Here is a 460,074-nt window from a genome sequence, read left to right as displayed (position 1 = left end):
AACCTCCAAATAATTTATAGTTATTAGTATATAATTTTCTGATAGATTGCTTTTGCAATTCTGATCATAACTTCTATACTACATCAATCTATTCGACACATTTCAATATATTCCTCTAAAAATTTACAAATAAATTGCCATTTACTGATTCATAAGACCTGCTTTTTTGATTTTATAGGTTTATTGGTCTAGTAGTGTCACAGTTTTACCATGAATTTTCCAAAAGGAGTTTGATCCCTTTTTATCGAATACAATATTTAATAACAGCGGCATAAAGGAAGGAGTGATATCCATTTAAACTTTTGTCGAAGTTTTCCAGCAAGATTCCTCAGCCCGTTTCGTGTTTAATGTTATATAGGAGTAGTGTATTGCATTTCTCACGGGGTACACCTTAATTTTTACATCCACCTATCACCTCTACACAACAAGTACAGGCAATTCTGCACGTATCATCTACTTTCAGACATTACAAAGAACAACGTTCGGCTGCAATTCTAAGTAACACAGTCTGTACAGCATGCTCCTAATCATGACAAAAGTGTCCACACAACAGCATATCGGATTATGGGCTCTGAAATGATTTAGAACGAATGCACATGGAGGAGGCTGTAATGATGGCAAAAAAAGAAGTTGTAGCGATGCTGCTCGCTGGAGGGCAAGGCAAAAGATTAAAGGGACTGACCAAATCACTGGCCAAGCCTGCTGTTTATTTTGGCGGAACCTACCGCATCATTGATTTTCCTCTAAGTAATTGCTCCAATTCTGGCATCGACACGGTCGGTGTATTAACCCAATACGAACCTCTGGTGCTGCACTCCTATATCGGCATTGGCAGTGATTGGGATCTGGACCGCAAAAATGGCGGGGTATATGTACTTCCTCCTCATGAACGTGAAGATGGTAGTAACTGGTACCGCGGTACGGCGGATGCGATCTACCGTAACCTGAATTTTATCGAACAATTCGATCCTGAGCATGTGCTCATCTTGTCAGGGGATCATATCTATAAAATGGATTACGAGAAGATGCTTCAATATCATAAAGAAAAGGATGCAGATTGCACCATATCGGTCATTGACGTTCCGTTGGAAGAAGCCAGCCGGTTCGGGTTGCTCAACACCCACGATGATTATCGCATCTATGAATTCGAAGAAAAACCTCCTGAACCCAAGAGCACGCTTGCTTCCATGGGTATCTATCTCTTCAAGTGGGATGTGCTGAAACGCTTCCTGATCCAGGACGAACAGCAGGCATCCACCTCCTATGATTTTGGCAAAGATATCATTCCCTTGCTGCTTGAAAATGAAAAATCACTATACGCTTATCCGTTTGAAGGGTATTGGAAAGACGTCGGTACAATCCACAGTCTGTGGGAATCCAATATGGACCTGTTGGATGAAGAAACGCCGTTTAATCTGAACGATCCGGATTGGCGTATCTATACCCGGAATCCAAATCAGCCTGCGCAATATATTTCTCCATCGGCGAAGGTGCGGAATTGCATCATCAGTGAAGGCAGTGTGGTACATGGTGAGGTTAAACACTCGGTGTTGTTCTACGGTATTGAGGTGGGAGAGAACAGTTCCGTAACCGATTCAGTGATCATGCCAAAAGTGAAGATCGGTCAAAATGTACGCATTCACAAAGCTATTATTGCCGAAGGATTGGTGATCCCGGATGGAGTACATCTGTCGCCCGCCCCTGAGGATGAAAGTGATATATTGCTAGTCGATCAGGAAGAACTGGAACGTCAGCTTCTCGAGGGAATGACAAGCAAAGCCTAATCTAAACCCCAAAGGACGGTGCATGCGATGAAACCATTGATCGGAGTTATTAACCTTGACCATGAGCTTGAGGAATTGAAGGAATTGACGTACTTTCGCTGTGGAGCCGCGGTGCCTTATGCCGGGCGTTACCGTCTGATTGATTTTGTATTATCCAATATGATGAATGCTGGCATTGAGAGTATCGGTGTATTTGTGCGTCGTAAGTACCGTTCACTCATGGATCATCTGGGAGACGGTAAGCCGTGGGATCTGGATCGCAAGCATGGCGGTATGTTTATTTTACCACCAGACTGGAACGATCCAACCGATACGTCACAAGGGGATTTGCAGCATTTTCACAATAATCTCGATTTCTTCCGCCGGGGTTCAGGGCAATATGTAGTCCACGCAGGTAGTCGGCATGTAACCAAAGCAGATCTGCAGGACGTGTACAGATACCATATAAGCAAAGGCGCGGATGTAACGCTGGTCTGCAAAAAAGTGGATCAACTGCTGCCTGAGCATGATGCCTGTGTCAAAGTTGAAGATGACGGGAACGGTAATGTGGTGGACATTCACCAAAGCGCCGATCACCCGAATATATATACAGAAATTTTCATTATGGAAAAAGAACTGTTCCTGCGCCAAGTGCAGCGCTGCATCGCTCATGGCGAAAGCCATTTCTTCCGTGATGTAATTCAGAAAAACCCGGATGGCTTGAACATTGCGGCGTATGCCTATGATGGCTATCACGCCGTGATCAATTCGATCGATAGCTATTACCGCAACAGTCTGGAATTGTTGAATAGCGGACTGTATGAGCAGCTGTTCAAGGAACAACCTGTTCAAACCAAGATTAAATACGAGGCACCTGCCAAATACCTGGATACTGCTGAGGTGAAACATTCCTTGCTTGCGAACGGCTGCATTGTGGGCGGAGAAGTCGAAGACAGCATCCTGTTCCGTGGGGTGCATGTGGCGAAGGGGGCCAAAATTAAAGGTTCTATTATTATGCAAAAATGCTACATCGGAGAAGGCGCCGTTCTGGAGAACGTCATTCTCGACAAAGATGTAAAGTTAAGCGGCGGCCAGACGCTGATCGGCGACCCGTCGAACCCGTATATTCTGGCGAAGAGTACTATTATCTAATACCAACACTTAACCGATATCATCTATAAATATATATAAAATAAAAATCCTGTAGGATGGATTTAAGGTTCATGAGCGAAAGTTGAAATGCAACTTCGATTGTGCTTGCCAACGTGCAAACGTAGTGGAGGGAACGAAATCGATTCTGAAGAAGCGTAGCGTTCGCCTTTATCACTGTATTTTCACATCTGAATAATAGAATAAAGAAAATACAGGGATAACAGCGATCGAAAGAACGATTCGTACCCGTAACGGCCACTTTGCAGAACATTGAGCACTTGAGTGTATGAACCGCTACCACCCTACAGGATTTCACCGGGAGGAACCTTCTTTTGTTTGACAACAAGGAAACGTTCAAGAGTATTTTTAGACGCAATCTGGTCAGCAAATTGGGAAAACCATTAGCAGAAGCAACGCAGGAGGATGTCTATCACGTACTTGGAAGCATGATCCGCGAATATGCGGGTCAAGATTGGGCGGCGTCGAATCAGGGGTTTAAGCAGCGCCAGGATAAACAGGTCTATTACTTCTCGCTGGAATTCCTGATTGGACGTCTGCTCGGCAACAACCTGTTAAATGTGAATGAATTGGAACTCGTCCGAGACAGTCTGGCTGAACTGGGCTTCTCTTTGGAAGAAGTGGAAGAACAGGAGGCGGATGCAGGGCTCGGCAACGGAGGTCTGGGAAGACTCGCAGCCTGTTTTCTGGATTCACTGGCTTCCCTCGGCTATGCAGGACATGGATGCGGAATCCGTTATAAATATGGCTTGTTTGAGCAAAAAATTATTAACGGCAATCAGGTCGAATTACCCGATAATTGGCTCGAGAAGGGCAATGAATGGGAAGTGCGCCGTCCGGACAAAAAGGTGGAAGTGCAGTTCTGGGGCCGTGTGGAAGCCTATGAACAGGATGGACATTACCAATTTGTCACGAAGGATGCCGAATCAGTTGTAGCTGTTCCTTATGATGTGCCTGTGATTGGTTATGGCCAGCCCCATGTAAACACCTTGCGATTATGGAGTGCGGAGCCCAAGCGGGAGACTTCACTCGATACCCCTTCGAACTATTACGGATATCTGGATTACAGCCGTTCGGTAGAATCGATCTCGGAGTTCTTGTACCCGGATGATTCCCAATACGAGGGCAAGCTGCTTCGTCTGAAACAGCAATATTTTATGTGTTCGGCAGGCGTACAGAGTGCTTTGCGTACATTTAACAAGCTTGAGCTTTCGTATGATCGATTGCCGGATAAAGTGGCGTTCCATATTAACGATACTCATCCAACACTCGTGATTCCCGAACTGATGCGCATTCTGATCGATGTCAAAGGATATGGATGGGATGAAGCGTGGGATATTACAACCCGCACCGTATCGTATACCAACCATACAACGTTAAGTGAGGCGCTTGAAAAATGGCCTGTGGCCATGATCAGCAAGCTGCTGCCACGCATTTACATGATTATTGAAGAGATCAACAAACGTTTCTGCGGCATGCTGCTTGAACGTTATCCCGGAGACCAGGATCGTATCCAGCATCTGGCTATTGTTGCGAACGATCAGGTGCGGATGGCTCATCTGGCCATTGTGGGCAGTCATAGCGTTAACGGTGTTGCGGCATTGCATACCGAAATATTGAAGGAACGGGAAATGGCTCCGTTCTATGCACTCTATCCGGAGCGCTTCAATAACAAAACGAATGGCATTACCCATCGCCGCTGGCTGATGCATGCCAATCCGAAGCTGTCGAATCTGATCACAGATACGATTGGAAGTGAGTGGATTAGGGAGCCGGGCAGACTGAATGAGCTGGTAGGCGTTGCAGACGATGCTTCATTCCAGCAGCAGTACCATTCCATTAAACGTAATAATAAGGAGCGACTGGCCGCGTACATCCTGGATCATACCGGGAAGGCTGTCAATCCGGATTCCATCTTTGATGTACAGGTGAAAAGGCTGCATGGGTACAAACGGCAGCTGCTGAACATTCTGCATGTTATGCATTTGTATAACCGTCTCAAGAGCGATGCTTCGTTTGATATTGTGCCACGTACGTTCATTTTTGGAGCAAAGGCAGCGCCGAGTTATTATTTTGCCAAGAAAATTATCAAGTTGATTAACACGGTTGCAGATACGGTCAATCGCGATGTAGCCGTGAAAGATCGTCTACAGGTATTTTTCCTGGAAAACTACTCGGTCTCTCTTGCCGAGAAAATTATTCCTGCCGCGGACGTTAGCGAACAGATTTCAACCGCAGGCAAGGAAGCCTCCGGTACGGGGAACATGAAGTTTATGATGAACGGTGCGTTGACCATTGGTACTATGGACGGCGCGAATGTGGAGATGGCAGAGCAGGTTGGTCAAGACAATATGTTTATCTTTGGTCTGAGTGCAGACGAGGTGCTTGAATATTACCGCTCCGGCAGTTATCGGCCAAATGAGATTGTACAGCAGGATGAACGAATTAGGGAGGTAGTGGAGCAGCTGGTACATCCGGGAACGTTCTGTGAGCGTGATGGTGAATTCTGGGATATCTATGATTCCTTGCTGGCCCATGGTGACGAGTACTTTGTATTGCGTGACTTTGCTGCCTACGCCGATGCGCATGCTGCCATTGATTTGGCATACCGCGATGTAGCGGGCTGGACACGTAAGTCGGTGCTAAATACCGCTCAATCTGGCATTTTCTCCAGTGATCGCACTATTAGTGAATATGCGACTGATATCTGGGGCATTCATCCGGTTTCCGGACACTGGAAAGGTTAAATAATTATTGTTTAACAATGAAATCCCCTTGTACACTAGGTGGATCTCTGTTGGGTTCATAAACCTTTATCAGAGATCACTCCTTGTTGCACAAGGGGATTTTTGTATGAATCAGCCGATTGGTCGGGACACACTTGGAGCGCTATCACGCAGCTTTTCACGACGAAGGATGATCGGAACTGTGATTACTGCAGCGATCACCAACAACGGAGCTAATAAACCAGCGATGGGTAACGCCGATGCGCCATTCGCTGAGAAGACGCTCAAGTCCCAGAACCCGTGCAGGAATATGGAGGCCACGAGTGATCCGGTAGACCGCCGAGCGAGGTAGAAGATCGAACCGAGGCCAAAAGCGATCATTACCTGGAACAGGGCACCCGCTCCAATGCCCAAAAACATGTTCGGCAGGTGGAAGACTGCGAACATCGCTGTTGAGAGCAGCCAGACCCCGGTTTCCCCGAATCGGCTGCGCAGAGCAACCATTAACTGACCTCGATTGATCATCTCCTCATTGAAGCCGACCATGATACTGCCGAAAATGAGATACAGCCACATGAGGGGGGTGACACGGGTGAAATCACCGATTAGCATGTTCACGATCGCGATGACCATCATGATGATCGGGAGAGTCATTGTCGATCGAGAAAGACGCCGCCTTTCAACCAGGCTAGGACGCCACCATCCGTAGATCGTGACCATTGTGATGGTCAGCACGGCACCGCCGGACAGCGGTGCTATGTACCAGAGAAGAAGGGTCCGCTCACTCTCACCCACTCGCGTGTAATCAATGCCGTTGAGCAAGAAGATCGCGTAGAAGACTGCGCTGTATAGGAAATATGTGAGAACACCCCATCCTACGCGGGGACGAACCCGAAGGGCAGGGTCCAAAGTTTCTTGAAGCTTGTCCCTATTAATTGACATGATAAACACTCCCACTATACAATAATATTTTTTTATTTGCTCATTTTTCTTATGATTTTAACTTCGATTAAGTCAAGATATAGTCCCGCAAAGTCTTTGGTAACAGTGCCGACAATTTTGCGGAGTTTCATACCGAGGATGCGAACGTCCAGTCCTTTCATTTCACCCCACCTTCGACGCGCGCTTTTAAATGGTTAGGACCATGAGTCCTCCTTCCCGTAAATTCTATTATCTCTTGTGTTAATTCTTCGAATGATCCAGAAATCCAACAAGAAGCTTCGGTGACGAGGAGCATATTTTGATTACTGGCTTATTTAAAATTCTAGTTGCCCAAGTTAAATAGAAGCTAACCAAATGGATAAAAACCAGCTAAATTTTCACTGCTGTAGTTTAGGTTCTGTTTAGGTAACGATGTGGTATAAAGGATGAGGCAGACTGGGCCGAAGTCTAACTATGAACGAAGGGAAGGACAGGATTTTGAGGTGACAGATATACGGAAGTCCACGCCTGAGCAGCTGGACATGAAGATCTGTATCCCTTTAAAATAGACCTACCGCTCTGCGGGAAAAAAAGTCGGAGGAATTCAGACAATGAACGAACGTTCGTGGCTCCACTCCAGGTGGATGCTTGCTATCGTTGCCTGCATGGCAGTACTGTACACGTTGATTATGGGCAACTTGCTATTTGTCAGCGGGAGGACGCCTGGCGTGAATTATCAATATAACTTGGTACCATTAGAGACAATTAAGCCCTTACTTTTTGAAAAGAACAGATACCATACGGAAGCCTGGGTGAAGAATCTGTTCGGAAACATTGTTTTATTCATACCGCTTGGAATATGGATACCATGGTTATTCCGCATGTGCCGAAAGTTTTTACTATTTACAGGTATTGTTGTAATGCTTTTGTTAGCTGTTGAGATTACGCAATTGATTACCCGTGTTGGTTCGTTTGATGTCGATGACATTATTTTGAATACGTTGGGTGCCTGGATTGGATACATAGGGTTTACCTTATTCATATATTCACAGAGAAAGACTCGAAAATAAACTGCGAATAGCGGTCAAAGATCGGGTCTTTTTGTGTTCATGGATCTTTTCTGTTTATAAGAAGAGCATTTCGGATAAAACATACTAACGGGTTATATAGTAAAGAGTAAAGAAAGCGAGGTGGTCTATATCGTTTGGTGGAAAGAGAGTGTGGTGTACCAGATCTACCCCAACAGCTTCAAAGATTCCGATGGGGACGGTCAGGGTGACTTGCAGGGGATATATGATAAGCTCGATTATTTGACTGATCTGGGCGTGGATGTAATCTGGATCTGTCCTATTTACGATTCACCTGGTCATGATAACGGATACGATATCCGTGATTATTACTCCATTTTACGTAAGTACGGCACGATGGAGGATTTCGACCGTTTGCTGGCGGAAGCGCACAAGCGTGGTCTCAAGATCATGATGGATCTGGTACTGAATCATACGTCGGATGAACATGCGTGGTTTGCCGAGTCACGTTCATCGAAAGTGAACCCGAAACGGGATTATTATATTTGGCGTTCAGGTAAAAATGGTCAGGTTCCAAACAACTGGGAGTCCTACTTTGGGGGTTCTGTGTGGAAGCATGATCCGGAGACGAATGAATATTATTTGCATCTCTATACTGAACACCAGCCTGACCTGAATTGGAACAATCCACAGATGGCAGAAGAGATGTATGAGATGGTGCATTGGTGGTTGCAAAAAGGTGTGGATGGTTTCCGTTTCGATGCGGTGGCCCATATCGCCAAGGCAGAGGGGTTACCCAGCGCACATAATCCGGATAATCTGCCGGTCGTTCCTGCGTACCAGCTTTTTTCCAACCTCGAGCAAGTACATTCGATTCTGAACAAACTTAACGACATGATCCTGAAGCCTTATGGTCCAATGACTGTTGGGGAGACTTCCGGGCTTGGACCGGAACAAGCGCTGGCCTATGTTGGGACAGATCGGAATGAGCTCAATATGGTGTTCCAGTTTGAGCATATGTTTGTGGATGCTCAATCATCCGGAATCGGCAAATGGAACTATCGGGAATGGAGGCTGCCCGAGTTGAAAGAAATAATGAGCCGCTGGCAAACCGTACTGCATAACAGAGGCTGGAATGCCAATTACATGGGCAATCATGACCAGCCGCGCCCAGTATCCCGTTTCGGTGATGATGGAAAGTACAGAGTGCGCTCTGCCCAAATGCTGGCTACGTGGATGCTCACCCTGGAAGGTACTCCCTACATTTATCAAGGGGAAGAGATTGGCATGACCAATGTTGCTTTTCCTGATATTGAGGATTATCGTGATATTGAAACGATGAATTATTATCGGCAGCATATTGGTCAGGGGCGAGCGAAACATGAAGTCATGCAAGCGATCTGGCGCAAGAGTCGTGATAATGCACGTACACCGATGCAGTGGGATGATACGAAACATGCCGGATTTACCGATGGTGAGCCATGGATTCAGGTGAATGCGAACTATCCTGAGATTAATGTGGAGGATGCCGAACGTGATCCCCAGTCCATTTTGCATTATTACCGTAAACTAATCGCTCTTCGCAAACAACATAAAGTACTTATCTATGGAGCATATGAGCTGCTTTTGCCGGATGATCCCGATATTTATGCCTATACCCGGACGCTGGATGATGAGCAGATGCTGGTTATTCTGAATTTCCGGCAACATGAGCCTGAGATGCAATGGCCTGAAGGGTGGAACGAGGAGAATGCCAAGATGGTCATCAGCAATGTCAGTAAACGATATTCCACCGATAAGGGCGAGATTCTTCTTCAGCCTTATGAAGCACGGGTTTATCGAATGCAGCGATGAGGCGTTATTTTGCTTTGGCGAAGAGTTTTGAATTATAATATAGGTTGAAAATCAAACTAACGAACGCATATGTCAGGAGGATACCAAGTTGCTGAATATTACTTACCACGGACACTCCAGTGTACAACTGGGCACAGAAGAGAAGTCGTTAATCATTGATCCTTTCCTGCGTGGCAATGAACTTGCTGTCACCAAACCGGAAGACATCAAGACCGATGCCGTTTTACTGACACATGCACATATGGATCACATTTTGGATGCTGAACCGATCGCCAAAGCCAACAATGCCAAGGTGGTTGCGATTGTGGAACTGGCTACATATATGTCCTGGAAAGGTCTGGACACTCTTGGCATGAACATGGGTGGAACGGTGGATCTTGGTTTTGCGCAAGCCAAAATGATTCAGGCTTTCCATACATCCGGGATCGTGCTGGAAGAGGAACAACGGATCATGTACGCAGGATTGCCTGCAGGATATATTATTAACATTGGTGGCAAAACCATTTTGCATGCCGGTGATACTAGTCTGTTCGGTGATATGAAAATGATTGGCGACCGCCATGATATCGACGTAGCACTATTGCCTATTGGTGGACATTTCACCATGGGACCGGAGGATGCTCTGCAGGCTGCTGAATGGTTCAATGCCAAGCTGACGATTCCAGTACATTATGATACGTTCCCGGTGATTCGTCAGGATGCCGAGAAGTTTGTGGAGCAGCTTGCTTCCAAAGGTCTGGAAGGCCGTGTGCTGGCACCGGGACAATCTCTTACCTTGTAATGCTCTATTAATCACTGTTCAATCATAAAAGCAATACAAAGCTAAAGACGAATATCACATCAAGATAACTGACGTGATATTCGTCTTTTTTCGGTTCCAAGTTCAATTTAGCACGCCTCAGTTGGTCCGAATGACAAAAATCTTGAAATCCCATTGTTGAGGTTCGAGCTGCAATGTTATAAAAAATTACACGGAAACCAAACGGAAATCCGAATTGACCGAAAAACAGGGGGAGCGTTCATGTCATTTGTGAAATCATTGTTTTTTCAAATTATTGTAGCGGTTATCATCGGGATTGGTGTAGGCATTCTGTGGCCTGATCTGGGCAGTCTGCTGCAGCCGCTCGGAACAGGTTTCATCAAGTTGATCAAAATGATCATTGCTCCATTAATCTTTATGGTGATCGTGACAGGCATTGCCAAAATCGGTGATCTGAAATCAGTCGGACGCATTGGGTTTAAAGCCATTCTGTGGTTCGAAATCGCTACGACGGTTGCGCTGGTCCTTGGACTCGGCACAGCGAACCTGCTTCGTCCGGGTGCAAGCATGAACGTGGACCCCTCGACCCTTGATGCAAGTGGCATCGAAGCCAAAACCAATGGCTCTGAACTGCCGCATGTCGTCGACTTTATCATGAATATTATTCCAACAAGTGTTGTAGATGCATTTGCACAAAATGCATTGCTGCAAGTGCTGCTCGTTGCCTGTTTGTTCGGGGTAGCCTTGGCAGCAACGGAAAGTAAGGCGAAGGAGAATGTGCTGACGCTAATTGAAAATGTACTGGGTATCTTATTCCGCATTATTGGGTACATTATGAAACTGGCACCGATTGGAGCATTCGGAGCCATGGCATACACTGTTGGAGCATATGGAGCATCCACGCTGTCCTCCTTCGGCTTGCTGATTATAGCCTGTTACGGAGCAGCGTTACTGTTTCTGGTGATGCTTGCACTAGCTGCCTGGTGGATTACAGGACTGAACTTTTTGCAATTTGTAAAATATACACGTTCCGAAGTGATGCTGGCGATTGGTACAGGCTCCTCGGAAGTCGTTATGCCTCGCATGATGGACAAGCTGACCAAAGCAGGCTGTGATCGTGCTGTCGACGGCCTTGTGGTTCCGACGGGGTACTCCTTCAATCTGGACGGAGCCTCGATCTACCTATCGCTGGCGACCGTTTTTCTGGCTCAGGCGGTTGGCGTTGATCTGACACTGGGACAAGAGATTACGATTTTACTGGTGTTAATGCTTAGCTCCAAAGGTATGGCGGGTGTACCTGGCTCCGCATTCCTTGCTTTGTCTGCTACAGCAGCGGCTCTGAATGCATTCCCGGTAGCTGCTGTTGCCTTACTGCTCGGTGCGGATCGTTTCATGGACACCATGCGAGTATTCACGAATCTGATGGGTAACTGTGTTGCGGCATTTGTCGTGGCGAAGTGGGAAGGACTGCTGGACCAAAAACGCATGCGGGCTGTACTGTCTGGCGAGATCAGTGCCGAAGAGCTGGAGAGAGAAGAACAAGCGTCGATATCCCCGGTGAAGTTGAACAAAATGGAACAGGGAAAAGGAATGGTTTCGACGGACATGCTGTAATAAACAGGAAGTGAAAGGGCTTCGTATGAACTTTTAACTGATCCTATCTTTAAATTTGAACCGTCTGTTTACCCGCATGAAATCATGGGGTAACAGACGGTTTTTTCGTTTCAGATACAGATATCATGGAGTTCTCGAACGCATGCAGCAAAATAATTGTTACAGAGGAATCATTAATGGGGAATGTGTAGAAGAGGAAAAAGATAGCATATTGAAGTTTCAACTTGTATATACATGTTTAGTTATGTAATATATAAATGGAGTTAGGCCAAGAGAACCACATAAGCAATACAATTTATTGGAGGCGTTAACATGAGTTCAACCAACACAACTTCATCATCGTGGTGGAAAACTTCCACGGTGTATCAGGTATATCCCAAGAGTTTCAACGATACAACTGGATCGGGCACCGGAGACATTCGGGGATTGACCGAAAAGCTGGATTACTTGCAACATCTCGGTATTGATATCGTGTGGCTGCAGCCCGTATATGTCTCTCCACAGCATGATAACGGTTATGACGTAGCGGACTATTATCGGATTAATCCTGATTTTGGTACGATGGAGGATTTTGACGAACTGCTTAAAGGTCTGAAGGCACGTGACATGAAGCTGATGATTGATATTGTGGTGAATCACTCTTCTACGGATCATGAGTGGTTCCAGCAATCGCGTTCTTCCAAGGATAACCCATACCGCGATTATTATATTTGGAAGGATCCTGCTCCAGACGGCGGTGTGCCGAATAACTGGCAATCCAAGTTCGGCGGACCTGCTTGGCAGTATGATGAGCAGACAGGACAATATTTCCTGACGTTGTTTGACAAAACACAGGCTGATTTGAATTGGGAGAACGAGCAAGTACGCAAGGCAGTACGGGACATGATCAAGTTCTGGGCGGAGAAGGGTGTGGATGGTTTCCGTATGGACGTCATCAATCTGATCTCCAAGGACCAGCGTTTCCCCGACGATGATGGTAGCGTTTCCCCAGGCGACGGACGTAAGTTCTATACCGATGGACCACGTGTGCATGAATACATTACAGAGATGTATGAAGAGGTATTTGGACCACATAATATGGTAACGGTTGGGGAGATGTCCTCGACTACGCTGGAGCACTGCATCAAATATTCAAACCCTGCTTCCCGGGAATTCTCGATGACGTTTAACTTCCACCATCTGAAAGTGGATTATCCGAATGGACAGAAGTGGGAACTGATGCCTTACGATTTTGAAGCGATGAAACAGTTATTTAGTGAGTGGCAGACAGGTATGCAGGCAGGTGGCGGATGGAATGCGTTGTTCCTGAATAACCATGATCAACCGAGGGCGTTGTCTCGTTTCGCAGATGATGGCGATTATCGTGCTGAGAGTGCCAAAATGCTCGCTACGACCATTCATGGCATGCAGGGAACACCTTACGTATACCAAGGCGAAGAGATCGGGATGCCGAATCCAGTCTGGAACGACGTTAGCGAGTTCCGTGATATTGAATCGACCAATATGTATCGACTGCTTCAGGAAGAACGGGGCAAATCCGCGGAGGAAGCATTCCAAATTGTGAAAGAGCGTTCCCGAGACAATTCCCGGACACCGATGCAATGGGATGGAAGCGACAATGCCGGATTTACAACGGGTACACCGTGGATCAAAGTGGATGAACGATATCCATCGATTCATGTGGCTCAGCAGATGGCTGACCCGAATTCGATCTATTATCACTATCGCAAACTGATTGCTCTTCGCAAACAGGTTGGTGTGCTGACCGACGGTCTGTATGAACGTTTGGACGATACACATCCGGACGTATTCGCATATGCGCGGACCAATGGAAGCGAAACGCTGCTAGTGGTATCGAACTTCAGCAAGCGGGACGTAAAATTTGCTTTCTCTGAAGCCGTCTGGAATGACCACATTGCGGGTAAATCAGCAGAGCTGCTGATTGGCAATACGGAGGTATCGCCTGTACTCGAGCAAGAAATCTCCCTGAGCCCGTATTCATCCTATATGTGGCTTGTACCGCAACAGGACTAATTCACATTATATAAATGGGAAGTGACAATATGGCAATTGATAAAAAACAGGTTGAGGAGATCGTACGCGCGGTCGGCGGCAAAGAAAATATCGAAGCTGCAACGCATTGTGTCACACGCCTCCGTTTTGCCCTGTACGACGAAAGTAAAGTAGATACGGAAAGTCTGGAACAGAACGATCTGGTCAAAGGCCAGTTCTCCTCTCAAGGACAATTTCAGGTAGTCATTGGACCTGGGCTTGTGGATAAAGTGTATGATGAAATGATTCAGATTACCGGAGGCGAACGTGCTTCCAAGGATGACGTGAAGGCTGTTGCGGGTAAAAAGCAAAACCCGATTCAGCGTGCGATCAAAACGCTATCTGACATCTTCATCCCGATCCTGCCAGCCATCATCACAGCCGGTCTCTTGCTCGGTATTAATAACATTCTGACAGGGCCAGGCATATTCTTTGATGGAAAATCACTGGTGGATGTATATCCAGCATGGAAGGATCTCGCATCTATTATTAATACCATCGCGAGCACAGCCTTTACCTTCCTGCCTGCGTTAATTGGTTGGTCCGCTGTAACAAGGTTCGGCGGCAGTCCGTTGCTCGGGATTGTACTTGGTCTGATCCTGGTTCATCCCGACCTACTGAGTGCTTATGGCTATGCCAATGCAGTCAACGAAGGCACCGTGCCTACGTGGAATCTGTTCGGTTGGCATATTGAGAAGATCGGTTATCAGGGGCAGGTTCTGCCGGTATTGGTATCAGCCTATCTGCTTGCCAAGCTGGAGATTTTCCTGAACAAAAGGGTGCATGATTCGATCAAACTGCTGGTCGTTGCACCTGTCACTTTATTGATTACAGGGTTCCTGGCATTTACAATCATTGGTCCGGTTACATTTGCCATTGCGAATGGAATTACATCCGGCTTGATCTATATTTACGATTCATACGCGGCTCTGGGCGGTCTGATCTATGGTGGACTGTACGCATTGCTCGTTATTACAGGGATGCACCATACGTTCCTGGCGGTCGACGTACAGCTGATTGGTAGCCAGGGCGGAACGTTCCTGTGGCCGATGCTAGCGCTGTCCAATATCGCGCAAGGTTCAGCCGCACTTGCCATGATGCTTGTGCTTCGTGAGAAGAAAATGAGAGGACTGGCTGCAACTTCATCCGTCTCCGCCTTCCTCGGCGTAACCGAGCCGGCGATCTTCGGGGTGAATATCCGTTATCGTTACCCGTTTATCTTCGGTATGGTCGGTTCTGCGATCGGCGGTGTACTGCTTACGATGAATAATGTTCAGGCCACCTCTATCGGTGTAGGTGGCGTACCTGGATTCCTGTCCATTTTCCCGAATAAATGGGGAGTATTCTTCATCGGTATGGCGATTGTATTGGTTGTTCCGTTCGTGCTGACTGTTCTTTTTGGAAGAGCGAAGTTGAGAAAAGAAGACCGCAACGCAGATCAAGCTACTGTAGCTGGTGGTCAAACACCTTCAGCGAAATCTGCTTCTAGCACAACTACAACAAATGCAGTTGCAGAGCCACACACACGCAGTGCTGCTCAGGTGGCGGATGAGCCTGTGAATACACTGGAAATCATGGCACCATTAACAGGTAAAGCTGTTCCGCTTGAACAAGTACCTGATCCAGCGTTTGCAGAGAAACAAATGGGTGAAGGGGTTGCCATTGAACCTTCTGGCAATCAGGTCGTTGCCCCGTTTGATGCTCAGGTTGCCCATGTCATCAAGAGCAAACATGCTGTCATTCTTGAGCACGCGAGTGGCTTGCAGATTCTGATTCATGTCGGGATTAATACGGTATCGCTCAAAGGCGAAGGTTTTAACATGCATGTTGAAACTGGAGAGAAGGTAAGAGCTGGGCAAACGTTGCTTGAATTCGACCGTAAAGTGATTGAAGCTGCGGGATATCCGCTCATTACGCCAATCATTATCCCGGATGGTCAGGACATGGTTGATCGGGTGGAGGTCACTACAGGTGATGTTACATCCAATCAGAACGGTGTGCTTAAGGTTCATTTGAAAGGTTAAGTATACGAACAAATGGGGAGCTGCGATATTCGCAGCTTCTTTTTTCATCTCGATACCGAGATAAAGCTGAACACATACCGTTTTACTCTTTATAGATTTCGTTTTTTTTATTTATATCGTGGTAAACTGTATCTAGGATACATGTGGCAAAATCTCATGTTCACAGCGATCGGAAAGCTTGTTTATCAGGACTATGCATGTTCAGGTTGAGAAGTTCATATGGTTCAAAGAGAGTGGCTAGTCAATGGACGGAGGGGGAGAGCCATGACTCGTGTTGCGGTAATGGTCATTCATGGTCTGGGTATGCAAAAGGAAAATTATGCGGATACACTGATTTCGCGTTTGCATAAGGAATTGGATCAAGTTATGGTGTTGCCGGGAGCAGCCAAACAGATGCTGGATATTGAGCCTGTATTTTGGGCTGACGTATTTGAGGATCGGGAAGAGGCGCTGTTTCAGCAGCTTGTCAGCTCTCAAGGATTGAACTATCAAGTGTTACGTCGATTTGTAATACATTATCTGGCGGATGCCGTCGCGTATCAACCTGTGGAAAATCAAGGGCATAACTATGATGCGGTACATTATTCGCTGAATCGGGCGATGCACGCACTTGCACAGCGGAATGGGCCAGAAGCTCCACTCTGTATCATTGCACATAGTTTGGGCGCGGTGATTGCAAGTAATTTTTTCTATGATCTGCAATATCCGTCTACTCGTACACCTTCCATCGTGGATGTTACTTCCGCATTGGAACGGGGAGATACCTTAACGAACTTTTATTCCTTTGGAACGACGTTGCCATTATGGAGCTTACGGTATCATGATTTTAGCCGGCCGATTCAGGTGCCTTCACCACTGGCAGGTCAGTACTTTCCTGGTCTGGAAGGGGAATGGATTAACTTTTATGATCGGGATGATATTCTGGGTTACCCGCTGCGCCCTATTGATCCTGCCTATGAGGCAGCGGTCAACGAAGACGTGGAAATTAATTCTGGCGGTGTAATTGGGAGCTGGAATCCGTTGAGTCATGGTGGATATTTCTCGAATGGAACCATGAATCGGAGAATCGCACAAGGTTTGGCGCGAACATGGACGTGGGTGAATCGTGGATCAGGTTAAATGTCAGTTATGGAAGGAGGACAATAATTATGGAATGCAGGACAGGCTGTGCCGCATGCTGTATCGCAATTTCGATCTCATCGCCGATTCCCGGGATGGCTAACGGCAAGCCCGCAGGTGTGCGTTGTGTACAGCTGACGGAGGACAATCGCTGCGGAATCTTTGGTCAGAAAGAACGCCCCGCTGTATGCAGCGGATTACAGGCCTCGGAAGAGATGTGTGGCAGCACGGACCAGGAGGCGTTTGAACGTTTGAGCTGGCTGGAGCAGGAAACTGCCCCAAGTTCAGCGTGACTGTCGGGTCTATTCATAGTACGAGTAAACAAGTAAAAGAGAGTATCCACAGCCTGAAATCAGTCGGATACTCTTTTTGGTATGTCCACTTCCTATTTTACGTGACCGAAGAGTGGGTGCTCACCTCTTTTTTCCTCAACATATGCATGAGAATTATCTTAAGGAGCGAAGAGACGATAAAGAAAATAAATAAGATGCGAAACAACTGATATCCGGACACCACCGATAGGTTGGCATTGACTTCATGAGCCATGATACTCATTTGGTCCATTCCGCCAGGTGCCATGCTCAGCAATGATGTAGCCGCCGAGAGGGAGAACATCTTCATTAATATATAGCTCAAGCCAAGCGAACCTGCAATGAGGAGAACACTGCTCGTGATTGCGAGTGTTATGGTTTGCATTTTGCGTTGCAGCTGCTGAGGACGAAGCATCAGACCCACATGACTGCCAATCATCAATTGCGAAATGTTAAGCAGGGACGACGGCAGATTGGGTGTGTGCATTGTTGTGCTTAATTGAATAACACACATGACGATCATGGGCCCAAGCATAAACGCTGTCGGAAACCGAAGCTTGCGTGCAATCCACGCACCAGCGACACAGAGCGGGGCATAGAGCAAGATTTCGGGAAAGAGTGTTGCCCAAGTTGCTGTCTCGATCATTGGTTGGTGCAAGCCTCCACCTGTCGTTCCGCCGATCCATGGACTAAACAGCAGGAACGGAACACAGAATACAATCATGATCAGGCGCGTGACCTGCAAAAAAGTAACGAGCGTCAGATTGATGGATTTCATCTCATCCGCAAGGGAGACCATCTGCGACAGCCCACCAGGAATGCTGCCAACCAGCAGGGAGGGAAAGTCAAAGTCTGTCAGCTTTGAAGCAACATAGGCGGTCAATGTACATAATCCGATTAAGAGCAGGGTCATGAGCAACATCATAGGTAACTGGTGCAGAATGCCTTGCAGTGCTTCTCTCGTCAGTGTTAATCCGATCGAGTAACCCACGATTAGAATACCATAGTCCCGAATGGAAGCGGGCCACATGAGCGGCAGCTTGGCAATCTGTGAACCAACCAGCATAAAAATCATCGGGCCAAGAAGCCAAGGAATAGGAGTGTGGATCACTGTAAATAGTAACCCGCCAATAACGGAGACACCCAAACTTAGAAAAAACCGAAAGACAACGTGGGAACCGAGCTTGTGTATCAGTTCCATCCGCGTCGTTTTTCGGCTGCATGAGGTAGATTGAAGTACATGTAAGATCACTCCTGATGATATGATACAATGATTGATCCTTGGACGGTGATTGGTTCATTACGAAGCAGGACAGGCAGCTGATTTATCCACTGTCCTGCTGAATGGTTATCATTTATCTGTTCGCCGCGAGAACACGGGCAGATGGCTTCGGTTCTTTGAACATCATATAGTACATCAGCGATGAAATCACGTATAAACTGCCTGTAATGCTGAACGTGATCGCGTAACCCCAATACGTGCCATAAGTGGTTACGAGGTAGGATTGAACGGGTCCCATCGTAGCCCATCCAATCATAAAGGCGGTCTGCATCAGTGAATTGGCGATTCCACGGCGTTTGTCTGATACTCTGTCCACCAGAATGGCGGATTGAATCGGATTAGCTGCATTCATCAGCGCTTGTCTGAATAAGAAACTCACCGAAGCGATGAGCAGCAGATTCGTGAAGCCGGTCAATAGCAGGAAGGGCAGTGACATGATCTGAAAGATGACGACAGCTCGAACACTGCCCACCTTGGCCGCAAGTGTAGGTCCAATCAGCATCGATACAATGGTCATGATCTGACCCAATGAAATGAGCAGACTCATGGCACTTAAGGAGACCGAAAAACGGTTGGTGAAATACAGATTCAAATAAGGCACAACCAGTCCAGAACCAAACCCAATTAATAATTGGGTTATGACAAATTGACCGATCAAACGGGAATCTTTCTTTTGGTGAAGAGTATCGTTATTACTGCCTTGTTCTACGGAATGAACGACATCCTGTTTGCCATCGGTTGCAGATGTTGCAGATTCAATGACAGGTTGCGCCGGAGTATCCGCTTGCGGAGCCTTCTTATCTTCGGATACAAATAACATCGGAATAAACGCAACCAGTGTAGCTGCACCACCTACGAACAATACTGTCTGCAAACCCGTGACTTTGGCAAGGCCGGCTGTATGAAGCAGGTCTGCAAAAACGCCACCACCTAAGCTGCCGAGTACCTGAGAAGCGAGTACGAGGGAGGAGTAGTAGCTGAACATCTTCAGTCGTTGACTTTTCTTCACATTCTCAGCGAGGAAAGGAATGGCCAGTACTTGAAATACGCCAGCGAAAAGTCCTGAAAATACAGCAAACCAGATCAGTCCGCTAGCAGAATAATCGAAGGAACGGCCAATCAGAAAGATTCCGCTGAACAATGCGCCGGTAATCAGCAGCCGCTTACGGCTAAAGAAATCGCCGCATAGTCCGATGGGAACAAACATAATCGCTGTCGCAAGTGATTGAATACTTACAATCTGGCCGTTCATTGTATCATTGTAGCCTAGACCCTGAATGTACAAATTGTACAAGACAGAGAACATGCCATTTCCGATCTGATACAAGATGCTTGCCAGAAAAAACAATTGAATATTGCGGGACCAGCCCCGAATTTCAGCATGAATCTGTTGTAGAAGTCTCAAGTGGTTTCCCCCAGTCTGCCTGTGCAGTGATTTTAGTTTAACAGGAATGGGGGATTTGAGGAAGAATTGACCACCGTTTATTTTGCAGTAGGGGATTCCAGCACTCGGGCAATCACGAATCCATCGTAGCCTTTAGTGCCTACAGTCTGCAGTGCTGTAGCTTCAAGACGCGGGTTATCTGCAATTAATTTCAGGAAAGACTGAACGCCCTGAACTCTATTGTCCGTACTGTCTGCATTGATAACTTCGCCGTCCCTGACGATATTGTCACCAATAATCAGACTTCCCGGACGAGCCAGACGCAGCGCCCATCGCAAATAGTCGGGATTACTCGGTTTGTCAGCATCAATGAAGATGAAATCAAAGGGTTCTCTGTACTCTTCCTGAACGTCGGGAAGCGTAGTCAGGGCAGGACCTACTCGAAGATCAACCTTGTGCATAAGTCCTGCACGCGTGAGGTTGGTTCGTGCCATCTCTGCATGGCGTGGCTCTGCTTCCAGTGTGACGATACGTCCGTGGTCGGGAAGGGCTCTGGCCATCCAGATCGTACTGTATCCGCCAAGCGTCCCGATTTCCAGCACACGAGTTGCCCCTTGTATTTGAAGCAGGAGCTGAAGCAATTTCCCTTGATTAGGTGCTACATCATGAGCGGGCAAGCCGGCTTCCGCATTGGTACGTAGTGCCTGCTCCAGCAGGGAATCCGAGGGGATTAATAAGGTGTTCAAATAGTTGTCGACTTGACTCCAGGTTTGCTGTTGAGCAGAACCATTCACATTGTTCATCGTTATCTGTTCCTTTCCGATTGCCATGTATTGGATTTCATACTTAAACTATAAAGCGAACAAATACATAAATAAAATATATATTATGTATGTTAATATAACTTTAGATTATATATTTCAAGTGAAGGAGGTGTAGCGGTTGAATTTGCACGGATTACGATTGTTTCATGCTATTGTGAGATATGGGGGAGTTACGCGTGCGGCGGAAGAACTCAACATTAGTCAGCCAGCGGTATCCTCTCAGGTAAAGAAATTTGAGCGGGAATTGGGCATTCCATTATTTGCTTCGGAAGGGAGAAGACTGGTTCTTACCGATGCTGGAATGCAATTAACAGGCTACGCGGAACGTCTGTTCATGCTGGAGCAGGATGTCGAGAACTTTGTGCAGGATTTTCGGGCAGGCAAGAAGGGGTTGATTCGTCTTACCGCAACCTATTTGCCCTCGAATTTTCTTCTGCCGGGCTGGATTGCCCGCTTCAAGCAAATGCATGAGGATGTGGAGCTGGTTGTGAGCACAACCAATACTCGGATGGCTTTTGACCAACTGCTGCGTTATGAGGCCGAGATTGCAGTTTATGGTGGAAGTGGCATTACACATTCAGGTGTTCATTGGGACGAATTGTTTGAAGATGAAATGTGGTTTGTGGTACATCCCGATCATCCTTATGCGGGAAAGGAAATTGAGCTTCGGGAGATGGTGGCAGAGCCCTTCATTATGCGTGAAGAAGGCAGCGCTACACGGGAGCGTCTCGTCTCTCTTTGCACAACAAATAACCTGGCCGCTCCCCGCATTGCGCTTCAGTTCAATGGGTTGAACGAAACAATTAGTGCGGTGAAGGCAGGTTACGGGGCCAACTTTATTTCTTCTCTGGTCGTAAAGGAAGATGTACAACAGGGCAGGTTGGCACGTGTATTCGTTCGAGGTGTACAGTTGAAAAACACGGTAGCCGTATGTACACGAGCAGGTGAAGTGTTATCTCCTGCCGCACAGCATCTGGTTGAACTCATCAGACAGGAAGCATCATTAATGAAATGAAATAAACTAGTTGAAAAATTGCATGAGAGCTAACGTTGAACGTCATCCGTCGCTGTTTTGTTCGTTCCTCTGGAGTATAATCGGGCGTACAGGGTGACTCCACCAACGATCAGAACAGGTATCCATACTGCCATCATAGGTACGTGGTGGAACAACATCGCAGCTAGAATAACGCCGCCCAAATAGATCACAACGGCACCTGCACGAAGGTAGGAATCTACTGATAGCGCTTTGACCAGCGAGCGGATATTGGCGTGTCGCAGTCGCTGAAGGATGCTTACCGCATCCTCAACCACGGCGGCCAGATTATTGGTGAGCACGGTCGTCGAAATACCGGCAATTCCAATGCGGCGTGCTGCAGTCGTTTGCATCCCCATGGCTGTGGCCAGCATGGCAATCAGCAGATAGGATAGTTGTTCCGAATATGGACTGATCATGGCGATGGCAAAGAGCAGAAGCAATATACTTTCTACAGTGAACACGGTGGTGACTCGCGAAGACCAGCCATTTTTCGTCTGCACATGTCCAATCATGTGTGCAGCGATGGCATTTCCGGCAATAAAACCAATGAGGGCAAGGAGTGCACGCAGCACAACAAATTCCTGAGCACGGGCAATTGCGATCCCCAGCAGTACAATATTGCCCGTCATATTGGCTGTGAGCACATGCCCCAGTCCCAGGTATCCGATCACATCGACCATTCCAGCAGACATGCATAACAGCAGCATTGCGTACTTTTGGAGGGTATTTTGATTCATAATCATCCGTCCTTTCCAAAAACGTAACCCCTCCAGTATACATCCACAACGCATGACCCTTCAAAATGAAGTTTATGATGCCAGCCAAATTTTCCATAGCAGCAAACATGTTTAAATCGTCCCCATCTTGAAGCTAAGGAGCTGCGAGCCAATCAAACATATTGTTTACTGCCGCCTCATGCGCGCTTTCCTGAAAGCGATGATCCTGTCCCCCATAAGCGTGAAACGTAACGTTGGCACCTCTGCGTTTCAGCCAATGATACATTCGGGTTCCATGACTGTAGTTCACCTGCGTATCAGACGTGCCATGCATGATCAGCACAGGACAATGGAGTTTGTGTGCCTTCGACAAGGGGGAACGGGCGAGATAAGCCTCCGGAACTGAACGTGGTGTACCGCCCAGCACTCTTTTCAAAGTACGTCTCAAGTCGGTTCGTTCATGATAGGTGCGTTCCACATCGGCGACACCGCTCCAAAGCACCAGTTTATGTACCTGCTGAGGCCCTTCATTGTAGGTTGTTGCTGTATGTACGGCATTAATGGCTCCACGCGAAAATCCCATCATTGAAATTCGCTTCGTATCGGCAAAGGGCCACTCTTGTACAAGTCGATAAGCGGCATGTACATCCTCGGCATCTCGTCCGCCATATTCGTCATGTCCTTCACCACCCTCGTTACCACGATATGATGGAGCGAACACGATATAACCTTTACGGACAAATTGCTCCAGCCAAGTGGTATTTACCCCACCATAGTTGCCCAGCCCACCCCGGCAATAGATCAGAACCGGCCAACGTGTATCAATACTGTCCATGGTGTGTTGTTCTACAGGAGGGTAGCGGCTAGCGAGCTGTTGCATTTGCATGGATTCTTGGGTCACGGTGAAGCTTTGGAAGGCAGAGCTGGTATGGGGGTCTTCTAATTGCGAGAAGGCGGGTAAGGAGCACCCGTCAGGCAGGCATAAATAGCCTTTTACCCGAAGCGCATCGGACGAATACGTCACATGATAGAGCAGGGGAATCGACCTCTTTCATCGGAAATGGCGTGCCAATTGACAATGATTCTTCTTTAGGATGCGCCTAAACGAGGTTCCCATACCTTTCCGTCAGCAACAGCCGTTCGGTGCGAGAAATTCGTTTATTGGCTCCATATGATTTATAATGGTTCAGGAGACATGTGGATTGACCTCTGTCCTCTTATTTATAAAACTAACTTTAGTGTGCACGAAGAAAGGAAGAAAACCATGATGAACGCTCCACATCCGATTGATCAATTCAAGAAATTTAAATATGAAATTACGAGATTTATGATGATCTATAAATTTGCTTTGGATCAAATGGAGACCAAAATTGAAGTGCTGAAGGAAGAATTTCAGTCGCTGCATGATTACAGCCCGATCGAACATACGAAATCCAGATTAAAGTCACCTGAGAGTATTATGAACAAGATGTTTCGTAAAAATCATGAGTTAACTTTTGAAAGTATCAAGGAAAATATTAAGGATATCGCCGGTGTACGTATTACCTGCTCCTTTATCTCCGATATCTACCGCATTAAGGATATGCTGTGCAATCAAAGTGACCTGCGTGTGCTGGAAGTGAAAGATTATATCCAGAATCCGAAGCCAAACGGTTACCAGAGCCTTCATCTTCTGGTTGAGGTGCCTGTTTACATGTCTAATGGACAAGAGCGGGCGTGTGTGGAAATCCAGATTCGTACCATCGCGATGGATTTCTGGGCGAGCCTGGAGCATAAGATCTTTTATAAATACAATAAGGATGTTCCTGAGCGTTTAACGAAAGAACTGAAAAGTGCAGCAGACTCTGCCAACGCATTGGATCAGCAAATGGAGAGACTTCACCGGGAGATTCAGGAGATCAAGGACGCCGAGAACGAACGTGATGAAGAAGAACTGCGCCGGATCATCATTAACAATCAACAGTTCACACTACCTTCCAACTTGCTCAAGCTGCTGGGAGACGGGGAACACTAAGGAAACGAGAACTACCGCAGGGAAAGGAATATGTTATTCATATGAAAAGTACACCAGCTTCATTAAGCACCAATTCTACATCCCGTGTACGTATGGCATTGATTCTGGGGACACTGTCGGCCTTTGGCCCGCTGTCCCTGGATATGTATTTGCCGGCGCTGCCCACACTGGCCGATGAGTTCCAGTCATCCACTTCCTATGCACAGCTTAGTCTAACTGCATGTATGGTCGGACTGGCGGTAGGGCAGCTGCTGGCTGGACCTTTAAGTGATGTGCGTGGTCGTCGTACACCGCTTATTGCGGGCCTTATACTTTATACGATTGCTTCCATACTCTGCCTGGTCAGCCCAACGATGGGCTCCTTTGTTGTGCTGCGTTTCATTCAGGGTGCAGCAGGAGCTGCGGGAATAGTCATCTCGCGCGCAGTAGTGAGGGATGTGTATTCCGGTCCGGAACTTACCCGTTTCTTCTCCCTCTTAATGCTGATTAATGGGGTCGCACCGATTGCTGCACCAATTATAGGCGGGCAATTGCTTGCGTATACGTCGTGGCGCGGCGTATTTATTTTGCTGAGTATCATCGGTATTTTGACTTTAGTTGCTGTCGTGGTTGGTCTTGGTGAGACACTGCCTACAGAACGACGATCCAGCGGAGGACTGAAGCAGACGCTGCTTACATTCCGCAAAATCGCAGGGGATCGCCTGTTCATGGGATACGCTTTAACCCAAGGGTTTGTATCTGCTGGCATGTTTGCCTACATATCGGGTTCGCCGTTCGTGCTTCAAAAAATATATGGCATCTCCCCGCAAATGTTCAGTGTCTGCTTTGCCATTAACGGTCTCGGTATCATACTGGCAAGTCAGATTGCCGGAAGACTTGCGGGTAAAGTATCTGAAACCCGTCTGTTGATCGCGGGGCTGTTAACAGCAGCTCTGGGAGGAACATCTTTACTCATCGCCATTCTGGCGGGAGGTAATCTGTTTTCGGTCCTGATCCCGTTATTTCTCGTGGTATCCAGTGTGGGTCTGGTTAATACGGCTTCCTTCGCACTGGCGATGGCCAATCAGGAGAAATCAGCAGGCAGTGCATCAGCACTTATCGGAGTGATGACGTTCCTGTTCGGTGGTATTGTCGCTCCACTTGTGGGTCTTGGAGGAGAAGGCACAGCCGTGCCAATGGGCATTGTAATCGCTTGTGCAGATCTTGGCGCATTGCTGATATACTTTTTGATGGTAAGCAAAGGCAAGAGGGGTATACGTCGGGATAAACAACGGTTGGCGTGAAATATATTGTGTTGTTGTTCTGATTTAAAAATGTATTGCTCGCAATAAAGAAATTTGACTATAAAAAAGCGCTCCAATTGGAAGGCTCATTCCTTCAACTGGGGCGCTTGTTCTATGTCTGAACGTGCTTTAGCAGAGAGCAAACAAAATCTGTGTATTAAGCAGGATACCTGGAGTAAGGAACGGATAGAAGTAACCGATGACAAAACCGAACAGATTGGTGGAAGGCCACATTAAGTAAACGTCATTGTACGTGAATACAAGAGACCAGCGGTTATAACAGAAATTTTGCAGTACACGTTGCTCGGGATCACGGGGTGTTGCTACTCCTGTTTGGGCAAATTGCACAGCCTGGGTCAGATTCTGGGGCTGTTGCTGGATAAATAGTGGTAGAAGACCAGGGCTGCTTTTGATCAAGTTATACAGAAAAACCATTTCTGCCGGGGGCTGACCTACTGGGCGAGGATAGGCACCAAGCAAGGTAGGCAGATTGCCTTGTGTTAGCTGAGCGGGTACACCCGGTGCCGTACCGGGGACGCCTCCAGGAAAGTAAGGAGGTTGACCACCACTAGCTCCGCCCGGAATGAATGGGGGATAGGAACCTGGTGCTCCTGGGAAACCTGGCACTGGCTGACCTCCTGGAGCGCCTCCCGGGAACAGCGGCGGCAATTGAAACGAACGATCCTCATCATATCCTGAATAACTGTTATAAACGTAATCCATGTACGAACATCCTTCCTGTCATCGTATTCTGGAATCAGCATATGGCGGCATCCGCCTAAATGTGAATCGTTGGAATGAAGGTGACTTCGACCTTAAAAGGCAAAAGCTGCATTGACAACTTCGTTGATAACAATTATCATTGTCAATGGAATTGGACAAAAGTACATACCTGTATTATATGCATGAATAATGTATAAACGTCTAAGTCTGTCATAACAACTCAATCCATTGAGGTGTTCATATTGAAAGGGGATAGTCACGTGTTTAAGAAAAATAAAAAAATGATCATGCTTCTGATCACCGTAATGGTCATGTCCATCTGGCTGGCAGCTTGCGGATCGAAACCAGCAGATAACGGTACAGCAGCAGGAGAGAACAATACAGCAACGGAGACAGAGACACAGACAGAAGCTCCGACAGAACGTACATTGACAGATGCAATGGGGCATGAAGTGAAAATTCCTGCTAATCCGGAGCGTATCATCGCTTCGTATCTGGAAGATAACCTGGTTACACTCGGCGTTAAGCCAGTTGCTCAATGGTCTGTAGCCAACGGAATCCAAGAGTATTTGCAAAAAGATTTGGACGGCATTCCTACGATTGCTTTCGATCTTCCTTTCGAAGCGGTAACAAGCTTCAACCCGGATCTAATTATTATCGGTTCCGAAAGTGTGGTTGAGGGTGAGAAATACGCTCAATACAGCAAGATCGCACCTACTTATGTACTTGGCGATGAGATCAATAGCGATTGGCGCAAAACCCTGTTGAAAATCGGCGAAATTCTGAATAAAGGCGATGAAGCACAAAAAGCGCTGGATGAATACGAAGTGAAAGCCACAGAAATCAAGGAAAAAATCAACACAGTCACAGGTGGAACGAAATCGGCAGCGGCCATCTGGTTGGTTAGTGGAAAATTCTTCATCGTAAGTGACAATGTATCCAGTGGTGAAGTGATGTACAAGGAACTGGGACTTGCTGAGCCTGAAGTAGTGAAAGAAATCTCTGCTAATGCGTCAGGTAACTGGTCTTCCATCTCGCTGGAAAAATTGGCGGAAATGGATGTAGACTACTTGTTCTTTGTGAATAGTGATGAAGGTACAGGTTCAGAAGCACTGAAAGATCCGGTATGGCAAAGCATCCCGGCAGTGAAAAACGGTAACTTGTTTGAATTTACCCGTTCGAGCAGCTGGTTGTATAGCGGAGTTCAAGCGAACCTTCAAATTATGGAAGACATTCAGAACAGTATTGTAAAATAATAGAGATCAAATACGAAACTGAATGTATACACTCCTTGGTGCGATGGGCACCAGGGAGTTTTTGTGATTTCAACATTTTACGATATATAATAAATGAAGCGAAGATCGTGAGAAAGTAAGTATCGTTTTACGATCATGGAAGGGGATAGCTTATGATGCATACTTTGGACCCACGAGAACTGACGGGCAGAGATAACTATAAACTGATGAGTGGTTCGGTTGTGCCACGCCCAATCGCATTTGTGACAACACTTTCTCATGACGGCAGCGTCATTAATGCAGCACCCTTTAGTTTTTTTAATATCGTTAGCTCTGACCCACCGATATTATCAATATCCATCGCTCGCAAGGATGGCGTTATGAAAGATACGGCTCGCAATGTGCTTTCCGGGAAAGAGCTCGTTGTACATATCTGTGATGAATCGATCGCTCTTGACATGAACGAGACGGCTGCCTTGCTGGAGCCCCACGAGAGTGAGCTGGAACGAACAAACCTGACGACTGTACCAAGTACTGTGGTTTCCGTACCATCAATACAGGAAGCACTTATTCGGATGGAGTGTAAGTTGTATCAGCATATTCCGATATCGAACGATGAGGGAAAACCTGTGAGTGATCTGATTCTGGTTCGAATTGTACAATATCATTTCAGTGAAAACGTGTATGATCCTGCCACCAATTATATATTAATGGATCAGCTCAAACCGATCAGCAGGCTGGCCGGGAATGACTATGCCAAACTTGGCGAGAGATTTACCGTGGTCAGGCCGGAGTAACAGTGGAGCGGGTTGAACGACCTGTTGAAGGAAGGGTCGGGATAACATAATAGTAATCATCCTTTAATAAGACGGACAACATGTGCGGAATTCGCATGTGTTGTCCGTCTTTGCGTGTTTCGTGAACATAAAGGGGGCAAGCCTCGAATAGACTTGTACTATATCCTGCACATGTGACATGAACCTATTTTATATATAAGGAGGTTGGAGCCGATGAACCAACTTGATGGAACTGTACCCGCAGCAAGTATCATGGGAATTGGAACGGCATTGCCTGTTCACCGCATTGAGCAAAAGGATGTGTCTGCTCGGCTCGCACAAGCGCTGGAGCATGAGCCGGATTCCAGACGATGGGCCAAGCGAATATTCAACCAGTGTGGTGTTGAGACACGTTATACATGTGAACCGAATCTGCTGGAGCCAGTTGAGTCTTGCCGTTATCTGCCTTTTACCCAGAGGGAGAACGTTCCGACCACAGCCGAACGTATGGGAAAATATAAGGAAGCAGCCGTTCCGCTTGGAATTCAGGCAGCATGTCTGGCACTCGAGGATGCCGTCGTTTCGACCTCGGAGATTACACATCTCATTACCGTTAGTTGTACAGGGCAATTCCTGCCCGGTCTCGATGTTCGGCTGATTCAGCAGCTTGAACTATCGCCGCGTATTAACCGAATTCCGCTTGTATTTCAGGGGTGCGCAGCCGGTCTGAAAGCTGTACAGTTGGCGAATTCGATTGTGACGAGTGACAAAGACGCTACCGTTCTTATCGTATGTGTGGAGCTGTGCACCCTTCATTTTCAGCCTTCCGCCAAGCGGGATGATCTGTTCGCGGCGTCCTTCTTCGGGGATGGCGCATCTGCTTGTGTTGTGGGCCTGTCCGGATTAGGACGTAAAGAGCTGTTCAGATTGGGTAGCGGGGATTCCGTATTGCTGCCAGACTGTTCAGAAGAGATGATCTGGGAGGTGGGCAATACCGGCTTCGATCTATATCTCTCTCCACAGATCCCAAAACTGCTCGGCTTACATCTTGGTCCAGAGGTTGAACGATTGCTGGACGGCAGCGATCTACCGGAGATCTGGGCGATCCATCCTGGGGGCAGAGGTATTGTGGATGCGGTGCAGAAGCTGTATCAGCTGTCAGATGAGCAGGTTGCATACAGCCGAAACATTTTACGGGATTATGGAAATCTATCCTCTGTGACGATTTTGTTTGTTTTACAAGCCATCCGCGATGATTATCGCAAAAGGGAGGAAGCTTCCAGCGGAATTGCACTTGCATTTGGCCCGGGACTGACGGCAGAATTGCTTCCTTTTACTTATGTTCCTGCATCCGTTGAAGAAAGAGAACCAGTGAATCAAGGCATGATTTAAAAAGAGAACGGAATTACCAATCTGATAGCAGAGGAGCTTGGGTATGGGTTATCGCAGCCTTGCTGTCCTCATTAGCCGATATCCGCGGTTCATCATTCTCTGCTGGGTGTTTGTCATCGGGATGTCAGCCGTCTGGGCATGGAAATTGCCTGGCATTGTTCAGGATCATGGGTTGAACTTGGATCAGGGAGATGCTCATGCTGTAGAGCTTATTCTGGAAAAAGAGTTCCATGTTCCTGCTGATCCGGTTATTCTTCTATTTGAAAAAAAGACCGGCACTACCCCCGCCGAATTCCGGGGCTGGATTAAAGATCGTCTGCAACAGGTGAGTAAACTGTCAGGTGTAACGTCCATAATCTCTCCGCTTGAAGCACGTGGAAGCAGGATGCTGCGGGGGGACGTGGCCTATGCTTTGCTGGCGTTTGATGTACCGTCTCACAAGATGGGCCCGCCGCTTGAACAGCTGCGTTCTGTGCTTACAACAGACGGTCCGGGAACGATCCAAATCACAGGGAAATCCGTTGTACAGCAGGATGTGAACCGTCTCAGTTTTCGCGATTTGGAACGGGCAGAGGTTGTGGGATTGCCACTTGCCTTCGTCATTTTGTATTTTGCATTCAGAGGTCTTTATGCAGCGCTAATTGCAGTCATTATGGGAGTGTCCGGCGTCATAACGGCAATGGGAGTTACATCCCTGATGGGTTACCATCTGGCGCTCTCCAACTTTGTGATCAACGTTATTCCGATGGTGGGAATGGCGCTCAGCATAGACTTTGCTCTGATTATTCTCAGCAGATACAGGGAAGAACTCCGGCGAGGTCAGAATAGTGAAGCAGCAGGTTCGGGCGAGGAAGAGGTTCTCCAAAGAATGCTGCGTACAGCGGGAAGAGCCGTATTCTTTTCTGTGGCTTGTGTGCTGTTAGGACTGCTTGGTCTACTATGGATTAGATTGCCGATGTTTCTGAGTGTATCCCTTGGAGCCATTGTTGTGCTCGTCATATCGGTCCTGCTGAATATAACACTGCTGCCAGCCATTCTATCCCTCTATTCTGTGCGAATCTTTAGACAGCATTCCAGGAATTCCATCTCTTCAAAACAGGGCCAGCATCAACAATCGTTGCCGTCACGTTCGATCTGGTCATTCTGGTCAGGCATGATTATGAAACGGCCGATTAGGATGGCGCTGATTGGAACAGGTGCGCTGCTTCTCTTTGTTCTACCGGTTGCCCGGTTAGAGATCGCTATCCCGGATGCTACTTCCTTGCCTGACAGAATGGAGTCTCGCCAAGCGACTGAGCAGATTCAGCGCATTTTTGGACAAACGAACGTCTCTGCTGTAGAGATTGTAATTGGTGGAACGGGAGAGCCGTTGACCACATACCATTGGCGAATGGCGTTGAGTAAAATGCAAGAGCTCCAGCAGGATTCGAATGTGGTGGCTATTGAGTCCGCATGGGGGATCATGGTGCCGGACAAGCTGTCGGGCCAAGCTCAAACTAATATTAAAACTCAAATGAACATTCCATCACCTTCTTTGAGTGAAGCACTGAAAGAAACCCAATCTCAACAGCCTGCATGGCTGCGTTCATATGTGTCCGACCATTCCATTCGTATGGTGGCTACCATTCACGGAGCACCGGGCTCCGATGAGGCTGCATCCTGGCTCGAACAGATGAGGGCAAAGGACATCGCTAACTCCATGTCTTTCATACCCCTGCGTTACGGGGGAGAAGCAGTTATGCAGCATGAAATCATGCAAGAAGTTTCAGGTCAACTGCCCAAAGTGCTGGTGTTTGTTGTGGTATCGAATTATCTCGTATTGCTCGCAGCATTCCGGTCACTGCTCATCCCAATCAAAGCCATTCTGATGAATCTGCTCAGCTTGGCTGCTTCATTCGGCGTGCTCGTACTGGTCTTCAATCAGGGCCATTTTGGCATGGAGCCATCTGCCATTGCCATTATGATACCTGTGTTCATTGCCGGGCTTGTCTTCGGTATTTCGATGGACTATGGCGTTTTTATGCTGACCCGTATCCAGGAGGTTTACAGACAAACAGGGGATAGTGATCTGGCCGTACAGCAAGGACTGGCCTCAACCGGACGTCTCATTACTTCGGCGGCAGCGATTCTGCTGGCAGTGACTATACCATTTGCCTTTGCTGACGTGGCGGGTGTCAAACAGCTGGGAATCGGAATTACAGCGGCGGTGTTCATTGATGTAACCATTATCCGCCTAGTGCTGGTGCCTGCACTAATGAAACTGATGGGTAGATGGAACTGGTGGCTACCAGGGCACAGGGAATAAAAGGCCAGATTAAGAAGGATGTTCTCGGAGCCTGAAGATCAGGTATTCGAGAACATCCTTTTTTCATCAAAAAGGTGTGAATTCAGCCCAAAACAGGCAATAATGTTCAATTCATGGGTTGTACCGTGATTTATAATAGACTGGACAAGTCCGACATATATCTTTTTACATACGTCTATCATTTGAATCCACAGGAGGGATGAACGGTAATGTCTGATATTGAATCTTATCTGCAAAAACAAACAAGCCCGCGTGGACGCTCTGCGTACCAGACGGGTCAATCTCTTGAGCAATGGCGGAGGCAGTTGCGAGTACGGATTATAGATCGGCTGGGCGGCTTCCCATCCGTGGTGTCGGAGCTGAATCCTGTAATGCTCGAACGCACTGTATGTGACGGATATATCCGAGAACGGGTTGAGATTACGACCTATGCGGGGTTGCGCATGCCCATCTATTTGCTGATACCGGATATGGTAAACGCTACCAAAGAATCACGCCCGGCCATTATAGCCTGTCATGGACACGGGTATGGCAGCCGGGAGATCTCAGGCATGGAACCCGATGGTTCACCGCGTAGAGGAGAGCCTGGTTTGCATAAAGACTTTGCCGTCGCCCTTGTACAGCGTGGATATGTGGTTGCCGCTCCTGAATTGCTTGGATTTGGTGACCGAAGGTTGGAAGAGGATCGAGATGCCCCCCCCGGCGCAAGCTCCTGTACCAAGATTGCCGCCCATCTGCTCATGACAGGGCAGACGCTTGCTGGGCACCGAATCTATGAAACGATGCGTGTGCTGGATTACGTAACCACACGTCCTGAAGCTGATCCAGCACGTATCGGAAGCATGGGCATCTCGGGTGGTGGACTCGTGACGGCATTCACAGCTGCGCTGGATGAACGTTGCCGTGCGGCTGTCGTGAGCGGTTACGCAAGTACATTCCAGGGTAGCATATTGGACAGAAATCATTGTCTCGACAATTATATCCCAGGAATTCTGAGGGAAGCAGAGCTGCCGGATATCATAGGTCTGATCGCACCCAGGCCGCTATTTATTGAAGCCGGAAGTGAAGATCAGGTATTTCCACTGCCAACAGCCAAAGAAGCTTATGCTCGATTGACAGAGATCTATGAACAAGCGGGAGCACAGAAATGGCTCGATGCAGACTTTTTTACAGGAGGCCATGAGATCAGTGGAGCGAAAGCCTATGACTGGCTGGATAACGTTCTGTAAAGCAATCATATATAAATGAACCTTTGAGAGGAGAGTTTAGTTATGAAATGGTCAAAATCTGTGCGGTATCTGCTCTGCCTAACCCTGTTTACTAGTCTGATTGGAGGTGCTCTGACAGCTAATGGAGGACAGGTCGCCCAAGCTGCGGCGAATGAGTACAAATTTGACTTTGGCGCGGGTGCAGTTGAGAACGGTTACACAGGTGTATCGGCAACAGAGGCCTACACATCAGCGAAAGGTTATGGATTCAATACACCTGCCAACATGCGTAATGTATCGGCATCTGGAACAGGTGTTGCAAGCGATGCCGTACAGTTTGTCACCTTTGGAACGAAAAGTACGAATACGTTTAATGTGGATCTGTCCAACGGTCTTTACGAGGTTAAGGTGGTCCTGGGCAATACAGCCAGATCGAGTGTGGCAGCAGAAGGTGTATACCAGATCATTAATATGACGGGTAATGGGGCGAGCGATCAATTTCAAATTCCGGTGACGGATGGACAGTTAAATCTGTTGGTTACGGAAGGGAAAGAAGGCACCGCATTTACACTTAGCGCACTTGAAATCCGGAAAATTTCGAATCAAACGGTGACGAACCGTACGATCTATATTGGCGGCGATTCAACGGTCTGCAATTACTATCCGCTCAGCAGCAGTGTACAGGGTGGCTGGGGGCAGCTGTTTCCTGCCTACGTAAATACGAGTACGTTTCAGGTTCGCAATATGGCCTCTAGTGGTCAATTTGCAAGAGGTTTCCGCGATGATGGGCAGATGGAAGCGATTCTGAAGTATATTAAGCCGGGAGACTACTTCATTTTGCAATTAGGGATTAATGATACCAATGCCAAGAACAATACAACCGAAGCAGAGTTCAAGGAGATCATGCGTGACATGGTCCGTCAGGCCAAAAACAAAGGAGCCACCGTCGTTCTATCGACGCCTCAGGGTCGGGCAACTGATTTCAATTCAGCCAATGTGCATACTGCAGAAAATCGCTGGTACAATGCATCTACACGTGCACTCGCCCAGGAAGAGGGCGTGACGCTTGTAGAACTGAACAAACTCAGTTCGGCCTATTTTACTTCCATTGGACCGGCTGCAACACTGGCCTTGTATATGACAGGCGATACGCTTCATCCGAATCGTGAAGGGGCAGCCCAGCTTGCACGAATCGTTGCTGCTGATCTGAGAAGGCAGGGACTAAATGGATTTTGATCTGGTTAAAATGAAGCTTCGTTCCGCTGCTCCTCGAACATAGATTGGACTTAACTGAATCGTATAGCCAAAAACACCCCCGGGACAGCCAATTAATCTACGGCATGTCCCGGGGGTATTTGATTGTAAACCAAGTGACTATTCCATCATATCCTTGGCTTCATGGTTGACCTTTTTACCTTTCAAGAGTGGTTCAAGTTCATCCTGTACACTCTGTTCCCATAGGGGCACGTCTGTACGATAGGCAGCCCGTCCGTTGAGATGTCCGGCTACTGGTGCTGTGATAAATACAAACACAATGCCAAGCAATACCCGAGCACTGATATAGTTATCGAAATACCAGAAGAAGAGAAACGTTCCGCTCAGTACACAAAGTACGCCGAGTGTAGTACTTTTGGTGGCGGCATGTGCTCGTAAATATACATCTGGCAGTCGGATCAGTCCGAACGCGCTAAATGCGCTCAGTAGTGCTCCCAGCAAGACAATGAGCCCAATGACAATTCCGGCGGTTCCATCAACGATCTCCTTCATTTTTGAATACCGCCCCCCGTTCAATATATCGTGCAAATGCAACTGTGCTTAGAAAAGCGAGAATGCCGATCAATAGAATGATATCCAGATAAGCTTGGGTATGAAGCATCATGGACAGAACAGCAACGATGGCAATGACGTTAATACCGATCGTATCCAGTGCCGTAATCCGGTCGGCCATGGATGGTCCCCGTAGCACCCGGTACAGACAACCCAGTATTGCGAGGGAGAGAATAAGCAAGGATATGAACAACATTGAGGATAACATTATCGTGTCACCTCCATAATGGCTTTTTCGAACGTATTTTTGATATCATCACTCATTTTCTGTTCGTCTTTGATATCCAGCGCGTGTATAAATAATTTGCGTTGATTCCCTGAAATTTCAAGTGGGAGGGAGCCTGGCGTCAGTGAGATGAGCAGACACAGGAGTGTAACTTCCCAGTCAGAGGACAGCTGTGTCTGATAGGTAAATATGCCGGGCCGAATATCAAGCTTCGGCTTCACGATCTGGCGAATAACTTCAATACTGGCCCGTACCAGTTCCTTGAACAGCAAGGCAATCAGCTTGATGATCGCCCAGACACGAACAATATAGAAGCGTTGCGGAAAGAAACGTCGCATACTCCCAATCAGCAGTAGACCCAGCAGGTAACCCGTGAGAAAGCCAACCCCATTCCACGCATTATTCAGAAACATCCATACAAAGCCAATGATCAAATTAAGTACAATCTGAAAGGCCATACGCATCTACTCCTTCAAGACTGCATCAATATAAACATTGGGATGCAGCAGAATGTCGCCTGCGCGGGAGGTCAGTTGGAACATGCCCTCAGCCCCCACACCCATTGCGATGATGAACACAAACAGAATTCCGGCAGGGATGAGCAGGCCGTTCACGGCGTAAGGTCTTCTCACTGCGCCTGCCGGCGGTTCACCCCAGAACGCCTGGATGAAGATGCGAAGAACCGAATACAACATCAGCAGGCTGGAAAGGACGGCAATGCCTGTCAGTCCGTAGAGACCTGCCTGCAACCCGCCTTCAAATAACAACAATTTCCCAGGAAATCCACTGAACGGAGGAATACCTGCCAGCGCAAGTGCACTGATGAAGAACATCCAACCAAGCAGTGGGTAGCGGTGGATCAGCCCGCCCATATTGTCGAGTTTGGAGGTGCCTGCGACCGCGATCAGAGCGCCTCCGAGCAGGAATAGCAGTGTTTTGATGAGCATATCATGCAGCATGTAGAAGAGTAGACCTTCCAGTGCAGGACGGCTGGCAGCAGCCATCCCGAAAGCTACAAATCCCACCCCTGCGATCACGTTGTAGATCAGTATTTTATTGACGTCACGATAGGAAATCGCCCCGATTACCCCGAGTACCATGGTCGCTCCAGCCATCCAGCCGATAAGGGCATGGAAGAAATCAGGATCATGATAGAATATCAGTGTGAATGTTCGCACAATGGCGTACAGACCTACTTTGGTCAACAAACCGGCAAATAGAGCAGTGACCACTGCCGGGGGGGCTGCGTAAGAGCCGGACAACCAGAAGAACAGGAACAGTCCGGCCTTGATGCTGAAAACGATCAGGAAGAGGACAGCGATCAGGGTGATCACTCCGCTCTGTCCGACTTCAGCGATCCGATTGGACAAGTCGGCCATGTTTAAAGTGCCGGTAACAGAGTAGAGAAAACCAATAGAGGCAACAAATAGCGCAGAAGAGACAATGTTAATCAAGACATACTTGATCGTTTCTCGTAGTTGTCTTTCCGTACCTCCCAATACAATTAGTGCATAAGAAGAGATAAGCATCAGTTCAAAGCATACAAACAGGTTAAACAGGTCTCCAGTCAGAAAGGAACCGTTCACGCCTGCAATCAGGAAATGAAAGAACGGGTAAAAATGATGTTCTTCCCGTTCCTTATTTACACTTCGGAAAGCGTAGAGCAGGCATGCCAGTGCAATGATTGAAGCAGCCACGACGAGCAATGCCGATACCATATCTGCAACTAGTACAATGCCATAAGGCGGTTCCCATCCTCCCATATTGAGCGTCTGTATCCCGGATTGTGTCACTTGGGTAATCAGTACGGTTGAAGCGGCTGCCGTCAGCAAAAGGCCAATAACACTCACAACCCGCTGGATGTTTACCCGCCGGAAGAATAGAAGGGCTATAACCCCGGTAATCAGTGGCAGCAGAATGGGCAGAACAACGAGATTATTCATAAGGACGCCCCCTTACTTCTTCCATATCGTCTGTTTTCAGCTTCAGATAGGAACGATAGGAGAGTACAAAGAAAAAGGCGGTTAGTCCGAAATTAATGACAATGGATGTCAATATCAGCGCCTGGGGAAGTGGATCGACATAGCGTTCAGCTTGCTCCCCAAGCAGCGGTGGTGCTCCAGTTTTGAGACGGGACATCGTGATCAGCAGTAGATGAACTCCGTGAGTGAGTATGGACATACCGAGCACGATTCGGAGCAGGCTCCGCGATAAGATTAAAAAGACGGCGACTGCAAACAAAATGCCAACGGCCACACACATCAATATTTCCATATCAGCGATCCTCCCCGATCTGTAGAATGATATTCATGGTGACTCCCAGGACGGCGAGATATACGCCGAGGTCAAATAGCATCGCGGTTGCAAGTTCTGTTTCTCCAAGTATGGGGAGATCGAAATGACCAAAGGTCTGGCTCAGGAAGGGTACGCCGAACAAAAAAGAGCCAGCTCCAGTCAATAAGGCAATACCCAGCCCGATGGCCGTCAAGGTGCGGAAATCGATAGGTAACGCTTTGCGTACAGTATCCGTACTGAATGCCAGCGCGATTAAAACCAGGCCAGCTGCCGTTACCAGGCCGCCAATGAACCCGCCACCCGGGTTATGATGTCCTGCGAAGAACAGATGCAGCGCGAAGGTCAGAATGATAAAGACAACAACTTTAGTCGTCGTTTGCAACAACACATCGTTGCTTTGAAGTGGTACGGTATCCCAGGTTGATGAGCTGCGTTCACGGTTGCCATACTTTTTCGTATTGTCCGCTTTGTCATCCGCATCTTCTTCGGTTTCTTCAGTCTGTTCTTTCTTGCGGAATTTCAGTCTAGCGCCAAGGTCCCTCGCTTCGAGATTCAGATTAATCATGGAGTAGATGGACAACGAAGCTACCCCCAGTACCATAATCTCCAGTAGGGTATCGAATCCACGGAAATCCACCAGCAGCACGTTGACAACATTTTTGCCGCCAGCCAGATTGTAACTTTCCTGAATGAAAAAGTCGGAGATGCTATCCAGTGATGCGGTTCCGCTCGCTGCTAATGCAACAAAGGTCATGACCACACCTACTGCAATCGCAACAACCATATTCACACTGAGGTAGCGGCGGCTAGATTTGCCCCGTTGTAGCTCCGGCAGATGGTAGAAGCAAAGCAGGAACAGTGCAACCGAGACCGTTTCGACAATCATCTGGGTCAATGCCAGATCCGGCGCTCGGAACAGCACGAATAGTAATGTGACGAGGTAACCCACTGCGCCAGTCATTATGACTGCGGATAGTCTGTTCTTCGCAAAAGGGATCGAAACCGCTGCTGCGATCAGTGCGATGAGCAGTACTGCTTCATAGAAAGAAAAAGGGGCATTACCCTTGAAGTTCCACGTAATATTTTCCCCTGAGCGGAAAAAGGCATAAACCAGCAATGCAACGGTGAACGAGAAAATATATACCAGATAGTTACGAACCGAGCCATTCATATAGGCTTCTGTCCATTTACGTGCATAATGCTGAAGATTATCTAGTACGACATGGTACATATTGTTTATCGTTAACCCTTGTGGGTAATGCTCATAAATCGTTCTCCAGCGCGGCAGCAGTTTGTACAAAGTAATACCGAGGGCGATTACACCAATGGTCATGATTAATTCTGGTGTGATGCCATGCCATAGGGAGAAGTGAACATCAAAGTGTTCATTTCCGTTCAGCAGTGATGGAAGTACAGCAGCCATCGCTGGTTCAATTAATGATCCAGCCAGCAGATTCGGGAATAGACCGAATATGATCACCAGTATCCCGAGAATAACCGGAGGAATCAACATGCCAACGGGAGCTTCATGCAGCTTCTCAGCAGGAATCTCGCTGCGGGTGCGACCGAGGAATGTTTTGAACACAATAATAAGCGCATAGATCAGGGTGAACACACTTGCGAGCCAGGCGAACACAGGCAAGAGTACACTCCATGATCCGAGTCCAAAGATGCGGAGGTGTGTTACTTCCACCATAGCCTGGAAGAACAGCTCCTTGCTCAGAAATCCGTTAAACGGCGGAATTCCGGCCATGGCGAGTGCTCCGACGAGCGCTACCGTAAAGGTCACTGGCATAAATGAAGCAAGTCCGCCAAGTTTCCTTATATCCCGCGTGCCTGTCTCATGATCCACAATGCCAACGACCATGAACAGTGCCGCCTTGAAGGTAGCGTGATTGAACAGATGAAGCAGTGCTGCCGTAATGGCAACTGTGTACATCGCGGAGGATTCGCCATATCCGAAATAGATGGCTGCCGAGCCAACGCCGAGCAGAGACATGATCAGACCAAGCTGTGAGATGGTAGAATAGGCCAGGATCGCTTTAAGGTCATTTTTTTTCACGGCAAGGAATGATCCATAACATAGGGTGAGCAGTCCAACCCCGGTGACAAGCCAGAACCATAATCCCTGTCCACCAAAGATGGGTGTAAACCGGGCTACGACATACAGCCCCGCCTTGACCATGGTCGCCGAATGCAGATAGGCGCTGACAGGTGTTGGAGCTTCCATGGCGTCAGGCAGCCAGATGTGGAACGGGAACTGCGCCGATTTGGTAAAAGCTCCAATCAGAATCAGTACAAGAGCAGGCAAGAATAGTGAACTGTCCTGAATCTGGCCCCATTCCGTAATCGTTGCGCGAATACTGAACGTACCCGTCATGAGGTACATCAGCATGAATCCGGCAAGCATGGCAAAACCACCAAAAACGGTAATGAGGAACGACTTTTGTGCGCCCGAAGTGGACGCCTTGCGTTTGTAATGAAAAGCGATCAGGAGAAAGGACGTTATACTGGTCAACTCCCAGAATCCATACAGTACAATCATATTGTCTGACAGTACCACGCCAAGCATGGCTCCCATAAACATCAGCAGATACAAATAAAAGCGGTTTAAGGCTTCTTTGGTATCCATGTAGAAAATGGAGTAGAGCACCACCAGTGTTCCTACACCGGTGATTAACAATGTCAGCAGCAAACTTAGACCATCCAGATATAGATTAAATCCAATGTCCAGTGACGGAATCCAAGGGATATACCCGGATACTGTATTTCGCTGAGACACGGCGGGTACGAGGCTCGCAAAATAAACAAATAATAGGGCCGGGACAAGTAAAACCAGCCATCCCATATGTATTTTACGGAAGAAACGATGCAGCATGGCAAGTACAATACCAGCGGCAAAAGGCAGAATCACAGCAACATGAAGCAGGCTCAACATTACACCCCCAATGACTGAATTTCTAATGCTCTTTGTTGTGACAAACAGTGCTCATATGGCTCTGTGAGCATGCTTGCTCTCTATATTCATAACCCAAGTATGTATATACAGAATCGTGACTATTCTTTGAATGGAAGAAACACGGTGTGAATAGCGTCCCCATATTGTATGGATATATATAATGAAAAAAGACATTATTTCCGATAAAGATGAAAACGAATAGGTGACATCCCGTAGTTCTTAACAGCATGAATGATGTTGAAAAAAGCAAGCTGGTTCACCGTTTATTGGAGGAAGTTATGTCATTCAAGCTTAAAACTGTTCTCACCATGACCTTCGCTGTGTTATCCCTGTTGGTTACACTCACGATTGGTTATATTCTAAGTCAAAAATCATCCATAGCTGTTGAAACGGAGATTGGTCATTCCCTCATCAGCACAGCTTCTCAGACTTCAGACAAGCTGGATCGTTTCATGTGGTCGCGTTCAGGAGAATTGGATCTTCTGGGCCGAATGATTGCCCTAGAGGACCGTTTCGAGCCTGCCGAAATGCAGATGCTGCTGAATCAGCTTCAAGATAGCTTTCCCACATTCTCATGGGTTGGATTCATGAATCCCAAAGGAAAAGTGCTGGCTTCCACAGACGGCATATTGCGCGGTGAAAATTTATCGGAACGACCTGTGTATCAGGAGGGAATCAAGGGTAAATTTATCGGAGATGTCCATGATGCTGTCCTTCTGGCGAAGCTTCTTCCGAACCCAACCGGCGAACCACTTCAATTTGTCGATATCAGCTTTCCGGTAAACTACAAGAACGGAGAGATTGCTGGCGTGCTTGCCGCACATTTGAGCTGGGCCTGGGCGAAGGAAATGGAGGAAAGTGTCCTGGAGCCGCTGAAACATGAAGAAAAGGACATCGAGATGTTTATTGTCAGTCAAAAGGAAAATACGGTGCTGCTTGGTCCAAAAGAATGGATTGGTCGTCCTTTAAAGCTATCGGGTATTGAAGGGGCAAGACTGAACAAAAGCAGCTGGTCCATAGAAGAATGGCCGGATGGAAAAGAATATGTAACAGGATTTGCTACTAGCCAAGGGCATTTGGACTATCCGGGTCTGGGTTGGACGGTGGTTATTCGTCAGCTCAAGTCAGCGGCGTTTGCTTCCGTGACCGACATGCTTTGGTTCAATGTGTGGGCAGGGCTCTCGGTTACGGTGCTGTTTGCACTGATTGGCTGGCTGATCTCCCGCCAGATCTCGGCCCCGATTGCACGGCTGACTCAAGTGGCGAATCGGCTTGGTGCTGGAGAGCAAGTACAGATTCCGGAAAATCGAGGTTTTAGGGAAATCGAAGTACTGTCACGTTCCCTCGGAGATATGCTGACTTCGCTAACAAATAAGGACTCGGAACTCGTTATTATGCAGAATCTGGCCCACTACGACCAATTGACCGGACTGCCAAACCGAACAGCGCTCGAGCTCTATCTGGAAGAATCCTTGGAGATGGAAAGTGAAAATCACACATTAACATTCCTTTACCTTGATCTGGATGGATTCAAAAGTGTGAATGATACGCTTGGACATCAGACCGGAGATGTTCTGCTGCAGAAAGTGGCTCAGCGCTTGACCAGTATCCGTCATGATAAGGGCATCACGGTAAGGCTTGGCGGAGATGAGTTCCTCATTGTGCTCCGCTCTGTGGGAAGCAATCCAAGAGAAGAAGCTCGTACCTATGCGGAAGAAATCATCCAGAGCCTGAATAAGCCGTTTATTATTGAATATGAACGAATTCATATTGGCTGCAGCATTGGGGGTGCTGAATATCCTACCAACAGTGGCAATCCGAGTGAAATTATCCGTATGGCAGATGAGGCGCTGTATGAATCGAAACGTGCGGGCAAAAATAGAATGACATTCTATCCAGAATTGAAGAACACAGTTAGAGAATAATATAATATAAATTGCAGTAACTGATCCGCATACAGGCAAGGAGCGATGAGATGTCTGGAAAATATACCAATGTACCCTATGGTTATGAACCTCCACCGGCTACCCGGAAAGGCACGCTGATTTTCTATGATTCATTTGAGCACATAACAGATGAACAGCTTGAACACGCCGCTGATATTGCGGACACACGTTCCTTTGTGCAACTTGTGCTCTATCCGCTGCATGAGAATACAGTGAAGCGAATGAGCAAGGATGGTGTGCAACCTTTTTACAAAAGGGAAGATCGCCTTCATGACTGGAGAAGGGAGCATGCATCCTCCAGCATACGGGTGGAAGGCTGGGAAGGCAAGAGGAAGAAGTATACGCCGATCGAAGCAGCCCTGCGTCATATGGCAGAAGAATATCCCGCTCCCCATTTTCTGTATCTCACGGTGGAGATGGCGAATCAGTTCGCATCATTTGATTCGTTCAAAGATTGGATTAAGGAAGTACGTCTGATAATTGATGGAGCTGCCGTTAAGCTCCACCCGAAACTGGAGCAAAATGCACATCGCTGGGAATGGGCAGAATGAACCGGTACATTCGAATTGACGATTAGGCAGTAAAAAAAGTAGTGCTGCACAGCCGGCTTCCCGGTGAACAGCACTACTTTTTTTTGCATTTTTTTATGGAGTACTATACCAGATCAAGGGACGTCATCGTTTTATTTTTCCCCGTTCGTTTAGCTGCATAGAGACACGCATCCACTTCCTCAAACAGCTTGTCCTTCGACAGATGGGCGCTGTAGCTTTTGAGTCCGACACTTACCGTAATATAAGCGCCTTCAAGCTCCAAATGAACATGACGGGCGATCTTCTTGCGGATCTGCTCCACCAAGGCATATGCCTGCTCGAAAGGTTGCTCAAACATTAACAGTGCAAATTCTTCTCCACCATAACGTGCTGCAATATCGCTTGAGGTGATGTTCTCCTGGATGACCTGAGAGACTCTCTCCAGAATGGCGTCTCCAACCCGGTGCCCATATGTATCATTAATTGACTTGAAGTTGTCAATATCAATCAGAGCTAAATGCAGACTCATGCCATTATTCGCATATTCAAACGCTTTTTCATAGTAGTCCTTAAAGGAGCTTTGATTATACAGATTGGTTAATCCGTCTGTCTTGGACTGCTTGGTCATAATTGCGTTTCGCACAATCAGATCCTGCTTGGCAAGCATACTGGCCTGAAGATCATCCAGTACCTCCACACCGCTCGTAACAATTAACTGTGCAACATATGTACCTACAATAAGAAAAGCGGGAATGGAAACCATGTCAAACGAAGATAAGTACAGCCGATAGGCTGGGTCGCAGAGTACGATGACATAACCAATCATCTGCATGAGGCATACCGTCCATACTCTTTTCTTGCTGAAGAACAGAACCGAAGCAAAGATCGGCAACAGACAGATGGCCAGGATGATCCGAATATCGTAATTGACATGAATGATAGTCCAGGCAATGACTGTGCTGGCCATGGACATGGAATAGAAGGAAAATGAACTGAAACGGCGTTCTACCCAACTGGCAATCAGAATAGCTAAAGCGCTGGATATCGTAGGCCAAAATAAAACGTAGATCATGAAATCTTCTGGAGTGCGATCATAATCGAGAAACAGAAAGCAGCCTATTTGAATGACAACATGCGTTAATACGACGACCCAGTAAGCACGAAGCATTTTTTTGATCCATTTGGAATGCTTGAATTCGTACTCGGTTGGGATATGGTTGCTATGTAAGTTGGGACTCTTCAATATATCACCGCTGACTGCATCATAATGATACGACAGACACTGCTCTCGTATGCTTTAATTATAAAACACATTGCACGAAACGCAAATCATTTAATTTGTATTATGAAAACAAAGCTTACATAAGTGCAAATCGCATAAAGTTCTTTTATAGGACAAACAAAAATCCAAATCAGGCTCATAGACTGTGTGTGAAGGCTCCAATTCATATGATTCCAATTAAGATGAAGGGGAGGTGAGATCAATTCCTCTTGTCGTTCGTTCAACCGTTAATGCTACGGGAGCAATTACATTTACAGGTAACACGCTTGGACTGAGTCGTTCGGACACAGCCGGAGTACCCGGAACACAGGACAGTATTGGAGCTTTTACGACAACCAACGCTTCCGTCCAGTACGGAACCTATCCGCTAGGCACCACGAGCCTGTATCAGAGCAACAGTTCAGCGGCAATACTCGTTCTTCCTGCTGGCAGCACTGTCTTGTATGCAGAATTGATCTGGGGTGGAAGTTACATCAATGGGACAGTCAATCTGAGTGCTGCAATCAATAATCCGGTTACGTTTACTACACCAGCTGGTACATCCAGTGTTACTCCTGATCCAGCTACTTATAATCAATTTGATCTGGGGAACGGCGCTGCCGGCTATGTGCGTTCAGCCAATGTTACTTCGCTTGTACAAAATGGGGGAGCGGGTACATATACCACCGGAGCAGTTGTAGGAACGATTGTCATCACTAATGATGCTACAGCCAATCATGCAGGCTGGACACTTGGAGTCATTTATCAGAACCCCAGCCTGCCCTTTCGCAACATGTCCTTACGTGCAGGTGGAGTACTCGTCCAGTCTACATCGGCGCCAGTTGTTACCACACTGACTGGATTTGCTACTCCGCTTTCGGGTGCATTGGGAGGCAGAGCCCTGTTCAGTGCACAGGAAGGGGACGCGAACCGGACCGGGGATCAGGCATTATTCGGGCCAACCTCGGCAACTTCGGTTGCCTTGTCCGGACCAAACAATCTGGCTGCAAACTTTTTTGCTTCTCAAATCAACGGCGATACAGGAACCCTTAATACAACAGGGACTTTCGGAACGCGGAACCAGACGAACGGGGCTCCAGGCACCAATATTATTGGCGGACGTCAAGGCTGGGATATTACCAATGTGGATGTGTCAGCGAGACTAATCAATAACCAGTCTTCTGCGGTGTTGACGTTAACGACCTCCGGGGATGCATATATTGTCAATGCCAATGCGATTCAGGTTGATATCAATGCACCCAAAATTTCAGTGGCCAAAGCATCCGTAGCCTCTGGTGCGGTAGCGGGGGATAGCATTCTTTATACCGTTACCGTCAGCAATGCAGGTACAGCCAGTGCGGCCAGCGTTGTGCTATCTGATTCATTGCCTGTAGGGCTCACCTTCATTCCAGGGAGTGTGACGGTCGCTGGTGTGTCTCGCCCAACACTCGATGTAACCGCCGGCATTCCGCTTGGTTCATTAAACCTATCCAACAGTATTGTTGTAACCTATCGTGCACTCATTGGTCAGGATGCAAGCATACTGCAACTGGTGAACTCAGCGAATGCCGCCTTTACGTTTCAAAGTGTGGCAGGGGGCTCAGTGATTACGGGAGTCATTCCGTCCAATAACTCTACACTTCCTGTTTATTCACCAAACCTGTCTATTGTGAAGTCAGCGAGCACAACCAACGCTACGGTGGGTGATCAGGTCACGTATACGCTTCAGGTGAACAACGGGGGGAATGTTGCTGCCAACGTTACATTAACGGATAACATTCCGAGTGGCAGCTCGTACGTGGCTGGCAGCTTCCGACTAAATGGAAATGTGATTGCTGGTGCTAATCCTGCGACTGGCGTTAATTTGGGGAGCCTCGCGGCAGGAAGTACAAATACAGTAACCTTCCAGGTACTCGTAACAAGCTTGCCTACGCCTCCAACCCTTGTGGATCAGGCCACGGCCACCTATTCCTTTAACTCTCCTGATGGTCGGACTATTAACGGCACAGTAGCTTCGAACACCTTGACGATTCCCGTTACATTGCCCAATGTAACAACGGTAAAATCGGCATCAGTCATTGATGTTGCAGTTGGGGAGACGTTTACGTACACCATAGTTACTACCAATAGCGGCATCCAGGTAATTAATAATGTGGTACTCACGGATACTCTCCCCGCTGGAACTACGTTCGTACCCGGCAGTGTGACCGTCAGAGGGACTGTCATACCAGCGGCCAATCCGAGCAGTGGAATTTCGTTAGGAACGCTGACAGCCGGAAGTTCTGCGACGGTGACGTTTCAGATTAATGTGCAGTCCCTGCCCACATCAGGTTCGCTGGTCAACCGGGCTTCCGTATCCTATAGCTCAGGTGCGTTCACGGGCATTTCCAATTCTAATTCAATCACAACCCCTGTATACCAGCCGATCATCGGTATCAACAAGTCGGCGAGTCAAACGAATGCCACACTGGGAGATCAGCTTGCATATACACTAGTGGTGACGAACACTGGAAACTTAGGGGCACAAGTAACAGTGACCGATACGATTCCAGTAGGTCTGACGTTTGTCCCCAATTCAGTAACCGTGAATGGTGGTGCACGTCCCGGAACTAGCCCGTTAACCGGAATAACGCTGGGAAGTCTCCTGCCAGGAGCAACTGCAACGGTAGTGTTCCGAGCTACACTCACTACACTCCCATCTCCGCCAACGCTGGAGAATCAGGGGACTGCTAGTTATACGTACCAGCTTCCGAGTGGACGGAATCTCTCAGGCAGCAGCCAATCCAATCTCGTTCGCATACCTGCATCTGCGCCCAATATCTCTATTAGCAAAACAGTAAACACTCCGGATGCAACTGTAGGAGATGTTCTTACCTATACGGTTGTTGCAACAAATGCTGGGAGTAGTGCGGTACAAAATCTGGTGATCTCGGATACGCCAACCGGTTCGGAATTCGTCTCCGGCAGTGTCACTATTAATGGAACTGCTGCAAGGAATGCAAGTCCGCTTTCGGGCATTGCTGTCGGTGCATTGAACAGTTCAAGCAGCGTTACGGTGACCTATCAAACAAGAGTGACATCCGTTCCGTCCACAGGTTCAGTTAGTAACCGGGCAAGTGCAGCATTTACGTCAGGCAGTTTTAATGGTGTTTCTTCGTCTGTCACGGTGAATACACCCATATATCAACCACTCATCCAAGTAGCTAAAACAGCTAGCACCTCGAATTTGACAGTAGGGGATTCCTTTAATTACTCCATTCAGGTCAACAATTCAGGCAATATTGCTGCAACGGTTACCTTGACGGATCCGATTCCTGCGGGAGCTGTATTCAGTACGAATAGTGTCATTATTAATGGCGTACCAACACCAGGTGTTAGCCCGGTAACAGGAATTAATTTGGGGTCGATCGCTGCAGGCTCGAACGTAACGGTCACTTTTGTTGCCACGGTCACAAGTTTGCCTGATTCAAGGCAGTTGACTAACCAAGCAGTTGCATCATTTGCCTACACTCTTCCAAGTGGGAGAACAGTTGCCGGTTCTTCGTTATCGAACACCGTTAACATTCCCGTATCCTTGCCCAATGTAACGATAGTAAACAGTGACAATGTAGAGTACGGCGTGGTCGGGGATGTCATTCGATACACATCTGTTATTCGTAACAACGGAACAGTAGCCGTTAACAATGTGGTATATGTCAACCCTCTTCCTCCGAATACCCCATTTGTACCCGGAAGCGTCATTGTGAACGGGACTTCATTCCCGCTCTCCAATCCGACCGCCGGCATTCCAATCGGTACGTTGGCTCCAGGAGCCGAGGTTACCGTAACTTTTGAGGTGACGATTACTATGCCGATCCCTTCACAGATTAACAATCAGTCGACGGTCAGCTTCACATCCGGTTCATTTTCGGGGTCATCATCATCCAATACAACACAGACTCCGGTCATACAACCGCAAATTTCACTCATCAAAACAGCAAATACAGTTAATGCGACCGTAGGCGACACGGTTGTATATACAGTAACTGTCAGCAACACAGGCAATCTGGAGGCAAACGTTACAGTGACAGATACGATTCCTACTGTCACAACTTTTGTACCCAATAGCCTCGTGGTATCTGGTGTACCACAGCCTGGAGCAACACCAGGAACGGGTATTCCTGTAGGCATTGTGGCAGCGGGAGCGACAGCTGTTGTTACATTTGCCGTTGTTGTGGATTCACTTCCATCTCCGCAGCAACTTAGCAATTTTGCGACGTCATCTTTTACTTTCACACCTCCTGACGGGCGAACGTTAACAGGGACAGCCACCTCAAATACACTGACGTTTCCAGTCTCGTCGCCAAACGTTGCCGTAGTTAAAAGTACAGTTTCTACTGCGGCTGCCGTAGGGGATACTGTTACTTACTCCATTTTGGTAACGAACAGCGGAATAGCACCGGTAAATAATATTCAGTTTTCGGATCCAATTCCTACGGGGGCCTCTTTTGTTGCAGGAAGTGTCACTATAAATGGGGTAGTGCAGCCCGCTTCCAATCCGGCAGGGGGGATATCACTAGGTACGCTCGCTCCCGGAACGTCTGCAACTGTGACTTTCAGTATCAATGTCAATGCGATCCCACCAAGTGGACAATTAAGCAATCGATCCACAGTGAGTTTTACCTCGGGGACATTCTCAAGCACAACGTTCTCCAATACTGTGGTTACACCGGTATTTCAGCCCATTCTATCAGCACAAAAAACGGCGAGTACACAAAATGCTACCGTTGGGGATACCGTCAGTTACACGATTACCGTCAACAATCAGGGTAACTATGGTGCCCAGATTAACTTAACGGACAATATTCCTACAGGAACCATACTTGTTCCGAACAGTGTGATTGTAAATGGTCAGCCATTACCTGCAGCCAATCCTGCAACAGGCATTCCGGCAGGCACTGTTGCTGCTGGGGCAACAACAACGGTTACCTTTTCCGTAGTTATTGATACTTTGCCGACCCCGCAACAGCTGGTGAATCAGGCTTCGGTTGCTCTTTCCTTTACGCTGCCTGATGGACGCAACATCACGGGTTCTGTTTTGTCTAACATACTTACCATTTCAGTGTCGGCTCCCGATGTCGATGTGGTGAAATCTACGACATCTACGTCTGTATCTGTTGGTGATGTTGTGACGTACAGCATTGCAGTAACTAATAACGGAATAGCGACTGTCAGCAATGTGGTCTTTACGGATGCATTGCCGGCAAGTACTGTTCTTACAGCAAACAGCGTGTTTATTGATGGAGTTCCTCGACCGGGTGTCAATCCTTCAACCGGAATAACGCTTGGTTCCATCGCGCCTGGAGTTACCGTGACCGTTGTGTTTAGTGTGCAGGTTACAGCACTCCCATCCAGTGCAGTATTAAACAATCAGTCTACAGTGAGCTTTACATCAGGTGTTTTTTCAGCTACCACATTTTCTAATACGGTCACTACCCCGGTATACCAACCGATTCTGTCGGCAGTCAAAACGGGAGACCAGGCTATAGCAACGGTAGGGGATACGGTCGTTTACAGCATCGCGATTACCAATGCAGGGAACTTTGGGGCATCTGTCACGTTAACGGATACCATTCCGGCAGGAACAGAACTTGTGCCAAATAGCGTCATTATTAATGGAGCTTCAGCACCAGGAGCCGATCCGGCTTCAGGGATTCCACTGGGTGTAGTCTCCACAACAACTGTAGTCATGTTCTCGGTCGTGATCATCACCCTACCTTTAAGCCAGGCCATAACCAATCAGGCCTCAGCAACCTATTCCTACACGCTGCCGGATGGAAGAACACTGGGAGGCAGCCTTTCGTCCAATTCTCTCAATATTCAGGTGTCTGCTCCGAATGTCAGTGTCGTCAAGACGACACCAGTAATTGATGCTGTAGTGGGTGATACGATTGTATATGAGATGGTCGTAACCAATAACGGAATTGATCCTGTCAACAATGTCGTGTTAACCGATCCAATCAGTTCGGCTGTTACTTTTGTCACGGGCAGTGTCCTGGTTGACGGCGTTCCGCGTCTCTCGGCTAACCCGACACTGGGGATAGCGCTTGGTTCTTTGGCACCTGGAGCATCTGTATCCGTTTCGTATGCGGTTCGGGTCAACACGCTGCCTGCACCACCGCAAGTGAGCAGTCAGTCATCGGTAAGTTTCACATCGGGTGTATTCTCGGGAGCGGCCTATTCAAATACCGTGGTAACACCAATTTATCAGCCGATTATTGCCGTAACCAAAACAGCGAGTACGTCCAATGCCACCATCGGAGACATCATTACCTATTCTTTTACCATTTCCAATAGTGGGAATTTAGCAGCCAATTTGACACTTACGGATAACATTCCGAATGGAGCAGTACTACTTCCCAACAGCGTCCTGATTGATGGTGTTCCACAGCCAGGTGCAAATCCGGAATCAGGGATTGTTGTTGGGACGATACCTCCAGGAGGGTCCGTTAATGTAACGGTCACTCTGGAAGTGACTGTGGATTCATTGCCGCAGAATCAGCAGCTGGTCAATCAGGCGGTAGCCAATTATACATTTAGTCCGCCGGATGGACGTCAGTTGACGGGTACAATATCCTCCAACGTTCTGGTGATTCCTGTATCTGCACCAAATGTCGTTGTGATCAAAAGCACAAGTGCAGTTGATGCTGTTGTCGGCGATGTGATCACCTATACAGTTGTGGTAACGAATAGTGGTATCGAGGTAGTCAATAGCGTGGTTATGGTAGACCCTGTACCAACAGGCACCGTATTTGTAGCGGGAAGTGTTACGGTGGATGGCGTGGCAAGGCCTACGGGGAATCCGAATACAGGGATAACACTTGGTTCAATTGCCGCCGGTGCTTCAGTTACCGTTACATTCAGAGTGGAGGTTGTGGTGATATGAGCCAATCTTCCGGTCCGTTGTCCCACACGCTACAGAATCAGTCACTGGTTCGATTCAGCTCGGGTACGACTGAACTGGAACAGGTGGCCTATTCTAATACGGTAGTTACACCATGGATCGGCCCCAGGCTGGAAGTACACAAGTTTTGCAACGTTGCTGAGGCTGCTCTGGGGCAGACACTGACCTATCTGATTGAAATTGTGAATTCGGGTAATTGTGCTGCCATGGTCCATGTATTGGATTCGCTCTCGTCGGAAACATCACTTCTCCCCAACAGTGTACTCCTGGATGGAACTCCGCTGCCAGGAGTATCACCGGAGAGAGGGATTCCTGCGCAGGAAATCGTACCTGGAGCGACGTTGCGAATTCATTTTCAGGTGATCATCGTCGGTCTTCCACCGTCCTTGAAACTGGTGAATCAAGCGAAGATACGTTATACGTTTGTGACGCCGGAAGGACGAATGGTTGAGGGAGAAGAGCAATCCAACGTGGTAGAAGTAAACCTGGTCTCGTCAAGTCTGTCGTTGGTTTTGAATGCAGATCGTGCGCAAACCTTTGTCGGAGATATCGTCACTTACAACCTTTTGGTGAGTAACCCGGGTTTTATAATAGGAAACGATGCCAGGGTAACGATCCCATTACCCAAAGGTATTGAATTTCTTCCGGGAAGTGTCATTGTGAATGAGATTTTTGTTCCCGAGACGACGCCTGACTCCGGGATTATGATAGGCGAAGTACTGCCCGGAGAATCTGTTCCAATTCAATTTCGAGTACAGGTCACGGGAGGAAGCATAGCTGAGAAATTAACAATTCAGGCAGTGCTAGAGTACGTTTCAGGTGACACATTGGAGAATGTATACTCGAACGTAGCAACTTTACAAATCATTCAACCTCGGATTTCGATTGCGAAAAGTGTGAATCCACCCATCGCTACTCCTGGGGATACCGTTCAATACCAAATAACGGTACACAATGAAGGTTCTTTTGCAGTAGATGCTATCGTGACGGATTTTCTTCCGTCAGGTATGCGCTATGTTGAGGGGAGCCTGGGGTGGAACGGTGTGAAACGGCTTGGAACAAATCCAGTCAAAGGCATCAATCTGGGAACGTTGACTGCACGTTCCGTGGTTAATATCCAATTTGAAGTGCATCTCACAGAGCAGGAGCGGGGTGTACCTGCAGTCTTCGAACTGATGAATCAGGCTCGCCTGATCTATACATTTCGCTTGCCAGATTCGCGTTCTGTGCAACGAATAATTTCCTCCAATACGGCTGTCATTCAGTTGAAGTTTCCTATCATCTCGGTTCATGTGGAAGTGAAGCCAGACTTGATCGAAAGGGGAGGAAATGTAACCTTTCATGTACATGTAACCAACACAGGGTCCTGGCCCGCGCGGGTGCAGTTGGCTGATGTGCTCCCTCCAGGTGCCAAATGGATTGGGGAAGCAGAAGTACGGGATCGAGCGATCATTTCAGAGTATTCATCACCAAGATTTTTACATTTGGGTGAGATGGAACCTGGAGCGGAGAAATGGGTCACTTACATTGCACAAATATCCTCCGCTGAACAACTGGGAATCCAGCAGGGTACCGTAACTGCTATGTATACCTACGAGTGGAACGGTCAGAGGCATTCAGGACAGTCCATTTCGAATGTATACACCATTATTGTTGAAGATGGCGATGAATGAAGGGGGATACTAGCTTTTTCCTGTAAATGTAAGGGGTTTTTTGCTTCGTTATGGAGTCATGACATTACACGAACGTGAATGAATGGTATACTAATTAAATATGACCTCGGCAAATAACCCGTGGATTCGGGACGTCGGATTAGCTATAGAGGAGGCCGCTACATTGGCAAAAGCAAAAGTTGCAAAAAGACCTACCCGGGACGAGTTTGAACTGGAAGAGCTGGGGAACCAACTGGTTGAGGCGTTTCATGAACGTTCGGAAGTGTTGCTGACCGTATGGGGCAAGGAAGATCAGGTTCATGGGGTCATTGTGAAGTTGGACTCACGTACTCGGCTAGTACATGTTGAGTATACAGAGGAAGAATTTACGGCCAAAGTGCCATTCTTGGATATTATGCGCATTGATTCTCCACGGTATTGAAAAAATGATAAACAGGATCTGAAACAGGGCATCCGCCCTGTCAAATCTGTTCTCCCTGCATAAGATAACCCATACCTGTTGCAGAGGAGGTACGGTCAATGAGCGAAGTATTAGGTGGAGAAACAAGAGGAGGCTACGGATACGGAGGTTTTACTTCTGTAGGCGCCATTCTGGTTCTGTTCATCCTGTTGGTTATCATCTCCAAAGCGTTCCTGGTATAATGATTTTTTCCAGATGAATAAAGGAAGCTCTGCCATCGCGGCAGAGCTTTTTTTGTTTATATTTTGTCTTGTCGTTTGCGGCTGACTAAGCCGTAGATGACAACGATCACCACAGGGTAGAGAACGGCCCACCCGGCAAAAGGGAACACAATGGCCGTCGCCACAAAGGAAATCCAACTGATGGTTACACCAGTACGACTGCCCTTGAGTAAACGTATTCCGGCTGCGCATCCGCCAAGATAGGTGAGAATAAAGGTTGCATTGGGCAACTGAATAAGTGTCGTGAGTGACACGAGGCCTGATCCGTATATGCACAACACTAGAGTAAAGCAGATGGCCAGGAAGCCAATTGCAGCAATGGGTGTATGGTACCGACGGGATAAGCGGGACATCCATTGCGGGGCAGATCCTTGTCTTGCCAGTGCATAGGCGACTCGGGATGCAGCACCAGCATATGCAATGACGGTAGCAGTGCAAATAAATATGCCAGTCAGCCCAGCAAGTAATCCACCCCAGGAACCGAGAGCCTGACTAATAATCCATACAAGAGAGACATCTGCTCCGCCATGAAGATAGCTTTGAGTTCCGACTGTCGCCAGTGCAGTCAGGAAATAGAGCACACCTACAATGATGGCTGCAATCGTTACACCTTTAATAGCTGCCTTGCGTGGATCAGTAAATTCTTCAGACAGGTGAGATACAGCTTCCCAACCGATAAAACACCAGAATAGAATGGCTCCAGCCTGTCCCACACTGACCCAACCACTTGGCATAAATGGTGTGAAATGTATGGATTCCATATTCGGAATAGCAAATACAAATGCCATGACGAGCACGATAATAATCGCTAGCACAACGCCAATCTGTACCTTTCCGGCGACCTGCATACCTACGATGTTAATGATCAGTCCAGCCGCCAGCATGAGGGCGGCAATCGCTGTTCTATATCCTTCCCCGAGTCCCAGTGCAGCTGTCATGTAGCCTGCACCTGTAAGTGCAGCTACTGGAGCACCGATGGGAACGGACATTAGAAAGAACCAGCCAACTACAGCTCCTGCCCGTTGTCCAAAAGCGAGGGTAACGAAATGGGATACACCGCCTGCGTCCGGGTATCGGGCTGAGAGTAATCCCATGGACAGGGCAAGCGGAAGAATCAGCAGCACCATGCCTCCCCAGGCGAGAAGTGAAGCCGGCCCTGCCAGTTCGGCAGCAAGTCCGGGTACAATCAGGACACCTGAACCGAGAACTGCACTTATATAAAGCGCAACAGCTTGCGGCATACCTATTGTTTTTTTGAGCTGCGAAGAAGATGTGTTCATGAAATAAAAAGGCCTGCCTTCCAGATTGAAATGATTTTAGAGCGAGAACTATGTAATTATATAGGAAGAGATGCAATCAGTCATTGGCGAATTTTGTAGAAGTTTCGATATCGGTCATGCGGACGTTATGATAAAATAAAACCATCCCTAGAGAAAGAATGAGGTGTACCCCCTAATGAGTAAAGAGTTGACAGAAGCTTTGAACGAACAGATGAACTTCGAATTTTATTCGGCTCACGTATATCAGGCGATGGCTGCATACTGTTCCGGCGAAAGCTTGGACGGATTTGCCAACTTCTTCATCGTACAAGCAGAGGAAGAGCGGTTCCACGCGATGAAAATATACAAATTCCTGAATGACCGCGGACAACGCGCTACGCTTGCTGCATTGCCAGAACCGAAGAATGAATATTCCTCGATGCTGGATGTGTTCGAACATGGATATGCACACGAGCAGCAAAATACGAAGAAATTCTACAATCTGGCTGACATTGCCTTGAATGAGCGTGAACATGCCACGATGTATTTCCTGAAATGGTTCATCGATGAGCAAGTCGAAGAGGAAGCACTGTTTGATAATATCATCCAGAAATTGCGCCGAATCGAAAAAGACAGCAATGCTTTCTACATGCTGGACGCCGAATTTGGTAAACGTTCGTTCACAGCTCCTGCGGAGTAAGAGGGAACTAAGCAAAGCAATCAGGATTGATCCGAACGACAAGAAAATCGATCTACATATGAAAAGTCTGCTCTCGAGCAGGCTTTTTTGTTATACCATTTTAAGCTTCTTCGCTTGCTTCATATAAATTCCAGAAATGACTCTATCAGAAACCACAATTTGGGTTAATAGAATATATGTCAACATTGATCTATCCCGACGGATGTTCTTTTTCGAGCAAATCTATCAAATTCGTTTTATTTTTTTGGGTAATCTGACAAAAGTGTAACTCGAACGTAGCATTTGAAGCGAGAATGGGACGCACTCTTTTTGATAGTATTAGGATTATCGCCAAGGGCTGCAATGAGAGAAACATAGACACCCGGGGAAATACAAGACATAAGGGAGACTTTTATTATGCTACATATTCGTAAAACGTTCATCACCGCACTTGCTATTCTATTGATCATTCCATTGTTATTGCCGCAGTCGGCTTCAGCTGCCTCATCCGCATCCAAGCATGCTGGAAATAAAGCGAGCTCCAAGATCATATATCTAACTTTCGATGATGGGCCGACCGCCCACACGGGACAATTACTGGATATCCTGGATCAGTACAATGCCAAGGCGACATTCTTCATGCTTGGACCTCAAATGGAGAAGTTTCAGAAGGCTACTAAGCGTATTGTTGCAGACGGACATGGACTGGGCTTGCACGGCGTAACGCATGTTCCCGGTAAATTTTATAAATCCGCATACAGCGGCTTGAAAGAAATGCAGCAGGCCAATGAAAGCTTGAACAAAGTGGCAGGCGTCAAAACCAGCCTCGTTCGTACTCCGTACGGCAGCAAACCATATCTCAAACCGGCATATCGCAATGTTCTACTGGGTCAAGGGGGATTCCATCTGTGGGATTGGAATGTTGATTCCGAGGATTGGAAATACAAGAAGGATCACCAGAAAGTCTACAACAGCGTGATGAAGCAGATTCATAACGTGCAAAAGAGCGGAACCACCCCTGTGGTACTGATGCACGACCAGGAAGCGACATTGAAAGTACTTCCGCAAGTGTTAAAAACACTGAAAGCAGAAGGCTACCAGTTTGAAGTGTTGACCAAGAAAGTACAGCCCGTGAATTTCTGGAATGACAAACGTTAAAAATTCAGGCTAGACAACAATGTAAACTGATTCCAATAATGGCTTCAAGGAGGACAACAACATGAGTAAACCTAAATTATGGATGACGATTCCTGTGACAACAGCAGTGCTGCTTGCTCTTGCGGGGTGTGGTGGTCAGGATACCAAACCATCATCAGCGGACAACACGTCCCACGCGGCTGGCGAACAGGCTCAGTCAGGCAGTGGAGGAGCCGATTTCTCCAATGGAACGAAAGAAAGCGGAACAGATACCACAGGAACACCGGGGACAGAAGGTTCTGCAGGAAGCGGGACACCGAATTCGGAAACGAGCAGTAAAGGTCAAACCCAGCAAAGTGCGAACGATGTCATTAAGGACATTCGCAGTCAGCTGAAGATGAAGAACGCTTCGTTTCCTACTTCATTTTCCCTGGAAAAGGGAAAACATCTGACTGCATCGATCACATCGAATACTTCAGATGCGTTTCACATTAACTTTTATTCCACTGACCAGCCTGTTGCGGTGAATGATGCTTCATTGACGGCCTCTGGCAGTAAAGTGCCTGTTCTGGCATCCTATGAAGTGAAGACATATAAAGATCCGAACAGCACCGATATTTTCCCTGAGACAGATTTGAAAGACTTTCCGAAGGATATGACAGTGGATCTGGGACATGGTATCAAGGGTATGACTGAAGGCGCGGCGGGCAGTCAGTATCTGACTTGGACAGAAGGTAGATGGACGTTACAGATTCGTTCCATTTCCGAAGATAACATGAATAATCCGGGCATTGCGAAGAGAATAGTGGAGTATTTGGAGTCCCATACACTGCCTGCACCAAAGGATAAAGGATTCGTAAACGTGCAGTACCCAAGCGGTGGTAAAAGCGTTAATGTAACGATTTCCTGGCAAGATGGCAAGCAGATTCATCAGCTCCAGACCGAGCAGGTGCCACTGGAAGCTTTGGGCATGGTTGTTTCTGTAAAATAGAATGGCATCAAAAAAACACCAAAAGGAAATAGGCTGGCCCGGGGTGAATGCTCCAGACCAACCTACCCTTGTATAAGCAAGGTGCACCGATGGGAAGGTGTACCTTGCTTATTTATGTTTCATTGGGTTAAAGCGGTACTTTCATTTAAACCACCCTTTTTCTTTGGAACGGGTGATGGCTTCAATGCGGTTACTTGCATTTAACTTGTTGAGTATAATAGAGATGTAATTTCGCACCGTACCGGTTGTAATAAATAAATGTCCGGCTATTTCCTTTGTATTTTTACCGTCTGCCATCAGGCCGAGAACGGCATTTTCACGTTCGGTCAGCGGGTTCTCCTGAACATAAGCCTCGTCCACCAGGTCGGGTGCAAAAATACGTCTTCCATTCATGACCTGGCGGATTGCTTCGGCCAGTTCCTCGATCGGGCTATCCTTTAACAGATAACCGCGTACACCACCTTTTAAAGCACGTTCGAAATATCCGGTCCGGGCAAAGGTTGTTAAAATAATGACTTTACAGTTCATTCCTTTAAGCTCCTCAGCGGCCTCCAGGCCACTTTTGACGGGCATTTCAATGTCCATCAGACAGATATCTGGTGAATGCTCCCTGACGAGAGCAAGGGCTTCCTGTCCATTGCTTGCGCGTCCTACCACTTCCATATCCTCTTCCAGATTGAGTAGGGAAGACAATGCCCCCAGCATCATACGTTGGTCTTCGGCGATTACGATCCTGATCATTGTTCAACCTCCTTTATCGGTTTGCGGACCAGCTTGGGAACATGGATGACAATGCCTGTACCTTCCATGTCTGCTCCGGAACGAATATCCAGACAACCGTTCACAAATTCAAGTCGTTCTTTCATCCCCAAGATTCCGGTTCCGCGCCGTTCTTGCTTGCGAGTACGTTCGATTCCGACCCCGTTATCCTGAACCGTTAATACATTATCGGCCAGTGTTTCCTCAATACGGATGGTGCATACCGCTGCTTGACTGTGTTTGACCACATTTGTAACAGCTTCTTTCAGACACATGCCGAGTACATTTTCATTGAGCTGTGACGTATCCTGTAACTTCGGATTGCCTTCAAGTACAAATTCAATGGAAGCGGCCTTCAAAATTTGTTCGGCACGGAACAGTTCATCCACCAGTTGTGTTCCACGCATAGTCGTTACCATTTCCCGGACTTCTTTCAGGGCCGTACTTGCCGTCTGTCTCAGATCGTTCAGTTCAATCTCGGCCTGATCAGGATTCATGCGAAGCAGACGCTTCGCCAGATCGGTTTTCAGACCGATAAGAGAGAGCTTCTGTCCAAGTGTATCGTGCAGATCGCGTGCGATACGTTGCCGCTCTTCCATTTTTACAAGATCATCCAGCCGTTTGTGGGCATTCTCCAGTTGGCCTTCCAGCTGTTCACGCTTATTTTTGTTATACGTACTGATCGGAAGCAGAATGGATGCCATAAGAGTAATGAATACAAACGGGAACTGACTGAGCAACAGGGTACTCTGTTTGATGAAACTATAATTAATGGTTAGAAAACTGGCTGCCAGGTTCACCGAATAGAGGGTGAAGAAACCAGCTTTATTTTTAATATTCCCAATAAAAAAAGCAAGAAACAATGAGAAATAGGCATAATCATAAGCGATGGTCATCGTAATCGATATGGCGATCAAGAGTCCAATCCACATATAGACTTGCCAGCCCTTTGTGATAAAGGCAAGCAGATAACAAACAAAGAAGAACAGAATGATGAAAATGCCCGCAACCATAGGCCACAATTTGGAATATTGCGAAATATAATAGAAGGGCAGGATGAAAAAGACGAGCCATACATACGGATTTAAACCTGTATTTTTATAAAAGAGCTGCATCCACTTTTGAATGAAAATTCTCCTCCTCGGACTTGCATTGTACTCAAACTTAGCCTGACTGTAGCATGACTTTAGCCTGAATACAAGAAAACGAATCCGACAGAGTTAAGGCTTCTCTGTCAGACCCGCTTGGTTGTTTACTCGAATTGGTGGTTGAACGTAAGGCTTGCGAGATAAGCGTTTGATCTCTCTGAAACTGACAAATTGCTTGGATTCTTCGTCCCACAGACGGAAGCGCAGGGCAGCCAGACTGGAACGTAGCGTAATCGTTGTAGCCTTTTGCAGTGGCGGTGTTGCGTTATGTGCTTCTTCCAAATAATAGTTGGGAACACGTGGGCTCAAGTGATGCACATGGTGGAACCCGATATTGCCGCTGATCCATTGAAGCAGTTTAGGCAATTTGTAATATGAACTACCTTCTACAGCAGCCTTCACATAACTCCATTCATCTTCATTCTCAAAGTACGTATCTTCAAATTGATGTTGTACGTAGAACAGCCAGATGCCGAAGAAGCCGGAGAAGAAAAAGACGGGTGCCTGCACCAGGACAAAAGCCTGCCAACCGACTAGCCAGCACATAAAAGCGTACAGGACAACGATCAGAACTGTTGATAGATGCGTATTGATGCGCTCTTTACGTCTTGCGCCTTTACGGTTAAAGCGGTAGGCAAAAAGGAACACATAGATGGGACCAATACCGAACATGACAAACGGATTACGATAAATCCGGTAGAATAGACGACCCCAAGGAGAAGCGGCTTTATATTCCTCAACTGTCATCACCCAGATATCGCCAACTCCACGTTTGTCCAGATTGCCGCTGGTGGCGTGGTGAATGGAATGTTCGTTTTTCCATTGCAGGTAAGGCGTAAGGGTTAGTACACCTGTAATGGTGCCGAGAATGTCGTTGGCACGTTTGCTTTTGAAGAATGAACCATGACAGCAGTCATGGAAAATGATAAATGTTCTAAGTACAAATCCCGAGGCTACGAGGGCAATCGGAAATGTTAACCAGTAGGACACGGACAAGCTATAGTACGCTGCGGCCCATAATAATAATAATGGCAGTATGGAATTCACTAATTGTTGGATACTCAGGCGAAGATTGTTTTTCTCATAAGGGGTGACTTCTTTTTTTAGCGCCATTTCCTTGGATCTGCTCATTGACGTACGTCCTCCTTCAATGGTCAATAACTGTAATCAGTTATAACCTAACGCTTCCTGGGAAGATGTCTCCAAGTGAGGCGTTTTTATCATTGTATAAGAATGCGTCCAGTGCAGTAAGTCATAAACGTCAGTACACTGTAATGATGAATATCAATGATGACCCATGACATTTGTCATGGGTGGATGAAGTTAAACTGCATTGCAGAGCCTAAGTAAGCACTGATTTCGAATTCCTTTGTACAATTCGCGCAACAATTTGTATTATGTATACAAATTTTGTTCATGGCATGGTAGAATCTATCATTGAGTGGTTATGACAACTTATGAAATTGGTTGATAGGTTGATTTTCTGATGGATTGGATGGAGTGCATGATGAAGAAAAGAATAACGGATATTCTATTTATTATGGCGGGTGCATTTCTGTTTGCACTTGCAGTAAACCTGTTCGTCATCCCGAATGATCTGGCTGAAGGCGGCGTTACGGGGATTACTATTATTTTGTATTACCTTTTTGAGTGGTCTCCGGGACTGATGAACTTGCTCCTGAATGGTATTTTGCTACTTGTGGGGTATAAGTTTCTGGACAGAACAACAACGGTGTATACCATTATTGCGGTGGTATTCAACTCGCTGTTCCTGCACCTGACCGAGAGCTGGACGATTGCATCGGACGAGCTTTGGATCAATACCATTTTTGGTGGATTATTTGCCGGTCTGGGTATCGGCTTGATTGTTAGAGTAGGCGGCACAACGGCGGGCACGGTTATTCTGGCCCGACTTGCCAACAAATATTTGGATTGGAACATCAGTTATGGACTGTTATTCTTCGATTTGATCGTGGCGTTCTCGTCTTTCTTCATTATAGGGCCGCAAGGTTTGATGTGTACGATTGTCATGTTGTTCGTCGGCACCAAAACGATGGAGTTCATTATTGAAGGGCTCAATCCGAAAAAAGCAGTTACGATTATATCTACCAAACAGGATGCTATTGCTCAGCAGGTTATTGAGAAGATGGATCGGGGAGTGACTGTCCTGTCTGGTCATGGATACTATACAAAGAACCCGAAAGAGATCTTATATATTGTCATTAGCAAACAAGAAGTTCCAATGCTGAAGAAGATTGTGCGAGCGGAGGACGAAATTGCTTTCATAACGATCCATGATGTGCGTGACGTATTTGGTGAAGGGTTCATCGAATTGTCCAAATCGTAATGAAGCGTATATATAAGGAAGTAAGGAGCTGCGGTGTTTATCACTGCGGCTTTTTTTGATTTATGTGGTGTAATTTCGAATTAAATGATCACGATGAGATCAGGCCTTGATTTTGAAATCAGATCATCCGATACTGACAAAAAGCTGTACACGTATCAAGCCCGATGATATATTGAATTTAATTCGTTAAGAAACTTAACTAACTATAAAAGGAGGCGATAAAATGTCTGGCTCACCGCAATATATCCGCAATCTGAACGAGAATTTGATTATGGATGCTCTGATTGCAACTGGTGCGATGTCCAGGGCAGATATCAGTCGTCAGACCGGACTCAGCAAACCTACGGTGTCGTCAGCAATTGAACATCTCATTGAACGAAACTTGGTGCTGGAAACTGGTAGAGCCGATAATGCTCAGGGTCGCAAAGCAACACTCATTCAATTCAACGAATCAGCTTATTATGTCTGTGGCATCGATATTGGGGCAACCCGAATTCGATTCGCACTCTCTGATCTGAATGGTGAAATTATGGAGTACAGAACGTATCCAACGTTATCGGTCCAAAGTGGTGATCGAGCAGAGACTGCAACCCTTGATGTTCTTCGAAGCCACATGGATGACTTGCTGTCGGAGAATCAATTGAATTGGGATCAGATTCGATGTGTTGGTTTTGGCATTCCTGGCGTTGTACTGCCGGACTCTGGAGATATTGATCGAATCGTTGCCCCTTTAGAGGGATTGGAAAAGTTGCTCTCGCTTGAATCATTGTCGGGGGCCTTCCCGTGTGAAGTGATTCTGGAGAACGATGTAAACCTGGCTGCACTGGGGGAGTACAGGAGGGGAGCTGCAGCAGAAGATTCCAATCTGTTTGTTTTTTTCTCCATCGGTACTGGAACGGGCGCAGGCATCATGGTGAACGGGCAATTGCTTCGAGGTATGGGCGGGTTGACAGGCGAGCTCGCGGAGATGTTGTTGGAAGAGGGCCATCGATTGGAGGATGTCCTATCTGCTGATGGTCTGATGGAACTGGCCAAGCGTCAGTTGGATGCCAGTCTACTTGAGGATCCTGATTCTGGTATAGAAGCTCTTCGTGAATACCTGACTCCTGAGAAACTGTTCGAAGCTGCGCGAAGTGGAGAAACGCAGGCTGTGCAGATTCTGAAACAATACAGCCAAATGATTGCTTCGGCTCTGCGGCATATTTGCGTCGTTCTTGCTCCCCATCTCATTGTACTTGGCGGAGGCATTGGGGGAAATGGGGATGTGTTATTGCCGCATCTCAGACAGATCGTATCTGATCAATTCCCGGCGAAGCCTGCACTGATCTGTTCAGAGCTTGGCGAGCGGGCTGTAGTCACTGGAGCAGTGCAGGTGGCGTTACAACAAACGATGTTGAATCTTCAGCAAGAGTCATTGGAATAAGGGCGTTACTTCAATAATTATAAAGGTAAGTTGGATGGATGGAACGAGATCGAAATTGGCTTAACCGTTAACGCGGACAAAATGAGATTTGAATTAAACATCAGCTAGGCTGATTTAAAAATAGAGAAGATTAATCAGACATTGAACGGGTTGAACATCGCATATAGGAGGACAAAGCTATGTTTACCGACAAAAAGGAATATTCATTTTCAACTTGCTGGAACATCAAACGACACACTACGGGTCAGGGCATGATGGAGGAGATCAAATCCCTAGGGTTCAGACAGGTGGAGCTGAACTATAACGTTACGGACGAATTGTTGCAAACAATTGAACCGATGATTGAGCGGGGGGAAATCGGCATATCCAGTGTGCACAACACGTTCCCACATGTAGCTGATCCCGATTATGGGACCGATTCAGTTCTGCTCGGTTTCGACGATGAGCCTCGTCGTAAGCGGGCCATTGAACTGCTGCTCCGTTCAGCCGAGTATGCACACCGGTATGGTGCGAAGGCAGTCGTCGTGCATCCAGGTGAGGTGCCGTTTGAATATAACATTGATGAAGCATTGAAAAAGATATATCACGATCAAGGGCCGGACTCCTCGGACTATCAATCATTGTGGCAAGAGATGCTGGAGAAGCGTGAGGCGAGTAGCGCACATTACCTGAAGCGCATTCAGGAGAGTCTGGAAGAAGTGTGTGAATTGTCTGAACAGCGGGGATACGGAGTGAATTTCGGCATTGAGACTCGATCACGCTGTTACCAAATGCCGACGCTGCAGGAGGCGGGCGCACTTATCCGCGGTATGAAAGGGGCTCCACTCGGCTTATGGTACGATATTGGTCACGGTATGATGATGGACCGAATGGGGCTCTATGATAATGCACGCGAAGCAAATGAATTGATCGACCGTGTCGTTGGGGTTCATATCCATGAGACGGTAGGCTTGTCGGATCATTGGTGTCCATATATCCATAGTAAGGACATGGCGTTTTTTGATTCATTCCTGGATATCATTGATCGTTCTCCGGTCAAAGTATATGAGTTGAAAGCAGCCTGCACACCGGAAGAGATTGATGAGAGTCACCGATTAATTACAGCTCGGATCGCCGGACGTCAAGCGGCACGTCAGCACGGATAATCTGGCAAGTGAATAGCGGTGAAAAATAAACGTAAAGAGAGCGGTCAGAATAACTTTATCTTTCGGGTGAAGTGGTATTCTGCCGCTCTCTTTTCGATGTGATATTCTCTAATCTGCAATTATAAGATATAATATGCATTAATCAGGCTATGGTATCCCTTCCTTCTGAACTCTTACAATGGTATTAGGGGTGCCGCTTCCCTGATTTTTTTAGTTTTTGGATTGTGTCATACATATGAAGAACCGCCACAAGCTAGGCCAAGTATACCAATGCTGAATATATTATCGTCATGTGGGAGAGTACAAGTGATGGACTTATTCTCAATCTATTTCAGCAGGAATTTGAAAGTGATCATTGCAGAGCGCAAGGGCAAGCTGCCTGTGCGTATATTGGCGACTGCACTGAGAAATTTGGAATCGCTGGGATATACGTTTTCGACGAAACTGATAGATGTGCTGAATACCTGGGAACGTGAGAGATTCGTTTTCTGGTTTGAGCAATTGATGGAAGAGATTCGAAAGATGAAAGGAATCAATTTAAAGGAAATCCTCGTGTATCCGAAATTTCCTAAGCGAAAAATGAATATTCAGGAAAGTAAATTTTATTTAAATGCTTTGATGCATTCCTGGAGACAGCAGTCTTTTGAACAGGAGCAGCGCATATTACTGCTGAACAAGTTGCAACTGCGTGTGATTCATCTCGGCAGTGAAGCAGATTTTTACCAAGTGGGAATGAACCTGCTTACAGCGAAATCAGCGTTATCGCCAGTTGCAAAAGAGCAGTTGGTCTGGTTTGCAACAAAGTACGAAGGCTGGTCCGCATTTGAGCCAGAGGCAGGGCAAATACCTGTGAGGGAAAATGCCGCCGTTTATTGTGCTGCTTTATTAAAGGCGGGACGTGCTTCGGTGGAGCAATTCCAGCGGCATTTGCGCACGGCAACAGATATATTGCGACTGGCGGTGGCGTGTTCCGATGGAGATGTCAGTTTGAAGGAGAATACCCGTTTCCGTTCATTTACCCGATCTGAACGACGGGTAATATTTGCTTTATTGGAGAATGCTTCGGACCCGTTGGAAGATTTGTTTCGATATAAAGGAAGCTGGCAGAGATTGGCCGAGCGACTGCATCCGGGTGAATATCGATACCGTTATCCAGTGGCAGTAGCAGCGCTGGACCAGTTGCGACTTGGGGGACACCCGCTTACCTTTCATGGCAGAGTGGAGCGGGCATTTGAACAGATGGATAACGAGCTTATTGTGGAGACGCTCGCGGAACGTCCGGGAGAGATGGTCGGTCAGCTGGACCGAATGATACGTTCCGGAGTTCCGGTACAACAAGTTATTGGCAAAATGGAAACTGTGGCAGACAAGGTATCGACAAGGGCGCTTCTTCGAGTGTTGGCCCATTTCGGCACACGGACGCAGTTTCAGGTCAGGAGGAGCTTTTTCCCCCAAGGCAACACGGCAAATCTGTATGTCTCCACTCAGCCGCTGCCGCCCCTCAACGTTGAGGATGTTCATGCGGTGATATCGGCGGTAGAGCATACACTGTTGAAACGATTTGCGGTACTTCCACCACTCGGTAATGTATACATTGATGAAAGACTTCAAGAGTTTTCAGTTCCATCGGGAAAACGCAGGGCAAGCGAATCTCTTCGAGCTCTATCGCGTGCGTCATGGATATCGTTACCCACAGGAGATACCGTTCGTTTTTTTCTGTCGTGGAGAGAAGGCTTGGGCGGTGAGGAGCGAATCGAATGTGTGAATTCCGATCTGTCAGGTGTTCTGTATGATTCGAACTGGCATGATATGGGTCAAACAACCCGGACCCCTCTGCAATCGAATGAATATGTAGCTGCAAATAGCGGGCTTAAGGTGACTGCACCGGATGGAAAGGCGAAGTATTTGGATCTGCATTTGCCGTCCGTTTCTAAGTTAGGTGCACGTTATATTGTAATCATGGTTAACGCATTCAGGGATAATGCTTTCAAGGATTTGCCGGAGTGTTATGCTGGCTGGATGATGCGTCAGGCGCCACAGTCGGATGAAATGTTCGAACCTTCAACGGTACAGGAGCGAATCGATCTGACGGCAGATTCCCGTAGTTGTATACCAGCCATTATTGATGTACAGGAGCGGCGCATTTTGTGGTGCGATTTTGGCTTAAAGAGACAGCCTAAAGCGCATCCTCCGATGGGGGACAACATAGCCGATTTGGCTTTGATCGCCCGGGCAATGACGGAGTTGAAAAGACCGGATTTATATACCTTATTCATGCTTCACGCTAAAGCGCGGGGAACATTGGTTGAGACATTAGGGATGGCCAATCTCGTATTTACAGCGGAGCTGGAGTCCAATCGTGTGGCTGAAGTGGCAGAGTATCTGACAGAAGGTCCACCCGTGGAGCGCACCGTGATTACACCTCTGGAGCAGGAGTATATTATGAAGCAGTTTTTGTAACGATGCAGGTTCGAATGTTTGGTCATAGATCATTGTAAAAGGGGTATTTGTCACGTTCGACCTGATCGGGTCACCATGACAAGTACCCCTTTTGGGTGTGAATTAGTTTTATTGAGCGTATAAGCAGCACGAAAAGAGAATAGAGAAGTTAAGGTCGTTCCATTCCATTCGATTACACATTTTATTCGTACATTCGTTGTTCGACTTCAGCAAAAGCGATATCAGGGTTCTCATCGGAATTATCGATATAAGCTACGGCTGAGGCGGGCAAGGGCCAAGCTACTTGTTTACGTGCAAGTGAAGCTGTGAAGGCATCCCAGTTCTCCAGCTTCCACTCATCCAGCTGTGATTGTCTGGCTGTAATCCGCTTTCGATACAAAGCTTCATTTGCAAGATAAATATAGGCCACACGTACATCTGTATCATCCAGGGAACGTCCAATCTGTGCGAGTTCCTGCTCGATCCAGTCCGGAGTTCCGATTTCTTTGGTAAAGGGTCCTACAACAACCGTATCGATACCCAATTGCACATTGTCTAGTGCTGCATCCATCGTAATACGGTATCCCAAATCACGGCACAGCCGTTTGTATTCCGGTGAATCCCGATCGGATGGATCGAGTCCCTGCAGGGTCATTATTGCTTCAGCAGCAGGACGCAGCAGGATATCCATATCCAAAAAAGCAGCTTTATGTTTACGCGAGAGGGCTTTAGCAAGGGTTGTTTTGCCGCTCCCGGCCCCGCCAAGAAAGAAAATCAGTTTGCTCATGGTTTGAATTGCCTCCTCATAATGAATAGAAAGAATATGTAATGTGTGAGTACGAATAAGAGAGTCATAATGGCACCTCAGGTGTGAAATGACTTGTTTATTTTATCATAAACGCCTTCAATTGATAGCTAGACAGAAAAGGAAGAATCAGGTAATATTATACCTAGTTTTACTATGCATAGATTTCCGATGTATATAGCTAAGTGGTTTTATTAGGTTCATTTGAAGTTCTATGAACTGTAGTAAAAGTGGTAGTTGTTATTGTACGTTGAAGCATGAACAAAGGGAGTGACAGCATTGCAGGTAAACAAACAAATGATTAAAGGCAGCACGGAGACATTGATTCTTACGTTATTGAAGGAACAGCCGCTTTACGGTTATGAATTGATCAAGGAACTCCATCGTCAATCCGAGGGTGTGTTTAATTTAAAAGAAGGTACGTTATATCCCATTCTGCACGCGATGGAGCTTGAGGGATGGGTGGAGTCTTACTGGATGGAGGTTGAAGGTAGGAAACGTAAATATTATTCCATTTGTGACAAGGGTGTGGAGGCGTTACAGCATAAAAAAGCCGAGTGGCTTTTATTCCGCGGTGCCGTGGATCGGGTGCTTGGAGAGGGAGGCTTAACATGACGGATCGACATGAGAAGATTAAACATTATCTTGATCAACTGTGTAGTCAGGTTAAGGCACGTGAAGTACATACTGATCTGCGTGATGAGCTTGGCAACCACATGGAAGAAATGATGTTGGACAAGGAGCAAGAGGGACTGAGCCAGGAAGAGGCAGCTGCATACGCCATTGAGCAGATGGGTGATCCTGCAGTGGTGGGCAAAAGTATGCACAGATTGCATCGTCATCGTATGCATTGGGGGCTGTTAGTTGGAATAATTGGATTGGCTACAGTTAGCCTGTTGTTAATGTGGATTTTTACAACCAATGTTACAGTAGAAATATATAAGGAGTTATATAGCAATCATGTAATATACACCGTTATGGGTTTCATATTTATGTTGTTCTTTATTTACTTTGATTATCGAAAGTTTAAAAGAGCGGCCTGGTGGATCTATATTCTACTTAATGCCATGCTGTGGATCAATCCAGCATTATCTTCAACTTACAATGGTATAAATAGATTTTGGACGTTACCATTCGGCTTTGTTCTAGATGTGACGACGGTTTCAATGTGGGTAGTACCACTTGCCATTGGCACAATTATGCTGGACAAGCTTCGTTCCAATTGTAATATGCAATCCATATTGACCTACATTGCAATGGTAGCGTTACCGTTAGTGCTACTATTTCAAATGTCGGACTGGGTTCGCATGTTTCTGTTTGGCACAATGTGCATTATTTTATTTGGCTGGCTCACGAAAAAATGGCTTTATACAGCCATAGGTGCTGTTGTAACAGGAAGTATTTTTGTATTGTTATTGTTTTTTGCAGATCAGTACGGCCGCCTGGAGAGGCTCTCTGTCGTTTTGAATCTTCAGGATGACCCTCACGGGAGTGGATATAGCAATTATTCCATTATTGAAATTATTCGATCAGCCGGCTGGTGGGGGAATGGGATTGATACAACGTTCGATAAGTTTAAAACGAGTTATTATGATTACCCAGGTGTGCTGCTCATTGATGTGTTTGGTTGGTCAGCCGGGATCCTGTTATTGGTGGGGATCATCTGGTTTGTTATCAGTATGATGAAGATGCTTCCTCGCATCCGGGATGATTTTGGTCGTATGATTATTGTCAGTATCACCGCCGTTTTTGCATTGCAAATCATCTATTCGTTGGCGATGACCACTGGGAAGGCTCCGATTCTTAGTATTTCTTTTCCTTTTATTGGATACGGTAATCATCTGATGTTTGATTATGCCATGCTCGGTTTACTCCTCGGTGTGTACCGTCGGAAGGATACGCATTCAAAGAGAAATGAAAAAATACGGCAGAAGGTGGATGCCGACCCAATGACCAGTTCATAAACATGCAAAATCATTACCGCATCTTGAAACGAATGGATTGTTATGCTCATTTAACGAGCATTCATGGGAACCAGATATGTCTGAGGTTTACCCATCCCTGGCTGTTAAAGGAGAGGCCACGAACGGAAGGCAGGTAGGCAGTCTCCACAGGTTTTTCAGTTAAATGGAATAATAAACTCTGCTGCACCAGAAATTGTTCGATCCGATCCAGTTCGGCAGTTCGGTCTGCTGCTATTTGCGAAGCAACAACAGTTTGCAGCATCTCTTGAACACTCTTTTTGGAAGATTCCTCCAGATGTTCGGATAAAGTGAGATAGAGATCGTACCTGCGTAATTCTTCGTCCCTGTCCCGAATCAGGGAGAAGAGAATCAGATCGGATTCCAGTCTCAGGTTCCCTTTGAATTGCTCCATCGTGCCTATGCGGACAGTACATGTGAAGCCGTACATTTCCAATGACGATGCCAAACGTCTAGCATCCATCCGATACTGAGGAATGGTTGTGATGTGTAAGGGGATAGGTAGATCAAAAGTAGAGTGCTGAGACAAATAAGTCACTTCTTCTGCATTCATCAACACTTTATCAGCATCTCCTGGATCACCTTCATTACTTTCATTCATGCCATTCCCATACAATTTAGTAATACACGCCTGAACATGTGCTCTTACATCCGGATCGCTTAGCGGTCCGGTTTTTTGTGTATTACAAGTGAGTAATTTGCGTACCATCACGCCTGCACTAATCTGTGTCCAGTCTCTACCCTCAGACGAGGATGGATTATGAACAAGGTGGAAGAAAGGAGATTCGATATCTTGTTTTTCATCCAAATGTGCAGGAGCACTCCACGGGATTTGTAGAATATCTACACGGTCCAGGTGGGCTCTGCCTTGAAAATACATCGGAAAAGCTTCAAGTCTGCACAAGTGATCATCCCAGGTTGTAACCTTGAAAGGCCCGGTTCCTATAGGCCTTTGCATGGTATTCGGTACATCTGGTTCCTTGTCTCCATCTTTATGTTGCCCGTACGTGGCTTGTGAAACAATCGCTGCACGGCTCGTAGAAAGAAAGGGCAAAAACAATTCGTGAGGGGCTTTGAGTTTGAAACAAACGGTCAAGGGATCTGTTGCTTCAAGCGATAGAATTTGTTTGCTCACATCGCGGTATAATGTCCGCCGTTCTGTGGATTGCAGTCGTTCAAATGTATACACTACATCCGCGGCTGTCAGCAGGTGTCCATTGTGAAAAGTAATCCCTTTACGCAAATAAAAGAACCATGTTTTCCGATCTGAACTGATATCCCAGGTATGAGACAGACAAGGAACAATCTCCCCATGTTCATTACGTTGAACCAGCCCGTCGAACACATGACTGGTGACAAAAGATTCTGCCAGCAAATTGATAAAAAGAGGATCAAGCGCATGCAGTTGTTGGCGGATTGGTAACCTGAGCGTATCAATTCGCTCATAATGGCTACCAGTTTCCGTATGGTGTCCAGAATAACCAAGCAGCCACTGGTTTAGATGATCTTGCATTGTCGTAGAACTAGAATAAGCACCAACCTGTTCGGCGGCTTGCTGCAACTCGCGGCGATTCATGGCCTGCATCATGTATTCTGCAGCAATTTGATCAGCCGGAATAAGCAGGGTCAGCGTAGAACGCCGTCCACGTCCGCGCTGGGACACCCACCGTATCCAGTCTTGGGCAATCATTTTTTTGACGATCGTTAATGTGTTACGGTGTGTACACTCGAGCAGTTCCGCAAGGTCAGAAAGCGTTACTTCATGCTCTACAAGTTGACCAAACTGGCTATGGAGCAGCAAATATTGCTGATGTAATTTCAAGGTTTGGATTCCTCCTGGAGGTTGTAGCTGATGCAATATAATAAAATAAGAAGTTTTATCGTTTTTAATTTCTATTTATATTCTTATTTTATCATCTAGAATTAAACCTAGAAAGTTAATGGAGGTATTTCCCATGATTGATAAGATAATGGCTTCACCCAATCGCGCTTTAATTACGCTACTATCGGCATTAATGTTAGCTATCATTCATCAGTATTTGTTTTATGGCAAGGAACCTGGTGTTTCTTATCCCATCTTTGTTATCCTCTTTTATGGCTTTATGTTCTTGTTTGCCAGAGACCGCATGCGGTCATTGACCATGATTAATGCTTTTGTGGCTGGGGTGGTACTGATGCTGGCGCTGACGTTTCTGTTATACGACAATAAACCGCTGCGTATACTTAATTTCCTGGTCGTACCAGGGCTTATTATCTTACATATGACTTATCTAGTCGGTAGAAAACAGAGACAATGGTGGAATATTGGATTGATCGGTACCGCATTGGACCATTTGCTGCCACAATCCATCCGTCATTGGGGAACGGTTGCAAGCATTATTGTGAAAACAGGAGGACGTGGCTTGGGCAAAACGCAGAAAACGGTTGCTTTCAAAGTATTCATTGGCCTTATCGCATCCGTTCCCATCCTCATCGTAGTCGTAGCACTGCTCTCCTCTGCAGATGGGATTTTTAATCAGTATTTATCTGGTTTTCCGGAATGGTTAAATCAACTGACACTGACACCAGGGCTGCCGAGAGTGATCTGGATTCTCATTGCGGGCGTTTTATTGTTCAGTTACGTATGGGGATTTGTGCAGCCGATGCAATATGAAGCGGAGAAAAGAGAGAATGCACATTGGAAAAATGTAAAAGCAAATACGGTTGCTTCAGAAATCGAAAAGCGAGAAGACGTTTCCATGAATTCCATACAAGAGAAACCTTCCTTGAACTCAATCATTGAGGGTCAGACAGCAAATAAGATCTCATCAGAGGCAATTTCTACTCAAGCTCATCGTGAACCTTTTAGATTGGACCCCGTCATTATGGGCACGATGCTGATGGTTATCAACTGTGTATACGTTCTGTTTGTGCTTGTACAATTTTCTTATCTTTTTGGAGCGGGTGAGGGGCATCTTCCGTCAGACTTGTCCTATGCGGAATATGCAAGAAGTGGATTTGTGGAGCTGATACTGGTAACAGGCATTAATTTTCTCATCCTGATCATCGCCCTTCAGTTCACGCGTTCAAGCGGCAAAATAGGTTCAGTTGTGCATCAGGTGCTGCTTTTTGTCCTGGTGGGTTGTTCCGCAATCATGCTGTACTCGGCGTTTATACGCCTCAACCTGTATGAACAGGCTTACGGATATACCTACATTCGATTTCTCGTACATGCATTTATGATTTTTCTGGCCCTGCTGCTGCTTATTGCCGCTCTTCGAATCCGTTATACATCCATACCTTTGATCCGCTGGTATATTCTACTGTCCCTTACAGCCTATGTGACAGTCAACTATGTGGGTATGGATAAACGGATTGCGGAGCTCAATATTGCACGATATCATCAGACAGGCATTATTGATACATCCTACTTGGCGAGTTTATCTGCAGATGCCGTTCCGCTATTGCGGGAATTTGCCCAGAGAGAGTACCCGAATTTGAAAGGGGAAATGTTGGATCGTCAAGCCAACTTCGACTTGGGTGAAGAGAGTTCATGGACTTCTTTTAATATGGCAAGACATAGAGCTAAGCTAGAATTGTCCAATTTGAGAATGGAATGAATTCATCAACCTGTTTTCCAACAATGAATTTATGCAAAATCAATATGTAAGTGTTATACTATAAAAACTAACCTATAAAGGGGGTGAATCCCTTGTTTGAACTTCAGGAATTGATACCGTATATATTTTCACTCGGACTCATTTTCACAGTCAGTTACGCTTATATTGCCCATCTGCATTGTGGCATTACAGAGTACTGGATGGAAGGTGGGGCCGGAGGTGGTCTGGAGCCTGGATTGCCAACCTTGTCCTTGGACGGACAACACAGACCTGAAGCTTTAAGTCGAATCGTCAGACGAAGAGAATCCCCGGATGAAGATGAACCAGATTGCCATTCCTCGTTGTATGTACTTTCTACAAAACAACGAGGAGGATATATATGGGACATAAGACAAGCAAGGGGTTCACTTTTACATCTGGCAAGGGACGGATCTATGGCCTAATTGCAATTCTTTTTGCAGTGATGCTACTGGCTGGATGCAGTAACAACGTCTCAGAGATTAATTCATCAACACCAGGGTTCTTTAACCATTATGTTGTATTTCCGCTGTCGTATCTCATTCAGCACATCGCAACGATATTTAATGGAAGTTATGGGGTAGCCATTATTGTGATTACCCTCGTTATCCGTCTTGCGTTGTTGCCATTGATGATGCGACAAGCAAAATCTCAGCAAGGTACCCGAGTGATCATGAATGCTATGAAGCCGGAGATGGATGCGCTCAAGAAAAAGTATGAGGGCAAAAACGACCCAGCCGATAAGCAGAAGCTTTCGCAGGAAACGATGGAGCTGTACAAGAAGCACAAGTTCAATCCGCTGAATATTGGATGCTTGCCACTGCTGATTCAGTTGCCCATTCTGTCAGGTATCTACACGGCTATTCGGCTTACGCCGGAGTTGTCATCTCACTCCTTTCTGTGGTTCAAATTAGGAGCGCCTGACTATGTGCTTGCAGTCGTGGTAGCAATAATTTATCTGATCCAAGCCAAGGTATCGCAAGCCAATATGGCGCCGGAACAGCGAAAACAATTCGCAATCATGGGATATATCTCTCCGTTGATGATGGCCTTTTTCTCGCTTTCGGCACCTGCAGCGATGCCGCTGTATTGGACGATCGGCGGTTCATTCCTGGTCTTGCAGACGTTATTGTTCCGCAAATTGTATCCGGTTGAACACCCGCAAGAGCCCGTGGCTGTGCAGGTAAAGAACAAAAACATCAAACCTGCGAAGCCCGCTAAGTCCTAAGTTTTCACTCATGAGAATGGTGCACTAGAATTATATAAATTTAACGTATGTGTTGATATAACGGATGTTCTGCACCATCATGTAGCGCAAAGATGCCTTGTCCCATGGGACAAGGCATCTTTTTGTATGTCCAGGTTATAACCTTCAAATAGCTGGTTCATCAGACAACTGGAAACGGGATACAAAATACCAGATTAACTCACGGCGGGAGGATACGTCTGTTTTGGCAAAAATGGATTTCAAATGATCCTGTACCGTGTAGGCTGATATATGCATCGCTTCCGCAATTTCTTTGGAAGAATAACTGCGCAGCACGTAACCCAATAGTTCCCGTTCCCGAATGGACAACCCATGACTCTCGGCGAGTAAAGGCAGTAAGTCCTGGGGCATAGCCTGTTCAAGCCTGATCGCAATCTGATCCGGACCTGAAAACTGTTGCATGCGGCTGGCATGAAGCACAAGGTAACGGCCATCCAGGAGTTGAATGCAAACTTTGGAAGGCGAATGAAGGATAGGTTCTTGCGCAACCATCAGGTCGGAATCTGTACGAATCTGACGCTGTAAATGCGAACTGACTGCCCGGACTGGGCGTGGCAATACATCTGGTCCCACATGCTCCAGTAAACGTAATTGCGATAGCCAATACTGAGCAGGAGCGTTCACGGATAACAGCTCGAAAGCGTCCGATGTGATCATAATACCTGGGTCCGTGGGACTTCCGCTCTTAATCTCGTCCACCAGAGTCAGACTTGTGGATCGTAACATCGATGCAATAGAAGGAGTCCAGGCCTGAATGCTCAGTCGCTCATCTTCCGTGAATAAGGGTTGTTCCGTCTTGCGATATAGGGTCAGATACCCCCAACAGGCTCCGCCACTGACCAGTACAGCCCGAAGTTCATCACCGAAACCTGCGGGTTGAAGGATGTTATGATATCGAGCGCTGGATACTGGGTTTCCGCTTATCGATGCATGAAGGATCGCTGTATACTCACCGCTGCGAATCAGGTCAGCATACTTATGTATGTCTTCTTCCATGTATTCATTAACGAACAGCCGATCATGAATGGCTTCAATGCCGTCTTCTGTCACGGCACCCGTTGAAAGAAGAGTTTGTGGATCAACCGTTGTGAAGCAATACGCGTCATAGGGAACGATATTCTGAATTTGTTTTAGGACAGCTTCCCGGTAGGTACGCGAGGTCCAGGTTCCTTTTTCGAGAGAAGTAATGAGTCGCTGGTTCGGTTCCATACTTGATGTCATTAAAGCTATCTCCTCTCCTCATGCAGATATCCCATTGTTCTGGGATTGTAGGCTCTGCGTATCCTTTTATAATGAAATTAGACGAACGAAGAGTCAAGTCTAACTTAAATCCATGAGGAGTGTAGTATCGATGGACCACAATCAACCATCTATGAGCTGGGATACGGCGGATGAAAACCGTTACGAACAATCGATAGCCCTGAAAATTCCGGGTTATTCTCATATGCATGATCTGATGGAGCGGCTGCTTGTCGCTTCTATCACGGATAACAACGAGGCTAAAATACTAATTGTCGGAGCCGGTGGAGGTAAGGAAATAGCTCTGCTTGGTTCTCGCCATGCGGGATGGACGTTTACTGGAGTAGATTCTTCCCAGCCGATGCTTCAGTTAGCAGAGAGAAGAGTCCAGGAAGCGGGAATCGAAGCCAGAGTTCAACTTAAATACATGATGCTTGAAGCGTTACCGGAAGATGAGGTCTACGACGGGGCAACAAGTATGCTAATGCTGCATTTTATTCAGGGGATCGAGTCCAAAAGACGGTTCCTGTCCAATCTAGCGGCCAGACTCAAGCCTGGGGCGCCACTCATTATTGCTGCAGTGAATGCCGATCTTCATTCGCCTGTATATCCAACCATGATGCAAGCCTGGCAGGATCACATGTTAAGTAATGGTATTCAGCTTGAAGAATGGGAGCGGTTTGCAGCTTCCCTTGGCCGAGAATCGGATCCTATCTCATCTGAACAAATGATTGGGCTGATGAAAGAATGCGGATTCTCGCACATTACACGTTATTTCGGAGCATTTTGGGTGGAGGGATATTATGCGAAACGAGACTAAAACAGATTCTGTGAAAGACCAGATTTGGGTTGTTGGCGGATACGGTCAGGTGGGGCAAATGATATGTACGCAACTGGGACGATTGTTTCCCGGCAAAGTATGGGCGGCAGGTACGCGGATGAATCGGGCTGAGGAATTCAGCCGATCTACGGGTGGTATAGTCCAGCCGCTTCAATTGGATGTACGAAAAGCGATTGATCCTGTTGTGCTTCAATCGGTCAAGTTGGTGGTCATGTGTGTGGACCAGACGGATACCCGATTTGTCGAGGCTTGTGCGAAAGCAGGGACAGATTATATCGATATTTCAGCCAATTATGACTTTCTGGGTCAGGTCGAACAGCTGCATTCCAAAATGCAGCGTTCCAAAGCAACAGCCATGCTTAGTGTGGGACTGTCGCCTGGTATGACCAATCTGCTTGTGCGTGAAGCAGGTGCCCATATGGAACAAGTAGACAAAGCGGACATTACCGTTATGCTGGGACTGGGTGAGAAACACGGAAAAGCCGCGGTGGAGTGGACTGTGGATCAGATGAATGCTACCTATCAGGTCATGAAAAAGGGCAAGCCAGTCGAAGTGCAAAGTTTTCACGATGGTAAATGGATTGATTTTGGGGCAGATCTGGGCCGCAGGAAAGCGTATCGGTTTAACTTTTCGGATCAACACGTCGTTGCTCGTACACTTCGTATTCCAACGGTTTCCACTCGGTTATGTCTCGATTCCCGTTGGATGACCAGATCCATGGCAATCTCGAAACGTATTGGGCTGTTCAAACTACTGCATATTCCCTCCCTTCGTAATGGTACGGTCAAGGCTTTTGGGGTTATTCCCGGAGGGGCGCCGATGTTTGCAGTTAAGATAGATGCAGTGGGATGGAAAAAGGGCAAACAAGTCCATGTCGAGCAGCTGCTGGTTGGTGAACGTGAAGCAGATGCAACAGCAGCGGTTGCGGCAGCAGTAGCGGAGCGAATGTATCGGACGGAACATCCGCATGGTGTTTATCACATTGAACAATGTCTTTCTTTGCAGCATATTCAGGAAGCACTACGTTTTCCATTGAAAGTAACAACGAAGATCACGTAAATCATATATGTGTTTGGATCATTTTTTTTGCTCAGGCTCTCCGATCTGCTATGATGGAACAAATAATCATGCTAGAACGGAGGGAGATCATGAACTGCATTGCTGTATTGCCTTATTACAAAGTACAGAGAGAAGTGACGGGTCTCGCACAGGAAGTACTGCAGAGCGATCGGTCCATGATCCTTTACTCGGACAAGATTGTAACGAAATACCGCGAGTTTAACATTACGGAAGTGTTCGACATGTCCTTTCGGAGAATGGGGAATGAAGGTGGTTTCTTCTATCTACATACCAGCACCGGAGTCTATCCTTATATGGTCAACATAGATCCCAAACCTTTTATCCAAAGTTTCAGAACAATGACGACTCAAAAATTAACTTAATCTTGACCTTGACCTTGCCGTTACGTGAAGGCTTATCCTCGGATTTGGAAGTAAGACAATCCAAACCTAGAGGAGTTGGGAAACGAATGAGTATTTTAATCCAGCAAGCCACAATCTTAACGATGAAAGACACCGATTCCCCCTTCAAGGGGGATATTCGCATTGTAGGTGACCGGATCGTAGAGATTGCTCCCCACATTCAGGCTCAACCGGGTGATGACATTATGGATGGTCAACATAAAGTGGCAATGCCGGGCCTGATCAATGCTCACCAGCATACACCGATGAGTCTGTTACGAGCATTCTCGGATGATCTGAAGCTGATGGACTGGCTTGACCGTAAGATGCTGCCTGCAGAAGCCCGGATGACACCCGAAGATATATACTGGGGAGCACAATTATCCATCGCCGAGATGATCCGTTCAGGAACTACAGCTTACGCTGATATGTACATTCACATGAATGAAATTGCAGAAGCGGTAACGAAAACCGGTATTCGGGCATCGCTCACACGCGGCATGGTATTCGTGGAGGATGACGGGGGGCGCAGATTACAGGAAGCTGTCGATTTGGTGCAGCGTTGGTCGGGTAAGGCAGAGGGTCGAATTACGACGATGTATGGCCCGCATTCTCCCTATACTTGCCCAGTAGAACCTTTGCGGGAAGTCATCACGATGGCGGAACAGGAGAACGTGCCTATCCACATTCATCTGGCTGAGACGAAAGAGGAAGTTGTGAAGATTCGTGAACGCTATGGCATGACGCCAACGGAGTACTTGGAAGAGGCAGGTATGTTCGAAAAGGCACATGTACTGCTTGCCCATGGCGTACACCTGAATCGCAGAGATATTGGCAGATTGAAAGGCATGCGTGGTGGAGTAGCGCACAATCCGGTCAGCAATCTGAAGCTGGGCTGCGGAATTGCTCCAATTACCGAGATGATTGCACAGGGAATTAACGTGGGTCTTGGAACCGATGGGGCAGGAAGTGCGACAACCATCGATATGTTTGAAGAGATCAAGGCTACAACCTGGCTGCAAAAGCTGGATTATGGTGACCCTACCCGCTTGTCCGCAAGAGAGGTACTATACATGTCTACACGGGGAAGTGCAGGTCTGTTGAACCTTCAGGATGAAGTGGGTGTGCTGGAAGCTGGGCGCAAGGCCGACCTGATTCTGATTGATCTGCAGAAACCGCATTTGCAGCCGGTTCACGAGCTGGAATCATTGCTTGCATACAGCGTGAATGGAGCTGATGTAGATACCACCATTGTGAATGGTCGTGTACTGATGAGAGGCAGGCAGCTGCTAACGATAGATGAGGAAGAACTTTTCCGTCAGGTAGAGGTTCGGGCGAAGCGTATTGTTGAAGGGATTTAATGTCCCGAGCGGAACTAAGCAAACGGAGTCCTAATGAATGTAGGGCTCCGTTTGCTTTTTCTTACATAGTGTATTTCTTTTACCAGGCAGACTCAGATTGTCCAGTTCATTATCAGTTCACACAAATTTGTTAGAATGTGAAATGGCCAATATAGATAGGGTGTATGACTTGGAGAGGAAGAGATCAAGATGACTATATTAGAAGTTAAACATGTGAAGAAATCATACACGCTGTATGGTAAGGAAAAGGTCCCTGTGCTCCACGATGTGAATTTGAGCTTTGAAACAGGAGAATTCGTCTCGATCCTTGGTGAATCGGGTTGCGGAAAGTCAACCCTTATGAATATTATTGGTGGAATGGACTCCGATTTTGAAGGGGAGATCCTTGTTCGTGGAAAGAATTTAAGTGCCATGACTGAGAAGGAAATGGATGATTATCGGAAAAATAATATCGGTTTTGTGTTTCAAAATTTCAATCTGATCCCGCATCTGTCTGTGCTGGAGAATGTTACGATTGCCATGCAAATGACGGACACAAGTGAAAAGGAACGCAATAAGCGCGCTATAGATATTTTGACCGAGGTCGGGCTGAAGAATCATCTGAATAAACGGCCCAACCAGCTGTCGGGTGGACAGAAGCAACGGGTTTCCATTGCTCGTGCACTATCAAACAATCCAGACATTATTTTGGCGGATGAACCAACAGGTGCTTTGGATAAGGAAAACGGAGATCAAATCCTGGCTTTGCTGGACAGTATTGCGCAAAAAGGAATGCTGGTCATTGCGGTAACTCATTCGCAGAAAGTAGCTGATTCCGGTACGCGTATTGTAAAGGTAGAAGAGGGGCGGATTAAGGATGATATTCATCTAAAAGATCGTTCCTTGACCACTTATGAAGGCAGTCGTGGTGCTTCCAGAAACTTGGGCTTACTGGCTTCTTTCAAAATGGCTCTCAAAAATATGAAACTCAACGGCAAGCGTAATGTACTGGTTGCATTGGGTGGGTCGATCGGGATTTTAAGCGTACTCCTGATGCTCTCCTTGGGTAATGGGATAACGAGTTATATGAACGACGAAATCAATTCAAGTATGGACCCTTTGCTTGTGGATATAACGAAGCCCAGTGCAGATGCCAAAGATATGCAAGGCCCGCAAGCCTTGATGGCAGCAGGCGAACCTTTTACAGCGACCGATATTGAGACCATTCGCAAATTCCCTAATGTGGATCATGTAGAGACGATCACTACCATTACAGGAAAATCGACTATGGTTCATGCAAAGCAAAGTGTGGCACTTACGCAGTTAACGACGTTAACGGATGCTTTTGATCCAGCAATGATAACAAAGGGTACGCTTCCGGGAGAAAATGAGATGTTGTTACCCCTCGATACGGCGAATAAATTAAGCGGAAATGACCAAGCTGAATCCATGATCGGCAAGTCTGTGGTTCTATATATCAATGAGATGGATGGCAATAATAAACCGGTAACTTTGGAGAAAGAAATAACCATATCTGGTATTTATGAAGCGTCAGATCAAAGATCACCAATGCAGCAATCACCGGGTTACATTTCACCACAGACGTTGGAACAAATGTATACGGACAAAGGAATAACTATTGGGCCAATTCAGGTTAACGCTTATGCAACCGATATGAAATATGTCAATGATATTAATGCTGCTGCTGTTGATGCTGGCTTCTCTGGCTCCCAGACGGCAAAAATTATGGAAAATATCACGACTTATGTGAATATGGCCACGATCGTTCTGTCTGGTATTGCAGGCATTTCGTTGCTCGTATCCGGTATTATGATATTGGTTGTGCTTTACATTAGTGTCGTGGAACGGACGAAGGAAATCGGCATCCTTCGGGCGATTGGAGCCAGAAAGAAGGATATCAAGCGAATCTTCTTTTCCGAATCTGCTTTGTTGGGAGTGTTTAGTGGTATCATTGCGGTAGTCTTTGCCGTCATTATTAGTTACGTGTTGAACATCCTTTTGGTCAACGCTTTTGGAGCAAAACTAATTAATTTATCCGGATATTATATATTGTTCGGAATCATTGTAAGTACAGTGATTAGTATCATCGCTGGTTTGATGCCATCTTCCAAAGCTGCCAAGCTGGACCCGATGGAATCCTTACGATATGAATAAATACAGTTGTGAATAATGAAAATTGCGGAAAGGATAATGCATAAATGAACACAATTCTTGTGGTTGATGATGATTCCCATATCCGCAAATTGATTCGAATATACCTTGAAACTAATCAGTTTTCCGTTGTGGAAGCGCCGGATGGCCAAGAAGCACTGAATATCTTGTCTCATACCAAAATTGATTTAGCGATTGTAGATGTGATGATGCCGCGTGTAGATGGTATTGAACTGACCGAAGATATTCGATCTTATATGGATATTCCGATTCTGATGGTGACTGCCAAAGGAGAATCCAAGGATAAAGTCAGAGGATTCAATGCAGGGTCAGACGATTATTTAGTAAAACCTTTTGATCCTGTAGAGTTAATCTTGCGTGTAAAATCTTTAATGAAGAGATACAACAAGATTTCATCGAATGTTATTCATATAGGCGGTGCAATGATTAATCTGAGCAATTTGACAGTGGAGGCAGGAGCTCAATCGGTTGAATTGAAAAAGAAGGAATGTGAATTATTGTTTGCTTTGGCGAGTTTGCCAGGGCAAATATTCACACGTACACAGCTTATAGAAGATATATGGGGTATCGATTATGAAGGTGATGAGCGTACCGTTGACGTGCATATCAAAAGGTTAAGAGAACGGCTGGAACCGATCCCTGATCTTATCATTTCGACGATTAGAGGACTTGGATATCGTTTGGAGAGTGTATGAAAATCGTGAGGAAAAGCCTGCGTCTACGAATCGTAGTTACTTTTTTTGGTATAGTGATCGTTAGTTTAATTCTCTCCTTTATTTTAAATATACGGTCTCAAGAAAACACACCGAATCACTCCATGGTCACGATTGCTGAAGATATCGCTACGATGATAAATCTGATTGATGATCCGGAAAAAGTGAAGACAAGTTTGAATATCTTTGCGCGATACGGCTTGAATATAACTTCCGTGAACGAACAAAGTGAAGTGCTTGCTTCCTTACCAGATGATAAAGTTCATGAATTATTCGATGAAAATACCAGGGAAGCGTTCATTCTATCCAATAAAGATGAAACAGCGATTGTCGGTGTTCCTAGGATGAATGAAGAGAAAGATGCGCTACTGATCAAAATTAATTTTTCATCGATTTTTCATAATGTGAAACGTACATTAGTTATATCGCTATTAACTGTCTTAATCATAGGAAGCTTATTAATCATGTTCATGTCTGGGTACATTGTGAAACCGATCAAAAGGCTAACTGCTGCAGCTAAGAAAATGGCATCAGGCGATCTGTCTGTCCGTTTGAAGCATAATAATCCAGATGAGTTTGGTGAGCTGATGGAGAGTTTTAATCATATGGCTCGTGAGTTGCAAAAAATAGACTCGGTGCGTGATGATTTTGTCAGTAATGTCTCTCATGAAATGCAGTCTCCACTAACATCGATTAGAGGGTTTACAAGAGCGCTGCAAGATGGTGTCATCCCATTGGAAGAGCAGAAAGAGCATCTGGATATCATATACGAGGAAACATTGCGCCTTTCCAGGCTAAGTGATAATTTACTCCGGTTAGCCTCACTGGATTCGGAGCACCATCCGTTTAATCTCACTACCTTTCAATTAGATGAACAATTAAGAAGAGCGATCGTATTAGCAGAGCCTCAGTGGGCGCACAAAAATATCAAAATTGAATTGGATTTATTCCCTTGCGAAATTACCGTAGATAAAGATCTGTTTGAGCAGGTCTGGCAGAATTTAATCAACAATGCGATAAAATATACGGGGCCGGATGGGGTCATTCACGTCGCAATCGAGATGTCCCCGTCATCTGTGAAGGTATCCATTAGAGATTCAGGACAAGGTATACCGGAGGGAGACCTTCCGTATATTTTCGATCGATTTTATATGGTGGACAAAGCACGGAGCAGCGCACTTAGAGGCAATGGATTAGGACTTTCCATCGTGATTAAAATTTTGAAATTACATGAGTGTACAATTGATGTGGAGAGCAGGGTTGGAGAAGGAACGCAGTTTACGGTTACGATCCCAAGACCTTCGATTGCATCTTAAGTAAACTCAATTAGCAATATTTAAGCAATTGTGGTCCTTATGAATGCAGGACTCCTGTTGCCTGAATATTGCTTTTTGGTGTGCTGCGTAAGAGATTTAATATATTGTTTTGTTTAGTGGCAGATGATTTGATAAGATAGAAGAGATGCGAGCATCAATCCATTTGTAGTGTGACGAGAATGAAGTAGATTCAACGTTTTATTCTATCCGCTACCCTTGCACATCTATGTGAATATATGAACATAACAATTTATTATATAAAGAATGGAGCCATCCAATGAAATATCGCAATATGGAAGATTGCATTAATGATCTAGAGCAACATGGACATTTGATTCGAGTGAAGGAAGAAGTGGACCCTCATTTGGAGATGGCAGCGATACATATGAAAGTGCATGAGGCGAAAGGCCCAGCTCTGCTTTTCGAAAATGTGAAAGGCTCGAAGTTCCAGGCTGTTTCCAACCTGTTCGGTACACTGGAACGAAGCAAATTCATGTTCCGTGGAACGCTTGAAGGTGTACAACGTGTCATGGCTGTTCGGGATGATCCAATGAAGGCACTCAAGACGCCATTTCAGCATATCAGCACAGGTCTTGCCGCCTGGCAGGCTCTACCTAAGCAGAAGTCCATCAGTTTGCCTGTAACTGCGCAAGAGATTCAGATTTCGGATCTGCCGTTGATCAAGCATTGGCCCATGGATGGTGGAGCATTTGTTACACTGCCTCAAGTCTATTCGGAAGACCCGGACAAGCCAGGTATCATGAACTCCAATCTGGGCATGTACCGGGTACAGCTAAGTGGTAATGATTATGAACTGAATAAGGAAATTGGACTTCATTATCAGATCCATCGCGGAATTGGTATTCATCAGGCCAAAGCAGTCAAAAAGGGAGAACCTCTGAAAGTGAGCATCTTCATTGGGGGGCCGCCGGCACATACACTTTCTGCTGTGATGCCTTTGCCGGAAGGCCTCAGTGAGATGACTTTCGCAGGACTACTTGCCGGCCGTCGTTTCCGTTACAGCTATAAGGATGGGTATTGCATCAGCAATGACGCCGATTTTGTCATCACGGGTGATATTTACCCGGACGAGACGAAGCCTGAAGGACCGTTTGGTGATCATCTCGGATATTACAGTCTGACCCATCCGTTCCCGCTAATGAGAGTGCATAAAGTGTACGCCAAGCCGAATGCGATCTGGCCATTTACCGTGGTGGGTCGTCCTCCGCAAGAGGATACTGCATTTGGGGATTTGATTCACGAAATTACGGGTGATGCCATTAAACAGGAGATTCCGGGTGTAAAAGAAGTCCACGCTGTCGACGCAGCAGGAGTGCATCCGCTTCTGTTCGCGATCGGAAGTGAGCGTTATACGCCCTATCAGTCGGTAAAACAGCCAACAGAGCTGCTTACGATTGCGAGTCGCATTCTGGGTACAGGCCAGCTCAGTCTGGCGAAGTATTTGTTTATCACAGCAGAAGATCAGCAACCGCTGGATACGCACCGGGAAGTGGAATTCCTGACGTACATCCTGGAACGAATGGATCTGCAACGGGACATTCATTTCCATACCAATACAACGATCGATACGCTGGATTACTCGGGAACCGGATTGAACAGCGGCAGTAAGGTTGTATTTGCAGCCTATGGGGACAAGAAACGGGAATTGTGCCGTGAAGTACCAGAGACATTGAAGGATATCCGGGGGTATAGCAATCCGCAGCTCGTAATGCCAGGAGTTGTAGCCGTTCAGGGTGCGCCGTTCACCAGTTATGCGGATACAGAACAAGAAATGAAGGCATTTACGGATATGCTAAAGGAAAAAGGAGACCTGTCTTCTTGTCCATTGATTGTGTTATGTGACGATAGTTCTTTCCTGAGTGCGAACCTCAGCAACTTCTTGTGGGCGACATTTACCCGCAGTAATCCGTCCCATGATATGTACGGTGTGAACAGCAGTTACAACTATAAACATTGGGGCTGTGACCAGATCATTATTGATGCCAGAGTGAAGCCGCATCAGGCGCCACCGTTAATTCCGGACCCATCTGTTGAGAAAGGCATTGAACGCTTTTTCGTACAGGGTGCGAGTCTAAGCTCGATCAAAATATAGATGAATTCAATAAAAGCCCAAAGATTTTTTTGGGCTTTTTGGTTATATATGTGTAAAACAAGATCTCCGTTATCTAAATACAAAATCAAACCGGGACTTTTTTGAAAATGGGACTGAGAATAAAGTCTTATACGTTCGTATTTCCTTTTACGATTAAGGTCGTTTGGACTATGGAGAAAAAGAATGTATTTATCGATATAAAGTAGTATAGGGATTTTTGGGACCCGATCTAACGGGTACTGTTGACTATAAATGATTGTTCAGGGGGAATACCGATTTGAGAATCCATATTATGAACCTGCAAGATGGAGACCGTCTAACTGCGGATACATTCAGCGAAGCGGGATTACACGTTCTGGGTCAGGGTACTGTGATCAAAAGTGAAGATATCACCTTGCTGATGCAGCACCGCGTAGACTATGTGGATATTGAACCACGCGAGGAAGAGATCACGGAAGCGGAATTCTTTGCTGCTGCAGCAAAATTTTCATCTGGAGCAAGCACAAGCACCAAGGAAGAACCGCCTGAAGAAGAAATGAAATCTCAATTTATACAAACTGTACATAACTATCAATCCGCGTTTCTAGAAGCACTGACGGTGGGTAAGTTCAACGCTACGATGGTGGACGATGCGCTTCAACCGATGGTGGAGGGACTGGACGAGCAAAAGGATGTCGTACATCTCCTGATGATGCTGGAACGGGATGATGTCAATAACTACACACATTCCATTCAGGTTGGACTGTTGTCATTTTACCTGGCTAACTGGCTTGGTTATTCCCAAAAAGAGAGTTACCAGATCAGTCGTGGGGGCTATCTTCACGATATTGGCAAATGCAAGGTATCTCATCGGATACGCAACAAGATGGAACCGTTAACCGCAGATGAACAGCTCGAATTGCAGCGTCACACGATCTATGGACATGATATTATCAAAAGTTCCATGACGGATGAAGCTACTGCGTTGGTAGCTCTTCAGCATCATGAACTTGAGGATGGTACCGGATATCCGATGCAACTGAAGAAAGATGAGATTCATCCATACACACAAATCGTATCTGTCGCTGACATATACATCGGAATGAGATCTGGCAGTCACGGAAGCAGCAATCCGAACCTGATTAACAACTTGCGAGATATCTATGCGATGGGATTCGGCAAATTGAATGAAAAGCCGGTTCAAGCCTTGATGCAGCATCTGCTTCCTAATTTTATTGGTAAACAAGTACTGCTGAGCAACGGCGAGCGGGGTGTTATTGTCATGAACAATACATCCGATATTTTCAAACCACTGATCAAGGTGGAATCGGAACAATATCGTGATCTGTCCAAAGAACGCACTCTTGCCATTAATGAATTAATTATCTAAGTTTGCATATCAAATGAATTCACACAGAAAACGGGCCTCCTATAAGATAACAGGGGACCCGTTTTTCATTTTGATCATGCACTGCGTTGTTCTTCATGGAGACCAAGAGTATACTTTGCAAAGACCTTAATCTTCCTTTTAGGAAAAGGAAAAAGAAAAGGAGGGATCGTCCTTGATTGAAGTGGTAACCGAGATTACAATACATGCGCCCATCGAGCGATGCTTTGACTATGCGCGGGACATTGACATTCATACCCGGACGGTCTGGAAACATACCCATGAGCAGGCTGTAGCCGGTGTGACAACGGGCAGAATTGGTGAAGGTGATACGGTAACTTTCGAAGCGAGCCATTTTGGGATAAGGCAGAAGCTGACTTCCCGGATCGCCGAGTACAATCGGCCGTATCTCTTTGTGGATCAGATGGAGAAAGGTGCTTTCAAGAGCATGAGACATGAACACAGCTTCAGCAAGCTTGGCGAGCAGACCACTTGTATGAGGGACACACTGAGTTTTGAAGCTCCCCTTGGTGTTCTGGGTTGGGTCGCAGAGCGCATTGTACTCAAGAGGTATATGCAGGCTTTCCTGGAGAGCCGAAATTTGAAGCTAAAGGCGTTACTAGAGAATAAATAGAGCCGATCTGTCAGGAGGAGATGATGTTTGATGGAGAATGAATATTTTGTGGGTTGGGGTACACTTGCTCTTATTAATGCCGGACTTGCTCAGGGAAAAAACAGAAGTGGTCGTAACTGGTTTCTGATTTCCCTGTTATTTGGTCCGTTAGCCACTCTGTTTATCGTGGTATGGAATAAGCTGGATTAAGTTCATTTATTGATCCGAATTCCGATGGATATACCGATCAAAGGCCCAGAACAGAAGCGCAGCGGCACTAATGCCTGCACCCAGCCAGCAAACGCCAGTCCAACCTGCCCATGCGTACACTTGAGTAGAAGCAATGGAGCCGGTAGCACTTCCTATGGAATAAAAGATCATGTAGGCGCCCGTCAAACGGCTCTGCGCCTCAGGTCGGACTTCATAGATCAGACTCTGGTTGGTGACATGTACGGCCTGCACGGCAAGGTCAAGCATAATTACCCCAGCTATAAGCAGCCATAATGAGTGGTGAACATAGCCAATGGGCAGCCAGGATAGAAGCAATATGACAAGAGCGACGCCCGTCGTCTTTTGTCCCAATCCCCGATCAGCCAGTCTTCCGGCACGTGCAGCAGCCAGGGCACCAGCAGCTCCCGCAAGACCAAAGGCTCCAATAGCAGTATGTGACAGGGAAAGTGGCGGAGCGCTAAGTGGCAACACCATGGAAGTCCACAGAATGCTGAAGGCTGTGAAGATCAACATGGCGAGAACGCCGCGTGTCCGCAGAATAGGCAGCTCTCGGTATAGTTGCAGGACAGAAACGATCAATTGGGTGTAGCTGAGTTTCTCTCGTTTGGGTTCGTGTTTTGGGAGTACCAGAAACAGGGCGATAATCCCGAGTAATGTCAGACTGGCAGAGAAGAGATAGACTGATCTCCAGCCGATCCAATCGTTCAAGGTGCCTGCTATAGTTCGCGCCAGTAATATGCCAATGACGATTCCGCTAGTGACCAGACCGACGATACGCCCTCGTTCAGAAGGTGCAGCCAGGGAGGCGGCAAAGGCAACGAGTGTTTGTGTAATCACGGCAAGCAACCCAATCGCTGCCATTCCAATAAATAAGATTTGACTGGATGATGAGGTACCTACAGTTATCAGGGCGATTACGGATAAAAGCATCTGGATAATGATCAGCTTGCGTCGATTCAATAGATCACCAAGAGGGACCAGTAATAACAATCCGAGGGCGTAACAAATCTGGGTTACGGTAATAACGATTCCAATAGAGGAATGAGAGATACTAAACTCTTCAGCAATGGAGTCGAGCAAAGGCTGGGCATAATAAATGTTGGCTACCGCCAGTCCGCTGCATAGGGCGAATAAAAGCGCGACAAGGCGGGACATGCCTGAACGTCCTTCGCTGAAGGGATGTGCTTGATGAGATGCATTTTGCATGGATGATTCACCTTTCTGTATTCGAATGTGCTAAGTTAGGGGAGCAGAAAGAACACTGTTGAATTTAAATATACCGATCAGTACATTATGATTCGGAATAAACATACTTCACGCTTTGACGAGATGTCAAGAGTTGAATTGAAATGTTTGATTGTCTTCTTTATATATCGAGATGGATTTGACATGAGAATTGGATATAGATAAAATAGTTATATACTGATCGATACATAAAGAAGGTGAATACATGGTTAGACAACGGGAATTTGATACGGATCAGGCATTGGAAGCGGCAATGCAGATTTTTTGGGATAAGGGCTTTGAAGCGACATCCTTAAGTGATTTGACAACAGCTATGGGGATTCAGCGTCCCAGTCTATATGCGGCTTTTGGTGACAAAAAGGAATTGTTTGAAACGGCACTTCGCAGATATACAACTTTGCATGCCGCTCAAGTCAGATCCAGGCTTCAACATACATCCTCTGTAAAAGAAGCCTTCCGTGCCTTATTTGAACATATCGGAGCAGAAGGGGATGTGACAGATGCTCGTCACGGCTGTTTTTGCATCAATACGATGGTTGAATTGGCTCCGCATGACCCCAAATTCGCTGTTCTGACACGCGAGCACCAGATGTATCTGGTAGCGATTTTCAAGGAGACGATTGAACGGGGGCAGGAAACAGGGGAATTGTCTAATGATCTCGACTCAAGTGCGTTGTCCAAGTCTCTGGTTGTATCGATGATTGGATTGACCGTGATGATGAAATCGGAGCCAGATCGCTCATTTGTACAGCAGAGTATTAAGGTTACGTTATCGTTACTTGAGGAATGAGGGAAGGATTTCATTTTTAGAAAGGGTGTTCATATGAAACGTTATTTTCATAGGATCTACCTTATCATTTTATATATTATAGGTGTGCTGCTGACAACATACGGCGGGATGGGGGTTATCCAGTTCAGTTTGATTGTGATTGGCATACTTGCTTTTATTGCTATTGTGGGTTCCCTGACAGAGAATGATCAATCAAAATTAGATACGATTTTTTGGAAAATACGGTCCTTGCTTCAAGTGGCGATGGCCATACTGATCACGGCGCTGCTTTTCAAGCTATTCTGAAGTGAGAGCGACAAGCGGGAATCTGTTCCTGCTCTTTTTGTGTCTGAGGACATTGGGCAGATGAGGGCTTGAGTTGATACAATACAGATAGGGTATAGATTAAATTAGGGTGTATACTATAATTTACATATTCGGGTAACATGTTCAAAGAATGTTTGATGATGCACATATATGAGGAGGAGATTCAACCATGCAGACGAAGTTGCGTTGTGCCATATTGGATGATTATCAGAATGTAGCCCTTTCTTCAGCGGATTGGACTCCTATCCTGGATCGAGTTGAGGTTCAGACGTTCAATAATTACTTGGGATCAGAAGAGAAGGTCGTTCAGGAACTGCAGGATTTTGAAATTATTGTCTTGATGCGTGAGCGTACACCTTTTCCTGAATCCGTGATTACTCAATTACCCAATCTTAAGCTTCTGATTACAAGCGGCATGCGCAATGCCTCCATTGACCTCCAGGCTGCGGAAGAAAACGGTGTAATCGTGTGCGGCACGGAAGGCAGCTCGAACCCTCCGACTGAACTCACATGGGCGCTAATACTGGGTCTGTCCAGACAGCTGGTAACTGAAAATAACGCACTGCGCTCCAATCGGAATTGGCAGAGTACAGTTGGCATGGATTTGTACGGAAAGACATTGGGATTGCTCGGTTTAGGCAAGATTGGCAGCCGAATGGCAGAGATTGCACAAGCCTTTGGCATGAACGTGATCGCCTGGAGTGAGAATTTGACACAGGCAAGAGCAGAGGAACAGGGAGTCCAATGGGCAGAGACCAAGGAACAGCTGCTTGAACAAAGCGATATTGTTTCCATTCATCTGGTGCTCAGTGATCGCACTCGTAATCTGATCGGACGAGCCGAGTTGCAACGGATGAAAAACACCGCTTTATTGATCAATACGTCCCGTGCAGGCATTGTGGATCAAGAGGCGATGGTCGAAGCTTTACAGAATGAGTGGATTGCCGGGGCAGGTCTGGACGTATATGAACAGGAACCTCTTCCTGTGAATCATATGTTGCGTACACTGCCCAATCTGCTGGCAACGCCGCACCTGGGTTATGTGACTCAAGGCAACTATGCGATTTATTTTAACCATACCGTAGAGGATATTGAGATGTTTATGAAAGGAACACCAATTAGACAATTGCTTTCGAAGAAGTAGTTGCTCGGAGGTGGGTTTGATATAAAAGGGTGTAAATGAAGATAAAAAAAGGTGTTTCTCAGGAAGAAGTTCATTCCTGGTGAACACCTTTTTTGTGATTATCGGGGGTTTGGATTGTCCATTAAATCCGGTGACTTCACAATCATTCTTCTGTGGGTGGTTCTTGTGAAGATGAGCGGATCATGGCAACGCTGGAGCCGCGCACAATTAACCGTGGCTCAAATTGAATATGTTCGTAATCCGTGGTGCTCATCTCTCGAATCCGTTTTAACAGCAATTCCGTAGCAAGTCGGGCCACTTCTTCGCCCATAATCGAGACAGAACTGATCTGCGGAGACGTAACGGTAGTCCATTGGTTATTATCGACACCCACAACAGCGATATCGTCAGGGACACGAACGCCGAGTTCTTTAAACCGATTTACCAGTCCGATCGCGACCATATCGTTAATCGCGTATACGGCATCTGGCATGTGAGTCAGCCCATAGAAATAATCCGCTGCATTAGCTCCCGTATTCAATGAGAAATCTTCTCCGAAGTAAACAAGCGAGATATCTACATGTCCCAGTGCCTGCTCATAAGCTCGATAACGTTCTTCAATAATATCTTTGGGGGCACCGGCGTATGCGATGCGGGTCCGTCCAATCTTAATCAGATGTTCCATCACCAGTTTCCCTTCTGGCTGTGAAAGAGAAACGACATCTGCTTTCATGCCAGGGTCCAGCTTTTTACCGTAATTGATCATGGAAATGGGAAGGGGGGCTTTATCAATTAAGCCAGGCAACGTTTTGGGATATGCCAAAGGCATGAAAATAAGCCCGTCCACATGCAGTTTTTTGATCGTACGAATGGTTTCCAGTTCCGTTCGTGCATTACCAGCCGTATTGATTTGAACCACATGATACCCATGCTGCTTCGCCGTTTGTTCAACAGACCAAGAGATCTCGGGAATGATGGCATTGCGGATGTCGGGTACAACCAGTGCGATCTGATGCGTCTGGCGTATTTTCAAACTCTGGGCAGAGGTATTGGGGACAAATCCTAACTGCTCAATGGCCTGCATGACTTTATCCCGTGTTTTGTTGCTGATGCCATCGGAATTGTTGATGGCTCGGGAGACAGTAGCGATACCTACACCTGCAAGTTCTGCAACGTCCTTGATCGTAACCTTCTGATCTTTACTCACGTTTAGTTAACCTCACTTCATCGGAAACGATTCCGAATTTTGAAAATATGTACGAATGAAATGACAATCCTATACCTTGATTATAACATTTGAGCCAATAAGTATCCTGTGAATACGATTAAAGAGCAGAGATGTCTGTTGCTTTCCAAAAGAACCGAATGGATAAATAGAGATAAATCGCGCATTCTATATCAATTGAATTAAATACACACGAGAGAAAACGTACAGAAAGGCACAGAGCAAAAAAATGATCAATACATTGAAAACGCTAGCATTACACCAGAATTATCGACGTAAAATTCATAAGATAGACATATGTGTGACAAATTATGTTTGACAGCCTATTTAAAATGTGACATATTTAACTTACGGAAACGTTTCCGATTATATCAAAACTTATGATCTGGGAGATGAAACAAATGAAAGCATTGCGTTGGCATGGAGTAAAAGATTTGCGTCTCGAAAATATTGATGAACCCCGCCCTGAAAAGGGGAAGGTTAAAATAAAAGTGGAGTGGTGTGGAATCTGTGGCAGTGACTTGCACGAGTACACTGCTGGCCCGATCTTCATTCCGGCTCAAGCACCGCATCCGCTAACAGGGGAAAAAGCGCCTGTTGTGATGGGGCATGAATTTTCAGGACAAGTCGTTGAAGTAGGAGAAGGCGTGACACGTTATAAGGCAGGGGACCGCGTTGTGGTAGAACCGATCTATGCATGTGGTCATTGTGAAGCCTGTAAACAAGGGAAATATAATTTGTGCGATCAGATGGGTTTCTTGGGCCTAGCTGGTGGAGGCGGAGGTTTCTCGGAGTATGTAACAGCTGAGGAATATATGGTACATGCCATTCCAGATTCCATCTCATACGAGCAAGGAGCGTTGGTGGAACCTTCCGCAGTAGCTCTTCATGCTGTTCGTCAAAGCAAACTGAAAGTTGGCGACACTGCAGCTGTTTTTGGTGCGGGTCCAATCGGGTTGTTGGTTATTGAAGCATTGAAAGCTTCTGGCGCATCGGATATTTATGTAGTGGAATTATCCGAGGAACGTAAAGCCAAAGCAGAAGAACTTGGCGCCATTGTTATTGATCCTACACAATTCAATGTGGTGGAAGAAATCCATGCACGTACTCAAGGTGGCGTGAATGTAGCTTATGAAGTAACGGGTGTACCACGGGTGCTGCAACAAGCGATTGATTCAACGCGTATTGGCGGTGAATTGATGATCGTCAGCATTTTCGAACAGGAAGCACCAATTCTGCCAAACTCCATTGTTATGAAGGAGCGTACGGTCAATGGCATTATCGGTTACCGTGACGTATTCCCGGCTGTAATTAGTCTGATGGCTAAAGGTTTCTTCCCAGCTGATAAGTTGGTAACCAAACGAATCAGCCTGGACGAAGTGGTAGAGCATGGATTTGAAGCACTGCTGAAAGAGAAAAACCAGGTTAAAATTCTGGTGAAAGCAGAGTAACTTTACCAAGCGAATCACTAGCCAAGTAATAGAGTGGAAGTCAGCGGATGGAAACAGGCACCTAGATAGAGCTCAATTGGAACTGATCCGCAATCGGTAGGCAACCACCAAAAAATTATGACAAATAGACAACGTATCTTCGGATGCGATTGTCTATTTTTTTTGCACGGAGCGGGCGGAATTTGTTGCAAGTACGTTTTGTTTTACATAATATGAAAAGATACAAATTGTATCTTTTTGCTGTAAAGGTGTATCTCATAAAAATGAAGGAGGAAGCGGACATGCAGAGGAATACGAAGTGGGCGGCCGTGATTTTGACGGTTATTGCAGGCATGGGCTGGCTGCTTATGGGTAGTTCGAAACCCAAAAACAATGTTTCCACCGATCAGCAGCCGACTGCCGAACGGGCACTTGCTAAGGTGTCCAATGCACCCATCACATCAGCCGATGTGACGTCCAAGATCGAGTTGCTTGGAAAACCTTTTAAGAAAGCACCGTATGCCAACAATGTCTGGGATTTGCAATTGTACAGAGGAAAAATATATATGGGTCATGGGAACAGCAGTAATTTAGGTGTTTCACCTAATGCGGGTCCGATTCCAGTCATCTATTACGATACAGCCAATCCCAAATTTATAACCCAGGCCGTCACCAATAACAATCCGAGCATCGTTCCTTCGACCAAATTATTCGTAGATGAGGAACAGATAGACATTTATAAAGTGCTGAACGACAAATTGTATATTCCCGGAAATGATTCGGACGGTGAGCAGTGGGATATGGGGAACTTCTACCGGTTAGACGGAGATGTATGGACAAAGTATCGTAATCTGCCGCTAGGTGTACACGTATATGATTTGGCGTCCTATCAGGGTAAACTGTTTGCAGCGCTGGGTACCGAGCAGAAACCTACTGTGTTAATCTCTCATGATCAAGGGGAAAGTTGGCAAAAATTCGCAACCATCAATACGTTTGGCTTCAGGGCATATACGCTATTTGAGATCAAGGGCAAATTATATGCTTCAGGCATGATGTATCCTGCCAATAATATTTGGGGCGATAAAACCAATATATTAGAGTTTAATGAGAAGCTTGAAAAGAAAGACGTCGTCATCTATGGTAGCAAGATGCTTCCGGGATTATCCTATCAAACGGGCACCGTCCCGTATAATAAAATAGGGAAAAACATTAATTTCAACAATAAGCTGCTTTATATTGTCGGAGGGGTATTCAATGACGGGCAACTGTTACCCAAATCCTTGAATGTAATGACCGACATTAATCAGGCAACACGCGTCATTTTGCCAGATACTCAAGCTCTTCCTACGGATCTTCTGCTTCGGGAAGGGAAGGTCTATGTGCTTACCTACACTCGCAAAAGTGCGAATCTCTATATAAACCGGGTATATCAATCCACAGATCTGACCACATGGAATGAAATTCTCCGTTTTAACCAGGACACGTACGCTAAGTCTTTTGAAGAACACGAAGGTGATTTCTACTTTGGACTGGGCACAGACCCCGATGTTCTATCGATTTCATCAGGCAAACTACTGAGAGTTAATCGCAATGATATCCCTGTTAATTCCAATTAAACGAAAGGAAGATTATGGATTATATACTATGCTTCATCCACATTTTTGGTTACAGAGAGAGCCGTTTAGGTTAATTGTACAGGGCAGGCCGAGATCGTAGAACTTCTTAGCTGAAGCTACATCGGGCTTGCCCTATTTTGTGTTCAAGAGATGGGTAGTGCCTCTTTATCGAAAATTTGAAAATAAAAATTAGAAACTTTAAAATAGAAAGGTGATATATGTTAATCAATTCACTGAATAACTTCTGTGGTAGTAATACAAGAGCATGTGCAAGAAAGTATACATGTTTTCTTCCAATCTAATCGTAAAGGAGCATTACACAATGAATGTACCGTCAGCTTTGTTTAAACCATTTACCTCGGACAAGCTTACCCTGTCCAACCGGATCGTCATGGCACCCATGACTCGTGGATTTTCGCCCGAAGGAGTACCCGGACCAGAGGTCGTGGAATACTATCGTCACAGAGCAGCCGGAGGTGTAGGGCTGATTATTACGGAAGGAACGGGTATTAACCACCCTTCATCCATTAGTGGCGCGAGCATTCCGCTGTTCCATGGCGAAGAATCACTGCAGGGTTGGGCGAATGTAGTCAAAGCAGTCCATGAGGCAGGTGGCAAAATCATGCCACAATTGTGGCATGTGGGTACAGCCCGCCGTTCAGGCGACCTGCCTAATGCAGAAGCTGAGCCGGTAGGCCCATCGGGAATAAGCATGGCAGGTGAATCTGAAAGACAACCATTGTCAGAAGACGAGATCAGGGGTCTTATCGAGGCGTTTGCCCAAGCAGCAGCAGATGCGCAGCGCATCGGTTTTGATGGTATTGAGCTTCACGGGGCACATGGCTATCTGATTGATCAATTCTTCTGGGAGCATACCAATCGTCGTACGGATAAATACGGAGGCGACCTGACACAGCGCACGCGTTTTGCTGTTGAAGTTATTGAAGCATGTCGCGCTGCAGTAGGTCCTGACTTCCCGATCGTACTTCGTTTCTCCCAATGGAAAATGGGGAACTACGACGCACGGCTGGTGGAAACACCAGAACAACTGGAGCAATTCCTTGCACCCCTCACGGCTGCAGGTGTAGATATTTTTCACTGCTCGACCCGTCGATTCTGGCTGCCGGAATTTGATGGCTCAGAGCTGAATCTTGCAGGCTGGACACAGAAAATAAGTGGCAAGCCGGCGATCTCTGTTGGATCAGTAGGGCTCGAAGCTGAATTCGTGGACAGAGCGAACGAAAACCAGGGAACAGGTGACGCTCATCTGGATCAGTTGAACGAGAAAATGGAGAATCATGAATTTGACTTAATCGCGTTGGGACGTGTATTGCTGAGTGATCCGGAATGGCCAAACAAAGTTCGCGAAGGACGTCAGTCCGAAATTGTTCCGTTTACAGCAGAAGCATTGAAAACACTCTAAACTGAAAACAAACCTGATGCCGCCGAAAGGCGGCTTTTCGTATGATCAGGTAAGCAAGTAATTAGGAGTTGTCTGTTTTTCTGTGACACTGTTTTTCTGTTACAATATATAGTACATAGAGGGGGGAATGACGGTGCTGGATACGATTGATAGCCATATTTTGCGGCGTTTGGCCCAGAACAGCAGAATCTCGTACACTGATCTGGCCAAAGAGGTCGGCCTTTCAGGGGTAGCAGTTAAGGAACGTATTGAACGTCTTGTAAATCAAGGGATTATTGAGCAATTTTCAATTGTAATCAGTGCCGAGAAGCTTGGGAAAAAAATTTCTGCTTATCTTGAGCTGGAGGTTGAACCCAAGCATTTGGACAAGATTGTGGCGGCGCTGAAAGAAAACGAGCGGGTGGCCGTGCTTTATGAAATGACGGGGGCTTGCATCCTGCACACCCACATTCTTGTGGAGAGCATCGAGGAAATGGAACACTTCATGAACGAATCGATTTACTCTCTGGAAGGGTTGGTTCGGGTGGAAAACCAGATTTTGTTGAAGCGACACAAAAACCAGGATGGATTGAATATTTAACGAACAAGAACCGTCAGGTTCTGAAGACTAACGGTTCTTGTTTATTTCCTTTACAGAAACAAAAGAGTGTGATTATTCCGTCTTGGACAATTTTGCCCGGTAGAAGGTTACGAAATATTCGCTGACTTCTGACAATTTCTGATCGTTCAATTGAATAGGCGCCGTCAATTTGATCGTTTCCTCATTAAACGTAGCTGTTGTAGCACCGATTTTGGCCAAGAGTGTATTGCCGTTATATTGAATGGTGATCATTTTGGTTGCTGGGTCCCATCCGATGTCTGCCCCGAATTGTTCAAAGCTGTTGCGCAGCAGTGCACGCTTCTGTTCTTTTTCCCCGAAGATTTTTTTGTTGATGATGCCATGAATGCCCCAGTTACCGTCAACAACCTGCGTAATTCCGAAATCCGTTGAAACGGACATCAGTGAATATGCTTCATCTTCAGTCAAATCCATGCCTCTCATCAGAAAAGACTTCGTTTTGTTCGCCGCGTCCTTCATCGCTTTATCCAGGGAAGACTGCTTGAAAATTTCTGTTTGTGCATCCTTGCCCAGTTCGGCCAAATGGTTCGCATAGCTGAAGCCGTGAACAACCCATTCGTTTTCATTCTCAAGAAGTGGGAAGTTGAGCGCCTTCAACTTGTTGACCAGCTCCGCTTTTTTGTGAAGAATGAGCTGGATATCCCCGGTCACTGATGTTTCGATCGCTGTTCCGTTCAATTCGGAATCACCTTGACCTGCGTGCGGATCACCCGCAGAAAGCAGTGCTCCAGGTACAGATACCGGATAATACATCGTTGCCCCTTCGGTTACGCGCCAATCATCGATATTCCCGCCATAATACGATGGTGGAACGGAATCGACAACATCAGCTTCTTTGGGGGCCACGCTCATTGTGCCAAAATGCAGCCGGACAGGGACGTGAATGCCTTTTAGCACATCATGGTTCTCTTCCACCGTCGAGTGATCAACGATAACACCTGGATAATCTATGGTTGGATGTACTGTGCCGCTTGGATCGGTCTGTGGTGTCCAGCGATAACTGTACAGTGCCTTGGCGTAATCATTGCCACCTTTCGTCTCCATTTCATATATTGTAACAACCTCACGTGTATTCGGCGTTTCTTCCATCTCACCATATAAAAGGCCCCAGTTTGCAGCTACATTCGAACCATAGGTTTTACCGGCATATTCCCCGTTTCCGCTAGGGCGCAGCTTCATGTCCAAAATCTTCACTTCGAGTACATCGCCAGGTTCAGCGCCCTCGACTGCAATTGGTCCCGTCATGATATGTACGCCAGGTCCACGGTCAGCCTCATGTTTTTCCGTTTCGCTCCAATGGAAAATATCTTCTGCGCCGGCATCACCTTTGATCATGCGCTCATAATCATCGCCGGAGTGATGCGTAACAGCTTCCACCGTGACGATATCCCCCGAATTAACCGTAAGCACGGGATCGCCTTTGCCGATATTGCCCCAGCGTACGTTTTCCGATTTTGCTTCAAGATAATGTGTTTTCGGAACGTTTCTAACTTGAACTGTGTCAGCATTTGCAACATAAGAGGCTGGAATCATTAATAAAACAGCAGATAACGCAGAGGAAACCTTCCATTTAAACCGATTTCTCATTCGAAAATCACTCCCATTCGATATAGTGTCATTTTACTTAACATGATATGAATCAGAGTATAACAGATGTATTTTAGGTTAACAATATAAAGTTTTTGTTTTATTTTTCATATTTTTTAAAGTTATTTATCCAATATTCTTAAAATTATTAGATTTCCAAATTGAAATGCTTAGTAAATATTAGCTGCTTTTTGCCTTCCTATAATAATAATTTCAACATATGAAAAATTCACAACAGAAACCATTTTTCGCACCGCTGATACCTTTTCTCATCCCCTTCAATCACACACGCCTTAAGGAATAACACCATGAAGTACCACACAATTACCCGGAAAGGGGAAATTTTTTGCGTTTTAGGCTGTATTTTTAGAATTTGTACTGGAGCCGTCTCCATTTTGAAAATGAACCACCTTATGATAAGGTTATGCCTGAACCACATTCAGACTGAATGACAACAATGCTTAAGGAGGATGACCATCCTTGTATATCGATAATCACAAGTTAAAAAACAAACACATAAACACGCTTCAAATGTTGTTCCTGCTATTCGGAATAGTGTTGCTCTTATCCGCATGTGGAGAGTCACAGAAGCCCTCCTCGTCAGAGCAAAATAACAATAATGCCGGAACGGAGACCAATGCGAATTCAAACACAGGTGCAAACAATCAGAATGGTCAGGATGATCAACAGAATACAGTGCCTCCTCAGGAAGAGAAAGATTCGGTAAAAGAGCAGCTCGGCCAATTGTCTTTGGATGAGAAGATTGGACAAATGATTCTCGCGGGTGTTCAGGGGACCACTTTGGATGCTCAAGCGAAACAGATGATCACGGATCAGAAGGTGGGAGGGATTATTTTCTATGCGAATAATGTCTCGACCGTGCCAGGAACGGCAAAGTTCGTGCAATCCATTAAGGATGCCAATCGTTCCAACCCAGTTCCAATTTTCATGAGTGTGGATCAGGAGGGTGGCAAAGTTAGTCGAATGCCAGAAACGGTAGAGTCTATACCTTCCAATCGGAAAGTGGGGAAGACGAAGGATGCTGATTTGGCTGAAACGATGGGCAAATTGTTAGCAAGACAAATTCAGCTGGTAGGTTTTAACGTCGATTTTGCTCCAGTGCTGGATGTAAATAGTAATCCGAATAACCCGGTAATTGGGGATCGTTCATTTGGAAGTTCGGCCAGTCTGGTTTCACAGATGGGCATAGCTGAGATGAAAGGGCTGCGCAGCGAAGGGATTATTCCAGTGGTGAAGCATTTTCCCGGTCATGGAGACACGTCAGTGGACTCCCACTTGGATCTGCCTGTCGTGAACAAAACGGAGAAGCAACTTGCCCAGCTGGAGTGGATTCCGTTTGAGGCAGCGGTGAAGGAACAGGTGGAAGCGGTTATGGTAGCCCATATTTTGTTTCCCAAGCTTGATCCCGACCATCCGGCATCTTTGTCGGACGTCATTATTGGTCAGCAGTTGCGTGGCAAATTCAAGTATGACGGTGTGGTCATCACAGATGATCTGAGCATGGGTGCGATCGCGAAAAATTATAAGTTGAACGATGCCGCCGTAGCGACAGTTCAGGCAGGAAGTGATATTCTGCTGGTAGCTCACAGTTATGAGAGTGCCAAGACTATTTTTGATACATTGAAGAACGCAGTGAAGTCAGGGAAGATTTCAGAATCCCGAATTAATGAAAGTGTATATCGAATTCTGGCGTTGAAGCAGAAGTATAACTTGTCCGATGAGGAGCAGCCGTCAGGAGATTTGAAGCAGTTGAATGCTGACATTGTGGATTGGCGTAAGCAGGTCGATGCCCGATAGTACCCACCTGTGTTATGATTTTGGAAAGAGAATTGCATATTCCATTATGACAGGTTGGAGGCGAGACCTTTTTTTATGTATACGATAATGATTATTGAAGATGATCCGAAAATTGCGGGTTTACTCCAATCCCATATTGAGCGATATGGTGACAGGGCCGTTGCGGTTGAGGATTTTGAGCAGGTCGTCCAGCAGTTTGAACAAATTAAGCCGCATGTCGTCCTGCTGGATATCAACCTGCCGAGTTACGATGGGTTCTATTGGTGTCGCCAAATTCGTTCCATTTCCACATGTCCGATTATTTTCATCTCGGCCCGGAGTGGCAAAATGGATCAGGTTATGGCGCTTGAGAACGGTGCGGACGATTATATTACGAAGCCGTTTGAGCATGAGATTGTCATGGCCAAAATTCGAAGTCAGCTACGCCGGGTGTATGGCGATTACGCTGCGCGTCATGAAGAGCGCAAGGTGGAACTGGATGGACTAACTGTTTATCTGGAAAGATTGGAGATGGAGCTCGGTGATCGCAAGATACAGCTGACCAAGAAAGAAACCATTTTGCTGGAGACGTTGCTGCGTCGGAGTCCCAAACTGGTTAGCCGTGAAACCATTTTAGAAAAGCTGTGGGATGATTCCTTTGTGGATGATAATACACTTAGCGTGAATGTGACCCGCGTGCGTAAACGATTGGCTGAGCTGGGCATTACAGATGCGCTGGAGACGGTAAGAGGTTCAGGTTATCGACTCAACAGCAATTGGAAGGCATCGTCGCCCTCATGAAGTTGTTTATCAAAGAACATATTGTACTGACTTGTTGGGTAATCGTTGTGCTGCTCACCGTGGTTGCGGTCTTTTGGTACGACGGCTATGACCACTGGTTAACGGCCACGTATGCGGTATCTCTGGGGTTAGTCCTATACGCAGCCTATCTCATTTATCGGTATCTGTCCCATCGCATGTTTTATTCCCGGATGTCCCATCGAATGAATGATCTGAAAGAATTTGTTCCATTGAATGAGCCCGCGCCCTTGCCGCAGGCATTGTCAGAACTGTTGGACTCACAGTACGGTCATTATTATGCGCACCTGCATCGTCTGGAACAGCGTCAACAGGAATACCTGACTTTTATGAATCAATGGGTTCATCAGATGAAGACACCTTTGTCCGTCATTGAACTGACGGTTGAGGATCAGGAGGATGAGGACCCCCGTTTCATCAGCATTCGAGAGGAAGCAGACCAGATGAGACGAGGACTGGAAACGGTGTTGTACATGGCACGGCTGGAGACATTTGAACAAGATTTCAGTGTGGAACCGGTATCCCTCAAGGCGGCCGGAGAAGAAGCCATCCATGAGCTGAAACGGTTCTTCATTCGCAATCACGTGTATCCCGAGATGAAAATTGATTCTGCGTTAATGGTTCAGTCGGATGCGAAGTGGATTCGGTTTGTCCTCGTGCAGCTGTTATCCAATGCCATCAAGTACTCTTCCGGGGGGAACGGGCAAAAGGTAACCATCCAGGCCCATGAATCCACAAGATCCATTATTCTTGAAGTGAAGGATCAGGGAGTGGGTATTCCCAAGTCGGATCTTAACCGAGTGTACCAGCCTTTCTTTACCGGAGAGAATGGGCGTCACTTTAAAGAATCCACGGGTATGGGACTATATATTGTTAAGGATGTCCTGACACGAATGAACCATCGGATTGACCTTACATCCGTTCAGGGAGAAGGGACAACGGTAACCATTACATTTGAAACCTAAATATAAAGCGCGCATAATGCGGAAATGAGAAGACGTCTGGTGCCCTGACAGGGATCGGCGTCTTTCTCGTTTTCTACATAGAAGAAACACGCCAAAAGGCGACGAGAGACATGTAACCTTACAATAATGTCATGAAGATGAAAGGTTAATCCATAGGAGAATGGTCGAAACTTCGATAGACTGAAGTCAGAAAGTAGAGAACAACCTCGAATTGCGATGAAGTTCAGTTCAACTTGGTTTAATTCAAATTTGAAATCTAAAAGGAGCCATTAACCTATGGAGATATGTTCAGTGAAACAGATTAGTAAAATTTATAAAGGGATCGTGTCATACGAAGCTTTGTCAGGTATTGATCTCAGTATTCAGGAGGGTGAATTCGTTGGCATCATGGGTCCATCCGGCAGCGGCAAAACAACGTTGCTGAACATGATTTCAACCATTGACCACCCTACTTCAGGAGAACTGAAGATTGCAGGTAAGAACCCGTTTGAACTGAATCATGATGAACTGGCTCTGTTCAGACGCCGAGAGCTGGGGTTCGTATTTCAGTCGTTTAACCTGCTCAACACACTCACGGTAAAAGAAAATATTGTCCTGCCGCTTACGCTGGATGGAGTATCGGTTGAGGAGATGAATGAACGTGTTGATCGACTCGCAGAGAAACTTGGCATTGCCTCTCTGCTGAACAAGCGCACGTATGAAATTTCCGGAGGTCAGGCCCAGCGGACAGCAATCGCACGAGCCCTGATCCATTCTCCCAAGCTCGTGCTGGCCGATGAGCCTACAGGAAATCTCGATTCGAAGGCAGCGCGTGATGTAATGGAGATGCTGGAGCGTCGTAACCAGGAAGATCGGGCCACTATGCTGCTGGTCACGCATGACGCTGTTGCGGCAAGTTATTGCAGCCGGGTTGTATTTATTAAGGATGGACGACTGTACAACGAAATTCATTATGGAGATAACCGATCGACGTTTTATCAGCGAATCATCAACGTATTATCCCTGATGGGAGGCTCCGGACATGAATTTTCGCCAGTTCGCCATTAATAATGTTGTTCGGAACAAACGAATTTATCTGGCTCATTTCCTGAGCAGTACGTTTTCCGTCATGATCTTTTTTACGTATGCACTTCTTTTGTTTCACCCGGATCTGAAGGATGGACTGAAGGGTTCAAGTGGAACAGTAACCATGCTTGCGAATCAGGGATTTTTGATTGCCGAGATTATTATTTTCATCTTTTCGTTTCTGTTTCTGCTCTATTCCGTAGGTTCATTTCTAAAGACGCGTAAAAAAGAATTCGGCATATTTCAAATCATTGGTATGACACGTAAACAGATGAACCGACTGTTATTTATGGAAAACTTGTGCATTGGACTCGCCGCCATTGTGGCAGGCGTTGGATTAGGAATGATCTTTGCCAAGCTGATCCTGTTGATCTGCGGTTCCATGCTGGCGGTGGAAGAAAGTCTCCGATTCTATTTTCCATTAAAAGCAATCGCACTTACTGTCGGAGCGTTTCTGCTGCTGTTTGTTGTGATTGCGCTGAGCTCGTCTCTGCTGATGCGAAAAGGGTCATTGATTGACCTTGTAAAATCAGAGGAAAAACCAAAACCCGAGCCAAAGGCTTCTCGTCTTTTAGCACTTCTCTCCGTCATACTCATTGGGGGTGGATATGCGGGTGTATTTGCCTTTGTATGGATCACATACTCTTTCCCTTTGCTGCTTGGTAGTGTTGTTTTGGTTATTGCAGGCACGTATCTGTTATTCACCCAACTTAGTGTGTATGCCATTCGGGCGCTCAAAGGCAATAAGCGTTTGTTTTTCCGTAAAACGAATTTGCTGTTTCTGTCCGAACTTACCTATCGAATGAAAGATAATGCGGTCATGTTTTTTATGGTGAGTGTGATTTCGGCTTCCGCCTTTACAGGCATCGGTACGATGCTGGCGATCGCTGATCCGGGATTGTCATCGATGTCAAATCCATATGCGTTTACCTACCAAAATTCATGGGATACACCTAGCGCAGAACGGCACATCAGGAAGATTGAAGAGACACTGATTGATAATGAGGTTCCGTACCAGAAAGGAAGTTATATTCCGCTGTTTGATGACGAAGGGGACTATATCATCAAATTAAGTGAATATAATCATCTTGCCAAGGCGCTCGGTTACCAAGAGCGAACTCTCGAGAATGTTAACGATTCCTTTATGACTCCGGGCAATCTTACGAGTCGCAAGACATTACGAGCAGAAGCCGGAAAGGGTTCAACTCAGAAAAATATCAGTATGTGGGAAGTTCAGGAAAAGGTCAGATTAACAACACCTGCAACCGATATCGTCATCCCTGTTGAATTCAAAAGGGAAGTTTATGTGGTATCCAATGAGCTGTACGACAAGATGAATAAGGAATTTAATATTCAAATCGAGGCTGATGAAAATTATTATCCCGATAAAAAAACTCAATTTGTTGTGACAGATTGGATGGGAACGCGGAAGTTTGCTCCTGATCTGGTCGAATCCATTCAAAATGACTCAGATGGTCAGGGGTACTTCGAGATCAGCGCTCTCGTGCTGGATTGGCTTAATTCCAAACAAACTAATGGTATTATCCTTATTCTGAGCGGATTGATTGGCATTGTCTTTTTCACCTTTGCTGCAAGCTTTACCTACTTCCGGTTATATGCAGATCTGGAACGGGATGAAGAGCAGTACCGCATGATTGGTAAGATGGGACTGAGTCGCCCGGAGCTTCGCAACATCGTAACCAGACAGCTGGTGTTAATGTTTTTCCTACCAATAGTGTTGGCCATTATCCACAGTTCCGTTGCATTTGTTGCATTACAGCAGTTGGTTGATTTCTCGGTTATGGGTTATACTTTGCGCATTTTCCTCGTATTTGCATCTATGCAGATTCTATTTTTCCTGCTGGTACGCTGGCGTTATCTGCGTCATATGTATGCCAAATTGATCTAATATTAATAGAATAGAACAGACACCAGACCTTAGGTTCGGTGTCTGTTGACTTTTTCCTCCAAAGCAAAGTACTATTTCAATAGATACAATATGTATCATTTCGGTATAACTTAAGTCTCGAAATGATTAAAAATATTATCAACATTGAGTTTCCTAGCCTTTCTAACCGAGAAGGAGGATTACATTGAGCATAACGATGTCCCGTGGACAAGCTTATCTGCAACGGTTGAACGATGAACGGAATGTATGGCTGGATGGAGAACGTATTCGCGTAACAGAGCATTCTGCCTTCCGGGGAACTTTACAAACGATTGAAAGTCTGTTCAATCTGGTGGATGGTGCGGACACGAGAGAAACAGTGGCTTATTGGGATGAGCAGACGAAGGGATATGTACATCAGGCTTTTCGAGTACCCCGCAATGCTCAGGAGATCAGCAGCAGGGCGGCAGCCTTTCGATTGTGGTCTGATCGCACCTACGGGGTAATGAGCCGTCTCTCGGATTATGCCCGATCCCGCCTGACCGGATGGTATGCCACACGGGATGCGATGGCTGCATATGACCCGGCATATGAAGGTAAAATCGCTGCCTATTATGATGAGGCAAAACGGAAGGATGCCTTCCTGACCATTGTCCAGCGTGACCCGCAAATTAATCGTGCTCTGCCCGTAGGGGAAGATGAAGATGCGATGCTTCAAATCATTCGTACCAATACAGAGGGTGTTGTCCTCCGTGGGGCGAAGATGGTAGCGACCGCTGCTCCATATGCGGACGATATCATTGCATATCCGATTCAGCGCATTCCTGGACATCGCCCGGAACTCGCGCATATGGTTATTGTGGCAGCAGGAAGTCCAGGATTACATATGGTATGTAGAGAATCTTTTGCAACATTAGATTCAGATACTGCTCATCCGCTCAGTAGTCAGTATGATGAGATGGATGCTGTATTATTTTTTGACGATGTATTTGTACCTTGGGAGCGTGTACTGCTTCACAACAATCCGGAAGCGGTATGGCAGATTCGCTGCAACGTGGCATCCTCCAGTCTGGCTTACCATCAGAGCATTATTCGGCTGCATTCGAAGCTGGAATTCATTACAGCCATCACGTCTTCCATTGCCAAGGAGATTGGAGTGGATGCCTTCCTGAATGTACAGGAACAGCTTGGGGAGATGATCAGCCAGATGCATACGATTGAAGGACTCATCATCGCATCCGAGGCACAAGCTGCGCCGGATGTTCATGGGAACTGGCTACCATCATTCAAATATATTGAAACAGCTCGTAATCTGGGGAACCGTTATTACCCGCGCGCTGTTGAGATTTTGAAGACTATTGCTGCAGGTGGCCTTATTCAGATCCCTTCCGGGAAGCTGGAGCTCGAAGGAAGTATCAGCCCCATGATGAACAAGTACCTTGGAGGCGTAACGATGCAGGCACCAGAGAAGATTCGGTTATTCCAGCTCGCCTGGGAGCTGACAGGAAGTCCGCTGGGAGCCAGACATGATCTGTATGAACGTTTCTATGCCGGTGACCCGGTACGTAATCGGGCGAGTCAGTATGTGCAATATGATAAGGACCGATTATATGCCCGGGTTGAACCCTGGTTACGTAGCAAGTGATGAATGGTACTGAAACTTTACTTATTTTAGCTTTATATTTGAAGCTCTGGCCCTGATGCCCGGGCTTTTTATTTAGGTTATCTTTAGAAATGGTTTAGATTGATTTAAGAGACGTAGTATATAGTAGTAACGTATAGACATATGAGCAATAACAAATGAAATGTACGGATACGAATTTGAATGAAAACTGAATTTATTGAAATAGGAATGAGAGGATTCGCATGAGATACACACTATTAATTGCAGATGACGAACCCGAAATTGTGGAACTGCTTCAGCTGTACCTCGAGAAGGACTACAACATTGTGACAGCCGTTAATGGAGTAGAGGCGCTAGAGTGTATCCGTTCAACTCAGATTGATCTGGTCATACTGGATATTATGATGCCTGTGATGGATGGACTCCAGTTGATCAAACAAATCAGGTCCACACATCATATGCCTGTTCTGTTCCTGTCGGCCAAAAGCCAGGACCATGACAAAATCCTTGGACTCGGACTGGGTGCAGACGACTACATCTCCAAACCTTTCAATCCTTTGGAAATTGTCGCCAGAGTGGAAGCTTTGCTCAGAAGAGTCAATCAATTTGATGCACCTGACGTGGCTGCTGCTAAGGAGTTAAATCTTGAGCTGGGTGAGCTCAGGCTTGATCGATCCCAATGTATCCTTTTTCGCTCGGATAAACCTGTGACATTGACCTCAACAGAGTACAAAATTGTGGAGCTTCTGCTTGAGCAGCCAGGCCGTGTCTTCACCCGTAAAAAAATATACGAAGCCGTCTGGGGAGATTATTATGCTCACGAGGACAGCACGATAATGGTACATATCAGTAACATTCGGGAAAAGATCGAGCGCGACTCCAGGCAACCGGAATATTTAAAAACGATAAGGGGACTGGGATACAAAATTGAAGCGCCCATGGAAAGCTAGAGAAAAGAGACTATTGCAAACGTCCCTGACACTGGACTTTTTGCTGTTTAACTTCTTTTTGTTGTTACTGGTAGCCATCGTGTACATTATCATTAATCTGGATGTGGTCGATTTCCGCATTTCGGATCAGGTGGTGGATCCTGATCTGAATGTGGAGGCACATGTGTATGTGACAGAACTGGAGAACGAGTGGCTGTCCGGAAGTTCCGATGAGGCCAATAATACCGAGATTCAGCGTCTCAAGGACAGTGGGGGATGGATTGAAGTGCTGGATGCGGAGCGGAAGGTCATTCGTTATATCGGGGACAAGCAGGATACGTTCACTCAATACAGTGAAGCTGAGCTATATGCAGGACTCGAAAACCGAAATGAGCAGCCTTACTATTACTCCATTAGTCCGCTTTCAACAGAGGGAGCTGCAAAGTACGTTTTGCTGAAGATTCCTCGTGACTTGGTCAGTGTACGAATTAATGATAATCAGCTGATTACCAATTTGAAGCATCCGTTATCGTTCTACATTATGATCGGGATCGGATTGGTCTTGCTGCTGATATTTGTATACAGCTACTGGGTCGCCCGTCGAATCAAAAAGCCGCTGAGTATTCTCTCTCTAGGTCTTACCCAGATGATCCAGGGAAATTATAGTACACGCATGTCCATCTCGGCAGAGAGGGAATTTGTCCAGATTGGAGAAACCTTCAATTATATGGCGGACGTCATTGAGAATACATCTGCGGAGAAACGTTATGCCGAAGAAAGCAAACAGCGATTAATTGTGGATTTGTCGCATGATCTCAAGACCCCGATCACGAGTATTCAAGGATACGCCCAGGCTTTGGTGGAAGGGCGAGGGGAAGATAAGGACAGGCAGCAGCGATATCTGGGATATATCTACAACAAGTCCGTTCAGGTCGCGCGTATGATTCAGAACATGCTGGAATTGCTCAAAGTGGATTCACCTGACTTCCGTATGCATATTCAACAGCGGGAAATCGGCGAATTTGTACGTGAGATTATGGCTGATACGTATGGTGAGATTGAGCAGAATCATTTTGGCCTGCATGTGCTCGTTCCTGATGAAGAGATCTATGCAAGGTATGATCCGGAGCTGTTGTCCAGAGTGATTCAGAACCTGATTACAAATGCCTTGTCCTACAACCCGCGGGGGACGGAGCTGCGTGTGGAGTTAATCCCACTGGACAACCATGTAGTTATCGAGGTTGCTGATACCGGTGTGGGTATCCCTCAAGAGTTATGGGCAACCATCTTTGATCCATTTGTGCGCGGGGATGAGGCTCGTACGGGAACCGGGGGTACGGGGCTTGGACTGGCAATTGCGCGGCGGAACACCGAGAAAATGGGTGGACGATTAACACTTTCCCGTCGTGGACGGGAGACGACGGTGTTCACTATACAGATTCCGAAATAAAGGACCGACATAAAGGGTAAGGTTGATATAAACATTTTGTCATTCTGATCACCATTTGCAAAATGCTCATATAGAAAAGGTTAAGTGGAGGGGAAACTTTTTGTTCAAAGTAAATTCGTTTGTACGTTTCAGTATTGCACTGGCACTGATACTGATTAATATCTATCTGTTATCACGTGTCAGCTTTATTTTCCAACCGCTTGTTACCATGCTTACGGTAATTACCGTGCCGATGATGCTGTCCGTATTCTTTTATTATCTGCTGCGGCCGCTCGTCAATTACATGGAAAAAAAGAAGCTGAATCGCACACTTAGCATTTTGCTGATCTATCTGGTGTTTGGTATACTGTTCGCCCTGTTTATTATAGGACTATGGCCTTCCCTACGCGAGCAGTTGATCAACCTGGTAGAAAACGCACCAAATTTAATCAATTCACTGAGTTTGCAGCTTAAAGAGCTGGAGCAGAACGGTGTCATTACGGCTATGTTCCCGGAAGGATCGACCCCGTTTTCGCAGATCACGGATTACATTAACAAAGGCTTTACCTTTGTAACAAACTATGTGAGTGGATTCTTCTCACTCATCTCAAGCTTTGCGATTGTTCTGTTCACTTTCCCGATCATATTGTTCTACATGTTGAAGCAGGGCGAGAAATTTGGTCGTAAGCTGGTGCACATTGCACCAAAACGCTTCCAAAAAGACAGTCGTGACGTGGTACTTGAGATCGATCAGGCGTTAAGCGGCTTTATCGTGGGACGAGTTCTCGTGAATCTGGCTTTGGGCGTGCTGATGTATATTGGTTTCCTGATCATTGGTCTCCCGTATGCACTGCTGTTAACCGTAATTGCGGTCATTATGAACTTTGTTCCGTTTATCGGGGCGATTCTGTCCTCCGTTCCTATTGTCATTATGGGACTGGTTGTATCCCCTTCGGTTGCAATCTGGTCACTCATTATTATTCTGGTAGCACAGCAAATTCAGGATAATCTGGTTGCACCGTATGTATTCGGCAAAAAACTCGATATTCACCCGCTTACCACCATTATATTGGTGCTGGGTGCAGGGGACCTGGGCGGCATTATTGCCATTCTGATTATCATCCCTGTCTACATGATCGTTAAAATTATTTTGGTTCGAATCTATCAGCTATTCTTCAAGGACAAATGGCAGAATGCTTAAACATTTATAAATGATATAGAAGGAGTGGAAATCATGTCTGAAATCATCCCACAACCATACACTGAACCTGAGTATATTGAGCCACAATCTGTTCAAATGGGCGCCATTCATATTTCCAATGATGTAGTATCCAAAATTGTCGGCATGGCCGCTCAAACTACAGAGGGAATATCCTCCATGTCTGTTGGTCTTACCGAAGGAATCGCCAAGAGTATCAGCGGAAAGAGCTTGCAAAAAGGAATTGACGTTGCAATCAAAGATGATCAGGCATCTATCCAACTGCGAATCAATGTTCAATTTGGCAGAAAGATGCATGAAGTCTGTCAGGAACTTCAACATAATGTGCAGCAAGCTGTCGAGCAATTAACAGGCATTATGGTCAATGAAATTAAAGTTCAAGTGGTAGGCGTGACCATGCAGGAGCAGGTTTAAAGCAGAAACGAACGAATGGAATTCAGTCATAAGCAGGTAGTGATATCCTGTGTAAAAATACAAAAACAGCACTTTCCCATTAGCTGCATAAATGGGAAGGTGCTGTTTTGTGTTTGCGATAATACGTAGGGGCTTCGCCCATAACTTTTTTGAACATTTTCGAGAAAAGCAGCTGGTCGGCATATCCAACGGAACGGGAAATATCCCCAATGGTCAAAGCCGGGTCCAGCGTCAGCTCAGCCGCCCTGCGCATGCGGTAATTGACCAAATAAGACTGAATGCTGGTGCCCATCTTGTCTTTGAAGAGAGAGCATAAGTAACTGCGCTGCAAGCCAACATGAGACGCAATGGACTGTACGGTTATGGTATTGGCATAATTAATCTCAATGAAATCCATCACCTGAGTGACATAGGTTTCTTTCGTATAGTCCTGGAGTGGAATAGGTCTGTCCTCACCGGCTCGATCAATCAAAATGGAGAAAAACTGAAAGAGTAATCCCGTCATGCTGATTTCCCACCCCTTATGGGTGTTGCGAGAGCTAATCATGCGGTGCAGGCAGGAGCGCATCTCGTCATCTTCATTGCCCATCTCAAAGATCGGATGGTGCTCAGACAGGCAAGCCTGCTGTAATAACGAAGGGCAGGTGCTTCCTTGGAAAGCAACCCAGCTATACTCCCACGGATCATCCTGATCTGCTTCATAATGAACGACAGAATGGGGCACGATGAGGAACCCCTGTCCTTTGTGCAGCGTAACCTTTTTGCCTCCGACTTCGAAGGTGCCTTTGCCGTCCAAAATATAATGGATTTTGTAATAATCACGCATAGCCGGGCCGAAGTAGTGACCGGGTGCGCAAGCTTCTGTGCCGTAATGAAGGAGCTGCAGCTCCTGAAAGTGATTGTTTTTGCACATATACGTAATCAAGGGTATTCACTCCTGTTATGAGGTCGTTATACCTTGCATTTTAACATATAAAAGGTGAAAAGGAATCGTTTTATAAATATCATTTGATGAAGATACCAATCATTTTTCCATATCGTTGTAGTGAAATGCCATATCGTTTTACATGGAAAGTGTCTAAGATGAAAGGGTATTCAATAACTTTTACAGGAAAAGAGAGATTAACCATGCCCTATACTGCGAGTGAACAACGATACAGTGAAATGAAATATGCCCGCTCTGGCAAAACCGGAATCAAACTGCCGCAAATAGCACTAGGCTTATGGCAAAACTTCGGTGGAAACCGCACCCTGGATATTCAGGAAGAGATGATTCTGCGCGCATTCGATCTGGGGATTAACCATTTCGACTTGGCCAACAACTATGGACCACCTCCAGGATCAGCCGAAGAGAATTTTGGTGTCATTCTCAAAAAACATCTGCGTCCTTACCGCGACGAACTGCTCATCTCCACCAAGGCAGGTTATCATATGTGGAACGGTCCATACGGCGAATGGGGTTCCCGCAAAAACCTCATTGCCAGTCTGGACCAAAGTCTGAGCCGGATGGGACTGGATTACGTAGATATTTTCTATCATCACCGTCCAGATCCGGAAACACCGCTCGAAGAAACGATGACTGCGCTGGATCATATCGTTAGACAGGGTAAAGCTCTGTATGTAGGCTTGTCCAACTATGATGCTGAACAGACCAAAGAAGCAGTTACTATTTTGCGTCGTCTCGGAACACCTTGTCTGGTTCACCAGCCAAATTATTCAATGTTGAATCGCTGGATTGAGGATGGATTGCAGGATGTGCTGGATGAGCACGGCGTAGGATCGATTGCATTCTGTCCGCTTGGCCGCGGTCAGTTGACGAATAAGTATGTGGACAAGATCAAGGAAGAGCGCGTTAATCCAACAGGCAATCTGAGAAAAGAAGCTTATACGGACGAACGGATCGCCAAGTTCGAAGCACTTCAGGCGGTTGCCGAACGTAGAGGTCAAACGATCTCCCAGTTGGCGCTGAACTGGATTTTGCGTAGCAACCGAGTTACTTCTGCTCTGATCGGCGCAAGCCGTGTGTCCCAGATCGAAGAAAACGTAGCCGCACTTCAGGCACCAGACCTGACGACGGAAGAGCTGAGTGAAGTCGAAAGCATCTTGGATGGCATCGGGAACTACGCTTGGTAAGATTGAACGCAGAGAAACGACTCTGGAAATTCAAAGTCATGTCTACAATGATTAAATCAATCTATATTTTATAGATATGTTGGGATAACTAAGGTGTCTTCCTGTGGTCGGGAGGACACCTTTTTTTGTCTTACTTATCTTCTTTATATGTAGAGATAAACCTTTTGGAACTTCGTCTTAATTGACCTGCGTTTATTTTTTTCTTAAACTATTTTATATCATAGCACCAGGTCCTAGGATTTAGGGTATAATATATGGATGCTATACATTTGAAATATGAAGGAGAGGCTCCATTTGAATTTTCAACAGTGGATTTCGCCTGAAACCTATAACCTGACATCCGAGATGGAGAATCACCCGTCGGATCGGGTTGCACTTAGATGGCTAAGCGATCATAAAGAATTGGAAGAGATCACTTATGGTGAGTTATTGAAGCAGGCAAATCGTCTTGCTGGAGGCTTGCGTGATCTTGGTTTGGAGAAGGGCGACCGGGTGCTGGTCATGGTACCACGCCGAATTATTGCCTATGTTATATACATTGCCTGTCTGAAACTGGGCATTGCTGTTATTCCTTCTTCCGAAATGCTGCGTGCGAAAGATCTGGAGTATCGTCTTCGGCATTCCGATGCCCGGGCTGTCATTGTCTGGTCCGAGACGACTGCTGAAGTTGAAAAGATAAATGCAGATCTGCCAGCATTGGCACACCGCATCGTTGCATCACCAAATGGTGATAATAGCGTACCTGGAGAAGGCTGGGTCAATGTACACCAGTTAATGCAAGGGCAATCGGATACGATGGCTGCGGTGGAAACACATCGTGACGATATGGCTATTCTCGCTTATACCTCCGGTACGACTGGCAATCCAAAAGGCGTAGTACATAGTCATGGTTGGGGTTACGCTCATTTGCGGATCGCTTCATCGTTATGGCTGGATATTCAGCCTTCGGATACGGTATGGGCAACGGCAGCACCGGGATGGCAAAAATGGATCTGGAGTCCGTTCCTGTCTGTACTCGGAAGAGGGGCGACCGGACTAGTTTATAATGGATCATTCCAACCGAAACGTTATCTGGAATTGTTGCAGGAGCATCAGATCAACGTCTTGTGCTGTACGCCGACGGAATATCGGTTAATGGCCAAAGCAGACGATCTGGGTCACCATGATCTGTCCGCACTGCGTAGCGCCGTGTCTGCTGGTGAGCCGTTGAATCAGGAAGTAATTGAAATTTTCCAGCGTCACTTTGACCTGACGATTCGGGACGGATATGGACAAACCGAGAGCACGCTGCTGATCGGCAGTTTAAAAGAGGCTCCCGTACGAATCGGTTCTATGGGGCAGTCCATTACACCAGGTCTTATTGAGATCGTCAATGAAGAGGGACAACCTGTACCTGCCGGTGAAGTAGGCGATATTGCCGTGCATAAGGACATGCCAGCCTTGTTCCGTGCCTATTATCAGGATGAGGGACGGAAGGAAGCGAATCAGCGTGGGGATTATTTTGTAACAGGTGACCGCGCACGTAAAGACGAAGAAGGATACTTCTGGTTTGAAGGTCGCAGTGACGATATCATCATCAGCTCAGGTTACACGATTGGACCGTTTGAGGTGGAAGAAGCGCTGATGAAACACGCCAGCGTGAAGGAATGTGCGGTCGTAGCAAGTCCTGATGAGATCCGTGGTAACGTAGTGAAAGCATTTGTAGTGCTGAGAGACGAGTCTCTCGCATCACCAGAACTGGCGCGTGAACTGCAAAACCATGTGAAGGAATGGACAGCACCCTACAAATATCCACGCAAAATCGAGTTTGTAGCCGATCTGCCAAAAACAAACTCCGGTAAAATCCGCCGGATCGAGCTGCGTGAGCAAGAAAAACGCAAGGCTTAAATGAAAAACAGTGCTCGAAAGAACGATCCTTCACTGTAACGGCCACTGGGCAGATCTCAAATCATTGTGCAACAATACTCGTTTAAATATGAAATAGGAGTGAACACAACCATGAGTAATTTTGAACAAACCTTCGAAAAATCGTTGGAACAATACGCAGAGCTGGTTGTCAAAGTCGGCGTAAATATTCAGAAAGGCCAGAATCTGCTCGTAACGGCACCCATCGAAACATTGGAATTCACCCGTCTGATCGTGCAAAAAGCGTATGCGGCTGGCGCCAAGTATGTACAGGTTGATTTTGATGATGACGATATTACACGCAGTCGTTTTGAACATGGCTCTGATGACAGCTTCGATTATTACCCGGCCTGGAAGGCGGAAATGATGGAGAAGTTTGCAGAAGCAGGCGGCGCTACGCTCACGATCAAAGTACCTGACCCTGAATTGTACAAAGGCATCAATTCCGACAACGTGTCGCGTGCAACCAAAGCGGCGGCTCATGCACGTCGCGGATATTCGAAATATACGCGTAACCACGAAATTAGCTGGTGTCTGATCAAAGCGCCAACCAAGGCGTGGGCGAACAAAGTGTTTGCCGACATTCCAGAGGAAGATCGCATTAACGTCATGTGGGAAACCATCTTCAAAATGAACCGTGTCGATGGCGGAGACGCTATCCAGAACTGGAAAAAACATCTGGACACCCTGAATGCCATGAGTGATTTGCTGAACAAGAAAAATTATAAAAGCCTGCACTACCGTGCACCCGGAACGGATTTGAAAATCGAACTGGTGAACAACCATATTTGGGGTGGCGGCGGTAGCGAAAACAAGCAAGGTGTGTATACCGTTGCGAACATGCCGACAGAAGAAGTATTTACAATGCCGAAGCGCAGTGGAGTCAACGGATTTGTCAGCAGCACGATGCCGCTGAATCTGAATGGACAACTTGTAGATCAGATGAGAATTACGTTTAAGGATGGACAGGTTGTTGCGTTTACAGCAGCTTCGGGTGAAGAGCATCTGAAAAACCTGTTTGCCACCGATGAAGGTGCACGTTATCTTGGCGAAGTGGCTTTGGTGCCGCATGATTCCCCAATTTCCAACTTGAATCGTATTTTCTATAATACCGGTATTGATGAGAATGCATCCTGCCATCTGGCTGTCGGCAGTGCATACCCGTTCAACATGAAAGATGGTACAACGATGTCTAATGAGGAATTGCTGAAACATGAATGTAACGTGAGTCTGACCCATGTGGACTTTATGATCGGCTCCGCAGAGCTCGACATTGATGGTGAGTTGCAGGATGGTACGGTGGAACCTGTATTCCGCAAAGGGAACTGGGCATTTTAATTGGTGAAAACAAGGCAATAAGTTAGAAACAAAGGCGACTTCAACATTGAAGTCGCCTTCGTTCTTTTTGGCATCCTCAACAACTATGAATAATTTATAGCGGCTTAACGGGTACACATATTTCGCAAAAATCCAGAAGAAGCAGATCACCGGCATACCTTTCCAAGATGGGTTTGTTGTCCATGGTACAACCATTGCTCTGCAAATACGGGAAAATCTCGGTCCAGGCTTGCTGCACATCTTCTGCTGTGTGTTTGACTTTGCAAACCAGATATTGCCCACCAGGAAGTTCAGCTTCTTCAAGTTGGGGAGTCGACTCATCCAGGCAGTAATCCTCTGATATGACAATACATGCATCATACCTGCATTGAGAGGGGAGGGTGGTTTCTGGGTTATCCTGCGGAATGCCGAACAAGATGGTCGAGCTTGTAAGCAGGCCTTGGGATCTTGCCCAGTTCTTTAATGTTTCCATCGCGTGACTGTTAGCAGGACCATACGGACCGACTTGTCGTACATAAGCAATTCGGGATGTTGTCAGGTTTTCGATGTGGAATTCCATTGGTGTTCATTCCTTTCGTTACGATTATGGGTTACATCTCGAATGCTATCATGGTATAAAAAAATATTCATATGTATTTTTGGGGAAAGAGAGATCGTGGGTCTTTAAGTCTATTTTCAGTGGTAATGGGATTGCAGCTTTAACCGACTTCGAGCTTTGGATGTAAGTAACAACCCCAAGCTTGTGAAGCTGGAGTGCCATTGGAATATGCTGTCGAGATTGAACCTGGATCATAATCCTTCTTTGAAGGAACTTAGCTGTAGCTATAACGCATTTTTTACGCTCGAACTGCATCACAATAAGCTGCTGGAACGGCTCGAGTGCTCCAACAATTACATATTACATCTGGATGTCTCAAGCTGCATGAACTTGCTGGAAATCCGGTGCAATCATAATCATCTAACCGAACTGGATACGTGTAACAATCCGAAATTGGAAAGTGTACGATGTTTTAATAACCACATCTCGAAGTTGGACTTTAGTCAGAACGAGCGGCTTCAAGAGCTTTATTGTTCAGAAAATAAACTAACCGAACTTGATTCTGAACTCCACTCCAAATTGCTTAGAATCCAGTTTGGGAACAATCTGATCATTGAACCGGACATTAGCATTTCGGGGGTAGGAATCTTTCAATATGATGTTTCGATGTCATGCTATACAGCTACCTTGACGTACAAGGGACAAAATTTGGTCGTTACTACCGATGCTTCAACGAAAGCAGCTATGGACCAGTTGTCTCCAGTGATCGAGGAGGCCTGGAAACAGTTCGACGAATTATGTGAACAAACGCTTCAGGTTATAGGGAAGGCCCATCCGGGCGAGGATGTAAATGGATTGATACTGGCTGACGTAGTATTTGAGGAAGGTGGCTGCTTCAGAATAGGTTATGATGCGGGTGATACACCTGCTGGAAGGCTCTATCTGTATGCTTCGTTTAACGAAAAAATGGATATTTCTGATGCGCTTTTCTATGAAACGTATTAAAGCCACGAGAACGTGGCTTTTTTTTTTATAACTTTTAGTTATTCGGCATGCATTTTGTTGAAGCTGACATATTCGTTAATCGGTTTGCGGTATCCGCGCGGACGTTGTTTGGCTTCCGACTTTTTGCCGATTGTAATTAGCATGGCAGGTACATAATGGTCGGGAATATCCAGACTGCGTTGCAACTCTTCCGCGTCGAAGCCAATCATGGGGCAGGTGTCCCAACCACGATCCTGAGCGATAAGCATCAATTGCATCGCTGACAGGCTAGCATTACGAATTGCATCTTCTCTCTGGAAGAACCTTCCCCGCGTTTCGTAAAATTCGATGACACTCTGTGATTCTTGCTCGTATTGAAACGGAGTCATCGCACCAAGGTTCAGCAGGCCCTCATTGATTGTGCGAATGTGATGGTGTGCGTTGACATCGCCGAGGACAACAATGACCGCAGAGGCCGTTTTTACTTTATATTGCTGGGAAGCTTCATAGACTTTTTCTTTCTGAGCTGGGTCCGTCAGCACAAGATAGTGCGTATGCTGGAGGTTAAAGGCGGAAGGTGCGAATTTGTTCAAAGCAAACATCTCTTGCAATTCTGACTCTGGAATCTCAATTCCTTCTTCAAAAATAACGGCCGATCTACGGTTTTTGACCAGATTCTCCAATTCACTCATGGTTGTTTCCCTCGCTTATGTATGGTTTATAAACTGACTATAACACACTAAGTTACTTTATGTAAGTATTATTTTTGAATAAGACAAGATCTGCCTGCCATACGATAAAATAAAACAGAAGAGGTGATTCATGAAAACATTCTTCACTAGGTACAGAGCTGGAAAGTCGCGAAATGAATTTCAGGTATACGTCATCGAATCCTCCACGCTGAAACGTTTTTTGGTGGTGGAGATGGTCCTGGGAACCATCGCGTATAATGTTGCACTTTTTTGGTTTCATAATGCACTTCTTGCTGGCGTTGGTTCCTGGGCTGGGACGGAGAGTGTGAAGAGGCTGCCAGTCGTTTTCAGAAAAATAACAGGTCGGCAGGAAGGTTCAGGGAGCATGAGCATGTTCTTTACTTAAGGAATAGACGGCTTATGGTTCCTTGGCTCTCTTTTTCAATTGCAAGGGACACCGGACACGTTATTTCCTAAAATGCTCCAAAACGTTACATATGGCCTAAACCCCGTTATAACGTGTCTGGGGTTTCTTAGCATTTTGCAGGCGCTTCTTCAACCTCTCCTACACGTCTCATCTTTTTTACACTCCATGTCTTCTGCTCCAACCCGAACGAGGAGAGAGGAACGCCATTTTTATATAAGTCTGGCGGCTAATCATCTCACCATTGTACCTCGCAAAAAAATTTCGACAATCTCCTTACCTATATTTAAATTGGAATCATATTCTCTTAATGTATCTACCTTATTGCCGATGACCATCATTGTTGAGAAAGTTTGCGCGAGAAGCATGGAATTGTTGCTTCGAAGCAGGTTATTATCCATCGCATCTTTAAAATAATCAGCCAGCTCTACGTAAATTTTATTTTCCGCTGCTCTGATTTCCTCGATCTGTTTCTCACTCAAATATCTCTCCGCATCTTTGAGCAGAGTCTCAATCTCCGCATGAGGATTAGCTAACCTTGCTTCTGCCACATGTAGCAGTCCTGTTTCCAGATTGTCTGCTTCTCTTAATAATCGTGACGTAGCTTGGTGCACATGTTTAAACATGGTCGTAACCGCGATCTTAAAAAGTTCCGGTTTACTGGTGAAGTGATAATAAATGGATGGTTTAGACACATTGCAAGCTTTAGCGATTTGTTGGAGTGAAACAGGTTCGTACCCATGCTCCATAAAGAGTTTGGCGGCCGTTTGAAGAATTATTTCTTGTACGGGTAAATCATCTTCTGCTTGTTTCGGTCTTCCTGGTGAGCGTTGTGAATCTGTATTCATTTTCATCATTACCTCCGTGAATATTTTATGACAACTTATCCATTGAATAAGATTAGACTTGTAATTTTACTTACCGGTAAATATAATTTACTAGAACTGAAGCAGCAAATCAATGATAACCTAATCCAAAATAATGATTGAAAGAGGTTTTAACTTTGGCAAAAACAGAGAAAAAAAACAAATGGACTAAAATATTGATATGGGGAGTTTCCCTCATCATAATTGTAATCATTGGCTTATTGGTATACCTCAATTCGATAACCTACAGTCCTTCCAATCAAGCGGAACTCGCTTTTCAGAACGATAATCAGGTCAAAGTAACAGAGGTCAAAGACGGTTATAAATTTGAGCCACAAACCGGGAAAGTAATCGAACCGAATATTATTTTTTATCCTGGAGGTTTAGTAGAACCGGAAAGCTACTCACCATTTGCTAGAGAACTGGCTCAACGGGGGCATCGCGTATATATTGCGGAAATGCCACTGAATCTAGCCATTTTCGGTCAAAATAAAGCGGACTCCTTTCTTGAAGAACACCCAGACGAATCATTTGTTATTGGGGGACACTCTTTAGGAGGTTCATTCGCAGCGAGATATGCTTCAGAACACAGTGAGAAGCTTGAGGGTGTATTTTTCTTGGCATCTTATGCGGATGAGGGCGGATCAATAAAAGACACTGATTTATCTGTTTTGCAAATTACAGGTACAGCAGATGGAGTTCTCAATAAAGAAGCTTGGGAAAGTGCCAAAACCAATCTACCTGCTGACACTTTGTATGTCAGTGTAGAAGGAGGAAATCATGGGCAATTTGGCTCTTATGGGAAGCAAAAAGGGGACAATGATCCAGCGATTGAGGAAGAGCAGCAATTAAAACAGGTTGTTGATGCTGTAGAGGAATGGAGCACAGAACTGAATAGTAAACCTTAGTCTGCTATGAATCTAACTTTACCTTTACATCAATGTGGTTGAACTGATCCATATCTATTCGATTTGGAGAATGATTAAAATGTGGTAGATATACAACAACAGGACGGGGCCCGAAATCGGGCCCCGTCCTGTTAGTTATCTGTCATTTACATACGATAGTTATATGAGAGTGGAATGAATACCTTTTGTCATCAGATTTCTACTGGTTTATTTGGCGCGCTCCAGGTACTGTTCAAGTGTAAGGTTCTGACTCGTAATTTCCCCCGCAATATACACGCCAACATAACGCACATGCCATGGCTCATAAGAGTAACCTGTCAGTTTCTCCTGATCTTTGCCATAACGAATGATAAATCCGTATTTATGTGCATTGGCTTTCAGCCATTTGCCTTCCTTGGTGTTTCCAAAGCTTTGTTGCAAATCATATCCCGCTGATGCACTGGAGATATCCATCGCAAGACCCGTCTGATGTTCACTTTGTCCAGGACGAGCACTGGTTTTATTCGCAACGGCTTCGCCTTTGATACTTGCATTACGGTCAAAAATGGATTTTTGGGTAGCATAAGAGCGATAACCGGACACGGCTTTGATATCAATGCCGTCTTTTTTTGCTGCTGCGAATAAGTTCTCAATTGCGGTAGCGGCTACTTTACGCATTTGCTTTTTCGGACTGGAGCCGGAGAAGCTAAATGGGATGTTAGGAACAACCAGATCCTGAGGGGCATAGGTTGAAGGCAAGTTTCTCTTTTTATTCACTAGCACAACTGTACTTGATAGATTCGTTACCGTTGCCAAGCCACTGCTACTCGTTTTAATTGTGCGTCCAGGTGCATTATCGTGCAGGAATTGAGTGAAGCTGGAGCTGGCAGCAGATGCGACCGGATTCAGTTCCTTAGTGAAGGGCAGCGTTGTGAATGCTGAGCCTGCTACGACAGAACCTATAAGTATCGTGGATACGATGGATTTACGTGTAAAAGATTTCATGATGTGTGTTCCTCCTCGGGTTATATCAATCTCGTGCTTTGCTATATACCGAGTATACTAGAGGATTATATCCATAGGTTCTCCAATTGTTTCCGAGTTGTAAACAAAGTTTGCGAGATTCATAGCTTTTAGTTGTCTGACGAGAAAAAGAGCACAAAAAAAGACTCTGCACCTTTGTGCAAAGTCTTTCTGTATACATAGATAGGCGAATTAAATACTCTTTATTTCAGCCACGAACTTTTGAATTACAGCTCGCATGAAACAGAATTGCCGGATTTTCCAGCCGTCACTGCGCGGGCATCCCGAACACGGACATTGCTGCTGAGTACACCGGAATCACTGCTTAGTTTGAAGGAAGGATAGTTGAGTTCCGTGTCCAGCTTCATGTGCTGCTCCAGGTTTAACTGTTGTTTCGGATCGACATAGAATGGCACCAGATTGGTTTCAATTTGTACATCCAGAGCTTCGGGTTCGTCCACAATAAGTATGGCAATAATTCCGTTACAGCCACAACCTTCCATGTCATAGATCACTTTGAAATAGCCGGGCTGATCATTCAGGCTTTCAGTTAATCGCGCAGCAGCCAAATCAGTAATTTGAATATACATATCGCTACACTCCTTTATATGTTGGCATGATTGTAATGGTAAATGGATTAATTCAACTTCTACTGTCATTATACCATTTTGGCAAAAAACAAAGCATTTATTTTCTTGACTGATCAGTCTGGAAAAGTGTATTCTTGACTTAATCAAGCGGGAGGTGAGGTCTGAAATTGGGAAGAGCCAAGGAATTTGACACCGAAAGTGTTCTAAGAAAAGCCACGGCTGTATTTGGAGCCTATGGTTATGAAGGTACTTCGTTGACTGTACTGCTGAATGAGCTTGGTATTGCACGTCAAAGTTTGTATGACACTTATGGAACCAAGCATGATTTATTTGTCTCTGCCCTTAAATTTTATATTCAGCAGAAAACAGAGGCGGGTATTCAGCTGTTGAATGAATGCACGAGTGTAAGGCAGGGGATGGAACAGCTTTTCAACGAAGCCGTTAATGTATTGACGGATGAGGAGCGTCGCAATGAATGTTTTATTATCAATAGCGCCGTGGAACAAGCACCCCAAAATCATGAGATTGCCGACTTTATTCAAGCGAGCAACAAGCAAATGGAAGATACTTTTCTTGCGGCGCTTATCCGTGGGCATAGAAACGGTGAATTTAACTATGCCGAGCATGAATTGCCCGGTATTTCCCGTTTTCTGAATTATTCCCGTCTGTCATTGACCTTCACGGCCAAGAGCGGTGCCAATACAGAGGTGTTGCGGGAGCTAGTGCGTACAACATTAAGAGTATTGAATTAATGGCAGTATATAAGCAAGGATTATGGTTGGATTTCTGAAAATGAACGCTTAGGGCGTTTATTTTTTCACCATTCTAGACTGATCAGTCTGGAAAATGAACATAAAGCAAACCGAAGGAGGCAATGAAAATGATCAACGATAAACCTTTAACACTGATTACAGGAGCGAATGGAAAGACAGGAAGCCGCGTTGCTGCCATGCTTCAGAAGCACCACTATCCGGTGCGTCTGGCAGGGAGAAAGAAACCAGCTTCTTCTGATTCTGCCGACAACTATGTCTTTTTTGATTGGTACGATTCAACCACTTATGGTCCAGCGCTGAAAAATGTGGATCATGTGTACCTTGTCGTGCCCGTCATGGACATGCACCCGGAAGCCGTAATGATTCCGTTCATCAAGGAAGCGTTATGGAGCGGCGTTAAACGATTCGTCTTGCTTGGCAGTGCTTCCGTTGATGAAGACGGACCTATATTTGGCAAAGTACATCAAAGCTTGAAGGAGCTTGCTCCTGAGTGGACTGTACTACAGCCTTCCTATTTTATGGAGAACTTTACAGAGGGACCGCATCGGGAGACGATGAAGCAGTTGGGTAAAATCTACAGTGCTGCTGGTGATGGTAAAATTGGTTTTGTCAGCGCAGATGATATCGCAGCAGTTGCCTTCTTTGCTCTGACAGATGTTGTCCCCCATAATACAGCTCATATCATTACGGGGCCAGAGACATTGTCTTATGGGCAAGTTGCGGACATCATTAGTTGCTTATTGGATCAGCGTATTCAGCATGAATCATTGTCGGATGCAGAACTGAGAAATAGCCTGATTCAGACGGGAATGTCAGAAGATTACGCCACGGCTCTGGCAGGGCTGGATGTATTCATCCGTGAGGAAGGAAGAGAAGATCAAACGACGGAGACGGTATTGAAAGTCACAGGGCAAAGCCCGGTTTCGCTGGAGCAATTTATTAGGCAGCATATGCATTAAGGGAAATGATATAAGAATTATTATAAAAATATTGGAGGCAAATTCTGCTGAATAACAAGAAGACGATGCCGGAAGGCCCGTCTTTTTTGCTGATTGTTCAACCTTTACAGGTATCCGTTCGTATTCCAATTTCTACAGAAACAATAATACCCAATCCAGCACGGTGATTATATGCGTACGCTTTTGGGGAAATAGATGAGAATGAATGTTTGATAAAAGGAGAGAAGAGAACGGATGATTCAGTTCGAAAATGTATCCAAGCAATACCCTGATGGAACCCATGCTCTGCGTCAGGTTAATCTCAACATTAATAAGGGAGAGCTGTTCGTCATGATTGGTCCGAGCGGTTGCGGCAAAACCACAATGCTCAAAATGATTAATCGCCTGATCGAGCGGACAGATGGAACCGTACGAATTAACGAACGGCCTATCGATGAATATAACATTCATGAATTGCGCTGGAATATCGGATATGTGCTGCAACAGATTGCACTGTTCCCACACATGACAATTGCCGAAAATATTGCTGTTGTTCCTGAACTCCGAAAGTGGAAGTCAGAGCAAATCAAGGAGCGCGTACATAATTTGCTGGACATGGTTGGACTGAAAGGTACCACATACAGTGATCGCAAGCCTGCTGAGCTATCTGGTGGACAACAACAGAGAATCGGTGTATTGCGCGCACTCGCTGCCGATCCCGAAATTGTACTGATGGATGAACCGTTCAGTGCACTTGACCCGATGAGTCGCGAGAAATTACAGGACGATATTCTGGATATTCAGCGTCAGATGAAGAAGACGATTGTGTTTGTTACCCATGATATTCAGGAAGCGATGAAGCTGGGTGATCGTATCTGCATCATGAAGGACGGGCAAGTGTTACAGGTAGGCACCCCGGAAGAACTAATCCAGCAGCCAGCCAATGAATTCGTACGTGACTTTGTCGGCAGTTCTGGTCCGGATAGGAGTTTACAGCCTGTATCTGGTGGAGGCGACCCGATGGATGAATTACAAACGGCCTCCGGCGAACAAGAACGACTGATTTCTATATTTGATCTTGAATCGATCATGTCACCGCTCTCACCTGGGCATGTGCCGAAGTCGGCCAAAACGGCTGTTCCCGTATCGATTACGCTGCCTGATTTTGTGGAAATCATGGCATCTCATGATCATTTACTGGTCGAGAAAGACCACCAGATTATAGGTCAGGTCAGTCGAGCCGATTTAATCCAGTACTGGTCCGGGCAGTTGCAGGAACGGGGTGAAGCGCATGAGTAGATTTACAGAGGTGTTCAGTGAGCGCAAAGGACAGTTATTATCCGCTCTCCTTGAGCATATTCAGATCTCATTTATCGCATTGTTCTTTGCCGTTCTGATCGCGATCCCGCTGGGCATTTATCTGACACGTAAACCAAGAGTGGCTGAGCCGATTATTGGGGTAACAGCCGTACTGCAAACAATCCCGTCCCTGGCCCTTCTCGGATTGCTCATTCCGTTATTCGGCATCGGTACATTTCCTGCGATTATTGCGCTTGTAGTGTATGCCTTGCTTCCGGTACTCCGCAACACGTATACGGGCATATCGGAAGTTGATCCTTCCATGGTCGAGGCAGCAAATGCAATGGGCATGAACAGTCGTCAACGTCTGACCAAAGTGGAGCTGCCACTCGCGATGCCTGTCATTATGGCAGGCATTCGTACCGCAATGGTTCTGATTGTAGGTACAGCCACGCTTGCTGCCCTGATTGGTGCAGGGGGGCTGGGTGAACTCATTTTGCTTGGTATTGATCGAAATGATACTTCATTGATTATTCTGGGAGCTATCCCAGCCGCATTACTTGCCATTTTGTTTGATGTGCTGCTCCGCCAGTTCCAACGTTTATCATTCAAGAAAACGCTGGTCACTCTCGGAACGCTCGCTCTGGTGGCCTTCCTGGTAATCACGATTCCTTGGCTCTCCCGTGGAGGGCAAAAAGATCTGGTTATTGCTGGCAAGCTGGGTGCCGAACCGGAGATTTTGATTAATATGTACAAATTGCTCATTGAAAAAGATACCGATCTGAAGGTTGAATTGAAACCAGGATTGGGAAAAACCACATTTCTGTTCAATGCACTGAAATCAGGTGATATTGATATTTATCCGGAATTTACAGGTACCGCCATATCTGAATTTATGAAGGAAACCGCAGTTAGCACTGATCGCACAGAAGTGTATGAACAGGCAAGAGACGGGATGTTGAGCCAATTCAATATGGTTCTTCTGAACCCGATGGATTACAACAATACGTATACGTTGGCTGTGCCTCAGAAGGTTGCGGATCAGTATAATCTGAAGACCATATCGGATCTTAAGTCGGTACAGCAACAGATCAAGGCAGGATTCACACTGGAATTCTCTGATCGGGAAGACGGATATGTTGGTATTCAGAAGAAGTATGGCATCAAATTCCCGAACGTGGCCACAATGGAACCGAAACTGCGTTATTCAGCCGTACAGCGTGGAGATATCAATTTGCTGGATGCTTACTCCACAGACAGTGAACTGAGACAGTATAAACTCGTTGTGCTGGAGGATGATCAGGAATTGTTCCCGCCATATCAGGGAGCGCCGATGCTCCGCAAAGAAACGGCAGATCAATATCCGCAGCTGGTAGAGGTACTGAATCAACTTGCAGGCCGAATCACGGACGATGAGATGCGTCAAATGAATTACGAAGTGAACGTTAATGGAGCGATTCCAGAACAAGTGGCAACGGACTATCTGCAAAAAGCAGGGTTATTATAGTTTGATATTTACGGTTATACATGAAGAGGAGGAACTAACATGACACAACCTTATGATCTGATCGCGATTGGAACTGGGAGCGCTGCAAGCTCGGTTATATCCCGCTGCGCTGAAGCCGGATGGAAAATTGCCGTAATTGATGAACGAGAGTTTGGCGGAACCTGTGCATTACGAGGCTGTGATCCCAAAAAAGTGCTTGCAGGAGCGGCTGAACTGATCGACTGGAATGAACGAATGAAGGGCAAGGGAGTGGAAGGTAACGCTTCTATTCAGTGGTCGGAACTTATGGCGTTCAAGCGAACATTTACGGAGAGTATTCCGAGAGCAAGTGAGGATAAGTTCAAGCAGGCCGGGATGCATACGTTCCATGGTAAGGCTTCATTCGTTGACGAAGATCACGTTCGTGTAGGGGACGAAATACTGCAGGGGAAACATATTCTAATTGCAACAGGTGCGCGTCCAGCACCACTTCCTATTGATGGTGCCGAGCATCTGAAATACAGCGATGATTTTCTTGATCTGGAACAGCTGCCGGATAAATTGGTTCTGGTCGGTGGCGGTTACATTGCTTTTGAATTTGCACATATTGCGGCGAGAGCTGGCACGGAAGTCCATATTATACATCGAGGCGAAGAGCCACTGGAACAGTTTGATTCGGAACTAGTGGACCTGCTGCTGCAAAAATCCGAAGAAGTAGGTATTCACGTACACTTGAATGCGGAAGTGAGGGCGATTCGTCAGCAGGGAAACACATATGTGGTCAGTGGAACCCGCAATGGGGCTGATCATCAATGGCAGTGTGGACTTGTCGTTCACGGAGCAGGGCGTATTCCGAATGTAGCTGGGCTTGAACTGGAGAAGGGAAATGTCAGCTATACGAAAAAAGGCATCTCCGTTAATGAGTACTTGCAGAGCGAAAGCAATCCAAGAGTCTACGCGGCCGGCGATGTTACCGCAACGGAAGGACTTCCGTTGACTCCGCTTGCAGGCCAGGAATCACGCGCCGTATCCTTGAATCTGCTTGAAGGCAATCATAACAAACCTAATTATAAAGTAATGCCCTCCATTGTATTTACCGTGCCATCCCTGGGTTCTGTAGGTCTTACTGTGGAGCAGGCCAAAAAAGAGGGCTACGAGGTGAAAGTAAATGACATGTCGAAATGGTATACTTATAAACGTACGAATGAAAAATTTGCCATGGCCAAAGTTGTAATCGACAAGGAAACAGGACGTATCCTGGGTGCCCATGTATTGGGTGGCAAAACAGAAGAACTGATTAACCTGTTCGCCATGGCAATTCAGTTCGATTTGACGACCGATCAGCTAAACACCATGAATTTTGCATATCCTACAGCCGCATCGGATATGGGCTCCTTATTTTAGATGAACTCATGTGTTGTAATTTGTGTCTATATAAAGTAAAAAGAAGATTACACGAAACGGAAAGTGCTGAACCCATCTGAAGAAGCGGAGCTAAAAGCTTTATGTAAGAAAGCTACTTCGGAAGCATTTGCCCCGCTTTTATCCCCGGATTTTTCCATTTGAAAATGGATCAAAAAAATCTGGGGATAAAAGCGATCGGAAGATGGTTCTGCAATTGAAGTATCAGAGTGTTATAGTCTTCAGTTCATTTTATATAGTAACGAGGTTACAAGACGTGATTGTGGAAGGAAGGGAAGAATCATGTCAATTAATTTCCATCGGATTCATGATGCCGAATGGACAACTGAACCGGTCCAAGCGCGAACGGAAGGTGACCGTCTGATTGTGGAGGCACAGGAGGGCAGCGACTTCTGGGAGAAGACCTTCTATGGTTTCTGCCATCAGAATGGACATGCCATGCTTGCTCCATGGGATGGAACCAAGGCAATTGAAGTATCATTTGATCTGAGTTCATTCACGGAATTGTATGATCAGGCAGGGTTAATGCTCTGGCATGGACATGATCAATGGATCAAGGCGGGGGTAGAAGTAAATGACGGCGTGGCTCATGTAGGAGCGGTCGTAACGGATCGCTTTTCCGATTGGTCGCTTTCTCCTGTACCGGAGTGGGGTGGACGCATCGTTACCATTCGGGCTTCATACCATGATGAAGCCGTAGTTATTCGTGCCCGCACGGATGAGCATCCTTGGCGTACCATTCGGGTCGCGAGGTTTGCCTATCCGACGAACAAGCAAGCAGGCCCGTTTCTCTGTTCTCCTAAGCGTGCCGGGTTCGAGGTTGCGTTTACCAAATGGAAATTGACTGAACCGGATCAGGATCTGCACACTGACCCTCCCATTGCCGATTAATATGGGTTTGGTTGGGAAATGTGACGCTATCGAAACAAACGAAAACAAGCAAGTCTTCCTTGGTGGAGGACTTGCTTGTTTTCATTTGCATTAGGCAGCGGCATTTAGCCCTACAACGGATTATGGTGAAATTTTTTGAGTTTTGTTTTGTCCATAAGAAGTTGCACTACTGTTGTCGTTTATCTTCAAGGTCTTATTTGCTTGAGTCCGTATCCTTGGAGTCAGATTCGATGCCATCAGCATCCTCTTCACCATCATTTGCTTCGTTCAACTCACGCATACGTTCTTCGTAATCATCCAGAAACCATAAGGGGTCCATGTTATCTTCCTCGCCATTATAATTGATCAATACTTCTTCGCCAGCTTTGATATCTGTATAAGCATAGAAGTCAAAAGTGTGGTTTTCGAAGTTGATATCATAGGTGGCATTAGGCTCGTAGGAATGGTTGATCAAACTGCCATAGCCCAGCAGGATAGCCGTATGATTGGCTCCATATTCAAATACGTAATCTTCGAGAATTGTTTTCTCAACATGTTCGTGGTCTTCATTGGGATAAGGGACAACCGGAGCCTGATGGATCAGCTGGCCTTTTGGAATGTCTACGGTCGCAAATACGCCGCGGTTAAATTCGCCATCACCCAATTTGGATTGTTTCACTTCAATCATGATTTTCACCTGATGCTCTCCAAGAGAGCTCCATTCTTATAGTAGTAAGTCGTTTAAGGAAAAATTTTAACTCATCCATACCTATAAGGCAAATGTCATTGATTTCAGATTGAGTGGATTCGGAATTAAAACGAAGGACATTTCATCGAAAAATGGTGCTAAATTTACAATAGGGCGTTGAGTTGTGCATGATATAACGCTTATAATATACAAAGAATTAAGTCTATATAGAAAAGGTGTCATGAATGAGCATATTAAATGTCGAAAAATTAAGTCATGGTTTTGGTGACCGTGCTATCTTTAACAACGTTTCTTTCCGCCTCCTGAAAGGCGAACATATTGGTCTGATCGGGGCCAATGGTGAGGGTAAATCTACCTTCATGAACATTATTACAGGCAAACTCCAGCCGGATGAAGGCAAAGTGGAGTGGTCCAAACGCATGCGTGTCGGATATTTGGATCAGCACGCTGTGCTCAGCAAAGGACAATCCATTCGTGATGTCCTTCGTGGTGCGTTCCAGTATTTGTTCGACATGGAACAAGAAATGAATGATATGTATGGCAAGATGGGCGATGTAACTCCGGAGGAATTGGAACAACTGCTGGAGGATGTAGGTACGATTCAGGATACACTGACTAACCAGGATTTCTACATGATTGATGCCAAAGTCGACGAGACAGCACGTGGTCTGGGTCTAACCGATATCGGTCTGGACAAGGACGTTAACGACCTTAGTGGTGGACAACGTACGAAGGTATTGCTCGCCAAGCTACTGCTTGAAAAACCGGATATTCTGCTCCTGGATGAGCCTACGAACTATCTGGATGAATTGCATATCGAATGGCTGAAACGCTATTTGCAGGAATATGAGAATGCCTTTATTCTGATCTCGCATGATATCCCGTTCCTGAACAGTGTAATTAACTTGATCTATCACATGGAAAATCAGGATCTCACCCGTTATGTGGGCGATTATAGTCATTTCCAGGAAGTTCATGAGATGAAAAAACAGCAGCTGGAGTCGGCGTATAAGCGTCAACAACAGGAAATTGCCGATCTTAAGGACTTTGTGGCCCGGAACAAGGCAAGTGTGGCTACACGCAACATGGCGATGTCCAGACAGAAGAAATTGGACAAGATGGATGTCATCGAAATCGCCAAGGAAAAACCGAAACCACAGTTTAACTTCCGTGATGCAAGAACGTCTGGCAAGCTTATTTTCGAAACAAAAGGCCTTGTCATTGGATACAATGAGCCGTTGTCGAGACCACTGGACCTGCGCATGGAGCGTGGACAGAAGATCGCCCTCGTTGGTGCAAACGGTATCGGTAAAACAACGCTGATGCGCAGCATTCTGGGGGAGATTCCAGCTTTGGAAGGAACCGTTCAGCGCGGTGAACATCTGGAGATTGGATATTTCCAACAAGAGATGAAGGATGCGAACTACAATACCTGTATCGAAGAGATCTGGCAGGAGTTCCCTTCCTATACCCAATTTGAAGTACGTGCTGCACTCGCAAAATGCGGACTGACGACCAAGCATATTGAGAGCAAGGTTGCCGTATTGAGTGGTGGCGAGAAAGCCAAAGTTCGTCTCTGCAAACTGATCAATAACGAAACAAATCTGCTCGTACTCGATGAGCCGACGAACCATTTGGACGTTGATGCGAAGGAAGAGTTGAAACGCGCACTCAAAGCATACAAAGGCAGCATTCTGCTGATCTCTCACGAACCTGAATTCTATCGTGATGTGGTTACGGAGACATGGAATTGTGAGTCGTGGACAACGAAGGTATTTTAAAGTAATATGGGCGAGTTTGCGAACAAACTCGAACGGTGATAGAAGACGCGTATTTTGCTTGCATAGCAGGCGGAATACGCGTTTTTTTGCTTGTTACAGCGAAAAATGTCCGAGCTGAGTTAATGGTTGACAGCTTCAAATACGTAATCATATAATTCGAGAAAGCGATTACATTTATATAATATAAACCTGTTTCACGACATAGGGGCAAAGAAGACGAGGTATTCCGTTTTGGTATCATTGCACTTAGGAGAGAAGACGGGTCTTTTTTTGCTCTGTAATGAAACCGGTTTCATCAAAAAAGGGAGGTGGAGCGCACTTTTCTACCGCATGCTCACTGCTGAGGACAGGTCGGATAACAACACCGCCTTCAAGAACCATGCTTTCATCTTCCAAGTCAAAGGAGAGAATGAACATTGGATAAACTCAGGAAACCCTTGATATTCATGTTATCTGCTACGTTGGCATTGTCTTCAGGACCGTTGATGTTACCAAGCCATGCATATGCCGATGCGGATAGAATGCCTGCTACGTTGTTGCAGGACGATTTTTCTGACGGAGATTACACGGCATCGCCAGTGTGGGACGTAAGCTCAGGTAGTTGGGAGGTAATGGCGGACCCAACGGATACGTCCAACTCCACACTTTTTCAGAGCGATACTGGGGAAGGCATCATTTCAACCGGAGAGGTCATGACTGACATGACGGTTTCCATGCGTTTTTACACGGGGGGCGGTCAGGGATTTCCGGGAATTCTATCGCGGTTTCAGGATAAGGGCAACTTTTATTATTTTCAAATGCAGGCCCCTAACAATAAACTTGTCTTTTCCAAGCGGGTAAACGGAACAGATATGACATTGAAATCGGTGGACTATGCGTTGGCCAAAAATACGTGGTATACGCTCAAAATGGTGCTGTCGGGTTCTTCCATTCGCGGGTACATCGTCGAAAACGGTTCGGATCGGTTAGTATTCGATTTGATCGATACTACATACGGGTCGGGTACAGTTGGAATTCGTAATAAGTGGCAGTCGGTACATATAGATGACGTTATCATTGCCGAGCAGCCACCAGGGAACGATCTCCAACTCTCCAACGATGAACAGACGGCGTCTTCGGTTTCACTGCAATGGACCGAGGCAGCAGGTGCAACAAGCTATCACCTGTACCGTTCCTCTACGCCTGATAGTGGATATTCCCTGATTACCAACACCGGGTCTTTGGGTTACGTGGATGAGGGGTTAAGTGCGGATATGGTGTATTATTACAAGCTCGCCTATGAATATGGGGGGATGACCGAATCGTTATGGTCTGCGCCGCTGGAGGTTCGGACGACAGCCGTTGCTCCACAGGGACCAGGCGAATTGAAGGCCTTGGCACTCGATGCCACGAGCGTGAAGCTGTCTTGGCCAGCCGTGGACAAGGCGGCTGGCTACCGTGTGGCTCGGGCTGAGGCTGGCAGCGACCAGTATAATCAGGTGTATGAAGGTACGGCGCTCAGTTACACGGATCAGGGGCTTGATCCCGGCAACAGCTATAGCTATCGCGTAACGGCCTTTAATGCTGCCGGAGAATCTGCGTTCACCGTTGCCGAGGCTACCACATACTCGATTGATTCCCCAGCAGGATTTGCTGCTACAGTCGTAACGGATACGTCGATTTCTCTAGGGTGGAACGAACTTTCTGGATCTGATGTAACATATACGGTGTCCCGTGCAACCAGTGCTGCAGGTACGTATCAGCAGGTGTACAGTGGCAATGAAAGTACGTTTATTGATAATGGTCTGACGATGGGCACGGGGTATTTTTACATGATCCAGGCAACCGTCGACGACATCGTTTCTCCTGCATCTGCACCGCTGGGCGTTGCCACCATTCGTACAAGCTTTACGCCGGGGCAGTTATGGCCGGATCAGGACGGCAAGCCGATCGACGCACACGGCGCAGGATTTTTTTACGATGAACAGACTGAAAAGTATTATTGGTATGGCGAATACCATACGGGCGGATGGCCAGCCGCTGGTGTGCGCGTATATTCATCCAAGGATCTGCTGAACTGGACAGATGAAGGCATGGCACTGACGATGATTCAATCGATGGATGATTTCGACAAGAACCCGTTGATCGCCAAGTTGTATGAAGGTCGTGACGACAAGGTGGACATTTGGGCCGATATCCGCAAAGGTCGAATTATTGAACGACCGAAGGTCATCTATAATGACAAAACGAAAAAATATGTGATGTGGGCCCACATGGACGGAGACAAGGACCCCTACAACGATAATGCGAACTACGGTAAAGCGCGGGCCGGCTACGCAATCAGTGACTCCCCGACAGGGCCTTTCGTGTATCAGAAGAGTTACCGGATGGACAGAACTCCCGAAGGGGAGAAAGATTATTTCCCAAGCGATCGGGGCATGGCACGTGACATGACGTTGTTCAAGGACGACGATGGTACCGGATATCTGATCTACTCCAGCGAGGAAAACCTGACGCTGTATATCTCCAAACTGAATGAAGACTACAGTGACGTAACAGGGTGGCATAAGGAAGGACGAACGGATGACAAAGGCAATCCGGTACGTGATTCGACCTATCAGGCGGAATATGGCGTCGATTATGTGCGCGTGTTCCCAGGCGGACAGCGTGAAGCGCCCGCGATGTTCAAGTATCAGGGCAAATATTATATTCTGACCTCCGGCGCGTCCGGCTGGGCCCCTAACGAAAACAAAGTGACGGTGGCGGATAACATTTTTGGTCCTTGGTCAACCATGACCAATCCGTTCGTACGCACATTGCCGAGCGATCCCGATCCGGGTAAGGCGTTCGGTACGCAGACTACGTCGGTCATTCCAGTCGATCCGGAAAAAGGAAAATTCATTTACGTGGGAGACACGTGGAACGGCGGCAATTTCTCAAACGACGGGGCAAAATACGTTTTCTTGCCCATAGAGTTTGGGATAGGATCAGACATCGCTATAAAGTGGTATAACAGTTGGTCGCCTAATCTGCTGAATTCGATGGGCAAGGTAGACATCGCCGATCCGCTGCCGGAAGCTGTGCCGCTCGGGAAAGTACCTTCCCTGCCTACGACGGTCAAGGTGCGTGACGGAGGTACGCTTGTGTCAACCCCAGCGGTATGGACAGTGGATAACCGGGTCATGACGGCAGAAGATTTTGCGAAACCCGGACCAATCACCCTTCAGGTAACGACACCGGAGTTCGGTAACAAAAAGCAGGCAGTCCGAGTATATGTTATTCCGGAGAACGCACAGTATTTCGTGAACAGCGGTGGATACGAAACGGCTGATTATAAACTGATGGGTGCCTACATGAAAGGCACGCTCGTCAATTCGGATACGGCAGATCAGTTGTACGCTCCGGAGGAGGGACGGAATTGGGGTTATGTCAGCGCAGATGCGCTCGCTTCCGGTTCGAGCGGCGGGGATATTTTCTCGACCGTCCGTTATTTGAACGGCGGCAATGTCAGCAACTCGCCCAAAGGCAGTGATCTGACCTATACCTTCGATGTGCCGAACGGGACATATGATATATACGCCGGGTTCAACGATCCATGGACGAACACATCGCGGAAAGCGAACTTCCTCATCAATGGCACGAATACCGGTGCAGTTACTTATACACCCGCCAGTGTAAGAGCTCACACAGGCATTGTGGCATCTGGCAACAAGTTGGAATTAACGGTACGTAATACGGCATCACAGGACCCGCTGATCAGCTGGATTATAATCGCCAAGTCTGATGCGGTGCCACCTGCGGACGATAGCGCCGGTCTAAATGCTGATATGTCGGCTGCAACAAGTGCATCACTCCACTGGGATGCAATTCTTGGCGCAGCAAGCTACAAGCTCTATCGCTCCGATCGTGAGAAAGGAGAGTACAGTGTCGTCTACAACGGCAGTTTGCGGGAGTATACGGACAACGAACTGAGCCCCGGCACCAGTTATTATTACAAAGTGGAAGCTTTTGACGCGTCGGGGCATTCGATGCGCGGGTTGTCTTCCGCGTATCATGTGCTTACGGCCCAACAGACCGCTGCCGATGTGGCTGCAAGCATTACGGTACTGGAGCAACCTTCTGCAGGTGCGAAGAGGTTGAAGTTGCCGACTGTGCCGCAAGGTTTTGCCGTGGAGATCGCTTCTAGTTCGGTGCCGACCGTCATTCAAACCGATGGAACGATCATCCCGCCATCGAAGGAAACAGCGGTCATGCTGGAATTGGAGATTACTCGAATTTCTGATGAAAGCAAAGCGATGACTATACCGCTAATGGTAAAGGTACCAGGGTATACACCATCACCAGGCGGTTCGGGTTCCGATGGTTCGGCCGGCGGTAATTCGAGCAGCTCCGGAGGGCAATCAGGAAGTGGTACCCCAAGTACAGAGAATTCATCGCCACGACCAGTATCGCAAAAAGACCGTGCCGTTCTTGAGTTACAAGGTATTGTTGACCAGAAGGGTGTAGTACAGACGAAGGTGGATGCTTCAGCGATTGAAGAGGCATTGAGAGTCGCTCCTGCTAGTAAGAGTTACCGTCTGGTCGAACTTCGGCAGAAACCGGTCTCAGGAGCAAGTGCATATGAACTATTGCTGCCTGTCTCTGCGTTGGTGGGCCAAGGCGACGCACATGTATTCAACATCGTTACGGAATTGGGGACGTTAGAGCTTCCTGCCACATTTTCAATGAAAGACTTAGCAGGATATGAGACTGTATCGGTCCGATTGATTCGAACTCAGCTGTCGCAGACAGTTGCAGATCAACTCGGAACACAGCACGGGGTTCGATTGGAAATTGATCTGGACGGTGATGCTTGGCCAGCAGCAAGTGAACTGACGCTTCGTATGCCCTACGAAACATTGCAAAATGTACAACGGGATATAATCGTAGGGTTTGCCATAGATGCGAATCATGTGGCAACTCCGTTGCCCCAAAGCCGTTATGATCAGAATAGCAGAGAGGTCGTATTCACTGTTACGTCCGCAGCAGGAAATTATGCTGCCGTGTCTGTGCAGCAGACGTTCACTGATCTCGCGAATGTACCATGGGCTAAGAATGCCTTGGAGGCCTTGGCAGCCCGAGGAGTCTTTGATGAAGGTGCAAGCGAGGACTCCCGTCAGTTGTATCCGAAACAGGTGATGACGCGTGGTCAATACGTGCAGTGGCTGATGACCGCACTCAGCTTGAAAACGTTGCGCGGGAATGCGTTCTCCGATGTCAGCGCGGAGGCATCGTATTATGAAGCGGTAACCACGGCGCGTGCGCTTGGCATCACTGGTGGCACCGGGGACGGGCGCTTTATGCCTGAGGCAACCATCACCCGTCAGGAAATGATGACGCTGACCGTGAGGGCACTCGGAGCGGCCGGACTGGTCGAGCCGGAATCAGCTTCGGCGGATAGCCTTGTAGAGTTCCGCGATGCTTCCACGATCCGCTCATATGCCCGCGATAGCGTAGCCTTGCTTGTAAAGCAGGGCATCGTCGGTGGATACAACGGAGAGGTGAAGCCTCTTGCCCAAGCGACTCGTGCCGAATCGGCAACGCTGCTGTATGCAATGATGGGTAAATTGGTTTGGCCTAACTGATGATAACAACCATTTTAGCGTAAGAAGAGAAGGCTTACTTCAACCTGGATTAAAGGATGAAATAAGCCTTTTTCTTTTTGCTTATGCGCCCGGCATGGGGGATAACTGGACGGTGAAGTCCACTCTTAATGAGCCAGTAGCTTTCTTTCCGATTGCAGAGGTTACTTGTAATGTCTGCCGATTTGATACGCTTGCTCCAGCAGGCCTTCAATATGCGTTTTGGATTCGGATATGGTTTCATAGAGAAACTCGACTCGGGATTCCTGCAATCCTGCATAACCAGCGATCCCATTATTCAGATAATTCGAAATCATGTTGTAATAATCGTACTTATGGAATGAAGCCTCCGTTCCTCCAGCTAGTGCAATCCAGAGTGCCTTTTTGGAATTTGCCTTGTTCAGCAGCCCCATGTTCCATACCTTGTCCAGATAAGCTTTGAGCATGGAAGGAACGTTGTACCACCATACCGGGAAAATAAAGACAATGGCATCAGCCGCGAGCACGCGATCCAGCTCTTTGCGAATTACAGGGGCATGCTGCTTATCGGGATTTTGCCAATCTCGCTCATCTTCTACGCTATATAACGGATCGAATCCATCATGGTACAGATCAAGGATATCAATTTCATGGTGATTCTCCTTCAGACCTTCTATAAAACGATCCATCACGGCAAATGTTAGAGAATCCTGTCTTGGGTGAGTAACGACCAGTTTAATTTTCATGTATGAGTGACCATCCTTTTTCCTTCATTTTTTGGTTTAACGTTCTGACCAATGTTATTATAAGTTTCATGACATCTTATTGAGAAGTACGCACCTTCGAGTGCTGTAGATACTTTGAGGTTCTTCGGTTACTTTTAATAATGGGTATACATATATGTGATTTAAGGGGGATTCCCAGTGGAAAAGGAACTGAAAAGATATGAGAGTGGTGTGCAGGCAATGTTAGAACTGGTCGGTGGAAAATGGAGGATTCTTATTCTACATCAACTGATATCAGGTAAAAAACGAACAAGCGAACTTCGCAGAGCTATCCCTGGCATTACTCAGAAGGTCCTTACCCAGCAGCTGCGTGATCTTGAAAAGAATGAAATTATCCACCGAATTATTCATCCCGAGATTCCGCCCAAGGTCGAGTATGAGCTGACCGAGTATGGCTTGACACTGCAGGCAATCATCGACCGCATCTGTCTGTGGGGAGAGAATCATCTGGACAGAGTATATGGTGATAAAAACAAAGTGCTGGAGAATCATTTTAGCGAATATATTCCGCTTTCGACTTCGAACTAAACTGCTTCCAGATTTAAAAAACAACAAAAACCTTCCTGAATTGAGGAGGAGGGTATTTGTTGTTTTTTTGTCCTTTATCAGTGAAACTGATAAATACCATAAAATCATCGAAATTGACCCCTACCATCGGGTATGGTAGCTTCAAGAGAGTAGAAATTAATATGATCATTTTAGTAGGAATTAAAATTGACGTAATGCGCGAGGTGGCAAATGGTGGAACTTCAAGTGACAAACAGCCCTTTTAATCAGGAACAGGTTGAGCTGCTCAATCGCCTTATTCCTACATTGAACGATGGACAGAAAACGTGGCTTAGCGGATATCTGACAGCCATTCAGGGATTTGCGGGTGTAGCTGCACCTGCTGGTGTGGAACAACAGCCTGCATCTTCAGCAAGTATTACTCCTGCAAGTGCACCTGCTGCGGTGTCCAGGGAAGTTACGGTACTCTTTGGATCACAAACCGGGAACTCCAGTGGACTATCCAAGAAACTGGCGAAAAAGCTGGAAGAGCAGGGTCTTCAGGTAACCCTGTCGTCAATGGGAGATTTCAAACCGAACGGACTGAAAAAAGTAGAGAATCTTCTCATTATTGTCAGCACACATGGAGAAGGCGAGCCGCCGGATAATGCGATTCCATTGCATGAATTCCTGCATAGCAAACGGGCTCCGAAGCTCGAGGGATTGCGTTACTCCGTATTGGCTTTGGGAGATACTTCGTATGAGTTCTTTTGTAAGACAGGAAAGGATTTTGACATTCGTTTGCAGGAACTTGGCGGAACAGCGCTTGTACCACGTGTGGACTGTGATGTTGATTTTGATGAAGCGGCTGCAGAGTGGATGAATGATGTGCTTGCTTCACTCAGCAGTACACCTGCTGCCGCGGGAGTAGTAACGAGTGAAGCGGTTGGAGCCGCAGTAAGCAGCGGTGATTCCGAGTTCAACCGGACGAATCCATTCAAGGCAGAGGTGCTGGAAAATCTCAATCTGAACGGCAGAGGATCGGACCGAGAGACACGTCATATCGAATTGTCTCTGGAAGGTTCCAATCTGGACTACGAACCGGGCGACAGCCTCGGTGTATTCCCTGAGAATCATCCACGCCTGGTCGATGAGCTGATTGCAGCCATGGAATGGAATGCAGATGAGCGCGTTACGGTTAATAAAAGTGGAGACCAGGTTTCTGTACGTGAAGCATTATTGCGTTACTTCGAAATTACTGCTGTCACAAGACCCGTTGTGGAGCAGCTGGCAAAGCTGAGACCGGGTAGCGGGTTGCCCGCTCTGCTTGCAGATGATTCGGAATTCCGCAAGGTCATGAACAGTTGTGATTTGCTGGATCTGGTACAGGATTATGGGCTTAAAGGTATTCCGGCTGCATCGTTCGTAGCTGTGCTTCGCAAAATCCCGGCACGTCTGTATTCGATTGCAAGCAGTTCGAAATCTTTCCCGGAGGAAGTTCATCTTACCGTTAGAACAGTACGTTATGAATCACGTGGCAGAGAGCGCTATGGTGTGTGCTCTGTTCATCTGGCTGAACGAGTTGAACTAGGGGATACATTACCTGTATTTATTCAGCAAAATCCAAACTTCAAACTGCCGGAGAACCCGGATGTTCCAATCATCATGGTTGGACCAGGTACAGGTGTAGCTCCGTTCAGATCCTTCCTTGGAGAGCGTGAAGAGACGGGTGCAGAAGGCAAAACGTGGCTGTTCTACGGCGATCAGCATTTCTCCACCGATTTCCTCTATCAGACCGAATGGCAGCGCTGGCTCAAGGACGGCGTTCTTACGAAGATGGATGTCGCTTTTTCCCGTGATGCAGAAGAGAAAGTATATGTGCAGCATCGGATGCTGGAGCATAGCAAAGAGCTGTATCAATGGTTACAGGAAGGTGCAGTTATATATATCTGTGGTGACGAGAAACGAATGGCACATGATGTTCATGCTGCACTCGCGACCATTCTTGAACAAGAGGGTGGCCTAACACCTGAACAGGCAGCGGAATATTTGACACGTTTGCAGCAGGAAAAACGGTATCAGCGGGATGTGTATTAATTACAGATCATATGCCGGATAAGGCATCCCGGAGATACGAGAGGAGAAAGCAGCATGACTTATAATAACTTACTTAACCCACAGCGCACGAACAGTGATGTGGAAGATATAAAGATCAAAAGTGACTACTTGCGTGGAAGTCTGACTGAAACGCTGGCGGATCGGATCAGTGGTGCGATTCCTGAGGACGATAACCGTCTGATGAAACATCACGGCAGTTATATGCAAGACGACCGTGACCTGCGTAATGAGCGGAATAAATCCAAACTGGAGCCTGCCTATCAATTCATGTTGCGTGTGCGTGCTTCCGGAGGAGTTGTTACACCCGAACAGTGGTTGATGATGGATCGTGTAGCGCATAAATATGCGAATGAGACCATTCGTCTGACGACGCGCCAATCATTTCAATTGCATGGTGTGCTCAAATGGGATCTTAAAAATACCATTCGTGAAGTAAACGATTCGTTGCTCAGCACCCTTGCTGCATGTGGTGACGTCAACCGGAACGTTATGTGTAATCCCAACCCGGACCAATCGGATATTCATGCTGAAGTATATGAATGGGCATGGCAGGTGAGTAATCACCTGGATCCACGCACTCGTGCTTATCATGAGTTGTGGCTGGATGGAGAGAAAATTATTGATTCACAGGACACGGATGAAGAAGTTGAACCGATTTATGGCAAAGTGTATTTGCCGCGTAAGTTCAAAATCGGGATTGCCGTTCCACCATCCAATGATGTAGATGTGTTTTCACAGGATCTCGGATTTATCGCTATTGTAGAGAACGGCAAGCTGCAAGGTTTTAACGTTTCTGTCGGTGGTGGTATGGGGATGTCTCATGGTGATCCGAAGACTTATCCGCAGGTGTCCAAAGTCATTGGTTTCTGTACACCAGAGCAAATGATTGATGTTGCGGAGAAGACGGTTATGATTCAGCGTGACTATGGTGATCGTGCAGTGCGTAAACATGCCCGCTTCAAATATACAATCGATGACCGTGGCCTTGCATGGTTCGTGGAAGAACTGACGAATCGTCTCGGCTGGAAACTGGATGCGGCGCGCCAGTTCCATTTTGAACATAATGGAGATCGTTACGGTTGGGTGAAAGGCAGTAACGGCAGATGGCATTACACCTTGTTCATTCAAAATGGACGTGTGAAGGATGTGGACGGTTATCCGCTCATGACAGGTCTTCGTGAAATTGCCAAAATTCATACCGGAGATTTTCGTCTCACAGCCAATCAGAATCTTATTATCGGGAACATCAGCAGCCAGAAGAAGAAAAAGATTGAGGCACTGATCGAGCAATACAATCTGACCGATGGTGCTCACTACTCGGCGCTTCGCAGAAGTTCTATGGCTTGTGTGGCGCTTCCGACTTGTGGTCTTGCAATGGCTGAATCCGAACGGTACCTGCCATCACTGATCGACAAACTAGAGCCTGTGCTGGACGAAGCGGGACTGAGAGACGAAGAGATTGTCATTCGTATGACGGGTTGCCCGAACGGCTGCGCGAGACCGATGCTGGCTGAGATCTCGTTTATCGGCAAAGCTCCGGGAAAATACAATATGTATCTCGGCGGAAGTTTTACCGGACATCGCTTGAACAAATTGTACAAAGAAAATATTGGCGAAACCGAAATTTTGGATACATTGACTCCAATGGTGAATCAATATGCCAAAGAGCGCAATGATGGTGAGCATTTTGGAGATTTCGTCATTCGTGCCGGTTATGTGCCTGAAGTGCTGGACGGCCAGCAGTTTCATGCCTAATTAGATGGATTCGAGAAGAGAAGCATTCCTTAGGGAATTGCTTCTTTGGCGTTTTTGGATCGTTTTTCTTTGGGATTTCGTAACGTGGCAAGGTGATATCATCTTGGCTTTTACCATTTTTTCGTGAGTCTAAACTTGTTGAAGTACGCCCAACAAGATATAATGACAAAGTAGAAAGCAGATTATATGTTGAAAGTGAGCGGAAACGATATGGGTCGTAAGTGGAATAATATTAAAGAAAAAAAAGCTTCAAAAGATGCAAATACTAGCCGGGTCTATGCTAAATTCGGCGTTGAGATTTATGTAGCTGCCAAGAAGGGCGAACCGGACCCGGAAGCGAACCGCGCACTGAAAGTCGTGCTGGAACGTGCCAAAACGTATAACGTACCCAAAGCCATTATTGACCGTGCCATGGAAAAGGCAAAAGGCAGCGGGGACGAAAATTATGAAGAACTGCGTTATGAAGGATTCGGGCCCAATGGTGCCATGGTTATCGTGGATGCCCTCACCAATAATGTGAACCGTACTGCACCGGAAGTGCGCTCTGCATTTAACAAAAACGCGGGTAATATGGGTGTGAGCGGATCGGTTGCTTATATGTTTGATCCTACAGCGGTAATCGGGGTAGAAGGCAAAAACTCCGAGGAAGTACTGGAACTTCTGCTTGAAGCAGATGTGGATGTACGTGATATCGTGGACGAAGACGATGCTGTGATCGTATATGCAGAACCGGATCAATTCCACGCTGTACAGGAAGCATTTAAAGCTGCCGGTGTTACTGAGTTCACAGTAGCCGAGCTGACGATGCTTGCGCAAAACCACATTGAACTTCCCGAGGATGCACAGGCTCAATTCGAAAAATTGATTGATGCCCTCGAAGATCTTGAAGATGTTCAGCAAGTGTACCATAACGTAGAGTTCGTTTAAGCGAATTAAGCGAAACGTGGTTCGATTGCCAAAAAGAGTGTCTAGCCAATCAACGGATTGGACAGACACTCTTTTTATTGTTCTCCTATGAGTCGGATTGCAATGCACCAGGAGATTTTTTCGATTTTGCAGATTTGCTACCGCCAAACTTGAATAACACAATACCGCCAACGATGACAAGAACGCCCAGAAGCTGGTTCCACGAGAATGGGATCTGCTCCAGTCCAAGCCATCCCATGGAATCAAACAGCAAGGCGAAACTTAACTGGGATGTAAGTACGATAGAGATCGCAAAGGTGGGACCAAGCAGCTTCATCCCCTGAACGAGACAGAAGACCACCCCAACACCGATGGCTCCACTAAGCCAGTACCAGGGCTGCATATGTTGGAAGCTAAACGTATTTTTGCCCTCCACCATTAGAGAAATCAGAAACGATGCAATAAACCCGGTGAACAGCACCATCGTTGTTGTGGACCACGAGCCGGTACGTTCATTTACCTTACTATTAAAGATGGTCTGCAGACTGACAAGAGAACCTGCCAGTAACGCTAGCAAAATACCTGTAATGATCATAGGATAGAGATCTCCTTATTCATAGATGTTGTGACCCGCCACTTCTGCCAGACCTGCCCGATCTTTGACCATAATAAAGCCCTGATCCCGCATGATTAATCCATCTGCACACAGCTTCTGAATCACCCGATTCAAATGCCGATAACTCGTACCGATCAGATTCGCGATATCTGTCAAATTAAAGGCGTCCAGTTCTTCGTGGACAACAGTCCCCGCTTCTTCGGTAGAGATGGAGAGCAAATAGCTGGCTAATCGAACCTCGACCGGATACATCAGGTTGAAGTTGGAGAAGTTCGAATCAATGTAAAACTTGTGGGATATAATTTGGAGCAGAAATTTCAACAGGGGTGCGTAATCGCTGGCAAGTTCAGCTAACCATTGATAATGAATGCGCAGCATCACGACAGGTGAGACCGCCTGTACCGTGTTCACGATGTTACTCTCCCGAACGTACTCGATATCACCAACCACTTCAAGCGGTGTTTTGAAGCAAAGAACGAGTGTTTTATCCTGTGGTGAGGTCGTGAAGATTTTGACTTTCCCCTCGACCAGTACATATAAATATTCGGATGTTTCGCCTTCACGGCAGATTAATTCGCACTTCTCGAAGTGGCATAACGTCATATGCGGACGCAGGGGCTCGTGAAATACCGATTCGAGTTGATATTGTTTTAAATAGTGCAATAATTGATGCTCATTCTGAAACTCTTCCATAATGTATTTCACCCCCGACTTTATACTCGACCAGCTACAGCTTCATAATAATGACGCCCGTAACCATTAATGCTATACCCAGAAATTGCGGTAGTTTCATTTTCTGCTTCACAACACCAAACCATCCGTTACTGTCGACCAGAAAGGTCAGGAAAAGCTGTGCAATCAACAGGGCGGAGATCGTAAAAGTTACCCCAATTTGCTGGATTGCAGTGACTTCACTGAAAATAATCACTGCACCAAACGCGCCTCCTGCCAAGTACATGGGCTTGACTTGCTTCAATCCTTGCAGGTTGATGTCCCGCACGAATACAAGGATCAGAGCCGCCAGAATGAACCCGGTGAGTTGGGTAATGGTTGCCGCTTGCCAGGTTCCCATGTCCGTACTGATTCGGGTATTGGCAACCCCTTGCAGGGTAATGCATGCACCGCCTAATAGTGCAAAAATAATTCCTCTCATGGTTGTACTCTCCTTGTCGCGTCATTACTTCTTCGATTTCTATTAAATGATATATCCACTCAAAAAGCCAAGGACAAATGTCCTCAGCTCAGAAGTCATAGCATTTAGAGTACAATAAACCCTCCGCAAAATCCAGACAGAACCCAGGATGGCTCAAGATCACAATACTTGAAACACCGGTTGCTCACCAATAAAATGAACAGGCAATTCCGGGAAAGCTGTAGCCAATCTTTCTGACAAAAGCTTCATCCCGACAGCTTCACTCTCGGCATGACCGATCATAAGAAGTGCCTTTTGTTTTCCTTGCTGCACAGCATCTCGTATGTACTCCGGTGTCTCCCATTCGAATCCTTCACCTGCGATAATCAGATCCAACTCACCCTGTTGAAGTAAAGGAATGGTCAGATTGCCGTTGCCTCGAAAACCAACAAGCACTGCTGCTCGTCTGCATACCATCTTTGGGTCACCAGCTAGGCGTACATATTCGATCTCAAGCGAACGTTTAATATGTTCCGCAATAAGCTGAACTGTCATTCCTTCCGGAAAGGATAGAATGTCAGCTTCCGGTTTACGCTGTACCACATAAGGGGACCATCCTAATGCCTGAACCAATCCCTCCGTAATGCCATCCGGGTGAAAGCGGTGAATTGCATCATGGCAGCGATAGATCGCAATTCCACCGTTATCGATTAGCTTTCTCTTGGTTTCATAAACTGGATCATCAGCCAGCCAATCGGTATGGCTATGATGATTATAGAAGGGAGGTTCATGAGCGATAATCAGATTAGCTCCACGCTGTATGGCATGCTCAATCACATGTTGTGTAGGCATAAAAGTTACAAAAACGCCTGTGATCGTTTGGTTGGGAGAACCCGTAATCAGTTGATCCACGGTGGTTTCTGGAAGTTCAACTTTGGCGGTAAGGTGATCTATTATGTGTTGAATGGTTATATTCATATACTTCATACCTCCAAGAACAGGATATGCACAGTTTATCATGTTGATGGATGAACAGCATCATAGATATGGACTTTTTCCTGTTGAAAGAAAGATGGGCGGACAGCTGTGGAATCGATGATAGGTAGCTGGTTAATATAACAACGAACAATCGTATTCAAAATGTAACGATGCTGGATTCATATAGTTTTCTCCTACAAGAAAAAGTATACTTACATAGAGTCTTTATCTAGATGAAATGGGTTACCCATTCAAACCTACACTGAACATTTAGTTAAGTATAAGTCTTAATTCTGATGAAGAGATCCGACATAGAAGGGCGATGATTACATGACAGCCAGTACCATTATGGAACGTCTGAAGAGTGAGACAGCTCATTATCACAGACAAGTGGAACAAAACGAGTATGCCAAGGCTATTATGAATCAAACCGTTAGCTTGGGAGAGTATAAGAAATATCTGGAGAAATTTTACGGGTTCCTGAAACCATTGGAAGATCAAGCTGTACAGCAGCCTTTCTGGGAAAGCACGGGACTGGATATCGGGATTAGAGGAAAAGCGAACTTGCTTGAAAATGACCTGCGGAATCTTGGCGCCAGTGAAGAGGAAATCAGCCAGGTCCCTTTATGTAAGGATCTTCCGGATATCTCGACACCAGCAAGGTTGTTCGGTTATTTATACGTCATTGAAGGATCTACGAACGGAGGTCAGATCATGACCAAACGTTTGTCACAGTTCTTGCCGATTGATGCAGATCGGGGGCTGGAATATTTTAATGCTTATGGTACGGAAACCAGAACGAGATGGGCGGAGTTCACGGAACTACTGCGTCAATCCATCACAGCGGAAGAAGATCACGACATCATGGTGCACACGGCCTCGGAAACGTTCCGATTACTTGACGAATGGATCAATACAAATACAGATACAAATACAGATCAGTTGTAAGTTGAGAATAAGAGTTATCACATCATGAGAGGGGATTTTTCAGGCTATGCCCGAATCGAAGTCCAAGAAAGAAAATAATTTGCTTAACCGTACATTGCTCAATCAGGGTACGTACACCAATGATCCAATTGATCTAAACAATTGCGACAAAGAACCTATTCATATCCCCGGATTCATTCAACCTCATGGTGTGCTCTTGGCTGTGAGCACCAACAATATACCGACTATTGTACAATGCAGCCAAAATACGGAGGAACATCTCGGTCTTACTACGCAAGAGGTGCTGGGCCTTCCACTCGAACATCTGATTGGCAAGGATAATACAAGGCAGGTACTGGCACGCACCTTCAGTGCATCTGTAACATCAGACCTGCAATATATGGATCTCACGGTTACCGTTTCCGGACATGCTCAGGTCTTCACTTCTGTCATTCATGAAAGTGAAGGCCTGTTAATTTTGGAAATGGAGCCTTCCTATGAAAAAGGAAATATTGAAGTTAATGATTTTGAGTGGATTTCCAGCTTCTTCAGCCGGCTTAAAAGTACTGATAATCGGGTGGAAGCGAGTCAAATTGCAGCCGAGCAAGTGAAAGAAATGCTAGGTTATGATCGGGTCATGATCTATGAATTTGACGAACAATGGAATGGGAAGGTCATTGCAGAAGCGCGTGAGGAAGAGCTCGAGCCGTTTCTCGGCCACCATTATCCTGCGTCAGATATTCCCAAACAGGCAAGGGAATTGTACCTGCGAAATTGGTTGCGCACCATCGTGAATGTGAAATATACACCTGTCGAGATTGTTCCCCTGCTTCAACCTTTAACGGGCAAACCGCTTAATCTGAGCTTGTCGGTTCTGCGGAGTGTATCCCCTTTGCACATTGAGTATTTACAGAACATGGGTGTTGGTGCGACCGTAACCATCTCTCTGATCCATGACAACCAACTGTGGGGCCTGATTACATGTCATCACTATTCAGCCAGATATATACCCCATCGTATTCGTAACTTGTGTAACTTCCTGGGCTCCTTCTTCTCAAATGAACTGTTTCAACGGCAGCAGCTGGATGAATATCAGGCTGAGATCAGGTCACGTGAAGCGGCTACCCAAATTGCTAATATTTTTATTGGGAATACAAGTCCAGCGAGGATTATTGAAGAATTGCAGGGCGAAGAGCAGACCTTACTGAGTCTTATGGATGCTTCGGGAGCTGCGATTTGTTATCAGGATAAACTGCTGCTATATGGCGATACGCCAGCAAAAGAGCAAGTACGGGAATTGGCTGCATGGCTGGCGGGCAAGTCGGAAGATTACAGTTATCACACCTCCAAGCTGAGTTTGGAGTATGATCCTGCTAAAGCCTACAAGGAAAAAGCATCGGGTATTGTTTATGTTGCCATATCCCCTGGGCAGCATCATTATATCATCTGGTTCCGGCCTGAAGTGGTTCAGCTTGTGGATTGGGCAGGTGATCCAGCCAAAGCGGTGATCAAAACCGATGATGGCATGCGTCTGTCTCCCCGGAAATCCTTCGAAAAATGGAGAGAGGTCGTCCAGTCTACCTCTTATCCGTGGACAACGAAGGAACTGAATGTGCTGCCATTGCTCAAAACCATCGTGCGTCGTCAGACGGAAAACCAGCTCGTTCAGGCGGAAGAGCAAGCGTTGCAAAATGCACGTATTTTACGACAAAATGAGCAGCGCTATTTGCAGTTGATGGAATTTTCACCGGTAGCCTTTTTTACGTTGACGGACGGGTTCATCATTTATTGCAATAACAAGGCAGCCGAACTGCTTGGTTATGAAAATTCCAAATCTCTCATCGGCAAGGATTTCAGGGGATTTGTGCCTGACAAGACGAAAACGATTTTGCAGCAAAACCTGGAGGAACTGAAGCTCAACAATACGCGTTTGTTTACCAACCAGACATACTTTACCACAGCAGCTGGCATGTCCTTACTGCTAGAGATCACACTGGCTTCTGTTACACATGCAGGCAAACCGTCAGTGATGGTGCTCCTGAACAGCGGGGCATCCCATAATGATCAGGAACATTATACGGAGACAACCAGTCAGCTCGAGAACTATCTCAACACAGATCCGTTAACAGACATGCCGCTTCAGACGATATTCAAATCCCAACTTCAGGATGATTGGAATGAATGTTTACAAGAGAAATGCAGTTTGGGACTGTTTATTATAGATATCGATGATTTCCGTTCATATAATGCATCTTATGGACTTCAAGGTGGCGATCTATGCCTCCAGTGGATTGGAGAAGTGCTGGCCGTTGTCAGTGAGCAGAATGATGCCATCATCTCCCGCCTTCGGGGAGGAACCTTCATGTTGAAACTGAAGAATGCAACATCGGAACGTTCAGCAGAGCTTGCCGAAGAAATCAGACAACATGTGCTTGCACTTCAAATTCAGAGAGATCTGTCCAGTCCAAGTGATGTGGTCACCGTTAGCGTTGGCGGTGCGGTAATGGTACCTGAGGAGACGCTGATGATGTCGAATCTGATTGAAAAAGCCAGCCTAGCGCTTGCTCAAGCCAAGAGTGACGGGAAAAATCGGACGATCGTGGTTTGATATGAAGTTGGACTAACCTTGCTATAAAGGATGCAGATAGGTGTATAAGGGAAGGCATTTAAACTGGATATCAGTTTGAATGCCTCTCTTTTTTCTATCACAAAGGAAAGTATTATTTTCATCACCGCAGGCGCAGGACAAGTGTTATAATGATGAATATGGATACACTTGTTCGTATTCACACGCAGAGGACGGTGAAACGGAATTCAATGAAAGAGGATTCAAGACAACTGGAATTTATGGAGATAGATCTAAGCGAAGAGCCTATCACAGCGGCAGTCCCGGTTCCTGATCGTTCAACGATTGTCCGTGCTGATTTTGATATAAGATTACCTGGCGGCATATTGTCTTCTGAGAAAAGGTTTGTAGAGGAAGCAAGGCAACTCATTGAAGTGGAAGGGGAGCAGGCTCCCTTTGTTCCTTTTATGAGTTATTGGCCGACTTATGGAGTGATGAACGAACCCCAGCGCCAGTGGTATATGTATTGGAGGACTGAAGTTCGGCAAGGACGTTTCCCTGACACGGATCTGTCCTATCTGTTTGTGCATATTTATGAGCTGATTAACGGAATTGGTTGGCAGGAACCACAGGAAGGCTTCAACCAATTAAAACAACTATGGATGAACTATCGTGAACGGCTTCCGCAGTTGGATGTGTACATGCAGGAATGGATTATTGATTATGATCTCGTACATGAGTTGAACATGTCATTATCCGAGATAGTGGAGCTTTCGAGTGGATTTCTGCCACCGGAGATTCTTGATAAGGAATTGCAACGGCTCTTGAGCAGCAATATATCGGATATCTCGCTAAAGCTGTTACAAAGATATTATGACTATGACATTACACTCAGCAAATTTTACAGAGATGGCGGCATGAAAGTTCTGGAACAGTACATTCCCCGAGTTATGGTTTTGGTGGATTCTTATCTGCTGCGTACACGCATGGCAGGCATATTGGATCAGTTTGAGCTAAATCATGAAAGGACTATCGAACGTGCGCTGTTTCGAAAAGCCGTATATGACGAATCCATTTATGGAAAGTCGGTTCGAATGACATATGTTCCGATTGGAGAGCATGCAGATTTTATCCAGTTTGTAACTCGAGTTTTTCGATGCACGGAAAATAAATGCCGTGAACTGCTCGGCTTCAGAGGGCGACTTCGTGGAAAGACCCTTGAACCTGAGCTTGCAAACGTGATTGAACGTTATCTGGACAAGGCCTTTGCCGTCGAGCAAATGCCAGTAGTAGAGCAACCAATAGTTCGAATTGATGCGGAGAAACTTGCATCGCTGCAACAGGAAAGCGAATATGTGCGCAGAGCACTCATGATCGAGGAAAATCATACAACCGAAGATGAGGGTGCGAACAATGCGAGCAGCCAAGCTTCTATGGCGATTCAAAGTTCAACGGATGAAGCTGAAAGAGCTGAGGAGTCTAACCAACCGGAGGTTGGCTTTGAGGGAGCGCTTAAAACTGACGGAGTTCAAGAAAATGGGAATACCGAGCCATTATCATTACAATGGGAGGCGGATTTTTCTGCTGATCTGGATGAAGAGTGGATACAGTTCTCTGAAATGCTGTCTCCGCAGCATGTACAGGCAATTTATGCCTTGCTTGGTGTCAACCCGGATACGGAGCTGATGCGGGTGGCTGAGCAATATGGCACGATGCCTGCACTCCTGTTGGATGAAATTAATGATGTGGCCATGGAAACGATTGGTGACCTTCTGATTGATGGTGATCTTATAGTTTCGGATTATATGAATGTGTTTGAACATGTGAAGAGGTGATTGGGAAGTGGCAGAACTTAAAATACCGAAGCGGCTGACTACCGCACTAGTGAATTCGTTGACCGCAGGCGTTGTGCCACGAATCGGACTGGAGCAGATTGCTGTTGGTCGGAAGTCTGAAGTGGACGCGATTTTGCGAGATATGGACAATATTGCAGAAGGCGGGGCAGCGTTTAAGCTGATTACAGGAAGGTATGGGAGTGGGAAAAGTTTTCTGTTGCAGATGATTCGGAACTATGCGATGGATCGGGAATTCGTTGTGGCGGACGCCGACTTGTCACCTGAGCGCAGACTGGTGGGAACCAAAGGTCAAGGGCTCGCAACATATCGTGAGCTGATGACTCGTCTGTCTACTCGTACACGACCGGATGGCGGGGCACTGGAACCGATTTTGCAGAAATGGATCGCTGGTCTTCAGCAGCAAGCGATGCAAAGTCAGGGCTTGCGCCCGGATGATCCGGCTCTTCCTGCTGAAGTCGAAAAGCAGATCTATGCAGTGACAAACGAAATGCAGAATTTGGTGCATGGATTCGATTTTGCCAAGGTGCTAGCTTCGTACTGGAACGGCTATAAATTGGCGGATGATGACTGCAAACAAGCGGCGCTGCGCTGGTTGAGAGGGGAATTCGCAACCAAGACCGAAGCCAAGAAAGAGCTGGCTGTCGGCGTCATCATTGACGATGATAACTGGTATGACTACTTCAAATTATGGGCCGAATTTACGGCGCGGATCGGTTACAAAGGACTGCTGTTATTCATAGATGAAGCGGTGAATCTGTACAAAATTACAAACAGCATATCCCGGCAAAGCAACTACGAGAAACTGCTTACCATGTTCAATGATACGATGCAGGGTAAAGCAGAACACCTCGGCATTTTTGTGGGCGGTACACCACAATTCGTGGAGGATGAAAGACGCGGACTATTCAGTTATGAAGCACTTCGCTCCAGACTCATCGATGGGCGGTATGCAGCAAGAGAATACGCGAATTATACCGGACCGATCCTGAAACTTTCGATGTTATCCCATGAAGAGATTTTGATTCTGTTGCAGAAGCTGCGTCAGATTCATGCCCTGCATTTTGGATATAGTGCAAGTCTAACGGATGAGGATTTAGTTGATTTTATGCAAACAGCGGTCAATCGGCTCGGCGCGGATGAGTTACTGACCACACGTGAAGTGGTACGGGACTTCATGGATGTGCTGCATACACTCCATCAGAATCCTGAAGTGACCTATGCTCAATTGCTTGGTGAGCGAGCAGTCAAACCGCAGGAAACAGGAAAAGGAACGAACTCATCATCTACTGATGATCTGGATGATTTTCTAGCGGAGTTTGAATTATGAGTGAGAACCCTTTCTATCGACTGGCACCTTTTGTACAGGAATTTATTTATAAAAAAAGATGGGAATCACTTCGGCCTGCCCAGATTGAAGCTTGCAACATTTGCTTTCATACCCCGCATCATATGCTGATTGCGGCAGGCACAGCATCCGGTAAGACGGAGGCGGCTTTTTTTCCTGCACTGACCGAGCTGCATGAACGGCCCTCCAAATCGGTGGGCATCTTGTACATCGGGCCGCTTAAGGCACTCATTAACGACCAATTCGAGCGACTAAAGGACTTACTGTCCGAGGGCAATATTCCGGTATGGCACTGGCATGGAGATGTGCCTCAGGCAGAGAAAACACGTCTCATGCGAAGTCCATCCGGTGTGCTTCAAATTACGCCTGAATCGCTCGAAGGTCTATTGATGAATCGTCCCAATGCCATTCCGGCGTTATTTCATGATCTGCGGTATATCATTATTGACGAGGTTCATGCATTCATGGGAGCGGATCGCGGCATTCAGGTACTGAGTGAGCTGGCGCGAATTGAACGTATGGCTGGATGTAAACCGAGAAGAGTGGGATTATCTGCGACACTAAGTGATTATGATGCTGCTACAGCCTGGCTCGCTGCCGGAACTAACCAGGGGGTGGATGTGGTTTCTTCCCCCGGTGGCCGCAAGCTGCGTCTGCGGGTGGAGCATTTTTCGTTTCCGGATGCACGGGATGAAGAACAGGCGGAACATTTGCATAACGCACGTAAGGTCTATTACGACTTCATCTATGAGAGTACACATCGCAAAAAGGCTTTAATATTCACCAATAGCCGGACGGATGCCGAAGTCACTATACTTGAGATGCGGCGTGTCGCCGCGCGGAGACAGGAGCGGGACGTATTCCATGTTCATCATGGGAGCATATCCGCGATGTTGAGAGAAGAGACCGAAGCCGCCTTACGAACCGGATCAGGGCCAGCAGTAGCTGCGGCTACCGTAACGTTGGAACTGGGCATTGACCTGGGTGAACTGGAGCGGGTTGTACAGCTTGGAGCACCTTATAGTGCATCGAGTTTTGTTCAGCGCCTTGGACGGTCAGGCAGGCGTGAGGATATGGCTTCCGAGATGCTTTTTGTATGTCCGGAAGAAGAGGATGAGGAAGCTCAATTGCCTGCTCGAATGCCATGGACACTCATGCGGGCTATTGCTGTTATTGAATTGTATGTAAAGACCAAGTGGGTTGAACCGCTTGAGGCCCGTAAGATGCCGATGGGTGTGCTCTATCATCAGACGATGAGCATGCTGAAAAGCATGGGGGAGGCTGAACCCAAAGAACTGGCGGAGGCTATACTTTCGCTCGCACCATTCGCGCAGATTCGTGTAGATCAATATCAGCTTTTTCTGAATTATCTGATTGAGACCGATCATCTGCAGTGGACAGAAGATCGGACGTTAATCATTGGGCTTACAGGTGAGAAAATCGTGAATAACTATCGCTTTTACGCGGTGTTCAAAGATGATGAAGAGCACAAAGTGCTGAACGGTTCCGAGGAGATCGGGTCGATTACAACCGTGCCGCCACCTGGATACTGTTTCTCTCTTGCCGGGAAACTGTGGAAAGTGGAAGAGGTCGATCATAAGCATAAATCTGTGTATGTGAAGGCGGCCAAAGGCAAAGTGGATACGTTGTGGCTGGGTGCGGGTGGGGACATTCATACGTCGGTTGTCCAGAAAATGCGTGAAGTACTATCAGACACGGTGATATATCCCTATCTGTCCCCGCAAGCGGTAAATCGATTGGAACGCGCCCGTCGACTTGCACGTGAAAGTGGTTTACTGAAGCAGGTTGTCATTCCAGCTGGAGGAGATTCCTTGTATGTATTACCTTGGGTGGGGAGCAAATCTTTCCGCACACTGGAACGTTTGATGAAGCACAATTTGTCTTACAAGCTCGCCTTGCGATCTGTTGTACCTATGGAGCCTTATTATTTTGTCGTGTCAGGCAAAGTGGATGGCCGCACACTTTTGGCCGAGATCATGAGTGAGTGTCGAGCAGCAGAAGACGCATCTGCGTTGCTTTCAGAAGATGAAGCGACTTATCTTGGTAAATATGACGAATTTGTGGCTCCTCCTTTGATCCGAGAAGCCTTTGCAGTGGACGGATTGGATTTAAATGGTCTCAAAGAAGGATTGCAGCAAACGTTAACATGGGATTCTTCATCTGTAAAATGACGCAATAACGCATGTTGTTTACTTTGAATTTGAATTAAAAAAATTTAAATTGTGAATCAGGGTTGACACCACCTCACCTCCCATGTAATATATGAAAAGTCGTCACACACGAATCGCAAACAACAAGTGCATATTTCATTTCGTATAACCTCGCAGGCCGAAAGTGTACACAGGGCGAGGGTCTCTACGGGAAGCCTATACTTCCTAACTACGATGCCAGGGAATCATTGTATTCCTTGCTCGTAGTTAGGATTTTTGCATTTGGATGGTGTCTGTGACCTTGGCATGGATCAAACATGCAGACGCATTTTTCGATCATCAGGAGGTTTATCTACAATGAAATATTATCTGTCCGTTCTCGCAGGAGCGATGAGCTATGGCATATTATCCACAATTGTGGTTCTGGCTTACGGCGAAGGGTACAAACTTGGAGAGGTCGTGGGCACACAGCTGATCACGGGCTTCATCCTGTCCTGGATGCTGGCATTATACTCGAAGTTTAGAATGAAACGGAAGTCACAGGCAGATGGAAAACCATCAGCAGCCGTGGCAAAAGCTCTTCAGAAATTAACGTGGAAGCAGCGTCTGCTATTGATGGCTGCAGGGACGCCAACGGTCATTACCGGTCTTGTCTATTATCAGTCTTTGCGGTATATCCCCGCGTCACTGGCTATTATTCTTTTGTTCCAATTCACTTGGATTAGTGTATTGATCCAGGCTGTGAGCAAACGTCAGCGTCCTGACAAGGTAACATTCCTGACTTTGATTATCCTGTTTGGCGGCACATTGCTGGCAGCTGGTTTTCTGGAACAGGGACTCGGAGAGTTTAACGGCTTGGGCATAGCGCTTGGCTTGATGGCGGCTGTAAGTTACTCCCTGTTTGTAATGTTCAGTGGTAAAGCGGTTCCATCAGCACATCCAGCGTTTCGCAGTGCCTGGATGGTTACTGGGGGTCTGATCTTGCTGTGCATCCTGTTCCCACCGACATTCCTATTTAACGGATTGATTTGGAGTCAACTGCTTGTCTTCGGATTGTTGCTTGGCTTCTTCGGAGCTTTTATCCCACCAGTACTGTTCGCAGTAGGTGTGCCTCATATTGGTGGAGACATGGCCGGAATTCTTGGTGCAGTTGAGCTTCCAATCGCGGTGCTGCTCTCATCCATTGTTCTTCACGAGCATGTGAGCCCATTGCAATGGATCGGGGTTATTGTAGTGCTCATTGGTGTAGCGTTGCCAGAGATTTATAAGTTACGGATGAGGCGAAGTCGAAATACACCTATATATTCCTGATTGGCGAATAGATAGAACTATAAAGACAATAACTATAGCTGAAAGAGCCTGAGTGATTCAGGCTCTTTTTTGATGAATATATTTATTGGACTAAGTGGCGTCTCGTCGATATGGCCCATTCGAGTCATTTTCAATTTTAACCGGATGGGGTATGCTGAAGAAGAGTTGCAATTGAATGGGAACATAGACAGAGGAGCGTTGAGATGAAAAGCTGGATTAGCAAAACCTGGCCTTGGCTTACGCTGGGAATTACTGTAGTTGTGCTGCTTGGATCTTTTATGGTGTATTTTATGGGCAAGGACATGTCCCCAGGTTCAGGAAGTGCTGTAACGGCCAAAGCCGAGACGCCGGAGGACTTGAAGGGATATGAAGTTATTGATGTTAATGTAAGTAACGACGGCTTTGAGCCTAATGTTATTGAAGTTAAAGCCGGGGTTCCAACCAAAATTAACTTTATCCTTACTCGTAAGGTTACGCATGTTAAATCGGTAGCGGCTGACAAGCTGGGCATGGATCTTTACATGCAAAAAGGAAACAACTATTACACTGTAGACAAGGATGTCCAACCTGGTGAATATGAACTGCACTGCGGTATGTACATGATTTACGGAACAATTAAGGTCATATAATGGACAGGAGCAAAGATTCTTCAATTGAATCTTTGCTCCTCTTTTGTGTGCATGATATCATGGACTAGTGATCAATTTCATCTGGAGGTGGCCAAATATGAAAGCGCTATTTATTGGAGGAACAGGTACCATCAGCACAGCAATTACCGATCAGCTTGCTAAGCAAGGCTGTGAACTGTATTTGATCAACCGGGGAAATCAAAATGATAATTTGCCTGCGCAAATCAAAGTGCTGCAAGCCGACATTAACGATGAAGCTAGAGTTGCGGAGCTGATTGCCGACCTGGAGTTCGATGTTGTCGCAGACTTTATCGCATTTGTACCGTCTCAGCTGGAGAGAGATTACCGTTTGTTTAAGGACAAAACGAAGCAGTTTATATTTATCAGTTCGGCATCTGCCTACCAGACACCACTTGCTGATTATCGGATCACGGAAGGTACGCCATTATCCAATCCGTATTGGGAATATTCGCGCAACAAAATTGCATGTGAAGACTATTTGATGAAACAGTATCGTGAAGAAGGATTTCCGGTGACCATTGTGCGTCCAAGCCATACGTATAATGAACGTTCTGTACCTCTTGGTGTGCACGGGGCAGAGGGAAGCTGGCAGGTCCTCAAGCGCATACGTGAAAATAAACCCGTACTTATTCATGGAGATGGCACATCTCTCTGGACCATAACGAATAACCGTGATTTTGCCAAAGGATTTATTGGCCTTATGGGCAACATTCATGCCATTGGTGAATCGGTACATATTACCTCGGACGAGTCAGTAACCTGGAATCAGATCTATGAGATAATCGCAGGAGTGCTTGGTGTCAAACTTCATGCGGTTCATGTATCTTCCGAGTTTTTGGCGGCGTGCAGTGATCAGGATCTTCGAGGCGGTCTGCTGGGAGACAAGGCGAATACAGTTGTATTTGATAACAGTAAATTAAAAAGGCTTGTTCCGGAATTTGTGGCAACGATCAGGGCCGATCAAGGAATCCGCAATACCATAGAATATATTCTTGCACATCCTGAATTGCAGACCGAAGATCCCGAATTTGATGCATGGTGTGACAAGGTGGTCGGAGTATTGGACGAGGCGTTGTTGAAAATTAGAGATGAGAAGTGAGGCGAGCATATGTCCCAAACCGGGCATCGAATGGTAAAGGAAATCACCAAAACCGTCACTTTGGACTATTTGCTGCACATTCCCGAGGCGGTGGAACCGCTTGCTGAGGACAAGAAATGGCCTGTCATTTTGTTTCTTCATGGTGCTGGGGAGCGCGGTAATGATCTGGAAATGCTTAAAGCAAACGGAGTTCCGCTTATTGCTGGTCAGGACAAGAGTTTCCCATTTATCGTGATTTCACCGCAATGTCCGGTGGACGAATTTTGGGGTATGCATCGCGAAGCTGTTATGGCCCTTCTGGAACATGTTTTGGAAAACGAAGCTGCTGACCCGAACCGGGTGTATCTTACAGGTCTGAGTATGGGCGGGTATGGTGCTTGGGATCTGCCACTGTTTTACCCCAATACATTTGCTGCATTGGCACCTGTGTGTGGGGGAGCTGACCCTTCCAAAGCGGAAGAATTGCGTAATATACCGATCTGGGCGTTTCATGGGGCCAAGGATGATGTCGTTTATGTGACGGAATCCGAGAAGATTGTTCATGCGCTTGAAGCGTTGAACGCGGATGTGAAGCTGACGATATACCCTGAAGGCGATCATGATGCTTGGACCGAAACGTATGACAACCCGGAATTGTACAAATGGTTTCTCAGCCATTCGTTATAATCAATCAATCGTAAATTGACAATATTCAGCATTCTTAAGTATTTACTTTCGTTATTTGAATCGTTATAATCAAGAAAAAATGACACTTGTTAGGGGAGGCACCCCAACAGAGGACTTTGTTCCTTTGTTGGGGTGCCTCCTTTTTTTGGTGTGTAGAAAAGGAGAGCAGACGTTGAAGAAATCTGAGAAACGTATTAAAAAACAGGCCGAGCAGCTTACCAAAGTGGTGCTGGCATTTGCCCTGTTGTCACCCCAAGCCTTGTTGGTCGAATGGGGTTCAACGGCCGTTATGGCTGAAGCTGTGGAAACCATCAGTATTGTATCCGATACTTCCAGCATGAAGGCTGTTCAATCCTCCAAGGTGAAAGTGGAGATGAATAGTGATGGCAAATATAGAATTGTGCTGCTTCCAAATACAAACGTATTCTACGGTGGCGATACCGGGAATGTATCCACCATTATTGATCATAATGGAACGCCCGTTAATTTTAAGTCACTACCCCTTAATTATTATCGAATCAATAATAATGTAATCGAAATGTCCAGGCAGAAAGACAACGTTGAGTATATTTTGCGCGTGTCTATCGTTAATGCCACATCTCAGGGCGGTTATATGAAGGTGGAGCTGGAGGCTGTTAATCGCAGCGGCTCTACGCTGAATCTGGGAGGTACGTTCTATTGGGATACGATGGTGAACGGCAACGATGCTTCTCCGTTTGAAGTGATTGAGAACGGCTGGCGCAATTACAGTGGAGGTGTTCAGGTAACCGCTTTTTATGCCAACACGTATAACGTTGTGGACGCAGATCGCATTTTCATGGGGCAGTACAATAGCCCAGACAATGCACAGCTGACAGGTGGTTCCTCTCCGTCTTCCTTTACGCCAGGGCAGACCGTTACCGCAACGGATACCGCTGCGCAGTTCTGGTGGAACGGCAAAGCAACCGCGAACCAGGCTTCACGCAAATTTTCGACGATTGTGGGGATTGGTCCCAAAAATGCACCGCCTTCATTTTCACTATCGGCTCCGTCTTCGGGTCAAACCTATTACAAAGGGGAACAGCTCCAAATTTCCGGTACAACCCGGGATACGGATGTGGGAGATCTTCTGACTGTCAAATGGTCGATCGACGGAGGCTCTGAAAACATTCTGACACAGATGACGGCTACAGGTTCCAATCAGTCATTTAATACGAATTACACATTGCCGGATACACTCTCAGATGGTGCACATACGTTGCAAGTGTGGGTTATGGATGACAAGGGAGGAGTCTCCTCAGCGGGCACTGTCAACTTTACGGTGAAAAGTTTCGTTGTTCCGGGAACACCGTCATTTACATCAGTCAACAATAATAATCTGACGGTCAACTGGGACAAAAAGGCGAATGATGCTTCCGTGACGTATGAACTGAAAAATGTAACGACGAATCAAACGTTTGATACGGGTACAACAAATAGTCGGCAAGTGACCGGCCTTACACCGAATACTCAATATTCTTTTGCTGTACGCGCCAAAAATACAGTCGGTTCGTATACGGGATATTCAAGTTCAACTAGTAAATTTACACTAGCAAATGCACCAAGCGATGCTGCTGTGAGCCAGTCAGGTAACTCCGTTACGGCTAGTTGGAACAATAATGGCAATCCTGCGGGAACGAATTACAAAACGGAAATACGTAACTCCGTCGGACAAGTGCTTGCATCGGGTACAACTTCATCAACTCGTACTGAACTTGCGTTAACTGGACTTGCTGACGGATTATATAACGTATATGTAGCAGCAGTGAATGGAGAAGGCATACAGACTGCATTTAACTCTGCAGGTCAGATCACAAAAGACACGACCGGTCCCACCGCTCCCTCTATAGCAGCGGATCCTTCTTCTTGGACCAAGGAAGATGTCCTGGTTACGATTACAGCAGGCTCGGATGCCTTAAGTGGTGTACAGAAGACGGAGTACAAGCTGGGGATTGGGGGAGAATGGAAGGAATACACTGCTCCCATTACGGTTAATTCTGAAGGAAATACACTCATTATTGCACGCAGCATAGATGCATTTGGCAATACAGGACAGGAGGCTTCGGTTACAGCGCAAGTGGACCGTACAGCTCCGACACCTCCCGTCATCTCGTTAAATCCGACGGAGTGGACCCATTCGGCAGTAACGGTAACATTAACGGCAGGTACGGATGAAGCAAGTGGAGTGGATCTTACGCAATATAGACTTGGAGGTGAAGGAACTTGGGTCGATTATCGAGAGCCATTTACCATCAATACGGAAGGAATAACCGAGATTCAGGCGCGAAGTGTGGATCGGGCCTCTAATGTCAGTGCATCAACTTCAGCCAATGCCTGGATCGACAAGACAGGGCCTGATGAGCCAAAGGTTACACTCAGTGATGATGAATGGACGAATCAGGATGTATCCTTTGAAATAACCAGCGGTGAAGATACAGGCAGTGGACTTGCCAAAAGCCAATATCGTCTAAACGAACAAGGCCCCTGGATCGATTACACTGGAGAAGTGAAGGTTACCAAAGAAGGACAAACCACAGTATATGCGCGCTCGCTTGACCAGGTAGGGAATGTAAGTACTGTTGCGAAAGCAATCATTCGATTGGATAAGACCGCTCCAACAGAACCGGTTATTACATTAAGTCAGTCCGGCTGGAGCAAGGAAGCTGTGCAATTTACGATTGCTGGCAGCATAGACGAACATGCCATTTCGTATGAATATAGTTTGAACGGCGCCCCATATATTGCAGGAAACTCAGGAGCAGTGAGTTCAAACGGTCCCAACGTAATTCGAGCCAGAGCGAGAGACGCTGTCGGAAATGTTAGCATGGAAATCAGTCGTACGGCTTATGTCGATCAGGTTGCTCCAACGATTACATTTACACCGAATGGACAGGACTGGAGTGACACTATTATATCTGCTACCGTTCAATATGAAGATCATGATTCAGGTATCAATGAGATTTCACGATTGTATAGTGTGACGAGCAGTACCGTATCGCCAGACAACTGGAATGAAGCCCGCTCGAATGAGTCTGTAATTTCAATTGAATCCGAAGGCATTTGGTATATCCATGCCAAAACAATGGATGTGGCAGGGAATACATATGAGACCGTATCAGCACCTTATCAGATCCAGCACAAGCCACAGCAGCCGGGAAATGCGAGCGTTACACAAATCAGTGAGACCTCAGCAGAACTTACATGGGATTTGCCGACAGGAGAATGGTATACCGACGGGTATCAGTATGAAATTATAAACCAAACGACGGGCCAGTCGTGGACACTAGATTATCCTAAACATAGGCTCACTGATCATTCCCTGAGTGGTGGGCAAGTCTATGATTACGAAGTGAGAGTTCGAAACCATACTGGTATAAGTGATGCAGTATCTGTCCGTGCACTGACAATCCCCGCGGCACCGGGATCATTACAAGTTCGAAAAGTCGATTCCCAGCCTGAACTGGCAGAAGTGCATTTCGATTCGGTTCAAGGTGCTACTGCGTACCGTATCACGGCAGCAACTTCGGATGGAAGTATTGTTTTTGACCAGATGATCTCCGATTCTTCCAATATTCCGTATATGACCAATCTGGTCCCGGGGAGCATTCATACGATTTCGGTCACAGCACTGAATGAGAGTGGTGCGGGAGAAAGCAGCAGGGTGGGATTCCTGACATTGCCTGCAGCACCTGGTGAATTTGCGGCAGTGCAGATTCGGGAGCATGAGATCTCTCTGGGATGGCAGACGGTAACTTCAGCTACGTATTACAGCCTTTCACGCAGTGGAGCTGGAGTCTACGAAGGATTGGAAACGGAGTATGTGGACGCAGGTCTGGATAGTGGAACAGAGTATAGCTATGAATTGCTGGCCGCAAACGAGACAGGAGAAGGTCCAGTAACAAGTTTGCAGAAGCTGCTGACATTGCCGGGGGCCATTGAAAGCTTGAGTATAGATAATGCTACAACAACGAGCATGCATCTCAGTTGGGATCCTGTAAGAGGCGCGGAGCGATACGAAGTCTTTGTGAATGGGGAGAAGCGGGAGACGCTGCTTGCTGGAACCCATGAATATCTGCTAACGGGATTGACTGCGGGAACGTTGGTTCAGGTGGACGTTCAGGCAGGCAATGGAAGTGGACAAGGTCAATCCAATCGAGTATCTGGAACGACGCTTCCCGAGAGTCCTTCAGGTCTTCACTTTGTTCAGCCGACTGAAACAGGAGCAACACTTAGATGGGATGCAGTCCCCGGAGCGACGAAGTACCGGATCGTTCTTGAGGGGCAGAGTTATGAGATTTCAGATACACAGATTGAAGTCCATCAGTTATCAGGCAGCCGCCACTATACGTATCAGGTGGAGGCCGGAAATGCTGCCGGTTACGGTGCACCCACAAGTGGTAAACTGCTTACTTTGCCAACCAGACCTGAAGGGCTCAAAGTAACACGTACGGATGAAACAAGTATCGGAGTAGAATGGGAATCTGTAAATACAGCCGAATCCTATATTGTTAGTATCAATGGGACGGAAGTGGGTCGGACTTCGGGACTTGCCTATAGGGCTGAAGAATTGTTGCCAGGCATGGAGTATTTAGTGGAAGTACAGGCCGTGAACACGTCTGGAATCGGTAAGTCTGCCAGCTTGATTCGATTATCCAAACCAGCATCGCCTTCAGAAATTGTAGTTGAACCAGGGGTACATAATGCCAACTTGTCATGGGCGGCTGTAGCCGGTGCATCAGAGTATGTAATTCAACAGGGGAACAAAGAAATTTATCGTGGAACAGAACTAACGAACCTTATTTCAGGACTTGAGGATGGAACGATGCATCATTACACACTTGTTGCAGTGAACAGACAAGGGACCCCATCCGAAGCGACGGGTATATCCATACTGACATTGCCTGAAAAACCAGTTGAGATTAAGGCATCGGAAGTGTCGGAAAACAGTCTTAGTCTGGATTTTACCAAAACAGGGGTAAAGGGTGCAGCCGAATACATCATTGAACGCAATGGGCGAGAGATTGCTCGCGTGGATGCGAGTGAAACCCGATTCGTAGATGAGAATTTGTCGCCAGGCACGAAATATACGTATACGATCCGGGCGGTTAATGCAAGTGGTTCGGGTGCTTCCCTTGTCTATGGAATAACAACTCAAACTCTGCCACTATCACCAGATGGGATTACAGTGATCAAGGGAACGCACACGTTTGATCTGGCGTGGGAAGCAGTACAGGGAGCAACCGCATATGAAATTAGCAATCAGACAACGGGGCAAGTTCAGACTGTGTCTGAACCATCGGTACATCTTGTCAGTTTATTGGATGGCACAACGTATGCGTTTGAACTTATTGTTATGAATGAGGATGGTCACCGTTCTTCTCCTGTTCAGGTTATTTTAATGACCAAACCCATATCCCCACAAACAGCAAGTATTGCTGCAGTAACCGATCAATCCGCAAAGCTGGATCTGAGTGGCAGCGCCACACGAGGCGCAGAACAGCTGATCATTTTGCGAGATGGTATTGAAATTGATCGTATTCCGGCTGACAGTACTTCTTATGAAGACAATGACCTGACGCCGGGGGAGAGATACACCTATACGGTTAAGACTTCGAATGCTTCCGGCGATAGCGATGCGGGATTTGATGTTCAATTACGCACGCTTCCTGCAACAATTACGGAAACTTTGCATCCAGATGTGATTGAAGAGACGAAGGCAGTGATTAAGTGGGAAAAGGTTCAAGGGGCAGAGGGTTACATTGTAATGATAGCGGAAGATGAATTCACAACCATTACAGAGAATGATTTGACTGAGGTTACCCTTAATGGTCTTACCAGCGCAGCTCGATATGATCAAGTACAGATCATTCCTTATAATACAGCGGGTAATGGAATTCCAATGTTCGTTGCTCCATTTTTCACGTTGCCTCATGTCGATTCTATTGAGATGAAGCTATATCCGGAGACGGATCATGCCAGACTGGAGTGGGATTTCTCTTATTTAAACGAAACGTTTGTGGTTCTAATGGATGGTATCGAGCTGTATAAAGGCAAACAAAAAGAATATATCGTAAAGGAACTGCAGGGTGGAACGAACTACTCCATCGAACTGTATACCGAGAACGAGCAAGGGGATACATCACATAAGTTTGAGTATACGTTGTTGACCAAACCGGAAGCTCCCAAGGAAGTGGAATATCGTTCGACACAGGATAGCATACAACTTCAATTCGAAAAGAGCCATGTCAAGGGGGCCGAACAATTCATCATTGAACGTGACGGTGCGGAGATCGGCCGAGTGTCTGTTGACGAGCCTTATTACGAAGACCATGGGCTTGAGCCAGGTGTGAGTTATGTGTTTACCATCAAAACCGTAAATGCTTCGGGTAAGAGCGAGGTTGGCTTCAATCTAACAGCAGTAACACTACCAGGCAAAATTCCTTCTTCACCTCAAGTCGAAGAACGTACTCAGCATGGTGCAGATATTGTATGGGATATGATTCCTGGGGCAGCAGGCTATCGCATCTATCAGAAAGACGAGTTGATTGCAACAACAATGGAAACGTCGATACATGTAACTGAATTGAAAAGTGCCCAGCACTATTCCGACTTTTCTATTGTGCCTTTTAATGAGGCGGGAGACGGAGAGACAGTTAATGTACCTGAGTTCGAGACATTGCCATCAGAAGAATTCACTATTTCAGCGATCTCTCAGAGCACAAGCAGCATTGCGTTGAGTTGGAAGTTGGAATCTTTAAATGAAACGATCGTACTTTCCAGTAGTGGACGGGAGATTTATCGCGGAAAGGAACGAAGCTACATCTGGACAGGACTAACGGGCGGGCAGCGTTATGATGTCATATTGTGGACTGAAAATTCAGCCGGGGAAAAAAGTGAAAGCCAGCAGGCCACGGCTGTGACTATGCCATATCCACCTCCAAGCGGAAGTGGAGCTGGTTCACCTGTAACATCCTCCAAACCGGAGGATGTTCAGTCCGGAGTATCTCAGCCTGAGCAAAGTGACAAAGTAGAAGAAAAAGCCAAGAAAGAGATCAAGTTCATTGATATTGGTCAAACATTCAATAAAGATCAGATTATATGGCTGGCAGAGCAAAACATCATTCAAGGTGTGAGTGAAACCCGCTTCGAACCCCGTCGTCCCATTACAAGAGCTGAATTCACAGCACTTATTGTGCGATTAATGGGTGTAGACACATCTGCCGAATATCAGAATGCTTTTCGGGATGTGAACGATCAGGATTGGTTTGCTCCTGAGATCGAAGCAGCCGTAAGTCGTGGTATGGTACATGGCATGGGGAATGGCAAATTTGCTCCTTATGCGCTGGTAACCCGGGAACAGGCATCAAAGATCATTGCGAATGTTATTCGCAAAATTAAGCCGGAACCCGCAACTTCACGTCGTGCCTTTACGGATCAGATGGATGTGTCCGATTGGGCCAAAGAAGAGGTTGAAGAGCTTGCTGGAATGTACATGCTTACCGGGTACGAAGACGGCAGTTTCCGTCCCATGCAGCATCTGAGCAGATCCGAGGCGGCAGCCCTGATCTTCCGACTGAACAAACTGATCCGTATTATTGAAGAAAACCAATCTATGGAGGAAGAGAATCCAACTATGGATGATAAAGAAACGAGTAGTGACATAGATGGTAAGAATAACGTGTCAAAATTTGACGTAAAAGACTTGGATTGAATCACATGAATTCATCATTTCATCATCGACAGTTGCGACATTATCCGTTATTCGACTTTTAATGTTATAATAGGTTGCTAATATGATAAAAAAAGGGTAATGGACTGTGGTGATGAATGATGAATAATAAATTTATCCGAATCTATGAAGATATTGCAGCTCGTATTCGGACTGGAGAAATTGAAGCAGGTACGTTGCTTCCCTCGGAACTTGATTTATCGGAAAGTTATCAAACGTCTAGAGAAACGATTCGCAAAGCGCTGAAAATGCTGTCTGAAGAAGGTTATATTCAGAAAATTCAAGGTAAGGGCTCCATTGTGCTGGATATACGTAAAATTGATTTTCCTATTTCAGGCCTCGTTAGCTTCAAGGAACTGGCTAAAAAAATGGGACATCGGGCCAAAACGTACGTTAAAGTTTTTGAAGAAAAAAAGGTTGATCAAGCCTTGTTCAAGAAAATCAATTTTGGTCTGAATGAAAAGGTCTGGGAGATCAGACGTGTACGGAAAGTGGATGGCGAACATGTCATTCTGGATAAGGACCATATAAGCCAGAAGCTTATCCCTGGTTTGAGCAAGGAAATATGTAATGACTCCATCTTTGAGTACATTGAGGAGGAGCTCGGGCTGACCATCTCTTTTGCCAAAAAGGAAATTTTGGTGGAGGAGCCTACCGCTGAGGATAGGGAATTGCTTGATCTCGAAGGGTTCCACAATGTAGTTGTGGTTAGGAGCCAGGTTTACCTGGAGGATGCCAGTCAATTCCAGTTCACAGAGGCAAGGCATCGCCCGGACAAGTTCAGATTTGTGGACTTTGCCCGGCGTAGATGATATCCATTGACCATGCATATGAAACAGAGAGTACCTATTCACTTCTTTCCCAGTGGTGAACAAGGTGCTCTCTTTGTTTTGAACAAAATAAATTCCTTATCATGGTAAAAATAACTTGACTAGTAAGCGTTTTCATTTTATTATATGTCCATAACCTTAACGATTAAGTAAATATAATTAAATTATGTATATTAAATAAAGTTATTTATTTATAATAATAACTTTACAAAATTATGATTTACTTTTGATTTTAATTAACTTATTGCCTTGAGCAGGGTTAATTGAAATAAACAAAAAAATGTAGGAGGTTCTAACGAATGGTCAAGTTGCAAAAGTGTACAGTCTTTACCGTAATTGCTGCACTTATGTTGGTGATTCTGGGGAGTGCTGCACCCAAAGCGTCTGCTGCTACAGGATTTTATGTAAACGGAGGCAAATTGTACGATTCCACTGGTAAGGCATTTGTTATGAGAGGTGTCAATCATGGACATTCATGGTTTAAGAACGACCTGAACACGGCGATTCCTGCGATTGCCAAAACAGGTGCCAACACCGTACGGATTGTGCTCTCCAATGGCGTGCAGTACACCAAAGACGATCTGAACTCTGTTAAGAACATCATTAATGTTGTAAGCGCAAACAAAATGATTGCGGTGCTTGAAGTACATGATGCAACAGGTAAGGATGACTATAATTCGTTGGATGCAGCAGTGAATTACTGGATTAGCATCAAGGAAGCACTCATTGGTAAAGAAGACAGAGTTATCGTAAATATCGCGAACGAATGGTATGGAACATGGAATGGTAGTGCCTGGGCTGACGGATACAAAAAAGCAATTCCGAAGCTGAGAAATGCCGGTATTAACAATACATTAATCGTGGATGCAGCGGGCTGGGGGCAGTACCCGCAATCCATCGTGGATTATGGACAAAGTGTATTTGCAGCCGATTCGCAGAAAAACACCGTATTCTCGATTCACATGTATGAATATGCCGGTAAAGATGCGGCAACCGTTAAATCCAACATGGAAAGCGTATTGAACAAAGGTCTGGCTCTGATCATCGGTGAGTTCGGTGGATACCACACGAATGGGGACGTCGATGAATATGCGATCATGAAATATGGTCAGGAAAAAGGGGTAGGCTGGCTCGCATGGTCCTGGTATGGCAACAGCTCTGATTTGAACTATTTGGACTTGGCTACGGGTCCTAACGGAAGTTTGACATCCTTTGGAAACACAGTGGTTAACGATACTTATGGAATTAAAAACACTTCAAAAAAAGCAGGGATCTACTAGGATCTATAGGGTCAGCATTTTTAAAAAAGATTCATCCAATCAACTAGCGATATTAAGCTTGTTCTGACCCAAAAATCTCTTCCAAACACTCTGACCAACACGTCAGGGTGTTTTTTATTGAAAGAAAAATCATTAAAACAGAAATCTTTTGAATTTTTCCGTTTACATTTAAAATCTTTTGTTTTCAAAACAAAACAAAGATGATAAACTCTGATTAGGAATAAAACAAACATTATCGGAGGGGAACAAATGGTACAGAGTTTATGGAATTCATCACAGGCTTCGGAGAAAACAACCGGACTGGAGCAACTGGTCTACCGATCCAATTTGATTGGGTCAGATCGTCGTGTATGTAACATTTTCGGAGGCAACACGTCTACCAAAACGACGGTGAAAGATTTTCGCGGCCGTGATATAGAAGTGATGTATGTAAAAGGCAGCGGATCTGACCTGGCTTCCATGCAGGGGAAACATTTTACAGGCCTTGGACTCGAAGATATTCGTCCATTAATCGAACGTGAATCCATGTCGGATGAAGAGATGGTCGAATACCTGGGTCATTGCATGATCGATTCCAAACACCCGCGTGCATCCATTGAGACGTTGCTGCATGCATTCCTTCCATATAAACATGTGGACCATACCCATCCGGATGCGATTATTAGTCTGTGTTGTGCAGATAACGGAAAAGAACTGGCGAAAGAGATTTACGGGGATCGATTTGTATGGGTTCCTTATGTGCGTCCAGGATTCACACTATCCAAGATGATTGCTGAAAGCGTATTCTCGAATCCAAATGCCGAACTGGTTCTGATGGAGAAGCACGGACTGGTGACTTGGGGAGAAACATCGGAAGAATGTTACGCGCAGACGATCAAAATTATTAATGAAGCGGAAGCTTTCATTGAAGCACGTGTTGACGAAGGAAGCCTGTTTGGCGGAGAGAAGCATCCTGCGCTTGAGGTAGAAGTTCGTCGGCAGATCGTATCCAAAGTAATGCCAACCATCCGGGGAGCGGTATCCGATAGCAAAAAAATGATTTTGTCCTTTGACGATCAGGAGGATGTGCTTGCCTTTGTTGGTGGAGTAGATGCGCCGAAGCTGTCACAGGTAGGTGCGGCGTGCCCGGATCATTTGGTGCATACCAAAGTAGTACCTCTATTCATCGATTGGACACCGGACGCGGAGGATATTGAAGGGCTGAAATCCAAGCTGGTGGAAGGCGTGGCCACTTACAAAGAACAATATCAACAATATTTTGAGAGCAACAAAAATGATGGTGACGTGATGTTCGAAGCCGCACCTCGCGTCATTCTTATCCCAGGTGTGGGCATGATCAACACAGGCAAAAGCTGGGCACTATCCCAGGTAAGCGGTGCATTGTATCATAGAGCCATTGCCGTGATGCGCGGTGCGACGAGTCTGGGCCAATTCGTATCCCTCAGCGCCAATGAATCCTACAACGTGGAGTACTGGCCACTTGAGCTTTACAAATTATCTCTGGCTCCGGCGGAGACTGAGTTTTCCCGCAAAGTGGCGTTTATTACTGGGGGTGCCGGTGGAATTGGAAGTGAAACTGCACGCAGATTAGTATCCGAAGGGGCACATGTCGTTCTCGCGGACCTTAACCTTGAAGGGGCTAAGAAGGTAGCTCAGGAAATTAACGATCAATATGGTGCTAATCGCGCATATGCATTGAAGATGGATGTAACGGATGAGGAAGCTGTGCAATCTGCGTATGCGGAAGTTGCCGTACAATATGGCGGCGTGGATATTATCGTGAACAATGCAGGCCTGGCTACCTCCAGTCCATTTGACGAAACATCGTTGAAGGAGTGGAACTTGAACATGAACGTGCTGGGTACGGGGTACTTCCTCGTGGCGCGTGAAGCCTTCAAGTTGATGAAACAGCAGGGGATTGGCGGTAGTATGGTATTTATCGGATCCAAAAACTCAGTCTATGCAGGAAAAAGCGCCTCAGCTTACAGCTCAGCCAAAGCACTCGAGGCTCATTTGGCCCGCTGCATTGCGGCTGAAGGTGGGGAATACGGCATTCGTGTAAATACGATTCTCCCCGATGCCATCCTGCAAGGTTCAGCGATCTGGAACGGCTCATGGAGAAATGAACGTGCAGCAGCCTATGGTATCGAACCGGACCAACTGGAAGAGTACTATCGTAAACGTACAACTTTGCTCGTCAATATTTATCCGAGAGATATTGCGGAAGGCATCGCCTTTTTTGCCTCTTCCAAATCGGAAAAAACAACGGGTTGCATGATGACGATTGATGGCGGTGTTCCAGCAGCATTTACACGATAATAAGGAGGGTTCTCGCACATGGAAAATCAGGTCAAGCAAGCATATGAAGCAGCCAAATCATTATATGCCCAGCATGGAATTGATACGGATGAAGTGCTGAAGAAACTCGCGGAGATCAAAGTGTCTGTACACTGTTGGCAAGGGGACGATGTGAAAGGTTTTCTGAATAAAGACGGTGAACTTACGGGCGGAATATCCGTTACAGGTCAATATCCGGGGGCTGCAACGACACCTGCAGAGCTTCGGGCAGATCTGGAGCAAGCCTTCTCGATGATACCCGGCAAACATAAGGTCAATTTGCATGCCATCTATGCGGATACGGACGAACAAGTGGAGCTGGATCGAATTGAGCCGAAGCATTATGAGAACTGGGTGAAATGGGCCAAAGAACAGGGGCTCGGTCTGGATTTTAATCCAACCTGCTTTTCACATGAAAAATCAAGTGAAGGCTTCACGCTAAGTCATTCCGATCCGGAGATTCGCAAGTTCTGGATTGATCATTGCAAAGCATCCCGCCGCATTGGCGCATACTTTGGTGAGCAGCTGGGTCAGACCTGTGTAACCAATGTGTGGGTACCAGACGGGTTCAAGGATAATCCGGTTGATCGGATGACACCGCGGAAGCGGTTGAAAGATTCACTTGATGAAGTGTTTGCCGAGAAGCTTGATCCGAAGTATCATCTGGATGCGGTCGAGAGTAAGCTGTTTGGCCTCGGTTCCGAAGCGTATGTCGTTGGTTCTCATGAATTCTATATGGGATATGGACTGCAAAATGATACGTTAATCTGCCTCGATGCCGGACATTTTCATCCAACGGAAGTCATATCCAACAAACTATCTTCACTGGCCCTGTTTACCAATGGCATTCTTCTGCATGTCAGCCGTCCAATGCGTTGGGACAGTGACCATGTTGTCATTATGGATGATGAGTTGCTGGAAATTGCCCGCGAATTGGTACGTCATGATCTGCTTCCAACGACACATATCGGACTCGATTTCTTTGATGGAAGCATCAACCGGGTTGCTGCGTGGGTAGTTGGCACACGCAACACGATTAAAGCACTGCTGCGTGCGATGTTGGAACCTGTGGATGCTCTGAAATCAGCCGAGCTGCAAGGGGATTACACCCTTCGCCTGGCTTTGACAGAAGAGTTTAAGTCCTATCCTTTCGGCGCGATCTGGGATTATTATTGCGCCCAGCAGAAGGTACCTGTACGTGAACAGTGGATCGCTGAGATCAAAACCTATGAGCAGGAAGTTTTGCTTCAACGAGATAAATCTTTCGTATAGGATGATGCTGGCCACAGTGGAGAAGTTCTCCGCTGTGGCTTTTTTGCATGGAAACAGCTCAGAAATGCATAACTGCGGTCAGAATTTCCATACTAAAAATACATAGAAAAATGCAAAGTATCAATGCTATTACTGCAACGCAGAGGAGGATGCATCCGATTTGAATCTCGCCCACAACAAATTGTACATTGCGGCACTTGGCGGTTTGAATGAAATAGGCAAGAACATGTATCTTATCCAATATAATCAGGACATCATTGTCATCGACTGTGGCTCCAAATTCCCGGATGAAACCCTGCCGGGCATTGATCTCATCATTCCGGATGTGACGTATCTGCTGGAAAATCAGGACAAGGTAAGGGCGCTTGTGGTTACTCATGGACATGAAGACCACATTGGCGGCATTCCTTATCTGTTAAAACAAATCAATATCCCGGTGTATGCATCCAGACTGACACGAGGATTAATTGAACTAAAACTGAAAGAACATGGGCTGCTGCGCAAAGCAGATCTGCATACGGTTGATTCCAAATCCAGCATTACGCTGGGTGGAATTCAGGTTTCATTTTTTGCGACGAGTCACAGCATACCGGATTGCTTGGGTATTTTTTTTCAGACACCTGGGGGAAATGTCGTCCATACCGGGGATTTCAAGTTTGATATGTCACCTGTAAATGGGCCGTATCCCGATCTGCATCGTATGGCCGAGATTGGCAAACAAGGTGTACATGTGCTGTTGTCCGAGAGCACCAATGCAGAGAGACCCGGGTTCACCCCTTCAGAGCGTGTTGTAGGTGACCATATATTGGACGCGTTTATTCGTGCCAAACAAAAAGTGTTTATTTCAACCTTTGCGTCCAACGTAAGCAGGGTTCAACAAATTGTAAATGCAGCATTCGAGACGGGGCGCAAGCTGGCTCTGCTGGGCAGAAGCATGATTAATGTAGTGTCCGTAGCCAGTGAACTGGGATATCTGGATGTACCTGAGGGGCTGCTCATTGAGGCCATTGATTCGGACCAGTTTTCACCTGATGAGGTCGTTGTGCTCTGTACGGGAAGTCAGGGTGAAACGATGGCTGCTTTATCCCGTTTGGCCGCCTCCAAACATCCTCATGTGAAAATCGCACCTGGAGATACCGTTATTATTGCAGCTGGGGCGATCCCGGGGAACGAACGCAATCTTGCGCATGTCATAGATAATCTGTATGTGCTCGGAGCACGTGTCATTTACGGTTCAAGTGGCGCAGCAGGTATGCATGTATCAGGACACGGCAGCCAGGAAGAACTCAAACTGATGCTGACCCTGATGAAGCCTGATTACCTGATTCCAGTTCACGGTGAGTTCCGCATGCTGTATCAGCATAGACAATTGGCGGAGTCCGTAGGGATCGAACGGGATCACGTATTCATCGTGAACAATGGGGATATGATTCAGTACAAAGACGGGGTGGCTTCTTCTGGTCCCAAAATTGCTTCAGGCAACAGTCTGGTCGACGGTCTGATCATGGGCGATGTCGGGAATATCGTGCTGCGTGATCGACGGCAGCTGTCATCTGATGGAATGCTGGTGATTGTCACTACGTTGAGCAAAACAGAGAAACATATGGTGACAGCACCTGAGATTATTTCCAGAGGTTTTGTGTTTGTGAAGGATGCCGAAGAATTCATGAAAGAGATTCATGAGCTGGTTCAGAACAAGATGGATGAGTTAACCGGAAGCGGAGCGAATCAGTGGAATGTGATCAAAAGAAAGCTGAAAGACGAGATCGGTCATTACATCTACGCTCAGACGAAGCGAAGACCGATGATCCTGCCCATTATTATTGAGGTTTGAGTAAGTGGAGCAGAGTCGATGTATAGCGATTAAGATGAGAATTAAAATTAAGATTATGATGTTCAAAAGCCTGAGAAATGTAGGGTCATACCGTTTTTCGTATGAACCACACATTTCAGTCAGGCTTTTATTGTTAATTAACCTATTGATCCTTAAGCAATCCAGATTGTCTCACAGAGGAGAGGAACTGATGGAACTGCTCAATGTTTAATTGCTGTGCGCTATCCGAGAGGGCTACCGCCGGATTTGGATGAACCTCAACCATAACACCATCTGCACCTGCTGCAAGAGCTGCCTTGGCACATGGGGCAAGGATATCTTTACGCCCGGTAGAGTGGGTGACATCCACAAGCACAGGCAAATGGGTTTCTTGTTTCAGAATCGGTACAGCAGAGATGTCTAGTGTGTTTCGTGTTGCTTTTTCATAGGTGCGAATGCCGCGTTCAATCAGCATAACCTGTTTGTTTCCCCGGGAGACAACGTACTCCGCAGCATGAACGAATTCATCAATGGTTGCCGCCAAACCACGTTTCAGCAGAATAGGAATCTTAACATCCCCGGCAGCCTTGAGCAGTTCAAAGTTTTGCATGTTACGGGCACCAATCTGGATGACATCAATATACTGGCCAGCCAGTTCAATATGACTTGGATGCACAATCTCACTAATGGTCTTCAATCCGAACTCGTCGGCAACTTCCTTCAGAATTTTCAATCCTTCGATTCCAAGTCCCTGGAAGTCATATGGAGAAGTACGAGGTTTAAATGCTCCTCCGCGCATCACGGTAATGCCGGCTTCTTTCAGTGCTGCTGCGACCTCGCGTACCTGCTCATAACTTTCAACCGAGCATGGGCCAGCAATCATAATGGGTTTGCCTGCGCCAACCTTGACGTTTCCGATGGAAACGACAGTATCTTCTTGCTGATTTTTGCGGCTAACGAGCAGCTGTTTCTTGTGTTCGTCAACCTGAAGGTTCAGGGAAGCCTGGAAAATCTGTTTGAACAGAAGTTTGATGGCATCGTCTTGGAAAGGCCCCGGATTAGCGGCAGTCAGTTCCTCCAGCATTTCTTTTTCGCGAACCGGATCAAACTTGGGTACACCTTGTTTTTCCTTGATTTGACCAATTTCCTGTGTAATTTGGGCACGTTCTGACAACAAGTGCAGGAGGTTATGATTAATTTCACTCAATCGGCCTCTTAATTGTTCCAAGTTCTTGCTTTGATCCATGCTGATCTACTCCTTCGATTTAGATTTATGAAAAAACACAAAAAGGCCCTTCATCCGTAAGGGACGAAGAAGCCGTGGTACCACCCTAATTAGAAACGGTCTGCTGATTGAATACAGCTGATCTGTTTCTCACTTTGACCTTTTAACGCAAGGAACGGATTGTCCTAGAAGCTATATCCAAGAGGAGCAGCTCTTCAGCAATCGGCTCGGGAGTGAACTTCGGCGGCGTGTTCCTTTCGGGTGCTCTCAGTCTTTGGCACCGCGTCCCTGTAATGAACGATAACTCCGCGTACTCTTTCCGTCATAGCCTGTATGAATAATGATGTTCTGTTCTGTATTTCATGATGCACGTTATGAATTGAAGTTATACTAGCATCTCATGTTCCTTGTCTGCAAGAAGCTGAATTAATGCCATGCATCAATAACGCTTTACCGTGATGCATTATCCATGTGCTTCCAGTGTTCTGTGAGATTTACTAATGACTCCATGGGAATAGTATTCGCAAGGGTTTGCCATTCGAAGTATAATATAAGGTAATATAAGTGAATTCAAGCGAATGAGAATAAGAGGAGAAGTTATGAATAAAACGATTTCGGATATCGCCCAAATGGCAGGCGTGGCGAAGAGCACAGTCTCTCGTTTCCTGAATGGTGGTTCTGTTAGCGACGATACACGGGAAAAAATTGAGCGCATTATTAAACAATACAATTACGTACCCAATACGTTTGCACAGAGTCTCAAGGCCAAAAAAACCAGTATTATTGGAACGGTTGTTCCTCGTCTGGATTCCTTTGCAACCTCTCAGACATTGATCGGTATCGATGAAGAATTAAGAAATAATCAGTACCAGATGCTGATCGCGAATACGAGCCAGGATATGCAGCGCGAGATCGACGCCATATATGACTTTGCCAGACAGAAGGTATCCGGTATTATTCTGCTTGCCGCAGAAGTGACGGATGCACATCTGAAAGCTGTTGAAGACATCGGAATTCCGGTGCTATTGGTAGGACAGCAGCATGAACAACTGCACAGTCTGGTTCATAATGATGATCAGGCAGGGTATGAGATGGGGAAGCATGTTGTGGAAAACGGCCATCGGAAGATCGTCTATATTGGTGTTACCGAGAGAGATCAGGCGGTGGGTATCCATCGCAAACAGGGGTTCAAGCGTGCGATCAACGAATGTGTTGGCTGTGATGTGACGTATTATGAGACAAGCTTCAAAATGTCCGAGGCGATCATTACCGCAGAAGCGATTTTGGAAGAAAGTAAACCGACCATTATTGTGGGCGCAACAGATAACATCGCACTGGGTGTGATGAAGATTGCTTTTTCCAATAAGATACAAATCCCTCAGGAATTATCGGTTACCGGATTTGGCGGTTATGAAATTACCGAGATGATTCATCCTACACTAACGACAGTAAAATATCATTATTTTGAGGCAGGTCAAGTGGCGGCCCAGCACATTATTCGTCTGGTAAAAGGCGAGCAAGTGGAGCAGTGCACGATCCTTGATGTGGAGATTATTCCACGAGAAAGCGTTGACAAGATATAAATGAATCCTTTATGATAATTCCATCGAACCGGTTCCACATCAGATGTCCACTACGGATATGGGAACACGGTGGCAGGCGAAAAGCCATATGGAATTATTTTTTTGAGTTTGTTGGAACCGGTTCCTCTGATTTGGGTTTTACTTTTAGCTAGGATGGAGAACACTTTTTATGAAAATGACTAGAGAGCAACGCTACAGACGAATCGAGCAGGCAGAGCCTGGAGAAATAGGCAAGCTGGAAGCTTTGATCTCTGCTTGTCCATGGAGACAGCATTACCATATCCAGCCGATAACCGGACTGCTTAATGATCCTAACGGATTCTCCTATTACCAGGGATATTATCATCTGTTCTATCAGTGGTTCCCGCTCGGCACCGAGCATGGAATGAAATATTGGTACCATACCCGTTCAACGGATCTGGTGCATTGGGAAGAAGTCGGAATCGGAATCCAGCCGGGCGACACATATGATTCACACGGGGCATATTCGGGCAGTGCTATTGAAAAAGATGGCCAACTCCATCTGCTATACACGGGCAATACAAGAGATGAGGACTGGATCAGACATCCGTATCAGTGTCTGGCGATTATGGATGAAAGCGGTTCAATAACCAAAGTGCATCAACCTGTGATCACAGAAGTACCTTCTGGCTACACGGAACATTTCAGAGACCCCAAGGTTTGGCAGCAGGGTGACACGTATTATTGTGTGATTGGAGCCCAGCGTGTAGATGAAACGGGATGCACGGTATTATATCGCTCGTCAGATCTCAAAAACTGGACGTTTCTTGGTGAGATTCATACTGGGCTACCTAACTTTGGCTACATGTGGGAGTGCCCCGATTATCTGGAGATGCAGGGTCAAGGTGTACTTATCTTTTCGCCACAAGGAATAGAGAGTCATGAAGATGAGTATCAGAATATTTTTCAGTCGGGCTATCTGATTGGCGAACCACTGGATCTTCAGACAAGGCAATTCGAACATGGTTCATTTCATGAGATGGATCGGGGATTCGACTTTTATGCCCCACAGACGATGCAGGCGTCGGATGGAAGACGAATTTTGGTGGGCTGGATGGGACTTCCCGATTTGGAGTATCCGACAGATAAGAGTGGATGGGCACATTGCCTGACGATTCCGCGGCAGTTGTCACTCCGGGAGGGTAAGTTAATTCAGCAGCCAGTCTCTGAAATGGTGAAGCTGCGTGGGGATTCTGAGGGGAATCATATGGAATTCACAATGAATCATGAGACTCGATCTTTCGCAGACTTTGCTGGATTGGCTTATGAATTGGAATGTGAGATCCGTGATTTTGACGCAGAGGTTGTAGGCATTGAATTGCGGGCGAGTGTAGAGGAGAAAACCGTGTTGCAGTATGATCGGTTGGCACAGAAAGTAACCCTGGATCGCTCGCAGTCAGGCGCCACACTCGCGGATCAGAACGGGAATGTACGGCGCTGCGCATTGGATGCAGAAGTGCTGAAGTTCCATATCTTTGTGGATTCTTCTTCTGTTGAGATCTTTGTCAACGATGGAGAAGAGGTATTCACAAGTCGCATCTTTCCAAGCAAGGATAGTACGGAGATTCGCTTCTTTGCACTTGGAGGTAAGGCAGGATTTAAGGCATCAAAATGGGATTATTAGATATAACGTGAGAGGAATGAAGGACCATGTCGGATAATCAGCAGATTGCCCAGGACGTTATTCGTGCCATCGGGGGCAAAGAAAATATCGCATCATTTGCACACTGTGCAACACGTCTTCGGATCATGGTGAATGACAAGGACAAGATCGATCAGAAGCAGGTCGAGAACATAGACAAAGTTAAAGGAGCCTTTTTCAACTCTGGCCAGTATCAGATCATTTTTGGAACAGGAACGGTGAACCGGATATTTGAAGAGGTCGAGAAGCTGGGCATCGAAGGGTCTTCCAAGGAAGATGTGAAGAGTCAGGGCAAGAAGGAAGGCAATGCTTTTCAACGGGCCATTCGCACGTTCGGTGATGTTTTTGTACCAATTATCCCTGTGCTGGTAGCAACGGGGCTGTTCATGGGTTTGCGAGGGCTGCTCACTCAAAATGAAATTTTATCACTTTTTGGTGCAACACCGGAGGACATTTCACCCAATTTCCTCTTATTTACTCAGATCCTGACGGACACAGCATTTGCATTTCTGCCTGCACTCGTAGCCTGGTCTGCATTCCGTGTGTTTGGCGGGAGTCCGGTTCTCGGCATCGTTTTGGGTCTGATGCTTGTGAATCCGGCGCTGCCGAATGCATACGCTGTGGCCGATGGATCAGCACAACCGCTGCACATGTTCGGATTCATCCCGGTAGTCGGATATCAGGGTTCCGTGCTGCCTGCGTTCTTCGTCGGATTGATCGGAGCGAAGTTTGAGAAGCTTCTGAGAAGACGCGTACCAGAGGCGCTTGACTTAATTCTTACCCCTTTTATTACACTGACGGTTATGATTACGCTGGGCCTTTTCGCAATTGGTCCGGTATTCCATTCTCTAGAGGAGTGGGTGCTGCATGGAACGACAGCCGTATTGGGACTTCCATTTGGTATTGCGGGCATTATTATTGGTTTCTTCCATCAAATTATTGTTGTTACCGGTGTACATCACATCTTTAACTTTCTGGAGATTCAATTGCTGGAGAAAACGGGCTTTAATCCGTTCAACGCGATTATTACATGCGCTATGGCTGCGCAAGGAGCAGCTTGTCTGGCGGTGGGGTTGAAGACCAAAAATACAAAGCTGAAAGCACTCGCACTGCCTTCGTCATTCTCTGCATTTCTAGGGATTACCGAACCTGCTATCTTCGGGGTTAACTTGCGGTATATGAAACCGTTTATCATGGGCCTTGTCGGAGGCGCTGTCGGTGGATTTATCGCGTCATTGTTCCATTTGCAAGGTACAGGTATGGCGGTGACGGTTATTCCGGGCACCCTGCTGTATTTGAACAGTCAATTGCCTTTGTACATTTTGTCCAACGTGGTGGCCATGGGAATTGCATTTGCACTTACCTGGTTCTTCGGATATAAGGATCAGCCGGTTGCGGAGGAAGTTCCGAGCAATGCTGGAGATGAGAGCAAGACGGAAGTTCTGTCGCAAAAGTCAAACTCCTCTGCCAGTCAGGCCGTTAACCATCGCACCAAGGTAGATATGTTGGAAATTGCATCACCGATCACTGGTACAGCTGTTGCTTTGGAGCAGGTTCCTGATCCTGCATTCTCGGAAAAGCATATGGGAGAAGGGATCGCTATCGAGCCTTCTGAGGGTAAAGTATTTGCACCTTTTGATGGTGTCATCGCTCATGTGATGAATAAGAGCAAACATGCGGTAATCCTGGAACATGAAACCGGTGTTCAAATGCTTGTGCATATTGGGATTAATACCGTTGGACTGAAGGGGGAGGGTTTTACCGCATATGTGAATAGCGGAGACACCGTAACCGCAGGACAACTGTTAATTGAATTTGATATGGAAGCGATCCAGGCTGCCGGACTGCCATTGATTACACCTGTGCTCATCCCGAATGGGAACGAAAGCATTGAACAGGTGATGCCAACTATGACAGGCCCAGTTCAAGCTAATGGAGAAGCACTAATCGTTGTGAAATTTACAGAACCACAATAAGCGTAAACTTTTGAACAAGACAGGTCGGAAAATGCAAAGAGACCCGGTGTATATCACCAGGGTTTCTTTGCACTTTTATGTATCTTTTCTACTTAACGGAAGGTGTCAAAAAGAATAATACGTCAGCGCGTATTGCATCAGAAAGGCACGAATTTCTTCCCGGTTTAACATCACATCAGATGTGCTGCCTTGCTCCAGGTTGAGAAGCAAATTACTGACGGCTTCATGCAGGAACAGCTTGCGTTCATTTCCCCACAGCTCTTGATGCTGCTGGATAAATTGCGTGACCTGCGACAGCTCCATACCTTTTAAAACTCTGAACACCGAAGCCCATTTTACCAGATCAGAGGGATGGGAGCCTACAGGCAATTCAAATTCGGCAAAACCATGAACATTCCCGCATGAGATTTTGAACAATCCGCAGTAACAGGATGAATGTTCCCGCGCTATGAAGGGTAATTTTCGCATATCGTACCGAATAATTTCCATGGAACTAATTCGGGTATCAACACGAATCTCCGTTCGAATTTCCACATCACAATCTGCAATCACACGCTCCAACCTCCATAGGCAAAATCACCTTATCGTTTCTATTGTTTTTGTTATCCTGCCGATTATATTACGACTGAACACAGCTCAAGTAAAATCTACCGGAATGGATATACGCCTGATTTTCCGATTTTTGGTTTGGAATTCATACATGTAAGCGATTAACAAGAGATATATCTTCGTTTTGGACTCGAATAACTCGATTTTTTCTTCCGCTCATGACAGACCGAGTAACATGCCGCATGACAGCGTAAAGAGGAGATTAGTCAAGAAATCCTCACCTGGATTGTCTGGAATCGATCAGAACGGTGCAGAAATCGAATACCGTTCAATTGCAGAGATGTAGACAGAGGACTATGATTCGCACATAACGTACTCCAGATGGCATTTGCAGGATCTGATGTGAAGGCGAGGTTGGCGGCAATGGATGAAGCAATGATGGTGGTTTCGACAGGACACGGTGCGGCGGGAATGAATTTTGTGGATGTATTACTGAAGAGAGGATTTGCAGTTGTCGTGCTTGTACACAGTGAAGAAGAGGGGGAACAACTTCAATCGCTTGGTGCAGTTACTGTGCGTTACATTCAGGAAATGGCAGACCGTAACCAGCTTCCGCTTGAATTTGTAGTAAAAAGCGCCTTTGTATTCGAAAATAGCTTGCCGCAGTGCTGTCAGGACATTGAGTTGTGTCGCAGTTTGTGTCCGCAACAACTCTATGTCGTTTCCAACAACAGGGCTCCTGTTGGGCTTGTTTATAAAGGTCTGGGAGCAACATATGTCATTCACAGCCGGAGTGGAGATGTTTCATTTTTAGTGTAGTATGGCAAAAGCAAAAAAACAGGACGGCGAAGTTAACCTGATAACGGATCGCCGTCTTCATTCATGACTATAGGCCAGCGTGTCGTTTCAATCGTTCTGCAATCTGAATCAGATCCTCTGGGGATACACCAGGTGCGAACTCTTCCGGCAGATCGGGAAGTTCAGGGATGGCTCCACTGTGACCCGGCAAGCCGGCAAAGGCTTCAAGTTTACCGCCATCGATTGGATGTTCTCCTTTCCAGATCTGAGCAATGCGCTGATAGTCCTTGTCACTAAAGGTATAGAGTCTACGGTGCTCACCCATGGCTTCCCATTTGCGTGTTGTATCAAACACCTTATTGTCCAGCCGCGGAATAGGAAATAACTTGGTTACATCGACTCCAGTCGCTATTTCCAGTGCCTTGGCATAGGCCAAAATATGTACGCCTCCACGCACGAGCAAATATCCTGTCATCTCCCTGGCTGTTGGATGATCAGTCATCTCGTAAACTCTCATCTTGTGAGTTCGCGCCCCGCATTCGAGGAAGAAGTTATGAAGCAGATCAAAGATCAGATTACCACTGCTAACGACATAAGAACCATTCCAAGGTCTGCCCATGGAATCGTATGGAAGCGCCGTTTGAGCGGATTCGATAAAGTGTGAAGTCATACGAGCATCCTTGCCAATGCGCAATGGTGTGGAGTCGGGATCACCCGGTGAAGTTGAGCCAACAAGCATCAGGTTAATGGTATTGGCGACAAGTTCAACGTGGCCGAATTCTTCAGCCGTAATGCTAGCCACGATGTCATAGAAGGGGCGCAGCTTCGACTTTCCTCTGAAATTAAAAGACTGAAACAAATAATTGTTCAACGTTGACATTTCCCCAAACTTGCCACCTAACAGTTCCTGTACCGCGCTAGCTCCATTGGGGTCCGGATTATTGGATAGTGGCAGTTCGATAGCTAGACGGTCTACCCGTTTAAACATTACATTTCCTCCTCAAGCCAAATTACTGTAAAGGTATGAGAGGTTACTTGTACGTTATTCGGGGATTCGAATTTAATAATCTGATTGATTATAGAAACATAAAGAACGTTCTGTCAGAACTTGTGCTCTGAACAGAACGTTTAGCATTAATAATATAAAAGCGATATTTAAATTATGAAGAGATTCCTACTACACTGGAACCATTCTTCGTAATTTTGTACGTAATGACGTCTCCGCTCCAGAAGTGGAACTTGAGAATGACTTCGCCATTATTTGTTTCGTTGAAGAAGTTTTGTTTCAGTTCAATGACGTTGCTACTATAATTCGGACTGAAAGCGTAGGAAAATTCTTTGAATGAAGTCCAGTTTTGCGGACCCGCGTTTCCGCCACTTGTATAAGTGGCTTCCATGGTGGCCAGCTGATTGCCATTAAAAGTAGTCGGAATCGCAAACGAGCTCGTTGTGCCCGTTACATTGCTCAGTTTAGGTGTATCATATTTGATGATATTCAGGTTCCAGTTTGCGCCTTTGTTGAATTTGACGGTCAACTTGGCATTAACCCCAAGATTGCCGGAAGTGGTCAGTCTGGTTAACAGGCTTGATTTTAACGTAAGCACATCACCGTTGATCGTGTAATCTGTACCTTGAACAAGGGTAGTGCTGCCATTAGCAAGAGAACTAAATGTATTGCCATTGAGATTCAGTTTTACGGTTTTATCCTGGATTGCAGCACCTTTTTTCAGATAAACCAGATCGGATTCAGCTGTGGAGGAACGACCTGTCCAACTTGCTTTCATTGTGTTATACAGATCCTGATCAGACCATGTGAAGCTGGTACGGCCGAAATGCTGTCCATTATCCCATAACATGGTGGTCATCTGTTTCTGACGCAGGTATTGGCCGATAAATTCGAAGAATTTCAGCTTCTCACCTTGCTCGATGACACCTGTGTGCTGATCAAAACCGAGCAAGCCATACTCACCGACGATAACCGGAATACCTTTGGCTGTAAATGCATTGTAGACTCGGTCAAATGTATCGGTAATATCCTGTTGCACTTCAGCATTATATTTGGTGTACCCTGCGATATTCACGCTGAATGGCCAGAAACCATAGTAGTGAACGGTAGCGATAATGTTAGGGTCATTCAATTTTGCGATTGTCTGGGATAATGCATCGAGATCTGGTTGAGCGGAAGAGGTATGCATCGTTGGGAGAACCAATGGACGTGTTGCATTGTTACCGCCGGATGCTCTCACGATGTTATGAAAAGATACATTCAACTCTTCCAGCAAAGCGTATGCTGTAGCGGTATTCGTTGTACCACCTTCGGTGAAGCGTGGTTCATTTACACTTTCGAACATCAGCTTAGTGGATGAGTTTTTGAATTTGTTTGCAATTTGAGTCCAGGCAGAGTTGTAACGAGCAAGAACATTGGCATGGTCATTCTCCATATAGCTGATCCACTGCCATGAATCGTGATGGATATTGATCATGACATATAGATTGGCATCCAGGGCCCAGTTTACAACCTGTTGAACGCGATTCATGTAAGCGGTATCAATAGTGTAGTTGGGTGCTCCTCCTATATGAGCTTGCCAGGTCACTGGAATACGAATGCTTTTGTAGCCTTGATTGGCGATATTTTGAATCAGTTGTTGAGTGATCAGCGGGTTTCCCCAGGCCGTTTCATCTGCACCAACAGCGTCCAGCGAGTTACCCAGATTCCAGCCCGGCTCCATCGCAGTAACATAGGACTGAATATTGGTTGGAGCAGCGGCGGTTGCATTTGCCTGAATCGAGTCATCTGAAGCAGCAGAAGCGATGGCTGATGAGAACAGGGATAGGATCATTGCCGTTACGATAGTGAGCGAGAGGGCCGATTTGCGGTTTTTGTTCATTAACATATTCTCCTTTGTAAATATAATTGTTGAACTAAAAATATAGCGCTTACAAAAAAAGAAAATTTAAGCTTAGCATAGAACAATACACCGGATTGATTTAAATGGAATCACCACCAAAATAAGTATTGAAAACGTTTTCTGAAATGCAAATATATCATGATTTATTCAAAGAAAATACCATGATAATTGGATAATAATTCATGTAAAAATTAGTGATTATGACAATTATGGAATATCGTAGGGGGTGGTGTGGATTACTCTTTTACATGAAAAACTTCTGTGGATATCAGCATTAATTCTACAATTTGTGTGTTCATATATTGCGGAGACGTTGGGAAATCTTCTTCAATCCAGCGAATCAAAAGACCTGCGACTCCATGAGCCCGATAGATGTATAACCATTTTGGATCAATTACGGACCCTTCCTCAAGCTCATAATCGTATTCTGCTACAAAAAGATCCTCAATGACTCTCGCCATTTGGTAGCGAAAATCCACCTGGATATGATCACTCAATAACAATTTGTATAGTGCAGCTTGTTCTTTCAAGTATGTAAACAGCGTGATATCTTCGGCATGCATTTCTTTTAAATTGACTTTGGTGATGTATCTGTATGGATTCTTGATCTGTTGAACAAATTCGACTAGAACCTCCTGAATAATCTCACGTAACAAATCCTCTTTGGTTGCGAAATTGGCATAAAATGTGCCCCGATTATAATTGGCCTCCCGGACAATTTCAGATATGGAGATCTGTTGAAAAGGCTTTTGTGAAAGCAAGCGTAGAAAAGTTTCTTTGATATCTGACTTGGAACGCAAAATGCGTTTGTCAATTCGATCTGTCATGAATAGTTCACCTCGTTTACAGTATCGTTCATGTCATTTAATTCTGCAACTTGGTGTACAAAATACGATCAAGTGTACAGTAACGTACAATTCTAGGCATATTACGGATTGAATAAGGTCACTGATATAGATATATTGAGGATTGTTTAAAATTAATATTAATGGAGGTATTCATATGACATTTCCCGTATTGGAAGGTAAAGTGGCCATTGTAACAGGGGCAGCGATGGGCATGGGTGAAGCAACTGCTCAACTTTTTGCCGCAGCCAAAGCAAAGGTAATCGTTGCAGATTTTAACGAAGAGAAAGGACAGGCTGTCGTTGAATCCATTCGTGCGGCTGGTGGTGAATCCGCTTTCGTGAAAGTCGATATTTCCAAATCGGAAGAAGTACAAGCGATGGTGAAGTTTGCAGTTGAGACTTATGGACAACTGGACGTGGCCGTTAATAATGCCGCACTCACGCCAGATGACAAACCAGCAGCTGAATTTGACGAAGCCTACTGGCATCGCCTGATTTCAGTTGACCTGACAGGTACTGCATTGTGTATGAAATATGAACTTCAGCAAATGCTGAAACAAGGCAAAGGCGGTTCCATTATTAACATTTCATCGGTGAGTGGATTCCGTCCTCAACCCAATAACATTGCTTATGTAGCTGCCAAGCATGGCGTGGTTGGTATGACGAAAGTAGCTGCAATGGAAAACGGACCACACAACATTCGGGTTAACTCGGTTGCTCCAGGAGCAATCGATACACCTATGCTGCGTGGTGCCTTGGATCAATTCGGTTTCACGGCAGAGGAGTATGCTCCGCAGTTGAGCTTGCTTAATCGTTTTGGACAACCTAATGAAATTGCACAAGCAAGTCTCTGGCTCGCATCTGACGCTGCTTCTTATATCACAGGCACTACGATTCACGCGGATGCAGGATACACATCTCGTTAATTATTAAAACGAAGAATTTGAAAGATCTAATCCGACTACCCAGTCACAATAAAATTGACAATTCAGCTATTCCTTGCTAAAGTTTTATCCAATCCGCATAATTGTGATCTGGGAATGTTACCGATATGGGCATAACCTGAGCTGGCTTGTATACACTGCAACGTGTATCCGGGCTGGTTCGGGTTTTTTGTATTTAAGTTGAACGAACAAACGATTTTACATTGGACACTGCGCTGCCAGAACAATCTTCCGATCGCTATTATCCCCAGATTTTTTCTGTCCTCTCCGTTTATGATGTAAATGTGTAGTTCAACTTAAAAATTTTGTATTGTAATGTTTCATGCGATTTGAGCGGATAACAGAATTACATATTTGGAAGGAGAATACAGATGACTAATTTTAAGTTTCCCAAAGACTTTTTGTGGGGTGGTGCCATTGCTGCCAATCAGGCAGAGGGTGCTTATCTGGAAGATGGCAAAGGGCTGAGCATTGTTGACTTGCTGCCGACAGGAGAGAATCGCAGAAGCATAATGAAGGGTAATGTTCCTGCATTAACCCCGCTGGAAACCGAGTTTTATCCTTCACATGAAGCAATTGATTTCTACCATCGTTATCCCGAGGATATCGCGCTATTTGCCGAGATGGGCTTCAAAGCGCTGCGTGTATCCATTTCCTGGGCGCGGATTTTCCCAACTGGAGAAGATGCACAGCCGAATGAAGCGGGTTTGCAGTTTTATGATCGATTATTCGATGAACTGTTGAAGCAGGGTATCGAGCCTGTAGTAACACTTGCTCACTTCGATGTACCCGTTAATCTAATTGAGAAATATGGCAGTTGGAGAAGCCGTGAGTTGGTGACTCTGTTCGAAACCTACGCGAAAACCGTATTCAGCCGTTACAAGGACAAGGTGAAATATTGGATGACGTTCAACGAAATTAACATGCTGCTGCATCTGCCATTCCTTGGTGCGGGTCTGGTCTTCAATGATGGTGATCATGTGAAAGAGATTCAGTATCAGGCAGCGCACCATCAATTGGTGGCAAGTGCACTGGCGGTTAAAGCCTGTCACGAGATCATCCCGGGCGCAATGATCGGCTGTATGCTTGCGGCAGGAAGCTTTTATCCTTATACCTGTAATCCGGATGATGTGTTCCAGGGCATGGAGAAAGACAGGGAGTCCTATTTCTTCATTGATGTTCAGTCGCGTGGAGAGTACCCAGGTTATGCCAAACGTTTCTTCAAGGATCATGGATTGAATATTGCCATGCAGCCAGGCGATGCGGAAATTCTGAAAAACCATACGGTTGATTATATCGGATTTAGTTATTATTCAAGTCGTACAACCTCCACAGACCCGGAAGTCGTCAAAAACATGACGAGCGGCAATGTATTTGGTTCTGTAGCGAATCCATATTTGGCAAAATCGGAATGGGGCTGGACGATTGATCCCAAAGGCATCCGTATTACAGCCAATCAACTGCACGACCGATATCAAAAACCGCTGTTTGTTGTAGAGAATGGATTTGGAGCCAATGACGTGGTTACCCCTGAAGGTGAGGTTGATGATGCGTATCGGATTGATTATCTGAAACTCCATGTTGCCGAGATGGGTGAAGCTATTCAGGATGGTGTAGAGATCATTGGTTATACAAGCTGGGGGCCAATTGATATTGTCAGCGCTTCTTCAGGAGAGATGAGAAAACGCTATGGTTACATCTATGTGGACCGTGACAATGAAGGTAAGGGTGACTTGAAGCGGATCAAGAAAAAGAGCTTCCATTGGTACAAAAATGTGATTGAATCAGATGGCAGCAATTTAGAATTGGAATAAGCAGGGGAGAAAGATGGACATTCTCCATGATCATATCGGAAGGACCACTCTTCATGGAACTTCCGATTGTTCCCTCGTTGAAAGCGTTGACATATGTGTCTCTTCGCGCTATACTTGACGCAATTATATCGTTTTGGGATTGTTACTACTTGAAGTAGGCAAAACCTAAGCACCAAAAAAACAGACGTACATGTCTTGTTTATTTTGTGATGCTTCAGGTTTTTTTTGTATGCCCAAAAGGCGATATATGACTGCCAAGAGAGTGGATCGTGACGGGGGGATTGAAGTGAAAATAGCAAAGGTTATCAACAATAACGTCATTAGCATCTATCAGGCGGATGGAGCAGAGCTTGTAGTGATGGGGCGTGGGATTGCCTTTAAGAAAAAGCCGGGGGATAAAGTAGACGAGACCCGTATCCAGAAAGTATTTGCGCTTAAAAACAAGCAGACATCCGACAATTTTAAAATGCTTCTGCGTGAAGTACCCATGGAACTAATCGAAATTGTGGAAGAAATTATTACCTACGCCAGAGAGAATCTGGGCCGTAACCTGAATGAAAATATTTATGTTTCTCTGACAGATCATATTAACTTTGCGATTGAACGATATCGTGAAGGGGTTGAAATCAAGAATGCACTGATGTGGGAAATCAAACAGCTGTACAAGGCTGAGTTCGGACTGGGTCTGAAAACGCTGGAGCAGATCAAGTCCAGACTTCATATCGAGCTTCCACCGGATGAAGCAGCGTATATTGCCCTGCATATTGTCAATGCGGAGATGAATGAAGAAGTTATTACAACAATGAACATCACGAAGTTTATTCAGCAGATTATTAATATAGCGAAATATCACTTCAAGATGGAATTCGATGAAGAGTCTCTCAGCTATTTTCGTTTCATTACGCATCTGAAGTTCTTCTCCCAGAGGGTATTAAGCGGCACGCATTATGACAATAATTATGACCACTTTTACGACATGATCAAAGAGAAGCACCCGGAAGCGGCGGCATGTACGGAGAAAATCGAAATGTTCGTCAACAAGGAATATAACCATCAGCTTACCAACGAAGAGAAATTGTATCTGACCGTCCACATTGAACGGGTCGTTAATCGATAATAATTAAAATGTTGACAAATTTGGTTAAATCATAATAATATGAGATTAACAGGAATTAAATACGATTTAACTGGGATTGTTACTGGTTATGCAGGCAAAACCTAAGTCATGAGAAGGAAGGACCAATGTGTCCAAACCTTACTCAAGGCTTAGGTTTTTTGCGTGCAAAAAAATCGGTAAGGTGCCTGTTTTAGTAAATATGGGGGTGCACATCATGAGTCAGGAAAAACTCGCAAAAGAGATCGTCGAGCTGGTCGGTGGCGAAAAGAATGTGGTATCACTGGTACATTGCGCAACACGTTTGCGGTTTGTATTGAAGGATGATGCCAAGGCAGACAAAGCCAAGCTGGAAAAGACAGAAGGAATCATTGCAGTCAAGGAAAACGGGGGTCAGTTCCAGGTGGTCGTTGGCAATAAGGTGCCTGAGGTTTACAACGCCATTGGTCAGATCAGCAACATTTTGGATGATTCTTCCGAAAAGGAAAAGCCGAAGAAGTCCGCAAAAGGCTTAGGCGGCATCATCGATGTGATTTCTAGTATTTTCGCACCGCTATTAGGGGTTATGGCGGGAGCAGGTATCTTGAAAGGGCTGCTGCTCATTGCAAGCAATGTCGGCTGGCTGGAAACAACGGAAAGTACGTATAAGATCCTATTTGCAGCAGCAGACAGCCTGTTTTATTTCTTACCTTTGCTGTTAGCGGTTACAACTGCTCGCAAATTCCAGGGTAACATGTTTGTAGCAATGACCATTGCAGGCGCATTAATCTATCCTTCCATCGTCACGCTCAAGGCGGAGGGAACGCCAACCGATTTCTTCGGTATTCCTGTGATTTTGATGAATTATTCATCTACCGTTATCCCTATTATTCTGGCAGTTATCGTCATGAGTAAATTGGAGAAATTCTTCAATAAAGTTCTTCACGAAAGTGTGAAAAATTTTGTCACTCCATTATTTTTGCTTGTCATTATGGTACCTCTTACTTTGCTTGTATTCGGTCCATTTGGAGTATATGTAGGTAATGCCATTGCATCAGGACTTGTGGCCGCCTTCGGATTCAGTCCGCTATTGGCAGGAGCCGTTATGGGTGCAAGCTGGCAGCTGCTCGTTATTTTCGGAATTCACTGGGGTCTTATTCCCGTTTTTATCAACAACGTTGCAGTGTATGGACGTGATGGCGTCAAACCGGCTGCGACGGCTTCCATCTTTGCACAGACCGGAGCTGCATTCGGCGTTATGCTGAAAACCAAAAATAAAAAGCTGAAAACGCTGGCGGGTTCATCGACATTGACAGCCTTGTTCGGGATTACCGAGCCGGCCATCTATGGTGTCACTCTGCCACTCAAACGTCCATTCATCGCAGGAGTGATCGGGGGTGCTGTTGGTGGGGCCATCATTGGTCAGGCAGGTACTCAGGCATTTGCTTCGGGCGCTCCAGGATTACTGACTTTGCCTATCTTCTATGGACCAGGTGGAGAGGGCTTCCCTGGACTGATTCTTGGGATCTGTGTATCCTTTGTTGTTTCGGCTGCATTGACGTACATTATGGGATTCAAAGATCCGGTGGAAGAGGAAGAACAAGAAAAAAGCACGGAATCCACCAATGCATCAGTAAGAACAGCGGATTCCTTGGATCAAGAAGTTCTTAGTCCGATTGAGGGGACCATTGTTGAACTGACTGAGGTGCCAGATCCGGCATTTTCATCCGGCGCGATGGGCAAAGGCATTGCGATCGAGCCGGCAGTTGGCCGAGTCGTTGCTCCTTTTGACGGTACCATTACCGTGGCCTTCAAAAAGAAACATGCGCTGGCTGTTGTATCGGATACAGGTGCGGAGATATTGGTCCATGTCGGGGTGGATACCGTCAAGCTCGATGGTCAGCACTTTACATCACATATTCAGGAAGGTGATCGGGTTAAAGCAGGAGATTTGCTGCTGGAATTCGATATCGCTGCAATCAAGGCCGCTGGTTATCATACGGTAACCCCTATTATTGTAACGAATTCTGCAAACTATGAGGAAGTGGTTCCTTTGACTACAGGAGAAGTTCGGGTTCAAGAGCCTTTACTTACCCTATATGGTGGAAAGGGACAGGAACAATAGTAGAAATAACAAAAGCCGCGTCCAACGTGGAACAGAACGTTTCTGTTTACTTGGACACGGCTTTTTTTGCTGTTACCCAATCAAATTCATCAGATCCTGAACCTGTCCCATCATGGAGATTGGATCTTCCCGAAGCCAGTCCTCCGTCATACGGTAAACCTGACCGTTCTGCACTGCCGGAAGCTGCTGCCAATACTTGCTGCGTTCAAGCTGTTCAAACTGTCGGATGGATTCCGGGTCGCCCGACACAACGATAAAGAGATGATCACCCGCATACTTATGCAATTGATCCAAAGGAATATCTTCTTTGAACGGATGAGATTTATTTTGCTGGGCTGCCAGCACCGGAGCAGGTGGTTTTAATTGCAAATCACGATATAACACACCTACGTCGTAGTAGACCTGGAAGGTAGCGGGAAGTCCTCTCATCCAGAAGAATGAAACTGTTTGGTCACCATCTTGAAGAGGAGACAAGACTCTTTGGGTTTCCTTGATCTTGTTCATATAGCTTTCCATCCAGGCTTCTGCCACAGATGTCCTTCCAGTCAAATCCGCAATAAGACGAAAGCGTTCAAAGAAGGGCAGGGACCAGGGAACATCCAGTGTAGGAGCAATTTTGGAGTATTCGGCATAATGATGCCCGTTAAAAGTCACGATGAGATCGGGTTTCAGCTCCGATATCTTATCCATATATGGCGTTACCACGGAATTTCCAATCGAAGGAACACCTCGCACATGACCCTGGTAATAACGGCAGTCTAGCAATTGGTAAGGTGCACCAATCGGTGTTATGCCGAGCGCCAGCAGCTCACCCAGGAACTGAAAGGAGGCGACACGCATTGTATGCTTTCTTAGATGAATATATAAACGCGGCGATACACCGGTATATTGCTTGAAGCTACGACTGAAATGAAAAGGATCGCGGAATCCGATGTGTCCTGCAATTTCCTGAATCGAATCATTTGATTCCAGCAGACGTTTTTTGGCACGATTCATTCGCAAGGCATTCAAATATTTGATGGGACTCTGTCCGGTGTGCTCACGAAAAAGACGTGAAAAATGGCGTGTGGATAGCCCAGTCTCTGCGGCAAGTTGATCCAAAGTATAGTCAAGTGTAACGGATTGTTCCAACCGTTGAAGGAGTGTATCCACGGCCTGTATGCTGCGATGCTCTTTATCCATCGTGTCGGCTTTCATGGCTAGTAAAATCAATTCCTGAAACAGCACATGTTTGCTGTAGTTTTCCTTTTCATCGCAAAGATCCTCCACGGGATGCAGCAAGTGTACCAATTGAATCATGCGAGAAACATGTTCAGGGTATACTTGTCCTTGCGCTAATGCAGCCATTCGGGGCGTACCCTGAACAGTCACGGGCAGAGGTTCGAATTCAACGCTATATACTTGTAGAGGAAGATCTGATAGACTCTCAAACTGCACTTCCATACCGGGATGAAATAGAAAGCAGTTTCCTGGCATAACCTCAGTCTGTTTATCCATGGAATGGACTTGACCACGCCCTTCGGTGATAATCATCAATGTATGACGGTGTATTGATTTTGTACACGGACCGGATATCGCATCGCAGTATGTCCCTGTAAGTATATAGACCAGCGAAATCATGGTATCCCTCCTCAAAAGCTGAAAAGAAGCTCTTCAGGCAGGATCGCTGAAGAACTTCTCCTCTATTGTATATGATGTGATTAATATCTTTTATTTGGTGAGCAATTGAACGGCATCATCCAATTGAGCACTGAGAGACATCACGTCGTAAGAGAACCATAGGCTCTCATCAACCACGTAAACTTTATTATTTTTGACGGCAGGCAGTGAGTGCCACAACTGGCTATCATCCACCTCTTTCAGGAAATCAGGATCATTATCGAATCTTACCACAAACAGTCGATCTGCTGAAGCATATTCCGGCAGTTTCTCAAGAGAGATGTTGATGCCGAGTTCATGATTCCCTTTTGCCCATTCCTCTTTGACGGTATCCGTCATGTTGAACTTCAGAGCATCATATAAGGTATAACCGACATTAGCGTTCCCGTACACTCTGAGTTGACCTTTTTCAAATCCGCCAATAACCACAACGCCGAATGTCTCATCTGGTGAAACGAAGGAAGAAAGCTTGGTCCGTGCCTCTTCGGATTTCTGATTAAATGCTTGAATCCATTCCTGTGCCTGTTCGCTTCTGCCAATAACGTCAGCCACTGACTTGAAATGTTGGAATGCATCGGCACCTTCCCATTGAACAACAACCGTAGGGGCAATCTTGGACAGCTGCTCCAATTGATCCTCATTCCACTCTGCAGCAATGATGAGGTCCGGCTGCAGTTCGAGTGCCTTTTCCAAATTCAGCTTATTGGAGACCCCGATATCTTCGATCCCTTCCAATTGATCTTGAATCGAGACATAGTTGTTAAGCAGATGTGATGCTGCCCCAGCGGGCTTAAGTCCTGCTGCCAGCATTTCCGGTAAATATTGTGTAGTGAGAACACGTTGGGGATGGGCTGGAATCGTTACCTCACGGCCCAGAGCATCCTTATATACGCGAGTTGCCGATTCTAAGGCAGTATCGGTTGACGTTTCTGTCTGCTGTGCAGAATTACCTTCAGTAGAAGGTGATGATGTTTGTTTCCCTTGACCGCAAGCGGAGAGAAGCAAGGTTAGCACAAGGATAATGCACGAAAGCTGGAGTTTATTTGGATGACGCAACATAATAATGAAATCCCCTTTTTCTTTTATAATGATAATCATTATCAATTATTATAGTCAAGACTTCTTTTGAAGAACATGTTGAATATGGACTTGAAGCATGGAAAATATGGACATGACGTTCTGGCACAAAAGAAAATACCTCCAAAAATTAATTTTGGAGGCATTTGTTTCGTTTTATTCACGATCCAATGATGTCCTAAGAATCTGCTCGCACAACCGTTGAGTTCATATTGCCTGTCAGTCGTTGCGGAGGGAAGACCATGCGCACAGGTGCGATGATGATCGCAGCGAACAAGGCTTTGATTAGATCACCGATGATGTAGGGATAGAACCCTTGTATCATGGCTTCGGGTAATGACATTTTGTAGGCATAGGCCAACCAGGGCACGCCCGAAACATAGATCAACATTGAACCAAATACCTCAAATACGATAAAGGCCAGGAAATAACCAACGAATCCGTTCAGTTTGATTCTGCTGAGTAATAACCCAATGAGCAATGCGGAGAAGGGCCACATCATGACATATCCCCCGGTAGGCCCAAGGAGTACTGCAAGTCCGCCTGCGCCATGCAGAAGCGGGAAGCCAATCGCAGTCAGGACTACGACCAAAGCGACACTTAGAAAACCATATAATGGGCCAAGCAGTCCTCCTGCCAGCATAACCGCAAGAGTTTGCAGTGTAATCGGCACAGGAGAGAAACCAATGGGAATACTTATGTAACCAAAAAGAACAAGTATGGCTGCCATCAGTGCGCTGAATACAATACCTCGCAAAGATAATTTCATGTTTGAACATTCCTTTCAATTTTGGTAATCTTATTGTTAACCGATAAAACGAATGTGGTTAACGATTTGGATCGTACCACAAAAGATTCAAAAGGGAAAGGACCAATTTGCGATGCAAGACGTTACACCTTTGATAAAACTAGAAAATGTCCGTGTTCATTATGCTTCCGAGTCAGGACGTGTTCGTAAGGCAGTGGATGGGGTTTCGTTGGATTTAGCACCCGGTGAATGGATAAGTATTGTGGGAGCCAATGGTAGCGGCAAAAGTACGCTAGCTGGACTGCTGATTGGATTCACTCCGCTATCTGGCGGAGAAAGAATGGCTGCTTCAGAACTGGTTGTGCGTGGAGTCCTCCAGCAGCCTGATGCCCAGGTACTTGGAGATACCATTGAGGAGGAATTTCATTTTGCCTTATCCTCACTGCTGGAATCTCCTGATGAACAATTACGTCGGAGAGAGCACGCATTACATACGGTAGGACTTGAACACCCGCCACAGGCGGCAATATCGATGCTGTCTGGAGGGCAGAAGCAGTTGCTTAATATCGCGGTAGCGCTGGCGGCCAAGCCGGATGTACTCATTCTGGACGAACCTACGGCCATGCTTGATCCGGGAGCCAGAGATCGAATGGAAGCTGTAGTTCAAACTATTGTCCAGCAGGGGACGGCGGTAATCTGGATTACGCATCATTTGGAGGAAGCGACTCTTTGCAATCGAATTATTGCCATGGAACAGGGACGCTGTGTATATGATGGAGCGCCTGCGGCTTTCTTCTATGGAAAAGATAAGGAAGAGACGGCGGCTGACGCTGGAAAAGGAGCACAACAACCATCACCCTGCGAGAAGCTTGGGCTTGCGCCACCTTTTACAGTGCAGACGGCTCTACTCCTGAAACGGAAAGGTTTGCTGCATCATGCAACTCCTCTGCGACCAGAGCAGTTGGTTAAGGAGGTAGCCCTTTGGCAATCGAATTAGAACATGTAGGTATAGCTTCATCACAACCTGACAAAAGAGCGCTGCTTCAAGATATCACTGTCCGACTGAACCGTGGCGAAATCACTTTATTATTAGGCTGCACAGGATCAGGCAAAACTACACTGCTGCAAACGATCGCTGGCCTGAAACCTCCAGATGAGGGTAGCCTCAAGCTGGACGGAGAGCTTTTCTGGCAGAACGGGAAAGTGCCACAGTCCATTCTGTTGCAAATGGGGTTGGTCTTTCAATTCCCAGAGCAGCAGCTGTTTTCCCGAAGTATTGGGCGTGAATTTGCTTATTCTCTGCGTCCATATCGGCTACCGGATGAACAAAAGAAAAAGCAGATTTCCGAAGCACTTGAGCACTGGGACTCTCCAGCGGGTCAGGGAGAGGAAGAACGATTCCATTCGGACAGATCCCCCTTTGCACTAAGCGGGGGAGAACGGAGAAGATTGGGGCTTGCCCTGGGAACTGCTACGCAGCCTTCATGGCTATTGCTCGATGAACCCAGCGCTGGATTGGAAGCCCAAGGTGTGCTCATGCTGCTGGATGTATTGAATCAGCATCGAACTACAGGTGAGGGAGCCATTGTGGCTACACACGACCTGGACACATTTTTACCACATGCGGATCGGGTTCTGTTGTTGAAGGCTGGGCGTCTGGTTGCTGATCTCATGCCACGGGAACTTCACACAAGGCCAGACCTACTGGAGCTTGCCGGAATTGGTCTGCCACCCTCCATGCAACTGGCACAACAATTTGCGGCGGCGGGCATTCATTTTCCTACTACTGCGTTGACCCCGGAGGAAATGGCTGAAGGTATTGTTCAGTCCGTCAATGAGCCTTTAGAGCAGAAGGTTGATGTTATTGGTAATGAGGATCAACTCGGAATGGATGAAGCGAAGCTTACCTTTTCAAGCTCTAACACTCCGGGAGGAGAAGGCATGCAGGAGGGCAGATACGCCCACGCAGAAACAGGCACCAACAGAGGATTATATGGGGCCATGGACCCGCGTTTGAAATGGGTTTTATACATTTTGCTCGTGACCGCGACGATGCTTCAACACCACTGGTTAGGTCTCTCTCTTACGTTGGTGCCAGTCATCTTGGCACTTGTTGTGCTGCCACGTCAGGCTCTGATGGGATGCTTGAAATTAATGAAGCCGCTCGTATCGTTCTTTCTCGTATCAACCGCGTTGTCGGGCACAACTCTTTCTACAGAAGATGGCGGCCTACAGTTCGGATTTTCCTTGATACAGGCGGAGGGGACGTTACTGAATGTATACCGTTTGTTTATCGTTACGTTGGCAAGTCTTTGGTTTTCACTGACTACGCCATATGGGCGTATGGTTGAGGGACTGAATTGGGTGCTTGGTGTCGGCAAAAAAATTAAACTGCCCGTGTCGTCGTTTGCACTCGCCGTGTCCTTAATCTTTCGTTTTATCCCGATGATCTGGAGTGAATGGCAGCGATTCTCGCTGATTGTCCGGGCACGCGGCAAAGCTGCATTACGACCGAATACGGTACGGATACGTGATCTTGGTCCAATGGTTATTCCCTTGCTTATGGCGCTGTTTCAGCGTGCAGAAGATATGACGATTGCGATGGAAATGCGGAAAGTTAGAGAGAATTCCTTGCTTGGAGCACGTTCCTCCTTATTGGTATGGTCCAAACGAGATACATGGATTTGCATGATTGGACTTATTGTTTTTGTATTTTATATCTGGATCAGAGACTGAAACGCATTGTTTGCCATGAATCATGCATAAATCCTTACATTTCCGTTCAAAATAAACATGCTTTGATCACCACGAAGCAGATATGGAGGGACGAACGATGAAGGATAAATTTTTGCAAGAAGAAAGACAAGAATATACCGATGTATCCACGGTGGAGTCGCAGCGAAATGATATCACACTCGAAGAGTTCCCAGAAGGTCCTTACGGCTCATCTCTAATGTCTGAATCACTTGGCAAAAGCTCGCCGTGGCGAGTGGATCAAAGGACCGCACACCGTTTCGATTATGAAAATCATGAGCTGCACGAAGGGGAGGTTCGGGATTATCCCGGTCAGGACGTCTACGATGAAACGGTCCCCGATAATGTAACCAAGCCTCAATACCCGGAAGAAGAAGAAGCATAATGACGTATTATATAAAATAGATGATAGCCTTCGGCAGGATCTTCCTGTCCGAGGGCTATTTTTAGTTGTATCGTTTATGAAAACAAATCTCCTCAAATTCCACAATATGGGTTATTATAGGCATAGTTCGTATTAAAATGATAAACAATCCATGGTCAAGCGGGGGATGTCAGAATGAGAGAGATTAACTATAGCGATTATTTTTGGCAGGATGATGAGGTCAGATTACGTGCATTGCGTGAGGAAGATTGGGAGGATCATTATTATAACCGGTTTGATTCACCCGCTCGTCGCTTACTGGAATGTGCAGTAGAGCTACCACCTACGAATGCTGAAGCGAAAAAATTTACGGAAGCCTTCTCCGATTTCTCTCTAGAAAGAGGACGAATCATGTTCACGATTGAAAATATGGATGGTGAGAATGTCGGGGGCGTGAACCTGAACAGCATCGATGAGCGGAATGGTACCTTTAGCATTGGAATTCAAATCGACAGGGACCATCGCGGAAAAGGATACGGGACGAGAGCCATTCGAATTTTGCTCAAATATGCCTTTTTCGAGCGCAGGCTTAATAAATTCAATGATTATGTTCTGGAAGGAAATGAGCCTTCTGCAGCCATGATGAGAAAGCTTGGATGTGTGCAGGAGGGCGTGCGTCGTCAGGTGATTTATACCGATGGGAAATATCAGGATCTGATCCTGTTTGGGTTAACCAAAGACGAGTTTATGGATAAGGAAGGACTTGAGTGAGTCTCATTTTAAATCAGAGCGGCCCGATGTTTATGATCTGCCAATGTTAGTTCGGTAACTGACAATGTGCAAGGGGTGAAATATGAGGAAGCTGTTATGGATAGGTTCGTGCTTTATTGTATGTGTATTGGTTAATGTTACTGCATTCTTCTGGAATGATATTTTTGGATATAAAACGTTAGAGAAGGCTGTTCAGTCTACTTGGAAATACCCCCTTCAAGTGGTTAATGTAGATCAGCAAAATGAACTGGTTTTGTCACTGGACCAAACACAATATGTTTTCGCTGCTTATGAACATAAGAATGGGAGATATCACTATGATACGGATAGTGAATCAGGTTGGACAGCGAGTTCAGATGTGGGGCCCGCCTTTTTGGTACAAGCGGAACCGAAGAACAACAAAGGTAATTTTATATGGGGCGCTTTATATTCCGATATGCCTGTACACAAGTTTAAGATTGAATACACAAACGGTGAGACTCAGGAGGTTGAGTCAAGCAATAATACGTTTATCATGAGAATGACGGAAGCTTACCAGAGTGAAGACAAAATGATGTTAATGACAACGTTCACGAATGTGTATGCTCTTGATGAAGAGAACAACGTAAAACAAGCTTTTAATCTGAATTGATTTTTGGTTATCGAGCTTTAAAGTAAAACGCAGAAGGCTAGATAAGATGTACACCAGGAGGCATTATGAAACAAATTATGAAACAAACCAACCAAAGTGATGAATTAATCATTGATTGCAAAGATATATATTTGCGCGAGTATCGACTTGAGGATTTGGAGAAATTGCAGGAAATCACCTGGCAACCTGAGGTATACGAATTTTTGCCAGGATGGAATGCTGCGGTTGAAGAGAGAGTACTTTGGCTGACTCAATACGAAATCCCTGAGAATCAGAATTTTAAACAAGCTGTTTTGGAGGGAGGAGACATCGGAGACCTCTGTTTACGGTTGGCTATCGTGCTCAAAGAAAATGATGAGTTTATTGGATGGTGCTGCTCAGGGATCAAGGATGAACTGCCAGCGCCCAATCGGGAGATTATGTATGGCATTTCGAAACACTTCCGGAACCGTGGCTATACAACGCAGGCAGTAAAAGGAATAACACAGTATTTATTTGAAAATACAAACGTTGAAGTATTGAATGCCATTGCTTTATTAACGAATCAGGCATCCAACAAGGTAATACAGAAATGCAATTTTGAATATCTGAATATGATTGAAATCGAAAATGAACCTTACAACCATTACCAATTGTTGAAGCACCAACAATAACCCTACTGTAATTGGCTCAAGATGACTGCACAGGAGTGATACCATGGATTCCAAACCCCAGCTTGTTTTAGATCTGGCCGGTGTGCTGATCACCAATCTTTCCTCTTCATTCTGGCAGGAGCTTGCTAGCTATGCAGGTACTCCTTTTCCTGTATTAATCGATCAATTGAGTGGTATACGCAAGGACTTGTGGACAGGAAGCATGACAGAGGAACAGTTCTGGATCTGGATGCAAACCCAATATCCCAATATGGATAAGATGTATGCTTATGAATTGCTTGAAAAAACAACAGAGTTGCTACCTGCCATGCATCGTCTTGAACGATGGAGCAAGCAGGCAGAACTTCATCTCTTAAGTAATCATTGTCAAGAATGGATTCAACCCATTTTGCCGTTGATCCAACCGTATTGCAAGAGCATTACCATTTCCAATCAGGTCGGATATTGCAAGCCCAATATAGAAATATATGAACTTGTACAATCTCATCTAGTCAGGGATGTACGTATTATATATGTGGATGATCAGGCTAAAAATTTGAAGCCTGCTGCTGAGCTGGGATGGGAAACATTACTTGCGGATGAGCAGCATCAATGGATTGCTGAAATTGACGAATGGCTCGCAGACCAATGATAATTATCGACACAGATGCCACTACATACAAATCCACCTATCCACCAATGCGATACTAAACAAATCCCCCTATCATTTCTCTGCAGAAATGATAGGGGGATTTGTCATATGATAAGAGCCGCAATAAAACGAAAGGCTGCATCTTACAAGCCTCGTTCAGCTTAGGATTCACTCTTGACCAATGGCACCAAAATCGTAAATTCTGTTCCTGCACCTAATTGGCTGCGCACTGTGATTTTCCCGCCATACGATTCCACAATCGAACGGGTAATGGCAAGGCCTAGGCCCGCGCCCCCTTGTTTTCTTGAACGGGAAGAGCTTGTGCGATAGAAGCGTTCAAAGATATGAGGGAGATGTTCCGGTTCAATCCCAGAGCCGTTATCTTTGACGGTTAACTCAGCTTTATGCTGAGCGGCATATAAAGTAATGCTGATGGCTCCTCGATCTGAATCGGTGTGCTGAACTGCATTGTGGAACAGATTAAGTACAACCTGTTTCAATTTGTGAGCATCGGCCATTACATGTACTTCAGCGGTCAGGTCGAGATGAACCTGTCTTTCCTGAGCCATCATGATCAGCTGTGGCTGCATTTCAAGCAGCAGACTGTCAAGTTGAATGACTTCCTGCTCTTGCTGAGGGGCCTGATCCAGCTTCGTCAGCATAAGCAGGTCCTCTACAAGTTTGTTAATCCGCATCGATTCACCATACATGCTGTTCAAAGCACTATATAATTGTTCGCTGTTGGAAGCTGCGCCGCGCTTGAGCACCTCAATGAATCCGTGAATGGAGGTAAGAGGGGTACGCAGTTCATGGGAAGCATCAGACAGAAAACGCTGCATCTGTTCTTTTGACTCCCGTTCTGCTTCAAACGAGTCTTCAAGCCTCTCAAGCATGCCGTTAAATGAAAGCGCCAGCTGATCCACTTCCTGTTGTCCCTGGACAGAAGGAAGACGTTCAGCCAAGCTGCCTGCATCGATTCGTTGCACAGTATCTACCATACTGGACAATGGAATTAACGTCCGGCGAAGTGCTTTGGCGTATAGAACGAGTCCAGCCATCATAGCCAGCAGGGATAACATCAAGAAGATCAGAAGCTGTTTCACAATCAGATCTTTTAGCGGTTTCGTAGCCGTACCCATCTGTACCATGGGTAAGCCGCGATTACGCGGTCCAGGTGAAGAGAAGACAATTAGCTGCTCATTGCCTTTATTATCCGTTACAATCCGGTACGGAACATGTTGTTTATCGTTGATCCGATCTGTAATGTTCTGATATTCAACTGACGTCAAGCGAGGAGCGGTCAGACCGTCTTCACCAAAAATATCCTCAAAGCCACTTTGATTATCAAATAAAGCCAGTGAACGATCAGGAATGTATAAGAAACGATTGCCTGATCCTCTTGGATCTGATCCGGATTGCCCGCCAAAAGGATTATTTGTCGCACCACTTCGTGAAGACGATCCGAGCCACACAGGAGGCATGGACATGAGCTGCTCTTCCATGGTTTTCGCCTGGTTGCGATACAAGAAGCTTTCCATAATCCAGAATTGAAGAATGCCAATTAACAATAGCAGAGCAGCCAGAATGAACAGGGAGCGTGCAAGTAATTGAGAGCGGAGCGAACGTGGCGATATCCATTGATGTAGCCAAGTCCAAAGATGTTTATCTTTCTTAAATAGAGAGACCATCAGAGATCCACCCTGTATCCGACACCTCGAAGTGTACGAATGAGCTTATGTTCTTTATCCCCCAGTTTGTCACGCAAGGAGCGGACGTACACCTCCACAATATTCTCTTCTCCACCAAAATCGTATCCCCACACGCGGTTCAGAATGGTCGCTTTACTCAGGACAATACCATGATTGAGCACGATGAATTTTAATAGTTCATATTCGGTTGGAGATAACTCCAGAATCTGATCGTGATAGGTAATCTCTTTGCGTTGATCATCAATTCGGAATGGGCCATGAGTCACTGCCCCTATTAATAAAGGAAACTGGTTACGCAGCCTTGCCTGAATCCGTGCAAGCAGTTCATCGAACGCAAAAGGCTTAATCATATAATCGTCAGCACCAAGCCATAGGCCTTTTACCCGATTCTCGACTTCATCTTTGGCTGTCAGCATGATCACCCCGACCTGGGCCCCGCTCTTGCGCAGACGCTCAACAACCTCAAACCCATCCATCTCGGGCATCATGACATCCAGAATGGCCATATGTGGACGAAAGTCGAGTGCCAATTCAAGCGCAGCAGCTCCATCCGGGGCCGTACGAACATCAAAGCCTTCGTTGCTTAGTCCTAGCTCCAGAAATTGCAAAATATGTGGTTCATCATCGGCCAATAGTATTTTAATGCCAGTACTTAGCTTCATAAGCAGGCGTTCCCTCCCGTTAAATCCATCAATTACGTATCCTCAATTCTAGAGGTCTATATGCTGTATTATCGCTCGCCAAACTGAAAATTAGCTGAAAAATTTGCAAGTTATCCTCAGGCAACATTCAGCGGGCACTCATCCCAGTTTTACTTTGGTCTGTCACAATAGTAGACATGAAGAACTTGAAGGAGTGATTGAGATTGAATAACGCCAAACGAAGGATTGACCTTGTCCTTCTGCCGATTGTTTTACTGGCGGCATTTCTGAACGGGTATGGCATCTGGAACGACCAATATGCCAATTCCTATTATACGACCGCCGTCGGGAGCATGCTGAGGAATTTCCATAACTTTTTCTATGCATCGCTTGACTCGGCTGGTTCCGTAACCGTAGACAAACCACCGGTTGTCTTCTGGATTCAAACCGCTTTTGCTTACGTTTTTGGATTGCATGGATGGAGTGTTATTTTACCGCAAGCGTTAGCGGGGATCGGTTCGGTGCTGCTGATATATTTCATGGTCAAGCCTACATTTGGTCTTGCCGCAGCGCGAATCTCGGCACTTGCGATGGCGACTGTTCCTGTTGTGGCAGCGGTCAGCCGTACCAACAATATTGACAGCATGCTGGTATTCACATTGCTGCTGGGTTCATGGTTTTTGTTCATGGGAAGCAAGCAAGGTAGTACGTGGCGTATCCTGGTTGCCTTTGCACTCATTGGGCTTGCTTTTAATATGAAAATGCTGCAAGCCTATATGATTCTTCCGGCTTTCTACTTGTTCTATCTGCTTGCATTCAATGCAAAGTGGAGAAGAAAAATCATCCTGCTGATCGGAAGTACGGCGGTGCTGGCAGTCGTTTCATTATCCTGGGCAGTCACCGTGGATTCAATACCTACAGATGAACGGCCTTATATCGGCAGCAGTGAAACCAATTCAGTGCTGGAGTTGGCTTTTGGATATAACGGCTTATCCCGTCTCACAGGGCAACAGAACAGATCAGCGAATGCTGGCATGCCAAACGCCTCCGATGAAGGCAAGGCCCGTGGCACCGCAGCTTCCCAGACCTCAGCATCTGATCAGTCGGGCAGCGGCTCGGCTCCAACAGGCAATGCACCGGGAAATGGTGAAATGGGTGGCATGAACGGAATGACTTTTCCAGGCGGTCAGATGCCAAACGGTGGCGAGATGCCTAATGGAAGAAATTTCGGAGGTGGTAATGGCGGCGGAGGCATGGGTGGCATGTTTGGTACCGGGGAGAAAGGTCCTCTGCGGTTATTCCAGACCGAACTGTCCGGCCAGGCCAGTTGGCTTTTGCCGATTGTATTACTGGGCTGCATCGCGATTTTTGCAGGGTTAAGACGGAGAAATATAACCGATAAGCATAAGGAAGCCTTGTTCTGGCTGGCCTGGCTGCTTCCGGTAGCTGCTTTCTTTAGTGTGGCAGGCTTCTTCCATCAATATTATCTGATTATGCTCGCCCCTCCAGTAGCTGCATTAACCGGAGCAGGATTTGCAGCCATATGGACGGCATATCGTGAACGCAATGGCTGGAAAGCCTGGCTGCTTCCGTTATCTGTGCTGCTTACGACCATCTTCGGCTGGTATATCATGCAGGTGTATAACGAAACTATCGGGGCAGTTTGGTCTATAAGTGAATTAATTGCAGGCATTCTGATCACGGTTATCCTGATTGTGATGCTTAATCGTTCACATCCATGGAAACAGGGTTTGATAATTGCAGGTTTCATGGTCATGCTGATCGGTCCGACCTATTGGGCATTCACACCTATCACGTATGGAGGCAACAGCATGATCCCTGCCGCCGGGCCTACAGGTTCCAATGGAATGTTCGGTGGAATGGGCATGTCAATGGGAGATAGACAAGGTGATCGCAATGGTGGCGGTATGGGTATGGCTCAGCCAAATACATCAAATGACACCGACACCGATCAGGATTTCCCATCGTCCGATGAGGCTGACCCGAACAATGCGGGCATGGGAACACCTCCGAATTCAAGCGGAGGCATGCCGACGACAGGTGGTCGAGGTGGAGCGGGAAACCGCAACGAAGAAGTGGACACCACAACACTGAATTATTTGAGAGAGCATAACACAGGTGAAACCTATCTCTTTGCAACGACGGACTATAACCAGGCAGCTCCATATATCATCGATGAAAATGAAGCAGTCATTACGCTTGGCGGGTTCTCGGGTTCAGATCCGGTGTATAGCACGGAAAAATTGGAACAACTCGTGAAGAGTGGGCAAGTGAAATACTTCATGGTAGGTGGCATGGGCGGCCGAGGTGGCAGTTCTGATATTGGCGACTGGATCAAGGATCATGGTATCGAAATTCCAACGTCAGAGTGGAAGACGGGTACGGACAGCGGTTCAGGTTTCGGCGGTCAAACCACTCTATATGAAGTGAAATTATAAGCGTGATCGAATGGTATAAGGGAGGGAACGAACATGGCTCAAAAGTGCCGTTACAGCATTATCATTCCGTTGTATAACGAAGAAGCTGTGATTGAGGAGACCTATCGGCGTCTCAAAAAAGTCATGGGCAGTACAGGAGAGAGTTACGAGCTTCTCTTTGTCAACGACGGTAGCGTGGACCAAAGTGCACAGATGATCCGTGACTACGCCCGTTGGGACGAAAGTGTGAAGCTGATAGATTTCGCACGCAACTTCGGTCACCAGATCGCAATTACGGCAGGGATGGATTATGCAGCAGGCGATGCCGTCGTCATTATTGATGCGGATCTTCAGGACCCTCCCGAGCTGATATTGGACATGATCGCCAAGTGGAAAGAGGGCTATGAGGTTGTCTATGCCCGTCGAACCAGACGAAGCGGGGAGACACGCTTCAAGAAATGGTCGGCAAGCATGTTCTACCGCGTACTGCGTGCGTCGACGGATACGGATATTCCAGTGGATACGGGGGATTTCCGACTGATTGATCGCAAGGTATGTGATGAGATGAAGCGTCTTCCAGAAAAAAATCGATTTGTTCGCGGACTGGTCAGTTGGGTGGGGTTCCGTCAGACGGCCATTGAGTATGAACGGGATGAGCGTTTGGCAGGGGAGACAAAGTACCCGCTGAAACGTATGTTGAAGCTGAGTTTGGACGGCATTACCTCATTCTCACACAAACCGCTCAAGCTTGCAGGTTACGTAGGAGCTATTCTATCCATCGGCGGCTTCATCTATATGCTTAGTGTCATTGCTTCAGCGATATTTACAGATTCTACAATCAAAGGATGGCCTTCGATGGTCAGCATCATGCTGATTTTTAACGGCTTCATATTGATCATGCTGGGCATTCTTGGCGAGTATGTCGGCCGAATCTATGATGAAACGAAGGCGCGTCCGCTCTATATCGTAAGAGATGTGTATCAGGTGGAGAGTCAGTCAAGTCAGTCACGGTTATCGGGCAGAGTTGCTCATCATGACTAATCGGTTGGTCACTATATTTAAGTTCGGAATTGTGGGTGTCCTGAATACTGCAGTGGATGCATTGGTATTCACGTTGCTCGCTGCCGCTGGCGCACCTGCTCTAATTGCCCAGGTGATCTCGTATAGCTGTGGGGTCGTGAATAGTTACTGGTGGAACGGCAGATGGACCTTCCAGGATGCGGGAAGACAGGGCAAAAAAAATGAAATCATGCGTTTTGTAATCACCAATCTGGTGGTTCTTGCGTTATCTTCTCTGATTCTGTACATCTGCAATAGCATATTAGGTTGGAGCGTTGTAATGAGTAAAATACTGGCAACTCTCTCGGGCATGGTTATAAATTATATCGCCAGTCGGTATTGGGTGTTCCGGGCAGAGCCCGTTCAAGGATCTGACCCTTCATCTGATGCTAATGAAAGGAGTGCTTCATGATATGAGAATTAAAAAAGCAGTCATTCCGGCAGCGGGGCTAGGCACCCGATTTTTACCGGCAACCAAAGCACAACCCAAAGAAATGCTGCCAATAGTGGACAAACCGGCGATTCAATACATTGTGGAAGAAGCAGTACAATCGGGTATTGAAAATATCATCATCGTAACCGGACGCAATAAAAAATCGATCGAAGATCATTTTGACAAATCGGTTGAATTGGAGCATTCCCTGTACGCCAAGGGCAAGCAAGCACTACTGGAAGAGGTACAAGCGATCAGCGAAATGGCAAGTATTCATTTTATCCGGCAAAAAGAACCGCTTGGATTGGGCCATGCGATTGGATGTGCTCGTCAGTTTGTAGGAGATGATCCATTCGCCGTACTGCTTGGAGATGATATTATGGTGTCAGATCCACCAGCACTTGCACAGATGATTCATTTATATGAAAAAACAGGCAGCCAGATTGTTGGCGTGCGGCAGGTGCAACCTGCTGACGTGAGTAAATACGGGATTATCGATTCACAAGGGGCAGATGATCGGGTTCACCGAATTACCAATCTGGTAGAAAAACCTTCAATTGAAGAAGCGCCCTCCCGAACAGCTGTGATGGGACGTTACATTCTGAAACCTTCCATCTTTCCCATTCTGGATCGAATCGAGAGAGGTGCTGGAGGAGAATATCAGCTAACGGATGCGCTGAAAGAAGTAAGCCAGGTGGAAGAGCTGCTGGCTCTTGAACTGGAAGGACGCCGCTACGATATAGGTGATCAGTTCGGATATATTCAGGCGATCCTAGAGATTGGACTGATGCGTAAGGAACTACAGCCCATGCTGACACCATATCTTCAGAAGCTTGCAACGCAGTGGGCCTAGGGAGATATGTAGCAGAGGTTTAGATCTGCTTTTAGGAGGGGCTCCTCCGTGCTATGGCCCTGTCATAGACTCCAGCATTGTACAATGGTGCCTGTCACGCTACAATGAGCAAGAAGTTCAAGTTGCTCTTTGAGGAGTGAGGAATCATGAGTCAGACTATCATCAGGGATCTTATTCAGTATATGGACGTGGAGGACAACGCCGCCATTCAATACATTCAGACCGAGCATCGGTTGAAACTGGGACTCTTTTGGGGAATCAAGGAAGGCAGCCGCGTTCTGGAAATCGGTTGTGGTCAGGGAGATACAACGGCCGTGCTTGCACATCTGGTTGGGGAGAATGGGTACGTTCATGGTGTAGATATTGCACCAGAGGATTATGGTGCACCACTGACCGTAGGGGAAGCGGCAGCCAAGCTGCTGAAATCTCCGCTGGGAGACCGAATTCGAATGGATTATGAGTTTGACATCCTAAGTGATCAGGCTCAATTCGCCGAGAATGAGTTTGATGTGATTGTACTTTCCCATTGTTCATGGTACCTGAAATCGTTTGAAGAACTCGCCCAGATTCTTAGCAAGGTTAGGACGTGGGGACATCAGCTATGTTTCGCCGAATGGGATACACGAGTTACAGATGTGAGCCAGCTCTCACATTGGTTATCCGTTCTGATTCAGTCCCAGGTCGAATGTTACAAGGAGAACAGCTTTTCCAATGTGCGCACGCTCTTTACACCGGAGGATATCCAAGAGCTTGTCTCTGCGGCGGGGTGGACGATTAAGGAAGAGATTTCAATCCATTCTCCCGAACTGCAGGACGGTCGTTGGGAAACCGAAATGACACTGGCAGAAGCCCCTGTGGAACTGCAAATGCTTCCGATCCCGGACAAAGTAAAAACACTTCTTCTTTCCGAACTGAAATTACTTCGGACACATCATGCGACGGGGCCTGGGAGTCCACTGGGAACGTATGCGATTGTTGCCAAAAAGCAGTAGAGAAATAACCATTTGCAGCAATTTATAAGAAAAACGTATATCGACGTACTTTCACAGAAGACAGACCACGTTTAGCTGAAGTTTTTCTTGCGATAATTGAATTGTTCAGCTCCGCTGAAAACGTATAAATTCCATGATCTAAAAAAATGTGTTTACTTCACGATGGTAATTTTGATATTATAATCGCAATATCAAATGCGATGAAGAGATGAGTAAATAAAAGGTTTCTTTCACAGAGAGCTCCGGCAGCTGAAAAGGAGTAAAGAATTTTTTGTTGAATAAAGACTCAGAGCAGCACATCGGAACTTTAAGGATTGAGGGATGGTGTGACAGGAGCTCCTGTTACAGAGCAAGAGTATAGGCGGATTGCGGCATAATTGAATGCAGTTATCCTTAATAACTCGAAGAGGCTGGTATGGCGACATATTGGCGAATCTGGGTGGTACCACGAGTGTAACAATCTCGTCCCTGAGACTTTTGTCTTGGGGATGGGATTTTTTGGTTTTTCCGGGATGTTGGCTACACGCTTTGGAAACGCCTGAATAGTGTTTAATAAGAGGAAACTCACACCGAAAGGAAATGATGATTTTATGTCAGCAAAATTGAAAGTAGGTATCGTCGGAGGAACGGGGATGGTAGGTCAGCGTTTTGTGGATCTGCTCAATGAACACCCATGGTTTGAAGTAACGGCTATTTCAGCAAGTGCTAACTCGGCAGGCAAAACATACGAAGAATCCGTACAAGGCAGATGGAAGCTCGCTGCTCCGATTCCGGAAGCAGTGAAAAACATCGTTGTGCAGGATGCTTCCCAAGTTGAAGCTTTTGCAAGCCAGGTTGATTTTATATTCTGTGCTGTAGATATGAAAAAGAATGAAATTCAAGCGCTCGAAGAGGCTTATGCCAAAACGGGAACTCCGGTTGTTTCCAACAACTCGGCTCACCGCTGGACAGCGGATGTACCCATGGTCATTCCGGAAATTAACCCGGGACATCTGGACGTGATTGAAGCTCAACGCAAACGTCTGGGTACGAAAACCGGATTCATCGCAGTTAAACCCAACTGCTCGATTCAGAGCTATGTGCCAGCACTGCACGCCTTGCGTGAGTTCAACCCGACTCAGGTTGTAGCTTCCACGTATCAAGCAATCTCCGGAGCAGGTAAAAACTTTACGGACTGGCCAGATATGCTCGATAATGTCATTCCATACATCGGTGGAGAAGAAGAGAAGAGTGAGCAGGAACCACTGCGGATCTGGGGTAGCATCGAAAATAATCAAATCGTCAAAGCATCTGCTCCATTAATTACAACACAATGTATTCGTGTACCGGTAACGGATGGGCATCTGGCAACCGTGTTTGTGAACTTCGAGAAAAAACCAAGCAAAGACGAAATTCTGGAGCGTTGGTTGCAGTTCAAAGGTCGCCCACAGGAACTGTCTCTGCCAAGCGCACCAAAACAGTTCATTACGTATTTCGAAGAAGAGAACAGACCACAAACGAAGCTGGATCGTGATATCGAGCGCGGTATGGGCGTTTCAACGGGCAGACTGCGTGAGGACTCCCTGTATGATTACAAGTTTGTAGGACTGTCTCACAACACACTGCGCGGAGCAGCAGGCGGTGCTGTATTGATCGCTGAATTGCTCAAAGCTGAAGGATATATTCAGCCGAAATAAATAGCTAGTGTAAATAGGAATAGAAGTAATAGAATATCACTGACAGGTAACCCCTTTTAGTAGACAAGAGTATGAGCATCTGAGAAGATGAATTTATTTTTGTTGAACAGAGGGGTATTTTAAATTCAAACCGTTTTGCTTCGGTATTTGGATGACATCGTTACTAAACATATCCGTTACTAGGGAAGAAGGGATCTGCTCATGTCGTTACAATCATCATTCTATGAAGGGCAAAACCAATATGGTAAATATTACATTGTAAATTCATGAGAATTCAGGTATTTTTATTAATGGCAAACTTTTCTTTTATAAAGTAAAAGTGGATTGTCTTAGCAGGTAGCAATTGAAATGAAGAAGAAAGGAGGAAGAAATATTATGTCAGAAGTTGCTAGTCAAAGAGTACATAAGCCAGGACCACAGCCAGTAAGTTTCGGTAGTTGGATGCTCACATTGTTCCTTATGATGATTCCGCTTGTAAACATTATTATGTTGTTTGTTTGGGCATTTGGAGATTCCAACCCTTCGAAAGCCAATTATGCCAAAGCATCATTGCTGTGGGCAGCGATCGGAATTGTTGTGTATATTCTTGTGTTCGTACTTATTATTGGAGCTGGAATTTCACTCTCAGATTACTAGGTTTATGAATACGTAGCTTGATAAAGTTTCAACTCGAACGCCGACAATAATGTCGGCGTTTTTTAATTTTGTTTTTTCTCATGTTCGTTGATTAGGTACACATTTCGTTAGTTGTAGTTCTATTCCATGAAGAGGATTGGGATTACGATAGAAATATCAAGCGACGAAGTGGGTGATGAGGAAAATGAAGAAAGTAAATGTGCCAGACCACCCACAATTGTTGGGAAAGGGAGTTACGCAGACCAAATCGGTTTCAGGGTGGAAAAGGTTTATAGGACAGTGGGAGTTTCAGGTTATGATCTGGCCTGCTCTGTTATTCTTGCTGATCTTCAGCTATGGACCCATGTGGGGGATTTTTATTGCGTTCCAGGATTACAATTTGTTTGCAGGAGTGGAGAATAGTCCGTGGGTTGGATTCATGCATTTTCGCATGTTCTTTGAATCTCCGGAATTCTGGAGCGTGATGCGAAATACATTTGCCATCAGTTTGCTTAAGCTGTGTATCGGTTTTCCCGCGCCGATCATCTTGGCCCTGATGTTAAATGAAGTGGCAGGCAAGTTCAAACGAGTCGTTCAGACAGTCACTTATGTTCCTCATTTTATGTCATGGATCGTAATCTCTGGGCTCGTATTCTCTATGCTTGCGGTGGATAATGGGGCGGTTAATGAGCTTCTGATCGCACTAAATCTCATTCATGAGCCGGTTAACTGGATGTCCACACCCGAGTATTTCTGGGGAATCCTTGTATCCTTAAATGTCTGGAAAGAGATTGGCTTCGGTTCGATTGTCTATCTAGCGGCCATTATCGGCATTGATCCCGCCCAATATGAATCTGCTTCCATCGATGGAGCGAGCCGTTTCCAACAGATCTTTCGAATTACAATCCCGAATATTATGCCGATTATGATGATCTTTCTGATTTTGGGGATTGGTAACATTCTAAATGCAGGGTATGAAGATATTCTGGTACTGACAAAAAACCTGAGTAATGGCATCGTTCTTCCCGTTGCGGATGTAATAGACACCTATGTCTATCAGATGGGAATTGTTAATCAACGATTCTCCTATGCAACCGCGGCTGGATTATTCAAATCGTTATTAAGTGTAACATTGTTGGTTGTAGCGAACACATTGGCAAGAAAGTTCGGAAAAACTAGCTTGTGGTAAAACCGCGAGTGAAAGAGTGGGAGATCGTCTATGAAACTGTCTGCAGGAGATCGTATTCTCAAAATCGTGATCTATGCGCTGTTGAGCATTCTGGCATTTATTACTTTTTATCCGTTCTGGAATTCCCTTGTCTTGTCGTTGAACGTAGGTTCCGATACCTCCTCAGGTGGGATCACCTTTTGGCCAAGACAATTTACGTTGGAGAATTATGCAGTTGTGTTCCAAGAAAAAAATATCTACAATGCGTATCTCATCACGATTCTTCGGACAGTAATTGGCACGGTATGTGCACTGCTTTTTACATCTTTATTCGCTTATGCGATGTCCAAAAAAGGGATCATGTTCAAGAAAACCTACATGATTCTTGCCGTAATAACCATGTTCTTCAGCGGAGGAATTATTCCGTACTTTATCCTTGTCTATCACCTTCAATTATATGATACGTTCTTATTCCTCGTGCTTCATGGCATGGTTAACGTGTATAACATGATCATCTTCCGTACCTTTTTTATGGAACTTCCGGACGGGCTGGAGGAATCGGCCAAAATGGACGGATGCAGCAATTTTGGTGTATTTTTTCGAATTGTGCTGCCTGTATCCGGCCCCGTTATGGCGACCCTAGGACTTTTTACTGCTGTATTTTTGTGGAATGACTGGTTTATCCCGGCGGTATTCATCAGCAATCAAAATTTGATCCCTCTGCAAACGTTGCTGGTCCAGATTATCAACGCAGGAACAACGGCTTCGCTGATGACCAATCTGAACAGTTATGCGCAAAGTATGGTGCAAAATACGGTTACCGTAAAATCCTTGCAGATGGCTACGATGATGGTGGCCACGCTACCTATTCTCATGATCTATCCATTTTTACAAAAGTATTTTGTGAAAGGTGTTCTGGTAGGCTCACTTAAAGAGTAGTTTGCTCGCAAAATGGTTATGAAGCCTTCTTGTCTGACGGACAGGAAGACGTGTAACATACAACTGTATAAGAGAGGGGCAAGGCAAATATGGAACAAAAACAACAAAAACGACGTAAATCACTGCACTGGCTTCACCTTTCGGCATTAAGTGCAGTACTAATGATCAGTGGATGTACAGGAGGCGAGAAGGGGGCAAGTCCAACTGTAAATGAAAGCGCAAACACCAAAGAGCAGATAAAGACAGGTGAAACCGTCTCTCCAAATGCGGATGCAAAATCAAAAGTAAGACCAGTCAGCTTCACCCAATTTGTCAATTATGACTGGTACACAGCTCCAACATGGGAAGAACGCCCACATGGCAAATGGATAACAGACGAGCTTGGTGTTGTGATGGAACCTGTACAATCCAACGGAGCGGCTGCGACCAAACTCAATTCCATGATTGTTGCCAAAAAACTTCCTGATGCCATAGTACTTGACCGAGGCAAAGACGTGGAACGACTAGTCAGTGCAGGTCAGCTTGTAGCACTTGACCCTTATCTGGAGAAGTATCCTGAGTTTGTAAAGACAATCGGGGAAGAGACGATAAATATGCTCCGCAGTGCGGACGGTAAGTTATACCAAATTCCGAACTGGTTTATTAGTGGTGATAACGGAAATGGCAATGCAGCCTATCTTGTGAATCGTAAAATTTACAAGGAATTGGGATCACCGAAGGTGGAAACCTGGAGCGAGCTTGAGGCTTATCTGAAGCAGGTACAGGAGCGGTATAACGGCAGTATCGTTCCGATTGATTTTGGGGAAATGCGTGACAGTGAATCTCAGATGATCAGCATGCTCTATAGTGGAGCAGCGGAAGATCGCACAGGTGGATTTATTTCACCGGGTTCTGGAGGTGTATTTGGTGTACCGCAGGGGGATCAGCTAAATTCTATTTACATAGATCCTGCTTTTGAACAAACCGTCATGTATGCAAGTCGTTTATTCCGTGAGGGATTAACTTCTAAAGATGCGTTTACCCAGACACGTGATCAAATTTTGGAAAAACTGAAAAATGGTAAAGTCGCTGTATTCAGTGCCTTTGATTCGGTGGTCGAAGGGATAGGGCGTGAAGCTAACAACCATCTGCAAGCTGCCGACCCGGAAGCTGGATATGATGTCATCTGGCCGGTGCATGCTGATGGCGTTGACAAAAACAAGGTGTATCCGAGTGGATACAATACGCTCGGCTGGAACGTGAATGTCATTACGAAGAATGCCAAGGATCCGGAAGCCATTTTTGCTTATATGAACTGGGCGATCAGTGAAGAAGGCCAGCAAGTCCTCTTTTTTGGGCCGAAAGGATTGTTCTATGATGAGGTTAAAGACGGCGTTCCGATCCCGAATGAAGCCTATGTTAACCGTGATCCGAAGAAATATGACGAAATGAAGATTGGAGAGTTTAACTGGTACGGTAACACAAGTTACGTCGATGTGGTCAAAGCCAAACGGGAAGAACTTCTGCCCGAAGAAGCACAAGACTGGACAACGGTTGCCCAGTCCACCGTTTCCTTTAAAACGTCCAAAAACATGACTGAATTCTCCAATCTGGATCCTCTTGCAACTTCGGAAGAAGGGATTATTCTTCAAAGGTTGAAAGATTATTATAAGCAGGTCATTCCTCGTCTTGTATTCGCCGGAAATGATGAAGAAGTGAAGAGTATTCTGGCGGAGGCTCAGGCGGAATCTGTGAAGCTTGGATATGACAAAGTGCTGAAATGGAAAACCGCCAAATGGCAGGAGAATCTTAAAATTATGGGGAAATGATAGTAGAACCAAGCTATACGATGTCAAAACGGTGGGTGTGCTGAGGCACGCCCTTTTATTCTCTATTAAGGAGTCGAACGATCATGTATAAAGCAGCGTTGGTCGATGACGAAAATTACGATCTGTTCGGTATGCGTGAACTTATTCCCTGGGACGAACTTAATATTGAGATCGCTTTCATGGGGAACAAACCACTTGCCGCATTGCATTACCTTCAGAATCATGATGTGGACATTCTCGTTACCGATATTAAAATGCCCGTAATGTCTGGCTTGGAGCTTGCCCGAATGGCACTCCAGAAACAGCCAGAGCTTAAAATCATATTTATCAGCGGTTATGAGGACTTTGATTATGCGAAACAGGCTATTCATTTGAAAGCAGATGGCTATATCCTGAAACCGGTGGATGACGATGAAATTAAGACAACTCTGCAAAAAATCGTTCATGTTCTGAGAGAAGAGAATGCCAGATTGGAGACAAACAATGGGAGCGATGCACTTGAGCATTTTGATTTTGTGAAACAGGATTTCTTGAAGCATCTCATGGAAGGTAGTATTGATGCGCCAACCTTGCAGTCCTTCACCCGGCTTTATCCGCTTCCTCTACGAACGGAGACGGCCCATGCCGTTATTATAGAAATGGATCATATGCAGCACTTGTTCACAGATGAAGAATATGAACGATGGCATGAGCTGACTTTCCGCCAAATTACGTCATGGATTGAAACTAAAAATTGGGGGGCATGGTGCCGATTGTCTACGGACCGAATTGGACTCATGTATTCCTATGATGCTGGGGATATAGAATTGAATCTGAACGAACTTATCCATTACATACGTGATCGTTCCCGCTTTACCATTACGGTCAGCTTTGGACAAAAAACGAATCGGGTTACCAAACTGCCGGTATCCTTTGATGAAGCGCGAAATTTAATCGGATGCAAAATGTTTCTTGGTAAAAATCGGCTTATCTCTCCAGGAGAGGTGCATGTTCCGCTTGTAAGAGATGTACTGGACGTAAATAGTCAGCTGGATCGGCTATTTACAGCGATGTCCACATATGATCTCGTCACGATATGTGATGCCGTGGAGGAGCTGTTTGAGCATGTGCGGGCCTTTTCCGATTCGTCCAAAGTACACCATTTCTCTACTCATGTCCTGTCACGGCTCGAAGGATATTTGAATGCAGAGGCACAAGGTGATTTTCCTCACTTTGCAAAGTGGAAAGCAGAAGGATTTGAGACCGTTCAGCAGTTCGACACGGTGGATGATATTAAATCCTGGCTAAGACGAACCGTGTTCGAATGGTCGGAACATATCTACTTGCGCAAGCAAAAGTCCAATTGGAAGTTATTCTCCGATATTGAACATTATGTTGGGCAGCGTCTGTCACAAGACGTAACTCTAAAGGATCTGGCTGCCCATTTCTCGTATTCTCCAAATCACCTTGGATTTCTGTTCAAGGATAAGGTCGGGGTCAATTTTAGTGATTATGTTGCTGCCCGGCGGCTTGAACATGCCAGGCATCTGCTGCAGACTACTAATCTCAAAATCTATGAGATCGCCGATCAGGTTGGTTATCGAAGTCTCACCTATTTCAGCCGATTGTTCAGAGAAACTTTTGGCATGAAGCCCGGCGATTTTAGAAAGCAGAGTTGATGCATGATACAACACAGCAATCGACGACGCTTCCTGCCCATTTTATATAAATTACTTATATCCAATCTGGCACTTGTAATTATCCCGATTATAGTCATTGGTTGTTATGCCTATATATCCTCAGCACGTTCAGTGGAGGAACATACACGAAATAACCTTGAGGTAGCAGTGAGTCAGATTCAAAGCAATGTGGAATACAGGGTAGGGGAGATTATTCGCAGTTCAGATGAAATCTATCAGGATCAGGGGTTATCAACGTTGCTTTCGGGCTATTATCTGGACTGGGAGAAGTATCAGGTGACAACGCAATATGTGATGCCAAGACTTGAATCGGCTACCAATCTGCCCAAATCCAAAATCAAGCTCTCCCTGTATTTGCATGCACCTACCATCAGTGAATTTTACTACAATGAAACGGAGCAGTCACTGATCGCTGGAGAAAGACAGTATGAGATTTTGCATACCAGCCGGATTGTGGATAAGGCATGGTACCAGAATCTGCGCATCGGTTACGACGAAATGAAATGGCAGCAAATTGAGAACGATGCCGAATACGGATATATCTCTTTGTTAAGACATGCCATTAATTACGAAACGTTTCAGTCCATTGGCCTTATTCGAGCTTCCGTTAAGTTGAAAGATATTTTTGAAGATGTTGACTTCAATCAATTAGGGGAAGGGACGAAGCTGTTTGTACTCGATCAGGATGAACAGCTCCTCTATTCGAGTTCGCCTGGCGGTTCCTTGCCTTATACTGCCGAGGAGTTGAATGAATCCCGTGATTATCTGAAAATCTCCAAACCGATTCACAATATTCCTGTTCAGATCGTTGCACTGGTCCCCAATGCATCCTTTAAGGACAATTCTCAGAAAGTTCGGAACGTGACCATCATCATATGTGTCATCAGCATTCTTGTCATGACCCTTGTCAGTTTCATTATGGCACGTATGTTCTCCAGCCGCCTCTCCAAACTCGTAGTATCACTTGAAGCTTTCAAAGAAGGGGAACTACAACGGCGAATTCAATACACAGGTAATGATGAGTTTGCCATTATTGCGGAGTCTTTTAACGAAATGGCTTCCACTACAGAGCAATTGATTGATGAAGTCTATACGAGCAAGCTGGAGAAGAAGGAAGCAGAACTGCAAATTTTGCATTCAAAAATAAATCCTCACTTTTTATACAACACGTTTTCTTCGATTAGCCGCATGGCAAAGCTTGGGGAAATTGATAAGCTGCATGAGATGATTCGTGCGCTGGCGAAGTTTTATCGTCTTACCCTAAACAAGGGAGAAATGCTGATTCAAGTCGAGAAAGAGCTTCACATTGTTAGAACGTATCTTGATATTCAAAATATTAAATATGCAGAACGAATTCATTATCAGTTAGAAGCTGAACCGGAAACTTTAGGGCTGGAAACAGTTAAATTCATACTGCAACCGTTTGTCGAAAATGTGCTGGAACATGCCTGGTATGACGATGAGATCAAGATTCATATTAAGGTAAAAAAGCAGGCAGAACATGTACACATTGAAGTGCACGATAATGGACTTGGGATGAAACAGGAGATTATAGACGCAATTTTCACCGAAGGAGCAGGTGGTATAGGATACGGAATACGCAACGTGGACCAGAGGATCAAACTTCATTATGGCAAGGACTATGGCGTGAGTATTCGTAGTGAAGTGGGAACAGGTACGGTAGTTACGATTGTTTTTCCGATTAAGTCTCCGCCTTCCAGACAGGAGTAGTTCCGTGCAAAGTTACACTTATCGTTGCTCGGTATAGTATTTTTTGTAAGCGTACCCAATTTAAAATGAAAAGGAGCCGATACATCTTCATATTCCACATCATGACTTCGGTACCTATCACCCATTGAAGGGGGTATTTTAAGACATGGCATCAAGAAGTAAAAGAAGAGCATTTGCTGGCAAAGGATTGGCGATTGCATTGATCGCTGCATTATTTACCACCTTGTTTCCGGGCTTTGTCCCATCCAAAGCTCAGGCTGAACCTGCATCCTATCTATTGTCTAGCAATCGACCAGCTTATGCTTCATCAACTGAAGGAAATAATACGGCGAATCTCGCCGTTGACGGTTCCAGTGGCACCAGATGGTCGAGTGCCTGGGGCAAAGATCCGCAGTGGCTGTATGTAGATCTGGGTGACACTGCTACGATTGACAAAGTACGCATCCAATGGGAGGGAGCATATGCCAAGGCTTATCAAGTTCAGGTTTCAACCGATGAAGTGAACTGGAATGACATCTACAATACAGCTACAGGCAATGGCGGGACTGATGAGCTCACCGTTAATGGAAGCGGCCGCTACGTACGCATATTAGGGACAGAAAGGGCCCTCGCCAACTATGGTTACTCGATCATTGAATTGGAAGTGTACGGAACGGGTGGAACCGGTGTACCACCTGTTACATATGGACCGGATGTGGCTCAGGGTAAGCAAGTTACCGTCTCTTCCTATGAACAATCCGATTATCTGCCCCCTGGGGCAACACTTCCGGAGAATGCAGTCGATGGGAATTCCTCTACCCGATGGGGTTCGAATCATACGGATGACGAATGGATCTATGTGGATTTGGGCAGCAAGCGGAACATTGGACGAGTGGTTCTGAACTGGGAAGGGGCTGCAGGACGTGCCTTTGATCTGCAAATCTCCGATGATGCCACTGCCTGGACTACCGTGTACCGGGAGCTGCATGGCAATGGAGGGAAACAGGATATTTCGATGTATGCATCCGGACGTTATGTCAAAATGCAAGGCATCGGAAGAGCGACCAATTTTGGCTACTCTCTGTTTGATTTTGAAGTATACGACTATGTAGACGGAACGCCGAAGCCATCCTACCCTATCCCTGAATTGCCAAGTCCCAGCACGGTTCAGGTAGGGAAGGGTAGTTATCTGACGAATGACATCCGTATGCCTCAGCCCAAATATCCTTCCTATAAAACGGATAACGTTCAAGCACCTATCGCGTCTAATGACTGGTGGCAATCCCTGCTTATTAAGCCGCTCAGCGATTCCATTATTACACTGCCACTCAAATCCAAGTTCTACCCCCAAGGGCTCGGGCTTTTGAACCCAGGGGAAGGATGGATTAATGGAGATGGAAGTGCAGTGAATGCAGACGGCAACCCGGATCTGTATTTTATGTCCACCAATATTAATGCCAATAATATGGAAACCCGAGTAAGCGGGTACAGCGATTATGCGGTAGATACGATTTTGAGTGACGATGCTTCAGCAAAAATGAAAACGACCTTTGTAAAGGGTTCACCATATGTATTTATGGAATTCAACAATCCTAACACAGCCGAAATCTTTTCTTCACTCATTACCAAAGTCGTGAATGGTAATGGAGAAACGGTATTGCAATCGGATGGTGATACCTTTACGGGGGATCATATTGGCATTCAGTTGGAGAATCAAAGTGGCGATCCGGCTGGGGGAAAAGAGGAACGGTACTACGGAATATTTGCCCCAGAAGGAACTGTATTCAAAAAAGCGGGAGCCAAGATCAAACTCCAGCTTGGAGGCGGGAAAGGTTATCTATCCGCAGCGACAATGCCGTCTTTAACGGATCTAAATCAATTCCATGAGCACGCTTATGCCTTTGTAACGAACACAGAGGTTACGTATAACTATAACGAGCAAACGTCTACCGTTACGACCAACTTCAAAGCCGAGACCGAAGTGAAGCGTCCAGGGTTCTCACCGAACACATTGCAGGCCCTATATCCACATCAATGGAAAATTACGAATTCTCCACTTACTTCGCTCACATATCCTTCCATTCGTGGAACGTTGAAAGTGCGGGAAGGAAACCAGTTTACGGTGGAGGATCATTTCTACGGCATGGTTCCCCAGTTCACGGAACCTACCAATGCAGAATACAACCGAGAAGAGATGGTAGCCTATCTCGAAATGCTCAAAACGGAGACAGACAACAATCTGATGGCTGCTGACGCTTACTGGCAAGGCAAAAAACTTCATCCTCTTGCCATGGGTGTACTTGCAGCGAACGAAATGGGAGAGACCGTCTACCGTGACCTGTTCCTTTCCCGCATGAAAGAGATTCTGGTCGATTGGTATACGTACACAGCAGGTGAACCTGATTATTTCCTCTATTACAATGATGATTGGGGAACGATGTACTACAAGACAAGTGAGTTTGGTGCTAACTATGGAATTACAGATCATCATTTCACTTATGGGTATTATGTATTTGCATCAGCGGTGCTGGCTACTTTTGATAAACAGTTCCGGGCAGATTATGGTGATATGGTGGATCATCTTATTCGGGATTATGGCAATCCGTCCAAGAACGATCCGTTGTATCCATCTTTCCGCAGTTTTGATCCTTATCAGGGCCATTCCTGGGCAGGAGGATATGCAGATAATGATAGTGGCAACAATCAGGAAGCTGCTGGTGAATCCCTCTTTGGCTGGGTAGGGCAGTATATGTGGAGCTTGTTAACCAAAGATCAGGATTTCCGAGATGCTGCGATTTACGGATTCACAACTGAACTGAAGGCAATTGAGCAATACTGGTTCAACTATGATGGAGATAATTGGCTCGATGAATGGAAACACGCTTCTGTAGGGCAAGTCTATGGAAGTTCGTATTTCTTTGGTACCTTCTTTAGCGGTGAACCGGTTCATATTTATGGTATTCACTGGCTGCCAACCAGTGAATATCTGACCAGTTATGGTCTGGACAAAACGAAGGCTGCTGGCTTGTATAACGGATTTGTTGCCGATAACGGTGGACCTGAACGAGAATGGCAGCATATTGTATGGCCTATTCAGGCGCTAAGTGATCCGGCTGAAGTGCTTGCCAAGTGGAATGCATCATCGATGCAAAAAAATGAAGTTTTTAATACGTACTGGTTCGTAAACAGTATGGCAACACTTGGTGAACGGACGAAAGACATTTGGGCCACCGGATGGAGCAGTGCAACCGTCTACAAGAAAAATGGAACATATACTGCACAAATCTGGAATCCGACAGATGAGAGTGTAACGGTCACTTTCAAAAATGCATCTGGGACCACTGGAAAAGCTGTTGTTGGGCCTAAGTCTCTGGTAAGAGTCGATCCAACCCAAAATACGCAAGTTTCTGATTCCTGGATTCCCTGGAACGGAGAAAACGGAGGAAATGAAGGTGGAGAAGATGGAGGGGATACGAACGTTAATTTTGCACTTAACAAAAATGTGACCGTTTCTTCAACGGAAGAGCCTTTTGTTGGCAATAATGCAGTCGATGGCAATCCCGAGACACGTTGGAGTTCCGGATTTGGAGATACCCCGGAGTGGATTACGATTGATCTGGGAGAGGCCAAGCAAGTAAAACGCATCAAGCTGAATTGGGAAGCAGCCTATGCTACAGCTTATCGTATTGACGTATCGGAAGATGGTACCGTTTGGAAGGAAGTGTATCATACGCAAGAGGGCAAAGGTGGTCTGGAAGAACTTGCGGTGAACGGAAAAGGAAAATATGTGCGACTCACGGGAGAGAAACGAGCCACCCAATATGGGTACTCACTCTATGAAGTGGAAGTGTATGGTAGAGACTAGACGTTCACAATGTTCTAGACACGGGAACAGCAGATCAGTATATTCTGATCTGCTGTTTGTGTTTAGAGCATGTTTAAGATAAAACGGTACAATGGGGGATTCGCATTTAGGCTGCAGACGTCTTATCAGCATTGTGAAGAGTCTGCGAACGACGCCCAAGCAGATAGCCTGCAAGCGAGGCCAACATCTGCTGGAATACCATGCCGAGTACAACCGGGACGGCAACTGGTGGAGGGAAATAAGATACGGCAAGTACCGCTCCCGCACTAATATTGCGCATGCCTCCGTTGAACACAAGTGCAACCTGATCGGCTTCATTCCAACCGAGTAATCGGGCAACGAAGTAGCTTAGAGCATAGCCAAATGAGGCCAGAAAAATAATGATGGCTGCTAGACCAGCGAGCTGCCAGTTAAAGTCAGCCAAATAGGGAGCAACAACAGAACCATTAATCGCGACAACCGCTGCCATGAACAATTTGGAGAACGGATTCAGTCTGGGCCCCCAGACCGGAACAATGGCCCCTTTGGTCCATTCATTCAAAAGCATTCCGAGCAAGGAGGGGACAACGATCATCCAGAACAGACTGCTCATCATGGCTGCAATATCCAACGATACGCTAGTGCCAATCAGCAAGGATAACACACCGGGTACCACGAAAGGAGCAAGCATGGTGTCAATCAGGATAATCGACAGCGTCAGAGCGATATTGCCCCGATAGATGCTGACCCAGATAAAACTGCTCACACCTGTCGGAATAACGGCAGCCAGAACAAGGCCCGTTATCGTGTAGGCATCCGTTGGGAAGACCAGGTGACCCATGCCTAGAGCAATGAGAGGCATCGCCAGATGCAGAATAAACAGACAAACAAACAGTGGAAAAGGCTTCTTCAGCACGTTCACAAAATCCCGTATCCCGAGACTGATGCTTCCGGCAAACGTCATGAACGCAAAAAGCCATGGCGACAAAAAGGTATAAGAAGAAAGAAGACTCCCGCAAAGAACGCCAATAATAATGCTGATTGGGGTAATCAGTGGCATGATGCGGTTCAAGCGTACATTTAAGGCCTGAAGCATATTCATGACATCCCTTTACCGTATGATTCCTTTATTATACATGTTAATAACGCTGAGTGCAGACCCATTTGCAATGTAGCATACGGAGCAGTTATCATAAATCTGGAAGAAACACTTCAAGTTGAAGAAGGGGAGATAGTCATGATTAAAGGGAAAAGAAAGCACACATTGATGATGGCAGGCCTCATTGCGTCAAGTATTCTTGTGATATCCGCCTGTTCTGTTGTAGAACAAGCGAATCAAAGTTTGAATTACGTTAGTGGGGCTACTGATTATATAGAGCAAGTATCGAACGCCGGAGCCGAACTGCAAGAACTCGCATCAGGAGCGGTGAGTAACCCGGAAGTAACAACTCAGGTACAGGAGAAAATAGATCAGATTCAGGCGGAAGCCAGCGAATTCTCTCAGCTTACCGCACCAGCGATAGGGGAAAGCATTCATGAAAATCTGGTCAGTTACAACAATCAATTAACCGAAGTGGTGGGTCAATTTGAGAATACGCTTGCAGAGCAGGGCTTTACGGCAGAAAACTGGGAGAAGACAGGGATTCCTGAATTGATCACCAATATTAATGGTTTAAAAGATCCATTAAGCGGTCTTGGAATCGAAGTCAATTAAGATTTAAACAGTCTAGGCCTTGAGCATTAGCAGGTTCATCTCATGGAAAAGGACGATATACCGGAGTGATGTTAATCACTTCCAGATATCGTCCTTTTTGCTTTTTCTAATATTAAGATGATGATTTGCCACGAATTTTGGAACTTAGATCTTCAATCTGTTCATCCAGTACATTTCCTGCTTTACTTAGAAACCCTGTAATAAGCTCCAGTTCTTCCTCAGTGTAAGTGGAAGCCAGTTTAACCATAGCTGCGTGAAGGGTGAGGTACGTACTGCTGACCTCTTCCTTGTTTTCGTACAAAGGCACAATGATGACTTTACGGCGGTCAGTGGGGTCATTTTCCCGGCGAACAAAGCCGTTCTTCTCAAGCCTGTCAATTAATGTCGTGACACTCCCTGTGGCCAGACCGGTAAGTTTTGACAGCTCACCTGCAGTGATTGGACCTTTCTCGCGCAGGATATCCACGGATATGAAATCGTTATTGTACAAGCCTAAAGAGGCAGCCACATGCTGCTGATATAAAACGGTTCGTGTACCCAGGCTCCGCATGCGCAACGTAAAATTCTCCTGTAATTCGGTAGGTTGTTGTTCATGTTCTCTTGACAAAAGATAACCCTCCTCTTAAGATGACATATATCTTGATTATCGAGATATTAGATTTACAAGATAATAAATTTTGGAGATACTAGATTGACGTATGATTAATTTCAACTTATTTTAACGAACTCTGTACTTATTTGCAAAGGGGACGATCGATTTTGAGAGACACAATGATGATTAAAGGTGCACGGGAGAACAACCTGAAGAATATTTCACTTTCGATTCCGAAGTATAAATTGGTTGTTCTAACGGGTCCGTCCGGCTCCGGCAAATCCACGCTGGCAATGGATACCCTTCAGCGAGAATGCCAGAGACAATACATGGAATCGATGGGATTAACATCGGATTCGATCAGCAAACCAAAGGTGGAGTCGATCACAGGTCTTTCTCCATCCATCAGCGTAGGACAGCACATTACTAACCGGAATCCACGCTCAACAGTAGGAACAGTGACAGACATTTACACTTACGTTCGTTTCATTTTTTCCAGACTAGGAGAGCGTATATGTCCATCCTGTAATGGCACCATTTCGCCATCGTGGGAAGCGGCTGGTCATCTAACTGAGGAAGACGAATACATGGGTCATCAGACTATACTTTGTCCCCATTGCAATACCAAGCTGGAGAAGCTGGGTATGTCACACTTTTCGTTCAATAAACCGGAGGGTGCTTGTGATATATGTAGTGGACTGGGTCATGTGGCATTAATCAACGAAGCGGCTGTATTCAATCCTGAGCTTAGTGTGCGGGATGGAGGTGTAGCTTCGTTAAATGGTGTGCATCGGGATATTCAGATCCGAATTCTAGTTGCAGCTGGAAAGCATTTTGGATTCGGATTCGATCCGGATCGGCCATTGAAGGACCTTGGTGAAATCGAGCGTGATTTGCTGTACTACGGCGTCGATAGCGAAGAATTCAAGCAGCATTACCCTAATATCAAACCCATCCAGGGAACCAAGTTCGAAGGTGTAATCCCCGGATTGTGGCGACGCTATAAGGAAAAGGAAGGAGAAGGTGGTGGAACGGAAAAAGACGGACGTTTTTTTCATCAACAGCAGTGTCCTGAATGTCAGGGAGCTCGTTTGAAAAAAGAAATTCTTTCGGTAAGCGTAGCTGGCGCATCCATCTCCGACGTCACCAACTGGTCATTCAGTAAAGTGTTGGAATGGACAGTAGGACTACAAGAAGTGATTTCACCCGAGGCACATCACTTGCTTGATCCAATTCTTCATGATCTGCCCACCAAATTGAAGCGCATTATGGATGTTGGACTTGGCTATCTCTCCATGGATCGTCAGACCGTAACTTTATCGGGTGGTGAAGCTCAGCGATTACGACTTGCATCGCTTCTAGGCTCTGGTTTAACGGGCGTATTGTATATTCTGGACGAACCGACAACAGGGCTTCATCCGAAAGACACCATTGGCCTGATTCGTGTACTTCAGGAGCTTCGTGATCTGGGCAATACGATCCTCGTTATTGAACACGATATTGAGATGATGCGTGCTGCCGATCATGTGATCGACATTGGACCTGGTGCTGGAGTCAATGGAGGGATAGTTGTTGGTGAAGGGAGCCTGGAGGATTTAATGGCAAGTGAGCTTTCGGTTACGGGAGCTTATCTGAGAAATGAATCTTTGGCTAGTCCTTCTTATAACCGAAGAACAGGTACGGGGCAGCATCTTGCCATTCGGGGAGCGCATTTGCGCAACATCGATATTCCGGTTGTATCTTTTCCATTAGGAACACTGATCTCCGTAACGGGTGTTTCGGGGTCCGGCAAATCTACGCTTGTATTTGATATCCTCGCACAGGGTATGGAGTCAAGTCTGAAACCAACAGGTTGTGAAGAGATAACAGGCTTGGAGCACGTCGGTGATATCGTTATTTTTGACCAAACGCCGATGAGCAGAATGCAACGGTCGAATGTGGCCACCTACACCGATGTATTTACGCACTTGCGTCAGCTGTTCGCTGGTTTGCCAGATGCCAAGGCACGAAAGCTCACTGCGAAGCACTTCTCGTTTAATACACCCGGAGGGCGCTGTGAAACCTGTCAAGGTCTTGGGGTATTGTCTGTAGACATGAACTTCCTGCCTGATCTGGAGGTAACTTGTCATGATTGCAAGGGCAGACGGTTCGTGGATGAGGTGTTACAGGTTCAATACGAAGGCTTCTCGATATCTGATGTGCTGAATATGTCAGTGGCCGAAAGTCTGCCTGTCCTGAAAAGTCAGACCAAAATCGCCGATCTCGTAGAGATGTTGTGTGAAGTTGGACTGGGTTACCTCCAATGGGGTCAATCCGTCAAAACATTGTCAGGTGGTGAGGGCCAACGGATCAGGCTGGCAAAAGAGCTGAGTAAAAAGACCAAAAAACACACGCTCTATCTGTTGGATGAGCCAACAACCGGCCTTCATCCGTCAGACATCAAGCAACTCCATATTTTGCTGGATAAGCTGGTTGAGTCGGGGAATACCGTTGTCGTTGTAGAGCACAGTCTGGAATTGATTCGGGAATCCGATTGGGTTATTGACATTGGCCCAGAAGGTGGCGCAGCGGGTGGCGAACTGGTAGCCGAAGGTACGCCGGAGCAGGTGGCGGGAGTCAGAGCCTCCCATACAGGACAATTTTTGAAGCGTATATTAGCCGAAGGGCTTTAATCAGAATGGATAAGGGGAAAAATAATCATGGTAAAAAGCAATAAATTAGGCGTTATTCTTGCAGGCTTGCTGCTTGCCATTCTCATGGCTTCGATGGATAACACCATCGTTGCCACTGCAATTGGTACCATCGTAGGTGATCTTGGTGGATTTGATAAATTAATGTGGGTCACCTCTGCCTATATGGTTGCAGAGATGGCGGGTATGCCGATCTTCGGTAAACTATCGGATATGTATGGCCGCAAGCGATTTTTCATTTTTGGAATCATTGTATTTATGATTGGTTCTGCATTGTGCGGGACGGCGGATTCCATCATTCAGCTCAGTATTTATCGTGCGATTCAGGGAATCGGCGGCGGGGCGTTGATGCCGATCGCATTTACCATTATGTTTGATGTCGTTCCCGCAGACAAACGGGGTAAAGTGGGGGGACTATTCGGTGCAGTCTTTGGTTTATCCAGTATTTTCGGACCTCTTCTCGGAGCCTATCTGACCGATTACATTCATTGGTCCTGGATTTTCTATATCAACCTGCCACTTGGTCTGATCGCCTTTGTCATGATTGCATTCTTCTATAAAGAATCCGTGGAGCATTCCAAACAGAAAATTGACTATTTTGGCGCATTCACACTGGTAGCTTCCATCGTATGCCTCATGTTTGCACTTGAACTTGGAGGCAAGGAATACGCATGGAATTCCAGCATGATCGTGGGTTTGTTTGCTGCGTTCGCCGTGCTGATGACTGCATTTGTGTTCATAGAGCGCCGAGTGGCAGAACCAATTATTACATTTAGCATGTTCAAAAACCGGCTTTATTCCACCAGCAATCTGATGGCCATATTTAGTGGTGCAGCCTTTATTACAGCTTCCATCTATATCCCCATTTATATTCAGGGTGTACTTGGTGGATCGGCCACCAATTCCGGTCTTGTTCTTCTGCCGATGATGCTTGGATCGGTTGTGACAGCTGCGGGTGGAGGAGCCATGCTTACCAAGCTCAGATACCGCTCCATCATGTTACCTACACTCGCGCTGCTGGTTATTGGTATTGCCTTGCTGACAACGTTAACGACAGATTCCTCCCGATTTATGGTGACTATCTTCATGATTCTGGTTGGTCTGGGCATTGGGTCTTCGTTCTCTGTATTGAGCAATGCAGCCATTCACGGTTTCTCAGCAAGACAGCGTGGTTCGGCCAGTTCAACACTTAACTTCAATAGGGAACTCGGTATGACGTTGGGAATCACGGTATTTGGTATCGTACAAAGTCACGTATTTACGAGTAAATTGGTCTCCTTCTTTGGAAATAGTAATGGTAGTGAGCAGGGTGGTGGCGTGAATCTGAGTGATCCTAGCTTAGTCTTAAAACCGGACACTCGTGCTGATATTCCTGCGCCAATGTTGGATAAGATTACAGAAGCATTGTCCTCATCCATCGTTCATACGTTTGCCTGGGCCATCATTCCGGCCGTTATTGCTCTATTGGCTGCTTGGTTTATGAGTAAGGAAAAATTTGACCCTGCATCCGAGTCAGATGAATATTTAGCTTCACACTAGCAAGACTATGTAATGGATTTGTGTGCACGATATGACAATATGTTCTTATCAAAGGAGACCTGCGTTATGTCTGAACAAAATGGAAAAGTAATCATTATCACCGGCGGAGCGAGTGGTATTGGTAAAGAAACAGCGCTTCAGCTTTCGGATCTGGGTGCAACGATTGTCATAGCAGACTATAACGAAGAGGGTGCGAGAAAGCTTGCATCGGAGATTGAAGCAGGTGGCGGCACAGCCGGGGCATACAAAGTGGACGTTTCCAAAGGAGACGAGATCAAAGCTCTGATCGATTGGACCGTAGAGAAATACGGAACATTGAGCGGTATTTTCAACAACGCGGGCATTGGACTCGTGAAGCCATTTCTGGAGATGGACCCGGAATCCTATCACAGAGTAATCGATGTTGACCAACACAGTGTGTATTACGGCATGTATTATGGCGCCAAAAAAATGGTTGAACTGAATGTACAGGGTACCATTGTTAATACAGCTTCGATCTATGGCAGTATTGCTGCGGTGGGAAGCTTTAACTACAATGCAGCCAAGGCAGCTGTCGTAATGATGTCCAAATCCGGTGCCTTGGAACTTGCTGAAAATGGCATTCGTGTGGTTGGTGTAGCGCCAGGCTTCATTGAGACACCGATTCTGGGTGATGACAAAGCGATGAAGGATGCACTTGCCACGCAACATATGCGGGGAGAGCTCATTCAACCGGAGAAAGTTGCGAGTGTGGTTACCTTCTTGTTCAGTGATGCTGCAAGTGCAGTGAATGGTTCAACGATTGCAGTCGATGATGGATTCCTCAGCTTCAAAACAAAATAAGATTTGGACAGTAAGGTAGTGCAGTCCGTTTCTGAAAAATAAAAAAAAGGTGCAGAACGAATAAATCGTTCTGCACCTTTTTTTGCAATCCATATAAGAAGAGTATTTATTATGAAAATAATTCTATATAGTCATCCCGGTAGTTCAGAGATCATGATACAATAAGCAGGCATGCGTCTTTTATCATTTTGTGGTGTCATAGACAATACGCACACCAAGAGAGCCATAGCTCTCTTCTTTATAGTGACATTGGGAGCATGTTTTTGTAGCGCATAACGCATCACTATGAACTTGTAATTTTTCGTTGCATAGTGGGCATTTATTTTCAAAAAGAGTCTTCAACACGTTAAACATGCTTAATCACTCATTTCGGATTAATTTACTTGGTTTTATTATAGCTGATTATTTTAACTGCGTATACTGTTTTTTGCATCTTTTTTACACCGCAAGAAAGGAAGAAAAACCGATGGATACTCTGCTTTTTGTCATCATGTTTATACTGGGTCTGATCGGTTCCTTCTTCTCGGGTTTGTTGGGTATAGGTGGAGCCATAATTAATTACCCGCTGTTGTTGTATGTACCTTCTCTCATGGGGCTGGAACCATTCTCGGCACATGAGGTGTCGTCGATCAGCATGTTTCAGGTGTTTTTTGCTTCACTCGCTGGTGTGATTGCCTACATTAGGAGAACAAGGAAAGGGGATAAGAGTGAAGCTCTTATTCATAAAGGTCTGGTGGCTTATATGGGCTCCAGTATTCTTGTCGGCAGTCTGATTGGCGGCTTCATATCTGGTCATTTGAATGGAGAAGTCATCAATCTGATCTATGGTATTCTGGCCATTATCGCGATTGTACTTATGCTGATTCCCGGTAAGGGAACAGAAGGCTCGGCTCGACAGCTGACATTTAACACATATGTTGCGGCAGGATCGGCTCTTGCCGTGGGAATCGTCTCGGGAATTGTTGGTGCGGGTGGTGCTTTTATATTGATTCCGATCATGCTCACCGTGCTTAAGATCCCTACCCGGACGACCATTGCTTCTTCGCTTGCGATCGTGTTCATCTCCGCCATTGGTGGGGTGGTGGGTAAGATTATGGGTGGAGACATTCCGCTGGAGCCCATCATATATACGGTTATCGGGAGTCTGCTTGGTGCTTCACTCGGTTCCAAAGTGAGTTCAATGATTAATGTGAGACTGCTTCGGTATGGACTGATGGTTCTTATCGCCATTACAGCAGTGAAGGTATGGTCTTCGATTTTGTAAAACCACATAGGATTGCAGCGTCCATGACGATTTCGTAACCAAACGGATGGAATGCCGTATAAAGGGTATGAACATGAGCTGGCGAATTTGTTGTCGCATGAATTCACATCAGTTTTCGTCCATGGAGCACCCTCAAACTCCTTTCATGGATACATGTTTAACATTATGAGAAGTTGAGGTATCCATCCTATGAATAACGTACTCGCAGATCAGGCTGATGCAGGATATCAGCTGGCTGAGCAGAAAGCAGCTCAGTATTTTACTTCTCTTCATGAACAACTTCTGAATAACACGTATATCACTGCGCTTACGCAAGATATTCACTTGTGGCAAAAGAGACATGTTCAACCGTTTTCCTGGTTATCTTTTTTATCACCAAGTCAAAGAAAACCGGATTCCCGGGATGCTCATAGATATATCCATTGGCTGAATGTTACAGGCAAACTGGATGATTACCTGGATCGCAGTATTTCTTATATTTATATGCGGGATCTGGGCAAAGCACTGGATTCCTTGGACACCCAGGCACGCATTCAGCGTGTTGCTCAGGATACCAAAGCGTATTTTATACGTTCAAATACAACCCGTCACAAGGAAAGTCCGGATTATATCAGTCTGGCCGCCTTGTATCGATGGGCTCAGAAGGAGAACGTGGAAAAAGCTGTTATCTGGGTCATCAGCAAATTAAAAAATGTCGCTTCCAATATCCCCAAAGAACTGGACGCAGAACAGGCGCAGCGCAAGCTGCTCAAGATCATTCTGGGCGTTGTTCTGCATGTGAACGATGATATGAATGATGAGACTCCCCAGGCAGAACGTTCCGCGAGGCTGGATGCTGCAATTCGGCTTGGTTATTCTTATGGGCTGACCTATCCATTTATTGATGACCTGCTGGATTCGCAGGCATTGACTGCGCAAGAGAAGGAACAGTATTCTCTCTTGATTCGAAATGCGCTTCTCACCGGAATTGTGCCGGATATCGGCGAATGGAAGGGAGCCAATCTCAAAGTCATTCAATATGTTCATGGAGAGCTGCGTGATGCATTCGAGTATATCAAGAACTACCAGCGCCCTGAGACGCAGCGCACATTCTTCGAGCAATCCTATGTATTCTTTCAATCTCAGGAAATAGACCGTGCCAAGAAACTGTCGAACGCGAATTATTCCAATGAAGAACTTTATATTCCGATTATTATTAAATCCTCATCCTCCAGACTCATTGTTCGCTCCGTGCTCAGTGCATCTGCGGATGAAGGTTTTGATCTGCGGACATTCTACTATGGCATATATAATCAGCTCGCGGACGATTTCGCTGATATGTTTGACGATATGGAGGAAGGGGCAGTGACTCCGTATACCTACTATCTGAAGTATCGTGACCTGCGGCCTGATCTGATCAATCCGTATGAGCTATACTGGGCGGTTATCTCTTATCTGATTCATGAGGTGTACCATTCGGATGCGAAGACACGGGAGGTCATATTGGATCGGGCTATTAATGGTTTAAAGCGTTGTAGAGAACGTTTGGGTCAAGAACAATACAATGAAGTGATGAACATCTTTGCCTCCGGACAACCGGAATTCAATCGCCTCATTCAGCAAATGGTGCGAAAAGCCGGTGATGTGGATTTCTTGGATAAATTGCTGCGGGATCAAGTTATCCTCCAATTGCAGAATGACAAGCGTGAAAAACAGGATTTTCTGGATACGATTCGTACGGTTCGTGAACAGATCAATATTGAATTACAGATATCCAAACCGGGTGGACTTCCGGAGATGAAAGGCACGCTTATTGATGCAGCGAATTACAGTTTGCAAGGAGATGGAAAACGGCTAAGGCCGATCCTAACCTGGGTGATGGGTGTACGTGAATATGGACTGCATGAATCGTCTATCATTCCTCTTCTGAGATCACTGGAATACATGCATACCGCTTCACTGATCTTTGATGATCTGCCGACCCAGGATAATGCTTCGACCCGCCGAGGCCGTTCGACCTTACATCAGGTGCATAACAGCGCAACAGCGGAGTTGACAGGATTATTTCTCATCCAAAAGGCCATTGGCGAGCAATCTTCCCTTAATCAGTTTGATGCCGCAACCGTGCTTACCCTGATTCAATATTCCGCTGAAAAAGCAGAGGATATGTGTATGGGGCAGGCGATGGATCTGAATGCCAAAGGAAAAACGCTCACTTTGGAACAATTGAACATGATCTGTTTCTACAAAACGGGTATTGCTTTCGAGGCTGCACTTGTGATGCCAGCTATTCTGGCACAAGTGAAGGAAGTGGAGATTGCCTCCTTAAAGAAGTTTGCGTATCATGCAGGTATCGCCTTTCAAATTAAGGATGACCTGCTGGATCTGGAAGGGGATTATCAGGTACTCGGTAAGCCGGCAGGACAGGATGCGCGGAACAACAGCTCAACCTTTGTATCCATTCTGGGCGAGGATGGCGCGAAGAAAGAGATGTGGGAGCACTATTGTCTGGCTACCGAGGCGCTCAACGAAATGCCAAAGCCGATTTCTTTTCTGAGACATTTGTTGGATTACATCATTGGACGGGAGCGTTAAAATCTTCCCTGACTAATCCCATTCCCATGTTCAGCATGGTTAAATATGAAATAATACAAAGTTGCCTGGATTCGAATATAAATAGAATCCAGGCCTTGTTTTGCTTATTGACACAAACTTTTAGGAAATGATATGTTTCAACAATTGAAAAATCGGGTATTAAGCAAATATTGTGTTTATACACCAAAAGGAGAGCTTAAGATGCAGGTTCAAAAGGTCGATCATCACGAATTGTTTGAGCAGATTTATAATCAAGCACCTATTGGGATTGCACTTGTTGCTCCAACAGGACAGTGGATGAAAGTGAATCCTGCTTTTTGCAGTATGCTGGGTTATACAGCTCAAGAATTAATCCATCTTCATTACCAGGAGATCACCCATCACGATGATTTTGCACAGGATCTGAAGTACGAAAGCGCACTGTGTGAAGGTAAATCGCAAGAGTACAGGTACGAAAAGCGTTATATTCAGAAAAATGGAGATATTTTATGGATATCAATGCATGTATCATTGGCTCGGAACGAGGTCAGCGGTGAACCGTTATATTTTATCTGCCACGTTGTAGATATTACGGAACATAAAACAACCGAACTAAAGCTGCTTCAAACGGAAGAAATGTTCAAACTTATTTCCGATAATGCACAGGAAATCATCTATATTGCAACTTTTGACGGTATTTGCCGCTATTGTTCTCCTTCCATTTATAATCTGCTTGGTTATACGCCAGAAGAAGTGGTGGGAAATAACAATACCGCTATTTTTCACCCGCAGGACCTGGAACGTGTCTCCCAGATCGATTTGAGCACAGGTCATATGTTGAATATGCAGGTTCATCATAAAGATGGACATCGTCTTTGGTTTGAAACCACCTATAAGGTTATCGGGGAGCCTGGGCAAGAACAACAAATCCTTGCCATTGGTCGAGATATATCGGAGAGAAAGAAACATGAGGAAATTAGTGCAGAAGCTGAACGAATAGCCATGATCGGCAGTTGGGAGTGGAACATGCTGAGTGGCCATGTTTCCTTGTCTGATCAGATATTCGAGATTTTTGGCTTAGATCAAAACAAGCTGTATAAGGCCAGCGATATCTATTCATTCATGGAGCCGACAGAGGGGCAGCGATTGAAGGCATGTATTGAATGGGTGAAAACGGGTCAACCGCTTGATTTTGAATATCGACATCTGGGCTCTGATGGTAAAGAAAAGTACCTTCATCTGCGAGGATTAATTACCTTTGATGAAGATCAACAACCGATACAGTTAAACGGAACTTTGCAGGATATTACAGAGCGTAAACTCGTCGAATTCAAACTTCAGGAATCGGTGGAACGATATACTTCACTCAAAAAATATAATCATGATGCCATCATTTCTTTTGATATGGACGGTAATATCATAAATGCCAACCCGGTAGCTATGAAAATGACCGGATGCCCGGTTGTGGAAATGATCGGAACCAGTATATGCAGGTTTATCGGACCGTATCATCTTGGACTTATTCTTAATAGCCAGTATGAGATGGCTGAAAAAGAAATCAATGCCATTCAGCACGTAAATGGTTCTGAGACAGAAGTTTTGGCAACGCTTGCGCCTATCATTATTAATGAGAAAAACGTAGGGTTCTACCTGATTGCCAAGGATATTACGGAACAGAAAAAGCTTCTTGTAGCCAAAGAGACTGCCGAACGAATGAATAAAGCCAAAAGTGAGTTTTTGGCAATGATGAGTCATGAGATCCGTACACCCATGAACGGCGTAATTGGGATGACGGATTTGCTTCTGGATACGCCTGGACTTAGCGGGGAACAAAAGGAATATATTGAGATTATTCAAAAGAGCGGGGATTCACTGCTTGCGATTATCAATGATATTCTGGACTTTTCCAAAATAGAGTCGGGTAAAACCGATCTGGTGGATGAGCCGTTTGATCTTAAGGAGATTGTGACAGAGACGGTTAAGATCGTAACACCAATGATTCGGGAGAAACAGTTGGATCTTCGTTTAAGCCTGGATGACGCCATTCCTGTTCCCTTGTTTGGGGATGCTTACCGTCTAAAACAGGTCCTAACCAACATCATTGGTAATGCAGTAAAGTTCACCCCGGAAGGCAGTATTGAGATCGAGGTGAAGGTTATCGGACAAGAATACAATGACGTTCAATTTCAGTTTAAGGTGAAGGATACAGGGATAGGAATTCCAGTGGAGAAAAGAAAGCATTTATTCGAAGCCTTCTACCAATTGGAGAATTTCATGACGCGTAAGCCTCAAGGTACTGGACTTGGACTGGCTATCAGTAAGAAGCTTGTAGAACTTATGCAGGGTGATATCTGGATTGAGGATTCGGACGATCCGGGGACCACATTTATGTTTACAGCATCGTTTAAAGCCAGCAACATGGAGGAATTCAACAGATATGATCTACAACAGAAAAAAAATAAAACTGATCAACTTCGAATTCTAATTGCCGAGGACAATGAGGTGAACCAACTTGTTCTGCGCCGGATGATTGAGAAGAAAGGACATCTTGTCGATTATGTAGTGGATGGAATAGAGGCAGTGGAAGCTGTCAAACGAAGTGCGTACGATATTGTGTTCATGGATGTGCACATGCCTAGGCTGAACGGATTCGAAGCGACCAAAGCGATTAAGGAATTAATGCGGCCAGAGGCATGCCCTTATATTGTTGCAGTTACTGCGAACGCAGTTAGAGGGGATATGGACAAATGTCTGAAGGCTGGAATGGATGCGTATGTTAGCAAACCCATTAAAAGTGAATCTATTATGCAAGTGATGGAGGAGTTTTACAAAATAAAGAAATATCCCACTGCATACAATTGATTTCCATATTCCGTAGAAACGGATTTTTGAATGGCAATGGAGCCGCTCCCTTATCGATGATAAGGGAGCGGCTTTTTTTGCATGTTCATATCTCAGAATGCTAAACTACTGATTTTTGATCCATAGTTTGGAGATATCCATGAACCCAAACTCAGCGGTATGAAGGCCAAAGAGACTTTGATTAAGTAATGCTTTTTTATTCATATGGCAGCCGTACAATATCCAGCAGTTATCGCGAAGCAAATCCTCTGCTTCATTGAGCAGCGACGACCTTTGCTCTTCATTTTGCTGAAGGAAATTCTCCATTTTTTGATAAAATACGGACTGTAAATCGGGTGATAAACAAATATGAAAATAGTTACGTTTGTTGATGAAGAAATTAATCATGCCAAATTGCCAGTCATCTTCCAAAACTTCTTCTGCGATAATTAGGTCGGCTTCGCTTGTTTCTCTCACATTGGGAAATTCAACGAAGGGTTGCAACTCAATACATAAACCGATGCTGGCTCCGCGCTGTTTAAGCCATTCTGCTTCTTTTTGGTCTTTAGCTACAGTATACGCAAGTATGATTTTTTCTCCCCGGTATCCGCTGCTGTACAGGAGCTCACGGGCATCCTCAAGTGAAGACTCGCGCCAGGCATGCTCTGCGCTTTTCCAGGGAAGAAAGCTGTTTGCCGGTGTAATTCGATTGCTGCCAAGTTCCCTCACCAAAGCGACTGGATCGAAAACAATGCGCATGGCTTGCCGAAATTCCAGTTGATGGTGAATACCGGCTTTACGAAAATTAATCAGCATATATCGGCATCCTGTTGCTGGATAATCAACACTGTTGCTCCCCGTATCGTCTGTAGCCAATTTAAGTCGGTCTGTTCCTGGTAACTCATAATGACGTTCATAAGGACCCAGATTGGGCACAAACCAGATATCTACTCGATCCAGATGAGGACGGATTCCATAATAGGCATCGAATGAGCTAATGATCAACACCGTTTCATTTATTTCATTGATCCGAAAAGGTCCGGTACCGATTAATTGTTGGGTTACATCGACATCATAGGGGAGAATCGTCATTGAGACACAACTAAGCAGGTTCAGGAAAAAACGATTAGGCCGACTTAGATAAAAACGAATGCAGTAATCCCCGACAACTTCGGTACGCTCAATATCCCGGTATAGCCAAATGAATGGACTGTCTACAGTGCGCAAGCGCTCTAATGTAGCTTGGATATCTTGGGATGTCATTACCCGACCATGGTGGAATCGCACACCTTTGCGCAGATAGAAAACCCAAACTCTGTGATCCTCGTTGTACTCCCACATATGCGCCAGATCCGGCAGGAAAGTTCCTGTTTTGGCGTCATAGGTGATTAGCGTGCTGCATACCTGCCCAAGCAGATAGGTTTCAAAAGCGGTATACACAAAAGCAGGGTCCAGCTCTGCCAATCTTCGTGACCTTACCATGCGAAGCACGTCCTGACCGGAAGAGCTCTCGGCATGACTGTGGAATCCCATCTGTTTATTTAACGAATTCAGCAGCCGCTCCCGGAGAGCATCATTCTTCTCTGTGCTGCCAATCAACTCGATCGCTTCCTTCATTTTGCCTCTGCCCATGAGCTCCAAAAAGCTCTCCTCGAGCGCCTCATTCACACTGCGCAGCAATGTCATCTCAGAATGATGACCCCGGCCACGCCCGGGCTGCCAGTGAATAAAGCTTTGTTCTTCCAGCTTGCGCAGAATAAACTTCACGTTTCGTGGAGTGCAGCATAGGGCAGCCGAAAGGCTTTCGATCGTTACCGGAACCGCTTCATGAAATTGAAGAGAAAGTTCTTTTGCTGTGGCGAGACGCAGATAGTGGGTTGTTGCTGTATCCATATGAATGTGCTCCTTCATAAAAGGTGAAATGTGCGCATGTTTTCTTACACTTTTATTTCCCCCTTTGATCCATACAATTATACATAAAGGGATAGGGCAAAGGTAGCCCATCTGAGACAAAAACATCTAGAACAGGAGAACCATACGCATGAAGCAGCATTTACGTCAAATTCACCCTTTAGCCTGGACCATCATTGTTGGAACGATGTTTGGACGTCTTGTTACGTCCATGAGCATCCCGTTTTTATCCATTTATCTGACTCAGGTACTGGGAGCTACACCCACACAGACTGGAATTACCGTCGCGGTCAGTTCTCTGGCGGGGGTTATGGTCAGCTTTTATGGAGGTTATATTTCCGATCGAATCGGCCGCAAAGTGGTCATGATGGTCTCCGTATTTGGCTGGGCCTGTGTTTTCTTCATCTTTTCAGCAGCTGAGCATCTGTGGGTATTTTTTGTGGCCAATACGTTAAACGGTTTATGCCGCGCCGTGTTTGAGCCCACGTCACGTGCACTTCTATCGGATATTACTCCACCACAAAATAAACTGCTTGTCTTCAACCTCAGATATGCGGCCATTAATCTGGGTGTCGTGTTTGGACCGATTATCGGTCTTCAGCTTGGATCAGCGGAGTCTACATTTCCGTTCATGATCTCCGGGTTGGTATATATCGTTTACGGCTTGGTTTTGTTCCTGCAATTTCGATTGCAGCGTGCAAATCTGCCGGAACATGTTCAGGTAGCAGCACCTCGTTTACGAGATGCACTGGCTACTACGGGACGCGACCGTGTATTTTTGCCAGTACTTATCGGAACTACGTTTTGCGTACTCGGGTATGGGCACTTTAGCTCGACCTTGGCTCAGTATGTGGCCCAGAATCCTCTCTTTGAACATGGAAGTCAAGTGTTTTCCTATATGCTTTCACTCAATGCGTTGACTGTGCTTGTAATCCAATTCCCGATTGTGCGAGTGGCCAGCAAATTCCCGCCGGTTGTACCCCTCATACTTGGAAACGTGCTGGTCGCAACAAGTCTGTTCCTGTTTGGCATAGCTGAAGGTGTTATGCTGCTGATGATCAGTGTCATTCTGTTCACCATTGGGGAAGTGCTCATGTTCACCATGATGGATATGCTGATTGATCGTATTGCCAAACCCGAATGGAAAGGGACCTACTTTGGCACGATTGGATTCAATAACTTGGGGAGCGTCATGGCACCGATTCTTGGAGGGCTCCTATTAACCCAATTTGGGACGGGGAATGGTCTGTTCGTTTTTGTACCGCTGGCACTGACCACTGCACTTGGACTGCCTTTTCTTATCGTAGCGCATAAGCGCCTTGTCATCAGGGAGAAGGAGACCACACCCATACAAGTGAGTGCCTAGCTTAAGTGATGCCAGTTGCATGGCACTTAGGCAACAGCTTTTTAACTTTTTTTGAGAAAGGTAACTTTCAATGAGAAACCAACGTTTAATTAGTTAAACATTTCCTCATGGAGGTTCCAAATGATATTTAAAAAGTTCACTCTAACATTGCTGGCGTGTGCTATGTTTGCCGCGTTTTCAACGCCAAGTTTAGCTGAGAATGCCACACTCGAGATTGGGACTGGCGTATTGTCCAATAACCGGGTGCTAATTCCTTTGAGGGTTGTGTCCAGCAACTTGGGGGCAGATGTAACGTGGTATAAGGATGGGAAGAGCATTCGAATTAAAACGGATGAAAAAGAAATTTGGCTTGTGGTTAACTTTAAAAATGCGAGAGTGAATGAACAGATAATCAAAATGGATTCTCCTGTTGAAATAATTGGAAATACAGCATATGTTCCGCTGCGATTTGTCAGCCAAACGTTAGGAGCCAAGCTAGAGTGGAATCCACAAACTAAACAGGCAACCATCGACTTGAATAAACAAAACATGATTGTAAGTATGCAAGAGGAGACCATCCAAATACCTGATTCTGTGAAAATAACAAAGGGACGAATAAATGTTTTGTCAGAGAAATTGAATGAAATTTCAGGCTTGTCTCAGATCAAGCAGGTCAGTATGTATTTCAAGCCTTATTTCACTGAAGATTTAATCCAATTTATTCTCAAGAGACAGGATCTAGTAAGTGATTGGATGGTATATGATGCTCCAGAGACTTCCGTTTATTATACAAGCAGTACAACAGCGACATTATCCCAATCGTTCGTAATCGGAAATACATTAACGGGTGATTCTCATTATGTAAATGATCGAAATATTGAACTTGTTTACCGTAATGGTGTATGGAAAGTGAATCAGTTAATGTTTAATCTCAGAGAAATTCCCTATCTGGGTTATGATCGTTGAAATCGCCGCATAAGATGTTCAGTGGCATGAAGGAAATAACAATTGAGTTAATATTATCTTGACGGATTACAGTAGAGCGAATACAATAAACAACAAATATGTGTGACGGGTGGTTAAGATGAACATGTTCCAGACAGGGCGCATTCTGAATCGATAACTGAATACGCATGAGCAAGTGACTTAACCAATGTTTTTTTGTGTTGGCGTTTAGACAGTCATGTTTGTGCACCCCTGTCGTGGACGCTCATCATTATTGCGTGCAGAGGAGAAATCCGGAAACGCTTCTTATTTCATATGATTCTCTTATTGTTACAAGCTGTAGATGACATTAGTTCATCTATGGCTTTTTTGCATGCATTCCACCCAATTTGTTGCACATAGAAGGGAGATTTTGTAGTACTTTTTGGTGGGAAATCACCCCAAGGGGAGAAAGAGAGGCAACGATATGAAACGACCTAATCAAAGTTATACCATTTGGTTTTCCCAACGAACCGGCAGTACTCTGATTGGTGAAGCTTTAAGTTCTACGGGTGTGGCAGGATATCTGAGCGAGTGGCTGCATTATCAGCATAAGAGCCCAGACACATTAAAGCGTGAAGATCTGGAGCAGATCTGGGATCATGGAACAACATCGAACGGAGTATTCGGAATCAAAATTAATTTTGAACAACGATGGATTGACGCATTCCGAAGTCTCTATAGTCTGCCAACAACGTTATCGCGGGCTGAGGTATGGAGTACGGGCTTCCCTAATTGCACCAAGCATATTTACATGACGCGTCGCAACAAAGTCAGATTGGCTGTGTCATGGTGGAGAGCCATTGTCTCGGGTGAATGGCACCGCAAGCACGGAGACAGCCCTCAGTTACAAGATATTGCAGATCAATATAACTTTGATGCGATTAAACATCTGCTTGTGGAGAGTAATATGTGCGAAGCAGCAATTGAAGAATTCCTGTCCGAGTCAGGTATTGTGCCGTTGACAATTGTTTATGAGGATTTTATACAGGATTACGAAGGAACCGTCATGAAAGTGCTAGCGTTTTTGGATGTTCAAACTGACGGTGTGACCGTTTCGCCCCCTTTCTTTGACCCGATCGCAGACGAGATTTCTGAACAATGGGTGCAAAGATTTCGGGAAGAATGCCAGAGGGATTGGGAGAATGTCAAATGGTAAACACAATTGGTAAGATTCATCCACGAGTTGGAAATGTTGCATTTATTGTTGTTATGTATGATTCATCTTAGTGAGGGAGCAAAATGCTTTGAATCACCACAATGAAAAGAAATGTTATACGAAGGGGTGAGGGGTTATGCCCAAAACAGAGAAACGCTCCATGTCCTGGCTGCTGCAATATCTAAAACCAGTCAAAGGCCGATTGGCCATACTTATGGTGATGTTGCTAACGTCAACAGGGCTGCAGCTCCTGAATCCACAGATTATCAAACGATTCATTGATACAGCGGCAAGTGGGGGAATCCTTTCTAACCTGATCCAGCTTGCCGGATTGTTTCTAATTGTTGCCGTCGTAAATCAATTGATTACAGTAGCCGTGAGTTATCTGGGGAATGATGTGGCCTGGCGAGCAACGAACCGGTTACGGGGAGATCTCCTGAAGCATTGTCTGCGTCTGGATATGCGGTTTCATAATGTGAAGACGCCGGGAGAGATGATAGAACGGGTGGATGGTGATGTGACGAGTATCTCCAACTTCTTCGCGATGTTCATTGTGCAGGTGGTGGGGAGCTTTGTCTTGCTTGCCGGAATTCTCGGATTTATGTTCACTGTAAACGTACCGATTGCGATCGTCATGACGGTGTTTACATTATTATCGATTCTATTTATGGTGTTCATTCGGAACCTGGGAGTAAACTCTTCCAAAAATGAGCGGGAAGCGAGTGCATCCTTGTTCGGATTAATTGAAGAGCGTATTGCGGGAATTGAAGATGTTCAAGCGAACGGGCATGTCCCGTATGTGATGAATCGCTTTTATCGTACGATGCGTGTTGTATTTCAAAAAGGAAGGAAAGCCTGGCTGCTTCGGGTGATTCCATGGAATACGACGGTCATTCTGTTCGCACTTGCAGTCACGGCAGTACTTCTGCTCGGTGTTCATTATTACATGCAAGGCATCATCAGCATCGGAACCCTGTTTCTGATATATCAATACACACAGATGCTTAATGATCCGATTGAGATGCTGGGCGATCAGGTTCAAGAGTTTCAGAAGGCGAAATCAGGTATGCTTCGATCAAGAGAACTGTTGTCTTTACGCAGCGAGATCGAGAACGGAAGAGAAGATCAGCTACCAGAAGGGCCGCTTGGTCTGGAATTCAAACAGGTGAACTTCAGTTATAACGAAGATAAACCTGTATTGCAGAATATTAACTTTGCCATTAAACCTGGCGAACGACTTGGCATTATCGGTCGTACCGGTAGCGGAAAATCAAGTCTCAGTCGGGTACTTCTGCGCCTGTACAATCTGGATAGCGGAACAATTCGTGTGGGTGGCAAAGATATTACAGAGCTTACCTTGCCTGCACTTTACCGCAGGGTTGGTATGGTTACTCAGGATGTACAGCTGTTCGACGGTACGTTGCGAGACAATTTAACGCTGTTCAATCTGGATGTCTCGGATCAGATCATTAAGGAGACAACGGATCGACTTGGATTAAGTCATTGGATTGAATCACAACCGGCAGGGTTGGACACCCATCTGAAGGCAGGTGGTTCTTCATTGTCCGCTGGGGAAGCTCAATTGTTTGCCTTGACGCGAGTATTTCTGACTGAACCAAGTCTGGTTATTCTCGATGAGCCTTCCTCACGGCTGGATGCTGCCACAGAGAGCATGCTTCAGTCTGCCATTGATCAGTTAATGAAGCAATGTACGGGAATTATTATTGCACATCGCCTGGCTACTCTGGAGAAGGTCGATCAGATTATGGTACTGGGTGATGGCAAGGTACTGGAATTCGGAGCCAGAGAAGTGCTCGCCAGCGATCCGGCGTCACATTATGCCAGATTGCTGATTACAGGGCGAGAGGAGGAATTAGCGTGAATGTAACAGGATTCATAGGCCGTTTATTTCGATTCAGGCCTTTTCTATTTTTGATCAACGGATTGTCATGGTGCATATTCCATTCTTTGCCGCTGGCAATAGGGATCGGGATGCAGTGGTTCTTTGACCGGGCAACGGCGGGTTCCAGTGATTATATGTGGCTGGCAGCTCCGCTGATCTTCATTGCTTTGATCAGAGCGGTAAGAGTAGGGACGTTTTTTGCCGCATTCTATGCATGGATCACGTACATTTACCATATTCAAGCCATTCTGCGTACCAATATGCTCGCTGGGATTATGCGCTGGCCAGGACGTAATCTGCCGGCTTCACCGGGGGAGGCGATGAGTCGCTTTCGGGATGATGTGGATGAAGTGGTTGAGTACGTAGAATCCTGGGTGGATTTTTGGGGAAGGCTCGTGTTCGCTATTGTATCCATAGTCATCATGGCGAACATTAATTGGAAAATCACTTTGGTAGCTGTGTTGCCACTGGTAATCGTAACGTTGCTGAATAACTTGTCAGGTAATCGGGCTCGTCGATATGCTCAGGTCAATCGTGAGTCGACAGGACGAATCACCAGTTTCATTGCTGAAACCTTTGGGGCTGTGCAGGCATTGAAACTTGGGCAGGCAGAAGAGCATGTCTCTACTCGCTTTAACAAACTCAATGAAGAACGTCGTCAAGCTGCACTCCGGGATAATCTGTTCAAACAGTGGATGAGATCACTTAATCAGCATGTGCTCAGTATCTGTACAGGTCTCATTCTCCTGATGTGTGCGGCCGAGATGAAATCCGGCAATTTCACCGTAGGTAATTTTGCCTTGTTCACCAGTTATCTTGCCAATATTGGCTTTAGCATTTCATTGTTTGGCTATATGGTATTCCAGCATAAACGGCTCAAAGTATCTTTTGACCGCATGCGAACCCTGTTTCGTCCTGGGGAGGAAGACCGGATCATGGATTTCAGAGAGACGTATCTGAATGAAGATCCGCCTGAGCTACCTAATGAACAGAGAGATCCCAAAGAGAAGCTAAGAGAGCTGGAAATCAGCAATCTGGCGTACCAATATCCTCATTCTGCAAATGGAATAGAGGATATCAGCTTCCGTGTGAAGCGGGGACAATTTCTGGTCATCACTGGACGGATCGGTTCTGGCAAGTCGACTCTGGTCCGCACACTTCTGGGACTGCTGCCCAAACAGGAGGGTACGATTCGCTGGAATGGCAAAGATGTCGATCCCGCTACCTTCCTGATGCCGCCTAGAGCAGCATATACGCCGCAAGTACCTCGATTGTTCAGTGATACGCTGAAAGAGAATATTGTTCAGGGCAAACAGGGTCGTACGGAAGTCGCACTTGCAAAAGCCATTCGATTGGCTGTTATGGATAAGGATATTCAAAACCTGGATCAAGGACTCGAAACGTCCGTAGGTCCAAGAGGTGTCATGCTGTCAGGCGGTCAAATTCAGCGCGCGGCTACCGGACGTATGCTTATGACGGAAGCAGACCTCTTCATCTTCGATGATCTGTCCAGTGCGCTGGATGTGGAAACCGAGCAACAGGTCTGGGAAGGTTTGTTCGAGGAGCCAGATGTCACATGTATTGCGGTATCTCACCGCAGAGCAGCACTTGCGAAGGCAGATCATATCATCGTCATGAAGGATGGACGAATTGAGGCCGAGGGCAGCTTATCAGATTTGCTTGCTACTAATGAAGAGATGCAGCTACTTTGGCAAGGTGAGCAAACACCGGTTAAAGTAGGATAGGATAAGATATACGATTTATAACAAATGAAAAAAGCCGTACAGACAACTCTTTTTGAAAGAGTTAAGATCTGTACGGCTTTTATTATTGCTCATTTGGTCAATCTTTATTTGATCAGCGGTGCAATCAATGAATACGCAATGATGACCAGGAAGATAATCGTGATGTGATTAATGGAGAAAATAAACATTTTATGCGACCATTTCTTGGTTTCTTTCTTATCGAAAGTTGCCACACTAAGAATAAGCCAAGCCAAACTTACCAGAAACGCAACAATGGCAATGAACGGACTCATCGGCCAGAACAAGAAGCTGGAGAACAACAACAATACCAGATAAACATTTGTCTGGATGTATGTCCGTCTGATACCTTTTACAACAGGAAGCATCGGAACGCCAGCCGCTTTGTATTCATCAAATCTCCGGATGGCAATGCCATAGAAGTGAGGCATCTGCCACAACAGCATGGTAACAACCAAAGCCCAAATTTCATAATGACCCAGTTCTGGCGAAATGGCTGCCCAACCAATGAGTGGAGGAACAGCGCCTGAAAGACTTCCTACTTCCGTATTGTATACAGTTGTTCGTTTGGTCCACATCGTATAAGGGAACACGTACAACAACAGTCCCAATATGCCAAATACGGCAGCCGAAGGGGAAGCGATATACAACATGATGCCCCCGATAATCGTAATGGCAATACCGAGGATCAAACCTGTTTTGGTATCTACACGACCAGTTACCGTTGGGCGTGTTTTGGTGCGTTCCATGATCGCATCGATATCCCGATCATACAAATTGTTAAACACCCCGGCCGCTCCAATAATCAGGGAAGACCCGATAACAGAGAGGATAATGGGTACAATATTTGCTAAAATAGATGCATCAAATACATACAAAGCCAAACTTAAACCGGCAAACATGGCGATCAGATTGGATTTGATGATTCCGATCTTGATCGTATCAAAAAATACTTTCGGAATCGAGCTAGTATACTCCAGGCTGATTTCGGGCCGTGCCCCTTTATTCAATGTTTTCAAGAACTCACTTCCTATATCTATACTTATATATCTCGTGGTTTTATTATAGCACTCAATACAGTATGTGAATTAATTAACGATTTAGTATTTAAAATAATGTCATTTGATTGTGAACAATTTAAAAACAAGGTTTTTTTTAATTGTTAAAAATGATTTTCTGTGATACAGGTCATTGAAACCGAATAGTAGGGATAACAAGAGAAGCATATTTTTCTTGCATATTAAGCTTTATTTGTTTATTGTAGATATAAGAGATCTTTAATAGTATTAAGTGATCTCATCTTGCATTGTTTCTATTAAAGAACAGCTGTAGGAGGCAAGATGTAATCAGTATAGGCTTTTTTTGTAACAATAAAGGATATTGAATATCTGGAAAGGGTGTTAAATATGGATCAAAAGATGGATGTATTAATTATAGGCGGAGGACCAGCGGGTCTTAATGCTGCACTTGTACTAGGACGAGCTCGCAAACATGTTGTGGTCATAGATGATGAACGCCCACGTAATTGGGTTACGCGTGAAACACACGGTTTCCTGACAAGAGATGGTGCAAGTCCACGTGAATTTCGGAAGGTTGCGAAAGAACAGATTAGCGCTTATCTGTCCGTTCATTTTGTAGGGGATACAGCGACTTCAGTGACAGGAACAGATGGTGATTTTCAAGTTACAACGGCCCAAGGGGAAGTCTATCGCACAAAGAAAATTTTGTTTGCAGTCGGAAAAAAAGACCTCCCACTGGATATTAACGGGTTGAAAGAGGTATATGGCAAGAGTGCTTTTGTCTGCCCTTATTGCGATGGATGGGAATTAAGAGATCAACGGCTTGTCATCATTGTGAATGGAGCCAAGGCATTTCATATGGCCAAGACGATCTCGGGCTGGACAAGCCAGTTTACCATTTGCACGAATGGACCTGATGAATTGACGGATGAGCAGAGGGAGGAATTGAAGCAGCATGGTGTCCCGATATGGGACTCTCCAATTCAATCTATTGAATCAAGCGATGGTATGGTGCAGCAAGTGGTGTTAGAAGATGGTACCGAAATCTCGTGCACCGGGATTTTCTTTGGACCGAAACTAACGGCTGGATCAGAACTTCCGCAGACGATAGGCTGTGAGGTTACGGATGCGGGTACAGTCGTTGTAGATGATTTCGGCAAAACAACCGTACCGGGTCTGTTCAGCGCTGGAGATGCAGCATCGGAGTTGTACCAGGCCATTACTGCGGCGTCCCTTGGTGCATTAACCGCTGTAACAATTAACAGTGAACTTAATATGGAAGCCTGGGATGAGCGCGGTAAACATTTAAACCCGTAGAATTACGATGTACAATTTCTTGTCCAGTACTTTGCACAAACGATAAGTCAACAAAATAGATCTGATCAAAAAGGGGAATGCAAAAGCAATCCCCTTTTTGTGTTTAATCGATCTTTTAGTAGATCTTTAGTAGATATTCTCCATCGATAAGTGGACTAGTTTCGACCGTTTTTGTCATAAAACCAATATTTGATTTTCATTTGTTTACGGTTTATTATTGTATCAAATGATAGATAATACTATCATTTTAAACTCTGGGAGAGGGTGTTTAAAATGAGTATTGCAACTAACGTTCCACAGCCCAAAATGTATGGACCACTCGGGAATCTGCCCTTGATTGATAAAGAGAAACCAACATTGTCCCTTGGGAAATTAGCTGAGGAGTATGGACCGATATATCGACTGACCGTTCCCGGTTATTCCGGTTTGATCGTATCTGGCCCAGATCTGGTAGCTGAATTATGTGACGTATCTCGATTTGATAAATTTGTATACAATGAACTCGAAAATGTACGTGCCTTTGGAGGTGATGGTTTATTTACAAGCAGAACATCCGAGCCAAACTGGAAAAAGGCACATAATATTTTGCTTCCAACCTTTAGTAAACAGGCGATGAAGGGTTATCATCCGATGATGGTCGACATAGCCGAACAATTGATAAACAAATGGGCACGTTTGAATTCCAACGACACCATTGATGTAGCAGATGACATGACACGTCTTACGCTGGATACCATTGGACTGTGTGGTTTCAATTATCGATTTAACAGCTTTTACAGACAGGATCACAGTCCTTTTATCGAAAGTATGGTTCGTGCATTAAATGAGGCTATGCAAAAAAGCTCACGCTTGAAAATCCAAAATCTGCTGATGGTGAAAACCAAGCGACAGTTCGAGGAAGACATCCAAACGATGTTCTCATTGGTCGATCAGATTATTGAGGAACGTAAAGCAAGTGCTGCTCCTGAAGAGGTTGACTTGCTCGCTCGTATGCTGAATGGCAAAGATCCGGAAACCGGAGAAACGCTGGACGATGAGAATATTAGGTATCAGATTATTACGTTCCTCATAGCCGGACATGAAACGACGAGTGGTTTGTTATCTTTTGCCCTTTATTTTTTGCTGAACAATCCAGAAGCACTTCAAAAGGCCCATGATGAGGTGGATCGGGTGTTGGTAAGTGACTCTCCACAGTACGAGGAAATCCTTCAGCTCCCATATATCCGCATGATTCTCAGTGAATCGCTGCGTCTATGGCCAACCGCTCCCGGATTTGACGTCTATGCCAAAGAAGACACTGTCATCGGTGGCAAATATCCGCTGAAAAAAGGGGAGAGCTGCAGTATTCTTCTGCCTCAGCTTCACCGTGACAAAGGAGCCTGGGGAGAGGATGCAGAGCTATTCCGGCCGGAACGTTTTGAAGATACGACTCAAGTGCCTCATCATGCGTATAAACCGTTTGGCAATGGGGAGAGAGCATGTATCGGTATGCAGTTTGCTCTATATGAAGCAACCCTTGTACTCGGTATGGTACTTAAACATTTTGAACTGATTGACTATAGTGATTATAAGTTGGATGTGAAACAAACGTTAACGTTAAAACCAGGCGATTTTCGAATTCAGGTGAGAGCACGTACTGTATCATCGAAACTGATTGCTTATGTTGCACCCTCGAATGAAAAGCCGAATCAGGGTATTCATACAAATGTAACTGGTCATAGCCCTATTGTGGAATCTATGACGACTTCAACTCCGGTAAATGCCAATCCAACATTACTGGTACTATATGGCTCCAATCTGGGGACGGCAGAAGGCATTGCCAGAGTTTTTGCAGAGAAAGCCCGTGCCTATGGAATTCCAAGCGAAGCCGCAGCATTGAATGAATGGATTGGCCGTCTGCCCAATAAGGGGATCGTTCTCATCGTGACAGCTTCGTATAATGGTAAACCTCCGCAAAATGCAGCGGCATTTATCGAGTGGTTAAAGGAAGCCGAGTCAGAGAAGGTGCAAGGTGTGACCTATGCAGTTCTGGGCTGCGGGGATCGGAGCTGGTCTGGTACCTACCAGAGCATTCCTCGATTGGTCGATGAGAAGCTTGCGAGCTTGGGAGGCAACAGGCTGATACCTCGGGGAGAAGTCGATGCAGGCGGGGATATGGAGAAACAAGTGGAAGAGTGGAAGCGGGTGTTGTGGCCTCAGATGTTAAACGCGTTGGGGATCAGCGAGGAATCGATGGAGCACTCCTCACGAGGTACACTTCAAATGGAATTTGTTCGCGAGAAAGCCGATCTGCCACTTACACGAACCTACAATGCCAGCTATGCCACTATAGTGGTGAATGAAGAGCTTCAGGCAATGGATAGTGGGCGGAGTACACGTCACATTGAGATGCTGCTGCCTGAAGGCATGACCTATAAAGAAGGCGATCATCTTGGCGTATTGCCCCTGAATGCAGATGAAATCGTGAATCGCATCCTGCATCGTTTCGGATTAAAAGGAGAGGTTCAAATCCAATTAACTTCGAACGAAATACAGTTTACACATCTTCCTCTAAACCGTCCTGTCAAAGTGAATGAATTGCTCCATTTCTGTGTTGAGCTGCAAGCACCTGTTACAAGGGCGCAGCTTCAGGAGCTGGCCAACCATACGGTGTGCCCACCTCATAAACGTGAGCTGGAAGCGATGCTTGAAGAAAACAACTACAGGGAACATATACTTCAAAACAGAACTACCATGCTGGAACTGCTGGAAAAGTATGAAGCCTGTGAGCTGCCGTTTGAAAGATTCCTTGGAATGCTGCCTCCACTCAAGCCCAGGTATTATTCCATATCCAGCTCTCCACACTTCAATGCCAAGCAGGCCAGTATCACGGTGTCCGTTGTGAAAGAGCCTGCATGGAGCGGCAATGGTGAATTCCGTGGTGTGGCTTCATCCTATTTGGCCGAATGCCAGACGGGAGAGAGTATTTCGATGTTTGTACGTACGCCAGGATCCGGATTTGAGCTGTCAGAAGAGCCGGATGTTCCAATTATTATGGTTGGTCCAGGGACGGGGGTTGCACCGTTCAGAGGTTTCCTGCAGGCCAGATCTGTGCTAAAAGAGAGAGGATTGCCACTGAGTGAAGCACATTTGTTCTTTGGTTGCAGGAATGATTCGGATTTCATATATCGTCAAGAACTTGAACAATACGAACAGGCAGGCATCGTCAGGCTGCACACCGCTTTTTCGCGTGTTGAGGGTACGCCCAAAACGTATGTTCAGCATCTGATGTTACAGGAAGCCGAAGATTTACTTCATTTACTTGATACCAAAGGGAGAATCTACGTATGCGGGGATGGAAGCCTTATGGCTCCCGCCGTGGAAGAGACTTTGCGGCAAGCATATCAAAAGGCGAAGGGAGCAACCCGCCAGGAGGCGAAAAATTGGCTCAATCAGCTTCAGTCGGAAGGGCGTTACGTCCAGGATGTGTGGGCAGGTAAACGAGCCGTTGATTCGGCTAAGGCTCCTGTAAGTTGAGAAATGTTAAGATGGAGGCGGCGATAAACCGCCTTTTTCTTATGTCCAAAAACAGCCGCAGATCTGGAATTTCTAATCCAGATCTACGGCTGTTTTAATTTGGCTGATATGATCTATTGACAAAGAAAAATTTTTGAAGCAATATAATAAAATAACTTTATAAAGTATATAAATAAAGTAATTGACTAGCATTATTGTGTTTCATTTACTTTTAATTTATATACAGGGAAGGGATCTATTTATGGCAACTTGGTTTCTTATCATTATCTACCTTGCGTTTATCAGTCTGGGGATTCCGGACTCCCTACTAGGTTCAGCCTGGCCCGTTATGTGGCCTGAACTTGGCGCTTCGTTTGGGTCAGCAGGAATCCTGTCAATGGTCGTTGCAGCGGGAACCATCGTTTCAAGCTTGGCAAGTGGCACGGTGATTCAAAAATGGGGAACAGGCAAGGTTACGTTAATTAGCTGTTGTCTGACTGCCGGAGCACTCCTTGGATTTTCCTTCGCCCCTTCATTGGTGTGGCTCGTCATTCTTGCCATTCCGCTCGGTCTAGGGGCCGGCGCCGTTGATGCTGCACTGAATCATTATGTCGCAGAGCACTACAAGGCACACCATATGAACTGGCTGCACTGTTTCTGGGGTGTTGGCGCGACGTCAGGGCCGATTATTATGTCATATTACATTGCGGAACATCATTCCTGGAGAAGCGGCTATACAGCTGTAGCTGTCGTCCAGTGCTGCCTCGTCCTGATTTTGTTTGCCACGTTGCCGTTGTGGAAGCGTGTGGCTGCAAGTCGGGAGCGTGCGAGTCTGAACAACGAATCAGATCATGTGCAAGCAGACAACACGTTAGTACAGCATGAGGAGAGACCCGAACGGAATGTATTGAAGATTAAGGGAGTCAAAAACTCACTGATTGCATTTCTGTTTTATTGTGGCGTGGAGACGACGGTTGGTTTATGGGGAGCCAGCTATCTGGTAGGAGCAAGAAACATTTCGGCAGAAACGGCTGCGGGATGGATCTCCTTATACTACGGTGGTATTACGATGGGCAGGTTGATAACAGGCTTTATCACGTTAAAAATAAAAAATCGGGTGTTAATTCTGGCGGGTCAAGTGACTGCCATTGTGGGCGGAATCATCTTGCTGCTTCCATTATCCATTTCGTTTGCGCTGGCTGGATTTATGCTAATTGGATTGGGGCTTGCACCCATCTATCCCGGACTTCTTCATGAAACTCCAGCTCGATTCGGCAAAGCGAATTCTGCCCGATTGATGGGATACCAGATGGCACTGGCATACACAGGAACTACATTGCTTCCTCCGCTTTTTGGCGTTCTTGCTGCGAAAACCAATATCGGATTTTTCCCGCTGGTTGTACTTGTTTTCCTTATCCTAATGCTAGCCAGCTCAGAGCAAGTGAATCGTATTTTGAAAAAGAGGATTCTAAATGGGTAGAGCTGTTACGGGTGTAACAAGCAACAAGTCATACAACATTCCATTTAAAAAATGATACACCAAAAAAGCGAGGATCAATCCTCGCTTTTTTTATTTTGCAGAATCACAGAGTCATTACAACTCGTAGAGCTGCTCGTATTTTTCCGTTAAGTAATGAATTAATGGAGCGGTATCAATACTTTTTCCGGTGATGGACTTGATTAGCTCGTCCGCCGATCTTGATTTACCAAATTGATGAATATGAGTTGTTAGCCATCCGGTAATTGTCTCAATATGATCTGATTCAATCAAATGATCATAATCGGGAAGTTCGCGGCGGATGACTTTGTGTATTTGTGCTGCATAGACAAACCCAAGTGTATAGGAAGGGAATAATCCAAAGCCGGCGCTCCAGTGTCCATCCTGTAAAATGCCTTCCAGATGAGTCGGGGGGCGAATACCCAGATATTCCTCATATTTATCATTCCATGCTTCAGGCAATCCTTCGTAATCCACTTCTCCAGCAATAATGGCTTGCTCCAACTCATACCGAATAATGAGATGCAGGTTGTAGGTAAGTTCGTCGGCCTCAAAACGGTTAAACGACGGTTTTACTGCATTTAAAGCAAAATAAAAGTCATCCAAACTCACATGGCCAAACGTTTCAGGTTTGATTTTTTGCAAAATAAAATAGTTGTTTTCCCAGAAGCCTTTATGTCTGCCAATGAATTTCTCGAAAAAGATCGATTGGGATTCATGAATGCCGTACGAAGTGAAGATCCCAAGTCCAGTATGTATCAGGTTGGGGTCAATATTCTGTGTATAGAGTGAGTGCCCTCCTTCATGTAAAGCACTCCACAAGGAAACGCGAACGTCATTTTCAACAAATTTGGCTGCAAGACGTGCATCGTAAGGATTGATGGCAGAACTGAATGGGTGCACGGTTGATCCGAATTGCCCGGCATCAAAGTCGTAGCGAATGGCTTGTAACAGCTCGATCCCAAGCTGCCGCTGCTGTTCAAGTGGGAAGGGATGGTTGAATATGGATGTGTCCGGTTGTTTAGCGGAAGAGGTGACGCGACGGATCAGTGGTATAAGAGCAGATTTCAGCTCACTGAAAATGCGATCCAACGTTACCTTGTCCAGGTCAGGATCAAACTGCTGTACGAGTGGATCGTATGCATGCTGCTCGTATCCCCAGTATCCGGCAAACTTCAAGCTTGCATCGAAGATCTGTTTCAAATGCGGAGCGAAAATGGAAAAATCATTGGCAGCTCTGGCTTCCAGCCAAGCGGCGTTTGCAAGACCTTGCTGCTGTACAAATGCCTGATATTCCCCTATTGGAATGGCGCTCCAGCGTGTATACGTTTTCCAATGCTCTGCAATAATTCGCTTGGATAGCTCATCAAGGTCCTCTTGTTGTGCTGTTTCTTCTAATCGCAAACCGAAATCAGAATCGGTCTGTAACTTGAATAGTTCTCCAGCCAATGTTGCTTTGGCTCGTGCGGCGTAGGATGCGCCCTTTCGAGGTGCCCCTGTGCGAGCATCCCAGGCAAGCAGGGTTTGTACCTGTTTATAATGTTCGATCTTCTCGATATGTGCCGCAAGTGCAGCATCCAAGCGTTGTATTGTTGTCATGTTCATGACTCCTTCCAGATAAAGGATGAAATTTAAGTTGTATATTACCATCGGAATAGTTGGAAGTACAGAGAATCACGCTTTTTCGTAGATTACAAAAAATGAATTAACACATTAGGATTGCTTATTTTACAAAATACCTCTGTTCCCTTAGCCTGAAAATACCAATTTTCACTAATCCGACATGAACACTTGTATATCATTCAGGGCAGTGAAATTGGATTTAACATTATGCATGAGAGCGAGAGGGGTTACATGATGAGAAAACATACCAAGCCTGCTTTAATGATGATTCTGGCATTCCTGCTTCTGGCAGGTTGCGCTTCAGGTGGAGAGGGCCAGCAGAGTACACAGGCCTCTTCAACAACCGGTGAAACTCCAGCACAGCAGACATCGGCAGAAGGCAAGACAGGCGGGGCACTGAACATTGGCTATCCAACACAACCAGTTACACTGGATGCACATGTGTCTTCCAATACAGCGGTCAAGGATATTTCACGCGAGATCTATGAGCAGCTGGTAACGTTGGATAAAAATGCACAGGTCATTCCGCTGCTGGCAGAATCCTATGAGATTAGCGACGACAAGTTATCCTATACATTCCATCTGCGCCAAGGTGTGAAGTTTCATAATGGCAAGGAACTGCACGCGGAGGACGTAGTTGCTTCATTGAATCGCTGGATCAAACTGTCAAGTCATGGTAAAGCGAACTTTGTGGGTGCCGAGGCCAAAGAAACGGACCCATATACCGTCGTACTTCAATTGAAAACACCATTTCTGCTAACACTGCAACTTCTTGCTGATCCGATTCCAGCAGCGGCGATCTACCCGAAAGAAGTAGTTGATGAAGCAGATGATAAAGGTATCAAATCATTCATCGGTACAGGTCCGTTTCAATTGGAGGAGTGGAAGCAGGATCAGTATATTCATTTGAAAAAATATGACGATTACTCCGCCCGTGCCGAGCCGAGTGATGGAGCAGGTGGCAAAAAGGAAGCACTGGTCGATGACCTGTACTTCCGCTTCGTAACAGACGAGTCAACCCGTCTTGCCGGGATTACTTCCGGGGAATACGACATTGCGCTGAATATCTCTGTGGATAATGAACAGCAGATTGCGGACAATCCCGACTTGCAAACCTTCCTCAGTCCGGGAGGCATGATTGGATATTTCTACAACAGTAATGACGGCTTGTTCAAGAACGTCAAACTTCGGCAGGCTGTCAATGCCGTTCAGAATGTGGATGACATACTGACATCGGCATTCCGTGATCCACAATTTTATGTGAAGACATCCTCTCTGGTTCTACCGGAATATCCGAACTGGTATTCGGAAGCAGGCAAAGAATCGTACAGCCAAGCTAACGCGGATAAAGCAAAGCAACTGCTTCAGGAAGCAGGCTATAACGGCGAAGAAATCAAAATTTTCACGACGAGAGATTATGTGGATCAATATAACGTGGCGGTTGTTTTGCAGCAGGAGCTGGAGTCGATTGGCGTCAAGGTCAAGCTGGATGTCTATGATTGGCCTACTTTGCAGGAAAAACTCGGCACAGGTACAGGGTGGGATATCTACCCGATGAGTTATGCGTTCCGGCCTACGTTCTACCAGTATGCGTTCTGGGGAGGCGGAGCAGGGCTGCTGAAGAGCGAGAAACTGAGCGAGCTACTTCAAGGAATTCGGACGTCCGATTCAGTAGAGGCCGCAAGGCCGCTCATTGACGAATTGCAGCAATTTGTATGGACCGAAGTTCCATTCTCTCAGATCGGGCACACCAAACAGGTTACAGCGCTATCGAAAAATATCAGTGGTTTCCAGAATATTTTGGGCCCGATCTTCTGGAATACAACCAATAACAAATAGTTAAAAGGAAAGGCAGCGGATGAAAAGGCGTAGCATCGCTACTACAGGAATACGCCTTTCCGTTTGCCATTGGAAAGTGAGGTGGCCCTCATATGGGTGGATATATTGTTCGTCGGTTATTGTCCTTGATACCTGTTCTTTTTGTAGTAGCAATTGTGGTGTTCTCCATTATCCATGTCACACCAGGTGACCCCGCTGCGATTCTGCTGGGTGAAGAGGCAAGCAAAGCCGATATCGATGAGCTAAGAAGCAAGCTGGGCTTGGACAGGCCGATCTATGAGCAATTCGGCATTTGGTTGCTGGGGCTGTTATCCGGGAATTTGGGGGAGTCCATCTTTCTGGACAAACCTGTGACAGAGGCTTTTTTTGAACGACTGGCGCCTACATTGTCCCTTGCGATCATTGCACAGGTGATTGGTGTGTTTCTCGCCTTGTTCCTTGGCATTACAGCAGTCAAGCGAAGAGGGACCATCGTGGACCAATCGGTGATGGGTTTCTCCATGCTGGGAATCTCCATTCCGAGCTTTCTGTTGGGATCACTGCTGGTGATGTTCTTTAGCGTGAAGCTGCGCTGGCTTCCCGTTGCAGGGTACCAACCACTCACAGAGGGTTTGTGGCAGCATATCAAGTATCTGTTGCTCCCTGGCATCGTGCTCGGCATCATTCAGGCAGCGCTCATTACCCGAATGACAAGATCCTCCATCCTGGATGTGATGTCCGGCAATTTTATCAAAACCGCCAAAGCCAAGGGAGTCAAAGAAAAAACGATCGTGTATACACACGCGTTACGCGTTGCATTCATCCCTATTCTCACAGTTATTGGGGAATCATTCGGTGGGCTGGTTACTGGTGCTGCGGTAATAGAAACGCTATTCAATATTCCGGGAGTGGGACAGCTCATCGTCAATTCGATAAGCCGAAGAGATTACTCTGTTATTCAGGGTTCCGTGCTGCTGGTTACGGTTGCTTATGTGTTTGTAAATCTAATCGTTGATTTGTTGTATGGTTTGGTCGATCCACGAGTTCGATTAAGCAAGAGATGAAGGAGGTGGAGACAACTTGATAACCAATCCGGATACCACCATCGCTGCGTCAAGACTTCACAAAGGGAAGAGCAGTCGCATCGCATTCAGACGTTTTATGCATAATCAGTTGTTAACCACAGGGGCGGGAATTCTGCTTGTTGTTGTGCTGCTGGTAATCATCGGGCCGCTGCTTACACCATACGGGCCGTTACAGATTGATCCGGTGAATCGACTTAAAGGGCCCAACTTGCAGCACATATTTGGCACAGATAACTTTGGACGTGATGTATTCACTCGCGCCGTATATGGTTTGCGTATTTCGGTTGCGGTTGGTTTTGCTGTTACGGTCGTATCTTCTTTAATCGGCATGATTGTTGGGCTGTTATCCGCAAGTTATTCGGTGCTGGATCACATCTTTATGCGCATCTGTGACGGTTTGTTCGCTTTTCCGTCCATTTTGCTTGCCATCTCCATTATGGCGGCTCTTGGCCCAAATCCGGGTAATGTCATTATCGCCCTAAGTATTATCTTCATTCCATCGATGGCCAGGATTATTCGTTCCAAGGCGCTGGTCATTCGGGAGTTAACTTATATTGAAGCGTTGCATGCGCAGGGAGCAAGCAGCTGGCGCATTATTTGGATTCATATGGCGCCCAATACGCTGTCTCCGCTCATTATCCAATCCAGCTTTATTTTTGCCGTATCGATCCTGACGGAAGCTTCTCTAAGTTTTCTTGGAGCGGGTATTCCTTCCCCGTCCCCAAGTCTCGGGAATATGCTTTTTGACGGAAAAACAGTGATCTACAACGCTTGGTGGATGACTGTCTTCCCGGGCATTTTCTTGGTGCTCGTTGTACTGGGTCTGAACCTGTTCGGCGATGGCCTTAGAGATCTGCTCGACCCACATACGAATAAGGTGAAAAGGGGGAGACGTCGTGGGAAAACAACCGCTGCTTGAGGTGAAGGACCTGAAAGTGTCCATTTCAACCGAAAAAGGAACCATTCACCCGGTGGAAGGCGTATCCTTCCATGTCCTTGCCGGGGAGACGCTGGGCATCGTAGGTGAGTCCGGTTGCGGGAAAAGCGTAACCGCCGAATCCATTCTCAGACTGTTTGACGAAGATTACGTGGATTACTCGGGTGAAGTCCTCTACGAAGGAACCAATCTCTTAAGCTTATCCAAAAGACAAATGGAACGCATTCGTGGCAATGAACTCTCCATGATCTTTCAAGACCCCATGTCTTCCCTGAATCCGGTTCAGACGATTGGCAAACAAATTGCCGAGAGCTTGAAGCTGCATCAAGGCATGAATGGCAGACAGGCGCGTCTGGCTGCCGTGGATCTGCTACGTATGACTGGTATCCCCTCACCGGAAAAGAGGGTAGATGAGCATCCGCATGAAATCTCGGGAGGCATGCGACAGCGGGTCATGATTGCCATGGCACTTGCCTGTAATCCGAAACTGCTTATCGCAGATGAACCGACAACGGCACTGGATGTGACGATTCAGGCGCAAATCCTAGAGCTGATTGAAAGTCTGCAAGCGAAGACGGGACTTGGTGTCATCCTGATTACACATGACCTGGGTGTAGTCGCAGAGACGTGTACAAGAGTGGCCGTCATGTATCTTGGACAGGTCGTGGAGGAGGCAAGCGTGGACGATTTATTTTTCAATCCCCAGCATCCGTATACGTCAGGTTTAATGAAATCCATTCCCCGTATTGATGGCGAGCAGCACAGCAAGCTTCATGTCATTGAGGGAACGGTACCCGCGCTGCATCAGGTTCCAACAGGCTGCCGATTCGCTCCAAGATGCGCTTATGCGGATGAACAATGCTTGCGGGCAGCACCTTCCTTGAAACAGGTGGACGAGAAACATTTGGTACGCTGCTGGTATCCCGGAATAGTAACGATTCAGGAGGAGACACATGAACTCGAAATCATTGGATGAGTCGAAGCCGCTGCTGCAGGTTAGCAATCTGAACAAACATTTCCCTGTTCGATCTTCTTTTGGTAGAACCAAGGGGCAAGTCAAGGCCGTCAACGGGGTATCCTTTGACATCCACCAAGGACAAACCTTTGGCCTGGTGGGCGAATCCGGCTGCGGTAAAAGCACACTCGGGCGGTCGATTCTCCGACTTGTTGAGCCAACATCAGGGGAAGCATTTTATGAGGGCACAGATATTCTGGGGTTAAGCAAAAAAGAATTGCGAAGCTACAGGCAGCATATGCAGATGGTATTTCAGGACCCGTACACCTCGTTGGACCCTCGTAAACGCATCGGTTACTCCATAGAAGAACCGCTGTTAATCCACAAGAAGGGCAACAAACGGCACAGAACGGAAACAGCCATGTCGTTGCTGCGCAAAGTAGGATTCAGTGAAGAACATTACGAGCGGTTTCCTCATGAATTTTCAGGTGGTCAGCGTCAAAGGCTGGGCATAGCTAAAGCGTTGGCCCTTGGACCGAAGCTCATTATATGTGATGAACCCGTATCGGCGCTGGACGTATCGATTCAGTCCCAGGTTATTAATTTGCTGGAAGAGGTTCAGGAGGAGCTGGGCATCTCCTATTTATTCATTGCACATGACCTTAGCGTTGTACGCCATATTGCCGACCGCATCGGTGTGATGTATTTGGGCGAGATGGTGGAGCAGGGGCCAGCGGAAGCTTTATTCGCCGATCCTTTGCATCCTTATACCAAATCATTATTGTCTGCGGTACCGATCCCTAATCCTCGTGCCAAAAGGGAAAGAGTTGTATTAAGCGGTGAGATCCCATCGCCACTTCATCCACCTGCCGGTTGCGTTTTTCATACCCGATGCCCATACGTTATGGAGACATGCCGACAGGTCGTTCCACAGAAACGATTCGTCACTCCAGACCGTGAAGTGCAGTGTCATTTATACGATGAATAGAGGAGGAATGAAACAATGAGTTTTCGTAGTTCAGCCGAAAAGTGGAAGGACGAAGCTATACGGCTTCGCCGCCATATTCACCAGAATCCTGAGCTTGGTCACCAGGAGTTTGAAACGGCCAAGCTGGTTGCTCAATTTTTGGAGGACGTTGGTCTCGAAGTAGAGACGGGTGTAGGCGGCACAGGGGTTGTCGGGCTTTTGAAAGGCGGACGTGAGGGAAGAACCATTGGAATTCGCGCTGATATGGATGCACTGCCTATCGTAGAGAAGACAGGATTGCCGTTTGCCAGCGTTCGCGAAGGGGTGATGCATGCTTGTGGGCATGATGTTCATACCGCCATTCTTCTTGGAACAGCAGCCGCATTAAGTGAGCACAGGGATGAGCTCCAGGGAACGGTGAAGTTCATATTCCAGCCTGCTGAGGAAGTTCAAGGAGGGGCAACGGATCTGATTGATGCAGGTGTATTGCATAATCCGGAAGTGAATGCGATCATTGCGCTCCACGTGTGGCCGGATTTGCCTGCTGGCAAGATTGGTTTGAGAAAAGGGGCCATGCTGGCAGCGGCAGATGCTTTTGATATACGAGTGACGGGAAAAGGGGGACATGCTGCCTATCCACATCGAACCATCGATCCGGTCATCATTGCTGCCCAGATTATAACTGCGTTGCAAACGGTAGTATCCCGAAACTTGTCTCCGCTTGATTCTTCTGTCATCTCGATTACGAAACTGCAAAGCAATAGCAATGCGTATAACGTTATCGCTGGGGAGGTTCAACTCAGAGGTACCATTCGTACGCACAATCCTGAGACGCGTGAAGCAGTGCCAGTATATATGAAGCGACTCATTGAGACCATTGCGGAAGGGTTCGGTGGAAAAGCGGAATTTGATTACTACCGCGGCGGTTCTCCTGTAATAAACGATGATTATATTGTCGATGTGATTGAACAGGCAGCGGCAGATACCATTGGCCGGGAAGCCGTGGTGTATCTGAAGGAGCCATCCATGGGCGCCGAAGATTTTGGAGCGTATCTCGAATATGTGCCAGGTGCCATATTCCGGCTCGGCACGGTTACAGAAGAAGATGCCCGATCAGAGCTGCCCCTTCACAGTGATTCCATTATTTTTGAAGAGCAAGCGATTGTTACAGGTATATCGGTTCTTGGAGAAGCAGCCATCCGTTACTTGAACCAGAGCAGTGATGATGAAACAAGGGTTGCCCTGAGTGTTTCAGCAGGCAATGAGGAGAGAGGGAATCGACATGACTGAGTTGAAGCAGCAGTCGGAGGTGCACTCCATACTGCATGAGATCGACCGTGATTTCTTGCTTGAATACAACAGACAGATTGCGAAGGAGATTCGTTTATCGGGTTCCGAAGAGGAACTACGGGCATTCCATTATATTAAGGAACAGCTTGAAGATTTTGGGTTGACCACCGAGCTTACGTTTGACAAAGCCTACATCAGTATCCCTGTCAGTGCAGAACTTAAGGTCGGCGGCATTTCTTTTGCAGCTATCACGCACTCCATGTCAGCCCAGGCGGAACAGTTGAGCACGCTTTTGAGATTCATAGAGCTAAAGGATTCAGACCAGACCGACTGGGCCAATCAAGTGACAGGTCAAGCGGTGGTCGTTCACGGACTTGCGAATGGTCCCACGATTTATCGTTTGCAGCAGTTGGGTGCAGTAGCGGTCATATTTATCAATAGTGGTGCGTACACGCATGAAATGATCGTTTCCTCCGTGTGGGGAAATCCGACACCAGAGGATGATGGCTATCCGTCTATTCCGGTTCTGTCGGTCAACCATTCAGATGGAGAGCAGATCAAGTCTTTAATCGCCGCCGAAGAAAGAGAGAATGTAGAGATTACGTTGACCGCGGAAGTGCGCACAGACTGGGTGAACATTCCGACCTTGATTGCTGAGATAAAGGGGACGGAAGAGCCTGAATCCTTTGTGTTGTTTAGCGGACATGTGGATTCATGGCATTATGGGGCGATGGATAACGGCTCCGCCAATGCAGTCATAGTGGAGACGGCACGGGTATTATCATTGCATCGTAACACGCTGCGGCGCTCCGTTCGGTTCGCATTTTGGTCAGGCCATTCCCACGGCAGATATGCCGGCTCTGCATTATACAGCGATCTTCATTGGGAAGATTTGCACGAAAACGGGGTGTTGCATATCAATATTGATTCCGTGGGCGCCAAGGGAGCGAGTCAGCTCGGTGCAGCCAATACAATGGCAGAGACACGGACACTTTGTGCAAATGCCATACGTACCGTCACGGATGAACCTTTTCGCGGTTCTCCATTTGGAAGGTCGGGAGATCAGTCCTTCTGGGGTGCTGGACTTCCGTCCGCTTTTATGGGGCTGTCCTATCAGCCTGAGGGCTGGTTTGGCTGGTGGTGGCATACGACTGAGGATACGCTGGACAAAATTGACGGAGATTATCTGGCACGTGATTGCAAAGTGTACGCAGCAGCTGTCCATAATGCTGCCTCTTCTCCCATTATTCCACTTGACCAGAGACAGGCGATCCGAACCCTTTCCGAACGAGTTGGTTACTACACAGAACTTATCGGAGACAAGCTTAATCTTTCACGCTTAACAAGCAGGATCCAGCAGCTACAGAATGCCACGGACCATTTCTATGACCGGATAGGCTCCACGTCCCTGCCGGATGCTTCTGTTACAGAAGCGAACCGAACGATATTGTCACTTAGCAGATGGCTGGTGCCCATCAATTATGTGCGAGGCAGCCGCTATGATCATGACGCCGCAGGCAGTCATTCACTTGTGCCTGCGCTGTCAGACATCGAGCTTCTGGCGACAGCCGAAGTAGGAAGTGAAGCCTTTTTCAGACTCCAAACATCACTTATACGTCAGGTGAATCGGATTGGTTATGAAATAAAGCAGGCAGTGCGACTGGTCGTGGAGGCCGAAAAGAATCTCGTTTTGAATTAACCCAAGTTCAAGCAGCCTGTTTACAGCAAGAACATCATGATATAGAGGAGCGACTGTCATGCCGGAACGAACATTTGCAGGGAAAAGGGTAGTCATTACCGGAGCGGCAGGTGTTTTTGGCCAATGGATTGCACAAGCATATGCCGCCGAAGGCGCGAGCCTTTATTTGTCCGATATCCGGGAGGATGCCCTAAGAAATACAGTAGACAAGCTGAGGCAGGAGGGAGTGGATGTTCACTGGCATGTAACGAATCTTGTGGATGAACAGTCCATTAATGAATTGGTTCAAGTGGTCGAGCAGCAATGGAAAGCCCCGGATATTGTCATCAATAATGCGGGAATATATCCATACCGCACACTCATGAATATGACACTTCAACATTGGAATGAGACAATGGATCTGAATCTGGCAGCGCCATTCCTGCTCACTCAGCATTTTGCCAAACAGATGATTGCGAGCGAAGTAGAAGGTTCCTTCATTAATATAAGCTCTGGGGCAGCTTCCACCGCAGGTGTCGGCATGGGGAATTATTCGGTTTCAAAAGTAGGGATCGAGATGCTGACCAAAACCTTTGCCCTGGAGTTGTCGCCCTATCGCATTCGGGTAAATGCGGTTGTGCCGGGTTATGCACCCGGCAGCGAGGTTAGTGTGATGACGAAAGAGCATACAGAACATATGATCAAAATTACACCGCTAGGCCGGACATCAGGTCCAGATGACGCTCCCCAAGCGATATTGTATCTGACCTCAGACCAGGCTTCATTTATTACAGGCAGCATATTAACGGTTGATGGTGGACGCACGGCAGGCAGACTCAAGTAACAGTTCGCATCCTGAAAATAGAATGGCAGCTGGTGAGTCAATTTTATGGCATAGCCAGCTGGGAAGGGAGTTCAAATTCAGGAACATATAAATTGCTCTGAAGCAGCGCAGCTCGAATGTCGAGCATGAGCTTTTCGCTCGCGGAACCAAGCGGTATATTTCGCTTACGCAAAATGCCTGCAATGGGCCCAACCTTGAGATCGGCAATTTTTTGGATAACAGTACCGGGAATGGCTGGGCAGATTGTTGCAACCGGAGCAATGGTTATGCCTAATTTGGCTTGTACATAATACTTGTGAGACCGGATATTGCTTATTTCGATTCCCTGATAATCGCTGTCGATTTTCTCGGCCAATAACTGCTCAATGCGGATGCGAATCGGGCAATTAGGGGGTGTGAATAGGAATTGTTGTCCTTTCAGATCAGCCAAATGGATTTCATCACCCTGAACAAATGGATGTGAATCATACAACAGCAATGCCATCGGTTCAAAAAGCAGCGGTTGAAACTCGGTCTCCATACTCGTCTCAGGAGAAGGGCAGACGGCAAAGTCAAGCTGCTCATCAATTAGCAATTCATTAAGCAGCTTACTGTCCCCGATGCGCACGCTGAGCTTAATCTTGGGATTCTGTTTAACAAAAGAAGACAGAATAGCAGGAAGCCGATGGCTGGCTGTTGGCTCGGATACTCCAATTCGTACAAACCCCGCTTGTCCCTGTTGAATGTCTGTGATCGTATTTGTCAAATACTCGTATTCCTTCAAGAGCTGATCGGCTCTGGCGTAAAAAATTTTCCCCGCTTCCGTCAATTTAATCTTTTTGCCTCTATCCAGTAATTTCATACCCAGATCGGCTTCAAGCTTCTGCATATGCAGTGTAATAGCGGGTTGTGAATACTGCAAAGCTTCTGCTGCCTGTTGAAAGCTCCCGAGCTTTACAATTGTTTGAAAGGTCTTGATCATTCGCATTTCCATGGCAAACACCTTTCTATTCATTATTGTAATGATCAGTATATCATGATTAATGCTTACTATCCCAATAGGATATTATGTTTTTAAAATGTTATCAAGGATAATTTGCTCCTGTTCTTTCCGTGCATTGAATTGATAGCGCTATCACAAAAAATGGCCGAAATATAAGGGTTGACAGTGTTTTTCGAAACGGTTTTAATTATATAGACCGATTGTTATAATTCATTTAAGGATGTGGCTTTATTGAGTGAAAAGTCTAATGCTAGAGAACTAATCGTCAGCACAGCAGCCAGACTGTTTTTTTCACAAGGATATCATGCGACCGGTCTAAATCAGATTATTAAGGAGAGCAGTACGCCAAAAGGCTCGTTATATCATTATTTCCCACATGGCAAAGAAGAGCTCGCTCACGAGTGTATTCAAAAAGCCAATGAAAACATTCTGCAGAAGTTTGAAGAAGTATTTGCTGCTCATGAAAATACGGGGGATGCCATTCAGCAATTTATTCATGACTTAGCCATTGAAACGGAGGCGGCAGGGTTTACGGGTTTTCTTCCGTTTAGTTTCTGGGCAGCCGTGGAGACCTCGTGCATCAGTCATCAATTGCGAATTGCATGTCAGGACGTGTTTGCAGGATGGCAGCAAATCATTACGAAACATCTGATTTTGGATGGCATAGGTGAAAAGAAAGCACAAGAGATGGGACTACTCGTCATTTCCTTAATGGAGGGCGCGTTGATTATCAGCCTGACCAACCAGGACAAACAGCCCTTGCTGACGGCTGCTGATTATTTGTCCGTTGTGGCGAAAAATGCAAAAGAGAAGCAGTAAGCTTCGTAAAGAGAAATAGAAATCGTCAGATTGTTTGAGGAGGATGGGATTGTGGAAGCTGCCATGAAGGCTGGTTCTGTAAAGGATCAACAAGAAACAAAACAATATAAAGTATTTCCGATTTTATTCGCTATGCTACTTAGCGGTTTTATTGGTCTGTTCGGTGAAACTGCACTAAATGTGGCATTGACACCACTTATGGGCTTGCTCGAAGTTGGACCAACGACCATTCAATGGTTAACGACAGGTTATTTGCTCGTTTTGGGTATTTTGGTGCCGGTTTCCGGTATGCTGTTACAATGGTTTTCAACGAGACAGTTGTTCACAACTTCTCTGATTTTTTCGATTGCAGGAACGCTAGTTGCTGCTATTGCACCGAGCTTTGAAATTCTCTTGGTGGCACGGGTATTGCAAGCTGTAGGTACAGCTCTGTTACTGCCACTAATGTTCAACACCATATTGGTTATTTTCCCGATTGAAAAACGTGGCGCTGCCATGGGATTGATCGGTCTGGTTATCATGTTTGCACCAGCAAGTGGTCCGAGTATCTCGGGTCTGATTCTGGCCAATCTGAGCTGGCACTGGATTTTCTGGATCTCCTTGCCGTTCTTCATTATTTCATTGGTATGCGGCTTGCTGTTCTTACCGAATATCTCGAATTTGACCAAGCCCAAAATTGATGTTCTTTCCATTGTGCTTTCCACACTTGGTTTCGGTGGTATCGTGTACGGATTCAGTAGTGCAGGAGGACATGGGGAAAGTGGTGGTGGCTGGACCAGTCCTATCGTTGTAGCCACACTGGTTATTGGAGTATTATCTTTGCTGCTGTTCAGCATCCGTCAACTGAGAATGAAACAGCCGATGATGGATCTGCGGGCATTCAAATATCCAATGTTTACAGTCGGCTTGATTCTGATTTTCCTTTGTATGATGATGATGTTGTCATCCATGCTGATCCTGCCGATGTACCTGCAACAAGGTATGGCGGTTACGGCTCTGACTGCCGGTCTGGTACTGCTGCCGGGCAGCTTGCTGAATGGATTCTTGTCTCCGGTTATGGGGCGTCTGTTTGACAAATTTGGTCCGAAGTGGCTTGTGATTATCGGTCTTGCGATCGTAACTGTTGTACTCTTCTTGTACACAGGAATTACTCCGACAACGACCCTGGGCAAGATTATTACGCTGCATATCTTCATGATGATCGGGATTTCAATGATCATGATGCCTGCACAAACCAACGGCTTGAATCAATTGCCACCTGATTTCTATCCTCACGGAACGGCGATTATGAATACATTGCAGCAGGTATCAGGAGCTATTGGTACAGCTGTTGCGGTAAGTATATTGAGCGCAGGTCAGACACGCTTCTTGAGCGGTGTGACAGATCCTGAGAGTCCAGAGAATCAGTTGGCTGGCTTCACATCCGGTGTACAAAATGCATTTATTTTCGCACTGGTTCTTGCTGTCATTGGTCTGATCATTTCACTCTTCGTGAAACGAGTTAAGGTCGGTGCTCAGCAGGGGCAACAAGGACCTATGCATTAATTGAAAGTCATATTAGTAATGAAACGATGCTCTCTCATTAATAGAGTGCATCGTTTTTTTGTACCTTGACATGAAACGGGTTCCATCCATTAGAGTGAAAATAAAACTGCCAGTCGAATAAAATAAATCTCGATTTTGGAAGCAAATAGTTCATGTTCTGGCGAAATTGTATATGTTCATATGAAATTTTAAAGATAATATAGAGAGTAGATTAATAATAACGGATAGAGGAAAACGTTTTAGAATGTATCTTATAGTCAAGGAGACGTCTTTATGAGAATCGTTAAATCAATTCCTGCGAATATTGAACAATTGCTAGATCGATACGAGAAAAATGGTCATCTGACCATGCAAGCTTCACTAATGGGAAAGCAGTCGGTTGTCTATCGTTTACAAGAGTATTGCCTTAAGGTATATACGTCTCGTGGAAAAGTGGATGGAGAATTTGAATGTGACGCGCTCATGTCATTGCAAAACAACCACCATGTTCCCGAATTGTATGCATACGCTTCGGGGAATTTTGTGCTGACAGAATGGATCGATGGCCTCAATCTGAGACAGTTTCGGATAACATACGGGCACATACCGCACAATCTGATATATGATATGTTCTCAACAGAACTTCAGCAGATTCAGGCGGGTTATCGTGATTGGGATGTCATACGATATGAGAATTTGTTATGGACTGCAACAGGTGAGGTCAAGCGAACTGATTTTTGGCTATGTGAACCTGTCAGTTGTATGCGGTTGCGGGAGCGATTACAACAAGAGATTATTCGAAAGATTGAGCGGATATACAGCGGTGATGGAACTGACATGGAGGAGATCGTGCATTATTTTGATCGACACGGTCTTACGAGCACGGAGGTTCAAGAGGCATTGGCACATTTCAGATCGCTAACACCGAGGATGGCACTAGCACAGTAACGAGTTTAACGAAATAAAAACCCTGACGATTACCAGAATCGTTGGGGTTTTTTGAAAGAAATTTTACGCTATTTTGCGTTTGTTTAGGAAATCTACTTCTTAACCAGTTCCAATATTTCATTGGCAACAAGATCCGGGTGATATTGATGAATATAATGCTCGGTATCCTTTACAGTTACATGTTTGGAATGTTCCGACCAGGACGTAAATTCAGCTTGGGTTTTATCCCATATCGGCTCACTGGCTCCGAAGTAATCTGCTGTCAGTATGGTTAGTGGAAACGGGAAGGGCTTTTTGTTATCGACGACTACCTTGGCATTGGCTGTCATTTCACGCAGCTCATCCACAGTGTTCGCATTCCCATAGTTAAGCAATAGAGCCGTGGTATCTATTTTTTTCAGATCATCTGGTACAAACTTCAGGCCGTTGCGATTGGCATTGGAGGCTTCCAGAATAGCGTCAGACTGTAGAGTCAACCGAAACAAACCGGTTTTGATCCGAAATTGGTTCATGAAGCCACCAATCACACTTGCCATATCGTCAGTGTCGTTGGCGTAATATTCCGGACTTCCCCCATCCAACATGACAATACCTTGTACTTCATCCGGATATTTTTGCGCAAATCGGAGCGTTTCCAGCGAACCGAGGGAGTGCCCCACCAGAACGTATGGCGGCTTTTGCCCAGATACCTCTAATAACTCGTGCAATTCATCTGCCACAGTATCCACATCGCGTTTCTTATCGGTCATATCGCTATAACCATAGCCAAAGCGATCATAAACCGCGAATTTCGTGTACGGTGCAAGCTTTTCATAAAGCGGATAATAGTCTACATAAGGATTAGCGGTGCCCCACCCGGATGCAAGGACAACTGTTGCATTTCCTTGACCACCCGTATATAAATGCATATTTTCATCATGTATGCTGTAGAGCTTGCCAGGCGGAATAAATGTTTTCTGATCCTGACGGGTACTCACTTGTTGATAGATAAAGCCCGTAACCAGAAGGAGAAGTAAAGCCACTGCTCCGAATATAAACGTCTTAAATAATCTTCTGCGAAATTTTTTCATCATCTCTCACATACTCTCTCTGTATTTTCTCTATCATATATGCCCAATCTTATTGGAGAGAAAACAGAGTCTTAATTCCACCTTAATTATTTTTGCCCGATTAAATTGGATAAAATGTATATTTCTCAGAATTGATTGATAGCCAAAGGCGGCACTGTTGATATATTATACCGGTATGAAGGATAGAAAGGGCGAGGAAGTAGAACGTGCTTATTAATGTAAGCGCTATCTTAATGAACGCCATAGCTGTACATTGTAAAAAGGGGGACATCGCGATGAAAGTATTGATTGCCGATGACGACGATTATACAAGAGAAGGACTAGTGGAGGCTATCGACTGGGAGAGCTTCGGTGTACATGAGGTGCTTCAGGTCGAGGATGGAGCCATGGCTTTACGTATTGCAACCGCTCAAAGGCCCGAAATTGTCATTACGGATATACGCATGCCGAAGCTTAATGGGATCGAATTTGCCGAGCGGTTCGTGGCAGTCTGCCCAGATAGCAAGCTGTTATTCATGAGTGGGTATATGGATGTGGCATACCTGAAGAGTGCGATTCAGCTCTCGGCCGTCGATTATGTGGAAAAGCCGATCAAGTTGCCGGAGATGGAGAACGCCATTCAGAAAACGGTGCATTATATCGCCGAGCGGAAGGCGCAGCATGTATTGTTGGATCAGAAGATGGACCTGGAGCGTGTGAAGCTGGCTAATGCCTTGAGAACGCAGTCCCAACCCGCTGATGAACTTAGGTGCAAAGCCCAGGAAATCGGTTATCCGGTACATGCGAGCTATGTCTGTCTGATCGTAACCCAGTTCAACAAGGAAATACTGTTTGATGCCGTCAACATCCAGAATTACTGGGAACAACATAATCTTGCTACCATCGCCGAGCAATTGGATTATGACCGTTTGCTGCTTGTCGTGGCACTGCCCCGACCGGATGAGGAGATAGTGAGGCTACTAGCAGAAACGCTATGCAGGGAGTATAGCGGGCTTCGTATTGCAGCTGGTCAGGTAGTGGCTGGACTGGAGGAAGTATCCAGAAGTTTCCGCGTAGCGGCACTGGCCATGGAACATGTTTTTTTCAAGCCAGATCTGTGTTATCTCACATATGATCCGGTGAATCACGCACCACAAGGGCTCAGAAGCGACATATATCCTGAATTCTACCAGTTGCTGAAGCAGGAACCGGATGGATTGATCGACTGGATGGAGACGTTCTGTAACAGAGTGCTGGTAGAAGGGGTTCAGGCAAGAGAAAGAGTGCTATCCATGTGTGTCACGTTTGCCAATGCGCTGTTCAAGGAGAGAAATGGTGTACTAATCCGCAGGGGGAAGATGGTTCAGATTCAAGATGTGGAGAAGCAGTTGAACGAATGCCGTACAATGCTTGAGGTGAAGGATCACATGCTTGAGCTGTGTCATGCGTATCAGGAGGAGTTCACCCGGGTATCCCCATATTCGGGCTTGATTCGTAATGTAATGAACTATATATCTGACCATTGCAGCGATGTTGACCTGGATGTGAGGGAGATTGCTGACCATGTGCACTTATCCACTGCCCATCTTGGTGTTCTCTTCAAGCAGGAGACAGGAACTACGATTAAGCAGTATCTGAATGACTATCGGTTGGAGCTTGCCAAGAGGCTCATTCTTGAGGAGCACTTCAAAATGATCGATATTTCGAAGATGTCCGGTTATGCCAGTGCAGGATATTTTGCCAAAGTGTTTAAGGCTGCTACGGGCGTAACGCCTGTGGAATATCGAAAGAAGTTTTCCCAATGAGGCTTCTGAAGTGGCTGGGCAACCTATCTCTGCAAAAAAAGCTGGTCATTCTGCTGGCACTTGCAGGCATTATTCCGCTGATGATTACGTTCTCGGCGACATACGGCGAACTTCGTAATTCTGTAATCACCGGACAGAACTATGCAGCCAACCAAAGTTTTGACCAAACTTTATCACTGCTGTCCAGCAAATTCTCCCACATTGAGGAAGTGTCGTCGATGATTACGATTGACGAACAGATCAATGCGGTTTTCTCTAAAGACCCGGAGCATATGCAGGTGTGGGAGCAGCTATCCGCCTTTGAACGGATCACGGATTATACACGTATTCTTCAGACAAATTCTGAGATTAACGGTATCGTTTATTATATTAATGATGACTTCGTCATAACGGGTCCACATGCAACGATGTATCGTCCATACGCCCAGGTGTCGTCATTGCCCTGGGTCAGGAAGATCGTTGCAGGGGGCGGCGAAGCGGTGTGGGTGATGATGAAGGATGAGAGCAGCACATCGTCCGTAAGTTATTTAGCGCTGGGAAGAGTGCTTTGGAATATTAACGACTATTCCGAACCGGTAGGCATCGTAACGCTGCGTGTGGAGTTGCCTCAGCTTCAGCCCTATATCATGAACTCAGCCATGGAGCAGCTGGTCTACTTGGATACGGATGAGGGAGAAGTAATCATCAGCAATGGACATACGGAGTTGGAACAACGAAATGGATACAGTTCTCAGGTGAACCGAAATCAGTTTGAAGAGGTCAAAGTGGGTGACTCCTCTTATATCGTCCGAGATTCAAGAGTTGGATCGAGCAATCTGTTCCTGCATTCCGTCATATCTCCAGATACGGCAGCTACAGCTGTGAATAAGGTGCGAAACAAGGTGCTCCTCGTATACTTGCTTGTCTGCCTAGCTCTATTGGTATGCATCATCCCGGTGACGAAATCTATTACGAGTCGCATCTTCTTGCTTATGAACAGAATGAGTCAGGTTCGGCAAGGCAGATTAAATACACTGGATATTCCCAATAGGGAGGATGAAGTAGGTCATCTGGTATCCAGCTACAATTATATGATTAACAGTGTCAGGGAACTGATGGACAATCAGTACAGGCTTGGGCAAGATAAGAAAGGAGCAGAACTGCGGGCATTGCAGTCCCAGATTAATCCGCATTTTCTGTACAATACGCTTGATATGATCGTCTGGATGGCTCAGAAAGAAGAGAAGCAGAACGTTCAGCAGGTCGTGTACGCTCTCTCTGATTATTACAAGTTGATTCTGAATAAAGGGGAAGACTTCGTAACCTTGAGAGATGAACTGCGCTTATCGGAGATCTATGTAAGCATTCAGCAGAAGAGGTTCAAAGGCAAGATCCAATTCGATGTACACGTAGATGAAGCGGTATTGCAATGTATGTTGCCCAAGATTACGCTCCAGCCGCTGGTTGAGAACGCGATTGTACACGGTATTCTGGAAAAGCCCGAGAGCAGTGGCATTATTACAATTACGGGAGGCATAGAGGAAGGGCGAGTACGGATCGTGGTTACTGACGATGGCCCTGGCTTAGAGCTACCGCCCTCTAGGCTTCACCGCCATCAAGGCAGCGGATACGGCGTACATAACATCCGCAAACGGCTGGAGTTTTATTATAATGAAACGGATGGAATACATTATGAATCAGTTCAGGGTAGAGGCACAAGTGTAATCATCAATGTGCCGATGGTTTTTCGGGATGCACATGAATTGAAACAAGCCAGTAATTGATTATCAGGGAAATGGCGACAGGTATTTTTTACCTGTCGCTTTTGTTTTGCATTTTCATCGAAAAGTACCAGAAATCTTGTGAAATTCGAATAGTAGAGAGGTATCGTGCCGGACTACAATAAGAAACAAGGAAAGGGTGATACGATGGCAGAACCAAATATAGCAATGACGAAAGCGCTCAAACAGAAGAAAAGTCGCTTTGCAGACCTCAGGGAACACAAAACCTATTATATTATGCTGATTCCCCTGGTCGTGTTTTTCACTTTATTCAACTACCTTCCCATGGCGGGACTCTACAACGCGTTTACCGATTATGACTTTAGCAAGGGTTTGTTCAGTCCATTTGTGGGGTTGAAAAATTTTGAGTTCCTGTTCAAAGGAGGCTGGGATTCGATTGTCTGGAAATTGACTCGCAATACGATGCTCTATAATGTGGCCTTCATAGTACTCGGCAACATCTGTCAGATCGCCATGGCCGTTCTGCTTAGGGAACTGACATTCAAGAAATTCATGAAAACGTCGCAGACGCTGATGTTCATGCCTTACTTCGTCTCGATGGTCGTAGTTGGTTCCATTGTATACAATCTGTTCAACTACAAGTATGGTGTGTTTAACAACGTTTTTACGTCATTGGGTTTCGAGCGCTTTGACTTCTACCAGTCACCTGAGGTCTGGCCATTCATCATCGTCATTATCGAAATCTGGAAGGGGCTAGGGTACGGTACGGTCATTTACTTAGCATCTATTATGGGTATTGATGAAAGCGTATACGAAGCAGCTTATGTCGATGGCGCCAGCAAGTGGCAACGGATTCGGTTCATTACACTGCCGCTTTTGAAGCCGACGGTTATCATCCTGGTTTTGTTTGCTATCGGAGGAATTATGAGGGGACAGTTCGATCTGTTCTGGAACATAATCGGCAACAACGGACTGTTGCTGAATGCAACCGACATTATCGATACGTATGTGTACCGTTCATTAACCGTGAATTTCAGTCTCGGACTGGGAACGGCGGCAGGGCTATATCAATCGATGTTCGGATTGGTACTTGTTGTGACGGTAAACGCAATTGTGCGTAAAGTGGATCGTGAAAATTCATTATTTTAATCGTTATCCGAATGGGAGGAAGCCTGATGGCACAACTTGCTGCAACATCTGACAAGAACAAGTTAAAAGTGGATGCAAGCTCGAAAATATTCGATGTTATGGCTGTGGTCATTGTTGGATTGGTAGCACTAATCTGCGTCGCTCCATTTATCCTGATGCTGTCAGGATCACTGAGTGATGAATCCAAAATTGTAGTTAATGGCTACTCACTGCTACCGCAGGATTTCACATTGGATGCATACAAGATTGTTTTCACCACCCTGGGAGGGGAAATTGGCAGGGCGTATCTCGTTACCATCTATGTTACGGTGCTGGGCACAGTGCTTGGATTATTGACAACGTCCATGAGCGGATTCATTCTATCCCGTCCGGATTTTAAGCACCGGGACAAGGTGGCCTTCTTTATCTACTTTACTACGCTGTTCAGCGGCGGACTGATTCCTACCTACTTGGTGGTCGCCAATGTGCTGCATCTCAATCATACGTTGTGGGCGATTATCCTTCCAGGTATGCTCTCTCCATTTAATGTGTTCCTGTTCCGCAATTATGTCAAAAGCATTCCAAATTCCTTAATGGAGTCGGCACGAATCGATGGGGCAGGCGATTTCAGAATCTATTGGCAGATTGTTCTTCCACTCTCGAAGCCTGTTAGCGCAACCATCGGACTGTTCCTTGGACTGGGTTACTGGAATAACTGGTTTGGTTATAGTCTGTACCTGATTTCCGATCAGGAGAAATGGGGATTGCAATATCTGCTTTATCGTATGTTATCCCGTGTAACGGATGCAGTCAGAGACGCTCAGATTGTCGTGGATCAGCTGCCAAGTGAAACGATGAAGCTGGCAACGACCATGCTGGTGACAGGTCCCATTATCCTACTGTATCCGTACATGCAGCGTCATTTTGTCAGCGGTCTGATTGTTGGAGGCGTGAAGGGATAAATGATAATGGGTTTACACGATCAGGATAGGGTGAAAGGCTGCCACTGGTCGCTTACATACAAAATATCATCATAATGGAGGGGATTGTTTTGAAAGCGCTACATATTAAAAAATCACTTCTGTCTTGTCTCATGGTATTCACGGTTATCCTTTCCGCATGTTCGAATGGGGGTTCGGACAAAGGTGCTACCGAAGGCTCGGGCACAACGACATCCGATGGCAAGACGATTGTGCAATTGAAGGGTATCACGATGGGAAATGCTCCCGCCAGTGGCATGGACAACTTTTATAAGCAACTGGATGAGCTAACGATCAAGGATCTGGGGGCAACGATTCGGTTTGACTTTGTGCCTTGGGGAGACGAAAAGAATCAGATCAGCAGAGCTATCGCCGCGAAGGAATACGACGTTTATGTTGGCGGCGCATGGTCCGACTTTGCATCGTTCGCCACCAAGAATGCATTTGCGAATCTGACCCCACTGCTGGGAGATGTGCCTGATCTGGTGGAGCATTATAAAGGCACACTGGATACCGTAAAAATTAACGGCAGTCTCTACGGCATTCCACAATACAATAAGCCCGGAGGCGGCGGAGAAGGCCTGTTGTTCCGTGAAGATCTGCGCAAAGCGTGGGGATTACCGGAAATTACAGATCTGGATACCGTAGAACAATATCTTTACAAGGCCAAAGAAGCTTATCCAGACACGCCGATGATTAATGATAAGCGGTTCGCGGATAACGTCTGGACTCTGGTTGCGGGCTCCAATTATCTGGATCTGGTAAAAGGATACGTTGTTGCTACCGTGGATGAGCCATACAAGGCGATCAGCATGTACGACACACCTGAGTATAAGCAGGTACTGGAGCGGTCCAAAAAGTGGTATGAAGATGGCATTGTGAGCCACGATATTTTGGCTGCTCAGGGCAATGCGACAAGTGAGACGCTGGAATTGATGAAAGCCGACAAAAAGCCGCTTGAATTTAACAACCACTTTGGCGCTGTCAGCAGCAGTTATGTTGGTGCACTGAAAGAGCTGCATCCTGATTTTGAGTATGGCTGGTTTGATTATTATTTCAACAATATTCCGGCCTACATGCCGTTTATGGCACCGGATAATATCACCATGATCTCGATTGGTGCTCATTCCAAACACATCGAAACGGCTCTGAAGCTTATCGAAAAAGCTCATACTGATCGAACGTATTACAATCTGTTGCAGTACGGAGTTGAAGGAGAGAATTACAAGCTGGATGGCGAATTCGTTAGCTATGAAGGCATCAAATCGGAGAACAAAAAGCCAGGCTGGACGGGGCTATATGATGGATATATGAACCTGCAGGAGAAATATCCGGACGAATGGCAGGCCATTAACGATAAATTGCAGAATGAAGGTGCCAAGAAAGCGGAAGAGAATGGTCAAAGTCCACTGGCCGGATTCGGGCTTGCCACATCTAATGTGGCTGCAGAGCTTGCAAGCATGGAGACGGTTAAATCGCAGTATATCGTTCCGCTGTCAGTGGGTATTACCAAAGATATTGATGCCGATCTTGCCAATGTGAAGAAACAGCTGGAGGGTGCCGGATTCGACAAGTTTATGGCTGAATTACAGGTTCAACTGGATGCTTTTGCAGCAAGCAAGAAGTACTAGACTCGGATTAGTAGAATTGTGGAGACATTTGAACGAATCAATAATATAAGTACCAATGTGCCTGTAGACCCCACGATACTCCGGGGTCTACACCTATATCATAGCTGGAGGAACGCATGTGAAGCCAATCATCTGTTATCCCCTGATTCAAGAAATTCCCCAATCTCAAGATTACATTATTCGTATTCGTGAGGCGGGCAGCGACGGACCGTGGTCTGATGTAAATGTATACGGAGTAAAGGTTGATATGCACCAGGTGCGGCAGGCCAGTATGGCTTATTTTGATATGGGTGTTCCTGTTGAATTGGAAATTGAATGCAGGTACACGGAGGTTCAGACCATTGATATTCGGCCCTTATCTTATAAAATCCAACCACAGATTCAGGCCAATGTAATCTCATTTGAACTGAAAGAACCTGCTAAGTTGTCCATCGAGGTAAATGGCGAACGGTTTCGCAATCTGCATCTATTCGGAAACGGGCTGGAGACGGATGCTCCAAGCATGCACGATCCACGTGTTCACGTCATACAGCCTGGCATCCATCGTACGGAATGGCTCGAGACAGAAGCTGAAGTACTCTATTTTACACCAGGCATGCATTACATTGAAGAGACCATCCTACGCGTTCCATCGGGCAAGACGGTTTATATTGATGGCGGTGCTGCTGTTGCCGGTTCATTCGTCTGTGATCGGGTTCAGAACGTTACAATCCGGGGGCGAGGCTTGGTTTATCTGGCCGACTTTCATCGATTCTCAGCATTCCGCGGAATTCGGTTGATCCATGCGAGCCAGATTGCCATTGAAGGCATTATGATCATCGACGTACCGCACTACAGTGTGTACATCGGTAGCTCACAGTACGTGTCCATCAAGGGTATTAAGTCATTCAGCACAAGGGGCTGGTCGGATGGTATTGATATCATGTCCAGCTCGGATATTGAGATCGAACATGTTTTCTTGCGCAACTCGGATGATTGTATTGCGATCTATGGCAGCCGATGGGGTTACCGTGGTAACTCGCGTCGTATCCGGGTTAGTCATGCTGTGCTGTGGGCTGACGTGGCACATCCACTTATGATTGGCACGCATGGGGATCACGAGGCGAACGGTGATGTGATTGAGGATATCCGGTACGAAGATATCGACATTCTGGAACATCACGAGCCACAACCCAACTACTGGGGAGCCATGGCCATTAACGCGGGCGATCATAATACTGTGCGGAACGTTGTCTATGCGCGAATCAGAGTGGAAACCTTTGAACAAGGTCAGCTGTTCGATCTGCGTGTGGTTAGGAACAAGGATTATAATCCTGCTCCTGGTCGGAGGATCGAACACATTTTATTTGAGGATATCGAGTATGCAGGAGGGACGTTACATCCTTCCCGGATCTATGGTTATGACGAAGAGCACAGTATCGAAGGAGTAACGTTTAATAATCTCACTATTGCAGGTCAACGTGTGGATAGTCCAAATCATCCAGCGATTGAAATGAACGAGTATGTACGTGGCATCACATTCCGCTAGGGGGTGTTCAATAGGAAAATACGACGAGTAAACAGGAAAGGGGGGATGTCTAATTTCAATGTCTGGCACAAGTGGGCTTCAAGGGAAGAACATCGAATTCCATGAAAATGAGGAGGTTTGATATGGAAATGAATAGCGGATTTCATGAGGGGAAAAGATGGAGACGGGTGATTGCTATACTTGCTGCAATCAGTCTGTTGGCAACACTTATACCGGTCGGTACCCATTCCATCGCAGCTGCTGCGAATTCAAACGATGTTACTGTGTCAGGATATGAAGTTCAGATCAATGAAACAATCACAGGTGGTTTCACGCATCCCGGAGTTGGACTAACCAAGGAAGTCTTAGAGAACATGAGAGAGCAGGTACTATCGCAGCAGGAACCATGGTATTCCTACTATGTGGCGATGACTAGCTCGGCAGCGGCTTCCAAGACAGTGACGTCCAGCAATGCCAGCCAAACGGACCCAACAAAACCGGCAAGCGATGCCTTCAACAGCCAAGGCTTCAACTCCCGTTTTATAAGCGATGGATTGAAAGCGTATACACAAGCGTTGATGTATTATATTTCAGGAGATGAGACGTATCGGTCCAATGCGATGCGTATCATTCGGATCTGGTCGCAGATGGACCCTGCCAAATATGTCTACTTTAATGATGCGCACATTCATACCGGGATTCCGCTGAATCGCATGGTGACGGCAGCTGAGATTCTGAGATATACAAGTTATCAGACGGATGAGCTGGGATGGACAGCGCAGGATACAACGAATTTTACAACCAACCTGATTAATCCGGTCATTGAGACCTTCCAACATGACAACAATCGCTTCATGAATCAGCATAACTATCCTTTGTTGGGTGCGATGGCAGGTTATATTTTTACCAACAATCAGAGCAGATATGACGAGGCGGTTGAGTGGTTCACAGTCAATAGCACTGCGCAAGACCAAGGCTTTAATGGGTCGGTCAAGCAGCTGTTCCGCCTAATGAATATTGATGATCTGACTGGGGAGCCACTGGATGAGCCGGTGATTCAGCATGTGGAGATGGGTAGGGACCAGGCGCATGGGGGTGGAGACCTCACTAACGCTGCTATCCTATCACGTATGCTGCTTGCTCAGGGGACAAAGGTCGATCCAGTGGAGGGTACCGTATCAACAGCGGCAAATGCGGTCGGACCGTATGAGTTCATGGATGATCGCATATTGGCGGCCGCAGACTTCTTCTGGCAATTCATGCTTGGTTATGATACACCTTGGACGCCAGTGGCCTATGCCATTTCGCCAGATGGAACGATTCGGGATACATATAATCATATATCCAACGCCTACAAAGGTAGAATGAATACGGCAAATTTCTGGGATATGTATTACTACTACACATATGTCAGGGGCATTAATGTTGCAGAGAAGGCTCCTCATTATTATGAAGCTTTTACAAAGCGGTTGCCTTCCAATTTTTATTATGGTGGTACTCTGAACAAAAACTGGGACAATGTGGACGGAGGCGGAGACTTCTGGCTGTATATGCCAGAGGAGGCAGTGTCTGAAGGTGCAGAATTTCTGCCGCGTGAGCAGACAAGCGGCTCACTGATCGACATCGAAGATCGTTATACGAAGCTTGGCGGAGATACGGCGACCATAAAGGAAGCAGATACGTCGTTTGTGCGGTTTCAGGCGACGCAAGTGGGAAGTCGTATAGCATTTCTTAACGGTTCCAGCAGTGAGAAGATCATTGGTTTCCGCATCCGTACCAATGGGCCAGCCTACTTGGAGCTTACTCCGAGAATCAATGATACATTAACTTTGCCGGATACGCATGGACAGTGGCGGTATGTGACTTATACGCTGGACAGCTTCCAGAGTCTGAACGATATTCTGTATATGAAGGTCACAGGTTCGGATACGACAGTAGATATCGACCACATTCATATCAAAGCAAGTGAACAGCTGACTCCGCCAGAATTCAAAACAGGAAACTCTGATCTCTCCATATTCGCCTATCCTGGCTCGCCAATTCGTGTTGAGTTTGAAGCAACCGATGCTGGGGGAACGGATGTGGTGAACTACTCCAGCCCGAATCTGCCTCAAGGAGCAGCATTGAATGAAGCCACGGGCGAGATGCTTTGGCAGCCGGGAGTGTCACAGACTGGAACTCATTCCTTCCATGTCGCCGCTTCAGACGGCACAACAATCACGACAAGAGATGTAAAGATTGTAGTCTCTCCGAATCGGGCTTCCGCTGTGGAGCAGGCCATAGCTGCTTATGATCAGGATCGAATTTATGTAGCAGCAACACTCAACTCATTTCATGCAGTGTATGAGGATACCCTTGACCAGCTTGATACAGCTACAGATGAAGTATTCTATGTGCAACTGCATGAGCTAGCCCAAGCAGCTGAAGCGCTGAAGCTGGTCACTCCGTTGCTGGAACAGAGCGGGGGTATTGATTACCACAACATCGTTGCGTCATCGACCTTTGGGACAGACATTGCCAATATGGTGGACGGGGACAATCAGACGGGGGTTTCGTATACACGTGCGCCAAACCTATACCATATGATTGATTTCGGACCGGATTTCAAAGTATCAGCTAGGTCCTTTGGATTCCAAAGTAATATTTTTTCCGATCGTCTCGCGAAGTCAGCTGTTTTTGGCTCCAATGATGGGGAGGACTGGGTACGATTGACCCCGGGGTTAACAGCATTTACCCAGAGCTTTCAAACCCTGGATGTTGCTCCCGAATACCAGGACGATTCGTTCCGGTTCATCAAGGTTCAGCTGCTTCATCCACAGCCGGATGTATTGTATGGCATCGTCAGGAATTTGTTCGAAATGACCGAGTTCCGGATCTATGGTGAACGTCATGAGACAGGTAATAAGCTGGAGTCCGTCTCCATCTTTTCGGATCAAAGTGTAAGTGGCAAGATTGCAACTGGGGACACCGTACAATTGACGATTCAGGCTAAGGAAGCAATCCAGAATGTAACGGCGATCATTCAGGGAGTTGCAGCAACCGTTACGACGCAGGATCAGATCCATTGGACGGCGGTGGCTGCTATGGGAAATGATGTACCTACAGGTGCGGTCAAGTTTACGGTGGATTACGAACAGAGTGACGGAACAGCAGGGGAGCGGACAGTGCTAACCACTGACAATTCAAAGCTGTTCCTTGTAGATGGCGGCAGGTATATTGATGTGTCTATGATGGCGAAAGTAAAGGCTTCGGATAAACAATGGCCAGGTAACGGGTTATTCCAGGATGAGGTGGGTTATCTGCTATTCGATGGTGACACGTCCACCTATGGGGATCTGAATACATCTTCGGGTTCCTTCTACACGGTGGACTTCGGTGAAGGACTGTCTGTGAAGCTGGACGAAATTGTGCTGATGCCAAGAGCTTCCAACAGCTCAAGAATGAACGGGCTTGTCATTCAGGGTTCCAACGATAATTCAAATTGGTCGGATCTGACACAGCCTCTAAAAGGTTCACAAGAAGGAACGTGGTCGGATATTAGACAAGATCAGCTTCTGAATAATGGATATTATCGATATTTAAAACTGTACAACAACTCAGCATGGAGTGGTAACGTTGCTGAAGTTGAGTTTTATGGTGATGTAGACTACGATGCGGAAGTTGTGGATTCAAAAGTGGTTGCGCCTGAAGGTTACACCCAAGGAAGTTACTATCTCTATCAGCAGGAGATTAACCACATCAAAGCTTCATTGACCGAACCAGATGCAAACAAGATGGCATTGCTTAAAGAGTTAATTGCAGCCAAGACCCTGCTAATCTCTTTCGCTGACTCATTTCCTCCAATTCATGTAGACACTGCGATGGTGCTTGCATCCTCCATTTCATGGGATGGAAAGGTTGATGCAATTAATAACGGATGGCGCGCATTTGACGGTGATCCTGCCACATCGCCAGATACCAAAACAGCAGCAGGCTGGACCCGAGTTGATCTGGGAGCAGATCACGCCAAAGTAGTTGGCAGTATCAGGTTTATCCCACGCACCGGCAATGCCGCCCGTATGAGTGGAGCCCTGATCCAGGGATCCACTGATGGGGTGAACTTTGATACGCTTTATACCATAAGTGGTGTAAGCGAGATCAAGTGGTATAAGCAGTCTTTGAGCAGCAGCAATGCTTATCGTTATTTGCGCTATTATACGCCAAACGGCTTTGCCAATATCGGTGAGCTGGAGTTCTATGAGAAGATTGTGGACAGAACGCTCCTTACACTGCTGATGGAACGGGCAAATGCAATGAATGAGGAGGATTACTCCGGAGAGAGCTATGCGCAGTTACAGGCTGCTGTCACGAGTGCAGCCGTGGTTGATACGGATCTGGAAGCAAACCAGGACGATGTTGATTCCGCTGCGAATAGTTTGAAGATGGCGCTGGGTGGTCTGGTTTCCATTTGAATGAAGGAGACCAGGCAGTTGCAATAACTCAATTGATACCATTTAGTAGAATGAACAGAAGCTAGATTCAGGATGTACAGATGGAACTTTATATAAGGAAGTAAACTTCGTACTGATTAATATGATAAAGATAGAAAAGATAGTGTCCTTGCAAAGAAGGGACACTATCTTTTTTTATTTAACGGTTTTGAGGAGTGGATATTTCACCTACCGTCATGCAGTTCTTTATAGAAAAACTCTTTTGTTTTGGGTTACTCGAATAAATTAGTGATACAGTCCGGTGAGATGTTCGTCGCTGGGCTGTAAAAGCTTCGACAGCAATACGATCTGGCCGGTATGGTATCCGTAATGGGAAGAGACCTTTATTAACAGAGAACGTACAAATTTATGCTCATGCGCATCTTTGGCTTCATCCTCACGACGGTTCATACGATTCCAATCGGTCAACTCATAGGGAATGGTCACTTCTCTGGATAAATCCTCCTCTACTAGACTATATAATATCGCAGTTGATTCTGTTCGCACCTGGTGAAGCTTGGCTAATAATTCCTCCCGGCTCAAACCACCATTGGTATTGAACTCAGCAGAGCGTTCCCGGATTAGAGGCTGGTTCCCGATACCTGTCACCAGATTCTGATATTCATTGCCCGCCAAATGCAGACAATAATTCCCCACACTGTTCATACCAGGCTGAAGTCTGGTCCAAATCTGATCCTCGTTCAACCTGTTCAAGCTGGTTTCAATACGTTCTAGCTGCTTGTTCATGTCCTCAACTACGTCCTGAATAAGTTTAATCATGATAACATGTCCTCCATTCATTAGGGTTGATTGGATATCAAATTCAGATTACCGAAGGCGAATTGATTATAAACGAACAATGATTTAATATAAAGGCTAATATTGCTCCTGTTTTACTCAAGATTGAATGATCGCGTGAATTATTGATTATAGAGAACAGAAGGTATGAATAATGACAAAATACGAAAATCAGGTTCCGACATCCGCTGGTATGAGCTTCAGCTCCCTCGTGAGCATGTTGAAAGATTCCATGCGGAGAAGTATAGAGCGAAGGCCGGCGGGTAACATTCCGGTGGAGAAATATGAACCAGCGGAATCGTTAAATGTATCCGATCATCCGCAGGTGACATGGTTTGGTCATTCGGCTTTTTTGCTTGAGATCGAAGGACACAGATTGTTATTTGATCCAATGCTGGGCAACCGTCCATCTCCTGTATCCTGGGCGGGTACGAAACGATACAGCACTAACCTACCGATTCAACCCGAAGACTTTCCAGCCTTGGATGCGATCATTATATCGCATGACCATTATGATCATCTGGACTATTCCTCTATTCGCAGATTGAAGAATAAAACACAGCGGTTTATCGTCCCACTGGGCGTGCGTCGAAGACTAATTCAACTTGGTGTGCCCTCGGAACAGATTACCGAACATAACTGGTGGGATGAGCTATCCTTCAAAGGTTTGACATTAGCCTGCACGCCAGCGCGGCATTTCTCCGGCAGGGGGTTATTGGACCGCAATTCGACACTATGGTGTTCGTGGGTCATTGCTGGACAAGAAACGAAGGTTTTCTTTAGTGGCGACAGCGGATACGGTCCTCATTTTAAGGAAATCGGCAGTAAGTACGGACCCTTTGACCTGACCCTGATGGAATGCGGGCAATATGATGAGCGTTGGTCCAACATTCATATGATGCCAGAAGAAACGGTACAGGCACACTTGGATGTAAAGGGAGGGCTGCTCATTCCGATTCATTGGGCAGCATTTACGTTGGCCTATCATGCCTGGAACGAGCCGGTTGAACGGATCACCAAGGCTGCACATGACTTGAATGTCATTATTGCAACGCCCAAAATCGGTGAGAAGGTTGTGCTGAATACGGGAGCTTACCCAAGCCAACCGTGGTGGAGATCAAACTGAGAAAATTTGAAATAAATATAAAAGCGTCCAACTCATTAGATGGGAGGACGCTTTTTCTCTTGCATTTATTTTAAAATCGATAGGGCGCTATAGATGAGCAAAACACCCATTAGAATATTAAAAGGACGCTCATATTTCAATAAAAAGCTCTGAAATAACATACCGCATAACCCCCAAGTCATATTGGCACTAATGCCAATGATGGTTAGAAGTAACGAAAATACGATCATATGAACATGAGAGTCTCCGAGAGGCATAACAAATACCGAGATAGCCGTAAGACCATACAGAATGACTTTGGGGTTGATGAATTGCAGGGTGAAGCCAAAGAGAAACGTAAATCGATTGACCTTGGGATCTTTGGCATTTGCAGGTTTACTTCGCATAATTTTGATCGCCAAATAAATCATGTATACACACCCCAATATGTTCAGGACCGGTTTGATCCTAGGGATGTATTGATGCAGAATAAGGTTGAAATAACTGGACAGAAACATAATAAGCAGGCAGCCAGCTGCTACGCCGGCAATAAACGGAAGAATTTTTTTGAATCCTTCGTTTCTTGCATGCGTCATGGCGATGATGTTATTGGGGCCCGGTGTGAATGAAGCCACAATTGCGTAAGTCAGTAACGGTAAGATATTCATAAGTCCTCCACATTTGATTCTTCTTGTATGTTATATTTAAATGAAATGTACGCTATAACGTACGTTCTTTATGATTGTACAATATGTACGCTATATAGCACAATATAATCTTTTATACAGAGGTGACTGAATATTGAAAAACATTAATGTTGTTCTGGCACAGAATTTGAAGCAGCTCAGGGAACAAAGAAAACTTAGTCTGGACAAGGTTGCCGAGATGTCTGGAATCAGCAAGACGATGCTGGGTCAGATTGAACGGGGTGAATCCAACCCTACAATTGCGACAGTCTGGAAAATTGCAAACGGCCTGAAAATTTCTTTTACCGCCTTGATTCACGAGCCGAAGTCGGATACTACAGTTGTAACGGGCAGTGATATTCAAGCATTGATGGAGGATGAGGGGAAGATTCGCATTTATCCGCATTTTACCTTCGAAGAGGGGCGGCGTTTTGAAATGTACATGATGGAAATGGATGAAGAGTCTTCTTTGAATGCTGAACCGCATATCGAAGGGGCAGAGGAATTTATTACGGTTTTTGAAGGAGAAGTAACGATTCGGGTTGGGGAGGAGGATTATACGGTAAAACAAGGGGAGTCGATTCGTTTTCGCGCGGATAAGGCTCATGGCTATAAAAATTCGGGAGCCTCTGCGAATAAATTAAGCATGGTCATTCATTATTCAAAGTGAAATGAAATAAAACGCCAATACAACAGTCTGTGAATTCGACCGATAGATTGGCGTTTTTGTTATTTCAAATCAATTCCATGCGTAAGGCTTTGAATAAATTAAGGCTTTTCTTTTGCCTGACGCAGAATTTCGTTGGAGGTTAACGCTTTCTCATATACTTTTACGTTATCCATTGAGCCTTTATAGAAGGGATCGGCTGTATAGCGGCTTTTGCCCAAATAAGCTTCAGTTACTTGCAGATCTTTCGGGTTAAACGTGATTTCCGTGCTGCTTGCTACGACTTTTCCATTCACATACATAGTGCCGGTATCTCCTTGAAGGGTAACAGCGACATGCACCCATTGATTGGAGGGCAGCGGTTCAGCAGCAATCAGGCTCTGATCTCGTCCCTGATCATGAATGGTGAATTGCAGAGCTCCGGTATGCTGGGCGGGAGTAAGGAACATATGTCTAGTCAGGCCATTTCCAAAGTCGAAAATTCGCTGCCAGGCTCCGCCGCCACTCCAGTTGACCCATGCACTAAAGGTGAAATCCGTCGTATCGGTAATGATTCCGGGCAGCTGGATATAGCTGTCGGTTCCGTTAAAAGCTGCAGCCTGATTCTTGCTGCTAACCACAGAAGTCGCCACATTAAAGGCTTGGCCATGGTATTCATTTTTGCTGAAATCCTGTGCGATTTTTGCAAGTTTCTTTTGTTCAAAAGTATATTCTCCAAGCAGTGGACTTACCGCTTGCTGTGGAATGATAACGTTAAACGTTTTGGAGCTTACCGCACTACCTTTTCGAATCGTTGCCGTTAATGCCACCTTGACATCTCCCTTACCCGTGCGAGGACGATTCACTACACCGGTAGCGGACAGCGCAGAGGTGTTGGAAGATTTCCACGTAATCTCTGCATCACGTGTTCCCTTGGTCGGGAGGGACAGGTTGAAGAATACGTTCCCTGTGTCGCCGATACTCAGATCCTTTTTCACCGCATTGACAATATCCTGATCCTTCATTGCAGTCATCTGACTTCCCCAGATTGCCACGCCAGAGGAGGAGAGAGCGCTAAAGGTCAGAACCGTCTTTTGGGAATCTGGCTCCCATTCATGCGTGAAGACACCTTTATACACAACATTATTCGATGTGATTTGCACCTGATTGTCTGCTTCAAGACTCCATGTTCCCGTCACCGCACCACTAATCTGCCCATCTGGTGTGAACTGAACGGTCTGTGAAGATTTGATCTCGGCCGTAATTTCCTTCCCGTGATTCACCCATTTGTATTGACCAGCAATCTCCTGGGTTGTCAGTTGGGCAGTGTTTTCTTCCAATGCCGCATAGCGGTAAGGAGAAACGACAGGCCATCCTTCCGAGTTCATATGCATCTCATGTACGCGGACTTCATGCTCTTCGCCGCGTCCTGGAAAGCGGGAATGGAAGATCAGAAATTGTTTTCCCGTTTCAGCGTCAACATAAGCGGAGTTATGTCCTGGTGATACATAGCCGATACCTTGACCTGTGCCTGGGTCACCGATCTGTCTTTGAAACAGGAAGTTTCCCAGTAATTTGACGCCAAAAGGCTCGATCGAGCGGTCATCAAACAAGGGTTTGTCCTTGTCCGCCTTGACGTTAATCATATCGTTTCCTTCAGCATCGAGGAAAGGACCGTCAGGTGTTTTGGAGCGAGCTACCCGAATGTTATATCCCCCGTCAGCACCCAATCCGCCATAGGACAGATACAGATAATAATAGTCGGTTTCGGGACTATAGAGCATATAAGGTGCTTCAATTCGGCTATGATTGCCTCCGGTCAGTTTTTTGCCATACCCCTGATTAGGGAGAGGTTTTCCCGTCGTTTCATCCATCTCCAGAATGAAAATCCCCCCGGAATAGGAACCGTACACCATCCAGAGCTTGCCGTTTTTATCGAAAAATACATCAGGGTCGACCACATTTGGATGTATGGTTGCATCGTATATGGTGCCATCCTCACTGATCTCATCCCACATGCCGGATTTGAGCAGAATACCCTGATCCTTATAAGGCCCCTCAATGTTGTCTGCAACAGCAACGCCTAACGCAGAGCGGGGAGAGTCCCCTTTGCACGCATTGTAGTACATATAAAATTTTCCATCCGCCAACTGAATGACATCTGCTGCCCATAACGTATCGGTCTGCGCCCATTGCAGGGCTTCAGCGAATTCCTTGGTTACATTAGGCACAACAGGGTTGTCATCTGTAACCCCGGAGGCGACCGAATCCCAATTCATCAAATCTTTGGACTTTGCTACTTGAAGATGTGAACCAAAAATATAAAAGGTATCCCCCACCTTGATAACGGAAGGGTCATGAACGGAAACATTCCTGAATGCTGGAACCGTATTTTCAATGGATGTGGAAACTTGCGATTTGGAACTCACCGTCCCCGGACTGTCCGCCAATACGGAGACGGGAGCCAAAGCTGTTGTCGTAAGTAATGCAGAGCTCAGTAAAGAAATATGAAGTACGCTTACCCAATAACGTTTCATACGTTTCCCCTTTCCCAATACCTGAAATGAAAAATAGCCCTATTTATTGCCGCAAACGTTAACTGGTTGGACAGCCCTCCTTTTGATTACCACGAATGATCAAGCGCTTTCATTTGTTATATTATCAATCAATTTATATATTTGTAAACTATAAATATCAGGGTTAGTGTGACTTGATGATGGAGAGAGAGATAGGCAAAAGATCTATGTATTCGTAAGAATTCCTATGATGTAACAGATTGTTTGTAATTTTGGGATTGAAATATTTACTCGAAATAAGATACTATACGATTAGATTATGTGTTTATATATTTATCAATCAATTTATATTTATACGAATTAAAGAAAGTTCATCTACGATAATTTAACCTGCATAGGAGGAATGAACATGACTACATTTCATAATCAACTAATCGCACACTATAAGTTTGAAGATGCAGCCGACATTGGCAAGGATAGTTCAGGAAACGGGCACGTTGGAGCTGCCGCAGGAGAGAAATTACCCAACATTTCTGAAGTGAATGGCAAATGGGCGGTGACTATTACCGGTGGATCGAACGGAACATCGTATTTGGAGCTGCCGTCAAATTTACTGCAAAATGTAAGCGACAACACCGGAGTGACTGTTGCAGCATGGGTCCATTTGGGCAAAGGATCGAACGTGTGGGAGCGGATTTTCGACTTCGGTAAAGGCGAGAAGGGTCCCTATTTATTTCTGACTCGTCAGATGCGAGGCACGTTATACGCAGGCGATGATCTGGTTGTAGACCCGGGACGCGGATTTGCCAGCGGGGAATGGATGCATATTGCTTTATCGGTGGCAGGCAGTCAGGGCGGCACACGCAGCAGTGCGGGTCCGGTTGTATATGTGAATGGTGAGAAGGTGGCAGACGGTTCCATCAGTCAGACATCCAGTGGCAATTATGCCAAGCTGCGCAAATGGTTTGATTCCTTCGTGGACCCTGCGAATTATAGCCGCAATTATATTGGACGTTCACAGTACGCGTCAGATGTAGATTTTGCAGGCTCACTGTCCGATTTTCGGATTTATCAGGCCGCTCTGTCCATGGATGAAGTGATCGAAGTTATGTGCGAGTCCCTGACGGATGAAGAGATTGTGCAGCTGGCAGGAGATAAATATTTATCTGCTCCAGCCCGGATTATTACCAAAGATGTGTCATTGCCTGTAGATTTACTGGGGGGCAAGGTAAACGTGCAATGGAATTCAAGTCAGCCTGAAGTTCTGTCAGCGAATGGAGAAGTTCAACCTCTTAGCTCGGCACAGGAGATTCGTTTGAACGCACTTTTGACCAAGGGTGGAATTACGCTGAACAAAAGTTTTGATGTGTCCGTTGTGCCAGAGCATCTCCCGCCTTATACCGTGACAATACACGGGGATCAGCAGGTGGCGGATATTAGTGAAGTGATGTATGGCCTATTCTACGAAGATATCAACAATGCAGCAGATGGGGGAATCTATGCGGAGTTAGTTCAGAACCGTTCGTTCGAATCCTTTGCATTCGATACGTACTCGCATGACTCTGGTGAATGTGGTTGTTCAACAGGTAGGAACCGTGATCCTTTGTTTGCCTGGTCCGGGGATACCGAGAAAATGATCGTACAGCATACCGATGGAATAAATACTCATCTTAACGTGGCAGACCCGGAAGTGAACGCTTATTATGTAACGGTTCAGACGGGTGCGACCATTCGAAATCGCGGATTCTCGGATTCCAATCAGCATTGTGCCATGTCCATCAAGAAAGGAGAGGCATATGATTTTACCGTCTGGGCCAAGGCTGTATCCGCAGGAACGATTACGGTTCAATTGCAGGACGGGAACGGTGATGCCATCAGCGATTCTGTTACCCTGCAAGTTGAAGGTGGTAACACATGGAAGAAGTACGGGATCGCCTATTCCGATACCCGTGTCCTTGTGGCTAATGCCGAATTCAGCGGTCATGCAAGTGGCAACCATGTGTTGACTCAACCCAATTCTCCCAACATCACCAATTCCAACGTGGCCTTGACCGGAACGGAGACCGCGCTAGGACAATTGGCACTTACCTTTGAAGGAGACATTTCCATAGACATGGTGTCGTTGATTCCGCAGGATGTATGGGGAGCCGATTCGAAAGAGCAGGGAGTATCCGTTTCAGCACATACCAACTACACGGGTAATCCGAACTATCGGCTTAGGAAAGATCTGGTTCAGGCCCTCGTCGATCTGCATCCGAAGTTTCTGCGTTTTCCGGGGGGATGCATTTCCGAAGGTTCGTTCATTTGGGACAATGTGTATGACTGGAAGGATTCGGTGGGAGCGGTGGAGCTTCGCAAAGAGAACTATAACGTCTGGGGTTACATGATGACGATGGGTCTAGGTTATATGGAGTATTTCCAACTGGCAGAAGATTTGAATGCTGCTCCGGTTCCGGTTATGGCCTGTGGTGTTCTGTGCCAGGCTCGATCGGATTATGCACATCCGGCGGGTGGCGCTTTGAGGGATTACTATATCCAAAACTTTACAGACCTGATCGATTTCGCGCTCAGCACGGATATTGAACATAACGAATGGGCTGCCGTTCGAAGCAGCATGGGACATCCTGAACCATTCGATCTGCGTTATCTTGGCGTAGGTAATGAGAACTGGGGAACCGAATTTTTTGCCAACTTTGAAGTATTCAAGACGTCAATTGATGAGTATATGAAACGTAATTATCCTGATCATGAGCTTCATATCATTTCGACAGTTGGGGCCCAGGCAGACGATGATGCGTACCAGCAGGGCTGGAAATTCCTGAGCGGCAATCTGACCGGATCAGCTCAGGTGGCTTTTGCAGATGGCAAAGAGGTCATCGAGGAGACGGTCACTTGGTATGAGAATCAGGACAACTATATGGATACCATTGCGGATGAGCACTACTATCGCTCCAATGACTATTTGCTGAACAACGTGGATCGGTACAACTATTATGAGCGGGCTTATCATGAAGATGGCAGTATGAATTGGACAGAGACATCCAAGGTATTTGTGGGAGAATATGCATCCACGGACAAAAATACACTGGCAGGTGCGATCGCAGAAGCTGCAGTCATGACCGGTTTTGAAAATAATGCGGACGTTGTTCGCCTGGCTGCCTATGCGCCATTGTTCAATAAAGTACTGACGGACGGCACCTATCGCTGGACGCCGGACTGCATCTGGTTTGATGATGAAACGGTGTGGTATACACCGAATTATTATGTGCAGCAGCTTTTTGCCAAGTATGTGGGAGAGCAGGTGCTGGGGACTTCATTTTCAACGTACAGCAAGGGTCAACCGATGGAACTCATTCCACGAGGCGGTATCGAGATTGCGACAGACAATGCCGACATTGTGGTGAAACGGATTACGGTCACATCGAACCAGGATGGCAGCGTGCTGTTTACAGAAGATTTCAGGGAGCGGTCAGCTCTGAATGAGTCGTGGAATTGGATTCCGGGATCGGTAGGGTACACGTTGGAGACGGGTAAAGGACTGATTTTGAAAGCCCAGGCAAGCGGCCTGAATGGGTTGTATCTTCTGAACGATGAATGGTCGAATTATAAAGTGGAAGTCGAGGCTCAGCGCATAGCGGGTGAGGATGGCTTCACCATCGGTGTGGGATTGACGGATAGTTCACCTGAGAAAAAGGATGTCATCGAATACGCAATCGGATATGGCGGCAATGCAACGGGAGTCAAAGTATACAAACAAGGGGTAGAAGGCTACACTCTGGGCGATTATTCTTCCAGTTCCGCGGCGGGAAATCTCCGGGCAGCCAACTATGAACCGCTGGAGAACGATACGAATTATACGATTACGGTCAATTATGGTGGTGAAACAGGGAAGAATCTGATCTGCTCGTATACCGATGGTCACACGACCAGCAGAATTCTGGATTACAAGCTGGAAGCATACAACCGGGATGTATTCCATTCCGTTACGAGAGACGAGCAGCATGTGTATGTGAAACTGGTGAACGCAGATGGGGTGGATAAAGCAACCCAAATTCACCTTCAAGATCTGAACGTTACCTCTGTTGCGAAATGGATAACACTTGGTGGAGATGAAGCCTTGCTACATGTGCCTAATGTGAACCAGAAGAATGATGAGAAAATTGTTCCACAAGAACAAGTGATACATCTGCAGGAGGATTCGGTTGTTTTGCAGCTTCCTGCTCATTCGGTCAATGTGCTGGTTATGGATATCCAAAAATAATAATATAAGTTGAACCAATAATTTTCACACAAAGTCACTACATGGTCAGAACCATCTTCCGATCGCTGTTATCCCCAGATTTTTTTGAATCCCTTATTTAAAAGGGGAAATCCGGTGATAAAGGCGAACGCTTCACTTCTCCAGATTCCTTCTGACCTCTCCGTTATCGTGTAAATGTCTAGTACAAATTATATAGTTAATATCTCTATAATAACCTGATGCAGCCTTAGAACCGCGATACTCGCGGTTTTTTGGTGTTCCGGGAAGAGAGTCAACAAAAGATACCTAAAGTAAATAGCCTACACTATTGCCGATTCCTGACGGATTCTATAATGAATTTGAAGGAGGAGACAGCTCATGCGTTCCAACTACAGACAATTTATACGAAACGTTCCGCTTCATCTCATGATATTGCCTGGATTGATCATTATTATTGTATTCGGTTACATTCCGATGGCGGGACTCTCCATTGCCTTTCAGAATTTCTCTCCCATTGCCGGATTCAAAAATATGAACTGGGTCGGCCTGGACAATTTCAGGTATCTATTCGATCTGCCGGGGTTCGGTCAGGTCGTATGGAATACGGTATTTATTTCCGCGATGAAAATTGTGTCCGGTTTGGTCATTCCCGTACTTGTGGCCTTGCTGCTGAATGAGGTGCGCAAAACAGGTTTTAAACGAACAATTCAGACGGTCATCTATATGCCGCATTTCTTTTCCTGGGTTATATTGGCCGGTATCATTGTAGACGTATTGTCCCCTAGCACAGGAATTGTAAATATGCTGCTTAAGGCGATAGGGGTTGAACCTGTTCAATTCCTGGCCAGTAACGAATGGTTTCCTTACATACTCGTCATTACGGACCAATGGAAAGAATTCGGATTTGGCACGATTATATATTTGGCCGCACTGACAAACATTGATAAATCCCTGTACGAAGCATCTGTAATGGATGGAGCAGGAAGATGGAAGCAGACCTGGCATATTACGCTTCCTGGCATTCGTCCCATCGTGATTCTGATGGTTACACTGAGTCTGGGTAACGTGCTTAACGGTGGATTTGACCAAGTGTTCAACCTTTACAATCCGCTGGTCTATGAATCCGGAGACATTCTGGATACGATGATCTATCGGATCGGTCTGCAGGATGCGCAATATTCGGTATCAACCGCATTGGGTCTCATTAAGTCAGTCGTTTCGTTTATCTTTATCGGGCTTGGTTATTTTCTCGCCTATCGATTAGCCAATTATCGGATTTTCTAGAAAGGAGGCAAGAACATGCATCACGCTTCGAGAGCCTATCGTTGGTTTCTGGGAATGAATTATGTCATCCTGACCCTTCTTGCCTTGCTGTGTCTGTTTCCCATTGTGAATATTCTGGCAATTTCGTTTAGTTCGAGTGATGCAGTCAAGGCAGGGAGTGTCACATTCTGGCCGGTGGACTTCACCTTGTCTTCGTATAAATACATTCTCGAAAATCAGCAGTTTCTAAATTCATTCGGTACAAGTCTTCTCCGTGTTGTTCTCGGAGTTGCGACAAATTTGATTTTCACGATTCTTGTAGCCTATCCGCTCTCCAAAGAGGCAGCGAAGTTTCGTTCAAGAACGTTTTATGCGTGGATTTTTGTCTTTACCATGCTGTTCAGTGGAGGATTAATCCCGGGTTATCTGATCGTCAAGGAAGCAGGTCTTTTGGATTCGATCTGGGCCCTGATATTACCGGGAGCGGTTCCGATCTTTAATGTATTGCTTATGCTGAATTTCTTCAGGGGTTTGCCGAAGGAGTTGGAAGAGGCGGCTTGGATGGATGGCGCAGGTCATTTCCGCACACTATGGAGCATTTACCTTCCTATTTCATTGCCCAGTATCGCAACCATCACACTGTTTGCCATGGTGGGACACTGGAACGCCTGGTTTGACGGCATGATCTATATGAAGAGTCCGGAAGGTTATCCACTAGCCACGTATCTGCAATCGATGCTTCAGCAAGTGACGATGATTCAGAGTGAAATGATGACCCTGGAGGATGCAACTCTGTTAAGTCAGGTGTCGGATAGAACGACCCAGGCATCCCAAATCTTTTTGTCTGTTATCCCCATTTTGCTCGTGTATCCGTTCCTGCAAAGGTATTTCGTTCATGGACTTGTTGTCGGTAGTGTAAAGGGATAAGATCGATGGAGGAAAACCAATGGGAGGAGCCGATTTCCGGCTCCTTTTTGCCGTTGAGGAGAGGAGTGAAGGGGAAATGAGATTCGCAGTGGGGAGCTGGAAAAATGCATCTATCGTCGTCAAACTGATGATTGCCTTTGTGCTCGTCATTCTGCCCTTATATGGGATCAGTATTATGATCACGCATACCAGCTCCAAGCAAATGCAGACGGAAGTGGAGAAGGCGCATGAATCAAAGCTTTATTTTTACCACAATCATCTGCAATTTGAACTGGAGCGAATGAGTGGACTTGTTACCGAATTTTCGTTCGATGATACGATGTCCACCCTTAGTACACGAGCTGCGATTATGAGCAGATATGAGGTGACTTCCAGTCTCAATGATATCCACAACAAGCTGGGGCAGATCATGGTGACAAGTCCCTATATCAGTGATGTTGTATATTACGTTCCGGCTCTGCATAAACGGGTCAGCGCGGTGGACGGAATTCGCAATGTGGAGGATACAGAATGGAAGGATCTGCTGGCAACTATGGGAAATCTGAATGGTGAGTTGTCTTATTCAGACAACAATCTTTATTTTCTCAAAAGCAATCCGTATAACATGAATCATGAGGAACCGCCCAATTTTATATTAGGCATCCGCTTGTCTGCGGAAGAACTGAAGCACAGATTGCAGCAGCTAGCGGAAACAGGAGGCAGTGATATTACACTGAGCCTCGGTGAGCAGCACCATGTGCTCATTTCTTCTTCGGACGAACCTGTATCGGCCGTACAATTGCAACAGGTATCACCGGATTCACCAGAATCCATGCAAGTGACGAGATTTCAATCCGATCCATATCTGTATTATTCGCTATATGATCCCGATCACTCTTTCACGCTGACAGCCAGTATCCCTAATGATGTGCTCCAAGCTCCCCTGGAACAATACAACCTATGGCTGTGGACGTTGACGCTTATTTCAATTGTTATCATTATGATCTTCTCCTTTTCGATCTACAGGTCAATTCACAAGCCGTTATCTGTGCTCATTCGCGGGTTCAGAATGGCGGAGCAAGGTCAGACAAGCATTCATATTCCGCAATCCAGACGCGATGAATTCGGTTATTTATACTCTCGCTTCAACCACATGATAGAGCGCTTACATATTTTGATTGATGAAAATTATGTTGCCCGGATTCGAACCAGTGAGGCAGAACTCAAACATTTGCAGTCCCAGATTCAGCCTCATTTTCTATACAACAGTCTGTTCAGCATCAAACAAATGGCCGAGGTCGAGAATGTTGAATTAATTCAGGAATTCACTGACTATTTGGGTCAATATTTCAGGTATATGTCCAGGGATTCTCATTCCGAGGTATCGCTCGGTGAAGAGGTGGACCATGCCTTGGTCTATGCTTCTATTCAAAAAATTCGATTTGGCTCAAGAGTTCAACTGCAGCTGGAGGACCTAAGTAGAGAGTATCGAGACATCGCCATTCCCAGAGTCATTATTCAGCCAATTGTCGAGAATGTCTTCGAACACGCCCTTGCCAAACGCAGTCAAGGCGGGATTCTGAAATTATCCTATCAAGTCGCACACGACAAATTGTCCATTCGGATAGAGGATGATGGTGATCAATTAACGGATGAAGTCTTGAGCAGCCTGCAAGAATCCTTTCAAGAATCTGCGAATCAGAGACATGGGAATGAAGAGATTACGGGACTAATGAATGTGAATCAACGTTTACGGATCAAATTCGGGGCGGGCAATGGCCTTTGTGCTCAGCGCAGTGAGTTGGGTGGTTTATGCATGATTTTAAATATTCCATGGAGACGGGAGTAATCGTATGCAGCGGATGTTAATTGTAGATGATGAACCGGTTATTTTGGATGGTCTTTATGCTTTCTTTCAAAAAGCGGATTTTCAGGATATGGAGATCATTAAGGCATACTCTGCCTTTGAAGCAATCGAGTGGTTGAATTCTGTCAAAATTGATATCGTACTCAGCGACATCTGCATGCCTGGCATGGATGGCATGGAGCTGATCGAGAAGATTATGGATCGTTGGCCACGATGTAAAGTGCTATTGCTGACAGGTCATAACGAATTCGATTATGCACATCAAGCGATACGTAACCCTTGTGTTGTGGATTACCTGTTAAAGACAGAGGGCATGAGTCATATTCGTGCAGCGGTAGAGCGGGCGTTAACACAAATTTCGGAGGAAAATGATTTTCGTTACCAGCATGCCTGGTTTCGCAGCAAGCTTCCCAGAGCGCTGCCGCAGCTGCAAAGACAGTTGCTGCTGGATCTCCTAAAACGAACAGAAAGAAATGATATCGCCGCGCTTCAGGAAGAATTGGATGCAGTCCAGTTACCTTTTATGTCCAATGAGCCGGTAATCCCGGTCATCATACGGGTTGAGGAGTGGAACAACTATCAATCCCAGGCGGACCGGAGTTTAATTCGCTATGCTGTTGCAAACGTTGCGGAGGAGCTGCTCCAGGATAAGGCCAAGGTCAAAGCTATTGATCTGGATTATCAGGTGATCGCCTGCTTTGTTCAGCCCAAGGCGGAGCCATCGAGCTTCCATACAGGACAGCAGGAGAAGTGGGAACAAACACTTCGTTTCGTCTATGGAACGCTGGAGTCTGTGCAGCAATCCTGTGTGGATTGTCTGAATCTGTCCGTCTCCATTATGGTGAGCGAACTTGCGGTGGAGTGGGTGGAGCTAAGTCAGGCGATTGCACAGCTGCGTCTGTCGATCCATGAGGGCCCTGGACTTGGGATGGAGAAGCTTCTTCGGGTCAAGGTGCAGCATGATTCGCCATACACCCCCAATATATTGAATCAGCAGAGTGTTGCGACTCTTCATCTGGATCAGATCAGGCAGCACGTTACAGCAGGAGATCGGGAGTGGATAGAGTCGTTTCACAAATGGACAGAGGCTTCAAAAGAAGGACTTCAGGACCCATTCTTTCGAATGAAGATCTATTCAGGCGCAGGTAATGCACTGATTGAGCTTCTTCATGAACTGGGCTTGTACGAATCAGCAATGGAGGAAATTGCGTTATCTCGTATGCTTTATTTTGACATCCATACGCCGTGGTCCGATCTGGTCGTTTTTTATCAATCGGCATATGAATGGATCATCTCCAAAAGAAGTGTTACACGTATCCATGATCAGTCGCAGATTCTCATTACCATTCATCATTATATCAAGCATCATCTGGAGGATGACCTATCGCTAACCCGTATTGCACAGGAGGTTTCCCTCAATCCTTCATATCTGTCCCGTTGGTACAAACGTATTACTGGCAAAGGTATATCCGACTATATCCATGACCGGCGCATCGAGCGCAGCAAGGAATTACTTCTCGGCTCTGCCTGCAAAATGCATGAAATATCCGCCAAGGTCGGATTTAGTGATCAGCACTATTTTTATCGTTTCTTCAAAAAGGCCACCGGCTGCACGCCACAGGAATATCGGGATCAAAAAAGTTAGATCAAGTCTGAAATGGTAAATCAAAGATACCAGATGTCAACGGGGTACACTCGTAGTGATAGCGCTTTCTTACTAAAATAAAATTATACCTCACGGGAGGAATAAAAAGGGGGATTCGCATGAACATGTCATTAAAGAAATTCTCATTGTTAACGTTAACCATGGTTCTGGCAACCACGCTTGCAGCCTGTTCATCGGGTACGAGTAATGCTGAGAATGAAGCCCAACCGAGCACACAGCAGGAAGCTGGAGGTCCGCTTACGAAATATGATCCACCCATTAAATTAACATCAACCATGAATGAAACCGGGAAAGAATCGCTTGCTGAAGGCGATACACACGCTAATAACATTTGGACCAGAGGATACAAGGACGAGCTGGGAATCGATGTCACCTATGACTGGATTGTCCCGGATGCCAATTATAACGACAAAATGAACGTCACCCTGGCGAGTGGCGATTTGCCAGATGTATTGAAAGTAAGTGCTGTGCAGTTTGAGCAGCTGCATGAAGCGGGGATGCTGGAAGATTTGACTGAGGTCTATGATAAGTACGCATCCGATCTGGTTAAGGAATTTATGTCTGCTGAGGATGGAGCAGGTTTGAAGCCAGTAACCAAGGAAGGGAAAATATACGCAATGGTCAGTTTCCCAGGCTCGCTGGATTCCTCGGATATGATCTGGATTCGCCAGGATTGGTTGAAAAAGGTCGGGCTTGAAGCGCCAAAATCAATGCAGGACGTTATCAAGATTGCGGAAGCCTTCACCTTCGAAGATCCGGACGGTAACGGCAAAGATGACACGTATGGTATTGCACTCAACAAGGATTTGCCAATTAATGCGTTCCTGCTTGGTTATCATGGTTATCTCGAAACTTGGATCAAGGATGCTTCGGGTCAGGTTGTGAATGGAACCATTCAGCCTGAGGTAAAGGAAGGATTACGCGAACTGCAAAATCTGTATTCGAATGGTGTACTCGACCCTGAGTTTGGTGTTAAGGATTTTACGAAGATGATGGAAGATGTGAATGCAGGCAAATCAGGCATGTTCTTTCTGCCACAATGGGCACCATTTCAGGTTAGCAGTATGATTAAGAAGGATAAGAACGTAGACTGGCTGCCTTATCCGGTTCAATCTATCGATGATCAGCCTGCCAAAACGCAGAATCACTTAAGCTTGGGTGGAATATTTGCCGTACGTAAAGGATACGAACACCCGGAAGCATTGATCAAACTGCTGAATTTTCAGGCAGAGAAAATGTTCGGTGAGTCAGCCAAGGAAGAGCGTGCTGCGTATTTGAACGGCTTGACCGGACTTGGTTTTCATAATGCGACCGTATCCAATCTGCCCGCCAACAAAAACGTGAAGGCACAGGACGAAGTCGAGCAGGCGCTCAAAACGGGAGATACCTCCGGATTAGAGCTTGAAGCGAAGCTGTTCTACGATGATATTATGGATTACCGCAATGGGAATTTGGATAAGTGGCATATGGAACGTATTTTTGGACCGGAAAGCTCGCAGGGTGTCATTAAATATTACCGGGATAACGACCTCATTGTCATGAATGAATTTATCTACGCCCCGACGAGAACCATGAACACGAAACAGGCAACCCTGGATAAACTGCGTGCTGAGACGTTCCTGAAAATCATCTACGGCAACCTGTCTATTGACGAGTTCGATAACTTTGTTGCAAATTGGAAAAAACTTGGTGGTGACCAGATCACTCAGGAAGTGAATGAAGTCATTAATGCGAATAAATAAGCCATAGTAAAACAGCAAATGCCACTCTGCGTACGATTCGCAGGGTGGCATTTTGTATTACAAGCTATAAAGGTCATCCGGTTTCATGAGAGCCTTCTTTCTGCTTCTTGCGATATTCATTGGGGCTGCAGCCCATCTCTTGTTTAAATAGTTTGGTGAAGTGAGAGTAGTTGGTATAACCCACATTTCCAGCAATGGTATGCACCGAATGTGCGGTGGTCTCCAGGAGATGCCGGGCCGCCACAAGACGGGTATGGATGACATAATGGCCCAGTGAAATGCCCATCTCTTTCTTGAACAGCCGTGCCAGATAATCCGGATTCAGATAGACCATCTCCCCCAGATTATTCCTCGTTAAATCTTCTCCATAGTGCGTGCGTATATAGTGGGTAATCTCATGTACAACCGACTTGGGCTGCTCGGCAACATTCAGATATTCCGCAGCCGTATTAACCAGGTAGGCAATATAGGATTGCATATCTTCAATAGAATGCAGAGATTGCATGAACAATTGATCATTCGTTTTGCCCATATATAGCTTGTGCACTTCGATCTCCTTACTCTTCAATTGGGCATACACAAGTTGCACCAGATCAAGACGCAACAAACTTAGAACGGCGGTACCTACCACACCTTCACGGACCAGTTGATGCATATAACGACCCGTTTCATCCAGAAAAGCCTGGAAGCGATTTTCATTTAACAATTTCTCCAGCAATCCCAGATCAGGCGGTGTGTAATTCAACTCGGGTCTATTATAGTTTTCCAGTAAAAAAGTTTGGTTGCGATGTTTGATTCGCTCTTCATTCATAAGCAACAACTCATTGATGGTATGACGAATCTGACCCAGTGGTATAGAGAATCCGATACTACAGCAAACATCAGACTTTAGGTAATTATTAACCTCGGGGATAAACAAACCGCACATGGATTCGATCAGCTGTGCATCCGGCGCCCCGTTCCATTTTAGAATAATCATCCAGTTATGATCCTTGATTTCGATAATGGCTTCAATGGAGAACAACGTGTTCTGGAACCGCTCAACCATTACATTCAAACACGCGTAATCGAACAGGTTCTTGTCCGTCTTGCCCAGCGTATGATCGTACGGAAACAGGTTAACCAGAATAGGGAGAAACAGATCGGTTGTTTCATAAGGCAGATTTTGTTCTGTCAAAAAGGCAGAGACGTTGGCAGGGCTGGAAGGAAAAGCTTTACCGGAGATTAGCCTGCGCCAGCTGTCCTCAATCAGTTTGCTTCGGTTTTTCTGCCACAGCTCACCCTCATGAATGGCTTTCTCAATGAATTGCTGGTCGCGGGCTTTAGCAACTGCCTTTTGAATAATAAGAGTTAACTTGTCAAACTCGATTGGTTTTAGAAAATAATCAAAGCTTTGCAGCTCGATTGCTTTCTGGGCATAGTTGAAATCGGCATAGTTGGTCAGAAATATCGTCTGTACATTATGCGATTCCTCCCGGACCCATGCGAGTAATTCCAGCCCGCTACCCTGGGGCATCTCAATATCACATATGAGAATCTGTACGGGATGAGTTTGCAACACTTCCTTGGCCTGCGCAATATTGTATGCTGTGAATATTCTATGAATCCCCAATGCCTCCCAATCAATTTTCTTTTCCAAAGCCATGACAACAAAATAATCATCATCAACCAGCAATGCATTCATGGTTTGTCACCTCTCCCGGAGTATCTGAATTCAGTATCATTTTAGGCAAGGAAAGCGTGATCCGAGCGCCACTTGCGTCGTTTGCAAACGTAATATTTGCTTCATCTCGATATAACAATTCCAAACGTTGGATGGTATTCATAATGCCGATCCGGTTGCCGCCAGTTTGTTCCAGCGCTTCTCCACGCACCAAAGCGTCAAGAACATCCGGGCTGAAGCCTGGTCCTGTATCCGAAATCTGGATGAGTACATGATCGCCACTTTCCTGTCGTTGTTCCGTCACGGATAAAGTAATACATAGTTCCCGGTCTCGAGAGACCCCATATTTGACCGCATTTTCGATGAATGTCTGAATGACAAGTGGAGGCACAGCGATGCCCGTGATGACCTCAGGCTGTTCGATTCGATAGGAAAAAGCGTCGCGGTAACGCGACTTCTGGATGTCCAGAAACGTTCTCACATGTTCAATCTCATTCTCCAGAAGAACGAAATTCTCCCCACTTTGAAAGATATATCGGAAATAACGGGAGGTAGCTAGTGCCATACTCTCAATTTCCTCGTACATCTGCATCTGTGCCATACTGTACATGCTCGTCAGACAATTCAGGAAAAAGTGAGGTTTAATCTGCAATTTCATATAATCCAATCGTATTTTTTGTTTCTCCAATTCTTGCTCGTAGCGATCGATCTTGAACCGTTTAATCTGGCTTACCAGTTCTTTAAACTGTGCATTGACCTGCTCCAGTTCCATTATCCGGCTACTCTTGAAGTCTGTCGCTTCATCTCCTTCGTTAATACGCGCCAGATTTTTGGAGAATCTCTGAATGGGAACGAGCAGATTTCTCCTGAAAAACATGATGATCGCACTTAACGTGGAGGTGATGATCAGAAAAAGCAGCATAATGAGCAGCTGAGCTACCATGATTTTCTCGAATGCGCCAAACTTGATGGCCATATGCACGCTGAATGCCGCATTGGAGAAGTCGCTGCTGACAATATTATGAGACTGGAACAGATCGAGAAATGAATGTCTCTCTTCTGGTATGTGATCCCCGCCGGCAGGTCCGGAAAGTTGCACTCCATTTTCGTCTACTAGAGAGGCGTACCCATTGGCACCCAGATTAATCTGCTGGAGAGGGGCGATCAGTTCATCTGCGGATATCAAGGCAACAAGATAACGGTTGTAGTACGGCACAATATTGATAAGATAAGAAGTGCCGTTCACGTGAATTGGTGTCCAATGGGAATAGAACTTCTCATATACACCTTTATCACGGGTCAGCGTAATGATTTGTTTTTTCACTTCTGAATAATCCGAATAGGAGATACTTATTGGTGCGCAGTTAAGGAAATATTCACTATTCTCCAAATAATAAAAGAAATTGTACGACTGCCCGTAGTTTCGCTGTAGTTCGGCGAAGAGCAAATGTAGTTTCTCGTTGGCCTTCAGGAACGGAATACTGTTCACGCCATATGTATTCATGTTGTCGAGATTCTCGTCATTGGCCAGTGTCCACCCCATGAAATGATTAATGTACGCAAAATCGTGATTAATGCGATTGATGTACAGATCAGCTGCATCCTGCAAGTATTGGGTGGACTGCTGTTTGACCATGGAGATGGACGCAATGCTGATTACGAGATCCAAGATGAGCACGACAAAAGAAATGACGAACATCATGCGGATATAATGCCGGATGGGGTAGGGTTTGATGGTGTTCAGGTTTGCCATGGAACAATGCACCACTTTCTTGATTGCTTGGTTATGAATACGCTTTAATATCTCAGGAATAGTATAAAACCTTTATTTGAAAAAAACATAAAGAATTGCATCTTTTGATTCAGAAGTCCGAATTACACACACGAAAGTCTGGATAACGATATGATTTTTGCATGTAAGCATCTTGGTTACTTGTAAAGCTGATGGATGGAACTATAGAAGTCCGAATAACGTCCTTAGCGGTCCGATAAACCCAATGTGAAGCAGTTTATACTGAAGCTATTCCAGAGATGACAGGTCCTACGGGAGAGCAGCATCAGTATATTTACAGGAGGGAAGGAAGAACCATGAGGACCAATCCACTTTATATTGGAAGAACGTTGGAGAGAATTAGGCGAAATTGGGGTCTTTACGTTTTGCTTTTTCCAGCGGTTCTGTTGACACTTTTATTTGCCTACAAGCCGATGTACGGCGTATTAATCGCCTTTAAGGACTACAGTCCGGCGCTTGGGATCGGAGACAGCCCTTGGGCTGGATTCAAATACTTTGAGAAATTCTTTAAATCCTATCAATTCACCAATACGATACGTAACACACTTGTGATCAGTCTGTACAGCTTGGCTACTTTTCCGATTCCAATTATGCTTGCATTACTGGTGAACCAGATGAGAGCAGGGAGATTCAAGAGGTTTTTTCAGACAGTCTCCTATATGCCTCACTTTATCTCAACGGTAGTTATGGTCGGGTTGATGCTAATCCTGTTCTCGCCAAGTACAGGACTTGTTGGCAATATGTATCAGCTGTTTGGAGCACAAGCACCGGACTTAATGGGTTCATCAGCTCTGTTCAGCAGTGTGTATGTATGGTCTGACGTGTGGCAGCATGTCGGTTGGGATAGCATTATCTACATTGCCGCGCTGTCTGCCGTAGACCCAAGCCTTTATGAAGCGGCCACGGTTGATGGGGCAAGTCGATGGCACAAGGTTCGTTATATTGATATTCCGATGCTGCTGCCGACTGCCATAACGCTGCTTATTCTGCGGGTAGGTGGATTACTCGGCGTAGGTTTTGAGAAGGTGTATCTGATGCAGAACGACCTGAACATTCTCTCAAGTGAAATTCTGTCCACTTATGTATACAAAATCGGGTTGCTGAGCAGTCAATACAGCTTCTCCTCAGCAATAAACCTGTTTAACACGGTCATTAATTTCATTTTGCTTATTCTGGTCAATCAGTTGTCCAAGAAATACAGTGAAAACAGTCTATGGTAGGGGGGAGACAAACAAGATGAGCGTTATGGAACCGGCAGCAATGACCAGAACTCCCCGTATCAAACGTCGACCACGTGTTACGGTTGCAGAAGTCATATTGTATGCCTTTGCTGTTCTTTTTCTAATTGCTATCATTTATCCGATCTATTTTATTGTCATCGCCTCGTTCAGTGATCCTTCATCTGTGGCTAACGGACAGGTGTGGGTGTTCCCCAAAGGATTCACTCTGGAAGGGTATAGGGAACTTCTCCGACACGAAAATATCTGGATCGGATATCGCAATACCATTCTGTATACAGTGGTTGGAACACTCTTCGGGCTTGTCGTTAATATTTCGGCGGCTTATGCATTATCGAGAAAAGATCTGGTTGGGCGCAAATTTTTCTCGCTGTTCTTTATCTTTACAATGTTCTTCAGCGGGGGATTGATTCCAACCTTCCTGACGATCCGCGACTTCCATCTCTATAACACGTTCCTCGTGATGGTGCTTCCGTTCTCTGTAGTTGTTTTCGACATGATTGTCGCCCGGACATTTTTCCAGACCAGTATTCCGGGAGATTTATGGGAAGCTGCCCAGATCGATGGCTGTGGTAACCTGCGGTATTTTGTACTAATCGTATTGCCGCTGTCCAAAGCAATCATCGCAGTACTTGGACTATGGATTGCTGTAGGGTATTGGAATTCATATTTTAATGCCCTGATTTATCTGAAAGATCCGAATCTATATCCGCTGCAACTCATTTTACGTAATATTCTCATCACAAATCAGATGCAGTCTGGCATGGGTACAGGAGAAGCAGCACAAGTTGCCCTGCGTCTTGCCAATTTGATGAGGTATTCCGTTATTATTATCGCTACAATGCCAATCATGTGTGTGTATCCATTCATCCAAAAATACTTCAATCAGGGGGTGATGATCGGCGCAGTGAAGGAATAGGCAGGTTGAAATTCATTACGAATCAAGGGGGTTCCCAAATGGGGAAAAAGATAGGGAAGAAGTTATTCACCAAAATGAGCAGCCTGATTCTCGCGTCGGCTATGTTAGTCAGCGTGGTTGGCTGTAGTAGCGGAAATGGTAGTGAACCTGCGGAGACTACGGTATCAAGCGATTTTAATCAGGAAGGTATGCCAATTGTCAATAAACCGGTCACACTCAAGGTGCTGACGGTTCGTTGGGGGAATATGGGCGACACCTTTACACAGAACCAATGGCTCAAGGATTTGGAGAAGGATTCTAATGTGAAAATTGAGTGGCAGGTCATGTCCTCTAATGACTGGGGTGAGCAGAAATCTATTATGCTTGCCAGTGGTACACTCCCGGACATTATCTTGGGTGACCAGGTGTTCAGCGATTCGGACATTGTAAACAACCTGAGCTATTTCCGTCCACTGGATGAGTACATTGACTCGTATATGCCCAACTTGAAGGCGGCTATGCAAGAGACGCCAGATATGAAGAAAATCAGCACGTTTCCTGATGGCAAAATCTATTCTATGCCAACAAGACTGCCTGCCCGTCCGAAAAGCCGGAATCAGCCTGTAATCAATAAGGCTTGGCTTGATAAGCTGGGGCTGAAAGCACCAACGACAACAGAAGAATTGTATCAGGTATTGAAAGCGTTTAAGGAAAAAGATCCGAACGGAAATGGAAAACAGGACGAAATTCCGTACACGGAAACGGGACTGAATGTGGATTTCCTGAATCCATTCGGAATCACTGACATTAATGCCAGCAGTATGATTGTGCAAGACGGTAAACCGGTCTTCTTCCCAACGACTGACGAGTATAAAGAAGCTCTTATTTATACACATAAGCTGTATTCAGAAGGGTTGATTGATCAGGAGCTGTTCACACAAGACAATACAATGACATCAGCCAAATGGCAAAATGCAGACATTCCAATCGTCGGCTTTAGCAACCAATGGACGCCTGATGCTGTGTTTGGAAAGTGGAGCGACCAATATGAAGCGATTGCACCTATTGCCGGACCTGATGGCAAACGCTATCAGCCTGGGGATCCTGGGGGCATGAATCTGGCTCGTAATGAACTGCTCATTACAAGTTCATGTACTGTTCCTGAAGTAGCCGCACGCTGGGCAGATCAGTTCTATTCTAACGAAGCCAGCATTCAGAATTTCTGGGGTGCGATCGGAACTGTAATTGAGAAAAATGATGATGGCACATACACGTTGATGGACCCGCCGGCAGGCACCAGCGCCGATGCTTGGTACTGGGATCAATCCTTGCGTGATTTCGGACCCAAATATGTAAGCCCTTCCTTTGAAGAAAAAATTAAGCTTAATCCGAAGGCTGGTGACGGTCTCAAGCTGGAAATCGATCAGTTGGGCAGTGCAGATGTAACAACACCTTATCCGAAGGTTATGTACAATGCTGAAGAGTTCCAGGAGCTGCCAACGCTGACAACGGATATTGACGGTTATGTAGCAACAATGCGAGCTCAGTGGGTAACCAAAGGCGGCATCGAAGAGGGCTGGGATGCTTATATCAAAAAGTTGAATGATATGGGACTTGAACAGTTACTGACCATCCGTAATAATGCCTTCGAACGTTATATGAACGTCAAATAGAGTGGAGTTCAGTCACATCATTCATTGATTAAATAACAAAAAGGTGCGCTTCCTTATTGAAGGAGTGCCCCTTTTTGTTCGTTTATGATCTGCGTTTCAACAATAAAACGCCACTGATGTTCGATGTTTTTTTGCTATAGACCACTTTAAAACCAATATCATTGTCCAGCAAACAGTTTAAGGCATTAATCAGCAATGCACCACGCACCAGTGTGAAGGTACAAGGGGATGTGTTCCCAATCACACGTACACTTCTGATTCGGCGTGCAGAACCGGGAACGAGCGGATTTCTGGACCAATAGATCAATACTAAATCCGGTTGTGGAACAGCCTTTACACATGCCATCCTCATCATCTCTTTTCTATTAGATTCTTTATAGTAAATGAAAAGCAGATTCAGAAGGTGCTAGACAAAAGACGCGATATTTAATAAATGGACAATCACGAGGTAAACCTCATGGCTAAGCTCATGTTATTCGTATTTGTAGTCACACATGGGATTCGGATCAAAGTATGGTATATCAGGCAATCATAAGTGTTCTTCCAGTCCCATACATATAATGCTGGAGGTGATTGGAATGAGCAAGGAACCCATGGATGAGAACAAAAAGATAGAGCAGCGAAATGCCTTTCTTCGGGATAATAACGGAAAAGAAATGTCTTCCAATGAAGGGATTAAAATATCGGATGATAGCAACTCACTAAAAGCTGGGGATCGCGGACCCACGCTGCTAGAAGATTTTCTGATGCGTGAGAAACTGTCTCACTTTGACCGTGAACGCATTCCGGAGAGAGTTGTGCATGCACGGGGATATGGAGCCTACGGTGAATTTGAGTTATATGAGTCACTTGAAGAGTTAACGATGGCGCATTTTCTTCAGGATCCCGGTGTGAAAACACCGCTATTTGTTCGTTTTTCCGAGGTCGCAGGCTCCAAAGGAGTGAACGAAACGAATCGGGATGTGCGTGGGTTTTCAGTAAAGTTTTATACCGAAGAGGGCAACTTTGATCTGGTCGGGAACAATATTCCGATCTTCTTCATTCAGGATGGGATTAAGTTTCCGGATCTGATACATGCGCTGAAGCCGGAACCCAACAATGAAATTCCACAAGGCTCCACTGCGCACGACACCTTCTGGGATTTCATCGCGAATAATCAGGAGTCGGCAGCGATGGTCATGTGGATTATGTCGGATCGCACGATACCGCGAAGCTTTCGAATGATGCAGGGATTTGGAGTACATACCTTCCGGCTGGTGAACAAAGAAGGTAAATCCAGATTCGTGAAATTTCATTGGCGGCCGGTACTTGGTATGCATTCTTTTGTGTGGGATGAGGCGCAGAAGCTGGGCGGGGCGGACCCGGACTTTCATCGCAGAGACTTGTGGGAGAATATCAATGCAGGCAACTTTGCTGAGTTCGAACTTGGAATACAGGTGCTGGAGGAAGCAGATGAATTCAAGTTTGATTTTGATATTTTGGATGCAACGAAATTATGGCCAGAAGAAGACATTCCGGTTCGAATCATTGGCAAAATGACGATTAACCAAAATGTCGAGAATGTATTTGCGGAAACGGAACAGTCGGCTTTCCATCCTGGCAACATTGTACGTGGCATTGATTTCAGCAATGATCCACTGCTTCAAGGCCGACTATTCTCGTATACGGATACACAATTGGCAAGGGTGGGCACGAATTATCAAGAATTGCCGATTAATCGTCCCGTGTGCCCTGTACATAATAACCAGAGAGACGGAGCTTCCCGTTACACCATTGATCGAGGAAGAGTCGCCTACCACGAAAACTCTCTTGCCAATAATTCTCCCTATACTGTGCCCGGTACAAAAGGTGGGTTTGTAACGTATCCTTCCACGGTGCAAGGTCTCAAGGAACGAAAAACGGCAGATAGTTTTCTGGATCATTTCTCGCAAGCACGTTTATTCTGGAACAGCATGACAGGCGTGGAGAAGGGTCATATCATTCAGGCACTCACGTTTGAGCTCGGGAAGGTAAAGGACGTTTCGATTCGTCAACAGGTCGTTGATATGTTAGGAAATATCAGCACAGAGCTGGCGACCATTCTGGCCCGCGAACTTGGAGTCGCTGTACCGAACGTTCATGAATCTTCAGTGACCAAATCCTCCCCTGCGTTAAGCATGGCCAATACCGTGTTTTCTCCCAAAACGCTGCGCGTCGGGGTGATTGTCGGTGAAGAATTTGATGGTCCGAGCACACAATACATTTTGGATGAGCTTAAGAGCGCTGGACTTTGCCCAGTCATTGTTCATGAAAGACAAGGTGTGGTCCATGGAACGAGCGGTGTGGAGTTGAAAGTGGACGACAGCTTTTTGACCGGATCACCTTTGGTATATGATGGGTTATTCATTGTTGGAGGACAGAAGGAAGATGATTATTTTCAGAAATACACCCGATCCTATGCCATTGAAACGTACAATCATTTTAAACCGATAGGAGCTACACCGACGGGGGCAGTGCTGATTCAGCCAGTCGGCATTATCGGGAAACCTGGTGTCATCGTGGAACAGAAACCTTCAGCTTTTGCAGAGCAATTCATTCAAGCCATGACCCAACAACGCTTCTGGAATCGAACGTAGCAGGCTGGATGCCTTCAAACGAGCGGATCTCAAATAACAAGAAAAGGACCTCACTAGAGATCCTTTTCTTTTTTTCGTGTGCTTGAAAAAATAAGAGCGATATTTCCCTAATTTGCTGCAATTGATTATTTCCTTACTTATTGGTGCTATGCTGTTTCGCCGGCAGTTTATCCGTTGGTGTACCTTTACCATTGTTTTTGTTATGACGTGCTTTTTCGGCGTTCTCATTCACTTTTTTTACAAAATCATGGGTGCTCTCCATGTTAAGCAAACCTCCTTCAAGGAATCAAAATGTGTAGCCTGAATCTTAATATAACCATTGGAAGGTCATTATATTTGGATGCTCCACTCTTACTGTAATATCATTACGACTAGTATGAAACGTCGGTGGGATAAACTGGACATGGGAAGTTCAGGCGTCTAAACTGTATAGAACGATACAAACAAGAAGGAGCCCGAATCGAACCATGTTGCAGAAATTCGGTTTTACACAATATGAAAGTCAGGTATATGAGGCCATATTTGCGCAGGATGCACCGCTTGATGCCACATCCATTGTTAATTACTCCAATGTACCCAAGGCTAAGATATACGAAGTGCTTAATCGGCTTATTGATAAGGGAACCGTACTAACAACCATGCATGGGAAGAAAAAATTGTACATGGCGGTTGATCTTCAGTCCATTATCCTCAAAATAAGGGCTGACTTTGAGAAGGATATTGAGGAATTAAAGACGTATAAAATCAAACGTACATTCACTGATGAACATATCTGGACATTGAAGGATGCAACATCCATTGCATCGAATATTGAACAGCTTATTGAGGAAGCGGATTCATCTATCCTTTTTCTGGCCTGGAATGAGCAAATGGAGAAGTACCGGGAGCTTCTGGAGCAAAAAGAAGCTGAAGGTGTACATGTGGAGGTCCTGGCTGTAGGAGGACTGCAAACGTCTCTAGCCCATAAATATTCGTTAATTCCAATGCTTGAGGACAGTAATCTTGAGCCCTCGCAGCTAATCATTGTTGACCATGGTTATCTTTTGTTTGCAGGAATCGAACATGATTCATGGAAGGCGATCAAGACAACGTCCAAACCGATTGTTAAAGCAATGACGGATTATTTCTATCATGACGTCGCTCTTACTCAAATTACCAAAAAATACGGTGACCAGCTGCTTCAGGATGAAGAGATTGCACGTCTGCTGGCGCGATTAATTTATTAAAACGATGGTTCCAAAGCTATTCTTTCTGAGAATAGCTTTTTTGTATTGAAATCTCCTCTCGATTAAGTTACTATCGTAGTTGTAACTTTCGAGGAGGGTTCAAAAATGAATAAAAAAGTATATGTCCTGGCAATCGCGGCATTTGTGGTTGGTACCGTTGAACTCATTTTAGGTGGGATTCTGGACTTGATTGCAACAGATCTTCATCTGACCTTGGCCAAAGCCGGGTATTTAATTTCCATTTTCTCACTTGTCTATGCGTTATCTGCGCCTATTTTGTTAAATATGACGGCCAGATTCGAACGTAAAAAAGTATATATGTGCACTCTATTCGTTTTTCTAATCAGCAATCTCATCTCTGCGTTCAGTGCCAATTTCTATATGCTCTTGGCAGGCAGAGCATTGGGGGCCGCAACGGGATCTCTGATTTTTGTCCTGTCTCTGACGCTCGCAGCCCGTATTGTGGAGCCGCAGTATAAAGGGCGTGCTGTGGGGATTATCACGATGGGAGGAAGTGCTTCACTGATCCTGGGTGTACCTATCGGAATCTTTGTGGGTAATCTTGCTGGATGGCGTGAAGTGTTTATGTTGATCGCAATTTTGACTGCAGTAGTCATGGTTGCCATTGGCATTGCCATGGATCGTGTGCAGCCGATTCCGGCAGTATCCCTGAAGAAGCAGCTTACTGCTCTATGGAACCCAAAAATGCTGGCAATCCATGTTACAACATTGCTTGTGCTCGCAGGACACTTGACGTTATATGCTTATTTCACACCATTTCTCCAGGAAGCGCTTGGAGCCAGCTCAACAATGGTCACCTTTATCTATATGATGTTTGGTATCGCTGCTGTGGCAGGGGGAGGAATTGGCGGCATATTATCAGATCGTTTGCACCCAGCCAAAGCCATTATCATCGTGCTAATACCCTTTATCATAAGCATGGCGGTTATTCCATTTAGTACCGGGTTGCCTTTAATTGCCTTCTTGATTCTGCTAAGTATCTGGAGTGCGCTAAGCTGGACCGTTACCCCGGTACAGAATAGTCTGATTATCAAAACCTCACCGGCAACGGCTGAAACGTTAATTAGCACCAATTCAGGAATTGCACATGCGGGTATTGCTCTCGGAACTTATATCGGCGGGGTGGTTATCGATCATTCATCCATTATGTATACAGGATGGGTGGGATCGGTTCTAATCCTGATGGGTCTGGTGTCAGCCTTTTATGCAATTAGTCGCAAAGAGCAAACGGTTCATGCCGCCGAAAAATCGTTAGTATAAAAGTTATCTTTTCCAAATTGGTCTATATAGCTTCAAATAACCTCTGCGGTCCAATAATTATTGGATTGCAGAGGTTTTTTGAATGACATTAGGCATAATATCTCTATATTCAATTTGCAAAGGAACTTGATTTATTTAGGTTATCCCATATAATTATTATAGCTTTATAAAGTGTCTTAATTTATTAGTTCGAAAATTAATATAGACGTAAAGGGGAAACAATCATGAGCAATATCACAACAAAATCGGAAAAGCAGAAAATGATCGATGGTGAACTGTACTTGGCTTCCGATCCCCATTTGTCTCAAGACAGGGAATATGCAAGGAAAATGACACGCATGTACAATCAGACCACAGAAACAGATGGTGAGCTCCGTACAAAGGTATTAAAAGAGCTGTTAGGTTCAACGGGTGAACACCTGAGCATGGAACCGAATATTCATTTTGACTATGGATACAACATTCATGTTGGAGAGCATTTCTATACCAACTTTAACTGTACGATACTTGACGTATGTGAAGTGCGCATTGGGGATAACTGTTTAATGGGACCTGACGTTCACATATATACCGCTACCCATCCCTTGAATCCATTCGAACGGATAACAGGTGCAGAGTATGGAAAGCCAGTAACCATAGGCAATAATGTATGGATCGGAGGTAGGGCAGTTATCAATCCAGGAGTCACCATTGGGAACAATGTCGTAATTGCTTCCGGTGCCGTAGTTACAAAAGATGTTCCGGACAATATGATTGTTGGTGGAAATCCTGCTAGAATCATTAGAGAGATAGAGCTTTAATCTATTCATTTTGGACAGAAGAGTTGGAGGCATAAGAATTCATGACAGAAAAAGAGAAATCACAACTGGGACTACTGTATAATGCAAATTACGACAAAGAATTAATTGATGAGCGGTTGTACGCAAAGGGACTTTGTTACGAGTATAATCAGCTTCATCCTGGCAAGATCTCTGAGAGAGAGGCGCTGCTCAAAAAGTTGCTTGGGAAAACGACGGATCGTTTCCTGATCGAGCAGCCATTTGTATGTGACTACGGCTATAACATTGAAATTGGTGAGAACTTCTATAGCAATCATAATATCGTTATGCTGGACGGGGCAAAAATTAGTTTTGGTGACAACGTTTTTGTTGCACCAAATTGTGGATTCTACACTGCCGGTCATCCTTATGATGTGGAGCAACGTAACGAGGGTCTTGAAATTGTAGGTCCGATCACAGTGGGCAATAATGTATGGATCGGTGGCGGCGTGACTGTGCTTGCGGGTGTGACCATTGGAGATAACACAATCATCGGGGCAGGAAGTGTAGTTACCAGAGACATTCCTTCGGATGTAATTGCTGCGGGTAATCCATGCAGAGTTATTCGCAAAATAACGGAAGCAGACAAAACGAAGTATAGAAGAAGCTAACACAAGTGTATACGAACCTTCAGAATGCCCGATGTTTTTCATCGGGTGTTTTTAATACCTCTGGAGATATTGTATAGTTACTACATTGGGGAAGAAACTATGGAGTAGGGGTGCTTATGAAAATAGCGAACGCGTATTTGATGAAAGAAATTAATATAAACCATGTACGCCAGGTCATGAAACGGGTGGAAACAGCAACCAAGCCACAACTGGCCTCCTTGACCAAGCTCAGTGTAGTAACCGTCAATTCACTGGTCAAAGAGTTGTGTGAACTGGGTGAACTGTTTGAGGACGAGACAGTACCTTCCAACGGGGGAAGACCTGCATTAACCTACCGATATAATTACGATTTTAGCTTGGCTTTGGTCATGTATATCAACGAAAAGCAGGGGCAGGATCTGATTACAGCCACCGTCATTAATCTAGAGGATAACATGGTATTCAGAGAAGAATATACAATGCCCGCCTTTGATCAGAGACACTTCTATGAAATCATTGGGAACGTACTGTCTCAGCATGCTTCCATTAAAGTCATCGGTATCGGTATTCCGGGACAGACCGTGAATGGAGAAATTACGGTGAGCAGTCACCGGCAGTTAGAAGGTATCCGCATGATTGAAGATCTTGAAGCACAGTTCGGATTACCAGTTCTGGTGGAAAATGATGTGAACGCTGCAATTAGCGGATATTGTGCAAAAAAAGAGTTGGACGAGGATCAATGTGTCATCGGAATTTATTTTCCAACCAAATATCCTCCAGGCATGGGCATTTATCTGAACGGTAAAGTGATCAAAGGAAAACTTGGCATGGCCGGGGAGGTTAAATACCTTCCAATGGGGATTGATTGGTATAATTCAGTGGAAAAGGAAGCGTTTATTGCAACGGTATGCAAAATGATTCAAACGGTAAATGCGATTCTTGCTCCAGATCAGGTTGTAATTTACCAGAAGATGGTTGAAGAAAATGCATTGGTTGAAGCGTGGCAAATGTATCAAGCGGATCTGTCGATGCCATCTTATCCTAATGTCATTCTGATCGATTCCTTCCGGGAAGACTTTGAAGCAGGGATGCGATGGCTAACATTGAAAGCGTTGGAACCCGATTTGGTTCAATTTAACTGAAATCGGGACTCACTATATTAGTAAAAAACCCCCCAGCAGCAAACCATACATCATCACATCATATTGCAATGTATGTCCTTGTTTTCTGTTGGGGGAAAGCAGGAATGTACCTGCTACAGCGGTATCACTTACTTAACGTTTTAGGCTCTTGCCGTTACTACCGATGATATCTTTGTACCAGTGGAACGACTTTTTGCGATACCGCTCGAGTGTTCCTGAACCATCGTCATGGCGGTCAACATAGATATAACCATAACGCTTTTTCAATTGTGCTGACGAAGCACTGACCACATCAATACATCCCCAGGACGTATATCCCATAACTTCAACGCCGTCTTCAATGGCTTCCCCGACCTGAACAAGATGATCATTCAAGTACTGAATGCGATAGTCATCTTCAACTGTCTTTTCACCATCAGGTCCAGTAATAAGCTCGTCCACAGCGCCCAGCCCATTTTCCACAATAAAGAGTGGTTTCTGATAACGGTCATAGAACATGTTCAAAACATAACGCAGTCCTTGCGGATCGATCTGCCATCCCCATTCACTTGCAGGCAAGTAAGGGTTAGGTATACCGCCAAGCAGGTTACCTTCACCTGCAACCTGTTTATCCGGATCAGCCGTTTGGCAGATACTCATGTAATAGCTGAAAGAAATGAAGTCGACGGTATGGAGCAGCAAGTCTTCGTCGCCATCTTCCATTTGGATCTGGATTCCATGCTCCCGGAAGTAACGTTTCATGTATCCAGGATAACGGCCTCTCACATGTACATCTCCGAAGAAATAATTGCTGTGTTCGAATTCCATCACTTTAATCATATCATCGGGATTCGGTGTTAGCGGATAAGTCGGCATACTGAGCATCATACAACCAATCTGTGCAGTTGGAATGATCTCATGACAGAGTTTCACAGCAGAAGCGCTGGCTACAAACTCATGGTGTATTGCCTGATAAAGATCCTGCTTGCTCAATTTCTCTTTTGGTGTGTAGATCCCACCACTCATAAAAGGTGCTTCCAGAATCGAATTGATTTCGTTGAACGTGAGCCAGTATTTCACTTTATTTTGATAACGTTTGAATACAGCAGTCACATAACGCTCGTAGAAGCCGACCATCTTCCGATTAACCCAGCCATCATATTCCTTGGAGAGATGGAGAGGTGTCTCGTAGTGGGAAAGGGTGACCAGTGGTTCGATTCCGTATTTATGACACTCGTCAAAGAGATCATCATAGAATTGAAGGCCTTCTTCATTGGGTTCCAGCTCATCGCCCTTAGGGAAGATACGGGACCAGGCGATGGAAGTACGGAATACCTTGAATCCCATCTCAGCGAACAGCTTGACGTCTTCTTTATAACGGTGATAGAGGTCAATCCCGATCAGTTTCATGTTATTTTCAGTCGGTTCTTCAGTAATGGGACCCATGATACCTTTGGGAGCCACATCCTGAGTAGACAAACCTTTGCCGCCTAAATTATATGCACCTTCAGCCTGGTTGGCGGCAATCGCACCACCCCACAGAAAGTTTTCGGGGAAATCAAATGATGGATGTTGAGAATGAGTCATGTGTATCGCTCCAATCGTTATGAATTCGTTGTGAATATTACATACAGCAGCACTGCATAAAAAAAGCTTAATCGTTGGAACGGGTTACACGTCAAGTTTTACTTTTTATTTATTTTGAGGCAAACTGTAATTCATCATAGAAAGTCAGCCAGAAAGGAGACTTCATGTGTCCAAATTTGATGAAATTATGAAGCTGTCCGGCTACTCGAAGGCCACGGTGTCCAGAGTAATTAATCATTCACCGCATGTGAGTGACGAGGCCCGGCAGAAAATAACACAAATCATGAAACAGCTAAACTATATCCCGAACCGAAATGCCGTTTCGTTATCTACCGGACAGACCAAGCAAATTGGAATTGTCACATCTGCCACCAACGAGATTATCCTTACGTTTATGAATCAATTCATTGATACAGCGATGGATTATGGATTCCAGACCCTGATCTATACTTCGCGTGGAGATAAAGAGATTGAATTGCAGGCGTTCGAGGATCTGCGGAGTAAACGGGTGGATGGACTGGTGATTATGACCTGTGTCAACCCTCCAGACAAACTGAAAGCCTACTGCGAGTATGGTCCGATTGTATCTTGGCAGCGGATGGGAGATGACGAAATTCCGTCAGTGGCTATGGATCAGGCGCAAGGCTACAAGCTGGCTCTGGAACATCTGGTGTCCAAAGGCTATTCCCGCATTGCCAATGCCTTTGGCAGAGCAGAAAGTCTGAATACCCAGAGTCGGCGTGAAGCCTATGAATCATTTATGACAGATAAGGGTCTGCCTGTATTGCGTGAGGCCTATCAATATTCCGTGTTTAGTTCATCTGACGGGGAAGAGGCGATGCGAAGAATGGCAAATGGGCCAGAACTTCCTCAAGCGGTGTTATGTTCAAATGATTATGCAGCAATCGGAATCTGGTCCGAAGCACGCAAACAGAATATACAAGTTCCCGAACAACTTGCCATTGTTGGCTTCGATGATATAGAGCTGTCCCGTGTGCTTGGAATAACAACCATACATAATCCAATTGCAGAACAAGCCACCCAGGCATTTCATCGATTATGGGCCGTCCTTGGCAAGCAGGAGTTACAGCCTCAGCAACTGGAATTTCAACTGATTGAACGTGCGACCACCTGAATTGATTTTTTTGGGAAGTAAAGTACATCATTGCTTACGAATTCTTACACCATTAGAGAACGTAGCATTGCAAAGGAGAGATTGTTATAGCACGTGTTTTATTTATTAACGGTGGATCAGAGGGACATGTCAATCCAACGATTGGCGTGGTACAAGAGCTTATTTCACGCGGGGAAGAGGTTGTGTACTTCACTATAGAAGCGTATCGGGAGCGTATGGAGAAGACGAGTGCTGTAGTCCGAACCTTTGACGGTCAGAAATTCATTAAAGCCTTTGTCACAGGTGGCAGAGATTATTTGCTCGAACGAGTCAACGGTCTTTTGCTTACGGCAGATATCGTCATTCCAAGCGTGCTTGAACAGATCAAGGGTGAACATTTTGATTACATCATCCATGATTCCATGTTTGGCTGTGGACGTTTACTTGCGCAAATTCTGAAGCTACCTGCAATTAATTCGTGTACTTCTTTTGCGCAGGCTGAAGAATCTTTCGATCATTTGCTGCAACACTTTTTCTTAAATGTTCCTGCCGAAATCGCCCAACCTATAAACGATACATTCCATAGCTTGACGATGAGGTTACAGAAAAAATATGAGGTGGAGATTGCTTCTCCCTACGAGGTGTTTTGCAATCCCGCGCCACTTACCATCGTATATACAACAAAGGAATTTCAGCCTTATGGAGAAGAATTCGACCACACGTATCAATTTGTAGGACCGTCCATAGTTTCGCGACTATCCCATGAAGACTTCGATATGGAAGGAATTAAAGGGAAAAGACTGATTTACATTTCACTGGGTACAATTTTTAACCAAGCTCTTGATTTCTATAAGCTTTGCTTGGAAGCATTGGGGAATACCGATTATACAATTGTCATGTCTGTAGGGGATAGAACACAGCTTGCTGATCTGGGAGCAATTCCGGAAAATTTCATCGTTAAACGTTATGTTCCACAAATGGATGTATTGCAATCTGCTAAATTATTTATCACACATGGCGGGGTGAATAGTACCAACGAAGGTTTATATTACGGGGTTCCCCTCATTATACTCCCTCAGAGCGCGGATCAGCCGATCATTGCAGAGCAGGTTGTTAGTAGGGGAGCGGGCCTCCGTTTACAAATGCAAACCTTGACTGCCAATCAGCTGCGTGAAGCTGTGGATCATGTGTTGAGCGTTCCTTCTTTTGAGAAAACTGCTGCGAATTTGAGGGAATCCTTTCGAAAATCAGGCGGATATCATTGTGCTGTTGATGCGATTTTCGAATTTAAGACTCAACATTTCATTCACGGATAGTTCAGTCATTAATTATTCAAAATTGAAGCATTTCCGGACCAGAACCATGCGGTATACTGAACAAGACGTTTCAAGAGAAGCTGCATTATTACAAATTATGTGGCTTCAAGTTGAAACATCTTGTAACAAGTTACATATTTCACAAACTAGCCGCTGGAAAGGTGAGATTGAACAGGATGAAGACAGTCACAGGTCGATTCAGAATTGCAGGCATATGGGAAGGTGTATCATTACTGCTGTTGATTTTTATAGCTATGCCGCTAAAATATTTTGCCGATATGTCTTCCCCAGTAACCATTATGGGTATGATTCACGGTATTCTTTTTCCGCTATATCTGATTACACTTGTGCATTTGGCTGTTGTGAAGAAGTGGAAAGCTTCACGTTGGTTCATGGGATTGGTAGCAGGCTTATTGCCTTTCGGAACATTTGTATTCGAGTCCTATCTTCGCAAGAGAGACTGGAAGTAAGGCTTGCAAAAAAAGAACAACAATGACAGCAGGCGACCAACTCCGGATGTTATCCGAACTGGTCGCCTGCTCGTTTCTGTGCAAATTCTTTTTTTGGAAAGAGTGCGAACGCGTTATTTTACAGTACCTTGCTGACGATCCGATAGCAGGCTAACTCCAATATCACCAGAGGCATCAGATACAGGTGCATACGCGGAGAAGGAGATAACGGCAATCAGGGCGGTAAGCAGAAAAACAAATGATTTTTTCATACAATAACCTCTTTTCATATGGGATGATCTTCCAACTATATTTTAATGCAGATAGGCTGTGTTTGAAAAGAAAATGTTTAGGGGAACGCAAAATTTGTACAGTTAGACATTCGTGATAAACTAGATTGTACAACACACTCGCGAAATGACTGAAAGGGATGACCCTTTATGAAAGAGATTAATGACATAACATCCATAGAAATGATCGAAGAGATGATTCAACAACATGAATTGGTTTTTTTATATGTATCTCGGCCAGAATGTAGCGTATGTCACGCCTTACTCCCCAAGATTAGGGAGTTACTTGAACCTTATCCGATGGTGCACCTGGCACACATCAATGCCAACCAAGTGGAAGAGGTGGCGTCCAGGTTTCTTATTTTCACAGTACCCACGATGATTATGTTGGTGGAGCAGAAGGAATATATTCGAGCTGATCGCTTTGTTCGCTTCGATCGATTGGAAGAGCAGGTGCAGCAGATTTATTATATGTACACCCAGAATGGGGAATAAGAAGCATGATTCAAGGCAGCTCCTATTTGAGCTGCTTTTTTGCATCTCTGTCTCTAATTTCGGTGCTAAGCAACCATGCCATCTTCAAAGCAAAAGAATGTGAAAAATAATTAAAAGAAAAAGTGTTGTATTGAAAACGGTTTTATGCTAATTTAAAATATATAAAAACGTTTTTATAGTAAAGGACCAAAAAATTATGGGAAAGATTACGATTAAAGATGTTGCAAGGGAAGCCGGCGTATCCATTTCAACGGTTTCCAACGCCTTGAATGGCGTAGATGTCTTGAATCCGGAGACCAAATCACATGTCCTGAAGGTGGCAGAGCGTTTAAATTACGTTCCCAACCTGAACGGCAAGCTGCTGAAATCCGGGCAAACCAAGATGCTGGGCTTTTTTACCACAAGTGTGTCGGGTCCGTATTTCTATAAGCTAGTTGAATCCATGTCTCGTGAATGCGATCGTCTAGGTTACGGACTAAATGTATTTGTGACCAAGGATAAGCAGGTCATTATGAGTAATATTCTGGGCCGGCGTGTGGATGGCGTCATTATCTACGAAGAGCTGCGAATTGATGAACAGGATATTGTCGCTATGGAGAAAGACAAGATCAAGGCTGTATTTTTGGATCGGGTCTATCAGAGTGATACGATGGGAAGCGTCATTTTTGACTCCTATGTAGCGGGTTATGAAGCGACCAAGTATTTAATTGGACTTGGGCACAAGAAAATTGCATACATATCCGGCGTGGACACCATGTTTGACAGTAATCAGCGTAGAGATGGATATCTGGCTGCTTTGCGTGAGTACCAGCTTCCGCTGGATGATGATTACATCTTACAGGGGTATTTTGAGGAAGAGGGCACCTACAGTGCTGTGAAATCTTTTCTTCATCTGCATCCTGCCAAGCTGCCTGATGCTTTTCTTGCAGGAAATGATGTGAGTGCAATCGGCTGCATCCATGCATTGAAGTCTCATGGCTTCGAAGTTCCTCAAGATGTAAGTGTAGTAGGCTTCGATGATATTGATATTGCCCAATATTTTTCCCCACCATTAAGTACCGTAAGAAACCAGATTGCAAGGCAGGGTATCCTGGCGATCAATCACCTGGTTCGCATGATTAAGAAGAAGGAACATGGGGTTTCACAGAAATTGGCGGGTGAACTTATCATACGGGGTTCAAGTCATGTGAAGATGGACCGGAGTGATTTTTTAACATAGCGGATGTAATCATTTCCGGTCTTTTTTAATTATTGATTTGAGATTAGGGGGTTTTTTTGTCGGAAAATAAAAACGTTTTTATGAAAGTATGCTTAAGTTGGAGGGGAGAAAAAGAGCGTGAGTAAATTAGCCGTAGAGACATCGTCAACCGGTAAAAAGCCTATAAAACCGGGGGGAAGGAAGCCAATCGGACAAAGAGTAAAAGAGTTCGTCATCGATTATCGAAGACAATGGGAAATTCAATCGATGATTATACCAGGTATCATTTTTATGATTATTTTTTGTTACATTCCGATATACGGATTGACGATTGCATTCAAAAATTACACCGTTATTGATACGCTGTCTAGCGCACCATGGGTCGGTTTGGAAAATTTCAGAATCATTATGTCAGACAAATACTTCTGGGATGCCGTAGTGAATACGCTAGGGATCAGCTTTTTGAAATTGGGTATCGGGTTCGTCATTCCCATTATCCTGGCAATCATGATCTATGAATTAAACAGCGGACGTTTCAAAAAGTTCGTGCAAACGGTTTCATATCTACCTCACTTTCTGTCCTGGATCGTACTGGGCGGCATGCTGATCACCTGGTTTTCAACAACAGGATTGTTTAATCAGCTGTTACTCAGCTTGGGAGTGATCTCGCAACCGCAAAACATTTTGCTGGATGCAGGCAAGTATTGGTGGATTGCAGTCTTATCCGATATTTGGAAAGAGGCCGGCTGGGGAACGATTCTGTATTTGGCGATTATGTCCAAGATTGATCCTACGTATTACGAGGCAGCCAAAATTGATGGTGCAAGCCGTCTCAGACAAATTTGGAATATCACAATACCCAACATGAAGTCGATCATTAGCCTTAATCTGATTCTTACTGTAAGCGGTTTACTTGGTTCCAATCTGGACCAGACGCTCGTTCTGATGAACTCGCAAAACCGTGACAAGGCAGAAGTCATCAATTCGTATGTATATCGTATGGGGATGTCACAGGGTGACTTTTCGTATGCTACCGCGGTTGGTCTGGGCGTCTCGATCGTGTCCGTTATTCTGTTAGTCACCGCGAACAAAATTACAAGCAAATTAAACGATAATCAATCTGTGCTGTAGAAGGAGGCATCCCGTGTGAATGGAAAGGTGGCTAAAGAAGATCTCGATAGTCGGATCTTTGATACCTTAAATATTATTTTACTCGCTATTTGTACTGTCATTATTGTGGTTCCGCTCTGGAATGTCATTATCTCTTCTTTTAGCTCAGGCAAGGCTTTGGCTGAAGGCGGGTTCATCTTCTGGTCACCGGAGTTCTCGCTGGAGAATTATAGAGCTGTATTCAACGATTCGAGCATCTGGCAAGCGTTCTTCATCTCCGTATCCAAAACAACAATCGGAGTCGTTACACACGTGTTCTTCTGTGCCATGGTCGGTTATGGTCTGAGCAAAAAGCATATACGTGGACGTAAACTGTACGTTGCCATGGGGGTTATCACGATGTTCTTCTCTGGCGGAATGATCCCAACGTACCTATTGATCAAATCACTTGGCCTGCTCAACAGCTTCTGGGTGTACATTATTCCGGCATTGTTCAGCTTCTATGATGTCGTCATTCTGATGAATTTCTTCCGGAATGTACCGGATTCCCTGGAGGAGTCAGCCAAAATCGATGGTGCAGGAGATTGGCATATTTTCCTCAAAATCTTCATCCCGCTGTCCATGCCAGCGATGGCAACCATTGCATTGTTCAATGGGGTTGGGCAATGGAATGACTTTATGACTACCAAGTTGTACATTACCGATCAGTCGCTGTATCCATTACAGATGATGCTGTACGAGATTATTGTTCAGTCCCAAACGCAGTCGATGCAAAATATCGGCGGTTCGGCAGTCATTGAAACAACGACTAAAGGGGTTCAACTGGCTACGATTGTTATTACAACACTGCCGATCGTACTAATCTATCCCGTCCTTCAAAGATACTTTATCTCGGGTATGATGCTGGGTGCAGTTAAGGAGTAACGGAAATCTATTGCTCGAAAGTTCGCTCTATTCAATATTTCTCACCTAACTTTAAGGAGGAAACAATATGTTCAAGATGAATAAGGCAGCAGGCAAAAAAGGAGTCAAACTGTGCGCGGCTTTGCTGACAGCGGTGATCATGATTACAGGTTGCAGTAGTGGATCAGGGGGTTCGAGCGATGGGAACTGGGTTTCCATTGAAGATCGCTATACAGTCGATCCGGAAAAACCAGCTTGGCAGCTGGATAAAAAGGAAGAAGCTACAGACCTAACTTGGTACGTTAATGCCGACTGGTGGAACACGGATTTCGGTAAAGACATTGTAACCAAGAAGATCAAGGAAGATCTGAACATCAATATCAAATTCATTACAGGTGATGACACGAAGTTGAATACGTTCTTTGCCGGTGGAGATATGCCTGACCTGCTGACAGTATTTGACTCTAACTCTCCTGTGGTACAGAAAGCCGCAACCTGGGCTATGCCGCTGAACGATCTTGCGGAGAAATATGATCCATACTTCAATAAAGTTGCGGCTGCCGATACCCTGAACTGGTTCCAGCAGGCTGACGGCAAGACGTATGGCTATCCAAACTACTCTAATACGCAAGCCGATTATGATAGCGGCAACATCCCAGCCAAAACAGCATTTATCATCCGTAAAGATGTGTATGAAGCTTTGGGAAGTCCTGTCATGGGAACGCCAGAGGAATTCGAAAATGTGATGAAACAGATCAAGGAAAAATTCCCAACGCTGATTCCATTTGGTTTTAACTCTATCGGTGAAGGAACAGGTTCACTCGGAGATGTGTTGCAAGACTTCATTGGTGTGCCGCTTGAAACTGAAAATGGAGAATTCTATGATCGCAATCAGGATGAAGATTATCTTACATGGCTGAAGACTTTAAATAAGGTATACAGAGACGGAAATATCAGTGATGACAGCTTTGCTGATGATGGTACGGCCTTTGAGGAAAAAGTGAAATCCGGAAAATATGCAACATTGCTGATGGATGGTACACCTCAACAGGGTGGGAATCTGCAAATTTATCTGAGTGCCAATGAAGGCAAAGAGTATGTTGCCATTGATGGACCACAAAGCACCAAGGGTAATGCACCGACGCTCAATCAATCCGGTATTACTGGGTGGATGATCAACTTCATCTCCAAAGACGCCAAAGATCCAGCCAAAGCGATTCAAATCTTCACGTACCTGCTGAGTGAAGAAGGTCAGCTTCTAATGAACTATGGTATCGAAGGTGAGACGTATGAAAAGAATGCAGATGGTACGGTTGAGTTGCTCCCGGCTGTGAAAGACCTGCAACTGCACAATGCTGACAAATTCAAGAAGGAATACCGGTTGGGTGAATTCATGTTCTTTGGCCATGACCGTCACAAAGCACTGAGTGCGGATGCTTTCCCAGAAGCGATTAAACAAATGCAAGAGTGGGGCAAAGGAAAACTGAAACCACACTTCATTCTGGAGAATATTAGTCCAAATCAGGGAACACCTGAAGCACGTGCGTTGTCGGCGATCAACGCCAAGTGGAATTCAACCCTGGTAAGCATGGTTCGTGCCAAAGATGATGCCTCTTTTGACAATGCGCTCGCCGCTTACAAGTCATTTTTAGGTGAAAACCGTTGGGATGAAATCCTGAAGGTTCGTAGCGAGAAAATGAAACAGAATAAAGAGAAATTGGGTATCCAATAAGAGGAATGTGGAGGGAAAGCATATGACGAAATTCAAAATGTACAAATCCACGGGAGAAGATGCATTGTTTGTATCCGTGTCCCAGGATCAATTGAAATCGCAGGACTCCGGCTTGGAGACAACGACTATCCTTTTGGATGATCAGCAAACATATCAGGAAATGGATGGTTTCGGGGCATCTTTTACTGACTCATCTGCCTATCTGATTAACCAGGTATTAAGCGATGAGCAGAGAGCGGAAGTCATGAATCGGTTGTTCCATCCCGAGGAAGGCATTGGATTGTCGGTCATCCGCAATCCGATGGGAGCTTCAGACTATGCCAGAACGGTATACAGCTATAATGATCTGCCAGAAAATCAAACGGACCCGGAATTATCCGGGTTCAGCATCGCACACGATGAAGCGGATGTTATTCCTTTGACTCAGAAGGCTTTGGAGTTAAATCCTGAGCTGAAGCTGTTCGCTTCACCTTGGAGCGCCCCGGGCTGGATGAAAACAAGCGGCTCGATGATTACAGGTCAATTGAAAAATGAGTGGTATCCGGCATATGCGGAATATTTTGTGAAATATATCGAAGCCTACGCATCCCATGGATTGCCTATCCATGCAGTAACACCACAGAATGAAGCACTTTATGAACCAGGTCATTATCCAGGCATGTTAATGCCAGCTGAAGCACAAGCAGACTTTATCAAAAATCATCTCAAGCCGGCTTTGGTCAGAAATGACATTCAGTCCAAAATCCTTTGTTATGATCACAACTGGGATCGTCCGGATTACCCGCTGACCGTGCTTGATGAGGCGGCAGAAGAGGTAGATGGAGTCGCTTGGCACTGGTATGGGGGCGAAGCCTCGGCACAAACAAAGGTGTATGAAGCTTTTGCCGGTAAAGAGGTACATTTCACCGAAGGATCAGGAGGAGAATGGATCCCTCCATTCGAACAAGCTTTCTCCAATGTGATCAGAACAGGTATTGAGATTCTTCGCAATTACAGCAAATCTTTTGTGCTCTGGAATATGGCACTGGATGAGAACAACGGTCCTACCGTTCCTGGCTTCGGGAAAAGTACATGCCGCGGCATTGTGAAGGTTAACCAGCAAACGAAAGAGCTTACCTATACACTGGACTATTATGCTCTGGCTCATTTCAGTGCATTAATTCGTCCCAAAGCTGTACGTATTGACTCATCCTCCAATGAGGCATCCATTCGTTCCGTTGCCTTCAAAAATACAGACGGTTCAATTGCTCTCGTGCTTTTCAATGACGGAGAAGAAACAGGAAATGTGCAGGTTCAGCTAAGAGAAGAAGAACTGTTAAGTTTCCAACTCGAATCCAAAAGTGCTTTGTCCATTTTGATTAACCAAGAGTAATCATGTTGTAATGAAAGAAAAGGCGATACTCTGAGAATTAACTCAGAGTATCGCCTTTTTATATTGCATCCAGTGAGCCTATACTCTTTGGATTGCTAGATTTGGTGTTCCTCCACTCTCATCAATAAACAGAACATACTTATTTCCACTAGTGCCTGTTAACACTAGACCCGGCTGGTTAAGTACACCGGGATTATAATATAACAGTTGCTTTACAAGCGGCAAGGCAGCTGGAAGAGTCGGCTGATTCATGGCCATTAACTGCGTCGTTGCTTTTACACTGTCGCCCGCCTCGATAACCCCACCTACACCTAGGTGATTTGTAATGGAGGAGCTGTCGTTAATCTGCAAACTGCCAGCAACCGTCTGGTCTCCGTTCACCTGCAGGTCCATTCCAATCGTTTCATTACCGTTCACCTGCAAATCCTGATTAATGGTCTGGTTTCCTGTGACAAGAATGCTATCGAATGTTGGCAATCATATCAACTCCTATCTGATTTAATATATTTTATGAGGACAAGAACCGGATGGACACGGGGTTGTGGCACATTTAAAGACACGGATGAAGCCCATCTTTGAGTAGTTAAACACCTAAAAATCAGTCGATAGAAACCTAGCCAAAGACAGATGCATATTGTAGGCAAAGAGAATCAATCCGTTTCGTGATGGGAGGGTATGGTCATCAAAAAAAGGAGGAGTACGCCAACAAAGTCCCGAAAGAATCGGCGCACTGTCCAGCATCCCAATAAGGTGTACCTTAGACAAATAAACGCAACATTGAACCGTAAACTCAAATCAATCCAGCATCATCTGGTTGTACAGCAATCGGACTTACAGCAGCATCTTATGAAAATAATTCAAGACGGCAAGGAACAGACCGTGGAAAGTAAAGACAGCAGAGCAGTTTCAGATTCTCCCCGTGTTCAATATAAACAGTTGAATGTTCTCCTGATAACTCCTGCTATGGAAAGAGAGAGCTCTGCGAACTCTATTTTGATTGAACAGAGCTTGAGGCATCTGGTCCAACATGTCAATGAGATCAAAACGATCCAGCCAGTGGCAGATCACACTTCAGGACAGCAATTAGATTTGATTCTAGTCCTGCATGGAGAAGATGTTCTATCGAATCAGAATTTGGAAGCAATGAGCGCATCCTCAGCCAAAAAGGCAATTTGGCTGTCGGATCAGTCGGATCTAAAACAGATGGAATCGATCATCCCTTTTTTTGATTATGTTTTTACACAGAATTCCGCTGACATTCCCTCCGATCAGCATATGGGGAATGTCTCATGTCATGAACTTCCTTTTCCACCGAATCCCACAGTGTTCTGTCCACAGGTGGTGGGAAGAGAATACGAGTCCGATGTCTATATCATTGGGGATGCACATCCTGGTAGCTGTCTGTACGCTCTTGCCAATCATGCGTGGTTATGGGATAAAAAAGTGCGAGTTGAGGGAGAGGGTTGGAAGGATTTCGGTGCATTTGTGCCTGTGCAACCTCATGAGCTTCGGGAAAAGTTGTACAACGGCAGCAAACTTGTTGTTCAGGACAACTCATCCGTGAGACGAATCATGGAAGTAGCGGCATGCGGCACATTTCAACTTGTTTCGGCTGCCTCAAGTGGTCCTGAGAACACGTATGCATTCCAACGCTATGCAACCATTAAAGAACTCGTACAGAAGCTTGGACATTATTGGGACCATGTGGAACAACGAAGATTGGCTGCCTCCCAGGCACTTTCTTATATGAAGTACAATCAATCCTACCTTCATAAATGTTTGCAACTTATGGATATTATTTTCCAATGAATTATGTCTTTTAATTGGAGGAGTCCTACTTGAAGCTTATTGCGTTACATTTGCCCCAATTTCATCAAATTGCGGAGAATGACAAGTGGTGGGGAAACGGATTTACAGAATGGACGAATGTAAAAAAAACAATCCCCCTGTATCCGGGCCATTTGCAACCCAGGAAGCCGTTGCATCAGAACTACTATGATTTAACAGATCCCAAGGTGCGCAAATGGCAGGCTGAGACAGCCAAAAACTATGGAATATACGGATTTTGTTATTATCACTACTGGTTTAAAGGCAAACGATTGCTTGAGAAACCGTTTGATGAGATTTTGGACAGCGGAGAACCGAATTTCCCTTTTTGTTTGTCATGGGCCAATGAAACATGGACACGCAAATGGGACGGACGCGAAGAGGATATTCTTATTTCGCAAGACTACGGGGATGAGAGCGATTGGGAAGAACATTTCGATTATCTGGTCAGAGCGTTTAAGGATAAACGATACATCTGTGTAGAGGGAAAACCGCTATTTTTGATCTATCGGCCTGCCAGCATCCCTCGATGTCAGGAAATGATTCATTATTGGCGTAGGCTTGCGATAGAACACGGGCTGGAGGGTATCCATTTTGTGCAGACGATAGGCGGTTTTCCTACATTTAATTCTCCTGTCTTTGACGCTAGCATGGAATTTGAGCCCCACTATACGTTTGCGCATGGTCACATGAATGGAATATGGATTGAACTGGACATCAAGGGGCAGAAGCACATTGTGGTGAATTACGATAAAGTATGGTCATCCATTCTCGAAAGAACACCGCACCGAAACGGGGAGGTCGTATATCCTGGTGCATTTGTAAATTGGGATAATACGCCGCGCCGATCGATTGATGGACAGAGTACAGTAGGGTCAACACCTGAAAAATTCGGATTGTATTTATCGCGACAGATAGCGAGAGCCAAGGAATTGAACAGGAGTGGCTTCCTGTTCGTCAACGCATGGAATGAGTGGGCGGAAGGAGCGTACCTTGAACCGGATGACGATTATGGGTACGCCTACTTGAGAGAGGTCAAAAGAGTAGTTGAGCAAGGAGCGGGAAAGCGCAGCAAGTTATGACAATGGAGTTCCCTTGTGGAGCTCCGTTTCATTTGGCTGTGGGCAATCGATCATCTCTTTCACTGTTCTTCCTATGATTTGTTTGCGGTACTCCGTTGGATTAAGACCTGTATGCTTTTTAAATTGCCTTGAGAAATAATATAAGTCACTAAACCCAAGGTGTTCGGCAATGGCAGTGACTGTTTTTGACGTACAGGTCAGAAGTTCTTTTGCCTTATCCATTTTTTTGCTGGCAATATAGTGGATGGGGGGTACGCCGATCTGCTGTTTAAAAAAACGAATAAAATAATTGGGATGCATGTAGGCAATCTGAGCCAGATCCCGTACAGAAATGTTTTCTTCAATGTTGGAATCGATATAGGCCAGTATGGCAGAGATTTTTTCCATAACAGACACATTTATATAACTAATCTGTTCCTGATCCAGATGCATAATGTAGTGTGACAATAGCTCTATTAACTTGCTTTTTGCCATCATATGCGCATAGACTTCACCTGATCGGGCGTAGTCAAGAATGCTGTTGAATATTTCCTGTATCAGCTCGGGCCGATCGAATGTACAGAAGTGGGGGAAATTAAGAATTTGAAATAGGTTGATGCCTCCCACTCTCGCACTGAAATGACACCAGTATTTGAGAAAAGGACGATCACTGATGGCTGAGTAAGATTGCGTAACCCCTTCAGGCATTAAAAAAAGCTGTCCCGGTGCAGGGTAATACTCCTGATCACCAATCTTGAGCCAGCCCTCGCCTTCACAGATCAGATAAAATTTGCTGTAATCGGGAGTGTAATCAAGGTCCCTCCAATCCGTATCGCAGCGATTGAAGTTGACCATGAACAAATCAACCTGCAGATTGGATAAGTGGTTCGTGAGCAAGTTCTTATGATTCATTATCCTCAACTCCCTACAAAGGTTATTATTGTCCATCCTAAAGTTAACGTTCTGCATGTCTATCCGCGGATTATGCCACTACAATACAAGTGGATATGATAACGGAAGGAATGAGAATGATCATGGATAAAAATGAATATTTGCAACAGATCGAAGAGACCATTGCCAAAGGGAAGTATAAGGACAATTGGAATTCCCTTAGCGCATTCGAGGTTCCCGAGTGGTATCAGAACGCTAAGTTCGGTATTTTCATTCATTGGGGCCTTTACTCGGTCCCGGCTTATGATAGTGAGTGGTATTCACGAAATATGTATATTGAGGGCTCCAAAGCTTATGAACATCACCTTAGTGTTTATGGCCATCCGAAGGATTTTGGCTATAAGGATTTTATTCCGATGTTCCGAGCAGAGAAGTTCGATGCAGATGAGTGGGCTGTGCTTTTTAAAAAGGCAGGAGCCCGTTATGTGATGCCTGTAGCCGAACACCATGATGGCTTTCAAATGTACAAAAGCTCCTTCTCTCACTATAACACAGTTGAAATGGGACCCAGACGTGATCTGTTGGGTGAGATGAAGGTCGCGTATGAGAAGCAGGGTCTTATCTTGTGTGTTTCGTCACACCGCGCTGAACATTGGTTTTTCATGTCTCATGGAAAAAACTTCGATTCAGATATCAAGGAGCCGCTCAGATGCGGGGACTTCTACTGGCCTGCAATGCCAGAACCGGATCATCATGACTTATATGGCTCCCCTCCAACGGATGAATATTTGGAAGATTGGTTGATTCGTTGCTGTGAACTGGTGGATCAATACCAGCCGAGCGTTTTTTATTTTGACTGGTGGATCCAGACGGCGGCGTTTAAACCATACTTGAAAAAATTCAGCGCCTACTACTATAACAAAGGTGAAGAGTGGGGCATTCCGGTAGCGATTAACTATAAACATGATGCTTTTATGCTTGGTTGTGCCGTTCCGGATGTGGAGCGTGGACAATTCGCCGATCTGAAGCCGTATTTCTGGCAAACCGATACGGCTGTCGCCAAAAATTCCTGGTGTTATACAGAAAACAATAACTATAAAACAGCGGATGAGATCATCAGGGACCTCGTTGACATTGTGAGCAAAAATGGTAGCCTGCTGTTGAATATTGGACCGAAAGCAGATGGCAGCATCCCGGATGAAGACAGAGATATTTTGCTCGCTATAGGTCAATGGCTGGAAGTGAATGGGGAGGCGATCTATGACACGACGTTCTGGCGGACGTATGGGGAAGGGCCGACCGAGGTGAAGGAAGGGCAATTTACAGATGGCGAGACCAAGATCTTTACAAGTGAGGACATTCGTTTCACTGTAAAAGAAAGCTGCCTTTATGCCACGGTTATGGCCTACCCGGAGAATGGGATCGTTCATATTCGTTCGCTGAAGGAAAACTCTCATCATTTCCATGGATTGATCAGGGATATTCAAGTATTGGGCTTCGACGAACAACCGGAATGGAGCAGGACGGAAGAGTCCTTGACAATAACGACAAGGAACGTGCATAGCTTCTCACCCGTCGTATTTAAATTAGAACTGGATTAAGAGATGAGATCGAAGGGCTATAACCAACAGTAATACGTACTGGTTATAGTCCTGTTCTTTGTGCGATTCTGTAATGGATTACACTCGTTTACCGTTGAAGAAGGGCTGTCTTGTCCATTGTATATCCCGTTCGCTGTTAGAAATAATCGAGCTACACACAGAATACATTTAATGTAAACGTTGTTACGGATTGAGAAAAATGGGGTATCCCCGTGCAGAATCAGTCCGTTAATATGGGGAGGGAAAAGATTGTTGAGAAAAAGAAAAATCGTAAGTACGCTGGTGCTGTTCAGTTTCCTAATCGCTTTACTGCCTGGCACGACGACAAACGCAGCGACCAATTGGAATCTGGTGTGGAGTGACGAATTCAATGGAAGCTCTCTGAATACGTCGAACTGGTCTGCAGAGATTGGTACTGGCAGCGGTGGATGGGGAAATAATGAATTGCAGTATTATACGAATCGCACCGAGAACCTGCAAGTTACAGGTGGCAATCTGGTCATCACTGCACGCAAAGAAAACTATAATGGTAGCAGCTATACCTCCGCTCGAATCAAAACCCAAGGCTTGAAGGACTTTACTTACGGGAAAGTTGAAGCACGTATCAAGCTGCCGTCCGGTCAAGGGCTGTGGCCTGCTTTTTGGATGCTGGGAAGCAACATTAATTCCGTCGGCTGGCCTAAGAGCGGAGAGATCGACATTATGGAGCGGGTCAACAATAATGCATTTGTAAACGGTACCGTTCATTGGGATGCTAACGGGAATGCCGATTATGGAAAGATATCGGAGAATCTTGATTTTTCCCAATTTCATGTATACAGCATCGAATGGGATTCCAAATATATAAGATGGTTTGTGGATGGCAAACAATTCAATGAGTTTTACATCGAAAATGGAACAGGCAACACCGAGGAGTTCCAACGTCCGTTTTTCCTTCTGTTGAATATGGCTGTAGGTGGGAATTGGCCTGGCAGTCCTAATAATGCGACACCTTTCCCATCACAAATGCTGGTGGATTATGTGCGGGTATATCAAGCAGCGAGTACACCGAACATTGTCAGCGGAGGCCTCTATACGATTGGTTCCAAAGCAAGCGGTAAAGTGTTGGATATCGTGGATGTATCCACGGCAAGTGGAGCCAAAGTACAACAATGGACCAACTACAGTGCGAGCAACCAAACGTTCAGAGTCGACAGCACAGGGGACGGTTTCTATAAACTCACGGCTGTTCACAGCGGAAAAGTTCTGGATGTGCCTAACTCAACAGCATCACCAGGCGTGCAGCTCCAGCAATGGGATGATAACGGCTCTAACGCCCAAAGGTGGAGCATCCAAGATGCTGGTAATGGTTACTATAAAATCATTTCAAAGGTGAATGGATTGGCAATAGATGTGTCGAGCTCTTCAACGGCAGATGGGGCAGCAATCCAGCAATGGAATGATAATGGTACAGATGCACAAAGATGGTCGTTTAACAAACGGTAGGCAGCTATCCCTGTGACTGCACAGACTCGTCTATTGTTGGTGTTCTCGGCGACGGCTACCGGACTCACACTCGTGAATACCGTTGTCGGTTATACAAGTGGTGGCGTGAATATTAAAAAATCAATCAGATTAACGGAGCGGGACCGTTTATAGATCATTTGAAGGAAATGCATATTCAATACTGTGATGAGATTACATCCGAGAACGATCGTACTCTGATCGGTAGTGCGTTATTATACTTTATTTCGTCTGCGGATTTGATTCCGGACTATCTCTTTCCGATTGGTTATCTGGATGATGCCATCGTTGTGTATCTGGTGTTGGATCGTCTGGAGCAACGCTTATGACAGGATTGGTTTGGAAGAACCCAAAAGAACGGCGCGAAGTTTCTCGCATCGTTCTTTTTGATGTCTGAATGAATCAGATATAGTTAAAAAGGACTGTTTGGATCAATCGAAACGTCAAAGTTTTCGTATTTGCGAAATGAAGTTGAATTACAGAGAGTCATTAGACTTATGAAAGCATTATAAAGGCTTATTTTCTATATTTTTCTATAAAAGTGCTTGTATATCTCATTTTATGACTCTATAATATACCATAAATATACAATTTGATTCTAAATTTTATATTATATGTAAGTTTAAGAGTTTGTTTGTACATAGGTCAAGAAATCTCCTGTTCTACCCAGGTCCATAATACTCCCATATAAAGTATGCGTTCTTGCTAACGCCGGTGGTACCCTCCTTAATGCATGCGAATAAACTTCCGCTCACAAGATGGATTGATCTCAAATCCATTTCTTCCATATACGCTGAAATTGGCTCTCTATCATCTTTCACATACGATGTAATTTAATAACCTGTCCTGTAAAGGAGGTGAGGCTTGATGTAAATAAACACAATCAGTCTGTCAAGTTGAGGTTGTTTCATCGATTTATTCAAAGAATTGGATACAGTGAATCACTGTATTACAAAAACCGGGTAAAGGGAGTGGAAAAGTTTGATAAAGATGAATCGTTTGCGCAAGCCGCTTTCCATGGGCCTGTCGCTTCTCCTTGCATTATCTATCATTCATCCGGTTTCAGCTGAAAACGCCGCATCGCAGAAGATCGACATGAAATCCAGTTCGGGCAAAATCACCACCTCCAAAGTCAACGCAAAGCTGAGCAAGGAATTTGAGAGCAATGATTATGTTACTTATCTGGTGAAAATGAAAGAACAGGTAGATACAGCCTCAGTATCCAAGCTAGCCTTGGAAAAGGCGACAATTGACAAGCAAACGGCTTCGGCAACGAAATTGTCCGTGCGAAGCACGGTTGTCAGTACGCTGCGGGAAACGGCCTCACGATCTCAGTTCACCCTGGAAAGTTTTCTTGAAAAGGAACTTGACCTTGGCAAGGTCAAAGAATATAAAAGCTATTTCATCGTTAATGCACTCGCAGTAACGAGCACGAAGGAAGTCATGGAACAGATTGCACTTCTTCCCGAGGTGGATAAAATACTGCCTAACGAGCAGCGTTATATGCAGAAAACCGAGATTAGCAGTGAAAATGCAACAGCTGCTCCAGCAACGGAGTCTGCCAAGGCACCGGCTAAAGAGGCAGATAAGAAGGAAAGTGCAGCTGCTAACGATAAGAGCCTGCAGACAGAGAACGTTGAGTGGAACATCGATTCTATCAATGCGCCAGCAGTCTGGGATAGAGGAATCGACGGTACAGGAATTGTTGTTGCCAACCTGGACAGCGGGGTTGATTATACCCATCCGGCCCTCCGCAGCAAATGGAGAGGGCTTGATGCTTCGGGAAATATCGTTGATCCCGAGCTGAGCTGGTATGATCCCCATAGTAATGCCTCCCTTCCTGCGGATGGAGACGGTCATGGTACACATACCATGGGTACAATGGTAGGCTCCGAAGCGAACGGCACCAACAAGATTGGGGTTGCACCCGGAGCAAAATGGATTGCTGTTCGGATTTTCAATCCGAGTACGACCGATGCCATTATACTGGATGGCGGGCAATGGCTGATTGCTCCAGTAGATGCTGAAGGAAACTTGCACCCCGAGCTTGCCCCGGATGTGGTTAACAATTCCTGGGGTGGTGGTGCAGGATTGGACGAGTGGTTCCGTCCAATGGTACAAGCTTGGCGTGATGCACAGATCTTTCCGGAATTCTCAGCCGGGAATGTGACACTGACGAATCCGGGAGGTCCAGGTTCAGTCGCGAACCCTGCGAACTATCCAGAAAGCTTCGCTACGGGAGCAACGGATATCAACGGGAATCTGGCTTCGTTCTCCCTACTGGGTCCTTCCCCTTATGAGGAAATTAAGCCGGAAGTTTCGGCTCCAGGTGTTAACATCCGTTCATCTGTTCCGGGCGGAGTATATGAGGGTGGCTGGAACGGCACGTCCATGGCAGGCCCACATACCACTGCACTGGCCGCACTCCTGCTTCAAGCCAATCATTCCCTTACGGTTGATCAGTTGGAGCAAATTATTATGGATACAGCGACACCGAGAACAGACAGCCGGTATCCAACTTCGCCCAATAACGGCTACGGTCACGGTATTATCAATGCACTGGATGCTGTGGGCTCCGTCCTCGAAGGTATAGGCACGGTATCCGGCAGGGTTGTCACAGCAGGTGACGATCTGGAAGCACCGGTCCTGGAACATACACCTGTAAATTCTGCTTTTACAGGGCTTGATATTCCACTTACTGCACGTGTTACCGATAATGTCGGTGTAACCACAGTGGAGGCTTTTGCCAAAACAACGGGCACGAGCCAATACGTATATCTGCCGATGAATCGAGTAGCTGGGAATGCCAAAGATGGAACTTACACAGCGACAATTCCGGCATTTCTGATCGAGTCACAAGGCTTGGAGTACTATATCCGGGTCAATGATTATGGCAATAACGGATTCGAGAGTAAAGTTTATAAGGTCTCTGTCTCCAATGGAGTTCAGCCTGGGTATCTGCAAGACTTTGAGGAAGACAATCTGGGCTTTACCTCGGGCGGAGTTGGAAATACCTGGGCATCGGGAGTACCAACGAGTGGACCGGGAAGTGCTTACTCTGGTGACAAGGTGATTGCAACCAATCTGACAGGGACATATGCAGCCAACAGCAATGCCTACTTGCTCGCACCACCAATTGATCTTACCGAGAGCTCTGAGGGAGCGTTGTTATCCTTCAAGCACTGGTATGATTTGGAGAGCAATATCGATTTTGGCAAAGTGTACATTGCAACAGAGGATAGTGACTTCGTATTTGAAGAGGCATTGAGCTTTACAGGTGCCGGTGGAGGCTGGAAAACGCAATATATTGACTTACGTGACTACGCAGGTCAACAGGTGTTTATCAAGTTTAATCTGACCAGTGACAATTCCGTTCAAAAGACGGGTTGGTATATCGATGACTTTTCAGTACAAGCTCCAGATGATATTGCTCCGGGAGCGCCAAGCGGATTGTCCGCTTCTGCCGACATTCTGGGGAACGTAAACTTGTCCTGGACGGGATCGGGCGATGAGGATCTGAAATCCTATAACGTGTATCGTTCAACGAATTCCGGCTCAGGTTATGAATTGCTCGGAAATACATCTGCAACGACATTTACGGATACGGCTACAGTAACAGATTCGAATTATTTCTATACGGTAGCCGCTCTTGATTATAGTGGCAATGAGAGTGACAAGTCGAATGAGGTATCCGTGACCGTGGAGGTCCCTGAAGATATCTTCATCGATCACTTTGATGGTAACAGTGACAATGGGTGGACTCATTCGGGCACCAAGGATGAGTGGGAACGCGGAGTTCCCGTCGTTGGACCTGCCAGTGCAGTTTCTCCGCCGAATGTATGGGCAACCGATCTGGACAGCAACTATGAGAATGGTTCTAACTATTCTCTGGTATCGCCAGTCGTGGATCTAACTCAGGTGGATCAAGCTACGCTGACGTTCAATCATTGGTATGAAATCGAAAGTGGATACGATTACGGTTATGTTGAAGCCACGAAAGACGGTGGTAACACATGGTCGGAGCTTGGTAAATTCTCTCATTCTTCAGATGGAAAACAATGGACTCCAGTATTCTACGATCTGGCTGCATTGAAGGGGAATGAAGTTCAATTCCGGTTCAGATTGACTTCGGACAGTAGTGTCGTCAAGCAAGGCTGGTACATCGATGACTTCCGCATACTGGGTATCGCCGCTGAGACGGTTACGAAAGATACGGCAGTTGTTCTGAACAGCGACAAACCTAAGCCGGAATATGATACTTCTTGGTACAAAATTTCAAGTACGGACAAAGCTGAATTCAATAAAACCAAACAGGAACAGCCCGAAGTACAGAAACCTGGAACAGGCTCTGTAACGCCTCAAAGCTTGCCTGCAAGTGCTACGGTTACCGTTCTGGAAACAGGACGTTCAGTGAAGACGGACCCGACGACAGGCAAATACAGTTTCACTCACGTGGCTGGTGATTACACGTTGAAGGCTGAGGCCTATGGCTATTATCCTCAAACGAAGACGGTAACCATCACGGATGGAAGTGGAGCAACAGCCAACTTCAATCTGGAAACCATTCCTCAAGGAAAGATTGAAGGTATTGTGAGCGATGAGCGGACAGGGAAACCTATCGTTGGAGCATCAATTCTCGTGTTGGAAGATGCTCAAGTAGGTGCTGTACGCACAGGAGCAGATGGTAAATTTACTCTGGATGTTTTGGAAGGAAGCTATACACTGTCGATCATCGCGACGGACTACTATAGCAAAACTGTAAATGTAACGGTACCTGGAAACGGTACAGTCGAAGCGAAAGTTGCCTTAAAACCATTTATCGGATTTCCTGGTGAAATCGCTTATGACGATGGATCGGCTGAAAATGCAAGAGCCTTTGTGGCCGCAGATAACGCATGGGCTGTACGTATGACGCCAGAATTGGAGACAGCACAGCTTACAGGTGCATCACTTCGATTCTGGAATACACAATGGCCAGTACCAGGTGGAACAGCATTCAAATATGCCGTCTATGATGCCACTGGCTCAGAGGGAGCGCCAGGCCGATTGCTGGCAGGACCGTTCGATGGTACGGCATTACGCAATGATCAGTGGACAACCGTTGAATTTCCTGAACCTGTGGTGGTACAAGGTGATTTCTATATCGTCTATGTACAGACTGCTGTCGGAACGAGCGCACCGGGACTCGCAACCGATGAAAATGGTGTGAATGCAGGCCGGAGCTGGCAGCGTGTAGGCGGCGTATGGAGTACTGCACCAGCAGAAGAGGGTAATTATATGATTCGTGCAGTGGTAAAATATCCGGTGAATGCACCTGTACTGACGCAACCGACAAACACCTATACCAACCAGCCGACATTTGATGTATCGGGAACTTCCCCAGCTTCTGGGGCTCAAATTAAGATATATAACGGGAAAGAACTAGCCGGAACAACGACAGTGGAGAATGGAAAATTCAAGCTGAATGTTAAACTTCGTGCAGGGGTTAATGCCATTACTGCTGAGGCGGTAGTTAACGGCAAAACGACAGATCGCTCCCTTCCAGTTGTGATCATCTTGGATCAGACAGCACCTGTGTTAACGGTCCTTACACCTGAAGAAGGAAGTCAAACCAACACCGAAGTGGTTCATGTAACGGGCAATGTACAGGACCAATTCCTCGACAAAGTGACCATTAACGGACAAAAGGTGAAATTGGAGCAAGATAGAAGCTTTAATCACCGAGTACTTGTAAATGAGGGCAAGAACACGATTACAATTATAGCGACAGATATTGCAGGCAATAAAACAACCGTGACCCGGACTGTGTATGTTGAAACGTCTTTGCCTGAACTAACCAATATCTCTCCGGCTGAGGATGTACGCATTGTGGCAGGAGAAACCGTAACGGTTTCGTTCAATAGTACCCCCAAATTACAGGCTTCTTTCCGGATTGAACTGCCATCCAATTTGAGCACACAGGCTGGCGCAGAGATTCCATTGGTGGAGACAGAACCTGGTCATTATACAGGCACCTACACTACTGCTTCTTCGCTGGTACTTGAGGGTGGAGTGATCGTGATCCGTGCTCAGGATGCAGCAGGGAACAAAGTCGAAGTGGAAGCGCCCGGACGGTTGTTCGTATCTGCAGCAGAAGTTCCGGACGCGAATGTGCCAGTTGACGAAAATCTGTTGCCATAATTGAAGCATCACAGAGATGCTTATAATCCAGTTTCAAATTGAAACGGGAACGATGATTTGAAAATGTTAAGTTGAAAAGCCGACAAGCCCAAAGAATAGGGTTTGTCGGCTTTTTGCGTGTAAATTCATGAAGTATTGCCTAAGATTCGTTCAATTAAATTGCATATGATGCATGAACTTAATGAAACAGCGATATGTGTTGGATATGAAGACGGGAGGAACGAACTGTGGGTATTGAGAAATCACAACCATTAAGAAGCAAATGGTTAAAAACAAAGCAGCTTATCAATAATGATTCAATAAAACCGTTCATACCTGATACACAAAAGTTTAACAAGGTGAATCTAAAATCTATGATAGCCAGATATGGGATGTTATATATCAAGCCTGAAATAGGAACTCATGGAATGGGCGTAATAAAGGCTGAGATGAATAATCAACAGGATTTTGCGTATCAGATGAATCAAAAGCGTCTGACGTTTAATAGCTTCGATTCATTCCATAAAAGTCTTGCACACGTTGTGAATCAGCGAAGCTACCTCATTCAAAGAGGAATACATCTGCTAAAATACAATAAAAGGCGTTTTGATATCCGTGTCATGGTACAGTTAAGCCCAAAACAGCAGTGGGAAGCGACGGGAATCATCGGTCGACTGTCACATCCCAAAAAAATAGTAACCAATTATCATAACGGCGGTCAGCCAATGGATATTCATAAACTTCTGGAATCTCATGTATCTATAATACGCAAAAATGAATTGATTCAGGAGATGAATGAGCTTGGACTTGTGATCGCACGTCATATGAATAAGAAATACACACGATTGAAGAGAATTGGCGTGGATATTGGGCTGGACCAAAGTCTTAAACCCTGGATCATTGAAGTGAATGCCAAGCCGGACCCTTATATATTTAATCAATTAAAAGATAAGACGATGTATCGCAAGGTAATCCGGTACTTCCGCCATACAGATCATAAGCCATAAAATCTTCAACCTAACGTTGGACAGCCTAGATTCCGAACGGTTACATGTAGAGAAAGCTTCCTATCCTCACGACTTTGTGAACAGGAAGCTTTTTTGCTTGTTTTCTTAAGAAGGTCATTCTAATTCATGTCGTAATTTTATATAGTTATTGTCGTAAGTTCCTATTAAAATTAGATCAGGTCTGTGTTAATTTATAGTTAGATGTCAGAATATCATATAGTATGGAGGTTAATCATAGTGACCATTCGAATAGGTAAAATAAGCTTATGGCACGTACATGCCTGGGATTATATTAAACAGGCTCAGGAGCACGAAGATACGGTGATGGCTGCTGTATGGGATGAAGATGCCGCGCGTGGACAGGAAGCTGCTGAACGTCTGAATGTACCATTCTATGCTTCGCTTGAAGATATGTTGGCACAGGACAACATCGATGCCGTCATTGTAGATGCACCGACACGTCTTCACGAAGAGGTGATTACTGCTGCCGCGAAAGCGGGCAAACACATTTTTACAGAGAAAGTTATTGCTTCAACTATTAAAGAAGTAAATACGATCATTTCGGATGTACAGGATAACGGAGTGAAAATGACGGTTTCTTTACCGCGTTTGAACGATGGATATACATTAACGATACAAGATGTTCTGAACCAAGGACTACTTGGTAAGGTGACTTATGTTCGTGTGCGTCTATCCCATAACGGTGCAATTGGCAATTGGCTGCCTGAGCATTTTTACGATCTGAAAGATTGCCAAGGCGGAGCATTAATTGACCTCGGTTGTCATCCGATGTATCTGACGAATCTATTCCTGGGTCAAGAAGTGACAGGAGTAAATGCTAATTTTGGATATGTTACTGGAAAAGAAGTGGAAGATAACGCGGTTGCCACGTTATTTACAGATTCCGGAGCAATCGGTGTAGTCGAGGCTGGGTTTGTGAACAGTCATTCGCCGTTTGCGATAGAGGTTCATGGTACGGAAGGCACACTGTTATATGGAACACCAGAGGATAAGTTGCTAATCCGTACGAATGTTGGTTCAGATCAACAGAAAGAATGGACGGAAATTCCTTTGCTGGACAGAAGAGAAAGCGCATTCAGCCAGTGGGTATCCCATATTCAAAATGATACGATTGCTACCGAGAATTTGCAGACGGCTACTCAGTTAACTCGCCTGATGGAGGCGGCCAACCTTTCTGCGAAGGAAGGACGCAAAATCTCCTTGAAGGAGTTACAGGGATAGGGTATTGGGAGGTGCCGCATTGAGCCGATATCCTTTTGAGAAGATGCTTGAACGACAGGATATCCTGGAAAGGCTGGATGTCTCGATCCTGTGGGGACACTACGAAATACGCGTTCTGAGATTTCATCTGACTTCTTTTCCAGCAGGCAGAATCGTTGATTTTCATAACCATGCGGAATTCGAGTTACATTTCATCCCTAGAGGGAAAGGGAAAGTCATTTTGGGGGATGAGATGCATCCGCTCTCTGAAGGCATGCTGTATTTAACAGGTCCGGGTCTTGTTCATTATCAGGAGGCGGATTCCCAAGAGGCCATGGATGAATTATGCCTGCACGTGGATATCATTGAACATCCCAGAGAGGGTGTAGATCCGTGGGAGGCAGCAGAATCAGAGGAAACGATCGAAAAGCTTAGAACACTTCCTCTTGTTCCGGTACATGATTATCATCGCGCGATGAACTGTTTCCTGGAAGCCTATGAGGCTTGTGACCGTAAACTGATCGGATATTACACGTCTATTAAACAGCAGGTGATCAGCATTCTACTGAAGACCGTCCGAGCCTACGATATCGGGGGAAATCGGGCGGAAGCTCCTGTGCGAGACATGTCTGTGTATAGATACGATTATGCCATTCAGTATATGGAGGCGAATCATCCCTCAGCAGTAACGCTGGAGAATGTAGCGGAGAAGCTGCATATTAGCAGCAGACAACTGCAAAGAATCTTTTATCAGGTTCAGCCGGAAATGCCTTTCAGCCGTGTGTTGGAGGATATTCGCCTGCGCGCGGTGTGCCGCAATCTGGAAGAAAGTAATGTTTCTATCGAACAAATTGCCCTGGCTTCAGGGTTTACCAATGCGAATTATTTGCATGCTGTTTTTCGCAAGCGTCTGGGGATGACCCCATCGGCTTTCCGTAAAATGAAACAACCAAACCAAAAGTGAGGGTGATTAGATATGAGTAAAACGTATCGTGTAGGAATTATTGGCTGTGGCGGGATTGCAAACGGCAAACATCTGCCAAGTTTGAGCAAGCTTGATAATGTAGAACTGGTTGCTTTTTGCGATATCGTTCAGGAACGTGCAGAAGAAGCCAAAGAAAAGTATGGTAGTGCCGAAGCACAGGTGTACACGGATTATCAAGAATTACTTCAGGATGAAACGATTGATATTGTTCATGTTCTTACGCCAAATATCTCTCACGCAGAGATTTCTATTGCTGCACTGGAATCCGGAAAACACGTTATGTGTGAAAAACCAATGGCCAAGACATCTGCTGAGGCGCAAAAAATGCTTGAAGCAGCCGAGCGTACGGGTAAAAAACTGACCATCGGATACAATAACCGTTTCAGAGAAGACAGCTTGTACCTGAAGCAAATGTGTGAAGCTGGCGAACTGGGTTCGATTTACTTTGCCAAAGCACATGCAATCAGAAGAAGAGCGGTACCTACTTGGGGTGTTTTCCTTGATGAGGAGAAACAAGGCGGCGGACCGTTGATTGACATCGGTACACACGCACTTGACCTGACACTGTGGATGATGGATAACTATCAACCAAAAGTTGTTCTGGGCACAACTCATCACGAGCTTTCACAAAGAGAAAATGCAGCGAATGCATGGGGCCCATGGGACCCGAAAAAATTCTCCGTTGAAGATTCCGCTTTCGGTATGATCGTAATGGAGAATGGCGCGACGATCATGCTGGAATCCAGCTGGGCGCTCAATTCACTGGATGTGGATGAAGCGAAATGCAGCTTGAGCGGAAGCGAAGCGGGCGCGGATATGAAGAATGGTTTGCGCATCAATGGCGAGAAATTCAGCCGTTTGTACACCAACGAAATTGAATTGAGTGCAGGTGGGGTTGCTTTCTACGATGGAAAGAGTGAAAGTGCACCGGATGTAGAGATGAGAAAATGGATTGAAGCGATCGATAAAGATCTGGAGCCAGTTGTAACTCCTAAACAAGCTTTGGTAGTTTCTCAGATCCTGGAGGCACTCTATGAGTCAGCTCGTACAGGTAAAGCCGTATATATGAACGAATCCAATTAAGCTTAGTTTGAATTTAAGAGCCCTTTGTCTTGATTCTTGAGGACAGAGGGTTTTTTGGTGTTTTATACGCTATCGATTCGTCTATACCATTCTCTACTTCTGAACGTATGATGAAAAAACATATATGTGCAGAAAAGAGGGTATGTCATGACAGCAAATAAAACGGGAAACGGTGTCTCCATTATTGTATGTACCAATCGACCACAATTCTTTGACAACATCCTGCAAAATTACAATCGACAGCGCTATAAAGCAAAAGAGCTTATCATCATTTTGAATCATGACAGCATGAATCTGCAATTATATCAAAATCGTGTTCGAAAACATGCGAATGTTAGCGTCTATCAAGTACCAGAAAGCATATCGCTTGGACAAAGCCTGAATGCCGGGATTACCCGAGCCCAATTCCCGTTGATCGCCAAATTTGATGATGATGACTACTACTCGCCATTTTATTTGAAAGAACAAGTAAATGGACTAAGAAGAACGAAAAGCGATATTGTGGGCAAACATTCGTGCCTCGTTTACTTGGGTGCTTCAAAAACACTGCTGGTTAGATCACCCAAAGAAAAGAATAAATATGTGGAATTTATACAAGGCGGCACACTTCTGTTCAAAAGGGAGATATTAAAGAAGGTACGATTCACGGATCGTTCCATTGGAGAAGATGTAACCTTTCTAAGACAATGCAGAAAAAGAGGATTCAAAACCTATGCTACGTCACCATATAACTATGTGTATCACCGGAGACAAAATAAAAAAAGTCATACCTGGAGAGCAGATGATAGCTTTTATCTGGAAGGAAGCAAACGGTTAGCAGTCACGGAAAATTTTAGATCATATGCAGATAAGGAATTATAGAGGGAACCTGATTGAAGTACTAGCTAAACACATGTATGGAGCCAAAAAGCCGCGATTTTCGCGGTTTTTTTATTAGAAGTAGCAACGTTTTTTAGAAAAAAGTGACTTGACTTTTGCAGACGTTTAAGCAGGTACTTGACAGCCGTATGGTATATTATAAAAAGCTCTTTAATGGTGAACACATGATAATCTACAAGATGGGGTGTACGTGATGTATCAATATAAGGATCAAGAGTATGAAGGTGTACATTTTGAAGGACGTGACTTGCGTTATGGAGAACTCATTAGTTGTGTTTTCAAACAGTGTACCTTTATGAACGCTTCGATGGAAGAAATCGAGACAAGCAACTGCCGTTTTATCGAGTGTGACTTTAAAGGTGCTTCCATGAATGGCTCCATCCATAGAGAATCGGCGTTTGAAAACTGCTTATTTGGTGGTGCTAATCTTTTCGCTTCCAAATTTACCTCCTGCAAGATGACGGGATCGGACTTCTCAGGTGCACAAATGGATGGTATTACACTAAGTCAGGGTGATTGGTCTTATACGAATCTCAGACATACCCGATTGGGCAAACAGGATTTGCGAGGAATTCGTTTCTTTGAAGCTGACTTTACGGATACGGATTTTACCAAAGCAGATCTGAGAGACTGTGATCTCACAAGAGTAGTTTTAAGCAGAGCCAAGCTGCAAGGGGCCGATCTTAGAGGTGCTAACCTGGAAGGAATCGATCTGAAATCATTGGATATTAAAGGTGTACGTTTGGATCGCGAACAAGCGGTTCTGTTTGTACGCTCTTATGGTGCGAAAGTAGATTAAGCTGAACGACAAACAAGAAACCGCCTATAAAGGCGGTTTTTTTGATATGGAGTTGTTCCAGTTCAAGCAAATTTGCAGGACTAACAGATATAAACAAGAAATAATAAACATAAGTTTCAAATAAAAGGAGGGCATTATGACTACTACATTAATTATTATTGTTGCTGTTATTGGCTTTGGGCTTATAACAGGCACAATCACTATGATTATGGTATTTAAACTGCTCCGTAACAATAAACAGAAACAGCACCTTCGAAAAAGCATTTTAATGGATGGGATTCCCGCAGAAGCGATTATTCATGACATTACACAAACTTCATCCAGTATGGATGGAAGGCCGGGAGTACGACTGGATTTGACCGTTACCCAAGTTGACGGTCGTACCTTTCCCACGATTCTAGAAACATACATCCCGGTTACACATATTCCCCAATTCCAGAAAGGAAATGTCATTCACGTAAGATACATAGCAAACGGAAATGAACGAAAGGTTGAAGTGGAGGATGCTTATCTTCCTTAGGTGAGTATACCGATTAAAATAATTATTCCATTTATTATTGGAAACCACATGATCGTATATACCTCAATGCACTTCATGAAATGCAATGCATTATGTTTCAACACCGTTTCTTTTTGAGCGTTTTAAACGCAAGGCTACCCAGCTCATAAGCAGAGCTGCAACGAGTAAAAATAAAGTTAATCCTGCAATGACTACAAAGAAGGAGTGGTCAAAAGCAGCAAAGGCGGCAGATTTGAGTAACTCCGCAGACTCAGTAGGTAAACTTTCGGCAGCGATAAGAGCTTCATCCAGACTGTCCTTCACATTAACTGGCACTCTAATGCCTTCAGGAATCCTCATAGCAAGCGTGTATACGAGAGTAGACATACTCCCAATGATGGCAATACCTGATGCTCCACCCAGCTCATAACCCACTTCCTCAATCGATGCTGCCATACCAGCTTTGTGTGGAGGTGCGTAACTCATGATGGAATGGGATGCTGCGGTCATCCCTGCGCCAAGGCCTGCGCCAAGTAGTGCTAAACCAAGGATCTGTCCAGTAAACCCTGCATTGAACTGTATCAGATATATCCCTATGCCCAGACCGGCGATCAAGAGAGAGAAACTTTTGATGTATACGACATCTACACGATGCATGATGGATCCGACAATAGGGCCAGCAATGAGTGCTGCAACGGGTATAGATAAGGTGAAAAGTCCCGCTTGAAGCGGTGACATGCCCTCCACAAGTTGAAGGCGTTGTGTGACCAGATATTGCACACCCATTTGCGCAAACAACCCGACCAGTGCGGTGATAAAGCCAGTGCTGAATCTTGGGATATTGAATAAGGACAGATCCAAAAGCGGGTTGGTGCTGTTATTTTGACGGCGAATAAAGATCATAAGGGACAGCAGACCTATTAATGCTGCGCTAATGGCTAATGTCAGAGATCCTTCTCGCCTTGTGAATTCCTTGATGGAATAGATGATTCCAACCATGGCGATCATGATCTGAAAGGAACTGGTGAAATCCCACTTTTTCGACGAATCACCTTGATGTTTAGGAATCATTTTTAAGGCGAAAACAAACGCAAGAATGGCAATGGGAAGATTAATCAAAAACACAGAACCCCACCAGAAGTGTTGAAGCAGTAGCCCGCCGACAATCGGACCCAGTCCCGCACCACCTGATGCAATAGAGCCCCAAATACCAATCGCGAGTGCAAGTTCTCGTTCATTTGTAAAGGTAACCCTGATGATCGACAATGTCGCTGGCATCATCATGGATGCGCCAACTGCAAGAAGAATTCTACTCATGACAAGTACAGCCGGTACTGGAGAAAAGGCAGCAGTAAGAGAAGCGACAGAAAATACGAGCAATCCCAGGGTGAATATTTTTTTATGACCAAGACGGTCCCCAAGCGTTCCCATTGCAGGCAGAAGCCCCGCCATGACGAGGGAGTAACCGTTCAGAATCCATAATTTTTCTGAGGCTGATGCACCTAAATCATGGGTTAAGCTAGGTAAAGCGGTGTATAGGATGGTCATGTCCATCACGATTAGTAATAGTGCACTTGATACGATAACAAGAATCATCCAACGTTTTAACTTTGACATATTTCCCTCCAACAATATAAATAGATAACTTGCATTTTTAAACCATAAACTATAGGGTAACCCTATAGTCAAATTAATTTTGAACTATAGATTCTAGCGGAGGCCTGTACAATGTCGGGAAACCATACACAACAATTTACTACCAGTGAATTTGCAAAAATCTGCGGAGTCACTAAACATACTTTATTTCATTATGATGAGATTGGACTGTTAAAGCCGGAGTTTACGAATTCCAACGGTTACCGTTATTACGGTATTCAGCAAACCTATGTACTTGATGTAATCCATGTGCTGAAAAAGGCGGGAAGCTCTCTAGAGGAAATTAAGTCTTTTATTCAAAATCAAAATACGCCTTTATTAATCGAGCTTTTTGAACAGAAAATGAAGGAACTGGAGCTAGAACAACTCCGAATCAAACGTATGCAAAAGCTCTTGAATGGTGCCATTGTCATGACACAACAAGCTATGAGTGCTTCACAGGAAGGTCTGGCTTTTGAAGAATGCGAGAAAGAATATTTTATTGCCGTTCGACTGGAACGAGGAGATGGAGACAAGGAGTTTACCCGCAAGTTTGTCGAATATCGAAACCATTGTGAAGAGCGAATGATCGAATATGAGTTTCCGGTATGGACTGTAGTTTGTCAGGAGAGTTTTGAGACAGGACACTTCTATCCGGACTACTTTTGCAACCAAATAAAAGCACCGATTCCTGGCGAATCGATGTTAGTCAAGCCCAAAGGACTGTATGCTGTCATGAACCATCGAGGATCATATGAAAGCATGCCAAAAACGTATTTAATCATCAAAGAGCATATAGAACGAGAGGGATTTGAAATCTGTGGAAACGTGTATGCCATGGATCTGCTCAGTTATTTTGCGGAAAATAATCCGGATGAGTATATCATCAAGATATATGTAGAAGTGTGTAAGGTTGCTGAGACAAAATAAAGAATAGAAATCGATTTAATTCAGGAGGGTATGTTTTGAAATTAGTTAAAGCTTATGATATGGATTTGAACGAAGAATGGTCAACGCATCTTCAGGAATTGCTTATTGCCAGTTTTCCAGAGGTCTACCCGGAGGACCGTTTGTTTTTCAAGCAAATTCCACATGGCAGAATATTAGCATTCACCTCAGATAATCAACTGATTGGGCATGTAGGATTAGATTACAGAATGATGAATTTGAATGGAAAAGCAATAAGAGTTCTAGGGATCATTGATCTATGTGTTTCCACTTCACATCGCTCTCAAGGAATTGGTTCCTTTTTGCTAGCGGAAGTGGAGAAGCTGTCCAAAGGGCATATTGATTTTGTGCTATTATTTGCTGATCATGAGGACTTGTATAGCAAAAATGGGTTCAAAACGGTTAACAACATATGTAAGTGGTTGAAAATTGACCATGAAACTTTAACTACAATTGGAGTTGGAATTCAGAAGGTCGAAGGCTTGATGGTTAGAGAAGTCGGAACTATGCCATGGGGTGAAGGAGAACTCGATTTTTTAGGCTATTTGTATTGAGCACTATAAGCACTCACCCAAAAATTGAGCCCATAAAAAAGGTGATAGAGCCACGCAGTTTCGTGGCTTTTTTGTATTCCAAGAGAATTTGTTTATAAAATGAATTTGTTGAAAAATAACAAAGTGATAAATTTTATTTATCGAAATGAAATTGAATTTCATTCATGAACGTTTCATGAGTTCGTTTACATGCCATAGAAAATATTTTATAATTGTCATCGGAAGAACTATAACTAACTAAAAGTTATTAAGTGTTAAAATTAAATTAAATAGACGTTAAAACGTCAAGAGACATCATGAAAGAAGGCAATCAGTAAATGAACTCATTTTTTGTAGATTCCAATGGAAACTTGAAAACCTCTTTGAAAGGCAAGGATGTTCTGTCCAATCCCATGTTGAACAAGGGTACTGCCTTTAACGAAGAAGAAAGAAGAGAGCTTAACCTGAATGGCATCTTGCCACCGATGGTTTTAAATATTGAAGAACAAGTGAGTCGAGTATATCAGCAATTGCAGAATGAATCGGATAATTTGCGAAAAAGCATCATGCTTAGTGATTTGTTCAACCGTAATATTGTACTCTTTTACCGTTTAATGAAGGATCATCTTAGCGAAATGTTGCCGATTGTGTATACACCTACGGTCGGACAAGCTATTCAGGAATATAGCCATCAGTACCACAGACCAGGTGGTCTATATTTATCCATTAATGATATGGATGGGCTGGAGGAAGCTTTCCGCAACAGTGGTTTACATGCTGGAGATGTGGATTTGATTGTGGTGACCGACTCGGAAAGTATTCTGGGCATCGGAGACTGGGGCGTTGGCGGAATTAAAATTGCCATTGGTAAACTCGCGGTATATACAGCAGCCGTAGGCGTTGATCCAAGCCGTGTATTGCCTGTTGTGCTGGATGTGGGAACCAATAATCCCAAACTGCTGAATGATCCATTGTATGTGGGCAACCGTCATGAACGGATTCGCGGGGAAAAATATGAGCAATTTATCGAAGCCTTTGTGAAAGAAACAACAAAGTGGTTTCCGGATATCCTGCTTCATTGGGAAGACCTGGGCAGCGTGAATGCCAGAAATATTATACAGAAATATGGGGAAGAACTCCTTACATTTAATGATGATATTCAGGGGACGGGTGCGGTTACACTTGCGGCGATTATGTCCGGAGTTCAAGTGACGGGTGTACCTCTTCGTGAACATCGTGTCCTTGTATTTGGACCAGGGGCCGCTGGTATTGGTAACGCGGATCAGATTCGTGACGCTATGATGGAAGAAGGGCTTGAGCAGGAGGAAGCGGAGAGCCGTTTCTGGGCGTTCGATTACCGTGGAATCCTTACGGATGAGACGGAAGGTCTATTTGAATTCCAGAAACCATATGTACGTAAAGCTGCGGAAGTGAAAGATTGGGCGTTGAATGAGCAAGGGCAGGTCAGCTTGCTGGAAGCTGTGAAACAGATCAAACCAACGATCCTGATCGGCACTTCCGGTGTGACAGGTGCCTTTAATGAACAAGTTATCAAAGAGATGGCGAAGCATGTGGAACGTCCAATCATTATGCCAATGTCCAATCCGACCTCGCTTGCCGAAGCAGCACCAAGAAGTTTGATTGAATGGACGGATGGCAAAGCACTGATTGCAACAGGCAGCCCATTTGAAGCTGTCATGTTTAATGACACATTGTATGAAATTGGTCAATCCAATAATGCTTTTGTGTTCCCTGGTTTGGGTCTAGGAGCGATTGTAGCGAAAGCATCGAAATTCACCAAAAACATGTTCACCGCAGCTGCAGTGGCCGTAGCTAATTCGGTAGACTCCTCTGCACCAGGTGCTCCACTTCTGCCCAGAGTGAAAGAGCTGCATGCTGTTTCGTACAAAGTTGCAGTGGCGGTCGCCAAGGCGGCAGTGGAAGATGGCGTTGCGCGTGTAGAATTGAAAGACGTTGAAGAGGCTGTAAAAGCTGCCATGTGGCATCCGGTGTACAAACCGCTGTATGCGGCAGTTTAATAATTGAATACAGCGCGTGGTAACTATAAATTCTTGTGGGTCGATAAGGTGGATTTGGATTCAAAAAGGTGCACAACTTGATTTCTCGCCTTGACCCGTGGCTGTATTCCATGTTAAGTTTCTGATATTAAATTGTTGAGCTTTTAAAGGGGGATAGAGCGATGACTGAATTAGAGGTTGTAGATGTTTATGTGAACCTGTCAACGAACATGAACACTGACATGGTTCACAACATAACTAATCAGAATCCGGCACTTTATCCTCCTATGCATAGATTATCTTGGTGTTAATTTTTTGAACGCCAAGTCTCTTTATCATAGTCAGGTTGATGTAACGCAAAAAAGCACCGGTGAATGGGGCTTTTTTGCGTTTTTTCATTTGAGGATATTCTAATCACTCTGACACGAGGGATATGTCATTACGCAAGAACGGATTGAAATTCTGATTATGTTCAAATATAAAGTGAGGGACCATGTCGTGGTAAATTTCACGTTGGTTAACTTTTATATTTCACATAAAAAGGATGATCTTTATGTCTTTAATTAACGTTAGCAACCTAACCTTTGCCTATGATGGCAGTTACGATAATATATTTGAAAATGTGAGTTTTCAGCTGGACTCCGATTGGAAATTGGGCTTTACCGGAAGGAACGGCAGAGGCAAAACGACATTCCTCAATCTGCTGCTTGGTAAATATGAATACAGCGGAACTATTTCTGCGAATGTTAGCTTTGAGTACTTTCCTTTTCAGGTTCAGAATAAAGGAGCTATGACCCTCGATGTCATTGAAGAGGTCTATCCTGAATATTTACACTGGCAGCTTGTTCGAGAGCTTAACCTGTTAAAAGTTTCGGAAGATATTCTGTATCGGCCTTTTGATTCCTTGTCTAACGGAGAACAAACGAAGGTGATGCTGGCTGCCTTGTTCCTGAAGGATAATCGGTTTTTGCTCATCGATGAACCTACCAATCATCTCGACATTCATGCCAGAAAACTCGTCAGTAATTATCTTCGCAGCAAAAGTGGATTTATTCTGGTGTCACATGATCGATCTTTTTTGGATAACAGCGTAGACCACATCCTGTCCATCAATAAAAATAACATTGAGATTCAGAGAGGGAACTTCTCCGCTTGGTGGGAAAATAAACAAAGGCAAGATCAGTTTGAACTTGCAAGTAATGAGAAGTTAATAAAGGACATCAAACGTTTGTCCGATTCTGCCAAACGGACGGGTGGATGGTCGCATGAAGTGGAAAGAACCAAAAATGGTACGAGAAATTCCGGTTCAAAGGTGGATAAAGGCTATATTGGACACAAGGCTGCCAAAATGATGAAACGTTCCAAAAATATTGAGCAGAGGCAGCAATCCGCCATCCAAGAAAAGTCCAAACTTCTGAAAAATATTGAGAGTGCAGAACGTCTACAGATTCATCAACTGGATTTTCACAAAAAAGAACTTGTTGAATTGGAACATGTGTCGATTGCATACGGATCCAATACGGTATGTAAGGACGTGAGTTTCACAGTTGAAAAAGGGGATCGTATTGCACTTTATGGTAAAAACGGATCTGGGAAATCAAGCATCCTTAAACTGATCTGTGATGAGGATATCCCTTATACAGGTCATTTTCGAAAGGATCCCCAGCTTAAGATCTCGTATGTGTCGCAAGACACGTCTGATCTCGGCGGCCAATTATCGGATTATGCTGTCACGCAGGGAATCGATGAAAGCCTGTTTAAATCGATACTAAGAAAGCTGGATTTTTCCAGGCTGCAATTGGAGAAGGATATCTCAACGTATAGCGCTGGCCAAAAAAAGAAGGTGCTGGTTGCTAAAAGTCTCAGTGAGCAAGCTCATTTGCACATTTGGGATGAACCCCTCAACTTTGTGGATGTCATCTCTCGTATGCAAATTGAAGACTTGCTGCTGGAGTACTCCCCAACCCTTCTGTTTGTAGAGCATGACAGTGAATTTTGCGCCAATATTGCAACAAGAATTATCGAGCTATAAGCAAAAGGGAAAGATAAAAGATATACATTCTAAGAGCCGCCGCTTGGCGGCTTTTAATCATTACATCAATCTTTGCAATACATAACCAATCATAGGTGATGCTTGTTACGTGTTCAGACATCGGATTTTGAGCAACTATGCTATAATTTTATAGTCACAGACAATCAAAAATGATGGTTCATTGAATCAATTTATTGAATATATTCCCCAAGAGGTGTAAACCCGTTGAAAAAAGAAATGACATCGATGAAGCAAGCGAGACTTAATTCTATCCTGGACGAAGCGACTAAACTGCTGATTGAAAAACCCAATGCATCCATGAATGATATCGCAGACTCTGCAAAAATCGGCATTGCGACTCTTCATCGATACGTGGAGAGTCGCGAACAATTGATGGTTTATCTGGGCTTGCGTGCGATCGAGGTGGTCAGTGAGGCCATGCAAAACATTCATTTGGATGAGGAAAACTGTGAAACGTATATTCCGGAACTGATTGAAGTGCTCATTCCGTTAGGTGATAAAATATTTTTCCTTACCCATGATGCAGCTATTCACTATAATCCTGAGATTGAGGGAGCAGATTTGAAGCTGAGAGAACCTATACTGCATGCGGTCAGCATGTTGCAGCAAAAGAATTACTTTCGTCAGGATGTCAATAAAAACTGGATTGTAGATGTGCTTTATTCTATCTTGTTTCTGACGTGGCAGCAGGTTGTAAGTGGTGACATTGCTCGTAAATCAGCAGCTTCGCTAGTTGTGGATACGTTCTATCACGGCTTTAGGGCCAGATAATTAGCCGCTACCTTATAACAGCATATAATAAATGCAATATAACACCCCATTGTGGAGTCGGTCGTGTCATTGGATACGGACTCACTTTGGAGGTGTTTTTTTTGCGTGGAGAGCTATCAGCGATTCTCGAAAGGCGCATATTTTCTTTTGAGTACATATTCAAATTTTAACAGAGTTCAGAATTTAAGATTTCAAACTTACAAAAAATGATATAAATTTCTAGTAGATTCAAATCATTACCAAATTAAGACAGTGAATTTGCGACAAGGAGGTCGATAATCTGCACTGAACGCGATACCGTTTCAACTCGCTTTTGCACGCATTCCATCATATCCACAGGAGGGATTCCATGCTTTACACCATTATTGTGCCAGTTAACCAGGACTATAACATTTTGAACCTGTTCACGGACTCATTGTTACGGACCGTAAGCCCGTCCACTCAAATCATTTTTATCAACGATGGTTCCGGTTCTGCTGTCTTACAGCATTTGGAGAAACTGAAACAAGAGGTTAGAGAAGGTGTAACGATTGAAATTCTTCAGCATGATTTTCCACTTGGTTGTGCCGTATCAATCAATAGCGCGCTTCGGCGAGCAGAGGGAGATTATATTTTCTTCCTGGATTCCGATACGATCCTTCAACCGAACTGGCAATCAATGATGAAAGAGACGATGGACAGCGACATTACGATCGGTATGATTGGCGGTGTTCTACTCTATCCGCAAACGGGAGGTGTGCAGCATTGTGGTATTGCATTTGCCGATACAATTGGTCGCCACTTATTTCTGAACGCTTCGCCTGAAGACATTCCGAAGGAAACATTTTCAGTTCAGCTTGTCGTATTCGCCATGTTCGGCATGAAGAGGGAAGTGTATGAAACGGTAGGCGAGCTGGATGAAAAGTTCTTTAACGGATATGAGGATTTTGATTATCAGATGCGAGCACGGGCAGCCGGATATGATGCGGTCATTAATCCGAATATTCTCGCCTATCACTGGGAACGGAGCAGTGGCATTCATCGCAACTTCAACCGTAAAAACAATCTGGCACGTTTCTGGAAAAAGTGGGGTGGGGAAATTGAGGCCGATGTTTGGCCATTCGTATTCGGTCATCTGAAAGAACAGCTGGATAGCCAGAGTGAATATCAGCATCTGCCGATCGTTGGTATCGATCTTGCAGAAGTTCGCAGTGACGCGGATACGTTCTGGACCAAGCTGGAGGAAGCTGACATTGCACCTGTTGCTGAGGTACGTGACTATTCCAACCGCTTTAACTCTAATGGAGCTATCTGGCTGCCGCAGGTTCTGGGCAAGGAGCTGATTCATAGCGAGAACCGATTATTGTTTCTGGTGGACAATTTCGCCCGGTTGTTGGAAAACCGTTACTGGATCGAGATGAGACATGCTCATCGGGCTAAAGATCTGATTATTGATCTGTATGGCAATGTTATCACCATAGATCGCATATATGATGGCTGCTGGCCAGGCTCCAAAGTTCGCTAACTCACAAACCAAGTAAACAGGGAGGAACCAAAGGTGAAATCAAAAGAGAGCACGCTTGATCGTGCCGTAAGGTTTACACGGAATCTGGAGTGGTTGGAACATGTCGAAAAGGTTATTCCGAGCGGATGCAGTACGTTAGCGAAAGCACCAGAACGATTATTTCCGGGATATACACCCGTATGCTGCGCAGAGGCACGCAATTCCCGTTTTATAGATATCGATGGAAATGAATGGTTGGATTGTGAGATGGCCATGGGTACGGCGCCATGGGGACATGCGCGGCATGAAGTTCAACTGACCATCATCCATCAGCTGAAAAAAGGGACAAGTTATTCGATTCCTGCTGACATTGAACTTGAATGCGCTGAATTGATTTTGGAACGGTTTGAGGGCCGCTACCCCTCATTGCGATTCACCAAAAGTGGCGCCGATGCAGTCAGTGGAGCCGTACGTCTGGCTCGTGCGGGAAGTGGCAAAAGCAGGGTCATCGCGACGGCCTATCATGGGTGGCATGACTGGTCTGCCTATGGGTACTATGGCCGCGAAACGAAAGAACGAGGCATCCCCGTGGATATCGAACGCACAACAATCTGGATAGATAAGCCCTCACCAGAGCGTATCGAGGCCCAAATCCAATCCTCTCCCGAGGATATCGCCTGCATTGTTCTTTGTCCAAATGAATGGAAACGTGAGCCGTTGGCGCAAGTTGTATCCCTATGTCGGTCATTGGATATCATTGTCATATTTGATGAAGTCACCTCCGGTATTCGAATGGGCAAGCAAGCTACAGCTGGGGAGTATGATATCTGGCCGGATCTGCTCTGCATTTCCAAAGGCATGGCGAATGGACTGCCACTCGCAGCCGTAATGGGACCAGAACATCTGATGTCATTATCAGGACAGGTCAGATTCAGCAACGCCCATTCCAGCGAGACTACTGCACTCGCGGCAGCGATTGCATGTGAGAGATTGATGAAAAGCGCTAAAGTATGGCCTAGCTGGCGCGAGGCTACTATTCGGATTATGGATCTGATTGAAGCTGAACTCGTACTTCTTGGATTAACCGATCAATTGGTGCTGAAGGGTACCTATGCGAGTTTCTCCATTAGCTCTATTTCGGAGGAAAACTTTCATACCGATCCTTTCCGTGAGTTTATGGTCAAACGAATGGCCCACTTCGGAATATTCACCAAAGGGTACTTTATTTTCTCTGATGCTCATACCCGGGAAGAATTATTGTGGGTGGAAGAAGCTCTTTTGCAGACACTATCCGACTGGAAAGAAGTTCTGAAACAGGAACACTTTTCGAATTGAGATTTACGAAAACGTTTAAAATTTTATTCAAATTATACTAGTTGAACTATTCATTTACACGTGAACGGAGAGGACAGAATAAACCTGAAAAAGCGGAGCGGTCGCCTTTATCCCGGATTTCCTCCTTTAAAAAAAGGAATTAAAAAATCTGGGGATAACAGCGATTGGAAGGTTGTTCTGTCATCGGAGTGGATTGTGTAAAATCTTTATTTCAACTTATATAAAACATCGACTAGGAGGAATATTCAATGAAAGCACTCGTATATCAGGATCTTAAACAGGTGACTTACCAGGATATTGAGGAGCCAACCATACAAAAGCCAAACCAGGTAAAAATTAAAATCTATGGTTCAGGCATCTGCGGTACAGACCTGAATATTGTCAAAGGCAAAGTGCCGGCGAATAAAGGAACCATTATTGGTCATGAAGGTGTAGGTACAGTGATTGAGGTTGGCGACGAAGTTCGCGGTTTCAAGGTAGGTGATCGGGTATTGGTTGATCCCACGCAATCTTGCGGTACCTGCTCCTATTGCCGCGAAGGACTGTTCATCTACTGCGAGAATTTTGATGACTATCAAGTAGGGATGACGACACACGGAACCTTTGCTGAATATTTTGTTGGGGACGAAAAGTATATCTATGCCATCCCGGATTCCATGAGCTGGGAAACGGCCATGATGATCGAACCACTGGGATGTGTACTTCAGACGTTCATGAAAGCAGGGACTAAGCCAAGTGACTCTGTACTGGTCCTCGGTTCTGGTGCAATCGGTTCTCTGTGTCAGCTTGTGAGCAAACGATTGGCAAGGCTTACTGTAGGCACGGAAGTTGATCCATTCCGCAAAGAGTTCGCTTCAGAGATCGCGGATCATGTGTTCTATCCTCAGGAACTGACGCTCGATAAAGTATACGAGATCAATAATAACAAGAAGTTTGATATTGTAGTGGACGCGGTTGGTAACCAGCTTCATGTGGGATTTGAGATGATTGCCAAAGGCGGCAAGATCATTCCTATGGGTTATGACGACAGCTATGAGGTGACGTTCAAATCAACTGCCGTAATTAATGATGGTATTAGTGTCATTGGTGCGGTAGCTAATCACTCGATGATCAGTACAGCATTGAAATTTGCACAAAGTATTCCGGAACTGGAGCAAATGGTTACCTCTACGGAACTGCTGAGTGATTATGAACAGGCATTCAATGGGACAATCGGGTATCATCTGCGTACCGGAGAGAAATTGCCCATGAATTCGGTTAAAACAGCTCTGATCTTGTAAGCATGTAGAATCAGCGGTTTTGCCGCTGCGAAAAGCAGGAATTCGCAGCGGTGAAACACCGCAGAAAAGGGGGAGATATCGATTGAAGCTGCTACAGGATTTGCCGAGAAATCCGCGGTACTCCATCTTACTTGAACCGGTATGGGCCATTCCGGGCACGATTGTTCTTTTTTATGCTCCCTTATATATGAAGGAAGCCGGACTTTCGGATATTGAAATTGGTTTGATCAATTCGGTGAATCTTTATTTTGCCTTTATATTTCAGTTATTTGCGGGTTCAATCACGAATAAGCTGGGTCGCAAGCGAACAACACTGATTTTTGATTTGATTGCCTGGAGTGTTCCCATGTTCATCTGGGCTTTCTCCCAGAACTTTTGGTTGTTTCTGATCGCTTACTTGCTGAATGCAACCTCCAAATTTGTGACGGTTTCCTTCAACTGTCTAATTATTGAGGATGTTGAGGAACACAAGCGATCCAAGGTATTCGCCATTCTCAACATGATCATTACTGGTGCTGGAGTACTGACACCGATCGCCGGGGTAGTGATTGCCGATTTTGGCATTGTGCCAACACTAGCCAGTATTTATTTTGTCGGTGGTATTCTCATGACCGTAATGTTCTTCATTCGCAACCGGTATACGGATGAGACCACAGTAGGGAAGGAACTTATGGGAATGCATAGCCAAACCCGGGTGATTCAGAGTCTAGCTTCCAGTCTGCGACTTTTCGGCAAATCGTTCTACAAACGGAGGCTTTTACCGATTATTCTCATCACGGTGCTTTCCAATTTGATCCTGCAGTTGAACTTTTTTCAGGTGATTTTTTTCAAGGAACAGTTAAAATTCAATGATCAGATTATTTCATTTATCCCGGTTGTCACTGCTGTAACCGTCATGCTCTTGTATTTAGTCATTATCCCGCGTCTGACACGGCGTTCAGAAGAAAAGTATGTCAGTTTCTCGATCATTTTAAGTACAGTGGGGGCTATACTTTTTCTGTTGATACCTGTGGGGAATATAGCCATGTTATTTCTGACTCTAATTGTACTGGCGGCAGGCAATTTCATCTTGCAAACGTATCGGGACTCACTGCTTATGAACCGATTGGGTACACATGAAAAAGCGGATATGTTCTCGGCAGTGCAGACCGTCATGACGTTAACAGCGATTCCATCAGGTTACCTGACAGGGCTGCTGTATCACTATAACCCCATGCTGTTATTCAGTGTCATTCTTGTACTTTATATCGTACTCATGGTCATCATGTTATTCCTCCCTGATCCCCAGAAACACTCCCAGGCAATCAGCACTTACAAAAATATGTAGGAGAAGGGGTTTTCTGTATATGAAACGAATATATAATACAGAAAATGAACCTGGGAGGCATAGAAATGACAAACGTATTTGCAACAGAAACAAGAAACCAAATGAACTGGATTAATGAGCCGAAGACCTGGTCTTATACCGATCAAGGAGTTCTAATTGTAGAAGCTCAGGCTGATACGGACTTTTTCCAGGATCCAGCGGGTAAACACATCCGTGCAACCGCGCCATTTCTTTCGATGCCGGTGCCTAACGATTTTGAAATGACGACTCAGCTAACCGTGGACATGAAACATCAGTATGATTCCGGATGTTTGATGGTGATGGTAGATGAGCGAAACTGGTGCAAGCTTTGTTTTGAGTATGATGGAAAAGCAGCTACCATTGTGTCGGTAGTAACGAAGGAAGGTTCATCCGATGATTGCAATTCGGTTGAAGTTCCCGTAACCAATCCTTATCTGCGCATACGCAAAGTGGAAGACTGCATTTCATTCTTTTATTCACCCGATGGGGTGGAGTGGAAATTAATTAGATATTTCGGCATGCCGATAGAGGGGGAGATTCGGGCTGGAGTTGTTGGACAGTCACCAGCTGGAACGGGATGCACCTGTCACTTTTTATCGATGAATCTTACCCGTCCGGATGTGACTGCACGCTTCTAAGCCCATCTCCCTGCCAATCGGTTGATCATTGGAGGGAGAAAAGCGGAATGGTAAAAGCTTTTATTTTGGATTTTGATGGACTGATTGTGGACACGGAGACACCTTGGTTCTATGCTTTTCGCGATATTTATAAAGAGCATGGACTTGAACTTGGGCTGGAGCTTTGGTCGAAAAATGTAGGGACATCGTTTGAAGAATTTCATCCTTTTCTATATCTGGAGCAAGCGCTGCAAAAACCGATCGATCACGATCATATCAAGCTGCTTTCTGAACAGAAATACGAAGCATACCTTGGACAGGCAGCAATTCTTCCAGGCGTGCATGAGTTGCTCCTGTCTGCCCGTAAAAAGGGAATTCAACTTGCCGTTGCTTCCAGCTCTACCCGGGATTGGGTTCATGGTTATTTACGTACACTCGGCATTTTCGAACTATTCGATGTTATTCATACAGCTGAGGACGTCAAGCGGGTCAAACCGGACCCGGAATTGTATCTGCTTGCCCTGGAGAGTCTCGGGATTGGAGCATCCGAAGCGGTTGTGTTTGAAGACTCGCCGAATGGACTGAAGGCAGCCAAAGCCGCGGGGATTCGCTGTGTCATTGTGCCTAACGAGGTAACGCGTAATCTGGAATTCTCGAAGTATGATCTGCGGTTAACCTCGCTGGCAGAGATCACGATGGAAATTCTTTAACCCTGGTATTGCTTGCGTAACTCAATAGGAGAGATTCCTTCATATTTTTTGAAAACGGATCCAAAATAACTGGCGCTGTTGAAACCGACAGCCCGAGCAATTTCGTGGGCCGTTATCCCAGCGTCATGGACGAGCATTTCCTTGGCTTTCAATAACCGATATCGTGTCAGATAATCAAGCGGAGTCATTTGGAATTCCTTTTTGAATATCCGATTTAAATGCTGTTCGGTGACGTCCATTTGCTGAGCCAACATGGAGAGCGAGATGTCCTGATCATAATTTTGCTTGATAAAAGTAACCAGTCCGCCCAGCTTTAATCGGGCATCCGAGCGTTCATAAGCGCCATAACGATCACCATCAATCGTTAACCTGACCAGAAGCATGTACAGCAATGCGGATACGTGCCAGATCTGATCCTTGTGCCGGGACTGTAGCGCCAACGTTATTTCATGCAACAGGATATGAAGCATTCCATCCGGCTTGAAGGCGCGCAGCTCCCCGATCTGCAAGGTATGCAGAAACCGGGGCAATAAATAGCCATTAAAGGACAGACAATCGAACAACAATGAATTACTCAGATTGTCGTAACGATATGTTACCTCCGGAAACATAATAAGAGCTATTCCTTCCCGAATTGAAAACTCATGATTTTGGGCTGCGATTTTCCCTGTTCCCCCGATACACTGCACAATACTGTAATCCCGTGAATGGCCGTTCCAATTCATTAATTCGTCTACGGTCAGCTGATTTTGACCTGTAATCATAAGCGGCATATCGGGATCCAGTGAATTCCCCATACTAGGTTTCGGCATCGTTGTGTTATTCCTCATTTCGTTAAAGGTCGTGTGCGTAAATGGCGTGGATACAGCGTTAAAAGAAACCTGATTTGAATTATATTACATAAATAACATTTTATCGAAAACCTTTTAGGAACACGTATCATAATGTCGATGCCTTGCCATTATCAGACCAAGCAGTATGCGTTATAATGGTTACAGTGATTTAGGAAAGGGATGCAGTCATGAAGAAAGTCATCGTCGTAGGCTCAGGAATTCTTGGGGCTTCCACAGCGTATCAATTGGCTAAACGGGGTGTGGAAGTTCTTCTTATAGACCGGAAAGATCGAGGGCAGGCTACGGATGCTGCTGCCGGGATCATCTGTCCCTGGTTATCTCAGCGCCGTAATCAGGATTGGTATCAGCTTGCCAAAGCGGGTGCACGTTTTTATCCCAGCTTGATTGAAGAACTCAAGAGTGAAGGGGAAACAGAAACGGGTTACGCTCAAGTGGGTGCTCTTAGTATTCATACGGATGTGGACAAAATCAACAAGATGCAGGAGAGGGCACACCTTCGTAAAGAAGATGCACCGGAGATTGCCGATATTACCCGTCTAGATGCAAAAGAAACTCATGAGCGTTTTCCTCTTCTGGAGGGGAGCTTTCAGTCCGTCTACATCAGTGGTGCTGCGCGTATCGATGGACGTGCACTTCGTGATGCCTTAATCCGATCGGCTCAACGAAATGGAGCGGTCCTGATTCATGGGGACGCGACACTTCAATATGAATCGGACCGAGTGACTGGAGTGGTTGTGGACGGTAAAGTCATATCGGCTGACGAGGTTATCGTGTGTGCCGGCGCTTGGGCTAATGAACTGTTGAAGCCCTTGGGCATTGATTTTAAGGTTCATTATCAGAAGGCGCAAATTATGCACTTACAGGTTCACGATCGAAAGGACACTGAGAACTGGCCTGTAGTCATGCCTCCTTCGGATCAATATCTGTTAGCCTTTGATCAACAGAAGATTGTGATCGGAGCGACTCACGAAAATGATATTGAAGGATACGATACAAGAGTAACCGCAGGCGGAATGCAGGAAATTTTGAATAAAGGATTGGAACTGGCTCCCGGTTTAGCTGATAGCACGTTTCAGGAAGTAAGAGTAGGATTTCGTCCATTTACACCAGGTTTTCTTCCGGTAATGGGTGCTGTTCCAGGTTGGAATGGCTTGATCGCAGCTAACGGGCTTGGAGCGTCTGGGCTAACGATGGGGCCTTTTATTGGCAGTCAACTGGCCAAATTGGCTTTGGGTATGGATTTGGATATCGATATTCAGCCATATGACCTTGGAAAAGCAATGGATGATCAGAATTGAGGTGAACTATGACGTATTCACAGCGCTTAACTCACGGCTACTCCTCAGACATCATCTATCTGGAGCATCAGATTGCCATCGCAGAGGAGGAATTGGCAAAAGCTGAGGAAAATCGGCGGGCATACGAATCGGATTTAGATCAGTTAAGAACGTCTCCCGGGTATCATTCAACTTCAGCAACGAACGTCTCTAATGAGGAAAAATGGGGCGATGAGTTAAACAAATTGCAAAGTATGATTAAAGATATCCGGACCCGACTTAAAGACTTGCAAGAAGATTTAGGGGAACTTGAAGATTAATAGGAATGGATTGACATTTGGAAAAACACATGTTGTAATAAGCCTGAGCTATTTGCAGGGGGACTGTTCGCAGTTGAGAAGGTTAAAACCTGACCCTTTGAACCTGTTAGTTAATACTGACGTAGGGAGCAAATAACATGTACTCATGTTATTTTGCCCTTGCCGAAAATAGGACAAGGGCTTTTTGGTCTGCATTTTGGAGGACAGAACGCGATAGCTGGATGTGAAGCGGGGACATTATAATTTTAATAAAAGGAGAAATGATCATGTCATTTTCAAGAACGTTAAAAGATAAGTCCAGAACCGTATGGGAAGATGGATACAACCATCCTTTTTTACACGAAATGGGGAAAGGCACACTGGATCGGGAAGCGTTTAAGTTTTATCTTCTTCAGGACTATACATATCTGATTGAATATGCGAAGATTTTTGCCATGGGTGCGGTGAAGGCGACAGATGAAAAACTGATGACGAACTTTACGGTGATTCAACACGCTATTCTGTACGAAGAAATGGATTTGCATCGAAAGTATATGAATGAATTTGGGATTGCGCTGGATGAAAATCATGCTGTCAAACCCTCTCTATACAACAAGGCGTATACGTCGAATATGATGAGTGTTGCACAAACAGGTGGGGTTGCCGAAATCATCGCCGTCATTTTCCCTTGTGCGTGGACGTATTACGACTATGCTACAAGATTAAAAGAACAATATCGAGATTCATTAGAGGGCAATTTCTATCAGACCTGGATCGAAAATTATGCAAGTGATGACTTCCGCGACTCATTCGAATGGTTCTATGATACACTGGATGCATTATGTGAACATAAAACCGAGCTGGAGCTGGAGGCCTTAGAAGACATATTCAGAAGAAGTGTTGAATTTGAATATCTGTTCTGGGATATGTCGTATAAACGGCAACTCTCGTACTTCTGATGAATGCAATCTACTACAACCAGAGATAAGGATGAACATACAGATGGACAATCGTGAGGAACGTATCTATTTGCGATTTTTGAACGTGGAGGACGCGCCGACATTGCTGGATTTGCAGTTCCGTAACCGGGCTGTTTTCGAAGAGATATCGGCAAGTGAACGATCGGAGACGTTCTATACACTGGAGGGTCAAGTTGCACTTCTCGAAGGTTGGAACAAGGCCAGGGAAGAAGGGAAACGTTACTCTTTCGGAATCTTCCTGAACAATACACATGAGCTCATTGGAGAGATTTCTCTGTTCGAACTTGAACTGGATTCCATAGCCAAATGGATTGTTGGTTATGTGCTAGATCAAGTGCAGAATGGCAAGGGATACATGAGTGATGCCCTTCGGCTAGCACTGGATTTTGCTATGAATGAAGCGGGAATAAAACGAGTGGAGGCAGGTGCACTTCCCGACAATGCCGGATCAATTCGAGTGTTGCGTAAAGCGGGCTTCCAGGAAACGGACCGCCAGAATATTAAAATCAAGGGAAGTTGGAAGGAACATGTGATGTTTGCAGTGGATTTGCAGTAGATTGTTGAATACCGTAACGTGAACCACCTAAATCATCCAGGGGGAACTTATGAATAAACGGAAACAAATGTTATTGGACTCAGCACTTGTGCTCTTTGAGAAACATGGAGTAACCAACACCTCCATACAGATGATCCTAGACGAGTCGGGTGTGTCCAAAGGAACATTTTATAAATTCTTTGGTTCCAAGGATGATTGTATTCTTGCCATTCTGGAGCAGCGTGTACAGGAAGATATGATAATTCGCAAAGATTTGGAGAGCCAAAGCTATGCATCCGATTTTGACTTACTGGTAGATCAAATTATGGTGCCGATGATTTTGCCGGAAAAAAAGCTTGTTGTGGAGCTATTCTGGACAGGCTTCTACTCTGGAGAATGCAATCTAGAGAACTTGACTCGTACGCAGTTAAATTGGTTATCTGAACGACTGGTACAGGTATTTGGTGAAGAATTAAAACCCTTTGCTTATGAAGGGGCTATTTTTGGTTTTGGCATGATCCATCAAATCTCGAATATGTGGAGAAACTTCCATCTTGCCCAACCGAATTGGAACCATCTTGTGCCCAAAATCCTGAACTACATTGAAATTTTGCTTCGTTCCATGCTGGAAAGGCAAGAGCATATTGTTGATTTTCCAAGTCTGTTGGTGATTGCTCCTGATTCCAAAGAAATTGCGGTGGATAAAAACAATCTGATTGAAGGTCTTCAAAAATTCAATCATTCTATTCTCCACTCGGAAGTGTCTATTAAAGCGAAAGAACTGACCAAAGGACTGCTTGCTTTAGTCGAGCAGAAAGAGATCAATATTTCCATGTTGGAAGTAACGCTGCAGGCGTTTCAAACGGAATTTGAATCGTCTTCTATGAATTGCGAAGCTAGCAGAATTGTCAAAGACTGCGGCTTATATCTTGAACAAATCAGGCAGGTTCCGATGGAGAAAACGAAATAGAACACGTTAGCGCAGCGGTTCTCACTGAAGTGCAGAGGCTTTTGTTCATTAGTAATACACAAAAAAGCGGCAGATTGGACGTAAAGCTTAGGGTCCTGATCTGCCGCTTTTTATATAAGATACATAGGCTCTACATAATGTAATTCATGTATATGTTGTTCTTAATTTGTATTCATCGAGACTTTTTGTCTTACAGGCTGCTTGGAGTCTTCCTCCGTCGCTTGTTTGGTACGTTTGACGAAGAAGGAAAGTAGCAATCCGAGAACGGCAATGCCGATAATGACAACATAAGCATCATTAATTCCCTGGATCATGGATTCCATTCCCAACTGTTGCTGGGTTAAACCTTTGGCTGCACCCGTTGCCACCATGTCCTGTACATGTGCCGTTGTGCGACTAGTCATTACACTTACGAGCAATGAAGTACCCACAGCGCCAGCTACTTGTCTGACGGTGTTGGATATCGCTGTACCATGCGGCCCAAGTCTTGGAGGCAGTTGATTCAAACCTGCCGTTTGGATAGGCATCATGAGCAAGGCCATACCAATTCGGCGACCTGTTGACATTAAGACAAGGTAAGTATAACTTGTAGAATCGGTTAGATCGATGAAACCAATAGTGGTTACGATCGTGATAACCATCCCGATAATTGCCAGCCATTTTGCGCCAAACCGGTCAAACAATCTACCTGTTATTGGCATCAGGAAGCCCATGACAAGCGCCCCTGGAAGCAACAATAATCCGGACTCCAATGCCGTGTAACCCCGTGCATTTTGGAGGTATAAAGGAAGCAACATCATATCAGCATACATGATCATCGTGATCGCGATATTAATGACCGTGGTCAGTGAGAACATATTATACTTGAAAGCACGCAGATCGAGCAGCGGATTTGTAGACGCGAGCTGTCTCCATGTGAACAGTCCAAGAGCAATTACTCCTGCTGCAAGGCATATGATGACTTCTGCGCTTGACCATCCCAGACTTCCCGCCCGACTGAAACCATACAGCAATGCACCAAATCCAATTGTGGACAGCAACACGCTGAGTGTGTCGAACTTGAGTTTGATTCGTTCCGATACATTTTTGAGATATACAAACGCAAAACCAATAACAATAACGGTTAGTGGGATCATTCCGTAAAACATCGTTTGCCATGTGTAGTTTTCAAGAATATATCCAGCAAGGGTTGGCCCAATCGCTGGAGCGAAAATGATGGCAAAACCGACCATACCCATCGCTGCTCCCCTTTTCTCAGGAGAGAACAGGGTTAGAATGACATGCATCAACAATGGCATGATAATACCAGCACCAGCTGCTTGAACCATACGTCCTGTCAACAATGTACCGAAATTACTCGCAAGGGCAGATATAATCGTACCGATGAGGAAAATAAACATCGAAGCTTGAAATAATTGCCGTGTCGAAAAGCGTTGCATGAAATAGGCCGTGACAGGAATGAGTACACCATTCACCAGCATGTAGCCTGTCGTAAACCATTGGGCTGTTGCTGCTGAGATATTAAAATCCCCCATCAGCTCCGGAGTTGCTACGCTCATAACGGTTTGATTCAATGTGGCAAGAAATGCACCCAAAATCATAACAAACAGTATGGGGCCCTTTTTTACGTCATCTCTTTCTTTTAATCTAGCCTGACTCAATCCATTCCATCCTTTCAATCCACACGTGACTAAATTTACAACGTGTTGTATAGTTTACATTGTATTTATTGAATTATATACATATTCCCGAAGATTACAATTTACGATTTTGGGTATTTTCGTTGCTTATTTTACGAAAAAAAAAAATATGTCGTCTAATTCGGAAATAAACGACTGATCATTTAAAATTGTAATTTTTAAAATTTGAGGAGTGATTTTGCATGAAGAACGAAAAAAAGTCTGCTACAGATCCTCGTATACTTCGTACAAGACAGTTGATTCGTGATGCTTTTGTAGATCTATTGCAGGAAATGGACATCGAGAAACTATCCGTCAATCGGATTGCAGAACGAGCGACGATCAACCGCGTGACCTTCTATCTGCATTATCGGGATATCACAGACATGATGGAGAAAATGGCGGATGAGATGATTGAGCATATTGAACGGATTGTGGACGAACATGCTCCTCAATTTGAAGATGCTGCCAAAGATGATGGTTGGCCAGTTCTAGTGAAATTGCTTGAACACTTTGCTGACCACTCCAAATTCTATCGCGTCGTTCTCGCGTCAAGAAGAACCCCCATTTTTACGGAGAGACTATTGAAATTGCTAACGAAACTTGTTTCAGCCAAGATCGAAAGATTAGAGTTGGGAAGCACACTTGAACAAGCAGGTATTCATAAGGAGATCGCCATCTGGTACAGTTCCTCAGCCCTGATTGGGACCATTGTATCCTGGCTTCGCAATGATATGCCTTATGCACCGCATTTTCTAGCCAAACAGTTCTCTTTAATTCGTGCTTATTCTTACAATGACTTGATATAACAAAAAAACATCCAGCTAAAGTCAGAATCAACTTACGCAGATGTTTTTTAAGAATTTAACGGCCTACGCTCCTGTCGGAGTTCGTAATATCATATACAGCCCGATGAGTGCTGCCAGAGCACCAAAAATAATGCCAGACAGTCCATTGTAAAAGGTGGGATCTCCTTTGTATGAAAATGACATGATCGCAGTTTGTGTTAATGAAAGTGAGATCAATGATGAAGAGAAGTTCGTCAGTTTGATGGCTTCAATGACCGGTTCATTATTCCGTCTCGCCATAATGGCGCCCCCTAGAGAAACCGCGATTTCGGTGAAAGTGACGGCAGCTATGATGAAGGCGACATAGTGAGGATAATGTGTTCTACTGCCTGTAACAAATAATAACTTACTGCAATAAATGATGTACACCGCACTAGAAGCGAGCACAATATTGCCTATAAATCGGTATGCAGCGTATTGTTTTTTTAGGATTTCCTCCGGGCTGGAATCATCAAGATTCGAGTCCTCATGTGCTTTTGCTGCGTGATACTTGGCAATAGCGATGCCGATATTATAAAAAGCGTTAATGCATAAAAAGAAGGAGAGGGTAAAAATCCCTAAAAGTATTTTCCCAACTGCGATAAGGGCATTTAGTGGAATAGATAATTTTGCAAAGTAGATAATGCGATTATTTTTAACTTTAAAGACAGATTCTCCGCTATTCAATGGACGTATCCAATTCACTTTATCCCTCCCGAAAGAAACCCCGATGTGCAAACAATGAGTCTAGTGTTCAAGCATACCATAGTAAACCATATGGTCCACGTATTAGGTTTAGACATGTTCATGCTTACCTATCTGTAATCCTGTATTATAACCGTTAAGAACTTAATTTTCGTCATAAATGAACTATTAGTATAAAAATACACCTTAAAATATCCAGAATATGAATATAGTTCAAAAGATTCATTCCAAATAATATACGGTTAGTATAAAATGGTTGTGCGCTGAACTGTCAATTCATGTGCCAACCAAAGGAGGAATGAAAAGGAAACGAAGACCTGGAGTGACGCCGTGGCATGATTATCAGAGACATGGAAGAAATCCCTCTTTGCACTGGATAAAAATAGTTTTAAGGCGGTGTTTGGATGTACAAAGAAGTGATTCGAGTTCACGATATAACCAATTTTCAGTCCAGATCGGAAGAGTTTTTTCCACTTCACTGGTTTCGGAAAATGTTGTCGGAAAAACCTGTTTACTATCATGAGGGTACGGATACCTGGAATGTATTCAGATATGACGATGTCAAGCAGGTACTAAGCAATCATGAATATTTTTCATCCGAAGGATCAAGAACAACCATTTCTGTTGGGGCGAAAAACAAGGAAGGCACACCGCCGGACAAAATGAATATTTCAAGCATAGATCCACCGCGTCATCAAAAAAGCCGTTCGTTGCTTTCTGCTGCTTTTACCCCCCGCAGTTTAAAAAACTGGGAGCCGCGGATTCGGAACATTGCCAAGCAACTGGTGGAGGATATCGAACTCAATACAACGGTTGACATCGTGCAAGCTCTGGCAGCACCATTGCCTTCCATGGTTATGGCTGATTTGCTGGGCATACCGCTGAAGGACAGCCACCGCTTCAAAAGCTGGGTAGATATTCTGTTTCAACCCGCCAATAGAGAAAATGCAGAGGAAATGGAACTGAAAAAGCAAGTCGCGGCACAGGAGTATTATCAGTTCCTTTATCCCATTGTCGTTCAGAAACGGTCTCAGCCTGGCGACGATATCATTACAGACCTGTTGAAAGTGGATGTGGACGGCGAGAAATTTTCCGACGATGAGGTTGTTCGAACCACGATGCTTTTGCTGGGGGCTGGTATCGAAACCACTAGTCACATGGTTTCCAGTACATTTTATTCTTTTCTCTATGATGACCCCAACTTGTATGTTCAATTACGAGAGAACCCTGAGTTGATCCCACTTGCGGTGGAAGAGATGCTTCGTTATCGCTTCCATAATGCCAAGCGACATCGGACCGTTAAGAAAGATAATAATCTCTTGGGTGTAGAATTGAAAAAAGGGGATGTCGTTATTAGCTGGATGAGTGCGGCGAATATGGATGAAACAATATTTGAAAATCCATTCGATTTGAACATTCACCGTCCCAATAACAAAAAACACCTTACCTTTGGGAATGGTCCGCATTTCTGTCTAGGTGCTCCACTGGCAAGAATGGAATTAAGCGTTGCTTTGACTGCATTTGTAGAAAAAGTACACTTCATCGAATCAGTTGAGTCATTTGAGTTGGAAAACAACCTTACCGTCTCGGCTCCAGGCCAGTCCCTGACATACTTGCCTGTGAAGATTGTTCATTAAGAAGAAGATAACTATCATACAGTCCAAATAACAAAAGCCGTAGATTGGATGTGTACCAACATCTGATCTACGGCTTGTATATCGTTCAAGTTTTTTCTGAGATGTTTACGTAACAGAGTAGAGAGGGTCATACAACAGTAACTATACAATATTATATGAGAAGAGAAGATCACATTAGAGGAGGTTGCGATGAAGACTCGAAGTGGTCTTCTTTGTGCATCATGTCTCTGTTTTCGTTATGAAGGGAGAACTGCTGAGCTAGAAGCTGCTGTTCCTTGATGAGAAGATCAACTTTATGGTGCAGATGGTCCAATTGTTTGTTGTAGTGTTTGTACGTGTAGAATCCGATCACAGCCTTAATCGCGAAGAAAATAACAGCTGCCGTAATAATCAATATATAGTTAGAAGCAATATGCCTGATCCAGCTATTGAGTTCACTTATCACGTATAACACTTCCTTTCACAAGAAATGCAGATTACTTCTATTCATTGCCTTCGTTATAGGAAAGATTACGTGGAAAATGTTCTCAGATGTATTCCTTCGAAAGCAGGATGGAGCATAGCAACATTGTGTTTATTCCTGTTATTAAGTAGAATTATTTTAATTAATATTTTCCAAAGGAGAGCAAATACGTGCTGGAACTTAGCTTTAACGACCCGGAAAAACTGGTAACTGTAACCCACGCCTTGTCGACTCGTTCCCGGATTGACATTCTCCAGCTTCTTAATGCCAACAAATTAAACATAATCGAAATTGCCGAAGCACTTAACCTGCCCGTGTCAACGGTAGCCAACCATATTAAAGTGCTGGAGGCGGCCAATTTAATACATACGGAAATGCTCCCAGCCTCTCGTGGGGCCATGAAAGTTTGCAGCCGTAATTATGATGATATTCATATTGCCCTGGATCGAGTGAGTTCCTTTCCCGCACGGGATACGAATGTCTATGAAGTTCAGATGCCGATAGGGCATTACAGCGACTGTGAAGTTGCGCCAACATGCGGTATGGCGAGCACGGAGGAGATGATTCTGAAGGAAGACGACCCGGCAAGCTTCTATCATCCTAAACATATTGATGCTCAGATCATTTGGCTGGCAAAAGGTTATCTTGAATATTTGCTTCCAATGGATATTCCGCAAGGTGCAACGATTGAATCTTTGGAATTGTCCATGGAAATCTGTTCTGAAGTAGCAACGTATAACAATGATTGGCCCTCGGATATTTCTGTTTGGGTGAATGGCACTGAGATCGGGATGTGGACTAGTCCCGGAGATTTGGGCGACCGCCGAGGTAAACTGAATCCGGCATGGTGGTCAGATGGTTCCACACAATACGGCATTCTCAAAAAATGGCGTGTGGACGACAACATGACCATGCTGGACAAGGAGAAAATTTCGGATGTGTCCCTGTCAGATCTTCATCTTGAGGATAAACACAAGTTAAGATTACGCATTGGAATTCATCCGGATGCTAGGCATCAGGGAGGCATGAACCTGTTTGGCAATGAGTTCGGAGATCATGAACAGAACATTATTATGCAGGTAAGGTATACGATGAATGCAGGTGATAAGGATGCGAGATATGCCAAATAACGGTACTTCATTTATCGTGAGTATCGAGCGTTTTAAACCGAACTTGTTTCATCTGGAGCAACACGTTCCAATTACCTGGAGCTTATTCAGTCCACCCGAAATTATCTCAGATTGACGAAGGCAAACGGAAAATCATCTGGTCACCGGAGCCTGGCGGGCGTTATAGCCATCATTTGTGGGCACCAGAAATCCATTTTTTGAACGGAAAATGGTACATATACTATACGGCCAATGATGGGGGAGGGGACGATTCACGGCGGATTTGCGTGCTGGAGAATGAAAGCCCAAATCCCATGGATGGAGATTGGGTATGGAAGGGGGCTCTGGGCACTCCTGTCCCTGGTCTGGATGGTACCGTGCTGAAATTGGGAGCTCGATTCTATTTTCTGTACGCAGGCTACGGTCATTTTCCGGACTATGGGTCAGCGATCTATATTATGCGGATGTCTAATCCTTACACATTAACAGGTGACCATGTGCTGTTAACAGCTCCAACCTTTTCGTGGGAAAAGCAAGGCGGGATGGCGATTAATGAAGGCACGGTTATGCTGCATCGAAATGGATGAGTTTTTCTGATTTTCTCGGCCAGCACAACCTGGTCGGAAGATAATGCACTTGGCATGTTAACCATGAATGAAGAAGATGATCCAATGCTAGCTTCATCATGGACCAAATCCCCGCAGCCTGTTTTTCGGAAGAGTACGGAGAATGGTGTATATTCCACAGGGCACAACAGCTTTACTACATCACCGGATGGTCTGGAGGACTGGATCGTATTTCATGCTCTTCCGGCACCAGGTGCTGATACTGGTTTGCCGGCTACGCGCATTCAAAAATTTGAATGGAACAGGGAGGGAACACCTGATTTTGGTGTGCCTTTCAGCGATGATCATGCCGGTCCAAGTTCCATCGGGAGAGTAAGACATAAGACTCGAGAATAGGGGATAGGTATGCCTAAAGTTACAACTATTTTGTAATTAATAGCGAAGTAGATAAATGATTTGGTGAAAACGAATGCTTTCATTAGACAAAGAAAGTATTAATTATTTTGGGTTTAAACTAGAATTTTCCGCATTGTAACAATGTTTTAATGGTGTGACCTAGTGATTAATCAACTTTCCAATGCTGTTTGAATGAGATGTAAGCAAGAATACCAGATATATTTTGTTACAAGAAAATAAATTGAAAACGTTGACATCTAATTATTGTGTAATTATACTTTGATTCAAATACAGAACAAATATTGCACCATTGTTGTGTCCACCATTCCAATACTGATGGTATACCCTTTCCTGCAAAAGTACTTTGTAAAAGGAGTATATATCGGTTCAATCAAAGGCTAATAGGAGTGATTTACGTATGAATAAAGACAAGATGACATTGACACCACGACCGGAATATCCTCGTCCTCAGTGGGTACGTAACGATTGGATCAATCTGAACGGAACTTGGCAGTTCGAAATGGATCATGGCAAAAGTGGAAAAGAACGGGGTTATGAACAGTCCGAACATCACCTCTCTGGGACAATCACTGTTCCGTTCTGTCCAGAGAGTAAACTGTCCGGTGTGGGCTATACCGATTTTATGGCAGCAGTATGGTATAAACGCGAGTTCTCCATCCCGGATGCCTGGATGAATGGGCGCATTTTGCTTCATTTTGGCGCTGTTGATTACGAAGCCGAGATCTGGGTCAATGGAAAAGCCATTGGTAAACATCGGGGAGGCTATTCGCCATTCCATTTTGATATCACATCCCATGTTTCGTCGGGAACGAATGTAGTCACGGTTTATGCGGAAGACGATGTGCGTTCAGGACTTCAGCCGCGAGGCAAACAGAGCGAACGCTTCCATTCACATGGCTGCGATTACACGCGGACGACCGGCATTTGGCAAACGGTGTGGCTGGAGCAAGTGCCAGAGGTGTATCTCTCCGACATGAAAGTCGCGGCTGATCCGGATAATGCATGCGTGCACCTTGAAGTGAAAATATGCGGTAACACTGCTGGAGGAGAGCTGGCTGCAACAGCCCACTTTGACGGCAAGGATGTTGGATCGGCAACGGCGGTTATTCATGGACCTGCTGTGAAGCTTACCGTCCCATTATCCGAAATCCACTTATGGGAGCCAGGGCATGCCCAATTGTATGATTTGGAGTTGAAGCTGCATGGGCAGGATCAGACCATCGATACGGTAGGCTCGTATTTCGGACTGCGGACGGTAAGGTTGGATGGTATGGCATTTCGTATTAATGAGAAGTCTGTTTTTCAGCGGCTTGTGCTGGATCAGGGCTTTTACCCGGATGGCATCTACACGGCACCTAGCGACGAAGATCTGCGCAAAGACATCGAGATTTCCATGGGGCTTGGCTTTAATGGAGCGAGATTGCACGAAAAGATGTTTGAGCCGCGTTTCCTGTATTGGGCTGATCAGCTGGGTTATCTGGTATGGGGAGAACATGCCAACTGGGGACAGGATATTACAACGACCGAAAGCCTTGCCCGGTTTTTGCCAGAATGGATGGAAGGTATGGAACGCGACTTTAATCATCCATCACTTATCGGTTGGTGTCCGTTCAACGAAACGTGGGATCGTGATGGAACCCGGCAGGATAATGATGTGCTACGCATTGTCTATGAGATGACCAAACGTATGGACCCGACACGTCCTGTCATTGATACCAGTGGTAACTTTCATGTGGTGACGGATATCTTCGATTTGCATGACTATGATCAAAACCCGGAAACGTTCCGTGCCAGATATGAACCGATGAAAAGCGGTGGAGAAGTATTCAATACGTTTCCGGAGCGGCAGACGTATGAGGGGCAGCCCTATTTTATTAGCGAGTATGGCGGTATCTGGTGGAATCCGGATCAGCAAGATGAGAAAGCTTGGGGCTACGGGGACAGACCGAATTCCGAAGAAGCTTTCATTGCACGTTATGAGGGATTAACCAATGTCCTGTTGGACCACCCTAAAATGTTCGGGTTTTGTTATACCCAGCTATATGATGTGGAACAGGAAGTGAATGGACTGTACACCTATGACCGCCGTCCCAAATTCGACCCGGAAACGATTCGTCGCATTAATTCCCGCAAAGCTGCCATTGAAGATTGAACGTTGAAGGTCAGGTACACGCATGATTCATAATCCTATAGGGAGCGTGACTGTAGATGAAAATAATGAATTACAGGAACAAATTGTTGCTGGCCTTATGTGCATTTCTTATTTTTCCAATGGGACAGACGACGCATGCTGCGACCGTTCAGAATAACTTCTACAATGTCGTGATGCAGGATGGAGCTGATCCATGGGTCTACAAGCACACAGATGGATTCTATTATTTCACCAAAACAACAGGTGGTAACGTTACCATCTGGAAGTCAGCTCAATTAACAACCGTTGATGCGGCTCCAACCACAGTGGTGAATACTGGCTGCTGCGGCATCTGGGCTCCAGAGCTTCATTACATCAATGGTGCTTGGTACATCTATTATGCGAAGGATGATGGAGACAACGTCAATCACCGCATGTATGTTATGGAAAATACGTCAGCTGATCCTACTCAGGGAACCTGGCAATACAAAGGGCAGATTACGGATCCCACCAACAAGTGGGCTATCGACGGGACGGTTTTGCAGGTGAACGGACAGCTCTACTTCATCTGGTCGGGCTGGGAAGGAGATACGAATGTAAGGCAGAATCTGTACATTGCCCATATGAGTAATCCCTGGACCATCGATTCAAATCGTGTGGAGATTGCACGACCAACCTACGCCTGGGAAACCAATCATTCCCCGAATGTAAATGAGGGACCACAGGTGATCATTCGAAACGGAGTTATCAGTCTAGTCTACTCTGCAAGTGGCAGCTGGACCAACGACTATTGTCTGGGGCTTATTACCGCTAACGCCTCAAGCAATTTGCTGAATCCGGCATCCTGGAACAAGCGCAGTCAGCCTATCTTCCAATCGGGGAACGGTTTGTATGGTCCTGGTCATCATTCCTTTACGAAATCGCCTGACGGGACTGAGGACTGGATCATGTACCACACAGCGAAATCCAATAATTCCGGATGGAATCGTGAGATTCGCTTACAGAAGTTCACCTGGAATGCCGACAATACCCCGAACTTGGGTGCGCCGGTGAATCCCAACGCACCTATTGCTCTACCTTCGGGAGAAAAGTCAATCGTTCGATATGAAGGAGAAGAGGGAACCTTTGGTGGGATCGCTTATGCATCCCAGAGTCCTTCTGGTTCAGGCGGCATGAAAGCTGGTCATATCGATACGGCGGACAGCTATGTAGAATTTAACGTCAATGCAACAGCTGCAGGGCAATATATTCTCCTGGCAAGGACGGCGAATGGTACAGCAGGTGGGAATTGGTCCAGCCTGCTGCTGAGTGTGAATGGAGGTACAGCCAGCCCATTCTACATTACGAACAAGGGATGGGAGAACTGGGGACTGTCTACAGCAAGAGTTCAGCTAAAGGCTGGTGTGAACAAAATTCGTTTCTCCAAAGGGGAAGGATATGGAGAACTGGACTTCTTTGATATCAAACCTGCAAATTAGAGAATGATAAATCCGATACGAACCCTGCTGGTGTCCATTTGGACCTTGGCGGGGTTTTGTGATTTGAAATTGAAAACTTTCCGATTCCATTCATATTCAGTTCATAAAAGTACGATATTCTTCCCCTATAAACGATATGGGAGGAACCACAATTGACAAACATACAGCAAAGAACAACAGGTAATGAACTTGGAGATTGGGCCATTGAAGCAGAGGGGCTTGTAAAAATCTTTGGAGATAAGCGTGCAGTGGATGGTGTGAATCTAAACGTGAAGGCAGGTACAATCTACGGTGTACTGGGCCCGAATGGAGCAGGGAAAACAACAACAATTCGGATGCTGGGTACACTGCTACGGTCCGATGGAGGATCAGCCAAAATATTTGGGCATGATGTGGTGAAGGAGTCACATATTGTACGCCAGCTGATTGGACTTACAGGACAATACGCATCGGTTGACGAGTCACTTAGTGCCAACGAAAATTTGATGATATTTTCACGGCTCCTGGGTCTAGGCCGCGCAGAATCGAAACGCAAGACCGCTGAGCTGCTCGAAGAATTCGGCTTGACGGAGGCGGCGAAACGTCCGATCAAAGGGTTCTCGGGAGGCATGCGCCGCCGTCTGGATCTGGCAGCAAGCCTTATTGCTCAGCCGCCGCTGATCTTTTTGGATGAACCGACAACTGGACTTGACCCACGGACACGTGCACAGATGTGGAATACGATTCGCCAATTGGTCAAGACTGGTTCAACAGTGCTTCTGACCACACAATATCTTGATGAAGCGGATCAACTGGCAGACCGCGTTGCCGTAATTGATCAGGGTCATGTTGTGGCCGAAGGTACGGTAGATGATTTGAAAGCTTCCGTTGGCACTGCCTCCCTTCAACTGCGCATCCAGGAACCGACACGGATTGAACACGCCCGTCAGATTGTGGAGCAGATCCTTCGGACAGATTCCAGCGTATCAGCGGAAGCAGGGAAGATTACTGCGCCGATGGCTAATGCGAATATTGCAGCAGATCTGCTGATTGCCTTTCGTTCCGCAGGCATTGATCTGGCAGAGATGAGTGTCCAGAAACCTACACTTGATGAAGTATTTCTTACCATTACGGGCCAAGATGCGAGTGGCAATACGTCTCATACGTCTCAAGAATCAAAAGCAGTGGAGGAGTTGCAAGTATGAACAGTACAATAGCGAAACAAAACCCAAGCCGTAAGCTGAGAAAATACACAAGCTTTGGGCAAACCGTCCGGAATTCCTTAACGATGGCTTATCGCGGGATCTTGAAGGTTAGACGAACACCAGAGCAATTATTCGATGTTACCCTACAGCCGATCATTTTCACATTGATGTTTACGTACATTTTTGGCGGTGCAGTCTCGGGAAACATTCAAGCTTATTTGTTGGTCATTATTCCGGGTATACTTGTGCAGACGGTAATTACAAGCTCAGTCGTTACTGGCGTGCAATTGCGTGAGGATATGGATAAAGGGGTATTCGACCGATTCAAATCATTGCCTATAGCACGTATTGCGCCATTGGCCGGAGCATTGCTGGCGGACACGATCCGATATACCATTGCAACAATCCTTACCTTTGCGATTGGATATCTATTGGGATATAGCCCTGCAGGTGGATTGGGTCATGTCGCCTTGGCAGGATTGCTGGTTATTGTGTGCGCTTGGGCGATCAGTTGGATTTTTGCTTTTCTCGGTGTTATTGCACGTACAGCGTCCAGTGTACAAGGGATTTCCATGCTCGTATTGTTTCCGCTCACCTTTGCTTCGAACGCTTTTGTTCCGGTAGATACGATGCCAAATTGGCTTCAGTGGATTGTTAATGTCAATCCGATATCCCATTTGGTCTCAGCTGTACGGGATTTGGCGAATCAAGGGACAATGGGCACAGATTTGGTGACTAGCCTTGCTGGAGCGGCAGTTATTGTAGCCATTTTTGCACCATTAACAGTACGGGCATATATGCGCAGAACGTAATTGGAAATCATAAAATTTTCTAAAAATGTGGAGTTATCAGGAAAGAGACGTTATGCCTTCATGGTATAAGGTCTTCTTCTTGACAGAATGTGGAGTATAAGGCAAGGTTGAAAAAAATGGAGGTGGTCACGTTGACAAGCATATTGGTCGTTGATGACGACCCGCATATCCGAGAGCTGGTAGGACATTTTTTACAGCAGGAGGGTTTGCATGTAATTGAGGCTGTTGACGGTTTGGATGCACTGCGATTACTCGCTGACCATAAGGTCGACCTCGTCGTTCTCGATATTATGATGCCAGGCATGGACGGATGGGAATTGTGCCGCCAGTTGCGGCAGCAGACGGATCTGCCGCTCCTGATGTTAACAGCCAAAGGAGAAACCTCGCAGATCATCAAAGGTTTTACCCTTGGGACGGATGATTATCTGGTGAAGCCTTTTGATCCGCTGGTGCTGGTTGCACGAGTGAAGGCTTTATTGAAACGATATCGGATTATGACTTCACAAGTGATCCTGCTTGGTGAACTGGTCCTGCGGGGGGATACGTTTGAGTGCAAGAAAGGCGATCAGGATATTGTGTTGCCACGTAAGGAATTTGAACTGCTTTTCACCCTTGCGAGTTACCCTGGCAAGACCTTTACACGTGATCAGTTAATCGAAAAGATCTGGGGTTATGATTACGAAGGGGACGAGAGGACAATTGATGTGCATATCAAGAGGCTTCGTGAACGGTTTCCGGAGGAAGAGCATGCTTTTGTCATTCGTACTATGCGAGGTTTAGGCTATCGCCTGGAGGTACGGCAATGAAGCAGGAGGCTGGATTTCTTCATATTGCCAGAAACGTCATTCTGGTATCTCTGGCCCTGTTTGCCTGCTGGACAGCAGCTTTCTACCTTACGAGATATGTGTATTCCTTTGTCCCCTGGGAACCGCATGAATTGCTTGCTTTTCTGATTAATGCAATGCTTGGGTTCATTTTCTTCGGGATATGCATTTCAATCATCGGTCCGCTGGTTAAAGGCAGGCAGTATGAATTTTTTAATGAGATGATTCAGGCACTGAAAAGCATTTCCCGGGGGGATTTTCGTGTGAATCTGGATGCGGAATTTGCCAATAGAAACGGGAGACAGAGAAATCCCCATCCGTTTGTGCAGTTAGTTGAAAGCATCAATGACATGGCGGCAAATCTCAAAGTGATGGAAGATTTGCGTCAGGAATTCATCTCCAATGTATCACATGAGATCGGATCGCCGCTCACGTCAATCAGCGGGTTCGCCAGAGCGCTGAAAAATAAAGATATGGACCAGGAGAAACGGGAAAAGTATCTGACGATCATTGAGACGGAATGTGTTCGTTTGTCCAGACTGAGTGATAATTTGATGAAGCTCGCCGTTCTGGATTCATCCGAGCATGCATCACAAAAAACATCTTACCGATTGGATCGGCAGTTGGTAACTCTGGTTCTGGCCTGCGAACCCCAATGGGATGACAAAAAAATAGATATGAACGTAGAGCTGGAAGAAGTTGAAATCTTGGCTGATGAGGACTTGATGATTCAGTTATGGATCAACCTGATTCATAATGCAATCAAGTTCACGCCAGAAGGCGGTAAAATTGATGTTTTCCTTACGCAAGGTGAAGGCAAGGTCAGTGTGCGTATTACTGACAGTGGACCTGGCATCACCAAGCAGGATCAACTCCGTATATTTGAACGCTTCTACAAAGCAGATCAATCTCGTACACGTGCCTTGGGCGGCAGTGGGTTGGGTCTGTCCATCGTGCATAAAATTGTGGAGATGCATGGGGGTACTGTCTCCGTGTTCAGTGAACCAGGAGAAGGTGCGACATTTACTGTACAGTTACCTGTCCATTCAGAATAATAAAAAGGGTAATTGATGGACGTTGTCCTCAATTACCCTTTTTATTTCAATTAATTCGGCGGTTATTGTACAAAATAAGGTATATAATCGATAAACTACAGGGTAGCCAATACATAAGGCCGTAAGGAGTGTGCAGTCTGCTGATATCTTCCACTCACCAACAACGTCTGATTGATGTGATGAATTCATTACCGGTACAACCAAAGTACTCCAAAGCAGAGCTGCTGATTAATGATCTGAAATTAAGCTCAGCGGGAGAGGTGGAGATGTTCTACTCTCCACATAATGAATATATCAATCCTTCTGCAAAAGTCATGCTTGTGGGCATCACACCAGGTTGGCAGCAAATGGAGATTGCATATAGAACGGCTATCCAGGCTTTGAAAGCACACAAATCATATGAGCAAGCCTGTAAAGAAGCCAAAATAGCGGCAAGAATGGCCGGCTCCATGCGTAGCAATTTGATTCAGATGCTCCAGGAAATAAGCTTGCATGAATATTTAAAAGTGCCCCATGTGCAAAGGCTGTTTGAAGCAGATTGTATATTGTTACATACAACTTCTCTGATTCGATATCCGGTCTTGGTGAATAAGCAAAATTACAATGGACATCAGCCTTCTATTACTCAAAATAAATTTTTGTATCAAGCTGTACTTGAATCATTTCTGCCTGAAGTTGAACAGTTAAAGCATCCTCTTATTATTCCATTAGGAAAGTCGGTGGAGGCTGTACTCCATCAATTGCTAGATGAACATCGGTTAGTTGAAGGGAAAATTTTATGGGGATTCCCTCATCCATCTGGTGCCAACGGCTCTCGTGTGAAACAGTTTCTTCATAACAAAGCGGACATGCATAACATTCTGAGGTGCTGGCGTAATTAAATTTCTTACGTGCTTCTTGCTTTTTACAAATTCAATAATAGTATAATGATTACGACTACATGACATGGAAACAGGAAAAGAGGAAACAAATGCCTACAATACTAGTTGCTGACGATGATCCGAACATTCGTGAACTCGTCTGTTTATTTTTGAGAAACGACGGATTTGAAACGGCTGAAGCTGCGGATGGGAAGGAGGCACTGACCGTTTACGGCTCAACACATGTTGATCTTGTTGTGCTTGATATCATGATGCCTATCATGGATGGTTGGACGTTATGTAAGGAGCTGCGAAGAGCCAATCCTGATCTTCCGTTGCTCATGCTGACGGCGAGAGGAGAGACTTGGGAGAAAGTGAAGGGATTCGAACTGGGAACCGATGATTATCTGACGAAACCGTTTGATCCGTTGGAGCTCACGGCTCGTGTTCGAGCATTACTGAAACGATACAAAATCGGCTCCACGCAGACGATCCATTTCGGCAACGTCATCCTGGATCGACAAACCTACAAGGTGACGAGCGGAACAGAGTCGCTTACGTTGCCGCTGAAGGAGTTCGAATTGCTCTATAAACTCGCTGGAACACCCGGACAAGTCTATACACGTGAGCAATTGATCGATCAGATCTGGGGCATTGATTACGCCGGTGATGATCGAACAGTAGACGTACATATTAAACGCCTGCGTGAACGGTTCGCAACAACACCCGATTTTCGGATTGAAACGGTGCGAGGTCTGGGGTACCGGCTTGAGGTTTACGAATGATTAGATCGTTATATATCCGTGTGGTCCTGACATTTCTGGTCTCCGTCATCGCCGGCACGGTCATTTCTTTTTTTGTGTCCACGATGATATTCGAAGATCAATTGAATGAAAATGCTCAAATTAACATACGTAACTTCGGCCAGGATATCGTGCAGATTTACAAGACCCTTCCATTAAGTGAAGCAGAATCGTACGTTAGTGGAATGAAGCTACTGAATTCATATCATATTCGAATTTACGATGCAACGGGTCAGTTCCAGTCGTATGGAAAGCTTAACGGACATAAATCGGCCACGGTGACGAAAGAGCAACTAAAGAAAGTGCTAGATGGAGGCGTAGTTCAGGACAATCCGAATGGTATTGCAACAGTTCTTTTAGGTTTGCCGGTGAAAACGGAAATGGGAGCGAAAGCCATGTTTTTTGAGACACTCACTCCCCCATCTTCCTTGTTTGTCGTCCAATGGGCTTCGATCTTTGCAACCTGTTCATTGATTGCGGGAAGTATTATCATTCTGATTGCTTCCATATTTTTGGTTAGACCGATCAAAAAACTGACAAAAGCAACGAAGCGGATCGCTGCTGGAGATTTCAACGTCAAGTTGAATATTAAGCAAACCGGAGAACTGGGCACACTGGCGCGCAGTTTTGAAGAAATGATTCATGATTTGCAGCAGTTGGAGCAGATGCGCAGGGAATTTGTAACGAATGTGTCACACGAGGTTCAATCTCCGCTGACTTCGATATCCGGTTATGCTCAAGCACTGAAACAAGTAAATCTCTCAGAGCAAGAAAGAAGCCGATATCTTGAGATTATCATCGCTGAGGCGAAGCGGATGTCCAAAATGAGTGATAATCTGCTCAAGCTAAGTATGCTTGAATCGCAGTCGCAGCAACCACGACTTAGCACACTTAGCCTGGATGAACAGATCAGGCGGGTCATTGTAACTCTCCAGCCGCAATGGTCTGCTCGCAACATTCACTTTGAGCTCGATCTCCAAGCTGTTAAAGTATTGGCTGATCACGACCAGCTGAACCAGGTATGGACAAATATTCTCAGCAACGGTATTAAATTTTCCAAAGATGGCGGCGTAATTCACGTCAGCACCAAGCAGGATATCAAGAACGTGACTATTCGAATCTCCGACACAGGTATCGGTATCCCCCTTGAAGACCAGAAGCGCATATTCGAACGATTTTTCAAGTCGGATCGTTCTCACAGTCGCAAGTATGATGGCAGTGGTATGGGACTTGCTATCGTTAAACAGATTGTATCGCTTCATCAAGGGGACATACGAGTAGAAAGTGAACCTGGTCAAGGAACGACCTTTATTGTCACGTTGCCCATCACTCCACCAACGGAATAGTTAGGCTTATAGGATAAGGTGAATGTGTAGAATATTCATCCGATTGTCTAAACCATATTTTCAGGCCACGTTTCACATGCAAGCTCCCTCGCATGTGAAACGTGGTCTTATTTTGTTAGTTCATATTCCGTTCATATTGTCGTCATGATGAGGACATCTTTGTTGGTTAGTCTTGAATTAAAGGTTTGTTACAGCCATTAAACAGATGAAGACAGGAGCAGATGAGTGTGACACAAGAAACCGAGAAGAAACAGTCGGGTCGATCCAAAACAAAGAAAGTATTAAACATTTTGCTTAAAGTATTTGGTGCAATCGTTATAGTCATCCTACTTTTCGTGGCCACCGTGTATAGCGTTAACAAAATCAGCAGTCATTCGGAGCAAAAAAGAATGGAAACGTATGGACAGCGTGTATCTGTAGATGGAAAACAGATGAATATCAGCATTCAAGGAAAAGGAGAAGAAACGATCGTCCTTTTACCAGGGTTTGGAACAGCATCACCCGCACTTGATTTTAAGCCACTTATTTCAGAACTATCCCCCTATTATAAAGTCGTCGTGGTTGAACCTTTTGGTTATGGATTGAGTGATCAGACCGAAAGGGAGCGCAGTACAGCAAATATCGTAAGTGAAATCCACGAAGCGCTGCAAAGTCTTCATATTGATCGGTATATTCTCATGGGTCATTCCATTTCCGGGATCTATAGCCTGGATTATGTGAACAAATATCCAAACGAAGTAAGTGCATTTGTCGGACTGGATAGCAGTGTTCCAACGCTTAGTGAACAAAAGATTGATTCGTCAGATACACAACCGATTAAATGGTTCCGTAACTTAGGTTTCGCGCGATTACAATTAAAACTGAGTGCTGACCTTTATGATGGACTGCCTTATGATGAGCAGACTAAAGAACAATTGAACATTTTGATCCGAAAAAATATGTATAATACCACTCAATTAAATGAGGCAGAGAGTATGTATTCCAACTTTAAAGCAGCTGAACAGCTAACGTTCCCTGTTAATCTGCCGGTTCTTTTCTTTGTTCAAAAGAATCATCCGGCAGCGGAGAATTGGATTCCTGAACACGAGAAGTTAATAAAGGATTCTGTACATGGTGAAGTGGTGCTGCTGGAAGCAAATCATTATCTGTATCGTTCCCATGCCAAAGAAATTGCGGAAAACTTTATGGGATTTATGAAGGAAATCCAATAATGTGTTCACGGAAATTTATCCGACAATGACGTCTCCGTAAATTTATTAATTTATTTGCTTGTTCATATTCAGTTCATATTGATGTCACGGGGAGTACATTTTCATTGGTTAAGATTTCATTAGCAGCAAAGAAGAAAGCCGAACTAACAGTTCAAGACAGGAGAAGATGAGAGTGACACAGCCAGAGGAAAAGAAAGCGAAGAATGGATCGAGGGCCAAGAAAGTACGGAATATTATACTTAAAATACTAGGAGCAATCGTAATCGCCATTATTTTGTTTCTAGGTATTGTTTATATCACGAATGTGATCAGTAGCAATTCCGAAGCGAAAAAGATTGAGCCTTATGGTCAGCACGTATCTGTAGACGGGAAAAATATGAATGTGCTCATTCAAGGTGAAGGCAAGGAAACGATTGTGCTTCTGCCTGGTTTTGGAACAGCAACACCAGCGCTTGATTTCAAGCTGCTTATTGATGAATTATCTCCATATTACAAAGTTGTTGCAGTTGAGCCTTTCGGTTACGGATTAAGTGATGGAACAGAAAAAGAAAGAACTACAGAAAATATCGTAAGTGAAGTTCATGAAGCTCTGCAGCAACTTGATATTCATCAGTACATGCTCATGGGTCACTCTATTGCAGGCATTTACGGCATTGATTATGTGAACAAATATCCGGATGAGGTAACTGCCTTCGTCGGTATTGACAGTAGTGTTTCCACCCAACCAAGTATTACAGATGCGAAGTTCCCATTAAAAACGTTTGCTCTTCTCAGAAATACAGGTCTCTTAAGATTAATGATGAAAGTGAGTGCAGACCCCTATGAGGGACTTGCATTTAATGGTCAGACGGTTGAGCAGATGAAAATGATCTCGAATAAAAACATGTATAATCCCACGTCATTAAACGAGATGGATCATATTTATTCCAATTTTAAAGGTGCTCAAGGTTTAACCTTCCCTACAGACCTTCCACTTCTTCTCTTTGTACAAGCAAATAATGAAGGTGTAGAAGGATGGATACCGCTGCATGAAGGGCAGATCAAAGATTCGGTACATGGGAAAGTAATCACAATGGATGGTTCACATTATTTACACCATACTCAATTCAAAAAAATTGCTGAAGACGTTAGAGCTTTTATGAACGTAGCAAAATAAATATGGTGTAAACGTACACGCTTTGACTTAACAGGTGTGTATGAACGAATATGAAAACCGTCCTGCGGGGCGGTTTTTCCATAGTTAGTAAATCCAATTCGGATGATGTCCGTGATGAAAGAGAGGATTCAAATGAGATTATTTGAAATACTTTTAGTTTTATCCTGTTTCGCTTTACTGGTAGATCTATTGTTTATTAAAAGAAGTGCCAAGAAAATAGGCTTGGGTTTGGGTATAGGAAGTAGCGTTATATTATTAGTTCAATTATTTGTTGAGGGATACAGATGGCAGTTGCTTTTGGTATATATCATGACGGCGCTATTCATACTCATCGTTTTATTCAGACATTCCGAAAAGATGGTGAATCTAAAAATAGGGAAGTTCTTGAAATATAGTTTATCTTCCCTAATCGTCATTCTGCTGGTTGTTTCTACTGCCTTGTCTGTATACCTACCTGTTTTTAATTTGCCGAAGCCGGATGGTCCAGAGAAAGTGGGTACTCAAACATTTCATTTTACAGACCAGAATAGAGCTGAAGTCTTAACTGAAGATCAAAGCGACAAGAGGGAGTTAATGGTCCAATTCTGGTATCCTACTGAGAACATGAATAACAACAAGCGTGACACGCTGTTTCCAAATGATAAAGAAATGTTCAAAACGTATATTAAGAGCTTCTCTGCTTCTTTAAAACTGCCCGAATTTTTGCTCGACTACTTGAAGTATAGTCAAACCAACTCTTATGAAAATGTAGAAATATTACCTTCCACAAGTCCTTATCCCGTGGTACTGCTATCTCATGGTATGGGAACCAGTAGAGTTCTACAAGCATCACAGGCCGAGAATCTGGCCAGTCATGGTTTTATCGTGGTCACAATCGATCATACGTACAGCACCTTTGCTACCCTTTTTCCGGATGGCCGTGTAACGGGCTATACAACAAAAATGACAACCATAGATGACCGCAGTGAAGTTGGGGATATATGGACAAAAGACGTTGAGTTTGTTATCGATCAAATCGAAAAGCTAAATTCAGGTGTAATTGAAAGCCAATTTAAAGGGAAGATCGATTTAAATAACATAGGCGCGATGGGACATTCTTTTGGGGGTGCAACGGCGTTTAATGCAACGTATTTAGATCAACGAATCAAGGCCGGGGTTAATATGGATGGGTCACTGAATGAAGTAGAAGATAGAGATGATATAAACAAGCCGTTTATGTTTATCAGATCGGGAAATTTTGAAGACTGGTTAACCAATTTTGAAAGTGATAGAAATTCGGATGACGAAGTAACTAAGTTTCTTTCAGATGAGCTGCACATTATGAAAACGGTTATCAATCAGGGGGGGAATGTGATTTATATAGAAGGAACCCAGCACTTCAATTTCACGGATCTTCAATTCTATTCGGAGCTGATTAAACTGTCCGGAATTACAGGAGACATCAATGGTAAAAGAGGATCAAACATCGTAAATCAATATGTACTTGATTTCTTTAATAAGCAATTGAAAGGAACGGGCGGAACTCTGATTCAGGGGCCGAGCGACTTGTACCCAGAGGTGAAATTTGTAGATCCGAAAGAACTCTAATTTAAACTCAGGAGATGATGTGAATGGGACGACAAACGGGAAAACGAACTTCAATCACTGCCTTAACTCTGGTGTTAATGATGTTAGCTCCAATGTCAGTCATGGCCGCACCAGCTACGAGTAACAACAGCGATCTGACGTATGAACCAACCAGGAGAATAGTAGCGGAGAAAGCGAAGATCCTTACTGAGACGTACGGTACGACCAGTGTGCAATATGCATTAATCGATGCTGGAGAGATTGTGGTGTCCGGTCAAACGGGCAAGAACGATATCAATAACAAGGTGCCTCTTACTTCGAACACGATCTATGGCATTGGTTCAACCAGTAAAATGGTGCTTACAGCGGCTGTAATGAAGCTGGTTGACGAAGGCAAGATTGATTTGGATAAGCCTGTTGTGAACTATATCCCTGACTTTAAAATGAAAGATAATCGCTACAAACAAATCACACCACGCATGCTGTTAAATCATTCTTCCGGTCTGTTGGGCAGCTCCGGCAGCAATGCCACCTTGTACGGAGATAATGATACCTATTCACATGACACTTTTCTGGATCAATTGGCGACACAGACTCTAAAAGCCGATCCAGGAGAATACTCCGTATATTGTAACGATGGTTTTACATTAGCGGAGATTCTAGTCGAAAGAGTTAGTGGCATGGGCTTTACTGCTTTTATACACAAGTATATTACAGAGCCTCTGGACATGAATCATACCAAAACACCACAGGATGTGGTTGAGCCAGCAGAAATGGCGGGAATCTATTCTCCTTTATATGAAGGCCAGCTTCCACAAGAGAATTATAATATCATCGCTACTGGTGGCATTTACTCTACCGCTGAAGATCTTGTGAAATTTTCACAGATCTTCACGGGCGAGGTCGAAGGCATTCTTTCCAGTAAGTCGGTAGAGGCCATGGCGCAAGAAGAATACAAAAGAGGCATGTGGCCGGAGGATAGCGATAGTTCTATTTCGTACGGGTTAGGGTGGGATAGTGTGAATTTGTTCCCATTCAGTGAATACGGCATCAAGGCCGTTACGAAAGGTGGAGATACGATATCGTATCACTCCTCATTAATCGTACTGCCGGAATACAATCTGGCTGCAGCCGTTACCTCATCAGGTGGGACAAGTGCCAAAGATCAGTTCATTGCGAGTGAATTATTACTCAGCGCCCTTGAGGAAAAGGGTATCATTACAAAACGGAAGCCAGAAAAATCATTTGGGGTGCCAGTAAAGGCAGATATACCTAAAGAGATATCCACGTATGCAGGTATGTATGGCGGCAATAATTCGGTTAAGAAGATCGAAATGAATCATGCTGGACAAATGACTGTATCCACACTGGCAGCTCCGAGTGATTCAGCTCAAAAGTACACTTATACATCAGATGGTACTTTTGTTAACGATGAAGGCACAGAAAAGTTGAAATTTGTTACGGAGAAGAACGGAAGTACGTATCTGTGGTCTCGATCATATATATCCTTGCCAGGACTTGGGCAGTTGGCTTTCTCAGAATATACAGCAGAGAAGCTGGAAGCCAATGAATTATCCCAGGATATTACGGCTTCATGGGAGAAGCGTGAAGGTAAAAGATATTACGTGGTAAATCAGAAATATACATCAACGGTTTATCTCCATTCGTCACCAATTCTCCCGATTCATGCGGATAAAGAGACCCCAGGGTATATGTCTAATATTAAGATTATTGGAGCAAACGAAGCAGTCACTGCGCTGCAAATCCCTGGCATGGCTGGTCGTGATACAAAGGAAATCTATTTCTCTAAAAAGAACGGAGTGGAGTACATTACAGCCGTAGGTAGCGTATTCGCCAGTGAGGAAATTGTACAACCACTCTATTCGGGTAAACAATCCGCTACAACCATTCAAGCAGATGGATATGCCAAATGGTTTTCGGTACCAGCAACTGTGAAAGGAAAAGTTATGACGGTTAAGATGCCTGCAAATGGAGCCTTTGCAGTATATGACCAGAAGGGTATTTGCATTAATCACACCGTGGTCAGCGGTAAGAATGAGGTTGTTTTACCAGAAAACGGCCGCATTGTATTTGCAGGCGACGTTGATTCCAAATTTGAAATTTCATTGAAATAGACGAAGTCTTTATCCCCTTTAAGTAGACACTTAAAGGGGATATTTTTATGACGAAAAAAGGAAGGATCAGGGGTCGTATATCATTATGTACTCAAATTTTTTTGCCTGTTCATACTCGGTTCATATAGATGTCACGAGCAGTACATTTATATTGGTTAAGCTTATTTTAGCACCAAAGCAAGATACTCTAATGAAGAGACTGACAGGAGAAGATGCGGATGATACAACAAGAGAAAATGAACATGGTCAAGAGAACAGTCAAAAAACGAACCTCAATTGCAGCTTTAACTCTAGTGTTAACCATGTTAGCCCCACTATCAACAATGGCCGCACCGGCTACCACGAATAACAACAGCACCCTAAAGTATGAGACAACGAAGAAAACCGTGATTGAAAAAGCCAAATTGCTGACTGGGACTTACGGTACGACGAGTCTGCAATATGCGCTCATCGATGGTGGAGAGATTGTGGTGTCCGGTCAAACGGGCAAGAACGATATAAACGACAAGGTACGTCTTACTTCGAACACGATCTATGGTATTGGTTCAACCAGCAAAATGATGCTTGCAGCCGCTGTAATGAAGCTGGTTGACGAAGGCAAGATCGATTTGGATGTGCCGGTTGTGAACTATATGCCCGATTTTAAAATGAAAGATAACCGATACAAACAGATCACACCCCGTATGTTGCTGAATCATTCTTCCGGTCTACTGGGCAGCTCATTCAGCAATGCCACCTTGTACGGAGATAATGACACGTATTCACATGATACGTTTCTGGAGCAATTGGCAGGTCAAAACCTGAAAGCAGAACCCGGCGCATACTCAGTCTACAGCAACGATGGCTTTACGTTAGCCGAGATTCTGGTCGAAAGAGTTAGCGGCTTCGATTATACCGCATTCATACACAAGTTTTTCACGGAGCCTTTGGATATGAAACATACGAAAACACCACAGGATGTGGTTAACCCGGCAGAAATGGCGGCAATCTATTCCCCATTTTATGAGGGACAACTTCCAAAAGAGAATTATAATATCATTGCTACTGGAGGTCTGTATTCCACCGCTGAAGATCTGGTCAAATTTTCACAAATCTTCACGAGACAGGTCGAAGGCATTCTTTCCAGTAAGTCTGTAGAAGCTATGGCGCAAGAAGAGTATAAAAGAGGCATGTGGCCAGAGGATAGCGATACGCTTATGTCTTACGGGTTAGGTTGGGATAGTGTGAACTTGTTTCCATTCAACGAATACGGCATTAAGGCCGTTATGAAAGGTGGAGATACGTTATCTTATCACTCCTCATTAGTGGTACTCCCGGAATACAACATGGCTGCAGCCGTTATCTCCTCAGGCGGGTCAAGCTTAACCAATCATTTCATTGCCAATGAATTATTACTCAGCGCACTTGAGGAAAAGGGCGTTATTAAAGAACGGAAGCCGGAAAAATCATTTGGCGTACCCGTGAAGGCCAATATGCCTAAGGAAATATCCAAGTTTGCAGGTATGTATGGTGGCAATAATTCAGTTACGAAGATCAACATCAATACGGCTGGACAAATGACGGTATCTTCACTTACAGCTCCGAGTAATCCGGCTCAAGAATACACATATACAGCAGATGGTACTTTTGTTAACAACGAAGGTACAGATAAGTTGAAATTCGTTGTCGAGAAAAATGGGAATACCTACTTGTGGTCACGGTCTTATATATCCGTTCCAGGACTCGGACAGCTGGCTTTCTCAGAATATAATGCGGAGAAGCTGGAAGCCAATAAATTATCAAAGGAGATTAACGCCGCATGGGCAAAGCGCGATGGTAAAAAATATTATCTGGTGAATGAGAAATACACATCAATGGTCTATCTCAATGCTTCATCGATCCTGCCTATTCATATGAATAAAGAGAATCCAGGGTATATGTCCAATAATAAGATTATTGGAGCTAACGAAGCAGCCAATCCTTTGCAAATTCCAGGTACTGCCGGACGTGATACGATGGACATTCATTTCTCTCAAAAGAACGGAGGAGAGTATCTTACAGCTTCGGGTTATGTATACGCCAGTGAGGAACTTGTAAAACCCATCTATCCGGGTAAACAATCCGCAACAACCATTCAAGCAGATGGATATGCTAAATGGTTCTCTGTACCAGCGACTGCGAAAGGAAAAGTCATGACGGTGAAAATACCCGCAAATAGCGCCTTTGCCGTATACGACCAGACGGGAATATGTATTAATTACACCGGGGTCAGCGGTAAGAATGAAGTTGTCTTACCAGAAAACGGTCGTATTGTATTTGCAGGTGAGGTTGGCTCCCGATTTGAAATTTCATTAAAGAAGTAAAATGAATAGAGTTTCAAATGGCTGTACAATAAACGAACTTAACAGGAGAGAACCATCATGATGAAAAAAATATTTATCATTTTGCTCAAAATATTCGGTGCCATAGTTATCGCTTTTGCATTATTTATTGCCACTGTTTTTATTGTAAATGTAATTAGCAACAAATCGGAGGAAGGGAAAATAAAAGCCTATGGTCAGTCCGTAGCGGTTGACGGGAAAAACATGAATGTGTTGATCCAAGGAAAAGGTGAAGAAACCGTGGTATTGCTTCCGGGGTACGGAACGCCTGCCCCAGCTCTCGATTTTAAACCGCTCATCGATGAGCTATCACCATTTTACAAAGTCGTTGTCATTGAGCCTTTCGGTTATGGATTAAGTGACGTAACTGAAAAAGAGCGTACCACGGAAAATATGGTTAGTGAAATTCATGAAGCGTTACAGCAGCTTAATATTCATCGTTACACGCTCATGGGTCACTCTATTTCAGGAATTTATGGACTGGACTATGTGAACAAATATCCAAACGAAGTAACTGCCTTCGTCGGGATTGATAGCAGCGTTCCAACGCAGGGAGGTAACGATGATCCATTTCCAACCGAAACGTACAAACTGCTTAAAAAATCAGGATTCTACCGATTGTTAATGAAACTGGCCCCTGATCAACTGATTGCACCCGATGTTGATGATGAAACCAGAGAACAGATTAGAATGCTCTCACTCAAAAATACGTTTAATCCGAATAACTTAAATGAAGGCGAAAATTTTGGTCCCAATTTCAAAGCTGCTGAAAACTTGAGCTTCCCTAGAGATCTGCCTGTCATTTTCTTTTTACAAGCGAATGATACCGAAACGGAAGGTTGGATACCTTTGCATGAAGAGCAAGTCAAAAATTCAGTACATGGTAAAGTGATGACATTCGAAGGTGGACATTATTTACACCATACCCGGTCCAAGGAAATAGCCGAAAACTTCAGGAAGTTTATGAACGAAGTAAAATAAACTTAGAGCAAACGTAGTTTCAGGATTGATTTCAGAAAGAATGAAACGCCCGTTCCCCAATAGAACACCGGGGAACGGGCGTATTTTCCATGCTCATTATTATTGATTTGTTAACGAAATTTCGAACCTTGAACCAGCTTCACCAGCAAATACAATCGTACCGTTTTCAGGTAAGGTAACTTCATTCTCGCCACTAACCACGGTATGGTTCGTACTGATACCTGTCTGGTCATATACAGTGAAAGCGCCTTTCGAAGGCATCTTCACTGTCATCACTTTACCTGCGGCTGCTGCCGGTATCGAGTACCATGTCGCATAACCGTTTGTTTGAATCGTTGTCTTCGATTGTTTCCCTGAATAGAGTGGTCTCACAAGTTCTTGACTGACGTAGACCTTTCCTCCTGCTGAGACGTATTCCACGCCGTCTTTCTCAAAGAACTTATACTCCATCGTATCACGCCCAGCCAAGCCTGGAATTTGCAGTTGGTTCACAGCCGAATTTGCATCAATAATTTTATTGGTATACACATACCCTGGTGCTTCATCGAACATATGAATAGGGATAATCGGCGTTGCACTGTCATATACCGTTGAGGTGTATTTTTCATTCACCAGGTAATAAATGTTGCCTTCACGCTTCTGCCAAGCGGCTGTTACATCTTCGGGTAATGTATTGGTTTCGAGCTTTTCTGCCTTGTATTCCGAGGAGGCGATCTGTCCAAGCCCTGGCACAGACTGATACGAACGGGACCACAAGTATGTATTCCCGTTATCTCCTTGGGCGAATTTCAACTTTTCTGTACCTTGCTCGTTCACGAAAGAGCCATCTTCAGTATACGTATACTTTTGTTCGGTACTGTTCGGCGACAATAGCTGGGACATCGTCAACTGTCCTTCATCATTCACTTCCAACTTCAATAACGAGCTGCCAACCGCCCCATAAATGCCAGCATACTGCGTTAGCTCTTTCGGCATGGTTGTTTTTACAGGGGCGCCAAATGATTTTTCCGGCTTCCGTCCTTCAATAATATCCTTTTCCTCAAGTGCGCTAAGCAACAGTTCGCTGGCAATCAATTGGTCGGTTGTGCTTGACCCACCTGAGGAAGTAACGGCTGCAGCCATATTGTATTCCGGAAGCACAATTAATGACGAATGATAGGCAATCGTATTCCCGCCTTTGGTAACTGCCTTGATGCCGTATTCGCTAAATGGGAACAAGTTCACACTATCCCAACCTAACCCGTACGAAATAGATGAATCGCTGTCCTCTGGCCACAGGCCACTTTTGTATTCTTCCTGCGTCATGGCTTCTGCTGACTCACTGGAAAGAATACCTGTGACCTCTCCCATAAAGATTTGCGAAAATTTGACCAGGTCTTCTGCAGTAGAGTAAATGCCTCCAGAGCCAATCATATTCGTGTTCTCTAGTGGAAGTTGTTCCTTATTCAGCTGCGAATAAGTTACCGCCATTTGGTCAGGATCAACCAGATCCTGCGGCGTTTTGGTATGGCTCATACCCAGGGGTTCGGTGAAATTCTGTTGGATGAAATGGCTAAAGCTCATGCCACTAACCTTTTCAACCAGAATCTCCGCTAACGTAAAGCTATCGTTACTATACACCGAGTAGGCTCCCGGATCTGCCTTCAAATTTTGCTCGACCAATTGATCCAAAAATGTATCATGTGCATAGGTATCATTGTCCCCATACAGTATGGCACTACCGCTTGAGGTTCCAAGAATCCCAGATGAATGATTCAGCAACATACGAGGTGTGATCTGTTTGTAACGGTTATCTTTCATTTTAAAGTCAGGGATATAGTTCACAACCGGCACATCCAGATCGATCTTGTCTTCGTCAACTAGCTTCATCACAGCGGCTGTGAGCACCATTTTACTGGTTGAACCGATGCCGTACATTGTATTAGAAGAAAGGGGGATACGGCCCTCTGGGTCGTTTTTGCCTACCTGTCCGGAGATCACGATCTCTCCCTCATCCATGAGTGCGTACTGCACACTTGTTGTACCATATGTTTCGGTAAGGAGCTTGGCCTTCTCCATCACCGCTTTTTGGGTCATATCATACGTAAGGTTACTACTGTTACTGGTTGCCGGTGTGGCGAGAGCAGTCATTGGGGCTAACATGGTTAACACCAGGGTTACGGCGGCGAATGAAGTTCGTTTTTTCAGTGTCAATCTCATCTTCTCCTGTCTTATCTGTGGATTGGGAATCTCTGTGGTGGTACGTAAGCTAGTGTACTCTAGGACGGTGAACTGAATATGAATTGGCCCAGAATAAAATGGAAAAATACGGGTTGACAGAAAAATCCCTTGCGTATACAATCGTATACATAAACAATTCGTATACAAATGTATACGAAAATGGAGGTGCTTCACAAATGAGAGAAAGACATATAAATGTGAACGAACAACCTGATCGCCATGGAGAGCGGTCCAGACGCGGTCGTGGGGAAGATGAGCAACAAGGTGAACGTTCAAGACGTGGGAGAGGGCATGGAGAGCATCACGGAAAACGGGGTAATGGGGCACAAACGTTTCGTCGTGGAAGAATTCTAGTCTTTTTGGAACAAATGCAGAATCGAAGAGCTACGTTGGCTAGACAGCTTGGTCAGGAGGAGTTCCGTAATATACATCAGATGATCAGTGGTGAGTTGAAAGCGATTGATCAGGTCATTGATGAATACATCCAACTTTTTGAATTACAAAATGAAGAAGAAAGCCCTAATCAGGATCTGGAGAGTGAATAAGAATGGTTCGTCGTTTTTTCTCGTATTATCGTCCTTACAAAAAACTGTTTTTAATTGATTTTGGTTGTGCCGTAATAGCTGGTTTACTAGAGCTGGCATTTCCACTTGCTGTAAGCAAGTTCATTAATGAGTTGCTGCCTGGTCAAGATTGGCCACTCATTATCCTCGCATGTATTGTATTGCTGTCGATCTATGCGCTGAATACCGTCTTGAATTATGTCGTGACCTACTGGGGACATATGCTTGGCATTAACATTGAGACCAACATGCGTTCGAAGATGTTTGCTCATTTGCAAAAGTTATCCTTCCGGTTTTTCGATAATCGTAAAACGGGTCATCTGATCGGTCATCTTACGAATGACCTTAACGATATTGGCGAGGTGGCTCACCATGGACCAGAGGATGTTTTCATCGCAGTGATGACATTAATCGGATCTTTCTGGCTCATGGCGAACATTAATTTAGAGCTTGCACTGATCACCTTTGTCATTATTCCTATCATGGCCTGGGTCATTATCGTGTTCGGTGGGCGTATGACGAAGACCTATCGGCGCCTCTTCGGCGATGTGGGGAATTTCAATTCCCGTATTGAAGACAACGTAGGCGGAATTCGTGTCGTTCAATCATTCGCTAACGAAGAGCATGAGAAAAAACTATTTTCCGTAGACAACGAGAACTTCCGTAAAACAAAGCTGCTTGCTTACAAAACGATGGCGAAGAGTATATCGGTCAGCTACATGATGATGCGTCTGGTTACTGTGTTCGTTATGATTAGCGGTGCCTGGTTCTTTATCGATGGCAGAATTGATATGGGTGATTTCATGGCATTCCTGTTGTTATCCAACATCTTCTTCCGTCCGATTGAGAAAATTAACGCCGTAATCGAAAGTTATCCTAAGGGCATTGCAGGATTCAAGCGTTATCTGGAAATCATTGATACTGAGCCGGAAATCGCCGATGCGAAAAATGCCGTTGAGCTAAAAAGCGTCCGTGGAGATATTCGCTTCGAAAATGTCTCATTCGGTTATGAGGAAAATCGACGTATTCTGAATAATATCAGTTTGTCCATCAATCCAGGGGAAACCGTTGCATTTGTGGGTCCTTCGGGTGCAGGTAAAACGACCATTTGCAGTCTGCTTCCACGATTCTATGAAGTAGAGGAAGGTCGGATCACCGTTGATGGAGTTGATATTCGTGAGGTTCAGCTGGAATCATTGCGTAGACATATCGGTATTGTTCAACAAGATGTATTTCTCTTCTCAGGCACAATTAAGGAGAATATCGCTTATGGCGATTTAACGGCTACAGACGAACAAATCTGGGATGCAGCCCGTCGTGCCTCTTTGGAAGAGTTGCTTCTTACTTTGCCAGAAGGGATCGATACGATCATTGGTGAACGTGGTGTCAAACTTTCCGGAGGTCAAAAACAGCGCTTGTCCATTGCTCGTATGTTCCTGAAAAATCCACCGATTCTCATCCTGGACGAAGCAACGTCCGCTCTGGATACCGAAACTGAAGCATTAATCCAGAAGTCCTTGGCGGAACTGTCAGTGGGTAGAACAACACTTGTTATTGCACACCGACTGACAACCATCAAGAATGCAGATCGCATCCTTGTAGTCAACGCGGATGGCATCGCTGAGCAGGGGAACCATGAGGAACTGGTCGCTGCCGGAGGCATATACAGCAGACTTCATCAGGTGCAATACAGCCATTCCTAATAGCCAAAAAACAAACCGTGCATTTGCGCGGTTTGTTTTTTTGTTTTTCAATAAAGTGGCATTCATTTGAACTATAAAGCTCATCGATATTATATTGTTGACAACGTCCACTAAACTGATTAATATAATGTTGACAATGTCCACTAAAAGGGAGGGTTTCACATCGACTCTCAGCAAATAAATGCAGATATGTTGACTGAAATGCGGCGTTTTAACCGTTTTTATACCAATATACTCGGTGTACTCGATAAGCATATCCTGGGAACGGGATACTCCTTCGCTGAAGCAAGGGTCATTATTGAAATTGGCATTCAAGGGGAGAGCATTGCGAACAATCTGGTGGATACACTGACCATTGATCGCAGCTACATGAGCCGAATTGTAAGTAAACTGACCAGAGAAGGGCTGCTGATGAAAGTGGATTCAGCTGCTGACAGCCGGGTTAGTTTGATTCGCCTGACTGAAAAAGGGCAGGAGCTTTACGGTGAGTTGAATGAACGTTCAGATCAGCAGATTGTGAAGTTAATGCAAGGTTTGGATGAGGAAGAGATCAGAGAAGTTTACGCTTCAATGATGAATATTCAGGATAAGTTGAACAAAAGAGCAGGAGAGACAAGACGATGATACGATTCGAATGTGATTACAACGAAGGCGCGCATGAGCGCATTTTGCAAAGACTGATTTCAACGAACATGGAACAAACGAGCGGTTACGGTAAAGATGCCCATTGTGATCGGGCGAGAAGCCTTATTCGACAAGCTTGTGAAAATGAAAAGGCAGATGTGCATTTTTTGGTTGGGGGTACACAGACCAATACAACGGTTATCGCCTCCATTTTGCGTCCGTACCAAGGCGTGATTGCAGCGACTTCGGGCCACATCGCAGTCCATGAGACGGGAGCAATCGAAGCCACAGGTCACAAAGTAATCACGGTACCAAGCGAAGATGGGAAGATCACATCAGATCAGGTCAAAGCGGTCTATGATGCCCATTGGAATGATGCAGCACCTGAACATTGTGTCCAGCCCGGAATGGTTTACATATCCCAGCCTACTGAGAACGGTACGATGTACAGCAAGGCAGAGCTGCAAGCATTGTTTGATGTGAGCCGGCAGTGTGGTCTCCCGTTATTTATTGATGGGGCACGTCTTGGTTATGCTCTTGCTTCCCGGAATTGTGATACGACTCTCGCTGATCTCGCTCGCCTATGTGATGTATTCTATATTGGCGGAACCAAGATCGGAGCATTGATGGGGGAAGCGGTAGTCATTTTGAATGAAAAACTCAAGCCAGATTTTCGTTATATGATCAAACAAAAAGGCGGCCTGCTTGCCAAAGGAAGATTGCTGGGAATTCAGTTTGAAACGCTGTTTGAGGATGGTCTGTATCTTGAGATTTCCCAGCATGCGGTGGACATGGCCATGTTGATTCATGATTCGCTTGCGGAGCAAGGTATTACTTTCCTATATGATTCTCCAACCAATCAGCAATTTCCGATTCTGCCAGATGATCTGCTTCAGGATTTACGCAGCCGTTACTCGTTCACATTCTGGGAAAAGGTGTCCGATACACACAGCGTCGTTCGTTTTTGTACCAGTTGGGCAACCCAGCGGGAAAATGTGGACTCACTGATTCGGGATATTTCCCAGGCTCTGAACAAATTGAAAGCTTGTGTATAATCATTAATCACTAAAGGATAGTACATTGACGGAGTAAAACGCCAAAAAATAAGTCGCCATGTTAACGGCGACTTGTTTTTTTGTTTGCTGCTAATGGTTCCATGAATTTAATTCTAAAATTGAATCACGACCATTTGATGACAGGACCACTCCGGTATCGTGTAGGTCACAAGGCCGTTCACCTGACTGAATGGGAGACTAAGGTTCTGCGGCGCCAGATAGACATCTTGTACTTGTTCGGCAGCCGCAACCGTTACCTCTGTATTGATAAGTGGAGGGATATCCTCGATAACTTCCACACCTTGTCCTCTACGTACTGGAGAGGCATACAGTAGATGATTCACCCAACGGTTCGAGTTCTTCTGAATCTGTAGCGTGGTAACCCCTTGGGCAGGTAGGTTGGTTATCAGCGACTTATTGTTACTCAGTAAACGGTCCAACGCGTAACAGATGATTTCCTTGACAGCTAAGCTCCCCTTCGTCGCATAATCTTCAAAAACATTCCACGCGATATAGATTCCATCCTGACCTTCAGCCATGCCAGTTCCCGATTCCTGCAGATCAGAAGGGGTATGCTGGTGAGAGCAGAACGTGAACAAGTCACGGTTAAAATATGAATTTTCCTTACTGCCAAGTACGATGCCGTCTGTCGTGGGCACTGTGTTCTGTCCTTCGGTGTACATGACGAAAGAGGCTGTACGCAGCGAAGGAAGCTCGAAATTCGGACGGAAATAGGAGGGACGGAATGGGGAAACATCCTGATATTCTACACCCAAATCGAATTCAAAGCCCGTACCATCCGGTGAGAGTCCGGAACGGCCAGTGGCGAGAATTTTGCCGCCCCCGGCAAGAAAGGCTGTCAGTTTGGTTTTGATTGACTCTGTAATGCTAATGGCATCCGGCAAAATAACAACTTTATATTTGGACAGATCAGCCTGCAGATCTACTACATCGAAGAGATAGTGGCCTTCCAGCAAAACTCTTACAGCGCCGGTATCGTGGTGGTGCATGTGCTGGTTATGAGGATCGCCTCCGGATTCCCATAAGGCTGCCTCCACTGACAGCAATGCGATATCAGCCATAGCGGTAGTATCTCGACACCATTCTTCCTTCGCTTCTACCTCACGGTAAGCTTCCCCGATCAACGAATACGTGGCATAATCCATCTGACCGCCCGGATGCAGCTGATCTCCAATGGAGCAGCGTGCCCCGTTCGCAATGCTCAGTGCAGTTTCATAGCGCAGCGCGTTGGGGTGCTTGTATCCGCCGAATTCGCCCCAGGAGGTATGGAATTTTCCGGTCATGCCGAGGAAATCCATGCCCAATGTCTGCGCATAACGTGCAGAGAGCGGGAAGTGGTCGTACCCCCAGCCGCCCGTTGGTAGCGATTCCAATTCCAAATGGGTATTCACATGAGCGAGATCCCGCCGCCCACGGTCGACGTGACTGCTGTTGTGGAACACTGGTAGTCCGGGTTTCACTGCATGCACAGTCTCATTCATTCGATTAGCATAACGAGCATATGTCTGTTCCCACAGTTTTTTCATATCTTGAATGTTTCGTGGATCGGAGCCCTGTGAGCGAATCTCGGCAACACAATATTGACAATAACATTCCCGAACACCAACGATATCGAGGAAGATGCCGTCCACATCATATTTCTTTACGACTTCCTCTACCTGTAGGGTGAGAACGTCAAGATAAGGGGTGTTCATGCAAAATTGATGATAGCCTGGCGTCATGAAGTCGGCTGTCCAACTGATCTGCTCCTGCTGATTGCGGATGAGCCATTGTGGATGTTTGCGGGCGAGTCGCTCATCCAGGCCAGCGGAGAGATAGACCGGAGTCTTCACACCTATCTCATGAGCAGCCTCAATCTGGGCACCCAGAAGATCGAAATTCAGATGTGGATGCATTTGATTGGCGGTAGTCGGATGATAGGCCCAGCCATGATGGCACTTGGAGAATATGGTGATGGAATCGACATGCCCGGTTTTGAGCATCTCCTGAAATTGCTGCTTCGAAAAATCACGGCCAATGCCTTCAATGGCTTCTGACGTATGAAAATCGAGATGAACCTGACGAAATTTCATGCTTGCTTCCCCCTGGTCATTAAATGATAGAATCATATTATATCTACCACTCTAATCGATCATCAGCTTCGATACAGCTGACAATCACGACTATATATAGCACATTATCTACATTTTGAACAAAGGAGGGATCTTATGTTTGTACTTGAACTTCAAGTTCCGCCGTTTCCGCTATTAGCAGCCATTGGGCACACCGAATGGCAGCCGGGGATGCAGCATGCCCAGCGTAGCTTTGATGTGTTCGATCTTATTATTTGCGCCAAAGGAGCGCTGTACATGGAGGAAGATGGCCTCCGTTACGAGATTGCGGAAGGTATGATGCTGGTTCTTGAACCTGGCAAAGACCACCGTGGCTATAGACCAACGGATGTGCAGACGGAAGTATACTGGATTCATTTCCAGCTTCCCTCTGTGCAAAAGATGATTTTGAAAGAAAAGACGACTTGGGAGCAGCCTTTGCTTCAACAAACAGACCAGGATATTGAGGCTCCCCCAGGAGTCATTGAAATTCCCAAATTCGCCGCGGTGGATCTACGTAACCTGGAGCCGATACTGAAAGAAATGCTTGAGCTGCACCATGTACTCACCCGTCAGCGTTCCTTCGAGCTTCATGTTCTGTTGGGCCAATTCCTGCTGCAATTACAGAAGGGAATGAGACAGAACAGCCCGCAGGCTCGCTCCTATTTTCTAAGCGAGAAGGTGGCAACTTATCTTGGTCAACGCCTTGAGCAGCCGTTTGATTCCGGACAGATGGAGCGTGATCTGCTTTATCATTTTGATTACCTGGCTCGCTGCCTGAAGCAGTATACGGGGATGAGCCCGCTGCAATACAGGCATCACCTGCAAATGGAGAAGGCCAAGCGGTTATTGGCACATTCGGAGCTTCCGCTGAAGCGTATCGGCGAGTTGTGTGGACTGCAGGACCATAACTATTTTACACGGTTATTCAAGCGTCAAACTTCCCTCACGCCTGGAGAGTACCGCAAGAAGCATCAGTTGTATTTCATGGAATAGACATGATCAAACAAAAAAACCGCCCGAAAGGGCGGTGGATGATGACGTATTCAATGTCCCAGAATTTCAAATGCTTAAGCTTTAAAGTCCTCGCTTCGTACAGGACTAGCATTCGATAAGGCCTGCCGAAGACTGTCCGCTCCATGCTCCTGGTAACTGGGAGTCCCCGGTTGTTGGCGCCAGGATTCGTCCAATCCGCCGGCGTCTATGGCGTCAAATCCCAGCTCCTCGACAAGTTGAAGTACAATTTTCTTTGTATCAGGATCATCACCAGCTACAGGGAGAGCAAGTCGATCGGGTGAACCGGCAGGCAGTCCACGTTCAAGCAGATTTATAGCGGAAATCCCATTAAAGGCTTTGTTAACAGGATGTTTCAAGTATTGCTCAACCCATCGGCTTTCAGGTAAGCCACCTTCGATCTCGGCAATCAAGCCGTCACGCTGACGGGGGTAATAGTTCCCGGTGTCAATAATGGCAGCACCAGGTGCAATGTGGTCTAAGATACCATCAGGGAGATCCGGAATATTCTTTTGTGGAATCGTTACAATGACCAGCTCGGCTCCATGGGCGACTTCGGTTACTTCAAGTGGTTTCGCGCCTGTCTCTTCAGCCAGATCCGTCAAGGTATGAGGACCACGTGAGTTAGCAATCGAGACATCATGACCAAGTTTGGTGAGACGACGAGTGAGATTACCACCGATATTTCCGGTTCCAATAATTGCGATTTTCATTTATTCCGACTTCCTTTCCCGATTTAATATGGTATGACATTTTTACTTTAACAGAGAACAATGAAGCTGTAAACAACTTCTTGACTGAACGTTACAAATTACCTATACTAAGATTTATTATTTCGTTGAGAAGGGAGGGAATGCAGTGACCAAAGGTGGAAGACCAAGAGAATTTAAGGATACGGCTGTAATTGACGCAGCCATGGATGCCTTTTGGTTGAACGGATACGAAGGATGCTCTACTGAGGATCTATGTAAACAGACCGGTCTCGGGAAGGGCAGTTTATATAATGCGTTTGGCAGCAAACATGATTTATACGAAAAGGTACTCCAGCGTTATCATGAGGAAGGGATACGGGAGCAAAGCGAGATTTTACAGAGCTCCTTACCGTTGAAAGAAAGATTACGCGGCCTGCTGGAGTGGGGGATACAGGAGGATTTTTCGGAATCAGGGCGAAGAGGCTGTCTCCTAATTAATGCAGCAATGGAACGGGCACGGGTTGATCCTATGGTTGAGCAAGTGGTAACACGTCATATCGGATTTTTGGAGGATGCACTTTGTGATCTGATGGAGCAGGGTGCACAGACAGGAGAGATTACTTCAGGGAGACCAGCCAAAGAACTGGCAAGCCTGTTTCTAAGCAGCTATTACGGACTTCGCGTGCTTAACAGCTCTTCACAGAACCGTGATCTGGCAAAAAGTATTGTAGAAGGTACATTGGCAGCTATTTACTAGCCGGGTAATCCGGCACTTTTTTTTGCATTAGTTTTGTACCGATCATTACAATAGTGTGATTTTATAACTCATATGAAAAGGGGAATTGAAGATGCCATTGGCAATCTATGTGCTTAGCTTAGCTATTTTTTGCATGACTACCTCAGAATTTATGGTAGCTGGAATGATGAATACACTTGCGGGAGAGTTTGGAGTATCTGTCTCGCAAGTAGGATATTTGATTACAGCCTTTTCAGCGGGGATGGTCGTAGGAGGTCCCTTACTAACCGCTGCTCTGCTGAATATGCCTAGGAAAAAAGCGTTCATTATGCTAACCGGACTGTTTCTCGCTGGACAGTTGCTTGGCGCGATCGCAGGTAGCTATGAGGTTATGATGGCCTCACGCATCATAGCAGGTGTTGCTTCCTCAGCTGCTTTTGGCGTATCAATCTCGATCTCTGCTTCGCTCGTGGAGGAAAACCAGCGGGGACGGGCGGTGTCGATAATCTTCGGGGGTCTTATGATTGCTACGGTTCTGGGTACACCTGCTGCAACGTGGGTGGCCGATGCTTATGGCTGGCGTTTCAGTTTTTGGGCGGTCGCCATTCTTGTTCTACTGTCAGGAGTAACTGCATTGCGGTTGATCCCCGTATTATCCAGACCGGAGCCCACGAGTTTGCGTCATGAAATGAAATCTTTTCGCAATCGCAAGCTCTGGGCGGCTTACCTGACAAGTTTTCTTATTATAGGAGCTACATTTGCAGCATTCAGCTACTTTGCTCCAATTTTTACAGAGTTGACGGGCTTTTCAACGTCCGCGGTGCCACTATTGTTTGTTGTGTATGGAGCTGCTACGGTTGCTGGTAATCTGATCACTGGTCGACTGGCGGACCGATACACTATGCTGATTCTAACGATAGGGCTTGTTCTCTTGACGTTTGGTCTTTTGACATTCGCCATTGGCGTACATACAGCTGCCGTGGTTATTCCTGCCGTAATCATCATCGGGTTGGCCGGGGTTCCAATGAACCCGCCTATGGTCGCGCGAGTGATACGTACGGGAGGAAGTGGTCTGATGGTGAACACCGTTCACACCGCAATCGTCACCTTTGGTGTAGTGGTAGGGTCTTCTGTTGGAGGCTTGGCTATTAGTGCCGGTTATGGTCTGGTTGCACCGATCTGGGTCGGGGTTGTGTTGGCTTTGGTGGGTGTAATTTCACTGCTTCCGTATATGCGAGGAATCTTCAAAGTTAAGGTTGTAGATATGGATATAAAACATTAAAAAGTGTTTGATTGTGGGTAGTTTTTCAAAACATCGTGTTCAACAATACGAATAAAAGCAGCCCAGATACGATAAAGTACTGGACTGCTTCTATTTTTTTGAAATGTGCCCCGTGACATTTCTTCGTATTATTTATGATCCTAATGAATGATCCTAATAGATTATTCTTCTGAGATAAATCTTTTGCCAAGCAACCACATTACGCCGCTAATGATTAGAAAATATAAAGGCATCATCAGCAATGAGCCGTTATGCAGAGCACCCATTCCCCATGTCGTAAGACTTACCAGTAAGTAGTAGCCTAAGCTGAATATAGCACCTGCTGTGCCAATTACATCTTGAAAATGAACAAGCGCAAGACTTAGACAATTGGGCAGAGTAATACCTGCGCCAATCAACAGAACAAACATGGCAGTTAACATGCAGATGATCTGCAAAAGATTGGGCAGCATAGACAAGCTGCTTCCAAGGGTCAGGAGCAGAGCACCGCTGGTCATGACCAGACAACCCAGAAGAATGATCTTTTCCGGTGTGTAAACGGTCAATAGTCGTTTTGAGATCATTGCTCCGACCACTGAGGCCAAGGCCACAATAATGCCCAGAAAACCATAAACGCCAGGCGACAGATCAAAGTGTTCTATGAAGATGAAGGGAGCTTCGGCATAATAACTAAATAAAACTCCGTTAATACCTCCGATCAATACGCCAAACACCATTACGCGCGGCATAGCGAGCATCTTTTTAACAACCGGAAGTATAGCGACTTTGGATCGTAAAGAAACGTTCGTTGTCTCCGGCAGTTTAAGAAAAGCATATATGAACAACAAAACGCTCATTAGTACTAACGCCAAGAATACCCATCTGAAGCCAAGGGCCTGATCAATCCAACCACCAATAAGTGGCCCAACTGCCGGCGTAAATGCAATGACAGCAGAGATTTGGGCAAACATCGCATGTCTTCGATCTCCCGATACACTTTCTCGAAGCATGGTTTGGGTGATAATCGAGCCAGTTGCGGCACCGAAAGCCTGTACGAAACGGCCAATGAGAAGCAATTGAATCGATTCCGAATAAAAGCACATCAAGCTTCCGATCCCATATACGATGAGACCGCCCAGCATTGCAGGTCTACGACCAATCAAGTCGGACAGCCAGCCCCAGCAGAAGACGCCCAAGGCAAATCCTATAAAATAGATGCTTAATGTGAATTGTACGGAACTATTAGATACACCAAGTGCTGCTGCGATATCTGGCAGCGATGGAGTGTAGATGGTCTCACTGATTTGTGGAAAAGCGATAAGAACAATCATTAACAGCAAAGATGGTACTGCATATTTCTTCATTATATATTAGCCCTCCTACAAGCTTATACTCTGTTATGACAACAAGAATATGAGCCTAGCTAGGGAAAGGGGGGCATCATGATGGCGAGACGACTATAAATCATCATTTGTTGAATTACCTTTCATCATTATAAGAGTAGGAGGGTTTGACAATCATTGCTAATACTCGGCCTAGGTTAACATGCTTGATATGGCAAGTCAACTAGCTCTGGCTAATCGTACGATTAAGCGGTTTTGTCCCAAGCTCTGAACGTACTTGATTTGGAATTATGAAATTTAATGAAGCTAGCTATTCGCCAAATGGCGATATAGGATAAGGCGACTACATTATTCAGGAATCCAAGAGTTTTGGGATCAATCCCTGAGATGAACAAGAAGTCAAAAAATCGCATCGAGAAGATAACAATAATTAAAACATAAAGAAGTACGTTTCTTTTATAATACATATTGCCATCCGATTTTCGCTCGAATTGCGTCACCAGAATTAATGGGATTGACAGAACTGCACCTATAATAATTGAACTGATCATTCTGCCAGATGTAAGCACCAACGTAGGGTCGAACAATTCAAACAAAGAAGTAGAGATATAAAGGATCGGAATTAATAATTTCCGCCCAGATTCGTGCAATGGTTTCTTGCTGCCCTGGATAACGCCCCTCAAAATAAGTACGACAATTAATAATGAGATTGTTAAAGATATTGGATTCATGGTAAGCACCTCGTCTGTTTTTTGTGTAACCTAAGTATCGAGGATATTTAAAATTTATATCAGTGTACAAAGTAATTCGTTTAAGGTGACTTTTGTCATCTTCCCAAAACAAATAGGGCGACCTCTCCCCAATTGAATTCCGGGAAAAAGTCGCCGCTTCAAAAATCTTTTTTTATTGTCTATGTGACATGGCTATGACCTCGGAAGGCATCTGTCTGCTATTGAATGATCCGCTCATATCTCTCCTGAATCATCTATACGCTGTAAAATTATTAGACCAGCTCTTGCGATGGGCAGCTCGTGCAAACCGTCCTGAAGCTCAATTTGACGAAGTAGAACAACTTGACCGCAGCAATTTTTTACAGTTAGATCGTAACGACCCTGATGGTGGCAACGCACAACTACTTGTTCGTTATAAGTGCCGTTGGCTACAATGAATCGGTCATAGGTAGCGTCCATTGGGACAACAATATTAGCGTAAACAGCGACAATTTTCGTACCTGCTCTTTGAGCACTGACAAGTGGGTAAAGTAGCTCGGGTTGTTCCGGAACTAACTTACCTTTCAGCAGAATGTCACTGTTCTCCTTACAGAAGGAGAGCCAAAAGCGGATCATTCCAGCGTACGTTTCTCCAATCTCATCGAGACGAACAGAGATTTGAGGCACGGAGAAGAGAACGTTGATCAGCTGCATGGCTGCGCTTTCGACCGATTCTTTAGGGTTAAACATAATCATGTCGGAATGGACGGCTGTATTCCCCGACAATAGTCGCAGGTCGAGCGTACGGATGCGATTTTGGATAGAGTCGTTCGGGCAATCGTTGGCCCGGAACATGTTGCCGTATTTTCGCATTAACGGGCCGATGTACGTTTGGCGGAATTCGATGAGAATATCCGGCTTAATGGCTCTCAGTCGCTCCATAACATCGGAGAGCAGTCGGTCCACCGCTTCAGGCACTGATTCATGATCCCGTCCTTCCGCTGTTCCCTCCTTCTGATCTGGGCTCAGCCTGAAGCTATCCACGAAATCCAGCTTCAGACCGTCGATATCCCATCCGAATACGGCCTGTTCATAGGTATTGATCAGGTATTCCCGTACATCCGGATACCGGGGGTCCAGCACTCCCGCATTCAGCTTCTCATCTACCCGCAATAGTTTATTCTCGAACTTGCTCCATACCTTGCTGCGTTTCCCTACAAATGGCACGGAGTACCATAACATATATTTCATACCTAGCCGATGTACGGTATCCACATGAGCTTTCATGTCCGGAATCTTGCCCGCATAGACTTCCCAGTCTCCGGTATACGCATAACCCCGGTTGTTGTCGTCCGTCTGCCAGCCATCATCAACGATAATAGTGTCACAGGCAAGCTCTTTAGCAAGTCTGCATTGTTCCTCCAATTCGGCAGCGGTTAGTTTCTGATGATAGGAATACCACGTGGAGTACATGGGTCGGAGGGCCACATCAGGAACTGCGGCGGGTTCATAGCCTGGAAGGCCTTCCCACCACGTGGTTACATCTTCAAGCGCCTTATAGAAGGGGATATCCCTACGATCGATTCGAAGCGTTGCTTCGTAATGATCGAGTTTCGGCATCGCTTCTTCAAACAGGGTAATAGAGCACAGGAAGGTGGAATCCTCTTCATGAATACCGGCTTTTATCGACACGTTGTTTAATGCATCAGTAAAAGCGAAGGTCATTCGATTTCGCCCCTCTAGATTATATAGAGAGGCCACAGGCGCGAGAGAAGTGCTTTTGGACTGAAAACCATCACCCCAATCCACTTGAAGGGCTTTATTCCGGTCGGTTCCCGGATGCCATAAAGAGTGGATGTCTATGGCGGGAGTAGACCACTCGATCCGGCAAACTGGCGGCTGTTCTTTTTTCGCAGCAGTTAGCCGGATATGGACCAGAAAAAGGTTCTCCGTAATGGTTTCGACGTGGGTAAAGCTTTCAAACAAGGTGTTGCTGCCGTTAATAATTACAGTGGGACAATCGTAGTTGATTAAAGTTTTCATAATACCTCCTGCTTGTATAAATAGATATTGGACTAACGATACCTTGTTTAGAGTATAATGTTTACAAAAATTTTAGTAAACAAATAAAATAAATATACGTAATGAGGGATGTGATTGGCGTTTTACACTGATAAAAATAGATGTAAGCGATGACAATAAGGTATTGTCAAACAAATTGATCTCTGATATATTGAAAACACGCATTAGTTCGCTAATGTTTAGTAAACAAAACACAATGTGATTGGCAAGTGGTTAGCAAAACTATAAAATGATTGTGAGGGGTGTTTCCCAAATATGAAGTGAAAAGGTGATCAGTAGTGCCAACAATTCGTGATATTGCAAGTCTGGCCGGTGTTTCTCCATCTACAGTTTCCCGTGTACTGAACGGGGATCCTTCTTTATCGGTATTGGAGGAAACAAGAAGAAAAATTCTTTCTGCTGCAGAACAGCTGCAATATAAAGTAACCCAGCGTCGTCATACCAATCAAGCGGCGCAGTTGAAAGATTATAAAATTGGGTTGGTGACCTTCTGTTCGGAGCAATTCGAGTCGGAGGACCCGTACTACCTGACTATAAGGTTGCAAATCGAAAAGGAATTCAATCAGCTGGGCCTTCACATTACTCGTACGATTCGCTGGGTGAACCATGATTCGTATGAAAGCCTGTCAGGGCTTGATGGCCTGATCGTGATTGGCAAGTTCGAATTTGATCCATACAATTTGTACTTCAGCCGAATACATAACATTGTTTTTGTCGACTATTCGCCGGATGAGGACCGCTTTGATTCCGTCGTTGTCGATTTTGACAAGGTAACTCGGATGGCTTTGGATCATCTTACCGGACTTGGCTATACAAAAATTGGCCTGATCAGCTCACGTGATTTCATCAATCGTTTTGGTTCCAACTCTGGTATTGATTCAGTGGATCAACGGCAAAGCAGTTTTGAATCTTATATGAAGCAGAAAAATCTGTACCTGCCTGAGCATGTCCATATCGGTAATAATTTCTCCATGTCTACCGGGTATCAGCTCATGAAGGAAGTGATTGATAAGCAGGATTTACCGGAAGCTTTCCTGATTGGTTCCGACCCCATGGCGATAGCTGCTGGTAGGGCCTTAAAAGAAGCCGGGTTAAAGGTACCGAAAGATATCGCAATAGTCGGCATCGATGATATTGAAATGGCTTCTTACGCTAATCCACCGTTAACCACGGTGAAAATCTACACTGAACAAATGGGCCAGAGCGCGGTGAAAATGCTGCTAGAACGGATCGGTGGCAGAGAAGTACCGTTAAAGATCGTGATTCCGTCGAAGCTGGTTATTAGAAGCAGCTGTGGTGCGGAAATCAGGTCCGTAGGGGAAGTGGAAGATTGACCTTTATTTAAATATTCAATTCAATAGGGGGAAAAATGATGAAAAAATGGTCTTTGATTATTTTATCTCTGCTTGTTGTAATTGTATTGTCGGCGTGTTCCGGAAATGGAGGGAACTCGTCGAAAAGTCAGGGCGGGACGGAGGACAAGGGTAAAATAACATTTGCCTTCTGGGGAGCTCAGTCAGAAGCTGATGCGATCAAGCAAGCCATTGATAACTTCGAGTCAAATTACCCCGACATTCAGGTTGAGAGCCAGTGGATTCAGAAGGATTACCTCACCAAACTACAGACGATGATTGCTGGAGGTACGACTCCTGATGTCATGCTGATCTCAGGAGGGGATTTGCCTGGTTTTGCAAACGCTTTCCAAGAATTGAAATTGGATGAATCGCTCTTCAGTTCACCTTCCCTCGTCGATTCCATGAGTGTGGATGGCAAAACCTATGCAGCACCATTTATTATCAAGCCTAAAGTTATGGCGATTAACGTCGATCTTTTTGAGAAAAATAACATTCCGCTTCCAAGCAAGACTGAACCGATGACGGTTGAACAATTCAATGACATCGCAAAGAAACTCACATCTGGAGAAGGGGCAACAAAGATTTTTGGTTCAGAACCGCTGTGGCTCGGTAACTGGATTTATGCGTTCGGTGGTCAATTTTACAGCGATGATCTGAGTAAGTCGGCACTAGATTCACCAGAAGTCATAGCTGCTGCTGAGTATATTGTCTCTAGCAAACAAGCTGGCATCGTGCCGAACGATAGTGAGAAGCAGGGACAAAGCATGATGAACTGGTACCTGGGTGGAAGAATCGGCATGTTCACCGACTTTGGTCCTTGGTATTTGCCGCAAATGGCTGATGTGCAGAAGTTCAAATGGGATATTGTTCCTTTCCCAGGGAACGGCGGTTCCAAAGAAGTTAATGGACTGGCTCTAAGCAAGGACAGCAAGAATGCTGAAGCTGCCGAAACGTTCATTAATCACCTTACACAAAACGAAGAGGTGCAAAAGATCATCGGAGGAAACAAGAATGCTTATGGGGTTCCGGTTATCTCCAGTGCAACAAGCGCGTTTGAAACGGTTTCCCCCGACAAGAACCTAAAAGCCTTTGTACTTGCCGCCGAGAAGCAGCATACACAAGAAGCCCAGAAGGGTACAAATGAAATCAACAATGAGATGAAGGCTATCGATGATACAACACCAATCGGAATTGGAAACAAGGATGTTAAGGAAGTATTCCCGCAGGTGGCAGAGAAGATAAACAAGATTTTACAACAAAACTAACGGGAGCAAACTATGAATGGAATAATAGAAGGGATCTACAGTTTCTATGAAGGAATAGGGGCACCAGCAGCATTGTTGCCTCTTCTCCCTTTTCTGACCGTTATCGTGCTAGTATTCGTTATTATTTATACTATTACCAGAGTTCTTGTGAAAAAGAGGATTATTCATACCAAAACAGCAAGTTTTTATTTGTTCGTCTCAGTCTGGATTATTGGCTTTCTGTTATTTACGGTAGGTCCGATGATTTTCTCATTCTATATCAGCTTCAACAAATGGGAGGTCGTTAGCGACCCGAAATGGATCGGTTTGGACAACTACCGCATGTTGTTCAAGGATACTATGTTTTATAAATCGCTGTCCGTGACCTTCTATTACACACTCGTAAGTGTACCCTTGCAGGTCATTCTCTCTTTAGCGATTGCCTTGCTGATGAATTTGAAGCTGCGCGGGATCTATTTTTTCCGTACCATCTATTATTTGCCAACGCTCGTGCAGGGTGTTGCACAAATGGTACTGTTTATCTGGATTTTTAACCCGAATGTCGGTCTGGTCAATTCATTATTGCGTTTGATTGGTATCGAAGGCCCTGGCTGGTTCTCCAGTCCAGATTGGTCAATGCCGGCAGTCATTATCATGAGTCTTTGGACGGTCGGAGGCAATATGATTATCTATCTGGCCGGTCTTTCGGATATTCCACAAAGCTTGTATGAGGCGGCTGAGATTGATGGAGCAACGGCAGCAAGAAAAGCCTGGCATGTGACGCTACCACAGATTTCACCGATATTATTTTTCAACACCGTTACAAGTATGATTGGGGCATTCCAGACCTTTACCCAAGGTTTCATGGTTAACGGCGGACCTGATAATTCGTTGTTATTTTATGCCTACTATTTATATCAAAATGCCTTTATGTGGTTCAAAATGGGTTACGGTTCGGCCCTGGCTTGGGTACTCTTTGTGATTATTCTCGTGTTCACTGCGCTCGTATTCCGCAGCAGTGCATTATGGGTTTATTACGAAACAGAGCAAACCGGAAGGAGGAAGCGTCGTGTCCGTAAAAAAAGAGCGTAAATCTGCTCACAAAAAGGTGCATTGGCTGGCCTATATATTGCTGCTAATCGGAGCCGTTATGTTCCTGTATCCCTTTCTGTGGATGGTTTCTGCCTCGCTAAGGAGTCTGGAAGAGGTTGCAGTTTCAGGAATGAGTATATGGCCTGATAACTGGCGCTGGGATAATTATGCGAAGGCGCTTACCGCGTTCCCGTTTGGTCGTTATCTGGTCAATACTGTAATTACAACGGTGTTCCCGATCGTGGGTACGGTTCTTTCTTCATCTATTGTGGGCTATGCCTTTGCCCGCTTGAAGGTGAGGGGAAGCGGGATCTTGTTCGTACTAGTGCTGTCAACCATGCTGCTACCGGGCGAGGTTACGATGATTCCGCAATTCATTCTGTTCAAGAATCTGGGCATGCTGGATACGCTATACCCGCTGATCGTTCCGACCTTCTTTGGATCGGCGTTCTATATCTTTTTGCTACGTCAGTTCTATTCCCGGCTACCCGTCGCATTGGAGGAAGCAGCGATCATCGACGGTTGCGGTTACTTTAAAATTTGGTGGAAGATTTTCCTGCCGCTGTCCAAACCGGCTCTAATGGCGGTTGGCGTCATGGTCTTTATGGGCTCCTGGAACAACTTCATGGGACCGCTAATTTATATCAACAGCGACAAATGGAAGACACTCACGCTCGGTTTGGCGGGTTTTCAGGGTACTTATGCCACAGATACCAACTTGTTAATGGCAGCTGCTGTCGTAATCACTTTACCGTGTATCCTATTATTCTTCACCGCGCAAAAAGCGTTTATGGAAGGTCTGACCTTCTCAGGTTCCAAGGAAAGTTAAACCGAAAAAGGATAGGAGTGACTTTGACATGCCTTATGAGAGAGAGGTAGAATCCCAAGCTGGTGCAGTAACTTTTCAATCTTCCGATAAGGAGTTGAATGAAGGTTTTGTTTGGGCCAAACGGCAGGCGCTGGAATATGCCCACTTTGGTGAAGATCCCGTCGGGCTATGGTACGAAGCCGCTCTTCCAGCCAGAGAAGCATTTTGCATCCGTGATGTCATGCACCATAGCACCGGAGCTGCTGTTCTTGGGCTTCGTCTCCATACCAAGAACATGATCATGCAATTTGCCGAAAATATTGCCGAGTCACGTGACTGGTGCACGTACTGGGAGATCAATAAAGACAATGTTCCTGCCCCAGTCGATTATGAAAGTGATGAGGATTTTTGGTATAATCTCCCCGCGAATTTCGACATTATTGATGCCAGCTTACGTCAATACTTATGGACCGGCGATACTTATTATTTAAATAATAGTAAGTTACTGGATTTCTTTAGTTTGACTTTAAATGAATATACGAACACTTGGGATAAAGACGGAGACGGAGTATTGGAATATTATCCCGAATACGGACGTAGGGGCCTGGCTACCTTCAACGAAGCTGGACATCAGCCTTTGATAGGTGGTGATATGATTGCTGCTCAAATTGCCGGTTACCGTGCATTTGTCCATCTTGCCCGTCTCAGGGGTCAAACGGAGATAGCGGAAGTGTACGCCACCAAGGCGCAAGACCTGAAACAGCGTTATGAGCAGGAATGGTGGAACGAGGAGGAGAGGCGCTTCTTCGGCGCCAAGCTGCAAGATCATTCATTCCTAACAGGCTATAATGCAGAAGGGACATTTCTCCCTCTTTATTACGGGGCAGTCAGTGACCCGGAGAAACTTCTTAAAGCGCTTGAGGATGTCAAGATCCATCGTGTTGCTAACGTTGAAGGAAAGACTTACTTGCCGGATATCTTTTACCAGTACGGTCAAAATGAAGAAGCCTTTAGTGAATTGAAAGAGCTGGTAGATCCATCATTGGAGCGACGGGATTACCCGGAGGTATCTTATTGCGTAATAGGTTCCATCGCCGCGGGATTGATGGGAATTACGGGAAACGGTGCATCCGTAATTAGCACCTTGCCAAGACTTACGCATTCACTGGAATGGGCGGAAATGGGGAATATCCCTATCCTTAATCGGAACATTAGGGTTAAACATACTGGGAATACAGAGAGTGAAGTGACGCTGCAATCTGGAAAACCTTTTGTCTGGAAGGCTGCTTTCCCTGTAAATACCGAGATGTTATACCACAACGGCATAGCTGTTGCTGCCGAGCAGGAAACAACCGAAGGTGGAGAACAGATCAGCTTTATTTCTGTAAAAGTGGCTGAAGATGAGATACACCGTGTTTCCATTGCACAGGAAGGTTAAAATTCAAGATCTCTAACATGCCTGTGCCATGAGACAGAGAGTCATAAAATGCTTATCATTAGAGATGTGTGCCTCATTTTTTGGAGGTGCATATCTCTTTTTTTAATGATTTTTTCTGGAGGTATGTCTACCCAGTCATTGCAGTGCTGGAGTGAACTAACGTGCTATGACAGTAACTATTTAATATGCCTTCTATTTGTATGTCGTTTATACAGACGAGTAAAACGATAGTGATTTCCGTAATCTTTCACTATATGATAAAAGAAACGGATGACAATGAAAGGGAGCGTCGCTTTGGATCGGAAAAGTGGAACAAACACTCTTGGAAGGGCTTTGGATATTTTATTTGCGTTATCTGAGGCGAATGGAACATTATCGGTTAGTGAGATCGCAGAAAAGGTCAGCATTCCAGAAAGCTCAACCTATCGTTTTTTGCAAACGCTTGAAAAGAACGGGATTGTGGAACGTAGGGGCAAAAATCAGATTGGACTTGGTTTGCGTATTCTGGATTTAGCTCGTAGCTTGAATCAACAAATTCATCGTGAGTTGTTGTCACTTGCATTGCCTATTATGATCGATCTGATGGAGTCTACAAAAGAAACTTCGTTATTGTTCGTTAGAACTGGAAATGATGCTGTATGCATTCAACATGTGAAGGGCCGAGGTCTTATTCAATTTGTAATCGAGAACGGTAGACGTTTGCCTTTACATCAAGGCGCTTCTGGAAAAAGTATACTGGCTTTTGAAAATGAAAAGACGATTGAGCAGGTTGTAGCGAATATTACAACCGATCGGAATCGATCGGAATTGATTGATAGTTTGAAAGCTATCAAGGAACAGGGCTTCGCTTGTACTGAAGGAGAATACGATCCTGATGTGTTCGCTATTGGTGCACCTATATTGGATAGTCATGGTCTTGTCGTGGCAAGTCTATCTATTGCGGGTCCTTTATTTCGCGGGACCAAAGAGAGGATACCCGAAATGATTAATAGCGTTATGGAATCGTCCAAGCATCTCTCCAATCTACTTGGAGGGGAATAGAAGAAAATCACCGATCACGATTAATCCCGATAGAAATAGTTGAATTAATGATTGACAAAAGAATGTTCTTGGTAATATTATTGAAATAAGAAATTTAATTATCACATGTTAATAATAAATGGCTGACCATAACAGTGGAGGTCTTGTTTTTCGCCTATTGGCGAGAAATAAGGCCTTCTTCTTTTTTAGCAAGAGTTCGCAATATTAGTTAAATGTGAAGTAAGGAAGTAAAAAAATTTATTTATTTATCCGAGTTAACAAATTTGTTTACTGTATTTTTGAAGGGGAGGAAGAACGATGACTGAAGCAGTGGCAGTTGAGTTCCAACATGTAAATAAAAATTATGGCTCCGGTAGTGTGCTGCATGATTTTAATCTTACGGTACCGAAAGGTCAGATTGTAACAATTATTGGGCCCTCGGGTTGCGGCAAAACTACACTGCTCAAAATGATCAACCGCCTTGAGGAGCCGAGTCAGGGAAGAGTTCTTGTCGAAGGGAGAGATGTAGGAGCTGCAGATGCAGTCCAACTCCGACGCGATATCGGATATGTGATTCAACAAATTGGCTTGTTTCCACATATGACCATAGAAGAGAATATTGGCATTGTTCCGAGGCTTAAGGGAGCGAAAAAGGAAGAACGAAAAGAGAGAGTTGATCTATTACTGAACCTGATCGGTCTCCCAGCTGAACAATACAGCAAACGTTATCCCCATGAGCTTAGTGGCGGGCAGCAACAACGGATCGGTGTAGCCCGTGCACTAGCGTCAGACCCTTCCATTATTTTAATGGACGAACCCTTTAGCGCACTTGATCCCATCAGCCGAGTCCAGCTACAAAAAGAACTGATCCAGCTGAATCAGCGGCTGCATAAAACGATAATTTTTGTCACCCACGACATTGAAGAAGCGCTGAAGATCGCTGATCGGATTATTCTACTGAAGGAGGGTGAGGTAATTCAGAACAGTACACCTGCGGAGCTGCTGGCCCATCCGGCAAACGACTTTGTGATTGAATTCATTGGTCAGGAGAGGTTTCGTCCTTCTTTTCCAAGTGGGATGGCACAGCATATTATGATTGACGGTCTCTCGATAAGTAATATCTCAACAATCGTAGAGGCACTTGATCTCTTGCGTTTGAATCAGGCAGATGCCCTTGCTGTGACCGGGAATTGGGGAGAGCTGCTGGGTATTGTAGGAATTGAAGAAATCAGTGAATATCTGCAGCATGACAGCAAAATGAAGGTCGGGGATATTGTGAAAAATGGGACTCCCGCCCTCTTTGAGAACACACCAATTTCTGATGTATTCGAACTGATGCAAAGTCAACGAATATTACCTGTCGTGGATGATCAGAACCGCTTAATCGGTACGGTAACCCGCTCAGGTGTTATTGAAGCCATTGGGAGACACTTTCACCGAGAGGAGACCAGTGCATGAACCATGTATGGGATACGTTAGTTGCTGACTGGCCGATGATCGTTGAGAAAATGGGAGAGCACATGTACTTGTCCCTCATTTCCGTCCTGATGGCGGGAATTATTGCAATCCCCCTTGGTATTTATCTGACCAGCCGTAAGCGGATGGCAGATACGATCATTACTGTAGTTTCTGCCATCCAGACCATCCCAAGTTTGGCCTTGTTCGGATTCATGATTCCGCTGGTAGGTATCGGTACAACACCCGCCATTATTGCATTAACCTTATACGCCGTGCTTCCAATGCTCCAGAACACCTATGTCGGCATTAATGGTGTTCATCCTTCTCTGATTGAGGCAGGAACCGGAATGGGCATGACCAAATGGCAGATGATGAAGATGATTCAGCTTCCAATTGCGCGCAGTGTCATCATGGCCGGCGTAAGACTCGTCGCGGTGCAAACGATCAGCCTTACGACAATTGCGACCTATATTGCCGCAGGAGGCCTAGGAGACATCATCACAAGAGGCATTGCCATGATTAACACGGTTACCATTATGGAAGGGGCTATCCCTGTCTCGATGCTGGTAATCTCCGTTAACTTCATTTTGCTGCTACTTAACAGGGCACTTACCCCGAAAGGTTTGCGGCATTTGAATAAATTTTAAGCTTTTACTTAGGGAGAGGGGAAGCAATCATGACAACCACAAACAAAAAAAGATGGAGTGTAATCAAAGGAGGCAGGCTGCTTATCACCCTTGGGCTGGTGTTGACGACCGTGCTGACAGCAGCGGGGTGCTCAAATTCCAATGCGTCCGGGCGCAACGATACCATCGTACTGGCCACAAAAGGATTCGCAGAGTCGGATATTTTGGCCAACGCCTTCAAAATTTTAGTTGAGAATGACACGAAGCTGAAAACAGAGGTTAAGAAGCTGGATAACACACTGCTCTGGAATGCCATTGACTCGGGAGATGTGGATGCTTATGTAGAGTACAGCGGGACGGCCTTGATCAATATTTTGAAGCAGGAACCAGAATTTGATGCAGATAAAGCATTCAAAACAGTCTTAACCCAGCTCAAGGAAAAGAGCAAATTGATTGCGCTCGACCCACTAGGGTTCAACAATACCTATGTCTTTACGGTACCCAGAGAAACCGCTGAGAAGTATGGGCTAAAGACAGCTTCTCAACTTGCTGAGAAATCAGGTGAACTGGTTTTTGGAGCGAGTGAGGAGTTTCTGAATCGCCCAGATGCCTGGCCTTATGTAGAGAGCATATACAAACCAAAGTTCAAGGAAACGAAATCCATTCAGGACCCTTCCTTGCAGTATCAGGCGATAAAGCAAAAGCTGATTGATGTGAAGCTCTCGTATTCAACGGACAGCCAAATCCTGGCGAATGACCTCGTAGCGTTGGAGGATGACAAGCATGTGTTTATTCCGTATGATGCATTTCCAGTGGTTCGTGAGCAGACGCTGGAAGAACATCCGGAGTTGAAAGAAGTCCTCAACAAGTTGGCAGGAAAACTGGATGAGAAGGCAATGCAAAAGTTGAATGCAGAGGTGGAACAGGATCAGAAACCGGCACTTGATGTTGCGAGGGACTGGTTGAAAGCCCAAGGGCTAATCAAGTGAATTTCTACATGATAGATCAATGATTAATAGTAATTACGTTGTCTAACAACGAGTTAACAAGAGAGGATGATGCACTGTGAGTAATAATAATCGTCAGCTTGCGCTGGGAGCAATGATGTTTTTTCCGGCGGGTGAGCATATTTCAAGTTGGAGACATCCTGGGTCTGAAGCAGAGGGACTTCTTGATTTCAATTATTACAAAAGAATTGCGCAGACGGCGGAGCGTGGAAGATTTGACATGTTCTTCTACGCCGATGAACTGTATGTCTGGGACCGATTCGAATCGGGTATTAGCCATGCAAATAGCATTCGGCCGGAGCCGTTCACACTACTTTCCGCACTGGCGGCGGTAACGTCGCATATAGGTTTGGCGGCGACCATCTCGACGACTTATAACGATCCGTATCATATTGCGCGGAAGCTGGCGACGCTGGATCATTTCAGTGGCGGGCGAGCCGCGTGGAATATTGTGACGTCTCAAACGGACGAAGAGGCTCGGAACTTCGGTAAGGAACGCCATCTGCAGCATGAGCTGCGATATGAACGTGCCAAAGAATTTGTAGAGGCAACGCAAGGACTTTGGGATAGTTGGGAAGAGGATGCACTGCTATTCGACAAGGAAAGTGGGTACTTTGCAGACAAGAACAAGCTGCACAATCTGGATTACGAAGGTACTCATTTTAAAGTAAAAGGACCCCTTAATATATCCCGTCCACCACAAGGGTATCCTGTTTTGATCCAAGCCGGAGCTTCGGAAGCCGGTAAAGAGGTAGCCGCGGCAACGGCCGAAATTGTATTTGCCCCTGGTGGCACATTCGCAGAAGGGAAAGCACTGTATGAAGACATCAAGGGAAGGCTTGCCAAATATGGCCGTTCTCCCGATGAGATCAAGATATTGCCTGCCTTAATGCCCATTATTGGGGCTACTACGGAAGAGGCAGCAGAGCAGCTTGCAATTGTCGAGAATCTTACTCCAGACCGACTGGCTTTGGACTTGCTATCACATTACATCGGGGTAGACGTTTCCGGCTATCCGCTGGATGAACCGCTGCCTTTTCTACCTGAAGAAGAAGGCTTTAACCAGAGTAAAAGTGGTTTACAACGTATCCGGCGTATCCTCAAGGAAGAAGATTTGACGCTGATTCAGCTTGCCAAACGGATTGTAAGCAAACGGGCCTTTGCCGGAACTCCCGAGCAGATTGCTGATCATATTGAGGAGTGGTTCAGCAATGGTGCGGCAGATGGATTCAATATTGCCTTTACTCACCTGCCTGGTGCTCTGGATGATTTTGTAGCAGAGGTAGTGCCCATTCTTCAGCGCAGAGGTTTATTGCGCCTAGAATATGAAGGCACTACACTGAGGGACCATTTTGGACTCAGCAAGCCAGAGAACCGCTATTCACAAGAAAAGATTGCTTCAGGAACGGCAGAAAGATAAGAAAGCGAGGAGTGACTGTGAAAAGGATTGTTGCTGAACGAGGCGGCGTGCTGCGGTGCAAAGGCTGGCGTCAGGAAGCGTTGCTGCGCATGCTGGAGAACGTGCTCGAGAACGGTGAGAACCAGAAGGAGCTGATCGTCTATGCCTCCCTTGGAAAGGCAGCCCGTAACTGGCCTTCCTATCTGGCAATTGTCGATACCCTAAAGCAATTGGAGGAAGACGAAACACTGGTCATTCAGTCAGGCAAACCGATTGGTGTATTCAGAACCCATCGGCAAGCACCACTTGTCGTAATGGCTAACTGCAATCTGGTCGGCCGATGGGCAACCAGCGAGAATTTCTATGAGTTGCAAGATAAAGGTCTAATCATTTGGGGCGGCCTTACTGCGGCTGCTTGGCAATACATCGGATCACAGGGTGTCATACAGGGAACCTATGAAATCTTCCAAAGTATCGCAAGGCTGCACTTCGGCGGCGATTTGCGAGGACGTTTCATTCTAACAGCTGGCTTGGGAGGTATGGGGGGCGCGCAGCCTTTAGCAGGTTATATGGCTAATGCGGCAATCCTTTGTGTAGAAGTTGCGGAGGAGAGAATAGACAAACGAATCACTTCCGGTTATTTACAGCGAAAGACTGATAGCCTGGATGAAGCATTGCTATGGATTAATGAAGCTGTAAACACCGGCACAAGCCTGTCCGTTGGACTGCTCGGAAATGCTGCGGATGTTTATCCTGAGCTGCTTCGGAGAGGTGTCCAGCCGGATATTGTGACTGACCAAACATCTGCACATGATTTGTTATACGGTTATATTCCAAGCGGATACTCACCTGAAACCGCTGGTGTGGCACGACGAGAACATCCGACGGAGCTTCAAGCCGCTGCCGGAGCTTCAATTGCGAATGAAGTAAAGGCGATGATGGAATTCAAACAACGGGGCGCGGTTGTTTTTGACAATGGTAACAATATCCGTTCACAGGCAGTGCAATATGGAGTTACGAATGCTTTTGAGATTGATATATTTACGGAAGCTTTTCTTCGTCCTCTTTTTGCGCGGGCTATCGGTCCTTTCCGCTGGATCGCTCTAAGTGGAGAGGCAGAAGATATAGGAATCATTGACGATTATATTCTGAAAGAATTTAGTGATAATGACATCGTGTCTAATTGGATCAAACTCGCAAATACGTATGTGCCGTTTGAGGGATTGCCGGCCCGTATAGGCTGGTTTGGGCATAAAGACCGCAGCAAGCTGGCACTCGCGGTTAACCAATTGGTACGAGAAGGAAAACTTGCAGGACCAGTCGCCTTCTCCCGGGATCATCTGGATGCAGCTGCTATGGCTCATCCCAACATTATGACCGAACGGATGAAAGACGGAAGCGATGCGATTTCCGACTGGCCGTTGTTGAATGCCATGCTCAATTGTTCTTCCATGGCTGATCTGGTGGCGATTCATTCTGGCGGAGGGGGCTATTCCGGTTATATGACAAGTGCGGGAGTCACCATTGTAGCCGACGGGTCAGAGGCAAGTGATGCACGTCTTCGTACAGCGCTTGACAATGATACTGGTCTTGGCGTACTCCGTTATGCGGATGCCGGTTACGAGCAATCGTTGGCGGAAGTTCAAACCAAGGGCATTGCCCGAATTGATACCCATCAATATGAAACCATTTCATCCACTGTGAAATAACCATCGGGAAATGCTACAACAAAATTTCAATCAGGAGGAGATTTTATGCGGGAATTAACAAGAGATGATGTAAATGCTGCTGTCAAAGGTGGCTCTGTATTTGCCAGCGGCGGCGGAGGCTGGGTGGATCATGGACTGGAGATTGGACACGCGGCCCTGAGCATCGGACGACCAAAGCTCCTGTCGGTAGATGAACTGCCGGATGACGCCATTATATTGACATGTACCGCAATCGGGGCACCTGCCGGACGAGACTGGCAAATGCTTGGAAAGGACTACATTAAGGCTGTTCAGCTAATCATTGAAAACTATGATGGCAAAATAGCCGGGGTCATGACTCCGCAGAATGGCATGTCCAGCACCATTAACGGTTGGCTGCCGGCAGCAGCCCTAGGTCTTGCTGTTATTGATGCAACTGGAGATATCCGCGCACATCCAACTGGCAAGATGGGCTCACTTGGCCTCGCGTCTTCTATTGATTACGAGACGATACAAGCAGTGGCTGGCGGCAAACCAGAGATTGGCAGCTACATGGAACTTGTGGTTAAGGGAACTCCGGCACGGACCTCCAATATACTGCGTACTGCTTCGGACATGGCGGGTGGGTTTATTGCTGCCGCACGGCACCCGCTCCCGATCAAACATATTAAGAAGCATGCTGCGATCGGTGGCATCTCGATAGCGATTGAGTTGGGTCGTGTCATTCAGAAGGCAGAGCCAGATGGACCGGAAGCGGTGCTAGAGGCCGTGGTACAAAAGACCAATGGAAGAATCCTCGGCAGAGGGACGGTGACCACAAAAAATGTTCGTTATTCAGGTGCTTTCGATGTGGGTGCGATCGAAGTATCCATTCCCAACCGTAGGCTTACACTTCATGTGATGAATGAATATATGGCTGTCGAGGACAATGAAGGTACACGTCTGACCACCTTTCCGGACGTAATTACTACGTTTGACCTGAAGAATGGTCTGCCTGTGAGTGTGGGAGATGTTGAAGAGGGGATGGAAATAGCGGTCTTCGCCATTGATAAATCCAAGGTGCCACTGAGCTCCAGTGTAAAGGACCCCAGCGTATATCCAGAGGTAGAAGAAATGCTGGGCATCGATTTACAGAGTTATGCTTTTGACAAAGAGAAAACAATCTATGCTTGAGGAGAGCATTCTCTCGCTCAGCTCTAACCAAATTGTATTGGACGGAAGCCGCTTGACCATTGAGGATGTGGAGAGTATAGCTCGTTCGCGGAGATCGGTGGTGATTGCCGATGAAGCCTGGGAACGACTAGTTACGGCACGAAGAGTAATTTATGAATTAGCTGCAGAAGGCGTTCCTGTCTATGGACTGAATCGTGGTGTAGGCTGGAATAAGGACAAGGTTATCGGAGATGATTATTTTGAAGACTATAACCGGAATTTGTTGTTATCTCACAGTGCTGGGGTGAAGCCGGAGGCCACAGAAGATGTCGTTCGTGCGGTGATGCTTGCCCGTCTCAATAGCTTACTTGCTGGGGCAACTGGCGCTCAGCCCGATATTGCCAAACGTTACGCAGATTTTCTCAATATGGGTATTCACCCGGTTCTCCCGCTTCGCGGATCTGTGGGTGCGGCGGATATTACCTCGATATCGCATATCGGTCTGGCCATGATTGGTGAAGGTGAAGTGAACATGGCGGGCAATCGTATACCAGCGAGCGATGCATTAATGGCAGTGGGTTTAGAACCCCTGTGCCTTGGTCCCAAGGATGGTCTGGCTATCGTCAGTTCCAATGCTCTTTCTGCCGGAAACGGAGCACTGACGCTCTTCGACATCGAAGAGTTACTGGATACCGCAGACTCTGTATACGCGCTGTCTTTGGAAGCCATCCGGGGTAATATTAGTCCATTGGATGAAGCGGTTCATCTCAAGCGTCCTTTTCCCGGGCAGTTAAAGAGTCTGGCTATGGTCCGGCGTAGTCTACGTGGCAGCGGACTCTGGAATAATTTTAATCCAGATTCGCTGCAAGATCCGCTGAGTTTCCGTGATGCATGCCAGATTCATGGCGCCGCAAGAGATGCTTATGTCTATGCACGCCAGCAGCTCGAAGTTCATCTCAACAGTTCAGACGATAATCCCTGTGTACTGACGGAAGAGCGGAGAATTTTATCCTGCGCTAATTATGATCCCATAACATGGACACTAGGTTTTGAGATGCTTGGAAGTGCGCTGCATCATGTATCCAAAAGTTCATGCTATCGCATAATCAAGCTGGGTGACCCGGACTTTACAGGGTTAAGCCGCTTCTTGACTTCTGATCCGAGCCGCTCTGTCGGCTTCTGCACGGTTCAGAAAACAGCAACCTCACTGGATGCAGAAATTCGTCATCTGAGTAATCCCGTTTCATCTGACTATTTCTCACTGGCGGGAGACATGGAGGATCATGCTGCCAATTCTCCTTACGTGGTAAGCAAGGCAAGAGAGATTGTTGATCGTGTTACTTATATTTTGGCGATTGAAGCGCTCCATGCTGCTCAAGCTATCGATCTGCGTAGGGATATGACTCTGGGTGAAGGGACAAGAGCAGGTTATGAACTGTTGCGTTCCGAGGTTCCTTTTTTGTCCGAAGATCGTAATCAATCTATAGATATAGAGCGTGCATACCTTCTGCTTAAGGAAGGGAAATGGCTAAGGGCAGTTCGTGGGAAGATGAATGAATTCTCTAAATAATGATCAAAAGAGGAGGACGTACAATGGCACATGTTGATCCCCAGTGGTCTTTAAGGGACCATTCCCAAGAAGGGTGGCAAATTCGTGCGGAAGTCTGTCCGAAGTGGATTCGCGTAAAATTTGATGGACGGTTTATCGCAGATAGCAAGCAAGTTCTCATCGTTACCGAAACAGGTAGACTGCCCGTTTATTATTTCCCGAAAAAAGATGTGAACCTTGACGTATTCAAACCTTCGGAAAAGCAAGTGAATGATCCGAATAAAGGAAATCAATTGTTTTGGCATATCAGCAGCGGTGGGCGTACGGTAGAGAATGCGGTATGGAGCTATTCGGGTGCGCATCAAGAAGCGGTATATTTGCAAGATCATTATTCTTTTTCATGGAACAAAGTAGATGCCTGGTATGAAGAAGAGGAAGAAATATTTGTTCATGCACGGGACCCGTATTCCAGGGTGGATGCAATTCCGGCCTCACGTCATGTTCAAATCGAATTAGATGGAGTAATTGTTGCTAATAGCAAGCGACCTGTGATTCTCTATGAGACAGGATTGACCCCGCGTTATTATCTTCATCAGGAGGATGTGCGTCTGGATTTGTTGAAGCCCGTAGATTTAACCACACGTTGCCCTTATAAAGGAGTAGCCAGCTATTGGACAGCTTCAGTGAATGGAAGAGAATACAATGATCTTGTTTGGAGCTATAAGAGCCCATTACCGGAAGTTCATGAAGTTGAAGGACTGTTGTGCTTTTATCATGAGTCTGTGGATGCGCTCTATGTAGATGGGGTAAGGTGGTCCCTATCTGCTGATCATCGCCTTCCTTACCGCAATATAGAAAGGGGATAATGTGAAATGGTAAATCATCTGAATTCATCTATTGCCTGTTCTCAGCGTCAGGAAGATAAACTGATGTTGAAGGCAGATCTAAACCCGCGTCGGGTTCACGTCACGTTTGCGGGTGAGATTATTGCGGACAGCACACGGGTTATTACACTTCATGAGCGCGGCAAGCTACCGGTTTATTATTTCCCACTAGAAGATGTGATGCAGCAATTTCTGGTGAAGACCGAGTTACAGACCCACTGCCCTATTAAAGGGGACGCCTCTTACTGGACCATTCAAGTTGGTGAACGTATTTCTGAAAATGCAGTTTGGGGTTATGAGAATCCACTTAAGGATATCGAATCGATCAAAGGTTTTGTGGCTTTTTATTGGGACAAGGTGGACGCTTGGTATGAAGAAGAAGAGCAGATCTTTGTTCATCCACGTGACCCATACAAGCGAGTTGATGCGATCCATAGTTCCCGGCATGTTCAGATCGTTCTAGATGGAATCAAGCTTGCAGATAGCCGCCGCCCGGTGATCGTATTTGAAACGGGCGTCCCCGTTCGCTATTATCTTCCGATGGAAGACGTGGATCAGAATGTGCTTACCGCAAATGACAAGCAGACATCCTGCCCTTATAAAGGGGATGCATCCTACTGGACGGCTGTCCTCAATGGACAGACCTATGAGAATATCGTGTGGAGCTATCTAAATCCAATCCCCGAAATCCCAAAGATTGCTGGATTGATGTCGTTTTATAACGAGCAAGTTGATGTCTATGTGGATGGGGAGTTACAGCCTAAACCTAAATGGTACTATTCTGCACTTGAATTCTTTAATGAAACTGAAGTAAGTGCATAAGACAATGATCAGTATGATGATGGGGTTTCTGTCTGCTGCATAAGCGGATAGAGCCCTTTTTTTGATGATTGCCTCAAAAGCCTTGTCAATACACAAAGAGTTGAATACCTTATGACATAACACAAAAGAGGAGGAGATTACATGAGTGAAGTAGGATATGGAAATGTTGGAGGTCTTGGTGGATACGGTGGTTTCACATCCATCGGCGCAATCCTTGTTCTGTTCATCTTGTTGGTCATCATCTCTAAAGCTTTCCTGGTTTAATTCCTTTAGCATAATAACAACTCTGCTGGCATTACGCTGGCAGGGTCTTTTTGTTATGATCACAATTTGAAAGCGTTTGACATATTGAATTATCAATCTATACTTATGGAGTTATGCATTCAACATAGAATGGATGAAGTTAAGGAGAATAGGTTGGAATGACACTTAAAAAAAGAATCTTTTTACTGTTTTTTCTCAGTGCGTTTATTCCCTTCATTAGTATAGTTGCGATTTCCTACTACACCATTGATTCCATTTTTGCGAACAAGATCGATGATGGCATTCGGAGCAATTTACAGCAGGTGACTTCCTCACTGGAGAATTCGATCACCAACCTGAATCATGTTACTCAGCAATTATCCTACAGTGGTACATTAGGCAAAAAGTTGGATGAGGTGTTGAAGCCATCCTCCAATATATTTGAATTGATTGAAACTCGGGATGAACTAAAGAGCGAATTAAATGTCGTAACCTTTACCAACCCCAATATAGGTTTGACATTGTATTATTTTCAGAAGGATGGCTCCACACAGTTTGGAAATTTTCCCATAAAGGATCGTTTTGCACCTGAATCTTTGCCTGTACTTTCCAAAGCATATGGTATCACCTACTATGGACCTCATGTCAGTATGAACCGGTTTGATGATCAGCTCGTCTTATCCGCCATGCGGAAGGTAAAATTACCCCAGAGGGACGATGTGTATATTTACGTTGAATCCGGTTTTCACCTTGCACAGGATATATTGGGTTACAATCAGTACAAAGGAGATTTATCCCACTTGATCCTCGATGGAGAGGGGAATATTGTGTATAGTGAGATTCCGGAAGCGATGAAAGTCGGAGAGAATTTCTCCAGCTTATCGAATGGTGCAGCATCCGACGGAATAGCTCGCGATTATCATTGGTTCAGACAGGGGTCCACTCAGAACTGGAGCGTTGTGTCGGTGATCTCGCAGGCTAAGTATCAACAGGAAAAAAACCAGTGGTTGCTTCAAATATTGCTGGTCGCTTTATTTTTCCTGGGCTTTACGGTATTTCTGGCTTGGCTGCTGTGGAAGATGGTTTATAAACCTCTCGGTCTGTTCCACTCGGAGATCAACGGCATGTCTCAAAATCCTCAAACAACTGGTAACCAGACCCGCACGCAGATTCCGGAATTTGATTTTCTGTTAGGCGAATTCTCGAATATGCAGCATCAAATCGGTGACCTCTTTAAAGAGGTGCAGCAGAAAGAGAAAATTCGTGCAGACCTTGAAGTAGAGAAGCTGCTGTACCAGATCAATCCTCATTTTTTGATGAATACGCTGGATACGGTCCACTGGCTGGCAGTAATGAATGGACAAGGGGAGATCGACAAGCTGGTGCAGTCCCTGAATAAGCTGTTGTATTACAATTTGGGTAAATTAGGACAGGTTTCTACGATGGAAGAGGAAATTGACGCGCTTAGACAGTACTTGATCCTGCAGCAAATTCGCTATGATTTTGAATTTGATGTGCGTATTTCGGCTGATGAACAAGTGCTTCAAATACCTGTACCTCGTTTTATTTTACAGCCACTGGTAGAAAATTCACTTTACCATGGACTGAGCGACGAAGGTTTTATTCAAATTGAAGTGACACGCAAAGAAACGCTGAACATTATGATTCAGGATAATGGAGCTGGCATGACGGAGGAAGCGATTGAAAGACTTCTGAACAATCGTGTAGCAGAACATCAAAAAGTAGGGATGGGCATCGGGCTCAATTATGTTCACCGCATGTTACAAGCACAATACGGGGATCAAGCTCAACTGGTGATTGAGAGTGAACTGGGAACTGGCACAAGCATATTACTTATACTTCCGATCAAAGGAGAAGATATCTCGGCATGATTAAGGTATTGATTGTGGATGATGATAAATTGGTGCGAAAAGGAATAAGCTCCGCAATGCCATGGAACGAGTTCGGCATGGAGGTTGTTGGAGAAGCAAGTAACGGGGCTAAGGCGCTGGATTTTCTGGAATCCAACTCGGTTGATCTGATGCTAACGGATCTTGCGATGCCCGTGATGTCAGGCATTGAACTGATGCGCGCTGCAAGGCAGCTATACCCGGAACTTCATATTGTCGTGCTTACTCTTCATCAGGATTTTGATTATATCCAGGAAGCGCTTCGGCTGGGAGCGATCGACTATATAGCCAAAGTTCAGCTTGAGAAGGAGCAATTCGAACATGTACTGAATCGAATACATACCCGGATTGGTGAGCTCACGAATACAAGACGAAAGCTGCCGCAGCTAGGTGAAACTAACGTCCATTATCGTAAAGTGTATGCACTTGTTTCACTGGACCGAAAATCTGGTCAGATCTGGCCCATTGGACTCGAATCCGGTACAGATGAGCTCCAATTTGAAGTGGAACGGAACAGCTGGATGTGGGCGGTACCTCAGGGTGAAGAGGATCAGCTATTTGATAGATTGAAGGGATATTTGGATCAAGTTCCTCAAGGGGCGTTACTGGTGTTGTCTGATGTACAGGAACGGACATGGTCGCAAATTCAAAACTGGATTATAAACTATACAGAATCGTCCTTATTTTATGCGTATGAACCCCAAGATCCGGTTATTGCCGTTTCCATGAATGAAGAGGATAAAGCTCCAATAGAACCTCGGGATGAGGACATGGATCGTATTAAACGAAGTTGGTTTCTATCTCCGTGGACGCATAATGATAATTATTATAACCAGCTTGTTGAAGAGTTTAGATCTCTAAGGCTGCAAAAAGGGCAGCTGATGGGATTACTGTACTCCCTGGTCATGGAGTGGAACCATCTTTTCGCACAGACTACACTGGGCAGAATCTCAATGATCCATTCCTTTCAATCCTGGTACGAGGTGGAACAGTGGATCAAGCTGACCTCTGAGAGTATTCGAAAGGCGGATGAACAGGTTTCTTATTCTCAGGAAATGATAGATGGAGTGAAAAAAGCCGTGATGATTATGCAGAATGATCTGGATCAGGCATTTACAGCTTCAGGGCTGTCCCAGCAACTCAATATTAGCAGAAGCTATTTCAGCCAATGCTTCAAGGACATCATGGGAAAAACCTTTAATGATTATTCCCGATATATACGAATGGAGAAGTCTAAAGAGTATTTATTGAACACAAACAACACGATTTTCTGGATTGCAGAGCGGGTGGGTTATACGGATGAGAAATATTTCAGCCGAATCTTTCGCGAACTGACAGGCGTGCTGCCTAGTGAATATCGACAATTAGGCAGAGCGGACAAATAGTGTACGCTCCACACAACCGACTGACAATCCGGTGAAAGAAGGGAAAGCAATGATCAAGAAGATGGCTGTGTGTGTTGTTGTCGTCAGCTTGATTGCAGGGATCGTATTTTTCAGTATTTCATACTTTCGGGAATCGCCAATTGGTCCAACGACAACCGCTCCTGACACAGCTGCCACCGAGCCATTCGGTAAATATGAACATCCCGTTTCCATCCGGTTGGGATATGTGGTTGACCCCACAGGTACGGATCTCTCCGAAGGAGAGACATTAGAAAAGAATATGTGGAAAACGATGATTAAGCAAAACCTCAACATTGATGTTGAGGTCATGTGGCAGGTATCCAAGGAGAATTTTGGACAGAAAATTGATTTGGCTATTGCCAGCAATGATTTGCCAGATGCGATGATCGTTAATCAAGTTCAGTTGAATGAGATGGTCAAAGCGGGAGAAATTGAAGATCTGACCAAGGCATATGCAAGCAGCGCTTCACCTGAAATGAAGAAAATTATCGATAGCACCAATGGATTGGCTCTGGAACAAGTGACCTTTGAAGGGAAAATGATGGCTGTTCCGTCTGTGACGGCGGAGGACTTCAGTATGCTCTGGATCAGGCAGGACTGGCTGGATCGTCTTGGATTAAAACCACCGAAAACAGTGGACGAATTGGAAGCTATCGCGAAGGCCTTTGTGGAGCAGGACCCGGATGGGAACGGAAAACGGGATACGATCGGGCTTGCCTCAAGCACAAGTCTGTTTAACGATTTCAACAACAGCGCTTTTGCTTTTGATCTAACGCCAATCTTCGCAGCTTATGGAGCTTTCCCCGGATATTGGCTCGAAAAAGATGGAAAACCTGTATACGGTTCGATTCTACCAGAGACAAGGAACGCTTTGATTAGGCTTCGCGATATGTATGCCAAAGGTCTCCTTGATCCAGATCTAGGTATTCGCAAAGAACCCGAGGAAACCGTCATTAGCGGACAGGCGGGGATGTTCTTTCAAGGTTTCTTTGCAGGCTACTGGCCGCTCCCAAGCGCTTGGCTGAATGATCCCAAGGCGAACTGGCAGGCATACGCGCTCCCACTGGATGCAAACGAAGCATTTCGTGTGAAGGTGGATAATCCCTCAAGTTCTTTCCTGGTGGTTCGCAAAGGGTATGCTCATCCCGAATCGATTATCAAGATAAACAATCTGTACCTCCGTGATGAGTTCAAATATGGTACGAGTTTTATGCTCAGCCGCAATTTCTTTGCTCCAGCAGATGAAGCACGATTTGAATCCAAAGCGGTGCAGGAGATTCTGGCCGGAACCAAAACCCCAGCAGATTTCAAGGACAAGTCCGAATATAAGCTGCTGGAAAATACAGTTTCGACGATAAAACAAACCAAGCTAAAGCCTTATGATCAACTTGGCATTTCCTATTGGGATCAGCACAACGAGAACTTTATGCGTGGTTATTCACTGCTCGTGGGTGGAAGAAACTTCTTTGATCCGAATATCCATAAAGTTCGAAGCCTTACCTACAAACGCACGCCAGCGGTGGAGAAATTATGGAGCAAATTGTCCAAGCTGGAACATGATACGTTTTTGAAAATTATTTTAGGCGCTGCACCGATTGATTCATTCGATCAATTCGTACAAGAGTGGAAAGAACAGGGAGGCGACCAAGTGACTGCTGAAGTGACTCCTCCACAGAATCAACGCTGAATTGCTAACATATCTCAAAGAATCCCCACGTTTAACTCAATTCAATCATTCATAGCCGGTAGACTCCTGTTTAGGGAGTTTGTCGGTTTTTCTTTGTGCCACACTAGCTGTGCTACCCTCACTTATTAACGAGGATAGACAAATGTAAGTCAGTAGGTGAGATAAATGTTCACATCCTCCATGTTGTTCGTTGATCCGAGTGAAAACTGTATACATTTCTCTATCCAAACTAGCGTTTAATCCCTATCTCGATTAAGCTTCTCCAAGTTTTATAATGAAAGCGCAAACAACATGATAGAGAAATAATCAGAACGAAGGGGAGTTAAATTTGATGAGAAATAATTGGTCAATAAAAAGCAAACTGTTGACGAAACGACTGGCAGTGCTGTCCATGTCCGCATTGATGGTTTCCGTCCTTGCAGCCTGTGGGGGATCTTCGAATCCGCCGACTGCTGAGGATGCAGGCCAATATGAGGTAACACCTGGAGATCCGTTCAGTGCTTATAAAGACGAAGTGACGGTAACGATGGGGCGTGTTACGACGGCGAACCCGAAATTACCGGCTGGTGATACATATGAGAACAATGCGTATACCCGTCTGGTTAAAGAATCGTTTAACGCACAAATTAAGGACCAATTTGAGGCTAATGGTGAAGATTACAGTCGTCAGGTCTCTCTTGCAATCGCTTCCGGGGAATTGCCCGATATGATGCGTGTCGATTCCAAGGATGAACTTAAAGAACTGGTTGATAATGATCTGATTGAAGATCTGACGGAAGTATACAAACAATATGCCACCGATAATATCAAGCAAATTTACGACTCCTACGATGGTCGTGCACTGGACAATGCCACGATTGATGGCCGACTGATGGGCCTTCCAGCGACCTCTCTGGACTCCGCACCAACTATGGTTTGGGTTCGTCAGGATTGGCTGGATGTGCTGGGAATCAAACTCGATGCTGACGGAGACGGTGCCATCAAGCTGGAAGATGTAGAGAAAACAGCAGAAGAGTTCCTGAAAAAAGATCCTGGGCAAACTGGGAAACCAGTGGGCATTCCTTTTGTGAACACCCTGAATACGACGGACTATAACGGTTCTGCTTATACCATGCTGGGTGTTGCTTCAACCGAAGGCGCGTATCCTCAATATTGGATGAAGGGTGAAGACGGCAGCATCATTTACGGTTCGACTACAGAGGAAACCAAGCAGATGCTGGGCGTTATGGCCGATTGGTTCAAGAGAGGTATCATTGACCCGCAATTTGGAACCCGTACATTTGACGATATCACTGCACTGTACACCAATGGTCAGAGCGGAATTGCTTTTGGACCGTGGCACATTCCAGACTGGGGACTTAGCAGTGTGAAACAGATGGATAAACATGCAAAATTCACGGCTTACACGCTGGAGGATGCAGACGGTAAGGTAAATGTGGCACACGCCAATCCATCCGGTCAGTTTATCGTTGTGAGAAAAGGTTATGAACACCCGGAACTCGCGATTAAAATTATTAATCTGTTCTACGATAAATTGGCAAATGACAAAGATGTCGCAACTACCATGCCAGAGGCAGCTAAGTATCTGGAAAGCGGCGTAGACGGTTCAACCAGACCTTTTAATATTGAAGTCAACTCGGCAACATCTCTGTTGGATGATTACTCCGACGTTGTTCGTGGAATTAAAGGCGAGATCGGTTTGGATCAGGTCCGTACAACGGAATCGAAGAACAATATTGGCAGTATCCAAACGTACTTGAAAGACCAGGATACGGATGATGTAACAGCTTGGTCGAAATATCACTCACGTATGAACGGAGTGGGGCTGATCGATAAGTTGACACAAGAAGGCAAATTCAACTGGATGACGCCAGCGTTCTCCGGAACTACACCAAGCATGAAACAGACGTGGGCTAACCTGACCAAAATGGAACAGGAATCCTTCATCAAAATCATAACGGGTGCGGAACCGCTGGATTACTTCGAAACATTCGTCAGCAATTGGAAGAAACAAGGCGGAGACCAAGTGATCCAGGAGATCGAAGCCGAGACCACATCCCAAAAATAATTAAGCTAACACTGCTGATAGGCTGCGCTGAGCAGCCTTTCTTCAGGAAAGGGGTTCATCCATGAAGCAGGAAAAATATAAAGCAAGAAACCGCTTGGGCACGGGTGCCATGTATCATATGATGATGCTGCCAGGCATTTTATTTTTGCTGGTATTCAGCTACATTCCAATGGTTGGTGTCATTACGGCGTTTCAGGATTACGTACCAGCCAAAGGTATGTTTGGCTCCGAGTTTGTTGGGTTTAAGCATTTTATTTATATGTTCAAGCTGCCGGACATCGGCCAAGTGATCAGTAATACGTTGGTGATTGCCATCGCCAAGATTCTACTTGGAACACTGATGGCCATCATTTTTTCCATTTTATTAAACGAAATCCGCTTTAAATTTGTTAAAAAATCTGTGCAGACCATTGTATATCTGCCTCACTTTTTGTCTTGGGTTGTTCTGGCCTCCGTGGTTGTTAACATGTTCAGCCTGGATGGAAGTGTAAATCAGATTTTAGCCTTTTTCGGCTTGGAAAATATTAATTTTCTCGGAAGCAACACCTGGTTCCAGCCGTTGATTATCGGGACGGACGTATGGAAGGAATTCGGTTATAGCTCCATCGTTTATTTGGCTGCAATTACCTCGATTGATCCCGGCCTATATGAAGCTTCAGGGATAGATGGAGCGAGCTGGTGGAGAAAAGTATGGCATATTACATTACCGGGTATGCTCCCTATTATCCTGCTCATGGGGGTTATGAGTCTCACCAATATTTTGAGCGCAGGCTTCGATCAAATCTACAATCTGTACAACCCGGTTGTCTATGAGTCGGGCGATATTCTGGATACCTATGTATACCGGATCGGTCTCGTTGGCAGACAGTATAGTTTCGGTACGGCTGTTGGGTTGTTCAAGTCAGTGATTGGTATTGTTCTATTATTGTCCGCCAATGAATTGGCCAAAAAATACACCGACAGAAAAATATTCTAAGGAGGCGAAACTTGTGTCTTATTCCGCAAGCCTGAAAGACCGAATGGGCCGGTTTGTCATCTACGCCATCGTTATATTGCTGGCTTTGATCTGCCTCCTTCCATTATGGAATATCGTTGCGATTTCATTCAGCAGCAGTGAGGCCGTATCGGCCAATGCCGTAGGTCTGTTACCCGTTAAGTTTACAACAGCCGCATATTCGAAAATTATTGAGGATGCGCAGTTCTGGCGATCCTTTGGCATTTCCGTTCTACGTGTGGCTCTATCTCTAGTGCTCAACATGATTCTTATTGTTTTGATGGCTTACCCGCTGTCGAAATCGAAAAGGGAGTTTAAGGGCAGAAATATATATATGAATATCATGATTTTTGCCATGCTATTCAGTGGGGGCATGATCCCTAGTTATCTGTTGATCAAAAACCTGGATATGCTCAATACCATTTGGGCGCTTGTACTGCCGGGTGCTGTCCCAATATTCAGTGTCATCCTTGTGATGAACTTCTTCGCCGCAGTACCAAAAGCGCTTGAAGAAGCGGCATTCATCGACGGGGCAAATGCATTGCAGGTCCTGTTCAAAGTGTATGTGCCCGTGTCTATTCCTGCGCTGGCGACCGTATCCCTGTTCAGTATCGTGGGCACATGGAATGATTTCTTCAGTGGATTGATCTATATGACCAAAGTTAGCAATTATCCGCTAATGACCTATATTCAGTCGCTTAACGTGAATATCGCGGAGCTTCTTCAATCCGGCACGAACTCTGCTCAGCTCAGCAATCTGACTGAGATTTCGAACAAAAATCTAAATGCAGCCAAAATCGTAGTGGCTGTCATTCCGCTGCTTCTGATCTACCCGCTGCTGCAAAAATACTTTGTAACCGGAATTGTTGTGGGGTCGGTAAAAGAATAATAGTGAATGAAACGGAATTTAGATGAGCAGAATCTGGATCAAGAGAAAGGTGGTGCGTGATGGGAAATAAAAATTGGTGGAAAGAGATTGCTGTATATCAAATTTATCCCCGTAGCTTTCAAGATAGCAATGGTGATGGAATCGGGGATCTGAAAGGTATTTTATCCCGACTCGATTATTTGAAGGATCTTGGCATCGGTGCGATCTGGCTGTCACCAGTGTGTAAATCGCCGCAAGATGACAACGGGTATGACATTTCAGATTATCAGGATATCGATCCGATGTTTGGTTCGCTTGGGGATATGGAATTGCTGATTCAGGAGGCAGGCAAGCGGGACATCCGAATAATCATGGATCTGGTGCTTAACCACTCATCCGACGAACACCCCTGGTTTAAGGAAGCGCGGAAAAGTAAGGATAATCCATACCACGATTATTATGTGTGGAGAGATGGTTTGGAAGGAACACCTCCCAACGATTTAGGTTCAACGTTTGGTGGATCAGCCTGGGAATGGGTTCCCGAGCTGGGACAGTATTACCTGCATCTTTTCTCTGTTAAACAACCGGATCTTAATTGGGAGAACCCCAAGGTACGGCAGGAGATATACGATATGATTCAATGGTGGATGGATAAAGGCGTGGGCGGGTTCCGTCTTGATGTTATCGATCTGATTGGCAAGCAGCCTGACCTCAAAATTACAGGCAATGGGCCAAATTTGCACCAATATATGCGTGAACTCAGTAAAGAGACATTCCAAAAGGGTGATCTGCTAACCGTCGGAGAAACCTGGGGAGCAACGCCCGAAAGTGCCAAGCTTTATAGCAACCCGGACGGCAGTGAACTATCCATGGTCTTCCAATTTGAACATATTAGCCTGGATGAGCAGGAGGGAAAAGGCAAGTGGGATCTCCAGCCGCTGGATCTGCTTCAATTAAAGAAAGTGTTGTCCAAATGGCAGACCGAGTTGAAGGGCGAAGCCTGGAACAGCTTGTTCTGGAATAATCATGATCTTCCGCGGATCGTGTCCCGTTGGGGAAATGACGGGGAATATCGTGTGCAGTCTGCCAAAATGCTGGCTACTCTTCTTCATGGCATGCAAGGTACGCCATATGTGTACCAGGGTGAAGAGTTAGGCATGACGAATGTACGTTACCCTATTGAAGAATACCGTGATATTGAGTTGCTGAATCTGTATAAGGAACGGGTCGAGAATGGGTATGCTGAGAAAGAAGTGATGGAATCCATTTATGCAAAAGGCCGTGATAACGCACGTACGCCGATGCAATGGGATGCTTCCGAAAATGCGGGTTTTACAGATGGAAAACCATGGATTTTGGTGAATCCGAACTACACGGAGATTAATGCGGAAGAATCTATCAATGATCCGCATTCCATTTACCATTACTATAAAACTCTGATTCAGCTGCGAAAAGAGCATGAAGTGATCATCTATGGGGATTATGAACTGTTGTATCCGGAAGACACCAACCTCTTCGCTTACACACGAACACTTGGTGATACAAAATTGCTAGTCCTGTGCAACTTCTATGGCAATACAGTTACGTTTGATATTCCTGAGGAGTTTGGAGAGGATAAAACATTATTAATTAGTAACTATGCGGACGTCCACTCAGAGAATGAACTGAGGCCTTATGAAGCAAGAATGTATCTGCTTGTGTAGTTGGAAAGAGGGTTGAAGGCAAATAGCCTTCAACCCTCTTTTTTGACGAAAAGAAGCTTTTGCAAGAAAACGTCAAGCGCCATGGAATGTGAATGCTCGATGAGACGAATGATGGAGAAGCTGCGTTCCAGATGCAGTTGTCTGATTCGCAGTTCTTCAACTTCCCCGATTGCCAGCTCCTTATGAACAATCCATCTGGATACCATTGCAATTCCGAGTCCCGCAGCAACTGCTTCCTTCACACCCTGACTGCTAGTGAAGACATAAGACCGCTTAGGGCGAATCGTAGTCTGTTCCATAAAATGATCACTAAACGCGCGTGTTCCCGAACCCAACTCACGAAGAACCCAGACCTGATCCTGAAGCATATTCTGCTCTACCACAACGGAACCGGAGAGGGGGTGACCGGAAGGAGCTACTACGATCATCTCATCCTTCATGTAAGGGATAACGTCAAGGTCTGCCGAGGCTCGCGCTTCACCCTCCACAAATCCGATATCCAGCTGATTTCCCCTAACCGCAGACAGAATCTCCTGGGTATTGCCAATCGTAACCTGAATGTTGACCTGAGGATACTGTGATGCGAATTCTGCCAGCTTCTTAGGCAAAATATATTCACCGATGGTGAAACTGGCCCCGATCTGAATGCTTCCAGTCACTTCATCCCGCAGCATCTGAATCTCCTGCCGGGCTTCATCGTAGCGGGACTGAATGACTTTGGCATGTCTGTAGAGGATTGCCCCCGCTTCAGTCAGGGACACTTGCTTTGGAGAACGATGCAGTAGCTTGGCTCCCAGCTCATTCTCCAAATTTTTGATATGCAGGCTCACCCCCGGTTGGGACAGGTTCAGCAGTTCTGCAGCCTTGGAGAAATGGCTTTGTTCTACAACGGTAACGAAGACTTTTAAGGCATCAGTTATCATTAGAATTCCTCATTTAAATAGTGTGTTTTTATAGTTATAAGCCTATTGAGCTCATTTTAGCATAAGATACCTAACCAATCATAAGTTTTTATAATGGTTAGGATCGCAGATTCATATTTCACTTCCTTCCTGTCTGCTTCTATAGTGAGGATATACTTTATCCAATAAGGAAGTGTGGAGCTATGATTTTACAGACACAATTGAAATTCGTTAAAAACATAAAAGGTGTTAGGAACAGGGGATTTCTGCAGGGGATCGGACTGACTTTACTGCTCTCGTTTATCGCCAAGCTGCTGGGTTATCTGCCGCTTTTAAATATCATGGGTCAACTCGTTATTGCAATTCTGCTTGGCATCTTGTACCGGGCGGTGCGTGGCGTTCCGCTGACCGCGCAATCAGGGATATCCTTTTCGGGAAAACGATTGCTGCGGTTTGGCATCATCCTGCTGGGTTTGAAGCTGAACCTTATGGATATTGTCCATGCAGGATACAAAGTCGTTGCGCTAGCGGCAATCAATGTTGTTGTCACGATTTTTGTTGTCTACGGACTGAGCAAGTGGTTAAAGATCGACAAACGAATAGGGCTTCTGACTGCTTGTGGAACAGCCATCTGCGGTGCAGCGGCAGTGGTCGCGATTGCGCCACAGATCAAGGCCAAAGATGAAGAAACGGCAGTAGGTGCGGCCACAGTGGCGATACTCGGCACAATTTTCACTTTAGCCTATACATTGCTATACCCGGTGTTGGGTTTAAGTGTGAATGGATATGGCCTATTCACAGGCGCTACACTGCATGAAGTGGCACACGTCATCGCTGGGGCTGCACCTGGAGGGCAAACAGCACTGGATATGGCAGTCATCGTGAAGCTAACTAGGGTCGCTATGTTGGTGCCCATTGCCCTGATCATTGGCTTGTGGAGTGGACGACAAGCGCGTGGGGGAGAGCAAAAATCATCTAAAGGAATCCGGTGGCGTGAATTGCCAGTACCCTGGTTCATTTTCGGTTTTCTGGCTATGAGTGGGTTAAACACGTTGGGTATTTTTCCGCAAGAGATGATCTCGGGACTTCTGGTTCTGTCCTATATGTTGCTCGCGATGGCGATGGCTGGATTGGGGTTGGGTGTGGACATTGCAACCTTCCGTCGTCTGGGCAAGAAACCTTTTTTGGCAGGATTGCTGGGCTCTATTGTGTTGTCCATTCTAGGTTTTATGCTCGTTTGTGGCTTTGGCCTGAACTAGGTCGTGTGTCCAAAATTAAGTATTCCACTGCATGAATTTAATAAAAAGCACGCATTGACCCTAAGTGGATCAATCCGTGCTTTTTGTTGTTTGAAAGAAGCTGGTCATCAGATCCAGAACAAACACGAAAGGATTAGTATAAATCCATCTCTTGAAAAAATATAAATATTTCCCTCTTTTGGTTCAAAAGTCCGAAATGCACATATGAAAGTCTGGATAACGATGTATTTTCTGCTCGCAAGCCTTAAGGCTGCTCGTAAACATCCAAAAAGGAACATCAGAAGTCCGAATACCGTCTCTAGGGGTCCGATAAGGAGAATTGGAAGCGGTTTATACTTAATCTATTCCAGAGATGACAAATCCAAGCAGAAAATCAAATCAGTTTATCCAAGAAACTCCTCAAGTTAAGTAGCGACCACGCAATACTGTCGTGTAACCATGTTGTTGTATGAGTTTTCTATTTTTTTGTTTTGTACTTTGATAAGGGGGTGATGATCGGCGCAGCGAAAGAATTAGGCAGATCAACCGTCCATTTTCTTTGAAAATCCATTTTGCTAATAACCTGAGGAGGAATTGAATTTGCGCAACAAGTACATTGTGTGGTCACTCGTATTAACGATGCTGATCTCGAACGTATTCCTGACTGTCGGATTTCCATCTCCTGTATCAGCAGCCGAAAGACCGGATCTGGCACAGGGCAAACAGGTTACCGCGAGCGGGTACAACCAAACATACAGCCCGACCAATGTGATTGACAATAACCAAGCAACTTATTGGGAAAGTACCAATAGTGAGTTCCCCCAATGGATTCAAGTGGATCTTGACGCCAACACCAACATTGACCAAATTGTATTGAAGATTCCGACAGTGTGGGAAAAGAGAACCCAAACGATAACAGTGCAAGGCAGCACGAACGGTTCATCGTTCACAGATATCGTAGGTTCTGCGGATTATGTATTTAATCCATCAGTTGGGGAGAACTCGGTGACCATCGATTTTCCTGCTGTCGAGACAAGGTTCGTTCGCTTAAGCGTAACGGGCAATTCCGAGTGGCCGGCAGCTCAACTGTCGACATTTGAAATTTACGGCCCAGGAAGTGAGGGACCAACGCTACCTGGCCCCGATCCTGTGGATCCCCCAATCATCCCTACAGAGGGAAACAACATCGCCATCGGCAAGTCGATTACTGCATCGTCCAGCACTTTATCCTTTGTAGCTGCAAATGCTAACGATAACAATATCAACTCGTACTGGGAAGGAAGCAGCAATCCAAGCTCACTGACGTTGGATCTCGGCTCCAATCATAAGATTACATCCATTGTACTTAAACTGAACCCGGATCCGGTCTGGAGCACCCGAACACAGACCATTCAAGTGCTTGGACATAACCAGGATACAACCACCTTCAGCAATCTGGTTTCCGCCCAATCATATACATTCAACCCGGCTTCCGGTAACACGGTGACCATTCCCGTTACAGCAACGGTTAAACGTCTGCAACTGAACATTACCACGAACTCGGGCGCTCCTGCCGGGCAAATTGCTGAATTTCAGGTATTCGGCACACCTGCACCCAATCCTGATCTGACGATTACAGGTATGTCCTGGTCTCCATCGTCTCCAGTGGAGAACAATGCCATCACCCTTAATGCCATCGTCAAAAACATTGGTTCTGCCGCTTCTCCAGCTTCTAGCGTCAACTTCTATCTTAACAATGAACTGGCGGGTTCCTCACCTGTAGCTGCTTTGCAAGCAGGGGCTTCGACTACGGTCTCGCTTAATGCTGGCAATAAAGCAGCTGCATCATATACGCTCAGTGCCAAGGTAGATGAGAATAACCAGATTATCGAAGAGAATGAAGGAAACAACAGTTACACACACACCTCTTCTTTGGTGGTTGCACCGATTACAAGTTCTGATCTGGTAGGCACGGTCTCTTGGAGTCCTGGAACCCCTACAGCAAACAGTACAGTAACATTTACAGTTAATCTGAAAAATCAAGGCAACATGGCCTCCGCAGGTGGTGCACACGGAGTTACAGTGGTTCTCAAGAACGCTGCCGGAGCAACGCTTCAGACGTATAGTGGTTCCTATACCGGTACATTAGCACCTGGAGCTTCGGTCAATGTCAATGAAGGTACCTGGACTGCTGCAACTGGTAACTACAATGTGACAACTACCGTAGCAGTGGACAATAATGAAGCTCCGGTCAAACAAACGAATAACGTCGTTACAACAGGTTTGAACGTATATTCAGCCCGTGGTGCAAGCATGCCTTATACCCGGTATGATACGGATGATGCTACGCGGGGTGGCAGTGCCACACTGAAATCCGCACCGACCTTTGATCAGGCTCTGACGGCTTCGGAAGCCTCTGGCCAGCGCTATATTGCTCTTCCTTCCAACGGTTCCTATGCACAATGGACGGTTAGACAAGGGGAGGGAGGCGCAGGTGTAACCATGCGATTCACGATGCCGGATTCCACTGATGGCATGGGTCTAAACGGCGCACTTGACGTCTATGTTAACGGGACCAAGGCCAAAACGGTTCCTTTGACCTCCTACTACAATTGGCAGTACTTCTCCAGTGATCATCCGGGGGATACACCAAGTGCAGGACGTCCGTTGTTCCGTTTTGATGAAGTGCACTGGAAACTGGATACACCTCTAAAAGCTGGAGACACCATTCGTATTCAGAAAAACAATGGAGATAACCTGGAATACGGTGTGGATTTCCTCGAAATCGAACCCGTTCAAGCGGTAATCCCGCGCCCGGCTAACTCCGTCTCTGTAACCGATTTCGGTGCGATTGCAAATGATGGAAAAGATGACCTTGCCGCATTCGAAGCGGCGGTCCAATCCGCGATATCTACAGGCAAGACTCTATATATCCCTGAGGGCACGTTCCATCTGGGCAATATGTGGAAAATTGGTACGCCGACAAATATGATTAACAACCTTACCATTGTAGGTGCAGGTATCTGGCATACGAACATTCAGTTTACGAACCCTAATGCAGCTTCAGGCGGGATTTCTTTCCGTGTGCAGGGCAAGCTGGATTTCAGCAATATTTATATGAATTCCATGCTGCGTTCGCGCTATAACGAGAATGCAGTGTACAAAGGATTTATGGACAATTTCGGTAAAAATTCAAAGGTTAGCAACGTATGGGTTGAGCACTTTGAATGTGGTTTCTGGGTAGGGGATTACGCCCACACACCTGCAATCATTGCCGATGGCCTAGTGATCGAGAACAGTCGTATTCGGAATAACCTTGCTGACGGTGTCAACTTTGCCCAAGGCACGAGCAATTCGACTGTACGCAACAGCAGTGTCCGCAACAATGGTGATGATGGTCTGGCCGTATGGACCAGCAACGTGAATGGTGCTCCTGCAGGTGTGAACAATACATTCTCGTTCAACACGATTGAGAATAACTGGCGCGCAGCAGGCATTGCATTCTTTGGTGGTAGCGGACATAAGGCAACCAACAACCTGATTGTTGATACGGTTGGTGGTTCGGCGATCCGGATGAACACGGTTTTCCCTGGATACCATTTCCAAAATAACACAGGTATTCTGTTCTCCGATACAACGATTATTAACAGTGGCACAAGTAAAGATCTGTACAATGGTGAACGCGGAGCTATTGATCTGGAAGCTTCCAATGATTCCATCAAGAACGTAACGTTTACCAATATTGACATCCTCAATACGCAGCGCAGTGCAGTTCAATTCGGGTACGGCGGCGGTTTCCAGAACATTGTGTTTAATAACATCAACATTAATGGTACTGGTCTGGACGGCATTGAGACATCTAGGTTCACAACCCCGCATAAAGGTGCAGCAATTTACACCTATACGGGTAACGGTTCTGCCACCTTCAATAATCTGACAACAAGCAACATTGCCAACCCTAATGTGAATCAGATTCAAAATGGCTTTAATTTGATCATTCAATAAAATTTATATCAAACAAAAGCAGGGAGCTCAACGAGCTTCCTGCTTTTTTGTGTGAAGTAGGAGTAGGTATGGGTGAACATTGATCCGGATCTGAAATATCGAAAAATAGCCGCGCAAGTAAGTTTTTAACATGCCCCATATTTGCTTCTGTAGTGACTTAATGTGACAAGAGGCCAAATATATGTATAGCTGTGATAATGGGAATAAAAATTCCCGGGCAGACCAGCTCCTGTTGGATAAGTGGTTCTCCAATCGTTCTCATGTATTGATGCAATAAGCCTTAGAATGCCTTTATTTAATTCGGGTGTGGGTTTGGGTTGGACTGCAATTAGTGCGTCAAGTGCCCAAGCGGTCTGAGAAGGGGTGCTTTCCCCTAATGGCACATAGTGCAGGAGTCGGTCACTCTGGCAGGATTCTCCCCAGCCACCGTCAGAGTTCTGGATGCTTAAGAGCCATTTGGCTCCTTTTTGCACGGTATCATGGCTTGCAGGTAGCCCAACTGCCGTAAGACCGGTTAAAGCTGCCCAGGTACCATAGATATAACATACGCCCCATCTTCCGTACCATGAGCCATCTTTCTCCTGGTTTCGAATGAGCCATTTCGTTCCACGATTGATCCATTCATGCTTGGTGTCAAGCCCGGCAAAGTTACCGAGGTACTCCAAGGTACGTCCCGTCAGGTCAGCTTCGGAAGGGTCTGTAGCCGCAGATTTGGCACCGTCGATGGCAAGCCAGGTGAGCATCTCCTTGTTTGTATTTTTTTCGAATGCCGGCCAGCCGCCATCTTTATTTTGCATGGACAGAACCCAATTCAGTCCGCGATTCCAGGATTCCTGAAACGTTGGAAGAGTAGTGGACAAGCTTCGGATAGCCCGTAAAGCTGCTGTTGTATCATCCACGTCTGGATTGATTGTATTCGACTCCGAAAATCCCCATCCTCCAGGGGCTGTATTCGGATTATGGATGCTCCAGTCGGCTGTTTTATCTTGCTGACGGGAGAGCAAATAGGAGGCCGCGAGCTGAATAGACTTATGGTCATCGGTGACAGAAGCCTCCTGCAATACGTAGGTGATTAATGCCGTATCCCATACGGTAGATGGGGAGTTTTGAATCGTTGTTTTACCTCCTGAAGAACGGCACTGCATTGCCGTGAGTCCGGTTATGGCTTTTGTAATCAGAGGGTGCTGCTTATCGTATTTTAGGGCCAATAGGGCAAAGATCATGAGAATTGTACTACTGGCGTAGCTGTATAATGTGCCATCAGATTCAACCCGCTCTATCATGAACTGTTCCGCCTTCATTCGTGCAGTGTCGTGGATGTGGCGTGGGTTACCGAGCAGTCGGCTTCTCCCGCTTAGAATGTCGTCCTGCATTTCCTGATATCCCTGAGCAGTTGGCTCATTTTCCACATTTCGTAAGTCGGTCAGATCAGACAGATCGGGGGCATGGGGGGCTGTAAGAGCGAAACGTAAGTCTGCCATAATGAGCATGGGAGTGAGGTGAACTCTGGAATATCCGGAAAATTCAAAATAGTTGATGGGAAAATAGGTAGGGAACATCAGTATCTCCAGGGGGATCATAGAGATGGATAAAGGCCATTTCATTTGTCCAGTAGCGGCAAGTATCGCTTTGGTCAAAATGCTGGTAACTTTCCCGATACCTCCTTTGGACTGAATATACTGTTTGGCCCGCTGGATTGGCTCGTCCGTACTCTGGCTGTACCCGGAGTATAGCAGGGCGTAGTAGGCTTCAACTGATGCGGATAAATTTCCACCCTCTTCATCGGCGTACAATCTCCAGCATCCATCGTGTTGCTGTTCGTTAAGGATACGGTCATGTAACTCCCGGATCAGCACTTCATTTGGGACTTCCAATATCCGAAAGAGAATGATGACATAAGCATCAATTACCGTCCCGTTCTCAAAACAGAAATGCCAGGAACCGTCTTGTCGCTGCTGTTGAAGCAAGGAAGTCGTCATCCGACTTATTTCATCATCAATTGTGTTCAGTACATGGCTCATTTCGCGGATACCTCCAGAGTACGTCATTTATGTATTATATGATGGCAGACTGGGGGAAATGAGGAGCAGAATGAGCGTAGAATCCAGTCCATTTCAGGGTTTTCTACAATTTTAAATAAAAAAATAAAATTTAGTGTTGAAATTTTTTCCAATAAAGTGTATAAATATCTTTGTTAACGCTTACAAGATTTTGATCTATATCTTTCTCCGATACCCTTCAAAAAGGAGGTGTAAGTACTACGACATGCATTAACTGAAAAACAGACTTTATGCTTTTGAAAATGAAATCGATTTCATTTTGTAGTATTCAATATTTGGCAGTCCAAATTATAATAAATCAAAGGAGATATGTTGATGAAGATATGGAAAAAGAGTGCGTTAGTGTTGCTGTCCACTTTCCTGGTAACGGTAGGTTCATATGGTTCATATATGCCCAAGACTGCGCATGCCGCGGGTGAACAGGTGGAGGTATGGATTTCAACTTCAGACCCCAATTCCGAACCTGCAGTGGGACTTAGAACAGATGCGAGACTCACCAAGATTGCATCCAAAAACTTCAGCAGCAACTCAGGCAATGCCGATGTTACCATTACGGTAAATGAGAACAAAACGTATCAGCAAATGGATGGTTTTGGAGTGTCGTTAACGGATGCTTCCGCATGGCTCATGAACTACAAGCTGGATAACAGTAAGCGCGCGGAAGTGATGGAGAGGTTGTTTGGCACCACAGGTATTGGGCTTAGTTTATTGAGACAGCCGATCGGAAGTTCTGATTTTGCCTGGGCCGCCTACACTTATGCCGATACGCCAAATGATACTTCACTCAACCAATTTACGATCGACCGGGACAAGGCTTACATACTGCCCATGGTCAAAGCGGCAATCGCTAAGAATCCTAATATCAAAGTAATGGGTTCCCCATGGAGTGCGCCTGCCTGGATGAAATATTCCAACAATCTGAATGGCGGCAAACTGAAAGCAGAACATTACGGAACATATGCGAACTATTTCAAAAAATACATTGAAGCCTACCAGGCTGAAGGTGTACCCATCTATGCTGTTACGTTGCAAAATGAGCCAATGTACGAGCCATCCCATTATCCTTCCATGGGTATGAATGTACAGGATCAGACGGGCTTTATCGGCGATTATCTTGGACCAACACTCCGCAATGCCGGAATTAACACCAAGATTATTGCATTCGACCATAACTTTTTGGACTGGAACTTCCCGAACCAAGTCATTACGAATCTGAAGAACGCAGGCAAGGGCAGCTACGTTTCCGGCAGCGCATTCCACCATTATGACAGTGGGGACGGATCGACCATGACCTCCATGAATAACAGTCACCCGGACAAGGAAGTTTGGTTCACAGAGGGTGGTTTCGGCAACTGGAATGATCCGCAAAATGGTACCTCTTCAGGTTTCGATAATATGATGAACGAGTTCATTAATATTACGAGAAACTGGTCCAAATCGATCATTCTCTGGAACGCTGCCCTGGATCAAAAAGACGGTCCAGCATTGCTTTCACCGAACAACACGAACAAAGGCATGATTACAATCCGTAACTCGGACAACCGTAATGATGCTCCTGAGAATAATGTCACATATCACAAACAATATTATTTGCTGGGTCACTTTAGTAAATTTGTAGTACCCAATGCATACCGCATTGACAGCAACACCGGATCTGAAGTCAAAAATGTGGCTTTCCGCAATCCGGACGGTTCCAAAGTGGTAGTTGCCTACAACTCTTCCAGTTCGTCGAAAAATGTGAAGATCCAATGGGGCAGCCAAAGCTTCGTTGTCACTATTCCAGGCAAGTCCGCTATGACGTATAAATGGAATGGAAATGTTTCTTAAGGGGTAGCGGGAATTCAGATTCCCGCATTCAGCAAGCTAAGGGCCGCGATCAGTCACGGCTCTTTTATTTGCTTTTATTTAAAGATCATCCATGGTATACATTTGTTGTGATTTTTACGTATTCAAGGATTTTACAATTTTAATATTATGATTTTTTAGTTTAACTGTCCTCTTACATTGGGTTGATATACTAGCCTGAGCTTTTATATGGGAGAGGGGTTAGACAACTTGAAAGACATCAATCAACGCTGGGTAGCGACGATTCTTGTGGCAGTAATGGTTATCCAATCATTCTGGACATTTGCAGGAATCGGACAGGCTGCAGCATCAGAAAACCTTAATACCAGCAATTTAGCAAAAAACGTGGTGATCAGCCATTTTTATGGAGGCAAGAAAGACGACGTACTCGACGTGTACGGCAACGACTTTGTAGAACTATATAATCCGACAGCAGAACCTGTTTCGCTGAACGACTGGTCCATACAATTTGCGGATACCCAAAAAAATAATTGGAAAGCAGCTCAGCTAGGTATAACGACTGCCCAGATTCCGGCATTTGGTTATTATCTGATTGCGCTTGGCAGCAATGGTAATGTCGGGGAGCAGCTTCCACAGCCAGATGCGACTGAAGCTTCATTCAAATTAGGCAACAACAGCGGAAAGCTGGTTTTGTTAAATACGACACAACTGTTGACTGCTAATGATCCAACGGCAGATGTTTTACAGGAACATGTAATTGATTTTGTTGGATATAGTGCTGACGCTTATTGGGGAAGTCCGGCGCCGGAAGCGGGCAAGCAGAGCACCATCCAGCGTTTGGTATATGATCCGCTGAATCCAGAGAATAGCACGACTGCAGCTGCGTTTCCGAATCGTGGAAACAACTGGGACACTCGGAATAACGGAAATGACTTTGAGAAGGTAAAAGGGGCGAAGGCTCGCAATTCAAGCACAACTTCCGCCTATGTCATTCTGGAAAGTAATCAAAGGTTAGAGATGCAATCGGCTTCGAGCGTAGATCCTGTACATAACAAGATTACGTTAAATGCATTTGGAGGCTTGGTTAAGCAGGGACCATGGTCATCCGATGACTTCAGTGTACTAGGCCTCCCGGCAGGATTCACTGCTGAAGCCAATGCGAACGGTGATCAGATCGAAGTGACCATATCTGGAGACGGTACTGGGAATGTAGCTTCAGACAGCATTCTGACATTTGAGATTCATCCTGGTGCGTGGGATCAAGCACACAGACCAGTCTCATCCTCAACGGTGTATCAAGGAAGCAATACCGTAACTTTGGCTCAATTCACGCCATCCAATAAGATTGTAGCAACATTGGACTCCTCATCGTCCAACATTCGTATGAACAGTGCGAAGGACTTGAATACCACGATCCAACTCAATCTTAGCGCCGGCGTTCCCGTGGATGGGGTATTGGACTCGAATGCTTACAGTGTGACAGGCCTTCCTGAGGGAGACTGGAGCATCAAGGCTGAGGGCCGAAGCAGTGATCGTACAATCACGCTCTCCATTTCGGGTACATCCACTTCTGCTGTCATGAACTCCGTCATGCTGAATGTGACGTTAATGGCTGAGGCTGTGCAGGATCCGGACTGGCTGGCTTCGGAAGTGATCAGCATCCCGCTGATTCGGTACAGTCAACCGCTTCTTGCTGATGAGAATCGCAAACGTGTCGTTGAAGACAGCATCATAGCGGACAATACAGGTTTTAATGACCCTGCCACCAAAGAATATAAATATGGAAGTGATGCCATGGGAGCGAACGAATATACCTTCCTGCGCGGCACACATTCCTTATTCAAGGCTGATCTGGCAGCGGATATTATTCCTTCTCCGAGTTTGGTCATTCCAGGCTGGAATGAGAAGGACGTCCTTACTTACACGCAAGGCGACGCCCATATTCAGAATGTGGGGACTTTTAACGATAGTACCAATCAAATGGTGTTCAGCTTAAACGATGTGGATTCTTCCGGCATCGGCAGCTTTTATGACGACCTGATTCGTTTTGTTACAAGTATTTATGTAGTCAAATACGAAAAAGACAGCTCTGCGATTACCACTCTGCAGGACGCCGATTTCCGGGATGTATCTCGTACCTTTCTAAATACCTATAAGGATACTCTGATAGAGATTAATAGCGAGATAAACCCTAAAAACACCAAGTTGACCAAAAGCAATGTAACGGCTTATACGAAAGAGGTCATGGACAAAGTCTCCAAAGTGTCTTATGAGGAGGCATTGCAAAAATTGCTCGGCAAGCGGGCACTTGATGGAAAATTAAACATTGCCGGCAACTCCGATAAGTTTGAATCCGCGACAGATGCAGAGAAATCTTCCCTGCAAGCCGCTTGGGAAGCATACAAATTACAAGTCAGAAGCAATTACCCGAACCTGAGTGATGATGAATTCGATGCCTATTTTAAGATAAAGGATATTGTACGCCGTATTCATCAGGGAATTGGCAGCATTGGGGTTGAACGCTACAATGTGTTAATCGAAGGAGCAAGTGAGGCCAATACGGATGATATTCTGCTCGACGTGAAAGAGCAGACCCGGGACGCCAATGTATCGAAAGATGCTTATCTTAAAACTTCAGTCGATCCCGATTCTTATCTGGGTGTACTTGAAGCAATGAATCGCTCGTATCTGATTAAGGAAGTATCACCTTTTAAAGGGGATTACACAGATAAGCCATTCAAGAACAAGGAAGAGCTGGAGCAGTATTTGGTCGATGCGGCCAAGGCTTACGCTTATGCAAGCTCGCGCTTGGACAAGGTATCCGATGAGTTGAACTATCGTTTTGAGGAACGTTTTGTATCGAATATCGTACCCATCTGGGATGATTTGCAGAACTTTATTCTTAATGCAGCGGAGGATTACTCCCACCAGGTCGCAGCGGATTTTGCGCTTGTAAAGGAAGATATGCGAACCGGGAAGCTGATTGACGTTTCCACATTGGATGATTTATCTGTTGATCAAGGCTCTTTAACTCCAGCATTCAATCCTACAATCACGGCGTATACTCTGAATGTTGAACAAGCAACAGACTCCATCAGCATTAAGGCAAAGGCTACGGATAGCCAGGCTACCTTGTTTGCCAAAGGTGAACCTTATGTAAACGGAATAAATCAATCTTTCGGTTTGTCTGTTGGAAAAAATATAATTCCAATTACGGTGCAAGCACGTAATGGATCAAGCAAGACTTACAGTATAACTGTCGTCAGAGCCGGAGAATCCACCTCCGTTTCACCAACGCCTTCGAATCCTTCAAATCCTTCAACTTCAACTGGAGGAACGAATGGGGATCAAACGGGTACCACTGCCAACAGTGGAACGATTACTGTGAATGGTGGATTGTTGAGACTGGGCGGGGTCAAAATCAATGTGCCAGCTGGAGCGACGGATAGCAGCATCGTCATTTCCGTAAATAAAGTAAGCCAAACGGCGAATCTGTTCACCGATTCCACATTGAAACTGCTCGGGGAGGTCTATGAGATTACTGCAAACAAGAGCGGGAATTTCAGCAAACCGGTAACTGTTACCTTGCCATTCGACAAGAACAAGGTGGACTTTGACAAATCAATAGTGGGATTGTATTGGTTCAACGAGCAAGCCCAAAAGTGGGTTTTACTCGATAATTTGAAAGTGGATCAAATGAATGGAACGGTATCGGGAACCATTCATCATTTTACCAAGTTTGCTGTTCTGGTATCCGATAAGACCGTAACGCCAACTCCGGAAGGAACCAAGAAGTTCACGGATCTCGTAGGGCATTGGGCTTCCGGCAGTATTATGGATTTGGTTGAACTTGGTGTGATCCAGGGTTACCCGGACAACAGCTTCAGACCGGATAAAAAAATTACCAGAGCCGAATTTGTTACTCTTATCATTAAGGCTTTACATCTGCAAGGCTCTGCTGACAAAGGATTTGCGGATACTACGACGCATTGGGCGCAAGACGCAATTTCCACTGCGGCAGGTCTGGGCATTGTGAATGGATATAGTGATAACACCTTTGGTCCAGACGAATTGGTGACCCGCGAGCAAATTGCGACAATGGTCGTTCGTGCAGCGCAGATCGCAGATTCAGATAGTAATATCAACTTCTCCGATGGCGCTGAAATATCTGGTTGGGCACGTTCAGCACTTGCTGCGGCCATTACTAATGGGCTCGTTAACGGCTATCCAGACGGAACATTGAAACCAAAAGGGAATACAACTCGCGCAGAAGCTGCTACACTCATCGAAAGAACTATTCAATTCACAAAATAATTCACAAAATAAATTCAAAATTACAGAAAGGCTGCTCTCCAGCAAGTTTAACTTGTTGGGAAGCAGCCTTTCTGTATTCTTTGTACCTTTTTGTATCTGGTTCATTCGTTTTATTACAACGATATCCCATTTTCGATAATGACACGATTGAGTTTGGTATTTACCGGATTGGAAATCGTATCACCCACAGGACATTTACATTCTAGAAATTGTACAAATGATTCAACTTTTTCTTCAGATGAGCTGGTTTTGATATAAAACGTGTAGCGAATATCGGAATAACCGGGACGTACATCAGATCGGTTAAAAAATCCGTCAAGATCCAGATCACCTTCAACTTCAACTCTGAAATCATCAAGGACTACATCGAATTTGGAAGCATAGACCCGGGCCACAATGGATTGACATGCGCCAAGGGAGGCAAGTAAAGCTTCTACAGGATTCATTCCCGTGTCCGTACCACCGAGGTTTGTTGGCTCATCGATGATCAGTTCGAATTGTCTTGCTTTGGTGATCACTTTAACCCCATCTTGTAGATGGGCAGTAGCTTTGAAAGTCTGAACATTAGCCATCCGATACCTCTCCTTTATAAAACATTGTATGTAACTTGGTTTAGTAAGGATTATAGTTCCATATATCACAAGCTGTCAATATAAGGATGGGAATAGATTTAGATATTCATTCTTTAAATTAAGAAATGGATAGCTTATTGGCTATCCATTTCTCTAACATTTCAATTTCTCAGCCGATGCACTTATTCACTCATAACATGATCATATTTTTCCTTCAAACGTTTGATATCTGCCCTCGGCGGTGCGCCGAACATACGGGAGTACTCCCGGCTGAATTGGGACGCACTCTCGTAACCAACCCGGAAGGCTACATCCGCAGCATCAGCTGACTCAGCCATGAGGAGTCGACGTGCTTCCTGAAGCCTAAGCTGCTTCTGAAACTGAAGTGGGCTCATGGCGGTAATTTCTTTGAAATGTCGATGGAATGAGGACACACTCATGTTGGCTGTCTCTGCAAGATCTTCGATTCGAAATGGTTGCTCCCAATGTCGAATAATATGCTCAATGGCTTCCCGAATCCGGTAGCTGCTGCTGCCTTCCACTGCAATCTGGGCGAGTTCAGTTCCATAAGGTCCCTGCAAAAGCCGATACAGTATTTCTCGCGTATAGAGTGGGGCAAGGAACGGGATTTCTCCCGGCGTATCCAGTAGCCGAATCAATCGAAGTACAGCATCTTGAATGGAGGGCTCCATCTGTCCAACAAACAGCGCGCGTCTGGCGTTTTCTTTAGAGGTGACCTTAATATTACAATCATTCAGTACTTCAAGAATCTGGTTCTGTGTAAACTCAAGCTTCAGACTTAAGTATGGCGTATCAGTGGATGCTTTTATAATCTGACCAATCACTGGAAGGTTCATGGAAGCAATTAGATAATCGGATGGTCCGTATTCGAATCTTTCCTGTGCCAGCAAGATTTCTTTCAAGCCTTGAACGATCACACAAAAGGAAGGCTTGTAAACCCGGTAAGAAGGCTCACTTATGCTGGAATGCTGATAGACATACAGGGAAGGGATTGCCGTTTCCTTAGAGCTGTTATGAATGGAGTGACGTTTGATTAGTTCGGTGAGTTCCTGTTTCTGCTGCACTGTGTTATCGGACATACATATCCTCCTTGCGAGTTGTTCTTGCTTCATTATAAGGCTTAACGACTTTAGACAAAAGTGGGCCTGAGAGAATCAGGCAATCAATTAAGACAAATGATATACCGCTTCGCTCCTTCAGTTCGTCATAATAATATTAGGCTTGCAGAATTAAGCAAGGGGACGCAATAAGGCAATCAGACAGCATAGCTGAAGTACCTCTACAAAAATAGCAACTATATCCTGAACAAAAGGAGGTATGGGAATGAGTCATGTATTAGTTTTGGGTGCAAACGGTCAAATCGCCCGTGAAGCGATAGACTTGTTTCTCAAGGAAACCGATGTCAGGCTAACACTCTATTTGCGAAAATCCAGCAGGCTTGGAAATATCGATTCGAATCGTGCACGTGTTATCGACGGTGACGTGATGGATCAAGTCAAATTGAAAGATGCCATGAACGGCGTGGATGTTGTCTATGTCAATCTTGCAGGTGACCTGGAACAGTATGCCAGAACTATCGTGGAAACGATGAAATCTGTAGGAGTGAAACGTCTGATTTTTATCAGTTCCATGGGGATCTACGATGAAGTACCCGGACAGAAGTACAGCAGTATATTGGACCCTTATCTTAAAGCAGCTTCCATCGTTGAAGCTTCAGATCTAGACTATACAATCTTACGGCCAGCGTGGTTTACCAGATCAAACGAGATTGATTATGAAATAACCCAGAAAGGCGAGCCATTCAAAGGAAGAGAAGTATCCTGCAAAAGCGTGGCCGCTCTGGTGGTTAAGCTGGCAGAGTCACCAGAACTGGAAATACGTCGCAGTCTTGGTGTGAGTAAACCCCATTAATTCAGTGTACTCCTAAATGGAGATAATAAATTCATGTACGTTAGTTCACATTCACATCATTTGAATGAAGAAAGGAAGTTATATGATGCAAAAACGGACACTGGGAAATAGCGGCTTGGAAGTTTCGGCAATTGGGCTTGGCTGTATGGGAATGAGTTACGGGTATGGTCCAGCTTCGGATAAAACGGAGATGATCGCGGTCATACGGGAAGCTGTTGAGCGCGGTGTAACTTTCTTTGATACCGCTGAAGTCTATGGTCCATATATCAATGAAGAACTCGTCGGAGAAGCACTTTCCCCTGTACGCGATCAGGTTGTCATAGCGACAAAGTTCGGATTTGACATTCAAGGTGGCAAACAGAGCGGGATGAATAGCCGTCCTGAGCAGATCAGGAAAGTTGCCGAAGAGTCTCTTAAACGACTTAAGATCGATGCAATTGATTTGTTTTACCAGCACCGTGTTGATCCGGATGTACCGATTGAAGAGGTTGCCGGAGCCGTGCAGGATCTGATTCGAGCAGGTAAAGTGAAGCATTGGGGGCTGTCGGAAGCCGGCGTGAACACGATTCGACGTGCGCATGCCGTTCAGCCGGTCGCTGCTGTTCAGAGCGAATATTCCTTATGGTGGAGACGTCCGGAAGAAGAACTGATTCCAGCGCTTGAGGAGCTAGGTATTGGTTTTGTCCCTTTTAGTCCTTTGGGTAAAGGATATCTCACGGGAAGTTTTAATGCGAAAACAACGTTTGATCAGGGGGATTTGCGTAATATTCTGCCACGCTTTACGCCACAGGCCCTCGAGGCCAATCAAGTGTTGGTTGATCTGTTGAAAGAGAAGGCGGAGAAGATCCAAGCCACCCCTGCACAGATCGCTCTTGCTTGGCTGCTGGCCCAAAAACCGTGGATTGTACCTATCCCGGGAACACGCAAGTCAAGTCGTCTCAAAGAAAATATGGATGCGGCGGACATTAAACTTACACCCGAAGATGTACAGAGCATTAATGAAGCAGCTGCAAAAATCACCATGATGGGTTCTAGATATACGGAAGAATTGGAGAGAAGAACAGGTCTGTGATCCATTTTAGTATGCCAGAGAGATGGGTGGAAAGGTTGAGTAAACGTTTATCGAACCAAGTGAAGCAAATTGTAATCGAGAGATTGGAGTCCCAGATCAAATGGGAAGAGAATCCGATTTTCAAAGAATTGTATCTCAGTTATTGGATAAAATTAACTTCATAAAGGAGGGTTTGATTATGGAATATGTAAAACTGGGTCGTACCGGACTGGACGTTTCGAGATTATGTCTTGGTTGCATGAGTTATGGAGTCCCTGAACGCGGAATCGCTCCATGGTCGTTGAATGAGGAAGAGAGTCGTCCTTTTATCCAAAAAGCGCTGGACTTGGGTATTAACTTCTTTGATACAGCCAACGTCTATTCGGATGGTACAAGCGAAGAAATCGTGGGTCGTGCATTGAAGGATTTTGCTCGTCGTGATGAGGTTGTTATTGCAACAAAGGTTTACTTCCGCATGAAGCCGGGGCCAAACGGTGCAGGTTTGTCGAGAAAAGCCATTATGAATGAGATTGATAACAGCTTGAAGCGCCTAGGCACCGATTATGTGGATCTGTATCAGATCCATCGATGGGACAGCAGTACTCCAATTGAAGAAACGATGGAGGCCCTTCATGATGTCGTTAAGGCTGGGAAAGTCCGTTATATAGGAGCTTCTTCCATGTACGCCTGGCAGTTTATGAAGGCTCAGCATACGGCGGAACGCAACGGCTGGACCCCATTTGTCTCCATGCAGAATCTGTTGAATCTGATGTACCGGGAAGAAGAGCGGGAAATGCTGCCTCTCTGTCGTGAAGAGGGAGTGGGTGTAATTCCATGGAGTCCTCTTGCCAAAGGGCGTCTTACTCGGGATTGGGATGAAAAGACAGCCCGTTCATCGAACGACGAAGCTGGAGACCGACTTGCTGCGGGAATGGTTGATGCCGATCGTAAAATAGTGGAGACTGTCGCTGATATTGCGAACAAACGTGGTGTTTCCAGAGCAACCGTTGCACTGGCATGGGTGTTGCAAAAAGAAGGTGTTACCGCACCAATTGTGGGTGCAACGAAAGAACATCACTTGGAGGATGCCGTTGCAGCCTTGTCCGTCAAGCTAGATGCCCAGGAGGTTGCAAGCTTGGAGGAATACTACGTACCACACAAAATATACGGCATGTAAGTTCCTTCTAGCCTAGTAGCGAAAAAGGGTTGCCAATCAAAAAGAATTGTGTATAATTGGAGTCACATCAAAATATTCAAATGTTTTCTAGGGTTCCGCGACAGTTATGTCGGTCTGGTCCGAGAGAAAACTCACAGCCTATTGGTTGTGTCACGGAGGGACAAAAGCCTGGGAGATGAACTGCTTAATGCAGTTTGTTTCCTGGGCTTTTTTATTTTGGCTTCATGTAACTAATAATACACGTAGCAAAAATTGATAAGGAGTGTGTAGAAATGAACAAAACCTGGTTGTCCGTCGTTATTGCAGCTTTATTTGAAGTCGGTTGGGTCATTGGATTGAAACATGCCAGTGGTTTTCTGGAGTGGGGGGCTACACTGATCGCTATTATTGTCAGTTTCACCTTGATGATCGCGGCTTCCCGCTCACTTGATGTAGGGACTGTATATGCGGTATTCGTTGGACTGGGTACAGCAGGGACTGTACTGGCAGAGATTATATTGTTTGATGCGGCCATTCAATCTGGGAAAATGCTGCTCATTGGGGTTCTTTTATTGGGCGTAATCGGTCTTAAAATGCTCAGCAAACGAAAAACAAAGGAGGTACATGAATCATGAACTGGGTATATCTTATTTTGGCTGGTGTCTTTGAAATGATTGGGGTTCTGATGATTAATAAATTGCACAAAGATCGTAACCTGATGTCAATCATACTGCTGGTCGCGGGATTTGGACTAAGCTTTCTGTTCCTATCGCTGGCGATGAAGACTCTTCCGATGGGGACGGCATACGCTGTATGGACGGGAATCGGCGCTTCCGGGGGAGCTATTCTCGGCATGATATTTTATGGGGAACCACGAAATGTGTTAAGAATTCTGTTTATTGCCATGGTGCTTGGATCAGCAGTAGGGTTGAAACTGGTGAGTTAATGGATATTCGGGAATTGATTTTCAAAATATAATATACAGAAGTGCTTTTTAATGTTATCCTTATGTGTTACGTTTTGAAATGAGATATACGTCAAATGAATATTTGTTGCGTAAATTAAGGAGACCTAATGACATTTAAAGACTTGAATATTATACCCGCAATTTTGGAAGGCTTGAACAAAGCAAACTATACTGCCCCTACACCTATACAGGAACAGGCGATTCCAGCCGTATTGGCAGGCAGAGATTTGCTTGGCTGTGCGCAAACAGGTACAGGCAAGACGGCAGCATTTTCTGTGCCTATCATTCAGTTATTAAGCGAAAAGTCGAATGGCCCCAAAGCCGCACGTCATATTCGCTCATTGATTTTAACACCAACAAGAGAACTTGCGATTCAGATTTCAGATAATATTAAGGCATATAGCCGTTTTACCGATATTCGTTGTGCAGCAATCGTGGGAGGCGTTTCACAAAAAGTCCAGGAGCGTGCCCTCAATCAAGGTGCAGATATTATTATTGCAACGCCCGGTAGACTGATTGACTTGGTTAATCAAAAGCGTATTGACCTGAAACATGTGCAAATACTGGTTCTTGATGAAGCAGACCGTATGCTGGATATGGGCTTCATTCATGATGTGAAACGGATTATCGCTAAGATGCCGAGCAAGAAACAGACGTTGTTCTTCTCAGCTACAATGCCTCCGGAAATTACAAAAATGGTAAAAACGCTGCTTGTTGATCCGGTAAAAGTAGAAATTACGCCGGTATCCTCCACAGTGGATCGAATTGAACAGTCTGTGTATTTATTGGAAAATGGCAAAAAACAGAGTCTGTTGAATCATATCTTGCAGGATAAATCTATTGTTTCGGCACTGGTATTCACTCGTACCAAGCGTGGAGCTGACCGTGTAACTCGCGATTTGTCCAAAGTGAATATTACGGCGCAGGCCATTCATGGCAACAAATCTCAAAATGAGCGTCAAAGAGCTCTAAATAATTTCAAAAGCGGAGTTACACGAGTGCTGGTGGCGACGGATATAGCGGCAAGGGGCATTGATGTTGAAGAGCTGTCACATGTAATCAACTTCAACCTTCCTAATATTCCAGAAACGTATGTCCACCGAATTGGCCGTACAGGCAGAGCAGGGCATAGCGGAATGGCCATTTCCTTTTGTGAAAAGGAAGAGCTTCCATTCCTGAAGGATATTGAGAAAGTAATTAAGAAGACCATTCCTGAAGTGAAAAATCATCCTTATCCGATGACAAGTGTGCCTACTTTTGTAAAATCGAATCAAACATCAAAGTCTGCTCCCCATAAATCTGCAGCTGATAAACCAGCGAAGTCAAAGGCGAATCCGGCTCGCAAACCTAAATCCGAGTGGTTTAAAAAGAGTGGTAAAGCTAATCACAGTAAGCCAAACGGTAGTAAGCCAAACGGTAGTAAACCAAACGGTAGTAAGCCAAATAGCGGTAAACCAAACCATAATAGTACAAGTCACAGTAAACCAAAGAGCAGCAAAGTGAATAAAGCACTTTAAAATAACGAGTAAATTGCCTTCTCCATTTCGTGGAGGAGGTTTTTTTATAATCACAAAATGGATACGATATTGATAATCATTTTCAATAAGAATAGAATAATAGAGTGGAAGTTAAAAAAATGCCCAAAGGCCATTGTATAAATGCAGTGACTTGAGGCATCAGGAGGCGTATTTCATGTTCATTCAAACTCGCGTTATGGTAGTCGAAAAGGGCCATAGTCATAAACTGGTGGAACGTTTCAGTGCCCCTAGCCCTGTAGAAGAAATGCCGGGACTGATTGATTTCAGTGTAATGGTTAATAAAAAGAGTAAAGAGCACGAAGAAGTAATGGTGTTAATTCGTTGGGAATCAGAAGAAGCATGGAAGAATTGGGAGAAGAGTGATGTGCATATTAAAGGTCATCGGGAGAAAAGAGGACAGGAGAAACCC

The 460,074-nt window shown here is 45.5% G+C and carries 354 protein-coding genes, 3 pseudogenes, 2 riboswitches and 1 other annotated feature (1 of these 360 running past the window's edge); of the genes and pseudogenes, 277 read left to right on the top strand and 80 right to left on the bottom strand.

Annotated elements, in window-relative coordinates; genetic code table 11:
- Nucleotides 1-614 precede the first annotated feature (614 nt).
- The 3 genes from MHB84_RS31310 to MHB84_RS31300 all read left to right on the top strand — a co-directional run bounded on the left by MHB84_RS31310 (nt 615) and on the right by MHB84_RS31300 (nt 5,680).
- Nucleotides 615-1,784 (top strand): glucose-1-phosphate adenylyltransferase, encoded by a 1,170-nt coding sequence (locus tag MHB84_RS31310; protein WP_064638873.1) that lies wholly within the window; start codon nt 615-617, stop codon nt 1,782-1,784.
- 27 nt (nt 1,785-1,811) lie between these two features.
- Nucleotides 1,812-2,915, top strand: a complete 1,104-nt coding sequence (gene glgD, locus MHB84_RS31305) for a glucose-1-phosphate adenylyltransferase subunit GlgD (RefSeq protein WP_024631848.1) — start codon at nt 1,812-1,814, stop codon at nt 2,913-2,915.
- A gap of 332 nt (nt 2,916-3,247) precedes the next feature.
- The gene (locus MHB84_RS31300; protein WP_076290981.1) at nt 3,248-5,680 is read left to right on the top strand and encodes a glycogen/starch/alpha-glucan phosphorylase; all 2,433 of its coding nucleotides are present in this window, start codon (nt 3,248-3,250) and stop codon (nt 5,678-5,680) included.
- Nucleotides 5,681-5,791: 111 nt separating this feature from the next.
- Here MHB84_RS31300 and MHB84_RS31295 read toward each other — a convergent pair whose 3' ends face one another.
- Together MHB84_RS31295 and MHB84_RS31290 are read right to left on the bottom strand one after the other, a co-directional pair.
- Complete coding sequence (locus MHB84_RS31295) at nt 5,792-6,601, bottom strand: CPBP family intramembrane glutamic endopeptidase (RefSeq protein WP_076290982.1); 810 nt, start codon at nt 6,599-6,601, stop codon at nt 5,792-5,794.
- A 32-nt stretch (nt 6,602-6,633) separates the two neighbouring features.
- Nucleotides 6,634-6,762 (bottom strand): hypothetical protein, encoded by a 129-nt coding sequence (locus tag MHB84_RS31290; RefSeq protein WP_256716893.1) that lies wholly within the window; start codon nt 6,760-6,762, stop codon nt 6,634-6,636.
- 429 nt (nt 6,763-7,191) lie between these two features.
- Between MHB84_RS31290 and MHB84_RS31285 the strand changes: the two genes are divergently transcribed.
- From MHB84_RS31285 to MHB84_RS31250, 8 genes are all read left to right on the top strand, one after another.
- On the top strand, nt 7,192-7,650 hold the full coding sequence (locus MHB84_RS31285; protein WP_076290983.1) for a VanZ family protein: 459 nt from the start codon (nt 7,192-7,194) through the stop codon (nt 7,648-7,650).
- 120 nt (nt 7,651-7,770) lie between these two features.
- Entirely contained in the window at nt 7,771-9,462 is a 1,692-nt protein-coding gene (locus MHB84_RS31280) for a glycoside hydrolase family 13 protein (protein WP_076290984.1), read from the top strand.
- A gap of 88 nt (nt 9,463-9,550) precedes the next feature.
- Nucleotides 9,551-10,243, top strand: coding sequence for a metal-dependent hydrolase (locus MHB84_RS31275; RefSeq protein ID WP_063563389.1), 693 nt, complete (start codon nt 9,551-9,553; stop codon nt 10,241-10,243).
- 240 nt (nt 10,244-10,483) lie between these two features.
- Nucleotides 10,484-11,836 carry a C4-dicarboxylate transporter DctA gene (dctA, locus tag MHB84_RS31270; protein WP_076290985.1) on the top strand — a complete coding sequence of 451 codons (1,353 nt, stop codon included), beginning with the start codon at nt 10,484-10,486 and terminating at the stop codon, nt 11,834-11,836.
- 312 nt (nt 11,837-12,148) lie between these two features.
- A complete protein-coding gene (gene treC / locus MHB84_RS31265) occupies nt 12,149-13,870 on the top strand; it encodes an alpha,alpha-phosphotrehalase (RefSeq protein ID WP_076290986.1) in 1,722 nt (573 codons plus the stop codon).
- A 29-nt stretch (nt 13,871-13,899) separates the two neighbouring features.
- Nucleotides 13,900-15,912, top strand: a complete 2,013-nt coding sequence (treP, locus tag MHB84_RS31260; RefSeq protein ID WP_076290987.1) for a PTS system trehalose-specific EIIBC component — start codon at nt 13,900-13,902, stop codon at nt 15,910-15,912.
- A gap of 264 nt (nt 15,913-16,176) precedes the next feature.
- A complete protein-coding gene (locus MHB84_RS31255; RefSeq protein WP_076290988.1) occupies nt 16,177-17,031 on the top strand; it encodes a chemotaxis protein in 855 nt (284 codons plus the stop codon).
- A gap of 29 nt (nt 17,032-17,060) precedes the next feature.
- On the top strand, nt 17,061-17,324 hold the full coding sequence (locus MHB84_RS31250; RefSeq protein ID WP_076290989.1) for a YkgJ family cysteine cluster protein: 264 nt from the start codon (nt 17,061-17,063) through the stop codon (nt 17,322-17,324).
- A 97-nt stretch (nt 17,325-17,421) separates the two neighbouring features.
- On the opposite strand, the gene MHB84_RS31245 is transcribed toward MHB84_RS31250, so the two are convergent.
- From MHB84_RS31245 to MHB84_RS31235, 3 genes are all read right to left on the bottom strand, one after another.
- Complete coding sequence (locus tag MHB84_RS31245) at nt 17,422-18,543, bottom strand: AbrB family transcriptional regulator (protein ID WP_083679050.1); 1,122 nt, start codon at nt 18,541-18,543, stop codon at nt 17,422-17,424.
- A 154-nt stretch (nt 18,544-18,697) separates the two neighbouring features.
- Nucleotides 18,698-20,029 (bottom strand): MFS transporter, encoded by a 1,332-nt coding sequence (locus MHB84_RS31240; protein ID WP_076290990.1) that lies wholly within the window; start codon nt 20,027-20,029, stop codon nt 18,698-18,700.
- Nucleotides 20,030-20,106: 77 nt separating this feature from the next.
- The gene (locus MHB84_RS31235) at nt 20,107-20,811 is read right to left on the bottom strand and encodes an O-methyltransferase (protein ID WP_143764801.1); all 705 of its coding nucleotides are present in this window, start codon (nt 20,809-20,811) and stop codon (nt 20,107-20,109) included.
- Between the two features lie 139 nt (nt 20,812-20,950).
- Here MHB84_RS31235 and MHB84_RS31230 point away from each other — a divergent pair, with 139 nt between their 5' ends.
- Complete coding sequence (locus tag MHB84_RS31230) at nt 20,951-21,847, top strand: LysR family transcriptional regulator (RefSeq protein ID WP_076290992.1); 897 nt, start codon at nt 20,951-20,953, stop codon at nt 21,845-21,847.
- 29 nt (nt 21,848-21,876) lie between these two features.
- Here MHB84_RS31230 and MHB84_RS31225 read toward each other — a convergent pair whose 3' ends face one another.
- Entirely contained in the window at nt 21,877-22,605 is a 729-nt protein-coding gene (locus tag MHB84_RS31225; protein ID WP_076291138.1) for a YoaK family protein, read from the bottom strand.
- A gap of 133 nt (nt 22,606-22,738) precedes the next feature.
- The gene (locus MHB84_RS31220) at nt 22,739-23,608 is read right to left on the bottom strand and encodes a prolyl oligopeptidase family serine peptidase (RefSeq protein WP_083679052.1); all 870 of its coding nucleotides are present in this window, start codon (nt 23,606-23,608) and stop codon (nt 22,739-22,741) included.
- A 243-nt stretch (nt 23,609-23,851) separates the two neighbouring features.
- Between MHB84_RS31220 and MHB84_RS31215 the strand changes: the two genes are divergently transcribed.
- Both MHB84_RS31215 and MHB84_RS31210 read left to right on the top strand, forming a co-directional pair.
- Nucleotides 23,852-24,598, top strand: coding sequence for a GTP pyrophosphokinase (locus MHB84_RS31215; protein WP_076291139.1), 747 nt, complete (start codon nt 23,852-23,854; stop codon nt 24,596-24,598).
- 41 nt (nt 24,599-24,639) lie between these two features.
- The gene (locus MHB84_RS31210) at nt 24,640-25,881 is read left to right on the top strand and encodes a multidrug effflux MFS transporter (protein ID WP_076290994.1); all 1,242 of its coding nucleotides are present in this window, start codon (nt 24,640-24,642) and stop codon (nt 25,879-25,881) included.
- A gap of 129 nt (nt 25,882-26,010) precedes the next feature.
- On the opposite strand, the gene MHB84_RS31205 is transcribed toward MHB84_RS31210, so the two are convergent.
- Nucleotides 26,011-26,604, bottom strand: a complete 594-nt coding sequence (locus MHB84_RS31205) for a hypothetical protein (RefSeq protein ID WP_076290995.1) — start codon at nt 26,602-26,604, stop codon at nt 26,011-26,013.
- Nucleotides 26,605-26,864: 260 nt separating this feature from the next.
- On the opposite strand from MHB84_RS31205, the gene MHB84_RS31200 reads away from it, so the two are divergent.
- The 6 genes from MHB84_RS31200 to MHB84_RS31175 all read left to right on the top strand — a co-directional run bounded on the left by MHB84_RS31200 (nt 26,865) and on the right by MHB84_RS31175 (nt 34,756).
- The gene (locus MHB84_RS31200; protein ID WP_256716895.1) at nt 26,865-27,860 is read left to right on the top strand and encodes an iron-hydroxamate ABC transporter substrate-binding protein; all 996 of its coding nucleotides are present in this window, start codon (nt 26,865-26,867) and stop codon (nt 27,858-27,860) included.
- A 155-nt stretch (nt 27,861-28,015) separates the two neighbouring features.
- A complete protein-coding gene (locus tag MHB84_RS31195; protein ID WP_076291141.1) occupies nt 28,016-28,636 on the top strand; it encodes a flavin reductase family protein in 621 nt (206 codons plus the stop codon).
- Nucleotides 28,637-28,849: 213 nt separating this feature from the next.
- Nucleotides 28,850-30,007 (top strand): type III polyketide synthase, encoded by a 1,158-nt coding sequence (locus MHB84_RS31190; RefSeq protein ID WP_076290996.1) that lies wholly within the window; start codon nt 28,850-28,852, stop codon nt 30,005-30,007.
- A gap of 43 nt (nt 30,008-30,050) precedes the next feature.
- A complete protein-coding gene (locus MHB84_RS31185; protein WP_076290997.1) occupies nt 30,051-32,312 on the top strand; it encodes an MMPL family transporter in 2,262 nt (753 codons plus the stop codon).
- Between the two features lie 209 nt (nt 32,313-32,521).
- Complete coding sequence (locus MHB84_RS31180; RefSeq protein WP_076290998.1) at nt 32,522-33,541, top strand: alpha/beta hydrolase family protein; 1,020 nt, start codon at nt 32,522-32,524, stop codon at nt 33,539-33,541.
- Between the two features lie 42 nt (nt 33,542-33,583).
- Nucleotides 33,584-34,756, top strand: a complete 1,173-nt coding sequence (locus MHB84_RS31175; RefSeq protein ID WP_076290999.1) for a rhamnogalacturonan acetylesterase — start codon at nt 33,584-33,586, stop codon at nt 34,754-34,756.
- A 138-nt stretch (nt 34,757-34,894) separates the two neighbouring features.
- Here the strand turns inward: MHB84_RS31175 and mnhG are convergent, their stop codons facing one another.
- The 6 genes from mnhG to MHB84_RS31145 are packed head-to-tail and all read right to left on the bottom strand — an operon-like array spanning nt 34,895 to nt 40,803.
- On the bottom strand, nt 34,895-35,287 hold the full coding sequence (gene mnhG / locus MHB84_RS31170) for a monovalent cation/H(+) antiporter subunit G (RefSeq protein ID WP_062324636.1): 393 nt from the start codon (nt 35,285-35,287) through the stop codon (nt 34,895-34,897).
- Nucleotides 35,271-35,555, bottom strand: a complete 285-nt coding sequence (locus tag MHB84_RS31165; RefSeq protein ID WP_063563408.1) for a Na(+)/H(+) antiporter subunit F1 — start codon at nt 35,553-35,555, stop codon at nt 35,271-35,273. The genes mnhG and MHB84_RS31165 overlap by 17 nt, the downstream gene beginning before the upstream one ends.
- Nucleotides 35,555-36,031, bottom strand: a complete 477-nt coding sequence (locus tag MHB84_RS31160; RefSeq protein ID WP_076291000.1) for a Na+/H+ antiporter subunit E — start codon at nt 36,029-36,031, stop codon at nt 35,555-35,557. Before MHB84_RS31160 ends, MHB84_RS31165 begins: the two co-directional genes overlap by 1 nt.
- 6 nt (nt 36,032-36,037) lie before the next feature.
- Nucleotides 36,038-37,516 (bottom strand): Na+/H+ antiporter subunit D, encoded by a 1,479-nt coding sequence (locus MHB84_RS31155; RefSeq protein ID WP_076291001.1) that lies wholly within the window; start codon nt 37,514-37,516, stop codon nt 36,038-36,040.
- Entirely contained in the window at nt 37,509-37,847 is a 339-nt protein-coding gene (locus MHB84_RS31150; RefSeq protein ID WP_024631879.1) for a Na(+)/H(+) antiporter subunit C, read from the bottom strand. The genes MHB84_RS31155 and MHB84_RS31150 overlap by 8 nt, the downstream gene beginning before the upstream one ends.
- A 1-nt stretch (nt 37,848) precedes the next feature.
- The gene (locus tag MHB84_RS31145) at nt 37,849-40,803 is read right to left on the bottom strand and encodes a Na+/H+ antiporter subunit A (protein ID WP_076291142.1); all 2,955 of its coding nucleotides are present in this window, start codon (nt 40,801-40,803) and stop codon (nt 37,849-37,851) included.
- 251 nt (nt 40,804-41,054) lie between these two features.
- Here MHB84_RS31145 and MHB84_RS31140 point away from each other — a divergent pair, with 251 nt between their 5' ends.
- Nucleotides 41,055-42,752 carry a sensor domain-containing diguanylate cyclase gene (locus MHB84_RS31140; protein ID WP_341143096.1) on the top strand — a complete coding sequence of 566 codons (1,698 nt, stop codon included), beginning with the start codon at nt 41,055-41,057 and terminating at the stop codon, nt 42,750-42,752.
- Between the two features lie 50 nt (nt 42,753-42,802).
- Nucleotides 42,803-43,324, top strand: a complete 522-nt coding sequence (locus MHB84_RS31135; RefSeq protein WP_076291002.1) for a hypothetical protein — start codon at nt 42,803-42,805, stop codon at nt 43,322-43,324.
- A 103-nt stretch (nt 43,325-43,427) separates the two neighbouring features.
- On the opposite strand, the gene MHB84_RS31130 is transcribed toward MHB84_RS31135, so the two are convergent.
- On the bottom strand, nt 43,428-44,546 hold the full coding sequence (locus MHB84_RS31130) for a GGDEF domain-containing protein (protein WP_076291003.1): 1,119 nt from the start codon (nt 44,544-44,546) through the stop codon (nt 43,428-43,430).
- Nucleotides 44,547-44,778: 232 nt separating this feature from the next.
- Here MHB84_RS31130 and MHB84_RS31125 point away from each other — a divergent pair, with 232 nt between their 5' ends.
- The 4 genes from MHB84_RS31125 (at nt 44,779) to MHB84_RS31110 (ending at nt 53,822) form a co-directional block, all read left to right on the top strand.
- Nucleotides 44,779-51,489, top strand: coding sequence for a DUF7507 domain-containing protein (locus tag MHB84_RS31125; RefSeq protein WP_076291004.1), 6,711 nt, complete (start codon nt 44,779-44,781; stop codon nt 51,487-51,489).
- Nucleotides 51,486-53,180, top strand: a complete 1,695-nt coding sequence (locus tag MHB84_RS31120; RefSeq protein ID WP_076291005.1) for a DUF11 domain-containing protein — start codon at nt 51,486-51,488, stop codon at nt 53,178-53,180. The genes MHB84_RS31125 and MHB84_RS31120 overlap by 4 nt, the downstream gene beginning before the upstream one ends.
- A 163-nt stretch (nt 53,181-53,343) precedes the next feature.
- The gene (locus tag MHB84_RS31115; RefSeq protein ID WP_076291006.1) at nt 53,344-53,601 is read left to right on the top strand and encodes a YolD-like family protein; all 258 of its coding nucleotides are present in this window, start codon (nt 53,344-53,346) and stop codon (nt 53,599-53,601) included.
- A gap of 98 nt (nt 53,602-53,699) precedes the next feature.
- Nucleotides 53,700-53,822, top strand: a complete 123-nt coding sequence (locus MHB84_RS31110) for a dihydroorotate dehydrogenase (RefSeq protein ID WP_099852733.1) — start codon at nt 53,700-53,702, stop codon at nt 53,820-53,822.
- A 56-nt stretch (nt 53,823-53,878) separates the two neighbouring features.
- Here MHB84_RS31110 and MHB84_RS31105 read toward each other — a convergent pair whose 3' ends face one another.
- Nucleotides 53,879-55,141, bottom strand: a complete 1,263-nt coding sequence (locus tag MHB84_RS31105) for an amino acid permease (RefSeq protein WP_076291008.1) — start codon at nt 55,139-55,141, stop codon at nt 53,879-53,881.
- Nucleotides 55,142-55,316: 175 nt separating this feature from the next.
- Here MHB84_RS31105 and MHB84_RS31100 point away from each other — a divergent pair, with 175 nt between their 5' ends.
- From MHB84_RS31100 to MHB84_RS31090, 3 genes are all read left to right on the top strand, one after another.
- Nucleotides 55,317-55,820, top strand: a complete 504-nt coding sequence (locus tag MHB84_RS31100) for a ferritin (protein WP_076291009.1) — start codon at nt 55,317-55,319, stop codon at nt 55,818-55,820.
- A gap of 396 nt (nt 55,821-56,216) precedes the next feature.
- Entirely contained in the window at nt 56,217-56,957 is a 741-nt protein-coding gene (locus MHB84_RS31095) for a polysaccharide deacetylase family protein (RefSeq protein WP_076291010.1), read from the top strand.
- Between the two features lie 61 nt (nt 56,958-57,018).
- Nucleotides 57,019-57,927, top strand: a complete 909-nt coding sequence (locus tag MHB84_RS31090; RefSeq protein ID WP_076291011.1) for a hypothetical protein — start codon at nt 57,019-57,021, stop codon at nt 57,925-57,927.
- Nucleotides 57,928-58,068: 141 nt separating this feature from the next.
- On the opposite strand, the gene MHB84_RS31085 is transcribed toward MHB84_RS31090, so the two are convergent.
- From MHB84_RS31085 to MHB84_RS31075, 3 genes are all read right to left on the bottom strand, one after another.
- On the bottom strand, nt 58,069-58,668 hold the full coding sequence (locus MHB84_RS31085; protein WP_076291012.1) for a response regulator transcription factor: 600 nt from the start codon (nt 58,666-58,668) through the stop codon (nt 58,069-58,071).
- Nucleotides 58,665-59,813, bottom strand: a complete 1,149-nt coding sequence (locus tag MHB84_RS31080) for a sensor histidine kinase (protein ID WP_076291013.1) — start codon at nt 59,811-59,813, stop codon at nt 58,665-58,667. Before MHB84_RS31080 ends, MHB84_RS31085 begins: the two co-directional genes overlap by 4 nt.
- A gap of 93 nt (nt 59,814-59,906) precedes the next feature.
- Nucleotides 59,907-60,965: a fatty acid desaturase gene (locus tag MHB84_RS31075; RefSeq protein WP_076291014.1), complete on the bottom strand. Its 1,059-nt coding sequence runs from the start codon at nt 60,963-60,965 to the stop codon at nt 59,907-59,909.
- Nucleotides 60,966-61,341: 376 nt separating this feature from the next.
- Here MHB84_RS31075 and MHB84_RS31070 point away from each other — a divergent pair, with 376 nt between their 5' ends.
- The 4 genes from MHB84_RS31070 (at nt 61,342) to MHB84_RS31055 (ending at nt 67,209) form a co-directional block, all read left to right on the top strand.
- Entirely contained in the window at nt 61,342-62,181 is an 840-nt protein-coding gene (locus tag MHB84_RS31070) for a YitT family protein (protein ID WP_062324740.1), read from the top strand.
- Between the two features lie 223 nt (nt 62,182-62,404).
- Nucleotides 62,405-63,604, top strand: coding sequence for an ROK family transcriptional regulator (locus tag MHB84_RS31065; protein WP_076291015.1), 1,200 nt, complete (start codon nt 62,405-62,407; stop codon nt 63,602-63,604).
- Between the two features lie 179 nt (nt 63,605-63,783).
- On the top strand, nt 63,784-64,749 hold the full coding sequence (locus tag MHB84_RS31060) for a sugar phosphate isomerase/epimerase family protein (protein WP_076291016.1): 966 nt from the start codon (nt 63,784-63,786) through the stop codon (nt 64,747-64,749).
- A gap of 309 nt (nt 64,750-65,058) precedes the next feature.
- Nucleotides 65,059-67,209: a hypothetical protein gene (locus MHB84_RS31055; RefSeq protein ID WP_076291017.1), complete on the top strand. Its 2,151-nt coding sequence runs from the start codon at nt 65,059-65,061 to the stop codon at nt 67,207-67,209.
- A 181-nt stretch (nt 67,210-67,390) separates the two neighbouring features.
- On the opposite strand, the gene MHB84_RS31050 is transcribed toward MHB84_RS31055, so the two are convergent.
- Nucleotides 67,391-67,975 (bottom strand): AAA family ATPase, encoded by a 585-nt coding sequence (locus MHB84_RS31050; protein WP_076291018.1) that lies wholly within the window; start codon nt 67,973-67,975, stop codon nt 67,391-67,393.
- A gap of 315 nt (nt 67,976-68,290) precedes the next feature.
- Here MHB84_RS31050 and MHB84_RS31045 point away from each other — a divergent pair, with 315 nt between their 5' ends.
- Both MHB84_RS31045 and MHB84_RS31040 read left to right on the top strand, forming a co-directional pair.
- Complete coding sequence (locus tag MHB84_RS31045; RefSeq protein ID WP_079344751.1) at nt 68,291-68,608, top strand: PadR family transcriptional regulator; 318 nt, start codon at nt 68,291-68,293, stop codon at nt 68,606-68,608.
- Entirely contained in the window at nt 68,605-69,957 is a 1,353-nt protein-coding gene (locus MHB84_RS31040; RefSeq protein ID WP_076291019.1) for an FtsW/RodA/SpoVE family cell cycle protein, read from the top strand. Before MHB84_RS31045 ends, MHB84_RS31040 begins: the two co-directional genes overlap by 4 nt.
- A 61-nt stretch (nt 69,958-70,018) precedes the next feature.
- On the opposite strand, the gene MHB84_RS31035 is transcribed toward MHB84_RS31040, so the two are convergent.
- Complete coding sequence (locus MHB84_RS31035; protein ID WP_076291020.1) at nt 70,019-71,797, bottom strand: ABC transporter substrate-binding protein; 1,779 nt, start codon at nt 71,795-71,797, stop codon at nt 70,019-70,021.
- A 133-nt stretch (nt 71,798-71,930) separates the two neighbouring features.
- Here MHB84_RS31035 and MHB84_RS31030 point away from each other — a divergent pair, with 133 nt between their 5' ends.
- The 3 genes from MHB84_RS31030 (at nt 71,931) to yidC (ending at nt 74,820) form a co-directional block, all read left to right on the top strand.
- Nucleotides 71,931-73,574 (top strand): DUF4153 domain-containing protein, encoded by a 1,644-nt coding sequence (locus MHB84_RS31030; RefSeq protein ID WP_076291021.1) that lies wholly within the window; start codon nt 71,931-71,933, stop codon nt 73,572-73,574.
- 92 nt (nt 73,575-73,666) lie between these two features.
- On the top strand, nt 73,667-74,017 hold the full coding sequence (locus tag MHB84_RS31025) for a hypothetical protein (RefSeq protein WP_175382604.1): 351 nt from the start codon (nt 73,667-73,669) through the stop codon (nt 74,015-74,017).
- The gene (gene yidC, locus MHB84_RS31020; protein WP_076291022.1) at nt 73,954-74,820 is read left to right on the top strand and encodes a membrane protein insertase YidC; all 867 of its coding nucleotides are present in this window, start codon (nt 73,954-73,956) and stop codon (nt 74,818-74,820) included. The genes MHB84_RS31025 and yidC overlap by 64 nt, the downstream gene beginning before the upstream one ends.
- Nucleotides 74,821-74,964: 144 nt before the next feature.
- Here the strand turns inward: yidC and MHB84_RS31015 are convergent, their stop codons facing one another.
- Nucleotides 74,965-76,080, bottom strand: a complete 1,116-nt coding sequence (locus MHB84_RS31015) for a helix-turn-helix transcriptional regulator (protein WP_076291023.1) — start codon at nt 76,078-76,080, stop codon at nt 74,965-74,967.
- A gap of 130 nt (nt 76,081-76,210) precedes the next feature.
- On the opposite strand from MHB84_RS31015, the gene MHB84_RS31010 reads away from it, so the two are divergent.
- The 11 genes from MHB84_RS31010 to MHB84_RS30960 all read left to right on the top strand — a co-directional run bounded on the left by MHB84_RS31010 (nt 76,211) and on the right by MHB84_RS30960 (nt 88,264).
- On the top strand, nt 76,211-76,918 hold the full coding sequence (locus tag MHB84_RS31010; protein WP_083679053.1) for a methyltransferase domain-containing protein: 708 nt from the start codon (nt 76,211-76,213) through the stop codon (nt 76,916-76,918).
- Nucleotides 76,902-77,999, top strand: coding sequence for a saccharopine dehydrogenase family protein (locus tag MHB84_RS31005; RefSeq protein WP_076291025.1), 1,098 nt, complete (start codon nt 76,902-76,904; stop codon nt 77,997-77,999). Before MHB84_RS31010 ends, MHB84_RS31005 begins: the two co-directional genes overlap by 17 nt.
- An 89-nt stretch (nt 78,000-78,088) precedes the next feature.
- Nucleotides 78,089-78,382: a hypothetical protein gene (locus MHB84_RS31000; protein WP_076291026.1), complete on the top strand. Its 294-nt coding sequence runs from the start codon at nt 78,089-78,091 to the stop codon at nt 78,380-78,382.
- Nucleotides 78,383-78,468: 86 nt separating this feature from the next.
- Nucleotides 78,469-79,761 carry an amidohydrolase gene (locus MHB84_RS30995; protein ID WP_076291027.1) on the top strand — a complete coding sequence of 431 codons (1,293 nt, stop codon included), beginning with the start codon at nt 78,469-78,471 and terminating at the stop codon, nt 79,759-79,761.
- A 189-nt stretch (nt 79,762-79,950) separates the two neighbouring features.
- Nucleotides 79,951-81,915 (top strand): ABC transporter ATP-binding protein/permease, encoded by a 1,965-nt coding sequence (locus MHB84_RS30990; RefSeq protein WP_076291028.1) that lies wholly within the window; start codon nt 79,951-79,953, stop codon nt 81,913-81,915.
- Nucleotides 81,916-81,959: 44 nt separating this feature from the next.
- Nucleotides 81,960-82,628 carry a response regulator transcription factor gene (locus MHB84_RS30985; RefSeq protein WP_076291029.1) on the top strand — a complete coding sequence of 223 codons (669 nt, stop codon included), beginning with the start codon at nt 81,960-81,962 and terminating at the stop codon, nt 82,626-82,628.
- On the top strand, nt 82,625-83,962 hold the full coding sequence (locus MHB84_RS30980) for an ATP-binding protein (protein WP_083679054.1): 1,338 nt from the start codon (nt 82,625-82,627) through the stop codon (nt 83,960-83,962). The genes MHB84_RS30985 and MHB84_RS30980 overlap by 4 nt, the downstream gene beginning before the upstream one ends.
- Before the next feature lie 277 nt (nt 83,963-84,239).
- Complete coding sequence (locus MHB84_RS30975) at nt 84,240-86,075, top strand: UbiD family decarboxylase (protein WP_076291030.1); 1,836 nt, start codon at nt 84,240-84,242, stop codon at nt 86,073-86,075.
- A gap of 277 nt (nt 86,076-86,352) precedes the next feature.
- Nucleotides 86,353-87,444: an HD-GYP domain-containing protein gene (locus MHB84_RS30970; protein ID WP_076291031.1), complete on the top strand. Its 1,092-nt coding sequence runs from the start codon at nt 86,353-86,355 to the stop codon at nt 87,442-87,444.
- A 181-nt stretch (nt 87,445-87,625) separates the two neighbouring features.
- On the top strand, nt 87,626-88,075 hold the full coding sequence (locus MHB84_RS30965; RefSeq protein WP_318261546.1) for an SRPBCC family protein: 450 nt from the start codon (nt 87,626-87,628) through the stop codon (nt 88,073-88,075).
- Between the two features lie 30 nt (nt 88,076-88,105).
- On the top strand, nt 88,106-88,264 hold the full coding sequence (locus MHB84_RS30960; RefSeq protein ID WP_175382611.1) for a hypothetical protein: 159 nt from the start codon (nt 88,106-88,108) through the stop codon (nt 88,262-88,264).
- 6 nt (nt 88,265-88,270) lie between these two features.
- Here the strand turns inward: MHB84_RS30960 and MHB84_RS30955 are convergent, their stop codons facing one another.
- Nucleotides 88,271-89,491, bottom strand: coding sequence for an MFS transporter (locus tag MHB84_RS30955; protein ID WP_076291033.1), 1,221 nt, complete (start codon nt 89,489-89,491; stop codon nt 88,271-88,273).
- Nucleotides 89,492-89,735: 244 nt separating this feature from the next.
- On the opposite strand from MHB84_RS30955, the gene MHB84_RS30950 reads away from it, so the two are divergent.
- The 3 genes from MHB84_RS30950 to MHB84_RS30940 all read left to right on the top strand — a co-directional run bounded on the left by MHB84_RS30950 (nt 89,736) and on the right by MHB84_RS30940 (nt 91,770).
- Nucleotides 89,736-90,320: a TetR/AcrR family transcriptional regulator gene (locus MHB84_RS30950; protein WP_076291034.1), complete on the top strand. Its 585-nt coding sequence runs from the start codon at nt 89,736-89,738 to the stop codon at nt 90,318-90,320.
- Between the two features lie 33 nt (nt 90,321-90,353).
- The gene (locus MHB84_RS30945) at nt 90,354-90,605 is read left to right on the top strand and encodes a hypothetical protein (RefSeq protein WP_076291035.1); all 252 of its coding nucleotides are present in this window, start codon (nt 90,354-90,356) and stop codon (nt 90,603-90,605) included.
- Nucleotides 90,606-90,795: 190 nt separating this feature from the next.
- Entirely contained in the window at nt 90,796-91,770 is a 975-nt protein-coding gene (locus MHB84_RS30940; protein ID WP_076291036.1) for a D-2-hydroxyacid dehydrogenase family protein, read from the top strand.
- A 142-nt stretch (nt 91,771-91,912) separates the two neighbouring features.
- Here MHB84_RS30940 and MHB84_RS30935 read toward each other — a convergent pair whose 3' ends face one another.
- Nucleotides 91,913-92,956: a LacI family DNA-binding transcriptional regulator gene (locus MHB84_RS30935; RefSeq protein WP_076291037.1), complete on the bottom strand. Its 1,044-nt coding sequence runs from the start codon at nt 92,954-92,956 to the stop codon at nt 91,913-91,915.
- Between the two features lie 419 nt (nt 92,957-93,375).
- On the opposite strand from MHB84_RS30935, the gene MHB84_RS30930 reads away from it, so the two are divergent.
- The 4 genes from MHB84_RS30930 (at nt 93,376) to MHB84_RS30915 (ending at nt 98,023) form a co-directional block, all read left to right on the top strand.
- Nucleotides 93,376-94,425 (top strand): 2,3-butanediol dehydrogenase, encoded by a 1,050-nt coding sequence (locus MHB84_RS30930; RefSeq protein WP_076291038.1) that lies wholly within the window; start codon nt 93,376-93,378, stop codon nt 94,423-94,425.
- 281 nt (nt 94,426-94,706) lie between these two features.
- The gene (locus MHB84_RS30925) at nt 94,707-96,020 is read left to right on the top strand and encodes a hypothetical protein (protein WP_076291039.1); all 1,314 of its coding nucleotides are present in this window, start codon (nt 94,707-94,709) and stop codon (nt 96,018-96,020) included.
- A gap of 322 nt (nt 96,021-96,342) precedes the next feature.
- Nucleotides 96,343-97,443 (top strand): NADH:flavin oxidoreductase, encoded by a 1,101-nt coding sequence (locus MHB84_RS30920; protein WP_076291040.1) that lies wholly within the window; start codon nt 96,343-96,345, stop codon nt 97,441-97,443.
- 133 nt (nt 97,444-97,576) lie between these two features.
- Nucleotides 97,577-98,023 carry an Lrp/AsnC family transcriptional regulator gene (locus tag MHB84_RS30915; protein ID WP_082935283.1) on the top strand — a complete coding sequence of 149 codons (447 nt, stop codon included), beginning with the start codon at nt 97,577-97,579 and terminating at the stop codon, nt 98,021-98,023.
- Nucleotides 98,024-98,095: 72 nt separating this feature from the next.
- On the opposite strand, the gene MHB84_RS30910 is transcribed toward MHB84_RS30915, so the two are convergent.
- The gene (locus MHB84_RS30910; RefSeq protein WP_076291041.1) at nt 98,096-99,649 is read right to left on the bottom strand and encodes an acetamidase/formamidase family protein; all 1,554 of its coding nucleotides are present in this window, start codon (nt 99,647-99,649) and stop codon (nt 98,096-98,098) included.
- 480 nt (nt 99,650-100,129) lie between these two features.
- On the opposite strand from MHB84_RS30910, the gene nagZ reads away from it, so the two are divergent.
- The 10 genes from nagZ (at nt 100,130) to MHB84_RS30860 (ending at nt 111,798) form a co-directional block, all read left to right on the top strand.
- Nucleotides 100,130-101,467, top strand: a complete 1,338-nt coding sequence (gene nagZ, locus MHB84_RS30905) for a beta-N-acetylhexosaminidase (RefSeq protein ID WP_256716896.1) — start codon at nt 100,130-100,132, stop codon at nt 101,465-101,467.
- 75 nt (nt 101,468-101,542) lie between these two features.
- Complete coding sequence (locus MHB84_RS30900; RefSeq protein ID WP_076291042.1) at nt 101,543-102,247, top strand: response regulator transcription factor; 705 nt, start codon at nt 101,543-101,545, stop codon at nt 102,245-102,247.
- Nucleotides 102,244-103,230: a sensor histidine kinase gene (locus MHB84_RS30895; protein ID WP_076291043.1), complete on the top strand. Its 987-nt coding sequence runs from the start codon at nt 102,244-102,246 to the stop codon at nt 103,228-103,230. Before MHB84_RS30900 ends, MHB84_RS30895 begins: the two co-directional genes overlap by 4 nt.
- Before the next feature lie 276 nt (nt 103,231-103,506).
- Nucleotides 103,507-104,277: an ABC transporter ATP-binding protein gene (locus MHB84_RS30890; protein ID WP_076291044.1), complete on the top strand. Its 771-nt coding sequence runs from the start codon at nt 103,507-103,509 to the stop codon at nt 104,275-104,277.
- Complete coding sequence (locus MHB84_RS30885; protein WP_076291045.1) at nt 104,252-106,204, top strand: ABC transporter permease; 1,953 nt, start codon at nt 104,252-104,254, stop codon at nt 106,202-106,204. Before MHB84_RS30890 ends, MHB84_RS30885 begins: the two co-directional genes overlap by 26 nt.
- A gap of 196 nt (nt 106,205-106,400) precedes the next feature.
- Entirely contained in the window at nt 106,401-107,828 is a 1,428-nt protein-coding gene (locus MHB84_RS30880) for a 4-hydroxyphenylacetate 3-hydroxylase family protein (protein WP_076291146.1), read from the top strand.
- Nucleotides 107,829-108,049: 221 nt separating this feature from the next.
- Entirely contained in the window at nt 108,050-108,757 is a 708-nt protein-coding gene (locus tag MHB84_RS30875; protein WP_076291046.1) for a response regulator transcription factor, read from the top strand.
- The gene (locus MHB84_RS30870; protein WP_076291047.1) at nt 108,735-110,186 is read left to right on the top strand and encodes a HAMP domain-containing sensor histidine kinase; all 1,452 of its coding nucleotides are present in this window, start codon (nt 108,735-108,737) and stop codon (nt 110,184-110,186) included. The genes MHB84_RS30875 and MHB84_RS30870 overlap by 23 nt, the downstream gene beginning before the upstream one ends.
- 100 nt (nt 110,187-110,286) lie before the next feature.
- Nucleotides 110,287-111,366 carry an AI-2E family transporter gene (locus MHB84_RS30865; RefSeq protein ID WP_076291048.1) on the top strand — a complete coding sequence of 360 codons (1,080 nt, stop codon included), beginning with the start codon at nt 110,287-110,289 and terminating at the stop codon, nt 111,364-111,366.
- 33 nt (nt 111,367-111,399) lie between these two features.
- Nucleotides 111,400-111,798, top strand: a complete 399-nt coding sequence (locus tag MHB84_RS30860) for an Asp23/Gls24 family envelope stress response protein (protein ID WP_076291049.1) — start codon at nt 111,400-111,402, stop codon at nt 111,796-111,798.
- A gap of 79 nt (nt 111,799-111,877) precedes the next feature.
- On the opposite strand, the gene MHB84_RS30855 is transcribed toward MHB84_RS30860, so the two are convergent.
- Nucleotides 111,878-112,723, bottom strand: coding sequence for an AraC family transcriptional regulator (locus tag MHB84_RS30855; protein WP_076291050.1), 846 nt, complete (start codon nt 112,721-112,723; stop codon nt 111,878-111,880).
- 203 nt (nt 112,724-112,926) lie between these two features.
- On the opposite strand from MHB84_RS30855, the gene MHB84_RS30850 reads away from it, so the two are divergent.
- The 3 genes from MHB84_RS30850 (at nt 112,927) to MHB84_RS30840 (ending at nt 117,174) form a co-directional block, all read left to right on the top strand.
- A complete protein-coding gene (locus MHB84_RS30850; protein ID WP_076291051.1) occupies nt 112,927-113,931 on the top strand; it encodes an aldo/keto reductase in 1,005 nt (334 codons plus the stop codon).
- Between the two features lie 276 nt (nt 113,932-114,207).
- Nucleotides 114,208-115,818 carry an acyl-CoA synthetase MbcS gene (gene mbcS, locus MHB84_RS30845; protein ID WP_076291052.1) on the top strand — a complete coding sequence of 537 codons (1,611 nt, stop codon included), beginning with the start codon at nt 114,208-114,210 and terminating at the stop codon, nt 115,816-115,818.
- Between the two features lie 111 nt (nt 115,819-115,929).
- Nucleotides 115,930-117,174, top strand: coding sequence for an aminopeptidase (locus tag MHB84_RS30840; protein WP_076291053.1), 1,245 nt, complete (start codon nt 115,930-115,932; stop codon nt 117,172-117,174).
- Between the two features lie 94 nt (nt 117,175-117,268).
- Here MHB84_RS30840 and MHB84_RS30835 read toward each other — a convergent pair whose 3' ends face one another.
- The gene (locus MHB84_RS30835; protein WP_076291054.1) at nt 117,269-117,733 is read right to left on the bottom strand and encodes an AraC family transcriptional regulator; all 465 of its coding nucleotides are present in this window, start codon (nt 117,731-117,733) and stop codon (nt 117,269-117,271) included.
- A 156-nt stretch (nt 117,734-117,889) separates the two neighbouring features.
- Here MHB84_RS30835 and MHB84_RS30830 point away from each other — a divergent pair, with 156 nt between their 5' ends.
- Nucleotides 117,890-118,717 (top strand): leucine-rich repeat domain-containing protein, encoded by an 828-nt coding sequence (locus MHB84_RS30830; RefSeq protein WP_143764800.1) that lies wholly within the window; start codon nt 117,890-117,892, stop codon nt 118,715-118,717.
- Nucleotides 118,718-118,755: 38 nt separating this feature from the next.
- Here the strand turns inward: MHB84_RS30830 and MHB84_RS30825 are convergent, their stop codons facing one another.
- The gene (locus tag MHB84_RS30825; protein ID WP_063563466.1) at nt 118,756-119,388 is read right to left on the bottom strand and encodes a nitroreductase family protein; all 633 of its coding nucleotides are present in this window, start codon (nt 119,386-119,388) and stop codon (nt 118,756-118,758) included.
- Between the two features lie 130 nt (nt 119,389-119,518).
- Between MHB84_RS30825 and MHB84_RS30820 the strand changes: the two genes are divergently transcribed.
- Nucleotides 119,519-119,794 carry a hypothetical protein gene (locus MHB84_RS30820; RefSeq protein ID WP_076291056.1) on the top strand — a complete coding sequence of 92 codons (276 nt, stop codon included), beginning with the start codon at nt 119,519-119,521 and terminating at the stop codon, nt 119,792-119,794.
- Between the two features lie 251 nt (nt 119,795-120,045).
- Here the strand turns inward: MHB84_RS30820 and MHB84_RS30815 are convergent, their stop codons facing one another.
- Nucleotides 120,046-120,666: a TetR/AcrR family transcriptional regulator gene (locus MHB84_RS30815; RefSeq protein ID WP_256716897.1), complete on the bottom strand. Its 621-nt coding sequence runs from the start codon at nt 120,664-120,666 to the stop codon at nt 120,046-120,048.
- Nucleotides 120,667-120,815: 149 nt separating this feature from the next.
- On the opposite strand from MHB84_RS30815, the gene MHB84_RS30810 reads away from it, so the two are divergent.
- A complete protein-coding gene (locus tag MHB84_RS30810; RefSeq protein WP_076291058.1) occupies nt 120,816-121,586 on the top strand; it encodes an alpha/beta fold hydrolase in 771 nt (256 codons plus the stop codon).
- Nucleotides 121,587-121,793: 207 nt separating this feature from the next.
- Here MHB84_RS30810 and MHB84_RS30805 read toward each other — a convergent pair whose 3' ends face one another.
- Nucleotides 121,794-122,570: a M15 family metallopeptidase gene (locus tag MHB84_RS30805; RefSeq protein ID WP_064638795.1), complete on the bottom strand. Its 777-nt coding sequence runs from the start codon at nt 122,568-122,570 to the stop codon at nt 121,794-121,796.
- A gap of 245 nt (nt 122,571-122,815) precedes the next feature.
- A complete protein-coding gene (locus tag MHB84_RS30800) occupies nt 122,816-123,178 on the bottom strand; it encodes an iron-sulfur cluster biosynthesis family protein (RefSeq protein WP_076291059.1) in 363 nt (120 codons plus the stop codon).
- A gap of 167 nt (nt 123,179-123,345) precedes the next feature.
- On the opposite strand from MHB84_RS30800, the gene MHB84_RS30795 reads away from it, so the two are divergent.
- The 6 genes from MHB84_RS30795 (at nt 123,346) to MHB84_RS30770 (ending at nt 129,987) form a co-directional block, all read left to right on the top strand.
- Nucleotides 123,346-123,930: a TetR/AcrR family transcriptional regulator gene (locus MHB84_RS30795; protein ID WP_076291060.1), complete on the top strand. Its 585-nt coding sequence runs from the start codon at nt 123,346-123,348 to the stop codon at nt 123,928-123,930.
- Between the two features lie 131 nt (nt 123,931-124,061).
- Nucleotides 124,062-124,910 carry an NmrA family NAD(P)-binding protein gene (locus tag MHB84_RS30790; protein WP_083679061.1) on the top strand — a complete coding sequence of 283 codons (849 nt, stop codon included), beginning with the start codon at nt 124,062-124,064 and terminating at the stop codon, nt 124,908-124,910.
- Between the two features lie 234 nt (nt 124,911-125,144).
- The gene (locus MHB84_RS30785; protein WP_076291062.1) at nt 125,145-126,188 is read left to right on the top strand and encodes an ABC transporter ATP-binding protein; all 1,044 of its coding nucleotides are present in this window, start codon (nt 125,145-125,147) and stop codon (nt 126,186-126,188) included.
- Nucleotides 126,181-127,695, top strand: a complete 1,515-nt coding sequence (gene opuFB, locus MHB84_RS30780; protein ID WP_076291063.1) for an osmoprotectant update ABC transporter permease/substrate-binding subunit OpuFB — start codon at nt 126,181-126,183, stop codon at nt 127,693-127,695. Before MHB84_RS30785 ends, opuFB begins: the two co-directional genes overlap by 8 nt.
- Before the next feature lie 39 nt (nt 127,696-127,734).
- The gene (locus tag MHB84_RS30775; RefSeq protein ID WP_076291064.1) at nt 127,735-129,078 is read left to right on the top strand and encodes a dihydrolipoyl dehydrogenase family protein; all 1,344 of its coding nucleotides are present in this window, start codon (nt 127,735-127,737) and stop codon (nt 129,076-129,078) included.
- Nucleotides 129,079-129,378: 300 nt separating this feature from the next.
- Complete coding sequence (locus tag MHB84_RS30770) at nt 129,379-129,987, top strand: DUF1349 domain-containing protein (RefSeq protein ID WP_076291065.1); 609 nt, start codon at nt 129,379-129,381, stop codon at nt 129,985-129,987.
- A 193-nt stretch (nt 129,988-130,180) separates the two neighbouring features.
- Here the strand turns inward: MHB84_RS30770 and MHB84_RS30765 are convergent, their stop codons facing one another.
- Nucleotides 130,181-130,654 (bottom strand): SET domain-containing protein, encoded by a 474-nt coding sequence (locus MHB84_RS30765; protein WP_076291147.1) that lies wholly within the window; start codon nt 130,652-130,654, stop codon nt 130,181-130,183.
- Nucleotides 130,655-130,899: 245 nt separating this feature from the next.
- Between MHB84_RS30765 and MHB84_RS30760 the strand changes: the two genes are divergently transcribed.
- Nucleotides 130,900-132,456 (top strand): ABC-F family ATP-binding cassette domain-containing protein, encoded by a 1,557-nt coding sequence (locus MHB84_RS30760; protein WP_063563476.1) that lies wholly within the window; start codon nt 130,900-130,902, stop codon nt 132,454-132,456.
- A gap of 416 nt (nt 132,457-132,872) precedes the next feature.
- On the top strand, nt 132,873-138,059 hold the full coding sequence (locus MHB84_RS30755; protein WP_076291066.1) for an S-layer homology domain-containing protein: 5,187 nt from the start codon (nt 132,873-132,875) through the stop codon (nt 138,057-138,059).
- Between the two features lie 161 nt (nt 138,060-138,220).
- On the opposite strand, the gene MHB84_RS30750 is transcribed toward MHB84_RS30755, so the two are convergent.
- Nucleotides 138,221-138,781 carry an NAD(P)H oxidoreductase gene (locus tag MHB84_RS30750; RefSeq protein ID WP_076291067.1) on the bottom strand — a complete coding sequence of 187 codons (561 nt, stop codon included), beginning with the start codon at nt 138,779-138,781 and terminating at the stop codon, nt 138,221-138,223.
- Nucleotides 138,782-138,958: 177 nt separating this feature from the next.
- Here MHB84_RS30750 and MHB84_RS30745 point away from each other — a divergent pair, with 177 nt between their 5' ends.
- The 4 genes from MHB84_RS30745 to MHB84_RS30730 all read left to right on the top strand — a co-directional run bounded on the left by MHB84_RS30745 (nt 138,959) and on the right by MHB84_RS30730 (nt 144,106).
- On the top strand, nt 138,959-139,348 hold the full coding sequence (locus MHB84_RS30745) for a winged helix-turn-helix transcriptional regulator (RefSeq protein WP_076291068.1): 390 nt from the start codon (nt 138,959-138,961) through the stop codon (nt 139,346-139,348).
- Nucleotides 139,349-139,561: 213 nt separating this feature from the next.
- Nucleotides 139,562-141,403, top strand: coding sequence for an assimilatory sulfite reductase (NADPH) flavoprotein subunit (locus MHB84_RS30740; RefSeq protein ID WP_076291070.1), 1,842 nt, complete (start codon nt 139,562-139,564; stop codon nt 141,401-141,403).
- Nucleotides 141,404-141,457: 54 nt separating this feature from the next.
- Nucleotides 141,458-143,179 (top strand): assimilatory sulfite reductase (NADPH) hemoprotein subunit, encoded by a 1,722-nt coding sequence (cysI, locus tag MHB84_RS30735; protein ID WP_076291071.1) that lies wholly within the window; start codon nt 141,458-141,460, stop codon nt 143,177-143,179.
- Between the two features lie 210 nt (nt 143,180-143,389).
- Nucleotides 143,390-144,106, top strand: a complete 717-nt coding sequence (locus MHB84_RS30730; RefSeq protein WP_064640900.1) for a YebC/PmpR family DNA-binding transcriptional regulator — start codon at nt 143,390-143,392, stop codon at nt 144,104-144,106.
- Between the two features lie 85 nt (nt 144,107-144,191).
- Here MHB84_RS30730 and MHB84_RS30725 read toward each other — a convergent pair whose 3' ends face one another.
- From MHB84_RS30725 to MHB84_RS30710, 4 genes are all read right to left on the bottom strand, one after another.
- Entirely contained in the window at nt 144,192-144,677 is a 486-nt protein-coding gene (locus MHB84_RS30725; RefSeq protein WP_076291148.1) for a DMT family transporter, read from the bottom strand.
- An 18-nt stretch (nt 144,678-144,695) separates the two neighbouring features.
- On the bottom strand, nt 144,696-145,394 hold the full coding sequence (locus MHB84_RS30720) for a Crp/Fnr family transcriptional regulator (protein WP_076291072.1): 699 nt from the start codon (nt 145,392-145,394) through the stop codon (nt 144,696-144,698).
- A gap of 34 nt (nt 145,395-145,428) precedes the next feature.
- On the bottom strand, nt 145,429-145,854 hold the full coding sequence (locus tag MHB84_RS30715) for a DMT family transporter (RefSeq protein WP_024633836.1): 426 nt from the start codon (nt 145,852-145,854) through the stop codon (nt 145,429-145,431).
- 159 nt (nt 145,855-146,013) lie between these two features.
- The gene (locus MHB84_RS30710) at nt 146,014-146,811 is read right to left on the bottom strand and encodes a Nif3-like dinuclear metal center hexameric protein (protein ID WP_076291073.1); all 798 of its coding nucleotides are present in this window, start codon (nt 146,809-146,811) and stop codon (nt 146,014-146,016) included.
- A gap of 330 nt (nt 146,812-147,141) precedes the next feature.
- Between MHB84_RS30710 and MHB84_RS30705 the strand changes: the two genes are divergently transcribed.
- The 15 genes from MHB84_RS30705 to MHB84_RS30635 all read left to right on the top strand — a co-directional run bounded on the left by MHB84_RS30705 (nt 147,142) and on the right by MHB84_RS30635 (nt 174,702).
- Nucleotides 147,142-147,759: a biliverdin-producing heme oxygenase gene (locus MHB84_RS30705; RefSeq protein WP_076291074.1), complete on the top strand. Its 618-nt coding sequence runs from the start codon at nt 147,142-147,144 to the stop codon at nt 147,757-147,759.
- Nucleotides 147,760-147,805: 46 nt separating this feature from the next.
- Nucleotides 147,806-150,346 (top strand): diguanylate cyclase domain-containing protein, encoded by a 2,541-nt coding sequence (locus MHB84_RS30700; protein WP_076291075.1) that lies wholly within the window; start codon nt 147,806-147,808, stop codon nt 150,344-150,346.
- A gap of 209 nt (nt 150,347-150,555) precedes the next feature.
- Nucleotides 150,556-152,139 carry a TerB N-terminal domain-containing protein gene (locus MHB84_RS30695; RefSeq protein ID WP_175382634.1) on the top strand — a complete coding sequence of 528 codons (1,584 nt, stop codon included), beginning with the start codon at nt 150,556-150,558 and terminating at the stop codon, nt 152,137-152,139.
- Between the two features lie 7 nt (nt 152,140-152,146).
- Nucleotides 152,147-153,487, top strand: a complete 1,341-nt coding sequence (locus MHB84_RS30690; RefSeq protein ID WP_076291077.1) for an ATP-binding protein — start codon at nt 152,147-152,149, stop codon at nt 153,485-153,487.
- Nucleotides 153,484-155,697 carry a DEAD/DEAH box helicase gene (locus MHB84_RS30685; RefSeq protein ID WP_076291078.1) on the top strand — a complete coding sequence of 738 codons (2,214 nt, stop codon included), beginning with the start codon at nt 153,484-153,486 and terminating at the stop codon, nt 155,695-155,697. Before MHB84_RS30690 ends, MHB84_RS30685 begins: the two co-directional genes overlap by 4 nt.
- A 336-nt stretch (nt 155,698-156,033) precedes the next feature.
- Complete coding sequence (locus tag MHB84_RS30680; protein ID WP_076291079.1) at nt 156,034-156,987, top strand: EamA family transporter; 954 nt, start codon at nt 156,034-156,036, stop codon at nt 156,985-156,987.
- Nucleotides 156,988-157,190: 203 nt separating this feature from the next.
- A complete protein-coding gene (locus MHB84_RS30675; RefSeq protein WP_076291080.1) occupies nt 157,191-157,616 on the top strand; it encodes a cupredoxin domain-containing protein in 426 nt (141 codons plus the stop codon).
- Nucleotides 157,617-157,713: 97 nt separating this feature from the next.
- On the top strand, nt 157,714-158,736 hold the full coding sequence (locus MHB84_RS30670; RefSeq protein ID WP_076291081.1) for an SDR family oxidoreductase: 1,023 nt from the start codon (nt 157,714-157,716) through the stop codon (nt 158,734-158,736).
- 30 nt (nt 158,737-158,766) lie between these two features.
- Nucleotides 158,767-159,402, top strand: a complete 636-nt coding sequence (locus MHB84_RS30665; RefSeq protein ID WP_341143095.1) for a carboxylesterase family protein — start codon at nt 158,767-158,769, stop codon at nt 159,400-159,402.
- A 172-nt stretch (nt 159,403-159,574) separates the two neighbouring features.
- Nucleotides 159,575-167,131, top strand: coding sequence for a fibronectin type III domain-containing protein (locus tag MHB84_RS30660; RefSeq protein ID WP_076291083.1), 7,557 nt, complete (start codon nt 159,575-159,577; stop codon nt 167,129-167,131).
- 119 nt (nt 167,132-167,250) lie between these two features.
- Nucleotides 167,251-167,961 carry a trehalose operon repressor gene (treR, locus tag MHB84_RS30655; protein ID WP_083679056.1) on the top strand — a complete coding sequence of 237 codons (711 nt, stop codon included), beginning with the start codon at nt 167,251-167,253 and terminating at the stop codon, nt 167,959-167,961.
- A 365-nt stretch (nt 167,962-168,326) separates the two neighbouring features.
- Nucleotides 168,327-169,259 carry a glycoside hydrolase family 5 protein gene (locus MHB84_RS30650; protein ID WP_411836003.1) on the top strand — a complete coding sequence of 311 codons (933 nt, stop codon included), beginning with the start codon at nt 168,327-168,329 and terminating at the stop codon, nt 169,257-169,259.
- A gap of 249 nt (nt 169,260-169,508) precedes the next feature.
- Nucleotides 169,509-171,578, top strand: coding sequence for a bifunctional aldolase/short-chain dehydrogenase (locus MHB84_RS30645; protein WP_076291086.1), 2,070 nt, complete (start codon nt 169,509-169,511; stop codon nt 171,576-171,578).
- Between the two features lie 18 nt (nt 171,579-171,596).
- Entirely contained in the window at nt 171,597-172,868 is a 1,272-nt protein-coding gene (gene rhaA / locus MHB84_RS30640; protein WP_076291087.1) for an L-rhamnose isomerase, read from the top strand.
- Between the two features lie 160 nt (nt 172,869-173,028).
- Complete coding sequence (locus MHB84_RS30635; protein WP_076291088.1) at nt 173,029-174,702, top strand: ribonuclease J; 1,674 nt, start codon at nt 173,029-173,031, stop codon at nt 174,700-174,702.
- A 142-nt stretch (nt 174,703-174,844) separates the two neighbouring features.
- Here the strand turns inward: MHB84_RS30635 and MHB84_RS30630 are convergent, their stop codons facing one another.
- Nucleotides 174,845-175,927 (bottom strand): bifunctional 3-deoxy-7-phosphoheptulonate synthase/chorismate mutase, encoded by a 1,083-nt coding sequence (locus tag MHB84_RS30630; protein WP_076291089.1) that lies wholly within the window; start codon nt 175,925-175,927, stop codon nt 174,845-174,847.
- A 578-nt stretch (nt 175,928-176,505) separates the two neighbouring features.
- Between MHB84_RS30630 and MHB84_RS30625 the strand changes: the two genes are divergently transcribed.
- From MHB84_RS30625 to MHB84_RS30615, 3 genes are all read left to right on the top strand, one after another.
- Nucleotides 176,506-177,489 (top strand): LacI family DNA-binding transcriptional regulator, encoded by a 984-nt coding sequence (locus MHB84_RS30625; RefSeq protein WP_076291090.1) that lies wholly within the window; start codon nt 176,506-176,508, stop codon nt 177,487-177,489.
- 169 nt (nt 177,490-177,658) lie between these two features.
- The gene (locus MHB84_RS30620; RefSeq protein WP_076291091.1) at nt 177,659-179,134 is read left to right on the top strand and encodes a glycoside hydrolase family 32 protein; all 1,476 of its coding nucleotides are present in this window, start codon (nt 177,659-177,661) and stop codon (nt 179,132-179,134) included.
- Nucleotides 179,135-179,160: 26 nt separating this feature from the next.
- Nucleotides 179,161-181,128 (top strand): sucrose-specific PTS transporter subunit IIBC, encoded by a 1,968-nt coding sequence (locus tag MHB84_RS30615; RefSeq protein ID WP_076291092.1) that lies wholly within the window; start codon nt 179,161-179,163, stop codon nt 181,126-181,128.
- Nucleotides 181,129-181,233: 105 nt separating this feature from the next.
- On the opposite strand, the gene MHB84_RS30610 is transcribed toward MHB84_RS30615, so the two are convergent.
- Complete coding sequence (locus MHB84_RS30610) at nt 181,234-181,680, bottom strand: hypothetical protein (protein WP_076291093.1); 447 nt, start codon at nt 181,678-181,680, stop codon at nt 181,234-181,236.
- Nucleotides 181,681-182,058: 378 nt separating this feature from the next.
- On the opposite strand from MHB84_RS30610, the gene MHB84_RS30605 reads away from it, so the two are divergent.
- Nucleotides 182,059-182,496 carry a hypothetical protein gene (locus tag MHB84_RS30605; RefSeq protein ID WP_076291094.1) on the top strand — a complete coding sequence of 146 codons (438 nt, stop codon included), beginning with the start codon at nt 182,059-182,061 and terminating at the stop codon, nt 182,494-182,496.
- A 67-nt stretch (nt 182,497-182,563) separates the two neighbouring features.
- Here the strand turns inward: MHB84_RS30605 and MHB84_RS30600 are convergent, their stop codons facing one another.
- The 3 genes from MHB84_RS30600 to MHB84_RS30590 all read right to left on the bottom strand — a co-directional run bounded on the left by MHB84_RS30600 (nt 182,564) and on the right by MHB84_RS30590 (nt 186,211).
- Nucleotides 182,564-183,463, bottom strand: a complete 900-nt coding sequence (locus tag MHB84_RS30600; protein WP_076291095.1) for a manganese catalase family protein — start codon at nt 183,461-183,463, stop codon at nt 182,564-182,566.
- A gap of 172 nt (nt 183,464-183,635) precedes the next feature.
- Nucleotides 183,636-185,363: a cellulase family glycosylhydrolase gene (locus tag MHB84_RS30595; protein ID WP_083679057.1), complete on the bottom strand. Its 1,728-nt coding sequence runs from the start codon at nt 185,361-185,363 to the stop codon at nt 183,636-183,638.
- Nucleotides 185,364-185,620: 257 nt separating this feature from the next.
- The gene (locus tag MHB84_RS30590) at nt 185,621-186,211 is read right to left on the bottom strand and encodes a TetR/AcrR family transcriptional regulator (protein WP_076291097.1); all 591 of its coding nucleotides are present in this window, start codon (nt 186,209-186,211) and stop codon (nt 185,621-185,623) included.
- A gap of 175 nt (nt 186,212-186,386) precedes the next feature.
- Between MHB84_RS30590 and MHB84_RS30585 the strand changes: the two genes are divergently transcribed.
- From MHB84_RS30585 to MHB84_RS30570, 4 genes are all read left to right on the top strand, one after another.
- Nucleotides 186,387-187,157, top strand: coding sequence for an SDR family NAD(P)-dependent oxidoreductase (locus tag MHB84_RS30585; RefSeq protein WP_076291098.1), 771 nt, complete (start codon nt 186,387-186,389; stop codon nt 187,155-187,157).
- Between the two features lie 389 nt (nt 187,158-187,546).
- Nucleotides 187,547-188,989: a 6-phospho-beta-glucosidase gene (locus MHB84_RS30580; RefSeq protein WP_076291099.1), complete on the top strand. Its 1,443-nt coding sequence runs from the start codon at nt 187,547-187,549 to the stop codon at nt 188,987-188,989.
- Nucleotides 188,990-189,275: 286 nt separating this feature from the next.
- Complete coding sequence (gene licT, locus MHB84_RS30575; protein ID WP_076291149.1) at nt 189,276-190,106, top strand: BglG family transcription antiterminator LicT; 831 nt, start codon at nt 189,276-189,278, stop codon at nt 190,104-190,106.
- Between the two features lie 214 nt (nt 190,107-190,320).
- Nucleotides 190,321-192,207 (top strand): beta-glucoside-specific PTS transporter subunit IIABC, encoded by a 1,887-nt coding sequence (locus tag MHB84_RS30570; protein ID WP_076291100.1) that lies wholly within the window; start codon nt 190,321-190,323, stop codon nt 192,205-192,207.
- A gap of 72 nt (nt 192,208-192,279) precedes the next feature.
- Here MHB84_RS30570 and MHB84_RS30565 read toward each other — a convergent pair whose 3' ends face one another.
- The 3 genes from MHB84_RS30565 to MHB84_RS30555 all read right to left on the bottom strand — a co-directional run bounded on the left by MHB84_RS30565 (nt 192,280) and on the right by MHB84_RS30555 (nt 195,712).
- Complete coding sequence (locus MHB84_RS30565; RefSeq protein WP_076291101.1) at nt 192,280-193,827, bottom strand: helix-turn-helix domain-containing protein; 1,548 nt, start codon at nt 193,825-193,827, stop codon at nt 192,280-192,282.
- Between the two features lie 90 nt (nt 193,828-193,917).
- Nucleotides 193,918-194,925, bottom strand: coding sequence for an ABC transporter substrate-binding protein (locus MHB84_RS30560; protein ID WP_179087211.1), 1,008 nt, complete (start codon nt 194,923-194,925; stop codon nt 193,918-193,920).
- A gap of 196 nt (nt 194,926-195,121) precedes the next feature.
- Nucleotides 195,122-195,712 carry a biotin transporter BioY gene (locus MHB84_RS30555; RefSeq protein WP_072732639.1) on the bottom strand — a complete coding sequence of 197 codons (591 nt, stop codon included), beginning with the start codon at nt 195,710-195,712 and terminating at the stop codon, nt 195,122-195,124.
- A gap of 130 nt (nt 195,713-195,842) precedes the next feature.
- Here MHB84_RS30555 and MHB84_RS30550 point away from each other — a divergent pair, with 130 nt between their 5' ends.
- From MHB84_RS30550 to MHB84_RS30520, 7 genes are all read left to right on the top strand, one after another.
- The gene (locus tag MHB84_RS30550) at nt 195,843-196,688 is read left to right on the top strand and encodes an ATP-binding cassette domain-containing protein (protein WP_179087212.1); all 846 of its coding nucleotides are present in this window, start codon (nt 195,843-195,845) and stop codon (nt 196,686-196,688) included.
- Nucleotides 196,673-198,427, top strand: coding sequence for an ATP-binding cassette domain-containing protein (locus MHB84_RS30545; RefSeq protein WP_076291103.1), 1,755 nt, complete (start codon nt 196,673-196,675; stop codon nt 198,425-198,427). Before MHB84_RS30550 ends, MHB84_RS30545 begins: the two co-directional genes overlap by 16 nt.
- A 97-nt stretch (nt 198,428-198,524) precedes the next feature.
- Nucleotides 198,525-198,830, top strand: a complete 306-nt coding sequence (locus MHB84_RS30540) for a hypothetical protein (protein ID WP_076291104.1) — start codon at nt 198,525-198,527, stop codon at nt 198,828-198,830.
- A 174-nt stretch (nt 198,831-199,004) separates the two neighbouring features.
- Nucleotides 199,005-199,580 (top strand): GNAT family N-acetyltransferase, encoded by a 576-nt coding sequence (locus tag MHB84_RS30535; protein WP_076291105.1) that lies wholly within the window; start codon nt 199,005-199,007, stop codon nt 199,578-199,580.
- 82 nt (nt 199,581-199,662) lie between these two features.
- Nucleotides 199,663-200,211, top strand: a complete 549-nt coding sequence (locus MHB84_RS30530; RefSeq protein WP_076291106.1) for a hypothetical protein — start codon at nt 199,663-199,665, stop codon at nt 200,209-200,211.
- Nucleotides 200,212-200,276: 65 nt separating this feature from the next.
- Nucleotides 200,277-200,864: a GNAT family N-acetyltransferase gene (locus MHB84_RS30525; protein ID WP_246318137.1), complete on the top strand. Its 588-nt coding sequence runs from the start codon at nt 200,277-200,279 to the stop codon at nt 200,862-200,864.
- A gap of 43 nt (nt 200,865-200,907) precedes the next feature.
- Nucleotides 200,908-201,495: a haloacid dehalogenase gene (locus tag MHB84_RS30520; RefSeq protein ID WP_076291107.1), complete on the top strand. Its 588-nt coding sequence runs from the start codon at nt 200,908-200,910 to the stop codon at nt 201,493-201,495.
- Between the two features lie 161 nt (nt 201,496-201,656).
- Here MHB84_RS30520 and MHB84_RS30515 read toward each other — a convergent pair whose 3' ends face one another.
- Both MHB84_RS30515 and MHB84_RS30510 read right to left on the bottom strand, forming a co-directional pair.
- A complete protein-coding gene (locus MHB84_RS30515; protein WP_076291108.1) occupies nt 201,657-203,183 on the bottom strand; it encodes a sensor histidine kinase in 1,527 nt (508 codons plus the stop codon).
- The gene (locus tag MHB84_RS30510; RefSeq protein ID WP_063563521.1) at nt 203,183-203,866 is read right to left on the bottom strand and encodes a response regulator transcription factor; all 684 of its coding nucleotides are present in this window, start codon (nt 203,864-203,866) and stop codon (nt 203,183-203,185) included. The genes MHB84_RS30515 and MHB84_RS30510 overlap by 1 nt, the downstream gene beginning before the upstream one ends.
- 203 nt (nt 203,867-204,069) lie before the next feature.
- Here MHB84_RS30510 and MHB84_RS30505 point away from each other — a divergent pair, with 203 nt between their 5' ends.
- The 13 genes from MHB84_RS30505 to MHB84_RS30445 all read left to right on the top strand — a co-directional run bounded on the left by MHB84_RS30505 (nt 204,070) and on the right by MHB84_RS30445 (nt 223,080).
- The gene (locus MHB84_RS30505) at nt 204,070-206,304 is read left to right on the top strand and encodes an ArnT family glycosyltransferase (protein ID WP_076291109.1); all 2,235 of its coding nucleotides are present in this window, start codon (nt 204,070-204,072) and stop codon (nt 206,302-206,304) included.
- 33 nt (nt 206,305-206,337) lie between these two features.
- Complete coding sequence (locus tag MHB84_RS30500) at nt 206,338-207,324, top strand: glycosyltransferase family 2 protein (RefSeq protein WP_076291110.1); 987 nt, start codon at nt 206,338-206,340, stop codon at nt 207,322-207,324.
- Entirely contained in the window at nt 207,317-207,754 is a 438-nt protein-coding gene (locus MHB84_RS30495) for a GtrA family protein (RefSeq protein WP_076291111.1), read from the top strand. The genes MHB84_RS30500 and MHB84_RS30495 overlap by 8 nt, the downstream gene beginning before the upstream one ends.
- Nucleotide 207,755: 1 nt before the next feature.
- Complete coding sequence (galU, locus tag MHB84_RS30490; RefSeq protein WP_076291112.1) at nt 207,756-208,628, top strand: UTP--glucose-1-phosphate uridylyltransferase GalU; 873 nt, start codon at nt 207,756-207,758, stop codon at nt 208,626-208,628.
- A gap of 146 nt (nt 208,629-208,774) precedes the next feature.
- Nucleotides 208,775-209,620, top strand: a complete 846-nt coding sequence (locus tag MHB84_RS30485; RefSeq protein WP_076291113.1) for a class I SAM-dependent methyltransferase — start codon at nt 208,775-208,777, stop codon at nt 209,618-209,620.
- 191 nt (nt 209,621-209,811) lie between these two features.
- Nucleotides 209,812-210,093, top strand: a binding site (T-box leader).
- Between the two features lie 117 nt (nt 210,094-210,210).
- Entirely contained in the window at nt 210,211-211,296 is a 1,086-nt protein-coding gene (gene asd / locus MHB84_RS30480; protein WP_076291114.1) for an aspartate-semialdehyde dehydrogenase, read from the top strand.
- A 375-nt stretch (nt 211,297-211,671) separates the two neighbouring features.
- Complete coding sequence (locus MHB84_RS30475; protein WP_246318138.1) at nt 211,672-211,932, top strand: hypothetical protein; 261 nt, start codon at nt 211,672-211,674, stop codon at nt 211,930-211,932.
- A gap of 295 nt (nt 211,933-212,227) precedes the next feature.
- Complete coding sequence (locus MHB84_RS30470; RefSeq protein WP_256716900.1) at nt 212,228-213,100, top strand: ABC transporter permease; 873 nt, start codon at nt 212,228-212,230, stop codon at nt 213,098-213,100.
- A 30-nt stretch (nt 213,101-213,130) separates the two neighbouring features.
- Nucleotides 213,131-214,018: a carbohydrate ABC transporter permease gene (locus tag MHB84_RS30465; protein ID WP_076291116.1), complete on the top strand. Its 888-nt coding sequence runs from the start codon at nt 213,131-213,133 to the stop codon at nt 214,016-214,018.
- An 89-nt stretch (nt 214,019-214,107) separates the two neighbouring features.
- On the top strand, nt 214,108-215,826 hold the full coding sequence (locus tag MHB84_RS30460; RefSeq protein ID WP_076291117.1) for an extracellular solute-binding protein: 1,719 nt from the start codon (nt 214,108-214,110) through the stop codon (nt 215,824-215,826).
- Nucleotides 215,827-215,909: 83 nt separating this feature from the next.
- Nucleotides 215,910-217,484, top strand: coding sequence for a response regulator transcription factor (locus tag MHB84_RS30455; protein ID WP_076291118.1), 1,575 nt, complete (start codon nt 215,910-215,912; stop codon nt 217,482-217,484).
- 3 nt (nt 217,485-217,487) lie between these two features.
- The gene (locus MHB84_RS30450; RefSeq protein WP_256716898.1) at nt 217,488-219,236 is read left to right on the top strand and encodes a sensor histidine kinase; all 1,749 of its coding nucleotides are present in this window, start codon (nt 217,488-217,490) and stop codon (nt 219,234-219,236) included.
- Between the two features lie 145 nt (nt 219,237-219,381).
- Nucleotides 219,382-223,080, top strand: a complete 3,699-nt coding sequence (locus MHB84_RS30445) for a discoidin domain-containing protein (protein ID WP_076291119.1) — start codon at nt 219,382-219,384, stop codon at nt 223,078-223,080.
- 106 nt (nt 223,081-223,186) lie between these two features.
- On the opposite strand, the gene MHB84_RS30440 is transcribed toward MHB84_RS30445, so the two are convergent.
- On the bottom strand, nt 223,187-224,155 hold the full coding sequence (locus tag MHB84_RS30440) for a bile acid:sodium symporter family protein (RefSeq protein ID WP_063563531.1): 969 nt from the start codon (nt 224,153-224,155) through the stop codon (nt 223,187-223,189).
- Nucleotides 224,156-224,296: 141 nt separating this feature from the next.
- Here MHB84_RS30440 and MHB84_RS30435 point away from each other — a divergent pair, with 141 nt between their 5' ends.
- Nucleotides 224,297-224,773 (top strand): DUF6376 family protein, encoded by a 477-nt coding sequence (locus MHB84_RS30435; RefSeq protein ID WP_076291120.1) that lies wholly within the window; start codon nt 224,297-224,299, stop codon nt 224,771-224,773.
- Nucleotides 224,774-224,885: 112 nt separating this feature from the next.
- Here MHB84_RS30435 and MHB84_RS30430 read toward each other — a convergent pair whose 3' ends face one another.
- Nucleotides 224,886-225,323 carry a MarR family transcriptional regulator gene (locus MHB84_RS30430; RefSeq protein WP_179087214.1) on the bottom strand — a complete coding sequence of 146 codons (438 nt, stop codon included), beginning with the start codon at nt 225,321-225,323 and terminating at the stop codon, nt 224,886-224,888.
- A 209-nt stretch (nt 225,324-225,532) separates the two neighbouring features.
- Here MHB84_RS30430 and uvrA point away from each other — a divergent pair, with 209 nt between their 5' ends.
- From uvrA to MHB84_RS30400, 6 genes are all read left to right on the top strand, one after another.
- Entirely contained in the window at nt 225,533-228,037 is a 2,505-nt protein-coding gene (uvrA, locus tag MHB84_RS30425; RefSeq protein WP_076291122.1) for an excinuclease ABC subunit UvrA, read from the top strand.
- A 27-nt stretch (nt 228,038-228,064) separates the two neighbouring features.
- Complete coding sequence (locus MHB84_RS30420; RefSeq protein ID WP_076291123.1) at nt 228,065-229,594, top strand: MDR family MFS transporter; 1,530 nt, start codon at nt 228,065-228,067, stop codon at nt 229,592-229,594.
- A gap of 66 nt (nt 229,595-229,660) precedes the next feature.
- Nucleotides 229,661-230,416 carry an SDR family NAD(P)-dependent oxidoreductase gene (locus MHB84_RS30415; protein WP_076291124.1) on the top strand — a complete coding sequence of 252 codons (756 nt, stop codon included), beginning with the start codon at nt 229,661-229,663 and terminating at the stop codon, nt 230,414-230,416.
- A 466-nt stretch (nt 230,417-230,882) separates the two neighbouring features.
- Complete coding sequence (locus MHB84_RS30410) at nt 230,883-231,680, top strand: sulfite exporter TauE/SafE family protein (RefSeq protein WP_076291125.1); 798 nt, start codon at nt 230,883-230,885, stop codon at nt 231,678-231,680.
- Between the two features lie 189 nt (nt 231,681-231,869).
- Nucleotides 231,870-234,254: a polyprenyl synthetase family protein gene (locus MHB84_RS30405; RefSeq protein WP_076291126.1), complete on the top strand. Its 2,385-nt coding sequence runs from the start codon at nt 231,870-231,872 to the stop codon at nt 234,252-234,254.
- A gap of 201 nt (nt 234,255-234,455) precedes the next feature.
- Nucleotides 234,456-237,095 carry a PAS domain S-box protein gene (locus MHB84_RS30400; RefSeq protein WP_076291127.1) on the top strand — a complete coding sequence of 880 codons (2,640 nt, stop codon included), beginning with the start codon at nt 234,456-234,458 and terminating at the stop codon, nt 237,093-237,095.
- A gap of 105 nt (nt 237,096-237,200) precedes the next feature.
- On the opposite strand, the gene MHB84_RS30395 is transcribed toward MHB84_RS30400, so the two are convergent.
- Nucleotides 237,201-238,967: an ABC transporter substrate-binding protein gene (locus tag MHB84_RS30395; RefSeq protein WP_076291128.1), complete on the bottom strand. Its 1,767-nt coding sequence runs from the start codon at nt 238,965-238,967 to the stop codon at nt 237,201-237,203.
- 148 nt (nt 238,968-239,115) lie between these two features.
- Between MHB84_RS30395 and MHB84_RS30390 the strand changes: the two genes are divergently transcribed.
- The 5 genes from MHB84_RS30390 (at nt 239,116) to MHB84_RS30370 (ending at nt 246,121) form a co-directional block, all read left to right on the top strand.
- Nucleotides 239,116-240,351 (top strand): MDR family MFS transporter, encoded by a 1,236-nt coding sequence (locus MHB84_RS30390; RefSeq protein WP_076291129.1) that lies wholly within the window; start codon nt 239,116-239,118, stop codon nt 240,349-240,351.
- A gap of 120 nt (nt 240,352-240,471) precedes the next feature.
- Nucleotides 240,472-241,296, top strand: a complete 825-nt coding sequence (locus MHB84_RS30385) for a stalk domain-containing protein (protein ID WP_076291130.1) — start codon at nt 240,472-240,474, stop codon at nt 241,294-241,296.
- A gap of 445 nt (nt 241,297-241,741) precedes the next feature.
- Entirely contained in the window at nt 241,742-242,473 is a 732-nt protein-coding gene (locus MHB84_RS30380) for a Stf0 family sulfotransferase (protein WP_076291131.1), read from the top strand.
- Nucleotides 242,474-242,609: 136 nt separating this feature from the next.
- A complete protein-coding gene (locus tag MHB84_RS30375; RefSeq protein ID WP_076291132.1) occupies nt 242,610-244,355 on the top strand; it encodes an ABC transporter ATP-binding protein in 1,746 nt (581 codons plus the stop codon).
- Nucleotides 244,352-246,121 carry an ABC transporter ATP-binding protein gene (locus MHB84_RS30370; protein ID WP_076291133.1) on the top strand — a complete coding sequence of 590 codons (1,770 nt, stop codon included), beginning with the start codon at nt 244,352-244,354 and terminating at the stop codon, nt 246,119-246,121. Before MHB84_RS30375 ends, MHB84_RS30370 begins: the two co-directional genes overlap by 4 nt.
- A 104-nt stretch (nt 246,122-246,225) precedes the next feature.
- Here MHB84_RS30370 and cyoE read toward each other — a convergent pair whose 3' ends face one another.
- On the bottom strand, nt 246,226-247,149 hold the full coding sequence (gene cyoE / locus MHB84_RS30365) for a heme o synthase (RefSeq protein WP_373561693.1): 924 nt from the start codon (nt 247,147-247,149) through the stop codon (nt 246,226-246,228).
- Between the two features lie 396 nt (nt 247,150-247,545).
- On the opposite strand from cyoE, the gene MHB84_RS30360 reads away from it, so the two are divergent.
- The 3 genes from MHB84_RS30360 (at nt 247,546) to MHB84_RS30350 (ending at nt 253,450) form a co-directional block, all read left to right on the top strand.
- On the top strand, nt 247,546-248,475 hold the full coding sequence (locus MHB84_RS30360; protein ID WP_076291135.1) for an NAD(P)/FAD-dependent oxidoreductase: 930 nt from the start codon (nt 247,546-247,548) through the stop codon (nt 248,473-248,475).
- A gap of 273 nt (nt 248,476-248,748) precedes the next feature.
- Nucleotides 248,749-251,991, top strand: a complete 3,243-nt coding sequence (locus MHB84_RS30355; RefSeq protein WP_076291136.1) for a bifunctional cytochrome P450/NADPH--P450 reductase — start codon at nt 248,749-248,751, stop codon at nt 251,989-251,991.
- 241 nt (nt 251,992-252,232) lie between these two features.
- Nucleotides 252,233-253,450: an MFS transporter gene (locus MHB84_RS30350; protein ID WP_076288315.1), complete on the top strand. Its 1,218-nt coding sequence runs from the start codon at nt 252,233-252,235 to the stop codon at nt 253,448-253,450.
- 114 nt (nt 253,451-253,564) lie between these two features.
- Here the strand turns inward: MHB84_RS30350 and MHB84_RS30345 are convergent, their stop codons facing one another.
- Nucleotides 253,565-255,067, bottom strand: coding sequence for a carboxypeptidase M32 (locus tag MHB84_RS30345; RefSeq protein ID WP_179087137.1), 1,503 nt, complete (start codon nt 255,065-255,067; stop codon nt 253,565-253,567).
- Between the two features lie 255 nt (nt 255,068-255,322).
- Between MHB84_RS30345 and MHB84_RS30340 the strand changes: the two genes are divergently transcribed.
- The 8 genes from MHB84_RS30340 (at nt 255,323) to MHB84_RS30305 (ending at nt 264,665) form a co-directional block, all read left to right on the top strand.
- Nucleotides 255,323-256,930, top strand: a complete 1,608-nt coding sequence (locus tag MHB84_RS30340; protein ID WP_076288317.1) for an ABC transporter substrate-binding protein — start codon at nt 255,323-255,325, stop codon at nt 256,928-256,930.
- 92 nt (nt 256,931-257,022) lie between these two features.
- Nucleotides 257,023-257,973, top strand: coding sequence for an ABC transporter permease (locus MHB84_RS30335; RefSeq protein ID WP_076288318.1), 951 nt, complete (start codon nt 257,023-257,025; stop codon nt 257,971-257,973).
- Nucleotides 257,974-257,989: 16 nt separating this feature from the next.
- The gene (locus MHB84_RS30330; RefSeq protein ID WP_246318140.1) at nt 257,990-258,913 is read left to right on the top strand and encodes an ABC transporter permease; all 924 of its coding nucleotides are present in this window, start codon (nt 257,990-257,992) and stop codon (nt 258,911-258,913) included.
- On the top strand, nt 258,891-259,907 hold the full coding sequence (locus tag MHB84_RS30325; protein WP_076288319.1) for an ABC transporter ATP-binding protein: 1,017 nt from the start codon (nt 258,891-258,893) through the stop codon (nt 259,905-259,907). Before MHB84_RS30330 ends, MHB84_RS30325 begins: the two co-directional genes overlap by 23 nt.
- Nucleotides 259,885-260,874 carry an ABC transporter ATP-binding protein gene (locus MHB84_RS30320; protein ID WP_076288320.1) on the top strand — a complete coding sequence of 330 codons (990 nt, stop codon included), beginning with the start codon at nt 259,885-259,887 and terminating at the stop codon, nt 260,872-260,874. Before MHB84_RS30325 ends, MHB84_RS30320 begins: the two co-directional genes overlap by 23 nt.
- 15 nt (nt 260,875-260,889) lie before the next feature.
- Nucleotides 260,890-262,143 carry a M20 metallopeptidase family protein gene (locus MHB84_RS30315; RefSeq protein WP_076288321.1) on the top strand — a complete coding sequence of 418 codons (1,254 nt, stop codon included), beginning with the start codon at nt 260,890-260,892 and terminating at the stop codon, nt 262,141-262,143.
- Nucleotides 262,136-263,842 carry a M28 family metallopeptidase gene (locus tag MHB84_RS30310; protein ID WP_076288322.1) on the top strand — a complete coding sequence of 569 codons (1,707 nt, stop codon included), beginning with the start codon at nt 262,136-262,138 and terminating at the stop codon, nt 263,840-263,842. The genes MHB84_RS30315 and MHB84_RS30310 overlap by 8 nt, the downstream gene beginning before the upstream one ends.
- A 58-nt stretch (nt 263,843-263,900) precedes the next feature.
- Nucleotides 263,901-264,665: an SDR family NAD(P)-dependent oxidoreductase gene (locus tag MHB84_RS30305; protein ID WP_076288323.1), complete on the top strand. Its 765-nt coding sequence runs from the start codon at nt 263,901-263,903 to the stop codon at nt 264,663-264,665.
- A 43-nt stretch (nt 264,666-264,708) separates the two neighbouring features.
- On the opposite strand, the gene MHB84_RS30300 is transcribed toward MHB84_RS30305, so the two are convergent.
- Nucleotides 264,709-265,659 carry a LysR substrate-binding domain-containing protein gene (locus tag MHB84_RS30300; protein WP_083678814.1) on the bottom strand — a complete coding sequence of 317 codons (951 nt, stop codon included), beginning with the start codon at nt 265,657-265,659 and terminating at the stop codon, nt 264,709-264,711.
- A gap of 219 nt (nt 265,660-265,878) precedes the next feature.
- Here MHB84_RS30300 and MHB84_RS30295 point away from each other — a divergent pair, with 219 nt between their 5' ends.
- The 3 genes from MHB84_RS30295 (at nt 265,879) to MHB84_RS30285 (ending at nt 268,938) form a co-directional block, all read left to right on the top strand.
- Complete coding sequence (locus tag MHB84_RS30295; protein ID WP_076288325.1) at nt 265,879-266,466, top strand: TetR/AcrR family transcriptional regulator; 588 nt, start codon at nt 265,879-265,881, stop codon at nt 266,464-266,466.
- Between the two features lie 63 nt (nt 266,467-266,529).
- Nucleotides 266,530-268,011, top strand: a complete 1,482-nt coding sequence (locus MHB84_RS30290; RefSeq protein ID WP_076288859.1) for a DHA2 family efflux MFS transporter permease subunit — start codon at nt 266,530-266,532, stop codon at nt 268,009-268,011.
- Between the two features lie 273 nt (nt 268,012-268,284).
- Nucleotides 268,285-268,938, top strand: coding sequence for a hypothetical protein (locus tag MHB84_RS30285; protein ID WP_076288326.1), 654 nt, complete (start codon nt 268,285-268,287; stop codon nt 268,936-268,938).
- Nucleotides 268,939-269,030: 92 nt separating this feature from the next.
- On the opposite strand, the gene MHB84_RS30280 is transcribed toward MHB84_RS30285, so the two are convergent.
- A complete protein-coding gene (locus MHB84_RS30280) occupies nt 269,031-270,011 on the bottom strand; it encodes an alpha/beta fold hydrolase (RefSeq protein ID WP_256716769.1) in 981 nt (326 codons plus the stop codon).
- A gap of 272 nt (nt 270,012-270,283) precedes the next feature.
- On the opposite strand from MHB84_RS30280, the gene MHB84_RS30275 reads away from it, so the two are divergent.
- From MHB84_RS30275 to MHB84_RS30245, 7 genes are all read left to right on the top strand, one after another.
- On the top strand, nt 270,284-271,792 hold the full coding sequence (locus MHB84_RS30275; protein WP_076288327.1) for a response regulator: 1,509 nt from the start codon (nt 270,284-270,286) through the stop codon (nt 271,790-271,792).
- Nucleotides 271,789-273,555: a sensor histidine kinase gene (locus tag MHB84_RS30270; RefSeq protein WP_076288328.1), complete on the top strand. Its 1,767-nt coding sequence runs from the start codon at nt 271,789-271,791 to the stop codon at nt 273,553-273,555. Before MHB84_RS30275 ends, MHB84_RS30270 begins: the two co-directional genes overlap by 4 nt.
- Before the next feature lie 144 nt (nt 273,556-273,699).
- Nucleotides 273,700-274,662 carry an ABC transporter permease gene (locus MHB84_RS30265; RefSeq protein WP_246318142.1) on the top strand — a complete coding sequence of 321 codons (963 nt, stop codon included), beginning with the start codon at nt 273,700-273,702 and terminating at the stop codon, nt 274,660-274,662.
- A gap of 26 nt (nt 274,663-274,688) precedes the next feature.
- Nucleotides 274,689-275,603, top strand: a complete 915-nt coding sequence (locus tag MHB84_RS30260) for a carbohydrate ABC transporter permease (protein ID WP_076288329.1) — start codon at nt 274,689-274,691, stop codon at nt 275,601-275,603.
- Nucleotides 275,604-275,692: 89 nt separating this feature from the next.
- Nucleotides 275,693-277,252 carry an ABC transporter substrate-binding protein gene (locus tag MHB84_RS30255; protein ID WP_076288330.1) on the top strand — a complete coding sequence of 520 codons (1,560 nt, stop codon included), beginning with the start codon at nt 275,693-275,695 and terminating at the stop codon, nt 277,250-277,252.
- Nucleotides 277,253-277,370: 118 nt separating this feature from the next.
- A complete protein-coding gene (locus tag MHB84_RS30250; protein WP_076288331.1) occupies nt 277,371-278,780 on the top strand; it encodes a glycosyl hydrolase family 28 protein in 1,410 nt (469 codons plus the stop codon).
- A gap of 122 nt (nt 278,781-278,902) precedes the next feature.
- Nucleotides 278,903-283,210: a discoidin domain-containing protein gene (locus MHB84_RS30245; protein WP_076288332.1), complete on the top strand. Its 4,308-nt coding sequence runs from the start codon at nt 278,903-278,905 to the stop codon at nt 283,208-283,210.
- Between the two features lie 264 nt (nt 283,211-283,474).
- Here MHB84_RS30245 and MHB84_RS30240 read toward each other — a convergent pair whose 3' ends face one another.
- Nucleotides 283,475-284,008 carry a DUF1572 family protein gene (locus MHB84_RS30240; protein ID WP_076288333.1) on the bottom strand — a complete coding sequence of 178 codons (534 nt, stop codon included), beginning with the start codon at nt 284,006-284,008 and terminating at the stop codon, nt 283,475-283,477.
- Nucleotides 284,009-284,180: 172 nt separating this feature from the next.
- On the opposite strand from MHB84_RS30240, the gene MHB84_RS30235 reads away from it, so the two are divergent.
- Nucleotides 284,181-285,152 (top strand): MBL fold metallo-hydrolase, encoded by a 972-nt coding sequence (locus tag MHB84_RS30235; protein WP_076288334.1) that lies wholly within the window; start codon nt 284,181-284,183, stop codon nt 285,150-285,152.
- A gap of 65 nt (nt 285,153-285,217) precedes the next feature.
- Here MHB84_RS30235 and MHB84_RS30230 read toward each other — a convergent pair whose 3' ends face one another.
- Nucleotides 285,218-285,799 carry a LysE family transporter gene (locus MHB84_RS30230; protein WP_076288335.1) on the bottom strand — a complete coding sequence of 194 codons (582 nt, stop codon included), beginning with the start codon at nt 285,797-285,799 and terminating at the stop codon, nt 285,218-285,220.
- A gap of 133 nt (nt 285,800-285,932) precedes the next feature.
- Here MHB84_RS30230 and MHB84_RS30225 point away from each other — a divergent pair, with 133 nt between their 5' ends.
- A complete protein-coding gene (locus MHB84_RS30225) occupies nt 285,933-286,487 on the top strand; it encodes a helix-turn-helix domain-containing protein (protein ID WP_076288336.1) in 555 nt (184 codons plus the stop codon).
- 98 nt (nt 286,488-286,585) lie between these two features.
- On the opposite strand, the gene MHB84_RS30220 is transcribed toward MHB84_RS30225, so the two are convergent.
- Nucleotides 286,586-289,000, bottom strand: coding sequence for a family 43 glycosylhydrolase (locus MHB84_RS30220; protein ID WP_076288337.1), 2,415 nt, complete (start codon nt 288,998-289,000; stop codon nt 286,586-286,588).
- A 388-nt stretch (nt 289,001-289,388) separates the two neighbouring features.
- Between MHB84_RS30220 and MHB84_RS30215 the strand changes: the two genes are divergently transcribed.
- From MHB84_RS30215 to MHB84_RS30190, 6 genes are all read left to right on the top strand, one after another.
- The gene (locus tag MHB84_RS30215; protein WP_083678817.1) at nt 289,389-293,240 is read left to right on the top strand and encodes an alpha-L-arabinofuranosidase C-terminal domain-containing protein; all 3,852 of its coding nucleotides are present in this window, start codon (nt 289,389-289,391) and stop codon (nt 293,238-293,240) included.
- 357 nt (nt 293,241-293,597) lie between these two features.
- Nucleotides 293,598-294,503 (top strand): ABC transporter permease, encoded by a 906-nt coding sequence (locus MHB84_RS30210; protein ID WP_064638694.1) that lies wholly within the window; start codon nt 293,598-293,600, stop codon nt 294,501-294,503.
- A 15-nt stretch (nt 294,504-294,518) separates the two neighbouring features.
- Nucleotides 294,519-295,409, top strand: a complete 891-nt coding sequence (locus MHB84_RS30205; protein ID WP_076288339.1) for a carbohydrate ABC transporter permease — start codon at nt 294,519-294,521, stop codon at nt 295,407-295,409.
- Nucleotides 295,410-295,485: 76 nt separating this feature from the next.
- On the top strand, nt 295,486-297,237 hold the full coding sequence (locus MHB84_RS30200) for a histidine kinase (RefSeq protein ID WP_143764604.1): 1,752 nt from the start codon (nt 295,486-295,488) through the stop codon (nt 297,235-297,237).
- A gap of 4 nt (nt 297,238-297,241) precedes the next feature.
- Nucleotides 297,242-298,900, top strand: coding sequence for a response regulator transcription factor (locus tag MHB84_RS30195; RefSeq protein ID WP_076288341.1), 1,659 nt, complete (start codon nt 297,242-297,244; stop codon nt 298,898-298,900).
- 119 nt (nt 298,901-299,019) lie between these two features.
- The gene (locus tag MHB84_RS30190; RefSeq protein WP_076288342.1) at nt 299,020-300,663 is read left to right on the top strand and encodes an extracellular solute-binding protein; all 1,644 of its coding nucleotides are present in this window, start codon (nt 299,020-299,022) and stop codon (nt 300,661-300,663) included.
- A 73-nt stretch (nt 300,664-300,736) separates the two neighbouring features.
- On the opposite strand, the gene MHB84_RS30185 is transcribed toward MHB84_RS30190, so the two are convergent.
- On the bottom strand, nt 300,737-302,347 hold the full coding sequence (locus MHB84_RS30185) for a response regulator (protein ID WP_076288343.1): 1,611 nt from the start codon (nt 302,345-302,347) through the stop codon (nt 300,737-300,739).
- The gene (locus MHB84_RS30180; RefSeq protein WP_076288344.1) at nt 302,328-304,079 is read right to left on the bottom strand and encodes a cache domain-containing sensor histidine kinase; all 1,752 of its coding nucleotides are present in this window, start codon (nt 304,077-304,079) and stop codon (nt 302,328-302,330) included. The genes MHB84_RS30185 and MHB84_RS30180 overlap by 20 nt, the downstream gene beginning before the upstream one ends.
- A 335-nt stretch (nt 304,080-304,414) precedes the next feature.
- On the opposite strand from MHB84_RS30180, the gene MHB84_RS30175 reads away from it, so the two are divergent.
- From MHB84_RS30175 to MHB84_RS30165, 3 genes are read left to right on the top strand one after another with little or no spacing between them, the layout of a single operon-like run.
- On the top strand, nt 304,415-305,338 hold the full coding sequence (locus MHB84_RS30175; RefSeq protein ID WP_076288345.1) for an ABC transporter permease: 924 nt from the start codon (nt 304,415-304,417) through the stop codon (nt 305,336-305,338).
- A 40-nt stretch (nt 305,339-305,378) separates the two neighbouring features.
- Nucleotides 305,379-306,275, top strand: a complete 897-nt coding sequence (locus MHB84_RS30170) for a carbohydrate ABC transporter permease (protein ID WP_076288862.1) — start codon at nt 305,379-305,381, stop codon at nt 306,273-306,275.
- Nucleotides 306,276-306,313: 38 nt separating this feature from the next.
- Nucleotides 306,314-307,927, top strand: a complete 1,614-nt coding sequence (locus tag MHB84_RS30165) for an extracellular solute-binding protein (RefSeq protein ID WP_083678818.1) — start codon at nt 306,314-306,316, stop codon at nt 307,925-307,927.
- Between the two features lie 82 nt (nt 307,928-308,009).
- Here MHB84_RS30165 and MHB84_RS30160 read toward each other — a convergent pair whose 3' ends face one another.
- The gene (locus MHB84_RS30160; RefSeq protein WP_076288346.1) at nt 308,010-308,273 is read right to left on the bottom strand and encodes a hypothetical protein; all 264 of its coding nucleotides are present in this window, start codon (nt 308,271-308,273) and stop codon (nt 308,010-308,012) included.
- 232 nt (nt 308,274-308,505) lie between these two features.
- Between MHB84_RS30160 and MHB84_RS30155 the strand changes: the two genes are divergently transcribed.
- Nucleotides 308,506-310,542 carry a catalase gene (locus tag MHB84_RS30155; RefSeq protein ID WP_445322118.1) on the top strand — a complete coding sequence of 679 codons (2,037 nt, stop codon included), beginning with the start codon at nt 308,506-308,508 and terminating at the stop codon, nt 310,540-310,542.
- 133 nt (nt 310,543-310,675) lie between these two features.
- On the opposite strand, the gene MHB84_RS30150 is transcribed toward MHB84_RS30155, so the two are convergent.
- Nucleotides 310,676-310,804 (bottom strand): DUF4023 family protein, encoded by a 129-nt coding sequence (locus MHB84_RS30150; protein WP_036664828.1) that lies wholly within the window; start codon nt 310,802-310,804, stop codon nt 310,676-310,678.
- 205 nt (nt 310,805-311,009) lie between these two features.
- On the opposite strand from MHB84_RS30150, the gene MHB84_RS30145 reads away from it, so the two are divergent.
- The 5 genes from MHB84_RS30145 to MHB84_RS30125 all read left to right on the top strand — a co-directional run bounded on the left by MHB84_RS30145 (nt 311,010) and on the right by MHB84_RS30125 (nt 315,599).
- On the top strand, nt 311,010-311,768 hold the full coding sequence (locus MHB84_RS30145) for a TrmB family transcriptional regulator (RefSeq protein ID WP_076288347.1): 759 nt from the start codon (nt 311,010-311,012) through the stop codon (nt 311,766-311,768).
- A 105-nt stretch (nt 311,769-311,873) separates the two neighbouring features.
- A complete protein-coding gene (locus tag MHB84_RS30140; RefSeq protein ID WP_076288348.1) occupies nt 311,874-313,049 on the top strand; it encodes an MFS transporter in 1,176 nt (391 codons plus the stop codon).
- A gap of 224 nt (nt 313,050-313,273) precedes the next feature.
- Entirely contained in the window at nt 313,274-313,849 is a 576-nt protein-coding gene (locus MHB84_RS30135; RefSeq protein ID WP_179087138.1) for a maltose acetyltransferase domain-containing protein, read from the top strand.
- A gap of 41 nt (nt 313,850-313,890) precedes the next feature.
- Nucleotides 313,891-314,478: a sugar O-acetyltransferase gene (locus MHB84_RS30130; protein ID WP_076288349.1), complete on the top strand. Its 588-nt coding sequence runs from the start codon at nt 313,891-313,893 to the stop codon at nt 314,476-314,478.
- A 116-nt stretch (nt 314,479-314,594) separates the two neighbouring features.
- Nucleotides 314,595-315,599: an ROK family protein gene (locus MHB84_RS30125; protein WP_076288350.1), complete on the top strand. Its 1,005-nt coding sequence runs from the start codon at nt 314,595-314,597 to the stop codon at nt 315,597-315,599.
- Between the two features lie 132 nt (nt 315,600-315,731).
- Here MHB84_RS30125 and MHB84_RS30120 read toward each other — a convergent pair whose 3' ends face one another.
- Entirely contained in the window at nt 315,732-317,165 is a 1,434-nt protein-coding gene (locus MHB84_RS30120; protein ID WP_076288351.1) for a glycoside hydrolase family 1 protein, read from the bottom strand.
- 166 nt (nt 317,166-317,331) lie between these two features.
- Here MHB84_RS30120 and MHB84_RS30115 point away from each other — a divergent pair, with 166 nt between their 5' ends.
- The 3 genes from MHB84_RS30115 to MHB84_RS30105 all read left to right on the top strand — a co-directional run bounded on the left by MHB84_RS30115 (nt 317,332) and on the right by MHB84_RS30105 (nt 320,065).
- Nucleotides 317,332-318,300, top strand: coding sequence for a LacI family DNA-binding transcriptional regulator (locus MHB84_RS30115; RefSeq protein ID WP_076288352.1), 969 nt, complete (start codon nt 317,332-317,334; stop codon nt 318,298-318,300).
- Nucleotides 318,301-318,386: 86 nt separating this feature from the next.
- On the top strand, nt 318,387-319,595 hold the full coding sequence (locus tag MHB84_RS30110) for a macrolide family glycosyltransferase (protein ID WP_076288353.1): 1,209 nt from the start codon (nt 318,387-318,389) through the stop codon (nt 319,593-319,595).
- A 176-nt stretch (nt 319,596-319,771) separates the two neighbouring features.
- Complete coding sequence (locus MHB84_RS30105) at nt 319,772-320,065, top strand: DUF3817 domain-containing protein (protein ID WP_076288354.1); 294 nt, start codon at nt 319,772-319,774, stop codon at nt 320,063-320,065.
- Between the two features lie 113 nt (nt 320,066-320,178).
- On the opposite strand, the gene MHB84_RS30100 is transcribed toward MHB84_RS30105, so the two are convergent.
- Nucleotides 320,179-320,316 (bottom strand): hypothetical protein, encoded by a 138-nt coding sequence (locus MHB84_RS30100; protein WP_175382695.1) that lies wholly within the window; start codon nt 320,314-320,316, stop codon nt 320,179-320,181.
- Nucleotides 320,317-320,484: 168 nt separating this feature from the next.
- Here MHB84_RS30100 and MHB84_RS30095 point away from each other — a divergent pair, with 168 nt between their 5' ends.
- The 6 genes from MHB84_RS30095 (at nt 320,485) to MHB84_RS30070 (ending at nt 327,144) form a co-directional block, all read left to right on the top strand.
- Nucleotides 320,485-320,829, top strand: a complete 345-nt coding sequence (locus MHB84_RS30095) for a thioredoxin family protein (RefSeq protein ID WP_076288355.1) — start codon at nt 320,485-320,487, stop codon at nt 320,827-320,829.
- A 196-nt stretch (nt 320,830-321,025) separates the two neighbouring features.
- Entirely contained in the window at nt 321,026-322,048 is a 1,023-nt protein-coding gene (locus MHB84_RS30090; RefSeq protein ID WP_063563590.1) for a LacI family DNA-binding transcriptional regulator, read from the top strand.
- Nucleotides 322,049-322,165: 117 nt separating this feature from the next.
- Entirely contained in the window at nt 322,166-323,158 is a 993-nt protein-coding gene (locus MHB84_RS30085; protein WP_218642251.1) for an ABC transporter permease, read from the top strand.
- 15 nt (nt 323,159-323,173) lie between these two features.
- Nucleotides 323,174-324,061, top strand: a complete 888-nt coding sequence (locus MHB84_RS30080; RefSeq protein ID WP_076288356.1) for a carbohydrate ABC transporter permease — start codon at nt 323,174-323,176, stop codon at nt 324,059-324,061.
- A 67-nt stretch (nt 324,062-324,128) separates the two neighbouring features.
- Complete coding sequence (locus MHB84_RS30075; RefSeq protein WP_076288357.1) at nt 324,129-325,772, top strand: sugar ABC transporter substrate-binding protein; 1,644 nt, start codon at nt 324,129-324,131, stop codon at nt 325,770-325,772.
- Between the two features lie 22 nt (nt 325,773-325,794).
- Entirely contained in the window at nt 325,795-327,144 is a 1,350-nt protein-coding gene (locus MHB84_RS30070) for a glycoside hydrolase family 30 protein (RefSeq protein ID WP_076288358.1), read from the top strand.
- 78 nt (nt 327,145-327,222) lie between these two features.
- Here the strand turns inward: MHB84_RS30070 and MHB84_RS30065 are convergent, their stop codons facing one another.
- Nucleotides 327,223-327,621: a hypothetical protein gene (locus MHB84_RS30065; protein ID WP_076288359.1), complete on the bottom strand. Its 399-nt coding sequence runs from the start codon at nt 327,619-327,621 to the stop codon at nt 327,223-327,225.
- 369 nt (nt 327,622-327,990) lie between these two features.
- On the opposite strand from MHB84_RS30065, the gene MHB84_RS30060 reads away from it, so the two are divergent.
- Together MHB84_RS30060 and MHB84_RS30055 are read left to right on the top strand one after the other, a co-directional pair.
- Nucleotides 327,991-328,953, top strand: a complete 963-nt coding sequence (locus tag MHB84_RS30060) for a glycosyltransferase family protein (RefSeq protein WP_179087139.1) — start codon at nt 327,991-327,993, stop codon at nt 328,951-328,953.
- A 29-nt stretch (nt 328,954-328,982) separates the two neighbouring features.
- The gene (locus tag MHB84_RS30055) at nt 328,983-330,053 is read left to right on the top strand and encodes a glycosyltransferase WbsX family protein (protein ID WP_076288361.1); all 1,071 of its coding nucleotides are present in this window, start codon (nt 328,983-328,985) and stop codon (nt 330,051-330,053) included.
- On the opposite strand, the gene MHB84_RS30050 is transcribed toward MHB84_RS30055, so the two are convergent.
- Nucleotides 330,048-330,944, bottom strand: coding sequence for a helix-turn-helix domain-containing protein (locus MHB84_RS30050; protein WP_083678820.1), 897 nt, complete (start codon nt 330,942-330,944; stop codon nt 330,048-330,050). The genes MHB84_RS30055 and MHB84_RS30050 overlap by 6 nt on opposite strands.
- A gap of 122 nt (nt 330,945-331,066) precedes the next feature.
- Between MHB84_RS30050 and MHB84_RS30045 the strand changes: the two genes are divergently transcribed.
- The 12 genes and pseudogenes from MHB84_RS30045 to MHB84_RS29990 all read left to right on the top strand — a co-directional run bounded on the left by MHB84_RS30045 (nt 331,067) and on the right by MHB84_RS29990 (nt 346,680).
- Nucleotides 331,067-332,524: an alpha-L-fucosidase gene (locus tag MHB84_RS30045; RefSeq protein ID WP_076288867.1), complete on the top strand. Its 1,458-nt coding sequence runs from the start codon at nt 331,067-331,069 to the stop codon at nt 332,522-332,524.
- Nucleotides 332,525-332,773: 249 nt separating this feature from the next.
- Nucleotides 332,774-334,009 (top strand): RICIN domain-containing protein, encoded by a 1,236-nt coding sequence (locus MHB84_RS30040; RefSeq protein ID WP_076288362.1) that lies wholly within the window; start codon nt 332,774-332,776, stop codon nt 334,007-334,009.
- A gap of 12 nt (nt 334,010-334,021) precedes the next feature.
- Nucleotides 334,022-334,162, top strand: a complete 141-nt coding sequence (locus MHB84_RS30035) for a hypothetical protein (protein WP_179087140.1) — start codon at nt 334,022-334,024, stop codon at nt 334,160-334,162.
- Nucleotides 334,147-334,356, top strand: a pseudogene (locus MHB84_RS30030) (YkvA family protein); the annotation flags it as partial. The gene MHB84_RS30035 and the pseudogene MHB84_RS30030, both read left to right, overlap by 16 nt.
- Before the next feature lie 652 nt (nt 334,357-335,008).
- Nucleotides 335,009-340,207, top strand: coding sequence for a S8 family serine peptidase (locus tag MHB84_RS30025; RefSeq protein WP_083678821.1), 5,199 nt, complete (start codon nt 335,009-335,011; stop codon nt 340,205-340,207).
- Nucleotides 340,208-340,434: 227 nt separating this feature from the next.
- Nucleotides 340,435-341,193 carry a YheC/YheD family protein gene (locus tag MHB84_RS30020; RefSeq protein ID WP_076288364.1) on the top strand — a complete coding sequence of 253 codons (759 nt, stop codon included), beginning with the start codon at nt 340,435-340,437 and terminating at the stop codon, nt 341,191-341,193.
- Between the two features lie 237 nt (nt 341,194-341,430).
- Nucleotides 341,431-342,435 carry a Gfo/Idh/MocA family protein gene (locus MHB84_RS30015; RefSeq protein ID WP_256716770.1) on the top strand — a complete coding sequence of 335 codons (1,005 nt, stop codon included), beginning with the start codon at nt 341,431-341,433 and terminating at the stop codon, nt 342,433-342,435.
- A gap of 19 nt (nt 342,436-342,454) precedes the next feature.
- Complete coding sequence (locus tag MHB84_RS30010) at nt 342,455-343,378, top strand: AraC family transcriptional regulator (protein ID WP_246318147.1); 924 nt, start codon at nt 342,455-342,457, stop codon at nt 343,376-343,378.
- A 12-nt stretch (nt 343,379-343,390) separates the two neighbouring features.
- A complete protein-coding gene (locus tag MHB84_RS30005) occupies nt 343,391-344,482 on the top strand; it encodes a Gfo/Idh/MocA family protein (RefSeq protein WP_076288366.1) in 1,092 nt (363 codons plus the stop codon).
- A 147-nt stretch (nt 344,483-344,629) separates the two neighbouring features.
- Nucleotides 344,630-345,343, top strand: a complete 714-nt coding sequence (locus MHB84_RS30000) for a glycosyltransferase (protein WP_076288367.1) — start codon at nt 344,630-344,632, stop codon at nt 345,341-345,343.
- A gap of 211 nt (nt 345,344-345,554) precedes the next feature.
- Entirely contained in the window at nt 345,555-346,160 is a 606-nt protein-coding gene (locus MHB84_RS29995; RefSeq protein ID WP_076288368.1) for a pentapeptide repeat-containing protein, read from the top strand.
- 136 nt (nt 346,161-346,296) lie between these two features.
- Nucleotides 346,297-346,680: a hypothetical protein gene (locus tag MHB84_RS29990; protein ID WP_076288369.1), complete on the top strand. Its 384-nt coding sequence runs from the start codon at nt 346,297-346,299 to the stop codon at nt 346,678-346,680.
- 90 nt (nt 346,681-346,770) lie between these two features.
- On the opposite strand, the gene MHB84_RS29985 is transcribed toward MHB84_RS29990, so the two are convergent.
- Nucleotides 346,771-348,276, bottom strand: a complete 1,506-nt coding sequence (locus MHB84_RS29985; RefSeq protein WP_076288370.1) for an MFS transporter — start codon at nt 348,274-348,276, stop codon at nt 346,771-346,773.
- 111 nt (nt 348,277-348,387) lie between these two features.
- On the opposite strand from MHB84_RS29985, the gene MHB84_RS29980 reads away from it, so the two are divergent.
- The 11 genes from MHB84_RS29980 to MHB84_RS29930 all read left to right on the top strand — a co-directional run bounded on the left by MHB84_RS29980 (nt 348,388) and on the right by MHB84_RS29930 (nt 361,390).
- Nucleotides 348,388-349,224: a MerR family transcriptional regulator gene (locus tag MHB84_RS29980; RefSeq protein ID WP_076288371.1), complete on the top strand. Its 837-nt coding sequence runs from the start codon at nt 348,388-348,390 to the stop codon at nt 349,222-349,224.
- A 35-nt stretch (nt 349,225-349,259) separates the two neighbouring features.
- Nucleotides 349,260-349,796 (top strand): GNAT family N-acetyltransferase, encoded by a 537-nt coding sequence (locus MHB84_RS29975; RefSeq protein ID WP_076288372.1) that lies wholly within the window; start codon nt 349,260-349,262, stop codon nt 349,794-349,796.
- A gap of 317 nt (nt 349,797-350,113) precedes the next feature.
- Nucleotides 350,114-351,814: an NAD-dependent malic enzyme gene (locus tag MHB84_RS29970; protein ID WP_076288373.1), complete on the top strand. Its 1,701-nt coding sequence runs from the start codon at nt 350,114-350,116 to the stop codon at nt 351,812-351,814.
- Nucleotides 351,815-352,346: 532 nt separating this feature from the next.
- Nucleotides 352,347-353,825, top strand: a complete 1,479-nt coding sequence (locus MHB84_RS29965) for an Lsa family ABC-F type ribosomal protection protein (RefSeq protein WP_076288374.1) — start codon at nt 352,347-352,349, stop codon at nt 353,823-353,825.
- Between the two features lie 225 nt (nt 353,826-354,050).
- Nucleotides 354,051-354,617: a TetR/AcrR family transcriptional regulator gene (locus tag MHB84_RS29960; RefSeq protein WP_076288375.1), complete on the top strand. Its 567-nt coding sequence runs from the start codon at nt 354,051-354,053 to the stop codon at nt 354,615-354,617.
- Nucleotides 354,618-354,966: 349 nt separating this feature from the next.
- Nucleotides 354,967-356,121: a glycosyltransferase family 2 protein gene (locus MHB84_RS29955; RefSeq protein ID WP_076288376.1), complete on the top strand. Its 1,155-nt coding sequence runs from the start codon at nt 354,967-354,969 to the stop codon at nt 356,119-356,121.
- Between the two features lie 33 nt (nt 356,122-356,154).
- Complete coding sequence (locus MHB84_RS29950; RefSeq protein ID WP_076288377.1) at nt 356,155-357,435, top strand: aminotransferase class III-fold pyridoxal phosphate-dependent enzyme; 1,281 nt, start codon at nt 356,155-356,157, stop codon at nt 357,433-357,435.
- A gap of 248 nt (nt 357,436-357,683) precedes the next feature.
- Entirely contained in the window at nt 357,684-358,715 is a 1,032-nt protein-coding gene (locus tag MHB84_RS29945) for a zinc-dependent alcohol dehydrogenase (protein WP_076288378.1), read from the top strand.
- Nucleotides 358,716-358,797: 82 nt separating this feature from the next.
- A complete protein-coding gene (locus MHB84_RS29940) occupies nt 358,798-360,042 on the top strand; it encodes an MFS transporter (RefSeq protein ID WP_083678822.1) in 1,245 nt (414 codons plus the stop codon).
- A 65-nt stretch (nt 360,043-360,107) separates the two neighbouring features.
- Nucleotides 360,108-360,701, top strand: a complete 594-nt coding sequence (locus tag MHB84_RS29935) for a DUF1349 domain-containing protein (protein WP_076288379.1) — start codon at nt 360,108-360,110, stop codon at nt 360,699-360,701.
- A 47-nt stretch (nt 360,702-360,748) separates the two neighbouring features.
- Nucleotides 360,749-361,390, top strand: coding sequence for an HAD family hydrolase (locus tag MHB84_RS29930; protein WP_076288380.1), 642 nt, complete (start codon nt 360,749-360,751; stop codon nt 361,388-361,390).
- Here the strand turns inward: MHB84_RS29930 and MHB84_RS29925 are convergent.
- Nucleotides 361,387-362,202: an AraC family transcriptional regulator gene (locus MHB84_RS29925; RefSeq protein ID WP_076288381.1), complete on the bottom strand. Its 816-nt coding sequence runs from the start codon at nt 362,200-362,202 to the stop codon at nt 361,387-361,389. The two genes, MHB84_RS29930 and MHB84_RS29925, sit on opposite strands and share 4 nt — an antisense overlap.
- Nucleotides 362,203-362,411: 209 nt before the next feature.
- Between MHB84_RS29925 and MHB84_RS29920 the strand changes: the two genes are divergently transcribed.
- The 5 genes from MHB84_RS29920 (at nt 362,412) to MHB84_RS29900 (ending at nt 366,305) form a co-directional block, all read left to right on the top strand.
- Complete coding sequence (locus MHB84_RS29920; protein ID WP_076288382.1) at nt 362,412-363,542, top strand: NAD(P)/FAD-dependent oxidoreductase; 1,131 nt, start codon at nt 362,412-362,414, stop codon at nt 363,540-363,542.
- An 8-nt stretch (nt 363,543-363,550) separates the two neighbouring features.
- A complete protein-coding gene (locus MHB84_RS29915) occupies nt 363,551-363,841 on the top strand; it encodes a hypothetical protein (RefSeq protein WP_076288383.1) in 291 nt (96 codons plus the stop codon).
- Nucleotides 363,842-363,887: 46 nt separating this feature from the next.
- Nucleotides 363,888-363,986, top strand: a riboswitch (TPP riboswitch).
- Between the two features lie 121 nt (nt 363,987-364,107).
- Nucleotides 364,108-364,779 carry a thiaminase II gene (gene tenA / locus MHB84_RS29910; RefSeq protein ID WP_076288384.1) on the top strand — a complete coding sequence of 224 codons (672 nt, stop codon included), beginning with the start codon at nt 364,108-364,110 and terminating at the stop codon, nt 364,777-364,779.
- A gap of 43 nt (nt 364,780-364,822) precedes the next feature.
- Nucleotides 364,823-365,356 (top strand): GNAT family N-acetyltransferase, encoded by a 534-nt coding sequence (locus MHB84_RS29905; protein ID WP_076288385.1) that lies wholly within the window; start codon nt 364,823-364,825, stop codon nt 365,354-365,356.
- Between the two features lie 49 nt (nt 365,357-365,405).
- The gene (locus MHB84_RS29900; RefSeq protein ID WP_076288386.1) at nt 365,406-366,305 is read left to right on the top strand and encodes a TetR/AcrR family transcriptional regulator; all 900 of its coding nucleotides are present in this window, start codon (nt 365,406-365,408) and stop codon (nt 366,303-366,305) included.
- A 161-nt stretch (nt 366,306-366,466) separates the two neighbouring features.
- On the opposite strand, the gene MHB84_RS29895 is transcribed toward MHB84_RS29900, so the two are convergent.
- Nucleotides 366,467-367,906, bottom strand: a complete 1,440-nt coding sequence (locus MHB84_RS29895; protein WP_076288871.1) for a DHA2 family efflux MFS transporter permease subunit — start codon at nt 367,904-367,906, stop codon at nt 366,467-366,469.
- A gap of 281 nt (nt 367,907-368,187) precedes the next feature.
- Between MHB84_RS29895 and MHB84_RS29890 the strand changes: the two genes are divergently transcribed.
- On the top strand, nt 368,188-368,793 hold the full coding sequence (locus tag MHB84_RS29890; RefSeq protein ID WP_076288387.1) for a TetR/AcrR family transcriptional regulator: 606 nt from the start codon (nt 368,188-368,190) through the stop codon (nt 368,791-368,793).
- A 63-nt stretch (nt 368,794-368,856) separates the two neighbouring features.
- On the opposite strand, the gene MHB84_RS29885 is transcribed toward MHB84_RS29890, so the two are convergent.
- Nucleotides 368,857-369,516 (bottom strand): hypothetical protein, encoded by a 660-nt coding sequence (locus tag MHB84_RS29885; RefSeq protein WP_076288388.1) that lies wholly within the window; start codon nt 369,514-369,516, stop codon nt 368,857-368,859.
- A 404-nt stretch (nt 369,517-369,920) separates the two neighbouring features.
- Here MHB84_RS29885 and MHB84_RS29880 point away from each other — a divergent pair, with 404 nt between their 5' ends.
- A complete protein-coding gene (locus MHB84_RS29880) occupies nt 369,921-371,153 on the top strand; it encodes a cytochrome P450 (RefSeq protein WP_076288389.1) in 1,233 nt (410 codons plus the stop codon).
- A 169-nt stretch (nt 371,154-371,322) separates the two neighbouring features.
- Here the strand turns inward: MHB84_RS29880 and MHB84_RS29875 are convergent, their stop codons facing one another.
- A complete protein-coding gene (locus tag MHB84_RS29875; RefSeq protein WP_076288390.1) occupies nt 371,323-371,598 on the bottom strand; it encodes a hypothetical protein in 276 nt (91 codons plus the stop codon).
- Nucleotides 371,599-371,786: 188 nt separating this feature from the next.
- Between MHB84_RS29875 and MHB84_RS29870 the strand changes: the two genes are divergently transcribed.
- The 18 genes and pseudogenes from MHB84_RS29870 (at nt 371,787) to MHB84_RS29785 (ending at nt 393,610) form a co-directional block, all read left to right on the top strand.
- Nucleotides 371,787-372,746: an ArsR/SmtB family transcription factor gene (locus MHB84_RS29870; RefSeq protein ID WP_076288391.1), complete on the top strand. Its 960-nt coding sequence runs from the start codon at nt 371,787-371,789 to the stop codon at nt 372,744-372,746.
- Nucleotides 372,747-372,796: 50 nt separating this feature from the next.
- Nucleotides 372,797-373,687: pseudogene (locus MHB84_RS29865) on the top strand (glycoside hydrolase family 43 protein).
- A 297-nt stretch (nt 373,688-373,984) separates the two neighbouring features.
- Nucleotides 373,985-374,089 (top strand): annotated as a pseudogene (locus tag MHB84_RS29860) (carbohydrate ABC transporter permease); the annotation flags it as partial.
- A gap of 16 nt (nt 374,090-374,105) precedes the next feature.
- Nucleotides 374,106-375,860: a glycoside hydrolase family 2 protein gene (locus MHB84_RS29855; protein WP_076288392.1), complete on the top strand. Its 1,755-nt coding sequence runs from the start codon at nt 374,106-374,108 to the stop codon at nt 375,858-375,860.
- A gap of 56 nt (nt 375,861-375,916) precedes the next feature.
- A complete protein-coding gene (locus MHB84_RS29850; RefSeq protein WP_076288393.1) occupies nt 375,917-377,317 on the top strand; it encodes a family 43 glycosylhydrolase in 1,401 nt (466 codons plus the stop codon).
- A 161-nt stretch (nt 377,318-377,478) separates the two neighbouring features.
- Nucleotides 377,479-378,501: an ATP-binding cassette domain-containing protein gene (locus MHB84_RS29845; protein WP_076288872.1), complete on the top strand. Its 1,023-nt coding sequence runs from the start codon at nt 377,479-377,481 to the stop codon at nt 378,499-378,501.
- Nucleotides 378,498-379,313, top strand: coding sequence for an ABC transporter permease (locus MHB84_RS29840; RefSeq protein ID WP_076288394.1), 816 nt, complete (start codon nt 378,498-378,500; stop codon nt 379,311-379,313). The genes MHB84_RS29845 and MHB84_RS29840 overlap by 4 nt, the downstream gene beginning before the upstream one ends.
- A gap of 131 nt (nt 379,314-379,444) precedes the next feature.
- Entirely contained in the window at nt 379,445-380,119 is a 675-nt protein-coding gene (locus MHB84_RS29835) for a response regulator transcription factor (protein ID WP_099854353.1), read from the top strand.
- Entirely contained in the window at nt 380,116-381,192 is a 1,077-nt protein-coding gene (locus tag MHB84_RS29830; RefSeq protein WP_076288395.1) for a sensor histidine kinase, read from the top strand. Before MHB84_RS29835 ends, MHB84_RS29830 begins: the two co-directional genes overlap by 4 nt.
- Nucleotides 381,193-381,320: 128 nt before the next feature.
- A complete protein-coding gene (locus MHB84_RS29825; RefSeq protein WP_256716771.1) occupies nt 381,321-382,073 on the top strand; it encodes a hypothetical protein in 753 nt (250 codons plus the stop codon).
- Nucleotides 382,074-382,162: 89 nt separating this feature from the next.
- Nucleotides 382,163-382,837 carry a response regulator transcription factor gene (locus MHB84_RS29820; protein WP_024634376.1) on the top strand — a complete coding sequence of 225 codons (675 nt, stop codon included), beginning with the start codon at nt 382,163-382,165 and terminating at the stop codon, nt 382,835-382,837.
- Entirely contained in the window at nt 382,834-384,201 is a 1,368-nt protein-coding gene (locus MHB84_RS29815) for a sensor histidine kinase (RefSeq protein ID WP_076288396.1), read from the top strand. Before MHB84_RS29820 ends, MHB84_RS29815 begins: the two co-directional genes overlap by 4 nt.
- A 221-nt stretch (nt 384,202-384,422) precedes the next feature.
- Nucleotides 384,423-385,412, top strand: a complete 990-nt coding sequence (locus tag MHB84_RS29810; protein ID WP_076288397.1) for an alpha/beta hydrolase — start codon at nt 384,423-384,425, stop codon at nt 385,410-385,412.
- Between the two features lie 172 nt (nt 385,413-385,584).
- Entirely contained in the window at nt 385,585-386,568 is a 984-nt protein-coding gene (locus MHB84_RS29805; RefSeq protein ID WP_076288398.1) for an alpha/beta hydrolase, read from the top strand.
- Between the two features lie 102 nt (nt 386,569-386,670).
- Nucleotides 386,671-388,155 carry an alpha/beta hydrolase family protein gene (locus MHB84_RS29800; RefSeq protein WP_341143094.1) on the top strand — a complete coding sequence of 495 codons (1,485 nt, stop codon included), beginning with the start codon at nt 386,671-386,673 and terminating at the stop codon, nt 388,153-388,155.
- 23 nt (nt 388,156-388,178) lie between these two features.
- Nucleotides 388,179-390,269, top strand: a complete 2,091-nt coding sequence (locus tag MHB84_RS29795) for a serine hydrolase domain-containing protein (RefSeq protein WP_076288399.1) — start codon at nt 388,179-388,181, stop codon at nt 390,267-390,269.
- 218 nt (nt 390,270-390,487) lie between these two features.
- Nucleotides 390,488-392,611, top strand: a complete 2,124-nt coding sequence (locus MHB84_RS29790; RefSeq protein ID WP_076288400.1) for a serine hydrolase domain-containing protein — start codon at nt 390,488-390,490, stop codon at nt 392,609-392,611.
- A 57-nt stretch (nt 392,612-392,668) separates the two neighbouring features.
- Entirely contained in the window at nt 392,669-393,610 is a 942-nt protein-coding gene (locus MHB84_RS29785; RefSeq protein WP_076288401.1) for an alpha/beta hydrolase, read from the top strand.
- A gap of 99 nt (nt 393,611-393,709) precedes the next feature.
- On the opposite strand, the gene MHB84_RS29780 is transcribed toward MHB84_RS29785, so the two are convergent.
- On the bottom strand, nt 393,710-395,809 hold the full coding sequence (locus tag MHB84_RS29780) for a serine hydrolase domain-containing protein (protein ID WP_076288402.1): 2,100 nt from the start codon (nt 395,807-395,809) through the stop codon (nt 393,710-393,712).
- Nucleotides 395,810-396,006: 197 nt separating this feature from the next.
- Between MHB84_RS29780 and MHB84_RS29775 the strand changes: the two genes are divergently transcribed.
- The 4 genes from MHB84_RS29775 (at nt 396,007) to MHB84_RS29760 (ending at nt 399,775) form a co-directional block, all read left to right on the top strand.
- On the top strand, nt 396,007-396,375 hold the full coding sequence (locus MHB84_RS29775; protein ID WP_099854339.1) for a hypothetical protein: 369 nt from the start codon (nt 396,007-396,009) through the stop codon (nt 396,373-396,375).
- Nucleotides 396,376-396,377: 2 nt separating this feature from the next.
- A complete protein-coding gene (locus MHB84_RS29770) occupies nt 396,378-398,096 on the top strand; it encodes an ABC transporter ATP-binding protein (protein ID WP_076288403.1) in 1,719 nt (572 codons plus the stop codon).
- A 189-nt stretch (nt 398,097-398,285) separates the two neighbouring features.
- Nucleotides 398,286-398,720: a MarR family winged helix-turn-helix transcriptional regulator gene (locus MHB84_RS29765; RefSeq protein ID WP_231952523.1), complete on the top strand. Its 435-nt coding sequence runs from the start codon at nt 398,286-398,288 to the stop codon at nt 398,718-398,720.
- Nucleotides 398,717-399,775, top strand: a complete 1,059-nt coding sequence (locus tag MHB84_RS29760) for a threonine aldolase family protein (RefSeq protein ID WP_076288404.1) — start codon at nt 398,717-398,719, stop codon at nt 399,773-399,775. Before MHB84_RS29765 ends, MHB84_RS29760 begins: the two co-directional genes overlap by 4 nt.
- A gap of 113 nt (nt 399,776-399,888) precedes the next feature.
- Here the strand turns inward: MHB84_RS29760 and MHB84_RS29755 are convergent, their stop codons facing one another.
- The gene (locus tag MHB84_RS29755) at nt 399,889-401,868 is read right to left on the bottom strand and encodes an alpha-amylase family protein (protein ID WP_076288405.1); all 1,980 of its coding nucleotides are present in this window, start codon (nt 401,866-401,868) and stop codon (nt 399,889-399,891) included.
- A gap of 135 nt (nt 401,869-402,003) precedes the next feature.
- On the opposite strand from MHB84_RS29755, the gene MHB84_RS29750 reads away from it, so the two are divergent.
- Nucleotides 402,004-402,882: a helix-turn-helix transcriptional regulator gene (locus MHB84_RS29750; RefSeq protein WP_076288406.1), complete on the top strand. Its 879-nt coding sequence runs from the start codon at nt 402,004-402,006 to the stop codon at nt 402,880-402,882.
- Between the two features lie 74 nt (nt 402,883-402,956).
- On the opposite strand, the gene MHB84_RS29745 is transcribed toward MHB84_RS29750, so the two are convergent.
- The gene (locus MHB84_RS29745; RefSeq protein WP_076288407.1) at nt 402,957-403,613 is read right to left on the bottom strand and encodes an NADPH-dependent F420 reductase; all 657 of its coding nucleotides are present in this window, start codon (nt 403,611-403,613) and stop codon (nt 402,957-402,959) included.
- Between the two features lie 145 nt (nt 403,614-403,758).
- Between MHB84_RS29745 and MHB84_RS29740 the strand changes: the two genes are divergently transcribed.
- Nucleotides 403,759-404,349, top strand: a complete 591-nt coding sequence (locus MHB84_RS29740) for a TetR/AcrR family transcriptional regulator (RefSeq protein WP_076288408.1) — start codon at nt 403,759-403,761, stop codon at nt 404,347-404,349.
- Nucleotides 404,350-404,440: 91 nt separating this feature from the next.
- Nucleotides 404,441-405,610 carry an MFS transporter gene (locus MHB84_RS29735; protein WP_076288409.1) on the top strand — a complete coding sequence of 390 codons (1,170 nt, stop codon included), beginning with the start codon at nt 404,441-404,443 and terminating at the stop codon, nt 405,608-405,610.
- Nucleotides 405,611-405,771: 161 nt separating this feature from the next.
- Here MHB84_RS29735 and MHB84_RS29730 read toward each other — a convergent pair whose 3' ends face one another.
- From MHB84_RS29730 to MHB84_RS29720, 3 genes are all read right to left on the bottom strand, one after another.
- A complete protein-coding gene (locus MHB84_RS29730) occupies nt 405,772-406,953 on the bottom strand; it encodes a multidrug effflux MFS transporter (protein WP_076288410.1) in 1,182 nt (393 codons plus the stop codon).
- Nucleotides 406,954-407,177: 224 nt separating this feature from the next.
- On the bottom strand, nt 407,178-407,663 hold the full coding sequence (locus tag MHB84_RS29725; protein ID WP_076288411.1) for a CcdC protein domain-containing protein: 486 nt from the start codon (nt 407,661-407,663) through the stop codon (nt 407,178-407,180).
- Between the two features lie 234 nt (nt 407,664-407,897).
- Nucleotides 407,898-409,685 carry a glycoside hydrolase family 36 protein gene (locus MHB84_RS29720; protein ID WP_076288412.1) on the bottom strand — a complete coding sequence of 596 codons (1,788 nt, stop codon included), beginning with the start codon at nt 409,683-409,685 and terminating at the stop codon, nt 407,898-407,900.
- Between the two features lie 317 nt (nt 409,686-410,002).
- Between MHB84_RS29720 and MHB84_RS29715 the strand changes: the two genes are divergently transcribed.
- From MHB84_RS29715 to MHB84_RS29605, 23 genes are all read left to right on the top strand, one after another.
- Complete coding sequence (locus tag MHB84_RS29715) at nt 410,003-411,058, top strand: LacI family DNA-binding transcriptional regulator (protein ID WP_076288413.1); 1,056 nt, start codon at nt 410,003-410,005, stop codon at nt 411,056-411,058.
- 38 nt (nt 411,059-411,096) lie between these two features.
- Nucleotides 411,097-412,344, top strand: coding sequence for a sugar ABC transporter substrate-binding protein (locus MHB84_RS29710; protein WP_076288414.1), 1,248 nt, complete (start codon nt 411,097-411,099; stop codon nt 412,342-412,344).
- Nucleotides 412,345-412,356: 12 nt separating this feature from the next.
- On the top strand, nt 412,357-413,415 hold the full coding sequence (locus MHB84_RS29705) for an ABC transporter permease subunit (protein ID WP_083678826.1): 1,059 nt from the start codon (nt 412,357-412,359) through the stop codon (nt 413,413-413,415).
- Nucleotides 413,393-414,244, top strand: coding sequence for a carbohydrate ABC transporter permease (locus tag MHB84_RS29700; RefSeq protein WP_076288876.1), 852 nt, complete (start codon nt 413,393-413,395; stop codon nt 414,242-414,244). Before MHB84_RS29705 ends, MHB84_RS29700 begins: the two co-directional genes overlap by 23 nt.
- A gap of 28 nt (nt 414,245-414,272) precedes the next feature.
- Nucleotides 414,273-415,661 carry an MGH1-like glycoside hydrolase domain-containing protein gene (locus tag MHB84_RS29695; RefSeq protein WP_076288415.1) on the top strand — a complete coding sequence of 463 codons (1,389 nt, stop codon included), beginning with the start codon at nt 414,273-414,275 and terminating at the stop codon, nt 415,659-415,661.
- A gap of 294 nt (nt 415,662-415,955) precedes the next feature.
- Nucleotides 415,956-416,702 carry an IclR family transcriptional regulator gene (locus MHB84_RS29690; protein WP_256716772.1) on the top strand — a complete coding sequence of 249 codons (747 nt, stop codon included), beginning with the start codon at nt 415,956-415,958 and terminating at the stop codon, nt 416,700-416,702.
- A gap of 297 nt (nt 416,703-416,999) precedes the next feature.
- Complete coding sequence (locus MHB84_RS29685; protein WP_076288417.1) at nt 417,000-418,139, top strand: ABC transporter ATP-binding protein; 1,140 nt, start codon at nt 417,000-417,002, stop codon at nt 418,137-418,139.
- Complete coding sequence (locus tag MHB84_RS29680) at nt 418,136-418,786, top strand: ABC transporter permease (RefSeq protein ID WP_076288418.1); 651 nt, start codon at nt 418,136-418,138, stop codon at nt 418,784-418,786. The genes MHB84_RS29685 and MHB84_RS29680 overlap by 4 nt, the downstream gene beginning before the upstream one ends.
- 29 nt (nt 418,787-418,815) lie before the next feature.
- Nucleotides 418,816-419,754: an ABC transporter substrate-binding protein gene (locus tag MHB84_RS29675; protein WP_076288419.1), complete on the top strand. Its 939-nt coding sequence runs from the start codon at nt 418,816-418,818 to the stop codon at nt 419,752-419,754.
- A gap of 76 nt (nt 419,755-419,830) precedes the next feature.
- Complete coding sequence (locus MHB84_RS29670; protein ID WP_076288420.1) at nt 419,831-421,192, top strand: LLM class flavin-dependent oxidoreductase; 1,362 nt, start codon at nt 419,831-419,833, stop codon at nt 421,190-421,192.
- A 17-nt stretch (nt 421,193-421,209) separates the two neighbouring features.
- The gene (locus MHB84_RS29665; RefSeq protein WP_218642252.1) at nt 421,210-422,880 is read left to right on the top strand and encodes a urocanate hydratase; all 1,671 of its coding nucleotides are present in this window, start codon (nt 421,210-421,212) and stop codon (nt 422,878-422,880) included.
- A 45-nt stretch (nt 422,881-422,925) separates the two neighbouring features.
- Nucleotides 422,926-424,032 (top strand): DUF917 domain-containing protein, encoded by a 1,107-nt coding sequence (locus tag MHB84_RS29660; RefSeq protein WP_076288422.1) that lies wholly within the window; start codon nt 422,926-422,928, stop codon nt 424,030-424,032.
- Nucleotides 424,004-425,581: an HAL/PAL/TAL family ammonia-lyase gene (locus tag MHB84_RS29655; protein ID WP_341143093.1), complete on the top strand. Its 1,578-nt coding sequence runs from the start codon at nt 424,004-424,006 to the stop codon at nt 425,579-425,581. The genes MHB84_RS29660 and MHB84_RS29655 overlap by 29 nt, the downstream gene beginning before the upstream one ends.
- A gap of 23 nt (nt 425,582-425,604) precedes the next feature.
- Complete coding sequence (locus MHB84_RS29650) at nt 425,605-426,426, top strand: DUF427 domain-containing protein (RefSeq protein ID WP_076288424.1); 822 nt, start codon at nt 425,605-425,607, stop codon at nt 426,424-426,426.
- Nucleotides 426,427-426,432: 6 nt separating this feature from the next.
- The gene (locus MHB84_RS29645) at nt 426,433-427,266 is read left to right on the top strand and encodes a DUF427 domain-containing protein (protein ID WP_076288425.1); all 834 of its coding nucleotides are present in this window, start codon (nt 426,433-426,435) and stop codon (nt 427,264-427,266) included.
- A 141-nt stretch (nt 427,267-427,407) separates the two neighbouring features.
- Nucleotides 427,408-427,530, top strand: coding sequence for a sporulation protein YjcZ (locus MHB84_RS29640; RefSeq protein ID WP_079697598.1), 123 nt, complete (start codon nt 427,408-427,410; stop codon nt 427,528-427,530).
- Between the two features lie 158 nt (nt 427,531-427,688).
- Nucleotides 427,689-429,401, top strand: coding sequence for a sensor histidine kinase (locus tag MHB84_RS29635; protein WP_076288426.1), 1,713 nt, complete (start codon nt 427,689-427,691; stop codon nt 429,399-429,401).
- Nucleotides 429,398-430,804 (top strand): response regulator transcription factor, encoded by a 1,407-nt coding sequence (locus MHB84_RS29630; RefSeq protein WP_076288427.1) that lies wholly within the window; start codon nt 429,398-429,400, stop codon nt 430,802-430,804. Before MHB84_RS29635 ends, MHB84_RS29630 begins: the two co-directional genes overlap by 4 nt.
- Nucleotides 430,805-430,853: 49 nt before the next feature.
- On the top strand, nt 430,854-432,512 hold the full coding sequence (locus tag MHB84_RS29625; protein ID WP_256716773.1) for an extracellular solute-binding protein: 1,659 nt from the start codon (nt 430,854-430,856) through the stop codon (nt 432,510-432,512).
- Between the two features lie 331 nt (nt 432,513-432,843).
- The gene (locus MHB84_RS29620; RefSeq protein WP_076288428.1) at nt 432,844-434,580 is read left to right on the top strand and encodes an extracellular solute-binding protein; all 1,737 of its coding nucleotides are present in this window, start codon (nt 432,844-432,846) and stop codon (nt 434,578-434,580) included.
- Nucleotides 434,581-434,641: 61 nt separating this feature from the next.
- Nucleotides 434,642-435,556 carry an ABC transporter permease gene (locus MHB84_RS29615; RefSeq protein WP_076288429.1) on the top strand — a complete coding sequence of 305 codons (915 nt, stop codon included), beginning with the start codon at nt 434,642-434,644 and terminating at the stop codon, nt 435,554-435,556.
- Between the two features lie 13 nt (nt 435,557-435,569).
- Nucleotides 435,570-436,463, top strand: a complete 894-nt coding sequence (locus MHB84_RS29610; RefSeq protein ID WP_083678829.1) for a carbohydrate ABC transporter permease — start codon at nt 435,570-435,572, stop codon at nt 436,461-436,463.
- Between the two features lie 59 nt (nt 436,464-436,522).
- Nucleotides 436,523-438,145, top strand: a complete 1,623-nt coding sequence (locus tag MHB84_RS29605; protein ID WP_076288430.1) for a glycoside hydrolase family 13 protein — start codon at nt 436,523-436,525, stop codon at nt 438,143-438,145.
- Between the two features lie 29 nt (nt 438,146-438,174).
- Here the strand turns inward: MHB84_RS29605 and MHB84_RS29600 are convergent, their stop codons facing one another.
- On the bottom strand, nt 438,175-439,068 hold the full coding sequence (locus MHB84_RS29600) for a LysR substrate-binding domain-containing protein (protein ID WP_076288431.1): 894 nt from the start codon (nt 439,066-439,068) through the stop codon (nt 438,175-438,177).
- Nucleotides 439,069-439,250: 182 nt separating this feature from the next.
- On the opposite strand from MHB84_RS29600, the gene MHB84_RS29595 reads away from it, so the two are divergent.
- Together MHB84_RS29595 and MHB84_RS29590 are read left to right on the top strand one after the other, a co-directional pair.
- Entirely contained in the window at nt 439,251-440,306 is a 1,056-nt protein-coding gene (locus MHB84_RS29595) for a YeiH family protein (RefSeq protein ID WP_076288432.1), read from the top strand.
- Nucleotides 440,307-440,885: 579 nt separating this feature from the next.
- Entirely contained in the window at nt 440,886-444,269 is a 3,384-nt protein-coding gene (locus MHB84_RS29590; protein ID WP_076288433.1) for a discoidin domain-containing protein, read from the top strand.
- Nucleotides 444,270-444,394: 125 nt separating this feature from the next.
- Here the strand turns inward: MHB84_RS29590 and shc are convergent, their stop codons facing one another.
- Nucleotides 444,395-446,290, bottom strand: coding sequence for a squalene--hopene cyclase (shc, locus tag MHB84_RS29585; protein WP_076288434.1), 1,896 nt, complete (start codon nt 446,288-446,290; stop codon nt 444,395-444,397).
- Nucleotides 446,291-446,644: 354 nt separating this feature from the next.
- On the opposite strand from shc, the gene MHB84_RS29580 reads away from it, so the two are divergent.
- Both MHB84_RS29580 and MHB84_RS29575 read left to right on the top strand, forming a co-directional pair.
- On the top strand, nt 446,645-448,156 hold the full coding sequence (locus MHB84_RS29580) for a glycoside hydrolase family 30 protein (protein ID WP_076288435.1): 1,512 nt from the start codon (nt 446,645-446,647) through the stop codon (nt 448,154-448,156).
- Nucleotides 448,157-448,384: 228 nt separating this feature from the next.
- Nucleotides 448,385-452,449 (top strand): S-layer homology domain-containing protein, encoded by a 4,065-nt coding sequence (locus MHB84_RS29575; RefSeq protein WP_076288436.1) that lies wholly within the window; start codon nt 448,385-448,387, stop codon nt 452,447-452,449.
- 113 nt (nt 452,450-452,562) lie between these two features.
- Here the strand turns inward: MHB84_RS29575 and MHB84_RS29570 are convergent, their stop codons facing one another.
- Together MHB84_RS29570 and MHB84_RS29565 are read right to left on the bottom strand one after the other, a co-directional pair.
- Entirely contained in the window at nt 452,563-453,021 is a 459-nt protein-coding gene (locus MHB84_RS29570) for an OsmC family protein (RefSeq protein ID WP_076288437.1), read from the bottom strand.
- A gap of 182 nt (nt 453,022-453,203) precedes the next feature.
- On the bottom strand, nt 453,204-454,121 hold the full coding sequence (locus MHB84_RS29565) for an AraC family transcriptional regulator (protein WP_076288438.1): 918 nt from the start codon (nt 454,119-454,121) through the stop codon (nt 453,204-453,206).
- Nucleotides 454,122-454,365: 244 nt separating this feature from the next.
- Between MHB84_RS29565 and MHB84_RS29560 the strand changes: the two genes are divergently transcribed.
- The 7 genes from MHB84_RS29560 to MHB84_RS29530 all read left to right on the top strand — a co-directional run.
- Nucleotides 454,366-454,953 (top strand): NAD(P)H-binding protein, encoded by a 588-nt coding sequence (locus MHB84_RS29560; protein ID WP_076288439.1) that lies wholly within the window; start codon nt 454,366-454,368, stop codon nt 454,951-454,953.
- A gap of 85 nt (nt 454,954-455,038) precedes the next feature.
- On the top strand, nt 455,039-456,025 hold the full coding sequence (locus MHB84_RS29555) for an aldo/keto reductase (protein ID WP_076288440.1): 987 nt from the start codon (nt 455,039-455,041) through the stop codon (nt 456,023-456,025).
- A gap of 178 nt (nt 456,026-456,203) precedes the next feature.
- Nucleotides 456,204-457,181 carry an aldo/keto reductase gene (locus MHB84_RS29550; RefSeq protein WP_076288441.1) on the top strand — a complete coding sequence of 326 codons (978 nt, stop codon included), beginning with the start codon at nt 456,204-456,206 and terminating at the stop codon, nt 457,179-457,181.
- Nucleotides 457,182-457,257: 76 nt separating this feature from the next.
- A riboswitch (guanidine-I (ykkC/yxkD leader) is annotated at nt 457,258-457,358 on the top strand.
- A gap of 95 nt (nt 457,359-457,453) precedes the next feature.
- Entirely contained in the window at nt 457,454-457,795 is a 342-nt protein-coding gene (locus tag MHB84_RS29545) for a DMT family transporter (RefSeq protein ID WP_076288442.1), read from the top strand.
- Nucleotides 457,792-458,106, top strand: a complete 315-nt coding sequence (locus MHB84_RS29540) for a DMT family transporter (RefSeq protein WP_076288443.1) — start codon at nt 457,792-457,794, stop codon at nt 458,104-458,106. The genes MHB84_RS29545 and MHB84_RS29540 overlap by 4 nt, the downstream gene beginning before the upstream one ends.
- A 128-nt stretch (nt 458,107-458,234) precedes the next feature.
- Nucleotides 458,235-459,644, top strand: a complete 1,410-nt coding sequence (locus MHB84_RS29535; protein ID WP_076288444.1) for a DEAD/DEAH box helicase — start codon at nt 458,235-458,237, stop codon at nt 459,642-459,644.
- 175 nt (nt 459,645-459,819) lie between these two features.
- On the top strand, nt 459,820-460,074 hold the 5' portion of the coding sequence (locus tag MHB84_RS29530; RefSeq protein WP_053782285.1) for an antibiotic biosynthesis monooxygenase. 75 nt of this gene lie beyond the right edge of the window; 255 of the gene's 330 nt are visible here — the first part of the coding sequence; its start codon is at nt 459,820-459,822; its stop codon lies beyond the right edge, outside the window.

The organism is Paenibacillus sp. FSL F4-0087, from assembly GCF_038020215.1.
GTDB lineage: Bacteria > Bacillota > Bacilli > Paenibacillales > Paenibacillaceae > Paenibacillus > Paenibacillus taichungensis.
This window is presented reverse-complemented; position numbering and strand designations above follow the sequence as displayed.

Excerpts from the sequence above, each read along its gene's own strand:
- MHB84_RS31310 (WP_064638873.1), top strand. The coding sequence starts at position 615 with ATGGCAAAAAAAGAAGTTGTAGCGATGCTGCTCGCTGGAGGGCAAGGC.
- glgD (WP_024631848.1), top strand. The coding sequence starts at position 1,812 with ATGAAACCATTGATCGGAGTTATTAACCTTGACCATGAGCTTGAGGAA.
- MHB84_RS31295 (WP_076290982.1), bottom strand. The coding sequence starts at position 6,601 with ATGTCAATTAATAGGGACAAGCTTCAAGAAACTTTGGACCCTGCCCTT.
- MHB84_RS31290 (WP_256716893.1), bottom strand. The coding sequence starts at position 6,762 with ATGAAAGGACTGGACGTTCGCATCCTCGGTATGAAACTCCGCAAAATT.
- MHB84_RS31285 (WP_076290983.1), top strand. The coding sequence starts at position 7,192 with ATGAACGAACGTTCGTGGCTCCACTCCAGGTGGATGCTTGCTATCGTT.
- dctA (WP_076290985.1), top strand. The coding sequence starts at position 10,484 with ATGTCATTTGTGAAATCATTGTTTTTTCAAATTATTGTAGCGGTTATC.
- treC (WP_076290986.1), top strand. The coding sequence starts at position 12,149 with ATGAGTTCAACCAACACAACTTCATCATCGTGGTGGAAAACTTCCACG.
- treP (WP_076290987.1), top strand. The coding sequence starts at position 13,900 with ATGGCAATTGATAAAAAACAGGTTGAGGAGATCGTACGCGCGGTCGGC.
- MHB84_RS31255 (WP_076290988.1), top strand. The coding sequence starts at position 16,177 with ATGACTCGTGTTGCGGTAATGGTCATTCATGGTCTGGGTATGCAAAAG.
- MHB84_RS31250 (WP_076290989.1), top strand. The coding sequence starts at position 17,061 with ATGGAATGCAGGACAGGCTGTGCCGCATGCTGTATCGCAATTTCGATC.
- MHB84_RS31245 (WP_083679050.1), bottom strand. The coding sequence starts at position 18,543 with ATGGAACTGATACACAAGCTCGGTTCCCACGTTGTCTTTCGGTTTTTT.
- MHB84_RS31235 (WP_143764801.1), bottom strand. The coding sequence starts at position 20,811 with ATGAACAATGTGAATGGTTCTGCTCAACAGCAAACCTGGAGTCAAGTC.
- MHB84_RS31225 (WP_076291138.1), bottom strand. The coding sequence starts at position 22,605 with ATGAATCAAAATACCCTCCAAAAGTACGCAATGCTGCTGTTATGCATG.
- MHB84_RS31215 (WP_076291139.1), top strand. The coding sequence starts at position 23,852 with ATGAACGCTCCACATCCGATTGATCAATTCAAGAAATTTAAATATGAA.
- MHB84_RS31210 (WP_076290994.1), top strand. The coding sequence starts at position 24,640 with ATGAAAAGTACACCAGCTTCATTAAGCACCAATTCTACATCCCGTGTA.
- MHB84_RS31205 (WP_076290995.1), bottom strand. The coding sequence starts at position 26,604 with ATGGATTACGTTTATAACAGTTATTCAGGATATGATGAGGATCGTTCG.
- MHB84_RS31195 (WP_076291141.1), top strand. The coding sequence starts at position 28,016 with ATGCATACTTTGGACCCACGAGAACTGACGGGCAGAGATAACTATAAA.
- MHB84_RS31190 (WP_076290996.1), top strand. The coding sequence starts at position 28,850 with ATGAACCAACTTGATGGAACTGTACCCGCAGCAAGTATCATGGGAATT.
- MHB84_RS31185 (WP_076290997.1), top strand. The coding sequence starts at position 30,051 with ATGGGTTATCGCAGCCTTGCTGTCCTCATTAGCCGATATCCGCGGTTC.
- MHB84_RS31180 (WP_076290998.1), top strand. The coding sequence starts at position 32,522 with ATGTCTGATATTGAATCTTATCTGCAAAAACAAACAAGCCCGCGTGGA.
- MHB84_RS31175 (WP_076290999.1), top strand. The coding sequence starts at position 33,584 with ATGAAATGGTCAAAATCTGTGCGGTATCTGCTCTGCCTAACCCTGTTT.
- mnhG (WP_062324636.1), bottom strand. The coding sequence starts at position 35,287 with ATGAAGGAGATCGTTGATGGAACCGCCGGAATTGTCATTGGGCTCATT.
- MHB84_RS31165 (WP_063563408.1), bottom strand. The coding sequence starts at position 35,555 with ATGTTATCCTCAATGTTGTTCATATCCTTGCTTATTCTCTCCCTCGCA.
- MHB84_RS31160 (WP_076291000.1), bottom strand. The coding sequence starts at position 36,031 with ATGGCCTTTCAGATTGTACTTAATTTGATCATTGGCTTTGTATGGATG.
- MHB84_RS31155 (WP_076291001.1), bottom strand. The coding sequence starts at position 37,516 with ATGAATAATCTCGTTGTTCTGCCCATTCTGCTGCCACTGATTACCGGG.
- MHB84_RS31150 (WP_024631879.1), bottom strand. The coding sequence starts at position 37,847 with ATGGAAATATTGATGTGTGTGGCCGTTGGCATTTTGTTTGCAGTCGCC.
- MHB84_RS31140 (WP_341143096.1), top strand. The coding sequence starts at position 41,055 with ATGAATGATGTTGAAAAAAGCAAGCTGGTTCACCGTTTATTGGAGGAA.
- MHB84_RS31135 (WP_076291002.1), top strand. The coding sequence starts at position 42,803 with ATGTCTGGAAAATATACCAATGTACCCTATGGTTATGAACCTCCACCG.
- MHB84_RS31120 (WP_076291005.1), top strand. The coding sequence starts at position 51,486 with ATGAGCCAATCTTCCGGTCCGTTGTCCCACACGCTACAGAATCAGTCA.
- MHB84_RS31110 (WP_099852733.1), top strand. The coding sequence starts at position 53,700 with ATGAGCGAAGTATTAGGTGGAGAAACAAGAGGAGGCTACGGATACGGA.
- MHB84_RS31105 (WP_076291008.1), bottom strand. The coding sequence starts at position 55,141 with ATGAACACATCTTCTTCGCAGCTCAAAAAAACAATAGGTATGCCGCAA.
- MHB84_RS31100 (WP_076291009.1), top strand. The coding sequence starts at position 55,317 with ATGAGTAAAGAGTTGACAGAAGCTTTGAACGAACAGATGAACTTCGAA.
- MHB84_RS31095 (WP_076291010.1), top strand. The coding sequence starts at position 56,217 with ATGCTACATATTCGTAAAACGTTCATCACCGCACTTGCTATTCTATTG.
- MHB84_RS31090 (WP_076291011.1), top strand. The coding sequence starts at position 57,019 with ATGAGTAAACCTAAATTATGGATGACGATTCCTGTGACAACAGCAGTG.
- MHB84_RS31085 (WP_076291012.1), bottom strand. The coding sequence starts at position 58,668 with ATGATCAGGATCGTAATCGCCGAAGACCAACGTATGATGCTGGGGGCA.
- MHB84_RS31075 (WP_076291014.1), bottom strand. The coding sequence starts at position 60,965 with ATGAGCAGATCCAAGGAAATGGCGCTAAAAAAAGAAGTCACCCCTTAT.
- MHB84_RS31070 (WP_062324740.1), top strand. The coding sequence starts at position 61,342 with ATGAAGAAAAGAATAACGGATATTCTATTTATTATGGCGGGTGCATTT.
- MHB84_RS31065 (WP_076291015.1), top strand. The coding sequence starts at position 62,405 with ATGTCTGGCTCACCGCAATATATCCGCAATCTGAACGAGAATTTGATT.
- MHB84_RS31060 (WP_076291016.1), top strand. The coding sequence starts at position 63,784 with ATGTTTACCGACAAAAAGGAATATTCATTTTCAACTTGCTGGAACATC.
- MHB84_RS31055 (WP_076291017.1), top strand. The coding sequence starts at position 65,059 with ATGGACTTATTCTCAATCTATTTCAGCAGGAATTTGAAAGTGATCATT.
- MHB84_RS31050 (WP_076291018.1), bottom strand. The coding sequence starts at position 67,975 with ATGAGCAAACTGATTTTCTTTCTTGGCGGGGCCGGGAGCGGCAAAACA.
- MHB84_RS31045 (WP_079344751.1), top strand. The coding sequence starts at position 68,291 with ATGATTAAAGGCAGCACGGAGACATTGATTCTTACGTTATTGAAGGAA.
- MHB84_RS31040 (WP_076291019.1), top strand. The coding sequence starts at position 68,605 with ATGACGGATCGACATGAGAAGATTAAACATTATCTTGATCAACTGTGT.
- MHB84_RS31030 (WP_076291021.1), top strand. The coding sequence starts at position 71,931 with ATGATTGATAAGATAATGGCTTCACCCAATCGCGCTTTAATTACGCTA.
- yidC (WP_076291022.1), top strand. The coding sequence starts at position 73,954 with ATGGGACATAAGACAAGCAAGGGGTTCACTTTTACATCTGGCAAGGGA.
- MHB84_RS31015 (WP_076291023.1), bottom strand. The coding sequence starts at position 76,080 with ATGACATCAAGTATGGAACCGAACCAGCGACTCATTACTTCTCTCGAA.
- MHB84_RS31010 (WP_083679053.1), top strand. The coding sequence starts at position 76,211 with ATGGACCACAATCAACCATCTATGAGCTGGGATACGGCGGATGAAAAC.
- MHB84_RS31005 (WP_076291025.1), top strand. The coding sequence starts at position 76,902 with ATGCGAAACGAGACTAAAACAGATTCTGTGAAAGACCAGATTTGGGTT.
- MHB84_RS31000 (WP_076291026.1), top strand. The coding sequence starts at position 78,089 with ATGAACTGCATTGCTGTATTGCCTTATTACAAAGTACAGAGAGAAGTG.
- MHB84_RS30995 (WP_076291027.1), top strand. The coding sequence starts at position 78,469 with ATGAGTATTTTAATCCAGCAAGCCACAATCTTAACGATGAAAGACACC.
- MHB84_RS30990 (WP_076291028.1), top strand. The coding sequence starts at position 79,951 with ATGACTATATTAGAAGTTAAACATGTGAAGAAATCATACACGCTGTAT.
- MHB84_RS30985 (WP_076291029.1), top strand. The coding sequence starts at position 81,960 with ATGAACACAATTCTTGTGGTTGATGATGATTCCCATATCCGCAAATTG.
- MHB84_RS30980 (WP_083679054.1), top strand. The coding sequence starts at position 82,625 with ATGAAAATCGTGAGGAAAAGCCTGCGTCTACGAATCGTAGTTACTTTT.
- MHB84_RS30975 (WP_076291030.1), top strand. The coding sequence starts at position 84,240 with ATGAAATATCGCAATATGGAAGATTGCATTAATGATCTAGAGCAACAT.
- MHB84_RS30960 (WP_175382611.1), top strand. The coding sequence starts at position 88,106 with ATGGAGAATGAATATTTTGTGGGTTGGGGTACACTTGCTCTTATTAAT.
- MHB84_RS30955 (WP_076291033.1), bottom strand. The coding sequence starts at position 89,491 with ATGCAAAATGCATCTCATCAAGCACATCCCTTCAGCGAAGGACGTTCA.
- MHB84_RS30950 (WP_076291034.1), top strand. The coding sequence starts at position 89,736 with ATGGTTAGACAACGGGAATTTGATACGGATCAGGCATTGGAAGCGGCA.
- MHB84_RS30945 (WP_076291035.1), top strand. The coding sequence starts at position 90,354 with ATGAAACGTTATTTTCATAGGATCTACCTTATCATTTTATATATTATA.
- MHB84_RS30940 (WP_076291036.1), top strand. The coding sequence starts at position 90,796 with ATGCAGACGAAGTTGCGTTGTGCCATATTGGATGATTATCAGAATGTA.
- MHB84_RS30930 (WP_076291038.1), top strand. The coding sequence starts at position 93,376 with ATGAAAGCATTGCGTTGGCATGGAGTAAAAGATTTGCGTCTCGAAAAT.
- MHB84_RS30925 (WP_076291039.1), top strand. The coding sequence starts at position 94,707 with ATGCAGAGGAATACGAAGTGGGCGGCCGTGATTTTGACGGTTATTGCA.
- MHB84_RS30920 (WP_076291040.1), top strand. The coding sequence starts at position 96,343 with ATGAATGTACCGTCAGCTTTGTTTAAACCATTTACCTCGGACAAGCTT.
- MHB84_RS30910 (WP_076291041.1), bottom strand. The coding sequence starts at position 99,649 with ATGAGAAATCGGTTTAAATGGAAGGTTTCCTCTGCGTTATCTGCTGTT.
- MHB84_RS30900 (WP_076291042.1), top strand. The coding sequence starts at position 101,543 with ATGTATACGATAATGATTATTGAAGATGATCCGAAAATTGCGGGTTTA.
- MHB84_RS30895 (WP_076291043.1), top strand. The coding sequence starts at position 102,244 with ATGAAGTTGTTTATCAAAGAACATATTGTACTGACTTGTTGGGTAATC.
- MHB84_RS30890 (WP_076291044.1), top strand. The coding sequence starts at position 103,507 with ATGGAGATATGTTCAGTGAAACAGATTAGTAAAATTTATAAAGGGATC.
- MHB84_RS30885 (WP_076291045.1), top strand. The coding sequence starts at position 104,252 with ATGAATTTTCGCCAGTTCGCCATTAATAATGTTGTTCGGAACAAACGA.
- MHB84_RS30880 (WP_076291146.1), top strand. The coding sequence starts at position 106,401 with ATGTCCCGTGGACAAGCTTATCTGCAACGGTTGAACGATGAACGGAAT.
- MHB84_RS30875 (WP_076291046.1), top strand. The coding sequence starts at position 108,050 with ATGAGATACACACTATTAATTGCAGATGACGAACCCGAAATTGTGGAA.
- MHB84_RS30860 (WP_076291049.1), top strand. The coding sequence starts at position 111,400 with ATGTCTGAAATCATCCCACAACCATACACTGAACCTGAGTATATTGAG.
- MHB84_RS30850 (WP_076291051.1), top strand. The coding sequence starts at position 112,927 with ATGCCCTATACTGCGAGTGAACAACGATACAGTGAAATGAAATATGCC.
- mbcS (WP_076291052.1), top strand. The coding sequence starts at position 114,208 with ATGAAGGAGAGGCTCCATTTGAATTTTCAACAGTGGATTTCGCCTGAA.
- MHB84_RS30840 (WP_076291053.1), top strand. The coding sequence starts at position 115,930 with ATGAGTAATTTTGAACAAACCTTCGAAAAATCGTTGGAACAATACGCA.
- MHB84_RS30835 (WP_076291054.1), bottom strand. The coding sequence starts at position 117,733 with ATGGAATTCCACATCGAAAACCTGACAACATCCCGAATTGCTTATGTA.
- MHB84_RS30825 (WP_063563466.1), bottom strand. The coding sequence starts at position 119,388 with ATGAGTGAATTGGAGAATCTGGTCAAAAACCGTAGATCGGCCGTTATT.
- MHB84_RS30820 (WP_076291056.1), top strand. The coding sequence starts at position 119,519 with ATGAAAACATTCTTCACTAGGTACAGAGCTGGAAAGTCGCGAAATGAA.
- MHB84_RS30815 (WP_256716897.1), bottom strand. The coding sequence starts at position 120,666 with ATGAAAATGAATACAGATTCACAACGCTCACCAGGAAGACCGAAACAA.
- MHB84_RS30805 (WP_064638795.1), bottom strand. The coding sequence starts at position 122,570 with ATGAAATCTTTTACACGTAAATCCATCGTATCCACGATACTTATAGGT.
- MHB84_RS30800 (WP_076291059.1), bottom strand. The coding sequence starts at position 123,178 with ATGTATATTCAAATTACTGATTTGGCTGCTGCGCGATTAACTGAAAGC.
- MHB84_RS30785 (WP_076291062.1), top strand. The coding sequence starts at position 125,145 with ATGATTCAGTTCGAAAATGTATCCAAGCAATACCCTGATGGAACCCAT.
- opuFB (WP_076291063.1), top strand. The coding sequence starts at position 126,181 with ATGAGTAGATTTACAGAGGTGTTCAGTGAGCGCAAAGGACAGTTATTA.
- MHB84_RS30775 (WP_076291064.1), top strand. The coding sequence starts at position 127,735 with ATGACACAACCTTATGATCTGATCGCGATTGGAACTGGGAGCGCTGCA.
- MHB84_RS30770 (WP_076291065.1), top strand. The coding sequence starts at position 129,379 with ATGTCAATTAATTTCCATCGGATTCATGATGCCGAATGGACAACTGAA.
- MHB84_RS30765 (WP_076291147.1), bottom strand. The coding sequence starts at position 130,654 with ATGATTGAAGTGAAACAATCCAAATTGGGTGATGGCGAATTTAACCGC.
- MHB84_RS30760 (WP_063563476.1), top strand. The coding sequence starts at position 130,900 with ATGAGCATATTAAATGTCGAAAAATTAAGTCATGGTTTTGGTGACCGT.
- MHB84_RS30750 (WP_076291067.1), bottom strand. The coding sequence starts at position 138,781 with ATGAAAATTAAACTGGTCGTTACTCACCCAAGACAGGATTCTCTAACA.
- cysI (WP_076291071.1), top strand. The coding sequence starts at position 141,458 with ATGACTTATAATAACTTACTTAACCCACAGCGCACGAACAGTGATGTG.
- MHB84_RS30730 (WP_064640900.1), top strand. The coding sequence starts at position 143,390 with ATGGGTCGTAAGTGGAATAATATTAAAGAAAAAAAAGCTTCAAAAGAT.
- MHB84_RS30720 (WP_076291072.1), bottom strand. The coding sequence starts at position 145,394 with ATGGAAGAGTTTCAGAATGAGCATCAATTATTGCACTATTTAAAACAA.
- MHB84_RS30715 (WP_024633836.1), bottom strand. The coding sequence starts at position 145,854 with ATGAGAGGAATTATTTTTGCACTATTAGGCGGTGCATGCATTACCCTG.
- MHB84_RS30710 (WP_076291073.1), bottom strand. The coding sequence starts at position 146,811 with ATGAATATAACCATTCAACACATAATAGATCACCTTACCGCCAAAGTT.
- MHB84_RS30705 (WP_076291074.1), top strand. The coding sequence starts at position 147,142 with ATGACAGCCAGTACCATTATGGAACGTCTGAAGAGTGAGACAGCTCAT.
- MHB84_RS30700 (WP_076291075.1), top strand. The coding sequence starts at position 147,806 with ATGCCCGAATCGAAGTCCAAGAAAGAAAATAATTTGCTTAACCGTACA.
- MHB84_RS30695 (WP_175382634.1), top strand. The coding sequence starts at position 150,556 with ATGAAAGAGGATTCAAGACAACTGGAATTTATGGAGATAGATCTAAGC.
- MHB84_RS30685 (WP_076291078.1), top strand. The coding sequence starts at position 153,484 with ATGAGTGAGAACCCTTTCTATCGACTGGCACCTTTTGTACAGGAATTT.
- MHB84_RS30680 (WP_076291079.1), top strand. The coding sequence starts at position 156,034 with ATGAAATATTATCTGTCCGTTCTCGCAGGAGCGATGAGCTATGGCATA.
- MHB84_RS30675 (WP_076291080.1), top strand. The coding sequence starts at position 157,191 with ATGAAAAGCTGGATTAGCAAAACCTGGCCTTGGCTTACGCTGGGAATT.
- MHB84_RS30670 (WP_076291081.1), top strand. The coding sequence starts at position 157,714 with ATGAAAGCGCTATTTATTGGAGGAACAGGTACCATCAGCACAGCAATT.
- MHB84_RS30665 (WP_341143095.1), top strand. The coding sequence starts at position 158,767 with ATGGTAAAGGAAATCACCAAAACCGTCACTTTGGACTATTTGCTGCAC.
- treR (WP_083679056.1), top strand. The coding sequence starts at position 167,251 with ATGAATAATAAATTTATCCGAATCTATGAAGATATTGCAGCTCGTATT.
- MHB84_RS30650 (WP_411836003.1), top strand. The coding sequence starts at position 168,327 with ATGTTGGTGATTCTGGGGAGTGCTGCACCCAAAGCGTCTGCTGCTACA.
- MHB84_RS30645 (WP_076291086.1), top strand. The coding sequence starts at position 169,509 with ATGGTACAGAGTTTATGGAATTCATCACAGGCTTCGGAGAAAACAACC.
- rhaA (WP_076291087.1), top strand. The coding sequence starts at position 171,597 with ATGGAAAATCAGGTCAAGCAAGCATATGAAGCAGCCAAATCATTATAT.
- MHB84_RS30630 (WP_076291089.1), bottom strand. The coding sequence starts at position 175,927 with ATGGATCAAAGCAAGAACTTGGAACAATTAAGAGGCCGATTGAGTGAA.
- MHB84_RS30625 (WP_076291090.1), top strand. The coding sequence starts at position 176,506 with ATGAATAAAACGATTTCGGATATCGCCCAAATGGCAGGCGTGGCGAAG.
- MHB84_RS30620 (WP_076291091.1), top strand. The coding sequence starts at position 177,659 with ATGAAAATGACTAGAGAGCAACGCTACAGACGAATCGAGCAGGCAGAG.
- MHB84_RS30615 (WP_076291092.1), top strand. The coding sequence starts at position 179,161 with ATGTCGGATAATCAGCAGATTGCCCAGGACGTTATTCGTGCCATCGGG.
- MHB84_RS30605 (WP_076291094.1), top strand. The coding sequence starts at position 182,059 with ATGGCATTTGCAGGATCTGATGTGAAGGCGAGGTTGGCGGCAATGGAT.
- MHB84_RS30600 (WP_076291095.1), bottom strand. The coding sequence starts at position 183,463 with ATGTTTAAACGGGTAGACCGTCTAGCTATCGAACTGCCACTATCCAAT.
- MHB84_RS30595 (WP_083679057.1), bottom strand. The coding sequence starts at position 185,363 with ATGAACAAAAACCGCAAATCGGCCCTCTCGCTCACTATCGTAACGGCA.
- MHB84_RS30590 (WP_076291097.1), bottom strand. The coding sequence starts at position 186,211 with ATGACAGATCGAATTGACAAACGCATTTTGCGTTCCAAGTCAGATATC.
- MHB84_RS30585 (WP_076291098.1), top strand. The coding sequence starts at position 186,387 with ATGACATTTCCCGTATTGGAAGGTAAAGTGGCCATTGTAACAGGGGCA.
- MHB84_RS30580 (WP_076291099.1), top strand. The coding sequence starts at position 187,547 with ATGACTAATTTTAAGTTTCCCAAAGACTTTTTGTGGGGTGGTGCCATT.
- MHB84_RS30570 (WP_076291100.1), top strand. The coding sequence starts at position 190,321 with ATGAGTCAGGAAAAACTCGCAAAAGAGATCGTCGAGCTGGTCGGTGGC.
- MHB84_RS30565 (WP_076291101.1), bottom strand. The coding sequence starts at position 193,827 with ATGATTTCGCTGGTCTATATACTTACAGGGACATACTGCGATGCGATA.
- MHB84_RS30560 (WP_179087211.1), bottom strand. The coding sequence starts at position 194,925 with ATGTTGCGTCATCCAAATAAACTCCAGCTTTCGTGCATTATCCTTGTG.
- MHB84_RS30555 (WP_072732639.1), bottom strand. The coding sequence starts at position 195,712 with ATGAAATTATCTTTGCGAGGTATTGTATTCAGCGCACTGATGGCAGCC.
- MHB84_RS30540 (WP_076291104.1), top strand. The coding sequence starts at position 198,525 with ATGAAGGATAAATTTTTGCAAGAAGAAAGACAAGAATATACCGATGTA.
- MHB84_RS30535 (WP_076291105.1), top strand. The coding sequence starts at position 199,005 with ATGAGAGAGATTAACTATAGCGATTATTTTTGGCAGGATGATGAGGTC.
- MHB84_RS30530 (WP_076291106.1), top strand. The coding sequence starts at position 199,663 with ATGAGGAAGCTGTTATGGATAGGTTCGTGCTTTATTGTATGTGTATTG.
- MHB84_RS30525 (WP_246318137.1), top strand. The coding sequence starts at position 200,277 with ATGAAACAAATTATGAAACAAACCAACCAAAGTGATGAATTAATCATT.
- MHB84_RS30520 (WP_076291107.1), top strand. The coding sequence starts at position 200,908 with ATGGATTCCAAACCCCAGCTTGTTTTAGATCTGGCCGGTGTGCTGATC.
- MHB84_RS30515 (WP_076291108.1), bottom strand. The coding sequence starts at position 203,183 with ATGGTCTCTCTATTTAAGAAAGATAAACATCTTTGGACTTGGCTACAT.
- MHB84_RS30510 (WP_063563521.1), bottom strand. The coding sequence starts at position 203,866 with ATGAAGCTAAGTACTGGCATTAAAATACTATTGGCCGATGATGAACCA.
- MHB84_RS30500 (WP_076291110.1), top strand. The coding sequence starts at position 206,338 with ATGGCTCAAAAGTGCCGTTACAGCATTATCATTCCGTTGTATAACGAA.
- MHB84_RS30495 (WP_076291111.1), top strand. The coding sequence starts at position 207,317 with ATGACTAATCGGTTGGTCACTATATTTAAGTTCGGAATTGTGGGTGTC.
- galU (WP_076291112.1), top strand. The coding sequence starts at position 207,756 with ATGAGAATTAAAAAAGCAGTCATTCCGGCAGCGGGGCTAGGCACCCGA.
- MHB84_RS30485 (WP_076291113.1), top strand. The coding sequence starts at position 208,775 with ATGAGTCAGACTATCATCAGGGATCTTATTCAGTATATGGACGTGGAG.
- asd (WP_076291114.1), top strand. The coding sequence starts at position 210,211 with ATGTCAGCAAAATTGAAAGTAGGTATCGTCGGAGGAACGGGGATGGTA.
- MHB84_RS30475 (WP_246318138.1), top strand. The coding sequence starts at position 211,672 with ATGTCAGAAGTTGCTAGTCAAAGAGTACATAAGCCAGGACCACAGCCA.
- MHB84_RS30470 (WP_256716900.1), top strand. The coding sequence starts at position 212,228 with ATGATCTGGCCTGCTCTGTTATTCTTGCTGATCTTCAGCTATGGACCC.
- MHB84_RS30465 (WP_076291116.1), top strand. The coding sequence starts at position 213,131 with ATGAAACTGTCTGCAGGAGATCGTATTCTCAAAATCGTGATCTATGCG.
- MHB84_RS30460 (WP_076291117.1), top strand. The coding sequence starts at position 214,108 with ATGGAACAAAAACAACAAAAACGACGTAAATCACTGCACTGGCTTCAC.
- MHB84_RS30455 (WP_076291118.1), top strand. The coding sequence starts at position 215,910 with ATGTATAAAGCAGCGTTGGTCGATGACGAAAATTACGATCTGTTCGGT.
- MHB84_RS30450 (WP_256716898.1), top strand. The coding sequence starts at position 217,488 with ATGATACAACACAGCAATCGACGACGCTTCCTGCCCATTTTATATAAA.
- MHB84_RS30445 (WP_076291119.1), top strand. The coding sequence starts at position 219,382 with ATGGCATCAAGAAGTAAAAGAAGAGCATTTGCTGGCAAAGGATTGGCG.
- MHB84_RS30440 (WP_063563531.1), bottom strand. The coding sequence starts at position 224,155 with ATGCTTCAGGCCTTAAATGTACGCTTGAACCGCATCATGCCACTGATT.
- MHB84_RS30435 (WP_076291120.1), top strand. The coding sequence starts at position 224,297 with ATGATTAAAGGGAAAAGAAAGCACACATTGATGATGGCAGGCCTCATT.
- MHB84_RS30430 (WP_179087214.1), bottom strand. The coding sequence starts at position 225,323 with ATGCGGAGCCTGGGTACACGAACCGTTTTATATCAGCAGCATGTGGCT.
- MHB84_RS30420 (WP_076291123.1), top strand. The coding sequence starts at position 228,065 with ATGGTAAAAAGCAATAAATTAGGCGTTATTCTTGCAGGCTTGCTGCTT.
- MHB84_RS30415 (WP_076291124.1), top strand. The coding sequence starts at position 229,661 with ATGTCTGAACAAAATGGAAAAGTAATCATTATCACCGGCGGAGCGAGT.
- MHB84_RS30410 (WP_076291125.1), top strand. The coding sequence starts at position 230,883 with ATGGATACTCTGCTTTTTGTCATCATGTTTATACTGGGTCTGATCGGT.
- MHB84_RS30405 (WP_076291126.1), top strand. The coding sequence starts at position 231,870 with ATGAATAACGTACTCGCAGATCAGGCTGATGCAGGATATCAGCTGGCT.
- MHB84_RS30400 (WP_076291127.1), top strand. The coding sequence starts at position 234,456 with ATGCAGGTTCAAAAGGTCGATCATCACGAATTGTTTGAGCAGATTTAT.
- MHB84_RS30395 (WP_076291128.1), bottom strand. The coding sequence starts at position 238,967 with ATGGATACAGCAACAACCCACTATCTGCGTCTCGCCACAGCAAAAGAA.
- MHB84_RS30390 (WP_076291129.1), top strand. The coding sequence starts at position 239,116 with ATGAAGCAGCATTTACGTCAAATTCACCCTTTAGCCTGGACCATCATT.
- MHB84_RS30385 (WP_076291130.1), top strand. The coding sequence starts at position 240,472 with ATGATATTTAAAAAGTTCACTCTAACATTGCTGGCGTGTGCTATGTTT.
- MHB84_RS30380 (WP_076291131.1), top strand. The coding sequence starts at position 241,742 with ATGAAACGACCTAATCAAAGTTATACCATTTGGTTTTCCCAACGAACC.
- MHB84_RS30375 (WP_076291132.1), top strand. The coding sequence starts at position 242,610 with ATGCCCAAAACAGAGAAACGCTCCATGTCCTGGCTGCTGCAATATCTA.
- MHB84_RS30360 (WP_076291135.1), top strand. The coding sequence starts at position 247,546 with ATGGATCAAAAGATGGATGTATTAATTATAGGCGGAGGACCAGCGGGT.
- MHB84_RS30355 (WP_076291136.1), top strand. The coding sequence starts at position 248,749 with ATGAGTATTGCAACTAACGTTCCACAGCCCAAAATGTATGGACCACTC.
- MHB84_RS30350 (WP_076288315.1), top strand. The coding sequence starts at position 252,233 with ATGGCAACTTGGTTTCTTATCATTATCTACCTTGCGTTTATCAGTCTG.
- MHB84_RS30345 (WP_179087137.1), bottom strand. The coding sequence starts at position 255,067 with ATGACAACAATACAACGCTTGGATGCTGCACTTGCGGCACATATCGAG.
- MHB84_RS30340 (WP_076288317.1), top strand. The coding sequence starts at position 255,323 with ATGATGAGAAAACATACCAAGCCTGCTTTAATGATGATTCTGGCATTC.
- MHB84_RS30335 (WP_076288318.1), top strand. The coding sequence starts at position 257,023 with ATGGGTGGATATATTGTTCGTCGGTTATTGTCCTTGATACCTGTTCTT.
- MHB84_RS30320 (WP_076288320.1), top strand. The coding sequence starts at position 259,885 with ATGAACTCGAAATCATTGGATGAGTCGAAGCCGCTGCTGCAGGTTAGC.
- MHB84_RS30315 (WP_076288321.1), top strand. The coding sequence starts at position 260,890 with ATGAGTTTTCGTAGTTCAGCCGAAAAGTGGAAGGACGAAGCTATACGG.
- MHB84_RS30310 (WP_076288322.1), top strand. The coding sequence starts at position 262,136 with ATGACTGAGTTGAAGCAGCAGTCGGAGGTGCACTCCATACTGCATGAG.
- MHB84_RS30305 (WP_076288323.1), top strand. The coding sequence starts at position 263,901 with ATGCCGGAACGAACATTTGCAGGGAAAAGGGTAGTCATTACCGGAGCG.
- MHB84_RS30300 (WP_083678814.1), bottom strand. The coding sequence starts at position 265,659 with ATGAATAGAAAGGTGTTTGCCATGGAAATGCGAATGATCAAGACCTTT.
- MHB84_RS30290 (WP_076288859.1), top strand. The coding sequence starts at position 266,530 with ATGAAGGCTGGTTCTGTAAAGGATCAACAAGAAACAAAACAATATAAA.
- MHB84_RS30285 (WP_076288326.1), top strand. The coding sequence starts at position 268,285 with ATGAGAATCGTTAAATCAATTCCTGCGAATATTGAACAATTGCTAGAT.
- MHB84_RS30280 (WP_256716769.1), bottom strand. The coding sequence starts at position 270,011 with ATGATGAAAAAATTTCGCAGAAGATTATTTAAGACGTTTATATTCGGA.
- MHB84_RS30275 (WP_076288327.1), top strand. The coding sequence starts at position 270,284 with ATGAAAGTATTGATTGCCGATGACGACGATTATACAAGAGAAGGACTA.
- MHB84_RS30270 (WP_076288328.1), top strand. The coding sequence starts at position 271,789 with ATGAGGCTTCTGAAGTGGCTGGGCAACCTATCTCTGCAAAAAAAGCTG.
- MHB84_RS30265 (WP_246318142.1), top strand. The coding sequence starts at position 273,700 with ATGGCAGAACCAAATATAGCAATGACGAAAGCGCTCAAACAGAAGAAA.
- MHB84_RS30260 (WP_076288329.1), top strand. The coding sequence starts at position 274,689 with ATGGCACAACTTGCTGCAACATCTGACAAGAACAAGTTAAAAGTGGAT.
- MHB84_RS30245 (WP_076288332.1), top strand. The coding sequence starts at position 278,903 with ATGGAAATGAATAGCGGATTTCATGAGGGGAAAAGATGGAGACGGGTG.
- MHB84_RS30240 (WP_076288333.1), bottom strand. The coding sequence starts at position 284,008 with ATGATTAAACTTATTCAGGACGTAGTTGAGGACATGAACAAGCAGCTA.
- MHB84_RS30235 (WP_076288334.1), top strand. The coding sequence starts at position 284,181 with ATGACAAAATACGAAAATCAGGTTCCGACATCCGCTGGTATGAGCTTC.
- MHB84_RS30230 (WP_076288335.1), bottom strand. The coding sequence starts at position 285,799 with ATGAATATCTTACCGTTACTGACTTACGCAATTGTGGCTTCATTCACA.
- MHB84_RS30220 (WP_076288337.1), bottom strand. The coding sequence starts at position 289,000 with ATGAAACGTTATTGGGTAAGCGTACTTCATATTTCTTTACTGAGCTCT.
- MHB84_RS30215 (WP_083678817.1), top strand. The coding sequence starts at position 289,389 with ATGACTACATTTCATAATCAACTAATCGCACACTATAAGTTTGAAGAT.
- MHB84_RS30210 (WP_064638694.1), top strand. The coding sequence starts at position 293,598 with ATGCGTTCCAACTACAGACAATTTATACGAAACGTTCCGCTTCATCTC.
- MHB84_RS30205 (WP_076288339.1), top strand. The coding sequence starts at position 294,519 with ATGCATCACGCTTCGAGAGCCTATCGTTGGTTTCTGGGAATGAATTAT.
- MHB84_RS30200 (WP_143764604.1), top strand. The coding sequence starts at position 295,486 with ATGAGATTCGCAGTGGGGAGCTGGAAAAATGCATCTATCGTCGTCAAA.
- MHB84_RS30195 (WP_076288341.1), top strand. The coding sequence starts at position 297,242 with ATGCAGCGGATGTTAATTGTAGATGATGAACCGGTTATTTTGGATGGT.
- MHB84_RS30190 (WP_076288342.1), top strand. The coding sequence starts at position 299,020 with ATGAACATGTCATTAAAGAAATTCTCATTGTTAACGTTAACCATGGTT.
- MHB84_RS30185 (WP_076288343.1), bottom strand. The coding sequence starts at position 302,347 with ATGAATGCATTGCTGGTTGATGATGATTATTTTGTTGTCATGGCTTTG.
- MHB84_RS30180 (WP_076288344.1), bottom strand. The coding sequence starts at position 304,079 with ATGGCAAACCTGAACACCATCAAACCCTACCCCATCCGGCATTATATC.
- MHB84_RS30175 (WP_076288345.1), top strand. The coding sequence starts at position 304,415 with ATGAGGACCAATCCACTTTATATTGGAAGAACGTTGGAGAGAATTAGG.
- MHB84_RS30170 (WP_076288862.1), top strand. The coding sequence starts at position 305,379 with ATGACCAGAACTCCCCGTATCAAACGTCGACCACGTGTTACGGTTGCA.
- MHB84_RS30165 (WP_083678818.1), top strand. The coding sequence starts at position 306,314 with ATGGGGAAAAAGATAGGGAAGAAGTTATTCACCAAAATGAGCAGCCTG.
- MHB84_RS30160 (WP_076288346.1), bottom strand. The coding sequence starts at position 308,273 with ATGGCATGTGTAAAGGCTGTTCCACAACCGGATTTAGTATTGATCTAT.
- MHB84_RS30155 (WP_445322118.1), top strand. The coding sequence starts at position 308,506 with ATGAGCAAGGAACCCATGGATGAGAACAAAAAGATAGAGCAGCGAAAT.
- MHB84_RS30150 (WP_036664828.1), bottom strand. The coding sequence starts at position 310,804 with ATGGAGAGCACCCATGATTTTGTAAAAAAAGTGAATGAGAACGCCGAA.
- MHB84_RS30145 (WP_076288347.1), top strand. The coding sequence starts at position 311,010 with ATGTTGCAGAAATTCGGTTTTACACAATATGAAAGTCAGGTATATGAG.
- MHB84_RS30140 (WP_076288348.1), top strand. The coding sequence starts at position 311,874 with ATGAATAAAAAAGTATATGTCCTGGCAATCGCGGCATTTGTGGTTGGT.
- MHB84_RS30135 (WP_179087138.1), top strand. The coding sequence starts at position 313,274 with ATGAGCAATATCACAACAAAATCGGAAAAGCAGAAAATGATCGATGGT.
- MHB84_RS30130 (WP_076288349.1), top strand. The coding sequence starts at position 313,891 with ATGACAGAAAAAGAGAAATCACAACTGGGACTACTGTATAATGCAAAT.
- MHB84_RS30125 (WP_076288350.1), top strand. The coding sequence starts at position 314,595 with ATGAAAATAGCGAACGCGTATTTGATGAAAGAAATTAATATAAACCAT.
- MHB84_RS30120 (WP_076288351.1), bottom strand. The coding sequence starts at position 317,165 with ATGACTCATTCTCAACATCCATCATTTGATTTCCCCGAAAACTTTCTG.
- MHB84_RS30105 (WP_076288354.1), top strand. The coding sequence starts at position 319,772 with ATGAAGACAGTCACAGGTCGATTCAGAATTGCAGGCATATGGGAAGGT.
- MHB84_RS30100 (WP_175382695.1), bottom strand. The coding sequence starts at position 320,316 with ATGAAAAAATCATTTGTTTTTCTGCTTACCGCCCTGATTGCCGTTATC.
- MHB84_RS30095 (WP_076288355.1), top strand. The coding sequence starts at position 320,485 with ATGAAAGAGATTAATGACATAACATCCATAGAAATGATCGAAGAGATG.
- MHB84_RS30090 (WP_063563590.1), top strand. The coding sequence starts at position 321,026 with ATGGGAAAGATTACGATTAAAGATGTTGCAAGGGAAGCCGGCGTATCC.
- MHB84_RS30075 (WP_076288357.1), top strand. The coding sequence starts at position 324,129 with ATGTTCAAGATGAATAAGGCAGCAGGCAAAAAAGGAGTCAAACTGTGC.
- MHB84_RS30070 (WP_076288358.1), top strand. The coding sequence starts at position 325,795 with ATGACGAAATTCAAAATGTACAAATCCACGGGAGAAGATGCATTGTTT.
- MHB84_RS30060 (WP_179087139.1), top strand. The coding sequence starts at position 327,991 with ATGAAAATAATTCAAGACGGCAAGGAACAGACCGTGGAAAGTAAAGAC.
- MHB84_RS30050 (WP_083678820.1), bottom strand. The coding sequence starts at position 330,944 with ATGAATCATAAGAACTTGCTCACGAACCACTTATCCAATCTGCAGGTT.
- MHB84_RS30045 (WP_076288867.1), top strand. The coding sequence starts at position 331,067 with ATGGATAAAAATGAATATTTGCAACAGATCGAAGAGACCATTGCCAAA.
- MHB84_RS30005 (WP_076288366.1), top strand. The coding sequence starts at position 343,391 with ATGAGTAAAACGTATCGTGTAGGAATTATTGGCTGTGGCGGGATTGCA.
- MHB84_RS30000 (WP_076288367.1), top strand. The coding sequence starts at position 344,630 with ATGACAGCAAATAAAACGGGAAACGGTGTCTCCATTATTGTATGTACC.
- MHB84_RS29995 (WP_076288368.1), top strand. The coding sequence starts at position 345,555 with ATGTATCAATATAAGGATCAAGAGTATGAAGGTGTACATTTTGAAGGA.
- MHB84_RS29990 (WP_076288369.1), top strand. The coding sequence starts at position 346,297 with ATGACTACTACATTAATTATTATTGTTGCTGTTATTGGCTTTGGGCTT.
- MHB84_RS29985 (WP_076288370.1), bottom strand. The coding sequence starts at position 348,276 with ATGTCAAAGTTAAAACGTTGGATGATTCTTGTTATCGTATCAAGTGCA.
- MHB84_RS29980 (WP_076288371.1), top strand. The coding sequence starts at position 348,388 with ATGTCGGGAAACCATACACAACAATTTACTACCAGTGAATTTGCAAAA.
- MHB84_RS29970 (WP_076288373.1), top strand. The coding sequence starts at position 350,114 with ATGAACTCATTTTTTGTAGATTCCAATGGAAACTTGAAAACCTCTTTG.
- MHB84_RS29965 (WP_076288374.1), top strand. The coding sequence starts at position 352,347 with ATGTCTTTAATTAACGTTAGCAACCTAACCTTTGCCTATGATGGCAGT.
- MHB84_RS29955 (WP_076288376.1), top strand. The coding sequence starts at position 354,967 with ATGCTTTACACCATTATTGTGCCAGTTAACCAGGACTATAACATTTTG.
- MHB84_RS29945 (WP_076288378.1), top strand. The coding sequence starts at position 357,684 with ATGAAAGCACTCGTATATCAGGATCTTAAACAGGTGACTTACCAGGAT.
- MHB84_RS29935 (WP_076288379.1), top strand. The coding sequence starts at position 360,108 with ATGACAAACGTATTTGCAACAGAAACAAGAAACCAAATGAACTGGATT.
- MHB84_RS29930 (WP_076288380.1), top strand. The coding sequence starts at position 360,749 with ATGGTAAAAGCTTTTATTTTGGATTTTGATGGACTGATTGTGGACACG.
- MHB84_RS29925 (WP_076288381.1), bottom strand. The coding sequence starts at position 362,202 with ATGCCGAAACCTAGTATGGGGAATTCACTGGATCCCGATATGCCGCTT.
- MHB84_RS29920 (WP_076288382.1), top strand. The coding sequence starts at position 362,412 with ATGAAGAAAGTCATCGTCGTAGGCTCAGGAATTCTTGGGGCTTCCACA.
- MHB84_RS29915 (WP_076288383.1), top strand. The coding sequence starts at position 363,551 with ATGACGTATTCACAGCGCTTAACTCACGGCTACTCCTCAGACATCATC.
- tenA (WP_076288384.1), top strand. The coding sequence starts at position 364,108 with ATGTCATTTTCAAGAACGTTAAAAGATAAGTCCAGAACCGTATGGGAA.
- MHB84_RS29905 (WP_076288385.1), top strand. The coding sequence starts at position 364,823 with ATGGACAATCGTGAGGAACGTATCTATTTGCGATTTTTGAACGTGGAG.
- MHB84_RS29900 (WP_076288386.1), top strand. The coding sequence starts at position 365,406 with ATGAATAAACGGAAACAAATGTTATTGGACTCAGCACTTGTGCTCTTT.
- MHB84_RS29895 (WP_076288871.1), bottom strand. The coding sequence starts at position 367,906 with ATGATTTTGGGTGCATTTCTTGCCACATTGAATCAAACCGTTATGAGC.
- MHB84_RS29890 (WP_076288387.1), top strand. The coding sequence starts at position 368,188 with ATGAAGAACGAAAAAAAGTCTGCTACAGATCCTCGTATACTTCGTACA.
- MHB84_RS29880 (WP_076288389.1), top strand. The coding sequence starts at position 369,921 with ATGTACAAAGAAGTGATTCGAGTTCACGATATAACCAATTTTCAGTCC.
- MHB84_RS29855 (WP_076288392.1), top strand. The coding sequence starts at position 374,106 with ATGAATAAAGACAAGATGACATTGACACCACGACCGGAATATCCTCGT.
- MHB84_RS29850 (WP_076288393.1), top strand. The coding sequence starts at position 375,917 with ATGAAAATAATGAATTACAGGAACAAATTGTTGCTGGCCTTATGTGCA.
- MHB84_RS29840 (WP_076288394.1), top strand. The coding sequence starts at position 378,498 with ATGAACAGTACAATAGCGAAACAAAACCCAAGCCGTAAGCTGAGAAAA.
- MHB84_RS29830 (WP_076288395.1), top strand. The coding sequence starts at position 380,116 with ATGAAGCAGGAGGCTGGATTTCTTCATATTGCCAGAAACGTCATTCTG.
- MHB84_RS29820 (WP_024634376.1), top strand. The coding sequence starts at position 382,163 with ATGCCTACAATACTAGTTGCTGACGATGATCCGAACATTCGTGAACTC.
- MHB84_RS29815 (WP_076288396.1), top strand. The coding sequence starts at position 382,834 with ATGATTAGATCGTTATATATCCGTGTGGTCCTGACATTTCTGGTCTCC.
- MHB84_RS29810 (WP_076288397.1), top strand. The coding sequence starts at position 384,423 with ATGAGTGTGACACAAGAAACCGAGAAGAAACAGTCGGGTCGATCCAAA.
- MHB84_RS29800 (WP_341143094.1), top strand. The coding sequence starts at position 386,671 with ATGATGTCCGTGATGAAAGAGAGGATTCAAATGAGATTATTTGAAATA.
- MHB84_RS29795 (WP_076288399.1), top strand. The coding sequence starts at position 388,179 with ATGGGACGACAAACGGGAAAACGAACTTCAATCACTGCCTTAACTCTG.
- MHB84_RS29790 (WP_076288400.1), top strand. The coding sequence starts at position 390,488 with ATGATACAACAAGAGAAAATGAACATGGTCAAGAGAACAGTCAAAAAA.
- MHB84_RS29785 (WP_076288401.1), top strand. The coding sequence starts at position 392,669 with ATGATGAAAAAAATATTTATCATTTTGCTCAAAATATTCGGTGCCATA.
- MHB84_RS29780 (WP_076288402.1), bottom strand. The coding sequence starts at position 395,809 with ATGAGATTGACACTGAAAAAACGAACTTCATTCGCCGCCGTAACCCTG.
- MHB84_RS29775 (WP_099854339.1), top strand. The coding sequence starts at position 396,007 with ATGAGAGAAAGACATATAAATGTGAACGAACAACCTGATCGCCATGGA.
- MHB84_RS29770 (WP_076288403.1), top strand. The coding sequence starts at position 396,378 with ATGGTTCGTCGTTTTTTCTCGTATTATCGTCCTTACAAAAAACTGTTT.
- MHB84_RS29765 (WP_231952523.1), top strand. The coding sequence starts at position 398,286 with ATGTTGACTGAAATGCGGCGTTTTAACCGTTTTTATACCAATATACTC.
- MHB84_RS29760 (WP_076288404.1), top strand. The coding sequence starts at position 398,717 with ATGATACGATTCGAATGTGATTACAACGAAGGCGCGCATGAGCGCATT.
- MHB84_RS29755 (WP_076288405.1), bottom strand. The coding sequence starts at position 401,868 with ATGAAATTTCGTCAGGTTCATCTCGATTTTCATACGTCAGAAGCCATT.
- MHB84_RS29750 (WP_076288406.1), top strand. The coding sequence starts at position 402,004 with ATGTTTGTACTTGAACTTCAAGTTCCGCCGTTTCCGCTATTAGCAGCC.
- MHB84_RS29745 (WP_076288407.1), bottom strand. The coding sequence starts at position 403,613 with ATGAAAATCGCAATTATTGGAACCGGAAATATCGGTGGTAATCTCACT.
- MHB84_RS29735 (WP_076288409.1), top strand. The coding sequence starts at position 404,441 with ATGCCATTGGCAATCTATGTGCTTAGCTTAGCTATTTTTTGCATGACT.
- MHB84_RS29730 (WP_076288410.1), bottom strand. The coding sequence starts at position 406,953 with ATGAAGAAATATGCAGTACCATCTTTGCTGTTAATGATTGTTCTTATC.
- MHB84_RS29725 (WP_076288411.1), bottom strand. The coding sequence starts at position 407,663 with ATGAATCCAATATCTTTAACAATCTCATTATTAATTGTCGTACTTATT.
- MHB84_RS29720 (WP_076288412.1), bottom strand. The coding sequence starts at position 409,685 with ATGAAAACTTTAATCAACTACGATTGTCCCACTGTAATTATTAACGGC.
- MHB84_RS29710 (WP_076288414.1), top strand. The coding sequence starts at position 411,097 with ATGAAAAAATGGTCTTTGATTATTTTATCTCTGCTTGTTGTAATTGTA.
- MHB84_RS29705 (WP_083678826.1), top strand. The coding sequence starts at position 412,357 with ATGAATGGAATAATAGAAGGGATCTACAGTTTCTATGAAGGAATAGGG.
- MHB84_RS29695 (WP_076288415.1), top strand. The coding sequence starts at position 414,273 with ATGCCTTATGAGAGAGAGGTAGAATCCCAAGCTGGTGCAGTAACTTTT.
- MHB84_RS29685 (WP_076288417.1), top strand. The coding sequence starts at position 417,000 with ATGACTGAAGCAGTGGCAGTTGAGTTCCAACATGTAAATAAAAATTAT.
- MHB84_RS29680 (WP_076288418.1), top strand. The coding sequence starts at position 418,136 with ATGAACCATGTATGGGATACGTTAGTTGCTGACTGGCCGATGATCGTT.
- MHB84_RS29675 (WP_076288419.1), top strand. The coding sequence starts at position 418,816 with ATGACAACCACAAACAAAAAAAGATGGAGTGTAATCAAAGGAGGCAGG.
- MHB84_RS29660 (WP_076288422.1), top strand. The coding sequence starts at position 422,926 with ATGCGGGAATTAACAAGAGATGATGTAAATGCTGCTGTCAAAGGTGGC.
- MHB84_RS29650 (WP_076288424.1), top strand. The coding sequence starts at position 425,605 with ATGGCACATGTTGATCCCCAGTGGTCTTTAAGGGACCATTCCCAAGAA.
- MHB84_RS29645 (WP_076288425.1), top strand. The coding sequence starts at position 426,433 with ATGGTAAATCATCTGAATTCATCTATTGCCTGTTCTCAGCGTCAGGAA.
- MHB84_RS29640 (WP_079697598.1), top strand. The coding sequence starts at position 427,408 with ATGAGTGAAGTAGGATATGGAAATGTTGGAGGTCTTGGTGGATACGGT.
- MHB84_RS29635 (WP_076288426.1), top strand. The coding sequence starts at position 427,689 with ATGACACTTAAAAAAAGAATCTTTTTACTGTTTTTTCTCAGTGCGTTT.
- MHB84_RS29630 (WP_076288427.1), top strand. The coding sequence starts at position 429,398 with ATGATTAAGGTATTGATTGTGGATGATGATAAATTGGTGCGAAAAGGA.
- MHB84_RS29625 (WP_256716773.1), top strand. The coding sequence starts at position 430,854 with ATGATCAAGAAGATGGCTGTGTGTGTTGTTGTCGTCAGCTTGATTGCA.
- MHB84_RS29620 (WP_076288428.1), top strand. The coding sequence starts at position 432,844 with ATGAGAAATAATTGGTCAATAAAAAGCAAACTGTTGACGAAACGACTG.
- MHB84_RS29615 (WP_076288429.1), top strand. The coding sequence starts at position 434,642 with ATGAAGCAGGAAAAATATAAAGCAAGAAACCGCTTGGGCACGGGTGCC.
- MHB84_RS29605 (WP_076288430.1), top strand. The coding sequence starts at position 436,523 with ATGGGAAATAAAAATTGGTGGAAAGAGATTGCTGTATATCAAATTTAT.
- MHB84_RS29600 (WP_076288431.1), bottom strand. The coding sequence starts at position 439,068 with ATGATAACTGATGCCTTAAAAGTCTTCGTTACCGTTGTAGAACAAAGC.
- MHB84_RS29595 (WP_076288432.1), top strand. The coding sequence starts at position 439,251 with ATGATTTTACAGACACAATTGAAATTCGTTAAAAACATAAAAGGTGTT.
- shc (WP_076288434.1), bottom strand. The coding sequence starts at position 446,290 with ATGAGCCATGTACTGAACACAATTGATGATGAAATAAGTCGGATGACG.
- MHB84_RS29580 (WP_076288435.1), top strand. The coding sequence starts at position 446,645 with ATGAAGATATGGAAAAAGAGTGCGTTAGTGTTGCTGTCCACTTTCCTG.
- MHB84_RS29570 (WP_076288437.1), bottom strand. The coding sequence starts at position 453,021 with ATGGCTAATGTTCAGACTTTCAAAGCTACTGCCCATCTACAAGATGGG.
- MHB84_RS29565 (WP_076288438.1), bottom strand. The coding sequence starts at position 454,121 with ATGTCCGATAACACAGTGCAGCAGAAACAGGAACTCACCGAACTAATC.
- MHB84_RS29560 (WP_076288439.1), top strand. The coding sequence starts at position 454,366 with ATGAGTCATGTATTAGTTTTGGGTGCAAACGGTCAAATCGCCCGTGAA.
- MHB84_RS29555 (WP_076288440.1), top strand. The coding sequence starts at position 455,039 with ATGCAAAAACGGACACTGGGAAATAGCGGCTTGGAAGTTTCGGCAATT.
- MHB84_RS29550 (WP_076288441.1), top strand. The coding sequence starts at position 456,204 with ATGGAATATGTAAAACTGGGTCGTACCGGACTGGACGTTTCGAGATTA.
- MHB84_RS29545 (WP_076288442.1), top strand. The coding sequence starts at position 457,454 with ATGAACAAAACCTGGTTGTCCGTCGTTATTGCAGCTTTATTTGAAGTC.
- MHB84_RS29540 (WP_076288443.1), top strand. The coding sequence starts at position 457,792 with ATGAACTGGGTATATCTTATTTTGGCTGGTGTCTTTGAAATGATTGGG.
- MHB84_RS29535 (WP_076288444.1), top strand. The coding sequence starts at position 458,235 with ATGACATTTAAAGACTTGAATATTATACCCGCAATTTTGGAAGGCTTG.